General features: G+C 49.0%; 380 protein-coding genes, 2 other RNA genes, 2 pseudogenes and 1 other annotated feature (2 of these 385 cut by a window edge). Of the genes and pseudogenes, 284 read left to right on the plus strand and 100 right to left on the minus strand.

What is annotated here, in order from left to right; all coding sequences use genetic code 11:
- A protein-coding gene (locus BBD42_RS19290) for an AraC family transcriptional regulator (RefSeq protein WP_237163153.1) crosses the window boundary here: on the plus strand, positions 1 to 602 show its final stretch. It extends 1,465 nt beyond the left edge of the window; 602 of the gene's 2,067 nt are visible here — the last part of the coding sequence; its start codon lies off the left edge, out of view; it ends in the stop codon at positions 600 to 602.
- Positions 603 to 717: 115 nt separating this feature from the next.
- On the opposite strand, the gene BBD42_RS19295 is transcribed toward BBD42_RS19290, so the two are convergent.
- On the minus strand, positions 718 to 1,383 hold the full coding sequence (locus BBD42_RS19295; RefSeq protein WP_099519484.1) for a TetR/AcrR family transcriptional regulator: 666 nt from the start codon (positions 1,381 to 1,383) through the stop codon (positions 718 to 720).
- Positions 1,384 to 1,737: 354 nt separating this feature from the next.
- Here BBD42_RS19295 and BBD42_RS19300 point away from each other — a divergent pair, with 354 nt between their 5' ends.
- From BBD42_RS19300 to BBD42_RS19310, 3 genes are all read left to right on the plus strand, one after another.
- The gene (locus BBD42_RS19300) at positions 1,738 to 2,517 is read left to right on the plus strand and encodes an SDR family NAD(P)-dependent oxidoreductase (protein ID WP_099519485.1); all 780 of its coding nucleotides are present in this window, start codon (positions 1,738 to 1,740) and stop codon (positions 2,515 to 2,517) included.
- Between the two features lie 42 nt (positions 2,518 to 2,559).
- Positions 2,560 to 3,696, plus strand: a complete 1,137-nt coding sequence (locus tag BBD42_RS19305; protein WP_099519486.1) for an SMP-30/gluconolactonase/LRE family protein — start codon at positions 2,560 to 2,562, stop codon at positions 3,694 to 3,696.
- A 192-nt stretch (positions 3,697 to 3,888) separates the two neighbouring features.
- The gene (locus BBD42_RS19310) at positions 3,889 to 4,953 is read left to right on the plus strand and encodes an LLM class flavin-dependent oxidoreductase (RefSeq protein ID WP_099519487.1); all 1,065 of its coding nucleotides are present in this window, start codon (positions 3,889 to 3,891) and stop codon (positions 4,951 to 4,953) included.
- Positions 4,954 to 5,069: 116 nt separating this feature from the next.
- Here BBD42_RS19310 and BBD42_RS19315 read toward each other — a convergent pair whose 3' ends face one another.
- Complete coding sequence (locus BBD42_RS19315) at positions 5,070 to 6,143, minus strand: GntR family transcriptional regulator (protein ID WP_099519488.1); 1,074 nt, start codon at positions 6,141 to 6,143, stop codon at positions 5,070 to 5,072.
- Positions 6,144 to 6,332: 189 nt separating this feature from the next.
- Here BBD42_RS19315 and BBD42_RS19320 point away from each other — a divergent pair, with 189 nt between their 5' ends.
- The 15 genes from BBD42_RS19320 (at position 6,333) to BBD42_RS19390 (ending at position 24,683) form a co-directional block, all read left to right on the plus strand.
- Entirely contained in the window at positions 6,333 to 7,679 is a 1,347-nt protein-coding gene (locus BBD42_RS19320; RefSeq protein ID WP_099519489.1) for an ABC transporter substrate-binding protein, read from the plus strand.
- An 81-nt stretch (positions 7,680 to 7,760) separates the two neighbouring features.
- A complete protein-coding gene (locus BBD42_RS19325) occupies positions 7,761 to 8,618 on the plus strand; it encodes a carbohydrate ABC transporter permease (protein WP_099519490.1) in 858 nt (285 codons plus the stop codon).
- Positions 8,615 to 9,460 carry a carbohydrate ABC transporter permease gene (locus BBD42_RS19330; protein WP_237163154.1) on the plus strand — a complete coding sequence of 282 codons (846 nt, stop codon included), beginning with the start codon at positions 8,615 to 8,617 and terminating at the stop codon, positions 9,458 to 9,460. The genes BBD42_RS19325 and BBD42_RS19330 overlap by 4 nt, the downstream gene beginning before the upstream one ends.
- Before the next feature lie 22 nt (positions 9,461 to 9,482).
- Positions 9,483 to 10,466 (plus strand): glycoside hydrolase family 43 protein, encoded by a 984-nt coding sequence (locus BBD42_RS19335; protein ID WP_099519491.1) that lies wholly within the window; start codon positions 9,483 to 9,485, stop codon positions 10,464 to 10,466.
- 364 nt (positions 10,467 to 10,830) lie between these two features.
- The gene (locus BBD42_RS19340; protein WP_099519492.1) at positions 10,831 to 11,391 is read left to right on the plus strand and encodes a nitroreductase family protein; all 561 of its coding nucleotides are present in this window, start codon (positions 10,831 to 10,833) and stop codon (positions 11,389 to 11,391) included.
- A gap of 102 nt (positions 11,392 to 11,493) precedes the next feature.
- Positions 11,494 to 12,000 (plus strand): MarR family transcriptional regulator, encoded by a 507-nt coding sequence (locus BBD42_RS19345; protein ID WP_099519493.1) that lies wholly within the window; start codon positions 11,494 to 11,496, stop codon positions 11,998 to 12,000.
- Between the two features lie 30 nt (positions 12,001 to 12,030).
- Positions 12,031 to 13,527, plus strand: coding sequence for a monooxygenase (locus BBD42_RS19350; protein WP_099519494.1), 1,497 nt, complete (start codon positions 12,031 to 12,033; stop codon positions 13,525 to 13,527).
- Between the two features lie 214 nt (positions 13,528 to 13,741).
- On the plus strand, positions 13,742 to 15,427 hold the full coding sequence (locus BBD42_RS19355; protein WP_099519495.1) for a peptide ABC transporter substrate-binding protein: 1,686 nt from the start codon (positions 13,742 to 13,744) through the stop codon (positions 15,425 to 15,427).
- A gap of 451 nt (positions 15,428 to 15,878) precedes the next feature.
- Positions 15,879 to 17,552, plus strand: coding sequence for a peptide ABC transporter substrate-binding protein (locus BBD42_RS19360; RefSeq protein ID WP_216364854.1), 1,674 nt, complete (start codon positions 15,879 to 15,881; stop codon positions 17,550 to 17,552).
- Between the two features lie 178 nt (positions 17,553 to 17,730).
- On the plus strand, positions 17,731 to 18,672 hold the full coding sequence (locus tag BBD42_RS19365) for an ABC transporter permease (RefSeq protein WP_099519496.1): 942 nt from the start codon (positions 17,731 to 17,733) through the stop codon (positions 18,670 to 18,672).
- Positions 18,665 to 19,684 carry an oligopeptide ABC transporter permease gene (opp3C, locus tag BBD42_RS19370; RefSeq protein ID WP_099519497.1) on the plus strand — a complete coding sequence of 340 codons (1,020 nt, stop codon included), beginning with the start codon at positions 18,665 to 18,667 and terminating at the stop codon, positions 19,682 to 19,684. The genes BBD42_RS19365 and opp3C overlap by 8 nt, the downstream gene beginning before the upstream one ends.
- Positions 19,685 to 19,696: 12 nt before the next feature.
- On the plus strand, positions 19,697 to 20,800 hold the full coding sequence (locus BBD42_RS19375) for an ABC transporter ATP-binding protein (protein ID WP_099519498.1): 1,104 nt from the start codon (positions 19,697 to 19,699) through the stop codon (positions 20,798 to 20,800).
- Positions 20,764 to 21,690: an ABC transporter ATP-binding protein gene (locus tag BBD42_RS19380; RefSeq protein ID WP_099519499.1), complete on the plus strand. Its 927-nt coding sequence runs from the start codon at positions 20,764 to 20,766 to the stop codon at positions 21,688 to 21,690. The genes BBD42_RS19375 and BBD42_RS19380 overlap by 37 nt, the downstream gene beginning before the upstream one ends.
- A gap of 270 nt (positions 21,691 to 21,960) precedes the next feature.
- The gene (locus BBD42_RS19385; protein ID WP_099519500.1) at positions 21,961 to 23,598 is read left to right on the plus strand and encodes an AraC family transcriptional regulator; all 1,638 of its coding nucleotides are present in this window, start codon (positions 21,961 to 21,963) and stop codon (positions 23,596 to 23,598) included.
- 134 nt (positions 23,599 to 23,732) lie between these two features.
- Complete coding sequence (locus BBD42_RS19390; protein WP_099519501.1) at positions 23,733 to 24,683, plus strand: ABC transporter substrate-binding protein; 951 nt, start codon at positions 23,733 to 23,735, stop codon at positions 24,681 to 24,683.
- A 112-nt stretch (positions 24,684 to 24,795) separates the two neighbouring features.
- On the opposite strand, the gene BBD42_RS19395 is transcribed toward BBD42_RS19390, so the two are convergent.
- Complete coding sequence (locus BBD42_RS19395; protein WP_099519502.1) at positions 24,796 to 26,589, minus strand: IucA/IucC family protein; 1,794 nt, start codon at positions 26,587 to 26,589, stop codon at positions 24,796 to 24,798.
- Positions 26,590 to 26,617: 28 nt separating this feature from the next.
- Entirely contained in the window at positions 26,618 to 27,847 is a 1,230-nt protein-coding gene (locus tag BBD42_RS19400; RefSeq protein WP_099519503.1) for an MFS transporter, read from the minus strand.
- A gap of 233 nt (positions 27,848 to 28,080) precedes the next feature.
- Between BBD42_RS19400 and sbnA the strand changes: the two genes are divergently transcribed.
- The 9 genes from sbnA (at position 28,081) to BBD42_RS19445 (ending at position 39,910) form a co-directional block, all read left to right on the plus strand.
- Entirely contained in the window at positions 28,081 to 29,118 is a 1,038-nt protein-coding gene (gene sbnA, locus BBD42_RS19405; RefSeq protein ID WP_099519504.1) for a 2,3-diaminopropionate biosynthesis protein SbnA, read from the plus strand.
- The gene (sbnB, locus tag BBD42_RS19410; RefSeq protein WP_099519505.1) at positions 29,115 to 30,134 is read left to right on the plus strand and encodes a 2,3-diaminopropionate biosynthesis protein SbnB; all 1,020 of its coding nucleotides are present in this window, start codon (positions 29,115 to 29,117) and stop codon (positions 30,132 to 30,134) included. Before sbnA ends, sbnB begins: the two co-directional genes overlap by 4 nt.
- A 23-nt stretch (positions 30,135 to 30,157) precedes the next feature.
- Positions 30,158 to 31,375 carry a type III PLP-dependent enzyme gene (locus tag BBD42_RS19415; RefSeq protein WP_099521697.1) on the plus strand — a complete coding sequence of 406 codons (1,218 nt, stop codon included), beginning with the start codon at positions 30,158 to 30,160 and terminating at the stop codon, positions 31,373 to 31,375.
- Positions 31,372 to 33,189: an IucA/IucC family protein gene (locus BBD42_RS19420; protein WP_099519506.1), complete on the plus strand. Its 1,818-nt coding sequence runs from the start codon at positions 31,372 to 31,374 to the stop codon at positions 33,187 to 33,189. The genes BBD42_RS19415 and BBD42_RS19420 overlap by 4 nt, the downstream gene beginning before the upstream one ends.
- A gap of 4 nt (positions 33,190 to 33,193) precedes the next feature.
- Positions 33,194 to 35,068, plus strand: a complete 1,875-nt coding sequence (locus BBD42_RS19425) for an IucA/IucC family protein (RefSeq protein ID WP_099519507.1) — start codon at positions 33,194 to 33,196, stop codon at positions 35,066 to 35,068.
- A 145-nt stretch (positions 35,069 to 35,213) separates the two neighbouring features.
- On the plus strand, positions 35,214 to 36,197 hold the full coding sequence (locus tag BBD42_RS19430; RefSeq protein ID WP_172455558.1) for an ABC transporter substrate-binding protein: 984 nt from the start codon (positions 35,214 to 35,216) through the stop codon (positions 36,195 to 36,197).
- Between the two features lie 99 nt (positions 36,198 to 36,296).
- On the plus strand, positions 36,297 to 37,286 hold the full coding sequence (locus BBD42_RS19435) for a FecCD family ABC transporter permease (protein WP_237163155.1): 990 nt from the start codon (positions 36,297 to 36,299) through the stop codon (positions 37,284 to 37,286).
- A gap of 44 nt (positions 37,287 to 37,330) precedes the next feature.
- A complete protein-coding gene (locus BBD42_RS19440; protein ID WP_172455559.1) occupies positions 37,331 to 38,284 on the plus strand; it encodes a FecCD family ABC transporter permease in 954 nt (317 codons plus the stop codon).
- A 45-nt stretch (positions 38,285 to 38,329) separates the two neighbouring features.
- Positions 38,330 to 39,910, plus strand: a complete 1,581-nt coding sequence (locus BBD42_RS19445; RefSeq protein WP_099519510.1) for an AraC family transcriptional regulator — start codon at positions 38,330 to 38,332, stop codon at positions 39,908 to 39,910.
- Between the two features lie 29 nt (positions 39,911 to 39,939).
- Here BBD42_RS19445 and cntE read toward each other — a convergent pair whose 3' ends face one another.
- A complete protein-coding gene (gene cntE, locus BBD42_RS19450; protein WP_237163156.1) occupies positions 39,940 to 41,136 on the minus strand; it encodes a staphylopine family metallophore export MFS transporter CntE in 1,197 nt (398 codons plus the stop codon).
- A gap of 1 nt (position 41,137) precedes the next feature.
- A complete protein-coding gene (gene nikA / locus BBD42_RS19455) occupies positions 41,138 to 42,775 on the minus strand; it encodes a nickel ABC transporter substrate-binding protein (protein WP_099519511.1) in 1,638 nt (545 codons plus the stop codon).
- Between the two features lie 194 nt (positions 42,776 to 42,969).
- On the opposite strand from nikA, the gene BBD42_RS19460 reads away from it, so the two are divergent.
- The 3 genes from BBD42_RS19460 (at position 42,970) to BBD42_RS19470 (ending at position 46,427) form a co-directional block, all read left to right on the plus strand.
- Positions 42,970 to 44,631 carry an AraC family transcriptional regulator gene (locus tag BBD42_RS19460; RefSeq protein ID WP_099519512.1) on the plus strand — a complete coding sequence of 554 codons (1,662 nt, stop codon included), beginning with the start codon at positions 42,970 to 42,972 and terminating at the stop codon, positions 44,629 to 44,631.
- Between the two features lie 43 nt (positions 44,632 to 44,674).
- Entirely contained in the window at positions 44,675 to 45,067 is a 393-nt protein-coding gene (locus BBD42_RS19465; RefSeq protein ID WP_056029960.1) for a DoxX family protein, read from the plus strand.
- Between the two features lie 310 nt (positions 45,068 to 45,377).
- On the plus strand, positions 45,378 to 46,427 hold the full coding sequence (locus BBD42_RS19470) for a Leu/Phe/Val dehydrogenase (RefSeq protein WP_481855886.1): 1,050 nt from the start codon (positions 45,378 to 45,380) through the stop codon (positions 46,425 to 46,427).
- 508 nt (positions 46,428 to 46,935) lie between these two features.
- On the opposite strand, the gene BBD42_RS19475 is transcribed toward BBD42_RS19470, so the two are convergent.
- A complete protein-coding gene (locus BBD42_RS19475) occupies positions 46,936 to 48,180 on the minus strand; it encodes an MFS transporter (protein WP_237163157.1) in 1,245 nt (414 codons plus the stop codon).
- Between the two features lie 201 nt (positions 48,181 to 48,381).
- Between BBD42_RS19475 and BBD42_RS19480 the strand changes: the two genes are divergently transcribed.
- The 8 genes from BBD42_RS19480 (at position 48,382) to BBD42_RS19515 (ending at position 55,088) form a co-directional block, all read left to right on the plus strand.
- The gene (locus BBD42_RS19480) at positions 48,382 to 48,966 is read left to right on the plus strand and encodes a TetR/AcrR family transcriptional regulator (RefSeq protein WP_099519515.1); all 585 of its coding nucleotides are present in this window, start codon (positions 48,382 to 48,384) and stop codon (positions 48,964 to 48,966) included.
- A gap of 23 nt (positions 48,967 to 48,989) precedes the next feature.
- The gene (locus BBD42_RS19485) at positions 48,990 to 49,412 is read left to right on the plus strand and encodes an ester cyclase (protein ID WP_099519516.1); all 423 of its coding nucleotides are present in this window, start codon (positions 48,990 to 48,992) and stop codon (positions 49,410 to 49,412) included.
- 244 nt (positions 49,413 to 49,656) lie between these two features.
- Positions 49,657 to 49,983 (plus strand): urease subunit gamma, encoded by a 327-nt coding sequence (locus BBD42_RS19490; protein ID WP_056029948.1) that lies wholly within the window; start codon positions 49,657 to 49,659, stop codon positions 49,981 to 49,983.
- On the plus strand, positions 49,980 to 52,028 hold the full coding sequence (ureC, locus tag BBD42_RS19495; RefSeq protein WP_099519517.1) for an urease subunit alpha: 2,049 nt from the start codon (positions 49,980 to 49,982) through the stop codon (positions 52,026 to 52,028). The genes BBD42_RS19490 and ureC overlap by 4 nt, the downstream gene beginning before the upstream one ends.
- A gap of 27 nt (positions 52,029 to 52,055) precedes the next feature.
- On the plus strand, positions 52,056 to 52,790 hold the full coding sequence (locus tag BBD42_RS19500) for an urease accessory protein UreF (protein WP_099519518.1): 735 nt from the start codon (positions 52,056 to 52,058) through the stop codon (positions 52,788 to 52,790).
- A gap of 59 nt (positions 52,791 to 52,849) precedes the next feature.
- A complete protein-coding gene (ureG, locus tag BBD42_RS19505; RefSeq protein ID WP_099519519.1) occupies positions 52,850 to 53,566 on the plus strand; it encodes an urease accessory protein UreG in 717 nt (238 codons plus the stop codon).
- Positions 53,559 to 54,398 carry an urease accessory protein UreD gene (locus BBD42_RS19510; protein ID WP_099519520.1) on the plus strand — a complete coding sequence of 280 codons (840 nt, stop codon included), beginning with the start codon at positions 53,559 to 53,561 and terminating at the stop codon, positions 54,396 to 54,398. The genes ureG and BBD42_RS19510 overlap by 8 nt, the downstream gene beginning before the upstream one ends.
- 33 nt (positions 54,399 to 54,431) lie before the next feature.
- On the plus strand, positions 54,432 to 55,088 hold the full coding sequence (locus BBD42_RS19515; RefSeq protein WP_056029939.1) for an urease accessory protein UreH: 657 nt from the start codon (positions 54,432 to 54,434) through the stop codon (positions 55,086 to 55,088).
- A gap of 89 nt (positions 55,089 to 55,177) precedes the next feature.
- Here the strand turns inward: BBD42_RS19515 and BBD42_RS19520 are convergent, their stop codons facing one another.
- Both BBD42_RS19520 and BBD42_RS19525 read right to left on the minus strand, forming a co-directional pair.
- Positions 55,178 to 57,997 carry an Ig-like domain-containing protein gene (locus BBD42_RS19520; RefSeq protein WP_099519521.1) on the minus strand — a complete coding sequence of 940 codons (2,820 nt, stop codon included), beginning with the start codon at positions 57,995 to 57,997 and terminating at the stop codon, positions 55,178 to 55,180.
- A 9-nt stretch (positions 57,998 to 58,006) separates the two neighbouring features.
- Entirely contained in the window at positions 58,007 to 59,842 is a 1,836-nt protein-coding gene (locus tag BBD42_RS19525; protein WP_099519522.1) for a motility associated factor glycosyltransferase family protein, read from the minus strand.
- Positions 59,843 to 60,332: 490 nt separating this feature from the next.
- Between BBD42_RS19525 and BBD42_RS19535 the strand changes: the two genes are divergently transcribed.
- The 6 genes from BBD42_RS19535 (at position 60,333) to BBD42_RS19560 (ending at position 69,423) form a co-directional block, all read left to right on the plus strand.
- Complete coding sequence (locus tag BBD42_RS19535; RefSeq protein WP_099519524.1) at positions 60,333 to 62,603, plus strand: helix-turn-helix transcriptional regulator; 2,271 nt, start codon at positions 60,333 to 60,335, stop codon at positions 62,601 to 62,603.
- 385 nt (positions 62,604 to 62,988) lie between these two features.
- Positions 62,989 to 64,587 carry an extracellular solute-binding protein gene (locus BBD42_RS19540; protein WP_099519525.1) on the plus strand — a complete coding sequence of 533 codons (1,599 nt, stop codon included), beginning with the start codon at positions 62,989 to 62,991 and terminating at the stop codon, positions 64,585 to 64,587.
- Between the two features lie 119 nt (positions 64,588 to 64,706).
- Entirely contained in the window at positions 64,707 to 65,609 is a 903-nt protein-coding gene (locus BBD42_RS19545; protein ID WP_099519526.1) for an ABC transporter permease, read from the plus strand.
- A 26-nt stretch (positions 65,610 to 65,635) separates the two neighbouring features.
- A complete protein-coding gene (locus tag BBD42_RS19550; RefSeq protein ID WP_099519527.1) occupies positions 65,636 to 66,511 on the plus strand; it encodes a carbohydrate ABC transporter permease in 876 nt (291 codons plus the stop codon).
- 11 nt (positions 66,512 to 66,522) lie between these two features.
- Positions 66,523 to 67,686 (plus strand): MFS transporter, encoded by a 1,164-nt coding sequence (locus BBD42_RS19555; protein WP_099519528.1) that lies wholly within the window; start codon positions 66,523 to 66,525, stop codon positions 67,684 to 67,686.
- Between the two features lie 54 nt (positions 67,687 to 67,740).
- Positions 67,741 to 69,423 carry a DUF8769 domain-containing protein gene (locus BBD42_RS19560; protein ID WP_099519529.1) on the plus strand — a complete coding sequence of 561 codons (1,683 nt, stop codon included), beginning with the start codon at positions 67,741 to 67,743 and terminating at the stop codon, positions 69,421 to 69,423.
- A gap of 72 nt (positions 69,424 to 69,495) precedes the next feature.
- Here the strand turns inward: BBD42_RS19560 and BBD42_RS19565 are convergent, their stop codons facing one another.
- The 11 genes from BBD42_RS19565 to BBD42_RS19615 form a co-directional block, all read right to left on the minus strand.
- Positions 69,496 to 69,702, minus strand: a complete 207-nt coding sequence (locus BBD42_RS19565) for a hypothetical protein (protein ID WP_099519530.1) — start codon at positions 69,700 to 69,702, stop codon at positions 69,496 to 69,498.
- Positions 69,703 to 69,772: 70 nt separating this feature from the next.
- Positions 69,773 to 70,579, minus strand: a complete 807-nt coding sequence (locus BBD42_RS19570; protein WP_172455560.1) for an alpha/beta fold hydrolase — start codon at positions 70,577 to 70,579, stop codon at positions 69,773 to 69,775.
- Between the two features lie 244 nt (positions 70,580 to 70,823).
- Entirely contained in the window at positions 70,824 to 72,224 is a 1,401-nt protein-coding gene (locus BBD42_RS19575) for a discoidin domain-containing protein (protein ID WP_099519532.1), read from the minus strand.
- A 380-nt stretch (positions 72,225 to 72,604) separates the two neighbouring features.
- Positions 72,605 to 73,108 carry a GNAT family N-acetyltransferase gene (locus BBD42_RS19580; RefSeq protein WP_099519533.1) on the minus strand — a complete coding sequence of 168 codons (504 nt, stop codon included), beginning with the start codon at positions 73,106 to 73,108 and terminating at the stop codon, positions 72,605 to 72,607.
- A gap of 46 nt (positions 73,109 to 73,154) precedes the next feature.
- Positions 73,155 to 73,760: a TetR/AcrR family transcriptional regulator gene (locus BBD42_RS19585; RefSeq protein WP_099519534.1), complete on the minus strand. Its 606-nt coding sequence runs from the start codon at positions 73,758 to 73,760 to the stop codon at positions 73,155 to 73,157.
- Between the two features lie 95 nt (positions 73,761 to 73,855).
- Complete coding sequence (locus BBD42_RS19590; protein ID WP_099519535.1) at positions 73,856 to 75,211, minus strand: cytochrome P450; 1,356 nt, start codon at positions 75,209 to 75,211, stop codon at positions 73,856 to 73,858.
- Between the two features lie 850 nt (positions 75,212 to 76,061).
- Entirely contained in the window at positions 76,062 to 77,195 is a 1,134-nt protein-coding gene (locus BBD42_RS19595; RefSeq protein WP_150131572.1) for a hypothetical protein, read from the minus strand.
- Between the two features lie 36 nt (positions 77,196 to 77,231).
- Entirely contained in the window at positions 77,232 to 78,521 is a 1,290-nt protein-coding gene (locus tag BBD42_RS19600; protein WP_099519537.1) for a hypothetical protein, read from the minus strand.
- Positions 78,518 to 79,399, minus strand: coding sequence for an ABC transporter ATP-binding protein (locus BBD42_RS19605; RefSeq protein ID WP_099519538.1), 882 nt, complete (start codon positions 79,397 to 79,399; stop codon positions 78,518 to 78,520). The genes BBD42_RS19600 and BBD42_RS19605 overlap by 4 nt, the downstream gene beginning before the upstream one ends.
- Position 79,400: 1 nt before the next feature.
- A complete protein-coding gene (locus tag BBD42_RS19610; protein ID WP_099519539.1) occupies positions 79,401 to 80,165 on the minus strand; it encodes a hypothetical protein in 765 nt (254 codons plus the stop codon).
- On the minus strand, positions 80,152 to 80,709 hold the full coding sequence (locus tag BBD42_RS19615) for an RNA polymerase sigma factor (protein ID WP_099519540.1): 558 nt from the start codon (positions 80,707 to 80,709) through the stop codon (positions 80,152 to 80,154). Before BBD42_RS19615 ends, BBD42_RS19610 begins: the two co-directional genes overlap by 14 nt.
- Positions 80,710 to 81,059: 350 nt before the next feature.
- On the opposite strand from BBD42_RS19615, the gene BBD42_RS19620 reads away from it, so the two are divergent.
- The 3 genes from BBD42_RS19620 to glpK all read left to right on the plus strand — a co-directional run bounded on the left by BBD42_RS19620 (position 81,060) and on the right by glpK (position 84,003).
- On the plus strand, positions 81,060 to 81,707 hold the full coding sequence (locus tag BBD42_RS19620) for a hypothetical protein (protein ID WP_099519541.1): 648 nt from the start codon (positions 81,060 to 81,062) through the stop codon (positions 81,705 to 81,707).
- A gap of 242 nt (positions 81,708 to 81,949) precedes the next feature.
- On the plus strand, positions 81,950 to 82,492 hold the full coding sequence (locus BBD42_RS19625; protein ID WP_099519542.1) for a glycerol-3-phosphate responsive antiterminator: 543 nt from the start codon (positions 81,950 to 81,952) through the stop codon (positions 82,490 to 82,492).
- A gap of 20 nt (positions 82,493 to 82,512) precedes the next feature.
- Entirely contained in the window at positions 82,513 to 84,003 is a 1,491-nt protein-coding gene (glpK, locus tag BBD42_RS19630; RefSeq protein WP_099519543.1) for a glycerol kinase GlpK, read from the plus strand.
- Positions 84,004 to 84,103: 100 nt separating this feature from the next.
- On the opposite strand, the gene BBD42_RS19635 is transcribed toward glpK, so the two are convergent.
- Genes BBD42_RS19635 through BBD42_RS19660 form a run of 6 tightly spaced genes read right to left on the minus strand, consistent with a single transcriptional unit; the run spans position 84,104 to position 87,646 of the window.
- Positions 84,104 to 85,042: a DUF2705 family protein gene (locus BBD42_RS19635; RefSeq protein WP_099519544.1), complete on the minus strand. Its 939-nt coding sequence runs from the start codon at positions 85,040 to 85,042 to the stop codon at positions 84,104 to 84,106.
- Positions 85,011 to 85,958, minus strand: a complete 948-nt coding sequence (locus tag BBD42_RS19640) for an ABC transporter ATP-binding protein (protein ID WP_172455561.1) — start codon at positions 85,956 to 85,958, stop codon at positions 85,011 to 85,013. Before BBD42_RS19640 ends, BBD42_RS19635 begins: the two co-directional genes overlap by 32 nt.
- On the minus strand, positions 85,955 to 86,308 hold the full coding sequence (locus BBD42_RS19645) for a LytTR family DNA-binding domain-containing protein (RefSeq protein ID WP_099519546.1): 354 nt from the start codon (positions 86,306 to 86,308) through the stop codon (positions 85,955 to 85,957). The genes BBD42_RS19640 and BBD42_RS19645 overlap by 4 nt, the downstream gene beginning before the upstream one ends.
- Positions 86,309 to 86,321: 13 nt before the next feature.
- On the minus strand, positions 86,322 to 86,846 hold the full coding sequence (locus tag BBD42_RS19650) for a tubby C-terminal domain-like protein (RefSeq protein ID WP_099519547.1): 525 nt from the start codon (positions 86,844 to 86,846) through the stop codon (positions 86,322 to 86,324).
- A 12-nt stretch (positions 86,847 to 86,858) separates the two neighbouring features.
- Positions 86,859 to 87,377 carry a stage II sporulation protein M gene (locus BBD42_RS19655; protein ID WP_099519548.1) on the minus strand — a complete coding sequence of 173 codons (519 nt, stop codon included), beginning with the start codon at positions 87,375 to 87,377 and terminating at the stop codon, positions 86,859 to 86,861.
- A 38-nt stretch (positions 87,378 to 87,415) separates the two neighbouring features.
- Entirely contained in the window at positions 87,416 to 87,646 is a 231-nt protein-coding gene (locus BBD42_RS19660; RefSeq protein WP_481855887.1) for a TM2 domain-containing protein, read from the minus strand.
- Positions 87,647 to 87,854: 208 nt separating this feature from the next.
- Between BBD42_RS19660 and BBD42_RS19665 the strand changes: the two genes are divergently transcribed.
- The 5 genes from BBD42_RS19665 (at position 87,855) to BBD42_RS19685 (ending at position 91,528) form a co-directional block, all read left to right on the plus strand.
- The gene (locus BBD42_RS19665; RefSeq protein WP_063892464.1) at positions 87,855 to 88,139 is read left to right on the plus strand and encodes a hypothetical protein; all 285 of its coding nucleotides are present in this window, start codon (positions 87,855 to 87,857) and stop codon (positions 88,137 to 88,139) included.
- A 270-nt stretch (positions 88,140 to 88,409) separates the two neighbouring features.
- A complete protein-coding gene (locus BBD42_RS19670) occupies positions 88,410 to 88,781 on the plus strand; it encodes an ArsR/SmtB family transcription factor (RefSeq protein ID WP_056032800.1) in 372 nt (123 codons plus the stop codon).
- Positions 88,774 to 89,271 (plus strand): SRPBCC family protein, encoded by a 498-nt coding sequence (locus BBD42_RS19675; RefSeq protein ID WP_099519550.1) that lies wholly within the window; start codon positions 88,774 to 88,776, stop codon positions 89,269 to 89,271. Before BBD42_RS19670 ends, BBD42_RS19675 begins: the two co-directional genes overlap by 8 nt.
- Before the next feature lie 282 nt (positions 89,272 to 89,553).
- Complete coding sequence (bioB, locus tag BBD42_RS19680) at positions 89,554 to 90,552, plus strand: biotin synthase BioB (protein WP_099521700.1); 999 nt, start codon at positions 89,554 to 89,556, stop codon at positions 90,550 to 90,552.
- 232 nt (positions 90,553 to 90,784) lie between these two features.
- Positions 90,785 to 91,528 carry a spermidine synthase gene (locus tag BBD42_RS19685; RefSeq protein ID WP_172455723.1) on the plus strand — a complete coding sequence of 248 codons (744 nt, stop codon included), beginning with the start codon at positions 90,785 to 90,787 and terminating at the stop codon, positions 91,526 to 91,528.
- 202 nt (positions 91,529 to 91,730) lie between these two features.
- On the opposite strand, the gene BBD42_RS19690 is transcribed toward BBD42_RS19685, so the two are convergent.
- Positions 91,731 to 93,563, minus strand: a complete 1,833-nt coding sequence (locus BBD42_RS19690) for a UbiD family decarboxylase (RefSeq protein WP_099519551.1) — start codon at positions 93,561 to 93,563, stop codon at positions 91,731 to 91,733.
- A 405-nt stretch (positions 93,564 to 93,968) separates the two neighbouring features.
- Here BBD42_RS19690 and BBD42_RS19695 point away from each other — a divergent pair, with 405 nt between their 5' ends.
- The 6 genes from BBD42_RS19695 to BBD42_RS19720 all read left to right on the plus strand — a co-directional run bounded on the left by BBD42_RS19695 (position 93,969) and on the right by BBD42_RS19720 (position 100,417).
- Positions 93,969 to 95,126 carry a glycosyltransferase family 2 protein gene (locus tag BBD42_RS19695; RefSeq protein WP_099519552.1) on the plus strand — a complete coding sequence of 386 codons (1,158 nt, stop codon included), beginning with the start codon at positions 93,969 to 93,971 and terminating at the stop codon, positions 95,124 to 95,126.
- Positions 95,127 to 95,150: 24 nt separating this feature from the next.
- Positions 95,151 to 96,422 (plus strand): aminotransferase class III-fold pyridoxal phosphate-dependent enzyme, encoded by a 1,272-nt coding sequence (locus BBD42_RS19700; protein WP_099519553.1) that lies wholly within the window; start codon positions 95,151 to 95,153, stop codon positions 96,420 to 96,422.
- A 35-nt stretch (positions 96,423 to 96,457) separates the two neighbouring features.
- Entirely contained in the window at positions 96,458 to 97,489 is a 1,032-nt protein-coding gene (locus tag BBD42_RS19705; RefSeq protein WP_056029850.1) for a zinc-dependent alcohol dehydrogenase, read from the plus strand.
- Positions 97,490 to 97,585: 96 nt separating this feature from the next.
- Positions 97,586 to 98,830 (plus strand): MFS transporter, encoded by a 1,245-nt coding sequence (locus BBD42_RS19710; protein ID WP_099519554.1) that lies wholly within the window; start codon positions 97,586 to 97,588, stop codon positions 98,828 to 98,830.
- A gap of 280 nt (positions 98,831 to 99,110) precedes the next feature.
- Positions 99,111 to 99,704 carry a DUF1349 domain-containing protein gene (locus BBD42_RS19715; protein WP_099519555.1) on the plus strand — a complete coding sequence of 198 codons (594 nt, stop codon included), beginning with the start codon at positions 99,111 to 99,113 and terminating at the stop codon, positions 99,702 to 99,704.
- Between the two features lie 68 nt (positions 99,705 to 99,772).
- Positions 99,773 to 100,417 (plus strand): HAD family hydrolase, encoded by a 645-nt coding sequence (locus BBD42_RS19720; RefSeq protein ID WP_056029835.1) that lies wholly within the window; start codon positions 99,773 to 99,775, stop codon positions 100,415 to 100,417.
- Here the strand turns inward: BBD42_RS19720 and BBD42_RS19725 are convergent.
- Entirely contained in the window at positions 100,372 to 101,220 is an 849-nt protein-coding gene (locus tag BBD42_RS19725) for a helix-turn-helix transcriptional regulator (RefSeq protein WP_099519556.1), read from the minus strand. The genes BBD42_RS19720 and BBD42_RS19725 overlap by 46 nt on opposite strands.
- 335 nt (positions 101,221 to 101,555) lie before the next feature.
- Between BBD42_RS19725 and BBD42_RS19730 the strand changes: the two genes are divergently transcribed.
- Together BBD42_RS19730 and BBD42_RS19735 are read left to right on the plus strand one after the other, a co-directional pair.
- Positions 101,556 to 102,383 carry a uroporphyrinogen-III synthase gene (locus BBD42_RS19730; protein ID WP_099519557.1) on the plus strand — a complete coding sequence of 276 codons (828 nt, stop codon included), beginning with the start codon at positions 101,556 to 101,558 and terminating at the stop codon, positions 102,381 to 102,383.
- Positions 102,384 to 102,484: 101 nt separating this feature from the next.
- Positions 102,485 to 103,444 carry a hypothetical protein gene (locus tag BBD42_RS19735; protein WP_099519558.1) on the plus strand — a complete coding sequence of 320 codons (960 nt, stop codon included), beginning with the start codon at positions 102,485 to 102,487 and terminating at the stop codon, positions 103,442 to 103,444.
- Between the two features lie 50 nt (positions 103,445 to 103,494).
- Here the strand turns inward: BBD42_RS19735 and nagZ are convergent, their stop codons facing one another.
- Entirely contained in the window at positions 103,495 to 104,802 is a 1,308-nt protein-coding gene (nagZ, locus tag BBD42_RS19740) for a beta-N-acetylhexosaminidase (RefSeq protein ID WP_099519559.1), read from the minus strand.
- 199 nt (positions 104,803 to 105,001) lie between these two features.
- Between nagZ and BBD42_RS19745 the strand changes: the two genes are divergently transcribed.
- Together BBD42_RS19745 and BBD42_RS19750 are read left to right on the plus strand one after the other, a co-directional pair.
- Positions 105,002 to 105,649, plus strand: a complete 648-nt coding sequence (locus BBD42_RS19745; protein WP_237163159.1) for a GntR family transcriptional regulator — start codon at positions 105,002 to 105,004, stop codon at positions 105,647 to 105,649.
- Between the two features lie 63 nt (positions 105,650 to 105,712).
- Positions 105,713 to 106,882: a helix-turn-helix domain-containing protein gene (locus tag BBD42_RS19750; protein WP_099519560.1), complete on the plus strand. Its 1,170-nt coding sequence runs from the start codon at positions 105,713 to 105,715 to the stop codon at positions 106,880 to 106,882.
- 99 nt (positions 106,883 to 106,981) lie between these two features.
- Here the strand turns inward: BBD42_RS19750 and BBD42_RS19755 are convergent.
- Positions 106,982 to 107,290: pseudogene (locus tag BBD42_RS19755) on the minus strand (Rpn family recombination-promoting nuclease/putative transposase); the annotation flags it as partial.
- 434 nt (positions 107,291 to 107,724) lie between these two features.
- On the minus strand, positions 107,725 to 108,630 hold the full coding sequence (locus BBD42_RS19760; protein WP_099519562.1) for an RraA family protein: 906 nt from the start codon (positions 108,628 to 108,630) through the stop codon (positions 107,725 to 107,727).
- A gap of 261 nt (positions 108,631 to 108,891) precedes the next feature.
- Between BBD42_RS19760 and BBD42_RS19765 the strand changes: the two genes are divergently transcribed.
- The 4 genes from BBD42_RS19765 to BBD42_RS19780 are packed head-to-tail and all read left to right on the plus strand — an operon-like array spanning position 108,892 to position 113,100.
- Complete coding sequence (locus tag BBD42_RS19765) at positions 108,892 to 109,794, plus strand: carbohydrate ABC transporter permease (RefSeq protein ID WP_099519563.1); 903 nt, start codon at positions 108,892 to 108,894, stop codon at positions 109,792 to 109,794.
- Positions 109,791 to 110,621: a carbohydrate ABC transporter permease gene (locus BBD42_RS19770; protein WP_099519564.1), complete on the plus strand. Its 831-nt coding sequence runs from the start codon at positions 109,791 to 109,793 to the stop codon at positions 110,619 to 110,621. Before BBD42_RS19765 ends, BBD42_RS19770 begins: the two co-directional genes overlap by 4 nt.
- 60 nt (positions 110,622 to 110,681) lie before the next feature.
- Complete coding sequence (locus tag BBD42_RS19775; protein ID WP_099519565.1) at positions 110,682 to 112,028, plus strand: ABC transporter substrate-binding protein; 1,347 nt, start codon at positions 110,682 to 110,684, stop codon at positions 112,026 to 112,028.
- A 49-nt stretch (positions 112,029 to 112,077) separates the two neighbouring features.
- On the plus strand, positions 112,078 to 113,100 hold the full coding sequence (locus BBD42_RS19780) for a mannonate dehydratase (RefSeq protein WP_099519566.1): 1,023 nt from the start codon (positions 112,078 to 112,080) through the stop codon (positions 113,098 to 113,100).
- A gap of 572 nt (positions 113,101 to 113,672) precedes the next feature.
- Here the strand turns inward: BBD42_RS19780 and BBD42_RS19795 are convergent.
- A complete protein-coding gene (locus BBD42_RS19795; protein ID WP_099519569.1) occupies positions 113,673 to 114,548 on the minus strand; it encodes an aldose epimerase family protein in 876 nt (291 codons plus the stop codon).
- A gap of 217 nt (positions 114,549 to 114,765) precedes the next feature.
- Here BBD42_RS19795 and BBD42_RS19800 point away from each other — a divergent pair, with 217 nt between their 5' ends.
- Entirely contained in the window at positions 114,766 to 115,881 is a 1,116-nt protein-coding gene (locus tag BBD42_RS19800; protein WP_099519570.1) for a phosphodiester glycosidase family protein, read from the plus strand.
- A 132-nt stretch (positions 115,882 to 116,013) separates the two neighbouring features.
- On the opposite strand, the gene BBD42_RS19805 is transcribed toward BBD42_RS19800, so the two are convergent.
- The 3 genes from BBD42_RS19805 to BBD42_RS19815 are packed head-to-tail and all read right to left on the minus strand — an operon-like array spanning position 116,014 to position 119,084.
- Positions 116,014 to 117,402: a mandelate racemase/muconate lactonizing enzyme family protein gene (locus tag BBD42_RS19805; protein ID WP_099519571.1), complete on the minus strand. Its 1,389-nt coding sequence runs from the start codon at positions 117,400 to 117,402 to the stop codon at positions 116,014 to 116,016.
- A 45-nt stretch (positions 117,403 to 117,447) separates the two neighbouring features.
- Positions 117,448 to 118,263: an SDR family NAD(P)-dependent oxidoreductase gene (locus BBD42_RS19810; RefSeq protein ID WP_099519572.1), complete on the minus strand. Its 816-nt coding sequence runs from the start codon at positions 118,261 to 118,263 to the stop codon at positions 117,448 to 117,450.
- Between the two features lie 2 nt (positions 118,264 to 118,265).
- Positions 118,266 to 119,084, minus strand: coding sequence for an SDR family NAD(P)-dependent oxidoreductase (locus BBD42_RS19815; protein ID WP_237163160.1), 819 nt, complete (start codon positions 119,082 to 119,084; stop codon positions 118,266 to 118,268).
- 344 nt (positions 119,085 to 119,428) lie between these two features.
- On the opposite strand from BBD42_RS19815, the gene BBD42_RS19820 reads away from it, so the two are divergent.
- The 10 genes from BBD42_RS19820 (at position 119,429) to BBD42_RS19865 (ending at position 138,469) form a co-directional block, all read left to right on the plus strand.
- Positions 119,429 to 120,406, plus strand: coding sequence for an AI-2E family transporter (locus BBD42_RS19820; protein WP_237163161.1), 978 nt, complete (start codon positions 119,429 to 119,431; stop codon positions 120,404 to 120,406).
- 370 nt (positions 120,407 to 120,776) lie between these two features.
- Complete coding sequence (locus BBD42_RS19825; RefSeq protein WP_099519574.1) at positions 120,777 to 122,063, plus strand: S-layer homology domain-containing protein; 1,287 nt, start codon at positions 120,777 to 120,779, stop codon at positions 122,061 to 122,063.
- Between the two features lie 744 nt (positions 122,064 to 122,807).
- Positions 122,808 to 125,468: a DUF5704 domain-containing protein gene (locus tag BBD42_RS19830; RefSeq protein ID WP_172455562.1), complete on the plus strand. Its 2,661-nt coding sequence runs from the start codon at positions 122,808 to 122,810 to the stop codon at positions 125,466 to 125,468.
- Positions 125,469 to 125,495: 27 nt separating this feature from the next.
- A complete protein-coding gene (locus BBD42_RS19835; protein ID WP_099519576.1) occupies positions 125,496 to 127,631 on the plus strand; it encodes a hypothetical protein in 2,136 nt (711 codons plus the stop codon).
- A 2-nt stretch (positions 127,632 to 127,633) separates the two neighbouring features.
- Complete coding sequence (locus BBD42_RS19840; RefSeq protein ID WP_099519577.1) at positions 127,634 to 127,963, plus strand: hypothetical protein; 330 nt, start codon at positions 127,634 to 127,636, stop codon at positions 127,961 to 127,963.
- A gap of 819 nt (positions 127,964 to 128,782) precedes the next feature.
- Entirely contained in the window at positions 128,783 to 129,826 is a 1,044-nt protein-coding gene (locus BBD42_RS19845; protein WP_099519578.1) for an ABC transporter substrate-binding protein, read from the plus strand.
- A gap of 239 nt (positions 129,827 to 130,065) precedes the next feature.
- Complete coding sequence (locus tag BBD42_RS19850; protein ID WP_099519579.1) at positions 130,066 to 131,691, plus strand: helix-turn-helix domain-containing protein; 1,626 nt, start codon at positions 130,066 to 130,068, stop codon at positions 131,689 to 131,691.
- 134 nt (positions 131,692 to 131,825) lie between these two features.
- Positions 131,826 to 132,479: a stalk domain-containing protein gene (locus BBD42_RS19855; protein WP_099519580.1), complete on the plus strand. Its 654-nt coding sequence runs from the start codon at positions 131,826 to 131,828 to the stop codon at positions 132,477 to 132,479.
- Positions 132,480 to 132,952: 473 nt separating this feature from the next.
- A complete protein-coding gene (locus BBD42_RS19860; protein ID WP_099519581.1) occupies positions 132,953 to 134,707 on the plus strand; it encodes a methyl-accepting chemotaxis protein in 1,755 nt (584 codons plus the stop codon).
- Positions 134,708 to 134,788: 81 nt separating this feature from the next.
- Positions 134,789 to 138,469, plus strand: coding sequence for a non-ribosomal peptide synthetase family protein (locus BBD42_RS19865; RefSeq protein WP_099519582.1), 3,681 nt, complete (start codon positions 134,789 to 134,791; stop codon positions 138,467 to 138,469).
- A gap of 88 nt (positions 138,470 to 138,557) precedes the next feature.
- Here the strand turns inward: BBD42_RS19865 and BBD42_RS19870 are convergent, their stop codons facing one another.
- Positions 138,558 to 138,854, minus strand: a complete 297-nt coding sequence (locus BBD42_RS19870) for a hypothetical protein (protein ID WP_056029773.1) — start codon at positions 138,852 to 138,854, stop codon at positions 138,558 to 138,560.
- Between the two features lie 255 nt (positions 138,855 to 139,109).
- Here BBD42_RS19870 and BBD42_RS19875 point away from each other — a divergent pair, with 255 nt between their 5' ends.
- Positions 139,110 to 140,213, plus strand: coding sequence for an MBL fold metallo-hydrolase (locus tag BBD42_RS19875; protein WP_099519583.1), 1,104 nt, complete (start codon positions 139,110 to 139,112; stop codon positions 140,211 to 140,213).
- Positions 140,214 to 140,284: 71 nt separating this feature from the next.
- Here the strand turns inward: BBD42_RS19875 and BBD42_RS19880 are convergent, their stop codons facing one another.
- Positions 140,285 to 141,898, minus strand: coding sequence for an ABC transporter substrate-binding protein (locus tag BBD42_RS19880; protein ID WP_172455563.1), 1,614 nt, complete (start codon positions 141,896 to 141,898; stop codon positions 140,285 to 140,287).
- A 184-nt stretch (positions 141,899 to 142,082) separates the two neighbouring features.
- On the minus strand, positions 142,083 to 143,096 hold the full coding sequence (locus BBD42_RS19885) for an ABC transporter substrate-binding protein (RefSeq protein WP_099519585.1): 1,014 nt from the start codon (positions 143,094 to 143,096) through the stop codon (positions 142,083 to 142,085).
- A gap of 232 nt (positions 143,097 to 143,328) precedes the next feature.
- On the opposite strand from BBD42_RS19885, the gene BBD42_RS32585 reads away from it, so the two are divergent.
- On the plus strand, positions 143,329 to 143,454 hold the full coding sequence (locus BBD42_RS32585) for a hypothetical protein (protein WP_257790756.1): 126 nt from the start codon (positions 143,329 to 143,331) through the stop codon (positions 143,452 to 143,454).
- A 213-nt stretch (positions 143,455 to 143,667) separates the two neighbouring features.
- Entirely contained in the window at positions 143,668 to 144,369 is a 702-nt protein-coding gene (locus tag BBD42_RS19890) for a metal-dependent hydrolase (RefSeq protein ID WP_099521704.1), read from the plus strand.
- Between the two features lie 78 nt (positions 144,370 to 144,447).
- Here BBD42_RS19890 and BBD42_RS19895 read toward each other — a convergent pair whose 3' ends face one another.
- Genes BBD42_RS19895 through BBD42_RS19905 form a run of 3 tightly spaced genes read right to left on the minus strand, consistent with a single transcriptional unit; the run spans position 144,448 to position 148,165 of the window.
- Positions 144,448 to 145,569: a Ger(x)C family spore germination protein gene (locus BBD42_RS19895; RefSeq protein WP_172455564.1), complete on the minus strand. Its 1,122-nt coding sequence runs from the start codon at positions 145,567 to 145,569 to the stop codon at positions 144,448 to 144,450.
- The gene (locus BBD42_RS19900) at positions 145,566 to 146,669 is read right to left on the minus strand and encodes a GerAB/ArcD/ProY family transporter (RefSeq protein ID WP_099519587.1); all 1,104 of its coding nucleotides are present in this window, start codon (positions 146,667 to 146,669) and stop codon (positions 145,566 to 145,568) included. Before BBD42_RS19900 ends, BBD42_RS19895 begins: the two co-directional genes overlap by 4 nt.
- Positions 146,666 to 148,165: a spore germination protein gene (locus BBD42_RS19905; RefSeq protein WP_099519588.1), complete on the minus strand. Its 1,500-nt coding sequence runs from the start codon at positions 148,163 to 148,165 to the stop codon at positions 146,666 to 146,668. The genes BBD42_RS19900 and BBD42_RS19905 overlap by 4 nt, the downstream gene beginning before the upstream one ends.
- A 224-nt stretch (positions 148,166 to 148,389) precedes the next feature.
- On the opposite strand from BBD42_RS19905, the gene BBD42_RS19910 reads away from it, so the two are divergent.
- The 6 genes from BBD42_RS19910 (at position 148,390) to BBD42_RS19935 (ending at position 156,746) form a co-directional block, all read left to right on the plus strand.
- The gene (locus tag BBD42_RS19910) at positions 148,390 to 150,015 is read left to right on the plus strand and encodes a helix-turn-helix domain-containing protein (RefSeq protein ID WP_099519589.1); all 1,626 of its coding nucleotides are present in this window, start codon (positions 148,390 to 148,392) and stop codon (positions 150,013 to 150,015) included.
- A gap of 127 nt (positions 150,016 to 150,142) precedes the next feature.
- Positions 150,143 to 151,147 (plus strand): FecCD family ABC transporter permease, encoded by a 1,005-nt coding sequence (locus tag BBD42_RS19915; protein WP_099519590.1) that lies wholly within the window; start codon positions 150,143 to 150,145, stop codon positions 151,145 to 151,147.
- A 2-nt stretch (positions 151,148 to 151,149) separates the two neighbouring features.
- The gene (locus tag BBD42_RS19920; RefSeq protein WP_099519591.1) at positions 151,150 to 152,166 is read left to right on the plus strand and encodes a FecCD family ABC transporter permease; all 1,017 of its coding nucleotides are present in this window, start codon (positions 151,150 to 151,152) and stop codon (positions 152,164 to 152,166) included.
- Between the two features lie 93 nt (positions 152,167 to 152,259).
- Positions 152,260 to 153,246 carry an iron-hydroxamate ABC transporter substrate-binding protein gene (locus BBD42_RS19925; RefSeq protein ID WP_099519592.1) on the plus strand — a complete coding sequence of 329 codons (987 nt, stop codon included), beginning with the start codon at positions 152,260 to 152,262 and terminating at the stop codon, positions 153,244 to 153,246.
- Between the two features lie 346 nt (positions 153,247 to 153,592).
- Positions 153,593 to 155,884 (plus strand): glycoside hydrolase family 3 N-terminal domain-containing protein, encoded by a 2,292-nt coding sequence (locus tag BBD42_RS19930; RefSeq protein ID WP_172455724.1) that lies wholly within the window; start codon positions 153,593 to 153,595, stop codon positions 155,882 to 155,884.
- Positions 155,885 to 156,071: 187 nt separating this feature from the next.
- Positions 156,072 to 156,746, plus strand: a complete 675-nt coding sequence (locus BBD42_RS19935; protein WP_099519594.1) for an NAD(P)H-dependent oxidoreductase — start codon at positions 156,072 to 156,074, stop codon at positions 156,744 to 156,746.
- 131 nt (positions 156,747 to 156,877) lie between these two features.
- Here the strand turns inward: BBD42_RS19935 and BBD42_RS19940 are convergent, their stop codons facing one another.
- The 6 genes from BBD42_RS19940 to BBD42_RS19965 all read right to left on the minus strand — a co-directional run bounded on the left by BBD42_RS19940 (position 156,878) and on the right by BBD42_RS19965 (position 164,330).
- Entirely contained in the window at positions 156,878 to 157,816 is a 939-nt protein-coding gene (locus tag BBD42_RS19940) for a ribose-phosphate diphosphokinase (protein ID WP_099519595.1), read from the minus strand.
- 312 nt (positions 157,817 to 158,128) lie between these two features.
- Entirely contained in the window at positions 158,129 to 159,322 is a 1,194-nt protein-coding gene (gene fabV / locus BBD42_RS19945; RefSeq protein ID WP_099519596.1) for an enoyl-ACP reductase FabV, read from the minus strand.
- Positions 159,323 to 159,487: 165 nt separating this feature from the next.
- The gene (locus BBD42_RS19950) at positions 159,488 to 160,456 is read right to left on the minus strand and encodes a hypothetical protein (protein WP_099519597.1); all 969 of its coding nucleotides are present in this window, start codon (positions 160,454 to 160,456) and stop codon (positions 159,488 to 159,490) included.
- Positions 160,457 to 160,598: 142 nt separating this feature from the next.
- Positions 160,599 to 161,351 (minus strand): glucose 1-dehydrogenase, encoded by a 753-nt coding sequence (locus BBD42_RS19955; protein WP_099519598.1) that lies wholly within the window; start codon positions 161,349 to 161,351, stop codon positions 160,599 to 160,601.
- A gap of 136 nt (positions 161,352 to 161,487) precedes the next feature.
- Entirely contained in the window at positions 161,488 to 162,888 is a 1,401-nt protein-coding gene (locus BBD42_RS19960) for a response regulator transcription factor (RefSeq protein ID WP_099519599.1), read from the minus strand.
- Positions 162,889 to 162,890: 2 nt separating this feature from the next.
- On the minus strand, positions 162,891 to 164,330 hold the full coding sequence (locus BBD42_RS19965) for a sensor histidine kinase (protein ID WP_099519600.1): 1,440 nt from the start codon (positions 164,328 to 164,330) through the stop codon (positions 162,891 to 162,893).
- Positions 164,331 to 164,634: 304 nt separating this feature from the next.
- Between BBD42_RS19965 and BBD42_RS19970 the strand changes: the two genes are divergently transcribed.
- The 12 genes from BBD42_RS19970 to BBD42_RS20030 all read left to right on the plus strand — a co-directional run bounded on the left by BBD42_RS19970 (position 164,635) and on the right by BBD42_RS20030 (position 178,374).
- Positions 164,635 to 165,507 carry a polysaccharide deacetylase family protein gene (locus tag BBD42_RS19970; RefSeq protein ID WP_099519601.1) on the plus strand — a complete coding sequence of 291 codons (873 nt, stop codon included), beginning with the start codon at positions 164,635 to 164,637 and terminating at the stop codon, positions 165,505 to 165,507.
- 34 nt (positions 165,508 to 165,541) lie between these two features.
- Positions 165,542 to 166,426 (plus strand): nitrilase-related carbon-nitrogen hydrolase, encoded by an 885-nt coding sequence (locus BBD42_RS19975; protein WP_099519602.1) that lies wholly within the window; start codon positions 165,542 to 165,544, stop codon positions 166,424 to 166,426.
- Positions 166,427 to 166,453: 27 nt separating this feature from the next.
- Entirely contained in the window at positions 166,454 to 167,494 is a 1,041-nt protein-coding gene (locus BBD42_RS19980; protein WP_172455565.1) for a sugar ABC transporter substrate-binding protein, read from the plus strand.
- An 18-nt stretch (positions 167,495 to 167,512) separates the two neighbouring features.
- Positions 167,513 to 169,051 carry a sugar ABC transporter ATP-binding protein gene (locus tag BBD42_RS19985; RefSeq protein ID WP_099519604.1) on the plus strand — a complete coding sequence of 513 codons (1,539 nt, stop codon included), beginning with the start codon at positions 167,513 to 167,515 and terminating at the stop codon, positions 169,049 to 169,051.
- Between the two features lie 17 nt (positions 169,052 to 169,068).
- Positions 169,069 to 170,058 (plus strand): ABC transporter permease, encoded by a 990-nt coding sequence (locus BBD42_RS19990; RefSeq protein ID WP_216364856.1) that lies wholly within the window; start codon positions 169,069 to 169,071, stop codon positions 170,056 to 170,058.
- A 49-nt stretch (positions 170,059 to 170,107) separates the two neighbouring features.
- Positions 170,108 to 170,887 (plus strand): glucose 1-dehydrogenase, encoded by a 780-nt coding sequence (locus tag BBD42_RS19995; RefSeq protein WP_099519605.1) that lies wholly within the window; start codon positions 170,108 to 170,110, stop codon positions 170,885 to 170,887.
- A 66-nt stretch (positions 170,888 to 170,953) separates the two neighbouring features.
- Positions 170,954 to 172,369: an NAD-dependent malic enzyme gene (locus BBD42_RS20000; protein WP_099519606.1), complete on the plus strand. Its 1,416-nt coding sequence runs from the start codon at positions 170,954 to 170,956 to the stop codon at positions 172,367 to 172,369.
- Positions 172,366 to 173,853: an ethanolamine ammonia-lyase reactivating factor EutA gene (locus BBD42_RS20005; protein WP_237163163.1), complete on the plus strand. Its 1,488-nt coding sequence runs from the start codon at positions 172,366 to 172,368 to the stop codon at positions 173,851 to 173,853. Before BBD42_RS20000 ends, BBD42_RS20005 begins: the two co-directional genes overlap by 4 nt.
- Entirely contained in the window at positions 173,850 to 175,214 is a 1,365-nt protein-coding gene (eutB, locus tag BBD42_RS20010; RefSeq protein WP_099519607.1) for an ethanolamine ammonia-lyase subunit EutB, read from the plus strand. Before BBD42_RS20005 ends, eutB begins: the two co-directional genes overlap by 4 nt.
- Positions 175,192 to 175,944 carry an ethanolamine ammonia-lyase subunit EutC gene (gene eutC / locus BBD42_RS20015; RefSeq protein WP_172455566.1) on the plus strand — a complete coding sequence of 251 codons (753 nt, stop codon included), beginning with the start codon at positions 175,192 to 175,194 and terminating at the stop codon, positions 175,942 to 175,944. The genes eutB and eutC overlap by 23 nt, the downstream gene beginning before the upstream one ends.
- 293 nt (positions 175,945 to 176,237) lie before the next feature.
- The gene (locus tag BBD42_RS20025; RefSeq protein ID WP_099521707.1) at positions 176,238 to 176,921 is read left to right on the plus strand and encodes a response regulator transcription factor; all 684 of its coding nucleotides are present in this window, start codon (positions 176,238 to 176,240) and stop codon (positions 176,919 to 176,921) included.
- Entirely contained in the window at positions 176,914 to 178,374 is a 1,461-nt protein-coding gene (locus BBD42_RS20030; protein WP_172455567.1) for a sensor histidine kinase, read from the plus strand. Before BBD42_RS20025 ends, BBD42_RS20030 begins: the two co-directional genes overlap by 8 nt.
- A gap of 111 nt (positions 178,375 to 178,485) precedes the next feature.
- On the opposite strand, the gene BBD42_RS20035 is transcribed toward BBD42_RS20030, so the two are convergent.
- The 6 genes from BBD42_RS20035 to BBD42_RS20065 all read right to left on the minus strand — a co-directional run bounded on the left by BBD42_RS20035 (position 178,486) and on the right by BBD42_RS20065 (position 185,894).
- A complete protein-coding gene (locus BBD42_RS20035) occupies positions 178,486 to 178,746 on the minus strand; it encodes an HPr family phosphocarrier protein (RefSeq protein WP_099519611.1) in 261 nt (86 codons plus the stop codon).
- 58 nt (positions 178,747 to 178,804) lie between these two features.
- On the minus strand, positions 178,805 to 180,520 hold the full coding sequence (ptsP, locus tag BBD42_RS20040) for a phosphoenolpyruvate--protein phosphotransferase (RefSeq protein WP_099519612.1): 1,716 nt from the start codon (positions 180,518 to 180,520) through the stop codon (positions 178,805 to 178,807).
- A gap of 86 nt (positions 180,521 to 180,606) precedes the next feature.
- Complete coding sequence (locus BBD42_RS20045) at positions 180,607 to 181,758, minus strand: mannitol-1-phosphate 5-dehydrogenase (protein WP_099519613.1); 1,152 nt, start codon at positions 181,756 to 181,758, stop codon at positions 180,607 to 180,609.
- Complete coding sequence (locus BBD42_RS20050; protein WP_099519614.1) at positions 181,755 to 182,192, minus strand: PTS mannitol transporter subunit IIA; 438 nt, start codon at positions 182,190 to 182,192, stop codon at positions 181,755 to 181,757. The genes BBD42_RS20045 and BBD42_RS20050 overlap by 4 nt, the downstream gene beginning before the upstream one ends.
- Positions 182,189 to 184,267, minus strand: coding sequence for a BglG family transcription antiterminator (locus BBD42_RS20055; protein WP_348272607.1), 2,079 nt, complete (start codon positions 184,265 to 184,267; stop codon positions 182,189 to 182,191). The genes BBD42_RS20050 and BBD42_RS20055 overlap by 4 nt, the downstream gene beginning before the upstream one ends.
- 181 nt (positions 184,268 to 184,448) lie before the next feature.
- A complete protein-coding gene (locus BBD42_RS20065) occupies positions 184,449 to 185,894 on the minus strand; it encodes a PTS mannitol transporter subunit IIBC (protein ID WP_099519616.1) in 1,446 nt (481 codons plus the stop codon).
- 503 nt (positions 185,895 to 186,397) lie between these two features.
- Here BBD42_RS20065 and BBD42_RS32625 point away from each other — a divergent pair.
- Together BBD42_RS32625 and BBD42_RS20075 are read left to right on the plus strand one after the other, a co-directional pair.
- A complete protein-coding gene (locus BBD42_RS32625) occupies positions 186,398 to 187,228 on the plus strand; it encodes a DUF4183 domain-containing protein (RefSeq protein WP_261341330.1) in 831 nt (276 codons plus the stop codon).
- 87 nt (positions 187,229 to 187,315) lie between these two features.
- Positions 187,316 to 187,600: a DUF4183 domain-containing protein gene (locus tag BBD42_RS20075; protein ID WP_099519617.1), complete on the plus strand. Its 285-nt coding sequence runs from the start codon at positions 187,316 to 187,318 to the stop codon at positions 187,598 to 187,600.
- A 213-nt stretch (positions 187,601 to 187,813) separates the two neighbouring features.
- On the opposite strand, the gene BBD42_RS20080 is transcribed toward BBD42_RS20075, so the two are convergent.
- From BBD42_RS20080 to BBD42_RS20090, 3 genes are read right to left on the minus strand one after another with little or no spacing between them, the layout of a single operon-like run.
- The gene (locus BBD42_RS20080) at positions 187,814 to 189,568 is read right to left on the minus strand and encodes a CotH kinase family protein (protein ID WP_099519618.1); all 1,755 of its coding nucleotides are present in this window, start codon (positions 189,566 to 189,568) and stop codon (positions 187,814 to 187,816) included.
- Between the two features lie 19 nt (positions 189,569 to 189,587).
- Positions 189,588 to 190,316: a DUF4956 domain-containing protein gene (locus BBD42_RS20085; RefSeq protein WP_099519619.1), complete on the minus strand. Its 729-nt coding sequence runs from the start codon at positions 190,314 to 190,316 to the stop codon at positions 189,588 to 189,590.
- A gap of 3 nt (positions 190,317 to 190,319) precedes the next feature.
- Positions 190,320 to 191,033, minus strand: a complete 714-nt coding sequence (locus BBD42_RS20090; RefSeq protein ID WP_099519620.1) for a polyphosphate polymerase domain-containing protein — start codon at positions 191,031 to 191,033, stop codon at positions 190,320 to 190,322.
- Between the two features lie 211 nt (positions 191,034 to 191,244).
- Between BBD42_RS20090 and BBD42_RS20095 the strand changes: the two genes are divergently transcribed.
- Positions 191,245 to 192,510 (plus strand): purple acid phosphatase family protein, encoded by a 1,266-nt coding sequence (locus tag BBD42_RS20095; RefSeq protein WP_237163164.1) that lies wholly within the window; start codon positions 191,245 to 191,247, stop codon positions 192,508 to 192,510.
- A 51-nt stretch (positions 192,511 to 192,561) separates the two neighbouring features.
- On the opposite strand, the gene BBD42_RS20100 is transcribed toward BBD42_RS20095, so the two are convergent.
- Positions 192,562 to 194,094, minus strand: a complete 1,533-nt coding sequence (locus tag BBD42_RS20100; RefSeq protein WP_099519622.1) for a sensor histidine kinase — start codon at positions 194,092 to 194,094, stop codon at positions 192,562 to 192,564.
- Positions 194,091 to 194,774, minus strand: a complete 684-nt coding sequence (locus BBD42_RS20105; protein ID WP_056029652.1) for a response regulator transcription factor — start codon at positions 194,772 to 194,774, stop codon at positions 194,091 to 194,093. The genes BBD42_RS20100 and BBD42_RS20105 overlap by 4 nt, the downstream gene beginning before the upstream one ends.
- A gap of 186 nt (positions 194,775 to 194,960) precedes the next feature.
- Here BBD42_RS20105 and BBD42_RS20110 point away from each other — a divergent pair, with 186 nt between their 5' ends.
- Both BBD42_RS20110 and BBD42_RS20115 read left to right on the plus strand, forming a co-directional pair.
- A complete protein-coding gene (locus tag BBD42_RS20110; protein WP_099519623.1) occupies positions 194,961 to 198,737 on the plus strand; it encodes an S-layer homology domain-containing protein in 3,777 nt (1,258 codons plus the stop codon).
- 264 nt (positions 198,738 to 199,001) lie between these two features.
- Positions 199,002 to 201,533, plus strand: a complete 2,532-nt coding sequence (locus BBD42_RS20115; protein WP_099519624.1) for an ArnT family glycosyltransferase — start codon at positions 199,002 to 199,004, stop codon at positions 201,531 to 201,533.
- Positions 201,534 to 201,652: 119 nt separating this feature from the next.
- On the opposite strand, the gene BBD42_RS20120 is transcribed toward BBD42_RS20115, so the two are convergent.
- Positions 201,653 to 202,516, minus strand: a complete 864-nt coding sequence (locus tag BBD42_RS20120) for a VOC family protein (RefSeq protein WP_099519625.1) — start codon at positions 202,514 to 202,516, stop codon at positions 201,653 to 201,655.
- A gap of 278 nt (positions 202,517 to 202,794) precedes the next feature.
- Here BBD42_RS20120 and BBD42_RS31835 point away from each other — a divergent pair, with 278 nt between their 5' ends.
- Positions 202,795 to 202,959: a hypothetical protein gene (locus BBD42_RS31835; protein WP_172455568.1), complete on the plus strand. Its 165-nt coding sequence runs from the start codon at positions 202,795 to 202,797 to the stop codon at positions 202,957 to 202,959.
- Positions 202,960 to 203,140: 181 nt separating this feature from the next.
- On the opposite strand, the gene BBD42_RS20125 is transcribed toward BBD42_RS31835, so the two are convergent.
- Positions 203,141 to 203,917, minus strand: coding sequence for a Cof-type HAD-IIB family hydrolase (locus BBD42_RS20125; protein ID WP_056029643.1), 777 nt, complete (start codon positions 203,915 to 203,917; stop codon positions 203,141 to 203,143).
- 236 nt (positions 203,918 to 204,153) lie between these two features.
- On the opposite strand from BBD42_RS20125, the gene BBD42_RS20130 reads away from it, so the two are divergent.
- Positions 204,154 to 205,083 carry a manganese-dependent inorganic pyrophosphatase gene (locus BBD42_RS20130; protein WP_099519626.1) on the plus strand — a complete coding sequence of 310 codons (930 nt, stop codon included), beginning with the start codon at positions 204,154 to 204,156 and terminating at the stop codon, positions 205,081 to 205,083.
- Positions 205,084 to 205,279: 196 nt separating this feature from the next.
- Here the strand turns inward: BBD42_RS20130 and BBD42_RS20135 are convergent, their stop codons facing one another.
- Positions 205,280 to 205,765, minus strand: coding sequence for a C40 family peptidase (locus BBD42_RS20135; protein WP_099519627.1), 486 nt, complete (start codon positions 205,763 to 205,765; stop codon positions 205,280 to 205,282).
- 1,118 nt (positions 205,766 to 206,883) lie between these two features.
- Between BBD42_RS20135 and BBD42_RS20140 the strand changes: the two genes are divergently transcribed.
- The 6 genes from BBD42_RS20140 to BBD42_RS20165 all read left to right on the plus strand — a co-directional run bounded on the left by BBD42_RS20140 (position 206,884) and on the right by BBD42_RS20165 (position 214,114).
- On the plus strand, positions 206,884 to 207,444 hold the full coding sequence (locus BBD42_RS20140) for a MarR family winged helix-turn-helix transcriptional regulator (protein WP_237163165.1): 561 nt from the start codon (positions 206,884 to 206,886) through the stop codon (positions 207,442 to 207,444).
- On the plus strand, positions 207,438 to 209,165 hold the full coding sequence (locus BBD42_RS20145) for an ABC transporter ATP-binding protein (RefSeq protein ID WP_099519628.1): 1,728 nt from the start codon (positions 207,438 to 207,440) through the stop codon (positions 209,163 to 209,165). The genes BBD42_RS20140 and BBD42_RS20145 overlap by 7 nt, the downstream gene beginning before the upstream one ends.
- Positions 209,162 to 211,045, plus strand: coding sequence for an ABC transporter ATP-binding protein (locus tag BBD42_RS20150; protein WP_099519629.1), 1,884 nt, complete (start codon positions 209,162 to 209,164; stop codon positions 211,043 to 211,045). Before BBD42_RS20145 ends, BBD42_RS20150 begins: the two co-directional genes overlap by 4 nt.
- A gap of 253 nt (positions 211,046 to 211,298) precedes the next feature.
- A complete protein-coding gene (locus tag BBD42_RS20155; protein ID WP_099519630.1) occupies positions 211,299 to 212,789 on the plus strand; it encodes an alpha-N-arabinofuranosidase in 1,491 nt (496 codons plus the stop codon).
- A 36-nt stretch (positions 212,790 to 212,825) separates the two neighbouring features.
- Entirely contained in the window at positions 212,826 to 213,122 is a 297-nt protein-coding gene (locus tag BBD42_RS20160) for a hypothetical protein (RefSeq protein WP_237163166.1), read from the plus strand.
- 53 nt (positions 213,123 to 213,175) lie between these two features.
- Positions 213,176 to 214,114, plus strand: a complete 939-nt coding sequence (locus tag BBD42_RS20165; protein WP_099519631.1) for a glycoside hydrolase family protein — start codon at positions 213,176 to 213,178, stop codon at positions 214,112 to 214,114.
- A 153-nt stretch (positions 214,115 to 214,267) separates the two neighbouring features.
- Here BBD42_RS20165 and BBD42_RS20170 read toward each other — a convergent pair whose 3' ends face one another.
- Positions 214,268 to 216,322, minus strand: coding sequence for a beta-galactosidase (locus BBD42_RS20170; protein WP_099519632.1), 2,055 nt, complete (start codon positions 216,320 to 216,322; stop codon positions 214,268 to 214,270).
- 145 nt (positions 216,323 to 216,467) lie between these two features.
- Here BBD42_RS20170 and BBD42_RS20175 point away from each other — a divergent pair, with 145 nt between their 5' ends.
- From BBD42_RS20175 to BBD42_RS20220, 9 genes are all read left to right on the plus strand, one after another.
- Entirely contained in the window at positions 216,468 to 217,307 is an 840-nt protein-coding gene (locus BBD42_RS20175; protein WP_099519633.1) for an AraC family transcriptional regulator, read from the plus strand.
- A 123-nt stretch (positions 217,308 to 217,430) separates the two neighbouring features.
- Entirely contained in the window at positions 217,431 to 218,540 is a 1,110-nt protein-coding gene (locus BBD42_RS20180; protein ID WP_099519634.1) for a GerAB/ArcD/ProY family transporter, read from the plus strand.
- 96 nt (positions 218,541 to 218,636) lie between these two features.
- On the plus strand, positions 218,637 to 219,761 hold the full coding sequence (locus tag BBD42_RS20185) for a GerAB/ArcD/ProY family transporter (protein WP_099519635.1): 1,125 nt from the start codon (positions 218,637 to 218,639) through the stop codon (positions 219,759 to 219,761).
- Positions 219,762 to 219,853: 92 nt separating this feature from the next.
- On the plus strand, positions 219,854 to 221,353 hold the full coding sequence (locus tag BBD42_RS20190) for a spore germination protein (RefSeq protein WP_099519636.1): 1,500 nt from the start codon (positions 219,854 to 219,856) through the stop codon (positions 221,351 to 221,353).
- Between the two features lie 11 nt (positions 221,354 to 221,364).
- Entirely contained in the window at positions 221,365 to 222,585 is a 1,221-nt protein-coding gene (locus tag BBD42_RS20195) for a Ger(x)C family spore germination protein (protein WP_099519637.1), read from the plus strand.
- Positions 222,586 to 222,840: 255 nt separating this feature from the next.
- Positions 222,841 to 223,932 carry a GerAB/ArcD/ProY family transporter gene (locus BBD42_RS20205; RefSeq protein WP_099519639.1) on the plus strand — a complete coding sequence of 364 codons (1,092 nt, stop codon included), beginning with the start codon at positions 222,841 to 222,843 and terminating at the stop codon, positions 223,930 to 223,932.
- A gap of 118 nt (positions 223,933 to 224,050) precedes the next feature.
- Entirely contained in the window at positions 224,051 to 224,449 is a 399-nt protein-coding gene (locus BBD42_RS20210) for a phage holin family protein (RefSeq protein ID WP_099519640.1), read from the plus strand.
- 90 nt (positions 224,450 to 224,539) lie between these two features.
- Positions 224,540 to 224,935, plus strand: coding sequence for a YhjD family protein (locus BBD42_RS20215; RefSeq protein ID WP_237163545.1), 396 nt, complete (start codon positions 224,540 to 224,542; stop codon positions 224,933 to 224,935).
- Positions 224,936 to 225,127: 192 nt separating this feature from the next.
- The gene (locus BBD42_RS20220; RefSeq protein WP_099519641.1) at positions 225,128 to 225,517 is read left to right on the plus strand and encodes a cupredoxin domain-containing protein; all 390 of its coding nucleotides are present in this window, start codon (positions 225,128 to 225,130) and stop codon (positions 225,515 to 225,517) included.
- Between the two features lie 196 nt (positions 225,518 to 225,713).
- Here the strand turns inward: BBD42_RS20220 and BBD42_RS20225 are convergent, their stop codons facing one another.
- Positions 225,714 to 225,971, minus strand: a complete 258-nt coding sequence (locus BBD42_RS20225; protein ID WP_056029597.1) for a hypothetical protein — start codon at positions 225,969 to 225,971, stop codon at positions 225,714 to 225,716.
- A gap of 111 nt (positions 225,972 to 226,082) precedes the next feature.
- On the opposite strand from BBD42_RS20225, the gene BBD42_RS20230 reads away from it, so the two are divergent.
- The 11 genes from BBD42_RS20230 (at position 226,083) to BBD42_RS20280 (ending at position 233,792) form a co-directional block, all read left to right on the plus strand.
- Positions 226,083 to 226,370, plus strand: coding sequence for a Dabb family protein (locus tag BBD42_RS20230; protein ID WP_056029594.1), 288 nt, complete (start codon positions 226,083 to 226,085; stop codon positions 226,368 to 226,370).
- Between the two features lie 263 nt (positions 226,371 to 226,633).
- Positions 226,634 to 227,074, plus strand: coding sequence for a DUF86 domain-containing protein (locus BBD42_RS20235; RefSeq protein WP_099519642.1), 441 nt, complete (start codon positions 226,634 to 226,636; stop codon positions 227,072 to 227,074).
- A 72-nt stretch (positions 227,075 to 227,146) separates the two neighbouring features.
- Positions 227,147 to 227,818, plus strand: coding sequence for a helix-turn-helix transcriptional regulator (locus BBD42_RS20240; protein WP_099519643.1), 672 nt, complete (start codon positions 227,147 to 227,149; stop codon positions 227,816 to 227,818).
- 94 nt (positions 227,819 to 227,912) lie between these two features.
- Positions 227,913 to 228,437, plus strand: coding sequence for a DUF948 domain-containing protein (locus BBD42_RS20245; protein ID WP_150131575.1), 525 nt, complete (start codon positions 227,913 to 227,915; stop codon positions 228,435 to 228,437).
- A gap of 58 nt (positions 228,438 to 228,495) precedes the next feature.
- Complete coding sequence (locus BBD42_RS20250) at positions 228,496 to 228,930, plus strand: YtxH domain-containing protein (protein WP_172455569.1); 435 nt, start codon at positions 228,496 to 228,498, stop codon at positions 228,928 to 228,930.
- Between the two features lie 375 nt (positions 228,931 to 229,305).
- On the plus strand, positions 229,306 to 230,115 hold the full coding sequence (gene racE / locus BBD42_RS20255) for a glutamate racemase (protein WP_099519646.1): 810 nt from the start codon (positions 229,306 to 229,308) through the stop codon (positions 230,113 to 230,115).
- 85 nt (positions 230,116 to 230,200) lie between these two features.
- Positions 230,201 to 231,160, plus strand: coding sequence for a M14 family metallopeptidase (locus tag BBD42_RS20260; RefSeq protein ID WP_237163167.1), 960 nt, complete (start codon positions 230,201 to 230,203; stop codon positions 231,158 to 231,160).
- Positions 231,161 to 231,358: 198 nt separating this feature from the next.
- Entirely contained in the window at positions 231,359 to 231,595 is a 237-nt protein-coding gene (locus tag BBD42_RS20265; protein ID WP_056029577.1) for a hypothetical protein, read from the plus strand.
- 50 nt (positions 231,596 to 231,645) lie between these two features.
- The gene (locus BBD42_RS20270; RefSeq protein WP_056032761.1) at positions 231,646 to 231,948 is read left to right on the plus strand and encodes a hypothetical protein; all 303 of its coding nucleotides are present in this window, start codon (positions 231,646 to 231,648) and stop codon (positions 231,946 to 231,948) included.
- A gap of 44 nt (positions 231,949 to 231,992) precedes the next feature.
- Positions 231,993 to 232,217, plus strand: a complete 225-nt coding sequence (locus BBD42_RS20275) for a YuzB family protein (RefSeq protein WP_056029575.1) — start codon at positions 231,993 to 231,995, stop codon at positions 232,215 to 232,217.
- A 132-nt stretch (positions 232,218 to 232,349) separates the two neighbouring features.
- On the plus strand, positions 232,350 to 233,792 hold the full coding sequence (locus tag BBD42_RS20280) for a S16 family serine protease (RefSeq protein WP_099519648.1): 1,443 nt from the start codon (positions 232,350 to 232,352) through the stop codon (positions 233,790 to 233,792).
- A gap of 104 nt (positions 233,793 to 233,896) precedes the next feature.
- On the opposite strand, the gene BBD42_RS20285 is transcribed toward BBD42_RS20280, so the two are convergent.
- Both BBD42_RS20285 and BBD42_RS20290 read right to left on the minus strand, forming a co-directional pair.
- Positions 233,897 to 235,978: an LTA synthase family protein gene (locus BBD42_RS20285; protein ID WP_099519649.1), complete on the minus strand. Its 2,082-nt coding sequence runs from the start codon at positions 235,976 to 235,978 to the stop codon at positions 233,897 to 233,899.
- Positions 235,979 to 236,043: 65 nt separating this feature from the next.
- Positions 236,044 to 237,210: a THUMP domain-containing class I SAM-dependent RNA methyltransferase gene (locus tag BBD42_RS20290; RefSeq protein WP_056029566.1), complete on the minus strand. Its 1,167-nt coding sequence runs from the start codon at positions 237,208 to 237,210 to the stop codon at positions 236,044 to 236,046.
- 114 nt (positions 237,211 to 237,324) lie between these two features.
- Here BBD42_RS20290 and BBD42_RS20295 point away from each other — a divergent pair, with 114 nt between their 5' ends.
- Both BBD42_RS20295 and abc-f read left to right on the plus strand, forming a co-directional pair.
- Positions 237,325 to 237,957: an O-methyltransferase gene (locus BBD42_RS20295; protein WP_099519650.1), complete on the plus strand. Its 633-nt coding sequence runs from the start codon at positions 237,325 to 237,327 to the stop codon at positions 237,955 to 237,957.
- A 534-nt stretch (positions 237,958 to 238,491) separates the two neighbouring features.
- A complete protein-coding gene (gene abc-f, locus BBD42_RS20300; RefSeq protein ID WP_099519651.1) occupies positions 238,492 to 240,261 on the plus strand; it encodes a ribosomal protection-like ABC-F family protein in 1,770 nt (589 codons plus the stop codon).
- Between the two features lie 137 nt (positions 240,262 to 240,398).
- Here the strand turns inward: abc-f and BBD42_RS20305 are convergent, their stop codons facing one another.
- The gene (locus tag BBD42_RS20305) at positions 240,399 to 241,283 is read right to left on the minus strand and encodes a LysR family transcriptional regulator (RefSeq protein ID WP_099519652.1); all 885 of its coding nucleotides are present in this window, start codon (positions 241,281 to 241,283) and stop codon (positions 240,399 to 240,401) included.
- 98 nt (positions 241,284 to 241,381) lie between these two features.
- On the opposite strand from BBD42_RS20305, the gene BBD42_RS20310 reads away from it, so the two are divergent.
- Entirely contained in the window at positions 241,382 to 242,281 is a 900-nt protein-coding gene (locus tag BBD42_RS20310; protein WP_481855888.1) for a DMT family transporter, read from the plus strand.
- A gap of 98 nt (positions 242,282 to 242,379) precedes the next feature.
- Positions 242,380 to 243,162 carry an MOSC domain-containing protein gene (locus BBD42_RS20315; protein WP_237163168.1) on the plus strand — a complete coding sequence of 261 codons (783 nt, stop codon included), beginning with the start codon at positions 242,380 to 242,382 and terminating at the stop codon, positions 243,160 to 243,162.
- A gap of 203 nt (positions 243,163 to 243,365) precedes the next feature.
- Here the strand turns inward: BBD42_RS20315 and BBD42_RS20320 are convergent, their stop codons facing one another.
- On the minus strand, positions 243,366 to 244,577 hold the full coding sequence (locus BBD42_RS20320; RefSeq protein ID WP_099519653.1) for an MFS transporter: 1,212 nt from the start codon (positions 244,575 to 244,577) through the stop codon (positions 243,366 to 243,368).
- 322 nt (positions 244,578 to 244,899) lie between these two features.
- Here BBD42_RS20320 and hemE point away from each other — a divergent pair, with 322 nt between their 5' ends.
- The 6 genes from hemE (at position 244,900) to BBD42_RS20350 (ending at position 251,592) form a co-directional block, all read left to right on the plus strand.
- Entirely contained in the window at positions 244,900 to 245,976 is a 1,077-nt protein-coding gene (gene hemE / locus BBD42_RS20325) for a uroporphyrinogen decarboxylase (protein WP_056029546.1), read from the plus strand.
- Complete coding sequence (gene hemH / locus BBD42_RS20330) at positions 245,963 to 246,904, plus strand: ferrochelatase (RefSeq protein WP_099519654.1); 942 nt, start codon at positions 245,963 to 245,965, stop codon at positions 246,902 to 246,904. Before hemE ends, hemH begins: the two co-directional genes overlap by 14 nt.
- A gap of 25 nt (positions 246,905 to 246,929) precedes the next feature.
- Positions 246,930 to 248,414: a protoporphyrinogen oxidase gene (gene hemG / locus BBD42_RS20335; protein WP_099521714.1), complete on the plus strand. Its 1,485-nt coding sequence runs from the start codon at positions 246,930 to 246,932 to the stop codon at positions 248,412 to 248,414.
- Between the two features lie 102 nt (positions 248,415 to 248,516).
- Positions 248,517 to 249,902, plus strand: coding sequence for a CapA family protein (locus BBD42_RS20340; RefSeq protein ID WP_099519655.1), 1,386 nt, complete (start codon positions 248,517 to 248,519; stop codon positions 249,900 to 249,902).
- Between the two features lie 20 nt (positions 249,903 to 249,922).
- Positions 249,923 to 250,699, plus strand: coding sequence for a glycerophosphodiester phosphodiesterase (locus tag BBD42_RS20345; RefSeq protein ID WP_099519656.1), 777 nt, complete (start codon positions 249,923 to 249,925; stop codon positions 250,697 to 250,699).
- The gene (locus tag BBD42_RS20350) at positions 250,693 to 251,592 is read left to right on the plus strand and encodes a DUF92 domain-containing protein (protein WP_099519657.1); all 900 of its coding nucleotides are present in this window, start codon (positions 250,693 to 250,695) and stop codon (positions 251,590 to 251,592) included. Before BBD42_RS20345 ends, BBD42_RS20350 begins: the two co-directional genes overlap by 7 nt.
- Positions 251,593 to 251,708: 116 nt before the next feature.
- On the opposite strand, the gene pepF is transcribed toward BBD42_RS20350, so the two are convergent.
- The 3 genes from pepF to BBD42_RS20365 all read right to left on the minus strand — a co-directional run bounded on the left by pepF (position 251,709) and on the right by BBD42_RS20365 (position 254,303).
- Positions 251,709 to 253,502 (minus strand): oligoendopeptidase F, encoded by a 1,794-nt coding sequence (pepF, locus tag BBD42_RS20355; RefSeq protein ID WP_172455571.1) that lies wholly within the window; start codon positions 253,500 to 253,502, stop codon positions 251,709 to 251,711.
- Between the two features lie 306 nt (positions 253,503 to 253,808).
- Positions 253,809 to 253,991 (minus strand): hypothetical protein, encoded by a 183-nt coding sequence (locus tag BBD42_RS20360; RefSeq protein ID WP_099519659.1) that lies wholly within the window; start codon positions 253,989 to 253,991, stop codon positions 253,809 to 253,811.
- A 78-nt stretch (positions 253,992 to 254,069) separates the two neighbouring features.
- Entirely contained in the window at positions 254,070 to 254,303 is a 234-nt protein-coding gene (locus BBD42_RS20365) for a hypothetical protein (protein ID WP_046229982.1), read from the minus strand.
- A gap of 199 nt (positions 254,304 to 254,502) precedes the next feature.
- Between BBD42_RS20365 and BBD42_RS20370 the strand changes: the two genes are divergently transcribed.
- The 4 genes from BBD42_RS20370 to BBD42_RS20385 all read left to right on the plus strand — a co-directional run bounded on the left by BBD42_RS20370 (position 254,503) and on the right by BBD42_RS20385 (position 258,158).
- Positions 254,503 to 255,204 carry a class I SAM-dependent methyltransferase gene (locus BBD42_RS20370; RefSeq protein WP_099519660.1) on the plus strand — a complete coding sequence of 234 codons (702 nt, stop codon included), beginning with the start codon at positions 254,503 to 254,505 and terminating at the stop codon, positions 255,202 to 255,204.
- 81 nt (positions 255,205 to 255,285) lie between these two features.
- Positions 255,286 to 255,483: a cold shock domain-containing protein gene (locus tag BBD42_RS20375; RefSeq protein ID WP_046229980.1), complete on the plus strand. Its 198-nt coding sequence runs from the start codon at positions 255,286 to 255,288 to the stop codon at positions 255,481 to 255,483.
- A 284-nt stretch (positions 255,484 to 255,767) separates the two neighbouring features.
- A complete protein-coding gene (locus tag BBD42_RS20380; RefSeq protein ID WP_150131576.1) occupies positions 255,768 to 257,324 on the plus strand; it encodes a hypothetical protein in 1,557 nt (518 codons plus the stop codon).
- A 117-nt stretch (positions 257,325 to 257,441) separates the two neighbouring features.
- Positions 257,442 to 258,158, plus strand: coding sequence for a YebC/PmpR family DNA-binding transcriptional regulator (locus tag BBD42_RS20385; RefSeq protein ID WP_056029519.1), 717 nt, complete (start codon positions 257,442 to 257,444; stop codon positions 258,156 to 258,158).
- A gap of 138 nt (positions 258,159 to 258,296) precedes the next feature.
- On the opposite strand, the gene BBD42_RS20390 is transcribed toward BBD42_RS20385, so the two are convergent.
- Positions 258,297 to 260,219 carry a 3'-5' exonuclease gene (locus tag BBD42_RS20390; protein WP_099519662.1) on the minus strand — a complete coding sequence of 641 codons (1,923 nt, stop codon included), beginning with the start codon at positions 260,217 to 260,219 and terminating at the stop codon, positions 258,297 to 258,299.
- Positions 260,220 to 260,541: 322 nt separating this feature from the next.
- Complete coding sequence (locus BBD42_RS20395; RefSeq protein ID WP_099519663.1) at positions 260,542 to 261,720, minus strand: MFS transporter; 1,179 nt, start codon at positions 261,718 to 261,720, stop codon at positions 260,542 to 260,544.
- A gap of 261 nt (positions 261,721 to 261,981) precedes the next feature.
- Here BBD42_RS20395 and BBD42_RS20400 point away from each other — a divergent pair, with 261 nt between their 5' ends.
- Together BBD42_RS20400 and pfkA are read left to right on the plus strand one after the other, a co-directional pair.
- On the plus strand, positions 261,982 to 263,010 hold the full coding sequence (locus tag BBD42_RS20400) for a tetraprenyl-beta-curcumene synthase family protein (RefSeq protein WP_099521715.1): 1,029 nt from the start codon (positions 261,982 to 261,984) through the stop codon (positions 263,008 to 263,010).
- 31 nt (positions 263,011 to 263,041) lie between these two features.
- Positions 263,042 to 264,010: a 6-phosphofructokinase gene (pfkA, locus tag BBD42_RS20405; RefSeq protein WP_099519664.1), complete on the plus strand. Its 969-nt coding sequence runs from the start codon at positions 263,042 to 263,044 to the stop codon at positions 264,008 to 264,010.
- Between the two features lie 114 nt (positions 264,011 to 264,124).
- Here the strand turns inward: pfkA and BBD42_RS20410 are convergent, their stop codons facing one another.
- Together BBD42_RS20410 and BBD42_RS20415 are read right to left on the minus strand one after the other, a co-directional pair.
- Positions 264,125 to 265,312 (minus strand): putative glycoside hydrolase, encoded by a 1,188-nt coding sequence (locus BBD42_RS20410; RefSeq protein ID WP_099519665.1) that lies wholly within the window; start codon positions 265,310 to 265,312, stop codon positions 264,125 to 264,127.
- A 208-nt stretch (positions 265,313 to 265,520) separates the two neighbouring features.
- Entirely contained in the window at positions 265,521 to 265,715 is a 195-nt protein-coding gene (locus BBD42_RS20415) for a hypothetical protein (RefSeq protein WP_046229973.1), read from the minus strand.
- A gap of 272 nt (positions 265,716 to 265,987) precedes the next feature.
- Between BBD42_RS20415 and cshA the strand changes: the two genes are divergently transcribed.
- The 4 genes from cshA (at position 265,988) to BBD42_RS20435 (ending at position 269,315) form a co-directional block, all read left to right on the plus strand.
- Positions 265,988 to 267,574: a degradosome RNA helicase CshA gene (gene cshA, locus BBD42_RS20420; RefSeq protein ID WP_099519666.1), complete on the plus strand. Its 1,587-nt coding sequence runs from the start codon at positions 265,988 to 265,990 to the stop codon at positions 267,572 to 267,574.
- 215 nt (positions 267,575 to 267,789) lie between these two features.
- Positions 267,790 to 268,578, plus strand: coding sequence for a YesL family protein (locus tag BBD42_RS20425; protein ID WP_099519667.1), 789 nt, complete (start codon positions 267,790 to 267,792; stop codon positions 268,576 to 268,578).
- 45 nt (positions 268,579 to 268,623) lie between these two features.
- Positions 268,624 to 268,808, plus strand: a non-coding RNA gene (ssrS, locus tag BBD42_RS20430) — 6S RNA.
- Between the two features lie 111 nt (positions 268,809 to 268,919).
- Positions 268,920 to 269,315 carry a DUF1499 domain-containing protein gene (locus BBD42_RS20435; RefSeq protein ID WP_056029495.1) on the plus strand — a complete coding sequence of 132 codons (396 nt, stop codon included), beginning with the start codon at positions 268,920 to 268,922 and terminating at the stop codon, positions 269,313 to 269,315.
- Between the two features lie 70 nt (positions 269,316 to 269,385).
- On the opposite strand, the gene tpx is transcribed toward BBD42_RS20435, so the two are convergent.
- Positions 269,386 to 269,904 (minus strand): thiol peroxidase, encoded by a 519-nt coding sequence (gene tpx, locus BBD42_RS20440; RefSeq protein WP_056029492.1) that lies wholly within the window; start codon positions 269,902 to 269,904, stop codon positions 269,386 to 269,388.
- 94 nt (positions 269,905 to 269,998) lie between these two features.
- Here tpx and BBD42_RS20445 point away from each other — a divergent pair, with 94 nt between their 5' ends.
- Together BBD42_RS20445 and gltC are read left to right on the plus strand one after the other, a co-directional pair.
- Positions 269,999 to 270,655 (plus strand): rhomboid family intramembrane serine protease, encoded by a 657-nt coding sequence (locus BBD42_RS20445; protein ID WP_099519668.1) that lies wholly within the window; start codon positions 269,999 to 270,001, stop codon positions 270,653 to 270,655.
- A 25-nt stretch (positions 270,656 to 270,680) separates the two neighbouring features.
- Complete coding sequence (gltC, locus tag BBD42_RS20450) at positions 270,681 to 271,589, plus strand: glutamate biosynthesis transcriptional regulator GltC (protein ID WP_099519669.1); 909 nt, start codon at positions 270,681 to 270,683, stop codon at positions 271,587 to 271,589.
- 155 nt (positions 271,590 to 271,744) lie between these two features.
- On the opposite strand, the gene BBD42_RS20455 is transcribed toward gltC, so the two are convergent.
- Both BBD42_RS20455 and BBD42_RS20460 read right to left on the minus strand, forming a co-directional pair.
- The gene (locus BBD42_RS20455; RefSeq protein WP_056029483.1) at positions 271,745 to 272,428 is read right to left on the minus strand and encodes a zinc metallopeptidase; all 684 of its coding nucleotides are present in this window, start codon (positions 272,426 to 272,428) and stop codon (positions 271,745 to 271,747) included.
- 66 nt (positions 272,429 to 272,494) lie between these two features.
- The gene (locus BBD42_RS20460) at positions 272,495 to 272,944 is read right to left on the minus strand and encodes a MerR family transcriptional regulator (protein ID WP_481855889.1); all 450 of its coding nucleotides are present in this window, start codon (positions 272,942 to 272,944) and stop codon (positions 272,495 to 272,497) included.
- A gap of 344 nt (positions 272,945 to 273,288) precedes the next feature.
- Between BBD42_RS20460 and BBD42_RS20465 the strand changes: the two genes are divergently transcribed.
- Genes BBD42_RS20465 through BBD42_RS20475 form a run of 3 tightly spaced genes read left to right on the plus strand, consistent with a single transcriptional unit; the run spans position 273,289 to position 276,513 of the window.
- The gene (locus BBD42_RS20465; protein WP_056029477.1) at positions 273,289 to 274,659 is read left to right on the plus strand and encodes an ammonium transporter; all 1,371 of its coding nucleotides are present in this window, start codon (positions 273,289 to 273,291) and stop codon (positions 274,657 to 274,659) included.
- A 34-nt stretch (positions 274,660 to 274,693) separates the two neighbouring features.
- Positions 274,694 to 275,761, plus strand: a complete 1,068-nt coding sequence (locus BBD42_RS20470) for a DUF294 nucleotidyltransferase-like domain-containing protein (RefSeq protein WP_099519671.1) — start codon at positions 274,694 to 274,696, stop codon at positions 275,759 to 275,761.
- Positions 275,762 to 275,778: 17 nt separating this feature from the next.
- Positions 275,779 to 276,513, plus strand: coding sequence for a 3'-5' exonuclease (locus tag BBD42_RS20475; RefSeq protein WP_099519672.1), 735 nt, complete (start codon positions 275,779 to 275,781; stop codon positions 276,511 to 276,513).
- Here BBD42_RS20475 and BBD42_RS20480 read toward each other — a convergent pair.
- A complete protein-coding gene (locus BBD42_RS20480) occupies positions 276,500 to 276,928 on the minus strand; it encodes a M67 family metallopeptidase (RefSeq protein ID WP_172455572.1) in 429 nt (142 codons plus the stop codon). The two genes, BBD42_RS20475 and BBD42_RS20480, sit on opposite strands and share 14 nt — an antisense overlap.
- Before the next feature lie 197 nt (positions 276,929 to 277,125).
- On the opposite strand from BBD42_RS20480, the gene BBD42_RS20485 reads away from it, so the two are divergent.
- Positions 277,126 to 277,656, plus strand: coding sequence for a TlpA family protein disulfide reductase (locus BBD42_RS20485; RefSeq protein WP_056029464.1), 531 nt, complete (start codon positions 277,126 to 277,128; stop codon positions 277,654 to 277,656).
- 24 nt (positions 277,657 to 277,680) lie between these two features.
- Positions 277,681 to 278,592: a DMT family transporter gene (locus BBD42_RS20490; RefSeq protein WP_099519674.1), complete on the plus strand. Its 912-nt coding sequence runs from the start codon at positions 277,681 to 277,683 to the stop codon at positions 278,590 to 278,592.
- Positions 278,593 to 278,739: 147 nt separating this feature from the next.
- On the opposite strand, the gene cimA is transcribed toward BBD42_RS20490, so the two are convergent.
- Positions 278,740 to 280,353 (minus strand): citramalate synthase, encoded by a 1,614-nt coding sequence (gene cimA / locus BBD42_RS20495; RefSeq protein ID WP_099519675.1) that lies wholly within the window; start codon positions 280,351 to 280,353, stop codon positions 278,740 to 278,742.
- A 329-nt stretch (positions 280,354 to 280,682) separates the two neighbouring features.
- Between cimA and BBD42_RS20500 the strand changes: the two genes are divergently transcribed.
- The 3 genes from BBD42_RS20500 (at position 280,683) to BBD42_RS20510 (ending at position 283,903) form a co-directional block, all read left to right on the plus strand.
- The gene (locus BBD42_RS20500; protein WP_099519676.1) at positions 280,683 to 281,951 is read left to right on the plus strand and encodes a DNA polymerase IV; all 1,269 of its coding nucleotides are present in this window, start codon (positions 280,683 to 280,685) and stop codon (positions 281,949 to 281,951) included.
- A 131-nt stretch (positions 281,952 to 282,082) separates the two neighbouring features.
- Entirely contained in the window at positions 282,083 to 282,316 is a 234-nt protein-coding gene (locus BBD42_RS20505; RefSeq protein WP_046229957.1) for a ferredoxin, read from the plus strand.
- Positions 282,317 to 282,487: 171 nt separating this feature from the next.
- Positions 282,488 to 283,903 (plus strand): L,D-transpeptidase family protein, encoded by a 1,416-nt coding sequence (locus BBD42_RS20510; protein WP_099519677.1) that lies wholly within the window; start codon positions 282,488 to 282,490, stop codon positions 283,901 to 283,903.
- On the opposite strand, the gene BBD42_RS31840 is transcribed toward BBD42_RS20510, so the two are convergent.
- The gene (locus BBD42_RS31840) at positions 283,904 to 284,044 is read right to left on the minus strand and encodes a hypothetical protein (RefSeq protein ID WP_172455573.1); all 141 of its coding nucleotides are present in this window, start codon (positions 284,042 to 284,044) and stop codon (positions 283,904 to 283,906) included.
- Between the two features lie 198 nt (positions 284,045 to 284,242).
- Here BBD42_RS31840 and BBD42_RS20515 point away from each other — a divergent pair, with 198 nt between their 5' ends.
- The 4 genes from BBD42_RS20515 (at position 284,243) to BBD42_RS20530 (ending at position 287,313) form a co-directional block, all read left to right on the plus strand.
- Complete coding sequence (locus BBD42_RS20515) at positions 284,243 to 285,301, plus strand: quinone-dependent dihydroorotate dehydrogenase (RefSeq protein ID WP_481855890.1); 1,059 nt, start codon at positions 284,243 to 284,245, stop codon at positions 285,299 to 285,301.
- Between the two features lie 18 nt (positions 285,302 to 285,319).
- Positions 285,320 to 286,123: a GTP diphosphokinase gene (gene yjbM / locus BBD42_RS20520; protein WP_056029444.1), complete on the plus strand. Its 804-nt coding sequence runs from the start codon at positions 285,320 to 285,322 to the stop codon at positions 286,121 to 286,123.
- Positions 286,124 to 286,209: 86 nt separating this feature from the next.
- Entirely contained in the window at positions 286,210 to 286,965 is a 756-nt protein-coding gene (locus BBD42_RS20525; RefSeq protein WP_099519678.1) for a pseudouridine synthase, read from the plus strand.
- 135 nt (positions 286,966 to 287,100) lie between these two features.
- Positions 287,101 to 287,313 carry a hypothetical protein gene (locus tag BBD42_RS20530; protein ID WP_056029438.1) on the plus strand — a complete coding sequence of 71 codons (213 nt, stop codon included), beginning with the start codon at positions 287,101 to 287,103 and terminating at the stop codon, positions 287,311 to 287,313.
- Between the two features lie 95 nt (positions 287,314 to 287,408).
- Here BBD42_RS20530 and BBD42_RS20535 read toward each other — a convergent pair whose 3' ends face one another.
- On the minus strand, positions 287,409 to 287,501 hold the full coding sequence (locus tag BBD42_RS20535) for a sporulation protein YjcZ (RefSeq protein ID WP_081418580.1): 93 nt from the start codon (positions 287,499 to 287,501) through the stop codon (positions 287,409 to 287,411).
- Between the two features lie 264 nt (positions 287,502 to 287,765).
- Positions 287,766 to 289,553 (minus strand): DEAD/DEAH box helicase, encoded by a 1,788-nt coding sequence (locus BBD42_RS20540; RefSeq protein ID WP_099519679.1) that lies wholly within the window; start codon positions 289,551 to 289,553, stop codon positions 287,766 to 287,768.
- A gap of 185 nt (positions 289,554 to 289,738) precedes the next feature.
- Between BBD42_RS20540 and BBD42_RS20545 the strand changes: the two genes are divergently transcribed.
- The 4 genes from BBD42_RS20545 (at position 289,739) to BBD42_RS20560 (ending at position 292,182) form a co-directional block, all read left to right on the plus strand.
- Entirely contained in the window at positions 289,739 to 289,939 is a 201-nt protein-coding gene (locus BBD42_RS20545; protein ID WP_056029433.1) for a YwbE family protein, read from the plus strand.
- A 12-nt stretch (positions 289,940 to 289,951) separates the two neighbouring features.
- Positions 289,952 to 290,254 (plus strand): hypothetical protein, encoded by a 303-nt coding sequence (locus BBD42_RS20550; RefSeq protein ID WP_099519680.1) that lies wholly within the window; start codon positions 289,952 to 289,954, stop codon positions 290,252 to 290,254.
- 167 nt (positions 290,255 to 290,421) lie between these two features.
- On the plus strand, positions 290,422 to 291,678 hold the full coding sequence (locus BBD42_RS20555) for a GNAT family N-acetyltransferase (protein WP_099519681.1): 1,257 nt from the start codon (positions 290,422 to 290,424) through the stop codon (positions 291,676 to 291,678).
- A 27-nt stretch (positions 291,679 to 291,705) separates the two neighbouring features.
- Positions 291,706 to 292,182: a VanZ family protein gene (locus tag BBD42_RS20560; RefSeq protein WP_237163169.1), complete on the plus strand. Its 477-nt coding sequence runs from the start codon at positions 291,706 to 291,708 to the stop codon at positions 292,180 to 292,182.
- 76 nt (positions 292,183 to 292,258) lie between these two features.
- Here BBD42_RS20560 and lplA read toward each other — a convergent pair whose 3' ends face one another.
- Positions 292,259 to 293,254, minus strand: a complete 996-nt coding sequence (gene lplA / locus BBD42_RS20565) for a lipoate--protein ligase (protein ID WP_099521717.1) — start codon at positions 293,252 to 293,254, stop codon at positions 292,259 to 292,261.
- Positions 293,255 to 293,529: 275 nt separating this feature from the next.
- Positions 293,530 to 293,745, plus strand: a binding site (T-box leader).
- A 181-nt stretch (positions 293,746 to 293,926) separates the two neighbouring features.
- Here lplA and leuS point away from each other — a divergent pair.
- Positions 293,927 to 296,365: a leucine--tRNA ligase gene (leuS, locus tag BBD42_RS20570; RefSeq protein WP_099519682.1), complete on the plus strand. Its 2,439-nt coding sequence runs from the start codon at positions 293,927 to 293,929 to the stop codon at positions 296,363 to 296,365.
- A gap of 46 nt (positions 296,366 to 296,411) precedes the next feature.
- On the opposite strand, the gene comER is transcribed toward leuS, so the two are convergent.
- Positions 296,412 to 297,251: a late competence protein ComER gene (gene comER / locus BBD42_RS20575; RefSeq protein ID WP_099519683.1), complete on the minus strand. Its 840-nt coding sequence runs from the start codon at positions 297,249 to 297,251 to the stop codon at positions 296,412 to 296,414.
- 231 nt (positions 297,252 to 297,482) lie between these two features.
- Here comER and BBD42_RS32325 point away from each other — a divergent pair, with 231 nt between their 5' ends.
- From BBD42_RS32325 to holA, 8 genes and pseudogenes are all read left to right on the plus strand, one after another.
- The gene (locus tag BBD42_RS32325; protein ID WP_172455574.1) at positions 297,483 to 298,319 is read left to right on the plus strand and encodes a helix-hairpin-helix domain-containing protein; all 837 of its coding nucleotides are present in this window, start codon (positions 297,483 to 297,485) and stop codon (positions 298,317 to 298,319) included.
- Positions 298,320 to 298,437: 118 nt separating this feature from the next.
- Positions 298,438 to 298,968, plus strand: coding sequence for a deoxycytidylate deaminase (locus BBD42_RS20585; RefSeq protein WP_099519685.1), 531 nt, complete (start codon positions 298,438 to 298,440; stop codon positions 298,966 to 298,968).
- Positions 298,969 to 299,220: 252 nt separating this feature from the next.
- Positions 299,221 to 301,932 (plus strand): ComEC/Rec2 family competence protein, encoded by a 2,712-nt coding sequence (locus tag BBD42_RS20590; RefSeq protein WP_099519686.1) that lies wholly within the window; start codon positions 299,221 to 299,223, stop codon positions 301,930 to 301,932.
- Between the two features lie 567 nt (positions 301,933 to 302,499).
- A pseudogene (locus BBD42_RS32895) lies at positions 302,500 to 302,679 on the plus strand (hypothetical protein); the annotation flags it as partial.
- Between the two features lie 239 nt (positions 302,680 to 302,918).
- Positions 302,919 to 303,293 carry a hypothetical protein gene (locus BBD42_RS20600; protein WP_099519687.1) on the plus strand — a complete coding sequence of 125 codons (375 nt, stop codon included), beginning with the start codon at positions 302,919 to 302,921 and terminating at the stop codon, positions 303,291 to 303,293.
- Positions 303,294 to 303,496: 203 nt separating this feature from the next.
- On the plus strand, positions 303,497 to 304,045 hold the full coding sequence (locus tag BBD42_RS20605; RefSeq protein WP_056029404.1) for an RNA polymerase sigma factor: 549 nt from the start codon (positions 303,497 to 303,499) through the stop codon (positions 304,043 to 304,045).
- The gene (locus tag BBD42_RS20610; RefSeq protein WP_099519688.1) at positions 304,042 to 305,091 is read left to right on the plus strand and encodes an anti-sigma factor family protein; all 1,050 of its coding nucleotides are present in this window, start codon (positions 304,042 to 304,044) and stop codon (positions 305,089 to 305,091) included. Before BBD42_RS20605 ends, BBD42_RS20610 begins: the two co-directional genes overlap by 4 nt.
- 233 nt (positions 305,092 to 305,324) lie before the next feature.
- The gene (gene holA, locus BBD42_RS20615; protein ID WP_099519689.1) at positions 305,325 to 306,362 is read left to right on the plus strand and encodes a DNA polymerase III subunit delta; all 1,038 of its coding nucleotides are present in this window, start codon (positions 305,325 to 305,327) and stop codon (positions 306,360 to 306,362) included.
- 84 nt (positions 306,363 to 306,446) lie between these two features.
- On the opposite strand, the gene rpsT is transcribed toward holA, so the two are convergent.
- On the minus strand, positions 306,447 to 306,719 hold the full coding sequence (rpsT, locus tag BBD42_RS20620; protein WP_056029395.1) for a 30S ribosomal protein S20: 273 nt from the start codon (positions 306,717 to 306,719) through the stop codon (positions 306,447 to 306,449).
- A 140-nt stretch (positions 306,720 to 306,859) separates the two neighbouring features.
- Between rpsT and gpr the strand changes: the two genes are divergently transcribed.
- The 16 genes from gpr (at position 306,860) to BBD42_RS20700 (ending at position 324,314) form a co-directional block, all read left to right on the plus strand.
- Positions 306,860 to 307,903, plus strand: a complete 1,044-nt coding sequence (gene gpr, locus BBD42_RS20625) for a GPR endopeptidase (RefSeq protein WP_099521718.1) — start codon at positions 306,860 to 306,862, stop codon at positions 307,901 to 307,903.
- Positions 307,904 to 308,230: 327 nt separating this feature from the next.
- Positions 308,231 to 309,457 carry a stage II sporulation protein P gene (spoIIP, locus tag BBD42_RS20630; protein WP_099519690.1) on the plus strand — a complete coding sequence of 409 codons (1,227 nt, stop codon included), beginning with the start codon at positions 308,231 to 308,233 and terminating at the stop codon, positions 309,455 to 309,457.
- A 35-nt stretch (positions 309,458 to 309,492) separates the two neighbouring features.
- Positions 309,493 to 309,948, plus strand: coding sequence for a hypothetical protein (locus BBD42_RS20635; RefSeq protein WP_099519691.1), 456 nt, complete (start codon positions 309,493 to 309,495; stop codon positions 309,946 to 309,948).
- 104 nt (positions 309,949 to 310,052) lie between these two features.
- The gene (gene lepA / locus BBD42_RS20640) at positions 310,053 to 311,870 is read left to right on the plus strand and encodes a translation elongation factor 4 (protein ID WP_046229936.1); all 1,818 of its coding nucleotides are present in this window, start codon (positions 310,053 to 310,055) and stop codon (positions 311,868 to 311,870) included.
- Positions 311,871 to 311,985: 115 nt separating this feature from the next.
- Positions 311,986 to 313,155 (plus strand): radical SAM family heme chaperone HemW, encoded by a 1,170-nt coding sequence (gene hemW / locus BBD42_RS20645; RefSeq protein WP_099519692.1) that lies wholly within the window; start codon positions 311,986 to 311,988, stop codon positions 313,153 to 313,155.
- Positions 313,156 to 313,289: 134 nt separating this feature from the next.
- Positions 313,290 to 313,769, plus strand: a complete 480-nt coding sequence (locus BBD42_RS20650) for an N-acetyltransferase (RefSeq protein ID WP_099521719.1) — start codon at positions 313,290 to 313,292, stop codon at positions 313,767 to 313,769.
- A 375-nt stretch (positions 313,770 to 314,144) separates the two neighbouring features.
- Entirely contained in the window at positions 314,145 to 315,170 is a 1,026-nt protein-coding gene (hrcA, locus tag BBD42_RS20655) for a heat-inducible transcriptional repressor HrcA (protein ID WP_099519693.1), read from the plus strand.
- A gap of 21 nt (positions 315,171 to 315,191) precedes the next feature.
- The gene (gene grpE / locus BBD42_RS20660; RefSeq protein WP_099519694.1) at positions 315,192 to 315,764 is read left to right on the plus strand and encodes a nucleotide exchange factor GrpE; all 573 of its coding nucleotides are present in this window, start codon (positions 315,192 to 315,194) and stop codon (positions 315,762 to 315,764) included.
- A gap of 63 nt (positions 315,765 to 315,827) precedes the next feature.
- Positions 315,828 to 317,654 (plus strand): molecular chaperone DnaK, encoded by a 1,827-nt coding sequence (dnaK, locus tag BBD42_RS20665; RefSeq protein ID WP_099519695.1) that lies wholly within the window; start codon positions 315,828 to 315,830, stop codon positions 317,652 to 317,654.
- Between the two features lie 398 nt (positions 317,655 to 318,052).
- On the plus strand, positions 318,053 to 319,180 hold the full coding sequence (dnaJ, locus tag BBD42_RS20670; RefSeq protein WP_099519696.1) for a molecular chaperone DnaJ: 1,128 nt from the start codon (positions 318,053 to 318,055) through the stop codon (positions 319,178 to 319,180).
- A gap of 133 nt (positions 319,181 to 319,313) precedes the next feature.
- On the plus strand, positions 319,314 to 319,508 hold the full coding sequence (locus BBD42_RS20675) for a hypothetical protein (RefSeq protein ID WP_099519697.1): 195 nt from the start codon (positions 319,314 to 319,316) through the stop codon (positions 319,506 to 319,508).
- Positions 319,509 to 319,721: 213 nt separating this feature from the next.
- Positions 319,722 to 320,720: a 50S ribosomal protein L11 methyltransferase gene (prmA, locus tag BBD42_RS20680; protein WP_099519698.1), complete on the plus strand. Its 999-nt coding sequence runs from the start codon at positions 319,722 to 319,724 to the stop codon at positions 320,718 to 320,720.
- Complete coding sequence (locus tag BBD42_RS20685; RefSeq protein ID WP_348272572.1) at positions 320,717 to 321,391, plus strand: site-2 protease family protein; 675 nt, start codon at positions 320,717 to 320,719, stop codon at positions 321,389 to 321,391. The genes prmA and BBD42_RS20685 overlap by 4 nt, the downstream gene beginning before the upstream one ends.
- Before the next feature lie 166 nt (positions 321,392 to 321,557).
- Positions 321,558 to 322,337, plus strand: a complete 780-nt coding sequence (locus BBD42_RS20690; protein ID WP_099521720.1) for an RsmE family RNA methyltransferase — start codon at positions 321,558 to 321,560, stop codon at positions 322,335 to 322,337.
- A 4-nt stretch (positions 322,338 to 322,341) separates the two neighbouring features.
- Positions 322,342 to 323,772, plus strand: coding sequence for a tRNA (N(6)-L-threonylcarbamoyladenosine(37)-C(2))-methylthiotransferase MtaB (gene mtaB, locus BBD42_RS20695; RefSeq protein WP_237163172.1), 1,431 nt, complete (start codon positions 322,342 to 322,344; stop codon positions 323,770 to 323,772).
- A gap of 110 nt (positions 323,773 to 323,882) precedes the next feature.
- Complete coding sequence (locus BBD42_RS20700; RefSeq protein ID WP_056029360.1) at positions 323,883 to 324,314, plus strand: NUDIX hydrolase; 432 nt, start codon at positions 323,883 to 323,885, stop codon at positions 324,312 to 324,314.
- A 23-nt stretch (positions 324,315 to 324,337) separates the two neighbouring features.
- On the opposite strand, the gene BBD42_RS20705 is transcribed toward BBD42_RS20700, so the two are convergent.
- Entirely contained in the window at positions 324,338 to 325,312 is a 975-nt protein-coding gene (locus tag BBD42_RS20705; protein ID WP_099519700.1) for a Na/Pi cotransporter family protein, read from the minus strand.
- 70 nt (positions 325,313 to 325,382) lie between these two features.
- On the opposite strand from BBD42_RS20705, the gene BBD42_RS20710 reads away from it, so the two are divergent.
- From BBD42_RS20710 to BBD42_RS20905, 40 genes are all read left to right on the plus strand, one after another.
- Positions 325,383 to 326,795 (plus strand): class I SAM-dependent rRNA methyltransferase, encoded by a 1,413-nt coding sequence (locus BBD42_RS20710; protein WP_237163173.1) that lies wholly within the window; start codon positions 325,383 to 325,385, stop codon positions 326,793 to 326,795.
- A 155-nt stretch (positions 326,796 to 326,950) separates the two neighbouring features.
- Positions 326,951 to 330,526, plus strand: a complete 3,576-nt coding sequence (gene addB / locus BBD42_RS20715) for a helicase-exonuclease AddAB subunit AddB (protein ID WP_099519702.1) — start codon at positions 326,951 to 326,953, stop codon at positions 330,524 to 330,526.
- Entirely contained in the window at positions 330,501 to 334,493 is a 3,993-nt protein-coding gene (addA, locus tag BBD42_RS20720) for a helicase-exonuclease AddAB subunit AddA (protein WP_099519703.1), read from the plus strand. The genes addB and addA overlap by 26 nt, the downstream gene beginning before the upstream one ends.
- A gap of 82 nt (positions 334,494 to 334,575) precedes the next feature.
- Positions 334,576 to 335,193 (plus strand): hypothetical protein, encoded by a 618-nt coding sequence (locus BBD42_RS20725; RefSeq protein WP_099519704.1) that lies wholly within the window; start codon positions 334,576 to 334,578, stop codon positions 335,191 to 335,193.
- 129 nt (positions 335,194 to 335,322) lie between these two features.
- The gene (locus tag BBD42_RS20730) at positions 335,323 to 335,667 is read left to right on the plus strand and encodes a histidine triad nucleotide-binding protein (RefSeq protein WP_099519705.1); all 345 of its coding nucleotides are present in this window, start codon (positions 335,323 to 335,325) and stop codon (positions 335,665 to 335,667) included.
- A 42-nt stretch (positions 335,668 to 335,709) separates the two neighbouring features.
- Positions 335,710 to 336,639: a polysaccharide deacetylase family protein gene (locus tag BBD42_RS20735; RefSeq protein WP_099519706.1), complete on the plus strand. Its 930-nt coding sequence runs from the start codon at positions 335,710 to 335,712 to the stop codon at positions 336,637 to 336,639.
- A gap of 155 nt (positions 336,640 to 336,794) precedes the next feature.
- A complete protein-coding gene (locus BBD42_RS20740; protein WP_150131577.1) occupies positions 336,795 to 338,729 on the plus strand; it encodes an FAD-dependent oxidoreductase in 1,935 nt (644 codons plus the stop codon).
- A gap of 100 nt (positions 338,730 to 338,829) precedes the next feature.
- Complete coding sequence (gene rpsU / locus BBD42_RS20745) at positions 338,830 to 339,003, plus strand: 30S ribosomal protein S21 (protein WP_046230300.1); 174 nt, start codon at positions 338,830 to 338,832, stop codon at positions 339,001 to 339,003.
- A 15-nt stretch (positions 339,004 to 339,018) separates the two neighbouring features.
- Positions 339,019 to 339,462 (plus strand): GatB/YqeY domain-containing protein, encoded by a 444-nt coding sequence (locus BBD42_RS20750; protein ID WP_046229920.1) that lies wholly within the window; start codon positions 339,019 to 339,021, stop codon positions 339,460 to 339,462.
- Positions 339,463 to 339,674: 212 nt separating this feature from the next.
- On the plus strand, positions 339,675 to 341,063 hold the full coding sequence (locus BBD42_RS20755) for an NfeD family protein (RefSeq protein WP_099519708.1): 1,389 nt from the start codon (positions 339,675 to 339,677) through the stop codon (positions 341,061 to 341,063).
- Between the two features lie 47 nt (positions 341,064 to 341,110).
- Positions 341,111 to 342,103, plus strand: a complete 993-nt coding sequence (gene floA / locus BBD42_RS20760; protein ID WP_056029336.1) for a flotillin-like protein FloA — start codon at positions 341,111 to 341,113, stop codon at positions 342,101 to 342,103.
- Between the two features lie 55 nt (positions 342,104 to 342,158).
- The gene (locus tag BBD42_RS20765; RefSeq protein ID WP_099519709.1) at positions 342,159 to 342,701 is read left to right on the plus strand and encodes a hypothetical protein; all 543 of its coding nucleotides are present in this window, start codon (positions 342,159 to 342,161) and stop codon (positions 342,699 to 342,701) included.
- 173 nt (positions 342,702 to 342,874) lie between these two features.
- Positions 342,875 to 343,153: a sporulation protein YqfC gene (yqfC, locus tag BBD42_RS20770; protein WP_046229917.1), complete on the plus strand. Its 279-nt coding sequence runs from the start codon at positions 342,875 to 342,877 to the stop codon at positions 343,151 to 343,153.
- 12 nt (positions 343,154 to 343,165) lie between these two features.
- On the plus strand, positions 343,166 to 344,359 hold the full coding sequence (gene yqfD, locus BBD42_RS20775) for a sporulation protein YqfD (RefSeq protein WP_099519710.1): 1,194 nt from the start codon (positions 343,166 to 343,168) through the stop codon (positions 344,357 to 344,359).
- A 6-nt stretch (positions 344,360 to 344,365) separates the two neighbouring features.
- Positions 344,366 to 345,337, plus strand: a complete 972-nt coding sequence (locus BBD42_RS20780) for a PhoH family protein (RefSeq protein WP_056029326.1) — start codon at positions 344,366 to 344,368, stop codon at positions 345,335 to 345,337.
- A 17-nt stretch (positions 345,338 to 345,354) separates the two neighbouring features.
- On the plus strand, positions 345,355 to 347,613 hold the full coding sequence (locus BBD42_RS20785; RefSeq protein WP_056029324.1) for an HD family phosphohydrolase: 2,259 nt from the start codon (positions 345,355 to 345,357) through the stop codon (positions 347,611 to 347,613).
- On the plus strand, positions 347,610 to 348,107 hold the full coding sequence (ybeY, locus tag BBD42_RS20790) for an rRNA maturation RNase YbeY (RefSeq protein ID WP_099519711.1): 498 nt from the start codon (positions 347,610 to 347,612) through the stop codon (positions 348,105 to 348,107). The genes BBD42_RS20785 and ybeY overlap by 4 nt, the downstream gene beginning before the upstream one ends.
- A complete protein-coding gene (locus BBD42_RS20795; protein ID WP_099519712.1) occupies positions 348,107 to 348,478 on the plus strand; it encodes a diacylglycerol kinase family protein in 372 nt (123 codons plus the stop codon). The genes ybeY and BBD42_RS20795 overlap by 1 nt, the downstream gene beginning before the upstream one ends.
- A gap of 20 nt (positions 348,479 to 348,498) precedes the next feature.
- A complete protein-coding gene (gene cdd, locus BBD42_RS20800) occupies positions 348,499 to 348,945 on the plus strand; it encodes a cytidine deaminase (protein WP_099519713.1) in 447 nt (148 codons plus the stop codon).
- Positions 348,945 to 349,868 carry a GTPase Era gene (gene era / locus BBD42_RS20805; RefSeq protein WP_056029311.1) on the plus strand — a complete coding sequence of 308 codons (924 nt, stop codon included), beginning with the start codon at positions 348,945 to 348,947 and terminating at the stop codon, positions 349,866 to 349,868. Before cdd ends, era begins: the two co-directional genes overlap by 1 nt.
- Before the next feature lie 105 nt (positions 349,869 to 349,973).
- A complete protein-coding gene (locus tag BBD42_RS20810) occupies positions 349,974 to 350,132 on the plus strand; it encodes a YqzL family protein (protein WP_081418577.1) in 159 nt (52 codons plus the stop codon).
- A gap of 56 nt (positions 350,133 to 350,188) precedes the next feature.
- Entirely contained in the window at positions 350,189 to 350,935 is a 747-nt protein-coding gene (recO, locus tag BBD42_RS20815; protein ID WP_099519714.1) for a DNA repair protein RecO, read from the plus strand.
- Between the two features lie 160 nt (positions 350,936 to 351,095).
- Entirely contained in the window at positions 351,096 to 352,634 is a 1,539-nt protein-coding gene (locus tag BBD42_RS20820; RefSeq protein ID WP_099519715.1) for an MDR family MFS transporter, read from the plus strand.
- 304 nt (positions 352,635 to 352,938) lie between these two features.
- Positions 352,939 to 354,099 carry a pectate lyase family protein gene (locus BBD42_RS20825; protein WP_216364857.1) on the plus strand — a complete coding sequence of 387 codons (1,161 nt, stop codon included), beginning with the start codon at positions 352,939 to 352,941 and terminating at the stop codon, positions 354,097 to 354,099.
- Positions 354,100 to 354,421: 322 nt separating this feature from the next.
- Positions 354,422 to 355,279, plus strand: coding sequence for an ABC transporter permease (locus tag BBD42_RS20830; RefSeq protein WP_481855983.1), 858 nt, complete (start codon positions 354,422 to 354,424; stop codon positions 355,277 to 355,279).
- Positions 355,280 to 355,319: 40 nt separating this feature from the next.
- A complete protein-coding gene (locus tag BBD42_RS20835; protein ID WP_099519717.1) occupies positions 355,320 to 356,201 on the plus strand; it encodes a carbohydrate ABC transporter permease in 882 nt (293 codons plus the stop codon).
- 44 nt (positions 356,202 to 356,245) lie between these two features.
- Positions 356,246 to 357,859: an extracellular solute-binding protein gene (locus BBD42_RS20840; RefSeq protein ID WP_056029297.1), complete on the plus strand. Its 1,614-nt coding sequence runs from the start codon at positions 356,246 to 356,248 to the stop codon at positions 357,857 to 357,859.
- Positions 357,860 to 357,941: 82 nt separating this feature from the next.
- The gene (locus BBD42_RS20845) at positions 357,942 to 358,916 is read left to right on the plus strand and encodes a LacI family DNA-binding transcriptional regulator (RefSeq protein WP_172455575.1); all 975 of its coding nucleotides are present in this window, start codon (positions 357,942 to 357,944) and stop codon (positions 358,914 to 358,916) included.
- 129 nt (positions 358,917 to 359,045) lie between these two features.
- Positions 359,046 to 360,074: a pectinesterase family protein gene (locus BBD42_RS20850; RefSeq protein ID WP_099519719.1), complete on the plus strand. Its 1,029-nt coding sequence runs from the start codon at positions 359,046 to 359,048 to the stop codon at positions 360,072 to 360,074.
- A gap of 390 nt (positions 360,075 to 360,464) precedes the next feature.
- Complete coding sequence (gene glyQ / locus BBD42_RS20855; protein WP_046229903.1) at positions 360,465 to 361,346, plus strand: glycine--tRNA ligase subunit alpha; 882 nt, start codon at positions 360,465 to 360,467, stop codon at positions 361,344 to 361,346.
- Entirely contained in the window at positions 361,346 to 363,430 is a 2,085-nt protein-coding gene (gene glyS, locus BBD42_RS20860; protein ID WP_099519720.1) for a glycine--tRNA ligase subunit beta, read from the plus strand. The genes glyQ and glyS overlap by 1 nt, the downstream gene beginning before the upstream one ends.
- 84 nt (positions 363,431 to 363,514) lie before the next feature.
- Positions 363,515 to 364,330, plus strand: a complete 816-nt coding sequence (locus BBD42_RS20865; RefSeq protein ID WP_056029292.1) for a pyruvate, water dikinase regulatory protein — start codon at positions 363,515 to 363,517, stop codon at positions 364,328 to 364,330.
- 42 nt (positions 364,331 to 364,372) lie between these two features.
- Positions 364,373 to 364,837 carry a YaiI/YqxD family protein gene (locus tag BBD42_RS20870; protein WP_442952510.1) on the plus strand — a complete coding sequence of 155 codons (465 nt, stop codon included), beginning with the start codon at positions 364,373 to 364,375 and terminating at the stop codon, positions 364,835 to 364,837.
- A 42-nt stretch (positions 364,838 to 364,879) separates the two neighbouring features.
- The gene (gene dnaG, locus BBD42_RS20875; protein ID WP_099519721.1) at positions 364,880 to 366,715 is read left to right on the plus strand and encodes a DNA primase; all 1,836 of its coding nucleotides are present in this window, start codon (positions 364,880 to 364,882) and stop codon (positions 366,713 to 366,715) included.
- Positions 366,716 to 366,749: 34 nt separating this feature from the next.
- Positions 366,750 to 367,886: an RNA polymerase sigma factor RpoD gene (rpoD, locus tag BBD42_RS20880; RefSeq protein WP_046229898.1), complete on the plus strand. Its 1,137-nt coding sequence runs from the start codon at positions 366,750 to 366,752 to the stop codon at positions 367,884 to 367,886.
- A 150-nt stretch (positions 367,887 to 368,036) separates the two neighbouring features.
- Positions 368,037 to 368,882, plus strand: coding sequence for a hypothetical protein (locus BBD42_RS20885; protein WP_099519722.1), 846 nt, complete (start codon positions 368,037 to 368,039; stop codon positions 368,880 to 368,882).
- Positions 368,882 to 369,670, plus strand: coding sequence for a tRNA (adenine(22)-N(1))-methyltransferase (locus tag BBD42_RS20890; protein WP_099519723.1), 789 nt, complete (start codon positions 368,882 to 368,884; stop codon positions 369,668 to 369,670). The genes BBD42_RS20885 and BBD42_RS20890 overlap by 1 nt, the downstream gene beginning before the upstream one ends.
- Complete coding sequence (locus BBD42_RS20895) at positions 369,637 to 370,758, plus strand: Nif3-like dinuclear metal center hexameric protein (RefSeq protein ID WP_099519724.1); 1,122 nt, start codon at positions 369,637 to 369,639, stop codon at positions 370,756 to 370,758. The genes BBD42_RS20890 and BBD42_RS20895 overlap by 34 nt, the downstream gene beginning before the upstream one ends.
- 121 nt (positions 370,759 to 370,879) lie before the next feature.
- Positions 370,880 to 371,286: RNase P RNA component class A (gene rnpB / locus BBD42_RS20900), an RNA gene on the plus strand.
- Between the two features lie 316 nt (positions 371,287 to 371,602).
- Entirely contained in the window at positions 371,603 to 372,028 is a 426-nt protein-coding gene (locus BBD42_RS20905) for a DUF488 family protein, N3 subclade (RefSeq protein ID WP_099519725.1), read from the plus strand.
- 167 nt (positions 372,029 to 372,195) lie between these two features.
- Here the strand turns inward: BBD42_RS20905 and BBD42_RS20910 are convergent, their stop codons facing one another.
- Positions 372,196 to 374,067 (minus strand): S8 family peptidase, encoded by a 1,872-nt coding sequence (locus BBD42_RS20910; RefSeq protein WP_099519726.1) that lies wholly within the window; start codon positions 374,065 to 374,067, stop codon positions 372,196 to 372,198.
- Positions 374,068 to 374,274: 207 nt separating this feature from the next.
- Between BBD42_RS20910 and BBD42_RS20915 the strand changes: the two genes are divergently transcribed.
- From BBD42_RS20915 to BBD42_RS20925, 3 genes are all read left to right on the plus strand, one after another.
- Entirely contained in the window at positions 374,275 to 374,775 is a 501-nt protein-coding gene (locus BBD42_RS20915) for a YpuI family protein (protein WP_056029271.1), read from the plus strand.
- Between the two features lie 54 nt (positions 374,776 to 374,829).
- Positions 374,830 to 375,039 (plus strand): DUF1540 domain-containing protein, encoded by a 210-nt coding sequence (locus BBD42_RS20920; protein ID WP_099519727.1) that lies wholly within the window; start codon positions 374,830 to 374,832, stop codon positions 375,037 to 375,039.
- A gap of 89 nt (positions 375,040 to 375,128) precedes the next feature.
- Positions 375,129 to 375,578: a prepilin peptidase gene (locus tag BBD42_RS20925; RefSeq protein WP_099519728.1), complete on the plus strand. Its 450-nt coding sequence runs from the start codon at positions 375,129 to 375,131 to the stop codon at positions 375,576 to 375,578.
- 103 nt (positions 375,579 to 375,681) lie between these two features.
- Here BBD42_RS20925 and BBD42_RS20930 read toward each other — a convergent pair whose 3' ends face one another.
- Positions 375,682 to 376,311, minus strand: a complete 630-nt coding sequence (locus tag BBD42_RS20930; RefSeq protein ID WP_341278386.1) for a GTP pyrophosphokinase — start codon at positions 376,309 to 376,311, stop codon at positions 375,682 to 375,684.
- A gap of 173 nt (positions 376,312 to 376,484) precedes the next feature.
- On the opposite strand from BBD42_RS20930, the gene BBD42_RS20935 reads away from it, so the two are divergent.
- The gene (locus BBD42_RS20935; RefSeq protein ID WP_172455576.1) at positions 376,485 to 377,273 is read left to right on the plus strand and encodes an ABC transporter ATP-binding protein; all 789 of its coding nucleotides are present in this window, start codon (positions 376,485 to 376,487) and stop codon (positions 377,271 to 377,273) included.
- Entirely contained in the window at positions 377,270 to 379,558 is a 2,289-nt protein-coding gene (locus tag BBD42_RS20940) for an alpha/beta hydrolase (RefSeq protein ID WP_099519730.1), read from the plus strand. The genes BBD42_RS20935 and BBD42_RS20940 overlap by 4 nt, the downstream gene beginning before the upstream one ends.
- Before the next feature lie 124 nt (positions 379,559 to 379,682).
- On the opposite strand, the gene BBD42_RS20945 is transcribed toward BBD42_RS20940, so the two are convergent.
- A complete protein-coding gene (locus BBD42_RS20945; RefSeq protein ID WP_099519731.1) occupies positions 379,683 to 380,384 on the minus strand; it encodes a queuosine precursor transporter in 702 nt (233 codons plus the stop codon).
- A gap of 191 nt (positions 380,385 to 380,575) precedes the next feature.
- On the opposite strand from BBD42_RS20945, the gene helD reads away from it, so the two are divergent.
- Positions 380,576 to 382,915 carry an RNA polymerase recycling motor HelD gene (gene helD / locus BBD42_RS20950; protein WP_099521724.1) on the plus strand — a complete coding sequence of 780 codons (2,340 nt, stop codon included), beginning with the start codon at positions 380,576 to 380,578 and terminating at the stop codon, positions 382,913 to 382,915.
- Between the two features lie 37 nt (positions 382,916 to 382,952).
- On the opposite strand, the gene BBD42_RS20955 is transcribed toward helD, so the two are convergent.
- Positions 382,953 to 383,849 (minus strand): PAS domain-containing protein, encoded by an 897-nt coding sequence (locus tag BBD42_RS20955; protein ID WP_099519732.1) that lies wholly within the window; start codon positions 383,847 to 383,849, stop codon positions 382,953 to 382,955.
- Positions 383,850 to 385,095: 1,246 nt separating this feature from the next.
- On the opposite strand from BBD42_RS20955, the gene BBD42_RS20965 reads away from it, so the two are divergent.
- The 17 genes from BBD42_RS20965 to BBD42_RS21045 all read left to right on the plus strand — a co-directional run bounded on the left by BBD42_RS20965 (position 385,096) and on the right by BBD42_RS21045 (position 407,636).
- Positions 385,096 to 386,262: a glucose-1-phosphate adenylyltransferase gene (locus BBD42_RS20965; protein WP_099519734.1), complete on the plus strand. Its 1,167-nt coding sequence runs from the start codon at positions 385,096 to 385,098 to the stop codon at positions 386,260 to 386,262.
- Positions 386,259 to 387,368 (plus strand): glucose-1-phosphate adenylyltransferase subunit GlgD, encoded by a 1,110-nt coding sequence (glgD, locus tag BBD42_RS20970; RefSeq protein WP_099519735.1) that lies wholly within the window; start codon positions 386,259 to 386,261, stop codon positions 387,366 to 387,368. The genes BBD42_RS20965 and glgD overlap by 4 nt, the downstream gene beginning before the upstream one ends.
- Before the next feature lie 108 nt (positions 387,369 to 387,476).
- On the plus strand, positions 387,477 to 388,934 hold the full coding sequence (glgA, locus tag BBD42_RS20975; RefSeq protein WP_099519736.1) for a glycogen synthase GlgA: 1,458 nt from the start codon (positions 387,477 to 387,479) through the stop codon (positions 388,932 to 388,934).
- Positions 388,916 to 390,877, plus strand: a complete 1,962-nt coding sequence (locus BBD42_RS20980; RefSeq protein WP_099519737.1) for a glycoside hydrolase family 15 protein — start codon at positions 388,916 to 388,918, stop codon at positions 390,875 to 390,877. Before glgA ends, BBD42_RS20980 begins: the two co-directional genes overlap by 19 nt.
- A gap of 503 nt (positions 390,878 to 391,380) precedes the next feature.
- On the plus strand, positions 391,381 to 392,826 hold the full coding sequence (locus tag BBD42_RS20985) for a 4-hydroxyphenylacetate 3-hydroxylase family protein (protein WP_237163175.1): 1,446 nt from the start codon (positions 391,381 to 391,383) through the stop codon (positions 392,824 to 392,826).
- Positions 392,813 to 393,193, plus strand: a complete 381-nt coding sequence (locus BBD42_RS20990) for an NUDIX hydrolase (RefSeq protein ID WP_099519738.1) — start codon at positions 392,813 to 392,815, stop codon at positions 393,191 to 393,193. Before BBD42_RS20985 ends, BBD42_RS20990 begins: the two co-directional genes overlap by 14 nt.
- Before the next feature lie 48 nt (positions 393,194 to 393,241).
- Entirely contained in the window at positions 393,242 to 394,405 is a 1,164-nt protein-coding gene (locus tag BBD42_RS20995) for a M24 family metallopeptidase (protein ID WP_237163176.1), read from the plus strand.
- Positions 394,406 to 394,409: 4 nt separating this feature from the next.
- Positions 394,410 to 395,429 carry a cysteine synthase family protein gene (locus BBD42_RS21000; RefSeq protein ID WP_099519740.1) on the plus strand — a complete coding sequence of 340 codons (1,020 nt, stop codon included), beginning with the start codon at positions 394,410 to 394,412 and terminating at the stop codon, positions 395,427 to 395,429.
- 21 nt (positions 395,430 to 395,450) lie between these two features.
- Positions 395,451 to 396,107, plus strand: a complete 657-nt coding sequence (pyrE, locus tag BBD42_RS21005; protein ID WP_237163177.1) for an orotate phosphoribosyltransferase — start codon at positions 395,451 to 395,453, stop codon at positions 396,105 to 396,107.
- Between the two features lie 185 nt (positions 396,108 to 396,292).
- Positions 396,293 to 397,483: an MFS transporter gene (locus BBD42_RS21010; protein ID WP_099519741.1), complete on the plus strand. Its 1,191-nt coding sequence runs from the start codon at positions 396,293 to 396,295 to the stop codon at positions 397,481 to 397,483.
- A 155-nt stretch (positions 397,484 to 397,638) separates the two neighbouring features.
- A complete protein-coding gene (locus BBD42_RS21015) occupies positions 397,639 to 398,409 on the plus strand; it encodes a Cof-type HAD-IIB family hydrolase (protein ID WP_237163178.1) in 771 nt (256 codons plus the stop codon).
- A gap of 277 nt (positions 398,410 to 398,686) precedes the next feature.
- A complete protein-coding gene (locus BBD42_RS21020) occupies positions 398,687 to 399,640 on the plus strand; it encodes an ABC transporter permease (RefSeq protein ID WP_099519743.1) in 954 nt (317 codons plus the stop codon).
- Positions 399,641 to 399,667: 27 nt separating this feature from the next.
- Complete coding sequence (locus tag BBD42_RS21025; RefSeq protein WP_099519744.1) at positions 399,668 to 400,567, plus strand: carbohydrate ABC transporter permease; 900 nt, start codon at positions 399,668 to 399,670, stop codon at positions 400,565 to 400,567.
- Between the two features lie 108 nt (positions 400,568 to 400,675).
- Entirely contained in the window at positions 400,676 to 402,463 is a 1,788-nt protein-coding gene (locus BBD42_RS21030; RefSeq protein WP_216364859.1) for a type 2 periplasmic-binding domain-containing protein, read from the plus strand.
- A gap of 266 nt (positions 402,464 to 402,729) precedes the next feature.
- Positions 402,730 to 404,484 (plus strand): sensor histidine kinase, encoded by a 1,755-nt coding sequence (locus tag BBD42_RS21035; protein ID WP_099519745.1) that lies wholly within the window; start codon positions 402,730 to 402,732, stop codon positions 404,482 to 404,484.
- Entirely contained in the window at positions 404,477 to 405,898 is a 1,422-nt protein-coding gene (locus BBD42_RS21040) for a response regulator transcription factor (RefSeq protein ID WP_099519746.1), read from the plus strand. The genes BBD42_RS21035 and BBD42_RS21040 overlap by 8 nt, the downstream gene beginning before the upstream one ends.
- Before the next feature lie 61 nt (positions 405,899 to 405,959).
- Complete coding sequence (locus BBD42_RS21045) at positions 405,960 to 407,636, plus strand: extracellular solute-binding protein (protein WP_099519747.1); 1,677 nt, start codon at positions 405,960 to 405,962, stop codon at positions 407,634 to 407,636.
- A gap of 160 nt (positions 407,637 to 407,796) precedes the next feature.
- Here the strand turns inward: BBD42_RS21045 and BBD42_RS32750 are convergent, their stop codons facing one another.
- The 6 genes from BBD42_RS32750 to BBD42_RS21075 all read right to left on the minus strand — a co-directional run bounded on the left by BBD42_RS32750 (position 407,797) and on the right by BBD42_RS21075 (position 409,915).
- Positions 407,797 to 407,889, minus strand: a complete 93-nt coding sequence (locus tag BBD42_RS32750; RefSeq protein WP_099521728.1) for a dihydroorotate dehydrogenase — start codon at positions 407,887 to 407,889, stop codon at positions 407,797 to 407,799.
- A gap of 245 nt (positions 407,890 to 408,134) precedes the next feature.
- Positions 408,135 to 408,593 carry a spore germination protein GerPE gene (locus BBD42_RS21055; protein WP_099519748.1) on the minus strand — a complete coding sequence of 153 codons (459 nt, stop codon included), beginning with the start codon at positions 408,591 to 408,593 and terminating at the stop codon, positions 408,135 to 408,137.
- Positions 408,590 to 408,805 (minus strand): hypothetical protein, encoded by a 216-nt coding sequence (locus BBD42_RS21060; protein WP_099519749.1) that lies wholly within the window; start codon positions 408,803 to 408,805, stop codon positions 408,590 to 408,592. Before BBD42_RS21060 ends, BBD42_RS21055 begins: the two co-directional genes overlap by 4 nt.
- Positions 408,798 to 409,457 carry a spore germination protein GerPC gene (gene gerPC, locus BBD42_RS21065; RefSeq protein ID WP_099519750.1) on the minus strand — a complete coding sequence of 220 codons (660 nt, stop codon included), beginning with the start codon at positions 409,455 to 409,457 and terminating at the stop codon, positions 408,798 to 408,800. The genes BBD42_RS21060 and gerPC overlap by 8 nt, the downstream gene beginning before the upstream one ends.
- A gap of 18 nt (positions 409,458 to 409,475) precedes the next feature.
- Complete coding sequence (locus tag BBD42_RS21070; protein ID WP_046229874.1) at positions 409,476 to 409,679, minus strand: spore germination protein GerPB; 204 nt, start codon at positions 409,677 to 409,679, stop codon at positions 409,476 to 409,478.
- Positions 409,676 to 409,915 (minus strand): spore germination protein, encoded by a 240-nt coding sequence (locus tag BBD42_RS21075; RefSeq protein WP_099519751.1) that lies wholly within the window; start codon positions 409,913 to 409,915, stop codon positions 409,676 to 409,678. Before BBD42_RS21075 ends, BBD42_RS21070 begins: the two co-directional genes overlap by 4 nt.
- Before the next feature lie 263 nt (positions 409,916 to 410,178).
- Here BBD42_RS21075 and BBD42_RS21080 point away from each other — a divergent pair, with 263 nt between their 5' ends.
- The 12 genes from BBD42_RS21080 to BBD42_RS21150 all read left to right on the plus strand — a co-directional run bounded on the left by BBD42_RS21080 (position 410,179) and on the right by BBD42_RS21150 (position 437,526).
- Positions 410,179 to 410,613 carry an Hsp20/alpha crystallin family protein gene (locus tag BBD42_RS21080; protein WP_099519752.1) on the plus strand — a complete coding sequence of 145 codons (435 nt, stop codon included), beginning with the start codon at positions 410,179 to 410,181 and terminating at the stop codon, positions 410,611 to 410,613.
- 392 nt (positions 410,614 to 411,005) lie between these two features.
- Entirely contained in the window at positions 411,006 to 416,744 is a 5,739-nt protein-coding gene (locus BBD42_RS32690) for a family 43 glycosylhydrolase (protein ID WP_269467254.1), read from the plus strand.
- A gap of 104 nt (positions 416,745 to 416,848) precedes the next feature.
- On the plus strand, positions 416,849 to 421,834 hold the full coding sequence (locus BBD42_RS21105; protein WP_172455577.1) for a beta-L-arabinofuranosidase domain-containing protein: 4,986 nt from the start codon (positions 416,849 to 416,851) through the stop codon (positions 421,832 to 421,834).
- A gap of 470 nt (positions 421,835 to 422,304) precedes the next feature.
- On the plus strand, positions 422,305 to 424,008 hold the full coding sequence (locus BBD42_RS21110) for an extracellular solute-binding protein (RefSeq protein ID WP_481855892.1): 1,704 nt from the start codon (positions 422,305 to 422,307) through the stop codon (positions 424,006 to 424,008).
- 80 nt (positions 424,009 to 424,088) lie between these two features.
- A complete protein-coding gene (locus tag BBD42_RS21115; protein ID WP_099519755.1) occupies positions 424,089 to 425,831 on the plus strand; it encodes a sensor histidine kinase in 1,743 nt (580 codons plus the stop codon).
- A complete protein-coding gene (locus tag BBD42_RS21120) occupies positions 425,824 to 427,485 on the plus strand; it encodes a response regulator (RefSeq protein WP_099519756.1) in 1,662 nt (553 codons plus the stop codon). The genes BBD42_RS21115 and BBD42_RS21120 overlap by 8 nt, the downstream gene beginning before the upstream one ends.
- Position 427,486: 1 nt before the next feature.
- Positions 427,487 to 428,926: a glycoside hydrolase family 43 protein gene (locus tag BBD42_RS21125; protein WP_237163179.1), complete on the plus strand. Its 1,440-nt coding sequence runs from the start codon at positions 427,487 to 427,489 to the stop codon at positions 428,924 to 428,926.
- A 45-nt stretch (positions 428,927 to 428,971) separates the two neighbouring features.
- Positions 428,972 to 429,967 (plus strand): glycoside hydrolase family 43 protein, encoded by a 996-nt coding sequence (locus BBD42_RS21130; protein WP_099519758.1) that lies wholly within the window; start codon positions 428,972 to 428,974, stop codon positions 429,965 to 429,967.
- Between the two features lie 35 nt (positions 429,968 to 430,002).
- Entirely contained in the window at positions 430,003 to 431,514 is a 1,512-nt protein-coding gene (locus BBD42_RS21135) for a glycoside hydrolase family 43 protein (protein ID WP_099519759.1), read from the plus strand.
- A gap of 294 nt (positions 431,515 to 431,808) precedes the next feature.
- Complete coding sequence (locus BBD42_RS21140; RefSeq protein WP_099519760.1) at positions 431,809 to 433,644, plus strand: family 43 glycosylhydrolase; 1,836 nt, start codon at positions 431,809 to 431,811, stop codon at positions 433,642 to 433,644.
- A 76-nt stretch (positions 433,645 to 433,720) separates the two neighbouring features.
- Positions 433,721 to 436,456, plus strand: a complete 2,736-nt coding sequence (locus BBD42_RS21145) for an endo-1,4-beta-xylanase (RefSeq protein WP_237163180.1) — start codon at positions 433,721 to 433,723, stop codon at positions 436,454 to 436,456.
- 53 nt (positions 436,457 to 436,509) lie between these two features.
- Entirely contained in the window at positions 436,510 to 437,526 is a 1,017-nt protein-coding gene (locus BBD42_RS21150; protein ID WP_099521731.1) for an endo-1,4-beta-xylanase, read from the plus strand.
- 127 nt (positions 437,527 to 437,653) lie between these two features.
- Here the strand turns inward: BBD42_RS21150 and BBD42_RS21155 are convergent, their stop codons facing one another.
- The gene (locus BBD42_RS21155; RefSeq protein ID WP_099519761.1) at positions 437,654 to 438,406 is read right to left on the minus strand and encodes a response regulator transcription factor; all 753 of its coding nucleotides are present in this window, start codon (positions 438,404 to 438,406) and stop codon (positions 437,654 to 437,656) included.
- Positions 438,407 to 438,689: 283 nt separating this feature from the next.
- Here BBD42_RS21155 and BBD42_RS21160 point away from each other — a divergent pair, with 283 nt between their 5' ends.
- From BBD42_RS21160 to BBD42_RS21220, 13 genes are all read left to right on the plus strand, one after another.
- A complete protein-coding gene (locus tag BBD42_RS21160) occupies positions 438,690 to 440,102 on the plus strand; it encodes an extracellular solute-binding protein (RefSeq protein ID WP_237163181.1) in 1,413 nt (470 codons plus the stop codon).
- A 96-nt stretch (positions 440,103 to 440,198) separates the two neighbouring features.
- Positions 440,199 to 443,087, plus strand: coding sequence for an extracellular solute-binding protein (locus BBD42_RS21165; protein WP_099519762.1), 2,889 nt, complete (start codon positions 440,199 to 440,201; stop codon positions 443,085 to 443,087).
- A 16-nt stretch (positions 443,088 to 443,103) separates the two neighbouring features.
- A complete protein-coding gene (locus BBD42_RS21170) occupies positions 443,104 to 444,063 on the plus strand; it encodes a carbohydrate ABC transporter permease (protein WP_172455578.1) in 960 nt (319 codons plus the stop codon).
- A gap of 8 nt (positions 444,064 to 444,071) precedes the next feature.
- Positions 444,072 to 444,941 carry a carbohydrate ABC transporter permease gene (locus BBD42_RS21175; protein WP_099521734.1) on the plus strand — a complete coding sequence of 290 codons (870 nt, stop codon included), beginning with the start codon at positions 444,072 to 444,074 and terminating at the stop codon, positions 444,939 to 444,941.
- Positions 444,942 to 444,957: 16 nt separating this feature from the next.
- On the plus strand, positions 444,958 to 446,421 hold the full coding sequence (locus tag BBD42_RS21180; RefSeq protein ID WP_099519763.1) for an NHL repeat-containing protein: 1,464 nt from the start codon (positions 444,958 to 444,960) through the stop codon (positions 446,419 to 446,421).
- Complete coding sequence (locus tag BBD42_RS21185) at positions 446,402 to 447,037, plus strand: YIP1 family protein (RefSeq protein WP_481855893.1); 636 nt, start codon at positions 446,402 to 446,404, stop codon at positions 447,035 to 447,037. Before BBD42_RS21180 ends, BBD42_RS21185 begins: the two co-directional genes overlap by 20 nt.
- A 16-nt stretch (positions 447,038 to 447,053) precedes the next feature.
- Entirely contained in the window at positions 447,054 to 449,606 is a 2,553-nt protein-coding gene (locus BBD42_RS21190; RefSeq protein WP_099519764.1) for a DUF5696 domain-containing protein, read from the plus strand.
- Positions 449,603 to 450,514, plus strand: coding sequence for a carbohydrate ABC transporter permease (locus BBD42_RS21195; RefSeq protein ID WP_099519765.1), 912 nt, complete (start codon positions 449,603 to 449,605; stop codon positions 450,512 to 450,514). Before BBD42_RS21190 ends, BBD42_RS21195 begins: the two co-directional genes overlap by 4 nt.
- Before the next feature lie 22 nt (positions 450,515 to 450,536).
- Complete coding sequence (locus tag BBD42_RS21200; protein WP_481855985.1) at positions 450,537 to 451,478, plus strand: carbohydrate ABC transporter permease; 942 nt, start codon at positions 450,537 to 450,539, stop codon at positions 451,476 to 451,478.
- 399 nt (positions 451,479 to 451,877) lie between these two features.
- On the plus strand, positions 451,878 to 453,236 hold the full coding sequence (locus BBD42_RS21205; protein WP_099519767.1) for an FAD-binding oxidoreductase: 1,359 nt from the start codon (positions 451,878 to 451,880) through the stop codon (positions 453,234 to 453,236).
- Positions 453,237 to 453,547: 311 nt separating this feature from the next.
- A complete protein-coding gene (locus BBD42_RS21210) occupies positions 453,548 to 454,033 on the plus strand; it encodes a metallophosphoesterase (protein WP_237163182.1) in 486 nt (161 codons plus the stop codon).
- Positions 454,034 to 454,501: 468 nt separating this feature from the next.
- On the plus strand, positions 454,502 to 455,305 hold the full coding sequence (locus BBD42_RS21215; RefSeq protein ID WP_237163183.1) for an alpha/beta hydrolase: 804 nt from the start codon (positions 454,502 to 454,504) through the stop codon (positions 455,303 to 455,305).
- A gap of 41 nt (positions 455,306 to 455,346) precedes the next feature.
- The gene (locus BBD42_RS21220; RefSeq protein WP_099519768.1) at positions 455,347 to 455,868 is read left to right on the plus strand and encodes a MarR family winged helix-turn-helix transcriptional regulator; all 522 of its coding nucleotides are present in this window, start codon (positions 455,347 to 455,349) and stop codon (positions 455,866 to 455,868) included.
- Positions 455,869 to 455,986: 118 nt separating this feature from the next.
- Here the strand turns inward: BBD42_RS21220 and BBD42_RS21225 are convergent, their stop codons facing one another.
- From BBD42_RS21225 to BBD42_RS21235, 3 genes are all read right to left on the minus strand, one after another.
- The gene (locus BBD42_RS21225) at positions 455,987 to 457,471 is read right to left on the minus strand and encodes an Lsa family ABC-F type ribosomal protection protein (protein ID WP_099519769.1); all 1,485 of its coding nucleotides are present in this window, start codon (positions 457,469 to 457,471) and stop codon (positions 455,987 to 455,989) included.
- 307 nt (positions 457,472 to 457,778) lie between these two features.
- Positions 457,779 to 460,160, minus strand: a complete 2,382-nt coding sequence (locus tag BBD42_RS21230; protein ID WP_099519770.1) for an MMPL family transporter — start codon at positions 460,158 to 460,160, stop codon at positions 457,779 to 457,781.
- Positions 460,161 to 460,214: 54 nt separating this feature from the next.
- Complete coding sequence (locus BBD42_RS21235) at positions 460,215 to 460,832, minus strand: TetR/AcrR family transcriptional regulator (protein WP_237163184.1); 618 nt, start codon at positions 460,830 to 460,832, stop codon at positions 460,215 to 460,217.
- 418 nt (positions 460,833 to 461,250) lie between these two features.
- On the opposite strand from BBD42_RS21235, the gene BBD42_RS21240 reads away from it, so the two are divergent.
- Positions 461,251 to 461,373, plus strand: the beginning of a protein-coding gene (locus BBD42_RS21240; RefSeq protein ID WP_099519771.1) for a hypothetical protein. 258 nt of this gene lie beyond the right edge of the window; the window shows 123 of its 381 coding nt (coding positions 1-123); it begins with the start codon at positions 461,251 to 461,253; the stop codon falls past the right edge of the window.

Consider the following 461,373-nt stretch of genomic DNA (forward strand, 5'->3'; position numbering starts at 1 on the left):
TTGATGAAAATATTGAGCAATACGAGAAGGTAGGCACGACGGTGTTTCTGCCTTATTGGGAAGAACTGAAGACAGCAGGACCGCTGGAGAAATTCCGGAACGTCAGCAAAATATTCGGGAAGGAGAAGGAAGCCGAGCAGTGGATCACAGAGTATGATACAAAGGTTGAAGCGGCCAAAGCGAAAATAGCCGGAATCGTCAAGGAAGGCGAAACGGTCTCCATCGTTCAATTCGGATACAAAGCCTTGTATGTCATCGCGGCTGAGGGCGGCAATTATGGCAGCTCGACCATTTATCAAATGCTGGAGCTGCCGCCAACCCAGCAGGCGAAAGATATGAAGGATGGTTTTGTAAGTATTTCATTGGAGGTTTTGTCTCAATATACGGGCGATCATATCTTCTTATACGGGGCAGAGGACGAAGGAAGCGAGGAAATATTGAACAGCGAGCTGTGGAAGCAGTTGCCTGCCGTGCAAAAGGGCCAAGTATATAAATACGGCACCTTTGGCGAAAACGGCGATGAGTTCGTTATGGAAGATCCGTATTCTCTGGAGCTTCAACTGGAGAAAGTCGTCAGCGTCATGACGGCGAATCAAAAATAATCGGTAGAAAGCCGCCATTCCTGTTTAGAGGATTGGCGGCTTTTTCACGCTGGAATAAGGACGTCGGATTAATCACCTTGCAGTTTGACTAACAGCTAAGGGGCAGGGTGCGATTTTAACCTTCCTGCTTAGCGAACAAGGTGCTCGCTAATAGGGAGATCGTTTGCTGATAGGTGGCGTGGGCGGAGGGAACATCGCCAAAATGCCCGCCCATTTGCAAATGGATGACACCGTGGAGGGCGCCCCAGACGAGGCGGACAATTTCTATCGTATCCGTCGGTGCCGCAGCTGATAGAAGACCCTGCTGCTGGGCGCTGCCGATGACATGGATTAATTGCCGCATAGCCGTCACGGTGCCCTGCATGCTTTCCTCATCCGGCTTGAAATCGCCGAATGCTCCGCCAAACATCAGCTTGTAGTAGCTGGTGTAGCGCTGGGCAAACTGCCAATAGGTTTCGCCTAAAGCAAGCAAATGCGCCCTCGGGTCGGCTAGTGCAGGCGTTGCTTCAAACTCGCGAGCCATTATTTTGCAGCCATCAAGGTACAGCTGCTGGGCTAGACCTTCTTTATTCACAAACAAGCTGTAAATGATTTTGGTGGAGCAGCCCATTTTCTGTGACACTTTACGAACGGTAACCGCCTCAGGGCCTTCCTCCTGCAAAATAGTAGCCGCAGCATCTACAACGAGCTTGCGGAGATTTTCGGTATTTTGCAGCCGTGCTTCCTGGTAGGTTTTCAACTCGCGTTTATTCGTATTAAGGAAACGATCCTGTTCGCTCATTTTTATCACCTTCGTCTCGGTCAATCTGTTTTTAATTAGAAACAGAGTTTCCAAATTGCTTACCCAAATTCTATACAGACGGGGAGGGCTTGTCAATGCGAATTAACAACAGGGTGGAAGCGGGGGATGGTGGAAGGTCGTCCGAGCCGCTTAGAAACCGGCTGTAGTGAAATTTTATTTATTGATAAAAAAGCATTGACAGTATGTATAGACTGAATTACTATGGTTCTATAAAGAAACACTGTTACCAAACGAAAGCCCACTTGGCTAACCCACGGTAATGGTGCTTATTTTTAAAGGTTTGGTAACAGTGTTTCTTTAAAAATACATTGTATATTAATAGGAGGACGTTATATGAATATTCACGGAAAATGGACACTTGTTACAGGGGCATCATCAGGTATAGGAGAGCAGTTCGCCAGACAATTGGCGGAGAAAGGCAGCCACTTGGTGCTTGTAGCGCGGTCGGAGAGCAAGCTGAAAAGCCTGGCCGCCGAGCTTAGCAAAAAACACGGCATACAAGCAAAGGCCATTGCGCTGGATTTGTCCAAGGAGGGTGCGCCGAGCGAGCTGTATCAGCAATGCCAGCAGCTGAAGCTGGATATTGAGCTGCTTATCAATAATGCAGGCTTTGCTACACATGGTTTGTTCGAGCAAGTATCGGGCGAGCGCCAGCATGAGGAGATTATGCTCAATGTTGCAGCGGTAGTGAGCCTGACCCATCTGTTTTTGCCGGGCATGCTGCGCAGAAGCTCAGGAACCGTCATTAATGTAGCCTCCACTGCGGGCTTTCAGCCGCTTCCTTATATGGCCGTCTACGGGGCGACGAAAGCTTTCGTCTTATCGTTCACGGATGCTCTATCGTGGGAAAATCGCAACCGCGGCGTGAAGTTTTTTGCCTTCTGTCCCGGCTCGACCGATACGGATTTCTTTAAGGTCGTAGGTACGGAATCCGCTTCCGTCGGGAAAAAAGATACACCGGAAAAAATCGTCAAGGAGGCGCTGCGCAAGCTGGCGCAAGGCAAGTCGTATTTTGTACCGGGTATGCAAAATTATCTCGGTGCGCAGCTGTCGCGCTTCGTCACCCGCAGGCAGTCGCTTCGGGTCGTAGGAGGCATGCTGAAGCCGCACTAACGATCCCTTTCGCTATTACATCAACTTAGAGGAGTTATTTAAATGACAACTATAGTGAAAAAAACGAAAGCTCCCGCCAAAAGAAAAATCATCAGCCGGGTGGCCTTATCCCTAGTAGGGCTGCTCGTGGCAGGTGCGCTGGTGTTTATTGCAATACCATCCCCAGTCGACCCGGTAAAATGGATCGCGCCAACCGCGCCTGCTTTCGAGGCGGAAGGGCCGTGGCAGCAGAACGACAAGCTCAGCTCCGCCCAACTGGTTACGGATGCCCCGCATTTTCCAGAGTTTATTGCCTTTGATCAGGATGGACAGCTCTATACAGGCGATTCCGACGGTAAAATCTATAAAGTTCCGTTCGATGCGCAGGGCAATTCCGGACAGGCAGAAGTGTTTGCAGATACGCAAGGAACACCTAATGGCATGATGTTTGATGCTGACGGGAATCTTATTGTGACCGATGTACAGAAAGGCCTGCTGAAGGTATCTCCAGCAGGAGAGGTAGAGGTGCTTGCCGATTCGGTCGATGGCGAGCCGATTTATTTAGCCAATGAGCTTGATATCGCGAAGGATGGCACGGTTTATTTTTCAGATACATCGAATTATGGCAAGGTGAGCTTTAAGGAGTTGGCGGAAAACAAGCCGCACGGACGGCTGCTGAAATATGATCCAGCGACGAAGCAAACCTCGGTGCTGCTGGACGGTCTTTATTTTGCCAATGGAATTGCGCTGTCTGCTGATGAGGATTTTGTGCTGGTGGCGGAGTCGTATCACTATCAGATGACCCGTTATTGGCTTGCGGGCGAGAAGCAGGGGACGGCGGATATTTTTGCTGAAAATATGGCGGGCTTCCCGGACAATGTAACGCGCGATGCACAAGGGAACTTCTGGGTCGGCATTTTCACGACCCGCTTGGCGTTTGCCGATCAAATGCACAGCAGCCCGTGGCTGGCTGGCCTGATGGCTAAAGTGCCGCAAGCGCTGCTTAATGGTGCCAGCGCCCCGGTGAAGCATGGGCTTGTCGCCAAATACAGCCCGCAAGGGGAGCTGCTTGAGAGCTGGCATGACCCGGAGGGCACGCTTTATGGCATAACGACAGCGGTCAATCATAACGGCTATTTATATATCGGGACAGCGCCGGGCGGCAGCGAAGGCGTGTATCGCGTGCCTTTGTCCAAGTAAACTTCCAAAGAGCCCCGACTTTTCTGCGCGCCCAGAGCCACTCGTTTTCGTATTCATTATTTAAATTGGAAAATCAATAATCTCTATTAGACGGCAGCAGGAAACAGGTGATAAGGTGAATTTAACTTAATTCATATTATAATCATGTGAATAGTGGTATATCGACCTTTTATCCTGAGAGGAGCAACAAGCATGAAATTTGCTTTATTCAGCTTGCTGATGAATATTCCCAATGCCGTCACTGGAGAGGCGCTCACCACGCAGCAAAAATTTCAAAATGTGCTAAATCAGGCGGTGCTGGCAGAAAAGCTTGGCTTTGACGCTTATGGGGTGGGGGAGCGGCATGGCGCGCCGTTTTTGTCCTCGTCGCCTCCTGTCATTCTCACTGCGATTGCCGCCAGAACGTCGCGCATTCGTCTGCTTACGACGGTTACCGTATTGAGCGTGCTTGACCCGGTGCGCGTAGCCGAGGATTATGCGACGCTGGACCATCTGTCCGGCGGGCGGCTGGAGCTCATTATTGGCAAGGGAAATGATCCGCGGCATTATCCGCTGTTTGGCATTACGGAAGAGGAGCAGTGGGAATCGATGGCGGAGCGGTATGCCCTGCTTAATCGGCTATGGACCGAGGAAGAGGTAAGCTGGGAAGGTCGCTACCGCACTCCGCTCGACAAGGTGACGACGCAGCCGCGTCCCTTCCAAGCCCGCATTCCAATCTGGCATGGGAGCGCATCGAGCCCGCTATCAACGGAGCTGGCGGCTAAATACGGCGAGCCGATTTTTTCCTCCAACAGCTTTCATCCACAGGCGAAATATAAGGCGCTGATTGATCATTACCGCGAGCGCTGGGCATTTTACGGGCATGATCCAAAGAATGCGGTCGTTGGTTCGGGAGCAGGCAGCTTATATTTGGCGGACACGAATGAGGAGGCGGTTCGGCGCTACCGCCCCTATTATAACGCCTTCCAGTCGACGGATTCTGCGAAGCATAATCAATCGCCGTTCAAGGATTTGGAGGATAATATTGCGAATGGGCCCGCCCTTGTCGGCAGTGCGGAGCATGTGATTGAGAAGATTTTGAATTATCAACAAGCGTTTGGGCACGAGGTGCTGAGCATAAGCGTGGATGGGCTGACGGAGGCGGAGCAGCGCGAGCAGATGGAGCGTTTTGCCGCGGATGTCATTCCGGTATTAAAGCGGGAAATTCCGAGCAAGGTTTGGGAAGGCAAGCCGTTATTCTCGTACCAGAAGGTCTGATAGTCAGGCAATACTGCAACATTTTGCCGTCAAACCAAGCAAAGCCAAGAGGAATTTCCTCTTGGCTTTGCTTGGTTTGAAACGGTTTTTTTCACATTCTATGGCAGCTGGTGAAGCTAGTCAAATAAGATTAGCTCGACTTCAATGACGGTTTGCTGCGGCAAATATTCTCCCTCCATTTGCGATTTAAGCAAGGTGACAGCTGCTTGGGCAAGCCGATTTTCGTTTTGGCTGACATAGGAAATGCCCGGCAGGTCGGGATTATCGAAGGAGACGATTTCGGTTTCCCGGCGGTCAAGCTTTCCAAGCGATTGATACGCAATTTGAGCCGTTTCGGCGGATAAAGCGTAGATGGCGCTCACCTCGGGATGAAGGCTTAGGAACGCCGTGACGTATGGCTCGGCTTGGTCTGTACGTAAAATATCGAGCGGAACATGGCACCACAGTGTTTTGTCAATGGAGATACGTTTATCGATATATGCCTTCTCAAAGCCCAGCGTGCGGTCTTCAATCGCTGTATTCGTATTGTCGGGCGAGATTAAAGCAATATTTTGATGCCCTTTGCTCAATAAATAATTGATCGTCTCATAGGACCCGGCTGCGTTATCTGAAATAATTTGATAAGTATCAATGTTTCGCAGGTAACGGTCAATAAAAACAAAGGGAAACTTATCGAGCGATAATCGCAGCAGCGATTCGTTGTATTTCTCGTCCTCGGTAGGGAAAACGATAATTCCCTTTACCCCGATTTCGGTCAATTTGTTAATCGCTTTTGACTCTTCCACAGAAGACTCCCTCGTAATATGCAAAATCGTCTGGTACCCGGCTTCCTTCGCATGAAGCTCTACGTAATCGACCAGCTTTTGAATGACCTTCGTCTTTAGAGTAGGAATAATAAACCCAATAATGTCATTCAAACCTTCGGCAGGCGGACGGCGCTGCAGCTCCGTTTTTACGCTGAGGGCCTCATCGTTCACTTGAGCGACGAAGGTGCCCTTTCCTTGTATACGGGTGATCAGTCCTTCCTCCGCCAGCGAGATCAATGCATTTTTCACCGTTATTTTGCTGACCCGGAATTCCTCCATAATTTCTTGCTCGGAAGGCACTCTGTCCTTGTAGCGCAATTCGCCTGTTAAAATCCGCTCTCTGTAATAGCTTTGTATTTGTTTGTATAAAGGCAATTTGCCCATTGGCGCCACCTCAAAAGGTAAGATAATTATAATATAGCATCAAACTAGAGGGAGTTAAAAGAAAAATATAATTAAGTGATTTTTATAACCAATTGGTTATATAATATCATTATTTTTTATTCTATAATCCAAATAGAAAGCGGTTACAATTCGAAATGCCCATCCATAACTAAAGCGGAGGTCAACAAAATGAGAAAAGTGAAAGCGTTATCAATGGCGAGTACCTTGTTTTTGGCAGTAACGATGTTATCTGGTTGCGGAAGTGCAAGCAATGGCAATGAGGATTCCTCCCAGACAGGTGCATCTCCATCGGAGCAGGCGTCCGCTCCTGCTAAAACAGACACAGGCGCGAAAGTTACGCTGAGCGTCGTTCACTACATGGTTGAGAAGCCGAAGGTAGATACCTTCAAGAAGCTGACAGACAAATTCACTGAGCTGAATCCAAACGTAAGCTTCGATATCTCGGTTATGCCGGTAGATAAATACAACGATAACATTAAGTTGAAGGTCAGCGCAGGAGATACGCCTGACATTATATTTGGACGCCCTGCAGGCATGGTTGACATGACGAAGGCCGGAGCCTTCCTGGACGTCACGAATGAGGCTTTTGTTAAAAGGGTCGACCCGGCCTATATTCCAAATGTCACTTATGAAGGCAAAGTATACGGGTTGCCGATTGACTTGATGACGAATGCCGTCATTTACAACAAGGATTTATTTAAAGAGGCAGGCGTTGAGGTGCCGAAAACCTATTCGGAGCTGCTGAAGGCTGCGGAGACGCTGCAATCCAAAGGGATTACGCCATTTGCAGCCTCATGGAAGGATGGAGCTTCCTACATGAGCTTTATGTGGCCGGACATGTGGGGGACGCTGCTCGTGAACAACCCTGATTATGCGAGCAAAATTATAGCGGGCGAAAAAAGCTTCTCGGACGTTGCTGGATATAAGGACTTCCTGCAGCGGGTAAACCAGCTTAGCGCCTATGCGAACAGCGACGCGAAAGATATTGATTATGACCGTTCCCTGCAATATTTTGCACAAGGCAAAGCAGCGATGGATATTATGGGCAGCTTTGCGATTGGCAGCATTCGCAGTTACAATCCGAGCGGCAATTTCGGAGTGTTTATGTACCCGGCGACTGATAATCCTGAAGACAACTACATGACGTATTCCACGGATGACACATGGATGATCGGGGCCAAATCGGCGAATGTCGAGCTGGCGAAAAAATTCTTTGATTTTATGGCCTCCGATGAGGGAGCGCAAATTTGGGCGGATGGCGTACAGACGATCAGCACCATCTCCAAAGATATTAAACCAGCGCAGCAGGACCCGATCTCGGCTGAGTTCCAAGCCGTTTTCCAATCCGGAAAAATTGTCAACAATCAGGTGAAGCCGCTTTGGTACGGCCAATATGACGATACATGGCAAAAAGTGATGACCTTCTTCCTCGTAACCGACCCTGCCGAGCGCAATGTGGATGAGACGATTAAGAAGCTCGACGATGGCTTTGCAAAAATCAATAAAATGAATTAACAGCTCGAGCTTTTCGGCGCTTGAATCGCATAGGGGCGCCGAAAAGCTCTATATTCTTATTAAAGATTTGGCGGTGAGTGGATGAAGAGACTATACAAAAACAACCTCGTAACCTTTACGTTCCTGATTCCGGCTCTTTTATTTTTTTCTTTAGTTGTCATTTTCCCCTTTTTCCGCGGGCTGAACATTGCGTTTACCAATTGGGATGGCATAAGCCCAACCTATGACTATGTTGGCTTGCGCAACCTCAAGCTGCTGTTCAGCGACACCGATGCTATCGAGCCGATTAAAAATACGTTGTTTTTCGCTTTTTCCACGACGTTTCTCGTCAACGTGTTGGGTCTGTTGCTAGCCGTGGCGCTCAATACCAAATTCAAAGGGGTCAACCTGTTAAAGACGTTCATATTTATGCCGATGGTCATCAGCCTTGTGTTGGCCTCCATTATTTGGCGCTATATTTACAGTGATATTTATCCGATTCTATTCCACACCGATAGCGGTCTGCTTGGCAATCCTTCAACTGTCATGCTGGGCATTGTCATCATTGCTGTCTGGAAAGAGGTAGGTCTTGCGATGGTCATCTATTATGCGGGCCTGCAAACCATTCCCAAAGACATGTATGAATCGGCCCGCATTGATGGAGCTGGCATCGTACAGCAGTTCCGCAGCATTACAATTCCATTGCTGATGCCTGCCTTTACGTACTGCATTCCTTTGTGGCTCGGTACGGGCTTGAGGCAATTCGATTATTCGATGGTTGCGACAAAAGGCGGTCCAGGAACGTCTTCCCAGACGATGGCTATGTATGTCTACAATTACGAATTCCCTTATTTCAAGGCAGGCTACGGGCAGATGTCCGCCATTGTGCTTTTCGCGTTCATTCTCTTTATTACCGTTCTCGTTACCGGCTATTTCCGCAGAAGGGAGGTGGAATATTGAACACATCGCGAGCTGCCAAGCAATCTAAGTGGGTGGAACGAATGCGCATTGCTATCCTTTATGCAATCGGCCTGCTGTTCTTGTTCCCCTTCTATATCGCAATTGTCTATTCCATTAAGACGCCGATGGAGACGGCCGAAAGTCCGCTCAGCTTTCCCAAGCACATTTCCTGGAGCAATTATGCGGATGCCATTGAAGCCTCCAACTTTTTCCTTGCGCTTCGCAACAGCGTGGTGACAACATCGGCGACGGTTGCTCTGACGATTCTCGTCTGCTCCATGGGAGCCTACGTCATTGCCCGAAACAATAACCGCTTCTATACGTTTTTCTATTATTTATTTATGTCGAGCATTATGCTGCCGTTTCAGGTGCTGATGTTTCCGCTATACAAAACCTGGGCGGACCTTCATATTTTGAATACGCTGCCGGGGCTCATCACCTCGTTGACGGGCGTGCAAATCGGTTATTTTTGCTTCCTGTATGTCGGCTTCATCAAGACGGTTCCAAGGGAGCTGGAGGAATCGGCTTTGCTGGACGGAGCTTCACGTTACCGGACTTTTTTTAGCATTATTTTTCCGCTCCTCAAGCCTATTAACATGACGATCATCGTACTTAGCGCCTTGGGGGCGTGGAATGATTTCATTGTTTCTATGGTGCTTGTGCAGAAAAAAGCGGTTTCTACGCTGCCGCTCGTGCAATTCCAGTTTTTCGGCGAATATACGTCTCAGGTAAATATGGCATTCGCAGCTATTATCCTGTCCATGATTCCTATTATGATCTTCTACGGATTCGCTCAGCGCTATATTATTGGCGGCGTAACGGCGGGCGCGGTAAAAGGCTAACGACGAAATGAGGCTCACAACGATGAAAGATGCAGCTAATCCAGTAAATACACAGCTTTTTCCTAATCCCTTTATCGAACAAAGAGCGGACCCGTGGGTTTACCGGCATTCGGACGGGTATTATTATTTTACAGCATCCGTGCCTGAATTCGACCGAATTGAGCTGCGCAGGGCAAAGGGGCTGACGGAGCTTGCCGGAAGTCCGCCAGTCGTTGTATGGACGAAGCCGGACATAGGGCCAATGAGCGCTTTAATCTGGGCACCGGAAATCCATTTCATTGAAGAAAAATGGTACATCTATTTCGCGGCGGCGCCTTCGGAAGAAATCGTTGACGGCTTGTTCAACCATCGCATGTTTGTCCTTGAAAATGCTTCGTCCAATCCGCTGGAAGGCGAATGGACAGAGAAGGGTCAAATCCGCACCGCTTGGGATACGTTCGCGCTTGATGCGACCAGCTTCTCTCATAAAGGCAAGCAGTTTTTGGTTTGGGCGCAGAAAGCGCCGCATGTTGCAGGGAATTCCAATTTGTACATTTCAGAGCTGGAAAATCCATGGACGCTGCGCGGCGAGCAGGTGCTATTGACGAAGCCGGAGCTTCCATGGGAAATGATAGGCTTCAAGGTGAACGAAGGGCCAGCAGTGCTAGAGCGAAACGGCAAGCTGTTTATCACCTATTCCGCAAGCGCAACGGATCATCATTATTGCATGGGACTTCTGACAGCAAATGCGGACTGTGATCCGCTTGATGCGGCTGCTTGGAGCAAATCGCCACAGCCGGTGTTTCAGACGAGCGAGCGGACAGGACAATACGGACCTGGACATAGCTGCTTCACGGTTGCGGAGGACGAGATGGAGGATGTGCTTGTCTATCATGGCCGGAGTTATAAGGAGATTGTGGGCAATCCGCTGTATGACCCCAATCGCCATGCCAGAATAAAAAAAATCGACTGGGACGAGGATGGAAATCCGGTATTCGGTGAACCGGCAGCTGACGATCCTTCTTAATGCCTTTGTAATGATCAAAAAAATGAAGCTAGCCATGGAATGTCTTCAAACAGGGCGATTCACAAACGATGATAGGGAAAAACGGGCTCATCCGCCTAGAACGGCTGGAGCCACGCTATCAATTCCTCGTTTAGTGTTCTAGCGGTTTGAAGACACTTCTTTTTTTGATTGCGGAATGGAGCGAGAGGTTTTGGTGCAGCTGCTATTTTCAACCCTTCATTGACGAATGGAGGATGGTTGTGATTAAATTGTTTCAAAGGAAACAATTTATACGAGGTTTCGCAATTTAATTCTCTTTCTATAGCTGGATTGTTTCCTTTGAAACAAAATTTCTGGATTAAAAAAATAAAGGAGGAGTCTTACAATGAGCATTGCCGTTACAATTCGTGAAAGGCGGAGCATTCGGCACTTTAACGAAAAGCCGCTTGCGCCAGATATGCTGCTCCAATTGTTAAATGATGCTGTGTGGGCACCCAATCATGGGCTTAGGGAGCCTTGGCGCTTTATTGTAGCCGAGCGTATGGAGGCAAAAGCCAAGCTGGTCGACCTAATGATGGAGTCGATGGGCCATATGAAACGTCTTAAGCTAATGCCTGGAAAGCTGAAGCAAATGATGATGCAGCATTACAGCAAAACCCCTGCATTTTTAATTGTTGTGATGAAAGCGGACAAGGATGCGCATAAGCAAGAGGAGGATTATGGAGCCGTCAGTTGCCTCATTCAAAACTTTCAACTATTGGCTTGGGAGCAAAGGATCGGGATGGTTTGGTCGACGCTCGAATGTATTCATTCTCCTATATTTTCTGAAGGACTAGGTGTCAAAGCGGATGAGCGTATTGTTGGGATATTGCTAATGGGCTATTACGATAAAATTCCGAAAGCAAAGTCGCGTACTCCTGCTGAAAAGAAGCTGACCATCCTGTAACCTGTAGCGGCAGAGCATCATTTTTATTATTCTAATTGTTTCTTTGGAAACAATATATGCGCTATAATGAAAGGAGTGAAGCTAACAAAGGATGGGTTAAGCATGGAAAAACACCAGTTGAACAAGCAATATGTCTATGAGCTGCTGATTAAGCTGCTGCATCAGATGGAGCAGTTTGAGCAGAATGAGGGCAGCCAGTTTCTAAAGGAGCTGCGCAACAGCCTTGAATTGGATACGCAGATTAATATGACGGAAATTCATACGATTTCCTGCATCGGGCAACACGAGCCGCTTAATTTGACAACAATTGCCGATAAAATGGCGCTTAGCAAAGGAAACGTCTCCAAGGTGACGACCCGGCTTTTGAAAAACGGCTGGGTACGCAGAACACAATTAAATGACAACAAAAAGGAAGTTTTTTTTCGTCTGACTACGCCGGGCAAGCAGCTGTATGCCATTCATGAAGAGATACATGATAAGGCGCAAGCGCAATTTATGGGGATTTTGCATGCCTATAGCGAGGCCGAGCTTGAAGTGGTCAAGCGGTTTCTGCTGGATTTGATCGGTTTCTATGAGCAAAGCATTACAAAGATAACGGAGCAAACATGATGAATAATCGATGGAAAGGTGTGACGAAAGATGAATTATGGCGTAATTGTGGTAGGAGGTGGACCGGTCGGCTTGATGGTAGCCTCTGAACTGGCATTAGCTAATGTAAAAGTGTGCTTGTTGGAGCGTTTGCAGGAAACAACGCCTTATTCCCGGGCATTAACCATTCATCCTCGCACATTGGAGATTTTAGATATGCGAGGCATGACGCCGGAACTGCTGGAGAGGGGGAGACCGATTCCAAGAGGGCATTTTGCCGGCCTCCCGACGCCGTTGGATTTTTCAATTTTGGATTCAGCCTCGAACTATACATTGTTTCTGGCGCAAAGTGAAACCGAGAAGCTGCTGGAGGAACGGGCAAAAGTGCTAGGGGTAGCTATTTTCCGGGAAACGGAAGTGAAATCGATCCGCCAGCACGATGAAGGTGTTGAAGTGACGGCGATAGGAGCGGAAGGGGAATATAGGCTGACTGCTGAATACGCTGTGGGTGCTGATGGCGGGGGGAGCCTTGTCCGCAAACAACTGGGGATCGCCTTTCTAGGAACGGATGCTACTTTTACCGGCATGCTTGGAGACGTCAAATTGCCAGATCTTGAGCCAGGCAAAACCGTATCCCAATTTACGGAGCAGGGCGGCATCATGATTGTACCCGTGACTGAGCACATTTACCGGGTTATTGTGTTTGATAACGAGCGGATGGCGATTGCTAAAGATGAACCCGTAACACTGGATGAGCTGAAGTCCAGCATGCTGCGTGTTTATGGACAAGATTTTGGTATTCGAGAAGCGCAGTGGCTCTCGCGATTCGGCAATGCAACTCGCCAGGCTGAGCATTTTAGCAAAAACCGGGTTTTCCTGGCCGGTGATGCGGCGCATATTCATCTCCCAGCAGGAGGGCAGGGGATGAATGTCGGTTTGCAGGAGGCTGTGAATTTGGGCTGGAAGCTGGCTGCCAAGCTGAATGGCTGGGCCCCGGACTGGCTTTTGGATAGCTATCATGAGGAACGTTATCCTGTCAGCACGGCGCTGCTCCGCAATACCGAAGCGCAGGCTCTATTGATTAGACAGCTTCCGGGCGTAATGGAGCTCAGAAAGCTAATGGCATCCCTTCTGCAAATTCCCGAAGCCAATGCGCTGCTGTCTGACCAAATTTCAGCCTTTAATGTGGGCTATGCGCCTGACCCGCACTCTCCTTCGCATGCCCTGAATGGACGCCGATTCTCGGAGCTTACGTTGAGGCTGGAGAGCGGCTCTCTTCTGAAATCCTACAAGCTCATGCATGCTGGCTCCTATGTATTGCTTCACCTTGCTGGTGATTCCCAATTTGGCGAGCTAGTCGATTGGGAGAAATATGGGCATGTGGAAGGCGTGCAAGCTTCTATAGCTGAAGCGGGTACCGGTTGGGAAAATGTCCATACGGCATTGATTCGCCCAGATGGCTATATTGCGTGGGCGATTGACCGTACAGAAACGGCGCCGCTGGAGGCGGTCAATGCAGGACTTGCCCGCTGGTGTGAGCCTGGTTAAGTAATCATTGAATGGCTAGTTTAGTTCCCCTGTCTCTGCCGAGATAGGGGTTATTTGATTTTTCTATCGGTATATTAATTAATTTTATAATTCCGATAAGAATAGTTGACTTTAAAAAAGTCGACTTGTATAATGCATAAAAAGGTTGAAACATCCTGAATTTTACATGGAATGAGATTCCTTTTTATTTCTAGCATTTGGGGAGGAAACCTTGTTGAAAAAAGTAAAGATAACAATCGTCCTATTTTCGGTCCTTTTATTATTAGCAGGCTGCACAAGCGCAAAGCAGGGCGCGGGTACGACGCCAGCTTCAGCTGAAAGCTCTAGTGCCCCTTCAGAGAGCGTGACGCCAGAAGCGAGTCCTTCAGCGCTGAAGGTGCTTAATTTGGGAAAAGATGTGGAGCTTGCGTCGATGGATTCCGCCATTGCGACAGACGGTCTGTCCTTTGAAGTGATTGCCGCTACAACAGAGGGCTTGTATACGATTGATGAGGATCGCGTGGCCCAGCTGGCTTTAGCTGAAAAGGTAGATTTGAGCGAGGATGGCCTGCATTATACGTTTACGCTGCGAGAGGCGAAGTGGTCCAATGGCACTCCGGTTACAGCGCATGATTTTGAATTTGCATGGAAGCGCCTTGTTAATCCGGAAACGGCTAGTGAATACAGCTTCATCGCAGGAGTAGCCGGTTTGAAAAATGCCGATGCCATCATTGCCGGAGAGAAAAGCTTCGATGAGCTTGGCGTAAAGGCTGTTGATGACAAGACGCTGACGGTGGAGCTTGAACGCCCCATTCCTTTCTTTAACTCTGTAATTGCTTTTCCTTCTTTCTTTCCTGTAAATGAAGCCTTCTTGAAGGAGAAAGGCACGGAATATGCATTGACTCCAGAAGCGCTGCTGGCCAATGGCCCGTTCAAGCTGAAAACCTGGGAGGTCGGCGGAACAACCTTTTATTTGGAAAAAAATAATGACTACTACGATGCAGCCAGTGTGAAACTGGATGGCCTGAACTATAAAATTATTAAAGATACCCAGCAATCTGTCCTCGCCTACGAAAATGGAGACATCGATTATGTCGCCCTCTCTGGCGAACAAATTGCAAACTATCAGCAAAGTCCGGAATACCATAGCGTGCTGACAGGCTTCTTATGGTATTTGTCACCGAACCAGAAGGTTCCTGGTCTTGAAAATGTGAATTTGCGCAAAGCGCTCTCGCTTGCTTATGACAAAACAGCGGTCGTCGATGAGATATTGAAGGATGGCTCCATCGTAGCAGACTTTGCCGTTCCGCAGTTTCTAGCGACCGGGCCAGATGGGAAGGACTTTAGGGAAACAGCAGGCAGCTATCCATCAGGCAATAAAGAAGAAGCACTGCAATATTGGGAAAAAGCGAAAGCCGAGCTTGGCGTTGATGCCATTGAGCTGGAGCTGCTGTTCGAGGATACAGAATCCGCGACGCTGGTGTCGCAGTTCATTCAATCGGAAATTGAGACAGCGCTGCCCGGCGTAACCTTCGCGCTCAAGTCCCAGCCGAAGAAAAATCGCGTCGAGCTGATGTACAACGGCGAATATGAAGTGGGCCTGACCAGATGGGGGCCAGATTATAACGATCCGATGACCTATTTGGCGATGTGGACGACAGACAATCCGAACAATTTTGGCAAATGGAGCGAGAAAGCCTATGATGAGCTTGCGGATCGGGTGAGCAGAGGCGATCTGGCCAGCAAGCCTGAGGAACGGTGGGAAGCGTTAAAGCAGCTGGAAGCGAAAGTGCTGGAGGAAGCGGTTATCTTCCCTGTATATCAGAAGGGCAACGCTATTTTAATTAAACCAGAGGTAAGTGGAGTTAATCTTGGCGCTATAGGTGGCAGCATTTCTTACAAATTAGCTGATAAACAATAATGGGCTGATTCCTTGAAGAGACGGATCGCAGAAGCGGAAGTTCAAGCAGCTGTGATCCGGCATTTTTTTAAAACAAGGTTTGAAGCGGAATACATTGAACATTCGATGTAATGAACTGCAAAATCGTTCGGTAATTATTCGATAACTATAAACAAGCTCGTAAAAAACAAGCCTTCCAGATTAATGTTAACTTGTGATGCTTTAAATAAATGAATTTTGCGAAATAAAACATTTAATGTTTAAACCTAACATTAAACTAACCTATAAGAGTAAGGGAATCTCGAAAATGACATTGAATCCATCTAATCTGTCTAATTCCTAACGTTAATAAGTTATATTTATTGACATAAAATTAACAGGTTTGTATAATTCATAAAAAGGTTAAAACGTCCTAATTTTTACATGGAACGTTCTTCCTTTTTATTTTGGTCATTTTGGGGAGGAAACATTTTTGGGAAAAGTAAAGGTAGCGTTTTGCATGTTCGCGGTCATTTTGATGCTGGTTGGTTGTACAAGCGCGAAGACAAGTACGACTGCGCCGGCAGCTTCTGGCGAGCCGTCTGCTAGTGCCTCGCCAGAAGCGAGCACGGGTGGAGCGAAGGTGATTAATCTCGGCAAGGATGTAGAGCTAGCTTCTATGGACTCGGCTATTGCAACGGACGGCTTATCTTTTGAAGTCATTGCGGCGACGATTGAAGGGCTGTATACGATTGATACCGATGGCGTGCCGCAATTCGCAATGGCAGAAAAGGCAGATTTGAGCGAGGACGGCTTGAGCTATACTTTTACGATTCGAGATGCAAAATGGTCCAACGGGACGCCAGTTACGGCGAAGGATTTTGAGTTCGCCTGGAAACGGCTGGTAAGCCCCGAAACAGCGAGTGAGTACAGCTTCATTATGGGCGTTGCCGGCGTCAAAAATGCCGATGCCATCGTTGCCGGCGAGAAGGGCATCGAGGAGTTGGGCGTAAAAGCGGTGGATGAAACAACGCTGACCGTAGAGCTGGATCGTCCCGTCGCATTTTTCACTTCTTTGATGGCTTTTCCTTCTTTTTATCCAATCAATGAGGCGTTTTATAACGAAAAAGGTACTGAATACGCTTTGACTGCGGATGCATTGCTTGCAAACGGCCCCTTCAAAATGAAAACGTGGGAAGTGGGCGGCACGGCCTTTTACTTAGAGAAAAATGCAGATTATTTTGATGCTGGCCATATCCAAGTGGATGGACTGAACTACAAAATTATTAAAGATACACAGCAATCGATTCTGGCTTATGAAAATGGCGATCTCGATTATGTCATGCTGTCCGGCGAGCAAATTGCAAACTACCAGCAAAGCGCGGAATATCATAACATCGTGGCAGGCTATCTTTGGTATTTATCGCCTAATCTGAAGGTGCCGGGCCTCGAAAACTTGAATTTGCGCAAGGCGCTATCGCTTGCTTACGACAAACAAGCGATTGTCGATGAAATATTGAAGGATGGCTCGATTGTGGCCGATTTCGCTGTTCCGACGCTGCTGGCGACGGGGCCGGACGGCAAGGATTACCGGGAAACAGCCGAAAATTATCCGGGGACGGATAAAACCGAAGCGCTGAAATATTGGGAGAAAGCGAAGGAGGAGCTTGGAACGGAGGCTATTGAGCTGGAGCTGCTGTTCGAGGATACGGAATCCGCTACGCTCGTCGCCCAGTTCATTCAATCCGAAATTGAAACGGCGCTGCCGGGTGTAAGCTTTGTACTTAAGTCCCAGCCGAAGAAAAACAGGATAGAGCTTATGCAGCAGGGAAATTATGAGGTCGGCCTGACGAGATGGGGCCCGGATTATGCCGATCCGATGACATATCTTGATATGTGGACGATGGGCAGCCCGAACAACTACGGCTTATGGGAAGATAGAACGTACGATGAGCTTGTGAATCGGGCGAGCAAGGGAGACCTGGCCAGCAAGCCAGCTGAAAGATGGGACGTGCTGAAACAAGCGGAAGCCATCGTCATGGATCAGGCCGTCATTTTCCCTGTGTATCAGAAGGGCAATGCGGTATTAATTAAGCCGGAAGTAACCGGCATTGAATTTCATTCGGTGGGTGTCAACGTCTTCTACAAAAGTGCTAATAAAAGCTAATCAAATAAACGAGAGCAGCCGGATGGCAGGGCGGGCGTTGCTGCAGCCGCTATCCGGCATTTTTTAAAGATAAGCATTAATAAGTTTTGCGCTTATAATGGGCTTGCATTTTATCGCGAAATGATAGCTTTGCCGCCAGAGGACGGCGACATCCGTTTACGCTTGAGAGGTGAAACGATTGAGAAACTATGTGTTAAAAAGATTAGGCTTAGCCGTTGTGACGCTGCTCGTTATTTTGCTGGCTCTCTTCCTTATGCTGGAGCTTATGCCGGGCTCGCCATTTAACGATGAGAAAATTACCCAGGCGCAGCGGGCGGTGCTGGATGCCAAATATGGCCTTGACCAGCCCGTGTTTAATCGCTTCGTCCATTATATTAAAGCGATGCTGAGCGGTGATTTCGGCGTTTCCTATGTCATTCAGAAAAATATGCCGATTTCCGCCATGCTGGAGGCGCGCCTGCCCGTATCCATCCAAATCGGGTTTCAGGCCGTTCTGCTGGGAACGGTGATTGGATTGCTTCTCGGCATTATAGCCGCCCTTAAGCACAATAGCATTGCCGACAGCTTGACAACTTTTGTATCAGTCATTGGTGTCAGTTTTCCCTCTTATGTATTTGCCCTCGCCCTGTCGTATTTTTTGGGATGGAAGCTCAAGTGGTTTCCGCTCTTGTATAGCTCTGCATCACCGTTTGTGTCTACCGTGCTGCCAACGATCGCCCTTTCGATGTTTACGATTGCGACCGTTGCCCGTTTTACTCGCTCTGAAATGATCGAAGTGCTTAGCTCAGAATACATACGGCTATCGGAGAGCAAAGGAGTGGGTAGCGCGAGGCTGATTATCGTTCATGCGCTGCGTAATGCGCTCATTCCCATTATTACGGTGCTGGCGCCGCTCGTTGTCGCTTTAATGACCGGCAGTCTCGTTATTGAGCAGATTTTCGCCATTCCCGGCATCGGCAGCTTGCTCGTGACGGCGATTCAAATCAATGACTACAACGTCATCATCGCCGTATCCTTCCTTTACAGCATAATGTTTATTGCAATTATGCTGGCTGTAGATATTTTATATGGCGTTATCGATCCGCGCATTCGTTTGGCTAAGGGGGAGAAGCATGGGTAATCCGGTTCAAGCTTATACAGGTACAGGTGGCGACTTCGAACTTGCTGGCAATAGCGAGCGCGCGCAAATCGATCATACTTATACGAGCCAGTCGTATGGGAGGGACGCTTTTCTGCGTTTTAAGGCGAATAAAGGTGCGGTTTTTGGCCTTGTCATTATTATTATCATTTCTTTTTTCGCCGCCTTTGGGCCGATGATGAATGAGCACACATATAAATCAATCCATATTAAGCATAAAAGCTTGCCCCCGCGCATTGAAGGGTTAGAGCACTTTTTTATTTTTAATGGGGTAGCCAATGGAATTAATGCTTATGAGCAAAAAGGGCTGACCGACGTCTATTATATTTTCGGCACCGATACGCTGGGGCGGGATTTATGGACCCGTACCTGGGAGGGAACGCGCATTTCCTTATACATTGCGGTAATTGCCGTTGCAGTAGATATGATTATTGGCATGTGCTATGGCCTTGTTTCCGGTTACTTCGGCCGTTCGGTTGACAATGCCATGCAGCGATTTATTGAAATTTTAAGTGGCATCCCGAATTTGGTCATAGTGACGCTGCTCATTGTCGTGCTGAAGCCGGGGTTTGTAACGATAACGCTCGCCTTAATGATTACAGGCTGGATTGGGATGAGCCGGGTAGCGAGGGCGCAAATTTTAAAGCTGAAGGAACAGGAGTTTGTGCTGGCGTCCCGAACGCTTGGGGCGGGTCATTTCCGGATTATTTTCAAAGATATTTTACCGAATATTTTTGGGCAGATCATTATTATGTCGATGTTTTCAGTTCCTAGCGCGATCTTTACTGAAGCTTTTCTGGCTTTTATCGGTCTGGGCATTCCTCAGCCCATGGCCTCGTTAGGCTCGCTGATTAGTGAAAGCTTCAAATCGATGACGATTTATCCGTATATGATTGTCGCTCCGGTCCTTGTGCTGGCGCTGCTGATGCTGAGCTTCAATCTGCTCGCAGACGGGCTGCGCGATGCGCTTGATCCGAAAATGAAAGAAAGCTAGGAGGGGAAGCAGATGAGCGAAACGGTGCTTTCAATCCGTAATTTATCGATCTCGTTTGAAACGGCAAGCGGGCTCGTAAATGCCATACGCGGAGTGGATCTGGAATTGCGCAAAGGGGAAACGGTCGCGATTGTCGGGGAATCCGGCAGCGGAAAGTCCGTTACAGTAAAGGCAATCATGCGAATCTTGAGCAGCAATGGCCGAATTAATGCCGGCTCAATCCTATTCCACTATGAGGATAAAGGCAAGCGGGTGACGCAGGATCTGCTTAAACTGTCGCAAAAGGAAATGCGCTCGCAAATCAATGGCCGGCGAATCGCCATGGTGTTTCAAGATCCGATGACGTCGCTGAATCCGACGATGACCGTTGGCAATCAAATTATGGAAAGCATGATCATCCATTTGAAAAAAAACCGCTCCGAAGCGCGCAAGCGGGCGCTGGAATTGCTGTATCTCGTTGGCATAAGCGATCCTGAGAAGCGGATGAAATGCTACCCGCATCAGCTGTCCGGCGGCATGCGCCAGCGTGTCGTCATAGCGATTATGCTCGCCTGCGACCCGGAGGTGCTCATTTGCGATGAGCCAACGACGGCGCTTGATGTGACGATTCAGGCTAAAATTTTAGAGCTGATAAAAACGATACAAGCGAAAACAGGCATTTCGGTCATCTATATTACGCATGATTTAGGCGTCGTTGCGAAGGTTGCGGATTATGTGACGGTCATGTACGCGGGAAAAATGATTGAGCGGGGGACGGTGGAAGAAATTTTTTACGATCCTCGCCACCCATATACATGGGGGCTGCTTTCCTCAATGCCGGACATGGGCTCGCCGAATGAAAAGCTGTACACGATTCCCGGCAGTCCGCCGAATTTGCTTCATCCCATTACTGGGGATGCCTTCGCGCCGCGGAACGTCCATGCGCTAAACATTGATTTCAAGCTGGAGCCGCCCATGTTTAAAGTGACGGACACGCATTATGCGGCGACCTGGCTGCTGCATGAGAATGCGCCGAAGATCGAAATGTCAGAGACGCTGAAAGCGAGATTGGGCAAGGCGGCGAAGGAGGCGGGAAGCGAGTGGGAAGAAAAACCATCTTACGAGTTGCTGATCTGAAGCAGCATTTTAGAGTAAGCAAGCATTATACAGTGAAGGCGGTAAACGGGGTTTCCTTTGACATCCATGAAGGGGAAACTTACGGGCTTGTAGGAGAGTCGGGCAGCGGCAAGTCGACGATCGGGCGAACGATTATTCGGCTGTATGAGCCGGCAGCGGGCATGATTTCTTTTCAAGGTGCGGATATTTCCGGGACGCTTAGGGAGAAGGAGCATACGCTGCTGCGCACCAAGATGCAGATGATTTTTCAAGATCCGATGGCCTCGCTTAATCCGCGAAAAAAAGTAATCGACATTATTGCGCAGGGGCTGGACATTCATAAGCTGTACCGAACGAAGCAGGAGCGCCAAGAGAAGGTAGAGCGCATACTCGAAAAAGTAGGGCTGTCGCGCGAGCATGCGAACCGTTATCCGCACCAGTTTTCGGGCGGACAGCGGCAGCGCATAGGCATAGCCCGGGCGCTTATTATGGAGCCGGGACTTATTATCGCCGATGAGGCGATCAGTGCGCTTGATGTGTCGATTCAGGCGCAGGTTGTGAATTTGCTTAAGAGCATTCAGGAGGAAACGAGCACGGCCTTTTTGTTCATTTCCCATGATTTATCGATGGTCAGATACATTTCTGATCGAATCGGTGTGCTGCATTTAGGCTATTTAGTCGAGACGGGAACGACGAAGGATATTTTCGAGCGCCCCGTGCATCCGTATACGAAGTCGTTGTTGTCGGCGATTCCCCATGCTAATCCGTTGAAGGAAAAAACGAGAGTCACCCTCTCCTACGAATATGCAAGCAGCGGAATCGATTATGAGAGAGGAACGGAGCAGGCCGTTTCGGCGACTCACAGCGTGCTTGCTACCGAGGAGGAGTTTTCGTTGTGGACCGGCAGATAAATGAAAACAAATGGCATGCGATAAAAGGGTCCTTCTTTGTTCGTTATTATTGATGGGCGGCAGGCTGTCTTCGTCTCCGGCTGAAGCCTTCAAGCTTTCTGAGCTAAGGGGATAATGGCTCAAAGCGCTGCGAAACATGTGATTATGCCGGAAGGGAGAATGGGGGTTGTCTCTTGAACAACGCCCTCATTTCCATTACAATAGAAATGGCCTTATTGATAATGGTTATCAATTAAAGAAAGGCGAATTTTATGTTGGGAGGCAGCAGCGATGATTAGCAAGAAGGAAGCCCATCCCTTTTTTCATCAAACCTTAGTTGAAATCAAGCAGGCCGATATTTTGGAGAGCCCTGAAGATTGGCAGCAGGAAGCTTATCCAATCAAAAGCCACACCCTCATATACGTTGTAAAAGGGAAGGGAGAGCTGCAGCTCAATCACCGGCCCTCCCAGTTCAGCCCCAAAACAGCATTTATGCTGCTGCCAGGAACGGTTGTGAAATGGAAAGTCGAGCCGGATCGGCCCCTTTTATTATTCCGGCTGGCTTTCCATTTGTTTCGGATGGGAGATCGAAGCAGCAAGCAGCTGACCTTCGACAAAGAGCTGGAGTTTCCCGTAACGGGAAAGCTGGCTATTGCCCATACTGCCGCCATGTCCCGGCTGTGCAAGCAACTGGCAGCTTGTGATTATGCAGCGCCGAGTGTTGATCCTCTGCGCTATCAGCAGCACATGCATAAGTTATTTGCCTTGCTAGTTGGCAGCGTTCCAGCGTATGCTGAGCATGCTGATGATCCGATTCAGCGCACGCTCCATTACATGGAGCGTCAATATGCGACGGGCGTTACGCTGCAGGAACTGGCACAGGTCGCCCAAATGCACCCGACTTATTACTCTGCTCAGTTCAAACTCAGGCTTGGCAAAAGCCCGATAGAATATTTGAATCAGCTGCGGATGAACCGCGCTAGGGAGCTTATGCTCACCACGCCTGAAAAAATGCGAAATATAGCCCGCTTGACCGGATTCAGCGATGAATTTTATTTCAGCCGCCGATTTAAGGCAAGCTACGGCAGCTCTCCTACTGTGTATATGAAGAAGCATCCGCCATTAAAAGTATCCTCCCTTTCTTCCCCGTACACCGAAAACTTGCTCGTGTTAGGTATTAATCCCTGTGAAAAGGATAGTAATGGCGAGCTGCTTTCGGAGAAAAAATGGCTTTCCGCCAAAACAGACGGCATGGCGAGCTGGGAATATAAACGGCGAAGCCTGCTCAGCAGCAAGCCGGATGTCATTTTATGCAAGGAGCACATTTTAAACGAGACGCGAATGTATATGGGGGATATTGCGCCTATTATTACGGTACCTTGGCTTAGTCTGGATTGCTTTGATCATATGCGGGCAATCGCTAAATTGACGGATAGGGAAAGCCATGCCCAGCATTGGATGGAGCAGCATGAAGCGAGGGAGGCGCAGGCGTTAAAGCAAGTGGAGCAGAAAATCGGCCGCAGTTCGGCTGCTATTTGTGTTATTGCCGGTCATAAAATCAAAATGTATGGCGGGCGCAACATTGGCCATGTGTTTTATCGCTCCTTGCGGCTGGAGCCGCCGGAGCAAATCCGCCGGGAAATGAACAAGCATGATGCGGGCACTATTTTTAACTGGCTGGAGGTGCCGGCAGAGCAATTTGGACAATATGAAGCGGATTATTTATTTGTTCTGATTGAACCAAAGGCTGGGGCGCTAAATAAGCTGGCGGAATTGCAGGCAACGGAAGGGTGGCAGCGGCATCGGGCTGTCAGAAAAAATAATGTGTTTATGCTGGATTGGTCCCGTTGGATTGGCTATTCGCCTTTTTCGATCACCAAGCAGCTTGACGATGCGGTTGCCCTGCTTACTGCTCCGCGCTATGGCTGAGAAAGTACAAGGCTAAAAATCATAAAATATGCTATGGAGCATCGCCGTATAGCTATCTATAATTCAATTGAAGATGATGATGATAATCGTTATCAAAAAAAATGGGCAGGTATAATCCATAGGAGGAACACAGCATGAGCAAGTTTCATCGCATATTTATTTTAATGCTGCTTGTTATCGTTACAGCTTGCGGCGGCAATGCAGGAACACAGCCGGAAGGGGCGGCAGCGGATGGGGCAGCGACTGCAAGCAGCTCGCCAGCAGCGGCAGTAGACACAAATTCAGCAGGCGATAAACGCATTGTATCGCTGTCGATTTTGCATACGAGCAATTTATTGGCGTTAGGCATTCAGCCTTATGGTGCCGTTACGCAAGCAGGGAAGGATTTTCTGCCTCATGCAGCCCCATTGCTGGAAGGAACGGTGAATTTGGGAAATTCGCAAGAGCCGAATTTGGAGGCCATTGTGGATGCTGCTCCCGATCTCATTATCGGGCAGGATGAGCTTTTGAAAGGGAATCGGGCAGAATTGGAGAAAATAGCTCCGGTTTATTCGCTTCCGGCATTTGGCGAAATGACTTGGCGCGAACAACTGCTTGAGCTTGGCAAAGAGACAGGACGCGAACAAGAGGCGCATCAATTCATGACGGATTACGATGAGAAGCTGGCAAAGGTGAAGGCAAACGTTAAGCAAGCGATTGGCGAGGATACGGTATTGGTCATTCGGGTTATGGCAAAGGAAATCAGGCTGTATGGACTTGACCGCAGTTACGGTTCGCTGCTATATGAGGATTTGGGCTTGAATCCGGTTGCTGGACTTGAGAAATTCCCGGAAGGCCCGCAGGCGATTTCCCGAGAAGTGCTGCCCGAATATGATGCGGATCGCATATTGCTGGAAGTAGCGAAAGCAGATGAGGCGCAGGCGCTTTATGCAGAGCTCCAAAACAGCGCGATTTGGAACAATATGAAAGCTGTGAAAAATGGACATATTTATATGATTGAGCAGCAGCCTTGGCTGGATTATTCGGCATTAGGCATGCTGAAATCGCTGGAGCTTGCGGATTCTCTCCTAACCTCCAAAGAATAAGCACATCATTGAATAAAGCGCATTATCATTAAAAAGAGCCTGTTCTCCTGTCATGATCTAAAATGACTGCGGGAACAGGCTTTTTGGTGCTTAAACGGGAATTGAGCTGTTCTTATGATTCATCTCTGCGCATTGGATTTGGTATTTCCACATATAAGGGTGTTTCGCCGCGCTGATGAAAACGGCTGAGCAGATTTGCCTTTGCCGGGAGCGTAGCGCTGGTTAATAAATCTTGAATAAGATTGTGCAAAAGCGCATGGGAGGATGTTTGCTTGATTTCTTGCAGCATGTCGCTCGCGATCGCCCAGTACACCTGCTCTTCCTGCCCGCTATAATACGAAATTCGTGCAATTAGATGGGAGAGATGGTTAACGAAAAAATAATATTTTAAGCGATGGCGTGCTTGCTCCTCGGAATAGAGGACAGGGCTGTCCTCCCGCAGCAAGGTGTTAATCCAGCCCCGCTGCTCGGCGATTTCCATGTTAATGCTAATACCCTCAAGATCTCTGACATAAAAAGTGCCGGGCATGCCTTGGTGCAAGCGCAGCATCGCATTTTGCACATGCGCTTCCAGGCTTATGCCTGTTTCCGCGTATAAATGCAGCAGCGGCTTCATCGACAGGTGCAAATATTGGCGCAGCCAATTTGTCCAGTCGGGCAGCTTCGGATATAGCGCTTGGCGCACAGCTCGGAATAGCAGCGGCTCGCTATGTCCGGGAGGGACTTCGAGCAAGGACGCGATGACAAATGGCGGCTCCTCGGCAGAAGTGCATTCTTCCGGCGCCTCGCGCACAATCATAGAAAAAGCAGACATTAACTCCTCGTTCAAGCTTTGCCCGGCTTCAGGTATACGCAGCGTGCGGTAACCTTCCTCTAGCAAAAGCTTAAATGACTCCGTCGTATACTCCTTCCGAATAGCATCAATCGCTCTTGAGGCGTCAAGCGTTCGCAGCAGCTGTTCGGGCGTATTCTCACGAATGAAATTCGTAATCCGAATGTGCAGCGACAGCTTGTAAAAGCAAGCTTGCTCCGGGTTCCATACCGTTCGCACAGATGAGGTTGGGTATACGAGTGGCCCGGTATCCCCTAAATCTACAAGCAGCCCTTGCTCCAGCAATTTTTGCACAGGCGCAAGGCTGCGTACATATTCTGCCTGCCAAGGATGGCAAGGCAGAAGCCTATAATCGCCGCTCGCCGCGCCAAGCTTCGCTTCGGCTGCCGCTTTCATCGCAGGCGGAATCCACGCGAAGTGCTCCTCATTCGATTGTTCGCCAAGCCAATCCTCCGCAATATATTCAGCTGCCGCAGCAAAGCAGTGAAGCGTGAAGGCAGCGCCGAATTCCGGCGAATAAGCCTGTGAATCGCTGTCCGAAAAGCCTTGCAGGCTTTTTGGAGTCGGATGAAAGGGATGTCCGCAAAGCAGCGCCTGCTCCAAATAGCGGAAATCAAGGAGCCGCTCCCCTTGTTCGCGCTCTTGCTCAGCGGCAAAAGCCAAATAGTGATTTAAACGCTGCTGGCTGTTATGAATAAGGGCTTCCAGCTCCGCCCGTTTTTGCGATTTAGACGATGAGTCTGCCTGGGCGAAGCAAATTTCATCCAGCACGAGCTGAATCACTTCGGCGAACGAGTTTTTTTTCCACTGCTGTGCATCCTTTGTATAAAAATGCTCCCCAAACACATGATGGCCGCCCGCAGACAAATGCAGAACAGTTCCGTAGATTCCAAGCTTCGTGTGTGGGAGCCAAATGACTTTCGTTATTTCAGGATGAAAAAAGGAAACATCGCTAGGCTCGAATTGCCCTGATTCGCGAAGATAGGCATTTAACAAGCGGGTGATGCTTTCTTTTTCCGAGAGCTGAACGGATGGGCTAGATAAAGGATCTTGGTTAATTTGGGCTTGCGGCATGTTGGATTAGCTCCTTTCAAACGCTAATTTATTGGGCGGAAAAATGTTTTTGCTGCCGAATATGGGCAGCGGGAAACCAGACAAGCATAGAGGCGAGCAGCATGAAGCCTCCCATCACCAAAAAGACAGAGGACAGGCCTAGCTGAGCGCCAATAAAGACACCGATGGTTGGCCCGGAAATTTGGCCCGCCATGAGGAGGCTGTTTGTTGCCCCGATTTTAACGCCTCTGTCATGGTCGGATGAGGTTTTGAGGACAGACAGCATGACGGTTTGCAATAATGCACTGTAAAAAAAGCCTTGCAGAAAACGGACAATAAAAAGCCAGATCAAGCCAAAAGGCAGCGTCTGGGCGATGATGCAAAGGGCGCATAATAGCCCGGCTGCGGTGAAATTGCGTGCGGGCTGATGGTTATCATTTCTTTTCCCCCACCATGGGCCGCCTATTAATTCTCCAGCAGAGGAAGCGGCAATAAGTACGCCTACCGCCGTCGCTGCTTTAGCAGGCGAATCAAGCAGCTCCCGCATATACGGCGTGAAAATCGTGAAGGTTGCGAAGTCCGCAAGCTTGAACAATATGCCGGCAGCGATAAAGGAGCGTGCTACAGGGTGCTTCAAAAGCGCAGCAAAAGCAGCGAATATGCCGCTTCGCATAGAGGGGGGGATCGCAGCTTTTGGCTTTTCCTGTGCAGAGCCGGGTAAAACAAAGGCAGCAATGATGGCAAATGAAGCGGTTAAAGAGGCGGTTATGAACAGCAAGGGACCGCTTCCCCATGTATTTACGCAAAGGCCGCCGAGCAAAGGGCCAACGAGCAGTCCTGCCGCGGAAGCGCGTTCCATTTGCCCAAGCGCCAATCCTTGCTTCTTAGGCGGAGCGTGGGTTCCGATGAACGCACTGCTTGCATCGGAGATGCCGCCGAACGCGCCCTGGCATAGCCGAAACAGAAAAAATTGAAACGGCGTTGCGGCAATGGACATCAGGAACATGCTTAACGCCAGCCCTAACAAAGCTCGGACTACCATCCATTTTCGACTCCAGCGGTCGCCGAGCTTGCCCCAGAAAGGAGTAAGCAGCGCATAAGAAACAGCTGGCGCCGACACGGCAAGTCCGGTCCACATGAGTACTTGGGAGGGGCTTCCTGCATGAAGAGACTCCATGTAGTACGGAATAAATGGGCTAATGCCTGTTAATCCTGCGCTGGTAAGGAACCTTCCTCCCCATAATACACGTACACTCCTATTCCAAGATAATTGCTGCATTTTATCCTCACCTGCCTTGTCTAACGTGATAAATAATCAAATACCACCCAAGATTAGCAACAATGATTATCAAAGTCAATAAAATTAAAGAAAAATTATACAAAATAAAAATATATTGACAGGTAAAAAAAGGAATCGCATAATGGAGCCTATGTCGCTATGTGATATTAATAATCATTATCATCCAGGCGTGTAAGCGACATTGAAAACTAGAGGAAAGCTGGTGTTCATGCATGGAACAAAACGCTTTGCAGGTTAAAGAAAGATCGCCGAAAATAGCCAATACGATCATCGATTGTATCGGACGAACGCCATTAGTACGCTTAAATTCGCTGTTTGCTCCCCACGGGGTATCTATCTTCGCCAAGCTAGAGATGATGAACCCAGGCGGCAGCATGAAGGATCGGCCTGCCCGCTACATTATCGAGAAAGGGCTGAGGGAAGGGACGATTCAGGCGAATACCCATCTGATCGAGAGTACGTCGGGCAATTTGGGCATTGGCCTCGCACTCGCTGCAAAGATGTACGGGTTAAAATTCACCTGTGTGGTAGATCCGAAAATTACCTCGACCAATTTGCGAATGATTACTTATCTGGGTGCCCAAATCGACATGGTTAAGGAGCCTGATGAATTTGGAAGCTATTTACAGTCACGAATAAGCAGAGTAAAGGAGCTTGCGAGCCAGGATCGCCATGCTTACTGGATCAATCAATATGCGAATCCGCTTAACTGGGAAGCGCATTATTATGGGGCAGGAGAGGAAATCGTGGAGCAAATGGACAGCCCAATCGATTATTTAGTGTGCGCTGTGAGTACAACTGGCAGTATACTCGGAATTTCTCGCCGCGTAAAGGAGGCATTTCCACGGGCCAAAATTATTGCGGTAGATGCAGTAGGCTCCATTATTTTCGGAACACCGGCTGCTCAGCGTGAGCTGCCTGGCATCGGAGCAAACCGCGTGCCCGAATTATTTGCTTCGCTTGAGGTCGATCAGGTCATCCATGTCAACGATCGCGAATCGGTGCAGGGCTGCCGCAAATTGCTGGAGCGCGAAGGGATTTTTGCTGGTGGATCATCGGGCTCCCTTGTAGCCGCTTTGCAAAAATTGCTTCCGACCTTGCCGCCTTCAGCCAACGTAGTAACCGTGCTGCCAGACCGGGGAGAGCGTTATTTGGATACGGTATACGATGAGCGATGGGTACAGCAGCTGCCGCTTGGCAATGATTCAGCAGAGCAAAACCAATACGAGCAAGGAGTGGTTAAAAAATGAATCAGGTACAGGAGCATGAAATTTTATATTTGAGCAAGCAGCATATTGTGGAGCTTGGCGGAATGCATTCAGCGCCATATGTCGCAGCGGTAACCCGGGCGTTTGAGCTTCATGCCAAGGGAGAATTTATGCAGCCGCTAAAACCGTATTTGCGGGTGAACGGGGATGCAGGCCATATTGCCGATCGTATCATCGCTATGCCGGCTTATGTCGGCGGCGAGGTTGCCGTAAGTGGACTGAAATGGATTGGCAGCAAGCACGACAATCCGGCAAAGCGCAATAAGGAGCGGGCAAGCGCACTCATTATTTTGAATGATCCCGAGTCCAATTATCCGATTGCCGTCATGGAGGGAAGTCTCATAAGCGGCATGCGTACAGCAGCGGTGACCGTCATTGGGGCAAAGCATTTAGCCAAAAAAGATTTTGGTGCGGTTTCGGTCATTGGCTGCGGCGTCATCGCGAAGATGCAGATCACCTCTTTGGTCGAGCAATTTGCGGCCATTCATACCGTTCGACTATTCGACTTGAACCGAGAAAATGCCTTGCGGCTAGTCGAAGAGCTGCGGGAGCAGTTCAAGCAGGTTGAGTTCAAGGTAGTGGAATCGGCGGAGCAAGCGGTTAGGCAGGCGGAAGTGCTCGTCACAGCGACAGTAGCCTCAGCGCCGTATATTCCGTATGAATGGCTGAGCAAAGGGACGTTCATCAGCAATATCTCGATTATGGATGTGCATAAGGACGTATTCGTTCATGCAGATAAAGTCGTTGTCGACGATTGGGATCAATCCAACCGCGAGAAAAAAACGATTAACCAGCTTGTGCTGGAGGGCAAGTTTTCGCGTGAGCAGCTGCACGCTGAGATGGGTGAAATCGTAATCGGCAGCAAGCCGGGGCGTGAAAACGATGACGAAATTATTTTGCTCAATCCGATGGGAATGGCGGTTGAAGATATTTCAAGCGCGGCAGAAATTTATGCGCAGGCTGTGAAGAAAGGGATAGGTACGCGTCTATGTCTGTAACTACAAGCGGCGTACGTTCAGAAATGCAGAACATCGTTCCTTATATTCAAAAGCTGAAGGCCGAGCAGCCTGGACTATTATGTGCCTATGTGCGTGATATGGATGCGTTGCGCAGCCATGTGGGGGTGCGGGTGCAATCGCTGCCCCGGCGCTGCAAGCTATTTTATGCGATTAAAGCCAATTCGGAGCGCGAGGTGCTTGCTGCCCTCGCTGAAATTGTGCACGGCTTTGAGGTCGCATCGCTAGGTGAAATCAGAAAAGTGCGTGAAATATCTTCAGATATTCCGATTTTATTCGGCGGACCTGGAAAGACGGAAGAAGAACTGGAAGGCGCAATCGAATACGGTGTCAGTCTCATCCATGTGGAGAGCGGGCATGAGCTGAATAAGCTGAATGCGATTGCTGAAAGGCGCGGCATTGTAGCACCGGTTCTGCTGCGCATTAATTTGCGGGGCCCGCTTCCGCAAGCGACGCTGGCCATGGGCGGAAAGCCAACTCAGTTCGGCATTGACGAGGAGTCGCTGCCGGAGGTAATGGGGCAATTGCAGAAGCTGCGGCATGTCCGCGTGGAAGGGTTCCATTTTCACTCCCTATCGAATAATTTGGATGCCGAGCAGCATGTTCGCCTAGTCGAATATTATTGCGAAATTTCTCGGCAGTGGGCTGCAAAATACGGCTTAACCTTGAACTATATCAATGCTGGCGGCGGCATCGGTGTCAATTATGCGGATTTGGAGCAGCAGTTTGATTGGGATGGGTTCGTCAGCGGCTTAGCGCCAATGCTGGAAAAGGAGCTGCCGCCAACGACTACCATTCTTTTTGAATGCGGGCGTTATCTTACTGCCGCAAGCGGCTATTATGCTGCGGAGGTGCTGGATATTAAGCGGAATCACGGGAAGGATTATGTCATTATTCGTGGAGGCACCCATCATTTTCGGCTTCCGGTTTCCTGGAATCACAGCCATCCGTTTGAGCGGATTGCCATTGAGCATTGGCCGCATTCCTATGAGCGTCCGGCGCTTTATGACGGTTCGGCTACCATAGTCGGCCAGCTATGTACGCCGAAGGATGTGCTGGCACATGAGGTTGAAATAAAAGAGGTACGCGTAGGCGATATTCTGCTGTTTCGTTATGCGGGCGCATATGGCTGGGCGATTTCGCATCATGACTTTTTGAGCCATCCGCATCCTGAGCATAAATATGTCGAAGGCCTGAACTCTCTTTTTGGAGGTGGCGTATGAGCCAGATAGGTTTGACATTGCTGCACTCGAATGAGCGGATTCAAGTAAGAAGGCGAATTTTTCGTCAACTGATAGAGTCGCTGTTGTATGAGCGAATTGTAACCGGGCCCGCTATCGCCTACGGTGCAGAATCAGAATATGAGCTTCACGGAAAGACCGACTCTGGGGAGGAGGTTGCTTATCGGTTTAAAGCTTCCCGTAAAAAAAGCTTTGGCCGCATCCGCTTGTCGGAGGAGCCCGTTGTGCGCTGCACGGCAGGTCGCGCCGCAGAGGCGGATTCTCTGCCTCGCTTTCTGCTGGAAATCGCGCCCGCGATAGGGACGACGGAGACCTTATTGTCTGTCTTTATCGATGAAATTCAGCAAACGCTGCTGAAGGATACGATGGCTGTCCAAAAGCTGCTGGAATTGCAGCAGCATAAGCCAGCCGATTATGACGACTGGGAGAGCTATGTGCAAGCGGGCCATCCGTATCATCCCTGCTATAAATCAAGAATCGGCTTTACGCTGGAAGACAATTTGGCCTATGGACCGGAATTTAAGCCGGAGCTGAAATTGGCTTGGGTGGCCGTGCACCAGGAAGCTGCGAGTTTTTCGATCGCTCGCATGCTTGATATTACTAGCTATATGCAGCATGAGCTTGGAGCCGATTACGCCGCATTCCAAGCGACAATAGAGGCTGCTGGTAAAAACCCCAGCGAGTATGTGCTGCTGCCGGTTCATCCTTGGCAGTGGGAGCGATTCGCGGCGACCGCTTTTTTCGAACAAATGGAGACGCAAGAGATCATTTATTTAGGCTATGGCAGCGATAGCTACGTGCCCCAGCAGTCCATTCGTACCCTCAGCAATCGGGCGGACAAGTCCAAGGCATACGTTAAGCTGCCACTAAGCATTACGAATACATCGTCCGGCCGAATATTGGCTCGGCATACGCTGCTTAATGCAGCGCGCATATCGGATTGGCTTGGCGAAATGGTGGCAAGCGATGCTTTTTTACGCGATGAGCTCAGGCTCATTATGCTGAAGGAGGTGCTGGGTGTTTCTTATCAGCATCAGAAGCTGCCAAACCTGCTTGAGCAAAAGGTCTATGGCGCGCTTGGCGCTATTTGGCGCGAAAGCTTGCATCCGTATTTGGAGCCAGGCGAGGAAGCTCTTCCTTTTGGCGCCTTAAGTTATCTTCAAGCGGACGGGACACCGGTCATCGATGGCTGGATTCAGAAGCATGGCATGGAGCGCTGGGTGAAAAAGCTGCTTAGCGTCTCGGTCGTACCTTTGATTCATTTGCTGTACGCGCATGGAACGGCGCTGGAGTCCCATGCGCAAAATATGATGATTGTACTGGAGCGGGGGCTGCCGACACGTATCGCTTTGAAAGATTTTCACGACGGCATTCGCTATTCGCCTGCCGTTCCCAATCCGCTGGGCTATCCGGACATTATGTATCCTCCATCCAATCATCAACGCGTCAACCGCAATTCATTCATTGCGAAGGAAGAGGTCAAGGAGGTCAAAGACTTTTTGCTCGATGCGTTTATGTTTATTAATTTAACCGAGCTGGCCTTCTTTCTGGAACAGCATTATGGCTTGCCCGAGGAGGCATGGTGGCAAATGACGGCTGAGATTATCGTGGGTTATCAGGAGAAATTCCCAGAGCTTCAGCATCGTTTTGAGCTGTTTGATCTATTTGCTTCTGAAATCGAGGTGGAACAGCTGACGAAACGCCGATTATACGTAGGCCCGAACGATTGCGTTCATAGCGTAAGCAACCCGCTGTATGCGTTCCACCCGAAGCACCGCACATTAGTAGGGGAGTGAGAAGATGGAATACGGAAAGACAGAAGTTTTGACAGCGCTGCCGGTAGAGGGAGCGAGGCAGGAAAACAATTATGCGCTGGCGATGCGCTCAGCTCATTATGTTCAAGTAAGACGCCGGATTTTTCGGCAGCTGGTTCAGTCCATGCTCTATGAAGGAATTGTCGAAGGCTTGAAGTCGGAGCCGGGTAATCGCTGGTCCTGTGAAATTCAAGGGGTGAGCGAGAGCGGGGAGGCGGTCGCATATATTTGCGGGGGCACGCGGCATCTTACGTTTGACCGCTTGCGGATGGATGGCCAGCCGCTAAGGCGCCGAATCCATAACAGCGAAGCCGAGGCGGATTCGCTTTCGCTATTTCTGCTTGAGACGGCTGCGGGGAGTGGAGCAGATGAGGCGCGGACGCTGCATTTTATCCAGGAGCTTGAACAGACGCTAATTAACGATACGCTTGCCCAATATGAACGGCATCAAGTGGCCATTCCTATCCATCAGCAGCCTTATGAGGACTGGGAAAGCTTGATTATGGATGGGCATCCGTATCATCCGAGCTACAAATCGCGTATTGGCTTTAATGTTTCGGATCATTGGGCGTACGGACCGGAGTTTGCTAAGCCAATCGAGCCTCTATGGGTAGCTGTGCAGCGGGAGTTCGCAAGGACAAGCAGCTCAGCCACACGCCAAAATGCCCATTCATCGCAAACTGACCTGAACGAATGGATTAGCACACAGCTGGATGAGGGGAGCCGTTCCAGATTCGCTGCTTATTTCAAGCAGGCTGGCGTTGATGCAGATTCCTATGTGCTGCTGCCCGTCCATCCATGGCAATGGCACAATAAATTAACGTCCGTATTTGCAGCGCCTATTCGCGAGGGGAAAATCATGCTGCTCGGCACGGCAGGGGAGCTTTATACCGCCCAGCAATCGATTCGCACGCTTGCCAATCGGACAGCTCCGCATAAAGCCTATATCAAACTGGCCTTAAGTATTTTAAATACATCAACCGGAAGGATTCTGGCTCCTCACACGGTTGAAAATGCACCTGCCATTACGGATTGGCTCCAAGGCTTGGCAGCTGAAGACAGCTATTTACGCGAGCAGCTGCGTGTCATCCTCTTAGGCGAGGTGGCGGGGGCGGCCTATGTCGATGCCGATATTCCCGCTGCTTTGCAGCCGCAAAGCTATGGCGTGCTCGCCTGCATATGGCGGGAGAGCCTGCACCCGCTGCTGCTGCCGGAAGAATCGGCCGTGCCGTTCAATGCGCTATGCGCAACGGATTTAGACGGCGCGCCAATCATTGATCCATGGATTAAGCAGCATGGAGCGGAAAACTGGTTGACCAAGCTGCTGAACGCGAGCGTACGCCCGATTATTCATTTTCTATTTGCCCATGGCATCGCTCTCGAATCTCATGCTCAAAATATGGTATTGATTCATCAAGCGGGACTGCCGCAGCGGGTTGCACTGAAGGATTTTCATGACGGCATTCGATTTATGAAAGCGGCACTAGTCCAGCCAGACAAGTGCCCGCAGCTAGTGCAAGTTCCGGAATATCATCAACGGGTCAATCGCAATTCGTTTTTGGAAACGGATGACCCGGCCGCTGTGCGCGATTTCGTCCATGATGCCTTTTTCTTTATTAACTTAGGGGAACTGGCGTTGTTTATGGAGGAGCATTACGGCTTCGCCGAGGAGAAGTTTTGGCAGCTGGCTAAACGGATTATTGTGGAGTACCAGCAGCAGTTTCCAGAGCATGCAGAGCGGTTTGAACGCTTCTCGCTGTTCGATGCAGTCATTGGCGTTGAGCAGCTGACGAAAAGAAGGCTGTTCCCGGATAATGAGCTCCGCATTCATCAAGTACGCAATCCTTTAGCCGATCACTGACGTTCATGGATAAAAATGGGTATATTTTCACTGATATTAAAAATAATGCATGAGATCGACAGCTTATTGCATGGACAGCTTGCCGGAAGGCTTGGTATTCTTATTATTAATGATAATCATTATTAATCGCAGGGAGATGTCGTACATGCTAGGAAGAGCTTTAGACAAAAAACACCGTTTTACGATTCATTTTGCAGGGTTTATGATTTTGCTCCTTATTTTATCGGGCTGCGGCAATGCGGCTTCTGGCGGAACCAATACCGCCTCGCCGGATGCAGCCTCACCTGAAAGCACAAGCAGCGCGGAGCCAGCGGCAACGACCCGGGTAGTCAAGGATACATATGGCGATGTTGAAGTACCTGCGAATCCAGCGCGAGTTGTTGTGCTTGATATTGGGGCTTTGGATAATTTGCTGGAGATGGGCGTCAAACCAGTCGGTGCTCCTTCAATATTGGCCGCTGGCGATCCTTATCCTGCCTATTTGGCAGGAACGGATGGCATTGAAAATATTGGCTCGGTCAATGAGCCGAATCTTGAAGCGATTGATGCGCTGAAACCTGATTTAATTATTGGAAATAAAGATACACACGATGCGATTCATGATCAGCTGGCGCAAATTGCCCCAACCGTATTCGTAGAAACGCTTGGCGTAACTTGGAAGGAAAACTTGCAGCTGCATGCGGACGCTGTGAACAAGCAGGCTGAAGGCACAAAGCTGCTTGAGGGCTACACGCAAAAAATAAATGAGCTGAAAGCAAAAGTCGAAGGCAAGGAAGTTTCGCTCTTCCGTCCGCGTCAGGATAAAATCCAAATTTATTTGGAAGGCACATTTGCTGGCGGCATTATGAAGGAAGCGGGCATCGTTCGCCCGGCCGCGCAAACCGATGAAGGTTTCTCTAAAGATTTAACCGAGGAGCAGATCGCTGACCTTGATGGCAATGTTATCCTTTGGTTTGATCGGGAGAAGGATGCATTTGCCAAGCTGGAAAGCAGCCCGCTATGGAAAACCTTAAAAGGAGCGCAAAACAATAGCGTCCATCCGGTAGATTGGGAATATTGGATGAGTGGCCTAGGTATTCAAGCGGCTACTAAAGTGGCTGATGATATAAACACTTATGTTGCTGGCTAAAAGATTCGCGAATATCGTTTCACTGAAGATTGGGTCTCCCGCATTGGCGGCCCAATCTTTCTGTATGATTATACCGTTTTACGTTCGGAGGTAGAAACATTGAGGGGCAGAATGACCGGTTTGGCAGTACTGCTTGTTTTACTTGTGCTGGCATGGGCTTCCAGCATTATGTTTGGCATTGTACGGGTGCCTTTTGCAGCAGTTATCGATGCTTTTTGGGCTTTTGACGAATCACGGGATCAGCTCATCGTAAGGTCGGTCCGATTGCCGCGGGCGATGATCGCGATGCTGGTTGGCGGCTCATTAGCAGCAGCGGGCTGTCTGATGCAGGCGCTTAGCCGCAATGCGCTCGCTGGCCCGGAATTGTTCGGCATTAATTATGGAGCCGCTTTAACGACCGTTATCGCGTCATTCCTTTTCGGCACAACTTCGCTGGTTTTGTTTACTTGGTCAGCCTTTGCGGGCGCTGCTATAGCTGGTTTTTCGGTATTTATGCTGAGCTCCATCGGCAGACAGCCGCTAACGTCGGTCAAGCTGGTGCTAGCAGGGGCCACGATTAATTTGCTGCTGGCTTCGCTGACGCAAGGCATTCTTATTTTAAATGAACAATCGCTGGATACGATGCGCTTCTGGCTGGCCGGCTCGATTACGGGTCGGGATATGCAATTGTTTTTAACGGTGCTTCCTTATATGCTGCTTGGTTTGGTTGGCTCCTTTTTATTAGCAGGACACATGAATGTCATCAGCCTAGGGGAGGAGATGGCCCAAGGCTTAGGTCAGCGGGTCATATTGATCAAGCTGCTCTGTATCGGCGTCATTATTATTTTAGCCGGAAGCGCTGTTGCCATTGCGGGGCCCATTGCTTTTATAGGGCTGGCGGTTCCACATATTGCCCGGTTCATGGTTGGAACCAATTATCGCTGGATTTTGCCTTATGCCATCGTATTAGGCGCGTTGCTGCTATTGCTGGCTGATATCGCAGCCCGGTTTATATTGCCTGGCGAGGAGCTGCCTGTAGGCGTCGTGACTGCTTTTCTGGGAGCGCCCTTTCTCATTTATTTGGCACAGCGAAAGGGGGGAGCGAAATAGTTTCTTCTATTATAAAGGGACGCTACTGGGGAATCATTTTACTCTTGCTTGGACTAAATCTGCTTGTTCTGCTTTTGAGCATCGTGCTTGGCGAACGCGCGGTGCCTCCCTTCGAAGCCATTCGAACGGCGCTGCATGTCGGCAATGATGAATTTGCGTTTACAATCCGCGGGGTCCGATTGCCGAGAGTGCTCACTGGCTTCTTAGCTGGCTGCGGGCTCGCTGTATCCGGCATGATTTTACAAATCATTACTCGCAACCCGCTTGCCTCGCCAGGCATTATTGGGCTGAATTCGGGAGCAGCCGCGGCTGTTGTCGCTGTCATGGTGCTTGTGCCTGCCTATCCGATGAGCCAGCTGCCGTTTGCCGCTTTTGCCGGAGCTGTTATAGTAGCCGCTTTAATCTATTGGTTGTCCTGGAGCAATGGCATATCAATCATTCGCTTGCTGTTAGTCGGAATTGGCATTTCAGCTATGGCAGCAGCATGCATTACTTATTTGCTGACACTTGGCAATATATTTCGCGTATCCCAAGCGTCGGTATGGATGGCTGGCAGCTTGTACGGGCGGACATGGGAGCATTTTTGGCCTTTGCTGCCGTGGATGGCAGTGCTGCTCCCTTTGGTGCTGTTAAGCGTACGCCAGCTTGATCTGTTTCAATTAACTGATGATTCAGCCAAAGGGCTGGGCATGCGCCTGGAGCGGATGAGATTTTGGTTTATTCTCATGAGCGTTGCGTTAGCGGGATCTGCCGTATCGATGGCGGGGACGATTGCGTTCGTTGGCCTAATCGCCCCTCATATGGCTGTGCGATTAGTTGGTACGCGCAGCATAAGACGGCTGCCCGTTACGGCTTTGCTTGGCGGTTTAATCGTTATCGTTGCAGATTTAATAGGGAGAAGCATCTTTTCTCCTTATGAGATACCAGCTGGTCTAGTTACCGCATGTATTGGCGCGCCTTATATGATCTATTTGCTGATGAGACGTAATACTATATAATAGAAGAAATTGTCACGGTTTTACGAAAGGTCGGTGCTAAACCGAATGCCGTTGCGTTCTTCGAAGACGAATCAGCTCTATTTATTTTCATCGTTGCGGAAACGGAAGTTTCCGGTTCATCAAGGAGCAGGCAGCCATAGGATAGGCGTGCATGTGCTGTGTTTTATTTTGGAAGGCGAAGCAAGCCTTTTAATAGATGGCGTATTGTGCAGAATTCGCCCCTTCGAGCTGTATCTATTAGTGCCGGGAATGATCATTGATGTTCCGGACCGCTGCAGCCTGATTACGTATTACGGCCTTTTTTTCCAGCCTGTTATGCTCGTGAAGGAAGGCAAGAAGTTTGAAGGGGTAAAATCATTATCGCTGTCTGGCGCTTTTTTGCCGGGCCATATTGCTATTCGCCAGCCGCAGCAGGTGCTTCAACGATTGCTGCATATGCATGACCAAAGCAGAGGGGCAGCGAGAGCGGATGCTTTTTCCTTGCGGCTGCTGTTAGAAGAATTTATCAGCTTTATTATTACAAATGCACCGGAGCAGCGTGAAGCGAGCGATGAGCGAATTGAGCGCAGCATTATTTATATGAAAGAAAACTATACGGGGAAAATAAGCATTGACCATTTGGCAGAGGCTGCCGAAATGACGACAACCGCTTACTCGCGCCTTTTTCGCAAAATGAAGGTCGCAAGCCCTATTGAATATTTAAATCAAATCCGGATGGATAAGGCGAAGCAATTACTCGATCAGGAAGATCGGCGCGTGAAGGAAGTGGCTGATTTCGTCGGCTTTCGCAGCGAGTTTTATTTCAGCCGCATGTTTCAGCGTTTAGTCGGCGTATCGCCAACCGTTTATATGAAGCGCGGAACGATGAAAATCGCGGTCGCTTCTTCACTTGGCTTTCACGAGCATTTGCAGTCCATCGGCATCGAGCCTGTATGCGTCGTCGATTTGTTTCAATATCCAGGTATAGGGGAACAGGCGTATAGCAAACAGTTGATTGAGCAGCTTAGCGAGCTAAAGCGTTCCAAGTGCGATTTAATTATTGCAGACCATTACCATTTGCATCTTAAGGACAGCTTTAAGCAAATCGCAACTCCGTATTTTCTCGATTTTTCCGTGTGGGATTGGAAACGAAACTTTGTGAAAATTGCCGAGCTTGTAAATCGGGAGCGTGAAGCCGAAGCGGTGCTGACCCGTCTGGATTTAAGCATTGAAGATGCCAAGCGGCTGCTGCACCATTCGATGGGCGAGGAACGGATTACGGTTATGCAGGTTAGTCACCGGGCGGTTGGCATTCAAGGAAAAACAGACCATCCCCTCAATGAACTCATTTATAAAGAGCTTGCTCTAAAGCCGGGTGGACAAGTGCCTGAAGAGATGTGGAGGCTGGAAATTCCGCCAGAAGCGTTGCCTGTACTGGACACAGAGCATTTGTTTATTCAGAAGCATCATGTGCTGGCAGGCAGCGAGGAAATATTCAAGCGGATGACACAAACAGCTGCGTGGCAGGAGACAGGTGCCATTCAAGAGGGAAATATACATGCGATTCCTAACTGGTTCGTCATGAGCTGGACACCGTTAGGAAGGCAGCATATTATAAAAAAGCTCATTGATTTGCTGGCAAAATAGCCGATCAATGAGCTTTTTTTTCATGCATATTAACGGGATTCCGATTTCAAGCGGCGGCCGCTTATGCGTACAACCGCAGCAGCGGCAAGCAATAATAAGGCGCACATGCTGTACATAACGGAGTAGGATAAATGATCGGCGACTGGTCCCATCGCCATGTTGCCAAGCACAACGCCGAGATCGGACATGGCAATAAATAAGCCAATGAGCGTATTTCGGGAGGCGGCTGGCAGCACAAAGGTCAGATAGGTCATTAAGGTTGGATAAAGCAGTGCCATGCCAAGCCCGATTAGTCCGGCTGCGACATACATATAGGCGGCTCCCAAATCAATGGACAACGCTAGCAGCTCGGTACCTATCGTCATACACAGCAGCAAACTAATCGTTAAGCCAGCAGGCCACTTGCCGTCGGAGGGCAGCTTTGTCCGCAGCGCAAAGCGGGAAACGACAATGATGCCAGCCTGAATCATGAGATAAATGCCGGCATCGCCAACACCGCTTTGCTTCGTATATAGAGCAATAAAAGTGACGACAGCACCAAAGCCGATAGAAGCAATAAGCATGGCTATACTGCACACGAGAAAAGCCCGATTGCTCCATAATTGGTTAAGCTGCGCCAGTGTAGAGCTTGTCTTCGCACCAGTGCTAGAACTGGCCAAGCGGGAAGGAAGGGGGGAGCTATACCCCACAAAGCCTGCTGCAATGCCAATAATAAGCATGGCGGCTGCGAAGGTGTGCAGTTCGCCCCAATTCCATAAATAAAGGGCAGCCATAGGCAGAACAACGGTTGGCAGCATGCCAGCTAACAAATATAGCGACAGTCCTTGCGAACGCTCCTTTTCAGGCAGCGTATCGACAATGCCCATCTGCAGCGCCAAGGAAAAAAAGGCGGTCGTCACGCCCTGCAGCGCACGCAGCAGAAAATACCATTCCAAGCCGAGAAGCGAGTATAACGCCAAAATAATAAAGTTTGCGAGCAATAATAAACGCAGCACAAACTGTGGGCCAAAGCGGGCGACCACATTGCCTGCCCAGGGCCGAAGCAGCATGCTGGTAAGCATATAAGCGCCCATCATCATGCCAATTTCGCCATTGCTTGCTCCTTCGTCTTTCCCGCGCAGCGGAACAACGATATTAATAATCGGATTCGCGCTGAAAAATAAAAAGGTTACAATATAAAGCCGCATAAAAGGCGGGGATACGGATACAGCTATGTTTTTGCCCATTTTACGGATTTAGTTCGAGCCCTTCGAAAGGATGATCCCAACGGCTGGCTGGAAATTTGAAGTTTTTCAAGTTTTTCTGGTAAACGACGGTTTGTTTAATATAAGAGATCGGCAAAATAACCGACTGTTCATTTAACGTTTTTAAAATGGACGTATACAGCTGCTGGCGCTCGGCTTCGTCCGTGGAAGCGAGTGCTGTGACAATTTGCTCATCCAGTTCCGCTTTCATCGGGAGGCTGCTATGTGCTTCCGATATGCCGAAGCCCGGCTCCCTGACCGAATTAATAAGCGTATGCGGATCATAAGGCACACCGTAATTGAACCAGAAATGGATGTCGAAGGTGCCTTCCCGCAAGCGCTGAGGAATCATCGCGAGTTCAACAGCATTGAGGTTCAGCTTGACTCCAATTTCGGCCCACCCGGATTGAATCGTTTCGGCCATTGCTTTCTGAATCAGATCGCCTTTATCGTACATTAATTCAAGCTCAAGCTGCTGGCCGTCTTTTTCTCTTACCGTTTTACCAGCTTCGAGCTTCCACCCGGCTTCATCCAAATAGGCATTTGCTTTGGCGACATCGTAACCGATAGGCTCAAAGTCGATATTGGAGTAAGGATAGTTTTTGGACAAAATGTTGTTGGCTGCTTCCTCAAGGCCACCCGTTACGCCATCTACCATGGTTGCTTTGTCAAAGCCTTGCTGAAGCGCAAGCCGCACCCGGTGGTCAGCCAGCTTGTCGTTTAGCGTATTGAGCAGCAGGCTTCTTGTGCCAACAGGCTCGGATAGCCCCGTCTCATATTTGCCTGAATCCTTTAATTGCTGGAAAGCATCCATACTGATTGCGCCCTCGCCAAAAATCAGATCCAGCTCGCCTTTCTCGAAAGCGAGAACCCGTGTTTCGCCATCCGGTATAATTTTGACTGTTATTTTGTCGAGCTTCGGCATTTCTCCCCAGTAATTCGGATTTCTGGTGAAAACCGCATATTCATCTTTCTTATAATCAGCGAGCTGCCAAGGTCCGGTGCCGATCGGCTGCTTGATATCCTTCGTCGTATCTCCGTCATCCGGGAACCCGGCTTCAGCAAGAAAACGGAAAGGCCGCACAATCGCCAAATCCTGCAAGGTTGGATAGTAAGGAGCGGTCAGCGTTATTTTAAACGTAAATTCGTCGACAGCTTCCGTTTTTTCAAGCACTTTGACGAGTCCAATCCAGCTGTGGACGCTTTTGTTAAGCATGATTGCATCAAAGTTTTTCTGGACAATGGCTGCGTTAAACGGCGTTCCATCCGCGAATTTGACATCTTGGCGGAGCTTAAACGTATATTCCTTGCCATCGGTTGAAATGACCCATGACTCAGCGAGCAGCGGTTTGAGCTCTCCGCCTTCGTTGTAGCTGACCAATGGCTCATAGAGCATAGACTGTGCGAATAATTGCGACGGATAGTAGACATGAGGATTGAGCGGACCTATATCTCTAAGCCAAGCAACGGTAATCGCTTGTTCCTTAGGGGCGGCTGTGCTTGTTCCCGCCTCGTTGCCATTGGAGGCCGACTCTTGCTGCGAGCATCCCATTGCGAGCATGACTAATACGAACAGAACGGAAATCGTCTGCAGGGTGGTATTTCTTTTTATTCTGGACATCTTTGCAGGTACCCCTTTTCATCTATTGAGAATGATTATTACGTTCAATAATACTAAGGATTCTTCACTTGGCTAGCAATAGAGAAATGTCTGTTTTTTTATTGGACAAAATGAAGAGCGGGCGCGGATGTTTCTTGATAGCCCATTTATATTCCGATATACTAATACAATTATGATGAGAAGGGGGCACGCCGATGGATGAACATTCCTTGATAAAACCTGATGAAACATCAGCTTCCCTATCGCTGCCTTACTTATATATTCTTACGTCTGTTAACATAGTAGATTGTGCATTTGACCGGTCGATTCATACATTGGAAAGCGAAGGACATCGCCTCATTGCTTTTGCACAAAGCGGGGGCAAGCTTCATCTGGAGGGCCACTCTATTTATGCCGAAAAAGGGGCGTGCTTTCTTCTTGCTCCTGGGGCAAAGGCGCAAGTGGAAGGAAGTGAGCCGTGCGATCATCGGGGAGCGGTATATGTGATTGCTTTCGATGCTTATCGAGTGGGAGAACGGGAGCCAGCGCAAGAAATAGGCTTAACCTTGCCCTATGAGACGAGAATTGATGTGACTGCGATGGCGCGGCTCGTTGATTTGCTGGAGCAAGCTGCTGAGGGGGCTGCAAATCATCAAAGCTGCAAGCAAGTGGACCAATTCAAGCAGCAAATTAGGCTGCAGGAGCTTCTTGTGTTGCTGATGGAGCATGTGGCAGCTTCGCGTTCCTCATCGGATGCTAAGCTGGCCGTTCAGGAAAGCATCGCTTATATGGTGGAGCATTACCGAGAGGAGATAACCGTGGAGCAGCTGTCCAAAATGTCCGGTGTAGCCCGCTGGCAATACAGCGCATTGTTCCAAACGTTAACTGGCAAAAAGCCGCTTGATTATTTGACGGAGCTCCGTTTGAATCGGGCGAAGGAACTGCTGCTGCTAACGAATGATCCTTTACGTGAAATTGCCCGCCAGGCAGGTTTCAAGGATGAATATTATTTTGCCCGCAGGTTCCGGCATGCCATGGGGCTGACTCCGAAGCAATATGCTAAAACTCGCGGCGTCAGCCATCCGACGATTAAGCAGGATGGTAGCCCTTTCTCACGAATCGTTGTAGTTGGTTATGTGCTTGGCGATTTGCTTTCTCTAGGCATTAGGCCAGTAGGCGCCGACATGACGGTTATTGGCCGAAAGGTCGTTTATCGCAATGAGCTGAAAAATATTTCAGATATTGGCTTGCTGGGGGAGCTCGGCAAGGTGAAGGCGCTATGCCCGGATTTGATTCTCTACAGCAGCTTCCGGCAGGATCGAATGGAGGAGCTGTCCAAAATAGCACCTACCGTATCGATTGATCGCTTGCAGCCGACCTATGACCGGCTCATGCAGGTGGCGGAGCTGTTCGGGAAGGAAGAACAGGCGAGGCAATGGATTGAACATTATGAGCGCAAAGCCGGAGAGATGTGGCGGCATTTGGCTTTATATACGAAGGAAAGGGAAACGGCTGCTATTTTTGTCCTAGTAGATGGTGATTTGTATGTCATGGGCATGAGAGGCATTGCCTTGACGCTTTACCATCCGATGGCGTTTGAGCCAGCAGACAAAGTAAGGCAATTAATTGAAGCAGGAATTCTTTTCCAAGCGATTGCTCTGGAGCAAATGAGTGAGTATCATGCTGACCGCCTATTCTTATTAGTAGGGGAGAGCGAGCGGTCTAGAACCGAGGCGGCGCGCATTACAAAAAGCGCGTATTGGCAGTCGTTGGACAGCAGCCGGGTTTATGTAACGGAAGCCAAATGGAATTTTGATGATCCCATTACAAGGGACAGGCTTTTGCCCGCGTTGCCGCGAATTTTCCGCTTGCCGTAGCAGATGTGGTACAATATTTTCAAAAACGTAGGGGGAACTATCGATGTATGCTCGCACTTCAAAAGGACGGCTTTGGACATCCTGGATTATGAGCGGTTTGGTTATTTTGTTTATGCTGTTTGATGGCATTATGAAGCTGATTAAGCCTGCGGTTGTAGTGGAGTCAACACTCGAGCTCGGGTTTCAGGAGCATCATATTGTCATTTTGGGCGTCCTTGCGCTCATTTCCACGATTTTATATGCGCTGCCGCGTACGTCGTTTCTCGGCGTTGTGCTGCTGACCGGTTATTTCGGCGGGGTTATCGCGACGCATCTGCGCTTGGATGCGCCATTGCTGAGCAACACATTATTTCCTGTATATCTTGCTGTGCTTGCTTGGGGTGGCATTTGGCTGCGGAACGAGCAGGTGCGCAAATTAATTCCTTTTCAAAAATAGAAGAGGAATAGAATGAAATAGCTAGCCTAAACAGCCTTATTTTGCTCTCGCCCAGAACGATTACGGTTCTGGGTCGCCGAGAAAATAAGGCTGTTTTTGTTTGCGGCCCATCTATATGGGGGCCATCGAAGGCAAACCGTCTAGTAAAACTTGCATGGTTGGCTAGGCAAGCGGATGAGTCAAATCATAGCTTTAAAGAATAGAGTATCAAGAGGGATATTCTAAAACCCTTAATACCTGTATGAACCTCATGAATAATCATAGTGTTATTATATCTGACATTATTTGAGTGGAGATAGGAGTGGGTGTTTTGTATTTTGAGCGGTTGGAGCAATATGATGTGGAGCAGCTCATTTTTGGTTATGATCGCAAATCGGGCTTAAAGGCAATTATCGCTATTCATGATACGACGCTTGGACCGGCGCTTGGCGGTACTCGCATGTATCCCTATGCAACGGAGGAGGCCGCCGTCCACGATGTCGTCCGGCTTGCGCGAGGCATGACCTATAAATCGTCCGTTGCAGGGCTTAATTTGGGAGGGGGCAAGGCGGTCATTATCGGCAACCCCATGACGGATAAAAGCGAGGAGCTGTTTCATGCGTTTGGACGATTCATTGGGACATTGAACGGGCGATATATCACGGCGGAGGATGTAGGGACGACTGTGGCGGATATGGATTTTATTCGTCAGAAGACGAAATTCGTTACGGGAGTATCGCCAGAGTTTGGCAGTGGGGGGAATCCTTCGCCATTTACAGCACTCGGTGTATTTCACAGCATCAGAGCCGCCGCCCTTGAAGTTTTCGGGTCAACTGATCTAAAGGGAAAAACGATTGCGGTACAGGGTGTAGGCAGCGTTGCCTATCATTTATGCCGCTATTTGCATGAAGCGGGCGCAAAGCTGATCGTGACCGATGTCGTGAAAGCAAATGCAGAGCGCGTTGTCCTTGAATTTGGGGCAATAATGGTCGGCGTGGATGATATTTATGGCGTCGAATGCGATATTTTTGCTCCATGCGCGATGGGCGGAATTATTAATGATGATACGCTTCCTCTGCTAAAGGCAAAGGTGGTTGCTGGTGCTGCCAATAATCAGCTGAAGGAAGAAAAGCATGGCGATCAGCTTGCGGCCCAAGGCATATTATATGCTCCAGACTACGTCGTCAACTCCGGCGGCTTAATGAATGTCGCTGACGAATTGTATGGCTATAACCGGGAGCGTGTGCTCAGCAAGGTAGAGGGAATTTACAGCCAGCTCCAGCGTATTTTTGAAATATCGAAAGAGCAGCAAATTCCTTCTTTCCGTGCAGCGGATCGTCTGGCGGAGATGCGGATAAATAAACATCGGGTCTCTGATTAGTGGTGGAATTACGCGAACGCAATGGATAGAGCTGCAACCGTCCTAGGTCTGCTTGCCCAGTTTGCGCCAATGCCAGCACAGCCTCCTTATATGGCTCATAGGCTGCTGATTATTCCGGGAGTGGTTACGTTCTTGATGCCCCGGATGAGAATTTAAAGTTAATCAATGGGAAAACTGAGTTTTTCAAGATGCCTAAAAGCATCCGCAAGCTTCTTATGATAGCTGTAATAACTTTCTTTATTTCCTGGGGAATTATTAGCTTGTGCGCATCAGCTATCCCGATGTATTTAGAATTCATACTGATTTCGCCATGCGTCTTTCCGCCGCAATTGTATCGTTCATGCGAAACGCTGCTGCTGTTTTTTTGCGCTTTGCTAAGTTATCCCCTTAGCTCAGAAACGTTGTGCCATATAGTGCGCAGACATTTTCTGAGCTAAGGGGATAACGGCCTAAAGCAATGGAAACCCCAATACAACTCCCGGATGCGCCGTTGAAAGAAAAGGGAGAGCTAAGCAGCAGATTTCGGCAACCGGGTTGCCGCCCAAAAAAGGAGTGCTATAGAGCTAACGCCTGCCCCGAGCCAGCATACTCCGCCCCAGCCTGCATAAGCGTAAATGCTAGTAGAAGCAATAGAGCCGGCTGCGCTTCCTATGGAATAAAATACCATATAACCGGCAGTCAGTCTGCTTCGCGCCTCCGGCCGAATGCTGAGGATCATGCTCTGATTGGTGACATGTACAGCCTGTACGGCTAAATCCAGCAAGATAATACCTATTATTAATGGAAAAAGAGATTGGTCGCCATAACGAATGGCCAGCCAGGAAATAAGCAGCAGCGCAAGCGCGATGCCTGTTGTTCGTTGGCCAAAGCCGTGGTCAGCAAGCCGTCCTGCTCTCGATGCGGCTAAAGCTCCAGCCGCGCCAGCAAGACCGAAGGCGCCAATTGCGGTGTGCGAAAGCGAGAAGGGCGGAGCGCTAAGCGGCAGTACCAAAGACGTCCACAATATGCTGAAGGCGGCAAAAATGAGCAGCGCTAGCACAGCACGGACGCGAAGCACCCGTTCTTCCGCAAATAAGGTGGGTACAGAGCGCAGCAGCTGCCAGTACGATAGGCTGTCACGCTGCCGTTCATCGCGTGGCAAGATGCGATACAGCGCGACAGCCATCATAAGAGTAAGGGCTGCAGAAGCTAAGTATACAGAGCGCCAACCAGCGATGTCTGTCAAAATGCCGGCAAAGGTGCGAGCAAGTAAAATACCCATCACGATGCCGCTCGTTACAACTCCAACGATTTGTCCACGTTCAGCAGGTAAAGCTAGCGCCGCTGCGAATGCGACCAAGGTTTGGGTGACAACAGCAAGCAGTCCGACAATGGCAATACCTGCAAACAGTACAGCCGAGCTTGTGGAGAAGCCCACGACTAGCAAGGCGATGACGGATAGCAGCATTTGCGTGGCAATCAGTGTGCGGCGATTTATTAAATCGCCAAGCGGCACCAGCAACAGCAATCCAAGCGCATAGCAAATTTGGGTAACCGTAATGACCGCGCCTATCGAGGAGGCGGCTATGCCCAGCTCGCCCGAAATAGCGTCCAGCAAGGGCTGGGCAAAATAAATATTGGCTACGGCAAGCCCGCAGGCGAAGGCGAATAATAACGCTTTTTTTCGCGATAAAACCGGAATGGGGCTTTCTTTGGACTTACCTCGTACAGCTGCGGCGTCGAAGTTCGCAGACGGTGTTCTTTTTTTCATCATCAAAAATAACTCCTTCATGGCTTCGGTTTTGTGAGGGTCATTCATTGCCTAATATAAAATACTGATCAGTACATAATTATGCTTGATTACTATAATTTCAAAACCGTACCCTTGTCAAGGTATGAATGTTTTCACATTGACAGTATGCCTTTTCAATTTTAAAATAATAAAATACCGATCGTTATTAAATTGGAGGTTGCTATGGCCCGATTACGCGAATTTAATGAGGAGCAGGCATTGGATGCGGCGCTGCAAATTTTTTGGGAGAAGGGCTTTGAAGCGACTTCTTTAAGTGATTTGACTGCGGCGATGGGAATTCAGCGTCCAAGCATTTATGCGGCTTTTGGCGATAAGAAGTCGCTGTTTGAAGCTGCGCTGCGAAAATATACAAGGGAGCATGCCGCTCATGTACGTGCGAGCCTGCAGAAGAAGGCTTCGGTTAAAGAAGCGTTTCGTGCTTTTTTTGAGCAAAAGCTGAATAAAGAATACCGGGAAGGCCCGAGTATGGGGTGCTTTTGCCTTAATACAATGGTGGAGCTGTCCCCTCATGATGAGAAATTCGAAATTTTGACGAGAGAGCATCAGATGTACCTCACTGTTATTTTTGAGGAGACGATTGAACGAGGCATTAGTACGGGCGAGCTTGATTCCAATATCAACGCCAAGGGGTTGGCCCAAACGCTGGTTGTGTCGCTTATAGGACTTACGGTTTTGATGAAAGCCCGCCCAGATCGTTCTTTTGTTGACAATAGCATGAATATGATTTTGAGCTTGCTAGATTCATAGCCATTAGGGGAAGAGGGATGAGGATGTCGGCAGCGCAGGTTGTACGCGAATTTTTTGAAAAGGTGCGTTCAGGCAAGGAGCTTGAAGCGGTACATGGCGTAATGGCGGAATGCGTATTGGCCCATCAGGTTCAATCGGAAAAGGAAGTGACGGTAGAGCGGTCGCCAGCAGATTATGCTGCTCATGTCCGCGAAATGATGCAAATATATGGGGAGTTTACATTAACCGTTGAACAATTTTTAGTACAGGATGACCAGGTTTACGTGCGCTGGAAGCAGGTGGGTAACCATTTGGGCGAAATAGACGGTGTTGTGCCGACAGGAAAACCGATTGTTGAAATAGCAAGTGCGGTTTATCGGGTTGAAGCTGGAAAAATCGTTGAATATTGGATTCAAATCGATCGTGAAGGCATTCGTGCCCAATTGGAGCAAAATGCTAAACTTTAAGTTAAAGGTTAACGGCAGTAAGGTGGCCTTCACTGAGGTGAATTAGATGGCGCATAAGAAGCTTTCAGAACTACGAATCTCGTGGGACTGGAGGCTTTTTTATATGAGGCTGGCTGGCGTTCGGACGCAATATTTATTTTTTTGTTCAAAATATCCAAAAATAAGGGTTTTCATGTTAGTATATATGACAAGAACAATATAGTTTATACAACATGGGAAGATGACGCTATAAAGGAGTGTAGCTATGTATTTGCTGGAGAGAGAGAAGGAAAAGCTGTTTATCGTGCTGGCAGCCGATTTGGCACGGAGAAGGCAAGCTCGCGGCCTGCGTCTTAATTATCCTGAAGCCGTTGCCATTATTACTTATGAGATTATGGAAGGTGCAAGGGACGGGAAGACGGTAGCTGAGCTTATGAGTTACGGGCGTACCATTCTTGCCGAGGAAGATGTGATGGAAGGTATCTCGTCGATGGTTCATGAGGTGCAGGTCGAGGCCACTTTTCCAGATGGAACGAAGCTAGTTACGATTCATGACCCCATTGTTCCGCGAAGGAAGGGGAGTGAACAATGATTCCCGGCGAGGTAGTTCCGAAGCAGGATGTCGTTTGGCAAAATACAGGTCGCATAGTAAGAGACGTATTAGTAATGAACTGTGGGGATCGGCCGATTCAAGTAGGGTCGCATTTTCCATTTGCACAAGTAAATCCTAAGCTGGATTTTGACCGTGCCGCAGCAGAAGGCTTCCGCCTCAATATTCCATCTGGAACGGCTGTGAGATTCGAGCCAGGCGAGGAAAAGCCGGTTCAGCTCGTAGCTTATGGCGGAGCGGCCTCGCCGTTAAGTACTGAGGGTGAGGATAAACAGGTGGGTTTGCCGATTTCTAGAGAAGCCTATATCAGCATGTTTGGACCGACGATAGGCGATCTGGTGAGGCTCGCTGATACAGAGCTGTTTATAGAAATTGAACGCGATTATGCCCATTATGGCGATGAATGCAAGTTCGGCGGAGGCAAGGTGCTGCGGGATGGCATGGGGCAGTCAGCCTTTCGCACTCGGGATGAGAATGTGCTCGATACGGTTATTACCAATGCTGTCATTATTGATTACGCTGGTATTGTGAAGGGTGATATTGGCATTAAGGATGGGAAAATCATCGCTATCGGCAAGGCGGGCAACCCGGATACGATGGAGGGCGTTCATCCTGAGCTCATCGTAGGCGCTTCCACAGAGGTCATTGCCGGAGAAGGGAAGCTTATTACTGCAGGTGGGATCGATACGCATATTCATTTTATTTGCCCGCAGCAAATCGAGACGGCGCTGTCTTCAGGCGTGACGACGATGATTGGCGGAGGAACGGGGCCAGCAGAGGGAACGAAAGCAACGACTTGTACACCGGGCAGCTGGCATATTCATCGCATGCTGGAGGCGGCTGAGGAATACCCAATGAATATCGGTTTTCTTGGCAAAGGCAACTCATCCGGCCTGGATACGCTGCGCGAGCAAATAGCGGCGGGGGCGATTGGCCTTAAAATTCATGAGGATTGGGGCTCAACGCCAGCTGTTATCGACGCGGCGCTCACAGTCGCGGATGAAATGGACGTCCAGGTAGCGATTCATACCGATACGCTGAATGAAGCGGGCTTTGTGGAAGAGACGATTAAAGCCATAAACGGACGTACAATTCATACGTACCATACCGAAGGGGCGGGCGGCGGCCATGCGCCGGATATTATTACACTCGCAGGGCATCCGAACGTCATTCCGTCATCTACGAACCCAACAAAGCCTTTTACGATTAATACGATAGAAGAGCATTTGGATATGCTGATGGTTTGCCATCATCTTGATCGCAACATCCCCGAGGATGTCGCTTTCGCTGACTCACGCATACGTCCTGAAACAATTGCAGCGGAAGATATTTTGCATGATTTGGGGGCGCTTAGCATTATTAGCTCTGATTCGCAGGCGATGGGCCGAGTGGGAGAGGTCATTTCCCGTACTTGGCAGACGGCCGATAAAATGAAGCGCCAGCGTGGCCCATTGGCTGGAAATGGTGGGGCTGGCGAGGATGGGAAAGCGGGAGAGGTAAGTCCCAACGACAACAGCAGGGTAAAGCGTTTTGTAGCTAAATATACGATAAATCCAGCCATTGCCCATGGCATTTCTAAATATGTAGGCTCGGTAGAAGCGGGGAAATGGGCGGATCTCGTCTTGTGGAAGCCAGAATTTTTCGGGACGAAGCCGGAGCTGGTACTGAAGGGCGGCATGCCTGCCTTCGCAATCATGGGTGATCCTAATGCCTCGATTCCAACGCCGGAGCCCAAAATCGGACGGCTCATGTTCGGCGCGCATGGCAAGGCGAAATACAGCAGCTGTATTACCTTCGTATCGAAAGCAGCAGCTGAAGCTGGAATTAAACAGCAGTTGGGCCTTGGGAAGCAGGTACTGCCGGTATCGGGCTGCCGCACGATTGGCAAACGCGATATGCTGCTAAATGACTTAACGCCGGAAATTACCGTTAATCCAGATACGTACGAGGTGCTGGTCGATGGCGAGCAGGCAATCTGCGAGCCGCTGAGCGTGCTTCCGATGGCGCAGCGATACTACTTATTTTAGAAGCTCGCTTGGAGGGAGAAGCCAAGGATGATGTCTTTTTTGCAGGTAGCACAATTAGTAGACTCGGCTTTTCCGACAGGGGCATTTTCCCATTCCTTTGGCCTGGAAACGTATGTGCAGGAGGAGCGAATCCGAACTATTCCTGATTTTTTAACATGGATGGAAGGTTATATTCAAGGCACCGTTTCCCCTATTGAAGGCACTGGCGTGTATTGGAGTGCCATTTGGGTGCCAGCCTACTTGCAGCAGTCCAGGCAGCAGTCTGAGAAGCAGGAGCAGGACAAGATTAAGTCGAAGCTGCTGGATTTATCGCGCCGGATGACGGGCACGCGCCTGGCACGGGAGTCCAGAGAAGGGGCAAGCAAAATCGGCAAACGCTATTTGCATACTGTGCAGGCGGTATACCCCGAAACGCTGCTTGGCGATTATGCGTCTTGGATCAAGCATGAACGCGGGGACGCGAATGCGGCGATCGTTCATGGCTGGATTTGCGCGTTTTTGCAGCTAACGCCTCATATGGCGGTGCTCAGCTTTTTATATCAGACGGTTAACAGCATGCTGCAAAATTTAATTCGAATGTGGAGCCTGGGCCAGACCGATGGCCAAAAAATAATGACCGCCTTGTTTCCGCTTCTGGAGCGCGAGGCGGCGGCGATAACAGCGGAGCCGCTTTTGCCCAGCCAGATGTATACCGCGAACGTCATGCAGGAAATTGCAGCTATGCGCCATGAAAGTCTGTATTCCCGCTTATTTATGTCTTAATGGTGGATGAAGCTAGCCATCGCGTTAGCAAGTAATAAAGATGAAGGAGAGATAAGCATATGTGTGGAGGAGCAAATCATAGCCATGCCCATGATAGCTGGAACAGCACGCCGTTTCAAGGAGGAAGAGCGCTGCGTATCGGAGTTGGCGGTCCTGTAGGCTCAGGGAAAACAGCGCTGTTGGAGAAAATCAGCGAAATCATGTATCCGGACTATAGCATCGGCATTATTACTAATGATATTTATACGAAAGAGGATGCGGTCATTTTGACCAAAACAGGCGTTTTGCCGCAGGAGCGCATCATTGGAGTGGAGACAGGAGGTTGCCCGCATACCGCTGTTCGCGAGGATGTATCGATGAATATGGAGGCGGTCGAGGATCTGGAGGAGCGTTTTAGCGATCTGGATCTGCTGTTCATTGAAAGCGGCGGCGACAATTTGGCGGCAGCATTCAGCCCAGAGCTGGTCGATATGTTTATCTACATCATTGATGTTGCCCAAGGCGAAAAAATTCCGCGTAAAGGAGGGCCTGGCATTACCCGCTCTGATCTGCTCGTCATTAATAAAATCGATCTCGCCCCTTATGTCGGAGCAAGCCTTGAGGTGATGAGCGAGGATTCCAAGCGGATGCGCGGGGACCGTCCATTTGTAATGACCAATCTCAAAAGCGAAGAAAGTGCAGCTAAAGTTGTGGAATGGATTATCGCAGCTTGCCCAGCGCTAAAGCATAGCCATACTCATCACCATCATCACGAGCATCATCACGACCATGCATAGCCGATGGCAGGGTGAAATTGATTTTATTAATGGAAAAAATGTTTTAAGCTATTCGGCTCATCAAGCACCGCTGAAAATTACCCGCCCGTTCAAAGGGCCATCCGGCGAGATGATTATTTATTTAATGGAATCATCTCCCGGCCTGTTCGGCGGAGATGTTCAGGAGCTGGATTGCCAAGTAGGGGAAAACGCACATCTGCTGCTAACGACCCAGTCATCGTGCAAGCTGCATCCGGGAATGGGCGAGTCGACGAGCGGACAGAACAATCTTTTTCGAGTCGGGAAAGATGCTGTGCTGGAGTATTTTCCAGGGCCGCTCGTTCCTTATAAGGATGTCCGTTATAAAGGGAATACGGAAGTTCGTCTGCAGCGGGGGGCACAGCTTTTGATGAGTGAGATCATTACGCCTGGCCGTGCGGGTTACGGAGAAACGTTCGAATACGAGATGCTGCACAGCGAGCTGGCGGTGTATTGGGAGAATCGGCTTGTCGTATGGGACCCATTAAGGCTGGAGCCGCGGAAGTATCCGCCCCAATCGGTGCTCGGGGGTTATTCTCATTTCGGTAATTTTTGGTTTTTATCTGAAAAGATTACAGCAGAGCATGTGGATGCGGTGCGGCGTATACTGGACAGTTATTCGAATGTGAAGCCGTCAAATAGTAGTAGATTAGGGCAGGAGATTTATGGCGGCGTGTCGCTCTTGGAGGCAAATGGCCTAGTCGTGCGCTGCCTTGGCAATAGCGGAGCAGAGCTTGAGGCGCTGTTCCATGTCATTTGGAGCGAGCTGCGCCCGCTGCTGCTTGGTAAGGATGCTTTTCAGCTGCGCAAGTAGCGGATATAGATATGAAAAACAGGGGGTCATGAAATGGATGCAGGTATACTCTCTGTGCTAGCGATCGGGTTTCTGCTGGGCATCAAGCATGCGCTTGAGCCGGATCATGTCATTGCGGTATCCACGATTGCGATTAAAAGCAAGCATATTGTTAAGTCTGCCTTTTCCGGCGTATTTTGGGGGATCGGGCATTCGCTGACGCTGTTTATTGTCGGTTTTATCCTCATGGCCATGAGAAGCGAGATGACGGAAAAATGGGCGATGTCGCTAGAATTTCTTGTCGGTGTCATGATCGTCGTGTTGGGCGTAAATACGATGATTTCGCTTAGAAACAGGCGTGCGATTGCGGGTGCGAAGGATAGTCAGCATTTTCACGGCTCTTATCGTAAATCTTTGCTGATTGGCTTCATTCATGGTCTCGCTGGCAGCGGAGCGATGGTCGTTTTGACGATGAGCACAGTGAACAGTATTAGCGAAGGGCTGATCTATATCGTCGTATTTGGCGTTGGTACGGTAATCGGCATGTTATGTTTTACTACCTTCATCAGCATTCCGTTTATTCTTTCTTCCAGCCGCTTCAAGCTCAATCGCGTCTTAATTGGGGCAACCGGCGTCGTTAGCGCTGTATTTGGTTTGTATTATATGTACAACCTAGGCGTGAATGAAGGATTGTTTGGATTATGGGTATAGCTTGTTAGAAGCCTAGGTGTAAGTGGGATTTGAAAAAAACACAGACAAGCTCAAGACCACGTGGTCTTGAGCTTGTTTGGTTTGAACAATTATTGATTCGGCTGTTGGATCAAATAATCCATCAGTCGCGTGATGACGGCTGCCATTTCAGCGCGCGTCAGCGTTTTATCCGGCTGGAAGCTTCCGTCAGGATAGCCTTGGAAGATGCCAAGCTCGATCGCTTTCTGAATGCCATCGGAGGCCCAAGCTGGAATGGAAGATTGATCTTTAAAGGATGAAGCCGCATTATTTTGTGCTGCTGGCAAAATCCGTCCCAGCATAGCAGCAAGCTGTGCCCGTGTTATGGATTCACTGCCTTGGAAGCCTTGCGCGCTGCCGAGCATAATATTATTTTGCAGCAGGGCGGCAACTGCCGGTTTTGCCCATTCTGGAATGCTGCCAGAGTCGGGAAGGCTGTTCAGCGCTGTGACGTCAGTGCTTGCCAGTGGTAAACCCAACACTTTCGCCATCATAACCGCCATTTCATAGCGGTTGGTCACTTGATTAGGCTTGAAGGTTTGATCTTCATAGCCTTGAATAATATTCAAGCTCATCAGCTTTAATATATCTTTATTGGCCCAATTGCTTGCCGTATCGACCGGCTGATAGACGCTTTGATTTTCGATAACCGCAACCCAGCTTTCAGCAGGCATATCGGCATGGAGCGTATTGCCGTCGTGCTGCGTAGGCAGCGCGATCCATTGCTTGTATTTTGGATCATAGTAGTAAATAAGTGCTGCCGAGCCATTTTGGTTAGCAGGTAATGTGATGATTTTTTCCTGTCCCGTTTTAAATGGAACAGTAATTACATTAACCTGAGCGGAATTTGCGATTATTGGTGCAGTTTCGCCTGGGACGACCACGGGATTGGATGGTGTCGTTGTCGGGCTTGGCTGATTGCTGCCTGTATGTGTTTGGGCGCCAGTAGAGAAATTCCAATAGGAATCATCATGCCCAATGAGAGGGTTCCCGTTGAGGTCGGAAAGGGCACCATTGGAAAAACTAATGAAATAAGAGGTAAAACCATCTAAATCTATATCTGGATTTAAAATGAATGAATTGCCGCTAAAGGAAGCGGAAGCCCCGCTGATATGGCCATTAGAGATAGTGAATTCACGAGCAACCTGCAGATTGTCTGTTCGGCGAATGGAAATCGTACCGTTGTTTAATTGAACAGGCTCATTAAAAAGAAAGCCAAGTTCGGTATTCGTCGGCAACCCAGAGAGTGATTGCTGCAAGAAATTCATAAGGAATGGTTCTTCATCCATAGTCGTAAAATGCCAAGAGGAAGAATCTAATAGTCCGGCGAAAGGGTTATGGGATCGGTCGACAAAGGTGCCGGAAGTGATGTGTATATAATAATCGGTTTCCTGCTCAAGCCTTACATCAGAAAAAAGAAGAATGGTGGCACCGGAATGAGAAGCGTAATCGGCATAAGAATTAGGAGAGCCGGAAATCGCAAAGGTTTGAATAGGTGTAGTTACGCCTTGTTTAAAAAGCTGGATTTCACCGTAACCAAATAAAACCTCCTCGTTAAACTGAAGCATGTAGCCTCCAGATACAGGAGCGATGCTGTCGCCGTTTTCTGGGAACGTATAGGTTAGGACGGGTGGCGTAGAATCGCCGGTTGAAAAACTCCAGTAGGAATCAAAAAGCCCAAAGAAAGGGTTGCCGTTCAGGTCAGTAATGGCTCCACTTGTAATGTTAATAAAATAAGTAGTAAAATCGTCTAATTTTGAGTCTGGATTTAAAATGAACGAATTGCCGCTAAAGGAAGCGGAAGCCCCGCTGATATGGCCATTAGAGATCGTGAATTCACGAGCAACCTGCAGATTGTCTGTTCGGCGAATGGAAATCGTGCCGTTGTTTAATTGAACAGGCTCATTAAAAGAAAACATGAGATCCGTATCTGGATTAACAGGTAGCCCGGAAAGTGAATAGGGTCCAAAGCCTATTAGCTCGGGGTATTCATCCATAGTCGTAAAATGCCAAGAGGAAGAATCTAATAGCCCGGCGAAAGGGTTATGGGATCTGTCAACAAAGGTGCCAGAAGTGATGTGTATATAATAATCGGTTTCCTGCTCAAGCCTTAAGTCAGACAAAAGATGAATCGTGGCACCGGAATAAGACGCGTAATCGGCATAAGAATTAGGAGAGCCAGAAATCGCAAAGGTTTGAATAGGTGTAGGTACGCCTTGTTTAAAAAGCTGGATTTCACCGTAACCAAATAAAACCTCCTCGTTAAACTGAAGCGTATATCCCCCGGATACAGGGGCGATGCTATCGCCGTTTTCTGGGAAAGTGTAGGATAGGACGGGTGGCGATGTATCCTCTGTTTTAAAATACCAAGAAGCATTTTCATTACTCAAAAAATGATTGCCATCTGAAAATATGAAAAGTCCACTAGATACATCGACATAATAATCTGTATTTTCCTGAAGTTCTAAATTAGGATCTATAACTACCATGTTGCCGCTTAATATGAGAGATGCACCGTTAATAGTGCCACTAGAGATGGTAATGAGTTGTTCAGCCGTACTGTTAATATCACGATAGATCGCTATCGTTCCGTTCCCTAAATTAACCGTTTCGTTAAAGAAGAGCATTATATTTGAATCTACGGGTACTCCACTTGATACAGGGGAAAAGTCTATAAGATCCAAATATGAGGGAGAATTAAGAGAATAAATTAAATTTGGTGAATAAGTAATTTCAGATACCGAACTCGTCAATGATGGTGTAATCATAGGGGGCTGCGAAGAAGCATAAAGCACGAAAGGGGCAAACATGTTTGCAAGTTGCGTAGAGGCTGCGGTTAGTGTGATAATTTTTTTCGTACGGCTAAGTGTGAATTGATTCATTTTTTTCATCCTGAGCGTCTACTCCTTTTTATGATTCGTAAAGTCGTCAATAATAACATTCAAATTATGAAAATAGGGTTGGATCATTTTGTAATCTTCATAACATTCATATAAATACTGCCCAAATCCAGACAATAACAAATCTTTCTTTTTATTTATATCGGTTTCAATCTTTATATTCATAATATAGCTGTATAAAATTTCGTATTTTACTCTTGTTAGTGGATGGAGGATAAATTTGAAAAATAAATTGTCTTGTAAAGATTTAAAAGCAAAATCAAAAGATTGGAATCTGCTTTTTTCAGGACTAATCTGAATATCCGCCATTGTTTGCTGTAAAGTAGCGAAAATGGGAAGTATTTGACTCTCCTGTTCAAGCATTTGCTGCTGACGTTGTGTTAAGTAAGAAAATTGAATTGGATTTGTCATTGAATGCGCGAACCATTCTTTATTGATTGCATTTGGTACGAGTATCGTATCAATGACGGAAGATAACGTTTGGAATGGCGCACCGTCAATTTTTGCTCCTCCTTTTGTTGTATTAATAATAGTTTGACTTGGTTTTAGTCGGATAACATATTCCATTTCTTTGCGCATAGCGTTTAAACCGGGGTTGGTTTCCAACAATGTGTTTTCTACGCTGATAACTTGTTCAACTACCTTGGAATCAGCTGCCTCATAAGGAACGCCAGCCGCATAATATTGTTTGTCACGCAAGGCGAAGTTTTGGCCTACTAGAATAATTGAAGAACAGTTCATCAGCATGAGTGCTTGCAGAGCCACAATGGCAATGCTGCTTGCATCGCTCAATACGGGTGTTTGTTTACTGCCACTTATGTAAAAGCCATAAAGCATGTCTTGGCTCATTGGCAAATGAATTTTTTTCCAAGGGAACTGTGCGACTACCCCCGTTCCCACTGAAGTGCCAAATACCATTGGAAAAGGGGACTTGTTTTCTGTGATGGCTTTTTGAAAAACTTTATAATTTAATTCGCTTGGATCATATGTAAAGGCGGCATCAGGTATAATTTTAAACTCAACTAGTGTATTTATAGCAGATCCTACTGATATGATGTAAGCGGAGCGCTGCTGCTTTATGATACGTAATTGATCTATTTCGTCTTGCAGGGATGGTCCTGCGGCAACCAGCAAAGCGGGCTTATGTTGAAAATGGTTGCGGAAATCAAATAAATTAGGTGTATTTAGCGTAGCTGCAAAATTCTCAAAGCTGTTAGTGATCCATTTTTTTTCATAACGTTGGCTAATGCTTAGATTGATCTTTTTTTGGTGAATGACTGTTTGAATTAACTTGAGAAATTTATTATGGGCTATAGGGAGAATTTTTAGGTAAGAAGGCAAGGTAATTAAGGTAAAGCTTTTAGGGATTTGATACAGAATTGATTTTATTTCTTTCAAATTAAATTGGTTTTTAGGTGATCCTAAGCTAATATTTCGAAGCATTGGAATATTCAATTCCTTAATATCAACATAAGAAAAGAAGGCAATTAGGATTTTAGCAGAAGGCTCAAAAATAGAATAAGGAACGTTAGGATACATTTGCGTGAACTTTCTAATATGATGTCCCAAACCAGTACCATAAAAAATGACATGGTGCTTCTGCTGGTTTATTTCTTTTGCGACTTCAAGCAGGATTTTGTCGGCCTCTTGTACAGGATTTTCCTCTAGGTGCAAGCTTATGGACTGTTGATTTATTTCGCAAATAAGATTATTTAAATTCTTTGAATCTTGCTTTATAGACAATTCATCCATCTGAGCGATTTGTTCTAAGTGCTGTATGTTACGAAATAAATCAGGACGATGTTCTTTGATGGCGGTCAAGTTTTGTAGAAACATAGAACCTCTTCTTTCTTGTTAAATATGGGTAATTTATCATGAACTACTTCCTTTATACTACAAAGTTCAACATATTACATTCTTTTCTGCGAAAATAAATCGTTCGAATTCAAAACTTTGGAGCTAAAATGAGCGATAGTATGTCTGCAGAATTATTAGCGAGTCCCGCAGCGGAGCGGGTGGACCGGAAGCTGCCTAGACATTAATGTCGGCAACGTTTGAGATCGAAGAGCAGCCATTGGCGCTTAACGGTGCGACTAAAAGGGAATGCGAGGGGTTTAATGAAGCTCCGAAGCATTCCCTTTTTTTCATTGTCCATTTATATAGCCCTTACATTGCAAATGTAAGGGCTTTCCTGCCATCTTTTTTTGAATTAAGCTTTGTTTTCTCGACATATCTGATACAATGTTATAAAAGCTATCATGAAAAGGGTGTTTGTAAGGAATAATCGCATGGCAATTTCGATGCTGTCAGATTTGGAGTGAGGATTATGTCAAAAAATTGGTATCGCAGATTGCTATTTTCGTATTTTCCGATTTTTATTTTAACGATATCTATTGTCATTTTCCTCTCCTTCCTCATTGTGAATGAGATTTCGAGAAATGAAACGGAGAAGGCGAATCGCATTTCCACCTCCTATGTCGTCGATAGTCTCGACAGAGCGGTCAATCAAGTCGAGATGGAAATATTGCGTCAAATGGAAAACGACCCGGTCTACGGACAATTTCTTGCGGGTGATGTGGAGAAGGGCGGTCCCGAATTTATGGAGCTCGCTAAAAAACTGTGGGTTTTGGAAAGCAACAATGAGCTGCTTGATTCTGTGTATATATACCGTCTGTCCGATCATCGCATCGTTAGCAAATATGGATTTACGACGCAGGAGGTGTTTGCTGATCGTGCTTATTTGGAGCAGGCGCTGGATGAACCGTCCTTTCAGCGCTGGTCGCAAATTCGTTCCTTCAAGCTGCTGGAATCCGACCAGCCGGAGGAAGTGATCAGCATGCATAAACGCTTGCCGCTTCCCTTCGGCCAGGAAGGCGTTTTAGTCATTAATCTCGGCGTCTATCCTTTAGGCCGAATGATTGATGATATGACGCGCAGCAACGTTTCCTTTCTTCATGTAACGGGCAAGGAAGGCGAAACTATTTTTCCAAAAGGCAATTTAGGAACGGGGAGTATTGACGATAAGGGTACTGTGCTAACGACGCTAGTATCTCCAAAGCTGGGCTGGACGTTCAGCAGCGGCTTGCGTGCCGGGCAGCTATTCGCGTGGGTATCCGTCATTTCTTATGTATGGATTATTATTGGGCTGGCTACCTTATTGCTAGCCGTCCTCTATATCATTTATATTACGCGCAAAAACTATAAGCCCATTCAGGTGATGATGAGCCGTATTCAGGCGCTTCCCGCGCGCTCCTCCGATGTCACGACCAGGGACGAACTGGTGTTAATTGACCACGCGCTGGAGCAGCTTATTCAGCAGACCGCAGATTATGAGATGCAGCATCATGAGAATCTGCTTATACGCAGGCGGCAGTTTTTTATCGATTTAATCGAAGGCAATGCTCAAGGGGATCGGGTTGAAAAATGCCGCTCCTTAGCCGTGCTGCAGGCGTCGGAGCATGCGGTGCATGCCGCAGTCGTCATTGCGGAAATGCATGATTTTGATGCCTCCTACGGCGATTTCTCCCATCAAGATCAGCAAACGTTCCGGTTGACGCTTATGAACCTTTTTCAGGAGCTGGCACGGGAAAGGGAGCTGGACAGCTGGGCGGAATGGATAGGCAGCAGCCAGTTGGGCATTATTTTTACAAGTGGTGCCGCAGAGGAAGCAGAAGATGATGATGAAGCTTTCAAAGACATGCTGCGATTAGCCGTCAAGAGCTCACACCAGTGGGCCGCGAACCAATTCGAGCTGACGATGAAGTTTGGTATCGGCATTGTGGCGAATTTGGATAGCGCCTTAAGCTTAAAGGAATCCTACCAATCCGCCGGATCGGCGCTGCAATATGTATTGTCACTGGGTGAAAATGAAATGGTGTTTGGCTCGGATGTGCCGCTGCAGCCGCATATGGAGTCCTATAAATATTTCCCGATCATGGCTGGCATCGTCAAAATGTTTCGCTTGACCAATCAGGAATGGCGGGAGCAGGTGCATACGCTGTTTCAAATGGTCGGCTCCGAGCTGCTTGCGGATCATGACATTCGCATGCTCATCCATTGGCTTAGACAAATGCTGGGCAGAGAGCTGATGGACCTCTCAGACAATCTGAAGGATTATTTCGTCGGACAGCAAGCGCAGCTGTGGCGGGCAGAGCTGGATAAAGCACAGCGGCTGCCCGAGATGGAAGCTTTGCTGCTGGAAATGATGAATGAGGTTTACCGAGTATATGTATCGACTAATGAAAATAAAAGCTATCGGGCGATGATTAGTGAGATGAAAGCTTACATTGAAGAGCATTATACGAATCCGGATTTGTCCCTTACGATATTGAGCGATCGCTTCCAAGTATCTGCGAAATATGCGAGCCATTTGTTCAAGGAAGAGTTTAATACAAAATTCGTTGATTTTTTGGCGCAGCTGCGAATTGTGCATGCCCAAACTTTGCTGAGCCAAACGGACGAGGTTATTCAACAAATCGCTTTGCGGGTGGGCTACGCCAATTCCGTTACCTTCGGACGTGTGTTTAAAAAAATAGTCGGTGTCACGCCGGGAGACTACAGAAAATACGAAATGAAGCCAGAGCATGCAAGTGAATAAGCATTAGCTGCGAGGCGGCTCCCGAACATATTCGGGGGCCTTTTTTAACTATAAGAATGTATAAGTTTCACACGTATAAATAGGCTTATATTTCTCGGACTGAAACACGCCGCATTGCCAGAGGATGGTGACAGCCGTTTCACCTTGGATGGCCAATTCAAGCGAATCGGAAAAAGGTCTGTTTACAGGAAAGGCGTCACATCAGCGGAAATACAGGGTTTACGACGATTTTCCACCTGATTTTTGAGGTGGAATTCTGTTTATTGTCAGATTTCCTGTCATCATGTCATACTTGGCTCATCTCCACAAGCGGCATCGTCAAGCGAGGTTAGGAAAGCTTACCTCTATAGGCGGGGCAAACCAAACAAAAAGGGGCTGTGAACAAATGAAGCGTAGCAAAAGTAAAATGGCGGTCAAAAAATGGATGGCGGGTACGTTCGCATTAACTGTACTGGTTACGGGCTGTTCAAACGGAGGCGGAGCAACACCGGCCGCAAGCTCAGGATCGAATGCAGGCGGCGCAGCGGCTTCTTCATTAAAAGTAGAAATTTTCGATCGCGGCAATACGCCGCAGGGCTATACGATTACAGACAGCTATTTGACCCGTTACGTGAAAGACAACTTCACCAAAACGAGCAGCATTGATGTTCAATTCGTGCCGATCCCCCGTTCTGAGGAAATTGCCAAGCTGAACGTGCTCATGGCAAGCGGCGATGATGTGCCGGATATCGTATTTACGTATGATCAAGCCGTATTTGAGCGTTATGCCGAGCAAGGCGGCCTTACAGACTTGTCGGACTTATTAAATGAGCACGGATCAAACCTTAAAAGTTTTCTAGGTGACGATACGCTGGCCTATGGTCAACTGGGAGGAAAGCAATTTGCTATCCCGGGCAAAAGAATGTTAACCGAAAGATATTCCTCTTGGATTCGCAAGGATTGGCTGGACAAGGTGGGCTTGCCGATGCCTGCGACAACAGACGAGCTTTACGAAGCGCTTAAAGCATTTAAAGAAAAAGATCCCGGTGAAACGGGGGGCAGCGTTATTCCTCTGGGCATGACGATTGAGCCGGCTCAGTTTGAGCCGCTGCTCTGGTCATTCATTCAGCCGCAAAGCTCATTAACGACGGACGAGCAGCTGGCGAACCGTGATTATTTGCCAGTGCTTCCGGGCTTTAAGGAAGGCCTGCGCTTTATGAACAAGCTTTACAATGAAGGGCTGATGAGCAAGGATTTTGGGCTCGACCAAGATAAAAAGCAGCTGACGCAGGATATTCAAAGCGGCAAAATTGGGATGTTCAGCGATGACTATCCAAATATCTATTATAAAGATGGGGTATATGCCAGCCTAGTGGCCAACAGTCCGAATGCTATTCTCGAACCAATTGATCCGTTCACGAATGCAGAAGGCTTGCATGCAAAACCGGAATATGCACCTAACGCCCTGTACATTATGGTTCCGAAATCAAGCAAGCACGCAGTCGAAGCGATTAAATATTTGGACTGGATGTCCGCGACGAATGTGCTTATTGATATGCAAAATGGTGTATTAGGCGAGAACTACGAGCTGAAGGATGGCATACCGGTTACATTAGATAGTGCATCGAAGGAAGCGACGGACAGAATCTATAACTTTGGCGATATTGTCATTGTGGCTAACGGTAAAGTCGGAGGCGATGAAGAGCAAAACAAGAAGGCCTTTACGTTCAGCGTGGAGTCTAAATTCCAAAAGGATTTTGCACAATCGATGGAATTTGCTAATACCGATACGATTGCACCGGTCATATTCAATCGCCCAATCACTAGCAAAACCAAATATGGCACTACGCTTGATAGCAAGCTTGATGAAATGATCGTTAAAACAACGATGGCGGCTCCAGATAAATTCGACAGCACTTTCGATACTGCTATGGAGGATTACATGTCTCGTGGTGGCAAGGAAGTGATGGACGAGCGTACGGCAGCTTATACAGAAGCGAAATAAAGCAGTTTGCGCTTTGGGTTTTAGGCTATGAGGGCAAGTAAAGAGCAGGAGGGCGGAGCGGGCCGAAGCAGGCTCCCTCTGCGCCAACTGCCTATGAAGGAAAGAAGGGGCGAACAACATTGAGCACAAACATTTATTTCCGCAGGTATTGGCAGCTTTACGCGCTGATTTCACTCCCGCTCCTTTATTTTCTGGTGTTCAAATATGGACCGATGTGGGGCGTGCAAATCGCATTCAAGGATTTTAACCTGTTTCAAGGCATTTCGGGCAGTGAATGGATTGGCTTTGATGCTTTTATTGAAGTTTTCAAGATGAAGGATTTTTATTTGACGCTTCGCAATACGTTAATGCTTAATATTTTGGATTTATTAGTATCCTTCCCTGCTCCATTAATTTTAGCGATTATGCTGTATGAAGCGAAATGGGTTTGGTTCAAAAAAATATCGCAAACGATTTTGTATATTCCCCATTTTATATCATGGGTCATTATAGGCGGCATTGTATATCAAGTATTTGGCACGCAATCCGGCATGATTAACAATTTTTTAAGCTCGCTTGGCTTTGATGCCATTCCGTTTTTAACGGATAAGAAGGATTGGCTGGTCACGTATTTGGCAACAGGCGTGTGGCAAAGCGCAGGCTGGGGAACGATTTTATATTTGGCCGCATTGACCGGCATTAACCGCGAGCTGTTCGAAGCGGCGGAGGTTGATGGCGCGGGGCGCTTTAAACGGATTTGGCATATTACCCTTCCAGGCCTCAAAACGACAATTGTAACGCTGCTCATTATCAATCTTGGCAATATGATTACAATAGGCTTTGAACGGCCATATATTATCGGCAATTTGGCGGTTCGCGAATATTCGGATGTACTGAGCACCTTCGTATACCGCGTCGGTATTCAATCTGGTGAATATACGCTGGCGACGGTCGTTGGTTTGTTTCAGGCTGTTGTAGGACTGATCTTCGTCCTCGGCGCCAATTATGCATCTAAAAAACTAACAGATGAGAGCATACTGTAGCTCTTACGGAAAGGTGCGGAGGATTCATGAATGAACGTACGGCAAATCGCGTATTTGATACGGTAAATATTGTTTTGCTTGCACTCGCAGTAGTCGTTTGTATTTTGCCGTTTCTGCATATTATTGCGGTATCGCTCAGCTCGAATTTGGCAATAACATCGGGCAGGGTAACCCTCTTCCCGGTCGGATTTAACTGGGATGCGTACGGCAAGGTTTTTTCGGATATGACGATGATTCGATCATTGGGCTTTACTGTTTTTCTGACGGCACTTTGTGCCGCGCTATGTATGGCGATGACGATTGTTGCTGCCTATCCGTTAACAAAATCGCAGCTTAAAGGAAGAAAGCTGTTTATGATTTTAATCGTCATCACGATGTTTTTTACAGGGGGCATCATTCCGGAATATATCCTCGTGCGTGACCTGAATTTGCTCAATACGGTGTGGGCGCTTGTGCTGCCGGGTCTGATTAGTCCTTTTTATCTGATTATTCTGATTTCATTCTTTAATGGCATTCCGAAAAGCTTAGAGGAAGCAGCTGAAATTGATGGCAGCTCGCATTTTGGCACGCTGATGCGCATCATATTGCCGCTTTCCCTGCCTGTTATGGCGACGCTTTGTCTCTTTTACGCCGTCGGGCGCTGGAACGGCTTTCAGGATACGCTCATGTATATTTCCAAGCCGGAGCTGTACCCGATTCAGCTCAAGCTGTATCAAATGATTCAGAACAATATGGTTTCAGAGCTGGCCATCCTTGAAGGCCACAGCGGTACGCAGCAAATTACGCCAGAAAGCTTGAAATCAGCGAGTGTTATTTTTGCTACAGTTCCGATATTGCTCGTATACCCATGGCTGCAGCGTTACTTTGTCAGTGGCGTAATGCTTGGAGCAGTGAAAGGATAATCAACCTCATCATGAATGACGCGAAAAAAATGCTGCTAAAGCTGCGAGCCTTGTACTTGTTTACAGGGCTCGCTGGCGGTTTGTTCAACCCTTATTTAACGACGCTGCTCGTTCATCAAGGCATGTCGGCGGGTCAGGTAGGCATGATGATGTCTCTCGGCACGCTGCTGTCTATCATCGTTCAGCCATTCTGGGGCTACATGGTGGACCGCTACCGCCAGACGAAGCTGGTGCTTGTATGCAGCATCGGAATGCCCGCGGTGCTCGCTTACTTTTACAATGTTCAAATTTTTGCGCTGCTCGTCATCGTGTATACAACGTCGATTATTTTCAGCGTGACGCAAAGCCCGATCGCCGATTCCTATGCCGTTACCGCTGCCCGCGAAGGGCGCACCTCCTATGGCACGATTCGCAGCCTGGGGAGTTTAGGCACGGCGCTTGGCGGTTATGCCGGCGGCTTGTATTTATCTTATTTTCACATTACGCAGCTATGGCTGCCGTTTTTTATATTCAGTGCGGCTGGAGTGGCAATGGTGCTGACGCTCTCGAATAAATCAGAAAGCTACCGAACGACGGTGAGCTTAACCGAAGGGTTCAAAAAAATGCTCGGCAACCGCAATTTCCTATGGTTTCTTGTGGCCTGCTTTTTTGTCAATCAGACGCTGACCGCCTACAATTCCTTTTTTGTGCTTTCCTTTCAGGAGGCAGGAGGAAGCTTCTCCATGGTCGGCTTTGCGCTGCTGCTCGCTTCGATGACTAATGTGCCCTCCATGCTGCTGGCCGCTAAAATTATTGCCAAGCTCGGCAGGGAGCGGACGCTCGTCATTGCCGCTTTCGCCTATGCGCTGCGCTGGGCTGTGCAATGGCTGTTTCCGTACCCGCCTGTCATGATAGGTATCCAAGCGCTGCATGGCTTGTCGTTCGGACTCTTTTATGTCGCAGCGGTTGAGTACGTAGCAAACGTATCGGGCAAGGAAATGCAGGCGACCGGACAAAGCGTATTTAATATGGTTTTTGTCGGGCTGGGCGGCATTATTGGCAACCTGCTTAATGGCTTTTTGTATAATGCGGGTGGCGCACAATTGATGTATCTGGCGTGCACGGTCAGTGCTATAATGGGCTTGTTGCTATTACATGGCGTTAATAAAAGAAGCCGTTCTTTGCAAGGGCCTTAATTAAAGCATGAATACCGGGCGGATAATGGCGGAACTTCTAGGGGGAGAAAGGGCATGGCATGGAAAGAATGGAGCCAGTTGTCGGAGGAGCGCCGTTATTTAGTCGATCAAGCGCTGGCTTATATGGATGCAAAGTATGATGAGAAGGCGAAGCTGATTGGCGACAGCGAGGAGCATGGCAAGCACGGCACGAGGGGCAGTGGACATTACGCACTCGGACTGCTGCTGCGCAGCGAGCCGGGCGACATAGAGCGGGCTTGCGAGGTGCTCCATAAAATTATTGATTTGCAATTCGATGCGCCGGATGAAATTTACCATGGCACCTTCAAAAGCGCACTGGAGTCAATCGACCCGCCAGCGGGCAATTACCCTTGGAAAAGCTTAGGGCAGGGCCATGCTTATTTTCTAGCGCAAACCGTTGAAAAAATAACCGAGCGCTTGGTCAGCGGCATAGAAGGCGAGCAAGCGAAAAAGGAATGGGCTGACCGGCTTGTGACGGCGGTAGATGAAGTGCTGCCTCCAGTTTGGAAAAGCTACGATCCGAATTGGCGCGAGTTCATCAGCTGCATTTTTGCTGTCATTTTGGAGCATTTTGCAGACAAGCTGCCGCAGCAGCTGCTCGAACGTATGGAGCAATCGATGATCAAGGCGGTTACCGGGTCTATAGAACGCCGCTTGTCGGATGTCGTCCCGATGAATTCCAATATTGAGCTGATGCATGCGTTTATTACCCATTATTACGGCACACGCCTGCAGCGCAGCGATTGGCTGGAGCATGCCGACCGCGAGGCGGAGAAGCTTCATGCCCGTTATGCGGAGTTCGGCTCCTTATCCGAATTCAATACGACAACCTATTATGGCGTCGATTTGACGGTGCTTGGTTTATGGCGGCAATATGGAAAGACGGCGGCCTTTAAGCAGCTTGGGCATGCGATGGAGAAGGGGCTTTGGGCCAACATCGCCGATTTTTATAATCCGTATATCGAAAATCTTTCCGGCCCGTTTGCCCGTGCCTACGAAATGGAAATGACTGCCCACAGCTCGCTGGGCGTTATGCTGTATTTGGCACTCGGCAAAGGCTATGAGCATTTTACCGCAATAAACTGTGAGACGGAGCATGATATTATGATCGCGCTTGTCGGCGTAGATGTACCGGAGGAGCTGCTTCTGCAGCTTGCCGAGCATCAGCGCGACCGGCTTGTGGAGCAGCCGTTCCGGGAGCTGTGTGAGCGGGACCAGCCGGGTGCAAATACAAATTTATGTACAGCGCGGGCTTGGATCGAGAAAGAGCTGATGATGGGCGCTATGTCAGGCAGCAAAAACACGAACGGCCAGCTTCATCCGGCCACGATTCATTGGAAAACGGCGGATGGGCATAAATACGATCTTCGTCTCATTCGGCGCGAAGTAGGCAAGCATTGGAACACCCATCTGCGAGGTGTCTATTATGAAGCAGCTGTGAATGAACGCGAGCTTGAGGTAGAGGTCCAGTGCAGTGCTGCCGTCGATATTGAATTTTATTTTGAAATTACGGGGCAAGGGGTAGACGCGCGCGGCATTGCGGCCAATCGCTGGACGCTGCCAGGGCTAACGCTTGAAGTTGAGGCGGAGGCTCCAGCTCCTGTTGTGCAAGCTTTTGGAAATCGGCTGGAAATCATCTATTTGGTACAAGCGAAAAAATCATCAGCGACACCTGCCGCGCCCGCTACAATGAAATTTTTGCTCAGCAGAGTGTAGGGAAAGCTTCAGCACAGTGCCCCCGTTTCTGTTGGAAATGGGGGCACTGCTTCGTTCAAGCGGCGGGATGTTTTACTTCAACTCGTTTACAATCATCAGCCGATCAGCCGTCTTTGCCGGATTTCCTCTGCCATCGGTGTTATAAGTGATGACATAAACGCGGCTATCCTTTATTTTCACATAGCGCAGCCGCCCTTCTCCAGCAAAGACGACCGACATTTCCTTTGCTGCAGGGTCATAGCGATACAGGGCATTGCCCGCTAGCGTAGTGATCAGCATCCGGTTCTGATCGTCAATGGCTGCATCGGATGGCGCGATAGCCGGCTCGCCAGTATGATAGGGATGCCCGTCAGGATACAGGCTTGATGAAACGCTCCAATATGCAATTAAACGACTCCGGCGCGTCGAGCTGGGCGCAGTGGCCGGCACCGGGCAGCAGCACAAGCTGCGACAGCGTTTCTGCCTTGTGCCAGCTGTGCGCGTGATCCACAAGCACCTTCAAATCTTGATCTCCGTATACGAGCAGCATATGGTAGGGCACCGGCGTATCCTTTTTTGTGAAAAAATCGCCCAGCCCCGACATGGCTGCAAAAGAGCGCCGATTAAACAGCTTCGCGCCTCGGGCGAATACATCCCGGCCATAGCTGCTGGCGCAGGAAATGGTAGTCACATAACGGCGAAACCGCCCCATGGAAAATAAAAAATAAAACAGCCACCGCAGTCCCTCGCGCTTCTGTTCCTTCCAAATTTCCGCATTTTCGCGATGAATGGAATAACCTCCGACAATCGTAACGGATAGCACCCGCTCGTTAAAACGATCTGCGAATGCTTGAGCTGCGAGCGAGCCAAGGGAAACGCCGACCACATGGCAGGCGGCAATGTTGTGCTTATCTAAAACCGCGGCCACAATGTGCGGCATATCTTTTAACGTCACTTTGGTGCCATGAACTTGGCTGCGGCCATGCCCGGGCATATCAAGGGCTATCACCTGATAGCCGCTCTTGAAATAGCTCGTCTGCTTGCAAAATACCCGATGATCCGCGAACGCCGGGTGGAGAAACAATAGCGTTTGTTTTCCGGGATTAGGCAAGAATTGATAAGCTATGCTGCTATTGCGATACGACAAGTGCTGAGCAGTTGCTAGAAGCTCGTTCATAGGAATAGGCCTCCACATTAGGATGCTTATCATTATATTCGAGCTTGCGGGCCATCATGCCATAAGCATGGAAGATGAATAGGGGATAGGCTTGCTCGGCGGCTGTCTATATTTCTATTAATTGTAATTGGTAAAAAAAGAACGCCGAAAGGGGATAGTCTCCTTTGACGTTCCTTTTATGCTTATGCTGTTTTGCTTTACTCGCAGCCTAGCTTATTGTTTGCTGAACTCCCAGGCTCCAATGCTAGCTGGATGCTTTAACCTTCCACTCTAAAATGCCAGTGGATGCCGGGTTTTTCGATACCATTTCGATTCGCAGCGATGTCGTTGCTACAGGTTTGAATGTTGTTGTGTTGTATTGGTTAATGCTCGTTCCGAGGCCGACGGCGTTTTGGACATCTACCCAAGCGCTGCCGTTCCAATATTTGATTTTATATGAGCTCGGCACATCGATACCGCCATTGTCCTTGAACCAGTACACATCCGTTTGTGTAACGGTGTAGCTCTTATCAAACGTATATTGAACCCATTGCGTACCGGTTTCCGGCCAGTTTCCATAAACCGCATGGTTGCGGTCGTTGGAATGAATCGGATCAAAGCCGTCATTGAGTGCGCTAATGCTTTCCCAAGGGGATACATAAGAGGACGTAACGGAAGCGTTAAGCGCAATGTTGCTCAAATTCGCATTGCCATTATCAGTTATGCCCGGGAATCGAGTAGCATCCTTCTTCACTTGGCTCCATGTATAACGCAGCATCCAAATGTCCCAGTTCGTAATCGTTGGCGAATTTCCTGCCCACATAATGGTAGGCACTGGGAAGCCGCCCGGAGGGCGCTCGTTCGCCTCATAAAAGTCTGGCAAACCAAAGCCATGGCCAATTTCATGCTCTGTAATTTGAATTTCATTGGAATTGACGGTGCTCAAAATGTAATCGTCGGACATGCGCTGGCCCCAATCGCCGCCTGCTCCGCCGCCAAAGCCTGATGTTGCCCACAAATACATGTCAAAGCGCTTGTCGAGTCCGCCTGGATAAACATAGTTGGGGTTCGTAAAATGGTCGAAGCGCGACAAAGCGCTCGGCGCTACAGGCAGCTTCGATGGGATAGCGGGATTAGAGGTGCTCAGTTGGTCAGTTATATAGTCTGTATAGATGATTTCATCTGCTTGCTTGTCTAAAATTTGCGCGGAGTTGGCTACGGCCCAGCCCACGATTTTCACTTGGATGTCTCCGTAAGGCCAGCCGTCATAATCTTTCAAATGCTTCGTCCAGTTATTCATTTGGCGCTGCAGCATGGCGGCAAGATCCTTGCGCTGCTGGAGCGTCAAGTTTTTGCCCGATTGCCAGCGCACGACGTAATTTAAAGTGCCTTTTCCAGCAACGATTTGATCAAAAATCAAGTTTTTGCGAACCGTCGAGCCTTCCGTTACCATGCGATTAGTCCATACCCACTCAATGGAGCTTTTGAGGTTCGCAGGCATGTCTGCGAGCGTAATGCTGCTGACCGCGGCGGCTGAAGCTTGATAAGCGACTGCTGGCGTAATCGTTGGCAACGCTGGAGCTGCTGACGCAACGGTAAGGCTGCTGGCAAGCAGGGAACCCGAGAGCAAGAATGAAGTCAAGGCGAGGCTGGTTTTCTTTAACATTTTTGTTCCTCCATTTTCTGAGATTGGATTTTTTTAAACAGCTAGCTGATCCTCATCCCCACATGTACTTTGATTTTGAATTTTTGGATACATCTAGCAAACTTTCAATTCGTCTATCATTTTACAATAGATGAAAAAAATAGGAAAGTATTATTTTGTAAACTGCTGCTGAAATTTGTGGATAACCGTCGAAACATGCAGCGGCTGAGCGGAAAATAACGTTGTGGAGAGCGAAGCGCGGTGCTGGCCGATTGGATAAAAAATAAACAGAAAGGCAAAAAAAGACGTTCCCCATCCAGCTTTCATGAATTGGAGGGAACGTCTTTTTTTTATCTTCTGAGGCAAACCTGCTTATCAACCTGAAAATTTCCAAGGCGTATTTATAGCTTTAAAGCCATTAAATTTTCGTCTGAATAGTTTCCGTTGAATTTTAAGGCGTTAGGTTCTACGCCATACAGCTCGAAGCCAAGCTCTTGATACAGCTTTATCGCGGAAATATTATCAGTAACTACTGCTAAATGGAGCTGCTCCAAGCCTTTGCTGGATTTGGCTCTAGCCATTAAAGCCAGCATTAGTGCTTTTGCGATGCCTTGCCCGCGAAAGGGAGGCGCTACATACATTCCGTAAACATTTGCTTTGTGGGCAGTTTTAGCCTTTTTTTCACGCATAAAAGTTACGATGCCCGCCAACTGGGCTTGTTCGGCAAAAGCGCCAATAACAAATTGATCCTCTGAGGGTGTAAGCCGCGCCATAACGGTTTCTGTTGAAAATGTCACTTCTTTCTCATAAGTTGAGCCAAACGCTTCCGGGTTGATTTTTAATGCGCTTAATCGCAGCGCATGATAGGCCGTGGTATCCAATGTTTGCAATATACGAATATCCATTCGATAGATCCCCCATGATCAGCACATTTCATGAAGAGCAAGCTGCTCAAGCTTCTCTAATGCCAAGTGCCTTGCGAATAAAATAAATCAAATCAGCCAAATAGGCGGCTGCATCCACATCTGGCCGATACAGATAACAATCCTCGACCGCCTGCTCAATAAGGGAGACGACCATGCGAGCTGCAAATTCGGGATTCATTCGTCCGTCGATCAGCTGTTCCTCCTGCCACTTGCCAAGCAGCAGGCTGACGTAGGAATAGAAGGGCTCAAACAATTGATCCCACTGGGCTGCATCTTTAACGAAGCCGCCGCCATTGTTCAAAATGGGGTATACATCGCTGTACAAGCCGAACTGCTGGAAGGCAGCCGGGACGGCCTTGTCAATAAAGGCAGAAGGGGCCGTCAGCCCTTCCGTTTCTGCCATAACGCGCTCCAGCGCCGATTGCAGCATTTCCTCAGCCAGAGCCACGACAAGCGATGTTTTAGATGGGAAATAAAGATAAAAGGTGCCTTGTGCGACTCCGGCACGCCGAACAATTTCCGTAATGGTCATGTCCTCCATGCCTTTTTCCTTCATGACTTGGCGTGCTGCCGCAAGCAGCTCTATTTTTTTTCGTTCGTCTTTTACACGGGTTGTGCGAGTTTGCTTCATGGAAAGCTTCCTTCCGTTAATCCTAATCTACGATAAGCTTACCGATATCCGCTTTTGTTTGCAACCGTAACTGCATGTGGAATTGCAATGCTAGCCTAGCGGGTCTTAACTTGTACGCTCAAACCATGCTTCGGCCGCAGCGTAATGGAGGCTTCGGGAATAACCTCAAAATGAGCGGATGGAACAATTTCAAAGCGCTGAACGATAGCAGCGAGCAGCAGCACAGCCTCCATCAATGCGAAATTGTTGCCGATACAAAATCTCGGCCCGCCGCCAAACGGGAAATACACATATTTGGACAGCCGTTTTTCAAAGTCATTTTCCCAGCGCTCCGGCATAAAGCTCAGCGGGTCCTCGAAATAACGGGGATGGCGATGCATGACCCATTGGCTCATGCTCACTTCAGTACCCTTCGGAATGTGGAAGCCGCCAAGCTCAACATCCTGCAGCGTTTCTCTGGAAATGATCCATACGGGCGGGTAAAGCCGCATCGTTTCCTTAATGATGTAATGCGCAAACGTCAATTCAGGGAAATCAGTTACCTGTATTGCGCCGCCAGCGCATTTTTCTCTAACCTCTGCAAGCAGGCGATTTTGGATTTCTGGATGGGTAGCGAGCAAATGAAGCGCCCAGCTCAGCGTATTTGCAGTTGTCTCATGTCCTGCGAGAAACATGGTCATAATTTCATCGCGCAGCTGCAATTCGCTCATGGCGCTGCCATCGTCATCTCTGGCTTCCAGCAGCATTGAGAGAAGATCGCCGCGGTCGCCAGGCTCGGTACGCCTGCTCGCAATCATTTCATAGATGAGGCCATCGAGCTGCTCAACCGACTTTTTCAGCTTGGCATTTCCAGGCGTCGGGACGGTAATTGGAAGCAGAGACAGCAGGCGTTGAAAAATGCTGCCCATCTGCGTGTTATATTCGGTCATTACGCGGCAAATAGAGGAGCTGATATGGTCGGCATTTTTTTGCAAATCGGCGTCAAATAGAGACTTTGCTACAATGTTCATCGTCACATCCATCATATCCTCATGGATGTCGCGTGTTTGCCCATCCTGCCATTCCGCCAGCATGCTGCCGGCATACGCCAGCATATGCTCCCCATAACGATGAATGCGATTGCGGTGAAAAGCGGGCTGGGACAGCCGTCGCTGGCGCAGCCAGAAATCGCCTTCGCTCGTGACCAGGCCATTGCCGAGTACCATGCTCATAATGCGGTCGCGATGATAGCCCTTGGAGAAAATCTTATTGGTTTGCATAAGAATATATTCAATATGATCCGGATGGCTGACGAGAATCGTATCCCGATCTTTCTCAAGGCGCATTTTAACCAGATCGCCATAGCTTTCGGCGGTTTGTGTAAGATAACCGAGCGGGTCCTTGCCAAAATCGGGCAGGTTGCCCAGCAGCATTTTGCCTTTCGGGCCGGGTGGAATGATAAGCTCTGACATTTGAGTTCGCTCCTTTTTTTAATAATGAATGACTGTCAGTCATTTTTATAATATAGTGGTTTTCTGCCTGCGCGTCAAGCTGGTGTGGAACGGAGATAAGGCAAAAGATAAAGGCACAAAATAAAAAAAGGGAATGCATCGCTGCATCCCCTTGGAGGTTAGTCCACAATCGTCTTAATGAAAAATCATAAAATTAAGGGACGCAGACACTCGAGTCTACAAATCTAAGATCAAGCCCAAAATTGACCCAACCAATTCCTGGCCCTACCCAGCGCCAACCAGCTATTGAATTTGGGCCAACAAAAGTAATAAACATCCAGTAGGAAGCGCCATTGCTTTGCCATATATAGGTGAATTTATTTCGACAACTTACGATTGCGCCTGAATCAATTAAAGCAGACACTCCTTGTGGCTTTTGTGGTGGTCTGGGTGGAATGGTAGAAGGAGGAGCGAAAGCAGGAGGGCCTCCTTGAGCAGGTGTTTGAACGGGAGGCTGCGTGCTTGGGAATGGCTGCATTCCTGGTTGAGGGAAAAAAGGGGGAGCCATTGGTGGCGGCATTGAAGGGCCTGGAATGCCAAATGGTCCAAATGCGCGAGAATAACAATCAGGAGAATAAGACCACATGATGAATAACTCCTTTTACGTTTCTTTGTTCAAAACATTATGAAAACTTATAAGGCAATGTATGATGCACATTAGCCTATTGATACTGGGTCATGTGCCCAATTGTTGAAATCGTACTTTAATAAATATCGAGCAAACGCAGGCATTCATGGAACCGCTGCTTAAACAGTTGAAGCCATCAAGCGAGGCCTGTGGGCAGGCTGATGCTTGATGGCAAAGCAAGCTTTATAGAAGCAAATCTCCTTTTCGTTCCCGATGCCATCTGTATGCAAGCAAACCAGCGACGATTGTGATAAACAACCCGTAAGCGAGCGGCTGTGCGTACTTCGGTCTGTATAACATAATGAGTTCTTCAATCAGTACACGGGAAAGCGGCTGTGTCATGAGATAGATATAAGGAATTTGCAGCGCAACGAGCGCCATATAATTCGCAGAGATGCTGGAGAAGAAAGCTGCCGCCAGAGCGGTAATCAAGCCAAGCACATAAAGGACGGCAACCGTCAGCATGATAAACTGGGCAAACGTAAGATCATGCCAGAAGTAGGGGAAATTAAAGGCAGAGTTGATGGGTGCTTCGTAAAATAATTCAATGCCCGGCTGCTGACTGTACAATAGAAAGAAGCAGCCGAGCTGTATAGAAATAATGAGCACAGCAGACAGCAGTGCCGCAATCAGCTTGCTGAGGAACAGGCTGCGCCCGATACGCGAGGCATGCTGGAGATGAACGACCCGGCTGCGCCTGTCGCGCAAAAAAATCGGCGATACGATTAGCAAAATGCTGATTATGCTTATGGCATACACATAAAATATTACATTTTTAAAATTATCATAAATCATCGATGGAAAAATCGTATTCAGCGTGCCAGACGCCACCATTTCATCCATTCGCTGCAGGGCCGCCGCATCCTCATTTGAAAGATTTGCATAAGGCCGCTCCAGCCTGCGTTCATATTGCTCGATTAAATACTCTCTGCCTTGCAGCTCCCAGAACAAATCAATGCCGGGGTTGAACAGCGCGTAGCGGTCTAATTCATCCCATTCCTTATTGTCGCTGAACACATCCATTGCACGAAAAGCCTCATAAGTAGAAATGCCGGCCTTCTTAAACTGCGGGTCATTATGCATAAGCTGCTCAGCTTCCTGAACTCTTTTGTGATAGCTCAGCTTGAACTGTTCGAATTCCGTTTCATCAAGCTCCAGCCCATATTGCTGCTGCATCTCGATGACAACCTTATACGCATCTTTATCAGGCCTGCCGTTCGGAAAATATTCAAAATAAAACTGGATGTACATCAAATAAAAAAGGACGTTCAGTACAGCGACTAACACGATTATTTTCAGGCTAAAAAGCTTTTTCATTTCGTGAAGGATGATCCCCACAGCTGCACCTCCGATTTAATGAATATTTTGGCGTTTAAATTGCTTTAGGCGCACGTAACAGAGTGCAGCGAGCACAATGGCCCAGCCGCCTGCGGTTATCCATTCCCAATCCCGGACCATATTGAACGCCCCGCCTGCCGTGAACCATATATGCGGATTAAGCATGAGTTGAAAGGGAGTGAAGCCCGCATAAAATAGCAGCTCCGAGCTCGTCGGTATGACTCTTCCTAGCAGCAGCAGGCTGCCAAACAGTACGGCAAAGCTTCCATATACAAGGTAGCTGCTGTTGATAAAGGAGCCGAGAACAAAGGCCAAGGCAGCGAAAATCAGCTGAAGCCCATACATGAGTGCTACAGCGCAGCCCAAATACTTGCCGAACGATAGAACGTGCCAAGTGAGAAATGGAAAGGCCATGCCTGGCTCCCAGGTGAAAAAGCTGCTGATCGGCACCTGCCACAGTCCCTTGTAGCTGAAAGTGAGAAAATAGGCGGAAAGGGTGACGCCAGCCAGTATAGTTGTCAGTGCAGCGGCAGCAGCAAGCGCGGCAAGCAGCTTGTCCGTTTGCAGCTTTCGTCCATGCTTGGCTGCATAAACCAATAAATGCGTATGCTGCTCAAATTCATTTTTGCTTAAGAAGACAGAAAGGAGCACGGCTAAAATCATTAGCTCGAACAGCAGCATCCTGAGCAGGCTTTTAAACAGCATCGAATGCGTTCCATACAGCTTGCCATCGAAAAATAAATGCTTATATTCACCGCTTGCCTCAAGCTGCTGAAGCCGTATGCCCAGCCCGGAATAACGCTCTTTCAATGCAATGGCAGCTTGCCCGCTAAGGCCATACAATTGAATTTGACCTTCAGCCATCTGGCTCGTATCCAGCTTGGCATAGGCTTCATCGATGCTCTGCATTCTCGCAGCATAATGCTGCAAAATGCTCAGCCGATGAAAGCTGGCGATTTCAGATTCCAGAAATAGGCCCGGTTGCTGATAAACAACTTCGTTCAAATTATCATAAGCGAAAAAATCATCCGGCTGCGCATTTACTTTTCCTGCACGTTCATTCGTCAGCGTGTTCATTTCTGCGAGCTGCTGCTGCTCATATTGTTCAAGCTCAGCCAGCATCTGATTGGTTATGCGCACACCGAATTGTCCAGCCATTGTGTTCAGTACCGCCATATCCTGGCGCTTATACGCCTGCTGCATAATGTACAGCAGATTGAACGCGAGGAAGAGGGCGAGCAGCGCTAAAATAACCGGAGACAGCAGCGCTTTTCTGAGCTCATAGCGCCAGATAATCACCCTCATGGCGTTTCATCCGCCTGTGCCTCATCCTGGTAAATATAAATAAACACATCCTCCAAATTGGGAATAGCCATTGTCCAATTCGGCTGCGGGTCGCCGCGGCCAATAAAACGGATTTTTAGCCTTCCCTGCTCCTGCCGCTCCGAGATGGACAAATGCATGTCCCGAAAGTGGTCAGCTTCCTCATAATCGACGGTCGTTTCGTATACCATTCCCTCAAGCAGGCGGCAAATGTCCGCGATGGGGCGTTTGTGCAGCACCCGCTTGTCCTTGATCATAATAATTTCATCGGCAATCGACTCTACATCAGAGACGATATGGGTTGATAAAATGACGATGCGATTGCGGGCAAGCTGCGCCAGCATATTGCGAAAGCGAACGCGTTCCTTCGGATCAAGCCCTGCGGTTGGCTCGTCAAGGATGAGAATGCGCGGATCATTCAGCATCGCCTGCGCAATGCCGACGCGCTGGATCATGCCGCCGGAAAACTTGCGCATTTTTTTATCCATGACATCCTCCAGCGCAACGAGCTTCAGCAGCTCGGCTATTCGCGGCTTGGCATCGGATGCGCGCATGCCTTTCAGGGCGGCGATGTACAGCAAATATTTGCGCGGGCTGTAATGCTTGTAATAACCAAATTGCTGCGGAAGATAGCCGAGCTGCTCGCGATAGCGCTCATCCGCTTTAATAATATTTTCACCGTTGTATAAAATTTCGCCTTCGCTTGGAAACAGCAGCGTGACGAGCATTTTAATAAGCGTTGTTTTGCCAGCGCCATTTGGGGCAAGCAGTCCATATACGCCATTCGTAAATTCAAGATTAATGTCCTCCAGCGCGCTAAAGCTGCCGAAGCGTTTGGACACCTGCTGTACAGTCAGCATCTTAAATAGCTCCTTCCGGATTTTGCAGTTTTCGCAATTGGTTTAGGTTTTTGATATATAGCGTCCCGCAGACAGCTGTTAAAAGCAAATAAACGGAGACAGGAATCGTTTGAAGCAGCTGTATATACCCTGTGCTAAACAAAGCCTTCAATCCGATATTGCCAGCAAACCAGAGCGAGATCAGGGCGTATTTCGTTATGTCCGAGCGAATGCGTAGTATGATATACAGAAAAACAACGGAAAATAGAAACAGTGACGAAGCTGACAGCGCCAGCGCAAACAGCAGGTGAATGTGCTGAAACATAGCGGAAGCAGCAAGCACGAGTGCTACATTCAGCGCCAAACAGATGAGGCTAAAAGCCAGCATCCGCAGCGAAGCAAGCTGATACACATTGTATTTGCACACCATTTCCGTTTCATACGTATCGCTATGCTTGCGGCGAACGAAGAAGAGGGTGGATACAAGGAGATAGAGGACGGGCGACCCAATAAAGATAGCGGCATAAATATCCTCCTCTATGACCTGCGAATGGCTTGATTCTAAAAATAGGGCGAATAGTATAAGCAGAGAGCCGGCAGCAAGTGCAAAGGCAATTTCCGTCCAGTCATGAAACATATAACGAAAGCCAAGACGGGTATACATTAAGCGCAAGTAGGCTGAGAAGGTTTGCTTCGGCACAAGCCCCCGTGCCACAATCAGATTGATTTGCTGCTCGATTTCCTGCTCGCTTGGCAGCTCAACCGTCTCCGTTTTATCGGTTTTCATCGTAATCGTCTCCCAATCTGTTTTTCAGCTTTCTGAGCATCGTATAATATTTCGTTTTGACGGTCGATTCCGGCATATGCAGCAGCGGCGCAATGTCGGCAAACGTATATTCGGCGAAAAATTTGAGCCGGAAAATATGCTGAGCGGCAGCATCCATCTCGTTTACAAGCTGCAAAACAGCTTCGACCTGTTCTTTTTGCTCAATTTTCAGCGTGAAATCAACCTCCTCGGCGATTTCTTCATCCATCGCTGTCGTCCGTTGATCGTAGCGATAGTACCGCGAGCGGTAATAGTCGACGATCCGGTTCGTCGCAAGCTTGTACAGCCACGCCCGAAAGGAACCCTTGCCTCCGTCATAGTGCCCGATCGCCTGCAGCATATGGATGAAGATGTCCTGTGTGAGATCCATGGACAGCTGTTTATTCGTCGTCTGTCTATACACATAGCTGTACAATTCTTTGTAATAATGGCGGACCAGCGCGTTCGCTGCTGCCTCGCTTGATTGTTTTTGGATTTGCTTAATCCATGCTGCTTCCGTCTCCATGCGCCCTCTCTTTTCCTAAATCGTTAAGTTGCCAGTCAGTTTTAAATATAAGCATTTATAAGTTTTCACGTATAAATAGGGCTTATATTTCTCCGACAAAGCTCTTCGCTCGTCCTAGAAGGACGACGAAGTCGTTTTTGCTTGGCCGCTTATTTATATATTCGTAGTGTAGCGTAAAATAGTTTGGCTGAAATAAATCTTTTCCAGCCCGCTTGACAAAGCGCTGCAGGCTTCGCGTATGAAATCAGGCGGAACTTCCAATGCTTTTGTTGTATAATGGGAAATATATGAAGACACTTTTAAAGGAAAGCGGCGCATAAATTGGCTAATGGGGAAAGAGGCAGATACGAATGAAGATATGGGATATGCCAAAGTTGCCGGCACCGGAGCAGCTGGAGAAGCAGATGCGCATACTCGCTGCGCTGGATTTGATGATGTGCGAGGAAGAATGGCTACGCGTTCATCGTTATGATTCCGCATGGTCGGATGATGAAACGATGGGCAGCTTGAACAATGGGTCTGGCGATGTTGTATTTGTTGTTTTTGCACCGGAAGGGGCCATTATCAAAGGCTTTGACCATGAATCCCCTTATAGCCCGCATGCGCAGGAGGAATACGGCACTTGGCCGGGCATTTATGATGAGGTGCCTGAGGCGCTGCTGCATCGTATACAGGATGTGGCATTCACCCATGAGGATGTTACCTTTTGCATATGGTGGGAAAATGGAAATTCCGCGTGGCACAGCAGCGAATATGAGCAGCCGGATGGTTGGGAAGATGGTGCGAATTTTCTTCTAGGCTATTTGTGCGATTCCCCAGAGGGCTATCAGGAGTGGGCGCAAGGCTACTTTGAGGAGGAGCTGGATTTGGCAGCCGTGAGCGCGGTTTTCGAAGGTGCTGAAATAACAAAAGAACTCATCGCCAGCCTGAATCCGGAGCGAGACGCTGAGGAAGCTCTTGAGGAACTGGAAGCGCTTGGCCTTCTGGCCCTTTCATAAGGAATGAGTGGGTTTACAGCTTGACCTTAGTATATTATAATCGTCACTGACAAGTAAATAAAACTCGCTGTGAGACTAATGAGAACAGCCGCTGGATTGAGTATATAAATTCCAAATATGGGGTGTATACATTCTTTCTGTCGGCTTTTTTTAATTTATAGCCGTTGAAATCGTTTACAGCTTCATAGCCTTCACAGTAATCCGGGCAGCCGTGAATGATTGCGAGTAGGGAGGGAACAAGCATGCAGCCGAATACGGTCATTCCGGCCATTCGGAATTTCAAGGAATTAGAGCAGGCGCTTGCCTCGCCGCAGCCCATCTTATTTTTGCTAGAGGGAGAGCTAATCCAATTGCAAGGCATTGCGGATGCGGTGCGAGGCGCGGGGAAAAAGCTGTTTTTGCATCTGGATATGGTCAAAGGCATTAAGGACGATGAGGCATCTATTCATTATTTAGCCAAGGCGATCAAAATTGATGGCGTCATCAGCACGAGAACATCCAGCCTTCTGCTTGCCAAGAAACACCGGCTGGCAGCTATTCAACGCGGATTTCTCATTGACTCGCATTCGGTCAAGACGATTATTAATACGGCTGCGCATGTGAAGCCCGATTACATCGAGCTGCTGCCAAGCTTCGCCCACTCTATGGTCGGCACAATCAGGCAGGAGACGAATACGGAAATTATTTTGGGCGGCTTTGTGCATACGCGTGAGGATTTGCCCGCTTTGTTCGGTTCTGGTGCTATTGCGGTTTCATCCAGTAATGCGGCGCTATGGAACATGTAAATCAGGAGGTTATTGAATTGATGGAAAAATATATATTGGCGCTCGATCAAGGCACGACAAGCTCGCGGGCTATTTTATTTAATAAAAAAGGGGAAAAGGTTCATACGGCCCAGCAGGAGTTTAAGCAGTATTTTCCAAAATCAGGTTGGGTCGAGCATAACGCCAATGAAATTTGGGGCTCTATACTGGCCGTCATTGCCGCCTGTTTGTCTGAATCAGGCATTAAAACGCAGCAGATTGCTGGAATCGGCATTACGAACCAGCGTGAAACGGCGATTGTATGGGATCGCGAGACGGGAATTCCGATTTACAATGCCGTCGTCTGGCAATCGCGCCAAACGGCAGAGATTTGCGAGCAGCTTAAGGCTGATGGCCACGAGCCGTTGTTCCGCAGCAAGACGGGCTTGCTTATTGATGCTTATTTCTCAGGCACGAAGGTAAAATGGATTCTTGACCATGTGGAGGGCGCGCGGGAGAAGGCTGAACGCGGCGAGCTGATGTTCGGAACGGTCGATACGTGGCTGATCTGGCGCCTGTCCGGGCGCAAAGTCCATGTGACGGATTATTCCAATGCATCGCGCACACTGATGTATAACATTAACGAGCTAAAATGGGATGAAGAGCTGCTGGAGCTGCTAACCGTACCAGCTAATATGCTTCCAGAAGTACGTCCTTCCTCTGAGGTATACGGCTATACCGATGAATATCACTTTTTTGGCTGCAAAATTCCGATCTCCGGCATTGCAGGCGACCAGCAAGCGGCCTTGTTCGGTCAAGCCTGCTACCAGGAAGGCATGGCAAAAAACACTTACGGCACAGGCTGCTTCATGCTGATGAACACGGGTGAAAAAGCAGTGGTGTCCGAGCATGGCTTGCTGACCACAATCGCTTGGGGGATAGACGGCAAGGTTGAATATGCACTGGAGGGCAGTATTTTTGTAGCAGGCTCTGCTATTCAATGGCTGCGGGATGGCTTGCGCATGCTGCAAAATGCGACGGACAGCGAGCAGTACGCCGCGCGTGTCGATTCAACAGAAGGCGTTTATGTCGTTCCGGCGTTTGTTGGACTAGGCACCCCTTATTGGGATAGCGACGTGCGCGGGGCGGTATTCGGGCTGACACGCGGCACGACCAAGGAGCATTTTATTAGAGCAACGCTTGAGGCGCTCGCTTATCAGGCGCGCGATGTGCTTGCGGCTATGGAGGCTGATTCTGGGCTAACGCTGAAAACGCTGCGCGTCGATGGCGGAGCCGTGAAAAATGACTTCCTCATGCAGTTCCAGAGCGATATTCTCGGCGTTCCAGTCGAGCGTCCGGTCAATGCAGAGACGACGGCACTGGGCGCTGCCTATTTAGCGGGACTGGCGGTAGGCTTCTGGACCAGCCGCGAGGAAATTATGGAGCAATGGCACAAGGAGCGGGCATTCCAGCCGACCATGGAGGAAGAGCGTAAAGAAAAGCTCTATACCGGCTGGAAAAAAGCAGTTAACGCCGCGAGGGCGTTTAAATAATAGAACGGCCCCCTGGTTTCCGGGGCAGTCATAAATAGGGGCAATTCCTGCTGTCATGTAAGATGACTTTAGGAATTGCCCTATTTGTTTTACGGGAGTATTAGCCCATTTCCCTTCTAGCGAATACGGCCCAGCCGGCGGCGTAAAAGCATAGCATATAACCGGACAGAATGATCAATGAAAATGGAAGCGTAACACCTTCTACTATGGGGGTGCCTGTAAAATAAGCCTCAAGATTCAAATGAGAAAACAAAAAGTATTTTGCAAATTCCGGTTGAATTCGACTTAAGAAGGCAGAGATCATATTGCCGCCAAACAAGATGAATACAGAGAATGCAATGGCGAGAGAATTGCTTCGAAACAGTATAGAGATGACAAATGCCATAGTGACAATAACGCAAAGGGTAATTATTTTTAATCCATAGGTTAGGAGCACATGCATAAACATAGGGATGTGTTCATAATTTTGTTTATCCTTTGAAAATATGAATGGCTCTGAAGCGCCATCGGCCCCAAATAAAAGGGCTCCAATAATCCAAGATGAAAGAAAAATCATACAGATAAGCAAAGCAGAGAACATAAGGACGGAACAATATTTCGCTAACAATATTTTATAGCGGCGAACTGGACGGATGAGCAGCAGCTTCATGGTGTCCCATTTAAATTCACTAGCTACGGTATCACTGGCAACAATAAGCGTGAATAATGTGACGAACGGAAGGAAATTGGAAACTAGGCTTAAAAATTTCCAAGATGTCATGCGATCCGGAGACACTCCATTTTCCAAGGCATATTCGTTACGTTGAATTTGTGAATTTAAATAGGGAAGAACATCCTCTGGAGCTTCCTTCATTTGTTCTATTAACAATTGATTTTCTTCGTGTATCACGGTTTTCCAATCGTCTGATTGAGAATCGTTCCTTTTATCGATATTAAACAGTGCCGTCATAATAACAATGATTACAAAAATGATAGCCATGGCCCATACCATGGGACGGCTGTATATTTTAATTTGCTCTGCTCTTATAAGCCTTATCAATGGAAGCCTCCTCTGTCAAGCTCATGAACTTGTCTTCCAGGCTAGGCTGTTTGCTTTGCACAGCATATACATGGATCTGATGATGAATAAGGAGATAAAGCATTTCCGAAATTTCTTCGCGAAGCAACAGGAAAACCAATTCGGATTCCTCTACCTTGAGCAAGTTCGACGTTCGTTCATGCTTACGAAGCAATGGTAACGCTCGTTCGGTTGAGTCTATCTCTATTGTAACGACTTGCCTAACGTTTTCTGTTTTTTGCATGGATTCAATCGATTTGACTTCACCATCCACTATAAACGCAACACGATCACAAATCATTTCCATTTCATTTAACAAATGGCTTGAAATAATGACGGTTTTGTTCTGCTCCTTGGTCAAATGATGAAGATAATCTCGGAACTCCTTCATACCGACAGGATCCATGCCATTAGTTGGCTCATCCAGCAAAATAAGGTCGGGATTATGAAGCAGCGCCTGGGCTAGTCCGAGCCTTTGTTTCATCCCTAGCGAGAAGGTTTTCACTTTTTTTCTTGCAGCTTCTTGCAGGCCGACGACTTTTAAAATTTCCAAAATGCTGTTTTTATCTGGTTCCTGTTGGCTGTAGAGAGAAAAATGAACTAGATTTTGATAAGCAGTTAAAAAAGGGTACATATGCGGAGTTTCAATGATAGCCCCGATATGTTTTGCGGCGAGAACATGATTTTGATTAGCATTTATTCCATTAATATATATAGAGCCTTGTGTTGGAAATATCAGGTTGGCAATTAGGCGAAATAGCGTTGTTTTACCTGCTCCATTGGGCCCGAGTAATCCGAAAATTTCGCCTCTTCTTACCTCAAGTGAAATATTTTGCAATATGCTTTTTCCCCGAATGGTCTTGCTCAAATTTTCGATTTGCAATGGATGAATGGTCACTGGGTTCCCACCTGGTTCAATGTAATGGATTGTCGTATTACACGTTTACTTACTAAAGCGGTTTTGCGGTTTTTATAGTAAGCTTCATATGTATTACGGTTGAAAAAATTGAGTTCTTTTAAATTGTAGACATTTACTATAAAAGACTTATGCGATCTTACAAACATATCGGGCAATATGCTCATTAAATCTTTCAAAGAGACATACACATAAATTTCCTGTGTATCCGTGTGAATCAAGGTTTTTTGTCCAATACGCTCAATAAAAATAATTTCAGACAGGTCAAGGTAAACAATCTGATCTCTTTTCGCAATAATCAGTCGATTAAGCACTAATTGAATATTCATCATTAACTCCTAAATATTAGCTATTTTTTAGAGAAAAAACATAATATAAAGACGCAATTTCATGAACTTCAAATCGAGAGTCGAATATTTTGAATGTAATATGATTGGATTTCGGCGGTATTAGCCCGTCTGGTACAGCTTCAGCAACGATCTGTCCATTTAAAGTGAAGCGGACAGCTTTATCAGCAAAATCTTTTTTAATCCAAATTTCTGCATTGTGTTTTTTATATAAAAATTGTGGATTGGTTTTGATTTTTGTTTTTTTCTCGCAAACGAACTGATCTTGACCAATTTGTACATGCCATTTTTCTGTTACAAGCGTTTTTATTGTGTTTATTTCTTTAATATCAACGAGTAGATTGTTATCTTCATCGTAGGCATGTACATTATTCACCATATTATCGAATAAATAATTCATGAGCTTCTGTTTCTTATTTGAGTAATAACGCTGCATACTCCCAACAGGGCTGCCGTTCTCATCTTCTAATATGGACGATGAGGTACTCAGCCTTAGAAAAGGTAAAGTCGTTTTATAAATCATCGGACACCCTTCTTATTGAACTAGAATGAGCAACAGCCTATTAGATACATAAACCTCAAAAAAAGCTGCGGCGAAAAGCGTGACAAGAGCCGTTGGAATCGTTTTCTTAACAGTCGCCCAATAGAAGCTTTTCAATTGTTCATAAGAGATTTTTTTTCTGAAATATGAAGTTAAATAATATAGATGATCGATTGTAAAAAGAAAGACGATAAGACAGGCGATCCATTCCAAAACACCGTGTGAAAATGAAGTGCTGTAATAGAGTAAAGGAGAGATAGATAACGCATGCCAGCCTGTGCCCATACCGAAAATCGCTTTTAATATAAGCAATGGGGATAAACCCGTCAAAGAAAGCATGAACCAGATTAATAGATTGATACTATTGAAAACAAAAATAAATAGAGCATCATTGAAGCCTAGCTGATTTATTTCATGATGCTCAGATTGTCCTGGCGAAAAAAAGCCGATTAGAAAAAAAATAAAGGACAACATGCAGAAAAATAAAATCAATTTTTTTCGAAAATTCATCATTTGAATTACCCTTCATTGGATATAGAAGCATGGCCGAACTATGAAGCCGCTTGCGATTTTGTGGATAATTGATATGCGTTAATAATGCTGTATATCCAGATAATAGGGTATATAAAAATACCGACAACGACGGAAATAAGTAGAATAGAAATAAATTCAACAACAAGCAAAATAATTCCCTTTTTTACATATCCTAAATATAAATGTCCAAGACCCGGATAAATAAAGGAAAGTAATATAGCTAACCATGGTTTTTTCAACCTATACACCTCCTTTCATCTTGAAATTAATAATAACAAAAATGCCCAAACTAATCAATATTGATTATTTAGAATGGTTTATTTACCATTACGTATTGGTAAATGATTGTTTTAAGTATCAAACTTACTAGTTCGAATAAGTTCGAAAAAAATTAGTAATAATCAGGTTACGATGTGTTTGTAGTTAAAAACATATTTTTTAGGAGGAAATTGGATTATGTTATACAATGCTTTTACTGGTACGTCGAGTCTTGCTGATGCAGCTTGGTCTATTGCGCAATTGATTTTCAGAAAGCTTAATGTTGCGGGGGATGCTGTTTCACTTTATAACTCCCTGCTATGGAAGTTCCGCGCTATTTACAATTCATTTGGGGGCAATTTCTCTTGGGCAGATCTGGGCGGCGTCATTCTTGATCTAGGAGAGTTCATTTTGAGCTTAACGCCTGCAGGCAAAATAGCAGACATTATCTCGGTTCTGTGGGGAAGCGCTAACATTCTTTAGTCTTCTGCTAGAAGAATGTTCGTTTAAATAAATTTTGTCCTATTAGTAGATTAATCAGGATAATATGGGGCAACAAGTCGGTCGTTTACGGTATTTTCCGTGGACGGCCGTTTCTTTTGTTTATTTTCCTTCTGCTGTGGTACAAATCGGCCCGGCTTGTTATGATGAAGAGAATACCTGCAAAACATTTTGAATTAAATATGCATTTACAGGAATATTCCTTTTGAAGTATACTTTAATAGATAACAAGTCTGGAGTAGATTTATGATGATGAAAGCGATGACCTTCAGCGCTTTAGCCGAGCCGAACCGACTGAGTATCGTGGAGCTTCTGCGTGATGGGCCGCTGCCCGTAGGAGCTATTGCCGAGCAGTTGGAGCTCAACCAGCCCCAGACGTCGAAGCATCTCCGCGTGCTCAGCGACGCGGGCCTGGTTGAGGTGCAGCCGGCTGCCAATAAGCGAATTTACAAGCTGCGCCCGCAATCTTTACAGCAATTGAACGAATGGTCGGAGACGTTCCGCAGCATGTGGGAGCAGCGCTTCGACAATTTGGAGGCTTATTTGAAGGAGCTTCAGAAGCAAGAGGCAGCACAAGCCCAGCAATCGATTACAAAGTTGAAGACGGAGGATGAACATGGCTGATCAATTGGAAATTACAAGAGAACTGGATGCGCCGCGCGAGCTCGTATTTAAAGTATGGTCTGAGGTCGAGCATTTGAAAAAATGGTGGGGACCGACTGGGCTGGAAATTAGCTATGCCAAGCTGGATTTTAGACCAGGCGGCATGTTCCATTACAAGATGACGGCGCCGGATGGTGCTGAAATGTGGGGCAGATTCGTTTTTGGAGAAATCGTAGAGCCGGAAAAAATCGTTTTCATTAACTCTTTTTCGGACAAGGATGGCAATGCTGTACGTGCCCCTTTCAGCGAAACATTCCCGATTGAAATTTCCAATACGTTAACGTTTACCGAGCAGGATGGCAAAACCATTCTTACCTTGCTTGGAGGGCCAGTTAATGCGACGGAGGCAGAACGCCAATTTTTCATGGGCATGTTCGATTCGATGAGACAAGGCTTTGGCGGCACGTTCGACCAGCTTGAAGCTTATTTGAAAGAAGTTCAGGCGGTCTAAGCCTTTTTAATCGAGTAATTATGCAGGCTTTTAGCAATACCGAAGGCTGTTTCTTTCGCAGTGCGAGCTGCAAGGGGACAGTCTTTTTGTTATGCCGTGCTTAGGAAAGGAATGAAGGCGATCTTTACAGAGGAGGCATGATTTGCTAAAATAGCAAAGATTAATTGTTAACCTTAATAAATTTGTTTTGGTTAACAATAGGATCGGATTTAAAATAATAGATACATGTCCGAATAGAAGTGGTGCAGCTTTTTATTCGGTGGGAAGGAAGGTCTTATGATGATGGAGCAGCAGCTTAATGGGAGCAAGTGGGAAGCGATGGCGCATAAAGCGCTTGCTGGACAATGTTTAACGTTAGCGGAGGGACGGTCAATTCTTGGGGCGCAGCAGGAGGAGCTGCTTCCGCTTTTGCAGGCAGCATTTCGAGTGAGGCAGCACTTTTTTGCCAGAAAGGTAAAGCTGAATATGCTCATTAATGCGAAAAGCGGCCTCTGCCCAGAGGACTGCGGCTACTGCTCCCAATCGATTTTGTCGACCGCCCCCATTCCCAAATACACCATGCTTGATAAAACGACACTGCTGGCTGGAGCACGCGAAGCATTGGCTCGCAAAGCGGGAACCTACTGCATCGTTGCAGCAGGCAGGGGACCTACAGATAAGGAGCTCGGCCAAGTGGTAGAAGCGGTTGAGGAAATTCGCGCGACGATGCCGCTGAAAATTTGCGCCTGTCTTGGGCTGCTGAAAGAGGGGCAGGCGAAGCGATTAGCTGATGCAGGCGTTCATCGATACAATCATAATTTGAATACGAGCGAGAAGCACTACTCTTTCATTACTACGACACATACCTATGAGCAGCGTATCCACACGGTGCAAACGGCTAAAGCCCACGGTCTATCGCCGTGCTCGGGCGTTATTATCGGAATGGGGGAAACAGACGAGGAAATCGTTGAAATGGCCTTTGCTTTACGCGAGCTTGAAGCGGATTCGATTCCGATTAACTTTCTTCATGCGATACAAGGCACGCCGCTTGCAGATGCGGGCTGTGTGCCGCCACTGCAAGCTTTAAAGGTGCTGGCCCTGTTTCGATTAATCTGCCCGTCGCGGGAAATTCGCGTTGCTGGCGGACGGGAGCACAGTTTGCGATCGCTCCAGCCTTTAGCATTATATGCGGCAAATTCGCTGTTCGTCGGCGATTATTTGACGACAGAGGGCCAGGATATTTCGATTGACCATCAAATGATTCGAGACTTGGGATTTGAAATTGAGCGGTATGCGCTCTAATAAATGCTTTCCCCGCCATTTGCAAAAAAAATGCTGCGCTAGTCGCTGTTTGCTTCCGGACTTAAAAGTATTGGAAAGGAATTTATAGAAAATTGTCGAATTCTAGGGGATGCATATGAAGAGCAGTGAACTTATTGAAAATTGGGAGCAAGCTCGGGGGTATTAATTGATTTTATGAAAAGTATATGGGATATGAAGCTAAGTGAATAATGAAACAAACCAGACAGGGAATATAAAAGGACGCATTTGGTTTGAAGCGAAAACCGCTCATCACGAAATTGCCGTCTACGACACAACAGAGCTGGATGGAGAAAAAGGGCGCTTTCGCGTCCTGCAGTTTTCTGGAGATGCGACACAAGGGGCGCTTGATCTGGAACGGCCTGAACGTATATTGTTCGAATATCCACGGGCGATCATACATCTGATGGAAAGCAATCAAGCGGCTTTTGAAAAGGCTTTTCTCATCGGTCATGGCATCGGCACGATCGCACGTTATTTTGAACATAAGGCGTTTAAGGTAGCCGAGCTTGATGAGGCAGTCGTAGAGCTGAGCCGGATGTATTTTGGCTATAATCAGGATAATGTCGTCATTGGAGATGGGCGTGCTTTGCTGGAAGGGGAAGCGGACCATGCCTACGATTATGTCATTGTTGATGCCTTCACCAGACAGGGGACGCCGAAGCAACTGGTGTCGCTGGCGTTTTTTCGCTTGATTCGAAGCAAGCTTGGCGAAGGTGGCGCTGTTCTTTTGAATCTCATGGGCAGGGGGGAGCGGGACAGGCTCATTCACGCCATTCAAACGACGCTGGGAGAAGTTTTTGCTTATACGAAAGCGTTCATTTTACCGGCAGACGGATCAGCTGATTTGCAAAATATCATCCTCATGGGCAGCGATCGGCTCGTCTCCTTTCAAGCTCGCCACATGGCTGGATTTGTGGAGCTTGAGCCCGGTCAAGGCTATATTATACGAGATTAAAGTACTCGGCAGCGGAAAAATAAAGCGGCATTCGCGAGTACCTTCCGTGCGACGCGGCCAAGCGAGTTACTTAGCGTTTTTGTACAATCGCATTGTCAGCTATAAAGCGAACGAATCAACGCATGATGAGCAAAACAAAGGAGTACAGGACGTGAGCCTGTACTCCTTTGATTGTCTATTAATAATGCGGCAGTCCATAATTCTACAGCTTAAGCCCGCCGAGGCTCGCTCCAGTTGTAAACAATCGCTCAATTCGCTTCTCCACCGCTGGATCGGCGATGAGTGGCGGCGCTTGATGCGGCTTCGTGCGCGCATCGATAATAACGTTATCGCAGGCCCAGTGCTTGTGCTCGTAGCCGCTATTTACCCCGTAAATATCATGGGACGGGTTGCTGCGCGTAAACGTTGCCCACAGGAAGTTATCCACCTTCGCGCTTAAAAACGTGCTGTCGTCGCATAAAATAATCATTGGGCAGGATGGCAGCGGCCCCTTCTCGGCAATCGCCTCGCTCAAGCCCTGCAATTGCCCCTTCGCGTCGGCATAGCTTGTGAAAGCTGGCCCTTGAATGGCTACGACGCCGGGCATAACGAGACGCGCGTTTTCAAATCCGCGCAGTTCCTTCAGCACGTCAGGCGTTTCGCGGCACAGCTCGCGAATCTTCTCACCATAGGCGGCAAAAACAACCTTGCTGCCTTCATTAAGCCCCGTACCCGAATAGTCCAGCGTATCGATCGTCGTATTTGTATAAAAATGAATATCCCGGCGCAGCTCCAGCCGCTCCAGCACATAGGCGAGAAATTCCGCCTCATGATGCGTCGTTACAGGCTGCTTGTCCTCGGCCGTAATAAATAAATATTTGGCCAGGCTGAGCTGCCCTGTGCCCAAAATCCGGTTAGCCAGCGTCAAAATTTCCGTCGGCCGCTTGACCTGCTGATACGGCGTATAGCGCTCGCTTCCAATAGCGAACAGCAGCGGATGCACGCCTGCTGCATCGACGGCGTGGACTTCCTTCACGCCGGGAATTTCCTGCTTGATCGCATCTCCCGTAAGCTCATGGATAAGTGCTCCGAAGGCGGTATCCTCCTGAGGAGGTCTTCCGACAACTGTAAACGGCCAGATCGCATTGGGCTTTGCATACACTTTATGCACCTTCATGAGCGGAAACGGATGCGTCAGGCTGTAATAGCCCAAGTGGTCGCCAAATGGGCCTTCCGGCTTCGTCTCGCCAGGATGGATTTCCCCCGTGATGACGAAATCCGCGTCATTGCTAAGCACAAATCCATCTCGGTAGCTATAGCGGAAACGGCGTCCTGCGAGCAAGCCGGCAAAGGTCATTTCGCTTAAGCCTTCCGGCAGCGGCATAACTGCTGCAAGCGTATGGGCTGGCGGGCCGCCAACGAAGATGCTCACCTTCAGCGGCTTGCCCAGCTTATTCGCCATATCCTGATGAATGCCAATGCCGCGGTGAATTTGGTAATGGACGCCGATTTCCTTATTCAGCTCGTAATCATTGCCGTTCAGCTGAACGCGGTACATGCCGAGATTCGCATTCATCAGTCCCGGCTTGCCCGGCTGCTCGGTAAACACCTGCGGCAGCGTTACGAAAGCGCCGCCATCGTCTGGCCAATGCTTAATGAGCGGCAGGTCGGAAATTTGAATTTCCTGCGCCGCTACCGGCACGCTTCCCGAGCTTTGCTTCGGCAGCGCTTTCCATGCTGCAAGGCCTGTTCCAATATGCCCAAACGGGTTTTTCATCGCTTTCATGGGGGCGCCGCGCAAATCGATGACGCGCTGGGTGGACTCCCATGTATGGCGGAACATAAATTTGCTCCGCTCAACCGTTCCAAACAAATTCGATAGGGCACGAAATTTGGAGCCTTTTACATTTTCGAACAATAGGGCGGGACCGCCAGCTTCAAATACCTTCATATGAATCGCCGCCATTTCCAAATGGGGGTCGACCTCTTCTTTTATCCGGACGAGATGTCCGTTCTGCTCCAAATCGAGTACACATTGTTCCAAATGGCGATACATGTTGAAATAGCTCCGATCTATATGAATTTTGCGAAATGATGCTCTGCCAAGGTGAAAAGGCTTTCGCCGTCCTTTGGAGGCGCGGCGCGTTTCAATCCGAGAAATATAAGCCGTTTCATAAGTGTGTAACTTATTAATTCTTATATTAAAAAAACCAGTTATCTCTAGTTAAAACGAATTAAAACCCCTTGTCAAATTTACCGACCAATCGACAGAAAAGGTTCAAAATTTAATAGAGTTCAGATGTTGAGATTTACACAGCAAGCTGCATAAACATACACTGTAACCAGATTCTATTCCAGTCACATGTCATAAATTCCAAAATTAGATAGAGTCGAGTCGAAAAAAAGGGGGGCAGCTGGCGTCGAACGATGTTGAAACTATAAATCATGTGGAGGAGATTACATGCTACACACAGTTATTGTGCCAGTAAACCAAGATTATAACATTTTGAATTTATTTACGGATTCATTGCTGCGGACAGTAAGCCCATCCACCCAGATTATCTTCATCAATGACGGTTCCGGCACAGCAGTCAGACAGCATTTGGACAAGCTCCAGTCAGAGTGCAAGGAAGGCGTGACGGTGGAGATTTTGCAGCACGACTATCCGCTTGGATGCGCCGTTTCTATTAATAGCGCGCTAAAAATTGCACAGGGACAATATATTTATTTTCTCGATTCCGACACGATTTTGAATCACAATTGGCAGCAGCTGATGAGCGAAACGCTGGACAGCAGCGACGAAATCGGCATGGCAGGCGGCGTGCTGCTGTATCCGCAAACAGGCGGCGTCCAGCATTGCGGCATTGCCTTTGCGGATACGATTGGCCGTCATCTCTTCCTGAACGCGTCCCCTATGGACATTCCGAAGCAGACGTTTTCCGTGCAGCTCGTCATTTTCGCGATGTTTGGCATGAAGCGCGAAGTGTATGAGAAGGTGGGGCTGCTTGACGAGAAGTTTTTCAACGGCTACGAGGATTTCGATTACCAGATGAGAGCGCGTGCAGCTGGCTATGACATCGTTATTAACCCGGAAGTTTTGGCCTACCACTGGGAGCGCAGCAGCGGCATCCACCGCAGCTTCAATCGCAAAAACAACCTGGCCCGCTTCTGGAAAAAATGGGGCAGCGACATCAAGGCTGATATTTGGCCGTTCATGTTCGACCATCTGAAGTCGCATCTGGAGCAGCAGGATGCAGCAGCAGCATCGCTGCCGATGATTGGCGTCGATTTGGCTGAGGTGCGCAGCGATGCGGACATGTTCTGGAGCCAGCTTCGCGAGGCAGAATTCGCTACGCTGACCGAAGTGTATGACTATTCGAACCGCTTCAACTCGAATGGGGCGATTTGGCTGCCGCAGGTGCTGGGCAAAGAGCTTATTCAGAGCCGCAGCCGTCTGCTGTTCCTTGTAGACAACTTCACGCGGCTGCTGGAAAACCGCTACTGGATTGAAATGCGCCACGCCCACCGGGCACAGGATTTGATCATTGACCTCTACGGCAATGTCATCTCCATCGACCGGATTTATGAAAGCTGCTGGCCAGGAACTAAGGTGCGCTAGTACGCGCTAAATGGAGGAGAAACCATGAAGACGAGAGAGGAGCAGGCAGTATTTACCCAAAGCCTGCAATGGTTGGAGCGCGTGCAGCAATTGATTCCGAGCGGATGCAGCACGCTGGCAAAGACGCCAGAGCGCTTATTCCCCGGCGAAACGGCCATTTGCTGCGTAGAAGCCAGACAATCCAGATTTATCGATATCGACGGCAATGAGTGGCTCGATTGCGAGATGGCGATGGGCACCGCTTCATGGGGACATGCCCGTGAGGAAGTGCAAGCGGCGATTGTAAAGCAGCTCGCCAAAGGGACAAGCTTCTCGGTGCCCGCTGATGTGGAGCTGACGGCAGCGGAGCTTATACTCGCCCGCTTCGAGCAGCGTTATGCGGCACTGCGCTTCTGCAAAGGCGGAGCCGATGCAGTTAGCGGCGCAGTCCGGCTGGCAAGAGCTTTCACCCGCAGGCCAAAGGTGATGTCGACGGCGTACCATGGCTGGAGCGATTGGTCGGCCTATGGCTATTACGGCGGAGATGCGGAAGCGATGGGGATTCCGGCGGAAATCCGTAGCAGCACCGTTTGGGTGCCGCATGCAAGTCTGCGGCGGATCGAAGACGAGGTGCGCCGGCATGGCGACCAGCTCGCCTGCATCGTGTTATGCCCGAACGAGTGGCAGCGCGAGGAGCTGGCCAAGGTGATGGAGCTGGCTGCACGCCACAGCATTCTAATCATATTTGACGAGGTAACATCTGGGGCAAGAATGGGCAAGCAGGCGACCGCAGGCGAATACGGGCTGTGGCCGGATATTCTTTGCTTGTCGAAGGGGCTGGCCAATGGCCTGCCGCTGGGCGTCGTATTGGGCTCAGAGCCGATTATGCGGCTATGTGGGCAGGTCAAGTTCAGCAGCGCCCATTCGAGCGAGACGATTGCACTGGCAGCGCTTATTGCTTGCGAGAAGCTGATGCAGGCGGCACCGAGCTGGCCAAGCTGGCGCGGCGGCACGCAGAAGCTGATGGCAGAGCTGCAGGCGCAGCTGGATGCGCTGGGACTGACAGAGGAGCTGGCCCTGCACGGCACCTATGCAAGCTTCTGCCTGAGGTCGCGGGCGGAGCAGGACTTTTACCGCGATCCGTTCCGCGCTTATATGATGAAGCGGCTCGCCCAGCAGGGGATTTTTACGAAGGGATTTTTCGTCTTCTCGGATGCTCATTCGGAGGCGGAGCTGCTGCTCGTACAGGAAGCGCTTAAGGAAGTTTTGCTGGAGTGGAGCAAACAAGACCATAAATCCAGCAAGTCAGCTGTTTAAACGTTTATTCACAAATCGAAAGAGGAGGCAAGTTAATGAAAGCATTAGTATATCAGGATTATCGCAAGGTGGAACTTCTGGAGATGGAGGAGCCAACCATCGTGTCGCCGACAGGCGTTAAGGTTAAAATTTTTGGCTCGGGCATTTGCGGTACGGATCTTAACATTGTAAAAGGAAAAATCCCGGCCAATTCCGGCACGATTATCGGCCATGAAGGCGTTGGAACCGTCGTTGAAGTCGGCCCTAAAGTAAGAAGCGTTAAAGTGGGCGACCGTGTGCTCATAGATCCTACGCAATCTTGCGGCATTTGTTCTTACTGCCGTGAAGGGCTGCACTGCTACTGCGAAAATTTTGAGGATCATCAGGTTGGCATGACCATCCACGGCACTTTCGCGGAATATTACGCAGGCGAGGAAAGATACGTGTTCAAAATTCCCGACACGATGAGCTGGGAAGCGGCAATGATGGTCGAGCCGCTGGGCTGCGTGCTCAACAGCTTCTTGAAAGCTCGCGTTAAACCAAGCGATTCGGTGCTGGTGCTTGGCTCCGGCGCGATTGGCTCCTTGTGCCAGCTTGTTGGCAAGCGGCTTGGCCGCCTGACCGTTGGCACAGAAGTGGATGAATACCGTAAAAGCTTCGCTGCAAACATTGCTGATTATGTGTTTCATCCTCAGGAGCTGACGCTGGAAAAAGTGCTCGAAATTAACAATGGCCATAAATTCGATATTATTATTGATGCGGTCGGCAATCAGCTGCATGTCGCTCTGGAGCTGATCGGCAAAGGCGGCAGAATTATTCCTATGGGCTATGACGACAGCTATGAAGTGTCGTTTAAGCCGACGGATTTTATTAATAACGGTGTCAATGTTATTGGCGATGTAGCGGTTCATCAAATGATCAGCACGGCGCTCAAGTTTGCCCAAAGCTTGCCGGAGCTCGAAAATATGGTCACTTCAACCAAAAAGCTGCAGGACTACGAAGGCGCATTTAATGAAACGATTGGTTATGACATGAGCACAGGCGCGCCAAGAGCGATGACCTCCGTGAAGACAGCACTTATTTCTTAATGTAGGGCAAGGCAAGGGCGTTATGGCTGCGCGGCGAAAGGCTTACGGGGCGCCGCGCAGCAATGACGCATGAAGAAGAGGGGATGAGCCTTAAAGATGAAGCTGCTTGCCGATTTGCCAAAAAATCCGCGGTATTCGATTTTTCTGGAGCCGCTCTGGGCGATTCCTGGAACAATCGTTTTGTTTTATGCGCCGCTCTATATGAAGGATGCGGGACTGAGCGATATTGAAATCGGGTTGATCAATTCCATAAACCTGTATTTTGCTTTTGTGTTTCAGTTGTTTGCCGGGTCGATTACGAATAAGCTGGGACGCAAGCGCACCTCGCTCATTTTTGATCTTGTAGCCTGGAGCGTTCCGATGTTTATTTGGGCGTTCTCGCAAAGCTTCTGGCTGTTTATGATTGCTTACTTGTTAAATGCGACGTCCAAGTTCGTCACCGTGTCGTTTAATTTGCTCATTATTGAAGATGTCGAGGAGCGAAAGCGACCGAAAGTTTTTGGCATCATGAATATGATTATTACCGCAGCAGGAGTGCTTACCCCGCTAGCGGGCTTTGTCATCGCCGATTTTGGTATCGGGAAGACGCTAGCCGTCATTTATTTTGCCGGTGGCGTAATGATGACGATTATGTTTATTGTAAGAAACCGGCTGACAGAGGAGACGGAGGCGGGCAAAGAGCTCATTGAGGTACATAGCCAGACTAAGGTGCTGAAAAGCTTGGGAGCCAGCCTGCGACTATTTGGCAAAGCGTTTTATACCCGCCGGTTGTTCCCGATTATAATCATAACGGTACTGTCGAATTTTATTTTGCAGCTGAATTTTTTTCAGGTTGTGTTTTTCAAGGAGGAGCTGCATTTCGGCGATTGGACGATTTCCTATATTCCGGTCGTCACTGCGGTAACGGTCATGGTGTTATACTTGGTCGTCATTCCACGGCTGAAACAACGCTCGGATGAAAAATATGTCAGTCTATCGATTGCCTTATGCACCGCCGGCTCCTTGCTGCTGCTCTTTATTCCTTCCGGCAATGTGCCGCTGCTCATGCTGACGATTATTATATTGGCGGCAGGAACGTTTATTTTGCAAACGTACCGGGATGCGCTGCTGATGAATCGCCTTGGCACGCATGAGAAAGCCGATATGTTTTCGGCCGTACAGACGGTTATGACGCTTATTGCCATTCCCTCCGGTTATTTGACGGGACTCCTCTATAATTACAGTCCGAAGCTGCTGTTCGCCGTCATTGTTGCGCTGTATATGGTGCTCATGGCCGTCGTGTTTTTCCTCCCGGTTCCTACCAGGCAGCAGCAGGTGATGAAAGCGAATCATCATGTCTAATAACCATTTGCAAGCAAAAACGACTTCGTCGTCCTTCCAGAACGTGCGAAGAGCTTTGTCGGAGAAATATAAGCCCATTTGTAAGTGCAAAACTTATAAATTCTTATATTGCAAGGTGAAACGTCGAAAGCCGTCCTCCGGCGGTGCTGCGCGTTTCCATCCGAGAAATATAAGCCTATTTATAAGGGGAAACTTATAAATTCTTATATTTTGACAAAAGAAGGTTTTCCGCCAAATAGGTCGAATGGTTATACAGAAAATGGCTACGGAGGGATAATTAATGATTAATGTATTAAATCATGAAACACGCGAAACACTGGCTTGGATGAACGAGCCATCGCAGTGGCACTTCACAGAGCAGGGCGGCGTCATGATTGAAGCACCACCGGAGGCGGATTTTTTCTGCGATCCATCAGGCAAGCATTTTGCCAGCTCGGCTCCTTTTTTGTATGCTCCAGTCAAGCGATCCTTCGAATTAACAGCAAGGCTGACGGTGGAGATGAAGCAGCAGTATGACTCTGGGTGCCTTATGCTGTACGTCGATAGCGACAATTGGTGCAAATTATGCTTTGAATTTAATGGTCGGGCAGCCTCGATCGTCTCGGTCGTCACCAAGGACGGCTGGTCAGATGATTGCAACTCGGAAGAGATTCAGTCGGACAATCCTTATTTGAGAATCAATAAAGTAGAAGACTGCGTGTCCTTCTATTATTCGTCTGATGGCGAGGATTGGAGGCTGATCCGTTATTTCGGCATGCGCACACCTGATGAAGTAAAGGCCGGCGTCGTCGCGCAATGTCCGAAGGGCAGCGGCAGCAGGGCCGAGTTCAGCTTTGTCCATCTCACCGAGCCGAACGTGGAAAGCCGATTTTAGCAGCTGAAAGCTGAAAGTTGCTGGCGGTAAGCTGCAAGTAAAAGCAGGAAAGGTAGCTGATAGTAGCGATGAGTCTGAAAGCGATCATTTTTGATTTCGACGGCTTGATTATGGATACCGAGACACCTTGGTATTATGCTTTTCGGGACATTTATCAGGAGCATGGAGTAGAGCTGTCGCTGGGCCTGTGGTCCCGCAATGTGGGCACAAATTTCGACGAATTCAATCCTTTTCATTATTTGGAGGAAGCGCTGCAAACGCCAATTGACCATGACCATATTAAAGAGCTCTCTGAGCAAAAATATGCCGTTTATATTGGCGAAACCGGGCTATTGCCTGGAGTTGCGGAGCTGCTGGCGAGCGTGAAGCAGCGAAATCTGCACCTTGCGGTTGCGTCCAGCTCTACGCGTGATTGGGTTCATAGCTATTTGAAGAAGCTTGGCATCTTTGAAGCCTTTGATGTGATTCATACCTCTGAAGATGTGCAGCGGGTAAAACCTGACCCGGAGCTGTATGAGCTCACGCTGGCACGGCTTGGCATTGATGCCTCAGAAGCCATCGTCTTTGAAGATTCGCCAAATGGTTTGAAAGCTGCAAAGGCGGCTGGCATCCGCTGTATCGTGGTGCCGAATGAAGTGACAAGGGATTTGGAATTTTTGAATTATGATCAGCGGCTAGCCTCAATCGCCGAATTTGATTTCGAAGCTTTGTAGCTTTTGCGCAGCACCATTGGCGAGCAGCCTTCATGCTTTTTGAAAACGGAGCCAAAATAACTCGCGCTATTAAAACCGACCGCCTTGGCAATGTCATTGGCTGTCATGGCATCCTCATGAATGAGCATTTCTTTTGCCTTGAGCAGTCGGTAGCGGGTTAAAAAATCGAGCGGGGTCATCGCATATTCCTTTTTGAACATGCGATTCAAATGCTGCTCGGTTATGTAGAGCTGTCCGGCCAGCATGGATAGGGAAATGTCGAGATGATAGTTTTGCTTAATATAGGTCAGGATGCTGGACAGCTTCGGTGTATGCTCCTTGCGTTCAGGGACGAGGTAAAGGTCCTTGGAGAGCTTCAGCTTGATAAGCAGCATGTACAAGAGTGCTGATCCTGTGAAAATACGCTCCTGCAGGGTGGATTGCTGGCTTAAAATAATTTCGTCAATGAGCATTTGCGGAGCGGGATCCAGCTGAAAAACGGTCAGGTTGGCGATATGTAAGGCTTGCAAAAATGCTGGCAGCAAATAACCGGTAAAGGTTAAATATTTGATGCTGAGCGTTTCACTAATTTCGCACGAAATAGAAGCGGTGTGGGAAAAATAAAGAATGGCAACGCCTTCCTTCAGCTGAATTTCCCGTTCTTGAAAAACAAGGCGGCCTGTACCTCCTACGCAGTTTACGATTTTGTAATCAGGGCTGCCTCCAGGGCAACGGTCGGGCTCAGTGACGGTAACGCTTCCAGATCCGGTAATCAATAGGGGGAGCTCGTTGTAGGTGCTGCCTGTGTCTATTGCTTCCTGCATCAAATTCCTCTTTTCTCCTAAAAGTGGAATAAAAGTGAGACTAAAACTGCGAATACCTGAATTTCAATTGGAATTATAACATAGATAAAGAAATATATGTTATATCTAGTTTTCGATGTTTTTCTCTGTTTTTCGCTATCTTTCGTTAATGTCGAACATTTGTAATCATCTAAAGAAACCGCCGTTCTTGATTTTGAGAACGGTTTTTTCCATGTCAGCAACAAGTAAAAAAATGTAAAATAAGTTTTGCCTGCCTTGAAATGGCGACAGTTTTTTATGCTTATGTTAAAATATATGACAAACACAGTAGAAGAAAGCATGGTGACGGGGCAAGCATGGGAATGGAAGCATTGAAGGGGAAACGACTGGTCATAGCAGGATCTCGAAAAACAGAGGAAATGAGCGCCATCATTGAAAAGCAGGGCGGGACTGCGCTCGTGCGGTCGCTTCAGGGTTTGACGCTGCTGGATGAGGAAACGCTGGAAGCACCGCTGCGGCGGTTTGCGGCGGAGGGGGCAGACTGGGTCGTCTTAACGACGGGTATTGGCTCGGAGACGCTTGCCAGCAACGCGGAAAAGCTGGATATAAAGGAACCGTTTTTGGAGCAGCTGACGCAAGCATCGATTGCTTCCAGAGGCTACAAGACGACCGCTTATCTTAAGCGTACCGGCTTGAAAGCGGTTGTTTCGGATGATGATGGCACGGTGCAAAATCTAATTGAAAAGCTGGCGGAGCATGATTTTGCCGGCCAGCGTATCGTCATTCAGCTGCATGGCGAGCCTTCGCCCGAGCTGGAGCGTTTTTTTGCTGCTAAAAAAGCGGGTGAGGTTATTTCGCTGCTGCCCTACAAACATGTTCCGCCGGAGGTGAGCGTACTTACTCAGCTCATGGAAGAGCTCGCTGCAGGAGAGGTTGACGCGATCTGCTTTACAACAGCTGTTCAAGTCCAATATTTATTCCGCTATGCGCGAAAAATAGGTCTTGAGCAGCAGCTTCTGGAACTATTCGCGGGACAGGTGCTGGCGGCAGCTGTGGGCAAAGTAACTGCCGAGGCGCTGCAATTAAATGGCGTACAACGATATATCGTGCCGGATATTGAACGAATGGGTGCGATGATTATTGAAGTGGCGCATTATTATGAAGCGCAAGGCTTAACCAAATAAACGAATGGCTCGTTCGAATATGTTTGGGCTGCACCTTTTTGAATGGCTGCTTCGTCTTAAGCTTGTAGTCGTTGCATCATTTGTTTAAAAGGGGAGATATAATGGGGAAAAACAGCTTGTTCATATTGTTGCTCATATTGACTATATGTTTAGGGGCATGCTCCTCGGAGGTTAAGCCATCTGGAGAAGCTTCGGCTGTTGCAAGCGGGACAGCGGAGACTCCAACTGCTTCCAATACGCCAGCGGATGGCGGAGCCCATGCTGGAGCCGCGACGATGGAGCCCATCGCGGAGCCGACAGCAGCGCCGCTGCTGGATACTGCTGTGCTTGGCAAAAGTGCATTTGGCTTTGCCGATGAAGCAGGCAAACAGCTGCTAGCCAGCCCGACTGAAGGGGGCAGCGAGCAGTGGGCCAGCTTCAACCTCGCGGTTGGCCACAATGGGCAGCTGCTCAAAATTAAATACAATAATGAGCAAAAGGCGACCGAAGCCGATAATGGCAGGCAAACGGCGCAAAATTTTGCAAACCAGCAAGGCCAGCTGTTTGAGGTCGTGGAGGGCAAAGCGGTGCCGAATGAAACGTATTTTCTAACCGATGATCAGTCGGTAAAACCGGAAATGCTGCTGTCCATCGCTGATAAAAGAAGCGGGCAGGCAGCAGATGATGTGAAGGCCGCCATAGCCAAGAGCAAAAATCGCAGCGTAGAGAAGCTATGGCCGCTTGAGGAAATAGGCACTGCAGGAAATGCCTTGTATCTGGTGCAGTTCGAGCGTCAGGGCAAGGACATGCTGGCGAGTCTGGCGCTGCAAACCGCAGACGGCTTTATTTTTCAAGACTATCCAGCCGAGTTCAATGAAAGCTCGACGTGGCGGGTAGACGATGGCGGTGAGGTTATGCCAGAAATGTTTTCCTTCTTATTCGCTGCGAAGACGGCTGAAGGTATCGTTCTCGGAGTCAAATGGATGGGGGCGGAAGGGGAAAACGTATCGTTCCTTTCGGAGCACGATGGCAAGCTGGCCGAGCTTGACATCAGCTATGGCCGCTATATGTCGCCGGTGTAAATTAATATTAGCAGTTTAACCGATTAAAGAAGAAAAAGCGCCGAATGCTTCTATTTAGAAGCGTTCAGCGCTTTTTTAATTTGACGGTTGACTGCATCAACGTTAGTACGGCTGATAAGCTCATCTTTTAGCGTAAATGCGCTTTTGAGGCGGATGATCCGATAGACGCTGTCATCGAGTGCTTGCATGGAGATGCCGCCGGTTTTGACCGCTTTTTTTAGCGCCTTCAGCACTGCGATCTGCTGCTTCGCATCATGTCCGACAAGAAGAATATCGTTGCCCGCTTGAACCGCTTTGACCGCCGCATCCGAAATGCCAAAATGCTTCGTAATGCCGCCCATCGTCATATCATCCGTAATGACAACACCGGTAAACCCGAGTTTATCCCGTAATAAATCGGTAATGATCGCCTTGGATAGGGAAGCGGGATATTGCTTGTCCATTGCTGGAATAAGCAAATGGCCGATCATGACTGCAGGCGCTTGCTGCTTGATCGCTTCTTTAAAGGGAAGCAGCTCGAACTGCTCCAATTGCTTCAAGCTTTTGTCCACCACCGGCAAATCCAGATGCGAATCGACTGACGTATCGCCATGACCGGGAAAATGCTTGACAACGGGTACGACATGTCCCGATTGTATGCCCTTCATCGTCTCGATGCCGCTGGCAATGACGCTTTCCGCAGTGGAGCCAAACGCCCGGTTGCCAATGACCGGATTGTCCGGGTTGCTGTTAATATCGAGCACAGGGGCAAAATCCATATTAAACCCAAGGGCATACAGCTCGGCGCCGATAGCTTCACCTATTCCATAGGCGTACTTAGGTTTATTTTTGCTGCCAATAGACTGGGCGGATGGAATTTTGACGAAATCCTGGGGCATCCGGCTCACGGTTCCCCCTTCCTGGTCGATGCTCAGCCACAGCGGGACGGGATTTTTTTTATTTTGTTTTTTAAGCTCATTGAGCAGGGCTAGCGTCTGCGAAGCGTCGGTAATGTTTCTTTTGTACAAAATAAAGCCGCCTACATGATACGTATTTATCATTTCGATGGCATCTTCTTGAAGGGAGGTACCTTCCAGGCCAACAAGCACGAGCTGTCCGATTTTCTCATCAACCGACATGCCGGCGATTTCTTGTTTGATTAGGTCAGGCGCTTCCGTCACCGTTGGCGTAGGCGATACAGCTGGAGTTGCTGCTGCCGACTCGGTGGGGGAAGGGCTTGGCGCCTCGGCAGTGGCTGGTTGATTAGAACCGGAGCTGCTGCCGTTGCTGCTGTTGGAACGATCGCTCGCGCTGCCGCAGGAACTCGCACATATAACGAGAAATGAAGCAAGAAGTATTGAGGTGATTTTTTTTAGCATGTAGGAAAGTTCCTCCTTTTCTTGCAATATCCCCTTTAGGCCAGCTTCTCATACTTTATGCGAAGCTAGAAGCAAAAGCTGGCGCTAGGGCTGCTGCGGCATCATTTCCAAAATTGGGTTGTTAAGCAGGAAATGAGCCGATATAATGGAAGTAGATAAATTAACGATAATCGATAATTTGGAATAGGGACGTGTTCATGTGCCAGAAAATCCAGCAATCGTACCAATTCACTCTATTAGTACACATGTGTATATGAAGCTCAAGAAAGAGATTTTGGCTGGCGAGCTTCAGCCGGGTGCCCGCCTTATTGTACTTGAAATCGCCGGCCAATTCCAGATTAGCCAGGCTCCTGTAAGAGAGGCGCTTGAACGGCTCAAGCAGGAAGGGCTCATTATTGGCGTTCCGAACAAAGGCTCGGTGGTCTCCAACATAACGGCGAAGGAAATCAAAGACTTGTTCGTGCTGCGGGAAATGATTGAAGGTTTTGCGGTCAGGCAGGCGATGCCGCTGCTGACGGAGCAGGATTTTTCCGAGCTGGCCGACATTATTGAGCAAATGGATCAAGCCGTTAAGCAAAACGATATACTGAGCATTTTAGAGCTGGACATGGATTTTCACGGTTTTTTCTATCGCAAATGCGACAACGGGGCTATTTTAACGTTATGGAAGGATATGAAGACGAAGCTTATGCGGTTTATGGCAATTTCCAATCGGCATTACACGACATTAGGGCTGGCAGATTACCATACTGTACTTATTGACGTGCTGCGCAAAGGGGATGTTGCAGCGGCCGAGCAGGCGTTTATCGACCATATGCACGCTTACAAAATCATTCATCTGGATTAGGCCGCGACGAAAGTCGAGGGGCAACTTGCTTGTTAACCTTTCAATTTAAAGGGGAAATGGAGCATGCTGAAAGAAGAGAAATGGCTGAAAGACGATTATATGCTGACTTGGATGAGGGATCGCTTGCTGCAGGAGCTGATGTCGGAAAGAGGCGGCGGCCGAACGAATATGAAGGAGCAGCTGGCGAAGCTGAATGTAAACCCTTATTTTACGTATCCGGCTGTAGCTTTGCTTGCGCCAGCGGCTTATTTTCATCATGAGCATGATCGGGTTGGTTATATGGAGAAAATAAGAGAATATTTGCAGCCGCGCATTCCCGCGGGAAGTGTTCTTTTTTTAGATGAGGAGCATCGGCTCGTGCTGCTGTTTTCCTGGGTGTCGAAGAAGATGCTCGATAATGTGCAGGCGATGCTGGGTGAGCAATTTTCCGATCCGATTACGATTGGCGTAGGGAAGCCCTGTGGCTATTTGCATGAAGTGAAGCATTCTTATGAACAGGCAGGGCAGGCGCTTCAGCATCAATTTTATCAGGGCATCGGCGAAATTATTTATTATAGTGAGCTTCGTGCTTATGTGCCGCTTCAGGATTATCCGGAGCATAAGGAGAAGGAGCTGTACGATGCTTGCCAGGGGGCGACGTCGGAAGGGCAGCTCGAAGAAGCGGTAAAGGTGTTCTATCGCAGTGTGATGCGCGGCGGGCCGATCGCTATTTCACACATGTATGAGCTGACGCTGCGTTTGCTCGTGGGAATGGAACGAAGAGTGCTGGCTGATACGGATGTCGCAGTAGCTAATAAACCTTATGAAATTTTATCCATTTTAAAAATGAAAACGCTTCATGAGCTGGTTCGCTGCGTCAGCGAGTTTGTCACGAGCTTGTGGAAGGCAGTGTCGCCTTATCAGGGCGAGAGCCATCGCAGCATCATTAAGAAAACGATGTATTATATGGAGCAGGAATGCCAGCATGTTTCGCTGCAAAGCGTGGCGGAGAAGGTGTATATGACGCCGACCTATTTGAGCCTGCTGTTTAAGACGAATACCGGTAAAACATTCATCGAGCATTTGACCGATATCCGCATCGACAAAGCGAAAGCAATGCTCAAGACGACACATTTTAAAAACTATGAGGTGGCGGAAAAGGTAGGCTATCAGGATTCACGCTATTTCAGCCAAATTTTCAAAAAGCGGGTTGGCTTGTCTCCAAGCGAGTACCGGGAGTCGGTGGGGCATTAGATTGGGAAATATAAAGGAAGAGGGAGCCCGCGAAGTGATGGGCTCCCTCTATATTATAGACGGTCTGACTGCGTCCTTATTTATAGAAATGGAAGCCCGTTATAGCGCTTTAACCTCTGCTTCAGACAAGCCGCTTGCTTTGGCGATAAGCGCAATTTCGATGCCCAATGCCAGCATGTTTTTGGCGATTTCAATCGCTTTTTGGCGTTCGCCTTTCTCAATCCCTTTCTCAATCCCTTGTGCGATCCCTTGTTTCATGCCCTTTTCCGTAGCCCATTCAATCATGGAAGCCTCATCGTGTAAAAACTTCTGCCGCTCCTCATACAAACGGCGAGCCTCCCCATCCTGGCTTAGAAACTCTAACGTATCCATCGCTTTGCCTAGCGTCGGTTCATTCATCTTTAGCACCTAACGAAAGTATAGTTCTCTTTTATATCTCAGAAGACTCGAGTAATGGTTGCAATCAAATGGCTAAAATTGATCAATTCGTGGAGTGAGGGATTACAGGGAGAGAACATGTGGGCACAAATACAGTTGAAGGTATTATATGGTTTAGTCGAACTAATAGTTGTCCACTGAAAATAGAAAATTGATAATAATGTAGAAAATTGTCAGTATTTGTTTATGACAAAATATTATATTGCATACAAGAGTGAGCGATTTGGCGAAGCGATGTCAAAGGAAGAGGCTATTCAAAAGTACTTCGAATTGAAGGGAGAATTCAAAGATTTATGTATTCTGGTCTACGACAACAATGATAGACTGATTAAACGGATTCCTAAAAAGGGTTAATTGAAAAATGCGAAAAGGTCAGGAAAATTTTCCTAACCTCCTTTTGCGTTCTATAGACGCACATCGCTCCGCGGCCCATCATGCTCTCTCTTCTTCGCATCCTCAAGCTCATCGTCCCAGCTCAAATGCCGATATTCCGCTGCGGCATCATCGTTATTAAACCAGTCGATGAAGTCCTGCCAAAGGGCTGTATTCCACGCAGCGTCTATTTGCGCCGTTGAATACACCTGCTGCTTAAGGCGAATGAAGCCGAATACGTCGCGCACCTGCGACTTCTCCGCCTGTACAACGGTCAGCTCAGCCAAATGCGGCGGAATAAAAATAACTCCCGCAGGCGTGCCCAGCACGACGTCCCCTGGCATGCATATCGCCTTGCCGATACGTGTCGGGACGTTCATGCCGACCATCGTCACATCGGCAATCGCTGTCGGATCGCTGCCCCGAAAATAGACGTTAATGCCGCCGATTTCCTTCACCTGCTGATTATCGCGAATACCGCCCCAGATCACGGCGCCGCCGCGCTTCGTGCGAGTGGCAATCGCCGTAGATAAATTGCCGCCAACGTAAGTGCCGCTATGAATTTTATCGAACATGTCCACGACGACCACATCATCCTCCACGAGCGAATCAATGACCCATTGGTTGAAAAAGCCGTGGCGATTCTCTTGTTCATGCCCGTAATCAAGCAGTGTTTCATGCAGGTCGGGGCGCTTGGGCACCATGACCGCCGTAACCGCACGCCCGACCATCACCTGCTCGGGATGCATGATTTTGAACTCTCCTTCGAATTGAAACGTATAGCCGCGATTCCACAGCGGACCCCACGCTTCCTCCAGCGTTATTTTTCGCATACGGCGCAATATATCTTCATCTACTTTAGGGCGGCCATTCTCAAAGCGCTCCCCCTCCCAAAGCGGGGTCAATTGTCTTATATCTTCCGGATTATCAAACTTCATCTTGCAGCACCTCTTTTCGTTACTGTAATTGGTTCAAGGGTAGAGCTGTTCAAGCTACAGCTTTATTGTTGCAGGCAGCGGCAAATTTGTCGATGCGACGTTTTTAAGGTTTTAAGCAGCGGACTATAAAAAAATCCAACCATATCATAAAATTGTCTCCTTCATTTATGAAAGCGTTTTCGTATAAAGTAAGGCTAGACAAAAAGCAACTGACTCAGGCAAGCATTTGACTCGAATAAGCAAAGGGAGGGGAGAAATGGGGTGAAGCGTAAAGATAACCGGATTACCCATTTGGCTGGTTACGTATTTATTTCGCCATGGCTGCTAGGTTTCTTATTGCTGACGTTATGGCCGATTGCCCAGTCATTTTATTTATCCTTTACGGAGTATTCGCTGCTCGAAGCGCCAGTATGGACCGGGATGGACAACTACGTCAACATATTTACGAATGATTCCACATTCACCACATCGCTGAAGGTTACGTTCATGTTCGTGCTGTTCTCCGTGCCGCTCAAGCTGTTTTTCTCGCTTATGGTAGCGATGGCGCTGAATAAAAGCTTGCGCGGCATGAATATTTACCGCACTGCGATTTATTTTCCGTCGCTCATCGGCGGCAGCATAGCAGTAGCGGCGCTGTGGCGCAATATGTTCAGCCTGGACGGGTATGTGAATCAGGTGCTTGGCTGGTTTGGCATTCAAGGCGTCGCCTGGATATCCAATCCCGATACGTCGCTGGCTACGCTGATCCTGCTTAATACGTGGCAGTTCGGCTCCACCATGGTTATTTTTCTCGCGGGGCTTAAGCAAATTCCGCAGGAGCTTTACGAATCCGCATCGGTCGACGGAGCGGGCAAAACAAGAAAATTTTTCAGCATTACACTCCCCATGCTCTCTCCGGTCATGTTTTTCAATCTGGTGCTTGGCATTATCGGTTCCTTTCAAACGTTTACGTCCGCCTACATTATTACGAAGGGCGGGCCCATTAACTCAACCTACATGTACGCCATGTTCCTCTATGAAAAAGCGTTTAAGCATTACCAGATGGGCTATGCCTCTGCCCTGGCCTGGATCCTGCTCGTCATTGTAGCGCTGCTGACGATCATTAACTTTGCCGCTTCCCGTTATTGGGTATTTTACGAGTCGGATGGAGGGAAAGCGAAATGAGCAGGCTGCGCGCAAAAGGCTTCGATCACGTATTTCTCGCGTTGTTTTCCTTCATTATGATTTATCCCGTCATTTGGTGGGCGGGCGCTTCGCTCAAAAAAACGTCCGAGCTTAGACTGCCGACCATTTGGCCCTCCACCCCTATGTGGGAAAATTACAGCAAGGGCTGGCATTTTTCCGGCGATTATACGTTTGCCCACTTTTTCGGCAATACGCTGCTGATGGAGCTCGGCAATGTTGCAGGCGGCGTCTTGACAGCGGCCATTGTAGCTTATGGCTTCGGCCGCTTGTATTTCGGGCTTAAAGGCTTCTGGTTTTCGATTTTGCTGCTGACGATGATGCTGCCGGGGCAGGTGACGGTCGTTCCGCAGTACATTTTGTTCAACAAGCTGGGAATGGTCGACAGCTATGTTCCGCTTGTGCTGCCGCATTTTTTCGGTGGCGGCGCCTTCTTTATTTTTTTGCTGGTGCAGTTTATTCGCGGCATCCCGCGAGATCTTGATGAGGCAGCCAAAATCGACGGCGCTTCTGTCTACGGCATTTTTCTGCGGATTATTTTTCCGCTCATTAAGCCAGCGCTTGTGACAGTGGGAATATTCACCTTTATTTGGAGCTGGGATGATTTTTTTGCGCAGGTGCTGTATTTAAGCTCGGTTGAGAAGTTTACGGTCGGCCTTGCGCTGCGCATGTTCATAGACCAGTTCGATATTCAATGGGGGCAGCTGCTTGCGATGTCGTTGCTTTCGATTATGCCTTCCGTTGTCATCTTTTTTCTGGCCCAAAAGCACTTTGTAGAAGGCATTGCTACAACAGGACTCAAAGGGTAACGGCTTATATGAAAAGCGCTTATAGAAAAAGGTATTTCATTTGAAGGGGATGAGCGGATAATGGGAAAAAGGTGGCTGAAAAGCAAGGGCTGGGCAATGCTGACGCTTGCTGTGGTGCTGACGATGACCGCATGCAGCAGCAATAGCGGGGGCGGGGGCAACCAGGGTGCGGAGCCAAGCTCGGCAACGGAGACGGCGGCGGCTGGGGGAGCAAGCGAGGCAGCGACGACGCTCAGCATTATGTGGTGGGGATCAGACGTCCGTCATGAAGCGACGAAAAAAGCGCTGGACATTTATTCTCAGCAGTTTTCAAATGTGAAATTCAAGCCGGAATTTATGGCTTGGGATGCTTATTGGCAGAAGCTTCCGACACTGGCAGCCTCCAAGTCGATTACCGACGTACTGCAAATGGATGCGGCTTACATTCAGGAATACGTGTCCAGAGGCCAACTGGAGGATTTATCCGACATTGACCTCAGCGGCATAGTGGACCCGAATGTGCTGAAAAATTTGCAAATAAACGGCAAGCTGTATGGCATCCCGCTCAGCCAGAATGCGCAGGGCTTCGCTTACAATAAGACAGAGCTGGAGCAGCTCGGCATCCCGCTGCCGCATAAAGATTGGACGTATGATGAATTTTTTCAATGGGCGAGAGATGCCCGTGCCAAGCTGCCTGAGGGCAAATATCCGATTGGGGATACATCGAGCTGGGATGGCTTCAACTATTACCAGACGGCGATGGGCAAACCGCCTATTATGTCGGACGGAGGCAAAACGTTCACGCTCGATAAGGAGCTGTTCATGAAGTTTTATGGCATTTATGATGATTTCCGCAAAAATAAAATTGTTCCACCAGCAGAGCTAGCCGCTTCTTTCTTGGAAAATGACCCGCAAGCCGATCCTATGGCTTCCGGTGTAGTGCTGACCCGAGGTGCGACGACTGGCTCCGTAAGCGCACTGGAGCAGCTGATGCCAGGCAAGCTGGGCGTTGTCAATTTGCAGACGGGACCGGCTGGCGGCGGCTGGGCACAGTCGACGATTTTCCTCAGCGTCAGCGCCAATTCGAAAAACAAAGAGGAAGCGAAGAAATTTGTGAAATGGTTTATAACGGATCAAGAGGCGGGCAAGGCACTTGGCTTGACGCGCGGCTTGCCCATTAATCCGGAAATATTCAAGCAGCTTGAGCCGACGCTTGAAGCCAAGGATTTGCTAGGCAAGGAGATTTACGATATGTCGGTGGATAAAGCACTGCCGTTTTATTCGCCGGCTGCCGGATTCTCAGAATGGGTGGATACGTACAAAAAAGAAATGGATGCGGTATCCTTCGGCCAGCAATCGATTGAAGACGCATTCAATAAAATCGACAAGCTGGGCAAGGAGCTAGCCGCCAAAGCGGAGAAATCTTAATTCAAGCAATCGTTGCATCGCTTGTAATACGAAATAGGAGGAGTTAGTAATGCAGCTGGCAGAATTTTTCTCGTCGCGGCCTGACCGTCTATGGCAGCTCGCGAAGCAAATGGATATCAATCATGCGGTGAGCGGTCTGGCATGGGACGAAAAAAGCGAAAAACCTTGGGATCTTATGCCTCTTATTCGCATGAAGCAGCGTTTTGCTGACAGCGGCATTGAACTGGCCGTCATTGAATCGATGCCGCCAAGCAATGAGATTAAGCTTGGAACCGCAGGGCGCGATGCGGAAATTGAAACCTTTCAGCAGTTTATTGTCAATATGGGGAGAGCCGGTATTCCTGTGCTTTGCTACAATTTTATGGCGCAGTTCAATTGGTTCCGCACCTCCACAACGACGCGTACACGAGGAGGAGCGCTCGTCTCCAGCTACGATCACAGCTTAATGCGGGATGCCCCGCTTACCGAAGCGGGCGTCGTATCCGAGCAGCAGCTGTGGGAAAATCTGCATTATTTTATGGAGCAGATTGTGCCTGTGGCGGAGGAAGCGAAGGTGAAGCTGGCGCTGCATCCCGATGACCCGCCGATTACGCCGATTCGCGGCGTATCGCGTATACTGCGCAGTGCCGATGCTTTGCAGCGCGCCATTGATCTTGTGCCAAGCGCTTATAATGGCATTACGCTATGCCAAGGCACGCTGGCGACGGCGGGGGAGCATATCCCCAGCGTCATTCGCCATTTTGCCGGGCAGGATAAAATGTTTTTTGTTCATTTTAGAGATGTGCGCGGCACAGCGGAGAAATTTGAGGAAACGTTCCACGATGATGGCATTACCGACATGCTGGAGGCGATGTACACCTACTATGATGTCGGCTTCACTGGGCCGGCAAGGCCCGATCATGTGCCGACGATGGAAGGCGAAACGAATGAGAATCCCGGTTATGAGCTGCTGGGACGTTTGTTCGGGGTAGGGTACATTAAAGGGTTGATGGAGGCAGCGTCCAGACGGCAAGTCGAAGGCGCGCAAAGCAGCACAAACGCGGCAGAAGCGCAAAAAATAGCGGTAGAATAAGCTATAGGAAAAAAAGGTACTGCCTTTGGCTGGCATGTTGACATGCTGGCCAAGAGCAGTACCTTTTTTTAAGTATAGAGAAAGGATATGATTTGCTCATTCTTTCTCTATATTTCTCGGAATGAAACGCGCTGCGCCGCCAAAGGATGGCGACAGCCGTTTCACCTTGAAATATAGGAAAGGATATGATTTTCTCATCCATTCTCTATATTTCTCGGAATGAAACGCGCTGCACCGCCAAAGGATGGCGACAGCCGTTTCACCTTGAAATATAGGAAAGGATATGATTTTCTCATCCATTCTCTATATTTCTCGGAATGAAACGCGCTGCACCGCCAAAGGATGGCGATAGCCGTTTCACCTTGAAATATAGGAAAGGATATGATTTGCTCATCCATTCTCTATATTTCTCGGAATGAAACGCGCTGCGCCGCCAAAGGACGGCGATAGCCGTTTCACCTTGAAATATAGGAAAGGATATGATTTTCTCATCCATTCTCTATATTTCTCGGAATGAAACGCGCTGCGCCGCCAAAGGACGGCGATAGCCGTTTCACCTTGTTGCAGCTAAATTAATCCTTCAGCTCAATCGTGAAGCTGGCTTCCAAAGCTTGGCCCGGCTGCACCATGACAAGTCCTTTTTTGTGGTTCAACGCTTCATTCGGGGCAGTCCATGGCTCGACGCATACAAAAGGCTTGCCTTCTACCGACCAAATGACGGTCGTTCCGAATACTTCGCTGTAGCTCAACTTGATTTGCTGTTCACCAAAGGGGAAGGAAATTTCCGGTGTAGTCGCATCCAGCAAAGCGACCGATTCAACGAGCCCGTTCAAATCCAGCGGGCCGGCAAACGGCTTGACCTGATTGTCGTTGTAATCCAGCGCTTGCTGCGCGTCAGAGCGGTAAGTCAGATTTTTTTCGGCAATTGCAAAATAAGGATGGAAGCCGGCATGCACAGGCATGCTGGTCTCGGACAAATTGCTGTATGCTTGCTCAATGCTCAGCTTGCCATCCTTCAAGCGGTAAGTGAATGTCAGCTTGAAGTTGAAGGGATAGGCCGCCTGCGTCTGTGCGCTGCTTTCCAGTGAAAGCGTAAGCGAGGCTCCATTGTCGGTAGACTGCCCTTCAACGTCCCATGGTGCTTGGCGGGCTACGCCATGATTACGCATATTATATCTTACGCCATCCCATTCATAGGCGCCATTTTGCAATTGGCCGCAAATCGGAAACAAGACGGGAATGCCGCCGCGAATATTGGCATCTGGATCAATAAAGGTATCGCGATCAAGGTACAGCAGCTCTTGGCCTTGCAGCTGGCAGCCGATTACAATGCCGCCGCGTTCAGGACAGATGAGGACGCGGGAATTTGTCGCTGCTTCTTTGAGCTCATAGATTGGGTATGTATCGGTATAGCTGGTTACTTCATAGCCTGCTTGGTTTGCAGTCATTTCTCTACCTCCAATAGGTGCACTCCTGTTTTTGTAATGCTGTTCATGCTTCCCGTCCATTATAACAATTTCAGCGGCAATAAAGGAATGATTTGTGAAAGTCAGCCCGCTTGCAACAACTTGCCTCCTGCACCCGTCTATTCATTGATTAAATTTTATGGATTAGGGAGTGGGCACCATTTCAAATTTACCGCATGCACCACATTCTGCCCCGTCGATGGGAAGCCGTACTTCTGCAAGGAAGAACAGTTCTCCAGTGAACAAACGCAAACGCAAGAGGCCTGGCTTTTGGCGGGTAGTGGCAGCGTTATTCGCTGTTATCGTGATATCATCCCTGCTTTTCCTGAGCTGGTTTTTCTTTACCGCTTCAGGGACGAGCCTTCGCTATAAGCTGGCGGATGCGTTAATTACAACCCAGCACCGCTTTCTGGCAAAATATTTAATCGGCGAGCAGGGCCTTGCCGATCGTGTAGCTGATTATGCCAAGCAGTTTCAGGAGATGGGCGAGGAGCTGGACACCCATCAAATTACGCTGCCGACTGGTGCAGGCGACCATGCTGCTGAGTCGCTGACCAGCGTCGAGGAAGTCGATGGCAAAGGTTATCACGGTTTTCTCATGACGGTGAAGGACCCGACGAAAATCCGGCTCGTCGTACCGGAGAAAGCGGGCCGAGGCGAGAAGGTAGGCAGCATGGTCAAGCGGACAGGTGCCCTTGCTGGCGTCAATGCCGGAGGGTTTGCCGATCCAGAGTGGCAGGGCAACGGTTTTCAGCCGATTGGGCTTGTCATTACGCAGGGGGAAATTTATTATAATGGCCTTGGCAAGGATGCAAGTGCGCAAATTGTCGGATTGGACAAGCAAGGTAAAATGCTGGCAGGCCGCTATTCCATCAAGGAGCTTATGAAGCTGGGCATATCTGAGGCGGTCAGCTTCGAGCCGCGAATGATTGTGAATGGCAAAGGCTTGATCAAAAATCACGCCGATGGCTGGGGTGTCGCGCCGCGGACGGTGATGGGGCAGAAGGAGGACGGCTCGATTTTGTTCCTCATCATTGATGGCAGGCAGATCGGCTACAGCATTGGCGCCGATCTGTATGACTGCCAGCAAATTATGCTGGAGCATGGCGCGGTCATCGCTGCCAATCTGGATGGCGGCTCCTCGTCCGTGCTGATCAAGGAGGGCGGCGACCTCATCAATAAGCCCTCCTCTAAAAGCGAAGGCGGACGTTATTTGCCGACCGCGTTTCTCGTATTTGACGACCCGTCTGCGGTGAACGTACCGAACGTATGGGCAGGGCTTAACCCCGGGGACATTGATCCTTCCAAGTGGTAATAATCTGAAATAAACGGCAAAAAAACAAGCAAGCTGCTTCACTAATCCCCTTAGGGCATGTGAAGCAGCTTGTTTCTTATGAACGCTTATTTATTTTTTAGAATAATGTTTATTTCTTATCCTTCCTGTGGGCTAACTCCACAAACGGTCATTAGAAAGCAGCTTGTTCCACGAGTCCGTAGACTCCCAGATGCCAGGAACATCGGGATGCAGATGCTCGGCAAGCACCTCGTCATTCAAATCATCAATGCCTAGTCCAGGCGCATCGCTGACTGTAATGAAGCCATTCTGTACCAGCTTGTTTGGCAGCTTGCTGCTAATTATAATATCATCCCACCAAGGCACCTCGCAGGAATGGTATTCGAGGGCGAGGAAATTTTCCGTTGCCGCTGCGACGTGAGCCGCCGCGAGGCAGGCAATCGGGCTTTCTGCCATATGGATGGCCATTGCTGCGCCATAGTCCTGCGCCATATCGCCGATTTTTTTCGTCTCTAAAATTCCTCCGCTCGTGAGCACATCCGGATGAATGACGGATACGCCGCCCGCTTCCAGCAAAGGCTTGAAGTTTTCCTTCAAATAAATGTCCTCGCCCGTACAGATCGGAGTTGCGACTGCCCGTGCAAGCTTAGCGTATTGCTCGGTATACTGCCACGGCAGCATATCCTCCATCCAAGCCAGGTTGAACTTCTCGACGCGGCGGCCAAGCTTGATGCAGCTTTCCAGCCCGATATGCCCAAAGTGGTCGATGGCGAGCGGTACCTGGTAGCCGATAACGGAACGGACATCTGCCACATATTGCTCAAGCAGATCAAGCCCTTTTTCAGTCACCTGAATGGCGGTAAACGGGTGAGCAATATTATAAATATCATAATGGCGGTTCGTTATTTCGCGAAGCTGATCATCCGACATGCCGTCAAAATTTTGATTGTAGCGGTTGCGCGACTTTTCCCGCATTTCCTCAAGAAAGCCGAGCGGCGCGCTTAAGGTGCCCGGTTCATGGATGATTTGGCCAATGCCGAGATCCATTTTTAGAAAAGTAAAGCCTTCGTCCATGCGTTTCTTGAGCGCCTCGCCCATAGCCTTGCCGGTGTCTTTGCCTACGACTTCCGTATCGCAGTACATGCGGATGCGGTCGCGAAAGCGCCCGCCCAACATTTGATAGACAGGAACGCCATACGCTTTTCCCGCCAAATCCCATAGCGCAATTTCAATGCCGCTTACACCGCCGCCTTGACGGGCATGGCCGCCGAACTGCTTGATGCGGCGGAACAACTTATCAACATGGCAGGGATTTTCGCCAAGCAGCCGTGCCTTCAGCATTTGTGCATACACTTTATCGGCTCCGTCACGCACTTCGCCAAATCCGACGAGCCCCTGATTCGTATATACTTTAATGAGGCTGCTGTGGAAGGGACCTCCTACAATGTCAGTGAACCGGATATCAGTAATGCGCAGTCCTGTCGGATTCGAGCTTGTTCGTACATGGGCTAGCGTTTCCTCGTACGTTTCTTTATTAATCATAACCGTCACTCCTCTATTATCGTTATAATTTGGCTTATTCGGCTGCTACAGCAGCATGCTGCCCCCGTCCAAACGTATGGCGGAGCCAGTCATAAACTCGCTTTCTTCGGAAGCGATAAAGCAGACGAGCCGGGCGACATCAAGCGGCTTGCCGACACGTCCGAGCGGAAACTTTTTGCGAATATCCCGCTTTGGGCGTACAGGCCTTGCTGCGTCAGGGTTTGAGACAGCCGGGCCAATGGGCCGAGATTCTCTTGCAGACTGTACGCCAACGTCAATTTGCCCAGGCTCTATCGTATTGACGGTGATGCCATACTTAGCCAGCTCGATTGCAGCTTCCCGCCCGAGCATGCGAATGCCGCCCTTGGTCATGGAATAAACAGCGTCAAAATCAGTTGGCCGCTTGCTGTGAACCGAGGAGATGAGAATGATACGGCCCCCGGCAGCATTGTTTTTCATAAAAGGAATAACGGCTTGCATACACTGCCAATAACCCTTCAAATTAATGTTCATCATGCGGTCAAAGGACGTTTCATCATGGTCAAATAGCCCATAATTAAGCTGCAAAGCAGCATTGTTGACTAAAATATCGATTGTTCCGTCAGCCTCCGCTGCCGGAAAGGCATGTGCGGCTTGCTTCATTAATCGTTCAATTTCCGCTTTGCTGGCAACATCGGCTTGCACTAGCACGGCCTCGCCGCCGGCTGCCTGAATTTGCGCCAGCGTTTCTTTCGCTCCGGCATCGCTGCGATTATAATGAATGACGACCTTTGCGCCACATTGTGCGAGCTGAATGGCGACACCTTGGCCGATGCCTGTTCCTGCGCCTGTTACGAGAGCTACCTTGCCTGTCAGGTCCATGCTCATCCTCCTTGATCGCTCAGCTCTGGGGGACGCTTCATATTGAAATCCATATAATGCTGCAAAAATCCGCCATCTAGCCGAATGTCTGATCCATTGATATATCGCGCCTCGCCAGAGGATAAGAATAGGGCAACCTGCGCCAAATCATCATAGCTGCCGAGTGCTGCATTTGGCACTTTGTAAGCGTAATTCTCATACAGCGAGGATAGCTCGCTTGCGAAACGCTTATCATCGCCTTCTATTGGGCCCAGCTCAATCGTGTTGACAGTTATACCGCTGCGTCCGAGCACGAGAGCTGCTTCTTTCGCCAGCATGCTGACCGCGCCTTTGGACGCGCTGTAGGCGAAGGAGGAGCCGGTCGGCTTCTGCGCATGAATCGTGGAGACGTAGATGATCGACCCGGACCCGGCATCAGCCATATGCTGGCCGACTATCTTCGTGCATATAAAAGCGGATTTTGCGTTCGTATGCAGCAGATCTAGAAACAAATCCTCCTCGCCATATTCAATCGAGATAGGTTTCATGAGATCATTATTATGAATGAGCACATCTACATTTACTTGGCCAAGTTTGGTCGCTGCTTGCTCCAGCATCGCTTGCAGCCCACTGCTGCTGCAAAAATCTGCAGTGCTCACGAAGACCTGGAGTCCTAAGGCGCTAGCCCGTTTAAGCTCCTCGTTAATATGGGCGCCGCCCGACATGCTATTTAAAATAAAATGCGCGCCCTGCTCGGCAAAAAGGCGGAAAAACGCTCTTCCAGAGCCGCTGTCCGCATCGGTAATAAAGACGACTTTATTTTTTAGCATCATCGTAGTCATAGATCCCCTCCAACGGACGGATTGCTTATAATCAGCTAATGTTCAATCCTCCTTTATCTTAAAGGTTTGACCCAGCTAGTTGCGATGCCGTAAATTTATGATTTTGTTTGATTTTTATATGAAGGATAAAAGCGCGGCGACTGCTTGTGTCTCGCTTAGGTATCAGGTACTATTAGTGATGAACATGTTGCTTTAATCGGCAGCCTTCTACAAAAAAAGTGAAACATGTACAGGCTTGCGCCGTATAAGGTGAAAAGGTTCAAAGAGACGAGACTAGATAAAAATGAGGGAAGTCTATGGAAGCGTTGCGCATATTTTTTGCCCATCCAGTTGTAAGGAGAATATTGTTTATTCTGTTGGTTGTGCTGTTGTTCTACAGCCTTCACAATATGATCAATTTACTGCTGCTCCTCTTTCTTGTAACGTTCGTTATGGGACGGCTTGAAGGATTTATTACGAAAAAGCTCAGCAAGCTGTTTCCGATATCGCCAGTTTTGGTGACGGTTGTGTTATACGTATTGCTTGTGACCGGATTAGTATTCGGGATATCGAATTATTTGCCTAAAATCGTCAATCAAGTCGTGGATATGATTAATAATATTACGAGGTTTTTACATACCTCTCAAAACAACGAGGTTGTCGGAGTACTGGTCGATGCCTTGGAGAAAGCGGACTACCAGAAGTATTTGGGCAGTGCCGTTGATTATATTATGAGGCTGGGAAAATGGCTGGAAATTATTTTGTTCGTAATTTTGCTCAGCTTTTTCTACCTTTTGCAAAAAAACAAGGTCGACCAGTTTACCGAGAAATTCCGTTATAGCAAAATTTCCTGGGCATACCGGGAGTTTCATTATTTCGGCAGCAAATTCGCATCTTCCTTCGGCAAGGTGGTAGAGGTTCAACTGCTGATTGCCCTGTTTAACACGATCCTCACAGTAATTGGTTTGTGGATACTCGGTTTCCCTTATTTAATCGCGCTGACGATTATGGTATTTCTGCTCAGTCTGATTCCAGTAGCAGGCGTTATCATTTCGTTCATCCCGATTGGCATTATCGGCTACCAGATTGGCGGGCTGCCGATGGTGCTGTGGGCGATCGGAATTATTTTGTTCATTCACGCGGTGGAGACGTATTTCCTGAATCCAAGGCTGTATGCGCACAAAACAAAGCTTCCGATGTTCTACACCTTTATCATCCTCATCTTCTCCCAGCATTATATGGGCATATGGGGACTCATCATCGGTATTCCCATCTTCATGTTCCTCATGGATGTGCTGGATGTGGAGAAGCCGGAAAATGGGGAAATGAATAAAAAAACTTGATAATTCATTGTTTAAGCTGTCGAGGAAATCTCGACAGCTTTTTTAGTACACTTTTTAGCAAAAAGAGTACTTGTATCCTCTTATATTGAAGATATCTCCAAATAATCGCTTGTATTGGATTCGTAAATTACATGATACAAAAGTCATGTTTTAGGATGCTTTCGGGGCGAAAATGTAGATATTAATTTAATAACCATTACTATTTTCATATAAAATGTATTGCAAATTGGTTCGTTAGATGCAATTATGAGTGGATAGGAATTAATCTCCTTTAATCCATTTTTAAACAGATCTTTAATTCTTTTTTAGAAACATCTTAAATGATAAACAAACTAAATGGTATAGATCAAGCGATGAGGAGAGTTGAACAATGAGAAGAAGTACTAAAGCCATAGTAGCATTTTTTGTATCTGCTAATTTATTAATGACTAGCAGTGTCGTAATGGGGAAGGAAGCGGTGAAAGCAAGGCAAGATCTGTCAAGTGTGAGACAAGCTTATGCAAGTACAAGTGCTGCTCCCGTTTTCACAGATATCAAAGGCCACTGGGCAGAATCAACGATTAAGAAAGCTGTATCGGATGGTTATTTAAAGGGCTATTCGAATGGTACATTTAAGCCAAATGGTTTGATTACACGAGCAGAACTCGCAAGTGTGCTGGTTCGAATAACCAAAAATAAAAATGACGGAAGCAAAGCAAGCTTTACGGATGTGCAGGGAAGCTATTGGGCGGCCAGCGCAATTAATGGAGCAGTCGGAACGGGATTCGTTAAATCAGGAGATGCACCAGGAGCGAAATTCAACCCAAATCAGGCGATGACTAGATATGATATGGCGAAGTGGTTTTCACAAGGTCTGGTGCGAAGTGAGCCGAGCTTTGCAACTGCTATAAAAGAAGTAGAAGGGACACTGCTGCCGTTTACAGAAACATACAACACAGGAATTAGCAAAACTCAAACGCCATACATAGCAATAGCTAGAGGAACAGGGCTGATGAAGGGTAAACCAGATAATAGCTTTGGACTAAAGGATACGACTACGCGTGCAGAAGTGGCTGTCATGATCTACCGTTATTTGAAAATTGAAGGAAGCAAAGCGGAAAATTATACAGGATTAAATGAAATGCGAGAAGTGGGCTTGTATGGAACCAATGTAATGAGTTTTGGCAAGGCAAGGGACATTAAAGGTGTAGATGGAAAACCTAGAAATATTCACAGTGTGATGGGAAAGACATTTAATCTGGCCTATGGCTTTGGAAGTTTTACCTTAGATCGAGTCATTGTTGTAAATTTATCTGAAAAAATCGGCAGCGAAGCACGAGGAATTTATGGAGAAATGTTTTATGATGAAATATTTGAGGGCTGGTCAGCTTATACCGAGCAAACCGTAACAGCAAGCAGAGAAATGGATAACATATCTCGTTACATTAATGGCTATCCAACTTTAACAGGAGGTCCGCTTCCAGGTGACCTGCCTGAAAAATACGGTTATGAAACCATGCCTACAGACTCTGGAAAGGGAGCTAAATATGAAGCATTTTCGGATTTTGTAAGCTTAGGCAAGCCCAAAACGTTTTGGACCGGAATCAGTGCCTTTAGAACTCCTACTTTTCTAACAGCAGCAGATGGTACTGAGGCCACTGTGTATATGTACTGGTAGGATAGAGGGGAAATGAATACAACGAGAGTTTTTCTTTCGCTAATGGTGCTAGGAACATTTATTGCTCTTCTCCTTTCGAGTGGAAATGGCAAATCGGTAAGGGCTGCGGAGTCGGTTCCTCCCGTAGCGTACGATATTAGATTTAATCCACTTTCTGCAAATTATACAGGAAGTAAACAGCATAAATATTATCCAGTTATAGCTCAATCAATTGCCACCCCTAAAATCATGTGGTACCAAATCGACAACGGGAATTTTTGGGCTGATTCTGCAGATTCTATTGGAGAAGGGTATCCCGGAAGGGCTGAAGCGGACAATGGAAATACAAATCCCGCTACTCGAGATACGGCTCCGTATCCTGTACCGACCACATTTATTGGGGTTACACGCATGGCTTTGTATGCACCAGGAACATTCAAGGATGCTGATGGACAAGAACACACACTAACTCAGGATAAATATGGTTTATCTTCGACCCCGTCGGAACATGCTTTTATAAATGAGTCAGTGTGGAATGGAGCACAAGGAGTATGGTTAAATCCTGGTAGAACAAATAATAAATTTCTGGTATATAAGGTTACCACTGGTGGGCCGAATAAAACGAATAGATATGCAACTGGAAATACAAGACCTGGCGGACAAGACAAGTTTATCGTTGAGTATTGGTTTGAGACACGTCTTACATGGCGAGGAGAAGATGAGCAAATAAAGGAAATACGAATTCAAGGAGCTTCTCCCAGCGCAGTGGGAGCAACTTCCCAGTTAACTGCCCAAATAAAAACGGAGGGGTTTGAGGCGAGGGATTGGCAAAATACAGCTACAAATGTAATTTGGAAAAGTGATCGCTCGGCCGTCATTTCCGTTGATGAACGAACAGGTCTAGTCACTGCACATAGCCGGGGTTCGGCCGTCATCACGGCGAACTGGAAAGACGATGGGGCAGATGGGTATAACATTACGGCGAGAATTACGCTCACGGTGGGAGCTACAACGTGTACAGGAGCAAGCTGTACGCCTGGAACCTCCGTTATCTGTGAAGCGCAGCCAGGGTTAAGCCGAAGTCAAACCTCGCTTGCCACTGAAACGAGAGGCGAGATTCGGGCAGATGCGCGAGGAGCAGAGCAATTTGATGTAAGCAAGGGGATTCCAAGCAGTGATGCGCTGTATGCGAATGTATTCGGTAAAGCGTATCTCTTCGACTATACATTTGATCAAGAGGAAGGAACTTGTACGTTTAAAATTCCGGTGTCCAAAACGTATACGCTGAAATGGCAAACGGAGGAGTCAGATGGGACCGATTCGGATGGCAATCCGAGAACGAGAACGGTCCGTCATCAGGAATCCGAGACGGTGACGACGATCTATGACGTGGAGCGACCGTTTGCCTATTGGGAAATTACGACGTTCGATGCGTGGGGACTCAAGCAAGCGACGCTGAACCAATATGCGCTGCCTTATGGGGCGATTACACTGCTGCCAATTGGATATACCGCGCCGGATGTACAAGGGGGCGTGACGGCTGAGCATATGGAGAAACCGCCGTACAGTGCGAAAGTGCTGGCAGGGGAAACGATTGATGGCGGCAGCAGCCGTCCGAGCGTGCCGTCGGAGGACTGGAGCGAAGAAGCAGAAGGACAGGTTGGACGCATCAAGGTATGGAATGACCGCCTGGATTTCGACGGCTCCGTGATCATGGACGACGTGCAGCAGGAGGATGAAACGCCAGAGCCGATCGACATTGTAGAAGCGGAGGAGATCGGGGAGGATGTGCTCTACGAGAGCGGCTTGATCATACCCGGTACCCGTGCGAACAGCCGGGATGAGCCGAGTGATGGCATCCTGTCGTATGAGAGCCTGCTGAGCATCAATGGCGAAGGGGATGTTCAGACGTTTCCGATTGACGGACTCAACACGGTGACCGTCCATACTCCCGTGGTCAATGACTCTGAAGCGCCGGATGAAAACCGCGGCTTTGACCAGAGCGTTATCCCGAATATGGCACGAACGGTGCTTGTGCTGGGGCGGGAGTTTTCCGTCGACTTTGACGAGACAGCGCCGCATTTGAATCAGCTTGGCTACGGCAACCGGGACTATGCGAGATATACACGAAACAAACGGATTGTATTCCCGTTTGATGTGTACCACGGCAGCACCTTCTATCCGGCACAAACGTGGATCGATTATCCCGTTGGGGCAGCGAAGCAAACGTACCGGATTCCGGTCTGGGTACCAGAAGGGAATTACGATGCGGTGACGCAGGCATGGGCGATTAATACGCCAGATGGTTCATCGGCCTATCAGATCGATTTCAATGGCGATCTCGCGAACTACGGAGCAAGCCGCACGCTGCTCTTCACCGTACAAGGCCGCATTTCGGATTTCACCATCACCGATATAGGCGACCTGCGCTATGAATCGGTGTTTCGCACCGCGAAAGGCTCGAAGCAGCATTCGGGCTACGTCTATGAATCCGGTGGACGGACGAAGGACCGGGAAGAGACGGTTCTAGCAAGCCAGCCTTTACGCCTGCTGCCAATTCGACCGGGCTCGCATCCACGGGAAGCGGCCACGGTACCGCATAATGGGTACCCGATCTCATTCTATTTTGAAACCATCGGCAGCTACAGCGGCAAGGATGCGGGCATTCAGATCCAGCCGAGTTTCTGGTTTGTGAGCAAGCAGGGCGGAAGTGCGCAAGAAGTCGACTTGTACTACGACGTATCCGGTCCACGGAACAAGCTGATTAAAGTCGGGTCGGCGCGGGATCAGGAGCTGTACAGCCGGACATATCAGCTGGCGGATCTGCTGCGCGGGGTGACGACGACCTCGCTGAGCCAAGCGGCAAGCTATGAATATGATTATCTCTTGTCGCCAGCGAATCGGTTTGGCGCTTCATGGGAGAAGTTCTGGAAGCACTACATTACGCGGAAAACGGTCATTAGTGCAGGTTACGGCTTGGAAGAGCTGTCGTATGCATCCCGCACGCTAGTGGGACCAAGCGGCTCGCAAGTACCGGCAAGTGTGAATGCGGTGCAAGCGATGCGGAGTGTACAGCGGTGGTATGGGGAGTACAGCCTGCAGATCGCGCCGTATGTGCTGCCGAAGGGCACGACTATTTTAGAGGTCGCAAGGCAAAACGGTGGAGCGCTGAATGGCAGTGAGGCAGCGTTTTTGAAAAATGGCTACCTGATGGTTCATTTTGACCTGAGTGCCTACCAGCAGGAGCGCAAGGCGAATCCGGAAATCCGGTATGACGCGCCAATGGCGAATATGTGGGAAATTGAAGGACAGCCGCTGAGCAGTGTGAGCTATAGCGGTCAGACGTATCGCTTTCAATACGGGGATATCGCGATGTTTGAATCGAGCTTCTCGGTGCGCAATGATTTCCAAGGCACGGGGAGATAGAGAGAGTAGGCGGGGAGGAGGAGCAGAGTGGCGAGTAAGCAGGTTGTATTTAAACCCGATGAAGTGAAGCGCCTGCAGCAGCAGATTGTGCGAATCGGAGCAGACACAGATGCGCTTCGGCGGCGCGTGAGCGGGAAGATCGCGAGCTGGGATCGCCCCTTGCCAGTGCTCGGGAGTCTGGAGCAGATCCAAAGGCAACTGACGAGTTTGACGCAGGAAGCCGAGCAGATGACGGAAGTGATCAGCAAAGCGTTGAAGGGCATCGAGCGGGTACAGGCGGAAGCGGCGCAGGAAGCGAAGCAGCTGGCGAAGGGACTCAGTGGACTGGAGCGTTTTGACCTGTTGAAGCGAGTAGGGACGACAGGCGGTGGCAGCTACACGCCCGTGCCTGTCGCTTTCCGTCCGATGGTGACGAATCTGATTGACCGGATATTGCCGCAGGCTAGCCGAGACCGCTGGTCCAGCGATCCGTTGGTGAAGGAACTGCGGCGGGTTGCGGGCTTGCAAGGAGCGACTGCGGCGGAGAAGCTGGATGCGGAAATGAAGCTGGAGGCGATATTTGCCGAGCGGGATCTGATAGCCAAGGCGCAAACGGCGTATGCGGTGTACAAGCAGTTTGGGAATCATTTGCTAATGGCGGAGATGCACAAGCAGGCGGAGATCAGCCGGGAGAAGCTGAAAGGGCTAGGCGTAGCGGAAATCTATTTTGCCCCCAACGTGAATATGACGAGTTATTTCAAGCAGGTGCCGCTGCTGGCGTGTGAGTATGATCCATCGTTTGCGCTCGAAGGGGATATGACAACGCGGGTGCCGCTGCCAGACAATGCACGTTATTTGTTTATGGTGATGATGGCGCAAACGCAGGGACCGACGGGTGAACTAGCGAGGGTGCAGCTTAAAGAGATTCATGCGCTGCAGCAAACGATTCGAACCGCTGCGGGCGGATTAGTCTCGGATGTACAGCAGGGGCAAGTGAAAAGCGGGCTGCTGCAGCTGCTGACGATTTTGCAGAGCATGCAGGCATTAAGCAAATACGACCCTCCGCCAAAGGAAGTCATCGTTGAGGAAAAACAGGGCATGCTGGAGAAGTTTGGACAGGATGCGATGCGGACACTTGAACTGAACTGGAGCTTTTTGAAAAACCAAGCGGCAGTGGAGTGGGCTGCAATCAAGCAAACCGGAAATAGCATAGCTGAAGTGGCAACGGATTTATATCATGCTCATGTAGAACGTTCCAATAAGAGCAATGACTCGGTCTATGATTTTTTTAACAACGCGACGATGGGCTTGCTTAGTGTGCCCGAAGCATTCTGGAAGGAGCACGTTGATCGGACGGCGAATAAGAATGAATCGGTGTCTGCATATTTGGATTATTTGAGCTTGGGTCTAACGGGGATGGTACAGGGAGCATTTGCCCCGGAAAATCCGAATTCCAAGGAGCATGTGCAGGATGTAATCGGAGTGCTCGGCTTATTGTTTTCGGTTAAGATAAAGGGGCCAGGAGGAATGGAACCGACGGTTCCGAAAAGTCCAGAGGTCAAACCGGATGGTGCAGGAAGCGGCCGTGGACTAGGATTTGGCAATCAGTTTGTGACCCCTGATGGAATACATTTCATGGACGCTTTTCCCAACGACAAGTCGCCAATTGAAGTCCCAAAAACAGACGTGCAGAAACGATATTTGGAAGAGATGGAGCGGCTGAAGCGAGAGGCTGAGGGGACGGGTGAAGTTCCACCAAGAGTTCCATATTCTAAAGAGGTTGAAATAGCTGATAAACAGGGAAACCCTTTAGGAGAGTTTGATGAAATAGATTTAGTGAATAAAGTCTTTCATGAAGATAAAAGCGCTGAAGGATTATCGGTTATTAGCCCTAAAACAGGGAAACCATTCCAAACCGCTGATAAATGGGCCGAAAAACAAATTTATGCAAAAACAAAGGAAAGAATACTAAATCTTAAAAAGGTTGATCATACTAGACCGACGAAAAATGGAAGCGTCGAGATACCTACACTTGATGAAATAAAAGATGTTAGAAGGTTTAATTTTAGAATGAATGCAGATACACCGGAGTTAAGAGAAGCTGTACAGAAAGTTATTGAAAAACTCAAAAAAGAATTCCCGGATTATACTTTTACTGCTGAGTTTGGAAAAGGAGGAAGTTGATTGTGGCTGTTTCAGCAATAATTCTCGAACCACAAAACGAATTTGAACAACATTTTAGTATTCCAATAGCTACACAAAATTTCTTTGAAAGATACTGGATACCTGCAATTGAGTCAATAAATACAGAGTGGATTGTGGGTATTAGGTATGGAATAGATGTCACAAAAGAAGATGCTGTTTGTTTGATACATGAACTTAGTTTACTTAAAGACTGGGCACAAAGAAATTTACAGGGTAATGTGCAAGAACAAATACTATCAAGAATTGTTCTTCTTGAAACTAAGCTTCCTACTGCTTTTCAACGAGGAGATACTGTGGTTTTTATTGGGTGAATAGAGTAATGCATTGATTTCATGCCTTTCAAGTTTTTTCTTTGAGGGGGATACCCAGTGCCGAATGGACCCATCATTCAACCAATAACACAGTTAACCCATGTAATACCCGTATAAAGATTTCACCATTTCGGTTGTACGCACATCAATTGCTTTAATTTTATAACCTAAATAACGCTATTCCGTTACATTAAACAGGTTGATTATGGTCAGATACCACCGTAATTGACCTGTTTTTTGTTATGTTCGTTTTCTTGCGTTTTTTTCAAATTTACTCGCAACTGTAGAATACGCCGCCCCGATAGGGAAGATGAAATAGCAATAAGTCGCATCTTTTAGGGGAGATACTGCCACTATTAAGAGTAGGACAGCTAAAACGAAAGTTTTTTCATATCGTCTGCAACTTAACTATGGGGAACAATAAACACATTACTCAACCTATAACGCATGACACCCCAAGTAATAAGCCGCAATGCGAGTAAGCTCCCCGTATTGTGGCTTTCTTATATTCTGAATGATCTTAACGGACATTAAAAAACATCCATAGTGCCGAATGATTCGGACGACACTATCCAAGTAAACGTAAATTTCATAATCCCCGTAACAAAAATACTTTCACATATGATTACACAAAGCATGTATGTTGCTGAACATATTCCAGCAGGTGAATGGTTCCTAAATCATTTAATGATAAATCCTTAAGTAGACAAAATTCGTCTATGCAAAACTGCGAAAAAGTCCATTGAAGGAAGCAAAAGGGCAGAGTAGAATAAAGGAGCTATCATTGAGAATTATTATCATATAAAAGGGAGAGGTCTTATGTTTGTTTCGTTATTTTCTGTTTCCAAACGATTGATTTTCGTGGGCGCGGCAGCTGTGCTCATGCTGCTGCTTGCAGCCTGCGGCTCGAATGCAGGCCATTCAGCGGAGGGAACGGGCTCGACGCAGCCTGCCTCCGCCGCCGCAGCAGCTGAGTCTGCATCTGCACAGCCAGCAGCGACGCAAGAGCAGGCTGCAGCCCGCATCTATAAGGATGTTATGGGCAGGGAAGTAGAGCTGCCAAGCAATCCGCAGCGAATCGTTGCGCATTATTATGCTTCTGAGATGATGGCGCTTGGTTTTCCGATGGTAGGTACGAACTTCCTAAATGCCAAAGCGGTTCTCGGAGAGGAGAAGCTGCAAGGCATTGAAGATGTTAGCGGTGAGGGCGTATCGACGAATTTGGAGAAGGTGCTGGCGCTGGAGCCTGATCTTATTATCGTGCCAAATTTTCTGGATGCGGCAGAGTTCGAGGAATTGTCCAAAATCGCCCCAACGGTGGTCATTGATTACAGCGGCGACATTTTCAGCCGTCTGCGCTCCTTGAGCGAAATTGTCGGCAAGCCGGAGCAAGCTGAAGAGTGGATCAAAAAGTATGAGGCGAAAAGCGAAGAGAAGCGCGAGCAGTTGAAGCCGATTGTTGCAGCGGGCGGAACAGCTTCAGCGTTCGTTGTGCATGTAGACGGCAAGCTGTATATTTATGGGCCGCAGCGTTTGGGGCCAACAATGTATGATGCGCTAGGATTTAAAGCGCCGAACAAAGTGGCCGAGCTGTTCAAGGACAGCAAGGACTTGTGGAAGGAAATATCGCTAGAGACGCTGCCGGATTTTGCTGGCGACCATATATTCCTGATATTGCAGGATGACAACGAGGATGCCAAGAAGGGCACGGAAGAAATAATTAACGGCCCTGTGTGGAAAAACATCCCTGCGGTAAAAAATGGCCATGCCTATATCGTGGGCAAACGCTGGTCGTTCAACGATCCGCTTACACTCGACTGGCTGCTGGATGAAATGACGAATGAGCTGCTAGCGAAGCAATAAGCGGCTAAGAGCAAGCCGTATACGAGTATAACCATAATCGTAATATTATGAAGCCTTCATGCGTTTTTTTGGCGCGGGAAAGCTTCTTTTTTTGCCTGTTTTTAAAAACAACCATCCTTAAGCTCTTCCGACTGCAGATGGGTGGACGGGGACAGGCAGCTATGAGCCGTTTACGCCTCTCCCGGAATCTTTTATAATGGGAGCATATATTGATAACGGTTATCACTTGCGGGAGGTAAATGATGGCATATCAGCATGATGGACAAGCGGCTGCGCTTCCTCCAGCACTTTTGTTCTCGGGGCTGGAGTATCGGCTCTATGACTGCCATAAAGGTGAAGAGCAGGGTAAAGGGCGGGCCTTCGTCTGGCTGGCCGCCTATACGCTGCTGGCCGTCACGCAGGGGCAGGGCACCATTACGATTAATGGGGTGAGCCATCCCGCTGCATACGGCAAATGCTTTTTGCTGGCGCCCAATACCGCTATCGGCGTCGAAAGCGAAGCTTTTCAGCCGATTCGATTATACGAGCTCTCTTTCGAGATCGGTGCACAGGATGAGGAGCTGCTTGCGGATGGCGGGGAAATGGTTTTTGAGCCGTTTGCATTATTGGAAGATATGCTGCTGTCGCTTCGCGGCAAGCCGCCCCGTGGAAAGCTGGAGGCGCTCCAGCGCCACATTCAGTTTCAGCAGCTCATGCTGGAAGTACTGAAGCGCCAGCACAAAGAAGAGGACGAGCCGGATGCCAGAGGGGCAGTGGAGCGGACAATTTCTTTTATGCAGCATTCGTACAAAGAGGAAATTTCGATTGGACGTCTGGCACAGGAAGTGAACATGAGCCGCTGGCAATATGGGGAAAAGTTCAAAGCATTAACGGGCAGCACGCCAACTGCTTATTTGACTGCACTGCGGATCGAGCGGGCAAAGCAGCTGCTGCTGAGCCAAACGGCCCGTGTTCGCGAAATTGCCGGGCGGGTCGGCTTCGGGGATGAATATTATTTCAGCCGGCGCTTCAAGCAGACGACGGGACTTACACCGACGCAATATATGCAGGAATTCGGTCGCGCTCCGCGTATATTTTCGATTCAATATATCGGCGAGCTGCTGGCGCTGGGCATTCGCCCGATAGCGGTGAACAGCGCGATGTTTCCTGTTTTTGAGGAGGAGGCGCTGCGCGGCGTTCATGGCATTGAGGAGCCGATTGATGCGGAGCAAATTATGCGGCTCAATCCCGATTTAATTTTGTACCCCAGCTTTATAAAGGCAGCGCTCATCGATCAATTGGTGAAAATTGCTCCTATGGCGCATGTGAGCTGGAACGATGATGTGTATGGACGGCTGCGTGCGATGGGCGAGCTGCTGGGCAGACAACAGGAGGCGGAGGAGTGGATCGCGGGCTATCTGCAAAAGGCGGCGCTGGCGCGCGAGCGGATAGGCTGTTGTATCCGCCCGGGCGAGACGGCTTCGGCGTTCGTTTATGTAGATCAGACGCTGTATATGTATGGGACGCATCATTTTGGGCACACGCTCTATGAGGGAATCGGCTTTGAGCTGCCTGGGCGTTTGAAAGCATTGACAGAGCGGAATAAGCAGCTGAAATGGATGCCGATACGGCTTGAGGAGCTGCCGGTTTACGCTGGTGACCGGGTGTTTTTTTCGCTTGCCCCTTCCGGGGTGGATGAACAGCAAGGACGGGCGATTTTGAATCATCCGATATGGAACAGCTTGCCCGCCGTCCGCAGCGGCTGCGCCTATATCGTCGACCCAATATGGGGGAATTACAATCCGATTACGCTAGATAAGCATTTGGAGGAAGTCGTAAGGCTGCTTGAAGAAACGCGCAAGTACAGCCCTGCTGCTGGTTCCTGAGTCGTAGGTAACAAGATGGCTGCTGAAGAGCGGCAAGGAATTTAGAACTATTTTTGCAGAAAATGGTTTTAAAAGCATCCAGAGGAGGTAAGGATTGGGGGAATATTATTTTCAATAGACAGGGGTAGATAGATGTGAAAAGCAAAAAAATGGTCATTTCCGCAGCGGTGCTTGGCATGGTGCTTACCGGCTCGGCAGGCGTATATGCAGGAAGCAATTTGGAGCAGATTAAAGCTTATTTGAATAATGGCTTAAAAATCGAGCTTAATGGCAGCGCGTACACGCTAGTTGATGGCAATGGCGCCAAGCAGGCTCCAATTACTTATAAAGGGTCGACCTACTTGCCGGTTCGTTCGATTGCAGACGCTTTGAATGTGCCCGTTACTTACGATGCAGGAAGCAATAAGGTAACCATCGGCAGCAGCTCCTCTACCGGAGGCGGCGGTACCGATAGCAATGTGTATACGGGCCAGCGTCCGAAGTATTTGCCGGCAGATTTCCCGATTCCAAAAGATGCGAAAATAAAAGAGACGGTGGAAAACAATCGCGACAACAAAAAATCGGTGTACTTCGTCTATGAGACGAAAAATGGATTAGACTCGCTTGGCGTATCCTACAAAGCTTATTTCCAAACGAAAGAGCTGACGGATACATCAGAGGATGTAAACAGCAATTCATTAACGATGGTAGGCAAAAAGGGTGATGATTTAGCCGTAACGATTACGGGTGCTCCTGACCGGGACAAAGAGGGCTATTACGAAATTACAGTGGTATGGTCAGGCAAGTGATATAGTAGTTGAAGCAGGCTGTTATACTCGGTTTGAGAGCAAGCGGACACAGGGTTTTCCTGTCGTCCGCTTGTTTGCGTTGGAGCTGTTGTATAAATTTTTACATAAGATAAATAACAATTTAGCAAAATCTATTACTATTCGTATCGAATAGGTCGATAGTATTATTAGTATCTGTTGAATTATGTATTGAACGAGTTTGAGGGGAAACTTTCGGCAGATCATATATAGATATATAGATAAAAGAGAGGAGGAGTGGTTAATGTTTAGAATTATCTGATAAATAAAGCGGTATAAGGCTATGGTTCGAATGGGAACTTGGCAAGTTTCAGTAATAGAACTTTAGTCGCAGTCACGGGTGGGAAACAAATAGAATGCAGCCAACTGCAACAGCCAGGCGACTGAGCCGCGAACGAACCGTCCCAATCCTTTTTTAAGTAGCATTACATCATACACATAGGAGCGTTGACAGAATGCAGTTCATAAAACGAATGTCCTTTTTCTCAAAAAATTTGCTGCTTGCCTTCTTTAACATCGTATTAATTGGATCGATCTTAATTGCATCAGGTTACATCATTCAAAAGGATATTTTGATTAAGCAGCTTCGTGGACAAATTAGCGCCATTACACAGGAATGGGCACAGGAAATGGAACCTGCGAAAATCCAGCAAGCCATTACTGAGAAAAGCTACGAAGGCGCTACTCAATTGGAATTGAAAGCAACGCTGGATCTGATACATAAATATAACCCGAATATTGCACAGGCTTATGTATTCGGAACGGAGTTGACGAATGGCAATCAAACGTCAATTATTGCTATGCCTACAAGTCTCGTAGAAGCCTTCTCCGCTGAAAACATGGGTGTTGGCACGATGTATGAGCAGCCAGCAGCGATGTCGACCGCTGTAGGGGAGATGCTGATAACAGGAGTGCCTACATTCACGAGCTTTTACACCGATGATTTCGGCATTTGGACGACGATTCTTTATCCCATCAAAGACAGCGGCGGCAACGTATTCGCTTTCTTCGCGGCGGATGTAGATGCGAGCGCGGTGCCTAACGGCCTGCACACGCTGCTGATCAGCGGCATTTCGATCATGCTCATTTTCCTTGTGCTCATTTTCTTGCTTCAGTTCTTCGTTTCGCGTATGACCATGAAGCCCATCAAAGAGCTGATTAAAGGCATTGAAGAAGTAAGCGCAGGCAACTTGAATGTCGAGCTGAAATCGGGCGTCGACGATCTTGGTGTCGTTAATCACAAGTTCAACATTATGATTCGCAAAATTAACGACATGATGGTCAAAGTGCGTCTAACTTCGCATGCTGTCACAGATTCGGCTAAATCCTTGTATGAATTTTCCGAGAAGAACAGCAAAACGGTAGAGGAAATTACCGAAAACATGCGGGAAATCAACATCGAAATTGCCAATCAGGAGTTGTCCTCCGGGGAGGCTGCCAAAGCGATGAACGAAATGTCGACCGTTATTCAGAACATTGCTCACAGCTCGTCAAGCGTTGCAGAAGAAGCTGGCGATATGGAGCACAAATCGAAGGAAGGCAATAAAGTCGTAGGACAGGTTGTTGAGCAGATGGAGCAGATTGAAAAGTTTGTGGTCGAATCCTCCAGTGCCATTCAATCCCTTGCCAGCCGTTCACAGGAAATTGAAAATATCGTTTCGCTCATTATGGGCGTTGCGACGCAGACCAATCTTCTGGCGCTAAATGCAGCGATTGAAGCGGCAAGAGTCGGCGAACATGGCAAAGGTTTTGCAGTCGTAGCAGGCGAGGTTCGCAAACTGGCTGAGCAGTCCAATAGCTCGGCAACGCAAATTTCCGGATTGATTAAAGAAATCCAGCAGGAAATTACGACAGCTGTCCATGCACTGAATCTGGGAACAGGCCAAGTTCGTACGGGCTTGCAAATTTCCAGCGAGACGGGTTCGCTGCTGGACGATATTTTGTCCGCTACCCGCAGTGTAACGCTGCAAATTCAAGAAGTATCGAGCTCCACAGAGCAAATTTCGGCAGGTACGGAAGAATTGACGGCTACGGCTGAAAATCTTTCGGCTTCCGCAGGAATTACAGCAGCAAACAGTGCGAAAATTTCCAAATCCATCGCCGAGCAAAAAGAATCGATGAATGCCATTGTGGAATCATCGACACAATTGACGCAAATGTCGGAAGAGCTGCAGGAGCTCATCAACCATTTCCAAGTCCGTACTTCTTAATCCCGGTATAACTATCATAAAGGGAGCCCTGTGGCTGCTTGGCAGCTGCGGGGGAAATCCCCCACAGGAGGTTTTACAATTATGACGGAAAATAAACACACTACCACTAACCAGATTGCTTCTAGCGAATTTGTCTTATTAATCCCACTAGATTTTTCGCGTCATAACCGCACGTATTCTTATGCAACGGAAGAATATGCGCTGGGCGAACAGGTAAGCCAACTGATAGAAACGAGAAAAGAAAAGGATTTAGAAGCAGAGTCCGCTGCGGCATATGCAGCGCTCTTGTATCGACTTTCAAGCGAGAAGCAGCTGCTCATCGGTGTGCAGGATGCCCAGGGCAAGGATAAGCCATGGTTAGTCCAGATCGAAGAAACGCATACATTTGGCAGCCTAAAGGCCTCGTTAGTGCAAGCTGTAAATGATGGATCAACCTCGGAACAAGCCCATTACGACACTCGCTTCTCGCATCGAAACACGGTACAGCCTACTTCGGAAATTATCAGCCTTCAACTTCTGAAACTCCATGGAAAGTGGCAGTTCAGCATTCAATATGATCGATCGTTGCTGGAGAAAACGACCGTCGACCGCTATGCCGCTTATTATCAGACGCTGTTCACAGCAGCTTTAACAGATCCGGCCGCGCATGTGGCAGCCATTGATCTATTAACCGCCGAGGATCGGCTCGTCTATGAGAAAATGAATGCGACAGCTGGCGCTTATGATCGCCAGCAGACGATTCATGGCATGATTGAGCTTGCTGCGGCGCAGCACGGAGAGAGAACGGCAGTATCATCTATTCACGGGGAGCTTACATACCGCGAGCTTAATGAGCAGGCGAACCAAATGGCGAACCTGTTGATCAGCAAAGGCGTGAGCAAGGGCGATTTCGTCACCATTTACATGGAGCGGAGCTTGGAGCTCATTGTCAGCCTGCTTGGCATTTTGAAGGCGGGAGCCGCTTATGTGCCGCTCGATCCCGAGCACCCAGAGGAGCGCAACCGCTACATTTTGCAAGATACCCGGTCTGTGTTTGTATTAACCAAAGCGAAATACGAAGAGCAGGCAAAGCATCAGTCCGAAGGGCTTGAGCAGTTGAAGGAAATTATCGTAGTGGAGCATATCGATTATGACAGGGTAGAGGCTTCGAACCCGAATGCTCAGGTAGCACCGGATGATTTGGCCTATATTATTTATACGTCCGGTTCTACGGGAAGGCCGAAGGGTGCTCTCATTGCGCATGAAGGAGTCGTCAATCTCGGCGACACGGTGCGGCTGGATTGCGAAATTGGACATGAGGATATACTGACGCAGTTCGCCACCTACAGCTTTGACGCATCGGTATGGGATACGATTGGAGCGCTGTTCTATGGTGCGCATTTATACCTATTGTCTCCAGAGGAACGCGTATCCGTAGAGGAATTTGCTTCAGCGATCGAACGGACGAAAACGACGATTATTACGATTTTGCCGACCGTCTTTTTTAACCAGCTATCGGCCTATTTGTCGGATGAGGGTTACAAAAAGCTTGCAGGCGTAAAGCTGATTACTGTAGCAGGAGAGGCGCTTTATGGCGAGCAGGTTCGGGCGTTCCAGCGCAAGTTCAAGGACAGTATTGCGATTGTTAATGTGTACGGGCCTACGGAGTGCACCGTGTGCACAACAACGCATAAAATCAGCGGCTATATTTCCGATGATTTGACCAACGTGCCAATCGGCAAGCCGATTCAAAACTACAAAGTGTATATCGTCAACGAGCTGAACCAGCTATGCCCTGTGCATGTGCACGGCGAAGTGCTGATTGAGACGATTGGCCTGGCGAAAGGGTATTTAAACCAGCCGGAGAAAACGGCGGATGCGTTTGTTGCCAATCCATTTGGCGACGGTCAAATTTATAAGTCAGGCGATATTGCGAAGCTGCTGCCGGACGGCACAATTGAATATGTGGGACGCCGGGATTCGCAAATAAAAATTCGCGGACATCGCATTGAGATTGGGGAAATCGAAGACAGCTTTTCGAAAATCGCCAATGTGCAAAACGTAGCAGTCATCTGCAAAAAAGATGCACAGGAGCAAAATATGCTCGTCGGCTTCTTTACTTCAAAGGACGGTAAACCGCTCACTACCGTTACCATTAAGCAAGAGCTGGGCGATAAGCTGCCCTCTTATTTTGTACCGAAATGGATCGTCCAACTGGACGAAATGCCGATTTCGCCAACCGGAAAAATCGACCGGAAAAAGCTGCACAGCTATTCCTACCAAGAGGAGCAGATCAGCGTTGACTACGTCGCCCCTCAAAATGGCATCCAACGAATGATTGCGGGCGCATGGGCTGAGGCACTCAGCCTCGTTCATATCGGCATTCATGATGATTTCTTTACGATTGGCGGCGACTCGCTCGGAATTATTCATATTTTAGCCAGTCTCAAACCATATTACCCGGAATTGAAAATTAATGATTTATTTCAATATAAAACGATCGAAGCGATTGCCGCTCGCATCGAGCAGCTTGCTGCCGAAGCGCCAGAGCAGCAGGAGACGGCCCGCCATGATGGGCCTGCTTTGCCACTGGAAGAGCTGCCAGCTATGCGCTATAAGCCTGAACCATCTGTCAGCTTTGAGCAGCAGCCGAAGGCCGTGCTGTTAACTGGAGCTACCGGATATCTAGGCGGCTATTTGCTCTACGAATTGCTGATGCAAAGCGACGCGACCATTTATTGCCTCGTACGGCCAGGAACAGAGCCGGGTGAAGCGAGACTGCGGAGCCATCTTGCTTATTATTTTGGAGATGCGGCTATCCCATTAATGGAAGGGCGCGTTGTAGCGGTAGAAGGCAATTTGGAAATGCCGCGGCTTGGGCTTGAGGAGCCGCAGTATCAGCTGTTAATAAGCAGCCTGGATGCGATTATGCACAGTGCAGCGGATGTGCGGCACTTTGGCGAAGAAGGGCAGTTTGCCCGTACGAATGTGAACGGGACGGCGTATTTGCTGGAGCTAGCCGCCGCTAGCCGCCAGACGGTTCGCTTCCACCATATTTCTACGCTTGGCATTCCAGAGGACTTGGCTTTAAGCGGGCAATGGGAAGCAGTGGTAGCCGCTGGAGAACTGTCGCCTGAGCTGCGTGTCGAGAGCTTGTATACGAACAGCAAGATGGAAGCAGAGAAGCTGCTGTACGCTGCTGCTGAGCAAGGAGTTCCCGTCAGCATTTACCGGGCAGGCAATTTGTCCTGCCACTCGGTAAGCGGAAGCTTCCAGCGCAACATTGACAGCAATGCGTTTTACCGTATGCTCAAATCGATGCTGCTGCTTGGACAAGCGCCAGAGGTTACTTGGGACATCGATATTACGCCCATTGATTATGCGGGTCAGTCGATTGTCAGTCTGGCGCTGCAGCCGGATACAGCCGGAGGCGTCTACCATATTTGCAACCCGGAGCCACTGCCTTACGGAACGTTGATGGACATGCTGCGCAGCAATGGCTACGCTATTGAGACGTCAAGCCCAGCCGCTTATACGAAGTGGCTGCTTGACAAAGCCATCCTGAAAAATCAGGAGGGCGTGCAGCTTGCGATCGCGCAATTGGAGGGCGATGGAGCAAAGGACTCTGCCTATCGCTACAGCTGCGAGCGGACAAGCGCTGCTTTGCAGCATTCTGGCATTACATGCGCAGCGCCTAATGAGCAGCTCATCGGAAATATGCTGGCGTATGCAACGTCGATTGGCTACTTTCCGCAAGCGAGCGAACGCCGCCCGGTTAGATAGGAAGCAAAATGATAAGCAAAACGCCAAGCATCAGACCTGCGAAGGACTGGAGCTTGGCGTTTTTTTTACTATAAGAAGGGGGACTGGATTAAAAGCTAGGGTTTGGCTTCTGGAAGCTTCTGCTGAGGTTTTCAGCATCAAGATCGCGCACGCGCTTCTCGAAATCCTCTAGAACATCAATTAAATAGGATTGGCCGTCAGATTCTGCTTTGAAAATAAACTTATCGGCATCGTGGATGACCACATCGTGGCCGCACAATTTAAGGCATTTGGCATAATCTTCTACAGTGGGGTGCTGGTTCTCTTCCAGAAAAATCAACCCGTGCAGCGTCTTCGTTTCATGGGGACGAATGATTTTGAAATGTACGGTATGTTGGATAGACATATGGGCTTCCTCCTTATTCTTCCGGGCTCGCTTCTATTATAATCCATTAGGCGCAGAGAAGCTGTGAAAAATGTTACAATCTTTTAGAAGAATAGCTAGCAGGAGGACCTGCACCTATATTGACAATAACTGAATGATCATTTATTATTAGCGAAGGAGCTCGATTCAAGTTATCGATAGGTTTACTTAAATAAATGATCGTTCGTTTATATGAAATTTATTTTTTATTAACTATAATTTAAAGGAGTAATCGCCATGCTGACTGCTATTATTGTGCTTGCTGTACTGCTGCTTGCGGTAATGCTTGTTTTAAAGTTCTATCCTGCGCTTGGAGGCGTGTTAACGAAGGAGCAGGTTGCTGGATTCTCACGTTTGCCCCATTACGAGGACGGCAAATTTAAAAATTTGAGTGCGACGGCTATGGACAACAGTGCAAGCAACCTATTTTCCATGCTGCGCGATTATATGAAAACAAACCCAAATCGCAAGCCGCAGGCGAAGCTGCCGCTTCATCAGCTGCAATTTGGCGGGGATGATAAGGGCGAGCAAGCGCGAGTCACTTGGTTTGGACATTCCGCTATGCTGCTGGAGCTGGATGGAAAGCATCTATTACTCGATCCGATGTTTGGCCAAGCGCCGACGCCGTTCCCTTTTTTCGGAAACAAACGTTATAGCGGCAAATTGCCGTTTGAAATTGCCGAGCTGCCGCAAATTGACGCTGTTGTATTATCCCATGATCATTATGATCATTTGGACTATGATTCGATTGTTAAGCTTAAAAACAAAGTTCGCCGCTTTATCGTTCCGCTCGGCGTAGGCAGCCATTTGGAGCGGTGGGGAGTGGAGAAATCGATTATAACCGAGCACGACTGGTGGGAAGAGCTGGAATTTGAAGGCATCCGGTTTGCGGCTGCTCCAGCGCAGCATTTTTCAGGACGAAATCTCAACAACCGGGATTCGACGTTGTGGTGCTCGTGGGTGATTACAGGACGCGCAGCTAACATTTATTTTAGCGGCGACAGCGGTTATGGCGCGCACTTCAAAGAAATTGGCGAGAAATACGGTCCGTTTGACCTGACCCTTATGGAATGCGGACAATATGATCCGCGCTGGGCGTCCATTCATATGATGCCGGAGGAAACGGTGCAGGCCCATGTCGATGTAAAAGGAAAAACGCTGCTTCCGATCCATTGGGGAGCTTTTACACTCAGCTTCCACGACTGGAATGATCCAGTAGAGCGCGTGACGCAAGCGGCCAAGCAGCTGAATGTGCAAGTTGCAACGCCTATCATTGGCGAACCGGTAGCCGTCGGGGCTGGCCGGCTTCCTTCCTCCATTTGGTGGAAAACCGCGCAGTGAAAGGCTAGATGAAAAACGAACTTAAAATCTAACTTAAAATCTAACTAAAAAACCGTCCCGAAGCTGCGGCTTCAGGACGGTTTTTGCAATAGCTTAGGCAGCGTGCCAAGCAGCTTGTTTGCTGTTTCCGCATCGCCGTAGTTCCAGCTAGTATCGACTACGTAAGCGTGGCCCTTTTGCACAGCAGGAAGCTGCTTCCAGAGCGGGCTGTTTAAAAGCGATTCCATCGCTTGCCGAGAATCCTCTGTGTCGGGCACGATCATAAACAGGCGATCTCCGGCATATTGGGGCAGGGAACCGACTGTAATTTCCTTATAAGCCCGCTGAGCGGCAATGAGCATTTTCATTTCGCTGATTGGGGCAAAGCCAAGCGGATGATAGAGAGTGGATGCCAGCCCGCTGCCAGCCATAATAAACAGCCGGTTTCCCCGATCAAAAATGAATACGGAAGCGGTCTCGCCTTCCCTTATATGGCTGCCTAGCTGCTGCCACATCTGTTCTGTCCGCCGTTCATGTCTAGCAAGCCAGCGCAATGCCTCCTGTTTCTTGCCTAGCCAGTCGCCAAGCATAAGAATACGCTCCTCGAGCGTTCCCCAAGAGTTAAAGGCAAGCGTCGGGGCAATCTCCGCCGCTTGTTCATAAATCTGCTCGTCTCCGCTCGCTAAAATAATCAAATCAGGCTCCTGCTCCGCTGCCCGTTCTTGATTGAACACCGGAAAAACGGAATCATCCTCTCCCCCTACCGTTTGAAATCCGAGTACATGCAGGTCACCCAGTGTCTCGCCATAATACAGGATGCGCTGCGGTTCTGCCGGAATGACAACTTGATGTCCCATCCAGTCTTTGACCTGAACGCGCTGCCGCATGGAAAGGGCATACTGCCTTGGCGAACTGCCGGTCATTTGCCGGAAGCGGCGGCTGAAATAATATTCGTCGGCGAAGCCGCACCATTCGGCAATTTCACGCAGCGAGGCATGGGAGTTCGAGAGCCATTCCTTGGCATGGTCAATGCGCAGCGATACTAAATAATCAAGCGGCTTTTTGCCAGTGAGCGCCTTAAACAAGGAACTATATTGCCACTGGGGCATGTTCGTCAGCGCTGCAAGCTGCTTGACCGTAAGCGGGCTTTTATAATGAAGCTGAATATAGTGCACGGTATCTTCTACCGAATAGAGCTGGCGGCCACCTTGGGTTGCCGGAAGATGCTGCTCCAGCAGCATGCCCATCAGCTTTTGGAAAGCTAGATTTTGCTTATATGCTTCGATGCCTTGCAGCGTTTTTCCATCTGCTTGTATCGCCTCCAGCAGCTTGGCGTATGGAGCTAGCGGGTATAGGCGCAGCTCGTGCTTGCCAGGAAACAGCGATTGCTGATAATACGATGGCTGAACATAGTCGAGGCGAACGACCGAATAAACGAGGCAATAGTAGTCCATCGTTTCATTCATCTGGCCATCAAATTGGTAGCAATCCCCGGGGGCTAATTGGAATGCGCTGAACGCTTCAAACCGGACATAGCGATTGTTCAAATAAAGGGTGCCTTCACTGTCGACAATGATGAGCAGCGTATGGCTCTCGACGGTTTGCTCGGCGAAAGTAATGTCCGCAGGCTTCGTTAACCGTTTCATGCTGACAAGCTTAAGCATAAGGTGGTGAAGCGGAACGGACGGGGTTTCATGGGCATTCATGCGAGCGGGACTCCTTACTTTTAAGTTCATTAGCAATAGGATTGCATGGTTTCCTTTCATTATGCCATAGAATGGACGGGAAGCGAATGGACGAAAAAGAAAACAGGCCGAGCCAGGGTTAAATCATGCCCTGTAACTCGACCTGTATCGTTTGTTATTTGTAACGAAGCTTGCGCGTTAAACGTTATTTTTTCAAAATTTCTGCTGGCAGCGCGTCAATGAGCCATTCGCGGGAAGTTGCGTCGCTGGAAGCTTTCTGAATGTCAAAGTAGTATACTTTTCCTTCTTTTACAGCAGGGAGGTTTTTCCAAATTGTGCTTTTCAGCAGCTCTTCCGTATCTTTCTTGGCATCTTCAGGTACAGGGTTCAAAATGAAAATTCGATCGCCTGCAGCTTCAGGCAAAATTTCCGAAGAGATTTCCCGGAAGCCTTCGCCAGCGTCAATAATTTCCTGGATTAACGGAGTAGGCTTGAAGCCGTCCTCGTTGTAAACCGCTTGTGGAAGTCCAGCATTGGCCATTATGAACAGGCGGTTGCCTGGATACATCGTGAAGACGGAAGCCGTTTCTCCTTCTTTCAAGCCGTTCTCGTGCAGCATAGCCCACATTTCTTTTGTTTTCGCTGTATATTGGGCAATCCAATCCTCGGCTTCCTGCTTCTTATTAAGCAGATCGCCCAAAATGCGCATGCGGTCCTCAAGCGGAGCAAACGTATCAAAGGTAATAGTTGGTGCGACTTTGGCAAGCGCCTCGTATTGGGCGTCATCCGAATTGCCGAAAATGATCAAGTCAGGAGAAAGCGACAATGACTTTTCGACGCTGATAGGAAAGCCAACATCTTCCGCATCTTTAATTTGCTCCTCGTAGACGGACCCTTCTGTGTTTTTCATCACCCCGATAGGTGTAACGCCAAGCGCAAGCAAATCGCCTGTCGTCTCGCCATGGTAAATGACGCGCTGAGGCGTAACCGGAACCTCAACATCATGGCCTGTCCAGTCTTTGAAAATGCGCGTTCCCGTTTCAGCTTCTGCTGAAGCCGCTGGGCTTTCGGCAGCTGGTGAGCTGCTCGCTTCTGTAGTAGGAGCGGTGCTTGCCTGCTCAGCAGCCGACTGCTCCGTGTTGCTTCCGCATGCCAACAATAATGCCCCCATTAATGCGACAGTAGTAAGTAAAGAAATAATGCGTCCTGCTTGTTTCATTGTGATTCTCCTCCTGCGTTGTCTTAAGGATATTGATAATCATTATCGTCGATTAGCATAATAGATGGAGGCCAGTTGTACAATGGATAAAATTCAAAGCTTATTTTGGTTTGTACAAATTCATGTGCAGACAGAAGCAGATGTTCACCATCCTGTTAAATTCTCCTGCGCCACTGCCCCCAATACTCTCCTATAATAAGGGTAGAGGAAATAGTTCAAGGGGGTGTGAGCGATGTTGTGTTTTTTGATTCTTACGGCTTGTTTTTTTGGAGGCATTATTTATATTATGAAGGCCGGAGCAACGATTGTTGAGGATGACTCGATCATTCAGGATCGGATTCTTGAAGGACTAAGCTAGCATAGCAGCACAAAATAAAATTTTTTCATTATAGAGCTACTTCAGCTAGCATGGCAGGCGGCAGGCGATTTTTATCGTTTGGCCGCCTTTTGCTTGCCCTTCGCGCGTATTCAAGGCTGCGCTCAGCGTGACAGGTTGCAACTCGGCAGGCAGGAGCGTAATATGGAAACGAAGACTTCAAGCAAACTTATCGTTAAGGGAGTGCAGGAAGCGATGCAAATTATTTATCATGGACATTCAGCTGTGCAGCTCATATCAGGGGACAAGTCGCTGATTATTGATCCGTTCATAAGTGGAAATGGGCAGGCGGTTACGAAACCCGAGGAGATTAAAGTGAATGCGGTCCTTCTGACACACGCTCATCAAGATCATATTTTGGATGCGGCGCCAATAGCTAAAGCAAATGATGCTCCTGTTGTAGCTAATTTTGAACTAGCGGCTTATATGTCGTGGAAAGGTGTACAGACGATACCGATGAATATCGGAGGCACCGTCGATTTAGGCTTTGCGCAGGCCAAGATGGTACCAGCTATTCATACTTCAGGCATTATTGACGAAGAAAAGCAGACGATTACATATGGCGGTCTTGCATCGGGGTATGTTCTTCGCTCCGAAGGGCTGACGATTCTGCATGCCGGCGACACCGCATTATTCAGCGATATGAAGCTTATCGGCGATCAAGAGGTAATAGATGTTGCCTTTATCCCTATCGGCGACCAGTTTACAATGGGACCGCAGGAAGCGCTTCAGGCAGCGGAATGGTACCGGGCTAAGCTCGTTATTCCTGTTCACTATAATACCTTTGAGCCAATCAGGCAGGATGCCGAAAACTTCGTGCAGGAGCTGGAAGCGCGCGGCCTTAATGGCAAAGTAATGGCACCGGGCGACAAGCTCGACATCATTAAACAGACATAAGCCAGCATATGAATAAAGCTTTTTTTACCGCTAATAAACAAGACAAGCAGGCCATCCTTCAAGGACAGCCTGCTTGTCTTATTTTATAGGTCCCATTGCAGCGATTTTGACTTTGGCTTTCACGGTAATATCGGCCTGCGACAGTACTTCTGACCATTCATCCTCTGCTTTTTTGTACGCTTGATATTCGTACGCTCTCGCATATACGCCTAGCCCGATGGGATCGATTTTGAGCTTTTGAAACTTGGCGATAAGCGCATTGAAATGGGCGGTTACCTGCTGGGAAATCATATCCTCCAGCTGCTTGCTGTCATGATACACATCGAAGGGAAACAGATGCTCGGATAGGCCTACAACCATGCTTATTTTTATATCATATTTAAAGCGATTGTTTTTAAAGCCGGTTTTAATTTTGGTTTTGACCTTCCCCGCTGAGAAACTGACCGTATTTGTGGCAAACGGCGTTTTTTTAGGCTCTTCCGGCAGCTGGTAGGAAAGACTGAAGCCCGGCAATGCATTTTTTTGCAAAATACGCAGCAGCACCGTTTCCTGAGCATCAAGCAGCCCCTTGTATATGCCTTCTTGCGACATGAGGGCTGTTCCCTGTATGCGTACTTTGCCGCCGATGATTTTGACCTGGGATGCATAGGGGGTTACCCCTTTATCCAAAAACTGCCGGTGAAGCTCATGTGCTGTCGTACTGACCGTTTCCGAATGAGAGCTGGTGGAGTCTACCATGCCGCGGAGCAAAATAGGCAGCATCGGCTGATCAGGCAGATTCAAATACAACATCTCTGGTACGGAGCCATCTACAACAACGACTCGGTCCGTAATCGTGTTTCGAGCGTCCCGGTAGACGACGTCCAGCATTTGAAACCAGCCCTCATGCTCCAGCATTCGTTTGCCTATAAGAATAATTTGGTAATTGCGGCCTTGCGTGGAGCCCGCAGTTTGGGCGTCCTGCTCGGATCTTGACTGCCGCAGCGTTTTGGCGACACCTGTCATTTCGCTGCTTTTCTTTTTAATATTTTTACTGAACACAGGGGCGGTCAAATAAAAATGGAATTTATTATTTTTGTCCAGATCCATTCCGAGCACGAGCGGCGTAGTGGCATTTTCCAAATTAAGCTGATCCCCGCAGCTGGCAAGCAGGAGCGACATTACAGTAACGATGGCCAGCCTGGTGATGATACGGCTCATGGGCTGCTCCTTTCTTTTCTCCAAAGCTTGCTTAGCCATAAAAAGCAAAGCAGGCAAATCGGGAAAATATACTCCATTGCAAGTCCTACCCACGTCAATTGGCTGGCTAGGTAGGTACTGACATTGTAGGTGGGAAAATAAAAATAGGTCCCGACGACAAGCAAAATGATGAGCATGCGAAGGGGGATCGCGCTGCTTTCCTGCTTGATTATCCAGGAGATGCAGTAGGTTATCAAATACATCGTAGGTATCCAAATGAGCGAGAAGATGAACAAATAGTAGGCAATGAATGTAACTTCAATGCGTTCTATAAATTTGAACTCAATAGACTTCAGCACGCTAATAACAGGATCATTGTAAAGCCGGCTTTCCTCCGGACTGAAATAAACGTAGCAAATAATCGTAACGAACAAATACAGCAGCGATGTAAAAGAGTTGGCGATTATAATGCCTTTTGCGGCATATTGCTTATATTTCAGATAGGGATAAAGCACGAAAATTTCGGCCATGCCCAGCATCGGATATATTGTTGACTCTACGGCAGATAGTACGGGCATCCAGCCTTCCTTGAAGATTGGAAGCAAATACAGCCAATGGGCGTGTCTCAGCGTGAACAAGTATACAAAGGGAATCCAAAGCGATATCCAAATAACAAGCTCAGCATATCTCGCCACGATGCGGATGCCATGCCTAACGATGGAATAGGCTGGAATAAGCATCAGCAGCATAAGCGTGGACGACTGCGTATTCGGCAGCAGCCATGTTTTCGTAACGAGAATGGTGCGTACAAGCCCATCATACATCAGGTAAAAAAAATAGAGCACAAACAGCAAAGCGGCCAATACTCCCGCCCAGCGCCCCATATACTCCGACAATAGATCAAATAAGGTGCCATCAGGATAATATTTCATGACGGCCACAATGGAAAGGCCAGCGATCAGACTCACCGCCCAACCAATGATAATAGCAATCCAGCCATCGGTACCTGCCGATTCAGCCAATCGCCTGGGCAGGCTAAGCACCGCTACGCTTACTTGACTGCCGGAAATGATGGCAATGAACTGGAAAAGCGTAATTTGCTTTCCAACGTAGCTTTTCATTCCGTATCCTCCTGTATCCGACTTTGACGTTGTCTTTTTGACTGCTTGGGAGCCGAGCTGAGCGGACGCTTATCCATAAGCCACAGGGGAACACGGATAATCGTATCCTTCAAATCCGCCAGCCGGACAGGACCAATAGGGCTGCCATAGGCGGTGCCGAGTGATTTTAGCGCAAGAATATGGCCAATTAACGTCATAAAGCCAATAACTAGGCCAACAAATCCGAACATCGATGCCAAAATCATTAAAATAAAGCGGATCAGCCTCACCGCCGCTACCATGTCATAGTTAGGCAGAATGAAGGACGAAATCGCTGTAAAGGCGACGACAATAACCATAACGTTGCTTATGAGCCCGGCTTGAACGACCGCTTGTCCAATAACGATACCACCGACGATGCCTACGGTTTGTCCGACGGGCGCAGGCAGACGGATACCAGCCTCCCGCAGCAGCTCCAGCGTAATTTCCATGAGAATCGCTTCAACGAACGGGGGGAAAGGAACCTGTCCCCTTGATTCGCCCAGCGTTAGCAGCAGCTTGAGCGGAATGATCTCAAAGTGATAGGATACGACGGAAATATAGAAGGCTGGGAGAAACGCTGCCATAAAAAAAGCGAACATGCGCAGCAGGCGAAGAAACGTTGCTATCGTCCAGCGCGAGCTGTAATCGTCGATATTTTGAAAAAAGGACATGAAAGTGACAGGTGCAATCAGCACGTTCGGAGAACGGTCGACGACAACGGCGCAGCGTCCTTGCAGCAATTGGGATGCTGCTGTGTCCGGTCGCTCAGTTGTAATCAGCTGCGGGAACAGCGAGAACGGGTTGTCCTCAATAAACTCGCACAGCTCACCCGTATTAATGACGGCATCGACATTTATTTGCTGAATCCGTTGCTCCAGCTTAGAAATATACTTCTCGTTTGCAATATCTTCAATGTACAAAATGGAAACGGTTGTTTTTCCTCGCTGGCCGACCGTGAGCCGCTTAATTTTAAGTCCCCGGTGGGGGATATAACGGCGAATAAGGGCGATGTTCAAATCTCCTGTTTCCAGAAAGCCCTGATGCGCGCCTTTCAGCGACGATTCAAGCTGGGGATCTTCAATGTTGCGCTGCGGCCACCCCTTCGTATCCAGGGAATAGGCGTGCTCACTGCCATTTATAAACAAAAGGCTGTTTCCTTGAAAAAGCGCCAGCTCCACATGCTCCCAATCGTACAAATGCTCCAAATGGCCAATCGTGACAGCAATTTCCTGGATGCCCACGGTCATTTCCTGCTGAAGGGGGCGCAGTACATCGTCATTAATGGCCGCTTTGTCATTCAACCCATCGATATAGATGAGCAAAGCCTGCTTGTCTGATTGTTTAATAGTCAGGTGGCGGATAACCATATCGGGAGTATCGGAAAAAAGCTGCTGGACTTTCTCCATGTTTTCCTGTAAATCGTTGCTGATGCAATCGCTATGCGGTTTGTTTTGCTCGGTATCGTTATCAGGCATAGCGGCAGACATCCTCCCTGTTATTTCGCTTAGGTTCAGTTATTTTTTCCAGCAGAGGCAATTTGTATGCAGGCGAGAAAGGGCGGGCGCTAGAGAGATGGATGCCAGCGGCACTTTTTTTCTATATAATGAATAGCAGCATACCGTAAATTCGGACTAGGCCCAGCGCTAAACGATCCAAGCTGTGCTTGACCTGCTGCGGCAAATGAGGGAGAATCCGGGAAATGACGACATTTTTGACTGATATTTTATTGGAAATTAAACAAGCCAGGCAAGCCTCATCCCCGCCAAGCTGGGCCGATGGCAGTCAGCCGCTGCTAAGCCATACGCTGCTGTATGCGGCGAAAGGCAAAGGAGAGCTCATCATAAACGGGGAACGCGAGAAGCTTGCCCGCGATGGTTATTATATTTTTTCACCAAATACGGTAATTGAGCTATCGCTCCGTACAGCTGCTCCAGTAGAGCTGTGCTGGGTGATTTTTGATTTATTCCGCATGAAGGAGCGGGGGGCGGATCAGCGAGCATATGAGCGAGAGCTGGAGTTCCCGGTAGAAGGGCTTATTAAGCTCAAAGGAAGCCGCTTCAAGCGGCTGCTTTATTTGCTGACGGCTGAACAGAGCGGTAAGCGGGAGGGCAGCCGGTTTCTGGAGCAGCATTATTTGCACGAAATGCTAGACAGCTTTATTGCACATGCGGCTCCCGCTGCGGCGAATGATTTGGAAGAGCGGCTGGGGCTTACGCTGGGCTATATGCAGACCCATTTTCGCGAAGACATTCGAGTGGATAAGCTTGCTGAAATTGCCCAGCTGCACCCGTCCTATTATTCACAGGTGTTCAAAAAAGTGATGAATAAGACGCCGGTCGCGTTTCTAACCGATCTGCGGATGAACAAGGCGAAGGAGCTGCTGCTGCTGACGGATAAGCCGATTCATGATATTGCCGGGGATGTCGGCTATGGGGACGAATTTTATTTCAGCCGCCGCTTTAAGGCAACGAGCGGTTATGCGCCGACGGTTTACACGCGGAATCGGGAGTTAAAAATAAGCTCGCTTTCCTATGCCTATACGGATCATCTATTTACGCTGGGATTGGACATTTGCGCGGCTCAGGTTCATAGGCATTTGCCGATTGTGACCAGGGAGCTGGAATTGCCAAAGCATGCGGTCGATCCTTGGGAAATCGGGCGCCAAATCTTTCTTGAAGCGCAGCCGGATTTGTTTATTTGCAAAGATAATGTGCTGGCGAAGGCGCTCAAGCATGTGAATGACGTCGCGCCAATTGTAGGCATACCTTGGACAACGATGGATATATACAGCCATATGAATGAGCTGGCCGAACTGACGGGCAAGCAGGAGGCTGCGAGAAAATGGCTGGATCGCCATGAACGCAAGGCGGAGCAGATCCGCAGAAGCTTGCTGCGCTCTTTTACCATAGGCACGACAGCGACGATTTGCGCCGCACGCCAGGAGGAGCTGCGCATTTATGGCACCCGCAACATTGGGCATGTGCTTTATCGCTCGCTGCAGCTTTTACCGCCTGCTAAAATTCGTGAGCAGCTCGCGCAGCATGCGCCGGGAACGGGCTTCAACTGGGTTTCGATACAGCCTGAGGAGCTGGCCGGTTATGAAGCCGATTATTTGTTTCTCGCTTTCGCAGACGAGGCGGAGCATAAGCTTCTCGTAGAATTGCTGAAAACGAATGCGGTGTGGAGAAGCTTTCCAGCCGTGAAAAATGATCGTGTCTATTTCCTTGATAAAACAAAATGGATCGTCTACGCCCCTTATGGCATAGATTTGCAGTTGGAGGAAGCGAGGCAGTTGCTGCTATCACCGAATAGATTATCGCTGTAAACCTGAGAATAATCCATATGGCAATCTTGAATTATGTCATGTACGGGAAAGCGGGAATCGTTATAATGAAGAAGATGATAATGATTATCAATATTGGTATTCGGGGAGGCTTTACGGGTAAAAGCGTATGAAATGGAACAAAGGATATACGATTAGTTTATCGCTTATTGCAGGCTGCGCATGGCTTGTGTTCTCGCTGTTTATAGCGGTGTCGGGCGGCGCGAAGGAAATAGATTTGCATGCGGTTTGGACGGCTGTTTTCGATTATAATGCCAGCTTGACGCCGCATCAAATTATACATGAGCTGAGACTGCCGCGCGTATTGGGCGCAGCACTTACGGGCATGGCCTTTGCTGTAGCCGGAGCCATTATGCAAGGGGTAACCCGCAATCCAATGGCGGATACGGGCTTGCTGGGCGTTAATGCCGGGGCGGCTTTCGTTGTAGCGCTTTGCTTTGCGCTGCTTCCAGCGTTATCCTATTCGCAATTAATGCTGCTATCCTTCGTCGGCGCTGCTTTAAGCACCTTGTTCATCATGCTGCTGGGCTCGGCGGCTCCGGGCGGGCTTACATCGCTGCGGCTGACGATTGCTGGCGCTGTTGTTGCTGCTATTTTGCATTCGCTCAGTACTGGCATTGCGATTTATTTTGACCTCAGCCAGGATTTGGCATTCTGGTATGCAGGCGGTGTAGCGGGAATTAAGTGGATGCATTTGAAGCTGCTGGCCCCCGTTATACTAGCTGGCCTGGCAGGTGCGATGCTGCTCGGACGCCCCATTACGTTTCTCTCTCTTGGTGAAGAAGCGGCGACGGGTCTGGGCATCAAAACGGCCCGCATCCGCATACTCGGCCTGCTCATTGCTGTAGTATTGGCAGGAGCTTCGGTGTCGGCTGCCGGCTCTATCGCCTTTGTCGGGCTTGTTATCCCGCATATTGCCCGCCGAATCGTAGGCGTCGATTACCGGTTTGTGCTGCCGTTTTCGGCGCTGCTTGGCGGAAGCCTGCTCGTCTGGGCTGATTATGCATCGCGTATGGTCAATCCGCCGCGGGAATTTGCCATTGGCGCCATGGTCGCTATGGTCGGCGTTCCTTTTTTCCTCTATTTAGCACGTAAAGAGAGGAGGGAGCTGTAGTCATGAATCAATCGGCATACCGGGCTCGCAGAGCGATTACAGTAAGCGCCGTCATGTTTATTTTGGCTATTGTGGTCATTATAATTGGCTTAAACACAGGGACGATCCGCTTATCGCCGCTTGCGGTTTGGCAGACGCTTATGGGCGGGGGAACGACGGAGGAGCAGATGATTTTGTTCGACTACCGGCTGCCGCGCATCCTTGTCACGATGCTTGGCGGCATCGGGCTTGGCGTAGCCGGAGCGGTGCTGCAGGGCGTATCGCGCAATGCGCTGGCTGATCCGGGCATTTTGGGCCTGCATGCTGGAGCAGCCTTCGGGCTAATCGTATTTGTCTCCTTCTTTCGGACGATGGAGGGCTCGCTTGCGATGCTCATTCCGATGTTTACTTTTGCCGGAGGCAGCGTGATCGCCATCATTATTATTTTGCTGGCGTATGACAGGCAGCGGGGAATTATGCCGATTCGGCTCATTCTTGTAGGGATTGCGATAGAAGCAGGCGTAAGTGCGATTACGCTGTTCCTCTCTCTTAAGCTTGACCCGGATACGTATGCTTTCGCTGCTCGTTGGCTCGCGGGAAGCGTGTGGGGCAGAGATTGGATCAACGTCTGGGCGCTGCTGCCGTGGATTGTTATTTTGGTGCCGATCATTTACTTAAAATCGAAGACGCTGGATTTGTTCAGCTTTGGCGATGAAATCGCTTCAGGCGTAGGCAGCAGCGTTACGCGAAATCGGCTGCTTATGATTATTCTTGCCGTAGCTTTGTCCTGCGCCAGCGTCTCCATGACCGGCGGCATTGGCTTTATCGGTCTCGTAGCTCCTCATTTGGCACGCAGGCTAGCAGGTCCGCAGCATCGCTATTTTTTGCCGGCGGCGGCTAGCATCGGGCTTGTAATACTCGTGGCTGCGGATACGATTGGACGGTCTATTTTTCAGCCAAATGCGATACCAGCCGGTGTCATCGTTGCCCTTATTGGCGGGCCGTATTTTCTGTACATGCTGTTCAGGAAGAAAGTTTGAATTAGACAGGATAACGTTGGAAAAATTTTGCAATCACTAACAGTAGACGCTGAACGGATGTTCAGACGATGAATACGGGGGACTTAACGAGTTATGAAAAAATCACGGTTTTCTTCTAAAGCGCTGCTGACGCTAATCAGCATAATTGTCATTGCATTGCTGGCGGCTTGTGGACAGGCTGCCTCGCCACAAAGCACGAATGGGAGCAATGCAGGCCAAGGGGCCGAAGCTGCTTCAGAAGCGAGTGCTTCACCGAGCGCTGAACAAGTGGAGCCGCATGGACCTGATGTGAAAATTGCCTCCATGTCAATTCATATTACGAACAATCTGCTTGCTCTAGGAATTAAACCAGCTGGCTCGGTTGTCGGCGGCGACGTGAAGGACTTCCTGCCGCATGTGGCGGATCGTCTGGAAGGCACAGCGAAGCTTGGCGTTGTTACAGATCCGGATATGGAAGCTGTGCTGGCGCTGAAGCCTGATGTTATCTACATCGATGAAGTGTACTCCGGCGCAGACCTCGCTAAATTCGAGAAAATTGCCCCGACGATTTCCATCGATATGGATAATGGCACTTGGAGAGATCATTTAAAGCGGATTGCCGAGCATGTCGACAAGCAGGCGGAAGCGGAGCAATTTATTAAAGATTATGAAGCGAAAGCGGATAGCGTGAAGGCGCTTATTAACAGCAAGCTTGGTGCTGATGCCAAGGTGATGGCGATTCGCACAACAGCGAAGGAGCTTCGCGTCATGGGCATGAAACGTCCGGTAGGACCGATTATGTTCGAGGATTTGGGGCTGATTCCAGCAACGGGCGTTGAAAAAATTACGGATGAGCCTTATGCCGTCATTTCGCAGGAGGTGCTGCCTGATTTTGACGCAGATGCGATTTTCGTCATCATCAGTAAAGGCAATGAGGCGAAAGCGAATTTCGAGCAGCTGGAGCAAAATCCAGTTTGGCTCAATCTAAAAGCTGTAAAGAACAACCATGTCTATGTGCTTGACGGGCAAAAGTGGCTCGATTATTCGTCGCTAGGCCACAGCATGGCGCTTGACGATGCGCAGAGCCTGTTCGAGAAATAAACGAATAAGGCAGTGGGCTGGGTTAATAGAACGGTGATGGAATGGAAGTCACCGTCTGATCATCTAATGGCTGCGGAGCGCGAATGTGCTCTGCGGCCATTTTTTCAAAATATAAGCATCTATTAGGTTCACCTTTAAATATAGGAAAGGATATTGTAACGCTAGTCGTTCTCTATATTTCTCGGATTGAACGCACTGCGCTGCAAGTGGATGGCGACAGCCGTTTCACCTTGATAATAGTCTTAATATCACAACTAAAAAGTCGGAATACGATTAGCCGGGGCAGGGCGAAATTCGCTATACTTAGAAGGTGAGCAAGACATCTACAGGCAAGCGAAGGGATGGGATCGGTTTGGCAGACAAGCGTGATCAGGCTACGACTATTCAATATATTCATAATAAAAAGGGGCCGAAGCTCGGCTATTCCACCTTGTCCGGCGTCCGTATTTTGGAGCAGGACGGTTTTTATTTTAAAGATTTGAATAAGGATGGCAAGCTGGATAAATATGAGGATTGGCGCCTTAGTCCGCAGGAGCGGGCCGAAGATCTCGCTTCGAAAATGAGCGTCGAGCAAATCGCCGGGCTTATGCTCTACAGCAGCCATCAGGCTGTTCCGGCTAGCCTGGGCTGGCACCCCGGCACCTATGGGGGCAAAGCCTACGCGGACAGCGGCGCGGACTCGCATGCGCTGACGGACCAGCAGCTTGCTTTTCTGGAGCAGGATCATTTGCGCCATGTGCTGCTGACGATGGTGGAAAGCCCGGAAACGGCGGCGCAGTGGAACAATACGATGCAGGCGTACGTTGAAGGCTTAGGACTGGGCATTCCGGTAAATACGAGCTCGGATCCGCGGCATGCGACGGATTCGACGAAGGAATTTAATGCCGGAGCTGGCGGCAGCATCTCGATGTGGCCAGAGACGATGGGGCTTGCCGCTACGTTTGATCCGGAGGAAGCAAAAAAATTCGGGGAGGTTGCAGCGAAGGAGTATCGGGCACTTGGCATTGGCACGGCGTTGTCGCCACAGGTCGATATTGGCACCGATCCGCGCTGGTTCCGATTTGGCATGACTTTCGGTGAAGATCCCCAGCTGTCCACCGATATGGGCCGTGCTTATATTGACGGCTTCCAGACGTCGGAGGGCGAGCAAGAAATTGCTGAAGGCTGGGGGTATGACAGCGTTAATGCGATGGTGAAGCATTGGCCGGGCGGCGGCTCGGGCGAAGGCGGCCGCGATGCGCATTTTGGCTATGGCAAATATGCCGTTTATCCGGGAGAGCAGTTTGAGCAGCATTTGCGTCCCTTTACGGAAGGCGCGTTCAAGCTGGATGGCAAGACCGGCAAAGCTTCGGCCGTGATGCCTTATTATACGATTTCGCAAGGACAAGACCCGATTAATGGCGAAAATGTCGGCAACTCCTACAACAGCTACCTCATAAACGATTTGCTGCGCGAGCGGTACGGCTACGATGGCGTCGTCTGCACGGACTGGGGCATTACTGCGGATGAAGGCGATGACATTACAAGGCTGATGAGCGGCGGCCGCTGCTGGGGTGTGGAGGAAGGCTACAGCGTAGCGCAGCGCCATTACAAGCTGCTCATGGCTGGCGTAGACCAATTTGGCGGCAACAATGAGACGGGTCCGGTCATTGAAGCTTATCAGATCGGCGTGCAGCAGCATGGCGAGGCGTTCATGCGCAGCCGTTTCGAGCAATCGGCGGTGCGGCTGCTGAAAAATATTTTCCGGCTCGGCCTCTTTGAAAATCCTTATTTGGAAGTGGCGCAGACGGCTGCGACGGTCGGTTCCCCGACTTTCATGGCGGCAGGCTATGAAGCCCAGCTGAAATCGATGGTGCTGTTGAAAAATGAAGGGCAAACGCTGCCGCTCCCTGCTGCAAGCAGGCGCCTGAGCGTCTATATTCCCCGGAAGTTCCGGCCGGAGGGGGCGAGCTGGCTCGGCCTGCCAACACCGTCCTTCGAGGGTTATCCCATTAGTGTGGATACGGTCCAGAAGTATTTTAACGTGACGGACAACCCGGAGCAGGCGGATTTCGCATTGGTGTGCATCGAAAGCCCGCATAGCACGATGGGCTACAGCAAGGCAGACGCCGAAGCGGGCGGAAATGGCTATGTGCCGGTCAGCCTTCAATACCGTCCTTATACGGCTGTGCATGCACGTGAGACGAGTCTTGCAGGCGATGCTCGCGATGTGCTGAATCGCAGCTACAAAGGGAAGACGGTTACCGTTGCCAATGAATCCGATCTGGATATGGTGCTGGACACGAAAGCGAAAATGAAGGGCAAACCCGTTATCGTTTCGATTACGCTCAGCAACCCGGCGGTAGTCGCTGAATTTGAAGCGGAAGCGGATGCTATTATTGCCCATTTTGGCTTGCAGGAGCAGGCGTTGCTGGAGACGCTTATCGGTGCATCCGAGCCATCTGGTCTGCTGCCCTTCCAAATGCCGCGGGACATGTTGACGGTAGAAGAGCAGTTTGAAGACACGCCGCATGATATGGATGTGTATGTGGACACAGCAGGCCATGCGTATGACTTCGGCTACGGGCTGAACTGGAGCGGTGTCATTCAGGATGCAAGGACGGCAAAATATGCAGTCGGCAAGAGCAGTACAAAATAACCTGCCGATTCAATGCCTATGAATGGCTAATCAACAACGCCCGCCACGGTCAGGAAGCTGATGCTGGCGGGCGTTGTTCGCCTGTTCACAAGTGGTAGGAGCCCGGCAGGCGGAATAAAGGCATCCCCTTGTTCCAAGCCGAAAATTCCATTATGATTAATTTATCGGTTTGGAAAGGAAGCGAAGCATGAACGATTACGAAGCAAAAAAACAGCAGATCCTGGACGCCTTGTGGTTCAGGCATGCGACGAAGGAATTTGACCCCGAGCGAAAAATATCCGATGAGGATTTTCATTTTATTTTGGAAACGGGCAGGCTGTCTCCTAGTTCCATTGGGCTGGAGCCATGGAAATTTATCATTGTTCAAAACCAGGAGCTGCGCGCCAAGCTGGCTGAGGTATCCTGGGGAGCGAAGAAACAGCTGGAAACGGCTAGCCATTTTATCGTTCTTCTAGCCCGCCGCAATGTGCGTTATGATTCGGAATATATGAAGTATATGTACACGCAGGTTAAAGGGATGCGCGAGGAAGTATATCAGAAGGTTCCTGTTATTTATAAGGCTTTTCAGGAGTCTGATTTGCATTTGCTGGATAATGAGCGTACGCTGCTGGATTGGTCGTCGAAGCAAACGTATATCCCGCTTGCCAATATGATGACTGCAGCGGCGCAAATTGGCATTGATTCTTGTCCGATTGAAGGCTTTAATCTGGATCAGGTGCATGCGATTTTGGACGGGGAAGGGCTGCTCGAGGGCGGGAATTTGGAAGTTTCCGTCATGGCCGCTTTTGGTTACCGGCTCGCTGAGCCGAAGCGCCCCAAATCAAGGCTGCCTTTAGAGGACATTGTGCAGTGGGTTGACTAAGCTTATGCTTTTGACGTATTTGCTGATCTTATTTACTCTTCATAATAAAAACGCATCGGAAGGCTGCTTGCGGGCAGCACTCCAATGCGTTTTTGCGTTGCCGCTATTGCGGCATGTATTGCTATAAAAGATTAGCCGCCGATTTTGAATAGCTTATCGAGCGAGCCGCCTTCGGAAATGATCTTAATGGCGGTTGCAATGAGCGGCGACATTGGCAGAACGAAAAACTTGTCCGAATGATCGCTTAGCGCAATCGTATCCGTTACAACAACCTGGCGGATGTTCGGATGCGTCAGTTTCTCTATGGCATTGGCCGAGAACAAGCCGTGCGTCGCGCAAACGTAGGCGTCATGGGCGCCTTTTTTGTGGAGCGCTTCTACGACGTTTACGATGGTGCTGCCTGTATCGATCAGATCCTCAATAATAATCGGCGTCATGCCTTCTACTTCACCGATAATATGGGTAATTTCCGATTGGTTGTGGGCAGGGCGGTTTTTGATCATAATCGCAAACGGGCAATCCAAATAGTTCGCCAGCTTCTCAGCCGTTGAAGCTCGTCCAGCATCCGGCGAAACGACGACGGGATTGACGATATTTTGGCTTTTCAAATGTCTGATAATGAGATCCAGAGCCGTCAGATGATCGACCGGAATTTCGAAAAAGCCTTGAATAGGATCTGCATGCAAATCCACGGTAATGATGCGGTGAGCGCCAACCGTGGTCAGCACATCAGCAACCAGCTTGGCGGAAATCGGCTCACGAGGAGCGGATTTGCGTTCCTGGCGCGCATATCCATAATAAGGAATGACGAGATTGATGGTTTTGGCGGAAGCGCGCTTCGCCGCATCGATCATAATCATCAATTCCACTAAATGTTCATTAACCGGATGGGACAGCGCTTGTACAATAAAGACGTGGCATGTCCGGATAGGTTCTTCATACGATACGTGAATTTCGCCGCTTTGCTGACGGGATATCGCTACATTGCCCAGCGGAATTCCGAGTGAACTACAAATCTCCTCGGCAAGCGCGCGATTGGATGATCCCGAAAATATTTTTACCTTCTGCATTGTGCTCCTCCTTCAAGTTTTGCGCAGCAAAACTACTTCGAAAGCATAAACTTAAGTTTTGCCCAGCAAAACGATTTCGCAAGCGTAAACTTAAGTTTGCTACGAAAAACTACTACATTCCATTATACATTGAAGGAGGTCAGATTCAAGTCATAGTTCGTTCAATTTAGGAAGCTATCGTCCGTTTGAGCGAGGGTTTTCGTTTAAAGGCAATAAGCCCCCGACTTGCTGTCAGCTGGTATATAAATACAAAAACAGCCTCCAAGCCTGCAATTAACGCAAGCGTGGAGGCTGTCTTATTAGATATAGCGATTAACGAAGGTTAGGGATTGCAACATCCGGATTGGCATCAGCTTCATAATCAATGCCGTCCGTTTCAAAGCCGAACAGTTGGAAAAACTCTTTGCGGTAGCCAGCAAGGTCGGACAGCTCGTACACATTTTCTGTAGTCAGCTCTGACCATAGCTTTGCAACCTCAGCTTGAATTTCAGGTCTCATTTCCCAATCGTCAACGCGGATGAGGCCCCGGTCATCAACGAGTGTTTCTCCAGAAGCATTGTATAAGCGATCGGAGAATAGGCGGTACATTTGCTCAATACAGCCTTCATGCGTTCCGTTTTCTTTCATTACCTTATACAGCGCGGAAATGTACAGAGGTACAACCGGAATTGCCGAACTGGATTGGGTAACGAGCGCTTTGTTGACGGAGACGTAGGCACGTCCGCCTTTCGTGCTAAGCTGCTCGCTCAGGCGCTTCGCCGTCGCTTCGAGATCATTTTTAGCATAACCAATCGTTCCTTCACGGTAAACCGCATGCGTAATTTCCGGTCCGATATAGGAGTAGGCAACAGTCGTTGCGCCGTCTGCCAGTACGCCTGCTTCCTCAAGCTGGTCAATCCACATTTGCCAGTCCTCGCCGCCCATAACGGCAATCGTCTGGCTGATTTCTTCCTCGGTTGCCGGCTCTATCGTTGCTTCCGTTACATCGCCGCTGTGGAAGTTAACCGTTTTGTTCGTATAGGTTCCGCCAATCGGCTTAATGACCGAAGAAAAGGTTTCGCCGGTTTTCGGATGGGTACGGCGAGGCGAGGCTACACTGTACACGACGAGATCAATGCTGCCCAGCTCGCTGCGAATCAGGTCGATCGTTTGGGTTTTGATCTCGTCAGAGAAAGCGTCTCCAACGATGCTGTACGATTTGCGGCCAGCTTCAGCTGCGGCTTTCTCGAAAGCAGCGGAGTTGTACCAGCCTGCGGAAGCGGTACGCGCGCCTTCAGCGGCTTTGTCGAAATAAACGCCAATCGTATTGGCGCCAGCTGCAAAGGAGGATACGATGCGCGATGCCAGACCGTAGCCTGTTGAAGCGCCGATTACGAGCACATTGCGCGGACCTGCAATAGCTGGCTTGGATTCAACATACTTGATTTGACGAAGGACTTGCTCAGCGCAGCCTTCCGGGTGTGCTGTCGTACAAATAAAGCCGCGTGTTTTAGGTTGAATGATCATATTTAATTATTCCTTCCTATTTGTAAAATGGGCTTGCTATCCATATTGCCGAACAATTCTCTACCATTTTACCGATTTTTCCGTTCAAATGGAAGGGCACGAAAAAACGCAAGACCGAGTAGAGTCGGCCTTGCGTGAGATGCTGCTGGAAAGGTTCAAGCGGGGTTATTCAAAATGCTCGCCGGCAGTTTTAATCTGGCTGGAAATTTGATCTTTGCAATGGGCTTCAAGAGTGCTGGCAAGCTTAGCGGTATCTGCATTATTTTCCTCGCATACTTCATTTAAGGACTTGCCTTCCTGAAGCTGCTTCAGCAGGCTTTGCTGCGTGACCCCGATGGAAGACGCCGCTTTAGAAAGGTAGCCGTCATCGACTAAACGCTGCAGATCCTCATTAGCGCCTTTAGCTGTGCCGTCTGTTTTCTCCCATTTTACTTGCAGCTGGTCGGACAGCCATTGCTGATCCTGCTTGTACACAGCGTTCACAATTGTTTGCTCGCTGACATCATATGATTGGGCAACTTGGACGATCGATTTGCCCGCTTCTGCCTGCTTTTTAAGCTGCGCTTCGGTAAGTCCCAGCGCCTTGGCTGCTGCGTTTAGCCGTTCATTGTCTACTGCGCTGCTTTTGCTATCCGCTGTAGTTTTGCTCGTCGTCGTTGTTTTTGTCGTAGTAGTGGTAGTCGTCGTCACGTACTTTTGCTGAACGGCTTTTTTAACTTGTGTTTTCAACTCATTTACGACTTGGGTCGATTTAGCTTGCGTCAGCTTGCCTGCTTTTACATGGGCTGCGATTTGGGTCGTTTGCGTCTGCATTAAGCAACTGATGACCTTGTCTGTTGATACGCCTTTCGCTTTGGCAATCGTTTCAAGCGTTTTGCCCGCTTTCAGCTGAGTATTCAGTTCGTCACGCGTTACATTCAGCAGCTTGAGCAGCGGCTGGCTAGTAATAATGGCGTTCAGATCGGTTTTGACGGTAAAGCCGCCGCTTGTTGCTGTTTTAATTGCGGTTTGGCTGGAAGCGGTAATCGCTGCAGCTGTCTTGACTGGTGCTGTGGAATTTATCGTTTGTGCAGCAAATGCAGAGCTGGAGAAGGTAAGGGCAAGGCCCAGTGTAATCGGGATTAGTTTCTTCATTGTTCAATCACTCCTAAAAGTTATAGTTTGTTTGTATGTGCTTGCCGGCCTCTATAAGATAAGCGATAAAAGTGAAAAAACGGAGAAAGCCGGCAAAACAAAAAAATAACTTGGAGTGTTGAGCTAAAAAATTTTCTGCGAATTAATGGGCAACCCAGCCGCCGTCAATGACGAGCTCGGAGCCGGTGACGAAGGTGGACTCATCCGATGCCAGATACAGCGCGCCATAAGCGATATCAGTCGGCTTGCCGAGCCTTGGCCAGGGCGTAACCTGTTTCGCTGCTTCCAATCCCGCGGGATTGGCCAGTTTATGCTCGGTCATCGGCGTTTCAATCATTCCGGGATGAATGGAGTTGACACGGATAAAGTCTTTGGCTAAATCGATCGCTGTCGTCTTAGTCAACAGCCGCACGGCTCCTTTGGAGGCGTGATAGGCCGCTTCTCCACCTGCGCCAATGATGCCGAAAATCGAAGAAATATTAATGATCGAGCCGCCTCCAGCTTTGCGGATTTCAGGCACGGCGTATTTCAGGCCCAGAAACACGCCGCGGGAGTTGACCGACTGAACCTTATCCCATCGCTCCACCGTTTCCTCCTCCACATTGAAGGGCGAAGCGATGCCTGCATTATTGACTAAAATATTTAGTTTTCCATAACGCTGGACTGCCTGCTGGATCACATGCTGCCATTGTTGCTCCGACGACACATCCTGAGCAAGAGGGTATACATCGCCGCCCGTTTCGCGAATAGCTTCAGCGGTTTCTTTCAGCGCGGCTTCCGATAGGTCTGTCAGCACAACCTTGGCCCCTTCGGCTGCGAATACAGCGGCTATAGCGGCTCCAATTCCTCCGGCTGCTCCTGTGACAAGGGCTACTTTATTTTGCAAGCGTTTCATGCCTTATGCACCTCCAGGTATGTTATATAAGTGTCTTTATATAACTAGGATAGGAGGAACGCTGGCGTCGGTAAATTCCAAATATTCAAGCTGGGTGTACGATTTAGTGGTTAAAAGACGATCAGAGAAAAGACGATCAGAAGCTCCCATTTAGTTCCCGATAGGAGCTGGGCGTTATTCCCGTCGCTTTCTTGAAGACGCGAACAAAATATTTGACATCATTAAAGCCGACCAGCTCGCCAATTTCATAGACCGTTTGCCTAGAGGTGGCGAGCTGGCGCTTAGCTTCCTCTATTCTCAAATTTGTAACGAATACAGTAAAATTGACGCCATATTGCGATTTGAACAAGCTGCTCAAATAAGAGAAGGACAGCTGAAACCGCTCGGCTGCATCCAGCAGCGACAGGGAAGAGTTGCGATAGTTTTGCTCCACATATCGTTTGATGCTAAGTGCGGTATGAGAGCTGGTGCCATTGGTCGCCAGCACGCCAGCAGCCAGCTTGTCAATTAGAGGCTCAAGCTGCTGCGAACGCCAAGCGGCCAGCGATACAAGCGTATTCGTACGTTTAAGCTCGTTCAACGATTGCAGTCCTTCCAGGCAGGAGGGGCTCGTTGCATGCTTGCTGATTGAAATCCAGAGCTGCAAATACACGATCCACCGCTCCTCAAAGGTGCAGAACCGCTGCTCGTATTCCGAAAGCAGCTTTAACACGGCTTGCTTGCCTTCCTTCTGAACCGATAGGGCAAAGCTGTTCTCGTCCTGTGGCGTCAAGCCGACCTGGCTTGCGGAAGTGGAGCACCGCAGCATATGCAGCTGTTTTTCGGCTTCCCGGTAGGCTTGCTGCAAAGACGGAGCATCCCCATTTAAAATAGCACTGAATACGCTTGCGGCATTTGCTTCAAACGGAGGCAGGCGCTTCAGCCATTCGGCAAGCTTGTCCTTTTCGTCGGAAGCCGCGCAATACACCGTATGCGAGCCAAGCGGGATGGAGATTAAGGTAATCCCTGAAGGAAGCACGTTTTGCTGCGGAAGCGGCTCGTTCGCCAGCAGCAGGCAGAGGTTTGAATAAGGCAGCTCCTCGCAGGCGGCCAGTGTCGTGTCGTCAAGAATAATTTCGCAAACGCGATTTTTCAGCTCTATATTGCGCGTACTGCTTTCCTTGTCTAGTTCAGCGGTCAGTTTCTCCATGGCGCTCGTTATTTCCGAAGGGTTGATCGGCTTCAGCAAATATTCTTTAACTCCGTAAGCTATCGCTTTTTTTGCATAACTAAAATCATCGTATCCGGATAAAATGATGCATTTGGGCTGCTTGCCGTTTGTGGCCGCAATCCGGCCCAGCATTTCAATGCCGTCCAGCTTGGGCATGCGAATATCGGTTATGACGATATCGGCTTCATTGCAAGCCAGCCATTCCAGCGCCTCCAGGCCATCACGAAAGCTGCCAACATGCAGCAGCGGCAAATCATTCCAAGGGATAACCTCTTCAATTCCTTTGCGAATCCATGGCTCATCTTCCACAATGATAGTCTTGTACATGATTATCCCTCCGGTTGATAAGGCAATGTAATGATGACTAGCAATCCTTCCTCCATAGCGCGGTAAGTGAGGCCGTATTGCTCGCCAAAGGCAAGCTTGATGCGGTTATTGACGTTGTAGATGCCGATTCCGTATTCATAAGCGCGATTATGCCCGGCCGTTTCCTGCGAATCCTGCTCCAAGCTAAGCGACATGTCCAAGTTGCCAAGCTTATCGTTCATTTGCTGGACTTCTTCCTCGGTCATGCCTTCGCCGGAGTCGCGGACGGTGAGAATAACCCGGCTTCGTTCGCAGTACCCGGTAATATCAATAAAGCCTTCCTTGTCCATATTTCGAAAGCCGTGCACAATGCTGTTTTCAACAATAGGCTGCAGGACGAATTTGATCGTGCGGCTGCTTCGGACGTTGGGATCGATATCGATTTTCGTTTGTATCGCTTGGTCAAAGCGAATTAATTGAACCTTTAAATAATGCTCGATATGATGAAGCTCATCATCAATAGTCACCAGCTTCTCTTCATTGACAATATTGTAACGGAACATCTGGGACAAGGAGCGGGCAAGTTCTGAAATGAGCGGCACACGGTGGATCAGGGCAATCGAATTAATCGTTTCCAGTGCATTATGGAGAAAATGCGGATTAATTTGTGCTTGCAGCGCCAGCAGCTTCGCTTTATCGGATTTTATTTTCATCTCATATTCCCGATTTACGCTTTCCTTCAACCGAACAACGATGTCCTCGAAGTAGCCCTCCAATTCCTCAACCTCGTCTTGGCGCCGGCTTGGGCGCATCATATCGATTTTTCCGGCGGCGTATTGCCGCATTTTTCGATTTAACAAAATAATCGGTCCCGAATAGTAGATCGATAGAAGGATAATGAGCACGACGCACATAATTCCGCTCGAAAGCATCAGAATACCCATTAAATGATGAATGTACGACAGCTTTTCCATAATGGATGATTCCGGCGTGTACACAATAATGTACCAGTCCGCAAAAGCATTATACGAATAGAAGACGACCCGTTTGACATGCAGATAATCGACGGTAAATGAGCCTTTTCCCTCCTTGGATGCGAAGATTTGCTCATGCAGATGCTTGGAAGCGAGATGCTTATTCGTAGAAAATAACGTCTGCCCGCTGTGGTTGCTAATAATGACGTCGCTGTCTTTTCCCATGGCGGTATTGGCAAGGCCATAAAAAATAAATTGCTGGACCTGATCGTTTCCTTTATCCTCCAGCTGCAGCGCATTGAGATTAAGAAAGATCAGACTGTTGCTTGCTTCAGCTAAAATATTGAGATTGCTCTCCACAACATTATCGTAAAGCTTGCTGCTCAGCGCCTGAAAAGCGAGCCATTGAACGGCAATAATCGGAATCATAATGACGATGGTATGAACAAGCATCATTTTATATTTTACGCTCAAAGGCACTCTCGCCACCGGGACCCTCCTTTAATTTCTGACCATGGTGTAGACGATAGATTTTTATAATGCTTGTTAATTAATATATCATGAATAGTAAAGAGCTTGACAAGTGTTATTTAAAAAATAACGGCTTGAATGTGTAGGAAATATTAACCTAATACCGTGAAAAAGTACACCTTTCCGCAAATTGTTAGAGTTTTTTTGTTTTGTAAGCGATCTTATAATGAATTCAAGCGGCTAGGGCAAATGCAACTGGCTCTAAGCCCTAAATTAGGCGAATGACAAAATCATGTTAGAAAAGTTAACGGGAGGGTTAAAAATGCAAAGATCTGGTAAAGTGAAACTTCCTGCAGGAAAAAAGGTCGCCGTCAACATCGGTGTCGATTTTGATGCCGCATCCGTATGGATGGGGACATTCGACCGCTTCTCGCCGGCCTATCTGTCACGCGGCGAATTTTGCGCAGAGGTAGGCGCACCGCGCTTGCTTCATTTGTTCCGCAAATACGGCATCACGACAACCTGGTGCATTCCGGGCCACACGATCGACACGCATATGGAGATATGTCGCGAAATCGTTGCTGCCGGACACGAAATTTGCCATCACGGTTATGCGCATGAAAATCCAACCCATATGAGCTATGAAGAAGAGGAAGAAATTTTGCTCCGCGGATTTGCAGCGCTGGATAGGCTAGGGGTCAAGCCGCGCGGCTACCGCTCTCCAGCTTGGGATTACAGCCCCAACACCTTGAAGCTGCTGGAGAAGCATGGATTCAGCTATGACAGCAGTCTGATGGGCAATGATTTGCATCCATACCGCCCAAGGGAAGTCGTAGAAATTAATATGGACAAGGCCAATGTATTTGGCCCGCCTAGCCGAATCGTGGAAATTCCGGTTTCATGGTATTTGGACGATTTTCCAACCCAAGAATTTGTCATTGGCGGAGCGGAAGGCATGCGTTCTACGCATGAGGTATTCGAGCGATGGAGAGATATTTTTGACTATGCTTGTGATAATGAAGAGGGCGCATGTTACGTCCTGACGACACATCCGCAGACGATTGGCCGGGCGCATACCATTCAAATGCTGGAGAAGCTGATTCAGCATATGGAATCGCGTGGAGCATGGTTTGCGACGCTAGGTGAAATATACGATGCCTATACTGATAACGAGACAGATGCAAGCAACGCATAAGAGGGAGCCTACACAAATTAATTAGGAGGCAACTATGACAAACATTCGTATTTCTGCTGTCCAGTTCCGCGCCGAGCGTGTATCCGGCTTTGAAGACTTTGAGCGCCAGGTTCGAGGGCTGATGGAGGATGTGCCGCTGGATTCGGATTATGTGCTGTTTCCCGAGCTGTTCACGGTGGGCTTGCTGACCTCATTTCCCGATTGGGAGACAGCGGGACCGTCAGCGATGATGAGGCTGGACCAGTTCACCGTGCCTTTCAAGAAGCTGTTCGCAGACCTTGCTGAGCAGCGGGGGCAAATAATTGTCGCGGGTTCACATTTGGAGAAGCGGGGCGAGGATTATTTTAATGTAAGCACGATCTTTCAGCCGAATGGCGACATAGCAGAGCATAAAAAATCGCATATTTTTCCCGCAGAGGGCAATTGGAAGACGAGGGAAGGCGAGGAGCTGAACGTCTTTGACATTGGTCCGGCCCGCATTGGCGTTGCGATTTGCTATGAGGCGGAAATTCCCGAGGTTGCCCATATTTTGAGCAGGCAGGGAGCGGATATCGTATTTTGTCCATCCTATACGTACACGGAGTTCGGTTTTTGGCGGGTACGCCATTGCGCGCAGTCCCGCAGCATTGAAAATCAGATTTATGTCGTGCATTGCCCGACGATTTGTGAAATCGGCAAGCCGATTGACAGCGGTTATGGCCGCTCCGCAATATTGACGCCATGCGACACGCCGTGGACGGCAAACGGCATAGCTGTTGAAGCGGAAACAAATGTGCAGACCGTCATAACTGGAACCGTCAATCTGGATAGGCTTTATGAAAATCGCAAGACTGGCGCGGCGACGACTTACAATGACCGCATTCGGAAAAGCGGGATGTACGCAAATCATGCTCCATATGCACAGGAACGTTCCAACTAACTCATGAGAAAAGGGAGAGGATTTTATATGAAACGTTTATCCGCGCACATGATAGCAGGCATCGCCCTTCTAGTCCTTGTTTTTGCAGCCTCTGCTTGCAGCGGAAACAGCTCCAGTCCAGGAGCTGCATCTGACGAGCCGTCTGGCTCGCCAGATGCAGCAGGTGGAGCAGGGAAAATTGCTTATTTTTCCGCCGGAGCTTCAAATGCGTATCTTCAAAAAGGGCTGGAGGCAGCAGAATCCAAAGCGAAGGAGCTCGGATTCGAAATCGATACATTCGACGGCCGCTTTGACCCGTTGACGCAGCTCAATCAAATTCAAAATGCGGTGACAACCGGGAAATATAAAGGGTTCGTCGTTGAACCGGTCGATGGCAACCAGCTCTGCAAGGTGTTGTCCAAGGATGTCCCTGCCAAAGGCGTAGCGGTAGCGATCATTAATGCTACGCTGTGCGGATCGCCAGATTGGCAGGAAGGCACGCTGACTTATGTGGGCGGACAGGAAGTGAACGTATATAAAGAAATCGTGAATAAAATATTCAGCGACAAGCCGGAAGGCGGCACAATTGCCGTCATTGGCGGCCCGGCAACGGGCGGGCCGTATCTGAGCATGAAGGCTGCCTTTGACAGCGAGCTGCCGAATCACCCGGAGTGGAAGCTGATTGGCATGCACGCCACGACTTACACGGCGAACGAGGCGTTCCAAGTGGCGCAAAATATTTTGCAGGCCAATAAAAACCTCGATGTTATTTTCTCGAATTATTCGGGCATGACTGTCGGCGTCGTAAAAGCGATTGATGCGGCCAAACGCGATGATGTAGCCGTATACGATTTTGGCGGCGATAAATGGGCTTTTGATTCAGTAAGCTCCGGCAAAATCAAATCGACGGTTGTCATGCTTCCGGTGGAAGAGGTTCAGCATGCGATTCAGGCGCTCTACGATTCGTTCAACGGCAAAGACGTAGAGAAATATATCGATCTGACCAAAGATCCGATTCTCCCGGGCACACCGTTTGTCTATAAGGACAACATGGCTGATTTTACAGCTAAAGGGCTGCCAGAATATTAAGCGGAGGAGGGGTTGTCCATGAGTGGAGGAGCTGTGGCTGAAGCGGTGCCGATAAAGAAGGATATGGCGATTGAAATATCGGAGCTTATTAAGACCTATGGAGGCTTTCGCGCTTTGAACGGGGTGAATATCGACATTCAGCGCGGAGAGATTCATTCGCTGGTTGGACAAAATGGGGCGGGAAAATCGACGCTGCTTGGCATTTTGTCCGGCCGGACAGCTCCGAGCGAAGGGAATGTCCGCATATTTGGCAGCGAGCTGCATTACGGCGACCCAAGGTCCTCGCGCAAGCTTGGTGTTGCGACGATTTACCAGGAGCTGACGATCGCACCCAATTTGAGCGCGCTGGAAAATGTTTTTCTAGGGCAGCTGTTGTCGGCAAAAGGCTTTATTTCCCGGGGGCGGATGACAAAGCGCTATATGGAGCTTTGCGCAATGATGGGGGTGAACATACCGCCATTCCAGCGAGCTGGCAATATGTCGATTGCCGATCAGCAAATGCTGGAAATTATGCGGGGCTTGCAGCTGAACGCGGGCATCCTGATCTTGGATGAACCGACGGCTTCGCTCGCTCCCCCTGAGCGCAAATCGTTGCTAAAAACGATCAAGACGCTGCAAGCAGGCGGCATAACGATCATTTATGTTAGCCATCATCTTGATGAAGTGCTTGAGCTTAGCGATAGCGTGACGATTTTGCGCAATGGGGAAAAGATTGTGACCCAGCCGCGTGCCTACTGGACGAAGGACAAGCTGGTGTCTTCAATGCTAGGCGCAGAGGTAGCGGAGGAAATTGTTAGAGTTACGCAGGAAACCCAGCATGAGGTTAGCCATCCTGGCCCGGAGCTGCTCCGGGCAACCGGGGTAAGTGTGCCGGGCGCAATTGAGGATATTGCCATTACGCTCCATGCCGGTGAAATCGTCGGTATTGGCGGGCTTGTAGGCTCAGGGAGGACGACGCTCGTGCGGGCGCTGGCTGGTCTTGAACCCAAATCGACCGGTAGTCTATGGATCGAAGGGAAGCAGGTCAAATGGCCGCGCGAGCCCAGCTATCCAATGAGCCTTGGCATTGCTTTGGCGCCGGAGGATCGCAAGCATCAAGGGCTGGTGCTCGGAATGTCCTGCGAGGACAATATCAACATGGTTAACTATGGGCAGGTCAAGAAGCTGGGCTTCTACCGCAAGGCGAAGGCGGGCCATATCGCTGACGGGCTTAGCAAAAGATTCGGCCTAACGCGCCCGATTCATACGCTTTGCCGCAATCTCTCAGGCGGCAATCAGCAGAAGGTGCTGCTGGCGAAAGTATGCAATTTGCGCCCGAAGGTGCTCATTGTCGATGAGCCTACCCGTGGCATTGATATTGGTGTCAAAGTCGAGGTTTTGAAAATATTACGGCAGCTTGCTAACGAAGGCATGGCTATCGTCATTATTTCCTCGGAGCTGGAGGAGGTCATTGCGGTAAGCAACCGCGTGCTGGTGCTGTCTAAAGGCAGGCTCGTGAAGGAGCTGAGCCAACGCTCGGAAATTAGCGTCGATCATATTTTGCAAGCTACATTTTAGAAAAAGGGGGTTATCGTATGGGCACGCTGGAAAATCAGCTTAATACGAATACGGAGCGACAGGGTTTGTTCAAAAATATGAATAGCCTCATGCTGCGCTACGGCGTAGTCGTTGCTTTTATCGTCGTTGTTGGCTTGTCTGCCATTCTCTATCCTGGTTTTTTGCGCCCTGCAAACCTGGTCAATATTTTTAGCCAGCTCGCGATTGTCGGCATCATGAGCATTGGAATGACCTTTGTGATGATTACGGGTGGACTTGATATGTCGGTGGGCGGCATTTATGCGCTGTGCGCTACTTTAATTGCGAGCTATGCAGACAGCATGCCGCTTCCCTTTGCTTTTGCTCTTACGCTCGTGGTTGGCTTGGCGGCAGGACTTATCAATGGTGTGCTTGTCACAAGGCTCAGGGTACCACCATTTGTAGCTACGCTAGGGACAGGCTCTGTGTTTACTGGTATTGCCCTTATTTATTCCAATGCTCAGCCTTTCTTTGTACAAAAAGAATCGTTTCAATGGATGGGCTCCGGCGAGCTTGGCGCGATACCCATCGCGGTGTTCCTGTTATTCCTCGTTTACGTCGTCGGTGCAATCGTGCTTGCTTTTACAACCTATGGCCGCTCGCTGTATGCCCTTGGTGGAAATAAGGAAGCGAGCCGTTTGTCCGGCCTGCGCGTGAATTGGCTTATTTCCAGCACATACGGCTTAAGCGGGTTGTGCGCAGCTGTATCTGGCATTCTCATTGCTTCGCGGCTTGGCCAAGGGCAGGCGAATATTGGGGAGACCATTGCCCTGGACGTTATTGCAGCCGTCGTCATTGGCGGAACCTCATTAAGCGGAGGCGAAGGAGCGATCTGGAGAACGATCGTGGGAGGCTGTATTTTGGCGGTGCTTTCCAACGTCTTTGATAGTTTGTCGCTAAGCCCTTACTGGCAGTCTGTATTCAAAGGCTGCATTATTATCGGCGCGGTTATGTTTGATTATTACGCCCGCACGAAGACGCAGACTTGAGCAGGCATTTCATAGCTTGAATCGAATAGTCCGGAAGGGAGGCGTTTAAATGCGCCTAAAAGGAAAAACGGCCGTCATCACGGGCGGAGGAACGGGAATTGGTAGAACGACCAGCTTGCTGTTTGCAGGAGAGGGGGCAAGCGTCGTTGTAACGGATATTGACGAGGACAGCGGTCTGAAGGCTGTCAAGGAAATCATAGAATTGGGCGGACAAGCTTTATTCGTTAAGCATGATGTGCGCAGCGAGACAGAGTGGGAAGAGGTAGCTGCTCAGACGGCGAACATTTACGGCAAAGCGGATATTTTATTCAACAACGCGGGGCTGTTTTTGATTAAGCCGCTGCTGGAGACGACGCTAGCGGATTGGGAGCGCCTCATGTCCGTTAATGTAACGGGGGTTTTTCTTGGAATGAAGCATCTCATTCCCCTGATGCTGGCCGGGGGCAAAGGCGGCTCGATTATTAATGCATCATCCAATGCAGGGTTGTTTGGAGCGTCTGGACTGACGCTGTATGGAGCTACTAAAGGGGCTGTGCGCATTATGACGAAGGATGCGGCGCTTGAGTTTGCTTCGATGAATATTCGCATCAACTCCATTCACCCGGGCTATATTCATACGCAAATGATTGATTACGCTGCGGAGCTTGCAGGCAAGAAGGTGGAGGATCAAGGCGCGCTTGTTCCCCTAGGCAAAGTAGGCAGTACGCTCGACGTAGCGCGGCTAGCTCTATTCCTTGCCTCCGACGAATCTTCTTATGCGACAGGAGCAGAATTTGTACTGGATGGCGGCGTATCTGCCGGACCTCCAGATGTGTGGAAGCAAAAGTAGAACCGAAAGTAGAACCGAAAGTAGAACCGAAAGTAGAACCGAAAGCCAAAATGGCGGAGGAAGCACATGACGATTAGCAGTTTGATTATAAGGTTGGAGATGGACCACCGGCTGGTTCAATTCGGCGAGATCGCCTCTCAGGTCAGCCATGCCGGCGGCGATATGACATCGATTGATGTCATTCGCTCCGGCAAGGACATGTCGGTACGCGACATTACCGTTCATATTAATGATTCAGATGAGCGTCCATTGCTAAGGCGTCTGGAGGAGCTGCAAGGGACGAAGCTCATTCATGTTTCTGACCCGGTATTTCTCGTCCATTTGGGCGGGAAAATTGCTACAAGCCCGAAGCTAATGGTCAAAAATCGGGATGATCTTTCCAAGGTGTATACGCCCGGAGTGGCTAAAGTGTCAAAGGCCATCCATGAAAACCCGGATAAGGCGTATTCGTTGACAATCAAGCGCAATACGATTGCAGTTATTACCGATGGAACGGCGGTGCTGGGGCTTGGCGATATCGGCCCATATGCTGCTGCTCCCGTTATGGAAGGCAAAGCGATGCTGTTCAAGCAGCTTGCGGATGTAGATGCGTTCCCGCTTTGCTTGGATACGCAGGATACAGAGGAGCTGATTCGCACGATCAAAGCGGTCAGCCCGATTTTTGGCGGCATTAATCTCGAGGATATTTCTTCGCCCCGCTGTTTTGAAATCGAACGCAGGCTGATGGAGGAACTGGATATTCCGGTGTTTCACGACGACCAGCATGGTACGGCTATCGTTGCAATGGCTGGACTGCTGAATGCCCTCAAGGTAACGGGGAAGGAACTTTCGGATGTGCGAATAGTGGTGAACGGCATTGGAGCAGCGGGAGTATCGATTTGTAAAATGCTGCTTGCCGCAGGAGCGACCCGGCTCGTCCCAATCGATCGGGACGGCGCGATCGTCTTCGGTGGAGCCTATAACAATCCGATGTGGCAGTGGCTGGCGATGCAGCCGCAGGTTGAGGGCACTCCCGGAAGGTTGAAGGAACTGCTAGCCGGAGCGGACGTGTTCATCGGCGTATCGCGAGGAGGCCTGCTGAATAGCAAAGATGTTCAAGCGATGTCGAAGGACAGCATTGTGTTTGCTATGGCCAATCCTACGCCGGAAATCGAGCCGGAAGAAGCTTTGCCGCATGTTCGCATTTTCGCAACGGGCCGCAGCGACCTGCCGAATCAGATTAACAATGTGCTTGTGTTTCCGGGCATTTTCCGAGGGGCGCTCGATTGCCGCGCGCGTCATATCAATGAAGCAATGAAGCTGGCAGCGGCGCGGGCCATTGCTTCCGTCGTTTCGGACGAGGAGCTAAATGAGCAATATATTATTCCGAGCATCTTTAATGAGCAGGTCGTTGCTAAAGTGCGGCTTGCCGTTATTGAAGCAGCAATCTCGACGGGATGCGCCCGCCGTATACCACCGGAAATTGGCTGGAAAATGGCATGAGCAGCATGGCGCGGGAGAAATGGCTGACGAGTGTAGGCATCGATTTGGGCACAAGCACAACCAAGTGGATAGTTTCGAAGCTAAAGGTAGTGGAGACCTCTGGCGGCTTTTCACTGCCGCGCTATGAAATCACCGAGCGAAAGCTGGCTTATATAAGCCCGGTATTTCCAACACCGCTGCTAAGCGAATCCAAAATTGATCTGGAAGCTTTATCGGTACTGCTGGAGCGAGAATATGAACAGGCTGGCATTAAGCCGCAGGATGTGCAGACCGGAGCTGTGATCATCACGGGCGAGACAGCGACGAAGGACAATTCCGAGAAAATTGTACATGCGATGGCCGGGCATGCCGGACAATTCGTCGTTGCGACAGCAGGCGCTGATTTGGAGTCCTTGCTTGCCGGTCGCGGCTCGGGAGCGGCTGCCCGCTCCGCGCGGCAGCCAGGCATAATCGTAAACGTGGATGTCGGCGGCGGGACGGCAAATGCTGCCTATTTTCGCGATGGCGCAATGATAGGGACGGTGACGCTGCATATTGGCGGCCGTCTTATTCGTTTAACTCCTGAGGGGAAAGTGGCCTATGTATCAGCCCATTGGCGCCTTTGGGCAGAGCAGCAGGGCTATGCGAGTGAGCTGCCCGCGATAGGCTGTCTATTTCCGCTCGCTGCTTTGCGTCTATTGTGCAAGCGAATGGCAGAACATTTGTATTCGTGCATCGTATCAGGCGGCTCCGGTTTAGAATCGGATGTGCTGCTTGTCGCGCCGCCTGCCGGAGAACTGCCGCTGCCAGAAGAGATTTTGATTTCCGGCGGAGTGGGTGCATTGATGGGTGTGTCAGATTCCCTTACAATGGAGGAAGTAGCTAAATATGGAGACATCGGTCCGGAGCTGGGAGCGCAGCTCGCGCAATTAGCAAGCCGGCATGAGGTGCCGGTCAGGCAAGCGGAAGAGTCGTCTCGTGCGACTGTCATTGGCGCGGGAACGCATATGACGGAGGTGAGCGGAGCGACGTTGTATTATGATTTGGAGGCGCTGCCGCTGCGCAACATCCCGGTTGGCCTCTGTCGATTGCCGCCAGCCGATGAAGAGCTGGAGCGCGCGGTGCGGGCCAGCGTGCAGCTGGCAGCCGTCTTGTACGGCAGCGGAATGTCCGATCCGCCCTTTGCTTTAGCTCTGCAAGGCGGCGGGAGTTGCTCGTATATTCGCCTGCAAAAGCTGGCAGCAGCATTATACGCCGAATATACGGCCGCCGCTCCTGCATCCTCGGTACTGCTGGTCATTTGCCAAAATGATATGGCTAAGGCGCTTGGGCATGCGCTTGCGAAGCGGCTTCGTGGCAAGCTGCGGCTCGTATGCGTCGATCAGATTAATGCGGCTGAGGGTGATTATGCGGACGTCGGCCTTCCAATAAAGGAGGATATGGTTCCGGTTATTATGAAAACGCTGGTGTTTCACCGGCGGGAGAGCGGGGAGGAAGAAGCATGAAGTTATCCGTTACACTCAAAGGCCGGACTTACTCCTTCCATAATTTAAAAGAGGTGTTGGCCAAAGCAAACGAAGAGAAATCGGGGGACCGGCTGGCAGGCATTGCCGCTGCCGATGCGGCGGAGCGGGTTGCCGCCAAATATGTGCTCTCGGAGCTGCGCCTTGCGGATATTCGGGAAAATCCGCTGCTTTGTCCCGATAAGGATGAGGTTTCGCGGCTGATCGAGGAGGAGCTTGCTGAGGATGTCTACCAAGCTTTTTCTGGCTATACGGTCGGCGAGCTGCGGGAGTATTTGCTTCGCTCCGATACGACAGGCAGCGAGCTGCTGCGGGTTGGGTCGGGGTTGACGAGCGAAATGATCGCGTCCGTGTGCAAGCTGATGTCCAATCTGGATTTAATCCAGGCTGCTTCGCGGATGGAAATATTAACAACCTGCCGGACTACGATCGGCTATAAGGGAACGCTTGCTTCCCGCGCTCAGCCGAATCACCCGTCCGACCATGTTGGCGGCATGAAGGCTTCGCTGTTTGAGGCGCTGAGCTATGGCATCGGCGATGCGGTCATTGGGATCAACCCGGTGACGGATGCGGTTGAAAATATGAAATCGCTGCTCTATGCGACGAAGGAAGTCATTGACCGCTGGACGATTCCAACCCAAAACTGCGTGCTTGCCCATATTACGACGCAAATGCGTGCAGTAGAGGAAGGGGCCCCGGCAGACATGCTTTTCCAGAGCCTCGCCGGAACCGAGGAGGGAAATCGCGGCTTCGGCATCGATCTCGCGCTGCTTGAGGAGGCGGATGCTTTAATTCGCGCACGGGGTACGGCGGAGGGGCCGAATCGCTGGTATTTTGAGACCGGTCAAGGCTCCGAGCTGTCTTCGGAATCGCATTTCGGGATCGATCAGGTTACACTGGAAGCCAGATGCTACGGTCTTGCGAAAAGGTTTAACCCGTTTATCGTCAACACGGTTGTCGGCTTTATCGGTCCTGAATATTTGTATGACAGCAAGCAGGTCATCCGCGCGGGGCTTGAGGATCATTTTATGGCGAAGCTTCACGGGCTGCCGATGGGCTGCGACATTTGCTATACGAACCATATGCAGGCCGACCAGAATGATATGGATAATTTGAGCATTTTGCTCGCATCTGCCGGAGTCAGCTTTGTTATTGGCGTTCCGCTAGCGGATGACTGCATGCTCAATTACCAGTCGTTAAGCTATCATGACATTGCGACCGTGCGCGAGACGCTGCGGATGAAGCCGGCTCCTGCGTTTGAAGGATGGCTGGAAAGCGTTGGGGTTATGCGGGGCGGCAGGCTCACTGCTGAGGCGGGGGATGCCATCCGGTTCGTTTATTGAGGGAGGAGGCCATCTAATGGATAGACAAAGGCAGGCCGAAATCTTTGAAAGCCTCGCGGCCCATTCGCCAGCCCGAATAGGGGTTGGCCGCACAGGTACCCGTGCGCTTACGCAGGAAGTGCTGAAGCTAAGGCTGGATCATGCCCATGCGGTGGATGCGGTATACGGGGAAGTATCTCCGGCATTGCTTGCGGCATTCGAATTGTTTTCGGTCGATACTCAGTTTCATGACAAAGAGTTATATTTGAAGCGTCCTGATAAGGGCAGGCTGCTGTCCGCGGAGGGGAGTGCCGCAATAGCGGAGCGCTGCTTGAAGCGTCCTCAAGTGCAGGTTGTTGTGGCGGATGGGCTGAGCGCCAAGGCGGTCGATGCCAATCTGCCTGATATTTTGCCTGCTTTAATGGATTCATTGGAAGCAAACGGGCTAACGGCGGGAACGCCGTTCTACGTCAGAGGGGCGCGGGTTGGTTGCATGGACGATATCGGGCGGATTTTGGAGCCGGAGTCGCTTGTCCTTCTCATTGGAGAACGCCCTGGCCTTGCGGCGGCAACTTCAATGAGCGCTTATATGTGCTATCGGCCCTATCCGGGAAGGAAGGATTCGGAGCGAACGGTTATTTCCAATATTCATGCAAGAGGTACGCCGCCCGTGGAAGCGGGGGCTCATATTGGCTCTGTTCTTCGCAAAATGCTGGAGCAGCGCATGAGCGGAATCGGATTTATCGTCTGAGCCTGAATATGCATTGGGGCGAAATTAAGAAAGGTTTTGCTGAAAGCCAGAATGTTCTGGCGCAGGCTTCTGTAAGCTGGATGCTGCGTATAGAACCTTCCGGCTTTTTTTGGCATGTGGCCGCAGGGACAGCAGGTTCCATTTTTTACATCAGTCTCGTTCATAGCCTGTACATTTTCTCCGTGTAAATTGGACTCTAACCCTGTGAAACGTAGAAGACGTATGTGCTGGATCGGTGTGAAAACACTGGAAAAAGCATAACATACGGGCAAGGAGATACGAGGAGGGATCGTATGCTGCAAGGGCATATTTTGCTAGCTGAGGATGATGAGCGGCTAGGCGGGCTAATTGTACAGATGCTTGAGAAATCCGGTTATCATCAGGTGGACTGGGTGCAGGATGGAGAGGATGCTTATGAGTATGCCATTGCGGCCCATTATGAAGTCATCGTACTCGATTGGATGATGCCGGGGATGACAGGTGTAGAGGTATGCAGCAAACTGCGGGAGCAGGGCTACAGTGGAGCCATTCTCATGCTGACGGCACGCGATTCGCTGCACGATCGAATAGAAGGCCTCGATTCAGGGTCGGATGATTATTTGGTCAAGCCGTTTGAGCTGTTCGAGCTGCTTGCTCGTTTGAGGGCGCTGGGACGCCGGAATTTTGCACCGCTAGTAGAGGAAGTCATCCAAATTAGCGAAATGACACTCAATCGCAGCACACAAGCAATGAAGCAGGGAGAGCAGGAGGCGGCGCTTAGCCCGCGCGAGTTCCAACTGCTCGATCTGCTGCTGCGCAACAAGGGGAGCGTTTTGCCGCGCGAATTGATTTTGGAGCGGATATGGGGCTTCGAAACGGATGTTGCGATGAAGACGGTCGATGCGACGATCAAGCTGCTGCGCAAAAAGCTGGAGCCGTTTGGCAACGCCGACAAAATCCAGAGCATTCGCGGCGTCGGGTACAAATTTGATGATTAATCGGTTGTTCAAAAATAAAGATATGTTCGCGCAAACGCAGGCGCGGCTGACGCTGCTTTATGTCGGCTTGCTGTCGCTGTTTCTCGCCGTGTTTGTCGTCGTTGTGTATTGGCTGCTCTCGCTTGTTATTTACAATGAGCAGAAGAAGGATCTGCTGTCGTTTCTCGACCAGTCGACGAACGTTATTGAGAAGCAGATGAAAGACAATCGGCAAGCGGAAGAAATTGACTTGAATGACCGCAACTTGCTTGGCTTTGGCAATGACCAGTTTTTTTATTATTTGATTGGAGCAGATGGCGCGCTTATTGCGGGGAAAGAAGTATTTCCTGTTTTGAGGCCAGAGCTGCTGGAGCTGGTGAAAAACTGGAAGCCCGGCAATAACGAGGTCAGCTACGAGACGATAACGACCGATGCCGCTTCTGCGGGCGGCATGCCAGGGGGAAAGCCGCTAGAAGGCAAGCTTTCATTAATGATTGCGGGCAAGCCTGTTCTGACGGGGCAGGGCAGCTCCAGCATTTTTTATGTAGCGAAAAATATTTCCCAGCAGCACTCGCTGTTTCAATGGCTGCTCTGTATTCTCATAGGCGTCGCAGCATCATTTACGATTGTTGCTTTTCTAATCGGGCGATACATGTCGCATCGGGCTATGCTGCCTATTGCCGAATCGTATGATCGGCAGCGCACCTTTACAGCGGATGCGTCGCATGAGCTGCGCACGCCGCTGAGCGTGCTGCTGATGTCGATTAATGCACTTGAGCTGGAACAGGAGAGCTCCAGCAAGGATGAAAAAGCTGGTCCCCTTCATATGGAGCGTGAAAATGCTTCAGTTACAGCACGATCTGGGAAGGTTGCGGGAGACGATCATGATTTTGTCCCTAAGACGCTTGCGACGATGAAGGATGAAGTGAAGCGGATGATGCGGCTCGTTGGTGATTTGCTGCTGCTGGCCCGTTCAGATGCGAGCGAGCTTGAGCTGGAGCATAAAATGTTTGATTTTCGCCCATTTGCCGAAAAGACCGTTCAATCGATGGAGACGCTGGCTGCTGCCAGAAGCATACGTCTGGAGCTTGAAGCGCCAAATCGGGCAATGATGCGTGGCGATGCGGAGCGCATGAAGCAGGTGCTATATATTTTACTCGATAATGCGATTAAATTTTCGCCGGAGGGAGAGCGTATTATCATCCAGCTAAGCGCGTCGGCCTCGGAGCGCCGGGGCTTGCTGAGACTGACGGTGCAGGATAAAGGGCCGGGTATTAAAGCGGCAGACGCTGCCCGCATATTTGACCGTTTCTATCGGACGGACAAGGTGCGAACGCGGCGAACGTCCGGCCATGGGCTGGGACTTGCGATTGCCAAACAAATTGTGGAAGCCCATCATGGCAAAATTGGCGTATGGCCTGAGGCTGGCAAAGGCAGCACCTTCTATGTGATGATTCCGGTTGCCTTCAAATGAGAGGGACAAGCTTGCTTGAATAAAAAAGGAGAGGAGGCCGTTTGCTTAAGTTTATGCTTAAGCAAACGGCTGTCCTCTCTTTTCCCTTAAATGCGGGAACGCTATTTACGCCTATTCGTGAATTTGTGTCAGCAAATCGCCAAGCGCCTTCATCGCTTCTGCTTCCTGCTCGCCGTCGATTTCCAGCGTCACTTCCTCGTTCACGGCAATGCCGAGCGTCAGCATGCTGAGCGAGCTTTTGCCGTTCACTTTTTTGCCCTTGTTCAGGACGGAAATTTTGCAGGGAAAGGCGCTGGCGGCTTGAACGAACGTTTTAGCCGGGCGAACGTGAAAACCTGTTGGGTTAAGAATCGTAAAGGTTTGACTGATCATGAGGAGATCACTCCGTTTCGGATGTATTTTTATTCAAGTATCGTTTGGATGGAAAACCTTATTGCCGTTTTTGCTCTACAAAGGCGGTTACCTGCTCGTAGCTGCGAATGCGAAGCGCCTGCTCCGCGTAGGCGGCCCACTCGGTCTGGTCCAGCTCGCCAACGAGCTGTCTAGCCTGCAAAATCGCGCCGGCGCTCATGCTGAATTCATCCAGCCCAAGCCCAAGCAGCAGCGGAATGGCCGTCGTATCGCCAGCCATTTCCCCGCACATGCCCACCCATTTGCCTTCCTGCTTAGCGGCTTTTATCACCATGCTGATGAGGCGCAAAATCGAAGGATGCCATGGCTGATACAAATAAGATACCGTCTCGTTCATCCGGTCCGCCGCCATCGTATATTGAATTAAATCGTTCGTCCCAATGCTGAAAAAATCAACCTCTGGCGCGAATAGATCAGCGGACACAGCAGCGGACGGAATTTCAACCATCATGCCGACTTCTATGTGGTCTGCGACAGCGATGCCTTCGGCAGCAAGCTTTGCCTGTTCCTCGGCGAGCAGTTTTTTTGCTTCAAGCAGCTCTTCAATGACCGCAATCATCGGAAACATAATTTTAAGATTGCCGTGGCTGCTGGCGCGAAGCAGAGCACGCAGCTGCGTGCGGAAAATATCCTGGCGGTCGAGGCAGAGCCGGAGCGCGCGCTGCCCAAGGAACGGATTGCTTTCCTTCGGCAAATCCATGTAAGGCAGCTCCTTGTCGCCGCCAATGTCGAGCGTGCGGATGACGACAGGCTTGCCGTTCATTTTTTCCAGTACGTATTTGTAGCTGGTATATTGCTCCTCTTCGGTTGGCAGCGAGCTGCGTCCCATATAAAGAAATTCGGTGCGGAACAAGCCGATCCCTTCGGCGCCATTATCGAGCGCGCGCTGCACATCTTCCAGTTTGCCGATGTTGGCCGCAAGCTCTACCTGCTTGCCGTCTCGGGAAAAGGTTGGCTGATCCTTGAGCTTCGTAAGTTCAGCTTTGTGCTTGTCATATTGCTGTTTTTGCTGCTGGAAGGCAGCAAGCTCGTCAGCAGACGGGTTGATAATGATGGAGCCCGCTTCGGCATCCATTACGATAAAAGCGTCGGCCGGCAATGAGCGAATAGAGGAACCGACGCCCACGATTGCCGGAATTTCCAGTGTCCGCGCCATAATCGCGGAATGGGAAGTACGGCTGCCGATTTCGGTAATGAAGCCGCGCACGACGTCCAAATTGAGCTGCGCCGTATCGGAAGGCGTCAAATCCTCGGCAATAATAATACATTCCTCAGTCATATTCGCCAAATCGAGATGTGGCACCCCGCGCAAATGGCTCATAATGCGGCCCGCCACATCTTTAATATCGACGGCGCGGCCTTGAAGCAGCTCATCCTCCATCGCTTGCAATAGTTTAATGAAGGAAGTCGATACTTCGTGAAGCGCATATTCAGCGTTAATGCCTTCGTCGCTCATTTTTTCCTCGGCAGCATCAATGAAATCGGGGTCTTCCAATATCATCAGATGGCCTTCAAAAATTTCGGCTTTATCCGCGCCAAGCTTTTGCTCTGTGGAAACCCGAATCGCTTCAATCTCTTCCTGAGCTTGGGCTACTGCGCTGCGAAAACGCTGAATTTCCCCAGTGGGATTTACAGCTTCAAGCTTTTTCGGCGTGTAGTGGTCTTGATGAATAAAGTAGGCGGGAGCTGCCGCAAGCCCTGGCGATGCACCCGTACCTTTCCATACTGTTGTCATGCAACTTCATTCCTTTCCTTGACTCAATGGCTCAATGTGTCCTTGGCTACTTAAATTGAACCAAGAGCAGTCCGTTTCAAAAACGATTACAGCTTGCTGTAGGCTTCCACAATTTGTGCGTGCAGCGGGTGTTCCGCTGGCAATGATGTATAACGTGCAATAACGTCGCTGAGTGTAGAGCTTGTGAGTACTGCCTGTATTTCCGCAGCTTCGGAATCTTCTGTATAGTTGAAGCGCAGCGCGGCGGCCATCGCTTTTGTCAAATGGTCAGTTGGCAGCTCTAGCTCAAAGGCGAGCAGGGCGGGCCGAACGAGACGGTCATCCGGCGACAGCTTGCGAATCGGCGAACGCCCGACACGCACCACTTCATCGGTCAAATAAGGATTAATAAAACGCTCTAAAATTTGCTCAATATACGCTTGATGCTCGTTTTCCGAGAAGCCGTAAGTACGAACAAGCATTGCGCCCGTCTCTTGAAGCGCACCTTCGACTTCACTGCGGACAGCGGCGTCCTGCATCGCTTCCTGGATAGTGGCGTACCCTTGCAAATAACCATGATAAGCGGCAACGCAATGTCCGGTGTTAACGGTGAACAGCTTGCGTTCGATATAAGGCTGGAGCTGATCGACATAATGGATGCCGGGAATTTCCGGCGTGCCTTGCGGGAGCGCAGAGCGGTCAACCGTCCACTCATAAAAAGGCTCAACCGTTACCAGCAGCGGATCGTCATGCAGCTGTTGCGGAACGATGCGGTCAACCGCAGCGTCTGGAAAAGCAATCGCTTGCTCTGCCTGTGCTTTGACGTCAGCAGCCAGATGGGAATAAACAAGCTCCTTAAGCTGCGAACTGCCGCCAATCGCATTTTCACAGGCGATAACAGGCAAGGGAGAAGCAGCAGCTGCTTGGTTGTTCGCCAGTCGAAGCGTGATGCCTTCAGCAATAGCTCCGGCAATATGCTTCAGGACTGACACGCCGACGGCTGTCGTGACAAGGTCAGCCTCGGCAATGGCCGCGGCAACGAGCGCCGTATCATTGCCATTAATCGCATTGACGCCCGAGACGGTGAACGACTCCGCTTGCTCGCTGGCCAGCTTAACGGTGTATTGCTGTTTTTCCTGCAGCAGCGCGACGAGTGAGGCGTTCACATCGACGAATGTGACGCTGCAGCCTGCTTGTGAGAGCAGGAGACCGATGAAGCCTCGCCCAATGTTGCCTGCGCCAAAATGGACGGCCCTCATTCTTCCATACCTTGCTCAAAAATAGCGATGAGCTCGGCCTCAGAGCTGGCGTTCAAAATCCGCTCCATATCGTCTTCCTCGGATACAAGCATCGCAACGCTCGTTAAAATGTTCAGATGGTCGTCGCCGACCGCAGCGAGCCCAATGACGAGTCTAGCTGGCTCGTCGCCGCCAAAATCTACTCCGCCCGGCACGATTAGTATCGACATGCCCGTCGAGTGGATGAGGCTTTTGGAATCATTGGTGCCGTGAGGCATCGCAAGTCCGCCGCCAATATAAGTCGAGAGCAGCTCTTCGCGCTCAATCATTTTGTCAACGTAGGTAGCAGGAACATGGCCTGCTTCAACGAGCAGCTGTCCCGCAAGGCGGATCGCTTCATATTTGTCGCTAACTTGTACGTTCAATTTCACTTTGTCTGTGGATAAAATAGTCATGGCTCATTTCTCCAATCCAGTTTGAATTTGATTTCTTTCTCTAGGTGAAAGGATAGAAAAGCTTGAATTTCCGCTGCGCTGCCGTGCTTGAGCAGCTCTGTAAGCTCTGTCATCAGCAGCATCGCGCTCACTTCGCTCAAAATTTCCAGAGCGGTACGGCGAAGCTCGGCAGGGCCAAGCATCAATAAAATTTGTTTTACTGGAGTACTGCTGCTGTCTCCAAACGGAAGCGGCTCGTCAAACCGAAAAAGGCTGAGTATAGGAAAAGCGATCGCATCCGAACGGGTATGGAACAATGCCAGCTCCGTATCAGGGATAACCTGACTGCCATACTGTTCCCGCGTCAGCAGGAGGTGAACGACCTTCTGTTCGTCGGACACCGCATGCAAGTGCCGGATCGCCGCAATAAGCTCCTCGGTAACGCCTGTTAAATCGCCTCGCGGAAGGCCGGGTCGTTCCGGTATCGTATACACCTGAAAGGTTTCCAGCAGCATCACCGAATCCGAGGCGTACATTTTCAACTGCATCAACCGCTCCAGCGGCGAGTGGCTGCTTGTTTCCGGCGTTTTGGGCGAAGGAGCATGCTTGAGCGTAATATTTTGAATAAAGGACCGCAGCCGTTCTACTTCCGCTTCCAATAGCAGGGGGCTCAGCTTAATATAACGCTCGGCAGCTATAGGCAAATCAACCGTCGAAATAATAAGATCGTATTGCTGCTCCGGCATGCGAGCCGCTTCATACCAGGAACGGTTGCCAATCAGCTCGATTTGCGGCAGCTCCTTGCTAATTCTAACGGCCAGCAGCTTTGACGAACCAATACCGCTGGTGCAGACGAGCACCGCTCTAACTTTTCGCGGAAACTGCTTTAGACGTTCCATGGAGGCGCCAAAATGCATGACGATGTAGCCAATTTCCTCATCAGGCACTTCGATCGTGCTTATAATAGCATTAACGCCTTTGCGAATAAGGGTAAACAGCAATTCATAATCTTTCTTAATTTGCGCGAGCAGCGGATTGCGAATCGTGCTGCCTTCCTCTATTCTGCGAAAGGCAGGCAGCATATGCTGATGGAGTCCTTCTCTTAGGGAACGGTCTTCGGTAAAAGGCTCGCCGAGCTGCTCCTCCATAAACGCGATCAGCTTCGTTACGCTCGCATTGAGCGTCCAATCTCCCTGAGCGAGCAGCAACCCATCTTCCTCAGCCGAATCGGTCGTTTTAAGCAGCTTGGCGATATAGCTGACTTCCTCAGCAGGCAGCTCCCGTGCGAGCATGCGCAGCAGCTCCTCGGCCTTGCTTTCCCCTCTCGCTGAATAGGAGGGAGGAGGGCCGTTTACATGCGGCGGAATCAGATGGCCTTCCTGAATTCGCGTCAGCGTGACAGCAAGCCGAATGAGCAGATTTAAATGCTCTTTTTCTGACAATTGCAGCTGCCAGCCGTCCTCCAGCTTCCAAAACGCCTGCTCCAAGGAAAAAAAATGCTTCCTGCCTACCATCGCCAGCAGCTCTTTCGATAATGGGTGCAAGGCAATGGCTTCCTGAGCTTGGCCGAACAGGTCCGATTCGTCCAGATGGGTTTGCGCGAGCCAGGCAATAAACAGCCTTTTTGCTGACTCCGGCCCGCTTATTTCTACACCATAGCCGCGCCTGCGTACGAGTGTCAGCCCGTGGCTCTGAATCATTTGCTCCAGCTCGTCAAGATCGTGGCTAATCGTTGGCATCGTAACGCGCAGCTGATGGGATAGCGAAAATTGCTTGATCGGCTCATTATGCTTAAGCAGCTTGCATAATATAAGCGCCTTGCGCTCCTCGGCTGAATACTCAAATAGATCCGCATGCTCAAGAGCTTGCTTAAAACGTTCCAGCCTCTCGCTGTCCGCTTCGATTTTGATCCCGATTCCGGAGCGCTTATGCAGCTTGATATGATTGGCAGCTAGTACAAGCTCAATGTCACTGAGCTCGCGGTGAATCGTTCGGGTGCTTGCCCCGACCTCAGCGGCAATATCAGCCGCTGTTATTTCATCCCGCTGCTCCAGCAGCAGCTCTACAATACGTCGCTGTCTCGTCGATACTTTGATAGGAGATCATCCTTATCCGGGAAATGGACTTAACGCCGACATTAAATGTCAGCGTTAAGTGCAAGGTCTAGGCTTGCATCGTTTAAAATATAAGAATTTATAAGCCTCACACTTAAATTGGACTTATATTTCTCGCGAAAAGGCAGCTTTGCCGCCAAAGGGCAGCTTCAGCCGTTTACGCTTAGCTTAATCTTTTGATCAAAGCATCATACTCGGGGCTCTTCAAGAAATCTTCGATGGAGATGTGCTCAGCTCCAGGAACTTTCAGTCGCGCCCGTTCAGTCAGCGATTTATGGGTAATGACGATATCCGCATCAGAAGGGAGATCGTTAATCGCCGTGTTGGTCACCTGTATAGGAAGACCGGCTGCTTTGACTTTCTTTTTCATAATGGAAGCGCCCATTGCACTAGAGCCCATTCCAGCATCGCAAGCAAAAATAATTTTGCTCACATCTTCCTTCGATTTCACTGTGCCAGCAGCTGCGGAAGCTGTGCCAGCTTGAACGCCAGCTGTTTCAGCGCCTTTAGAAGAAGCCTTCATATCTTGCATTTTAGTCGTTGCTTCCTCAATATCGCCTTGAGCGTTTTTGCTTGTTTTCAGCAGAAGCGCGCCAATTACGAATGATACTGCCGCCGCGATAACAACACCGCTAATCATGGCAAAGTAGCCGCCCTTAGGCACGAGCGCAAAATAAGCGAGAATACTTCCTGGTGAAGGAGCGGCTGTAAGGCCTGCGCCCAGCAGGGTGAAGGTAAATGTACCAGCCATGCCGCCGCCGATAACCGCAAGAATGAGGCGCGGATTCATAAGGACGTATGGGAAATAAATTTCGTGAATACCGCCGAAAAACTGGATGATGATAGCGCCTGGAGCAGAGCCTTTCGCTGCGCCTTTGCCAAACAGCCAGTAAGCGAGCAGTATGCCAAGACCGGGACCTGGGTTAGATTCCAGCATGAACATAATGGATTTGCCAGTAGCCAGCGATTGCTCAAGCCCGATTGGACTTAATATACCGTGGTTAATCGCATTGTTCAGGAACAAAATTTTACCCGGTTCAATTAAAATGTTCGCCAGCGGCAAGAGGCCGTGGTTGATGAGAAATTCTACGCCGGAAGAAATCAGATTGCTGAATGCGGTAACAAGCGGGCCAACGCCTTTGTATGCCCCAATCGAGAGAGCGGCGCCGATGATGCCGGAAGAAAAGTTATTGATAAGCATTTCGAAGCCTGATGGAATTTTACCTTCTAGCGCTTGGTCGAATTTTTTCAAAATCCAGGCAGCCAGCGGACCTACGATCATAGCTCCGAGGAACATCGTAATATCCGATCCGAGAATAACGCCCATCGTGACCATAGCTCCGATGACGCCGCCGCGGGTGCCGTGAACCATTTTACCACCTGTATAACCGATCAGGAGCGGAAGCAAATAAGTAATGGTTGGGCCAACAAGCGTTGCCAAATCTTCATTTGGAAACCAGCCGGTCGGAATGAACAGGGTTGTAATAATCCCCCAGGCAATAAATGCGCCGATATTCGGCATAACCATTCCGCTTAGGAATCTGCCGAATTTCTGCACCCCTACCTTTACACCGCCGGATGACGATTGTTGTACTTCTTGACTACTCATGACATGACTCCTCCTCAATGAATTGCGAAGCAATAACAGCTTCGATAGCGCGGGTATATGAATGAACGAAGCGATCATCGCGCGCAACATGATTTCACCATTTGTCATGTAGCTGCTAACAAACGGGATTATATTCATGTTAATGGATAGCGTTTACAGTCGCAATGAAAGGAAAAGAAGAATGCGTCATGAGCGCTGTTGACAGTATTTATTTTGGCAGAAATGAAGGGGAATATGCTAATGATTCGCTAATAAATGATCAATTATCTATTGAAAAGGCGAATAATTGAACGTTAGGAGGTGAAAAAGGTACGTCTATTTTCCAGAGTAATCTGAAATGGTGTTCATAATAAACAAGTTTGTAGTCTTGGAATATAAAGTGAAGTAGTATGAACCTATTTTCAGTAAAATAGATTAACGTCTATATCGTGATTAGTTAGAAGTCTATACCTTCGATAGAGAAATCTCATAATATACAATTGTTGTATACGGAGGTGTTTAGCTTGTGGAGTATCAATATCCATAATAAAAATAAAATGACTTTAGTGACAAGAAGGCATGCACGTAATAAGAAATGTATCGTCAAAAAAAAGAACATACGTATAATAGATAAGCGCAAACTGAAGAACTCTAATCCTGGTCGAAAAAAAGATTTTATAAAGAAAACAATTATTGTTTGCCCTCTGAGAAGAAAAAAAGAACGTAAAAAGTTTATTTTATCCAGAAAAAGATTTAAACGTGTTGCTTGTCCACAACCGGAAAATATTGAATCAGCTCCGCGAGATAGACAAGGACCTTCAGGCCCTCAAGGTACTCAAGGCTCGCAAGGGGCTCAAGGACTTCCAGGTCCTCAAGGGACTCAAGGCCCTCCAGGCTCGCAAGGGACTCTAGGATGTCCAGGCCCTCAAGGGATTCAAGGTCCTCCAGGCTCGCAAGGGACTCAAGGATGTCCAGGCCCTCAAGGGGCTCAAGGACCTTCAGGCTCGCAAGGACCTCCAGGCCCTCAAGGTCCATCAGGACCTGCCATCCTTCCTAATATCATTATTGTGCCGAGTGCTCAAAGATATTTTTATATTGTGGCCTCAGATATTCAGTTCCATGTAACGATTCCAGCTAAAGAATTTACAAACGATGAGGGAGCATTAACAACCGCATTTACAGGCATTGGTCAAAATAGCTATAGTAATCTTTACATCAATGGGATATTACAAGAAGGCAGTATATATAGCTTAAATGAAAGTGCCTTGAACATTAATCTAAACAATCAAACTATTTTTTTAGGTACGCCTATTATTCTCGAAATCATTCAATTTTTTGCTCAAGTAACCTTATAAAATGTGCTTTTAATGAGATGATCCGCCCTTCCCTTTAATCTAACTCTATCATTTACTAGTAGAGATTGAAGAAGGGAGGTGATATAAATGGCAATTACAAAACCCTTTATGGCTGCTCGAAGGTTTTCTGCTACAATTGGAGACGGAACAGGTGTCGGCGTTGCATATAATATTCTTGCCACAGCCACCACCGATGATGCCGGAGTTGCTGCCACAGCTTTTCCAACTGCACCGGCGTATTATAATCTTTATATTAATGGGCAGATTCAAACAGCAGATACTTCAACCGTTACTACCACTGCGATCACGATACCTGGTGGCGATACACTCGATCCTGCGACACCAGTTATAATCGAATTTGTTGTAAACTAATCGTCTTTATGGATGAGATGCCGACAATTATATTGTTTTTGATTGTTGGCATTGTTTTTTTAATGCTTTTGGGGATATTATTTTCGTACATATCTACTTGAAAAAAGGAAATCGAATACACTTTATAGCAGGGAAGAGCAGCCTTAACAAAAGAAAAAGCGTAAAAAAATCGCTTATTCTGCGATTTTTTTACGCTCCGTTTCACAAGTTTGCTTACAGCCTTCTGCGGTTGTAGAAAATAACGAACACACTCGACAAGATTAAAATAATTAAGGCGATGCCTGCAGTAATAGCTTCCGAAGCGCTGCCCTGCGGCTGCGTGTTTTGTCCGCCGGGACCGCCGCCTCCCATGCCATTGGGCGGCGCCATCATGCCGCCTTGTCCGCCCATACCGCCTTGTCCAACTGGACCTCCGCCGCCAAAGCCGCCACCACCGAAGCCTTGACCGCCTTGCTGCGCACCGTTGGCACCGTCAGCTGGAGGATTGTTGCCCGCTACATTGGCACCGTCAGTTGGAGGGTTGCCGCCCGCTGCATTGGCACCGTCAGCTGGAGGGTTGCCGCCCGCTGCATTAGCACCGTCAGTTGGAGGATTGCCGCCTTCTGCATTAGCACCGTCAGTTGGAACATTGCCGCCACCAGGGAAACCGCCCCCGCCGCCCATTCCGCCACCACCACCGCCAAAGCCGCTGCTGCCGCTGCCAGAACCGTCGCCCGAGGAAGGAATTGTGCCGTCAAGCTGCTGGGTGACGCTTTCTACTTGCGAGCTTGCAAAGAAGAGCACCGTCGTAATGCCTTGCTCATACTCTTCATAGGAATAGAAGGAAGAAGGGTCTGCTTTTACATAAGGAGAAATCATCTCGGATATTTCTTTTACTCTGGCCGCGAGAGTATCATCTGCCAAATATCCTTCAATCATTTGTTTGATAATCGCATGGTACTGCTCTTTGTATTCATCGACTGCCAGCAATTTAGCGATGAGAGGCCGATCGGCCAGTGTGCCGGAAGTCGGTTCATCAATGAGCACGCCCGTGCCGCCAAAGCCGCCGAAGGACATATTGTAATCCCATGGCAAAATCGAGAACAGGCCATCATCCTCATATAAATAGTAGTTATGTTTTTTCTCCGACAAATAGCTGTCCATATTGCCCGCAACTGCGTTTAAGGCAATAAATTTCAGCGCTTCCTGTACGTCAAGAACGCTGTCATAGTCCGTACCATTATTTAATTCATCGAGCATTTTCAGCAAAATATCGTCATTGGACGAAGCGGACTTGAGATCAAGCCCCGTGTACGATTTCATCGTCTCCAGCCAGTTCAGCTCGCTGCCATTGCCGCCGTTTGCTTTGTAAAGCGCACCGTAGCTGTTGCCGAAGTTGCGTTCCAAATAGGCATCGCCAATTTGCTCGATCGCTAAATAGAAACCCCAAAGCTCGCCATTTACATATACATTCACATAGGAATATTTAGGGGTTGGCAAGCCCATTGCTTCGGCAAGCTCATAGGAAAGAAACTCGCGCATATAGGAAGCATCGCTGAAATTATTGTTGAGATTGATTTTGCTAATGCCATCAATCGTCTGATTGACATACTCGTCGAAAGACAGCTTGAAGCTGTAGCGGTCCGAATCGGTCATATTGACGACGCTGCTCAAGCTGAGATTGCCCTTCGTGCGAATGCCGACATTTTTGAAAACTTGGCCGTTGTAATCGACCGTCGCTTCCTTAAATTCCTCTGCGCTGGCGTTGTCCAGCATATTTTGAAAGTCATCTTTGTCCACTGTAATTTTTACATCGATAACCTTGTCCTTGGGAAAAACCGTCTCATCCAGCGTCTGCTCCCCGCCTGAGACAACGTTTGTTTCCGTTGCCGTTGGAGTAGAGCCTGTACCATTGGTACAGGCTGTAATGGTGAGAAGCAGAAGGAGGGAGCACAGGCTTAGAAGCAAGGTTGAAGCTTTTGCTTTCATGCCGGAAACCTCCTCGTAATTATGATACATAATCCCCGCTGTAGCTGATCAAAACGGCATTTTTGACGCCTGTTAGCTCGGAAAGCTGGTTAACAAACGCGCCTTCCTGATCACGAAGCCGAATTTCAATCGTCATTTCCACATTGCCGCGCGTAACGGTTTTTTGCTTCACATTGTAACGTTTAACGAGCTTGTTCAGACGGCCGTGAATTTCTTTCTCGGTCGTTTCATTGTCGCAGTTGACGACAAGCAGGTAAGGCTGCTCAACCGAGCCGCCCTTGACGAAGAAGAAGAGAATAAGGCCGACCACGACTGAGCCAATAACAGCAAGCGTATAGAAGCCCGCACCCGATACGATACCGGCAACAGCTGCCCAGAACAGGAAGATCAGGTCGGTCGGATCTTTAATTGGCGTTCTAAAGCGGACGATGGACAATGCGCCGACCATGCCGAGCGAGAGCACCAGATTAGAGTTAATCGCGATAATGACCATAGCCGTAACCATCGTCATGCCGATGAGCGAGACGTTGAAGCTTTTGGAATAAAGCACACCGCTGAAAATCCGTTTGTACAGCGTATAGATGAAGAAACCAATCAGAAAAGCTACGCCCAGCGTAATGAGTATTTTGGAAATGCTAATATCGGAAGTAAAGTTGCTTGTCACCGAGTTTTTAATAATATCGGCAAAAGAAGTGGACGTTTCCGTCGTTGTAGTTGTTGCGGCAGCTGCCGTAGTCGTCGTCTCCATCGTTTAAAAATCCTCCCAAGTGTTGAATTTCAGATATTTGCGGCAGATCACATATTTGGATGCCGAGGTGCGGTGCAGCCCTTCAAGCTGGAGCGCAGTTTGAATATAAGCCGGCATGTATTCGTCGAATTTCACTTCGAGTATCATCCGGTTATCTTCCAGAGCAATGACGGGATCGAGATTCGGGTCAAAAATGTCCAGCGCATGCAGTCCCGTTCGCAAATCCTTGTCGAACGTAATCCGCACATTGCCATTTTCATAAACATAAGGCTCGCGCACATAATCGACGATTACCTTCGGGCGAAGCAGCCGGTACTTCATCTCCTTGTAAATTTCCATAAGCAGCGGCTTATCGGGCCGATTGAACACTTCATAGTCGCCAGCCATCATCTGGTCGTACATGGCCCGCGTAAGCGGCTCCTTGACTTTGGCAATGTAATCCTTGAATTTGATTTTTTTCTCAAAATGGATGACCTTGTCCTGCGTATTATAAATGCGAATCCGGTATTTGCTTCGGTCGCGTACGCCGCCCAGCTTCTCATGCAGCGCTTTATTGTTCACATCGTCGAAGTACAAGCTTCGAATGTGGTATTCGCCCGTATCGCCGACATTGGCGTCCTGCTGCATCATATTTTTTAGCCGCTGCCGGATGATGAAATATTGATGCTGGTTGATAATAAATTTCAGCTCATGCCGGAACTTCAAATTTTGCTGCAAATGACTCCCTCCTTCTCTCTATCAATCGTTTAGCTGTTATGATGTCTTCGCTAAGCTGTTTGTAAAGCTATTGTAAATTCAGATGCTGATGTGAAAATGAGTGCCCGCTGAAAGATTGCTGAATGCCGGGTGAAAAGTTTGACTTGCTTTGGGCGGGAGCGTTATCGTAAAAGGCAGCACAGGTATGAACTTCACGGGAAAGGAGATTAAGATGAAAAAAGAATGGATATGGATTTTGGCCCTTTGCCTTGTACTATTGCTTGTCGTTGCAGGAATAGAATGGCTGAAATCGGATGGGACAACAGAGAAGGCGGCTGGAAAGCCTTATGCTATCGTTACAACCTTTAAGGAGGATGCGGCAACGAGCCGTGCATTCACCTGGTTTACGGATAATCCGCAAGCGGGAACAGTGATTGAATGGATTGAAGGAATGGATGCTGCCAAATTGTCAGGCGAGGGCGAGGGTGCGCAGGTCAGTCGTCTTGAGGGGAAGACATCTACGCTGGATACAGGCAATGGCGCAGTAAGAGGGGTGCATAAGCTGGAGCTTTCAGGGCTGTCGCCGGGTACAGCCTATACGTACCGCGTGGGCGACGGGAGTGATAGCGGCTGGAGCGAAGCATTTCATTTTATGACGCAGGCGCAGGATGCGGATTCATTTACTTTTATAAATGTGACCGATTCTCAAGGGGTGACGGAGCAGGATTTTGAGCTGTGGGGAAATACGCTGGATCAGGCGTTTAGCACATTTCCTGGCGCGCAGTTCATTGTCCATAACGGCGATTTGACGGAAAATCCGGATGATGAAATCGCTTGGCAACACTTTTTTGGCAAGGCGCAGCAGTGGGTTACGCGTTTTCCGCTTATGCCTGTGACAGGCAATCATGACGAGGTCGATAATAACGCAGACGATTTCGTCGCGCATTTCAATTTGCCAGTGAGCGGGGCGGACGGCTCGATTGAAGGTACAACGTATTCGTACGACTACGGCTCGGCGCACTTCATTATGCTGAACACGGAGTCGAACAAAAAGGAGCAGACGAAGTGGCTGGAGAAGGATTTGGCAGCTACAGACAAACGCTGGATTATCGTATCGGTTCATCGTGGCCCCTATGCCGGTAATCAATACGAGAAAATCGATGATTGGGTTAAGCTGTTTGACAAATATGGGGTAGATCTCGTGCTTCAGGGACATAACCATGAATATGCAAGATCGTATCCGCTGAAGGATGGCAAGGTGACAGGCGATGGAGAAGGTGTCATCCGCACGTCAAGCGGTACCGTCTACGTCGTCACTAACGCAGCGGGGCAGAAGTTTAATGAGATGAAAGAGGATCAATTTTATCATAAGGTTCATTTTCAAAATAATAAGCAAATGTTTGCCGGCATTACGATCGAAGGAGATAAGCTGACATATGAGGCTTATGATGTCGATGGCAACAAGCTGGATGCGTTCGTGCTGCAAAGTGAAAAATAAAACAGGGTGTCCCCGTGGCCAGATTATGGCATTGTGGGGCACCCTGTTTGCTTATACATCCGCTAACGGCAGCTTGACGGTAAATGTACTGCCTTCGCCGACGGTGCTGGCCGCCTCAATTGTTCCGCCATGCGCCTCAACGATGGACTGCGTAATTGAAAGCCCGAGGCCTGCTCCGCCGCTTAGGCGGGTGCGGGAAAATTCACTGCGATAAAAACGCTCGAACAAATGGGGGAGATGCTCCGGCTTAATGCCCGCTCCGTTATCGGTAATGGAGATGGCGGCATAGGCTCCGGCTTTTGCGAGCTTAAGCGATATTTTGCCTTGATTGGCGTCGGTATGCTGAACCGCATTTAAAAATAAATTGAGCACCACCTGCTTGAGCTGATCGGGATTGTAGCACCCGCGTATGCTCACAGCAGCGTCAATGCGCACCTCACGCTGGCCGCCCAAAATATGCAGCTGCGGCTCCAGCTCATGAATGAGATTGCCAAGATTCGTATCGACCTTAACGAGCTCTGGCGTCTGATCAAGCTTGGCTAGCAGCAGCAAATCTTCTACCAGCTTGTTGATGCGCGTCGATTCAAGCTTCATGCTCGTTAAGGCACGGTGCAGCTGCTCCGGATTTGAAGCGGCTCCGCGCAGCAGCACCTCCAGAAACCCATGGATGGAAGTGAGCGGCGTCCGCAGCTCATGCGAAGCGTCAGCAACAAAGCGCCGCATTCGCTCCGTCGTCTGCCGCTCCGTCTCGAAGGAGCTTTCCAGCCGGCCGAGCATGCCGTTGAACGCTTCGGAAAGCAGATCGATTTCCTGCTGTCCTTGCGATATAGGCAATCGCTCGGTGAGATTAATGGCATCGGTGCGTTGTGCTGCCTTCACGATGCGCGACAGCGGCGCGAGCGTCTTGCGCAGCAGTGGCAAATAAAGCGATAAGCCACCGGCCAAGGCTACGATAGAGAGCCCAGCGAAAATCGCGAGCTGAGAAGCGAGCACCGTTTGCAGCAAATCGGTGTCGTTGCCTGCTTGAATGAGTCCATCTGGCGAATTCGGCGGTCCGGCCAGCCGAAAGACGACAAGCTGCTGGGCGCCTTCGCTGTTGCTTAGCAGCTGGTAACCGCCGTCGCGATGCTTTTTCAAATCCTCAAAAATTTTCATGTATTCCGATTTGCTTAGCTCTGGTGTCCACGTTTCACCGCTAGTTGTTAATACCGTTCGTTCTCCTGTGCTGCTCACATAGGCAAGAGATAGGCCTGGTTGAGTAATCGTAGGCATATTGCTTGGCCCTTCCTGCGAAGGCGGCGGTGAAGATGTGGAATCATCCGGTGCCATCCCACCGTTAATAGGCGATTTTCTCGGGTAAGCGGGTTTGCCGTCCGAATGCCACTGGGGAGGCATCGCCTGAATTTGCGCTTCCAAAGCCTCGGCTCGATTATTATATATAAAGTCCTTCATCAATACGTATTGCAGCGTTCCAATTAACAGAAGCAGCCCTGCCAGTACGAACAGCGAACGGCTAAGCAGCTGATAGCGCAGCGATTCGGGTTTTAGGAGGCGAAGCAGCAGCGGAGCTTTGCGGTCCGTCATGGCAAATCCATACGGTAGCCAGAGCCGCGCAGCGTGCGAATAAGCCGGTGCTCCTTGTCCTGCAGCTTTTCGCGCAGCGAACGAATGTACACCTCAACGATATTTTCCTCGCCGCCAAAATGATAGCCCCATACTTTGTCCAAAATAAGCGCCTTGCTCAGCACAATGCCGTTGTTCATTACAATAAATTTCAGCAGCTCATATTCGGTAGGCGACAGCTCCAGCACTTGATCCATGTACGACAGCTCTTTGCGCAAATCGTCGATGCGGAACGGTCCGTATACGACTTCCCCGAGCAAATTCGGAAACTGATTGCGAAGCCTCGCTTGAATGCGGGCAAGCAATTCCTCAAAGCTGAACGGCTTAATGACATAATCGTCAGCACCAATGCGCAGCCCTTTCACGCGATCCTGCGTTTCATCTTTGGCAGTCAGCATAATAATGGCGATATTATCGCCCGTTGCTTTAAGCGCCTGGCAAACTTCAAAGCCGTTCATGCCCGGCATCATCACATCCAAAATGACAACATGGGGCCTAAAGTCGCTAGCGACCATAATCGCTTCCTCGCCATTGCTGGCTGTCCGAACATCCGCGCCTTCATTCAACAGGCCAAGCTCCAAAAACTGCACGATATGGGGCTCGTCATCAACAAGCAGCAGCTTAATTCCTTTTACCGACATTTTATCATCTCCAGTTTTACAAACGATTGCTACTTAATACGGACGATCTCATGAGAAAGTCTACCATGTTTGCAATTCTTGTTCAAACCTAGGATAGCCCTGCGGTCAGGGCGGTCTTTTATGTGTTTGTTAAGTGGTTTTTTGTAGAATGTAGTCGATTAGAGTCGAAGGAGGCGGTCAATAGTGATGAATAGGGGATACGTCAAGCATTTTTCAAGAAAATTATGGATATGGAGCATAATCATCTCAATGGTTGTGCTTCCTGTATCGGGAGTTTCAGCGCAAGCCGAAAATTGGAGTCAGTATGCGAAGCTTGGTATAACGATGAATGACAAGCTAGGTTCTTTTAATCTGCCCGTTAGCGTTTCGGTATATGGCAGTAATAGCGTATACGTTGCCGATTCGAACAACCATCGCATCCAGAGGCTGAATGTGTCTACGGGAGAATGGAGCGAGTGGAAGAAGATCGGCGGCGGGGCGGGAAGTGGATTCGGGGAGTTCAATACCCCGTCAGGCGTTGCAGTAGATGGCAGCGGCAATGTTTATGTAGCGGATACTAATAACCACCGCATTCAGAAATTGGATGCATCGACGAATACGTGGAGCTCATGGTCGAAGGCTGATGGAAGCTCGGGAAGCGGCCTGGGGGAATTTAAATCGCCTAGAGGCGTGGACGTTGACCCCAATGGAAACGTCTATGTAGCGGATACTGACAATCATCGCATTCAGAAGCTGGATGTTTCGACGAATACGTGGAGCGAATGGAAGAAGAGCGGCGGCGGTTCGGGAACTAATCTGGGCCAGTTTAATTTTCCAAGAGGAGTTACGGTAGACGGGGGCGGTAATGTGTATGTAGCTGACTCTCGGAACAACCGCATTCAGAAGCTGGATTTCTCGACTGTTCCAACAGGCGAGTGGAAGCTGGTCGGCGGGACGCTAGGAAGCGGTGTTGGTCAGTTTAAAAATCTATCCGATGTCACACTGGATACTAGCGGGAATATTTACGTAGCTGATACGGGAAATCACCGGATTCAGATGCTGGATGTTTCTACAAATTCGTGGAGCGAGTGGAAGAAGAGCGGCGGTGGCCCTGGAAGCGAATTAGGCGAGTTTAGGAATCCATACGGCGTAGCGGTAAACGAAAGTGGCGAGGTTTATGCAGCCGATAGCGAAAATCACCGGATTCAGAAGCTGGATGGGACGGCAGGCAATTGGAGCAACTGGGGTTATGTGGGGGCGGTCGCAGGCGATGGCCTTGGCGAATTTGCTGGTGTAACGGGAGTCGCGACAGATGATGAAGGCAATGTATACGCGGCAGACTACAACAACCATCGCATTCAGAAACAGGATGCGCTTACGGGGACATGGAGCGCGTGGGGGAAAATAGGCGGTGGCTCGGGTATTGGGCTGGGCGAATTTGAGAATCCGACTGGCGTAGCTGTCGATAGCAATGGAAACGTCTATGCAGCTGACCGTTACAATCACCGGATTCAGAGGCTGGACGTAGGGACAGGAATGTGGAGCCAGTGGGGAAAAGCAGGCGGAGGCCAGGGGAGCGGTCCTGGGGAATTTGAATACCCGGGCAGCGTTGCAGTAGACAACGACGGTAATGTCTATGTTGCCGATACGAATAACTTCCGCATTCAGAAGCTGGAGGCCTCTACCGGAACATGGAGAACCGTAGGCGGGGGAATCGGTAGAAGCGCAATAGGCGAGTTTAATTATCCTTTTGGTGTTGCGGTAGACAGAAACAAAAATATTTACGTTTCCGATACGGACAACCACCGCATCCAGAAGCTGGACATCTCCAAAGGCGAATGGGAGGAGGTTGGAAACGGTGAAGGCAGCGGCTTGGGAGAGTTTTACGAGCCGCATGGATTGACGGTAGACGCAAATGGCGATATCTACGTTGCAGACTTGGGCAATCATCGCATTCAGAAGCTGGATATAACGAATGGTGTGTGGAGCGAATGGTCAAAGAGCGGAGGCGCGGAAGGCAGCAGCCTTGGCGAATTTAGCAGCCCGACCGGTGTGGCGATTGACCGAAGTGAAAAAATATATGTAGCTGATTTCGGCAATAATCGGATTCAAAAATGGGTTTATGCTGCTCCGAGCGCTCCTATTAACGCGGCGGCTACGGCAGGCAATGGAGAAGCGACGATTAGCTTCGCTGTGCCATCCACCGATGGGGGCAGCGTGATTACCGGTTATACGGTAACTGCTAATCCAGGCGGGCTGACAGCGATAGGCTCGGGTAGTCCAATCAAAATGACCGGTTTGACGAATGGCCAATCCTACACGTTTACCGTTATTGCATCGAATAGAAGCGGTGATTCCCCTTCGTCGGTGGCAACGAATGCCGTTACGCCAATGACATATCCGGATGAACCGACCGGCGTAACAGCAACGGCAGGAAACGGAGAAGCGACGGTAAGCTTCATTGCGCCTTCCAGCGATGGAGGCAGCGCTATTACGGGCTACACGGTAACGTCTAATCCAGGTGGTGTGACAGCAAACGGTACGGGCAGCCCCATCAAGGTTACCGGCTTAACAAATGACACAGCGTACACCTTTACCGTAATCGCGATTAATGAAGTGGGCAATAGCGCGGCTTCTACTGCGTCAGTTGCTGTAATACCGCAAAGCGCTCCCATTAACAACGGTGGAGGAAGCTCGCCGTCTCAGCCGGCACCTTCAACGGCGCCGGAAGCCGGCCCATCTGGCAGTTTCGTTCTTATTAATGGCAAATCGCAGAACTTGGGATCGGCGAAAGTGACGAAGGTTGATTCCCAGACAGTAACAACGATTACCGTTGATCAGAAAAAGCTGGAAAGCCTGCTTGCAGCAGAGGCTCATTCGGCGGTAGTAACGATACAGTCGAAAGCCAATTCCGATGTGATTATCGCCGAGCTTAATGGGCAAATTATTCATGAATTGGAATCCAGGCAGGCGGTGCTGGAGCTGCAAACGGATAAAGCGATTTATCGTTTGCCGGCGCTGCAAATCGATATCGGGGCCATTGCAGATCAATTTGGCAAGTCGATTGCCTTGGAGAATATTCGCTTTCAGATCGAAATTGCTGTGCCCAAAGAACCGCTTAAGTGGACTCACGATGAGTCTGCTGGAGGCAAGATAGCCTTTGTCGTTCCACAGCTGGACTTTAGCGTGAGAGCCATATATTTGAACGAGAGCATCAATGTAAGTGAGTTCGATGCTTACGTAGAACGCAGTATTGCAATTCCTGCAGGTGTTGATGCGAGCAAAATGACGACGGGGGTTGTAATCGAAGCGGACGGGACGCTGCGCCATGTCCCAACGAAAATAGTAGTACGCGATGGAGTTTCTTATGCTAAGGTGAGCAGCCTGACGAACAGTGTCTATTCCTTAATCTGGCACCCGCTGGCGTTCAAGGATGCAGAGGGACACTGGGCAAAACAAGCGGTTAACGATTTGGGCTCGCGCCTGATCGTTAAAGGGGACGCGAACGGCATGTTTAATCCCAATCAAGAGGTAACCCGAGCGGAGTTCGCGGCGATTCTGATCCGTGCTCTGGGCTTGCAGCCCAAAGTGCAGGGGACGAGCTTCGTCGATGTTGCTCCAAACAGCTGGTTCGCTGGAGATTTGGGCACAGCGTCCCACTATCGCTTAATCAGTGGCTTCGGGGATGGGACGATGCGTCCGAACGATAAAATGACGCGCGAGCAAGCGATGACCCTCCTAGCCCGAGCAATGCTGCTGACGAAATTGAAGGAGAAAACATCGCCAGCAGCAGGGCAGGCGCTGGACGCTTTCACCGACAAAGGTGCGGTATCGAGCTGGGCTAAGGAAGGCATTATCGACAGCTTGAGCTATGGATTAGTAACAGGACGAAACGGAAATGAACTCGCTCCAGACGCATTTATTACCCGAGCGGAAGTGGCTGTTCTCGTTCAGAAGCTGTTGAGCAAATCGGATTTAATTTAGATAAATATCTATCTTTAGATAAAGAAGACTCAAGCTCCACTGACGGTGGTTCTTGAGTCTTCTTTGTTTGAATGTTGGCATTCCACTCAGATCCCAACGATTGTAACCTTTTTTCGCAGGCCCTCAGCCTTACTTTTATGGCTCCATTTATATCGTTTCTGCTTTTTAAGCTCATTTTCAGCTTTGCTTCATTCGATTTTCAGGGAAAAGGCGCACAATCTCTCATAGTGAAGCAAGAGACGGAAGCGAAAGGGCGGCTGAGCCATGGCAGTAATCAAAAAACAGCGCGTGGATGCCATATTAATGGTATGTATCCTCGTATCGGCATTTTTGAATGGATTTTTAATCTGGACAGATGACCATGTCAATACGTATTACACGACTACGGTCGCAAGCATGCTGCAAAGCTTCCACAATTTTTTCTTTGCAACCGTAGATTCTGGAGGCTTTGTAACCGTTGATAAGCCGCCAGTCACGTTCTGGGTGCAGACGGCTTTTGCCTATGTGCTGGGCCTGCATGGCTGGAGCGTGATTTTGCCCCAAGCATTAGCAGGTATTGGCTCGACGATTTTGCTGTATGTGCTGCTCAAACCGTCCTTTGGCCTTACGGCAGCACGAATCGGAGCAGCAGCGATGGCAACGATGCCGGTTGCGGTTGCCGTGAGCCGGACGAATAATATCGATAGCATGCTCGTTTTTACGCTGCTGCTTGCCGTGTGGCTGTTATTCCGGGGAACGAAGCAGGGCAAGGCGCTTTGGCTAATAGGCGCTTTTGCCGTCATAGGTGTTGGATTTAATATGAAAATGATGGAAGCCTACATGGTGCTTCCGGCGTTTTATTTATTTGCTTTAATGGCGTGGAAGGGCAAATGGTTTAAAAAAATCAGCCTGTTGGCAGGGGCGACCGCCATTATGCTCGTCATTTCCTTGTCCTGGGCCGTAACAGTTGATTCTATTTCAACAGATAATCGGCCTTATGTGGGCAGCAGCCAGACAAACTCCGTGTTGGAGCTGGCTTTCGGGTATAACGGACTTTCAAGGCTGACTGGAAATCGCGGAGGCAGTGCAGGCTCGATGATGGGGCCGCAGCAGCTTCCAGCGGTTGGAAACACAGCTTTTGCCCAGACGAATATTGTAAATAGCTGGTTCAGCGGCGATGTGCCAGGCGGGAACCGCAGCATTGCGGCTGTAGAGCAGGATGGGCAGGGGGCGAGCGGCGATGGTGCCAGCCGCCGTGGTGGAAGCGGTCAGGGCGCAGATAACAATAACAATTATGGCGGCGGTGCCGGAAATTTTGGCAGTGGCAGAAGCGGTAATGATGGCGGAGCTGGTGGGTTCTCAGGAGGGATTGGGGGAGCAACTGGAGCTGGCGGTTTTAACGGCGGTCCGGGTGGCGGAATGGACGGCATGGGTGGTCGCGGCGGCTTTGGCGGCGGCAGCTCAGGCGGCATGTTTGGAACAGGAACGGCAGGGCCGCTTCGTCTATTTCAAGCCGAGCTGTCCGGTCAAGCAAGCTGGTTTTTGCCTTTTATATTTGTAAGCTGCGTGGGCTTGCTGGCTAGCATTCGCAGACGGAATATGACGATGAAGCATAAGGAAGCGTTGTTCTGGCTGGCGTGGCTGGTACCGGTTATGGCCTTTTTCAGCGTCGCAGGTTTTTTTCATCAATATTATTTAATTATGATGGGCCCCCCGATTGCTGCACTGCTTGGAGCAGGCTGGAGTGAGCTGTGGAGACAATATCGCAGCAAAGAGGGCTGGGTCAGCTGGCTGCTGCCGCTCGCTATTGCCGCAACAGCGGGGTTCGAATGGTACATTATGCATCCATTTGACGCGACAATTGGCAGCGGTTGGTCGCTTGCCGTGCTAGTTGGCGGAATGGCAGCAAGTTTGCTGCTCATTGGCTGGCGGATAGCGAAGCAGAAGCAGAAGCAGGCGAAGTCATTAATACGGCAAAGTAGTCGTGCAACAGAAGGGGATGAAGCAGGGGCGGATGCTGGCGCAAATACCGAGCTGTATAGCGGGAAGCTGTCGTATGAGCAGGGCGGATATTTGACAGCGAATGCTGGCGTTCAAAACGGAAAGCATGCGGCGAGCCGACGAAAAATTTGGCAGCAGCCGGCCATAAACCTGATTGCGCTGCTCGGGCTGCTAGTGCTGTTCATTGGCCCGGCTTACTGGGCGGCGACGCCTATCGTATACGGGCAGAGCAGCCAGCTGCCGGAGGCAGGGCCTGATCAGACGAATGCCTCTTCCCGCGATGAGCCGCTCAATGAAGCCGCGCTTGCTTTTTTGAAGGCGCACAATACAGGCGAGAAGTATCTGTTTGCGACGAACAGCTACTCGACCGCAGCGCCGTATATTATCGATTCCGGTGAAAATGTCATTATACTCGGCGGTTATTCCGGCTCCGATCCCGTCTTGTCTGTAGACCGGCTGAAGGCGCTCGTGGCCGCAGGGGAATTGAAATATTTCCTCGTTTCGCAAGGCGGGCGCGGGGGCAGCAATAATAATGAGCTGACGCAGTGGATTACTTCCCATGGCAAGCAGGTTGAATCCAGCGATTGGCAGACGACAGATGTCGGCAGGAATGCGGCGGATAACAGCGATACAGCTAGCGATAATAGTGGTGTCTTCAACAGCAGTAATTCTAGCGCTGGAATTAGCGGAAGTAGTAACGGATTTTTCACGGATCGAAATAGTGACAACAGCTTCCGCGGCTTTGGCGGAGGCGGCAGCAATATAACGATTTATGAGGTAACGCCGGAAGCTGCACTTTTGAGCGGCAACGAATAAGCATGGTTTTTAAATTGAAATGGAGCCAGCTGCTTTAGCAGAAAAAGCAAAAAAGCCACGCAATACCACATGCCAGTGGTTTTGCGTGGCTTTTGCTGCAGCTGCTGCTTGCTGGCCTATTATTCCGCCACTGCAAGCTTAATCCGAATGCTGGAAGGATCGGTTGCAAAAATGATGCCGTCTGACTCGTCAACTGCTGCTCCCGCCTCACGCAGCCTGCTTATAGCTGTATCCCGTTCCGCTTGATTCGGATAGACGATGGTGAAGTAGTCCAGCCCAGTAGTATTGGCGGCTGGTGCAGGGGCGCCAATGCCGGCCCAAATGTTAAGCCCGATATGATGGTGGTAGCCTCCGGCTGAGACAAACAACGCTTTGAAATCGGTGTAATCGCCTACGATATCAAAGCCGAGCAGCCCATTGTAAAAGGCGCGGGCAGCCGGAATGCCATTAATATGCAGATGAATATGCCCGATGATTGTGCCGGGCGGCAGTAGTTTAGCAGCAGCTGGATCGGCAGCGGCAAGAAGTCCGTCCCAATCGACGGGGTTGCTCGCCATAACGTAATCGCCATTTTCTTCTTTTTTCCACTCCGAGCGTGGTCTGTCTGCATAAATTTCAATGCCATTATTGTCAGGGTCCGCGATATACAGCGCTTCGCTGACGAGGTGATCGGCTTGACCGATATGAATGCCGGAGGCGATTAGCCGGGCGAGTGCTGCGCCGAGCGCTTCACGACTAGGCAGCAGCAGGGCGTAGTGGTAAAGGCCAGTCGTCGTTCTGCGTTCGGAGACGATAGCATTTGGAATCTCTTCCAGCTCAAGGAGTGTGTTGACGCCGTCAGCCGTAAGACGCGCAGCATTGTCTCGCTGCTCAAGCACTTGCAAGCCAACAACCTCTTGATAAAATTGGAGCGAACGTTTCATATCGCTAATGTACAGCTTTACTGTCCCAAGTACAGTATCGGCATTTATGCTGTAGGTCATGTGTAATTCCTCCTATGCTAAGTTAATTACTATTTGTAACTAACTATATTTTATGAACTAACTTTTGTCAAGTTTAATGTCAATTTGAAACCCAATGTCAAATATGACGTATTATTGACTAATTGATGCTCAACTGTGGTTCTTATGTCATATATATGTTAGAGTATCGATAAGGCCTCTTGAACAAAGAGGCCTTAATGATTAGAAGGAGGAAGGAAGCATGGCAATACGGCATGGATTAGAGCTTCAAAAAACGCATACAGGAGGCGAAGTTTATTATGAACCTTAGCGGTGGGGATCACAGAAGAACACGTTCCAGCAACCCTTTTTTGTATTTGTTTTTCAAATGGATTTCTTTAACCTCATCGGCAGTTATTGTGCTGCTGTCCTTGTGGTGGCTCATTCAATTTTTGTTTCAAAGCACCGTAGTAGAAGAGCAATAAGGGGAAATAAGGCCAGTACGTTTTGCCAGGCTGACCTGCGTGAGCATGTCTAACATTAGGAAAGTGATTGGCTGAACGTAAACGGCAGCTAATTCCAAATATATTAAAAGAGGTACAGCTAACGCTTTGAGCCGTTAACTGTACCTCTTTATTTTTGAATGGAATGTCCAGGTTGGCGATATTACTTCAACAAGCCGGCGTGACGCAAGCCACCCCGAATGCCATTTTCACTCACATGAGTCGTTACGTAATCAGCGAAGGGCAGCAGCTCCGGATGGGAGTTGCCCATGGCGATGCCTAGTCCGACAGTTTCGAGCATTTCCTTGTCATTTAGTCCGTCACCGAAGGCAAGTGCTTCCTGTGCCGTCAGTCCCAAATGCTCCAGCAGCGCGGCAATGCCAAGCGCCTTGGAGCCATCATTCGTAAGCACGTCCATGGCGAATGGATGCCAGCGAATATAGCGCAAGCCTGGAATGACGTCTGTATACAGATGCTCGTCCTGCGGCTCGCAGTGAAGAAAAATTTGATAAATGTCCGCTTTTTCCCAATAGCTTGGATCGAAGCCCGGCTGCGCTACGCGCAGTGATGTCACGGAATCAAACACTTGCGGATGCGCTTCAGCGTTGGAGAAAAATGCGTCATGGCCTTCAAAGACGAGGGAATGGTTATGAAGTCCGGCATGCTCAACAAGCGCCTTGACATCTGTGCGCGGAATGGGATTGTGGTATACGGGAACGCCATTGTACACGACGTAAGCGCCGTTCAGGCTGACGAAGGAGTTAATCGCAAGCTTCTCGGCAATATCCTTGAAAAAATAAGGAGCGCGTCCCGTTGCAATAACAGCCTCGACGCCCTGCTCCTGGATTTCACGAATCGCATCAATCGTATCTTGGGGAATTTGTTTTTCTTCATCTAATAATGTGCCATCAATATCAAAAAACGCAATTTTATAGCTCATTTTTCGTAAGTCTCCTGTTCTGTCTAGTTGATGTTGTAACTCGGCAGCCAAATGTTCTATACCCCTTATACCATTCGCTTCTGTCTTTAAGCAAGCTTATTTGAGGATTGTTTGCAAAAATCTCTGTAAGGGCATAGGTATATACTTCATTATATTATATAATCAAATGTGTGAAAAACTTATTGGGCAATGCGGACTGCCGCAATCCCAAATACAAGAACTAAGGAGACAGTAAAATGGCAAAAACATTTATTTTCGGGCATAAAAATCCGGATACGGATACAATCTGTTCTGCGATCGCATATGCTGATTTGAAGGCTAAGCTGGGCTTTGAGGTTGAAGCGGTTCGTTTGGGTGAAATTAGCGGAGAAACGCAATACGCGCTGACTCATTTCAAGGCTGAGGCGCCGCGTCTTGTAGAAACGGTAGCCAATGAAGTAGAGACCGTTATTCTTGTTGACCACAATGAGCGTCAGCAAAGCGCAGCAGATATCGACCAAGTTCGCGTGCTGGAAGTTATCGACCACCACCGTATTGCGAATTTTGAGACAAGCCACCCGCTATACTATCGCGCTGAGCCTGTAGGCTGCACAGCTACGATTTTGAATAAATTGTACAAAGAAAACGGCGTAGCTATCGAGCCGCAAATTGCAGGTCTAATGCTGTCCGCAATCATTTCCGACTCCTTGCTGTTCAAATCGCCAACTTGCACCGAGCAAGATGTAGCGGCTGCTAAGGAGCTTGCTGCTATCGCTGGCGTTGATACAGATGCATACGGTCTAGAAATGCTGAAAGCAGGAGCTGACGTACGCGACAAATCGATCGCTCAGCTGCTTTCGCTTGATGCGAAAGAATTCCAAATGGGCAGCAGCAAAGTAGAAATCGCGCAAGTTAATGCGGTAGACACAAACGATGTACTGGTTCGCCAAGCGGATCTGGAAACAGCGATTAACGCTATCGTTTCGGAAAAAGGCTTGGACCTGTTCCTGTTCGTCGTAACTGACATTTTGAACAGCAATTCTGTAGCGCTTGCTATCGGCAGCGCAGCAGGCGCAGTTGAGAAAGCCTACAATGTAACGTTGGCTGACAACAAAGCCGTTCTGAAGGGCGTAGTATCCCGCAAATCGCAAATCGTTCCTGTATTGACAGAAACGCTTAGCAAATAAGTGTGAATGACGTAAGGCCGCCCCTGAATCAGCCTGATGCTGAGAGGGGGAGGCCTTTTTTTATTTGAAGGAGCATTAGAAATACAAGGATAAGCAAAAACGTCCTGAACGAATTAGCGTTCAGGACGTTTTTGCTTATATAGGAGTTCAATTGTAGAATGCGATAACTGCCCTGTAACGTGTTGAAAACGTGGGCCTAGGATTTCAATACGCGTCGTGCTGTCACGTAGCGCTTATGCCAGTATGACTCGCCAAGGCTGCTGATCGTCACGCCCGTGCTCGTAGCGCTGTGCAAAATTTTGTTATCTCCCGCATAGATAGCTACATGGCTAATGCCTCTGCCGCTCGTATTAAAGAAAACAAGATCGCCTACACTAAGGTTTTCCTTGGTCACTTTGGCTCCAACGGATGCTTGGGAGGAGGAGCTGCGTGGCAGCGAAACGCCCATGGCATCGAATATGTATTGGGTAAAGGAAGAGCAGTCAAAAGCGTATGTAATGCCTGCTGGGGCTCCATATTTATAGGGGGTTCCGATAAACTCCTTGCCGGAGTCGATTAATTGCAGGGAAGTTTCAGTTGCGGCATGTGCCTGGTTGCCGGAAGCGAAGGTGAAGGCTGTCAAACCAATACTTGCGCATAAGCTCAATTTGATGACGGAGCGAAAAAAGTTTCTCTTAATCATTATGGTGTGATTCCTTTCGTTGTACGATTCGTTTTGGCTAAAAACACTATACCACACCGAAAAATGAGCCTTTTCTCATGATGAGAGCGCAAAGGAAGGGGAAATCATGTTGTTTGGTGTTTATGAGAAGTTAATGAGAATTTATTCATTTATGTTTGAAACGTAAATGGGGGGTGTATGGGGCGCTGCGCTGCGTGAAGGGGGTGGGGCTCGATCGCCATTAGCCTTGGATTTCTATGAAGCTATTTCCACCTTATAGGTAGAAATCCAAAGCTAAAAGCGAACGCTCCGCTTCTCACTCCCACCCCCTTCACTCCGCTCCGCTTCCCCACCCCCCACTTAAAATTTCAAACCCTAAACCGAATGGCAAAGATGACAAAACACGAAGAGCAAAAAAACCAAAGGCAAACCTCAAAGGCAAACCTCAAAGGCAAACCTCAAAGGCAAACCTCAAAGGCAAATCTCAAAGGCAAACCTCAAAGGCAAACCCAAAGGCAAACCCCAAACCCCAAACCCCAAACCCCAAACCCCAAACCCCAAACCCCAAACCCCAAACCCCAAACCCCAAACCCCAAACCCCAAACCAAAGTTCAAAGCCGTTCGCTAGGACGTGTATGCGAACACAAGAGAAACAGATTCTGCTGGGCAGAGGCTGGCTTTATTAAAAACAAACGACTTGGTGGACACAGGGGCCGCTAATGCGCTCTTCACACCCATTTTAAAGCGTTATGGAGGACGATAGCGGATCTCCTGTCCGCTTACGCCTGAATATCGGGTTAAGAGCTAGATTAGCGGAATCGCAGTCCTCCAAACAAGGAGCGGGCGCCCAAGCCGGGCGATAACAGCAACAATCGAACATACGCTATGGTTCTCAAATCTTGAATCGTCTGATGAGATTGGCCGCGAATAAGAGCTAAGCAAGCGGGAGGCCAACTCTGTTTTGCATACTAACTCTAGAAGCTTGAAAATGGGTTATTGACAGCCATTTAATGAGCGCTTTATAATTAGGTTGCCTATTATTTTAGTTATAAGATAATCACAAGGAAAATAATTAATGGGAAAATAATTGGTAGCCTACATGAACGGGCAAAGAAATATAAATGAAAGGAGGGCTCTCTTTGGAACATAATGAAAACCACACAAGCAATAAGAGCAGCAAAGACAAAACGGACGACACAAGCAATGAAAGCAACGCAACAGATCATAGCGAGAAAATTACAAATGAATTAATTGGTGTGTTTCGCAGCTTTCATCGGCTGAATTGGCGGCAGAAGCCGAATCCGGACGGCAAGTTTAGCGAAATGCAGGTGCTGATGTGCATCAAGCGCGGTTCTATGAAGGCGCAGGATAAGCCGGGGATGAAAATCTCGGTTATCAGCCGATTGCTTCGGGTAACTTCTCCCACGATCACCCAACTGGTCAACGGAATGGAGGCGAATGGACTCGTGCAGAGAAACGCTGATCCCGACGATCGGCGGGCTGTCCGCATCTCGCTGACCGAGGAAGGGGAACGCATCGCGGAGAAGGTCATTGCCGATTTTATGAATCGAATGGCTGGACTTTCGCAATACTTGGGAGAGCGGGATTCGCATGAACTGGTTCGTATTTTATCCAAAGCATTTGAGTATTTTGATGAGCTGAATGAGTCTGAACAAACGGGGGATGAACAGCAATGTTAAGGTTATTTCGCTTTTTAAAGCCGTTTCGCTGGCTGATAGCCGCGGTGCTTGTGCTTGTATTTATTCAGTCGCTGTCTGATCTATATCTCCCCACGCTGATGGCGGACATCGTCGATGATGGCGTATCTAAAGGAGATACCCCGCTTATATGGAAAATTGGCTCCTTCATGCTGCTCATAGCGGCGGTCGGCGGCATTAGCTCCATCGGCGCCAGCTATTTTTCGGCAAAAGCTTCAGCGAGCTTCGGGCGCCTCGTGCGCGAGAAGGTGTTTGGACATGTGCAAAACTTCTCGCTGCAGGAGTTTGACAAAATCGGCACGGCCTCGCTCATTACGCGAACGACGAATGATATTACGCAGGTGCAGCAAGTGTTGATGATGATTATGCGCATGATGGTAATGGCGCCGATGATGTGCATCGGGGGCATTATTATGGCCATTTCGAAAGATGCGAAGCTATCGCTTGTGCTGGTTGTCGCATTGCCAGTTCTCGCTGGCGCGATATTGCTTGTCGTCCGCAAAGGCATTCCACTGTTTAAAATGATGCAGGTTCGTATGGATAAGCTCAACTTGGTGCTGCGCGAAGGACTGACCGGCATTCGGGTAATCCGCTCATTCGATCGGACAAATTATGAAAACAAGAAATTTGACGCTGCCAACAGCGATCTGACCGAAACGGCGATTAAAGTCAACAAAATTATGGCGGTCATGATGCCGCTTATGATGCTGGTCATGAATTTATCGACAGTGGCGATTATCGCAATTGGCGGGCTGCGCATCGAGAATGGCGATATGGAAGTCGGTTCACTAATGGCTTTTATTCAATATGCGATGCAAATTATGTTCTCGCTTCTAATGTTATCGATGATGCTCGTTATGATTCCGCGCGCTTCGGCATCGGCGGTGCGTATTAATGAAGTGCTGGACATGGTGCCGGATATTGCGGACAGCGCCAGCGTCAAGAATACAGGCACGCGCAAAGGCTATATCGAGTTTCGCGATGTGACGTTCAGCTATCCGGGAGCCGAGCAGCCTGCTTTATCGAATATTTCGTTCAAGGCGGCCCCTGGCGAGGTGACAGCTATTATTGGAGGAACAGGCTCTGGGAAGTCGACGCTCGTTAATTTGATTCCGCGCTTTTATGATACGGCGGGTGGCAGCATCATCATTGATGATGTGGATATTCGTGAGCTATCCCAGGAAACGCTGCGCGAAAAAATCGGCTTTGTGCCGCAAAAGGCCGTATTATTCACCGGCACGATCGCGGATAATATCCGCTACGGCAAAGAAAATGCAACCGATGAGGAAATGGAGCATGCGGCAGAGGTGGCGCAGGCGGCCGAGTTTATCGGCACGATGAAGGAAGGATTTGGCGCCAGCGTATCGCAGGGAGGAAACAATCTTTCCGGCGGGCAGAAGCAGCGTCTGTCCATTGCTCGTGCGCTCGTTCGCCAGCCAGAAATCTATGTGTTCGACGACAGCTTCTCGGCGCTCGACTTTAAGACGGATGCGAAGCTGCGTGCCGCCCTGCGTGAGGAAACGGTACATTCGACGGTATTGCTCGTTGCCCAGCGGGTAAGTACCGTGCTCGATGCTGACCGCATCATCGTGCTCGATGAAGGCGAGCTAGCCGGAATAGGGACGCATCAGGAGCTGATGGAGTCTTGTGATGTGTACCGGGAAATCGTATATTCACAGCTTTCGGAGGAGGAAATTGCATGAGTGAACAGAAGCAGAATTCCCCGCAAAGGCCGAAAGGAATCGGCATGGGTCCTCCAGGAATGGGCATGATGATGCCCCCTCAGAAGGCGAAGGATTTCAAGGGCACTTTGAAACGGCTGGCTGCCTACTTGAAGCCGCATCGCACGAAGCTTGCGCTTGTGCTGCTGACCGCGATTTTAAGTACCGTATTCAGCATCGTCAGCCCGAAAATGATGGGGCACGCTACAACGAAGCTATACGAGGGAGTAATGGGAATAGCCCAAGGCGTTCCGGGTGCCCGTATTGATTTTGATGCGATTAATACGATTCTGCTGACGCTCGTTGTGCTGTATTTGATCAGCGCCGCATTTGGCTTCATTCAGCAGTATTTAATGGCTGGCGTCGCCCAGAAAACCGTCTATGATTTGCGCAAGGATGTAAATAATAAATTTGCACGCCTGCCGCTGAAGTTTTTCGATTCGCGCTCCAACGGCGAGGTGCTGAGCCGGGTCGTCAACGATGTGGACAATATTAGCAATACGCTTCAGCAAAGCTTGACGCAGCTCATAACGTCATTCATTACCCTCGTCGGCGTCATCGTTATGATGCTGACCATCAGCCCGCTATTGACGCTAATCGTTTTCTTGACGATTCCTGCGAGCTTACTTGCAACGAAGGCGATTGCCAAGCGTTCGCAAAAATATTTTGCCGGCCAGCAGGCTGAGCTTGGACGCTTGAACGGACATGTCGAGGAAATGTACACGGGGCATAAAATCGTCAAAGCATTCGGACATGAGCGCAAATCGCTGGATGAATTTAATGAAATGAACGAGAAGCTGTATGATTCTGGCTGGCGCGCACAATTTGTGTCCGGCATCATAATGCCGATTATGAGCTTCATTAGCAATATCGGCTATGTGCTCGTATGCGTCATCGGCGGCTTGCTCGTCACGAGAAATGCGATTAAAATCGGTGATATTTTGGCATTTATCCAATATACAAGACAGTTCACGATGCCGATTACGCAGCTGGCCAACATTGCGAATATTATTCAATCTACAATCGCCTCCGCAGAGCGGGTATTCGAGCTGCTTGATGAAGAGGATGAGGTGCCCGAGGCGCAAAATGCCAAAGCGATCAGCAAGCCGGCTGGCGCCGTTCGCTTCGAGCAGGTAGATTTCGGCTATAAAGCGGATGAGCCGCTAATTAGCGGGATGAATATTGATGTGTTGCCTGGCCAAACCGTCGCCATAGTCGGTCCGACCGGAGCGGGCAAGACGACGATGATTAATTTGCTGATGCGCTTCTATGAGCTGAATGGCGGCCGTATTACGATTGACGGCGAGGACATTACAGCGCTCCAGCGCAGAAGCTTGCGCCGAATGTTTGGCATGGTGCTGCAGGATACCTGGCTGTTCAATGGCAGCATTCGCGACAACATCGCTTATGGGCGGGAGGATGCTACGGAGGAAGAGGTTTACCAAGCGGCTAGAGCAGCGCATGCGGATCATTTCATTCGGACGCTGCCAGAAGGCTATGACACGATATTGAACGAGGAAGCATCTAACATCTCCCAAGGGCAGAAGCAGCTGCTGACCATTGCCCGGGCCATTTTAGCTGATCCATCGATTTTGATCCTTGACGAGGCGACGAGCAGCGTCGATACGCGTACAGAAATTATTATCCAACGGGCGATGGGCGAGCTGATGAAAAATCGCACCAGCTTCGTCATTGCCCACCGTCTGTCGACGATTCGCGGCGCTGATCTGATTTTGGTCATGAACAATGGCTCTATTATTGAGCAGGGAAGACACGAAGAGCTGCTGGAGCAGGGCGGGTTTTATGCCGATCTGTATAACAGCCAGTTCACAGGCAAGCGGACAATTAGCGAAGTTGTATAAGGCTTTAACCAGAAAGCTTCTCCATCCGAGCGAGGATGGGGGAGCTTTTTTTTGGTGCCACGCTTCCGTGTGAAAAGCAGGGAGATGCCCATTCACCGGTTTGCAGCGAGCAATTACGTAAGCGTTTACGGCTGCCCGATTTATTTTTCAAAAGAGGGTTGATAAATGCGGTTGGATTGTTTATTATGAAGTTAAATTAATGTTATCAATAAATGATTTATATTTTTATTAATTCATATGGGAGGCTATAACGATGAGCAATCAAATTACAATTAACGCAGACATTGCTAAAGGTACGATTAACCGCAACATATATGGGCATTTCTCCGAGCATTTGGGACGCTGTATTTATGAAGGCTTCTGGGTTGGCGAGGATTCGGTCATTCCAAATACGAAAGGCATTCGCAACGATGTTGTGGAAGCGCTCAAAAAATTGAATATTCCGGTGCTGCGCTGGCCGGGCGGCTGTTTTGCCGATGAATATCACTGGAAGGACGGCATTGGCCCAAGCGAAGAGCGCAAGCGCATGATCAATACCCATTGGGGCGGCGTGGTCGAAAATAACCATTTCGGCACACATGAGTTTTTGCTGCTTTGCGAACAGCTCGGCTGCGAGCCTTATATTTCCGGCAATGTTGGCAGCGGCACCGTACAGGAAATGTCCGAGTGGGTTGAATACATAACCTTCGACGGCGTATCGCCAATGGCGGAGCTGCGTGAGAAAAACGGCCGCGAGAAGCCGTGGAAGCTGAAATATTTTGGCGTCGGCAATGAGAACTGGGGCTGTGGCGGCAATATGCGCCCAGAATATTATGCGGATCTGTACCGCCGTTACCAGACTTACGTTCGCAATTATGGCGACAATGAAATTTACCGCATTGCCTGCGGCCCGAACGTCGACGATTACAAGTGGATGGAAGTGCTGATGCGCGAAGCAGCTAATAAAATGGACGGCATCAGCCTGCATTATTACACCGTTCCGAAGGAATGGCAGGACAAGGGAGCGGCTACCGGCTTCCCTGAGGACGAGTGGGCCCTTACGCTTAGAAAAGCGCTGTGGATGGAAGAGCTTATTACGAAGCATTCGGCGATTATGGATCAATATGATCCAGAGAAGCGCGTAGGCTTGATCGTCGATGAGTGGGGCACATGGTTCAATACAGAACCGGGCACGAACCCAGGCTTCCTGTACCAGCAAAATTCGATTCGCGATGCGCTCGTAGCTGGCCTTACGCTGCATATTTTCCACGATCATTGCGACCGTGTGCAAATGGCGAACATTGCGCAAATCGTCAATGTGCTGCAATCGGTTATTTTGACAGAAGGGGAAAAAATGCTGCTGACGCCAACCTATCATATTTTTGATATGTTTAAGGTGCATCAGGATGCTGAGCTTCTGGATACGCATACGACTAGCGCCCGTTACGAGTATGGCGACGAGTTGCTCCCGCAAATTTCAGTATCGGCTTCCAAAGCGGCAGATGGCAAAATCCATATCAGCTTATGTAATTTGGATCATAGTGCCGAAGCGGATGTAACCATTTCGCTGCGCGGCTTGGGACAAGGCCAGAAAACGGTCAAGGGCACAGTGCTAGCAGGCGCGGCCATTGACTCGCATAATACGTTTGAGCAGCCAAATGCAGTAGAACCAGCCGCTTTTACAAGCTTTACATGGGATGGCGAAAAGGTATCGGCTAAGCTTCCAGCGATGTCGGTTACGTTGCTTGAGCTGATCGAGCAATAATAAAGGGATGAATAGAACGCAATGGAGGCGGACGGCATGAAGACGGGCATGGACAGGAGCGTAAGAAGCTGCAAAGGCTGTGATGACAGCTATACCGTCACAGAAGCGCAGATCCAGCGGATTTTGGCTGCGCCGATGTTTCAGTCGTCCGAACGCTGCGTGGACGATGAGGTGTATGCAGCGCGCCTTCGGGAATGCGGCAGCTGTCCGAAGCTGATGAGCGGGACGACATGCATCGTTTGCGGATGTATTGTGCAAATCTCCGCCAAATATAAAGAAAAAAGCTGTCCGAACCCAAATGATGTCAGGTGGCGCTCTGTCGCAAGCCATTGACGACAGCCGTTTACGCTTGAATGCAAACAGAGCTTGCCGGGAGGAATGAGCAGATGAAGGCGCCATTATTCAGAGATCCAATCTTTGACGGAGCGGCAGATCCGGTCGTTATTTATAATCGCGAGCAGCAGGAATGGTGGATCATTTATACGAATCGCCGTGCTACGGTGGAAGGTCCGGGCTTTGCATGGGTGCATGGCACGGATTTAGGCGTCGCCTCGTCCGCAGATGGCGGACGCAGCTGGAATTACCGGGGAACGCTGACGGGACTTGATATTGAATGGGGACGAAATACATTTTGGGCCCCGGAAATTATTTGGCATAATGGGCTTTACCATATGTACGTCAGCTATATTCAAGGCGTGCCCGATAATTGGGCTGGCCATAAACGGGAGATTTTTCATTATACAAGCACTAATTTGCTTGACTGGACGTTTGTTTCCAACGTGCGGCTCAGCTCGGATCGGGTCATTGATGCCTGCATCTATGAGCTGCCGGATGGACGCTTCCGCATGTGGTATAAGGATGAGGAGCTTGGCTCGTTCACCTATGCTGCAGACAGCAGCGATTTGTATAACTGGAAAGTGGTTGGGCCTGTCATATCGGAGCGAGGGCATGAGGGGCCGAATGTATTTCGGCTGCAAGGCTCTTATTGGATGATTGTCGACGAATGGCGAGGACAAGGCGTTTTCCGCTCGGATGATTTGGAGAACTGGGAGCGCAACAACTTAATCTTAGATGAACCTGGCCAGCGTGAGGATGATGGTACCATTGGCTTGCATGCCGATGTCGTTGTTCAAGGCGAGCAGGCGTATATTTTCTATTTCACGCACCCAGACAGACGCGGCGACTGGGAAGTGCCTGGTCAAGTGCCGGGGTATCTCACGCGGCGCAGCTCCATTCAAGTAGCCAAGCTTGAAGTGAAGGATGGCAAGCTGGTCTGTGACCGCGATGCGGAGTTTGAGCTGGTGCTGGAAGCGGAAGCGCAATAGTGTGATACTGTGATACGATCGACACTTGCTAGATAGCTGCGGCTTTTGGCCAAACTAAAATAACAGCACCCCCGCATCTTCCTCAGCTGATGAGGCGGATACGGGGGTGCTGTTTTATTTAGGTTATATATTTTGAAAGCTGCTTTGAGTCATTTAGGTCAAAATAAGCACGCCGTAAGGTTCCAGCACGATTGAGCCTTGAAGCGTATCCCCGCTTATAAGGTCGGTGCGCGGCTCGCTGAGATTGAGCTCGGCAGCTTCCTCCGCATAGTTGAGGAGGAAATAGAGCGGTCCAGCCTCGCCCTCGCGAATAGTCAGCTCCACCTGCTCCGGCAGGGATAGCCAATTGGCAGCTGGCGATGACAAGCCGAGCAGGCCAATCACATTGCGCGCCGCCGCCTCATTGAATACAGCGCCGTAATACCAAGCAGAGCCAGCTCCAACGGCATTGCGGGTAACGGCAGGCTTGCCTGCATAATAATCGGAGGCATATTCGCCAATGATCTCGACGGTATCGCTTTCGACTGCGAGTACATCATTGAACAGATCCGCGGTAGTTGCTTCACCGCCTCCTTGCTTCCATTCGATCATTGCCGGCTTGCGCGTACCTTTAATTTGCGTAAACTCCTCGACGGAAATGCCGACAAGGCGTGCAGCGGCGCCAGGGAATGGGCGCATGTAGCAGTGGCCGCGCTCATCCTTGTAGCCAGTGCGGCAGCCAAATATAATGGTGCCGCCGCTGTCCACATATTGCTCCAGCAAAGCAGCTGTTTCATCCCGCATAATGGCCGGGTGCGGATAGATGAGCACGCGGTAGCGCTGCAGGTCAGCAAGCGTTGTGCCGCTCCGCATGTAAAGAACATCATTTGGAATATGCTGGCGCTGCAGCGCCTTGAACCATTCCTTGCCGCTTTTCCAGGAGAAAGGTCCGTGCCAAATATCGTATTCGCCATCCCACTCGTTGTCATAATCGCGTACGAGGGCAACCTCTGCCCGATTGCGCGTACCGACAATGTGCGGACCGGCCTTGGCGAGCTCAGCGCCGATCTGCGCTGCTTCACGAAGACGGCGGTTCGGGCCATTATGGTAGTCGTTCAGTCCATGCCAATAAATTTCATTGCCAAAGGCTGCCGTTCTCCAGCGGAAATAAACGACCATATCTGCGCCATGAGCAATGGATTGGTACGTCCACAGGCGCATTTGACCCGGCTTCGGCGAAGGCATATCCATGCGGTTCACCCAGCCGCCTGGTCCAGCCTGCTGCTCCATAATGCAGAAGTTCGGCGAAATGGAGCGGGTTGTAGACAGCGTCAGGCTCCAGCCGCGATCGAGCAGCGGGTTTTCCTCATTTTTGTCATAGTTAATGGTGGAAAATTGCGGGTAGGAGTCGTAGCTGAAAAAGTCCAGCAGCTCGTCCGTCATCCGGTGGCTGTCGAGATGGCCGAACAAGCCATTCGTCGTTACCCACTGCTTGGGCGCTGCCTCGCGCAGCACCTTGGCCTGCACCTCGGCGTAAGAAATGGTGCTGTCGGAAATAAACCGCTTCTCATCCAGCGCCTGATGCGGATTCGGCTGTCTTGGCGCCGCTGTAGGGCGGGGAAGAAAGACTTGCTCCCAAGCGGAATACGTCTGATTCCAAAAGACAGCGCCCCAAGCCTCATTTAGCTTGTCGAGCGTAACGTATTTGCGCTGCAGCCACTCTCGAAAAGCCAGATGATCCGCTTCCGAATAAAATTCGGAAATTTCACAATTGAATTCATTGTCGATTTGCCAGCCAACGACGGCCGGATGATCGCAGTAATGCTCCGCCATTTGGCGAGCAATGCGTGCGCTCAGCTCCCGATATTTGGGACTGTTATAGTTGGTATGGCGGCGCAGCCCATGCTGAAGCGTGACCCCATCAAAGGTTACGTTGAGCACCTCGGGATACTTGAACGTCAGCCATGCGGGCGGCGTTGCTGTAGGCGTGCCGATAATAACCTTCAGCCCATGCTTATGAGCCAGGTCAATGACTTTGTCAAACAGATCAAATTGGAATACGCCTTCCTCGGGCTCGAACACCGACCAAGCAAATTCGGCTACCCGAATGATCGAGAGCCCCATTTCCTTCATCCGCCGAAGATCATCCTCCCATAACTCCTCCGGCCATTGCTCAGGGTAATAGCAGACGCCAAGGGCAAACTCATTTATTGGGTTTACGTGTGTCATTAGGGTTATACCTCCATAGAAATAATAATAAATTGCTATCTATCGGTTATTTTATTATTGTAGAATCAGTATTTCAGTGCGTATATACTATTATGTTGTGATCGATATGAAAATATTGCGCTCTTTGGCGAAAAGGAGCTAATCGATGCGTACCTACTATCAATTGCCCGAGCCGGCTGCGGGGCATTATGTCTGTTATCCGGATTCAGTCGGCCGATATAATGATTTTCCCCAGCATAACGAGCGGCGGGCCGCAGGGGCTATAACTGCCTATAATTTGCATATTGTCTGCTCTGGAAGCGGCTATGTCATGAAGGAGGGGCAACGCGTCAGCCTAAAGGCGGGAGAGGGCTTCTTATATCCTCGGGGAGCTTACCAGCATTATGGAACCGATCCCGAGCAGCCCTGGGATGTGCGCTGGGTCCATTTTATGGTGCCGATGGAGCTTATGCTGCTGCGGGCAGCGGATGTTTCCAGCGTGTGGCTGTTTGCCGTCTCACAAGCTTCGCTTGCACGATTTATCGAGCTGACAGAGGAGATGTACGAGTTGTGCGGCAGCTTCGAGACACGGCATGAGCCGCGCATGTCAGCGCTTCTATATGAGCTGCTGGCGGAGCTTGCCCATAATTCGGAGCGCTTGGAGCACGATGCGCTGCCGCTTATGACCAAAAATGCGATTCGCGAAGCGGCAGACCTTATACGCGGCACGAGCGGACAAGCGTGGACGCTGCCGGAGATGGCAGCGCTGTGCGGCTACAGCCCGTATTATTTTTTGCGGCTGTTTCGGCAAGTCATGGGGCGTACCCCGCAGCAATATTTGACCGCCTGCCGTATTGCAGCCGCCAAAAGCCTGCTTGTCGCAACCAAACTGCCTGTCAGCGAAATTGCCAGCCGGACGGGATTTTCCCAATCCAGCTACTTTATACGTGTTTTTCGCAAAGCGGAAAACGTCTCCCCGAAAGCTTACCGCGAAATGTACAGCTAGCCTGCCCAGCCGGTTTTGCTTATCTTGCCCTGCCCCGCGCATGTTGGATAATTATTCATCCCTGTGGACAAAATGGAATACGGCAGCATGCCGACATTTTAAGCACAAAGCGGGTGAAGCAATATGCAGCAAGGGCAGCCATCGATAAGCGCAAGGCAGCTATCTATTCTCGTTATTTATTTTATCATGGGCGATATGCAGTTGTTTTTACCCTCCCTTACGACTGAATTCGCAGAAGAAGCCGCCTGGATGTCCGGGTTAATTGGCCTGCCCATCGGGCTTGGCATGGCTTGGTTTATATACAGCCTCAGCAAACGGTTTCCGAATATGACACTCATCGAAATCAATAATCAGGCTTTTGGCAAACTTGCCGGAAGCCTTGTTTCGCTGCTGTTTCTGGCGATGATGTTCAACACCTCGATTACCCAAATCAGGGAAATTGGTGATTTTGTCACTACACAAATATTGATTGAGACGCCAAATATCATGATCTGCCTCTTAATGATTTTTCCATTAGCGATCGCGATACATGGGGGGATTAGGGCGGTTGGACGAGTGGGCGAAACGATATTTCCGCTATTTGTATTGTTGTTTGTACTGCTCCTGCTGATGCTCCTGCCGAGCTTGACGCCCACAGAGCTTTTTCCAATCTGGGGTGCAGGCGCTGCGGGGATTATGAAGGGCTCATTATTTTTTGTGGGGTTTCCTTTTTGCGAGCTGTTCGCGTTTTTGATGATCTTTCCGAATGTTGCTCACACCAAACACCGTGCCCGTGACTATATGCTTGGGGTTTTATTAGGAGGACTGGCGATTTGGATCATGATTTTGCTGTGCTTGCTAGTACTCGGTACTTACATTACCCAACATACCTTCTATTCCCCGTACATTATGTCGAAAAAAATCAACATCGGCAACTTCGTTCAGCGGATGGAGGCGATTTTTGCGATCAGCTTCATTATTACCGCCTATTTTCGCAGCCTGATCTACGGCTATGCCTTCGTTCTTGGCGTATCGCAGTTGTTCAAGCTTCGAGATTTTCGAATATTAACGATCCCTTTCGCTTTTATGGCGCTGGGCTATTCCTATCTCTTGACGCCGGGAATTGTGTTTCTAAACACGCTGGCCGTACCCTGGGTGCTCTGGATTTTGACGTATTCGCCAGGGCTGCTGCTGCTCGGCTGGGGATTTGCAAAACTGCGGGGCAAGCTGCCTATGAAGGAGACGACCGAATAACGGATAGCGGAAAAATATCCAATTATGGATATTTCAATAGCTTGCAGGACAAAATGGATTACGGTCATTATTCAAACGCAAAGCAGGTGATAGGAAGTGCAGCAGCCACAACAAACGATTACCGTGAGGCAGCTAGCCATTCTCGTTATATTTTTCATAATAGGCGATATGCAGCTATTCCTTCCTCCATTGACGGCTGAATACGCCAAACAATCCGCTTGGTTATCAGGGTTGATTGGCCTGGTATTTGGTGTTGGAGCCGCTTGGTTTATTTTCAGTATGAGCAAGCGTTTTCCCGGGAAAAGCTTAATCGATATCAATAACCAGGCTTTCGGAAAAATAGCTGGGGGCATTCTATCCCTTGTATTTCTGGCCATGATGTTCAATACGTCAATTACCCAAATTCGGGAAATTTCCGATTTCGTAACGACGCAAATGATGGAGGAGACGCCCCAGCTGGTCATTTGCCTGCTGATGGTTGTGCCGATTACGCTTGCGCTGCGCGGTGGTATCCCTACGATTGGGCGGCTGGGAGAGGTCATCTTCCCGCTTTATTCCGCTTTGTTTATTTTACTCGTCATTTTGCTACTCCCCAAAATAGATTTGACCCAGCTGCTGCCGATCGAGGTAACGGGATTCCCGGGCATCGTGAAGGGGTCGCTTTTTTTTATCGCGTTTCCCTATTGCGAGCTTTTCGCCTTTCTTATGATTTTCCAAAACGTAGAGGAAAGTGAGCATAAGGCGCGGGATTATTTACTCGCTGCTCTCGTAGCAGGCATGGCTATTTGGGTCATTATTGTCATGTGTATATGTGTTCTGGGCGTATTTACAACGGAAATTACCGTATATTCACCCTATGTGATGGCGAAAAAAATCAATATCGGCGACTTTGTGCAACGCCTGGAGGCGGTACTGGCAATTGACTATATCATATCCACTTACTTTCGAAGCCTCATCTATGGTTATGCTTTTATAAGAGGTTTGCAGCAGCTGTTTAAGCTTCGGGACCATCGGTTTATGCTGTGGCCATTCGGATTTCTTATCGTCGGTTATGCTTATTTTCTAGCTCCGGGCATCGTTGCTTTTGTGCAATTCGATGTGGCGTGGCTGTTCTGGGTGTTTACATACTCGCCGGGGCTGCTGCTGCTAAGTTATATTGCTGCTGGGCTCAGACAGGGCTGGGGCAAGAAGGGGAGGGCTGGCATGAAGCAAGAGAAATAACCGCGCTTCTAAATTTCCAATTCCAAGGCATAATTAGAAGTCCGGTTGGACAATATATGCAATTATGTGCAGGTTTGGGAGGCGGATTCTAGATGAGCGTTTCTGTGGACAAGCGGCTGGATCGTAAATTAATGAGCAATCTCTCGTTCATCAGAGCAAGCCTTGGCAATAGCCAGGATCTCGTGATTAAAGAAATGAATAATGATAATGGGATGCAAGCAGCGCTTGTTTATATGGATGGCTTAACGGATTCCACTGTCATTCATCATGTCATCCTGGATTATTTTATGTCCGAGGAGCAAACGGCGAACCGCAAAAACGGCAATAGGCTATTATATTTGAAAAATGCGGTGCTGGCGGTAGGTGAAGCCGTTACGATCAGCGAATGGGACCCGTTATTTTATCAACTGCTATCTGGCTGGGCTGTTTTATTATTGGAAGATTGTCCAGAAGCAATTTGTGTAGCCGCAGAGGGATGGAAGGATCGCAACGTCAGCGAGCCGACCTCACAGGTTGTCGTTAGGGGCCCAATGGAAGCTTTTACTGAAAATATTGTGACCAATCGAGCACTCATCCGGCGGAAAATCAAGGACCCGCAGCTGTGGACAGAAGGCATGGAAATAGGCCAGATTACGAAAACCTCTGTATCCATAATGTACCTTCGCAATATAGCAGATGAGAAGATCGTCGAGGAAGTGAGAAAGCGGCTTGGTGAAATCAATATCGACGGCATTTTGGAGAGCGGTTATATTGAGGAGCTGATTCAGGATACCGCAATGACTCCCTTTGCTACGATCTACAATACCGAACGGCCCGATACGATTGCTGGCGGGCTGCTGGAAGGCCGAGTTGCGATATTGGTAGATGGCACGCCCTTTGTGCTGCTGGTGCCGGCGCTGTTCATTCAATTTTTCCAATCAGCGGAAGATTATTATCAGCGTGCGGACATCAGCACCTTGCTGAGGATGCTGCGGTTTGTTGCTTTTATGATCACGCTGCTAGCTCCATCGCTTTATATCGCCATTACGACCTTCCATCAAGAAATGCTTCCAACCAGCCTGCTTATAAATTTGGCGGCTCAGCGCGAGGGCGTGCCCTTTCCGGCCTTTATTGAAGCGCTGGCGATGGAGCTCACATTCGAAATATTGCGGGAAGCTGGCGTGCGAATGCCAAAAACCGTTGGACAAGCGGTTTCGATCGTCGGTACGCTCGTCATAGGGCAGGCGGCTGTAGATGCGGGCATCGTCTCGGCGGCAATGGTTATTATCGTATCGATTACAGCGATATCCAGCTTTGTTATACCAGCTACAAGCATGTCGATATCGGTACGGATGATTCGATTCGTCTTAATGGGGCTTGCCGCTTCCTTTGGGCTGTTCGGCATTTTGCTCGGCTATATTTTGCTCGTCCTGCATTTGAATAGTCTGCAATCGTTCGGTATTCCTTATATGCAGTCGTTTTCCCCATTCATATGGAGCAATCAGAAGGATACGCTGTTCCGGCTGCCTTGGACGAAAATGCGAACGCGCCCTGCTGCAACCGCGGCGAAAAATTTGGTGCGGCAAGGGCCAAGGAACAAGTCGAACATTTAGGAGGATCAAGCATGAGCAGAATTACTTGGCGAGCAGGCAAACTGCTCTTGCTATTGCTGATAGGGTCGCTTGCGGCTTCCGTGGTAAGCGGCTGCTGGAATCGGCGGGAGCTGGATACGCTAGGCATTCAGCTGGGAACGGCCATTGACAAGATCGGCAATCAATACCGCGTTTCTGTACAGGTTGTTATTCCTAGCGAGCTGTCAGCAAAGGCTGGCGGGGGAGGCCGCTCGCCAGTAGCCATGTATGAGGCGACCGCGCCAACCGTATTTGAAGCATTCCGCAAACTGACGGAAACGAGCTCGCGAAAAATATATTCTGCGCATATTCGGGTGCTGATCATCGGAGAGACGCTGGCTAAGGAAGGCATTGCCAATGTTCTCGATCTGCTGTCACGTAATCCGGAAGCACGAACGGATTTTTATTTAATGATTGCGCATAAAGCGCCGGCCAATCAAATTTTGAAAATTTTGACGTCGCTGGAGAAGATCCCGGCGGAAAACTTATTTTATGCGCTGGATACATCCGCCAAAACATGGGCTCCCACGACAACCGTTACGATCGAACGCTTGATTGAACAGCTTGTTACAGACGGAGTCAGCCCTGTATTGACCGGAGTACGGCTGGAAGGCAACGTCCGGGAAGGGGAAAGTATTTCGAATATCCAGCAGGCTGATTCGCGAACACGTACCCGGATTACCGGGCTTGCTGTTTTTAATTCTGACAAGCTTATCGGTTGGCTCAATGAAAATTACAGCAAAGGCTACAACTATATTATGGATAACGTGAAAAGCACCGTAGGCCATCAGAGCTGTCCAGATGGAGGCTACATTGTATTGGAGGTTATACGCAGTAAAACGAAGCTTACACCAAAGGTCATTGACGGAAAGCCAGTCATTAAGGTGAAGATGAAGCAGGTCGCATCGATTGCCGATGTGGAATGCAAAATCGATTTAACGAAACCGGAAACGATTAAAATGCTGGAAAAAAACGGGGAGAAAAGGCTGCAAGAGCTCGTTCAGGGAGTAGTTGAGCATGTACAGAAAACCTATAATGCCGACATATTTGGCTTCGGCAATACGTTTCATGAATACAAGCCTCGGCAGTGGGAGAAGTGGAAGAACGATTGGAATGAGCTTTTTCCACAGGTCAAGCTGGAATATGATATTGAGCTTCAGATTCCAAAGGTTGGCACGACAAATGATGCCTTTCAAAACTATTTGAAGAAATGAGTGAGGCCAAGTGGCTGGAATATTATTTATATCGGCTCTGGCCATAACGATTGCATGCCTTGAGCTGCCGAAGCTGGCGAAAAAAGGCTGGAAGAAAGAAATCGCTGTTTATTTAATTATGCTGCTGGGGGGGGCTTTTTTGAGCATATGTGCTGTCAACCAAATCAGATTGCCCAGCCCTTTAAACATTATTGTGTATATTTATAAGCCAGTCGAAAGTTGGTTCAATGCATTATAATTCGAGGGGGCGAGAGCATGCCGAAGCAGGAAAGCATAAGCACAAGACAAATGGCTGTATTCGTGCTGTTTTTCATTGTGGGCGATATGTTTTGGTTTATTCCGACCCTGCTTGCTTCTATTCTGGACTCGGATGCCTGGATCCCCTCTTTGCTAAGCATGTTTACTGGGCTCGTCGTCGTCTGGTTTATAGATAAGTGCTACCGCCTTTTTCCGGGACTTACGTTGATTGAAATCCACCGGAAGGCGCTGGGAAAATGGCTGGGCGGCCTATGCAGCTTATTTTTCCTATACTTGCTTTTTAATACGGTAGGTGTTCAACTGAGAGTTGTCGGAGACTTCGTTACGACCCAGATGATGCCGGAAACACCAGCACGGGTTACCGTCCTAATGATTACACTTTTACTTGTCATTACCTTGAGGGCTGGACTGACGGTTTTCGCAAAATCGGGCGAGGTTTTTATCGTGGGCGTTGTATTGATGTTTATTATGTTCATCATTATGCTGCTTCCTGAAGCAACCCTTTCCAACTTGCTGCCTGTTTTTCATCACAAAGCAGCGGACTATGGCAAAGGCATATTGTATACAACCTCCTTTCCATTCTTCCAAATGGTTACCCTCTTTATGATCTTTCCTGCCATGAAGCAAGCAGAAAGCTGGACCCGAGATTTTATGCTGGCTTCCCTGATAGCCAGCTTCTCCTTATTTCTGATCGTTATTATGTCGCTGCTTGTACTGGGCGATTACATGACAGAGCATCAAATCTATGCCGCGTACGCCATGGCGAAAAGAATTAGCATTGGCCGATTTATTGAACGGGTTGAGGCTGTACTGGTCATCAGCTATATCGTATCGACCTATGTGAAAATGCTAATTAATGCTTTTGCCTTTATCTATGGCTTCACTCAGTTTCTTGGCCTGCGGGAGCATCGTGAATTAATATTTCCATTCGGCTTGCTAATGTTCGGGCTTGCTTATGCAATTGGCCCCAACATGCCGTATATAAATGGGCTTGCAACCATTTGGCCCTTCTGGGATTTGACCAATATTTTGCTTTTGGCGCTGGCAGCCGTCATCATGTTGGTGTTTAAGAAAGGGAAAATCTATTAGATCAGGATGGCAGATGGAAGAGTTCCTCTTAGTTAAACGCATATTTAATAGAATGAACAGACCATCCCGAATCTCTCAGCATACGATATTGTATGGATTGAGAAGAGGGGGATACCTGATGCCTGGGTTTGTATATTTGTGCTCCATTTGTGCGTTTTTGGGGTCTATTGTGACATTCGCTTTTGGTGTATGGATGGAATCGCTTACACTACTGATCGTCGTTATGGCTATTGATTATGTGACTGGAGTGTCAGCATCTTTAAAGGAGGGTCGAGGCCTTAACAGTTCATTTGGAGCATGGGGAATTGCTCGCAAAGGGCTTATGCTGCTCGTCATACTCATCGCACACCGTGTAGATCTATTGTTGGATGCTAATAATATGACGATGGGAGCGGCTATTTATTTTTATATTGCCAATGAACTGATCTCTATTACTGAAAATTACGGAAGATTGGGTTTGCCGCTTCCGGATAAAATACGTCAAATGATTGAAATTTTAAAGGATAAAAATAAGTAAATGTTCATCCATGTAGCACTTGTATAAAGCGGCTCACTTTGTATATAATAGGAACAAGTGTTCTTATTGCGAAGGGGGCTGTTTATTTTGATGAAGCCATTGGAGAAACCGACTGCGCGAGTGCTAGTTATGAGGCGTCAACCGATTCAGAGAGAGGAGGAGCTTGTGCTGGCAAGGCGTTATGTGCTGCTTGGCATCATTGTACGGATTCTGGATCATGATATACGTGTGCTTCATTCAAGTGAAGCCAAGCTTCCTAAGCTTTATGAGACGATGCTGCTTGGCTTGCAGGACCGTGTGTTGCTGGAGCTTGCTGCTCTTCGTAAACAGCTGAGAAGCAAGGGCATTGAAATGGTTGAAGAGAAACGAAGTGAAGATGGGCTGGAGGCGCAGTATATTTGTCGAGGGTACCGCCACCGTTTCATTCTGCTATGGGGATATATTCGCTCGGAATCGGAGCAGCTGCTTCGAACGTATTGTCGATAATAATAAGAACTGCTTTACAAATGAAATGTCAAGCAACACCCTGGCTGCTTTTAGCGGCAATTGAGAAAAGTTCATCATTTTGTCATAATCACCAAAAAAGTTTTCCCCTTAATCAGTTTAAGCTTGAGTACATAGGACGATCTTATGTAATATAAGAAGTAAACATTAGATAGTAAAGGGGAGTACGTTGTAATGCATAAGTGGATTATGTTTGTATTAATGACAGCGGCATCACTGCTAGGTGTTTATTTGCTAACAGCAGGCTTGCCGCCAAAGCCAGTGGATGAATCTGCTACATTGCCAGAGGGAACGGTGCTAGTTAACGTACAAGCCAACGCCGATTTCACTTTCGATCAACCGGAATATAAAGTGAAGGTTGGAGACAAGGTCATTCTTCGTCTGAAAAACAAAAGCGGTATTCACGGTTTGCAAATTGATGAGCTGAATGTTGATCTTGAAGGCGAGAAGCTGGAAGCAAATATTGAGTTCGACAAGCCGGGCGAATATGTGATGCATTGCTCCGTTCCATGCGGTACGGGTCATATGGAGATGAAGACGAAGCTAATTGTAGAAGCGGCTTAATAAACGAATTTTTCATTAAAAAGAGCAGGTGCTTTGCGGCGCTTTCTGCACATAGGTTTTATAAACAAGAAGAGGAGCCGGCTGGCTCCTCTTTTTAAAAATATAAGCATGTATAAGTTTTCCCCCTATAATTGGCTTATATTTCACCCTCGAAACGGTAGCTTTGCCGCCGGAGGAGGACTTTCGGCCGTTTACGCTAGGCGCGATAACGCGTTCTGGACGAGGTTCGGTACACGATGACGTCGGCAATCAATCCGAGCAGCGCCCATGTAGCGACAGTAAGTACATACATAAGCATCACACTTACCTCGTGAACATCGATAAACAGGTCAACGAACCAGGCTGGGACGCTGAACATAAAGAACACCATATTATGCGGGTCGTAGCCGGTAGAATTGTACAGGCATAAAGCCAGTCCAATCAGGGCGGCGATCGCTGTAAATTTATAACGCATGTTAAATCAGTCCTCTCTCATCGGATTAACGTTGCCGGATTGCGGCTGCTTGGGTTATTATGTGACAAAAGGGTTTAAGCAATTCCACTAGTCGAAGGGAGTAATACGATAATGATTACGCATATTGTTTTGTTTAAACTAAAGGATAACAGCGCCGAGAGCGTGGAAACGACCGCACAGGTGCTTCGCAATATGGAAGGTAAAATTGATGAATTAAAATCGATTACGGTTGGACTGGACGTCCTGCATTCCGAACGTTCTTATGATATTGGCCTGATTACAACTTTCGAATCGCTTGATGCATTGGCGGCTTATCAGGTACATCCGGTGCACCAGAAAGTAATTGAGCATATGACCCAGGTTCGCGAAGCGTCTGTAAGCATCGATTTTGAAAGCTAAGGAGCTGCGAGGAAAATAGTACCCGCTTTTGTTGGCAAATTCTCCACGGCTTTGGGAGCTTTGTCGATAAATTAGCGGTACTTTCTTTCGTCCCAGTCTTCAAGATACGCCAGCCTTAAGAGAGGACGTTAATGGCAATGGGAGAAGACGTATATCAAATAATGACGTATTTGTTCGTCATTATTGCCAGCAGCATTATTATGGTCGCTGTGCTCAAGCGCAAGGCCAAAAAAAAGAAGTAACGATAAAGGTGGCGTAGCGGTATGTATTACGTGAATCGCGAACAAATTGCGGTGAGGCTTAATGCAATTCCTGATATTTCTGAGGCACTGACCTCCATTGCAGCCGAGTGGAATGGCAGCATGCTGCAAGGACTGGCACAGGAGCGGGCGCTGCATCTTGCAGTTGAAACCGTTACCGATGTCGGCAGCTATCTTATTGACGGATTTATGATGCGCGATGCGAGCAGTTATGAGGATATTGTGGATGTGACTGGAGCGGAAGGCGTATTTTCCGCAGAGCTGCTGCCGACGTTCAAGCAATTGGTACAGCTGCGCAGGCCGCTCGTTCAGCAATATTATGAATGGCAGCGCGGCGAGCTGCATCCGCTAACCAGTCAGCTTGCACCGCAATTGCTGCGCTTCAAACAGGAAGTGGAGCTTTATCTGGAGCGCGAGCTGGTTGATTTTGAGGGAAAAGTTTAAACCGAATCGTACACACCATACTTTTAGAATATGTTACAATACCTGTAACAAGCGTTCGAAGGTGGCGATAGGATGAAGCAGCAAAATCAACGAAGCGCCGGTCCTGCGCCGGATAAGAGAACGTCTCCAGGCTCTACGCGTCAGCGCATTTTGCATTTGCTCAAGATGAATGGCTCTATGAATGCCGCGCAGCTTGCAAGCGAGCTTGCGCTGACTGAAATGGCCGTCAGGCGGCATATGTACGCACTTGAAGAGGAACAAGCTATACAAATTGTGATGGTCAAGCAGGCAATGGGAAGACCGCTGCATCGATACGAGCTTACCTCGCACGCGGATGACCGTTTTCCAAAAAACTACCATACGCTGGCGCTTGATTTACTCGGAGAGCTGGCAGACGAGGCAGCTACAGCAGGCCTTATTACCCGCATGTTTGAAGGCCGCAAGCAGAAGCTGCTGGAGCGTTATGCTCCGCGCATGGCGGGCAAAGCACTGGAGCAGAAGGTGCTGGAGCTTGCAGCTATTCAAAATGCCGGAGGTTATATGGTTGAGGTCGAGCCGGCAGGCGAGGGGCATTTTGTATTAAATGAGTATAACTGCCCAATCGCGCAGGTAGCGAATCAATACCAGCAGGCTTGCAGCTGTGAGCTGACGTTATTTCAGTCGCTGCTTCATGCAGAGGTAGAGCGGACCGAATGCCTCGCTAAAGGCGGAACCAAGTGCACGTACAAAATAAGTGCCGTATAGGTTAATATAGGGTCTATATACGTTTAAGGGATAAACCGATGGACAGGCAGGTCATTTGACCTTGCTCTAGCCATCGGTTTTTTTGCATGCCGTTGTGTCAAGACAAGCCCATGCTGCTTATAATGGCATTACGAAATGGGCAGATGCCCTGCTCTGGTTTACAACGGGAGGTGAACGGGCGATGAACCTTATAGCGGGATGCGCGATTGCAGCTACATTAGCCTTTATTGGGTTAGTGGTGGGCGTATTGCTTGGCTTGCGCAAAGGGCTGATTCAGCTCGAAAGCTTGCGCACAAGCGCCGACGAGCTGAGGGGACAGCTGCAGCTTACAGCGGCTGAGACAGTCGCTTTAATGGAGCCGGCGAAGCAATCCCTCCTGCTGGTGCACCAGCAGCTGCAAAATGTCCAATCCTTGTTCTCAGCGGCAGGGCAAATTGGCGAGACGATCGAGCAAACGACAGAAACCGTTAGCCGAGTCTCCTCGCTGTTGTCCGAATCCGCTGCCGAGCATATAGCGAAGGCTGACACGAGAAATAAGGCAAAAGAAGCGATGGAATGGGCAGAGCTAGGTATGCTGGCGTGGCAGCTTTGGCAAACTAAGCGCAAGCATAATAGCTGAAAGCAATAACGGCGCGAAAATGGCGGAATGCGCCGCAATAATGAAGGGAGCGAATCGTATGGCAAAGCAGAAGCAAACGAAAGGATTTTTGTTGGGGGCATTGGCAGGTACGGTTGCAGGAACCGTTACAGCGCTGCTTCTTGCTCCAAAAGCAGGCAAGGAGTTGCGTGAGGATATAGCAGGCGGCGTTCAAGATTTGAGCGAAAAAACGGTTAGAGCAGTTGAGCAGTGCGGCGAGAAAACGACTAGGGCGGCAAGACAGCTGGGCGATAAAGCGGTACACATCGCGGATTGTGCCAAGGATGGAGCAGAGGCTCTCATTAGCAGCGCGCGTACATGGAGAAAAGGCGGGCCTCAATTAACGACGGAGGCTGCTGGAGAATTGGGGCAACTAGAAGACTCAGTGGAAGCAGCAAACCTCTCGGAGGAGCTGGCATCTGAGGGAACAGCTGAAACGGTAGCAGCGGAAGCTGCGGAAGCGATTGAAAAATAGTGCGTCGACCGCGCTGTGAAGCTGCGTTATATAAGGAATAGAGCAGCAACCATGCATGGAGCCTGCCATAATTGGGAGCAGGCTCTTTCCTGTTATACAAATATATGCATGTATAAGTTGCACACTTATAATGAGCTTATACTTCAACGCGAAACGGTAACTTTGCCGCCAAAGGATGGCGACAGCCGTTTCACCTTGCCAGCTGCTCTACATATTTCCTAGGTTGCGTATTGCGCCGCATCTTAAGCGTATTTCTTGTAGGCTGTCCATAATTGAGATAAGATGTAGGTACGTTTTGATAGCTGAAAACATATGCTATTGATGTCTTATTCTCCTCATGAGCGACTACAATACGTTTAAGAAAGCGGTGTGTTTGTGCAGCAACCGATTGCCATACTTGATTCAGGCGTGGGCGGGCTTACCGTCGCCAAGGAAGTCATGCGCCAACTGCCGCGTGAAAAAATTATTTATTTTGGCGATACGGCTCGAACACCATATGGACCTCGTCCTTCGCAGGAAGTCGTTCAATTCACACGGGAAATTGTCGATTATTTAATCCAGTTTCGGCCGAAAATGATTATTATAGCTTGCAACACCGCTACGGCGGTTGCACTGGAGGATATACGTTCTAGAGTAAACATACCTGTCATTGGTGTTATCAATCCCGGGGCAAGAGCGGCCATCAAGCGCACCCAGACGGGTTGTATTGGTGTTATTGGCACAGAGGGAACAATAAGAAGCGGCGCTTATGAACAAGCACTCAAGGAGCTGTCGCCAAGCGTACGCGTTATAAGCGAGGCTTGTCCTTTATTTGTTCCGCTTGTGGAGCGGGGCAATTTTCGTTCCACCGAAACGTATGAGACGATTCGCCGATCTATCGGCCACCTGAGCCTATATCCGATGGATTGCCTTATTTTAGGCTGTACGCATTATCCTTTTTTGACAGAAGCGATCGCTGAAGTTGTTGGCTCCCGCATAGAGCTGATCAGCTCCGCAGACGAGACGGCTCGCGATATTAGTACGATCCTTCATGACAAGGGCGAGCTTTCCCGAGGCGAAGTGCTGCCTGTTCATCAGTTTTTCTCCAGTGGCGACCCCTTAATGTTTAAAGCCATTGCCCAGCAATGGCTTGGCGAACAAATTGAGCTGACGCCGGTCGTATGGCAGGTGCCAACGATCGGATAACGGCTCTATCCGTTTTTTGCGCAGCACATTTCTCATCCTTCGAAAAAGCTTCTCAAGCCGCTGGCAAGTGGCATGGGAGGCTTTTTTGCCGAATATAATTCAGGAGAGGCCATTTTGGAGCGAGGTGAGGAATACGGTTAATGAAGGATGGGAAAATAAATACGGTTATCAGGAGCTGCTCGCGAACTGCCGCGAGCTGACGCAAACGTACCCATTTGTCACCGTTCATACGATTGGGCATAGCGTGCTCGGCAAGCCCATTGTTGCGCTGCGCTGCGGAACGGGTGCAAGAAGCATTCATATGAATGGGGCCTTTCATGCGAATGAATGGATTACATCGGCTATGCTTATGCGATTTGTAGGGGATTATGCCGCGTCATGCGCTGAAGGCCGCTCGATCTGCGGCGAGCTGTCTTCGCGGCTGTATGAGGAGACAACGCTGTGGGCCGTGCCTATGGTCAATCCGGATGGTGTGGAGCTTGCGCAGGAAGGGGCGCTGCCTACCCACCCGTTCTATTCCCAGCTCATGGCATGGAATGAAGGCCGGGAGTCCTTTGCCGATTGGAAAGCCAATGCGCGCGGTGTCGATTTGAATGACCAGTTTCCGGCACATTGGGAGGAAGAGTGCCAGCGGCGCGAAGTTCATGGGCCTGGTCCGCGCGATTATCCGGGCCCTTATCCGTTAAGTGAGCCAGAAGCGATGGCGATAGCGAATTTAACGACAGCGCAGCGATTTGATTTGACCGTCGCCCTGCACACGCAGGGAGAGGAAATTTATTGGAACTATCGCGGCTATGAGCCAAAGGAATCGGAGCAGCTTGCGGAGCGGCTAGCCCTCGTCAGCGGTTATAAGCCAGTGAAGCTGACAGGCAGCGATGCCGGCTATAAAGATTGGTTTATCCAGCGATTTAGAAGGCCAGGCTTTACGATTGAAGCGGGACGGGGAGAAAACCCGCTGCCGCCTCAGCAGCTTCCCGCCATCTATGAGGCGGTGAAGCCGCTTCTCGTGGAGGCGTTGTCGCTTCACCGGGAACGGGAGCTTTAGCCACTTTCTAATGTAAACGCTGTGTGCAAAGCAGAGCGCAAATAGCCGCAGGAAATGAAGCGCAGCTTCGATTTCCTGCGGCTATTGCTGGTTGAACGGGATGGAGGAAGAGGAGTGCCCGTCTTTAGTCCAGCTTTGCAGCAGAGATGATTATGCTATAATGAAGGCGAAAAATAACAATGAAAGGCGGCGAATGACATGCGGAAATTTTTATCGCTCCGGCATTGGCAGCGCACGTTCAGCCGAATTTTTCAACTGCTTCGCTCCAAGGAGGTTTCCTGGAAAGACAAGCTGTTGTTTCTTGTCCCGGTGCTGCTGTATTGGGTTTTGCCTGACGCATTGCCCTATTTGCCGTTTGATGATATAGCCGTGACAATGATTGTTGCAGAATGGTTTGCCCGCAGAACCGAGAACAAGTATAATAGGATAAGTTAAAATTTTTTTCTAATTGCTGGTTAGACAAATGAAGGAGTGTTTAAGTGATGATGACAGTCAAAATTTCGCGCAATGCGGCAAAAATATTGAAGCTTGAGCTGGACAAGCCTGAGAATGAAGGCAAGAAACTTCGCGTATATGTGACGCATTCGCACGGCGACCATGCGCACTATGGCATGGGCATCGATGATCCGACGGATAAGGATGTTGTCGTTTCCACAGATAAAGATATCGATGTTATTTTGGAGAAGGACAACAAATTTCTGGACGGCATTCGCATTGACTACTTCTATGTGCCGGAAGAAGGCTTTGCCATTACGAACCCTTCCCAAGGCAATCACGGCGACCACTAACAGGCCGTGAGACCGAAGACAATACGGAAGTAGGACTAACAATAATGGCAAATGATATAATGGTATGTGATAAATGCAGGTTTTATCAGGTTAAGACGCTGGTGCCAAAGCTGCAAAAGCTAGCGCCCGATGCGGAAATTCGGGTTGGCTGCAAATCCTATTGCGGGCCTTGCGCAAGGTCGCCATTTATTTTTATTAATGGACGTTATATAAAAGGCGCTACTGAAGATGAAGCCATTGAGAAGGCCAAACGTTACATTAAAGGATAGTCAACATATGGCAGCAGGGAAGAGACTCAACATCTGTTGGGTCTTTTTTTGCCAATAGAAGCGTGAGCGGGCATTGCCATTCTTTGAAGGCAGTGCCCGTTCATGCTTTCATATTTGAGGAGGTGAGTGAGCATGCGTCGTTTCCGCTATTATATCGCTGGATTGATTTTGGCCTTGCTGTACATTGTAGCTGCCGAGCTAATCTGGCTCCCCGCTCCGCTTAAGCTGGCCGCTTCTGGCCTGCTTTGGATTGATATGATTAACTGGCTGCTCTATGCGCTCGCTTTCATTCCTTTGCTCTGGCTGGTTGGCGGCTGCCGGGGCATTGTGGAGCGGGTGAATCGTAGCGGCGGTTTTGCTCGCGTTGCGACGATTCGTTTCGAGCGTCTGCTTGCAGTCGTTCAATATGGCATCGCTCTGCTCGGTGTGTCCGCTATCGGATGCATTGCTATTTTTCCGCAAAGGTTAGTACTGTCGCTGCCGCTCATCGGCGGCATGCTGCTGATTGTTTGTATTGAAATGGTTTGGAGCGAGCTGCTTGCGCGCCGCAGTATGGAGAAGCGGAGAGGCCGCTGGCCTAAAACCTTTATTTGGATGCTGGGCTCTGGGCTAGCCGCTGCTTTTGTACTGGTGTACCCGACAAATTATATCGTCACTTATCCGGGCCTTACGATGAACATGAACCGCTATGCCCATGTCGAAGGAGGAGCCGCTGGAGGCAGCATTAGCGGCGTGCTGGTGTTTGATCGGCCTGCAGTGCCTGCGGACTGGCTGTACAGCCTGGTGCTGCCGGAATATTCGTTTGAGCGCAAGCCTGAGAACGAGCCTTCCTTGTCAGAGTCCTATACACTCGTTTCGACGATGAAAACAGATGCGAACAGTGTGGCCGCTGCGATTGCCGAGGGCAAGGCGGGCATAGGAAATGGCGTAACAACGACAGGGGTCCGGATTATCGGCATGACGAAGGATTCCATAGCTCAGGGCGCGCTCGCTCCTGGCGATTTAATCGTCAGCTTGAATGGCAAGGGGGTGGCGAGTGTGACGGAACTGACCTCTATTATGGCAGATCCCGCCTTTGTTGTACCGGGAGAAGCGGTTCAAGTCGGTGTTCAAAGAGGGACGTTAGCAGAAAAATTAACGCTTGAGGTGAAGACAGCGGCGGCGGCTGCGACCGATCAATTGCCTGTGCGCGCCGTATTCGGCATTTCGGTGCAAAACGAACTGAAGCTGGATGCCCCAAGGCCTGTCAGCTATTATTCGTATATTGCCCATATCGGCGGGCCGTCCCATGGCGCCATGCTCACGCTGGCGCTTCTGGATCAGCTTACGCCAGGCGGGGTGACACATGGGCTGCAAGTTGCCGGCACCGGCACGATAGAGCCGGATGGCTCGGTGGGCCTCGTCGGCGGTGTGCCGCAGAAGGCCTATGCGGTGAGCCGGACCGATGCCGATGTTTTCTTCGTACCGGCAGAGCTTGAGCAGGAGGCGAAGAGCGCAGCGCCTGAGCTGCTTGTCGTGCCGGTAAGGACCATTGACGATATTTTGCTCTGGCTGCAAACCCACGGGAAGTCCTGACCGCAGGGTAAAAATAAACCGGGGGCTAGCTGCTTAAAGGCCAGCCCCATAAAAATGCCCCATGCATCGCCGCTTGTATTGCGGCCTGTCATGGGGCATTTGCTTTATTTTCGAGCGGCTACTTGGGTGCTGCCGGCACGAACGATGCTTTTATCATAAAGCTCGGGGATTAAATTATGGATGACCAGAAGGTCCGACATGGACAGCTCAGTTTGCGCGTCAGCCCTCAGGTTAAGGCATGGAGCCAGTTCGCCAGGTGATTGTTCCGCAACGTTCCAGCATGTGCCATGCTCGGCAAGCCCATCAGCGGAAGGGATATAATAAACGCCGCCATTCGTAAATGCGCCATTGCGCAGCACAACAAGCTTGCTGTTTTGCTGCGGCTGACGCATGCTTTCCGTAATAAGCGGCGTTCCAATCATTGCAAGCTCGCTTGACGATATTCCAAGCAAATGCAGCAGCGTTGGCGCGACATCAAGCTGACCGCTCGGCGAGGAATAGGTGCCTGCATAACGATCGTCCGGCAAATGGACGAGCAACGGCACCTGCTTAACGATTTGTTCCCGCTCCAGCTCATTTAACGGCTTGCCCAGAAACGTTTCAAACAAGCTCCAATCGCTGATCGAATTATCATGATCGCCATACATGGCAAATATCGTATGATCCCAAAGCCCTTCCTGCTGAAGCCGTTCAATAAGCTCGCCAAGCGCTTCATCCACGTAATGGATCGCTTGCAAATAATCGCCCATTATCGTGCCTTCTAGCTCGCCGAGCGAAAGCGTTTGTTCAGCTGCGGGAATTTGATAGGGATGATGGCTCGACAGCGTGATCAGAAAGGAATGAAACGGCTGCGGCTGCTCGGCAATTTGGTCAAGCGATTGGCGAAAAAAAGATTTATCTCCAAGCGACCAGCCGATCGGCTCGTCCAGCTCGTATTGTTTTTTGCTCACAAAAGCATCGTATTTCATATTCGCGTACATGGTATTGCGGTTCCAGAAGCTTCCTTCGTAGGCATGAAATACACTAGTGTAGTAGCCGTTATTATGCAGCATCTGCGGCAAGCATTGAAATTCATTCCCGGCATATTGAATAAATACCGAGCCGCTGGCGAGCGGCTGAAGCGAGCAATTGCTGGCAAAATCCGCGTCCGACGTTCGGCCCTGCGCAGTCTGGTGATAAAAGGAGCTGAAATAGGCGCTGCTCTTGACCAGCTTATTGATGTTCGGCGTTATTTCCTGGCCGTTGAACGACTTGCCAATCATGAAGTTTTGGAAAGCTTCTGCTTGTACCAAAATAATATTGCTGCCTTTATACGCGCCAAAGCTTAAGTCCCGCTCCAGCTTGGCGCGCGATTGCCCGGATTGCTCCGTCCAGGCGAGCACCTGTGATGTCGTCTCGGCAGAGACGGCTTCTGCATTCAGCCAATGCAGCGCTGCATAGCGATACAGATCATAGCCGTGAAAGCCTAGTGCGCCTGTCACATTATAAAGCGATAAATTCCACCAATTGCTTTCGAATAATCCTTTTGCCCATGTGCGCTTGGCATCGTTAATGCCGCCAAAGGTTACCATTAATCCGATGGTCAGCAGGGCGAGGCTTAACAATAAACGCGGTGCTTTTGCTCGCCAATGCGGCTGCTTGCTGCGCTGGGGTAAAGCGGCCACAGCGTTTGTGGCAGCTGGCATAGCAACAGACACGGCTGCTGGTTTGGCAGTGCGCCGCTTCCATGCCAGCAGACCGGCATAACCAAGCAGCAGCGGGATATCGGCCAGCAATACAAAATCTTTCACTTCCAGCAGCGTAGCAATGCTGCCTCCAAGCGCCTCCACCTGCCCGGCCTGCAGCAGAACGGGCACGGAAATCAAATCCTCGAAGTAGCGATAATAAATTAAATCGGCATACAAAATAGCCGAGAACAGGGCATTCATTGCGAATAACGCAATGAATCTGCCCCGCAGCGGCAGCAGCAGCGTCCAGAAGCTGCAAAGCGCAAGGGTGCCGATGGCGATTTTGACATCATAGACGTTCATTTTCATATTGGGCACAGCTATAAATAAATCAAAGGCATACAGCTTAAGCAGCAGCACTCCGAAAAAAAGCAGCAGTTCCGCGCCATAGGGACGCCGTCCCCAGCGGGCTGCTGCTTGCAAGCTGTTGGCTAGAGCCTTGTATCTTTTTTGTTGCATGAATTGAAAGTCCCTCTCTTAGAGTCCCTTTCCTCTCCCAAAAAGCGATTCTATTTCTCTATTTATTATTTTTCTGATGATTGGGATTTGCGGTTTGCATATAGGCCGCCTGGTCCGAAAAACTGGTAATAGTTGCATTCAATCCGCCCGTTGAACAGCTTGCGTTTCTTGTCGGCAGGACGGCCCATATAATGCTCGATAGCAGCAACAGGCGTAAAAGCGAAAAATGACCAGGTCGGCAAATGGAGCGCCGACATGCCGAACTGGCGCAGCGCCGCTTCCGCCTCGCGATCATCGCCGAGTCGCTCCCCGTATGGCGGGTTGGTCACGATGACGCCGTATTCGCCCTCGGGCTTAATTTTCGCAGCTGGCATGACGCTCAGCTTAATGTCTTTGCCGAAGCCGGCTTTCTTAATATTGGCTGTCGCGATTTCGATGGCGCCGGGGTCAATATCCGATCCGGCAATTTGCAGCGCCACATCATCCTTCACCGCATCAAAGGCTTCTTCACGCGCCGTTTCCCACAGCTGGTCCGGCACTAGCGGCCAGCCCTCGCTGTTGAAGGAGCGGCGCAGCCCTGGAGCGACGTTCCACGCCAGCATAGCGGCCTCAATCAGAATGGTGCCCGACCCGCAGAACGGGTCATAGAGCGGGCGCTCCGGCTGCCAGCGGCTAATTTGCAGCAGCGCAGCTGCCATCGTCTCGCGCAGCGGCGCTTCTGTCGCCACATTGCGATAGCCGCGCTTATGCAGGCCAGCGCCTGTCGTATCAAGTGTCAGCTGCGCGCGATCATTAAGCAGCGTAACTTCGATGACGTAGCGGCCTTCATTTTCCGGAAACCACTCGGTTGCGTAGCGCTCTTTCATTTTTTCTACGACTGCCTTCTTCACGACGCTCTGGCAGGCAGGGACGCTGGACAGCTGCGACTTATGGGAACGTCCGTCCACCGGAAATTCGCCATCTCCGGGAATCCAATCAGGCCAGTTCAGCGCCTTCGTGCCTTCGAACAGCTCCTCGAAGGTGGTCGCCTGAAATTCGCCCATCTTGACCAGAATCCGTCCTGCCGAGCGCAGCCATAAGTTGGTGCGGCAAATATCGATCGGTTCAGCCGGGAAAGTAATGCGTCCATTTTCTACTGTCAAGTCGGTATAGCCAAGCTCCTTGAGCTCGCGTGCGACAATCGCCTCAAGGCCCATCGGCGTCGTTGCGATCAATTCAATTTTCGTTGTCATTCGTGTCACTCTCTCCTTCGTATGTAAAGCGCAGTTGAATCCTCACGGTCAAAATCATACAATCAAGTATAGTAAACGCAGCTTGTTTTGACAAATGAAAGGATGAGTAAAAAAATGTCGATCGAAAATGAACAATATGCAGACAGCTTATATAAGGAAGATTTGGACCTGATCCGTGTGCGCGAAACCCTTGCTGCAAACGGGATGCCGGACATTTCTGTCGCTGATGGCTACGGCCGGCTGCTGACGATGCTGGTCGCCATGTCAGGGGCGAAGCAGCTGCTCGAAGTTGGGGCGCTTGGCGGCTACAGCGGTATTTGCCTGCTGCGGGGAGCGGGAGAAGGCGGGCGGCTGACGTCGCTTGAGCTCAAAGCGGAATACGCGGAGGTCGCGCGCGGCAATGTGGAGGCAGCGGGCTACGGACAGGCCGTCACGTTCAAAATCGGCGATGGCAAAGCGAGCATGGAGCAGCTAAAAGCAGAAGGTCGGCAGTTTGATTTTTTCTTTATCGATGCGGATAAGGAAGGTTATCCCGTCTATTTGGAATATGCGCTCGCCTTAGCGACGCCAGGAGCCGTTATCGTAGGCGACAATGTGTTTTTGCGTGGGCGGACTATGAATATGGCCAGAGTTGGCCCGGCTATTCAAGCCGTGAGGGCGTTTAATGAGCGAATTGCAAATGACGAGCGGCTGCTTAGCACAGTGCTGCCCGGCTATGATGGACTAGCCATAGCTATTGTAAAATAGCGGGGCAGGGCGATGGAAGCCCTGTCTGTTGAACGCTGCTGCAACTGCCTGCGCCCGCCTGCTGTTGTTCCCAAGAAGGAACGCAGGGAGTGGAACGAAGATTGACGCTTGCAAGCTAATTATTTTATAATGATGGGGAATTAAAATCAGCGCCCCGCGAGAGAGGGAACGGTGTCCGAGGATCATGAGAAAATAACCTATTCGTTCAGAAGCTTATAAATGACAACTTATGATGGATCAAAAGTTCATTTTCTGAAGATAGGATTATTGCGCCCATTTCCGGACATTCCTTGTACGTTTCGCTCGCGTTTTTAAAAATATAAGCTTTTATAAGTTCTACACTTATAATGGGCTTATATTTCACCCTCGAAACGGCAGCATTGCCGCCAGAGGACGGTGACAGCCGTTTCTCCTTGACGCGCTTGTTTGCTGCTATACCTGAACAGGGATAGCTGCATGCTTTTTCGGAAATGGCTATAATTGGCGAATAATCCTCTTCAGATCGACACTTATTCGAGCTGTGGAGGTTTTTTTATGGGAAAATTAGAGGTTAAGCATATAGAAATAGCCGTACAGGATCGATTGTTAGGCAGGCTGGATGGTGTATGGGAGCTGGGAGCTCGCGATCGCGTCGGCATTATTGGCGTTAATGGAGCGGGCAAATCGACGCTGCTGGCTGTGCTGGCGGGCAGGCTGGAGCCGGATAAAGGCACAGTGACCCGCAGCGGCTCTTCTGCCGAGCTGCGTCAGGCAGCGGGCTATCGGGGCGAGGCAGCGGCAGATGATCAAGCAGGGCAGCAGCTCTCGGGTGTGCTCAGCGGCGAGCATGAGCTGCAAGAGGGAGCTATTCTCCGCTCCCGCCACAGCGAAGGAGAGAACACCAGCCGCTGGCAGGCGCTGGATGCGGGGGAAGCGAAAGCATTTGGCAGCGGAGGCGAGAAGACGAGGACGGCGATAGCTGAGCTGTTCGCAAGCGGAGCGGAAATATTGTTTGCGGATGAGCCGACGAGCCATTTGGATGCGGCAGGCATTCGCCAGCTGGAAGAGGCCTTCACCGCGTATCCGGGAGCCGTCATCTTCGTTTCCCATGACCGCGAGCTGCTGGACCATGTATGTACCTCGATCATCGAGCTGGAGGATGGAGAAATCCTTATTTTCAAAGGCAATTATTCGGCTTACAAGCGGGAAAAGGAAGCGAAGCGGGCCCGCGCCGCTTTTGAATATGAGCAGTATGCCAAGGAGAGAAGCCGTCTGCTGGATTCGCTCGCCAAAGTGCGCCAGTCGGCGCAGGGCATCAGCCACAAGCCGAAGCGAATGAGCTATAAGGAGGCGAATCTTGGGCTTGAAGGGATGCGCAGCTCGCAAGCGAAGCTGAACAAGGCGGCGGATGCGCTGGAAAGCCGCTTGGAGCGGCTGGAGGTGAAGCGGAGGCCGGCAGAGCTGGAAATGCCTTTATTCAATGCGCAGGCGCATGAGCCTTGCCGCAGCAAGCATCTGCTGCGGCTGGAGCAGCTGGAGGCAGGGCTATCAGAGGACCGCTGGCTGTTCCGCGAGCTGTCCGTTCAAATAAAGCCAGGCATGCGCATCGCGCTTGTAGGCGGCAATGGGGCGGGCAAAACGACGCTGCTTCAAAGCATTTACGAGCAAGCGGAAGGGGTTTCAGCCGCACCGTCTTGCCGAATGGGCTATTTTCGCCAAAATTTATCGCTGCTGGATGAATCCAAAAACGTTTTGCAAAACGTGCTGGCATCAGCCGTCTATCCCGATGCGCATGTGCGGACCGTGTTGGCGAGAACCTTGTTCAAGGGCGAGGATGTGTTTAAGCAGGTGGCGCTGCTCAGCGGCGGCGAACGGGTGAAGGCGGCGCTTGCGAAACTGCTGCTGGGGCGGCATAATACGCTGCTGCTCGATGAACCTTCCAATTATTTGGACATTTACGCCCGCGAGCAGCTGGAAGAGACGCTTCGAGCTTACCCCGGCACGATTATATTTGCATCGCATGATCGGCGCTTGGTTAGCGGGGCGGCGACACATATCCTGCAACTGCTCGGTGACGGGGAATGGCGCTTTAGCGAGAACGAAGCGCCTGACTATGGCTGCGCAGCTGCCGGCAACCCGGCAGCTGCAGGAACATGGGCAGCGCAAGCGAGCGTGGAGCGGGAGGAGCTTCGGCTGAAGCTGGAGCAAGAGTTCGCCGAGACGTTGGCGCGGCTGTCGCTGCCGCAGCGTTCAGCCGAGGAGAAGGCAGCGCTGGAGTTGAAATTCAGCGAGCTGGCCGCTAAGCGCAAGGCGCTGAAGCTTTAAAGTGCGGCTAATCGTGCAGGAGCAAGTGCAAGTCGAGCAAGCTTTATTTTTCATGGCGGAAACGTCTTGAAAAATAAAGCTTTTTTACTGCGGCGTACCCGCGAAACGAGCATCGCCTTCAAAATCGGCAGCGCGATCTACACGCGCCGTGCCGCTGGGGCGAACAGCTCAAGCGCCGTCTCTATAAACAGCTTAACCGCAAGCGACGCTTCCTCAAGCGACGGCACGGCAAGCCGAATTTCCCGGTAGCCTTCGGGTGAAAGTTCGAGCTTAATCACATTTGGCGGCAGCGATTGCATCGCTAGCTCTGACAAAATGGACATGCCGAGTCCTTCCTGTACCATGCTGAGCAGCGTATTGACATTTTTAATGATGAATTTAATTTCCAGCTCCGTTTCGGCACGCTGAAACAGCTCCACTATAGGCGTCTCATAGCCTGATTTGCAGTTAATGAGCGGATTGCCGCTAATATCCTTAACCGAAATTACTTCATTGCCGGCCAAAGGATGATCGTCCCGCATAACGGCATACATCCGCTCCTTATACAAAGGGATCGTTTCAAACGCTTCGTCAGGCGGAATGATGAGAGCCACATCAATGATGCGTGTATGGAGCCATTCCTTCACCTCGTCAATCGTGCCTTCATGCAGCTCGAATTCGAGATGAGGATATTTGTAGGCGATGGCCCGCATGATTTTGGGCAAGAAATAAGCGGAAGCAACCGGGAAGGCGCCAACGCGAATCGTTCCGATCTCCAGCCCTTTTTCACGGGAAATTTCCTGCTCAATCCGCTCATAGGATTTCAAAATTTCCCGAAACATCGTCAGCAGCCGCCTGCCGATATCCGTTAGCAGGACGCCATTTCGACGATCGCGTATGAGCAGCACGACGCCAAGCTCCGTTTCAAGCGTAGATATAGCCCGGCTCACGGCGGGCTGCGTCATATTCAGCTCAAGTCCCGCTTTCGTGAAGCTGCCGGTTTCGGCAATTTTAATGAATATCGTTAGCTGCGAGTTTGTCATAACTAAAGTGTTATGCCCCCTATGATAAACATTTATTTTATTTATGTTGCAAACTATTGTATCATTCGGTAAAACGACCACACAAGGAGCTGTTCAAGGTGCCTGGTATTTCCCGATCAGCGGCAACGATGTATTTAATATTTCTCGTGTTTATATGGGGCATCAATTGGCCGCTTACGAAATATGCGCTGGACTTTTCTCCGCCTTTATTATTTGCGGGCATTCGAACGCTCATCGGCGGCATTTTGCTCGTAGGCTTTGCCATTTGGAAGCGGGGGCCGCTGCGGCTTAAGCAGAATTGGCCTATTTATCTTATTGCTTCCATGCTGAACATCATTATGTATTACAGCTTTCAGACGATAGGGCTCCAATATATGCCGGCAGGACTGTTCACGGCGATTGTCTTTTTACAGCCTGTGCTGCTCGGTGTGTTTGCATGGCTATGGCTGGGAGAGGCGATGTACCCGCTGAAAATTATCGGCCTTCTGCTGGGCTTCGCCGGTGTTGCGGCAATAACGACGGGAGGCATTTCCGGCCATGTTTCCGTATGGGGCTTGCTGCTTGCGATTGTTTCGGCCATAAGCTGGGCAGGAGGCACGATATACACGAAAAAAATGGCGGCGCGAGTCGATTCCCTATGGATGACCGCGATGCAGGTGGCCATTGGCGGTGTCGTTATTTTGGGCACAGGGTCGATGACCGAAAGCTGGTCCGATATTGTATGGAATATGCCGTTCATATTCGATACGCTGTTCATCTCTATTTTTGTCATCGCGGTCGGCTGGCTAATTTATTTCAAACTCATCCGCAATGGCGATTCAGCGAAGGTCGGCTCGTTCATGTTTCTGATCCCGCTTATTGCGATCGTGTTCAGCGTGTTATTTTTAAAGGAGCATGTCACAATCAATTTGGTGGTGGGCCTCGCACTTGTCGCATCCAGCATAATCGTTGTCAATCGAAAGCCTGGCCGCTTGAAGAAAGAGCTTCCTGTGCTATGATAGCTAATAGAATCGTTTAAGTGTAGACGGGCGTTGCCGCATTATGGGGCAGCGCCTGTTTCGCGCATTTATTTTGCAGGAGACGGGAGAAGTGGGCATTGGCAGAAAAACCGGCAGTCGAACGAGTAAAAACACGGGTTGGCACGCTTAAGGAAATGAACCGTTACCCCATTAAATCGTTTGCGGGCGAGCGGCTGTCATCCAGCAGGCTGGAAACTTATGGACTGTATGGCGACCGCAGCCATGCCTTTATAGATGAAACGAAGGAAGGCTGGGACAGCTTTATTACAGCGCGGCAAATTCCGGCGATGCTTGGCTACAAGGCGAAGCTCCAAGATGATGCTGGTTTTGAAAAGGGTACGGCAGCGGCATCCGGTTTTCCCGAAGTAACGGTTACGTCGCCTGACAATCGCGAGCTCGCCTGGAACGAGCAGCTGCTCGCCGAAATACAGTCGCATACCCGCACGACCCTTTCCATGCGGCGTTATGCGCCGGAAACGCCGGATTTGCTGGGCGCGGATGCCAGCAGCGTACTTATTGTGACCGATGCGCTGCTGGGCAAGCTTGAGGCGATGTGGGGCAAGCCGCTCGATGCGCGGCGGTTCCGGGCGAACATGATTGTGGCGCTTGCGGGCGATGCGCCGGATGAAGGCAGCTGGATCGGCAAGCGGCTCCAGCTTGGCAGCGCGGAGCTGCACGTAGACGGGCATTGCGAGCGCTGCTCCATGATAACGCTGGACCCTGACACGCTGGAGCGGGATATGTCGCTGCTCAAAAAAGTCAACCAGGAGCTTCATTTGTGTTTTGGCTTGTATGCCTCGGTTACGAAGGCGGGGCATGTCCGGGCAGGCGACGAATTATTTCTGCTGACGGATGCTTGAGTGGATTGCAAGATAAGCCCAATAGGCAGGATAGCCGAATAGGTAATGATTGACCTGCGGAATGTGTACGTGACAACAGGAGTGCATAACTGAAAAAGCAGCCTTGGCGTAAACGCCAAGGCTGCTTTTGTCTCCTTTTTTCTGTGTGGAATCCTTTACAGTTATGTGAGTAGAGGATCGGCAGGTACATAAGCCTGCATGATTTAGCTTTGCGAAGCCTGCCGTTTGCCCCGCAGCAGCGAGCGATGCACCCAAAGCGCATTCAGCAGCATCATGACCGCTGACATAATGAACAGTCCCCGGATGCCGATCCAGCCGGATAGCGCGCCGCCTGTAATCGGGCCGACCATATTGCCGAGGCCGAGCGTGCTGCTGTTAAAGCTGTAGGCACGGGATTCCATACCGTCCGGCGTATATTTGCGAATGAGCGAATTGACCGTCGGCACAAGTCCGCCGAGAAAAATGCCCAGCGCAAACCGGGAAATGAGCAGCTGCGGCACACTGTCGGCGAGCGCCTGCGGGATAAAGGTCAGTCCCGCGCCAATCAGCGAATAGCCGAGAATGCGCTCTGAGCCGATGCGATCGCTGAGCTTTCCGAGCACAGGCGACGCAATGAGATTGGAGATGCCAGCCGCAGAGCCGACGAAGCCTGCCCAAAAAGCCAAATTGGCTGTCGGGCCATGCAGGCTTTGGACATGCAGCGGCAGCAGCGTCATCGAGCTCATCATCGCGAATTGAATGAGGAAGGTGACCGCATACAGTGCCGTCAGTTCATGAATGCCCCGCAGCCGCTTAAAGCCTTCGATGACGGAAATTTGCACTTTCGCTGCTGCCTTCTGCAAGTCGAACGTCTCCTTCACGACGAACAACGCCAGCATGGAGGCAGCGAACAATAGGGAGCCTGTCAAATAAAAAATCGGACGGTAGCCGACAGCGTCAGCCAGCAGCCCGCCGATAAAAGGGCCTAATATCGTTCCGGCAATGCCGCCCGATTGGAGCGTTCCCATCGCATAGCCCATACGATCCTTGGGCGTGCTGGCAGAAATCAGCGCCACAGCCGCGGGATTAAAGCCGGAAATCGTTCCGTTCAGCATGCGCAGCAGCAGCAGATGCCATGGCGTCGTCGCAAAGCCCATCAGCACAATGACAATCGCCATGCCGATGCCAGAGCGGAGCAGCATTAGCTTGCGTCCGTAGCGATCGGCGTATTTTCCCCAAATCGGCTGGAAAATAAATTGCGTGACAAAGTTGCCGGCGAAAATAACACCAGCCCATACAGCAATTTGATGCGGGTCGGTTAAGCCCAGCTCAAACTGCAAATAAAACGACATAAAAGGAATGATCATGGTCATTCCAGCCATTACGAGAAATTGTCCGAACCAGAGTACGATGAGATTTTTTTTCCACTGTTCCATGTTTTTTAGTATAGCACAAGCTGCCCGCCAGACAGAAATACGTAGAACATTTTGTCAAGGTGAAACGGCTGTCGCCGTCTTTTGGCGGCGCGGCGCGTTTCAGTCCGAGAAATATAAGCCTGTTAATAAATGTGAAACTTATTAATGCTTATATTTCAGAAAAGCACGAAATTCGTCTTGAATCAGGTTATAATGAAGAGAATGCCTAAAGAGAGTGTCATAACATTGTCATAGGAAGTCAGGTACTAGCGGTTGTTAGCCCCTGCAAAAACGGGCATAATGGAGTTAATAGAAAATTTTATAGAAAAGAGGAACGGCGAACATGAGCTATAATGACCGTTTCATTCGGGCCTGCCGCAAAGAACAGCTGGATCAGGTGCCCGTATGGTATATGCGCCAAGCTGGAAGATACGATCCTGAATATCGAAAAATAAAAGAGAAATATTCGCTGCTCGAAATTTGCAAGCAGCCGGAGCTGGCTGCTGAAGTGACGATGATGCCGGTGCGCAAGCTCGGCGTGGATGCGGCTATTTTATATTCGGATATTATGAATCCGGTTGCTTCAATCGGCATTGATTTTGATATTGTGGCGAACGTGGGTCCCGTAATCGATAACCCGATTCGCTGCGCGGCGGATGTAGACCGGCTGAAGCCAATCGATGTAGAAGGCGATCTCGGCCATGTGCTGGAAACGATCCGTATTTTAGATCGGGAGCTTGATGTTCCGCTTATTACATTTGCAGGAGCGCCGTTTACGATTGCCAGCTATTTGATTGAAGGCAGGCCGTCCAAAAACTACTTGCGCACAAAGGCAATGATGTACGGCGAGCCGGAAGTATGGCACAAGCTGATGGACAAGCTGGGCGATATGGTTATCGCTTATTTGCGTGCGCATATCGAGAATGGCGGGAAGGCTTTCCAATTGTTTGATAGCTGGGTCGGGGCGCTGGCGCCAGCCGATTTCCGCAAGTTTGTGCTGCCGACGATCGAGCGGATATTCAGCGAGCTGTCGGATTTGCCGCAGCCGAAAATTTATTTCCCAGGCGTAAGCTCAGGAGAGCTGCTGCCAGAGCTGCACAAGGTGCAAGCTGATGTAATCGGTCTTGATTGGAGAGTATCGATTCCCGAAGGACGCCGCCGTTTGAATCACGGCTTCGCGGTTCAGGGCAATCTCGATCCTGTCCTGCTGACTGCTCCAATGAGCGTACTTGAATCGTATGCAGCGGAAATTATTGAGCAGGGACTGGAAGAGCCAGGATTTATTTTTAATTTGGGACACGGATTATTTCCTGAGGCATCGCTCGAGAAGCTTCAAGAGCTAACGGCTTACATACATTCATATTCGAAAAAATACATTGCAGCGCGTGAAGGGAAGGAAACGAGCCATGTCGGAAGCTGAAAACAGCAAAATCGGAGTTCTCGTTATGTCATATGGAACGCCGGAAAGCCTTGATGATGTAGAAGCGTATTATACGCATATTCGCCGTGGCCACCCTCCAACGCCGGAGCAATTAACGGATTTGTATGGCAGATATGAGGCGATTGTCGGCGGCGTATTCCCGCTTCGTGAAAATACGAACGGACAGGTAGCCGGCCTTCAGGATAAGCTGGAGCAGCTTGCCCCAGGCCGTTATGCTTGTTATCAGGGGCTTAAGCATGCCCGTCCTTATATCGAAGATGGCGTAGAGGAAATGGCTCGCGACGGGATTAAGCAGGCAGTAGGCATCGTACTGGCTCCGCATTATTCGACGATGAGCGTCGGCAGCTACATCAAGCGTGCGCAGGAGAAGGCGAGCGAGCTGGGCGTGGAGATGACGTTTGTCAAGCAATACCATCTGCATCCAAAGCTGCTGCAGGCGTTGACGGAACGGGTAACGGATGGGCTTGCGCGGCTAAGCGCCTCATCGGGCGGAGAGACGAATGTAAAGGTGCTATTCAGCGCGCACAGCTTGCCGGAGAAAATTCGCGAGCTTGGCGATCCTTACGAGGAGCAGCTGCTGGAGACGTCGAGAGCAGTTGCGAAGCAGGCTGGCATTGCGGATGATGGATGGCAGTTTACTTGGCAAAGCGCAGGCCGGACGAGAGATCCTTGGCTGGGCCCGGACATTTTGGAGACGCTTGCCGAGCTTTCGGAGCAAGAGGTAAAGGCTGTATTGGCCGCGCCAATCGGCTTTGTGTCGGATCATCTTGAGGTGCTGTTCGACCTCGATATCGAAGCGAAGACGACAGCGAAAAATATGGGCATCACCCTTGAACGAATTAAAATGTTAAATCGTGACCCGCTCTATATGGAGACGCTGGCGGAGTCTGTAATAGAAGCAACGTAGAGGTTGGTAAGAAAGGATGAATGAGATGCGGAGAATCGGAGAAGCTGATCGAATTGTCATTATTGGCGGGGGGATCAGCGGGCTGAGCTCCGCTTTTTATTTGCAGCGGGAAGCGGAGCGGCAGCGTAAAGAGATTCATATTACGCTTGTCGATAGCGCCGAGGTACTGGGCGGCAAAATCAATACGCTGCAACGTGACGGTTTCGTCATCGAACGCGGCCCGGATTCTTTCCTTAGCCGCAAGCTGGCGATTATTGAGCTGGCTAAAGAGCTAGGGATAGAGTCCGAGCTGACGGGAACGAATCCGAAGGGCAAGCAATCCTATATTTTGTTTAAAAATAAGCTTCATGCGATGCCGCAGGGACTCGTGCTCGGCATTCCGACGGAAATTATGCCATTCGCCAAGACAGGCTTGCTCTCTTGGGGCGGCAAGCTGCGGGCGCTGCTTGATTTCATCAAGCCAGCTCGTACTGCAGCTGGCGACGAATCGCTGGGAGGCTTCCTTGGCCGGCGGCTGGGATCGCAGGTTGTGCAGCGTATTGCAGAGCCGCTGCTGGCGGGCATTTATGCTGGCGACCTTAACAAGCTGAGCATTCAAGCGACGTTCCCGCAGTTCGCAGCTGCTGAGCGCAAGCATGGCAGCTTAATACGGGGAATGCGGAGCAACAAAAAGCTGGCGAAGGCTCCTGATATGAGCCTGCTGCCAGAAGGAGCTAGAAGCAGCGTGTTTCTTACCTTTAAGGGCGGGCTGTCTACTTTGGTAAATGCGCTGGACGAAGCTTTGCCAAGCATGGAGCGCAAATTGGGCCAGGCGGTTATTGGAATTCATGATAGCGCTGCGGGGGTTGAAGCAGCAGGTTTCGCTGGCATGGCGGACGGGGAACAGTCGGGGTCCCGCTACACCGTCGAGCTGGCAAACGGGGAACGGTTGCCAGCCGACAAAGTGATTATGACTGCGCCTGCGTTTCAGGCAGCGGAGCTGCTGGAGCCGCTGGTCGATTGTGCGGAGCTGCGGGCGGTCGATTATGTTTCGGTCGCAAACGTCGTCATGGCTTTTGATAAAGCGAGCCTTGGTGTAACCTTCAAAGGTTCGGGGTTCGTTATTCCGCGTTCGGAGGGCTTAAGGATTACAGCATGCACATGGACCTCGACGAAATGGCTGCATACGAGTCCGGGAGACAAAGTGCTGCTTCGCTGTTATGTAGGGCGGGCTGGCGATCAGATAACGCCGTTTTTGCCGGATGACCAGCTGATGGCCGCTGTAAGAGAAGATGTAAAAAAGACGATGAATATTACAGCAGATCCTTTATTTACGGAAATTACACGGCTGCCGCGCTCTATGCCGCAATATCCGGTGGGCCATCTGGACCAGACGAAGCGCCTGCGTGAAAGAATGGCACAGCAAGTGCCGGGCATTCATATTACAGGAGCGGCTTTCGACGGCGTAGGTTTGCCGGACTGTATTAGACAAGGCAAGGAGATTGCATCAGCAGCGCTTTCCTCTTCCTAGATGCAGAGAGAATGAAGCAGCTTTCCTTCTAGTTATTTCGCATATTTATAACAAGCTTGCTATAATAGACAGGAAACTTTATTCATAAAGGAGCATCCTGTCATGAATAGATCTAGAACAGAATCGCGACAGCAGCAAAAAGCCAGGCGAAAAAGAAGATTAAGACGCCTCATCATTTTCAACGGATTTATGCTTGGACTTATCGCAGTCGTTATTGGCTTATGGCTTAATACGCAAAATTGGTTTGATGCTGCGTCCTTATTTAATGGGGAAAATAAACCTCAGGCAGCCGATGCCGCTTCCGCAGGTAACGCTGGTGGTCAGGAGCCGCAAAACGCGGAAACGGGCGCAGGCAGTTCGCCTTCTCCATCTGTAGAAGCGGCAGCAACGAATGATCCTGTTCCTACAGCCGATGAGACTAACGGTGGAGGCGAGGCAGCGGCAACGCCAGCCAAGCAGCCTGAGGAGGAAGGCCATGAAGCAGTCGATGGAACAGGCGGCGATGAAGGTTCCGGGCAGCAGCCATCGATTGAAGCTGGCGACGAGGATACGGTGAAGCTGAGCTTCGTTGGCGATATTTTGCTGGCGGCTTCGGTCGGCGACATGATGAAGCTGAATGGATACGACTATCCATATAAGCAATCGCTGCTTTATTTAAGCGAGCCGGATATTATGGCAGCCAATTTGGAGTATCCCGTGACGGATAGCGGTGTACCGGCAGTAGACAAGACGTATGTGTTCAAAGGTTCTCCAGATGCGCTTCCTGCTTTTCGGGATGCCGGCTTTGATGTTGTCAGCCTGGCGAACAACCATACGCTGGATCAAGGCGTCGAAGGCTTATTAAATACGATGAAGCATCTCGATGAGACAGGAATTTCCCATATGGGTGCCGGCAAAAATGATACGGATGCGTTTGCGCCTGTCATTAAAGAGGTGCGCGGCATTAAAGTAGCGTACATTGGGCTGAGCAGAGTCGTGCCGGAAGTATCTTGGAAAGCAGACAAAAATGTTGCTGGCGTAGCAGAAACCTACGATACGACGAGAGCGAAGGCGGCGATTAAGAAAGCGAAGGAGCAGGCCGATCTGGTCGTCGTGATGGTTCACTGGGGAGAAGAGCGCAAAGATACGCCGCTGCAATACCAGCGGGATTTTGCACGCGAATACATAGATTCGGGAGCCGATCTTATTATTGGCAGCCATCCGCATGTGCTGCAAGGTTTTGAGACGTATAAAGGCAAGTGGATTGCATACAGTTTAGGGAACTTTATTTTTAGCGCTTACCCGAAGGGACCGACTGCAGAGACAGGTGTGCTGGATGCGATTTGTACGAAAAAAGGGGACTGCGACCTGAAGTTTTACCCGATGTCCTCGGACAAAGCGCAGCCAGTGCTCATGGATTCGGAAAATGCGGCAGCGCTGCTAACGCGCCTGACGAGCCTGTCCTTTGGCGTGAAGCTCCGTGAGGATGGCGCTCTCGTCTCTAAATAAAGAGCAGCGAGGAGGAGCGCATGGCAGAGCCAAGAAATGTATGCGTAGCCCACCGCGGGTGGTCAGGGCGTGCGCCTGAGAACACCCTTGCAGCGGTGAAGCTGGCGATGGAAGAGCCTGATGTTTTTTGGATTGAAATTGATGTGCAGCTATCGAAGGATCATATTCCGGTCGTTATTCATGATTATAAGATGAGGCGTACAACGAATGGCAAAGGCGATGTCCGCAACTGGACGGCTGCCGAGCTTGGCGCGCTTGATGCGGGCAGCTGGTTTTCGCCCTTGTTCAAAAATGAGGGAGTACCGACGCTTGATCAAGTGCTGGCACTAACAGCCGGGCGCTGCAATGTGAACATTGAGCTCAAGACGAATGGCATTCGTTATCCTGCGCTTGAGGAGGAAGTGCTTGCAAGCGTACACCGATTCGGCGTGGAAAATGAAGTGGTGCTGACCTCTTTCTACGCCGGAGCGCTGAATAAGCTGTTCAAGCTGACGGAAGGGCGTATTCGTACCGGCTTGATTATTGACGGCTGGCGCCAGACGCTGCCTTTGGAGCTGAGCCAGACGGGCTCCACCTTGCTTTCAATTGATTATTCGAGGCTGAATAAGGAGCGGGTGAAGCTGCTTAAGGAAGCGGGTATTCAGGTGATGGCCTGGACGATAAACGAGGAACGGGCTATTCGCAAAATCGCGGAGCTGGACCGGGAGCTGATGATTTGCACGAATTTCCCGAATCGCTGGCGCCAGGCAATGGCAGGACTGAGAGATGAAGCAGGAGAGGAGCGAGAGAAATGGTAGGCTGGATCGATGAATGGTGGCTCAGGCTGCTTGGCGGCCTTGTTGGAAGCGGCTTAATTGCGTTCGTCGCCTATCGTTTCCGCTCTCTTTCGCTATCGGGCGCTTTATCGGCAATGGCAATGGGAACAGGCTTTGTGACATGGGGCGAACCAGTATGGTTCGCCTGTCTTATTGCGTTTTTTGTTACCTCAACCCTATGGTCGAAATGGAAAAAGCACTCCCGGGCGAAAGCGAAGGCGGAAGCGGGATATGAAAAAACAGGACGTCGCGACGCTGGACAAGTGTGGGCGAATGGCGGAGTAGGCCTGCTGCTGTGCTTCGGCCATGCGCTGTTTCCAGCATCCGGCGATGGCTGGCTGCTCGCCTATATTGGAGTCATGGCGGCTGTAAATGCCGACACATGGGCGACGGAGATCGGTGCGCTGAGCAAGCGTCCACCGCGTTCGGTGACGAGCGGCAAAGTCGTCGCTCCCGGCACGAGCGGCGCTGTGACGCGGCTCGGCTCACTCGCGGCGCTCGCTGGTGCTGCCTGCATCGGCGTCGTAGCCGCCATCATGCTGGCATGGTTTCATCCAGCGTCTGCCGCCGATCTGCAGGCTGGGAGCGCGGGTTTTGCAGGCGGCAGCCTCAGCCTAGCCTCAGCTGTAGCGCTTATTGCGGCGGCGGCCATAGCTGGCTTTGCCGGATGCTTTGCCGACTCTTGGCTCGGCGCCACCTGGCAGGCGATGTACCGCTGCACAAGCTGCGGCAGCGAGACGGAGCGCCGCACGCACTGCGGCGTTAAGACCGAGCGGACACGCGGGTTTGATTTTATGAACAATGACCGGGTTAATATGCTGTCATCCTTGCTTGCAGGTTTAGTTGGCTTAACACTGGGCCTCTGGTGGCTTTAGATGCAAAATAAAATAACACCTTCTCTCCTGAATACGGGAGTGGAAGGTGTTATTTTTGATTTTAGCGGTTATCCCCTTAGCTCAGAAAACAAGGCAGGCAAAGAGGAGATGCAAATTTATTTTTTAGTTAGCTCTTCCATTTGGCCGATGAGGCTTTCGAACACGCTCATCGCTTGCTCAATCGGCTCTGGCGAGGACATGTCGACGCCAGCTTTTTTCAAAATATTGATTGAGAAGTCGCTGCCGCCGCTCTTCAGGAAGCCGAGATAACGCTCGACTGCTGGCGCGCCTTCCTCCAAAATTTGCTTGGAGAAGCTCGTTGCGGCCGAGAAGCCAGTCGCATATTTATACACATAGAAGCTATTATAGAAATGGGGAATACGTGCCCATTCCATCGCAATGTCTTCATCTACAGCCATATCGTCGCCATAATACAGCACATTGAGGTCGTAGTAAATTTTGCTCAAATCCTGCGGTGTCAGCGATTCGCCTTGCTCGCTTCTTTCGTGAATGATTTTCTCGAATTCGGCAAACATCGTTTGACGGAACACCGTCGTCCGGAATTGATCTGCATAGTAGGTGAGCAGGTACATTTTTTCCTTCGGATCGGTTGACTTGTCAAGCAAGTAGTCCATCAACAGCGCTTCATTCAGCGTGGAAGCCACTTCTGCGAGGAAAATCGTATATTGCGCATCGCGGTAGTTCTGGGTCGTATCGGAATAATACGAATGCAGGGCGTGGCCCATTTCATGCGTCAGCGTAAACATGCTGTTCAAGTTGTCCTTGTGATTGAGCAGCACATAAGGATGCGTGCCGAACGCTCCCCAGCTGTAAGCGCCGCTGCGCTTGCCTTCATTTTCATACACATCAATCCAGCCATCGTCAAAGCCATGCTGCAGCACGTTCAAATAATCGTCGCCAAGCGGCTTCAAGCTTTCTTTGACTGTTTTTTTCGCGTCCTCATACGTAATGTTCATATCGAATTCCTCTACAAGGGGAGCGAACAGATCATACATATGAAGCTTATCGACGCCGAGCAGCTTTTTGCGCAGGTTCATATAGCGATGCATCAGCGGCAAATGCTTGTGAATCGTGTCAACCAGGTTCGTGTATACCGTCTCAGGAATGTTATCTCCATAGAGCGACATGGCGAGAACGGAATCGTGCTTGCGGGCACGGGAGTAAAAAATATTTTTCGTTACATTGGCATTCAGCGTGGCCCCGATTGTGTTTTTGAGCTTTCCGTATGTATCGTACATCGCTTGGAAAGCTTCTTTGCGCACGTCGCGGTTTTTGCTCTCAAGGAACTGGATGTAACGGCCCTGCGTCAGTTCAACCTCTTCGCCTTTCTCGTCCTTCACTTTCGGGAACTTCAAATCAGCATTGTTAAGCAAGCTGAAAATCGTGCCGGGAGCCGAGCTCATATTGCCTACTTGCGCAAGCAGCGCCTCTTCATTTTTCGAAAGAACATGGGCTTTCTGGCGGCGCATTTCTTCAAGTGTATGACGGAACGTGGCCAGCTCCGGATTTGCGATCAATTGATCCAGCGCCTCGTCGCTTAAGGAAAGCACCTCTGGCGTAATGAAAGAGAGGGCTTCGCCAGTTTCCACGCTCAGCTTCTTGGATTTATCGGACAAGGCTTGATAGGTCGGCTCTGCCGTATCCTCATGATGCTTCATATTGGCATATACGTATAGACGCTCCACATGCAGCGACAATTCATCCTCCTGCTCGAAGCAGGCTTTCAGCTTGGATGGGTCTGCTAATGTGCCTTGAAAAGCGCTGATTTTGCCAATCAAGCTTTTGGCAGCGGCAAACTCCTTATCCCAAGCAGCTTGATCTGCAAACAGGTCTTCGAGCTTCCAACGGGCTTCTACTTTCGTTTCGGAACGCTTAGGTACGTGATTCATCGAATTCCTCCTTGGTATAATGGTAGATGAAGTAGCATGTGGTGCAGTTTTGGAATAGGCGGGCTGAATCATTCCCTCAGCGCCACTAATTCCGGCTGTCAGGCTTAGTGAAACAAGGACGGGTAGCCATTTCATAGTTGCGTTCGCCTCCGGGCATAAATTTGTACCTAGTATGTACCGGAGGCTGCCTTGTTATGTTGAAATACAAGAACTTTCTACACTCATAGATGTGGCAAGCGGCTACTCTTGTATTTGATGCGTTGGCGGCTGCTCCTTGATGTATGGCTTGTCAGCTGCCGCCAGCGCTTATGAGCTTCCCATCTGAAACAGGCTGAATACAATGAGGAAAAACGAGAATGCAATTAAAACAATAGAAGCAAGTGCCAGCCCGCGGCGCAAATTGGGAGCGAGAGTATCGCGTTTTGCAAGGACTATCCATCCTAGTGCAAAGGATGCGACAATAAAGATGATATTCGTCATTAAATCCATCTCGAAACGTACACCCCCTGTAGCCGCAAGCACAACATGGCCTCGTTAGTTTTCGCTGTTAAGGTTGAGTTTTCCTGCTTATACTTCCTTGAAAGCACGGATGATGTTCTCCCGCTCTTCCTCGCGGCCAACATACTGGTCAGCACGGAAGCGATTTTCGGCCCAATGCATCATTTCTGGACGGCTTACGAACGTGAAGCATTCTTCGCCCCATTGATCGGAAATATCTCGTACGACGAGGGTTTTTCCCTGTACTTCTACCGTCAGCATATTGTACTTGTCGGTTTTGAATATCTCGTATTTCTTGAACATGTTGTAGGTCACCTTACCTTTCGTTACGGCTTACACCGTATTCTTACTATTTTAGCTATCTAGGGGGTGGAAAGCAATAAGGGACGGTGTTATAATATCAGCTATAATGCGGGAAAGAAGCATTTATGAGGCGAAGCTTCTATAGAGATAGAAGTGTAATCGCGAGAAGAGTGTAGCTGAGACGAGGAGAGTTGAGAAGATGAAGCAATTGAAGTATGAGCAGGTAGGCGTTGCTATTACCTGCCGGGGTTTTGATGAGTATGTACACATGTTCGGACTGAAAGAAGACGATTTGGGCGCGGGGCCTCTGCTGGACATTGCTGCCGGAGGCGCTTCTTTTACCGCTGAGGCGTGTGCCCGAGGGTATGATGCCCATGCTGTTGATCCGCGTTATGCCGGAGATGTGGAGTCGTGGATTGCACAATCTGCAGATGAAATTGAAGTTTCCACAAGCAAGCTGATCGCTTTGCGGGAGGCATTCGACTGGAGCTATTATAAAGACCCTGCGAATCATCGCGCGGGACGGGAGCGTTCGCTTGAGCTGTTTGCAAGCCATTTGCGATCCCTTGACGGGCAAGCCCGTTATCGTTTTGGGCAGCTGCCGGAGCTTCCTTTTGAACAAGGGACCTTCTCGCTTGTGTTATGCAGCCATTTTTTGTTTTTGTATGCGGAGCAGTTTGATTTCAATTTCCATAAGCAGGCTGTTTTGGAAATGATGCGACTGTGCAAGCCGGGCGGACAGGTGCGGATTTACCCGCTGTTGTCGCTAAGCTGGAATGCTTACCCGCACATGGATGAGCTGCTAAAGGCTGTCGCAGAGCGGGGCGGACAGGCGGAGCTAATGCCGGCGAAACTTCCTTTTATTCCTGGATCAGATTTATTTTTGAAAATTAGGGTTTAATTGCATTTTCCAGTTTAAGACTGTATAATATAGGGTATACGCTGATTAAACAGCGGTTTATTTTTTTAGGAGGTTGTTCATTTGAAAGGAACAGTTAAATGGTTTAACGCAGAGAAAGGCTATGGCTTTATCTCGGTTGAAGGCGGCGAGGATGTATTCGTTCATTTCTCCGCTATCCAAAGCGAAGGCTTCAAATCGCTTGACGAAGGCCAAGAGGTAGAGTTCGACATCACTGAAGGCAATCGCGGTGCACAAGCGGCTAACGTCGTTAAATTATAAGATTCGAAGTTTCTTATAATACTTGATTGCAGCATGTACAGGAGCTTCCGGTTCATCCGGAGGCTCCTTTTCGCATTTTAACAGGCCTTTAGGACAATGGGCAGCAGCTGGTGCTGCATAATAGTTTGAAAAGGGCAGAAAAAGAGCGGAAAAGGAGAGAAAAAGGAGAACCTTGGCGCGGGAAATACGTAAAAATAATAGCAGGAAAAGGCTCATTTTAAATGGCCTTGCAGCAAAATTAAGCAAAAAGAACCGTGTTTTTCAACTATTTTTAAAGGAGGAGAATGATGAAGGAAGCCGGTGCCGTGTTTCAGAGGCTTAGCTTTAGTGACATTAAGCTGAAATTGCCTCGCGAGAGCTGGTATTACTTGCGCAATGAACAAAATGATGGCGAACTTGAAGCAGAGAACGTTTGGTATTATAAAGGGGATTTGCGGCTTAGCGAGCTACTGCTCGACTTGGATGCCATGCTCATTCTCGTTGAAGGAAATTTGATTGTGGATCGCTATATTGGCAATACAGATACAGACGGGGCTACCGGCTTGATCGTTCTTGGCGATATGCGCGCCAGCCACATGGTTGTTGGCGGGCAGGAGATCCATATCGCTGGCGATTTGCAGGTGGAAAAAATGTTTTGGGGAGATTATAATCACGGCGATCTCATCGTTGAGGGCCATATGCAGGCGGAGCTGATGATGACGAGCGATCAATATAGAGTACGCATTCAGGGGACATCGGCCTTTGAACGATACATAGTAGATTGGGACGACTTCGGTGTATGGCAGGGCTTCGACATGACCGAGCTTTTTGTTCCGGAAATTATTTTAGATGAGGATGAAGAGCCGTCCGTCTGGCGAGAGGAAATGCTGCGTCTTCTGGAAGAAGGCAAGCCTATCCTATATGAAGATCGAATCAAGCCGATTCGTGAACAACCGCATATTCCTTTTTTATTTGCAGATACACAGCTCCGTCCGCATTATATGCAGCAGGTAACTGCGGATTCACTTTGCTTCCTAGGCGAGCCTGAAGCTGTTAGCTCAAGCTATGAGTTTTGGCTGGGCGATCAGTTTTTTCGTGCAACTGTGTATGGCAATGAAGCGGATTCGGGACATTTTCGAAGCGTTTATTTTCAGGATGGCGAGGAGTACGGGGCTTTGCTGAAAATAGAACCAGTTGCTGCGCAATCAGGCTCTGCAGCTCATTCAGGCCCTATGCAATGGCAGTTATCGGGCAAATATCGCAAAGTCTCGGACGAGCTTGTAGATTGGTCGGTTATCAATGATGATTCACCCGCCGCTATCCAGCAGCTTTGCCAGCAAAATTGGGTTTATTTGCTGCAAGCTGTATCAACCTATGAATATGCCCGTCATCTCATTGATCCGCAGCATATACGCGAGATATTGGCTCTCCCGCTTGTTGAGCCTTATAACGATTATTATGATGAAGAGCGCAACGGGCTATGGATCGGCGATATATATTTCTCATTTCGGCAAGAGGGAGAACTTTGCAAGGATGTCCCGCGATTGGCTTTGTTGCGCATGGCCAGAGACTATACCGATGAACAGGGCGAGGCCAAGGTCGAATATTGCTCATACCGTTTACAGAGGCATATGGACGGCTCTGAATGTGTTTCGGTTCAGTATTCAGAAGATGAAGATGATGACGATTATACGATGGTCAATTACGAAGGCGGAGCTAAATTGCTGAATGCGGTCAAATTTTTTGAAAAAGGCCGAAAGCTGATTACACGTTACAACCAAGATATGCTGGAAGGAACGAAACCTTTTTGTGGCGAAGATTTTGCGATGGAATATTGGAGGGAGAAAGGCTATATTTCTTAATGATAGGAAGTATAGGGACGTTAATTCGCCATGCGCTTTTCGCATTTTAGACTTTGACCGGATTAGGCCGGAAATGTTACACTGTTAGGTGGAATCTTTGTCGGAGGAGCGAGTGGCATGAAGTTTAAATTGTTTAAGGATCGCAAAGGGAAGGCCGATCAGGCTAAAAATAATAAGTTTGTAAAGCTGTCGCGTGAAATTTATGTGCAGGCACGTAAGGGCGGAGCGAATCCTGAGGCGAATTTTGGCCTGAAGACAGCCATTGCCAATGCACGTGCGGAGCAAATGCCCAATGACAACGTTGAACGGGCAATCAAGAAGGCGACGGGCGGCGACGCGGTCGATTATGAAGAAATTATGTATGAAGGCTACGGTCCAGGCGGCGTCGCGATTATGGTTCGTTGCTTGACGGACAATCGCAATCGTACTGCGGCTGATGTGCGCTCGGCTTTTAATAAGCGTGGCGGCAATATGGGAGAAAGCGGCTGCGTATCCTATATGTTCGATCATAAAGGCTTGCTTGTCGTGGACCGTGAGGATTTAGAAATTGATGAAGACTCGATGATGATGGTGACGCTGGAAGCTGGAGCAGAGGATCTGGTCGTAAACGAAGACAGCTTTGAGATTTTGACGCATCCGCATGAGTTCGAGCAGGTGAAAGGCGCACTTGAAGCGGAAGGCTATACGTTCGTAAGCGCTGGAGTACGCTGGCTGCCCCAAAACATGGTTGCTGTAGAAGGCGAAAATGCGGACAAGCTGTCCAAAATGATGGACTCCTTCGACGATAATGACGATGTACAGGACGTTTACACAAACTTTGAGCTTGAGGACTAACTTGAGGACTAACTTGAGGACTAACGTCTACATAGTCAGGCTGGAGCAAAAAAAACAGCTTCGGGAGCCACATCATCGTGTGGAGCCTGAAGCTGTTTTTTTTGATGGGTTTATTGCAAAAGCTACTTTTTAGAATAATTAAATAATTTCAGATTGTCCATTGTTAATTAATAAGCTGCTTTTTTGTTCTAGCCACTTTGCGAAGCCTTCTGTTTTAGAGTAGCTTAAAAAGAGCCATTCCATTGCCCTCGTCATCCCGATATAAAATAGAGAAACTTCTCTCTCTACGTTGTCCTCCAGCGCAAAAGGCATGCTTTCAACATTTACAATAAATACTGCGCGGAAATCAAGTCCTTTGGAACTGTCTAGAGTGGATAAGTTGACTGCCTCTTGGTCACGGTTATAGGAGCGTTTAGTCGTGCTGCTTTCGGCGAACCAGTTATAGGGAATACTGCTTTTATCCAATTCTTTTTTTAATTGATCTACATAGGAATATGAAAAGCGATTTTTTACACGATATAAAATGGCAATGTCGGAATAAGAAAGCTTCTTTTCCTCATGTAGTTTGATAATGTGTTCTACAACCCACGCTGCTTCTTCATTAAAATGATTACAAGATTTAATAATGGGGTCTGATCCCTTGCGTTTAGTACTTTGCGGAGGAATAATCTCTACCCCTTCCACAGAAGTGCCTTCCTTTACCCTATCTTTCATGCTGGAGTGGCTTCTGTAAAACTCCCAAGCGAAATTCACAATTTGAGAAGTGTTGCGGTAATTAATGCTCAAAATTTTAGAACGGCCTCTAAAATCAAGGCCTGTGCTTGATGCCAAACTTGTTTTGCGTTTGAAAATATTTTGTGCTTTGTCCTCTACTAGCAACAAGGATTGAGTATCAGGATTGAGAACTTTACTCAATAGCTCTAGCCATACTGGTTCAAAATCTTGTCCTTCATCAATTAATATAGCATCGTATTTAGGTAGAATTACTTCTTTTTGTTCGATCTTGGCCAGTAGAGATTCTACTCCATCATCGCGAATTCGCATTTTATTCCAAAGCCACTCATGGAAGGTTGCTGTTTCAATATTATGCTTTATGGTATTGGATGTATAAGTTTCATTACCATTATTTTTTGCGAAATCAAATAAATCCTCTGGCTCCTCCATCATCTTATCAATCATGTTTCTCAACACACGTGAAAGTGGGATAGCATAGCAGATAACGAGAATGTTCCAATCGGGGTGATCTTTAGCCAACATACGTGCACGGGCAGATAGGATCAGCGTTTTACCGCTTCCCGCAACGCCACGAATGAGTCTGTTTTTATCACCGAGCTGACGGGCTAGAGATTCCTGATGTAGGTCCATAGCTTGAACATTATGTAGTGATAGCAACAACTGATCATTATAATAAGTAGGTTCCTTGAATTCTGCGCTGATACGAACTTCGGGGAACAGATGATAGCGTATAGCTTTAATATCCTCACCAGATAAAAAATGTGTATCTCTATATGCTATGGTGAACATTCCCAGTAAGCGTTCATGCAATGAATCGCTTGAAAAGCCTACACTATCGGAATCAATATCGTCTCGCGTTAGCATAAACTGAGGATCAATGACTCTGTCTAGCCGATGTTCAACAATATGTATTTCCTTGAGATTGGTAAAAACAGTACCAAATGCGTAACGGAACTTCAGCTGTCCATAATATTGATCAATTTGAATGAGATTCTTGTCTTTTTTAAGCTTGTCTACAATTCGAAAAGCATAATCCCGAGCTTGATTTAATGGGTTTTTAATAGTTTGGAGTGTACCAAGATCACCAAATATGCGCCATTCGTTAGTAGACAATTCATGAAGAGTATTTACTTTATAATCTTTGACTTCGAGCACAAGCAGCCCAAAATCCGGGCCGATAATGACATAGTCAGGTTTTCGTCCCCCGATCTCGGGCTCATAATAAACAAGGTAATCATCAGGTAGATGCTCTTTTAGCGTTTGAAAAAACAGGCGTTCTCCAACAGTCGCTTTTCTTGGAAGAGTATCTGGAATCATATAAGCCATTTTGTAATCCTCCTTGAAGACGCCGAATCAGGAATGCAGTTCCGGTGCTTCCGGAATCCGGGGTTAGTTTGCAAGAATAGTCAGGTACACAATGTAAAATGGGTCCTTAGGCTTACTCCTTGCTTACTACTATTGTACTTTGTTTGTTTAAATATGGGAATTGTAATTTTGAAGAAATTATTCTTTAGTTCCTGAAATTCTTGTTAGATCAATGATTTCGTAGCCTGGCTATGCATGTTGTCAGACATAAATATAAAAAAACGCTGGAATCCAGCGTTTCTCGTAATGGTGATTTTTGGTTAAAGGGTAAAAATATTATCGTTCATGTGCTGCGCTTTGTATAATGTTTGTAAATGAAACCTGCTGCTGCTATTAAAGCAAGGGTAGTGCCTAAATTAAAGAAGGCTGTGCGTCCGAAGCTTTCATATACATAGCCGCCAACGGTACCGCTGAGTAAGCCGGCAAGGCCTGTCCATACAACGGCGTATACCGCTTGGCCGGAAGCGCGAAATTCATCGGGAATGAGCTGTGAAATATAACGCAAGGCAGTTGAGAAGTAGATGCCGAAAGTAATGCTGTGCATGAGCTGTGTCGCCACGACGAGATAAGGGCTGCTCAAATGTCCAATTAGCCACATTCTCAGAGCATACAATACACAGGCGATAAAGAGCAGCGGCAGCTCCTTGAATTTATGGCCGTACTTTCCAAGCAGAAACAGCACGGGAATTTCGCTGCAGGCGGAAAGGGTCCAGGCGAGGCCGACAAGCGAATCGCTAGCTCCCATTTGATGAAGCGTTACAGCCAAAAAACCTTCGTACATACGATGCGCGACCGATACGATCAAAATAAGGACGAAAAAGGAAACGACCTCCCTTTTGCCCAGCAGCTTGAAGAAACCGCTAAAATCGACTTTGCGGGCACTGCCTCGGTAATCTCGCAGCAGGAAGGAAAGCGCCAGCGTTATCGTAATCGTACAGACTGCGAGCGGCAGCGTCCAATTGGAGCCCATCTGCTTCAATATAATGCCGAACAAGTAGGCGGATATCGCAAACCCGAGCGAGCCGAAAATGCGAATGAGTGCATATGGAACAGCTGTATATTGACTGGATAATAAAATCATGCTGTCATTCAATGGATTAATAGGTGTCTGAAAAAAATAAAAGATCGTCATTACTAGACAGATCATCGTAAAATCTTGAATCGGAAACAGCAGCGATATCATGACCAGCTGCCCGAATAATAAAAATATAAATAATTTTTTTATCGTCTGAAATCGGTCGCTTGCCCAGCCTAGCAGTAAATTGGCAAAGACGGATATGAAGGGCCCAGTTGCATAGATAATGCCGATTTGATGCTCGGAATAGCCTCGCGCCAGAAAGTATAAAGGCAGGTAGGAGACGAGCAGCGCCTGTGTTGAATAGGCAGAAAAGCTGAAGGCGCGAAGACGCAGCGTTTCTTGGGATGTGTTAAGCTTCGCCTTTTCTAGGCCAAGTTGTGTCATTGCTGTATTCACTCCATAACTGTAAAAAACCTTGATTATACAGGTGTTATAGCTAATTATTAATAGATTGTAAACCATTATAGCATGAACTGCTGGATTATTGTTTATTGAAATGGTACATTTATGAGTGGAGGTTTCATTCATCGTGTAATAATGGGCTGGTAGCCGGCGGTTATTCAGCATTTTTTTAAGAGGAGGAGGTGCATCGTGAGATTGACGACATTTTCAGGCAGCCGTGCGCCCCGAGGGCCTTTAAAACTTATGCATCGCGTATATAAATATGTGCTGCCAGAAGTTGAAGAGCAGTTGGGGAAGCTGCGGGCTATGGCAGAGCAAATTCCCGACAGGGAGCTGCGCACGCAAGCGCTGAGCAGCATAGCGAGCAAGAAATTCCATTGTCAGGGCGGGGCCGTGTATGCAGCGGCCAACTTGGAACAGCGGCATATTCTTATTCCGCTTATTGTTGCGCTGCAAACGATTAGCGACTATCTGGACAATTTATGCGATCGCAGCACCTCTCTTGATGCGGATGATTTTCGCCTATTGCATCAGTCCATGCTTGATGCGGTTAATCCGGCAGCGCCGCTCCGGGATTATTATGCCCACCGGAAGGAGCGGGACGACGGCGGATATTTGCACCACCTCGTTGCCGTGTGCCAGCACCATACAGCGCTGCTTCCTTCCTATGCCAGCGTTCAGCGTGACGTAACCGAGCTGGTCAGCCTTTATGGCGATTTGCAGGTGTACAAGCACATTCGCAATGACTTGCGCGAGCCGAAGCTGCTCGCTTGGTGGGAGAAGCATGCACAGCGCTACCCGCACTTGCAATGGAATGAATTCGCAGCGGCCAGCGGATCGACGCTCGGCATGTTTATGCTTTTTTTAGCAGCCAGCGGTGATGGTCTGTCGAAGCAGGATGCGGCTGCGATTAAAGAAATTTATTTCCCGCACGTATGCGGCCTGCATATTATGCTTGATTATTTGATCGATCAGGCAGAGGATCGGGCCGGCGGAGATTTGAATTTCTGCAATTATTACGACAGCTTCCATTTGATGGCGGAACGGATCGGTACGATAGTGGAGTGGGCAAGGGAGGATGTGCGGCATTTGCCGGCTTCCCGGTTTCATCGCCTTATCATTGAAGGGCTGCTAGCCCTGTATCTATCCGATCCGAAGGTGCGTGCGCAGAAAGAAGTGCGCAGCGTAACGCGCAAGCTGATGAAGAACAGTCCGCTTACCCGCCTGTTTTTCCTGATTAACAGCGTTTGGATCAGGAAGCAGCAGGCTTAGCAATATATTACATCATTTTGGAGGAATGACTATGTCTTCAGTAAAATCAATCGCAGTATTAACCAGTGGCGGTGACTCCCAAGGGATGAATGCAGCCGTTCGCGCTGTAGTGCGGAGCGCTTTGTATAACGGGCTGGAAGTATACGGTGTACAACGCGGTTATCAGGGTCTTCTGAATGACGATTTGCGTCAAATGGATCTTCGCAGCGTAGGCGATATTATTCAGCGCGGGGGCACCATTTTGCAGACGGCGCGCTGCAAAGAGTTTATGACAGCTGAAGGCCAGGAGAAAGGCGCTGAAATTTTGCGTCAACGCGGCATCGACGGTTTGGTCGTTATCGGCGGAGACGGCTCCTATCAAGGTGCTAACAAGCTGAGCAAGCTTGGAATTAAGACGATGGCATTGCCAGGAACGATCGATAACGATATTCCTTTCACGGACTATACAATCGGTTTTGATACAGCGGTTGGCATCGTGGTGGATGCTATTAATAAAATCCGCGACACGATGTCTTCTCATGAGCGTTCGTCTGTCGTTGAGGTTATGGGCCGTCATTGCGGAGATATTGCGCTTTATGCTGGACTTGCAAGCGGCGCCGAGACGATTCTTGTACCGGAAGTTCCGTTCAACCTAACGGAAGTTTCGCAGCGGATGGAAGCCAACTTTGCCAAAGGCAAGCGTCACAGTATCATTGTTGTTGCTGAAGGAGCAGGCAATGGACATGATGTATCCAGCGAAATTACGCGTGGTTGTGGACTTGAGCCGCGAGTAACCGTGCTTGGACATATTCAACGCGGCGGAACGCCGACTGCTGTTGACCGTATTCTTGCAAGCCGTCTCGGCGATTATGCTGTACATCAGCTGATGGCTGGCGATTCAGGCAAAGCTTGCGGTATCGTGCGCGGAGAGTTTCTTTCTACGGATATTGACACGGTTGTCAACACGAAAAAGCCATTCAACCTGGAGTTGTATGAGCTCGCGCTGCGCCTGTCGCAATAATACCTTCTGGCTAAACAAACAAATAACCTCCGGCAACGCTTTAAGGCAGCGTACCGGAGGTTATTTGTTTGAAATAAAGGAAAAGATGTCCTAACGCTATCCTTACTTGAATGGTTATTCGTAATTAACGCCTTCTGAATATTTATTGCCTGCATTCCATAAAAGAAATTCATGAATATCGGTGTCGGCGAGCGCCTTAATCTGTGCCTCGACTTCTTTCTTGCCATATTTCATATAATTGCCCTGTCCAAGCCAGCTGGCTGTAAAATCCTGAATCCAAGGACGGATAATTGGTTTGGCGTCGCCAATCGGGTCAAGCTTGGCATGGGTGTCCTCCATAGCGCCTACAATGGTTTCATAGGGATTTTTATCCGGAACCTTCTGCTTAAACCAGCCTGTGCTGTAATGGCTCGGATAAACCATAGGGGATATGACGTGCACATCATTGGAAATTTTCACAAAGTCCTGCCCAATTCCTTCGGCGGCAGGCACTGATGCGGCGTAGCCGAAAATATCGACCGATACCCGCACGCCAAGCGGCTCAAGCTGCTCGCGGGCATATTTCACGAATCCTGCAACGGCATCGACCCGGCTCTGCTCGGTTTTCTCATACTTCAGCGAATCGGCTTTCTTATCAAAGCCTTCAGGAAAACGGACATAATCAAACTGGATTTCCTTAAAGCCCAGCTTGGCTGCTTCCTTGGCAACGGCTACATTATAACTCCAGACTTCTTTCATATAAGGATTAACAAAGCTTTCACCGCGGCCGTTTTTCCAAATCGTTCCGTCGGAATGGCGGAAGGACAGCTCCGGATGCTGGCGTGCCAGCACAGTGTCCTTAAAGACGACAATTCTGGCAATGGGGTAAACCTCATGCTGCTTCAATTTCTTCATCAAGTCGCCAATGTCGCGAATGTACTTCTGAGTAGTTCCCAGCTCAAGCAGCTCCGGCGTCTCGGTTGGATAGGTGATATAGCCGTTGTCGTCTTTTACATCAATGACCATGCTGTTCAGCTTCGTATCATCCATGAGCTTCAGCAAGCTATCCATACGCGCTCCACCTGCACTGTGAGCCGTCACGTAGATGCCCTTCACAATCGGAGCATCTTTCTGCGGATCATGCTTAGCGCCCGCCTCAGACGTTCCCTGGCCTTCTCCATCAGAGGGGCTCGCCTGCACGATCGTTGTTCCGAGTGAAGCGTTTAGTACGGAGGCTGCGAGCTCCCGGGCGGCTGCATGATCCTCTCCGCTTCCCGTCAATAGGCTGTATAACAGCATGACAGTTGAAAAGATGATGTCCATTTCCTTCTCTCCCCGCTAGCTCTTCTTACCAAATTATAAAGCAGAATTAGGCTGCGTGACACTTATTTTTTTCAAAAAGCGTAATTTTACACAGAGAAATGTTGCTTAAAGCACCATTTTTGGGCGGGAATCTCGGCTGGAAAAAGCATGCAAAAAACCTGCTGACGCATGCGTCAGCAGGTTTACTATCAATCGGTATATCCCCTTGTCATTGCAGTAAGGCTTCTCTTTGGTGCTCGCAAATGCTGTGCTGAACAATCTCCATTGCATCCGCCGGTTCAAGTACAGCCAGTCCGTCCCTCAATACGATATTGATCGAGAGTTCCCGATCCGTAAGAAAAGGACTGAGCTCTGGTGCTAGCTTCTCTACAATTTGTGACAGTGTTACGGTTTCGATATCCACCTGGCATCACCCTTTCATCATAGGTTCAGGGCAAAACATATGGCATGAAAACGTTAAAACAGCGGGATAACCACATTATAGCAGGATCAACTTTAAAAAAACAGGGTTAACTGCCATGCGCGCAGCGGGCAAGGAATATTAAATAAAGCAAACGCTTACTGGTGCGTCTTTTGATCTGTTTTTAAGCTTCGCTGGTAAACGTGTACGATTGTATGCTATAATAGCTTGGATATTTTTCAAGTAGGCTGCAGATAAAAGGAGTATGAGAAAGTTTGAAAACATTTGCTGAATTTGGCTTGGAACCTAAAGTGTTGCAAGCAATCACGGAGCTGGGATTTGAGGAGTCAACTCCGATCCAGTCCAAAGCTATTCCAATCGCAATGGCTGGTCAAGATCTAATTGGTCAGGCACAAACAGGAACAGGAAAAACAGCGGCATTCGGAATTCCGCTCATTAATAAAATTCCGACAAGCGAGGAGCGCATTGTCGCCTTAATTATGACGCCTACCCGTGAACTCGCTATTCAGGTAGCTGATGAAATCGGGAAGTTGACTCGATACAAAGGTTTACGCTCATTGCCAATTTACGGCGGACAAGAAATTGGACGTCAAATTCGCGCTTTGAAGAAGAAGCCGCAAATTATTATTGGTACGCCAGGACGTTTGCTTGACCACATCAACCGTAAGACGATCCGTCTTGAAGATGTACAGACGGTCATTCTTGATGAAGCGGATGAAATGCTGGATATGGGCTTCATGGAAGACATCCAGTCGATCCTGAAGCAAGTACCGGACGAGCGTCACACTATGTTGTTCTCGGCTACAATGCCGCCGAACATTCAGAAGCTTGCACAGCAATTTCTGAAAAACCCTGAGCATGTGTCGGTTATTCCTAAGCAAGTAACGGCACCGCTTATCGATCAAGCGTATATTGAGGTTCATGAGCGTCAGAAGTTTGAAGCTCTTAGCCGTTTGCTTGATATGGAATCCCCAGAGCTTGCGATCATCTTCGGCCGTACGAAGCGCCGGGTTGATGAGCTTAGCGAAGCTTTGCAAAAACGCGGTTACACGGCAGACGGCCTTCACGGCGACTTGTCCCAAAACCAACGCGACAGCGTAATGCGCAAATTCCGCGACGGCAGCATTGATGTGCTGGTTGCAACGGATGTAGCTGCTCGTGGCCTCGACGTATCGGGCGTAACGCATGTTATCAACTTTGACCTTCCGCAAGATCCGGAGAGCTATGTTCACCGTATCGGCCGTACTGGCCGCGCAGGCAAAGAAGGTACTGCATGGTCGTTCGTAACGCCTCGTGAACTTGATCACCTGCATTTCATCGAGAAAGTTACACGTCAAAAAATCAACAAAAAACCATTGCCTAGCATCGCAGAAGCGATTGAAGGCAAACAGCGCTTGACAGCTGAGCGTTTGCTCGAAGTTGTTCAAGAAGAAGAGTTCACGGAATACAAAGCAATTGCGATTCAGTTGCTTGAGCAATATGATTCCGTTAACTTGCTTGCAGCAGCCGTTAAATTGCTGACAGGCGAGAAGAAGGAAGTCAATATTGAATTGACGCCGGAAGAGCCGCTTCGCGCGAAAAAACGCAAGCCGGACATTCGTTCGAATGGCCGTCGTTATTCTGGTTCCTCGTCCTTTGGCGGCGGCAGCGGCCGCAGCTCCAGTGGCGGTGGCGGCTATCGTGGCCGTGATGACAGACGTGGCGGCGGAAGCGGTTCGAGCTCCAGCTCGCGCAGCAGCAGCTATGACCGTAACCGTGATGGCGGCAGCAGCAGACCTCGCACTAGCGAGAACCGCCGTCCAAAACCATCGTCCGAAGGCTTTAACAATAACAACAACTAGGGTCATTTCTTCCTGTTCTTATACAGGATGAAGAAATAAGCCCGAATAACCAAGCTTAAGAAACCGGGGAAGTCCGTGATGCCTTACGGGCGTCCTGACTTTCCCTTTTTTATTGTTCATTTGATTAAGCCAGCCTGCTTGATTGAATAATATGCTTTGGTGCATGTCACAACCAAAATAGTAAGGAACAAGACGGAATAGTGGGGGCAGATCACATGGAGCCAAGGGGTTTAATGGGAGGTTTTTACCGCATCTCCGAATGGATTATGCGATTATCGGTAATCAATGTATTATGGCTAATATGTTCAATTCCTTTCGTATTATTGGCGTTTGTGGGCGTATTTCCAGGGAATGCTGCATCACTTGATGAGGCGGCATATCTGGACCATGTTAAAACAACATTGATTTTCATGGCGATTGTTGCTCCTTTCACCTTATTTCCAGCTACAGCTGCGATGTTTGCAGTAGCTCGCAAATGGGTGATGGGTGAAACGGATGTCCCGCTATTCAAAACTTACTTTAGAGGATATAAGGAAAATTATCTTCAAAGTATGATCGGCGGGTTTTTCTACGCTATTCTGTTTGCCATTATGATTGTCGATTTTATTGTGTATCGCGACCAGTATAGCCTAATTTCTTATATCTTTATTGCTTTGCTGCTTCTGCTGGTGATTTCCTTGTTCAACTTCTTCTCGATGCTTGTCCATTATCACATGAAAACGTTTCAATTGTTGAAAAATGCCATTCTGATTACGATTGGCCGTCCAATACGCTCGTTCTCCTCTGCGGTAATGAGCGGTGCGGTCATCTACATCAGCACGCGCTTCACCTTTTTGATTCCGTTTTTTATGGGCAGCATTATCGCTTATCTGTCGTTCTGGAATTTCTACATGATTTACCAGAAGCTGCAGGAGCAGGCGGAAAAGGCAAGACTAGCTCAAGAGGCTCAAGAGGTCGAATTCGCAGAGCTTACAGACGGCGATTCGAGCTCGTCCAATAAATAAGCGTTTAGACATTTACAATTGTAAAGGTAACGTTTATAATAACAATACATCCTGCGATGTTCGTTTCGGCTTTACGTTGTTTTGAACCAATGGCTGTTTCTCGGGAGACCTAAATTGTTACGATGCTGACATGCCCTCTAAAGGGGACTTCAAATTCGTTTCTGCGGACACCCACCTTGCGAAAGCGAGGTTCAGAAACATGTAAGTCGGACGGCATAGGCGGGTTTTTATCTACACTCAAGAGACTCTGCTGCGCTAACACGCTCAGGGTTCTTTTTTTGTGTAACAAAACATGTTAATATAGATATTACATACAAAGATGCTGGAGGGGGAGATCGTTTTTGTTGAAGCGGACCGTAATCGGGCTGCTGCGCAGTCATGAACAAACAGGCGATAAAGCCAAAGACCCGATGCTCAAATCCCATTTTTACAAGTTGTCCAAGGAAAAGGCTTGGGAAGAAGTCGTATCTACGCTGAAGAAAATGCAGGGCTACAAGGTGCTGCATGAAGTGCAATCGGTTGGAGAGATTGTGCTGGAGAAGCGCACGGCATTCGGCCGAACAATGGATATTACGGTGTCGGTCATTAGCGTTAATCCGGTAAATGCAGCCGTTGATATTTATTCGGCTTCCAGAGGCTCGTTTGGCGACCTTGGCTCGAACTACCGGGTTATTCTTGAGCTTTATCGAACGCTGGACAAGAAGCTCTCTGCTTTTAAGACGACCGGAAACTCATAAAACGTACAAAAAGCGAGGAAGGTATCCCTTCACTCGCTTTGTTTGTGCAGATAAAAGATTGTATACTGGGTTATACGAGCGCTTTAGTTGCGTTAATCGCTGCTTCGTAGTTAGGGTGCTCGGTCATTTCTGCCAGGTACTCCACATATTGAATCGTATCATTGGCATCGATTACGAAGATGGAGCGCATGTCCAGGCCGAATTCCTTAATGTAAACGCCATAGGCTTCGCCAAAGCTTTTTAATTTGTAGTCTGACAGCAGCTCGACTTTATCAATGCCTGCAGCACCGCACCAGCGAGCTTGGGCGAATGGCAGGTCTGCGCTGATTGTAAGTACGGCAACGTTGTCGCCAAGCGTAGCAGCAGCTTCATTGAAGCGGCGAGTTTGAGCGTCGCAGACGCCGGTATCAATAGAAGGAACAACGCTGATTAATTTGATTTTGCCAGCATAATCTTTCAAGGATACGCTATCAACGAGTGTTTTGTTCACTTGAAAATCAGGAGCTTTATCGCCAGCTTTCAATTCTGGTCCTACTAGTGTAAGTGGATTGCCTTTAAATGCGGCAGCTCCAGCACGTTCTTGAGACATGAATAACGTCCTCCTCAAAGTTAAATGGTCAATACCCATTTATTATAATCGGAGTTCGGCAATATTGTCCAATTTTAGAGCGGGGGAATTCCTAATGATTTTTTTAAGATACGAAAGCTTTCGCGTTTATTTAAGATCTTACCCGGTAACTTCTGCGATAATCGCGTTAAATACGCTCTATTTTATATTTGTTGCTTTAAATGGCGGAACGACAGGCGGAGAAAACTTGTACCGCTGGGGCGCCTTTTTAACTTTTCATGGAGATCCATACGGGCTGTTGGAGCCATGGCGCTATTTAACGTCCGTCTTTATGCATGGAGGCTTTCAGCACCTGCTTTTTAATATGTTTGCCCTGCTTGTGTTTGCACCGCCCTTGGAGCGTCTGCTGCGCTCTGTGAAGTATGGTGTTTTTTATTTGCTTTGCGGGCTGCTAGGCAATTTGTTCAGTGCGGTTATTACGGTTATGACAGAAGGTGGCAATGGGGAGTTTGTCCATTTGTCAGTGGGAGCATCCGGTGCGATTTATGGCGTTTACGGGGCGTATCTATACTTGTCGCTGTTCCGTAAAGCTTGGCTGGATGATGGATCACGCAAAACCGTATATATGATTTTGGGAGCAGGTATCATTTATTCCATTATTTTGCCGACAATAGATTTATGGGCGCATGTAGGTGGCGGCCTTGCCGGCTTCCTCATGTACGGTTTATTCGATCGGGCAATGGTTCGCAGGCAGCGGATCGTCCGGAGATAATGTTTGGATAAGATAAGGAGAGATCATGGAACTTCGTCAGCTTTATTATTTCGTCAAAGTAGCGAGAAAAGAGCATGTGACACAGGCGGCGGAAGAATTGCATGTTGCTCAGTCAGCTGTGAGCCGTCAAATTCATCAATTGGAGGAAGAGCTTGGCGTAAAGCTTTTTTTACAAAAGGGCAGAAATTTGCAATTGACGCCTGTAGGTCATTTGTTTTTGAAGCGGGCTGAGGTCATATTGGCTGATTTGGACCGGGCTGTGGTTGAAATACATGAATTTCTTGACCCGGAAAAAGGGGAAATTCGGCTTGGCTTTCCGCATAGCCTCGGTGTATCCTTAATTCCGCAGGTTGTAGCTGCTTTTCGCAAGCATCATCCGAATGTGAAGTTTCGCTTTAGGCAGGGGATGTATCCGTCGCTTATACGAGATATGGTAAAGGGTGAGATTGATCTTGCTTTCATTTCTCCTTTTCCGGATGAGCACGAGCATGTATGCGGGCAAGTACTGCTGACAGAGGAGCTTTATGCGATATTGCCGCCAGCACATGCTCTCGCTGGGGAGAACTCGATTCGATTGAGTCAGCTCAAGGATGAGACGTTTGTATTGTTCAGCGAAGGTTATTCGTTAAGGCCCATTGTATGGGAAGCGTGCCAGGAGGCAGGATTTACACCGAAAATCGGATTCGAGGGCGAGGAGACGGAGACGATCCGCGGACTTGTCGCCGCAGGTATGGGTGTCAGCCTGCTGCCAGAGATGGCGCTTCATCATACGGGCATTTTACAGCCGGCGAAGGTGCGCGTGGAGCACCCGCATGTGACTCGCAATATCGGCATCATTCATCGTTCTAATGAGAAGTTGTCGCTCGTTGCGAAGGTGTTCCATGGCTTTCTGCTTCATTACTTCAATGAGATGAAGCAAGAGGAATTAAAGTAAGAACCGCTATATGCAGAATGAAAAAGAACCGCTGCAAGTACCAGTTTTATTCTGGTCGTTGCAGCGGTTCTTTTTGTGTAAAAGAAAAGTGGGCCAGCCGAATGCTTAGGCTGGCCCACTCATCTGTGTTGTTCGTGTATTGCTCTGCAAGCTGGTTATTCCCGGTTCGATGATGTGAAGATCATAATATATTTTAAGAGCTCCAGCAGGGAGATAAGCGCGGCTGCTACGTAAGTTAGGGCGGCCGCGTTCAGAACTTTGGCAACACCGCGTTCTTCCTCGTTCGTAATAAAGCCTTCGGCAATCATAATGTGGCGCGCTCGATTGCTTGCATTAAATTCAACGGGCAGTGTAATGACCTGAAAGGCTACTGCTACGGAGAAGAAGATAATGCCAAGACCAATCAGATTTGCCTGTTGAAATAAAAATCCGGCGATCAGCATGAATGGAGCGATGCCTGATGCAATGTTAACGACCGGGAAAATGCGATGGCGCAGCACCAGCATTGGATATTTCGCCTGATGCTGAATGGCGTGGCCAACCTCATGACAGGCAACGGACAAAGCGGATATGGAGTTTTCATAATAAACATGCTCTGAAAGTCGTACTTTGCGTGATATAGGATCATAATGATCGCTTAGCGTGCCCCGTACGGGTTCAATTTGTACATGCTGCAGCCCATGGGCATCCAGCATTTTGCGTGCGGCCTGATAGCCGGTTAGTCCGCTCATGGAGCGAACGGTAGACCAAGTTTTGAACGTTCCTTTAACCCGAAACTGCGCCCAAATCGATAAAGCGAAAGCGATCAGGATGAGGATGTCCATTTTGTGAAAAAACATAACGTCATTCCTCCAAATGATAAATTTGACTTTCCGATCAAGGGGCGAAGCTTTTATTGTATATCACTACATAAAATTCCCCTTGTTTAGCAGCAGCATAAGCGCTTCAATACAAGCTGCCGTTTGCGGCATGATACGAGTGTAGAGCCTGTTGGCTTGGCGAGGCTTCATTTGCTTGATTACTGGCTCCAAGTCTTTAACCTCTCGTTCCAGCTCGCTTAGACGAAGCTGTAGATCGGTCAGCTTGCGCGATACCTGCTCTTCAGCAGTTACACTGTCCCATGCTGCTAATGATTGTTTAATTTCTTCAAGCGTATGCTTGTTTTGTTTCATTTGTTCAATACGTTTCAAGCGAATTAACGTTTCAGAATTATACAAGCGGTAGTTTGTCGAAGAGCGTTCCGCCGGTTCAATAAGTCCCATTGAAGTATAATAGTCAATTGTTCGCGGACTGATGTTGGCTAGTTTAGCGAGTTCTCCAATTTTATAACGTTCAGCAGATTCCAATCCGTTCACCTTCTTTCCTCTATCTATATATGTCTATGTTTAATGATAATCGTAAAGTAACCATACAGTCAAACGTGTTACATAGATAGGTAAATGAAGGGGAATTATGCCTAGGAAGCTGTGTCCTAAATAGAAGATGAAAAGTACAAAGGTTAAACCCCATTACGGCAAAAGCTGCTATGACCAGGCAAGTACTGTGAAAAAACTTAACATTAACCGCTTTCTTGAGGTCGAATGTTAGATTTTTTTCGAAAATAGAATAAAACGTATTGTCAAATGCGACTCTACTGACTATAATGACATTAAGTCTTTCCTGAAATGTTAGGAAACATAACGTATGGGGAGTGGTCGTAATGATTAGAAAGATGTTATTCACACTAGGGGCAATGTGCTTAGTATTCCCGGCAATGGCTTTTGCGAATGACCCATCCAATGCAACATTGAATATGGGTATCGACTCCTTATGGGTCATGGTAGCATTCGTGTTAGTTTTGCTCATGCAAGGCGGATTTATTCTTTTGGAAACAGGTTCGACCAGAATGAAAAATGCCGGCCATGTTGCAGGCAAAACCATTTTCACAGCTGGTCTAGCAGGTTTGGTTTATTGGGCGATCGGTTATGGTATTGCGTTCGGAACGGCTAATGCCGATGGCGGATCAAGCAGCTTTATCGGCTGGGGCGATTTCTTCTTTAATCCAGCTATTTCAAGTGTAAATGATGAGCTTCCAACAACTATTTTCTTCCTGTTCCAACTAGCTTTCGCAGCGGTGTCGCTTTCCATCGCATGGGGCGGCTTTGCGGAACGTGCTAAATTGTCCTCCTACCTTATTTTCACCGTTATCTACATTGCTGCGATTTACCCGGTAGTTGCTCACTGGATCTGGGGCGGCGGCTGGCTTGCAGCAGATGGCGCACAAGACTTTGCCGGTTCGACGGTCGTGCATTTATCCGGCGCATTGGCAGCATTGGCAGCAACCATTCTGCTTAAACCTCGTATTGGCAAGTTCAACAAAGATGGCTCTGCAAATGAAATTGCGGGACATAACCAAGTGTATACAGCACTATCGGTACTGCTTCTGTGGGTCGGCTGGTTCGGCTTTAACGCAGGCAGCACGGTGAGCATTGGTGACGGCTTCTTCGGTTATGTAGCTTTTACAACAATGCTAGGAGCAGGTGCAGGTGCGGTTTCCTCGCTGCTGATTTCGTGGGCTGTTACAGGCAAGGCAGATATTACAACTACACTTAACGGCACCCTCGCGGGTCTGGTTGCAATTACAGCTTCCTGTGCATTCGTTGATCCATGGGCAGCGGTCGTAATTGGTCTAGTAGCAGGTGTGCTTGTATTCTACAGCGCGAAGTTTTTCGAAAAAATGAAAATCGACGATCCGATTTATGCAATGTCGGTTCACGGTGCAGCTGGTATTTGGGGTACGCTGGCTAACGGTATTTTTGCAACACAAGCATTGGCTGACAAAGTGGGCGTAGGCCAAGGCGGCTTGCTTGATACAGGCAGCTGGAAGCAATTATGGGTACAATTCGAGAGCGTTGTTGTATGTGGCGCATTCGTTCTGGCAGCATCGTTCCTGGTACTTGGCATTATGAAGCTGGTAATGGGCTTCCGTGTAACAGAAGAGCAAGAAATTGTAGGTCTTGACCTTAGTGAGCATGGCGCTTATGGTTATCCTGAGCAAATGAAAAAAGCAGGTCAAAACCTGCAAGGTTAATATTATAAGGGCGATTCAAAGGGGAGAGACTCGGATGACGGACCCTGTGCATGTAAAGCTGCTGGAGCAGATAAGCTTGGCCGAGGAGGCCGGCACGCTGCGCAGCTTGCGGGATCAGGTACATGATCGGATGAAGGAAGCTCTCCTTGCAAGCCCTGTCGAACAGTTTAATGAACAATTGAATGAGATGCATGATACGGTGATCAGCCGGGCAATTGCACTCGCAGAAGCGGAAATGGCACGGATGGGGAAGGGTTCTCCTCCCGTGCCTTACGCCTATTTATTATTCGGCAGCGGAGGCAGGGAAGAGCAAACCTTGTCCAGCGATCAGGACAGCGGCATTGTTTATGAGTTTGCAGCTGATGATGAGTCGGCTGTGCAGCGCTATTTTTATGAATTGTCCGCACTCATTGTCAGTTATCTTCAAACGGCGGGATATCCTCCATGCGAGGGAGAAGTGCTCAGCAGCAATCCCCAGTGGTGCAAATCGCTGTCAGCATGGGAGGAGCAAATTAACTCGTGGTTTAAGGAGCCAAGCTGGGAGGCTGTCCGTTATTTGCTAATCATAGCAGATGGACGCTGCATTTTTGGAAGTGAGCTGCTTATGCGGCGATTCAAGGATATTTTTTTCACCGACATGCTGGCCACGCCGATTATTATCAGACGCATGCTTGAAAATACGATGCGCCACAAAATGCTGCTCGGCGTATTCGGCCATTTGCTGAAGGAGCAGTATGGAGAGGATGCAGGCAGTCTGGATATTAAATATGGCGCCTACATTCCGATGGTGAATGCCATTCGGCTGTTGTCGATCCAGCGAGGCATTCGCGAGTCTTCTACGATGGATCGCATGCGGAGGCTATTGGAAGAAAAGGAGCTCTCGGAGCAGGAAGCCAAGCAATGTGAGCAGGCTTTTCTCTTTTTTCTCAGGCTCCGGCTGTTATCGATTGAAAGCTCGGAAAATGGCTGGTATGGCAACAATGGCAAAGTGGCTTCTCGCAAGCTTACTAAAGAGATGAAAGATGAATTAAAGAAAAGCTTGCGGTTCGGAAAGAAGCTGCAGCGCAAAGTGTATAAAACCACGATGGGAAGGCTTGTGTAAGGCGGTGGATGGAGACTATGAAGGAACCTAAAGGCGTGGGACGGATGTGGAGCTTATATAAAATGGGCGGCTTTACGCCGGCCATAGCCTCTATGCTGGGATCGCAAAATGCCCAGCAAATGGCTTTTATTCGCTCTGTCAACAAAGAGCAGCGCAAGCAATCCCCGCTTGACATGCTGCTTAGGGAAATGGAATTTATCGTGTTTGACTTGGAGACAACGGGATTTTACCCGTCAAATGGCGATGAAATTATTTCCTTTGGCGCCGTATTAATGCGTGGGAGCGAAATTTATTCGTCGGAGACGTTCTACAGCCTCGTTAATCCGAAGCGCCGTATTCCCCGGGCTATTGTGGAGCTGACAGGCATTACGAATGAAATGGTAGAGGATGCCCCCGATTTGATGCAGGTGCTGCATGATTTCATGGAGTTTGTCGGCAAGCGGCCGCTCGTTGCCCATGCTTCCGGGCATGACAAGCAATTTCTCAACGCTGCGTTGTGGCGAACGTCGAAAGTGAACTTGAACCATCGCGTATTGGATACGATGATGGTTGCCAAGTGGCTGGAGCCGAAGCGTGATAGCTATGCGCTGGATGATTTGCTGGAAGACAGCGGCATTACGATTACACAGCGGCATCATGCGCTGGAGGATTCTTTAATGACGGCAGAATTGTGGCAGTCGTATTTGCGGCGTATTTTTGAGCGGAATATAAATACGCTCGGCGACCTGTATGCTTATCTCAGTCAGCGATAGCCCATTGCGCTGGCTGGAAGCATCCGTTCAGGTAGCAATAAGCCTGTATTTCAGGCTGCAAAGGCTGCTGCAAAGAAATTATCCAATGAGACAACAATAAATCATCCGTATGGATGCCCAGCTCATCCGCAGTTGAAGGGTGGGGCGGCGACGTCGGATGAGAGTGGAAGAAGCCGAGCAGCGATTGCCGGCTTTTTTGCATGCGGTAATAAGCCTTTACCCAATCGTCTGGAGCGAAAGCAAAGGCAGCCGAAGGGGAAGGATGGACGTTCGCAATAGCAGTCACGTCGATTATTTTGCCGATGTTTGGTTCGCCTGTCAAAATGCCGCAGGCTTCCCTAGGAAGTGCTTCAAGGCATGAGGCAATGAGCCGATCATAAGCCTGGGTTGTTATATGTAGTAGTTGCGGCTTCACGCAAATGCCCTCCCGTCAATCCTATATCCGATATCGTATAGGTATGATTTGATTTATTTTAACCCAAAATAAAAGGGGAAAACACGGCAGATATGACGGTTTAATGAAGGAAGAGGCGTTTTTGTTGAGCTTATCTTGCCGGCCGTGTTACGATGGAAGCAGGTAAAAGCATGAAATTGGCAGGAGGATTTTGGAAAATGAAGAAGGCGTCCGCATGGTTCATAGTCGCTTTTGTGCTGGCTGGTTTAGCTATTTCGCAATATATGGAGAAAGACAGCGCAATTATTTCTGCTTCCGGGGATTTTAAGCCGAAAGCGGGATATGCTGCCCAGCAATTCGAGCTTCAGGCGCTGGATGAGCAGATGTACAAAGTCGGGGGAGAGCAGGGCAAGCTCAGCTTTGTGAATTTTTGGGCGTCATGGTGTGGTCCCTGTGAGCTGGAGGCGCCGGATTTGCAGGAGCTTCATGAGAAGTATGGGGATAAAATCGCAATGTATGGCGTGAATTCTACCAAGTTTGATAAAGAGCGCGCAGCAAGGCAATTCGCCCTGGATCATGAATTCACATTTACCATTCTGATGGATCGCGAGGGAGATGTCACGAAGGAATATAAGGTGAATACTTTTCCAACGACGTTTCTAATTGATTCTAAAGGCGTTATTCGGGAAAGGATCAATGGCGTCATTCCGCTTTCGGAGTGGGATCGTCTCATTGAAAAATATTCATAAGCTATTAAGGGAGCCGGCACGATCATGAATACCGAACAGAAGAAATTATGGCTCCACCCTTACGTATGGCTGCTTATTGCTGTTTTGGCTGTAGCGATATCGTCGATTATTATTAAGTTCTCGAGTGCTCCTTCCTCGGTGGCAGGTATGTACCGGCTGTTTATTACCGTCGTTATTATGCTGCCGCTTATACCGTGGAAGGTGTTCCGGACGATTCGTTTAACCCGCAAGGAGTGGATGATTTTAAGCTGTGCGGGCTTTTTTCTCGGCCTGCATTTTTTGCTTTGGATGGAATCGCTGAAATTTACGTCTGTTGCGAGCTCCATGGTATTTATAACGCTGCAGCCCATCTTTGTGATGCTCGGTTCGTTTCTTCTATTTAAAGAGCGACAGGCGATAGCGGGCAGCCTTTGTATGGCTGTAGCAGTACTAGGTTCCATCATTATCGCCTGGGGCGATATCGGGGTGTCGCGTGAGGCGTTATTCGGCGATTTATTGTCCTTGCTCGGAACGATGGCGGTTGCTGTGTATATGATAGCTGGGCAAAAGATCAGCGGCAGGCTGCCTTCGAATTTGTACAGCTTAATCGTATTTTTGATTGCAGGAATAGTCATGTTCATTTACAATCTCGTCAATCAAATTGCTTTGACGGGGTATGCTGCGCAGGAATGGATGTATTTCGTCTTGCTGGCGATTATTCCGACTATATTCGGACATTTGGTGTTTAATATGCTGTTGAAGCATATTGGGGCAACGAACGTTTCGATGGCGATTATCGGCGAGCCGGTGTTAGCAATGATATTAGCTTATTTTCTGCTTAATGAATATTTAGGCACCGCGCAGTTGATTGGCAGCTTTTTGACGATTGCCAGCATGGGCGTGTTTTTCCGGCTGAAAGCCCGGCAAACCGCAGTTCGCGCCGAGCTAGGCGCATAAGTAGAGCCATACCGGAGCAGTTTGCAAAAAAAATAGCATTCGACCATTTAAAAACAATACAAATAAAGGGCATTCCTGCAAGCCAGTTGTTACTTATGGCTTGAGGAATGCCCTTTGTTATTGTCCAATTGCCAATTATGCGCGGAATTAGTGGTTTACTAGTCCATGCTGCTCTATTGCAGGAGTATCAATGGCATCAGGTTTGCCCATGTTGAGCAGGGCGTAACGAATGCCGTCAACTAATGCCTCCCAGCTTGCTTCAATGACATTGCTGGAGACGCCTACGGTGCTCCATGTGTTGTCGATGCTGGTAGACTCTACAAGCACGCGCACTTTAGCAGCTGTAGCGTCCTTCTCGTCGATTACGCGAACTTTGTAGTCGGACAAATGAATTTGCTTGATTTTTGGATAAAACTGCACAAGCGCCTTTCTCAGGGCGTTATCGAGCGCATTGAGCGGGCCGTTGCCCTCTGCCGCGGTGTATACTTGCTCGCCGCCAACGTTGAGCTTCACGATTGCCTCACTGCGGAGCGAGCCTTGAGAGTTTTCCACCAGCATTTTAAAGGACTCGACCGTGAAAATTTCCTCAGCCTCGCCAAAAGCTTCTCTAAGCAGCAGTTCAAGAGAGGCATCAGCACCTTCAAATTGATAGCCTTGATGCTCCAAATCTTTAATCCGCTCCATAATTTGCTTTGTTTTCTCGTTGTTGGCGTTCACATCGAGGCCAAGCTCCTGAGCTTTGGAGATGATGTTGCTTTGGCCTGCCAGCTCGGAGACGAGAATGCGCTGTTTGTTGCCAACGAGTTCTGGCGCGATATGCTCATAGGTTTTGGAATCTTTCATGATCGCCGACACGTGGATGCCGCCCTTATGGGCGAAAGCCGCATTGCCGACATAAGGCTGGCCAACAGGCATATGCACGTTGGCAATCTCACTGACAAAACGTGCGGTTCCTGTCAGCAAGCTCAGCTTGTCATCCGGCAAACAGTTATATCCCATTTTAAGCTGCAAATTTGGAATAATCGAACAAAGATTGGCATTGCCGCAGCGTTCGCCATATCCATTAATCGTGCCTTGGATTTGACGGGCTCCGGCTTGCACGGCAGCAAGCGAGTTGGCAACCGCCAGCTCACAGTCATTGTGCGTATGAATGCCGATAGGAGCATTCAGCTCGGCGCGAACGCGCGACACGATTTCGTGAATTTCGCCCGGCAGCGTGCCGCCGTTCGTATCACAAAGCACGAGCCAATCCGTTCCTGCTTCCTGTGCCTTGCGCAGCACCGCCAGTGCGTATTCCGGGTTATGCTTGTAGCCGTCAAAAAAATGCTCCGCATCAAACATCGCTTCAATGCCATTATGCTTGAGGAAAGCAAGCGAGTCGTAGACCATGGCTATGTTTTCTTCGAGTGTCGTTTGCAGGGCGGTGTGTACGTGAAAATCCCATGACTTTCCGACAAGCGTTGCTGCAGGAACGCCGGATTCTTTAATTCTGAGCAAATTAGCATCTTGGTGTGCCAGACTGAACTTGCGTCTAGTGCTGCCGAATGCCGTAATCTTCGCTTGCAAATTATAGGCCTTAATGCGCTCAAAAAACTCAATATCTTTGCTGTTGCTTCCCGGGTTGCCGCCCTCAATATAATGAACACCTAGTGCATCAAGCTTCAAAGCGATCTTCAGCTTGTCCTCCGCTGATAGGCTTATGCCTTCTCCTTGCGTACCATCACGCAGCGTTGTGTCAAAAATAGTTAAATTCATTGTCATGGCCAGAAGGCCTCCTTCTTCACTGATAGCCTTTACAATTATAATGAATTATTATAACACTAGTTGACTGGAATGTAGAGAGCAGCCCTTACTTTTTTTAAATATAAGAAAGTATTAGTTTCACCCGTGATGTATTCTTAATATTTCACCCTCGAAACGGTAGCTTTGCCGCCAGAGGATGGGGAAAGCCGTTTACGCTTGCGGCTTTTGCGGTTCTCAGCTGTTCAATTGACTTGCTACATCGGCAGCGGTATGCTGATAAATACAAATAAACAACGGTGGAGATATTGCGTTCAGGCGGATCTCCTCGCAGGTGGTGGAACCTTACAATGACGAATACGAATGAGCATTATCCGGCGAAGGGCCGCGTCATTTTGCATCTGGATATGAATGCCTTCTACTGCTCTGTCCATGAGGCGGAGGAGCCGGATAAATATAAAAATAAACCAACAGCTGTTGCTGGCAGCGTGGAGCTGCGCAAGGGCATTATCGTCACCTGCTCATACACTGCCAGAAAGCTTGGGGTCAAGACGGGCATGACGGTGCGTGAGGGGCTTAGACGTTGTCCTGAACTCATCCTTATTCAGCCGGACTTCCATTTATACCGCAAATATTCACGAGGCTTCATGACGCTTGCCAGAAGCTATACAGATTTGGTGGAAGCTGTTTCTATAGATGAATGTTATATGGACATAACCGGATCAAAAATATTCGGAACGCCGCTGGAAATTGCCAGCGTTTTGCAGGAGCGTATCCGTACGGAATGGCAGTTGCCCAGCTCCATTGGCATTGCCCCGAATAAGCTGCTGGCGAAGATGGCCTCGGATATGAAAAAACCAAATGGGATGACGGTGCTTCGGCTGCGTGATGTGCCCGAGCTGCTATGGGACAAGCCGTGCGGCGATCTGTTCGGCATTGGGAAAAAGACGGCAGACAAGCTGGCTCGGCTCAATATTCGCACAATTGGACAGCTTGCCCAGACGGATGAACGGCTGCTCATTAAGCAGTTTGGCGTCGTTGGAGCTTGGATGAAAGGGGCAGCCAATGGCATTGACCACTCTCCTGTGAATGGAGAGCGTGAGGTGAACAAGTCGATTGGCCATACGACGACGCTGCCGAAGGATTTTATCGCAAGGGAAGATATTCACCGTGTTCTGCTTAATTTATCGGATCAGACAGCACGGCGGCTCAGAAGGCAAAAACTGATGGCGCTTACGGTGCAAATTACGGTTCGCAGGCCGGATATGACGACCATCACCCGTTCGAATACGTTTCGCTCGCCAACGCATGCGATGGAAGATATTTTTCAGGAAGCGTGCCGCTTGTTCGACAAGCATTGGCTGGAGGGAGAGCCAGTGAGGCTGCTGGGAGTGACGCTGCAAAATTTGTCGCCTGAGGTGGATACAGCGGTCCAGCTGGATTTGTTCAATTATGAGGAGCAGCCGCGTAAGGAAGCGCTGACAAAGGCGATGGACTTGCTGCGGGACAAGTTTGGCGAGGATGCGGTGCTAACGGCGGGGATGCTCAGCGATGATCCTTCCGCACTTATTCGCAATAAGCGGCTGCGGGGCACTTCGCTGCAAAAGGAAGATTTTTAATCGCAGTGTCAGGTTGCCAAAGGCTGAATGATGGTATATATTGATGAATGAAGCTTTATTTTTATGATGTCATTAACGGAAGACAAGCTATATAGCGGCATTATTCCGTCACTTTATGGGAGGTATTTTGAATGGCTAAGTACACTTGGGTAGAAAAGGATACTTGTATTGCATGCGGCGCATGCGGCGCAACGGCTCCTGACATTTATGATTACGATGATGAAGGTCTGGCAGAGGTGATTTTCGGCAACGACGGCAATAAAGGCTGTGTTGCAATCTCGGAAGATCTTTATGACGATATGCAAGATGCAGTAGACGGCTGCCCGACGGATTCGATTAAAATCGCGGACGCGCCTTTCAACTAAACCCAGCTTAAACTTAAACTCCCCAACTATGCAGAAGTTGCACTGCGTAGTTGGGGAGTTTTTTGTGTTCGAAGAGAGCTTTAAATAGAAGGATGGCAAAGCCGTTTACGCTAGAGTCAAAAAAAAGGTAAATGTTGCCGATATAGTGTTATTGGACTTTGAGGGGGGTTAATGATGGAGCAATTAGAGGATAACCTCTATCTAAAGCAATACGTTAGAAATCATCCTGACAATAAAATGGCGTGGTATTTGCTGGGCAAGCAATATTTGCAGTTGGATAAGACGGCGAAAGCGAATTATTGCTTCATTCAAGCAGGGGAAATTTACGAGGCGTTTGAGCGCAAGCCACATCCGCTGGCTGAAAGCCCGCAGGAAATGCTGGAGGAATGGAATCGCCAGCAGCGTAAAAAACGGACGATTCGCCGCGCGATTATGGGGGCGATTTCGCTTGTGCTGCTGCTAATGGTTATGCCTTCAAACGCAAACCAGCTGGCTGATCTCGCTGCGGCAGAAGCGAATGCTATTATCGATGTACCCATTGATCCAACCTTCGGCGTTGTGTTGACGGACAAGGGGGAACGCAATCCAATCGGGAGCGCTTGGGAAGAGCTGCTGTCCTGGTCCAAGCGGCCGTCTGAAGCGGCTGTAGTCAAGCTGGAAGAGCAGGAAGGCTGGCGCAAATGGACAGGCAATCGCAAGCTGCTGATGTCGGTGGAGCAGCAGTCCGATTATGTACCGATGGAAGTAAAGATGCTTGATGGCGGAGTATGCAGCTGCAAGCCGGCTGATGCTTCTACGGTGAAAACGAAGTTCATGGCTTGGAGCGAGCAACAGGAGGTTCGTTGGACGCTTGCCAGCGCCATCTATCAGTACAAGCGGATGAACGAGAAGTGGCCGGAGAAGCTTGATGACCTCATTAAGCCCTATCCCAACAATGTTTTGGCCGGTGACGCATCTGGCATGAAGGAGATGTTTAAGCCGCTAATTGCTGCTATGAAAACGGATCAGTCAGGGACGAAATCGCCTGCGCAGCAGCAAAATGAAGATGAGGCTGAAAGGCCGCAAACTGATTCAAGTCAACGTCAATCGAAGTATTTGCAAAGCAATTCGGATCAACTAGCCGGCGGAGTGGATGAAACCTGGCGCAAGCCGCTCGAAATCGTCGTTGATAAGTCAACGCACAGGCTTGCGGTTGTAAGTGGCGACATTATCGTCCGCAGCTTTAAGGTTGGGCTTGGCGGGGATAAAACGCCGGAAGGCAGCTTTTATATTAGCGAGAAAGTGAAAAATCCAAATGGGCGCGATAATGGCCAGTTCGGCAGCCGGGGGATGACGCTTTCCAGTACGCTTTATGCCATCCATGGCACGGATGAGCCGGATAGCCTCGGTCAGGACGAATCGCTTGGATGCATTCGGATGGGGAAGCAGGATGTAGAGGAGCTGTTTGATCTGGTACCGATGGGGACGGTCGTAAAAATTAAAAACGGGACTCTGCCGTCCGAAATTTCGGAATCCAAGGAGCGCTTCAAGCTGAATCCGAGTCAGGACGAGACGAATCCCGGTAAAGTGTATCACTGGCTGGGCTGATTAACCGCTAACCAACAACAAGACGGTGACGGCGACAATGACAACTCCAACAGCAGCACCTATCCAGACGAGTGCTTTCTTATTAACTTCCTCTGGCGCTTTTGCTTTCACTGTGGGTGGTTTGCGTTTGGGTGAACTCATGGCAATCAACCTCTTTCTAATAAGTAAGGAATATAGTCATATTGTAATCGTTTTCGGAAAGAGCCGCAATAACAAAGGAGCAGTATTGCCCTTTTCTTTTCTGGGCAAAAACGCTACACTATTGGGTAGGACATTTATTGTAGATCGGAGTGAGTGTAATTGCTTTATTCTTCATTGGGTAAGCCGATATTTTTTCGAATGGATCCAGAGAAAGCCCACCATTTGGTTATCGATGGTTTGCATGCTGCTGGGCGCGTACCTGGCATGACGAGCATCATGCATGCGATGTACGGGGTAAATGAGACGCCGGAGCTTGCCGTGGATTTATTCGGCATTCATTTTCCGCATCCGATCGGACTCGCGGCAGGGCTGGATAAGAACGCGAAGGCGGCAGACGGATTTTCCAGCATAGGCTTTGGCTTTATGGAAGTAGGAACGGTAACTCCGAAAAGCCAGCCAGGCAATGAGCAGCCGAGACTATTCCGTCTTCCGCCAGATGAAGCGCTGATTAACCGGATGGGCTTCAATAATGATGGCGTTGATGCGATGGCAGAGCGGCTGAATAAGCGCAAAATACACCGCATCCCGCTCGCTGTCAATATCGGAAAAAACAAAGTAACGCCCAATGAGCTTGCACATGAGGATTATCGCTTATGCATTCAGGCGCTGTACGGGCAGGGCGATTTTTTTGTCGTCAACATTAGCTCGCCTAATACGCCGGACTTGCGTGCGCTGCAGCATGGGGATGAGCTGAGACTGCTCCTTGATACCGTTTTGGAGGAAATCAGGCAGCAGGCGTCGAAATCAGGTAAAAGCGCGAAGCCAGTGCTAGTCAAAATAGCTCCGGACATGACGGATGAGCAGCTTAAGCTGACGGTAGCAACCATTAAGGACAGTGGGGTTTCCGGCATTATTGCGACGAATACGACCGTGTCACGCACCGGGCTTACTCATTCGAACGCTGGGGAAATGGGCGGCCTTAGCGGCGTGCCAGTGCGCGAGCGATCGACGGAGGTTATTCGTGCAGTTTACCGTCAGACAGAGGGCAAGCTGCCGATCATTGGCTCGGGAGGCATTTTCACTGCCGCTGATGCATACGATAAAATCCGCGCTGGGGCCTCGTTGGTTGAAGTATATACGGCCTTAATCTATAAGGGCCCAGGCTTGCTGCGTGAACTGACCAGCGGCTTGAAAGAGCGCTTGCGCAAAGATGGCTACCGCAGCATAACGGAGGCTATTGGCGCAGACCATAGATAAGATGAGGAGGCGGCCCTGATGGATGGACGAGACTGGAATCTATTTTTACAGCCTTACGAGCAAACAGTTGAAGAACTCAAAGTTAAATTTAAAACGCTGCGCGTAGAGCTGAAAAGGCGGGAATCCTATTCGCCAATTGAATTTGTCACAGGCCGAGTGAAGAAGGTTTCGAGCGTTTTGGAGAAGGCAAGGCGGCTGCATGTGCCAGCGGACCAGCTGGAGCAAGGGATTGAGGATATTGCAGGGATTCGCATTATGTGCCAGTTCGTCGATGATATTCACCGGGTTGCTGGATTAATTCGTTCGCGCAAAGATTTGAGGCTTGTGAATGAGAAGGATTATATTACGAATTACAAGGATAGCGGTTATCGCAGCTATCATATGATCGTGGAATATCCTGTCCAAACGGCGCTCGGTCAGAAAAAAGTATTGGCAGAAATTCAGATTCGCACACTGGCGATGAATTTCTGGGCGACGATCGAGCACTCGCTGAACTATAAATATAAGGAAAGCCTGCCTGAGGACGTGCGACTGCGTCTCAAAAAGGCGGCGGAGGCAGCCTCATCCCTAGATGAGGAGATGTCGAGCATTCGCCATGAAATTTTGGATGCGCAGCGCGGCTTCGAGGAAAGCTCGAATGTTGTCAGCAAAGTGCTCAGCACGATACAGGATCTTTATTTTTACCACCGTGTCCGGGAGGCAGCCCAATTTCAGATGAAATTTAATGAAATGTGGGAGCAGGAGGATTTGTTTGGGCTCCAGCAGCTTGCTTTAGACGTTGAAGCGGCGGTTTTGCGGGCGAAGAAAGGCACGCAAAGCTAATAACAAACCTCCAGTGGCGCGCAAGCGAGCGCCTTTGGGGGTTTGTTGCATAAAGAGGGAAGCAGATAGTTGAAGGAGAGATCGTTTTGGCAGCAAAAATAAGGCTGGACAAGCTGTTGGCCCATACGGGCAACGGCACGAGAAGCGAAATTAAAAAATTCGTCAAGCAGGGACTCATTACCGTTGACGGGGTTGTAGTCAAGGATAGCGGCATGATCATTAATCCCGAAATGCATGAGGTCAGATTTGAAGGACGGCAGGTCAATTACCGGGAATTTGCTTATTTTATGATGAACAAGCCAGCAGGAGTCGTATCGGCGACGGAGGATCGCAAAGACGAAACGGTCATCGATTTGCTCGAAAACGAAGATCAAGCGATCCAGCCTTTTCCGGTCGGACGTCTGGACAAGGATACGGTTGGCCTGCTGCTATTGACCAATGACGGACAGCTAGCCCACGAGCTGCTGTCGCCGCGCAAGCATGTGCCCAAAACGTATGAGGCGGTCGTGCGAGGCAATGTAGGCCGTGCCGATCAGGATCAGTTCGCTGCGGGTGTCGAGCTGGATGATGGGTATGTGACGATGCCTGCCCGTTTGAATATACGGAGCCAGGAACAGACAGATGCTGGCGTTATGTCGATGATTACGCTAACGATTATGGAAGGGAAGTTCCATCAGGTGAAGCGGATGTTTGAGGCAGTAGGCAAACAGGTTGTCCATTTAAAGCGAGTGGCCATGGGCCCTCTGGCGCTGGACACTGAGTTGGAAGAGGGAAGCTACCGCGAGCTGACAGAAGGCGAGCTGGAGCTGCTTCGCACTTATCGACGGACAGATTTGCAATAATGACGTGCTATACAAAATAGCAGGTAAAGGTTCAACATAAGCGGAATAGGGGCTGCCTTTCAAGCATGATGAATGAGACAATCTGTCGGCATCATAGGGTAGGTTAATAAATACCATTCCTGAGGTGATTGCTGCTTGCGCGTCCAAACCTTTAAAGTGTACGTCATTACTTCAGCAGATATTAGGCGTTTCATCCTAATTGAAATCGTAATCGGCATGCTGACATACAATGTGGGGCTTAAGCTGCTTCATAACGCTATATTGGCAGGAACGTTGAGCTTTGCAGGAACCGAGAGCATTAAGCGGAGCTTGCGGCTAATCAGGCGTAAGGGTGAAAATAAAAAGTGAGCGTTGCTCCTTGCACAGCAGGAGCAGTAAGTCGCAGAAAAAACCGCCGGGAGCGCGAATCCTGGCGGTTTTTTACATTCTGTGTTGGGTTAGGATTAGTACAAAAATCCTTTAGTTATGATGACCAGAAGAATAAACAGGACCAGGATGGCACCCGTCGATGTGAAGCCTCCATGTACACCAGACATGCTAATTCCTCCTGTACAGTTAATTTCCGGCTTAGGGTGCTGCTTCATTTAAATGATCTCTTCCCTGCCGCTCGGTATACTGTATTGTATGTTTTTCGCCCTGTTTGGAATGGACTCCTGTCATGGGTCATTTATAATTGGGCGCTAGTAAGGCCGCTAACTCCGGCGGTTTATGATGGATGTTACTGAGGCGAATGCCTGGGAAGGATGAAAAAAGCAGCCTTCGCCGATAGGAATCGACGGAAAGCTGCTTGAAAGGTAAATTTATCTTTTGCGACCGCGACTGTTTCCAGCTCCGCCGCCACGGGAAGGGCTGGATCCACGGCTGGAACCGCTGGAATTGCGACCGCCGCTGCCAGAACCAGAGCTGCGTCCACCGGAGCTCCGTCCTCCAGAGCTGCGTGGTGCACCTGAGGAGGAACGTTCGCTGCGCTCACCGCCGCCGAAGCTGCGAGGTCCGGCAGGACGTTCGCTGCGCTCACCGCCACCGAAGCTGCGAGGACCGGCAGGGCGTTCGCTGCGCTCGCCGCCGCCGAAGCTGCGAGGACCGGTAGGACGTTCGCTGCGGTCTCCGCCGCCGAAGCTGCGTGGGCCTGAGGAACGTTCACTGCGCTCACCGCCACCGAAGCTGCGCGCTCCATTGCCGCCACGCTTGCTTCCAGTATCGCCGCCGCTTGCTGCTTCCCATGGGCTGCCGCCGCCTGACTTGCTTGGGGCTGCTGACCGTTCAGCCTGCTGCCCACGGCCTCTGCCGCCAGCTTGCTGGCGTCCGCGTCCACCGGAGGATTCGCCGCCTCGGCGACCTTGCTGGCCGGAACGTCCAGAATCGCGTCCGCCACGTGCTCTGCCGCCGCGCTCTGACGAGGAGGAATCTCCGCGGCCATATGCTTTGGCTGGAGCTGCTGAGCGTTTCGTGCTGTCGGCTGTTAATTGGCCTTCTTCATCAATCGTAAAGCGCTGCAGCGAAGCATCGATGCTTCGCTCAATATGAGCAACAGCGCCGCGATCATGCGGCGAAGAGAGAGTTACCGCTGTACCGCGCTGTCCTGCACGACCTGTACGGCCGATACGGTGAATATAAATTTCTGAATCCTGCGGCACATCATAGTTGTATACATGGGTGACGCCTTCTACATCAAGCCCGCGCGCAGCGACATCCGTTGCGACGAGAATTTGCAGCTTGGCATCGCGGAAACGCTTCATAACTTGCTCGCGCTTCGCTTGTGTCAAATCGCCGTGCAGCTCATCCGAAGGAATGCCTTTATCCTGCAGGGCTGCATTCAGTTTTTTGGCCCGCACCTTCGTCCGGCAGAAAATAACGGCCAAATAAGGGTTATGCTGCTCAATCAGCTGCATAACGGCACGTTCACGTCCGCGATCTGTCGTTTCAATGACGAATTGCTTAATGTTGTCCAGCGTTACATGCGTGCTTTGAATACGAATATCGACTGGTGTATTCATATAATTGGCAGCAAGGCGCTTAATTGCTTCCGGCATCGTAGCCGAAAACAGCATCGTCTGGCGAGCTCTAGGCATATGCGCGATAATGTTCTCGACCTCTGGCAGGAAGCCCATATGCAGCATTTGGTCAGCCTCATCAAGCACGAGCATTTTCAGCTTGCCCAGGTTGATCGTCTCCCGGCGAATATGGTCAAGCAATCGTCCAGGTGTTGCTACAACGATATGGGGAGCATTGTTCAGCTTGCGAATTTGTGCAACAACATCCTGCCCGCCGTAAGCAGCTAGCACCGTAGCGCCAACGGTCGGAGCAAGCTTCGTGAGCTCGCTCGTAATTTGAATAGCGAGCTCACGGGTTGGAGTCAATATAAGCGCCTGCACCTGTTCCTTGTGCACTTGAATGCGCTGCAATATAGGCAAGGCAAAGGCAAGCGTTTTGCCTGTTCCGGTTTGAGCTTGGGCAATGACGTCTTGTCCCGCAAGCAGTACGGGAATCGATTTCTTTTGAACCGGGGTTGGCTCGGTAATTCCGTTCTCATGGAGACGCGAGGCCAGCTCCGGCATGACGCCCATTGCAGTAAAATCAGTTGACATTAGACAATTTCCTCATTTCATAAAACATCGTTTGGTGTTAAGTATAACAGGTTGTACCCATCATGTGCATCTTTCCTGCACATATGCTATGCTATTTTGAAAGAAAAGTATGAAGTATGGTGAGAAAAGTCGTAACGGAGAGCATACTTTGGTCATCACGCTTTTTTGAAAAGGAAGGTTAATCTATGAACGGAACGAATCGCGCGGCAATCAAGCCGGGCCAGCAGGTCGACATTGTGCTTAAGCAGGATCAGCGTACAGGCAAGCTGACGAGAGGCATCGTCAAGGATTTGCTGACGAACTCCGGCACGCATCCGCATGGCATTAAAGTTCGGTTGACTGACGGGCAAGTAGGCCGCGTTAAGCATATTTTACCAATGGAATAAGGAGATGGGCGGGTGGCATTTGGCATATCCAGAACCGAAATGAATGCTTGGAAGGAACGGGTGCAGAGCGGCGAAATCGCTTTTTTGACGCATTATTGGCTGGACCCGCGCTTTCCCGGCATGAAGACGGTAACGAAGGTAGGCTGCTCCAATATAGACAAGCTGGCGCAGTGGTGCACGTCTTATGGGCTCGATCCCCGGTATATTCACTACCGCGACAACTATCCGCATTTTGATCTGTTTGGGCCTAAGCAGCGTCCAATCTTAATGGCGGAGCAGCAGTTCGACCAAATAACCCGCTTTAGATTGCTTTAATGGTAATTGGAATGGCATTGCCGCCGTCAGGGCGGCTGTTTTGCTTCGACAAGAGGGCGGCAATATTGCAGGGCATGCAAATTGCGAGATTTTATTTTACTAGTTTTAATGAAACTGATCGTAGAAAAAGTTCAAATATTGGATAGCAAAGCGAGGGAGAACGGTTCATGGAGCAGGAGCAGGGAAAACAACAGTTGCTCAAGTATTTTCAAGAATGGATTACGTTTGTGGAAGGGCTGGAGCAGCAGGAGGAAGCGGTGTGGGAGCTCAGCTTGGCTCCGGGAAAATGGTCCGTTCGCGAAGCCGTCGCTCATATTGCGCTCTGGGATCGTTATTTTCTTACGACGGCAATTGAGAGATTAAGCCGGCAGCAGGAGCTGACGCTCAAGCATTTGGATTATGATGCATTTAATGAAAATGCCCGCCTGTATGGTCGTTATACTTCAATTGCAAAGCTGGTCAGGCAGACGATTCAAGACCGTGAAGCGATTGTTGGGATCATCGAAGCTTTGCCGGAGCAGCATTATGCGGCTGAATACATAGACGGCGATGGGCATCCATTCCGGCTGCAGGCATATTTGACAGATTTTATCGCTCATGATCGGCATCATATGGGCCAGATAAAGCAGCTTTTGGACAGTGCCGCATTAAAGTCGCCATCTGAGGAGCAGCTGCATCTTAAGCTGGAGGAGCTGTCGATGAATGCTTGGCCTGCGCTTCAGGTGCTGATGTATGAGGGGTGGCAGCTGCGTCTGGCGAATGGTTATACCAAACGGTCAAACTCCATCGTGCCAGCAGCCTGCAGCGGGGAAATGCTTTCGCACAAAATCACCTATGGCGAAGCTTTTTATACGGCGCGTGGAATGGATACAGCCTATAAAATCACGCCATTCTCCCAGCCGCCGGAGCTGGATGAGACGCTCGCGCTGCGAGGCTACGACAAAATAGACCCTGTCTATGTCAAGACGGCGGCCCTTGCTCAAATGCGACAACCGGCTGGCGGGCTGGATGTTCGCATCGACACATTTTTAAGTGAAGCTTGGCTGGAAGCCTATATGTCGATGGCGAAGCATACCGATGATGAGCGGGAGACGCTGAAAAATATGTTTGCATCACCGCCGTTTCAGACGGGCTTTGCTGTGCTTTATGTAGAGGGAGTGCCAGCGGCTTGCGGTATTGGCGTGATGGAGCGGGGATATATCGGGCTGTATGCCGTCGTGACTTCACCAGATTTTCGCAGGCGTGGATTTGGCGAGCAGCTTCTGCTGCATATTTTGCAGTGGGGCAAGGAAAATGGGGCGGAGCACAGCTATTTGCTCGTGACGCATGCCAATGATGCGGCGAACCGCTTGTATGACAAGCTAGGCTTTACGCTGCAATATAACTACTGGTATCGGGTGAAAAAATTACCGGCGTCCCTTTAACCCGGGCGAAGTGGAGGGGCGATTACGTTGAAGCAGGCAGGCGGAATATTCGATTCCTTTGCTCAAAAAGTGACAGCTATTCTTATTTTCGTTTATACGATGTGGCTCATTTATGCAATGTTTTTTGGCTTTGGCCGGCAGGCGAGAAGCAGTGCGGAGCTGCGATATAATATCATTCCTTTTTCAACTATCAAGCTTTATGTAACGAACTTTCATCATATGCCTTTTATCGATTGGATCATTAATATGGGCGGCAATATTGTCGTATTTGTACCCTTTGGCTTGGCGCTTCCAATTGTTTTCCGCTGGCGGCTGGGCAAGGTGCTGCTGTCGTTTGTGCTGTTTATTACGCTGCTGGAAGTGCTGCAAATGCTTACGAGGCGCGGCAGCTTCGACATTGATGATATTCTCATGAACAGTGCCGCTGTTGTTCTTGGCTATGGCATTGTTTTCTGGTTTCGGAAGCTGGCAGTTGGCAAAAAAGGCATTCAAAGAACCTATTGATGATTCCATTCTATCAGGGGACATAGACAGCGCCCCGGACTCTCTTAATAAGAGAAGGCCGGGGCGCTGTTTATTTTTATTCGAAAATCAAGCCCATTAAGTCTTCCTTCGTTACTTTGCCGAAATAATAGCTTAAATCGATCTCGCCGAGCAGCTTGCCGAGTGCAGCAGCATCATAACGCTGACCGATGAGCTGCTTGGCAAATTCGCTGCTCTCGCCACGACCGAAGAAATCGCCATATACAGCGGCATCTGCAATAAGGCCTTCCTCAACTTGCAGACGTACATCAAACGTTCCAGCTCCTTCGATCCGCTTCGTCTGGCGCATATTGAATGCGGGCGACCGGCCATAATTCCAATCCCAGCTGCGATAGCGCGTTTGTGCCAGCTCGCGGACATCCGCCCATTGCGCCTCGGAAAGCTCGTAGTAAGGAATTTCCTCACTGCCTTCAAAAATGGAAGCAAGCACGCTTTGGCGGAATTCCTCAATTGTAATCGGCTCTGACAGAAACTCGGAAATGTTGGCTACGCGGCTGCGAATTGATTTTGTCGCTTTCGACACGTATTTTTCGGGATTCGCTTTCAAAGCGGATACGACATTTTCAATTTCGGAATCAAACAGCAAGGTGCCATGGCTGAACATTCTGCCGCGTCCTGAAAATTGTGCGTTGCCGGAAATTTTTCGTTCGCCGACTTGAATATCGTTTCGGCCCGTAAGCTCAGCCTGAACGCCAAGCGCGGCTAGTGCTTTCACGACCGGCTCGGTAAACTTCTTGAAGTTATGGAAGGATTGGCCGTCGTCGCTCATGATGAAGCTGAAATTCAAATTCCCTTCGTCATGATATACGGCTCCGCCGCCGGACAGCCGGCGCACGACATGGATGTTGTTTTCCTCTACGTAGCGCGGGTTGATTTCTTCCAGCGTATTTTGGTTTTTGCCAATAATAATGGAAGGCTCATTAATATAAAACAGTAAATAATCGTCCTCCGGCGGCAGCGACCGCAAAATATATTCTTCCAGCGCCAAATTAAGCGCAGGGTCTGTTATATGGTTGTTGCTTACAAAACGCATCATAACGATTCCTCCGAAAATAGTAATAGGTTGCAAAAGCTTGCTGCTCCTATTATACCCCTCCGTGGGGCAAATGCCATGGATAAATGAGAGCAGCTTTTTTGCCTCGCAAGGAGAATGGCGGTTCCTCGCAAAAAATGGCTGATGTTCTAGCATCGTTCATTTTAGCATGCAAGAAGTGAGCGTATTGGGATAAAAAGGGAGTCGCTTAGAGGCTTATCCCTTGACATCGCGTCAAAGCTTCATTATAATCGGAACTAATTCTTAAAATGTCACATATGGCGTTGATGAGGAACAGTAGTATCGCGGGGCATGGCTTAGAGAGCCGGCGGATGGTGCAAGCCGGACCTGCAGCGATATGAATCTCACCTTGGAGCTGTGCGCGCAAGCGTACCGTAAGGCCTGCGTTAAAGGCAACAAGTGAGCACTCGGCAAAGCATGTCCGGGGGCTAACTAGGGTGGTACCACGGGAGACAGCTCTCGTCCCTAGCGATCATACGCTAGGGGCGGGAGCTTTTTTGCATGAAATATAAGCATTTATAAGTTTTCCCTTATAAATAGGCTTATATTTCTCGAAATGAAACGCGCAGCGCCGCCAAAGGACAGCGACAGCCGTTTCACCTTGGAAGCCCGCTGAAATTTTGCTTTACCAAGCTTAAGGAGGAAACATTCATGAGTCAAGATCAGCAACCGCAAGGATATAATCCGCTGATAGTAGAGCCGAAATGGCAAAAATATTGGGATGAGAACAAGACGTTCGCTACGAAGGAAGAAGCGGGCAAACCGAAATTTTATGCACTCGATATGTTCCCTTATCCATCCGGTTCAGGCCTGCACGTCGGTCATCCGGAAGGCTACACGGCAACGGATATCGTGTCGCGTTACAAGCGTCTGCGCGGCTTTAACGTCCTGCACCCAATGGGCTGGGATGCGTTTGGCCTACCTGCAGAGCAGCATGCACTGGATACAGGGCAGCATCCGCGTGAAATTACATTTAAAAATATCGACAACTTCCGTCGTCAAATCAAATCGCTCGGCTTTTCCTACGATTGGGATCGCGAGTTTAGTACGACTGACCCGGATTATTATAAATGGACGCAGTGGATTTTCATCCAGCTGTACAATAAAGGCCTTGCATATGTTGCTGAAGTTCCAGTTAACTGGTGCGAAGCGCTGGGAACTGTGCTTGCCAACGAGGAAGTCATTGACGGACTAAGCGAACGCGGAAATCATCCGGTTGTACGCAAGCCAATGCGCCAATGGGTACTGAAAATTACCGAATATGCGGAGCGCCTGCTGGAGGATCTGGAGGAGCTTGACTGGACGGAAAGCATCAAGGATATGCAGCGCAACTGGATCGGCAAGTCTACAGGCGCCGAAGTAACGTTTGCTATTGAGGGTCATGACGCGAATCTTGTCGTGTTTACGACACGTCCGGATACTTTGTTCGGTGCCACTTATTGCGTGCTTGCGCCTGAGCATGAGCTGGTTGCCCAAATTACGACAGCGGATCAAAAGGCGGCTATTGAGGCATACCAGCTGACAGCTTCCCGCAAGAGCGATTTGGAGCGTACTGATTTGGCGAAGGAAAAATCCGGCGTTTTCACGGGTGCATATGCGATTAACCCGGTCAATGGCGAGAAAACGCCAATCTGGATTGCCGATTATGTACTTGCAGGCTACGGTACAGGTGCGATTATGGCGGTTCCAGGCCATGATACGCGCGACTGGGAATTTGCCACACAGTTCGGACTGCCGATTGTGGAAGTCGTGCAAGGCGGAGATATTTCCAAAGAAGCTTATACTGGCGACGGTGCCCACGTAAATTCCGATTTGCTGAACGGGCTTAATAATGAAGAAGCGATTGCGAAAATGATCAGCTTCCTTGAAGAAAAAGGCAGCGGCCATGGCAAAGTGACGTACCGTCTGCGCGATTGGCTGTTCAGCCGCCAGCGTTATTGGGGCGAGCCGATTCCGATTCTTCATCTGGAGGATGGCACAATGAAGCCAGTACCAGAGGACCAGCTTCCGCTGCTGCTGCCAGATGTTGATGCGATTAAGCCTTCGGGTACAGGGGAATCACCGCTTGCGAATGTTACGGAATGGGTCAACACGATTGATCCAGAAACGGGCATGAAGGCGCGTCGCGAGACGAACACGATGCCGCAATGGGCGGGCAGCTGCTGGTACTACCTGCGCTTTATCGATCCGAAAAACGACAAGGAAATTTGTTCGCCGGAGAAACAGCGCGAATGGCTGCCGGTTGACCTGTATATCGGCGGAGCGGAGCATGCTGTGCTTCACTTGCTGTATGCGCGCTTCTGGCATAAAGTATTGTATGATCTGGGCGTAGTTGAGACGAAGGAGCCTTTCCATAAGCTCGTGAACCAAGGGATGATTTTGGGCACGAACAATGAGAAAATGTCCAAATCCCGCGGCAACGTCATTAACCCGGATGAAATTGTATCGGAATTCGGCGGAGATACGCTGCGTTTGTATGAAATGTTCATGGGCCCGCTGGAAGCGACGAAGCCTTGGAACACGAACGGCGTAGAAGGAGCCTTCCGTTTCCTTAGCCGTGTATGGCGCTTGTTCATCGGTGACGATGGCAGCTTGAGTGCGAAAATTTCGGAAGGTGAAACGACTGAAGCGTTCAAGCGTACATGGCATCGCACCATTAAAAAAGTAACCGATGACTTTGAGCATCTGCGTTTTAACACAGCGATCAGCCAATTGATGATTTTTGTCAATGAAGCTTACAAAACCGAAGTGCTGCCGCGTGAAGCGATGGCTGACTTTGTGAAAATGCTGTCCCCGCTTGCGCCGCATATTGCGGAAGAGCTGTGGGAGAAGCTGGGCGGAACAGGGACGATTACTTACGAGTCCTGGCCGACATGGGAAGAGGCTTGGACGGTTGACCAAGAGGTTGAAATCGTCGTTCAAGTTAATGGCAAAATCATTGAGCGCCTGTCAATAGCGGCAGACACGGATGAAGCGGAAATGGAACGTCTTGCGAAGGAACTGGCTAAGGTGCAGGAGCTTATCGCAGGCAAAACCATCCGCAAGGTTGTAGCTGTAAAAGGTAAAATCGTCAACATCGTTGCCAATTAAACGTTAGCCACATGAAGAGGTGAACGGTCAGTTAGCTGAAGAACAGCTATTGACCGTTCACCTCTTCGCCGTAGAAAGATACGGAAACTTTGGCGACATCGTCATTGAATTTGGCATGAGTTGTGCGAATAAGCCGGTTGAATACATCATCGGTCTCATTGCGAAGCAATTTGAGCGCCTGTGCTGTAATGCCTCCGGGAACGGCTACCCGGGCCTGCACATCAGCTGGGGTAAGGCCTCCTTCGGTCAAGAGCAGCCCTGTCCCGAGCAGCATGGCACTTGCCACCTTGAGCGCTTCCTCGCGGTCAATGCCCGTCTCTTCAACTGCCGCGTCGACGAACTGCTCCAGCAGACAAGAAATAAACGCCGGTCCGCAGCTGGAGAGGTCGGAGACGACACGCGTATAGGATTCATCAATTTGCAGCGGTTCGCTAATAAAGGCGAGCAGCGCTTCGAGCCGTTCCTTGTCCTCGCTTTGGATGCGGGAGCCATAAATACATAAGGAAGCGCCGCTCCATACATGATTCGTAATGCTGGGAATGACTTTCGCTACTTTGCATGGGACGACTTCCTCAAGATGTGAGAGCAGCACCGGGCTTGTAATTGAAACTAGCAGCTGCTCAGGCCTTATGACAGAGGATATGTCGTCGATGACCTTTTTAAATTCATGCGGTTTAATGCAGAGAAAAACAATATCCTTGCCAAATGCGGCACGAGCATTGCTCGCTTCTGCTTGAAGTCCGGCATAGCGGTCAGCGAGCGCCTGCGCTTTGGAGAAAGTGCGATTGCTGACGGAAATTTGATCGGATTCCAGTGCTCCCGAAGCGATTAATGCTTCAATGAGCAGACTGCCCATCGTTCCCGTTCCAATAAATCCAACTTTCATGCGATGGCCTCCTTCGTTGTGAGGTTGTGAAATGGAAGCGGCCTTGTGGGGGCCAGATTTGAATCATTTTCTGATCCGAATTGATTTTCCGAAGTGAACAGGCTTTAAGGCGAAGTAAGCCTATTCGCAGTTTACCTGTTCTTCTACCGTATTCCTGACAACTTGGCAGTTATGTCAACGATTTTCATCTTTTTTGGAGCATTCATTCATAGCGAAAGGTGTGGATTAAGGATGGGGCAACGAGTGAAGGAGAAGCAGTATGGGAAAAGCCGGAATGGGAAGCGGGCGATTATGGCGGGTTGTTTGCTGCTTGCCTGCGGGCTGCTTGGAGCTGCCATGTTTATGCCGAAGGAGCAGGCTCCGAGCGGCTGGATGACGCTAAATGCGGCGGTAGAGGCAGCGTTGGAGCCAGAGCAAGGCAATGAACCTGCTTCTGCTGGGGTGAAGAGCGAGGCTGGAGAGGATAGCGGCTTAGGGAAGCAGGCGAATGGAGAAGGACAACAGGGGAGTACAGCGGCAAATGGCAGTAGTGGAAAACCGTCCTCGGACAGCGGTGAAGATGGGGAAAATGGGAGCGGGAAGATGCCAGCTACTGCTGATGGAGCAGTAGAAGGGACTGTAACATCCCGGTTGGATGGTGCTGGGAAGGCGGTGCAAGGTGGGGCAAACGCTGCTGCTGGTGAATTAGGAGAAGCTGATGCTGGAAGCAGCCGTGGGAACGGAAATGTGAATAATAATGAAAATTTGACTGGATATAATACTGGAAATTCGGAGCTGCACATGCCGGAAACTAGTGCGACTAAAGGGAGCAGTGCAGTTGAAGCGGCACAGAATGAGCCAGGTGAAGGTGCCGCGTCGTCGACGGATTCGGGCAAGCTGGATATTAACCGGGCAACTGTTCAGGAGCTCGATGGGCTGAAGGGAATCGGTCCGGCGAAAGCTAAAGCAATCGTAGAAAATCGGGAGAAAAATGGGCGTTTTACATCGGTCGATGACTTGCAGCGAGTGAAAGGAATTGGACCTAAGCTGCTGGAAGGCATGAAAGACAGCATTGTCGCCAATCCTTAAGTGTGAGAAAATAACAGGCAGCAGCCGGATTTTAAGAAAAAACGAATATATCGTGCATTTTTGACGCAGTTGCGGCTGACGATTATTTTGAACGAGCATCAAGGAGGAAGCTGAAACAATGGCAATAGTAGGGCAAGACGCCGAACGCAAAGACTGGGATACGTATTTTATGGACATCGCTTATATGGTATCGACGCGCTCACGCTGCCCAAGGCGGCATGTGGGAGCTGTTTTGGTGCAGGGCAAGAAGCTGCTTGGCACCGCATATAATGGAGCGCCGATGGGCGTTCAGGATTGCTCGGAAGCGGGCTGCATGATTGCGGAGGAGTGGGAAATTAAGCAGGAGAATGGCGAGGAGCAAATGGCAAAAAAACAGCGCTGCATTCGCACAATCCATGCGGAGCAAAATTTGCTGCTGTTTACCGATCGAGCCGACCGTGAAGGCTCAACGGTATATGTGACAGACCAGCCTTGCTGGACTTGCGCGAATATGCTTGCGAACAGCGGGATAAAAGAGGTTGTCTATCACCGCGGCTACCCGAAAGACAGCGAGAAGGTTGTGACGCTGATGGGGCACAAAGGCATTGCTTTTCGTTGTCTGGAAGGCTACGAGCCGCCGCCGCAGGCGGGAATGGCTGTAATTTCTTAATATTGCACGTTAATAGTAAATCATATATTTAGTGAGGGAGCACCTCTTATTGCATGCGAATCTGCATGTGATAAGAGGTGCTTTTTTTTGCAAATTTAAAAATTTATCAGTTTGAGCTTATAAATGGCGGGTGTACACCGCGAAATGAGCTTATTCCGCTAGAGGGTGATGTCGGACGTTTAAGCTTGGTGGCTTAGGTATTTTTCGTAAAAATAAAGCCATGTTCAAATCAAAATCAAGAGGTGATTGAAAATGAATAGAAGACCGCTGCTATGGTTTGCGGTATGTTTTGTGGCAGGCTGCGCGAGCGGCGCGAAGTTGAGCGGCGCAGGAGCTGTGCTGGCGGCGGGCGGTGTGGCGGTAGCCGCCCTGGCGCTGGTTTTGTCGGGGCGGCTGACGCGAAAGCTGGCTGCCGTATGTGTAGTCGGCTTCGTCCTTGCAGCTGGAGAACGAATGTGGGCGGATGCCCGCAATGTGACTGGACTGCTGGACGTGCTGCGCGCCGCAGAGGCGCAGGGGTCGGACGCTGCGATAGCGGCCCAAGCGTCCGGGACGATTGCGTCGGTCGTCGAGATCGACGGCGACCGGGCAAGCTTTGAGCTGGCGGTCGATGCCGCCAGCGTAGCGGGCTTTGGCTCGCTGCGCCAGCTCGGCGGCGAGCGGATGCTTGTGCAGCTGCGGCTCGAGGAGCAGCTGCAGCAGGAGGTCGCCGCTGCTTGGCGTCGCGGCGACGTCGTTGGCGTTAAGGGCCAGCTGGCGCAGCCCGCTGGCCCGGCTAATCGCGGCGGCTTCGACTACCGCCGCTACTTGAGCAGCCAGAAAATCCACTGGCTGCTTCAAGCTACGGGCACAGGCGCGATCGACGTCGCGCCTGGCCCGCCATGGACCGCGGCCGCGCTGCTCGGCCGCGTCGACACCGTGCGCGCCTGGCTCGCCGCACGGCTTTCGAACATGTACCCGGGCATGCAAGCCGGCTACATGCAAGGTCTCGTCCTCGGGATCACGGATGATCTTGATCCCTCCCTCATGCAGCAATTTGCTCGCCTTGGCTTAACGCATATACTCGCCATATCGGGCCTGCACGTCGCGGTATTCCTCTACGCGCTTGGCCTGATTTTACGGCTTTGCCGCATGACGCGGGAGCGCCTGCTGCTGACGCTCGTTTTTGCCGTGCCCTTCTATGTGCTGCTCAGCGGCGCTTCGCCTTCGGTTGTACGGGCCGGAGTGATGGGCATGCTTGGCCTCCTGGCAGCGCGCATGCACAAGCTTAAGGATGGCCTGCATATATTGGCGGCCGCAGCCGTCATCATGCTGGCGTTAAATCCGTTTTATCTGGAAAATGTCAGCTTCCAGCTTTCGTTTATCGTAACGCTAGGCCTTATTCTTGGCGTTCCTCCAGTAAGGCGAGCCATGCCTCACTGGAAACGGGGCGAAACGCTGCTCGATTTGATCGCCGTCAGCGTCGTGGCACAGGCCGTCTCGTTTCCGGTTTCCATTTATTATTTCAACCAATTCCATTTGCTGTCGCTCCCGGCGAATTTGCTGCTCGTGCCATTTATCAGCTTTATCATTATGCCGCTAGGCGGAGCCGCACTTTTTATTCACATAGCTTGGCCAACAGGCGGCAAACTGCTCGCATGGGCGAGCGTCTACGCCAACGACTGGACATTTTGGCTTGTGGACTGGCTCGCAAGGGCGGATTTATTTCGCACGATTTGGGCGACTCCACCGCTATGGTGGATCGCTGCTTGGTATGGCGCTTTAGCGCTGCTATTCCGCTCCCTTCCAGTGAGCGAGTTATCAGCCGCCCGTGAACAGGGGCCAGATTCAGAGCATAGCAATCTTGCGGGAGGCCACGAAAACGGCGAGTTGGAGACGCAGCCGCTCTACGAGCTTTCAGCTATACATCGCAAGGGCGGCATTACTGTTCCTAGCAAGTCTTCTGATGGCTTTGCTGGTTTTTCGTATGCATCAGCTGCGAAGGCGCTTCTTTTTCTTAGAAGCTTTTTTTCAGCCGTGCTTATCATGCTGGCACTGTTATTATTCGCCTATCATCCGGATTTATTTGATCGTGACGGCCGCGTTCATGTGCTTGATATCGGACAAGGGGACGCTATTTATGTCAGAACGCCGGAAGGGAAGCATCTGTTGATCGACGGTGGGGGAACGGTTTCTTTCCGCAAGGCCGGCGAGGAGTGGAGAGCGCGCAAGGACCCATTCGAGGTAGGCAAAAAGGTTATCGCCCCGCTGCTAATGAAGCGCGGAGTGCAGCAGATTGATTTGCTCGTAGTCAGCCATTTGGACAGCGATCATATTAGGGGGCTTAAAGCGGTTATGGATTCGATCCCAGTCAAAGGGCTGTTATGGAACGGCAGTGTGAAGCATTCACCAGATGCGGAGGAATTGCTAGCCTATGCGGTTCGCCATGAGATTCCAATGTACCGGGCAGAGGCGGGGCAGGAGTGGGAAATGGGCAAAAACACAAGTCTGAACGTTTTATGGCCTCCTGCTGTTAACCAAACGGAAGGAAGCAGCATTTCCAACATGGAAATCAAGGAGCTTGAGGAGCAGAACGAAGCCAGTGTTGTCCTTTATTTGACGATGAAGAATTATACTTTTCTGCTGACAGGAGACATCGGATTTGAGACGGAGGAGCGGTTGCTGGCCCTTATGGACGAAAATCCAGCTTTTTATGCAGCTTGCTGCGCCAAAGTTGATGTGCTTAAAGTAGCACATCATGGAAGCCGTTATTCGACTGCCGCCAATTGGCTGGAACGCTGGCAGCCGCTGAGTGCGGCGATTTCCGCAGGGGCGACAAACAGCTACGGCCATCCTCATGGGGATGTGCTGGGACGCTTAAAGGCAGCCGGAACCGAGGTGCGCCGAACAGATCAGGACGGTGAAATTGAATATCGGGCGGTATCGGGAAGGCTTCAGGCCAGAACGATGAATAAGGGAAATTGATTTTCAATGATAATAAACCCAATCACAAAAGGAGAATTTTTAATAAAAGTGCATATAGTATAGGCGGGTGTACATATGTAATTGAGCTGCATTCGAACCCAGATCCAGATCAAATATAATGTCACAAGTAGTCACAAGTATTCCCATTATTACTGGAAATGTCACCGCTTATGAATGTGGGCCTACGTACCGAAAGTCAGCTGGGTGGTCAGCGTTCCACTGGCTCATTTTCTGTACAAAGCTAGGCTAGGCGGACACAGAAGCAGCTATTTCAACAAAATAAAGGGTATGGCACAAGTGGCGGACTCAGGAGCCGCTAATGTGCTGTAAATGGCCATTTTGCTGCAATAAAGAGGACAATAACGGATTTCCTGTCCGCTTAAGGTCAGAAATCGGATTAAAACCCAAAATAGCGGAACCTCAGTCCGCCAAAAAAGGAGCGTGCGCCCCAAGCCGCGGATTCTCAACAGCTGTGTTTTCAGCCGAGAAAATCTAAGCTACAGTGTTAAGTCACAATGATGTGATCTAAGCTACAGTGATCTAAGCTATAGTGATCTAAGCTACGGTGATCTAAGCTACAGTGATCTAAGCTATAGTGATCTAAGCTACGGTGATCTAAGCTACGGTGATCTAAGCTATAGTGATCTAAGCGCAGTGATCAAAGCCACAGTGATCTCAGCAACAATCGCAGCAAGTGGTTCCCCAGCCTTGAATCGACAGGTGAGGTTTGCCCTGAAGAATCGCTAAGCAGGGAGAAGCGAGCCTGCACCGGCTGGCACGCACAACCAAAAATAGCAGCATGCCTTTGCGGCTTTTTGCGTATCTTTATCGCATGAATCAAGCTATACTATACGTTTCCTTCATAATATATATTTAGCTAAAGAAAAGCGGAATAGATTGGAACGCGATGTAGGCTTCTTTGAAATGATCCTGTAAAATGAGCATAAGTAACGGCAGGAGATTAATTGCAAGGAAGTGAGAAGCCGATGATAAAAATAAACAGAGCCGGTAAATATGCCATCGATATCCGATTTGATATAGATGGTGCAAGTGAGCTTTTCGAAGCTTTCCTCCTAACGCTTGCAGGGGAGGAAACGGTACTTGTTTTAAGCGAAGCCGCGCTAATTAATAGTAAAAAAGTGAAAGAGCTTGGGCTTGCGCAGGTTAATGACGAAGAAAGTCTCCATTACGCCCAATCGGGATTAATGCTGAAGCTCGATAGTGACAGCATCGAAAACATTTTGGACAAGCTCAAGGCATGCGTGGGCGGAGAGGATTTTTTCCCGGCTGAATGCTGCGAAGTGCGCTTTGGCAAAATAAATATTAACTTTTATGCGTTTCTGGAGAGGGCAGTTGATTAAAAGAGCAAGGCTGGCTAGTTCCATGCAGTCATGAACTTGCTATATACGCTGCTTGCTTTTTTTGATATTCTTGAGTGTGGAGTACGCTTCTTTAAATCGGAATATGGGCCGTATGGCTAAAATAAAAAATGAATTTGTACGAAGGTTTGCAACATTTTACGTAACCTGCTCGTCAGAGAGGTTGCAAGAGAGGGGGATCCTTCGTGGTGGAGCCTGGCCTTATTAGAGCCGCTCAGTCGGGAGATCGCGATGCATTGATTACTCTATTGCGAGAGATTGAAACACATGTTTATCGGACAGCCTACTATATAGTAAACAACGAGCAGGATGCAATGGATGCGGCACAGGAGGCACTCATTCGCATTTATACCAAAATCGGCTCCTACGAAGAAAAAGCCCAATTTAAAACATGGATTCAACGCATTGTAACGAATATCTGCATTGACAAGTTTAGAAGAAACAAACCGACAGTATCCATTGATGAGCATGATATGGTGTTTCACGAGAAGCAAAATGTAGAGGATGAGGTTTTGTCCGCTTACGCAGCTCAAGACATCCGTAACGCTATTGATAAGCTACCCGATCATCACCGTGCTGTTGTCGTGCTTCGATACTTGCAGGATTTTTCCTACAATGAAATAGCTGAGTCTCTGGATTTGCCCCTAAACACAGTTAAATCCTATTTATTCAGAGCCAGACAGCAGCTTCAAACGTTACTACATGATTATCAGAAAGGTGGTGTCCGGGGATGAACTGTCAAGAGGTGATGGAATATATGCAAAGGGAGCTTGACGGCGACCTTGATGAATACGAGAAAGCAACCATGACAAAACATTTCAAGCAATGTCCGGACTGCGCAGCAATGTTTGAGCGGCTGAAAAATTTGTCTGCGGAATTGGAAAATCTGCCTCATGTAACGCCAAGCTACAGCCTTGTAGATGCTATTATGCCTCAATTGGAGCAGCTATCATTCGAAGCGGCTGGCTCAGTTGTGGCGCAGCAAGAGCAAGAGACAGCAATGCCTAAGCGAAGGAAAACGCCCGATCGCGGCGCTTCATCAAAGCTTCGGCAGCTCACAGGCGTCGTTGCGGCGTGCCTCGTAGCTGGCACATTTATCGTTTCCTATAACGCAGGCTGGTTTAATGGGTCGCAATCAAATCATGACATGAGCCGGACGGAAGCAAGCGCTACTGCTGCTGACAGCCCGTTGGCCAATTACGACACGTCGGCGGTCAGGCAATTTGTGGCTGCTGAGCCACAGGCTTCGGGCGAAGTGAATACGGAATCGCTTGATACGAGCATGAGCCTTAAGACGAATGTAACTGATCAAAGTGGCGATGGATCAAATCAAGATGGCGGAAGCGCAAACAGCAATAACATTGGCGAATCTGGAACCTCTGATTTTGGTTCGGCTTCGGGCCTTACTGCTCCGGATTCCAAAGATGCAAAGTCTGACGCGGGTACAGACACTAACATTTCGCAAGCTCCTGCAGAGGAGGATGGCAAACGATTGGAAAGCCTTTCAGGCGAATCAGAGAAAGCTCCTCTTGCACCAGTCGCACTGGTTTCTGCAGACGGCGTTTATTCGGCAGAGGTCGTTGGCTATGCCATTAAGATTTATGAGGCAAGCGACCATAAGCTGCTGCTGGAAACGGCGCGTAAAAACGGCCAGATCGCCAATTTGAGCTGGTCGGAGGGTAATAAAATTTTAAATTATGAAATTCATCTGGAGTCGGGCGGCATTGAAAAATATGCGGTTGACCTGAATACGCTCAAAGATAACAAAGCAGCGCATTAATTTTAGTTGAATGACTACAGGTGTATGCACACTTTCCGCTCTAACTGCGTATGGTAAAGAGTGGAGAGAAGATGCGACGTGAAAGCCTTGATCGTCGTATGACCATCAGCAGAAGGAGAAGCCATGGATCTTTCTGCTGATGTTTATATAGATGTTCAGGGACAAAGGGATGAAGCCGAAACGGGCTCATCCCTTTGTTGCCGTTCACAGGAGAAGGTAGGGAGGAATAGCCTTTGGATGGGAAAGAAGCTTTGAAGGAAATCAAGGGCAAGCGATTTCGCCCTGTGTACGTCGTATTTGGCAAGGACCGTTACCGGATTCAGCAGTTTGCCGATATGCTTGCGGACGCGATGTTTACTGCTGACGAGCGTGAACTGGGCATCGTCAAATTCGATACAGCGGAAAGTGTGCTGGATGAGGCTGTGCTTGAAGCGGAGACGCTGCCCTTCTTTGTTGAGCGCAAGCTGGTCATCGTCAGAGACGCCGTCGTCTTTGCAGCTGGCGGAAAAGAAGGAGGCAAGCTGGACCATCGCACCGACCGCTTGCAGCAATATATAGAAAATCCTTCTGAAACAACGGTCATTTTATTTCTGATAAATGCGGAGAAGCTGGATGAACGGCGCAAGCTCGTTAAGCAGCTGAAGGATCGCAATGCGCTCATTGCTTTTCAAGAGCTGGATGCATCCGAATTGAAGGGCTGGGCGATCCGCCGAGCTGCGGAACAGAAACGCACACTGGATACGGAGGCGGCTGAGCTGCTTCTGTCACGGGTCGGAGCTCATATGCAGCAGCTGGCACTGGAAGTGGACAAGCTCTGTCTGCACGCCGGTGTTGGCGGTCAGATTGGACGCAAGGAAGTGGAGCTGCTCACGGAGTCGACTGTGGAAGAGGATGTATTCGCATTGGTTGATGCGATTGCGGAATTGCAGGTGGACAGGTCGCTTCGCTTGTACCGACAATTGCTCATCAGGCGTGAGGAGCCGATAAAAATCGCGGCATTGATTGCACGGCAGCTGCGTATTATGCTGCAAATTAAGGAGCTGGAGCAGCATCGGTATTCGCCCCAGCAAATGGCTGGGCAGCTTGGGCTCCATCCTTATGCGGTTAAGCTGGCTGCGGAGAAGTGCCGAAAGTTTTCAACGTCGCGGCTAGGGGCGCTGCTGTCCTCTATTGCTGATCTTGATTACAAGATGAAGACAGGGCAAATGGATAAAAACTTTGGCCTTGAGCTTTATTTATTATCGCTTGGTGCCCCGAAGCGGATGGCGTAAAGGCCATCCGCCACATCATATGCACACAAAAAAGCTGTCGACCGGATAACCGGAAGACAGCTTCTTTGTATGTTCAAGGACGGTTTAAGCTTGCGCCGAAAGAGCGTTAAGCTTTTTAGCAAGACGAGATTTTTTGCGGGCAGCCGCATTTTTATGAATCAGGCCTTTAGTAACCGCCTTGTCCAATTTTTTCGTCGCAGCGATTAGAGCTGTTTTAGCAACAGCTACATCAGTGCCGGCGATTGCTTGGTCAGCAGATTTAACAGCCGTACGAAGCGCGGATTTTTGGGAAGCGTTCAAAGCGCGGCGTTTTTCGCTCGTTTTGACGCGTTTAATTGCGGATTTAATGTTTGGCATCGAGTTTCACCTCCTACGAAATATGCACAGGCAATCTTTAGCATACGCTATAATTCTGGATAACACAACTTAAAATATATTATCACGCGTATACCCAAAAAGCAATAGCACGCATGAAAACCAAATGCTTGCGAACACTAATGGCAGAAAGCATTTATTTTTTCAAGGAAGAAGGTTATGCGGTGGGACAACTTGATTTGCAAGCTTACAACGTTCGAACAGATTTGGCGCTGGAAGCAAAAGAAATGGCCGAGCAGTCGGGCGGCGTCATTCCAGGCATCCACTCCGAGCGTCAAGACGAGGATGGCATCGTCATTACAAGCCTTCATGTCCAAACGGAGCAAGGAGCTGCGGCGATTGGCAAAATGCAGGGCCATTACGTCACGCTGGAGGTTCCGGGACTGCGTACGCAAGATACGGAGCTTCAGAACCGGGTGGCGACGATGTTCGCCAAGCATTTTGAGACCTTTCTTGAACGCATCGGTGTTGGCAAGACGGCACGTGTACTCATTGTCGGGCTTGGCAACTGGAATGTAACACCGGATGCGCTGGGGCCGATAGTTGTAGAGAACGTAATGGTGACCCGCCATTTTTTTGAGCTGATGCCGGATCAGGTTGCCCCTGGCTATCGCGCGGTCAGCGCTATTGCCCCTGGCGTGCTAGGCATTACTGGGATTGAGTCCAGCGACATTATTCAAGGCATTGCCGAGCGGACGAAGCCCGATGTCATTATCGCCATCGATGCTCTTGCTTCCAAAGCGGTAGAACGGGTGAATACGACGATTCAAATTGCCGATACCGGCATTCATCCCGGCTCTGGCATCGGCAATAAGCGCAAAGGGCTGACGAAGGAAATTTTGGGAATCCCAGTCATTGCTATTGGAGTCCCGACCGTCGTGTACGCATCCACAATTGTAAATAATACGCTGGAGCTGATGCGCCAGCACATTGAAACGAACAAGGGAGATAGCAATCAGGTGTTTGGCATTATGAACCAGTTGGAGGAACAAGAGCGGCTGCAGCTTGTCAAAGAGGTGCTTCACCCGCTCGGCCATGATTTGCTCGTTACGCCAAAGGAGATTGACCAATTCATCGAGGACATCGCCAATATTATTGCAAGCGGGCTCAATGCTTCGCTGCATGATGCGGTTGATACTGATAATGTAGCCGCCTATACCCATTAACAGCAAGCCGCCATACGATGCCTTTCAACACAGAAGGCATTATATGGCGGTTTTTTATAACATAAACAAATATCAGCTTGGCTCCTTCTAATCGGCTTATCTTTATCCTCGAAACCGTAGCTTTGCTGCCAGAGGACGGCGACAGCCGTTTACGCTTGTGCAGCTCCTTCATAGACTTAGACTTTCTATAAATCATGTCCCTCCCTCTAAATCTAGCAGCCCATTATATTAAAAATGAGGGTGCGGTCGGTTCTACTAACGCCTGCTTGTTCATAGATTAATAGCAGCAGGACAGCTCTAGCACAGAACCGGGAGGTAAGCGAAACGATGAAACGTAAAATCATGCTGCTCGATTTGGCGTATGGAAGCCGGAAAATTCGGCAATTGCTGGTCACAGGAAGAACATTCGCTGTTCTTTCTTTATGTTCAATGATTTTTTTCGTCATTATAGGCATTGCGGCAGTTGCCCATCGCCAAGCGTCGGCTGCGCCGGTGTCTTCGATGAAAGGTTTTGCAGCGGCTGTATCGAGCGGTTTGTTCGGGGATATGCTGGAAATGGAGCTGCCAGCCTTTGAGGGCAGCAATCAGGCGGACGAGCTGTCTGTGCCGCAGGTGAGCGCGTTTCTAGTCAGACTGATGACGGACATTAATCCTACACAGCCGAAAAGCCTGCTTGCAGCGGGCATTCCCGGCATGAGTGCCGGAGATTCCTTTCTCATTCGCAAAGGCAGCGGAACAGATACCGCGGTCGGGCCTGAGGATAATGAGCCGATTGCTTCGCATACCGAAGAAGGGGCAGCAGGCGAACAGCCGACTGTAGAGCCGCAGCCATCGCTTCCGCCAAGCACGGTAGACTCTGGGGAGAAGCCGGGGCAAAGCGGCAGCGGCAATACGAAGCCATCAACTGGAGAAGCCAAGGTCGCATTCATCTATCATTCTCATAATCGGGAATCGTGGTTTCCAGAATTGAAGGATGGCGCCAAGGACCCGAATTCCAGCACAACGAATATTACGCTTGTCGGCAAGCGGCTTGCGGAGCAGCTGGAGCAGCGCGGGGTTGGCGCCATGCATTCAGAAACCGATTATCCGACCGCCATGAAAAATTACAAATGGGAGCTGTCCTATAAATATTCCATGAAGACGGTTAAAGAGGCGCTGGCAAGCAGCAAAGATTTAAAGTTTTTATTCGATCTGCATCGCGATTCGCAGAAGCGCAAATATACGACGACCGAGATTAAGGGCAAAAGCTACGCGCAGGTTTATTTTATCATCGGCCATAAAAATCCGAACTGGAAGGAAAACGAAGCGTTTGCAACTAAAATTCATGAAGCGCTGGAGAAGCAGTATCCCGGCATTTCAAGAGGAATATGGGGCAAAACAGCCGCCACAGGCAACGGGGAATACAATCAATCGCTCGCCGCAGACAGCGTGCTGATCGAAGTTGGCGGTGTAGACAATACGCTGGTAGAGTCGTATCGCACCGCGGATGTGCTGGCTAAAGTGATTGCGGATATTTACTGGCAGGATGAGAAGGTTACAGCTCCACAAAGCTGAATAGCGAATCGAGAGCGGAAAGGACGGGGTGCAGGATGAGAAAGCGGCGTGATGCGTTTAAATGGGCGATCATTGGCGGGGTGCTCGTTTTTGTTATATTGTATGGCATTGAAATGTCCTCCTCAGGCATTGAACGGATTTATGGGCCGATTGAGGAGACGGGGGCTTCCTCTGTCATTCCGGTAGATGCGATCATTAGGCAAGGCGCAGAAGAAGGCGGCAGCGGAACCATTGTGCCAGAAACGCAGTCGATCGCCGGCATGTCGGATGCCGCTTCGCGCAAAATATCCGAGCTTGAGAAGGAGCTGGCCGAGGTGCGGAAGCTCGCAGAGCAAAACGCGCTGTATGGCGACAGGCTGCCGGGCATGCCTTATGAAAATCAAGAGCCTTCGGTCAATAAGCTGGCTGATGGCACAGCGGGCTTGCTGCAATCTTTTTCGACCGGAAGCATGGAGTTTATTGTGGATTTGTTTGAAAAGGTGACGAATTAACGAAGGCGCGCTTTCGGAATTTCGGCAACCGCATTGCTGGCGCTCTCCATTGCTGATATAATGGAAAGAATGATTAGCAATAATGGATGGTGTGGGGGTTAGGCATGGCTGACGTACGTGACCGACAAAAGAAAATTAGAAACTTCTCGATTATCGCGCATATTGACCACGGGAAGTCTACGCTTGCGGATCGCATTTTGGAATACACAGGAGCGCTTTCTTCGCGAGAAATGCAAGCTCAGGTGCTGGACCAAATGGATTTGGAGCGGGAGCGCGGCATTACAATTAAGCTGCAGGCTGTTCGTCTGACCTATAAGGCGGATGACGGTGTGGAATATTTGCTCAATCTGATTGATACGCCTGGACACGTCGATTTTACATATGAAGTTTCCCGCAGCCTTGCTGCTTGCGAAGGCGCGCTGCTCGTTGTAGACGCCGCGCAAGGGATTGAGGCGCAGACGCTTGCGAATGTTTATTTGGCGCTCGACAACAACCTCGAAATTCTTCCGGTCATCAATAAAATCGATTTGCCAAGCGCAGAGCCAGATCGCGTCAAGCAGGAAATTGAAGATGTTATTGGGCTGGATGCGAGCGAGGCGGTTCATGCGTCGGCGAAGGCAGGCATTGGCATTAAGGAGATTTTGGAGCAGGTCGTTGCCAAGGTTCCAGCTCCTACAGGTGATCCTGATCAGCCGCTTAAGGCGCTGATTTTCGACTCTCACTATGATGCGTACAAAGGCGTTATCGTTTACGTCCGGGTTATTGACGGCAGCATCAAGGCGGGCAAGAAAATCCGTTTTATGGCGACTGGCGCTGAGTTTGAGGTTATTGAGGTTGGCGCGTTCATGCCGCGTATGGGCATTGTGGACGAGCTGGCAGTCGGTGATGTAGGCTTCGTCGTTGCTGGTATCAAAAATGTAAAAGACACGCGTGTCGGCGATACCGTAACAGAAGCGAAGCGTCCGGCACCGGAAGCACTTCCGGGCTACCGCCGGATCAATCCAATGGTTTTTTGCGGATTATATCCGATTGAAACACAGGATTACAATGATTTGCGCGAAGCGCTAGAGAAGCTGGAGCTTAATGATGCTTCGCTGCGCTACGAGCCGGAAACGTCGACAGCGCTAGGCTTTGGCTTCCGCTGCGGCTTCTTGGGCCTCCTGCACATGGAGATTATTCAGGAGCGTATTGAACGCGAGTTCAATATTCCGCTTATTACGACAGCGCCAAGCGTTATTTACCAAGTAACGCTGACAGATGGAACGGTCATGAGCATCGACAATCCGTCCAACCTGCCAGAGCAGGGCAAGCTTGATTTTATCGAGGAGCCTTATGTCAAAGCTGGCATTATCGTACCGAATGATTATGTTGGCGCGATTATGGAGCTGTGCCAGAACAAGCGCGGCGAGTTCGTTAACATGGAATATTTGGATACGAACCGCGTCACCATTACGTATGAAATTCCGCTTTCGGAAATAGTATATGATTTCTTCGACCAGTTGAAATCAAGCACGAAGGGTTATGCTTCGTTCGACTATGAAGTGTCCGGCTACCGCAAGTCCAACCTTGTGAAGATGGATATTATGCTGAATGGCGAGCAGGTCGATGCCTTGTCTGTCATCGTTCACCGCGATAGAGCGTTTTTCCGCGGCCGGATTATTTGCCAGAAGATGAAGGAGCTTATCCCTCGTCAAATGTTTGAGGTTCCAATTCAGGCCTCGCTGGGTACCAAGGTTATTGCCCGTGAAACCGTTAAGGCGATGCGTAAAAACGTACTTGCCAAATGTTACGGAGGCGACATTAGCCGGAAGCGCAAGCTGCTTGAGAAACAAAAAGAGGGCAAGAAGCGCATGAAGCAGGTCGGCAGCGTTGAGGTGCCGCAGGAAGCGTTCATGGCTGTGCTCAAGATCGACGAAAGCTAGAGGGAGAAGGAGAGCCGGGGGCTCTCCTTTTTATCATGAGAGAGGCAAGAAGTCGTCCGCCCTATGACGGAATGGCACTTGAAGAGAGCTTGCCACAGGAAAGCAGGTGTACAGCATGACGATTCATCATGCGCCGCGAGCGCTGTATATTCATATCCCTTTTTGTACGAATAAGTGCCATTACTGCGATTTTACGTCCTATGTGCTGAAAGGCCAGCCTGTAGACGATTATTTGGATGCGCTGGAGCGCGAAATGGAGCGTACGATCAGCGTGCTGCCGCCTGAGCAAATCGATACGGTATTCGTAGGCGGAGGTACGCCGACGGTGCTTACACCGCCGCAGATGGAGCGTTTTCTCGCTGCCGTCCGCAAGCATTTTCCACTTTCACCAGATGTCGAGTTTTCTATGGAAGCCAATCCAGGCACGACGGATGCTGACAAGCTGGCGGCGATGTATGCCGGTGGGGTGAACCGGATCAGCTTTGGCGTGCAATCGTTTAATAACACGCTGCTGGAGCGGATTGGACGTATTCACAATGTCGAGGACGTATATCGCAGCTTGGACAATGCAAGAGCAGCAGGCTTTACGAATTTGTCGATCGACCTGATGTTTGGCCTGCCTGGACAGACGGTTGAACTGCTGGCTGACAGCGTGCAGAAGGCGCTTGCGCTGGAGCTGCCGCATTACTCGCTGTACAGCCTTAAAGTGGAGGAGAATACGTTGTTCCACAAGCTGTATGAGCGCAATGAACTTCCTTTGCCGACAGAGGATGAAGATTTAAATATGTATTTGCTGCTGATTGAGCAGCTTAAGGCTGGCGGCTACCAGCATTATGAGATAAGCAATTTTGCCCGCCCGGGCTATGAGAGCAAGCATAATTCAACGTACTGGCGCAATGAGCCTTATTATGGACTCGGAGCCGGTGCTCATGGGTACGCAAATCGCGAGCGCCATGTTAATATCAAGGGGGTACAGCCTTATATTGACGCGACGCTTGCCCGCCTGCCGCGGCTTGATACGGAGACGATTTCCGAGCTTGAGGCGATGGAGGACTTTATGATGGTCGGGCTGCGTCTGTTGGATGGCATTCGTACTGCTGATTTTACCCGCCAATTTGATGGCAAGATGCTCGAAAGCTATTTTGGCCCGATTATTGAAAAGCATTTGAATGACGGCTTGATGGAGCGTCTGGAGGATGAGCGCGGCGGAGGCTATCGGCTGACCGATAAAGGCGTTTTGCTTGGCAACGAAGTGTTTGGTTCGTTTATTGGTTTGGAAGTTTAGCTAGAGCTGGGCAGGTATGAAAATTTATATTAAGAGTTTTTGAAATTGCCTATTGAGAAAACATGCGTGATGTTGTATATTTATTCAATGATATGAATATGGTGATGAAACAAGCACCGGATGGGGGGAGCAGCATGAAACTAATGGACAGCTTGCAGGCAGTGTGCAGAAAAGCAACCAAAGATGATGTTGACGTATTGTTTGATTTAATTCAAGGCTATGCAGAGAAAGGGATCATGCTGCCCCGTACCCGGTATATGCTTGAGTATTCGATAAATTCTTTTATAGTAGCGGAAGTAGGCGACCAGGTTGTCGGCTGCGGCTCTCTGACGAAGCTGGGCGATAATTTGATAGAGATCCGGTCACTTGGCATGTCGGATGGCTACAAGGGCCTGGGCATAGGCAGCAAGCTCGTTGATGGCTTGCTTGCTGCGGCGAGGGAACAGGGCATTACTAAGGTCATGGCGCTGACGTATGAGGTTGCTTTTTTTCTGCGGAATGGGTTTACGGTCGTGGATAAAGAAATTTTTCCGGAAAAGGTATGGACCGACTGCGTCAACTGTCCGAAGCAGAATGCTTGCGATGAAATCGCCGTGCTGAAAGTGCTGGAGTAGAGGTTTTTCCGAGCCTCCGCAGGCCATTATAGTGAATCTTCTCAAGGTGAAACGGCTGTCGCCGTCCTTTGGCGGCGCGGCGCGTTTCAGTCCGAAAAATATAAGCCCATTTATAAGTGCAAAACTTATAAATGCTTATATTTCAAGCAAAAACGACTTCGTCGTCCTTCTGGGACGTGCGAAGAGCTTTGCCCTAGAAATATAAGCCGGAGTATAAGGGTGAAACTTATAAATGCTTATATTTTAAAATAGGCTAACTAAAAATGCCAAACTCACTTGACAATGCTCAAGCGGGTTTGGTATTTTTGTATTAACGATTAGCACTCAATCAAGACGAGTGCTAATGACAGAGCCGATGACTTGGAGGGAATGCGCATGTTGACGGATAGGCAGCGAATGATTTTAACAGCTATCGTAGATGATTATATCCGCTCGGCTGAGCCGGTCGGTTCACGCAGTATTTCTAAGCGCGGCGATGTTGGCTTCAGCCCAGCTACCATTCGTAATGAAATGGCGGATTTGGAGGAGCTTGGATTTCTGGAGCAGCCGCATACGTCGGCAGGCCGGATTCCTTCTACTAAAGGCTATCGCTATTACGTCGATCATCTGATGAGGATGGAAGAGTTGAACGATGCGGATATGACGAAGGTTCGTTCTTTTTTCACCGAGCAGATGAGCCAGATGGAGCAGGTTATTCAGCATGCAGCATCGATATTGTCCAGCCTGACGAACTACACGTCGATTTTGCTGGGCCCGGAGCTGTTTAATACATCGCTGAAGCATTTCAGCCTTGTGCCGCTGGATGAACGTTCTGCGGTTGCCATCATTGTTACCAATACGGGGCGCGTCGAGAATCGCACCATTACGCTGCCGTCTGAGGTGAAGATGGAGGAGCTGGAGAAGGTCGTCCATATTTTGAATACGAAGCTTGTCGGCATTCCGTTAGTCCGCTTGAAATCAAAGCTTTATCTGGAGGTTGGTCAGGAGCTTGAGCGTTACGTCGATCATTGCGAGGAAGTGCTGAGCGTACTGGATCAGGCGCTGCAGCCTGATAATGATCATCGCCTGTTTCTGAGTGGAACGACGAACATGCTGACGCAGCCGGAATTCAAAGATGTTGACAAGGTAAAAACGATTTTGGATTTGCTGGAAGAGACGCCAGCCGTGATGAAAATGTTTTCCTCCTTGCCTTCAGGCATACAAGTGCGCATTGGGACGGAAAATGATAATCTGGCGATTGCCAGCTGCAGCTTGATTACCGCTTCTTATTCGGTTGACGGGCAGCCGCTCGGCACGATCGGAATTCTCGGTCCCACGCGGATGGAATATGGCAAAGTAATGAGTTTGGTTGATTTGATTTCCAAAGATATGGCTGCTTTTTTGGCCCGCTGGTATAAATGATGAAGCCATGCCAAGCGGCATTTGAAGGAGGTGAATAGGGTGAGTAAAGAGCAACAAAATGATGTGGTTGAGGAGCTAGTGGCAGACGAGACTGTCGAATCGCAAGAAACGGCTGAAGCTGGGCAAAATGAAGCTGAAGTGGTTGATGCGCGTTATGCAGAGCTTGAGAAGCAGCTCGAAGAGAGCCAGCAGCGCTATCTTCGCACACAAGCGGACTTTGACAATTTCCGTCGTCGTTCCACTAAGGAAAGAGAAGAGCTGGCGCGTTATGCGTCGATGAAGCTCGTTACTGAGCTGCTGCCGGTTGTCGACAACTTCGATCGGGCTACAGCTGCTGCTTCCGTTAATGGTGACGTAGAGGCGCTTGCGAAAGGCGTGGACATGATTTTCCGCCAATTGACGCAAACGCTGGAACAGGAAGGTCTCACGGCGATGAATGTCGTTGGAGAAGCTTTTAACCCTGACTTCCATCAGGCGATTATGACGGTGGAATCTGATGAATATGAAGAAGGAATTATTGTGGAGGAAGTTCAAAAAGGCTACATGCTGAAGGAGAAGGTTCTCCGTCCGGCAATGGTTAAAGTGAGCGGCTAACCGATATTTCTTTTGAAAATAGAATGTATAGAATAAAGAACCATTATAAGGAGGAAATTCACGATGAGTAAAGTAATCGGTATCGACCTTGGTACAACAAACTCTTGCGTTGCAGTAATGGAGGGCGGCGAAGCTGTCGTTATTCCTAACCCTGAAGGCAGCCGTACAACCCCTTCGGTCGTTGGTTTCAAAAAAGACGGCGAGCGTATCGTCGGCGAAAGCGCGAAGCGCCAAGCCATCACTAATCCAGACCGCACCATTATTTCGATCAAGCGCCATATTGGTACAAACCATAAGGAAAGCATTGATGGCAAAGATTATTCGCCACAAGAAATTTCCGCAATCATTTTGCAAAAGCTGAAGTCTGATGCAGAAGCTTACTTAGGTCAAACTGTAACGCAAGCCGTTATTACGGTTCCTGCTTACTTCAACGACAGCCAGCGTCAAGCAACGAAAGATGCCGGCAAAATCGCAGGCTTGGAAGTTCTTCGTATCGTCAACGAGCCGACAGCAGCAGCTCTTGCTTACGGCCTTGAGAAAACAGAAGATCAAACGATCCTCGTTTATGACCTTGGCGGCGGTACATTTGACGTATCGATCCTTGAGCTTGGCGATGGCTTCTTCGAAGTTAAAGCAACAAGCGGCGACAACAAGCTGGGCGGCGACGATTTTGACCAAGTCATTATCGATCACCTCGTAGCTGAATTCAAAAAAGAGCAAGGCGCAGACCTTTCCAAAGATAAAGCGGCAGTACAACGTCTGAAAGATGCTGCTGAAAAAGCGAAAAAAGAACTTTCCGGCGTTATGTCGACAACGATTTCGCTGCCGTTTATTACAATGGTAGATGGCGTTCCTCAGCATATGGAAACGAACCTGACTCGTGCAAAATTTGAAGAGCTGGCAGCTGACCTCGTAGAGCGCACGCTGAAACCAACTCGTCAAGCGCTGAGCGATTCCGGCCTGTCCGCAAACCAAATCGACAAAGTCGTTCTTGTAGGCGGTTCGACACGTATCCCTGCCGTTCAAGAAGCGGTTAAAAAACTGATCGGCAAAGATCCGCACAAAGGCGTTAACCCGGATGAGGTTGTTGCATTGGGCGCGGCTGTTCAAGCAGGCGTACTGACTGGCGACGTTAAAGACGTTGTATTGCTTGACGTTACTCCGCTTTCCCTTGGTATCGAAACAGCAGGCGGCGTCTTCACGAAGATGATCGACCGCAACACAACGATTCCAACAAGCAAATCGCAAGTGTATTCGACGTATGCTGACAATCAGCCTGGCGTTGAAATTCACGTTCTGCAAGGCGAGCGCGAAATGGCAGCGGGCAACAAAACGCTGGGCCGCTTCACCCTCAGCGATATTCCTCTTGCACCGCGCGGCGTACCGCAAATCGAAGTTACTTTTGACATCGATGCGAACGGTATCGTTAACGTATCAGCACTGGATAAAGGCACAGGCAAAAGCCAAAAAATCACAATCACTTCTTCCAGCGGCCTAAGCGATGCGGAAATTGAACAAATGATGAAGGATGCCGAGCTGAATGCGGAAGAAGACCGCAAACGCCGTGAACTGGTAGAAGCGAAAAACAACGCTGACCAACTCGTATACTCGGTAGACAAAACGATTAAAGATCTTGGCGACAAAGTAGCTCCAGAAGAAATCGAAAAAGCAAACGTAGCGAAAGAAAAAGTAACTGCTTCGCTTGCAACCGACAACCTGGAGGAAATTAAAGCAGCTTCTGATGAGCTGACTGAAATTGTACAGCAGCTATCCGTGAAGCTGTATGAGCAAGCGGCTGGGCAGCCAGGCGCAGAAGGCGAACAGCCGGAAGCAAAAGGCAAAGACAATGTGGTTGACGCTGACTACGAAGTAGTTGACGACAAAAACTAAGCTTGTATCGCGGAAGAGGTCAAAGACAGGGCTTCCCCTGTCTTTGACCTTGTTCCATGATTGAAGTATATAAAAAAGCTTCGACGAGAAGTTGTTACGAAGCTATACTTTTTTTAAAAGGATAAGTTGAACGAAGGAAATATATGAAGCATGGGAGTAACGGAGAGAAAGATTGGCAACGGAGGAGTTGCAGCTTTTCGTAGAAAAGCTGCTTCGTAAGCATAAGCTTAACGTCCGCCTTTGTTTTCTTATTTCATCCTCAACGAGGAAAAGAATTAAGAAATAAGAAAGCAACAGCGGCCGGAAGTCCAGTCTTTCTCGCAGTGGCGACCACGGCGCACATACCACTTTCTTTCGTCCAGCTTATCCGACACATTTATGGGCGGAGGTGATACCGTTTGTCAAAAAGAGATTATTATGAAATTCTGGGTGTAGGCAAGGACGCTTCAGCGGATGACATTAAGAAATCGTACCGTCAGCTCGCGCGAAAGTATCATCCGGACGTCAACAAGGCAGCTGATGCCGAGACGCAGTTTAAGGAAGTCAAGGAAGCTTACGACGTACTGAGTGACGATGGCAAACGCTCTACCTATGACCGATATGGTCATGTTGACCCGAATCAAGGCATGGGCGGTGGAGCAGGCGGTTTCGACGGCGGCGGCTTCGGCGATATTTTCGATATGTTCTTCGGTGGCGGCGGCGGCCGGCGTGATCCGAATGCGCCACAGCGTGGCAGCGATTTGCAATATACAATGACGATTGATTTCAAGGAAGCGGTATTCGGCAAGGAAACGGAGATTACGATTCCTCGTACGGAAAACTGTGATACTTGCAGCGGTTCTGGTGCTAAGCCGGGAACGAAGCCAGACACTTGCTCCGTATGTAGCGGTACTGGGCAGCAGGAGGTTGTGCAAAATACGCCATTCGGCCGTATGGTCAACCGCCGTGCATGCTCCAACTGTAGCGGAACGGGCCGCGTAATCAAAGAAAAATGCGGAACTTGCCATGGCGCAGGCAAAGTGAAAAAACAGCGTAAAATTACAGTGAAAATCCCGGCTGGCGTTGATGAAGGCGCGCAAATCCGTTTGTCTGGCGAAGGTGAAGCTGGCCAACGCGGCGGTCCTGCGGGCGATTTGTACATCGTTATTCGCGTAAGAGCGCATGAGTTTTTTGAGCGTGAAAACGACGATATTTATTGCGAGGTTCCTCTGTCCTTCGTACAGGCGGCACTCGGTGATGAAATCGAAATCCCGACGCTGACGGAGAAAATCAAGCTGAAAATTCCAGCCGGCACTCAGACGGGCACATACTTCCGCCTGAAAGGCAAAGGTGTTCCTAAGCTGCGCGGATATGGGCAGGGCGACCAGCATGTTAAAGTGACAGTCATTACCCCACAGAAGCTGACGGATGAACAGAAAGAGCTGCTTCGCCAGTTTGGCGGCGTTTCAGGCTCCGTTCCGACAGAAACAGCAGAAAATCACGAATCGATTTTTGAACGGATGAAAAAGGCGTTCCGCGGCGAATAAGCGCGGATCGTCTTTTTTTCTGAAAGCATGCGAAAAAACGAATAATAATGGCGCCGGCTTTCCATTCTATCGAAGTAGGAAGCGGGGCGGTTGAATACCACCCAACTATACGAAGAAGGAGGCTGGGCCCATTATGGCTGATCAACACATACGCGCTGTATTTGAACATTCTGAGGCGGCACAGGGAGCGCTGCGCAAGCTGCAGGCGCTTCGGGTTGATGGACAAGCAGACAGTACGGCACTTACCGCGACGCTTGAAGAGCATGTCAAAGACAGGGCACTGCGTCTGATTGAGGATGCGGGCGGAAGTATGGAGCAATTGATGTAACCGGGCAAAGTTGAGCCGGTGCTGGCGTTCGCAAGCGGAGAGGGCAGGAGCAAGGGGCCTGCCTTCTCTTTTTGCTATGCGCAAAAGATGATTTAACGGCTGGAAAGGCTGTAAAATAGCAGGATTATCACATTTTCAAATACATATTTTGTGCATCAATGCGGATTGGTGTACAATAGATGTTAGTTTTTCACACTGGAGGCGTAGAAGCAAATGAAATGGCATGAACTTACAATCTCGACGACAGAGCAAGCGATTGAGATGATTTCTAACTTTTTGCATGAACGGGATGCGGACGGGGTTTCCATTGAAGAATCCGGCACGCTGAACAAACAACGGGACACGTCCCTCGGCCAGTGGTATGAAACGCCGCTGAATGATATTCCGGAAGGACAAGCCGTTATAAAGGGGTATTTTTCGGAAGGAACAGATATCGCCGCTTTGAAAGCAGAGCTGGTAGCACCGATTGAACAGCTGCGCGAATTTGGCATTGATCCAGGCGATTATGAAATTACTTCGCAAATGGTAGACGAAGAGGATTGGGCGACGGCATGGAAGCAATATTTCAAGCCGCTTAAAGTATCGGATACACTCACGATCAAACCGACGTGGGAAGAATACGAAGCTGCGCCGAATGAGAAAATTATTGAGCTTGACCCGGGCATGGCTTTTGGGACAGGCACACATCCGACAACTTCCCTCTGCCTGCAGACGCTGGAATCCGTCATTAAAGGCGGCGAGGAAATCATCGACGTTGGTACAGGCTCGGGCATTTTGGCGATTGGAGCTTGCAGGCTGGGCGCAAGCCGTGTGCTTGCTCTTGATCTCGATCCAATTGCTGTAACGAGCGCGACGGAAAATGTGCGCCTGAATGGGCTGGAGCAGCAAGTCGAAGTTAAGCTCAGCGATCTGCTTGGCGTATTAGGAGGCAAAGGGGCACGCGGATCTGTCGGCTCTAATGAATCCACGACGGTATCGGTGCCAGTCGATCTGGTCGTTGCGAATATTTTAGCAGAAATTATTTTGCTGTTTATTGATGAGGTGTATCAAGCCTTGAAGCCGGGCGGGCTGTATATTTCCTCCGGTATTTATAAAAACAAGGAAGAGCTTGTGGAGCAGGGGCTAGTGAAAGCGGGCTTTATCGTGGAAGAAACACGCCGCAATGAAGACTGGGTTGTATTCGTAGCACGCAAGCCGCAGGTAGCACAATGAGTATGGAAGGTTGGTTTGCTTATCCGACCGCTGAATTGCCTTTTGCTGTGCTTGTGCTTATTATTGCTTTCACCGTTCACGAGTTTGCGCATGCTTACACGGCGTACAAGTTCGGTGACAATACGGCCTATGATGCAGGCAGGGTAACATTGAATCCGCGCGTCCATTTGGATGTGCTTGGCATGATTTTGATTTTGCTTGCCGGCTTCGGCTGGGCCAAGCCTGTACCGGTAAACCAAAATCGTTTTAAGCATCCGCGATTAATGGGCGTGATTGTGACGGCGGCAGGTCCGCTTAGCAACTTTGTGCTCGGACTGCTTGGCATTATTCTTTATTATCTCAGCATCAAGACGGGGCTGTACCATATGGGCTCCATTGGCGTACAGGATGCTTTGCAAGTGTTTTTCTCGTATTTCATTTCGCTTAACTTTTTGCTGTTTATTTTTAATTTGATTCCATTGCCGCCACTTGACGGCTACCGGATCATTCAAAATCTCGTACCGCTTAAAGTTGGCTATAAAATGGAGCAGAACATGCAATGGGGCATTATTATTTTTCTGCTGCTATTGTTCATTCCACCGCTTCGCGCTGTGACCATTAGTCCGATTCTGAATTATTCGCAGGAATTGGCAGCTTATTTTATGGGCTTGCTCGGCGGGCTGTTTATTTAAATATAGGAAAGGATATGGTTTTTCATCCTTTCTCTATATTTTTACGGGAAACAGCAGCTTTGCCGCCAGTGGACGGAGGGCGGCCGTTTCACCTAGTGTGGCACGGTTTGGTCATGGATTTTCGACATGAAAACATGCTATTATGAAGGATGGTTATGTAGACGATATGCAGCGGTATTTTATAGCGAAAGAGCAGTTTGAAAATAATGAAGTCCGCTTGCTTGGCGAGGATGCATTTCACGCTGTTCGCGTCATGCGGATGAAGGCGGGCGATACGTTTATCGCAAGCGACGGCGAGCAGCGGGTGGTGCTTGCTTCTGTGCGGGAAGCAGCGTCCACCGAGGTTGTCGCGGCTATTGCAGAAGAGCTTCCCCAAAATAGCGAGCCGAGTTGGTCGGTTACGATTGCCCAAGCCTTGCCGAAAGGCGACAAGATGGAGCTGGTCATCCAGAAGGGCACCGAAATTGGCGCTTATTCGTTTGTCCCGTTCCAGTCGGAGCGCATGATCGTGCAATATGACGGTAAGAAGGAAGCGAAGCGCCTAGAGCGTTGGGGCAAAATCGCCAAGGAAGCGGCGGAGCAGTCGCATCGCTGCCGCGTTCCGGCTGTAGAGCCGGTGCGGAGCTGGCGCGAGCTGGTCAAGTCGATCGCTTCCTATGATTTCGTTTTGTTTTGTTACGAACGCGAAGGCGATGCAGCGGAAGGTGTGGGTATTAGACAGGCGCTGAATAGCTGGAGCTCTAACAGAGGCAGCGATACTTCCGCTCCGAGCGTATTGCTAATGGTAGGGCCGGAGGGCGGCTTTACAGAGCGTGAAGCAGATGAGGCAGAAGCAGCAGGAGCCATCATTGTCGGCCTCGGCAAAAGGATATTGCGGACGGAAACCGCAGGTATCGTCGGATTGACATGCTTGCTGTATGAAGCCGGAGAAATGGGAGGAGTATAACAACATGCCATCGGTTGCATTTTATACATTAGGCTGCAAAGTGAATTTTTACGACACGGAAGCAATATGGCAACTATTCAAAAATGAAGGCTACGAGCAGGTCGATTTTGAAGCGACCGCTGATGTTTATTTAATCAACACCTGTACGGTGACCAATACAGGCGACAAGAAGAGCCGCCAAATCATTCGCCGTGCGGTGCGCCGCAATCCGGATGCCGTTATAGCGGTAACCGGCTGCTACGCACAGACGTCCCCGGCCGAAATTATGGCGATTCCTGGCGTCGATCTCGTTATCGGTACGCAGGACCGTGAGAAAATTATGACATTTGTCGATCAAATTCATGCAGACCGTCAGCCGGTCAACGCTGTTCGCAACATTATGAAGACGCGTGAGTTTGAGGAGCTGGATGTGCCGGATTTTGCCGAGCGTACGCGGGCGTTTCTGAAAATTCAGGAGGGCTGCAACAACTTCTGCACCTTCTGCATCATCCCATGGTCGCGCGGGCTGTCCCGCAGCCGGGAGGCGCATAGCGTTGTTGAGCAGGCGAAGCAGCTGGTTACGGCAGGCTATAAGGAAATTGTGCTTACGGGCATTCACACAGGCGGCTATGGCGACGATTTGGATAACTACCGTCTGAGCGACCTGCTGTGGGATCTGGATCATATCGAAGGGCTCGAGCGTATCCGCATCAGCTCGATCGAAGCAAGCCAGATCGATGAGGCGATGATTGATGTGCTGAATCGGTCCACGAAAATGTGCCGCCATCTCCATATTCCGCTGCAGGCCGGCGAAAACTCCGTGCTGAAGCGGATGCGCCGCAAATATACGACCGAGGAATTCGCGGCGAAAATCAAGCGTATCCGCGAGGTTATGCCAGGCGTAGCTATTACAACGGACGTCATCGTTGGTTTCCCTGGCGAAACGGACGAAATGTTCGAGGAAGGCTTCCGCTTTATGGAGGAGCTGGGCTTCTCGGAAATGCACGTGTTCCCTTACTCCAAACGGACGGGTACACCGGCAGCGCGCATGGAGGATCAAGTGGATGAAGAACTTAAGAACGAACGCGTTCATAAGCTGATCGACTTGTCCGAGCGTATGCAGCTTGCCTATGCAGAGAAGTATGTAGGCGCTGTGCTTGATATTATTCCAGAGCGCGACTACAAGGGAGCTCCAGGAACGGGACTCGTTATGGGCTATTCCGACAACTACATTCAAGTGGTATTCAACGGCTCCGAGGACTTAATCGGCAAGCTGTGCCGCGTTAAGGTTACGGAAGCGGGCGTCAATGAATGCCGAGGCCAGCTTGTGCGAGTGCTGGAAGGCGAAGCGCATGCGCTTCGCGGCTCCGAAACTCACAGCTTCGTGCTGGAGCTGGATAATGAGCAAGATCAGCAAGCTGCCGTTCATACAAAAGCGGAAGCACTGAGAGCATAACAAAAGGCCATACATTAGGCTTGAATTTCGGCCGCTGGCTTCGCTAGGAGGAAGCGGCCGAAATTTTCGCTATTGCGATATGATGTCAATCAGGCAAGGGGGAAACAGGTGTGAAGGAAATATCAGCAGGAGGCGTCGTCTACCGCCGCACGGAGGAAGGCAAGCTGCAAATTCAGCTTATTCAGGATCGTTATGGCAAAGTATCGCTTCCCAAAGGCAAGATGGAGGCAGGCGAAACCGTTGAGCAGACCGCATTGCGGGAAATTGCTGAGGAAACGGGGCTTCAGGGCAATATCATAGCACCTATTGACCAAATTAAATATCAGTACCAGCATGATACCTATGGTACGGTCGATAAAGAGGTTCACTATTACCTGGTTGAAGCCATCGGCGGCGATTTGCAAGCTCAAGTAGAAGAAATTCGCGGAGTGGATTGGTTCGAGCCGCTTGATGCATGGAGACGCCAGAAACAATCTGGCTATGACAACAATAATCGGATCGTCTCCGGTGCATTAGAGCTGCTGGGCATACCATTTACATAGTTTTATGGTGCAGCGTTGGAAGTTTAATCTTGGCGGGACATCCGTCGCAGCGCTGGCAAATAGCAGAGCGGAAGGGCAAGCAGCGAGCTGAAAATATTAAACAGCGTTTGCGCATGGGCAATTTGCGCCGCTGGAGCTGCCGTCAGCCAAGCTGACAGTCCAGCGAGCAAGCCGATAAACGGCATAAAGAGCAGCGCGCCGCCGACATTCAGCGTTACATGGGCGAGCGCAACGAATTGACCCGCGCGCGATCCGCCAATAGAGGCGAGCAGCGCAGTGACGCAGGTGCCGATATTTGCGCCCAGCACAACGGCGATGCCGACCTCTAGCGGCATCGCTCCGATTGCCGCAAAACCCATAATAATGGCTATGACAGCCGTGCTGCTATGCACAGCTGCAGTTAGCACCGCGCCGGCGGCCAGCCCCCACCAGAGGCTGTCCGCCGTTTTGCTCATAAACCAGTCAAATAGGGCGCTTTGCTGAATGTCTGGGCCAACGCTTTGCATCATCGCCATGCCGGCGAGCAATATGCCAAAGCCGAGTGTGGCAACGGAAGCGGAACGAAGCGTGTTTAGCCAGCCGCCAGTCCGCAAGGCGGGGATAAGCTGCAGCTCGCCGAGCAGTGCGGTCAGCAGCCACGCGGAGACGGAGAGGATGAGCAGCGGCATTGTGAGACGCTCAAGGCTAAGTCCGAGCAGCTCCGTCGTCAGGCAGGTGCCGATGTTGGTGCCAAGAATGATGCCGAGCGTTCGCGGAAAGGTGAGCAGTCCGGCATTGACGAGACCTATAGAGATGACGGTTACGGCTGTGCTGCTTTGAAGAAAAGCAGTAGAGATGGCGCCAGCCGCCAGTCCGTGAATGGGCGTAGCGGTAAAACGCTGCAAAATACGATTCAATTGCGTTCCGGCAAGGCGATGCAGCGCCAGCTCCATCAGCTTCATGCCGCTTAAGAACAAAGTAAAGCCGATTGCAATCGGCAAAATAATAGAATGAAGCATGGGCTGATTCTCCTTTTCTAAAAACGAGTGACAGGTGTACCCATACATATATGCAGCAAACAAGACAAGCATGACAAGCATGAGAGAGGTTGGTTTTGCCATTATGACGAAAGCAAGGATAGCGCTGCAGCGCGGGCGCAAAAAACGTTTGGAGCAGGGCCACCCCTGGGTATATGCAAGCGAAATTGATAAAATGGAAGGCGCCGCAGAGCCGGGCGGCTTGGTTGATGTAGTCAGCCACCAAGGACGTTATCTGGCGACGGGCTATTGGAATCCAAAATCGCAAATTACGGTGCGCATTGTTTCGTACAAGCCGCTGGAGGCGATGGATGCTGCTTTTTTCCAAGAGCGTTTCCAGCAGGCGAAGGAGCATCGCAGCCGTTTTGTACCGGATCAGGATTGCAGGCTCGTATACGGAGAAGCTGATTTCCTGCCAGGGTTGACCGTTGACCGCTTTAATGATGTGCTGGTTATCCAATTGCTGACGCTTGGCATGGACATTCACCGTGATGCGATCATTGAAGCGCTTATCGAGGTGTTTGAGCCGCGCGGCATTTATGAGCGCAGTGATGTCGGTGTCAGACAGCTGGAGGGCTTAGAGAAGCGTACAGGTGTGCTATACGGGGAATGCCCGGCCATATTGGAGATCGAAGAAAATGGGCTAAAGCTTGAGGTTGATATAGTAGAAGGCCAGAAAACAGGCTATTTCTATGACCAGCGTGAAAATCGCGCCTCCATTGCTCCGCTGATGAAGGGCTGGGGCCACCGCAGCGGCATTAAACTAATGCCGAAGCCAACTGAGGCGGGCAGTGCGAATGCAGAGACAGCAGGTGAACTCGTCCCAGTCAATGCAAATGGCAAAGAAGTGACCTTCCCCTATTGGGACGGTGCGACGGTGCTGGAATGCTTTGCTCATACGGGCAGCTTTACGCTGCATGCTTGCAAATACGGGGCAAAGAAAGTGACCTGCCTGGATATTTCCGAGCATGCGATTGATACGGCGCGCCGCAACGTGGAGCGCAACGGTTTTACCGATCGCGTACAGTTCGTCGTAACCGATGCTTTTGACTACTTAAGGCAGCAAACGAAGGGGCTGGAGGAGCGTTTGGAGCGCAGCCGTGCAGGCACGGATACGTCCAAGCCGATCAGCGGCGGCGGCCAAACTTGGGATGTTGTCATTTTGGACCCTCCGGCGTTTGCCAAAACAAAAAATGCGGTAGCAGGTGCTGTCCGCGGCTATAAAGATATTAATTTGCATGGCATGAAGCTGGTAAATGAAGGCGGCTATCTGGTAACGGCGAGCTGCTCGTACCATATGCGTCCTGATTTGTTTCTGGAGACGATCCAGGAGGCCGCTTCTGATGCAGGCAAGCTGCTCCGGCTCGTGGAATGGCGAGCGGCGGGCAAGGATCATCCGCAGCTGCTTGGCGTAACTGAAGGACATTACTTGAAATTTGCCATCTTTGAGGTGCGCAGCAAATAACGGAAACCTCTTGAACGGCGAGTGTGCTTATGGCTCGTTCAAGAGGTTTTTTTGCCCAATATTTAAGAACGTATGTTTGAAGGACCCGTGAAAAGTCGCGGCGGGTATGGTAGTATGGTTGATAATAGACAGGTTACGGAAGGAAGGGCTGCAGGATGCCGCTTCAATTAGTGCTGGGCCGCTCGGGAGCGGGAAAAACGACATATTGCCTGGATGAGATTCGCGGCAGGCTGAGCGCTGACCCGGACGGGCCTCCGCTTATTTTGCTCGTGCCGGAGCAGGCGACCTTCCAATCCGAGTACACGCTGCTTCGAGGCAGCGGATTGCAGGGGATGATTCGGGCGCAAGTGCTGAGCCTTCGCCGGCTTGCTCTTCGCGTTATGCAGGAAACCGGGGGGGCCGCGCTTATTCCAATCGGCGACGAAGGCAAAAACATGCTGCTGTACAAAATCGTGCAGCGTCTGGGCGATCAATTGGAGCTATTCGAGCATGGTGCTAGAAAGCCTGGTTTCATTGAGCGTCTGGGCGAGCTGTTGACGGAATGGAAGCGATATGGCATTAATCCGGCGATGATTGCAGAGCGCAGAGAAGAAGCCGCTTCTGCGTTGCAGGACTCGGCGCTGCTGAAACGCAAGCTGCATGACTTGCAGCTGGTATATGAAAGGCTGGAGGAGGAGCTCGCCGGGCAGTATGTGGATTCGGAGGATTATTTGGCCCATCTGTCAGCGGGGCTGTCTCAATTTTCATCGATTCGGGACACCGAAATTTGGATTGACGGCTTTAATGGCTTTACGCCAAAAGAATATGTCGCGCTTAGCTCGCTTATTAGCATGGCGAAGAAAGTGACAATTACGCTTAAGCTGAATCGTGCCTATGCGGCTGGAGAGCGGCCAGTTGAGCTGGATTTGTTTCATCCTACAGCGGACGCGTATGTAAAGCTGAGGGAGCTAGCGGAGGGCTTAGGCGTTGAGCTTCTGGACCCTATTATGCTCGGTGGTACAGGAAATGTTGTAGGTGAAGCAACGGGCAGGTTCAGCAGCAGCCCAATGCTGGCTCATTTGGAGCGCCACTACGGTGGACGGACACAAATGGCGCTTCCAAATCCGGCTATGCTCGATGCTGCCAGTCCCTTATGCGGTTTATCGCTGCATGCGGCGGCAAATCGGAGAACCGAGGTGGAGCTGCTGGCGCGCGATATGCTGCGCAGAGTCAGGGAAGATGGCCTAAGCTGGCGCGATATGACGGTTATGGTGCGCAATGCGGGGGATTACAGCGACTATATCGAAGCAGCGTTTCAAGAATGCAGCATCCCTTATTTCCTTGATCAGAGGCACACGACCGTCCATCATCCGCTGGTCGAGTTTATTCGCTCCGCCCTGGAGACGGTGCTGCATAATTGGAGCTATGAGGCGGTATTCCGCTGCATTAAGACCGAGCTGCTGTTTCCGCTTGATGGAAGCATTCCCCGCGACCAATTTGATTGGCTGGAAAACTTCGTATTGGCGGCGGGCATCGATGGCTGGAAGTGGCTGGATGAAAAAAGATGGCGTCCATTCATCATCGAGTCGCTGGAGGAAGAGCAGGATGCAGCGGCTAATGCGCCATCGCAACGTGCGAAGGCGGAGTTCGAGGCGGTCATGGCCGCGCGCGGTGTAATCGTTCCGCCTTTGCAGCAGTTTGGCAAAGAGCTGGAGAAGGCTTCAAATGTCACCATGATGTGCGAGGCGCTATATCGCTTGCTTGAGCGTACGGGGGCTGCGGAACGTCTGGAGCGCTGGAGCCGCGAGGATAGCGAGGCTGGCCGAGTACAGCGCTCACGCGGTCATCGCCAGCTGTGGGATGGGGTCATGAATTTGCTAGACCAATTAGTGGAGTTAGTTGGCAATGAACCGCTGTCCGCTGATATTTTCGTGGGCATGCTTGAGACGGGCTTGGAAAGCCTCAAATTAGGAGCCATTCCGCCTGCTCTCGATCAGGTGCTAGTGGGCAGCATGGACCGAACGCGTTCCAGTCAGGTACAGATCTGTTACGTTCTGGGAGCTAATGATGGCGTCATGCCGATGCGTTTTCAAGAGGATGGCGTGCTGACGGATCAGGAGCGGGAGCGGCTGGCTGAAGAAGGCTTGGTCATGGCGCCGGGCCTCAAGCGGAGGCTGCTGGATGAGCGTTTTCTGATTTATAGTGCCCTTACAACGCCGAGCCGCCATTTGTGGATGAGCTGGTCGGAGGCTGATGAAGAGGGGAAAAGCCTGCTGCCATCGGAAATTATTAGGCAGGTGAGGCAGCTGTTTCATGGATTGCCGATACAGCAAGTGCAGGCGGAGCCAACGCAGACTATGTCGGTAAAGGAGCAAAGGGAATATGTTCAGCATCCAGAACGGGCCTTGTCGTATTTAATAACGGAGCTGCGGGCTTGGAAGCAGGGAAGCGAGATCGCTCCTTTTTGGTGGGAGCTTTACAATTGGTTCGCCGTACGTCCGGAATGGCAGACGAAGCTATCGCTGCTTACAAAATCCCTTGGTTATGTGAATCAGGAGGAGCTGTTGACCGCTGATACGGCACAGCAGCTTTATGGCGTTCGCTTGAGAGCGAGCGTATCGAGAATGGAGCGTTTCGTTTCGTGCCCTTTTCAGCATTTTGCGATTCACGGACTGAAGCTGCGCGAGCGGAAAATGCACCGGCTGGAGGCGCCGGATGTAGGTCAGCTGTTTCATGCTGCGCTCAGCCGTTTGGCTGGAGAAGGCGGGCTTGGCCACGCTTTCGGCTCGGCTTCCGAGCGTCAGATCCGCGAGGCGGCGGTTCAAACGGTGGACGAGCTTGCACCAAGGCTGCAATCGCAAATTTTGCTGAGCAGCGGCCGCTATCGCTACATTGCCCGCAAGCTTAAGGAAATTGTAGCGCAGGCTGCCATTATGCTGAGCGAGCATGCCCGCCGGGCCGCATTCCAGCCCGTCGGGCTTGAGGTTGATTTTGGGCCGGGCGGCACACTGCCGCCGCTTATTATTCCTTTGCAGGACGGACGTTCTATGGAAATAATCGGGCGAATTGACCGGGTTGATGCTGCGGATACGGAGCAGGGACTATTGTTGCGCGTGCTGGATTACAAGTCTAGCGTGACCCAGCTGCGCCTGGAGGAGGTGGCCTTTGGGCTTTCCCTGCAAATGCTGACGTATTTGGACGTATTGGTGACGCATTCTCCCGGCTGGCTTGGAAAGCAGGCATCGCCTGCGGGCGTGCTTTATTTTCACGTGCATAATCCGCTGCTTGCGCTTTCTAATCAAATGAACGAAGCGAAAATCAAAGCAGAGCTGCGCAAACGGTTTAAGCTGAGAGGGCTCGTTACGGCAGAAGCGGAGGCGGTGCGCCTCATGGATGATCAGCTGGAAACGGGACACTCCGAGCTATTGCCTGTAGCGCTCAAGAAGGATGGGGCGTTCTACAGCAGCTCCTCCGTCGTGACGGACAAGCAGTGGGACATTTTGCGGGATTCTGTCAGGAGGACCATTAGCGGAATTGGCTCGGAAATCAGCTGTGGCAAAGTATCGATTGAGCCCTACAAGCTGGGAACCAAAATTCCATGCCAATATTGTGATTATAAGGCGGTCTGCCAGTTCGATCCGCTGTTTGACGGCAATGAATATGTGCGGCTTCGCAAGCCTTCAACGGAAGAGCTATGGCAGCGGCTGGAGAAAGGAGAAAGCATCGATGACGGACATGGTCAACACCATTAAACCGGAAGGCAGCACTTGGACCGATGAGCAGTGGAGCGCCATAGTAACGGAAGGATCCAACATTCTAGTAGCTGCTGCTGCCGGCTCGGGCAAGACGGCTGTGCTGGTGGAGCGCATTATTCGCAAAATTTCATCCTCGACCGATGTGGACCGCCTGCTCGTTGCCACTTTTACGAAAGCGGCAGCTGCGGAAATGAAGGAGCGGATTCGCATTGCGCTGGAGAAGGAGCTGGATCGGCAGCCTGACTCTGAGCATTTGCGTCGCCAGCTTGCGCTTATGAACAGGTCGTCGATCACGACGCTGCATTCTTTTTGTCTCGATGTCATTCGCCGTTATTATCCGCTGATTGGGCTTGACCCTGGCTTTCGCATCGCCAATGAAACGGAGAGCGAGCTGCTGCGGATGGAGGTGCTGGATCAGCTCTTCGAGGAAAAATATGACGAGGCGGATGCCGATTCTGGCGCTGGTGGCGCTTTTCTGGCGCTCGCTGACCGTCTGGGCGGAGAGCGTGGGGATGAGCCGCTGTATAAGCTCGTACAGGACCTGTATGCTTTTGCGCAAAGCCACCCATGGCCCGTAGAATGGCTTCGCGAGACGGCCGATAGCTTTAATTTGCAAAATGCAGCCGAGCTTCAGCACAGCAGCTGGGTTGCCAGCTTGCGGGCTGATGTGGAGCTGGCGCTCGCCGGGGCGGAAGCGCTGCTGCGGAAGGCGCTTGATTTGACGCGCGAGCCTGCGGGACCGGCACCTTATGCCATCAATTTCGAGGATGATTTAGCACTTGTTCTCATGCTTAAAGCTGCTGTACAGGATAGACCTTGGGAGCAATGGTTTGAGCCATTTCATACAGTGGAATTTGGCAAATTGAAGGCTATGCGCGGCGACGAGTATGATAAATTGCTGCAGGAGCAGGCGAAAGATTTGCGAGACAGCGCCAAGAAGCTGCTGGGCACGCTAGCCGAGGAGCTGTTCGGCCGTACGCCGGAGCAGTTTTTGGAGGAGCTGCAGGAGCTGGCTCCATTAATGGCAGCGCTGAGCGAGCTCATTATTGATTTTGGCAAAAGGTATGAAGCAGCGAAACGGGAGAAGGGGCTGCTTGATTTTGGCGATTTGGAGCATTATTGCTTGCGGATATTGCGCACGGAGGATTCTTCCGTGAAGCGGACGCTGCCTTCGCCTGCGGCGCTGGAATACCAGAACCAATTCGATGAAATTTTGCTGGATGAATACCAGGACATGAATATGGTGCAGGAGGCGATAGTAACGCTGATCTCAAGACCGGGAGCGGGGAACCGTTTCATGGTTGGCGATGTGAAGCAAAGCATTTACCGCTTCCGGCTCGCGGAGCCAAACCTATTCATGCATAAATATAAAAGCTACGCCGTACAGGCTGCTCTGCCCGGCACGGCTGAAGCAGATAATGAAGCTGCAGCCTCTGCACAGTCAATAACTGAAGCAGCTTCTTCGGCTGGCCATTCAGCAGGCTTGCGCATTGATCTGGCACGCAACTTCCGCAGCCGTCAGGAGGTAGTTGACGGCGTAAATAATGTATTTCGCGGCATAATGCGGGAGTCCGTAGCCGAAATGGATTATGATCAGCGCGCGGAGCTGGTATGCGGCGCTTCCTTCCCGGCAGCAGAGGAAGCAGGAGAATTTGAGGTGGAATTGGTCGTCATTGATAAGGCTGGCTCCTTCATGGCGGAAGATAAAGCGCAGCCGGAGGATGAGGAAGAAGGGCTGGATGCGGCCGAGTCGGCCGAGGATTTGCAGACGGCGCAGCTGGAAGGGCGGCTAATTTCCCGGAAAATCCAGTCGCTTATGGACAGCGGCTACCGCGTTTTCGACGGAAAAAGCAAACGGACCCGTCCGCTGGAATGGCGGGATATCGTTATTTTGCTGCGCGCGACATCGCAATGGGCGCCAATTATTATCGAGGAGCTGCAGGCAGCTGGCGTGCCCGCCTATGCAGAGCTGAGCAGCGGCTATTTTGATGCCATAGAAGTGCAGACTGTATTGTCGCTGCTGCGAGTCATTGACAATCCTTATCAGGATATTCCGCTCGCGGGCACGCTGCGCTCCCCTATTTTTGGCTTGGATGCCGAGGAGCTGGCGCTTATAAGGATTGAAAAATCCGGCGTCAGTTATTTTGAAGCGCTGCTGGCCGCAGAAGGCAGCTTAACGCTTCCAGAGCCGCTGCGCCAGAAGCTGACCCAGTTTCTCGCGCAGCTTGAGCGCTGGCGCAGTGATGCCAGACAAGGGGCATTAGCTGACCTCATTTGGCGTATTTACCGTGAGACCGGTTATTATGATTTTGCTGGCGGTCTCCCTGGCGGCACACAGCGCCAAGCGAATTTGCGCGCTCTGCATGACCGTGCCCGTGGTTATGAAGCGACCTCCTTTCGGGGCCTGTTCCGGTTTTTGCGTTTCGTAGAGCGAATGCGCGATAGCGGAGGGGATCTCGGCACGGCAAGGGCGCTTGGCGAGCAGGAAAATGTCGTCCGCATTATGTCGATCCACAAGAGCAAAGGGCTGGAGTTTCCCGTCGTGTTCACGGCAGGTCTTGGCAAGTCATTTAACCAGCAGGATTTGCGCAGCGCCTTTCTTCGCCATAAGCAGCTCGGATTCGGCCCGCGATTTGTAGATCCCCAGCAGCGGGTCAGCTATCCAACTCTGCCATTTCTAGCGATTCGCCGCAGGCTGCGCATGGAAATGCTAGCCGAGGAAATGCGGATTTTATATGTGGCTCTCACCCGCCCGAAGGAAAAAATGTTTCTGGTCGGTACGGTATCAGATGCAGCTAAGAAGCTGCCGGGCTGGCTGGCAGCTGTTGACGCAAGCGGACGCATACCGGATTTTAAGCTGGCTGCGGCATCGACTTTTTTGGATTGGCTTGGTCCACTCGCCGCATCAAGCTTTGCGCAGCAGGAAGCGGAACAAATCGCTCAGCTATCCGGCATGAAAAGGCTGGAATGGCGATCGGGCTTCGTTGCAGCTGCGATGTTCAGCAGTGAAGCAGCTGCAGCGCTTGAGCAAGATGCTAACCATGAAGAGAGAGAACTGCGGCTGCAGGGCGTTCTTTCGCTGGCTCAGCTTGAGCTGCAGCCTGAGGAGCAGGATAGCGAGCTGCGCGAACGATTGGATTTTCATTATTCTCATCAAGCTGCAACTCTTTTGCCTGCCAAAACGTCTGTTACTGAGATTAAACGTCTTCACGGCGAAGCTTTTACTGATCGCGAAGCCGCTCCTTTGTTTGAAGCTGGAGAGGCAGCGACGAATGATATAGAGGCAAGCGGCAGTCATTCATCGTCCGAACGGCAGGATTACCAGGAACAATCGGATTATATGAAGCAGCAAGGTGAAGCGATTAATAGCAATGACCTGCAGCTGCAGCCCGGAGGCTCATTCCGATTGCGCCGTCCGCGGTTTATGGAACAGATTTCACTCACAGCAGCAGAGAAAGGCTCTGTCAATCACCTTGTCATGCAGCATTTGCCGCTTAAGGACACTGTCGATGAGCACGTCGTTTTGCAGATTACCCAGAGCATGATTGAACGCCAGCTGTTAACACCGCGCCAGGCGGAAGCCATCGACAGCATGAATATTGCTGCTTTTTTCGCAAGCCCTCTCGGCTTGAGGCTGCTCGCAGCAAATGAGGTCAAGCGCGAGGTGCCATTCAGCTGTATGCTGCCCGCCTCGCGGGTACATCCTTCCGTTGCTGAAGAAGCAAAGGACGAACAGATTTTAATTCAAGGCGTTATGGATTGCGTGTTCGAGGATGAACATGGACTGGTGCTGGTCGATTATAAAACGGACCGGATCATCAATCAGCAATGGGAGCGTGCAGCCGAGCGCCATCGGTTTCAGCTGGAGCTTTATGCGGAGGCGCTCGAAGCCGTTTTGCTGCGCAAGGTAGCAGAATGCCATGTGTTCTTTTTTGATGGCGGGCAGTCGGTGCGACTTCGTTGAAGCTGAAGCAGCACCTTTATAGCCAAGAGGTAGCTATAGCAGGAGTTATAGTAAGGCGATTTAATTATAGGGGGAAGAAAGCGTGTCAGTAGAGCAACAACCGCCGAAGAAAAAGCCGATTGCATTGGCAATCACAATCGTGCTGCTTGTATGCAGCCTTAATGGGAATATGTTTTTATATTCGCAATATTTGTCCAACATTCAAGAGAAAAAATATGAGACAGGCCAGCGAGTCGCTTCGGACGCGATCGGAGCCGTAGCATTTTATAATGCGATATTGCCAGAGCTTGAGAAGCTTGGGAAATCAACAGAGCTTTTGGGGCGGAATGAGGCAAAATTCAGTGCTGGTGCGGCTTTCCGAAATGTGGATCATGTGCTGGGTTTTCTGAAAGAAGCACATCAGTATAACGGCACGGAGTTTGCTGCGGACAAGCTGGAAGCTTATTTTAACGCGGTGCAGCAGTCGCTGGCCAAGATTGGCGGCCACGAGGGTGCCCTGACGGCAGCCGAGCAGGATTACCTTGCGAAGCTTCAGGAAGCATTCCATTTGCAGTTGGAAGCTGTAACAGCTTTTAATGCAGATGCATTAGAAAGCAGAAGCTTGTCGATTCAAATCGGCAATGGCTACAACAATTGGCTGGAAATTGCGGATAAGCTGGAGCAGGCGATTGACGACCACACAGACGTTAAGCTGCAATAGCAGTGAGCCGCCAAAATCCTATGCCCATCTATATTTTACTCTGCAGGAAGCCGGATGGGATTGGACGAGCTTTGCTCATTCCGTTATGATGGAAGAAGGTTGTATAACATAATTTAGGGGGAGTTTTGAATGGATTGCATTTTTTGTAAAATTGTCGAAGGCACATTGCCATCAACTAAAGTGTATGAGTCGGATACAGTAGTTGCTTTTCAAGATATTAAACCGGAAGCGCCCGTACATATTTTAATCATTCCTAAAAAACATATAGCTACGATGAATGATGTGACTGCAGTTGACGATACTATCATGGCAGAGCTGTTCACAGCCGCACGTCAAATTGCGATTGAGCTGGGGATCGCTGAGTCTGGCTACCGTTTAATTAACAATGTGAATAGCGATGGCGGCCAGTTGGTATACCATTTGCATTTCCATTTGCTCGGCGGAGAGAAGCTCGGCGCCTTGAATGCAAAATAGCGCAAGCCTAACGTGTATTAAACGTTTTTGAAAGGAGTTTGCATGGCTCGTTACAGAAAGTATATCGCTGCCGGTTTGTTTTCCTTCGTCCTGCTTATTGCTGCTTATGCTACGGCAGTAGCCCATCCGGGGACGGTTGTTACGAAAAAAATCTGTACCTCATGGGAAATGGCCAAAAATAAAGCTTTTATTATAAAGCATAAGCAGGCTCTTAAGCCGTTAGCTGATTCAAAACCTCTGGCACTGGCAGGAAATGCTGAGCGGGTACCTGTGCTGATGTATCACTACATCACGCCGAAGGCTGACAATAGCGAGCCAGACAATCATTCCATTATTGATTTGGAATCGTTTGAGCAGGGAATGGAATATTTGCACACGAACGGTTATAAGACAGCGACGATGGAGCAGTTGGAGAAATATATTAATGGCGAAGGCGTCCTGCCTGAAAAATCGGTCGTCATTACCTTTGATGACGGTTATCAAAACAATATCGTGTATGCTTATCCAATTTTGAAAAAATATGGATTTCATGCGGCGATGTTTGTCGTAGGCAGCCATATTCAACAGAAGACGGCGATATTTAATTCGAAAAAATCGAGCTTTCTTTCCAACGACGAAATGAAAGCGTCGAGCGACGTATTTGAATATCACAGCCACACCTTTGATTTGCACAAAAAAGAGACGGCGCTTTGCGGTATTGCTTATTCATCGCTTGCTGATGCCAGCTTGATTACAAGCGATATTCACAAAATAAAAGAGCTGGGCATCGACTCGCCATATTTTGCTTACCCTTACGGCGAGATGAATACACAGATTATTTATCATTTGCGTGAAAATGGTTACCGGATGGCGTTCTCCGTTCGCAGCGGTTTTGCCCAGCCGGGAACACCGCCTATGAAGGTTCCAAGGCTGACTGTTATTTCATCGACGGATATGCACACGCTGCTTCATCCAGAAGCTAGCTTGCATTGATGCAATCAAGTGCAGCAGCTGCAGCAACCACATCATACGCAGGCTTCTAAGTAGAAGTGGAGGCCTGCTCTTTTTTTTTCGACCAATGAAATCTATTAATCTAGCAATGAAAGCTTTGCTGCTTGGCGGCATTCATAATTCGGAGGTTATTTTAGTTGTTGAAGACGAAATATAAGATGTTGACGATCGTTGCTCTCGCTTTTTTGATGCTGATCGGTTGCTATTATTTATATAAATTTAAAGTAGCTTCTATCGATCGTTTGTCCATTGACCGTGTTCAGGCGCCATTTACGAAGGTTGAATCGGTTGCTACGGTACAGTCAAGCTATGATTTAATTGTTGTCGGCACAGATCCGGAAGGCATAATGGCTGCTGTGTCTGGAGCGAGGAATGGGCTGAAAGTACTGCTGCTTGAAGGAAGAGACCGCGATATTTTGGGCGGCTTAATGACGCTGGGCGGGCTGAATACGCTTGATTTGAATTATTCCCCGAATCAGCCGTGGTACTATCGCTATTTGCACAAATCGAAGTTTTTGAACGAAGGCTTGTTTCAGGAATGGTTTGATCAGGTAGAAGGCAGTTCCGTTGATACTCATACGGCGGCCAACGTCTTTTACAAGATGGTTAAACAAGAACAAAATATTGATTTGCTCATGCATGTGCAAAAGATGGAGCCGATTTTGCAGCAGTCCGGCGAGAATATGCAGCTAATGGGGCTGACCATTACTAAACCGGATGGCGCGACCGAGAAGGTAGAGGCGAAGGTAGTCATTGATGCTACGCAGGATGCGGATATCGCTGCTGCTTCAGGTGTGCCTTTCTCCATTGGGCGCCAGGATATTGGCGAAGGCAAAGCGAAGATGGCGGCAACGCTCGTGTTTAGAATGGATAATGTGACGAACGAGGCTTGGCGGAATTTCAAAGGTCTCGAGGGCTTGGGCTTAGACAGCACAAGCATTTGGGGATTTGGCGATGCTAGAAAATATCCGCCAAGCGATCCGAACAAGGTGAAAATCCGCAGCCTTAATATTGGCAGAGAAAACAATGAGACGATGCTGTTTAATACGATGCAAATTTACGGAGTCGATCCGCTTGATCCAGATTCGGTGGCTCGAGGAATGGAAGTTGGCAAAAAAGAAGCGCCGCTCATCGTCGATTACTTAAAGAAGACATACCCGGAGTTTGCTAATATGAACTATGCAGGTACGGCTACTGAGCTTTACATACGGGAATCCCGGCATATTTACGGCGAATACAGGCTGTCGCTTGCCGATGTATTGGAAAACCGGGATAAGTGGGATGCGATTGCTTATGGCTCCTACGATGTCGATATTCAAAGCATCAACTACAGCGATGTGGGCACAATTATGCTAAGCCCGATGCAATATGGCGTTCCATTCCGCAGCTTGGTGCCGCTTAAAGTTGACGGTCTGCTCGTTGTTGGGCGCACAGCCAGCTTTGATACGATCCCTCACGGCAGCGCAAGGGTCATTCCGCTCGGCATGGCGACGGCAGAAGCGGCCGGAGCAGCGGCAAGCCTTGCGATTAGCAACGACATGACGGTAAGGGAGCTGTCCCAATCGACGAAGCTTATCAGCAAGCTGCGCAAAAAGCTCGTTAAGCAGGGCATGGACTTGACGTATGAAAAGTTTGAACAGCCGGCTTACATGAAACACAAGGACTTCAAGGGCCTTGTGACAGCAGCGAGCATGTATATGACGTCGGGAAGCTATTCCAATGAGGCATGGGATCTCGATGGCACGATGAGCATAGGGCGCTATTTGAACAAGCTTAGAACGCTCAAAAAAGCGCATCCCGACCAGTTCCCTGGTTTTCCTGACGGTGCGGTCAAGGATATGAAGGATTTATTGACGGGGCCATTGACATTGGAGCAGGCGGCCTATATGCTGGCACTGACGGCTGGACTCGATACGACGAGAGAAACAGCGCTTAAGGATCTCGTTTCCCGCGGCTGGATTAGCGAGGAAATCATTGGTCAGATGCTGAATGTAAAAGAGCTGACGAATGGGGATACTTACATGATGTTCTACGATATTTTGAAAAATGGATTTGGCATTGTTTACGAGTGAAATTAGTGAGTTGACACTGTATTTTGTTTTGACTTATAATGGAGTTTGATAAACCGTGTTTAATGCTCTGGACGGTCTGTTTCGGAGGGAGGGAAAACTTGTGTCTGAAACTAAGGTTAAGAAAAACGAAACCATTGACTCTGCACTTCGCCGCTTTAAACGTTCTATCGCTAAAGATGGCGTGTTGGCTGAGGTTAAGAAACGCAAACATTATGAAAAGCCGAGTGTAAAGCGTAAGAAGAAGTCCGAGGCTGCTCGTAAGAGAAAGTTTTAGGAGGCTCCTAGTATAATGAACCTGAGCGAAAGATTGAACGACGATATGAAGCAGGCCATGAGGAATCAGGACAAGTTCCGGCTTACAACCATTCGTATGATGCGTGCGTCAGCTAAAAACTTGGAAATTGATTTGAAGCGTCCTCTGGACGACAGTGAAATGCTTGATATCCTAAGTCGTGAGATCAAACAACGTAAAGATTCCCTCCAAGAATTTAGCAAAGCCGGCCGTGAGGACCTGGTAACAGGTCTTAACGCAGAAATTGAAATTATTAGTCAATACCTTCCCACGCAGCTGACCGAAGAAGAGATAAAAGCGATAGTAACGCAGACCATCCATGAACTCGGTGCTTCTTCCAAAGCCGAGATGGGGAAAGTCATGGGCGCCTTGTTGCCAAAAACGAAAGGGCGCGCTGACGGTAAACTAGTAAATCAGCTCGTACAACAATTTCTGCAATAACGATATGTTCGGACGAAAACATCCCTTCCAAGGGGTGTTTTTTGCTTTTAATACAGCTAATTTTAAATGGATACTCGTTGAAAGCGGTCTGTCATAGCCCCAATTATGTATGTCCCCATAAATTGATGTAAGCTATTTAAGCTTATTTTGCAACGTTTCAGGGTAATCCATCGTAATAACGAATATAATGGATATAAAGGAGGGGTGGAAGGTTGAATATAAAAAAATGGCGCCAAACTGCTTTTTGGGCGAAATTAGCTGTTTTCTCAGCATTGGTTGTTGCTTTAGGCAGCGGCCTGGTTGCCGGATTGCAGCCTGTGAAGGCACAGCAGCTTGCAGCGGATGAAGCTGGAGGAGCGGTCTACATTGTTCCAGTCAAACAGACGATTGAGAGTGGACTTAAGTCATTTTTGGAGCGCGCTTACAAAGACGCGGCTGAGGCAAAGGCGGAACGTGTCGTTCTCGTTATTAACACGTTCGGCGGAGAAGTGACGAGCGCAGAGGAGATCGGGGAGGTCATCCGGAAAAGCGCCATTCCAACAACCGCGTATATTGAAGGAAAAGCGGTGTCGGCAGGTACTTACATTGCGCTTAATGCGCAAAATATTATCATGGAGCCGGGAAGCACAATTGGCGCTGCTGCTGTCGTTGATGGCGGAGGGCAATTGATTGACAACCCGAAGATCGTCTCCTATTGGACGAAGACGATGATGGAGGCTGCAAAGCTTAATGGCCGGGATGCGAACATTGCAGCTGCGATGGTTGACACGACAGTGGAGCTTAGCTTGCCGAAAGCAGGCATAGAGAAACCGGCTGGGGAAATATTGTCCCTATCCGCCGATGAGGCACTGGCCAGCGGTTACGCTGAGCATATCGCAGCTTCTGTAGGAGAAGCTATTACATGGTTGAAGCTTGATCAGAAGCAGCTCATTTCGTTTGAGCCCTCGCTTGCTGAGAAAGTGTCACGTTGGCTCATTAATCCGTATGTGATGACGGTGCTGCTCATAATTGGCATTGCGGGCATCGTAGTTGAGCTGCTGATGCCGGGCTTTGGTGTACCGGGCATACTAGGCATTATCTCCTTCAGCTTGTATTTCTTCGGTCATTATGTTGCCGGGTTTGCAGGCATGGAATCGATTGTTCTTTTCGTAATAGGCTTGGCTTTGCTTATTATCGAGGTATTTGTTCCAAGCTTCGGTATTTTGGGACTGCTAGGCGGCGCAGCGCTTGTTGCTGGTGTAGTTACTGCGGCATCCGATCCGATGACAGCATTTATTTCGCTGGTCACGGCACTCGTAGTGGCTGTTCTTGTGATGTATTATATTTTCAGGAAATATAGACATAGAGGGATTTGGAACAAATTCATTCTTCGCGATAAGCTGACGAAGGAAGAAGGATATGTATCCGCCGATGAAAAGGACAGCCTGCTGGGACTTGAGGGGGTTACACTTACTCCGCTAAGACCTGCCGGAACGGTACAAATCGGCGATCAACGGATTGATGTCGTAACATCAGGCGAGTTTATTTCAACTGGAGCAAGCGTTGTAGTCGTCAAAGCAGAAGGTACTTGGGTAGTAGTGAAAGAGACAATGAAAGCATAACATAAGCGCAATTCAGCGCTTTACTAAAGCAATGGAGGTATTTATAAATGGGTCTGGATCCGGTTGTATCTATATTGATTATAGCGGTTATTGTTATTATTGCGCTGTCCGTCTTCCTGAGCTTTTTTCCAATTATGCTCTGGATTTCAGCATTGGCGTCGGGTGTGCGTATCGGTATTATTACGCTCGTTGCGATGCGCTTGCGGCGGGTTGTTCCGAGCCGGATTGTTAATCCGCTCATCAAAGCAACGAAAGCTGGCTTGGGGCTGAATATTAATCAGCTGGAGAGCCATTTTCTAGCAGGCGGTAACGTTGACCGTGTCGTCAATGCGCTGATTGCGGCGCAGCGCGCCAATATCCCGCTCGTATTCGAGCGTGCGGCTGCCATTGATCTTGCTGGACGTGATGTGCTTCAAGCGGTGCAAATGAGCGTAAATCCACGTGTCATTGAAACACCAACGGTTGCAGCAGTAGCGAAGGATGGTATTGAGGTTAAAGTTAAGGCGCGTGTTACCGTACGTGCCAACATCGAGCGTCTAGTCGGTGGTGCGGGTGAAGAGACGATTATTGCCCGTGTCGGCGAAGGTATCGTTACGACGGTTGGTTCAGCAAATTCCCATAAAGACGTTCTTGAAAATCCGGATATGATTTCCCGTACGGTGCTTGGCAAAGGGCTTGATGCTGGTACAGCATTCGAAATCTTGTCAATTGATATTGCTGACGTTGATGTAGGCAAAAACATCGGCGCCCATCTCCAAACGGAGCAAGCGGAGGCTGACAAACGGATTGCTCAAGCGAAAGCGGAGGAACGCCGGGCAATGGCAGTAGCGCAGGAGCAGGAGATGAAGGCGCGCGTTATTGAAATGCGGGCGAAGGTTGTGGAATCCGAATCGCAAGTGCCAGTTGCAATGGCGGAAGCACTCAAAAACGGCAAAATCGGCGTCATGGACTATTTGAACTTGAAAAACCTGGAGTCGGATACGCAAATGCGTAATTCCATCGGCAAGAGCGACGCCCCAACCGAAAAAAATGACAATTAAAGATGGCAAATAAAGCACGGGCGCAGCTGCTTACCCTGGAGGTGAATCTGAACCAGTGGAACATGTAATAGAGTTTATTTCGAAAAATATTTATTTCGTCGTTATTGTCGGCGGCTTTATCCTGTCGATTTTCAATCGGGTCAGTGCGAAAAAGCGGACCAATCCGCGGATGCCGGACTTTAATGGTCAAAGCACTGCCGATGCTGCTTATCCGCAGCAGGGGACAGAGGTGCAGCAGCACCAGTCCGGTCGATATGATCAGGGAGAGGCTTACCCGGAATGGGAGGATAACGATGATTATGAGGAACGGTCGATTTCCTACCGCCAAGCGGAGGAGGAGGCTGAGCGTGAGAAGCAGCGCCACCTGTCAGAGCTCGCCAGAGCGCTTGAGAGCAAGCAGAAGCAGCAAGTGCCTATAACGGCCTCGCAGCAGCGCGAAGCCGCTGCAGGGCGCAGCAATCGGGCTAGCAGCGAGGCTGAGGCTGTTGCTGACACTCGGTTAGCGCCTTTGAGCGCGGAGGAGCTTCGCAAGGCGGTCATCTGGTCCGAAATATTGGGCCCGCCGAAATCGAAGCGTCCTTATGGCAAAGTAAGATAATATAAGCTTTATTTTTGAATAGCGCGGCTTTCAGAAATCCATTAAGGATGGCTGAGGGCTGCGCTATTTTTCATAAAGTCATCACCCCGCGCATAGCTTGATATAGTACGATAATGGGCCTTGTGTCATATTTAACGTCTGGCGAGCGTGATAAGGGGGACGATCCTTTACCTATGAACCGTTTAAAACGCAAACTTCGCAAAATGACAGCGGATATTCTGGATTTGCCCCAGGATGTCGTCTATGATCTTCCCCGGCTGACGATGATCGGCGATCGCCAGTTATATATTGAGAACCATCGCGGTGTCATTCATTTTTCCAGCGAGCAGCTTAGGCTCGCGCTCAGCAAGGGCGAGCTTGAAGTGACGGGCAGCTCGCTAGTGATTCGGACGATTTGGACAGAAGAGGTATTTATCGAAGGTCAAATTACGGGCATAGCCTTGCGGGAGTAGGAGGGGAGCGGCTTGAAGCTGAAATGGTCGGACTGGGTAATCGGCGTCGTAACAGTAACTATCAGGGGCGGACAACCTGAGCAGCTTGTAAATCGGGCATTGGAAGGGGGGCTGAAGCTTGCGTCCATCGGTTGGACGGGCGATGGCAAGCTGCAGTTTGATGTGCCTTTGAGCGGTTATTTTCGCTTGAAGCCTTTTTTAAAGGAGACAGGCTGTAGGGCGCATGTCGTAAAGCGGCAAGGGATGCCGTTTTGGTTAGCAAGGCTGGAAAAACGAAAATTTTTCATCGCAGGCATTGCGTTATTTTTTATTGGCATCTATTTGCTCTCCTCGCTGATATGGTCGGTTGAGGTTAAGGGCAACGTGAAATTGACGGAGGAGGAAATTGTGGAGGCGGCGCGGCAGGAGGGGATTTTCCCGCTTCAATGGTCGTTTCGTCTGGCGGATACGGATATTATTTCAAAAAGGCTCGTCAACAAGCTGCCGAAAGCAACATGGATTGGCGTGGAGAAAAGAGGAACAAGAATCATTATTCAAGTCGCGGAAACAACCGAACCTGATCATCGCGAATTGGAAAATCCCCGCCATCTCATCGCTTCCGCCGATGCGGTCATTACGGAAATTTATACAGAACGCGGTCGTGCTGTCGTAAAGAAAAATGCGAAGGTCAGAAAAGGACAAACGTTGATTTCAGGTACGCTGGGCGGCGGCGCTTATATGCGGTCGGTTGTGGCAAAGGGCTCTGTTCGCGGGCTTGTCTGGTATGAATTTAATATTGCTTCCCCAATGTCGCAGCAGGTCAAAGCATATACCGGGGAAAAGAAGGAAAAGTGGTATGTCGTCATTGGCGGCAGGGCGCTTCAGGTAAGCGGATACGGCAAAAATCCGTACGAGCAGTCGGAGACGATCGTGGAGGAGGACAAGGCGAACTTTAAAAGCATAAGCCTGCCTTTCGGACGGATGAAGCAGACGATAATGGAAGTACATATGGAAGAGCTGAAACTATCAGCCGACGAAGCGCGCGCGGGTGGGATTTTGCAGGCGAAAGCAAGTGTAATGACAAAAGCAGGCAGCGATGCGGTCATCCGGGATGAAATTGTTTTGCATGAAAAGACGGAGAATGGTAAAGTTTATATGAAAGTTCTTTTTGAAGTAGAGCAATCGATTGTGAAAGAGATGCCACTAGTCCAGATGCAAGGAGATTGAGGTTGTTTGCTAAATGAAACAATAGTCGTCAGAATTCCGCTGGAAAACGCGGGAGAAGGATTAGCGGTATTTGGCCCGCAGGACAAGTTCCTGAGGCTGGTAGAGGCACAGTGCGAGTCCTCGATCACATCTCGTGAGGCAGAAATCGTCATTTCCGGTGCTGTGCAGGAGGTACGCTCGCTTGAGCAGTTGTTCAGCGTCATGCTGCAGCTTGTAAGGGGCGGCTACATGCCTTCAGAGCGGGACATGATGTATGCGCTTGATTTGGCCCGTACGATGCAGGCAGAAGAGCTTCTTGATTTATTCAAGGCTGAAATTACAACTACGTTTCGCGGCAAGCCCATTCGGGTTAAAACGATTGGCCAGCGCCATTATGTAAAGACGATTCACAAGCATGACGTCGTATTCGGAATTGGCCCAGCCGGCACAGGAAAAACCTACCTGGCTGTCGTGCTCGCCGTAGCCGCCTTGAAGCAGGGATTGGTGAAGCGAATCATACTGACAAGGCCAGCTGTCGAGGCAGGCGAAAATCTCGGCTTTCTGCCCGGCGATTTGCAGGAGAAGGTCGATCCTTATTTGCGTCCGCTATATGATGCCCTGCATGATGTGCTGGGACCTGAGCAGACGGTAAAGGCTTTTGAACGCGGTACTATTGAGGTTGCTCCACTTGCTTACATGCGGGGACGGACCCTTGATGATTCCTTTATTATTTTGGATGAAGCCCAGAATACGACGCCGGAGCAAATGAAAATGTTTTTGACACGGCTTGGCTTCGGCTCAAAGATGGTTATTACTGGCGATGTGACACAAATTGATTTGCCAAGAGGGAAAAACTCGGGTTTAATAGAGGCACAGCGGATTTTGCAAAACATAGACGAACTTGGCTTTATCTTTTTTTCCGAGCAGGATGTTGTCCGTCACTCCTTAGTGCAGAAAATCATTGTCGCCTACAATCAGGACGCTGAGAACAAAGCATAGAGAGGAATGTCCGCTCCATGAACCAGAACCAGAATCATTCCGGTAAACAGGGGAACCTGCAGAGCTCCAAGGCTGCGGGGTGGAAACAGAGCGTAGCTGTCCGCTTCGTGCTCATGTTATTATTTGTGTTGCTGTTTTATTTCAGTCTCTCTCCGCATCTCGTTCCGGAAACGTATGATATTCAAGAGGGCGTAGCCAGCGAGAAGGATATCGTCGCTCCCCATCAAATACCGGACAGCAAGGCGACGCTGCAGGCGCAGGAGGAAGCGGCGAACCGCGTAGATGCGATCTATTCGAACGTCGCGCTGCGCAGCGAGCTGCTGCTGGGCGAGATATTTTCGCGCATGGAGCAGTTGAATCAGGATGATCAGGTTACGACGCAAAATAAAATCGATATTTACCGCAATGAAATTCCCGGCAGGTATCCCGATTTTGTCGATAATTACGTCAAGGTAAACAAAGGCAATGGCACTTATAGCGATACGCTGCTCGATGAGATGGCGGTCGTTATTAAAGAGCAGGAATACGCGATTTCTGAGGAAACATTTTATAAAATGCCGCGCATGTCGGTAGAGTCAATCACGGAAATGCGCCAGGTGGCGCAGGAGATTGTACGCAAGCTAATGAGCGAGCAGCTCCGCAGTGCGGATGCTGCGCGTACCCGTGTGGCGGAGCTGGTGAACGCAAGCTCCCTCTCCGACCGGACTAGCCGTGAAATTGTGCAGGAGCTGGCGCGTTTCTCCATTATGCCGAACCGCTTTCTAGATAAGGAAGCGACGGATGAAGCGAAAATCCAGGCGAAGAAAAATACGCCTCAGGTCGTTATCAAGGAAGGCGATGTTCTCGTCAAGCGCGGGCAAGTCATCACGCCGGAAATGTACGAGCTGCTCAAGGATTCGGCGCTGCTGCAGGATAAACGCAATTATTGGCCGCAGCTGGGCTTGTTGATTTTGTCCGTTTTGTTCATTACGGCGATGTACAGCTATTTGCATCAGTCAGGCGGCATTTCCGGCCTGAAGCCGAAATATAATAATGCGCAAATTTTAATGCTGTGGCTCATCTATTTGATCAACATCGTGGTGATGATCATTATTTCATTAATCCAGACGGATGAAATCCCGTATGTCGGCTTCCTTGCTCCTGCGGCGCTGGGGACGATGCTGATTACGCTGCTGCTGGATATGCATTTGGCATTAATCAGCTCGATTTTGTTTGCGATTATCGGCAGCATTGTGCTGAATTCGGGCACGGGGCAAAATCAAATTTTCGATTTCCAATACGGCTTTGTTATTATTGTCGTTTCTGTCGCGGCTATTTTCTCGATACATCGAGCGAGCCAGCGATCGACCATTTTAAAGGCAGGCATTATGGTCAGCCTGTTCGGCACGTTTTCCGTTCTTGCGCTCATGCTGCTGACGGAGCGTCTGGATCAAGGTCCGCTTGTGTATTCGCTTTGCTTTGCTTTTGCAAGCGGATTGTTGACAGCTGTGCTGGTAATTGGCCTTATGCCGTTTTTTGAAGTTACCTTTGGCATTTTGTCGGCGCTCAAGCTTGTCGAGCTGTCTAACCCGAACCATCCGCTGCTGCGCAAGCTGCTTACCGAGACGCCGGGAACGTACCATCACAGCGTCATGGTCGGCAATTTGTCGGAGGCTGCGGCTGAGTCCATCGGGGCGGACGGGCTGCTTTGCCGTGTGGGCTCGTTCTACCATGACATTGGGAAGACGAAGCGGCCGAATTATTTTATTGAAAATCAGACGAATATGGAAAATCCGCATGACTCGATTGATCCGAAGCTTAGCCGGTCGATCATTTGCGCCCATGCGCGGGACGGCGTGGATATGCTTAAGGCGCATAATATACCGAAGCCTATTCGTGATATTGCCGAGCAGCATCATGGCACGACGTCGCTGAAATTCTTTTATTACAAGGCGCTTAAGCAGGCTGAGGAGCAAGGGGAGGAGCCTTCCTTCACGGAGGATGATTTCCGCTATCCTGGCCCGAAAGCCCAGTCGAAGGAAGCCGCTGTGGTCGGCATTGCCGATTGCGTGGAAGCAGCTGTCCGCAGCCTGCGCAGCCCTACGGTTGAGCAGGTAGAAGCGATGATCAACAAAATCATCAAAAGCAGGCTGGATGACAATCAATACAACGAATGCGATTTGACGCTCAAGGAGCTGGATAAGATCGCACAGTCGCTCAAGGAAAGCGTCATCGGGATTTTTCACTCCCGAATTGAGTACCCTGAGGATGTTAAGTCAAAGGAGCGATTAGCATGAGTTTGCAGCTGGATTATAGCAATGAGCAGGATAAGGTAGACATTCCCGAAGCTTGGATCACCCGTTTGGAGCAATTGCTTCAATTGGCTGGCGAAGCGGAAGGTTTGACAACGGGCGAAGTAACGCTGACTTTTACCGATAATGAGCAAATTCATCAGTTGAATCGCGACTACCGCAACATTGATCGTCCTACTGATGTTTTATCATTTGCGATGCAGGATGATGGAACGGATGAGCTGGACATTATTTTTGAAGTGGAAAGCGAAGATGAGGTTGATCCTATTTCGGGCATGCTGGGCGATATTGTCATTTCCGTAGAGAAAGCGGTTGAGCAAAGCGAGGAGTATGGGCATTCGCTCGAGCGGGAGATCGGCTTTCTGTTCGTTCATGGTTTTCTGCATCTAATCGGTTATGATCACGAGACGGAAAGCGATGAGGCAGTGATGACGAGCAAGCAGGAAGCAGTGCTTTCGAAGGCAGGCTTGTCGCGTTAATGAAAAAGTTTATACGCAGTTTAGGATTTGCGTGGGCGGGTATCGTATTTGGCGTGCAAAATGAACGCCATATGCGCATTCATGTGCTGGTCGCTGCTGCGGTCATTCTGCTTGGCGCTTTTCTATCGCTTACACGTATGGAATGGGCACTGCTGCTGCTCACGATGGCGATCGTTATCGTAGCGGAAATGGTCAATACAGCGGTGGAAAAGGTTGTAGATCTTGCAAGTCCGGAGCGCCATGCGCTCGCTAAGACGGCAAAAGATGTTGCTGCTGGTGCTGTATTGCTGGCAGCATGCTTTGCCGTCTTCATTGGTTTTATTATTCTTGGCCCGCCATTATGGCAAGCTATAACGGCGGGACGCCAGTAATTTGAAGGAGTCAACAATAAATGACAGTTACTTACGAAGGTTTGCAAGAAAATTATGCAGCTTTGCTTAATCAGGCAGGAGAGGCGATGACACGGGCCTATACGCCTTATTCCAAGTTTAATGTCGGCGCTGCCCTGCTAGATAACGACGGGCATGTCCACTATGGCTGCAATGTCGAAAATGCTGCTTATGGGCCGGGCAACTGCGCAGAGCGCACTGCTATGTTTCGGGCGATTGCCGATGGCAAAAAGCCAGGACAATTTCAAGCGATTGCGGTCATTGGAAATACGGAAGAACCTATTACGCCATGCGGAATTTGCCGCCAGGTGCTCGTTGAGCTGCTTTACCCGGATACGCCAGTTATTATGGGCAATCTGCGGGGCAACTGGTCGATTTCGACCGTCTCTGACTTGCTGCCTGGGGCATTTACACCAATGGTATTGAAAAAGGGGCAAGCTGAAGCCTAATGAGTACACCTACAACTGACAACCGTACAAACGGCAAATTTCGTTCCGGCTTTGTAGCCATCATCGGCCGACCTAATGTGGGCAAGTCCACGCTGATGAATCACCTGATCGGGCAAAAAATCGCCATTATGTCGGACAAGCCCCAAACGACACGCAACAAAATTCATGGCGTGTATACGAAAGACAATACACAAATTGTATTTTTGGACACGCCGGGCATTCACAAGCCGCAGTCCAAGCTTGGTGACTATATGATGAAAACCGCGCAAAGCGCGCTTCAAGAAGTCGAAGCGGCCCTGTTTCTTGTTGATGTAGCCGATGGCATTGGCGGCGGCGATCGTTTTATTATCGAGCAGCTTAAAAAGGTCAAGACGCCGATTTTTCTCGTGCTGAACAAAATCGACAAAATCGATCCAGAGCAGCTGCTGCCGATTATTACGCAATATAAAGATTTATATGATTTTGCGGAAATTATTCCGATTTCTGCGCTTCAAGGGAACAACGTGGAAACCCTTATGGATCAGCTAATCCGTTATTTGCCTGAAGGACCGCAATATTACCCTGCTGATCAAATTACGGATCATCCGGAGCAGTTCGTTGTAACGGAGCTGGTGCGCGAGAAAATTTTGCATATGACGCGCGAGGAAATTCCGCATTCCATTGCGGTTGCGATTGAGGACATGAAGGTGCAGGAAAATGGCGTTGTCTACATTGGCTGTGTCATCTATGTCGAGCGCGACTCCCAGAAGGGCATCATTATTGGCAAGAAGGGTGCCTTGCTCAAGGAAGTTGGCAAGCTGGCACGCCGTGATATTGAAGCGCTTCTGGGTTCCCGTACGTTCCTCGAGCTGTGGGTCAAGGTTAAGAAGGACTGGCGCAACCAGGAGAGAGTGCTTAAAGACTTAGGCTTTAGAAACGACTAAAGCCGCTTCTAATTTGACGTAAATTGCTAAGGATAACATTCATGCGATCAACGCAATCTAATACCGTCTGGAGCAGCATTTCCGAGGCGGAAAGGGTTGATACGATTGCGGAATTTTTCGTGGAAGTATTTTACATTGACCGGTGATGTGGAGTCTTATATGCTCTACAAGGAAATGGATCAGCTTGGAGAAGCGGATCATCCTAACTCAATGCTCGGTGATGACCAGGAATGGGCATCCGAGCTAGAAGAAGCTTCTCCTTAGTTCAGTGGGCGCGAAGCCTTCTGACTGTCTTAAGCAGGTCATGGGGGAGTTTCATTATGCTGTATCGTTTGGAAGGCATCGTTATTCGCAGCATGGATTATGGGGAAAATAATAAAATAATTAATGTGCTGACGAATGCGAATGGCAAGGTAGGGATATTGATACGCGGCGCGAAGAAGGCCCGGAGCAGGCATGCTTCTCTCGCGCAGCCCTTTACATACGCGGAATTTACTTTTTTTCGCACTAGCGGACTTGGCACGCTGAATCATGGTGAAATTTTAGCGTCCAACCATCTGCTCCGCGAACAACTGGAGCTGACTGCTTACGCTTCCTATGCGGCAGAATTAACGGATAGGGCCATGCAGGAGGAGGATACCAGTTCTTTTCTGTTCGAGCAGCTGAAGGCTTATTTAAGCGGCTTGGTGGAGGGGAAGGACCCGCAGATTGTGTCTCATCTTTATGAGATGAGAGTGCTGGATATGTCAGGGTATGCGCCTGTACTGGATCATTGTGTGGAATGCGGCGGCGAGGAGACTCCCTTCCGAATTAGTGCAGCCGCAGGCGGTGTATTATGCCGCCGCTGCGGTCACAAAGACCCCCAAGGCATCGTATTGTCTGAAGCAGCGTATAAGCTGCTGCGATTATTTGTCCGAATGGATTTGCGCAGGCTTGGTTCTATTCAAGTCAAGCCAGAAACGAAGCAAGAGCTTAAGAAGGTAATGCGTATGCTGATGGATCTGCATATTGGCATTCCGCTGAAGTCGCGCGGCTTTCTGGATCAGCTTGATAAATATAACTTATAAGAAATGGCGTTCGGTCCCTGGACCGAGCGTTTATTCGTTCTCTCGTCCAATAGGACTCCAGGATGGGATTGTTTATAATAACAAAGCTGAGCAGCGCAAGGCAATACGCCACAACTAGAGCTTTTCAAGCATTTCACATCATTTCAAGGGGGAATTTTTTATGTCTGCGGCTCAAAGTAGACTTGGCTTCGTCGTAGCGGGATTGCTGCTAGCTATCTTCGTTGCATCGATCGATAATACGATTGTATCAACGGCTATGGCAACGATTGTAAGCGATCTAGGCGGTATGGACAAATTTGTATGGGTCACTTCCGCTTATTTGGTAACAGAGATGGCGGGAATGCCGATTTTCGGCAAGCTGTCCGATATGTACGGAAGGAAACGTTTTTTTGTATTAGGCATTTTCTTGTTTTTGCTGGGATCGGTTTTATGCGGAACTGCAGAGTCGATCACACAGCTAAGTATTTACCGGGCTATTCAAGGTATCGGTGGCGGCGCCATGATGCCGATTGCCTTCACGATTGTTTTCGACGTATTTCCCGCTGAAAAGCGTGGTAAAATGGGCGGCTTGTTTGGAGCCGTATTTGGTACGTCAAGCTTGTTCGGCCCGCTCGTTGGGGCATATTTCACCGATTATATTAACTGGCGCTGGATTTTTTATATTAATATTCCGTTCGGAATTGTAGCTATGTTGTTTATTTTATTGTTTTACAAGGAATCGATGGAACATTCCAAGCAGAAAATTGATTGGTGGGGAGCCGCAACACTGGTAGGCTCCATCGTCAGCTTAATGTTCGCTCTTGAGCTTGGCGGCAATGAATACGCTTGGGATTCTGCTCAAATTTTAGGATTGTTTGCGATCTTCGCCATTTTGTTTATTATTTTCATATTTGTTGAACGCAAGGCGGCTGAGCCGATTATTTCGTTCAAAATGTTTCGTGTGCGCCTGTATGGCGCAAGTACGGGAGCTGCCCTATTTTATGGCGCAGCCTTTATTACGGCAGCTTTGTACATTCCGATTTTTGTGCAAGGGGTATACGGCGGTACGGCTACTAGCTCTGGCCTAATGCTGCTGCCTATGACATTAGGCTCGGTATTCGCAGCGCAAATGGGCGGTTTTCTCGCTAATAAAATGCCTTATCGCAACGTTATGGTGCTGTCCGCCATTATTTTTATTGCAGGCATTATGCTGCTATCAACGATCAGTCCCGAAACGACCAAATGGACGCTTGCTTTCTTTATGTTCATTACGGGCTTTGGCATCGGCTTCTCGTTCTCGGTGCTCGGGATGTCTACCATCCACAGCTTCGATATGAGACAGCGAGGGTCTGCTAATGCTACAATGTCGTTTATTCGCTCCTTTGGAATGACGGTCGGCATTACAGTGTTTGGGATTATTCAGCGCAATAGCTTCACGAATGGCATGAGCGATGCTTTTGCAGGCGGCGGTGGCGGCGCGGCGCTCCCTACTGAAAATGTCCGGCAAATTCTGACCCCTGAAAAAAGGGAGTCGATTCCGGCAGAAGTGATGGATAAAATTATTAGCGCGCTGTCTCATTCGATTTCCACGACGTTTATGTGGTCCATTGTTCCGGCCGTGCTGGCGCTTGCTTGTGTCCTATTGATGGGCAATGCCTCGATGAAAGAACTAATTGAGCGGGAACGGATGCAGGCAGGAAAATTGGCGAAGGGGAAATAAGGTTTAACAGGGATAGTGAGCAGGCCTTGGGTCTGCTCCTTTTTCATTGTAAAAATGGAGGTAGCGGCACTTTTAGAGTGGGAGGACGCTAAAGCCTTCGGCAGCTTTGCAAAGGGTTTGATTTTTATTTTTATCCGACATACAAAAAAGAAAATACTATCCAAAATTTACAAATAGATGTATAATCAATTCCATCTTGTAAGCGCTTACTAATTAACTGTTGGCTTGCAAGATAGAAAGGGGGTCCCATTGTTAACCAGCACCGCTTCACCCGCTTCACCAAACCCTAAGAGGAGGTAAGACAATGCATTTGAAAAAATGGTCTATGGTTTTACTGAGTACGTTAATGGTTAGTGCTTGTTTAGTATCAGCGCCCGTATCCGATTTCGGTGTATCTCGAGCAGCGGCGGCCTCAACAGGCGGATACGGAACGACAGACGGCTCTACGGCAACGGCGGTTACGGTTACCAACTTGGCAGAGCTGCAAGCGGCTTTTAACAACGGAAAGCACCACATTATTGTTAAAGGCAACATTTACGGAGGCTCGCAATTAACGACGCTGACATTCGCCAGCACCAGCTGGAACAATGTCACGATTGAAGGGGCAGCGGGCGGGCAAGCGGTTTTGCAAAATATCCAGCTCAAGTTTAGCGGCGAGCTGCTTGCGACAGGCACGAATATCGAAAATATCGTCATTAAGAACATTACCTTCTACGGCAACATTAAGGATTTGCAAAACCTTTCGGGAGCAGCGACGCAGCCAGGCGGCAGCGGCACCAACTATTTGGGCGTATCTTTCCGCCGGGTAACCAACGCGCTCGTTGACCATTGCACCTTCTACAACATCAGCGATGATTTGCTGCTCGTCTCGCAAAAGTCGGATAATGTTACTCTCTCCTATAACCATTTCTACTTTACTGACAGCTGGGTGAATATGAATCCGAATCCGCTGTGGAATTGGGTAGGGGTTAATCAGGATCTCGCCTCCGAGCGTCTGGCGCTCATTATTGGCTCGAATGCCAGCGATTCTTACACCTATGGCGGCGGCAAGCTTCATGTCACGATGCATCACAACTGGTTCGGCCCGAACATGAAAGGGCGTCCGCTGATGAGAGGTTTTGTCCATCTGTACAACAACTATTTTGATAACAGCACTACGCCGAGCGGCAACAATTCAGCAGGGTTTTCGCAGCAGCAATACAATGCAAACCAAATTGGCAGCGGCAGCGTCATTTATTCCGAACGCAATTATTTTTACAAAACGAATCAAAGCAATCAGGTAGGTCTTGACAGCTCTTCAGACGCTTACACGTTCTATGAGCGCAACAACTATTATAATCAGACGACTGGAACATCGGCTACTGGAGCTGCATTCCCATCATCGCTGCCGTTTCCTTACAGCTATTCGCTTGATGCAGTGCTGGATGTGCCGAATATCGTGCAAGCAGGTGCCGGGCCCCATTAATCAGATGAATCAAATGCTGAAACCGAGTGCTGGCGCGGCTTTTAAAAATAATAAATCGTTTTCATTGCCAAAACGAAAATAAACTGCTAGAATGATAAAAACGTTATGAAAACGCATACATTTATTTATTAATTACAACGTTGTAAATTTTAATGAAGGGGGAATATGGGTAGTAAATTGGCCTGTTGATCGTTGATTAGAGTCAGCGTCATATTCAATTTTTCAAACGTTGTAAATTTAAACCTGAAGGGAGTGGATTTCATTGAATAGCCGCACTGCGACTCTGATTAGGCTAGTCAAACGGGACAAATATTTACTACTCATGTTTTCCCCTATTTTTATTTATTATTTGGTCATTATGTATTTTCCAATGCCGGGCGTCATTATGGCTTTCAAAAACTTTACGCCGGGTAAAGGCATCTTCAGCGGGGAATGGGTCGGGTTAAAATGGTTCATCCAATTTTATGACTCGATTTACTTTTGGAGGCTGCTGCGGAACACTTTTTTACTAGCTTTTCTGCCCTTGCTATTCGGCTTTCCGATTCCGATTTTATTCGCCATTTGCGTAGTGGAAATTAAAAATAGGGCGTTCAAGCGCTTCGCCCAAACGATTACGTATTTGCCGCATTTTATTTCAACCGTTGTCATTGCCGGCATGCTGATCAACTTCCTGTCGCCGACGGATGGCATCGTCAACATTTTGCTGGAAAAGGTAGGACTTGAACCGATTAATTTCATGATGGAGCCCGGATGGTTCCGCACGATATTCACCAGTTCGGACATTTGGCAAAGCTTCGGCTTCAGCTCAATTATCTACATTGCAGCTATCATGAGCATTGATCCGGAAATGTATGATTCAGGAAAAATCGATGGGGTCAATAAATTTCAGGAGTTATGGCATTTAACGCTTCCAAGCATCAAGCCTACAATTATTATTTTGCTGCTGCTGTCGCTTGGCGGCATTATGAGCGTAGGTTTCGAGAAAGTTTACCTCCTCTACAACGCAGCAACTTATGAAACGGGAGATGTTCTTTCCACCTATGTGTACCGGATGGGCATCATCGGACAAAACTACAGCTTTGCGACAGCCATTGGCGTATTTAATTCCATCATTACTTTTATTCTCGTGTTTGCGGCGAACCAATTGACCCGTCGGGCAACGAACATGTCGCTATGGTAACAGAGCGCGCCTTTACAAGTCGCTGGAAAAGGAGTCTGGCATGAAAAAATCTAAGACAGATCTGATTTATTATAGCCTGGTGTATTTCATCACTTGTGTGGCTATTCTCGTAACCTTATATCCTTTCCTTTATGTCGTCAGCGTATCGTTCAGCTCCGTCAGCGCGATTGACAAGCAGCAGGTGTTTTTATATCCCGTCGATTTCACAATTTCGGGGTATAAAATGGTGCTTCAGTACAAGGAGCTGTGGGTTTCCTTTTACAATACGGTATGGTACACCGTTGTCGGAACGGCGCTGAACATTGTCGCTACCTGCCTCGCCGCTTTCCCTTTGTCCAGAGCGCATTTTTTCCTTAGACGCAAGCTGAATTTCTTCATTGCGTTTACGATGTATTTTTCCGGCGGATTAATTCCGCTTTACATGCTGCTGACGACACTTGGCCTCTACAATACGAGATGGGTCATGGTCGTTCCGGTGCTGGTCATTACATTCAACGTCATGATTTGCCGCTCGGCGTTTGAAGGCATTCCGAAGGAAATTTTCGAGAGCGCCTCCATCGATGGAGCGAATGATATTACGATGCTGTTCCGGCTCGCCGTGCCGATCGTCAAGCCGACGCTTGCGGTGCTCACCTTGTATTACGCGGTGTTTCACTGGAACAATTTTTTCTCGGCACTGCTTTATTTAGGCAATCAGGAGCTGCAGCCGCTGCAAATTTTTCTGCGAAGGGTGCTCATTATGGCATCTCCGGAAATTATGCAGCGTATGGGCGGGGCCACGTCGACTGGAGCGCTTGCCGTATCTTCACTGCAGGTCAGATATGTATCCATCGTCGTCAGCATTTTGCCCATTATAATGATTTATCCCTTTATCCAGCGTTATTTCGTTAAAGGCATTACGCTGGGCGCAGTGAAAGGCTAACACCGCTTGTAAACTTTTGCTTTTATTATGGGAGGGAACGTTCAATGGCACAACAGTTAAAAGGGGCAAAAAAAGCATTATCGGTTATCATTTTGGCAACGGCAGTAGCAGGATGCAGCAACAGCGGAGCACCGGCAGCTACAGATGGGAATGCTGCACCAGCAGCAAGCGCAGCAGCGGAAACGGGGCCAGCCTACAACGGCTCGGGGCCGATTACCGACCAGCCTAATCAGGAGCTGACCTTCCTCGGAACGAATGCCTGGACGACGAATGTGGATTTGGCATCGGCTGAAATCGTCAAGCAAATTGAGAAAAATGCTAATGTGAAAGTGAATTGGGAGCTGCTGCCTCCGCAAAACTACCCGGATGCGGTAGGGCCACGCCTCGCGGCAGGCATGGATTTGCCTGATATCGTTTATTTGCCGGATACGGATCAGACGATGAAATATTTAAATAGCGGACTGTTTATACCGCTTGATGAGCTGTATGAGAAATATGGCGTCAATTTGAAAAAACTTTATGAAAAATCGCCCGATATTAAAGCCAGCCTGACGACTCCAGATGGTAAAATGTATTATATTCCCCAGCAGACGTTGACGAAAAATTACATGCCGGAGTTTATGGTGAATGAAAGATGGCTCAAAAAGCTAGGCCTTCAAGAGCCGACCACACTCGACGAATTTACAGAAATGCTGAAAAAATTCAAAACGGACGACCCGAACGGCAACGGCAAGCAGGATGAAATACCAATGTCGATGGACCCTAAATTTATACCGATGGCTTTTGGCCCGGTGTTCGGCATGGATTTATCGAGTAATTTTTACGCAGATGACAGCGGCAAAGTCCATTATGGTTACTATGAGCCGGTATACAAGGAGTATTTGGCTTACTTGAATGGCTTGTATAACGACGGTTTGCTGGGCGTAGATTTTGCCAGTACAACAGCGGATCAAGTGACCTCAAGATTTTCGCAAAATATAACAGGCGCGACGTTCAACTTCAGCTGGTATACGTCGATGGTGTACAGCCCGCTGTTCGCGGACTACAACCCGGAAGAGCCGCTTATCCAAGGCATTTTGCCGCTGAAAGGGCCGCATGGCGACCAGTTCTACGTGGGCCGCACGCCGGTAAGCCGAATTTTCGGTATTTCCAAAAATGCCAAAAACCCTGAGCTGGCCTTCAAGTTTCTAGACTATGCTATTGGGGAAGAAGCGCAAACCTACTACACTTGGGGCATTGAAGGCGTAACGTACGAAGAGAAGGACGGCAAGAAGCAGTTCACCGAGAAGGGCAAGGACAATGACTTCATTCAAAAATATGGCATTGGCCCGGTCAACCTGCCTAGCGCGCAATCGACGGATTCTGCGGATGCAATCGTAGCGCCATGGCATGAGAAGCGGGATAAGGAGCTTGAGCAGTATATCCGTCCTCCATTCCCTAATGTGTATGCGCTGCCAGAGGAAGCAAGCGTCGAAAACATGTCGATGCCGGACATCCAAACGTATGTAGATGAGATGAATTTGAAATTCATTACAGGAAAAGAAAGTCTTGATCAATTCGATGCTTATATTGCAAACTTAAAAAATATGAATATTGAACAAATCATTGCGGGCAGGCAGGCTCAGTATGACCGATACTTGGCTGCCTCGAAATCCTAGTTTCTATAGCTTAAAGCTTAAAGCATAGGGCATGGGGTGCGAGGAACCGCAAGCGGTTGATGGGAAAGGCGTGGGCTCAGAAATGGTTACAATTAAGGACATCGCCAAGCTTGCAGGAGTAAGCTACAGCACAGTTTCCAAGGCATTGAACAATGATCCGCTAATTAAACCGGCTACTAGACAGAAAGTGCTGGAAATCGCGGAAAAATATCAATACCGAAAAAATATTATGGCGCAGCAGCTTTCTTCGGGCAAAAGCAATATTATTGGCTTTGTTCTGGATGAACTCAGCAACCCGCTCTTTTCCAACATATCGAAAAATTTGCATAGCGAGCTGAAAAGCCGCGGTTATCAAATGATTTTGGTCATAGCGGGCGATGGAGTAGACATTTTCAGCCAGCTTCGAGTGGATGGCTGCATTTTCTGGGAGTATATGCTGGATGATCGGGAGGCGTTCTGGAAGCTCGTCTCCTCGATGCCGATGCCATGCTTCGTACTCGGTGCGGATGAGAACCCCAATTCGCCTTATATTAAAATCGACCGCAAAGAAGGCATCTTCAAAGCGGTCGAGCATTTGAAAGCGCATGGCCATGAGCGCATTGGCTTTATCGGCAATTCCCAGAACATAAAAATTGAAGGATATAAGGAAGCGCTGCAGCGGACGGGATTGGAATTTTGCGAAGGCAGCGTGCTTCCGGCTTATTCCTCTTGGGAAGACGGATATTTTGCCGTACGCAACTACACATTTACGAGCAGCTCGCCAACCGCCTTCATTGGCCTCAACAACTTGGTTACACGAGGGGCGCTGCGTGCTTTTATTGAAGCGGGCTTTCAAGTGCCGCAGGATATCTCTTTGATCGGTTATGATGATTTGCCGGATATGCAGTATGCCGAGGTCGCATTGACGACGATCGGCCCGCCGCTCGGCGAGCTGGCTGTTCAGGCGGCTGAGCTGATCGTTGCGCTGATACGGGGTGAAGATGCTAAATTTCCGGTCGTCATCCAGCCACAGCTGTATTTGCGGAATTCGGTAGCGGTTTGCAAGGAGCGAATTTAGATTGAAGGAGGATTTTGCGATGCAACAGACAAAGAAGCTTGCCTGTGCGCTGCGGACAGCGGAAGCGATTTTTCAGGAGAAGGACGAGAGCAGGCATCATGCTTTTCCGTTGGAGGTGTAGCGGCTAGAATGAAAGCAGAAGAAAACAAGGTTGTCTCTATTGTAGTAGCCGCAGACGGAAGCGGCGATTTTACATCCATTCAAGCAGCTGTTGATACCGTTCCAGCAACGAACGAGGAGCGGGTCATCATTTATATTCGCAATGGGTTTTATTATGAGAAGCTTCATATCGAGAAGCCAATGATCAGCTTAATAGGGGAAAGTGCCAAGGATACGATCATAAGCTTTGACGACCATGCCACAAAAGCATTTCCGGACGGCGAGCTCTATCATACGTTTTATTCGTATACCGTGTTCGTTGGAGCGGATGATTTTATAGGAGAAAATATGACGTTTATGAATACGGCAGGCCCTGGGGAAAAGGTGGGCCAAGCGCTCGCGCTTTACGCTGATGGCGATCGCGCCAGCTTCCGCAATTGCCGTTTAATTGGCCATCAGGATACGCTGTTTACGGGGCCGCTGCCGGAAGTTCCAATTGACCGCAGTTTTTTTGGCGGTCCTAGGGAAGGAGCTCCAAGAAGGCAGTCCCGGCAATATTACGAGAACTGCTATATAGAAGGCGATGTTGATTTTATTTTCGGCTCGGCTACGGTGCTGTTCAACTGCTGCGATATTTTTGCCAAAAATCGCGGCGCTGCTGAGCCGGATGCCATTAACGGATGGATTGCTGCTGCATCTACCCCAGAGCATGCGCCTCACGGATATGTATTCAATGAATGCCGTTTGCTAGGCGATGCTCCAGCAGGAAGCGTATATTTAGGCAGGCCATGGCGCAATCATGCCAAAACGATTTTTATCCGCTGCTGGATGGGCGAGCATATTGCTCCTGCCGGATGGGATGATTGGAACAAGCCTGAAGCCCAGCCTACCGTTCATTATGGGGAATATGCAAGTACAGGGCCGGGCGGCTCCAGCGACAAGCGAATTAGCTGGTCGCAGCAGCTTACAGCCGATCAGGCAGCTAATTATTCTCTAACTCGGATTTTGGCTGGCGCAGATGGCTGGTCGCCGCTTCAACGGGAACGGGCGATGGAATAGACGGCTTTCTGCCGTCAGGTTTGACAATTGCATGCAATTTGTTTATGATAAACAGATATAAATATCGGACAATGATGGAGAAAGTAGTTGTGATGGTTACAGCTTTAGCGATTCGGGGATAGTGGGAGCCCGGAGCGGACCAGCAGCGAAAGGGCACTCCGGAGTCGCGTTTAAGAAAGCGGGTTTTCTTGCGCAGCAAGTAGAGAAGAACTAGTGTACGATTAACTGGTTATTGTTGCTGCATCCAAGAAAGCCAAGTAGGGTGGAACCGCGGGAGATCAGCTCTCGTCCCTATGTCTGGCGGCAGACGTAGAGGCGAGAGTTTTTGCGTTCCCTTGAGACTGCCGCCGCTGGTGAAATTGCAAAAGCAAAAAAAGGAGCGGAAAAGGTATGAACTTTCAAAGCATGATATTAACGCTGCAGCAGTTCTGGGCCGAGCAAAATTGTATTTTGGTGCAGCCTTACGATGTAGAGAAAGGCGCAGGCACGATGAATCCGATGACGTTTTTACGCTCCATTGGGCCAGAGCCTTGGAATGTAGCTTATGTGGAGCCTTCTCGACGTCCGAACGATGGCCGTTATGGTGAAAATCCGAACAGGCTGTATCAGCATCACCAGTTTCAAGTTATTTTAAAGCCGTCGCCAGACAATATCCAAGAGCTTTATTTGGAGAGCCTTACTCGCCTTGGCATTGATCCGAAGGATCATGATATCCGCTTCGTTGAGGACAACTGGGAAGCGCCGACGCTTGGCGCATGGGGACTTGGCTGGGAAGTATGGCTCGATGGCATGGAAATTACGCAGTTTACTTATTTCCAGCAGGTGGGTGGCCTTGATGCAAGTCCGGTAGCCGTGGAAATTACATACGGCATGGAGCGTCTTGCTTCCTATATTCAGGACAAAGAAAATGTGTTTGATCTCGAATGGGTTGATGGCGTAACGTACGGCGATGTGTTCAAGCAGCCGGAATATGAGCATTCCAAATACACGTTTGAGACTTCGGATACAGCGATGCTGTTCTCATTGTTTAATATGTATGAAGAGGAAGCTAAGAAGACGATGGAGCATAATCTCGTGTTCCCGGCCTATGACTATGTGCTGAAATGCTCGCATGCGTTCAATCAGCTGGATGCGCGCGGCGCCATCAGCGTGACGGAACGGACAGGCTACATTATGCGCGTGAGAAATTTGGCACGCCAAGTGGCTGCGACTTATTTGGAAGAGCGCGAGCGCCTTGGATTCCCGATGCTGAAAGAAAGGAGCGAGGCGTAATGGCTAAAGATTTATTGCTGGAAATCGGTTTGGAGGAAGTTCCTGCAAGATTTGTAAGAGGGGCTATGAATCAGCTTAAGGAGAAGCTGGTGAAATGGCTTGCGGAATCGCGTATCGCTCATCAAGATGTACAAGCATATGCTACGCCGCGCAGACTTGCTGTTCTGGTGCAAGGTGTTGAAGAGAAGCAGGCGGATGTCAATGAGCAGGTAAAAGGCCCTTCCCGCAAAATTGCCCAGGATGACCAGGGCAACTGGAGCAAAGCGGCGCTTGGATTTGCACGCAGTCAAGGCGCGGAGCCGGAGCAGCTTTATTTTCAGGAGCTGGCAGGGGTAGAATATGTATATGCGAACAAAAGCAGCATCGGTATCGATACGGCGGCTGTTTTGTCCGAAGGCTTGACGAATTTAATTACCTCCATGTCGTTTCCGAAAAATATGCGTTGGGGAAGCTACGATTTGAAGTTCATTCGGCCGATAAAATGGTTATTGGCTCTTTATGGCCAAGATGTTGTACCATTTGAAATTACAGGCGTGCGCAGCGGCAACAGCAGCAGAGGACATCGTTTCCTCGGCGCAGAGACGACAGTGGCAGAGCCAGCGGCGTACAAAGAACGTTTGCGCGAGCAGCATGTCATCGTCGATGTAGAAGAGCGGGAACAGATTATCGTCGCTCAAATTGAGCAGCTGGCGAAAGAGCAAAACTGGGAGATTGCCATCAATCAGGATTTGCTGGAGGAAGTACTGTTCCTTGTGGAAATTCCGAATGTGCTTTACGGTACATTTGATCCCGAATTCCTCAACATTCCGCAGGATGTGCTTATTACGTCGATGCGTGAGCATCAGCGGTATTTCCCGGTGCTGGATGGCAAAGGCCAACTGCTCCCTTATTTTGTAACGGTGCGCAACGGCGACCGGAACAAAATTGACGTTGTAGCAAAAGGCAATGAAAAGGTGCTTCGCGCCCGTCTTTCTGATGCGAAGTTCTTCTATGAAGAGGATCAGAAGCTGGCCATTGGCGACGCGCTTGCCAAGCTTGAAAACATCGTATATCACGAGGAGCTAGGAACGGTTGCTAATAAAGTAGGCCGTATCAGAGCTTTGGCTGATTTGCTTGCAGCGAAATTGCAGGTGGATGCGGGTACCGCAGCGCATATTAGCCGGACGGCTGATATTTGCAAGTTCGACCTCGTTACCCAAATGGTCGGCGAGTTTCCAGAGCTGCAGGGCATTATGGGTGAAGACTATGCTCGTAAAGCAGGCGAGAACGAGACGGTTGCAGCTGCCATTAATGAGCATTACCAGCCGCGCTTTGCTGGAGATCGTGCACCTGCCTCGATAACTGGCGCCGTTGTAAGCCTTGCGGATAAATTGGATACGATTGTTGGCTGCTTCTCCATCGGCATTATTCCTACAGGATCCCAGGATCCATACGCTCTTCGCCGTCAAGCGGCTGGCGTCGTGCAAATTATTTTGGCACAGCGTTTGAATTTGCAGCTTAGCGACTTGTTTGATGCGGCGCTTGAGGTTCATGAGGCTAGAGGCATGAAGCGCAGTGCAGATGAAGTACGCAAGGATTTAACGGAATTTTTTGCGCTTCGCGTGAAAAATGTGTTGTCCGAGCAAGCGATTCGTTATGACGTTGTAGATGCTGTAATGGGTGCAGGCTTTAACAATCTGCTCTTGACCGTGGAGCGCGCAGCTCTGTTGAATGAACAGGCTTCGGGCGAGGACCGCGCAGCATTCAAGCTGATTGTGGATGCTTTCAATCGCGTCAGCAATTTGGCTGCCAAAGCAACGACTAAAGTTGTAGACGAAGCTTTGTTTGCAGAAGCAGCGGAATCCGCGCTGTATAAGGAGTGGCAGGCGGTTCATGCATCGTTCCAGCAAGCAGTTGCCGGAGGGGAAATCGCTGAAGCTGCAGCTAAGCTTGCTGCGTTGAAAGCGCCGATTAATACGTATTTCGATGCGGTTATGGTTATGGCGGAAGATGAGAAGGTACGCGCTAACCGTTTGGCGACCCTCTCTTTAATTGCAGAAGATATAGCGGTTGTGGCGGATTATTCGAAGCTCGTCTGGTCATAAGCGGACGCAGAGAATAACCGGAGCAATCAATGAATCGTTCATCTTCGAAATAACTTCTAACTAAGAAGGGGAGGATGATAAAACATGACAAAACCGATGACAGATGTCATTATTTATGTCGTATCGGATGCAGCTGGCGATACGGGCGAACTCGTGGTAAGAGCCGCCGTCGCCCAGTTTCATCCGATTCAGACGGATATTCGCAGAGCGCCCTTCATTACGGATGTAGCGGGGCTTGAACGGGTAGTCCGTCAGGCTCAGGAAGCTGGCGCAATCGTGTTGTTTACACTCGTCATCCCGCATTTGCGCGAGGCGATGGGCAGGCTGGCAGAGCAGTATGACACGGTGTCAATAGATCTGCTCGGCCCGCTTATCCAAAGTCTTGAAGTGAAGACGGGACAACAATCACGGCAAGAGCCGGGGCTGAACCATGTGCTGGATGAAAACTATTTCCGCAAAGTGGATGCTGTTGAATTTGCTGTGCGTTACGATGATGCGAAAGATCCTTCGGGTGTGCTGAAGGCCGATATTGTGCTCATTGGCGTATCCCGGACTTCTAAGACGCCGCTATCGATGTATTTGGCCCATCAGAAATACAAGGTGGCGAACATCCCGCTCGTGCCGGAGCTTAAGCCGCCCGCGGAGCTGTTTAATGTTCCGAAGGCGAAAATTGTTGGACTGACGATTGGCGTGCCCTATTTGAACATTATTCGCAAAGAACGGCTCAAGGCGCTAGGGCTGCCGAACAGTGCATCGTACGCGGCGACAGATCGCATCGAGAAGGAGCTGCTTTATGCGGAATCCATCATGAAGCAGCTGGGCTGTGTCATTATTGATGTATCCCATCGTGCGGTTGAAGAAACAGCAAGCTTGATAATGGAGCATATTCGCTTCACCTAAGCGATATTCTAGAGAAGAAACGAGCGGTGATTCGTTATTCCTATAACAAAGCCTACTATTATCGTTGATGGCGATGCTTGTCCTGTCAAGGCGGAAATTAAACAAATTGCCCGAAGCTTCTCGCTGCCTGTGCTGATGGTCTCCTCCTATGATCACCACCTTGAAGCCGAAGATGGCGTTTCAGTTATCCAGGTGGAGGCGGGGAAAGATTCCGTAGACATGTATATCGTCAATCATTTGCTGAAAGGCGATGTCGTTGTTACACAGGATTTCGGTCTCGCTTGTATTGCGCTTGGCAAGGGGGCGCTTGTCCTTTCGCCGCGCGGCGAGCAATATACGGATGACAACATCGATTATTTGATGGAGCGCCGTCATGAACAAGCTAAACGCAGGCGCAGCGGCGGTAAATCCAAGGGCCCGAAAGCGATGACAACGGAAGATCGAGATCGATTTCAACAAAAGATGACAAAAGTTTTGCAAAGCGAGCAGGAGAAACATGACATTTAGCGAATATTATTTACGTGTTACTTAGGATGAAGGTGATGAACGATGACATACGGTAATAAAATACCGGAGGAGGTCATAGATGCGGTACGCCGTCATTATGACATCGTAGAGACAGTCGGGAAGTATGTTCATCTCACGAAGCACGGCAAATATATGAAAGGGTTATGCCCTTTCCACTCTGAGAAGACCCCATCGTTTACGGTCACGCCAGAGCTGCAAATTTTCCATTGTTACGGTTGCGGTAAGACCGGACATGTCATACGATTCGTGGAAGAGATCGAAGGCTACTCTTTTCCAGAGGCGGTCAGAGTGCTTGCCGAGGAAGCAGGAATGCCTGTAACCTGGACGGGCGCCGAGGGCGGTCAGCGCGAAGAAGTTGACTTAGACCGCTTAGCCATTATTGAAGCTCATCAGTTGACAGCGAAATTGTATAACTATCTTTTGAATAACACACAGCATGGCAAAATCGCTAAAGACTATTTGCTTGATAGAGGTCTCAGGGAAAAGCAGATCGACCACTTTATGATAGGGTATGCGCCGGACCAATGGGACACGCTTAACCGATTTTTAACCGCAAGAAATTTTGACCCGGCTTTAATGGAAAAGGGCGGTTTGTTATCGGCTAAAAATGACGGCAGCGGTCATGTCGACCGTTTCAGGAGCCGCATCATGTTCCCGATCTGGGATCGTGATGGCAAGGTGATCGCTTTCGGCGGAAGGGTAATCGGCGACGGTCAGCCCAAGTATTTGAATTCCCCGGAGACGATGCTGTTCACGAAGAGCCGAGTTTTTTACAATCTGCACCATGCAAGACCAGCTATTCGCAAGAGCAAACAGGTTGTTCTGTTTGAAGGGTATATGGATGTTATTAAATCCTGGAGTGCAGGCGTAAATAATGGTGTTGCCACGATGGGTACAGCATTGACTGAGGAGCATTGTGCCATACTCGGAAGGCAGGCGGAGGAGATTATCCTGTGCTATGACGGCGATGATGCCGGACAAGCAGCTGCTTTGAAATCCATTCCGATGCTCGAGAAGGCCAAGCTTAGAGTCAGAGTGTCCATCTTGCCGAAGGGCAAGGATCCCGATGAGTATATTGAGGAATACGGGCCTGACACGTTCCTTAGGGAAGCAATCGACGGAGCGGCAACCACTACAAAATTTAAGCTTATATATTCAAGGAAAAACCATATACTGCTAACAGAAGAGGGCCGGAAAAACTATTTGCTCGAAGCGGCTGGCATTGTTGCAGATCTTGATTCCGCTATTGAACGCGAAGTTTACTTACAGGAGTTGTCCCGCGAGTTTAATTTCCCACTTGACGTTTTGAAGCAGGACTGCCAAGCTAAAGTGCTGGAGCTGCAAAAAAAGAAGCCGCAAGGGGATAATAACGATAATTCGTGGAATAATGGTAGGAATGAAAATCGCCGTAGTTCGGGCCCTCCATCCTTGCTGCCCGCATACATCAAGGCGGAACGGCGTCTGCTCCATGTCATGATGCGTGACCGGGAAGCGGCGCTCGCGGTGCACGACAGGCTTGGCGAAGCGTTCAATGTGGAGGATCATGCAGCGCTTGCTGCTTATTTGTACGCATTTTATGCGCAGGATCATGATCCAGATGTCGGACGCTTTATTGGTTCGCTTCAGGATGAACGCCTGGAGAGAGCAGCGGCAGCCATTTCAATGATGGAAGATGTTCCTTTTGACGAGGACATATTAGCCGCTGATATCGAGGATATTAGCAAGGTGCCCGCATTTAGGGAACTTGAGCTTAAGAAGGAAGAAGCGGTACAGGCAGAACGTGCCGGGGATTATATGTTAGCCGCGCAAATGCACACTGAGATTAATGCCCTAGAGAGACAGCTTAAAGGACGATAGAGGCCTGGGTTTCTAGGGAGGAGGGAGTCGGAATATGGCGAATGATCAGCATACTGGATTGGAAGCTGAACAAAAGCTGGATCAAGTCAAAGACCAGCTGATTGAACAGGGTAAGAAGAGATCCTCCCTAACTTATAAAGAGATTATGGAGAAATTGTCGCCTTTCGACCAGGATCCGGAGCAGATAGACGAGTTTTTCGAGCAACTGGATGATCAAGGGATTGAGGTTCTCAACGAAAATGATGAGGAGCGTCATAATCCGCTTGATAATCGTGGAGAAGAGCAGGAAAGAGAACAGGACGACTTTAATTTTGATGATGATTTGGCGCTTCCGCCAGGCATTAAAATTAATGACCCTGTCCGTATGTACTTAAAAGAAATCGGACGTGTGCCGCTGCTTTCTGCTGACGATGAAATTGAACTCGCACGCAGAATCGAGAATGGCGACGAGGAAGCTAAGCGCAGACTGGCTGAAGCGAATCTACGTCTCGTGGTTAGTATTGCCAAGCGTTATGTTGGACGCGGCATGTTGTTCCTTGACTTGATTCAAGAGGGCAATATGGGCCTGATTAAAGCGGTTGAGAAGTTTGACCACTTGAAGGGTTTTAAATTCAGTACGTATGCGACATGGTGGATTCGCCAAGCGATTACACGTGCGATTGCCGATCAGGCGCGGACGATCAGGATTCCAGTCCATATGGTGGAAACGATCAACAAGCTGATCCGTGTATCGCGTCAATTGCTGCAAGAGCTGGGCCGCGAGCCGTCACCGGAAGAAATTGCTGCCGAGATGGAGCTAAGCACGGAAAAAGTTCGGGAAATTATGAAGATCGCACAGGAGCCTGTATCGCTTGAGACGCCGATTGGTGAAGAGGACGATTCGCATCTTGGTGATTTCATTGAAGATCAGGAGGCGCTTGCTCCTGCGGATGCAGCTGCTTATGAGCTGCTGAAGGAACAACTGGAGGATGTGCTCGATACGCTTACCGAGCGTGAAGAGAACGTATTGCGTCTGCGTTTCGGTCTTGATGACGGACGTACAAGGACGCTTGAAGAAGTAGGAAAGGTGTTTGGCGTAACGCGTGAGCGGATACGTCAAATTGAGGCGAAGGCTCTGCGCAAATTGCGTCATCCGAGCCGCAGCAAACGCTTGAAGGATTTTCTCGAATAAATCGTGTCTTAGAACGGTAAGCAGGTTTGACAACACGATTCAGGCTATAACGTTTTACCAGATCAGACCTTTCTGCATGAACGAGCAGCGAGGTCTTTTTTTTCAAAATACAAGTTGGTATAAAGTTCCCTTGAAAGGAATAAGCCCGTAATGAATGAAGAGCGTCGGCAAACCATTGTTAAAGAGATCGATTATTGGAGCAGAAGCAAGCTTCTGCCGCAGCAGTATTGCGATTTTCTGCTTAATTTATATGTGGATCCCGATCAAGAGGAAGATCCTAAAAGAAGGCAAGCTTCTTCGCGCGGAATCGGTAAGGCGGTTATGGCCGCTTCGCAGGCATCGGGAAAACAATGGCTCCTTACTTTTGGCTTTTTTACCTTAATTTCCTTGGTTGTGCTTTATTTTAACGCTTTTCATCCTTTATTGCAAATTGGGGTCGTCGCTGCAGCGGTCGTTATTTCTCTCATTATTTCCCAGCGGGTACGCAAACGAAATGAAGCTACTGGCCTTGTAATTGGCGGGGTAGGCATGCTGCTCATGCTTGGAGCAGGAATGTACATACTAAAATTCCATGGCATCGAGGACTGGTACTGGCAGGCGAGCCTGCTTGGGTTCTGTGCTGTTTTTTGGATCGTCTATGGCATCAGCGCTCGCATTCATATTTTGCATTTATGCGGCTGGGTTGCTTCCCTGCTCGTATATGCTTGGCTGCTGTCGCGTTTGACAGACTCCCCGGCATGGTATGGCATTCAGCTTTATTGGCTGCCGCTGTCAGGCTTGTTCGGCTGGGCCAGCTGGTTTGTGCATCAATGGTCGAAGCCGGTGTCGGCTGTATTGTTCGTAACATGCGCTTTGGTATGGTTTATGCCGGAGCTGTATGCGATGATGTTTACGATGGAGACAGATTGGCTGCAATTGCAGCTGCTTATTAAAATCGCCTTAGGCGGCGTATTATTGTTCACGATGAGAAAAAAATGGATAGTGTGGGTTGCTTAATGTTGAAACTTTCTAACCGATTACAAACGATTGCGGGTTATGTAACAGAGGGCTCGCGCATAGCTGATATAGGATCAGATCATGCGCAGCTTCCGGTATATTTGCTGCAAGCAGGAGTTGTGCCTTCGGCGATTGCCGGAGAGCTGAATAAAGGACCGTTTGATGCGGCTCGCAGGCAGGGTGCGGCTGTTGGGCTGCTTCACAAGCTCGATGTACGCCAAGGAGACGGCTTGTCCGTAATCGAGCCGCTGGAAGTTGACACGGTTACGATTGCGGGCATGGGCGGCGCATTGATGAGCGATATTTTGGAGGCTGGCTATCAGGCCGGCAAGCTCGAAGGCGTCAAAGAACTGGTGCTGCAGCCTAATGTGGGCGAGGACCGGGTCAGAAGCTGGCTGCTTGAGCATGGCTGGTCGCTGCTTGCCGAAACGATTATGGAGGAAGACGGAAAGATTTACGAGGTTCTCCATGCGCAGAAGCAAAGCGATCAGGAGACCAAGGAGCATAACGCTGACGTTTATGATATCTCCTTATTGCCAGACTCCTTGCCGGAGGAGATCCGTTATGCTCTGCTTGTGCGGATGGGGCCTTTTTTGCTGCGCAAGCCGATTCCTGTTTTTCATCAAAAATGGCAGGCAGAGCTTGAAAAGCTGGACCGCGTCTGCCAAAGCCTGTCCCTTTCAGAGCAGCCGGAAGCGGCCGGAAAGCTGGCGCAGCTGCGTCATGAAATGACGATTATGAAGGAGGTGCTCGCATGCTTGCCAATGGACACACCGTCGTCCAAATAATGGAGCAGCTGGCTCCCAAGCATTATGCGGTAGAAAATGATAAAATCGGGCTGCAGCTAGGAACGCTGGCTAAGCCCATCAGCCATATTCTCGTTGCTCTCGACGTAACGGACGAGGTCATAGATGAAGCGATTGCTGCGAGGGCAGAGCTGATTATTGCCCATCATGCGATTATTTTTCGCCCGCTTTCCAAGCTTGACACGTCTACGCCAGCAGGAAAGCTGTATGAGAAGCTGATCAAAAATGATATTGCCGTCTATATTTCCCACACCAATCTGGACGTAACAGATGGCGGCATTAACGATTGGATGGCTGATTTGGTTGGTATCAAGCCGGAAGGGCGCGTATGTCTGGAGGAAGTACATACAGACCAATGGAACAAGCTCGTTGTGTTCGTGCCCAAAGGACATGAGGAAAAGGTGCTGGAAGCGATCTGGAGCGCCGGAGGCGGCCAGATCGGCGATTACAGCCGCTGCAGCTTTATATCCGAAGGGACGGGAACGTTTCTGCCTGGAGAAGGAACGACGCCTTATATTGGGACTGCTGGCAAGCTGGAAAAAACAGCAGAGGTCCGTCTTGAGGTCGTTGTCCCTGACAGCCTGAAGCGCAAAGCTGTACAGGCGATGCTGAAAGCTCATCCATACGATGAGGTAGCTTATGATTTGTACGAAATCGACTTAACCGGGCGTTCAGTTGGGCTTGGCAGAGCAGGCAAGCTGAGCGAGCCTGTAACGCTGTCAGAGCTTACAGAGCGCGTGAAACAGGCATTCGAGGTGCCCGTTGTTCGCGTAGTAGGGGATGCTGACCGTGAGGTGCGCAAGGTGGCTGTGCTGGGCGGATCAGGCGCACGCTACGTACGCCATGCGATTTTTGCCGGTGCCGATGTGCTTATTACAGGCGATATTGACTATCATACCGCTCATGATGCACTCGCTGCGGGCATCGCTATTATTGACCCTGGCCATAATGTAGAAAAAATTATGAAGCAGCGCACAGCCGATTGGCTTAATATTCAGCTGCAGTCGCGCAAATCGGACACGAAGGCGATCTCCTCTGTAATCGATACCGAGCCCTTCCAATTTGTATAAAAGGGAGTGAAATTGCTTTTTTTGCAGCATAGCTCCAGCATATATCCAGAGTTCCATTTATTAATAAGCAATTCAAGCTTGAGCTTTGCGCCAATACCTTGTATACTGATTGATGCACCGGAAAGTTTGACAGACAATCGCTGGCGGCCTTGTTGCCGCGAGAGGAAAGTCCGGGCTCCGCAAGGCAGGATGCTGGATAACGTCCAGTCAGCGCGAGCTGAAGGATAGTGCCACAGAAATGGACCGCCGATGGCTGGCTTCGTGCCAGCACAGGCAAGGGTGGAACCGTGGTGTAAGAGACCACGAGGAGTACAGGTGACTGTATTCCTGGTAAACCCCATCTGGAGCAAGACCGAGAGGACGTTGCAGCTTCGAGCTGCGGCCTTAGCCTGAGGCACGTCCGGGTTGGTTGCTGGAGCCGCTTAGCAATAGGCGGCGTAGATAGATGATTGTCGCTTTCTTAGTGGGAGGGTCGTCACCGTTTGGACCACTGAAAGTACAGAACCCGGCTTACGGCAAACTTTCCGCAACGAACATAAACAAGCAAAAACGGCTTCGTCGTCCTTCTGGGACGCGAAGAGCTTTGCCTTAGAAATATAAGCCTAATTTATACGTGAAAAACTTATAAATTCTTATATTTCAAGGTGAAACGGCTATCGCCGTCCTTTGGCGGCAAGGCACGTTTCAATCCGAGAAATATAAGCCTAATGATAAGTGTGAAACTTATAAATTCTTATATTTTGAACAAATCGTCATTTGCGATTATAGAGATGTTAGTGGACGTTCCTTCGGGAGCTAACGGCCCTGCATCTCTTTTTTGCATTTTCATAGGAGGTTGATTCACATGCTGCCTTCAGGCAAGTTGTATACGAGCAATTTAAATGGCTTGAAAAAAATAAATTTCCCAGCAACAAAGCTGATGATTACGCGAGCAGAGATAGATATTGAAGGTGTAGCCATGTACCAAGCGCTGGCTCCGTCACAGGATTTATTCCAATTTTCGCTGGATGGACGAAAAGAAGTTGCGGATTTCGCATGGTGGCCGAAATATGAAGAGCGTTTTGCAGCGGAGCTGCAATTTGATCGCAAGCTGGAGGCGCTTCGCCAAGTTTACCGCATGCTGCTGGAGGGCAGCGATGTGGTGCTGATCTGTTTTTGCCATGACCATCGCTATTGCCATCGCCGGCTGGTCGGCGAGTTTTTTGCGCCATATGGGGTGAAGGCAGAGGAGCTAAACCCTGTTTTAATCGAGCAGATGAAGCTGTTTTAGCACCAAACGTTACGAATAGGAATACGATAAAAAAAGCATGGCTGGAAGCGGACGAGCTGCTTCAATGCCATGCTTTTAATCCTTTATGCCGGCCCTCAGGCAAACAGCCAATGCACCTACGGCATTGCTGCATTGCCATAACCGTGCCTATTCAGTCTCCCAGCAGCTTATTTCTCGTATTTGCGCGTAATGGAATTCAGACGGTTTTTCGTCTTGTTCGGGTACGTCTGGAGCGCAGTATTAAAGTTCATTGCTGCTTTAAGCGCACGGTCAATGTCAATTTCCCCATAGCCGAAATAAACATCCTTCCCTGGGTCGCCTAAATCGACGGCCGATTTGCGCATAATTTCCATCACTTCCTCATTCGTCAAATCCGGATTAACGGAGCGAATGAGCCCGGCTAGAGCGGCAACATGCGGACTTGCCATCGAGGTGCCGGAAAGTGCCGCATATTGACCGCCAGGATACGTGCTGGCAATGCTGTCTCCAGGTGCAGCCACATCAATATAATCGCCATAGTTGGAGAAAGAAGCTTTTTTCTGTGCGGAATCCGTTGCTGCAACAGCGAACACTTCCGGGTAAGCAGCCGGATAGCCCGGCCGATCGGTATTGTCATTGCCGCTGGCTGCAATCAGCACAACGTCATGATCGTACGCATATTTAATCGCATCATGCAGAAAATCTGCCTGCGCATAGTTGCCAAGGCTCATATTAATGACCTTGGCGCCGTGGTCAGTCGCCCAGATCAGCCCTTGAGCGACAGAGTAGGTCGAGCCAGCACCGCTGCTGTCAAGCACCTTGACCGGCATCACCTTGTTGTACCAGGATAAGCCGGCAACGCCCTCGCCATTGTTGACGGAGGCACCGATGATGCCTGCTACATGCGTACCGTGGCCAACATCGTCATCTGGCGCAGCCTCGCTGTCGACAATGTTGGTGCCATCCAGCAGCTTGCCCTGCAGATCGGGATGATCCAATTGAACACCGGTATCCAGCACCGCTACAATGACTTGATCATTGCCCCGGGACAGCTTCCAGCCTTTCTCCGTTTCAATGGAAGGCAGATTCCATTGGTATTTGGCATACAGCGCATCATTAGGGATGACATCCCCGCTGTCGCCGTCATTATTTGTTTCATTCGTCATATATAAATAGTGGGGCTCCACATATTCCGTTTTCCAGGAGCGGCTGAAATATTCCTTCATTTGCTTCGCTTCCATATTTTTGGAGCGGAACACATAGGTATTATCAATCTGATTAATTTGGTTGACGGAAACCGCGTTAACGGATTGCTTCATTTTTTCAAGCTGCTCATCGGTTACCTTCTCGGCAAAATGGACCACAACATCCTTCACATGGTAATGGCTGGCATTGCCATTGTCTTCCCCGGTCCGAACCGTTGTATCACGGTTTGTATTCGGAATAACCGACTCAATGCGGTAATTGCCTTCGTTCGGATAAGGGACGAGCCGCAAATTGCGCTTCTGATGGCGCTCCACCTGTGTGACAATATCCTGCTTGATGACGCCGACGACACCCATGCCGCGGTATTTTTTATGGGGAACGCCGAGCACGATGAAACGGCTGCCGCTTTTATTGACAAACGGCTTGGATTCGTAGGACTTGCCCTGCTTGACAGCGGCCGCGGCCGCTTCTACTTCGTTTTTGCCGGAATCTGAAGGAATGGCGCCGCGCTGCACGCTGCGCTCTCCGTTCATCAAGCGGATGTAGGACATATGCTTATGCATGTCCATCATGCTGGTGACGGACTTGGACGACACGGTTTTTCCGGCTTTGCCGGCTTGGCTCGTGTCCATCAGCTTATAAAATTCTTTGGTGCATTCGGAGACGCACAGAAAAGAAGTGGCCTCCATATCGCGATTGAGCGTGCGCAGCTTATGCTGCTTTTCCTGATCGGCAGACAAGCTCTTGACCGGTGCAGCGGGTTTCTTGCCTTGGGGTAGAAACAAAGGTGCAGTTGGAATTAGCAGCGTGGCCGCTACAAGCACGGTAAAGACGCCAATCCATTTCTTTTTCATTTGCGCAAACCTCCTATAAATGACAGCTGGAATAACAGCATGAGCCTGTTTGATGTATAGGTTCGCTTTAAAATCCAGAAAATATGCGGCACAATCGGCGTTTCTCCAGTACCATCTGCAAGTAATTTGTGGTACTATGTTGATGCCTAGAGTTTTATGATCTTGCAACGTTTAAGCTTTTTTGGATTGAAGAAAGGGGAACTACCTATGCCAGCGACTAATGTCAAACCACTTAGTGAGACAACCCGTATTAAACTTAAAGAAGCCGTGAATCAATTGGAGCCATTTTTGAATCACTATTCGCTCGTACAGCTGAAAGCGGAGCAAAGCAGTGACGAGGCGCAAAATTTTTACAAAGGCCTGCTATCCGATTTGAGACATTTGTTGGTGTTTTCTGAGGTCTCGGTTGAAAAGCTGGGAGTATTGCTCAGACGCCCCAATTTTGATAACGATTTTGCAGAACGTGCCTTGTACGAAGTGTACCATCAATGTGTGAATGCCTTCTTCTATCCTAAAAATGAATGTTATTCCGAAGATGGCCGCTACGCTTACACAGGCCAAGACGCCATTCGCTTCTTGTTCAAGCCTGTTAGGGAAGCACGCGACATCGTTTTGTCTTTATCCAAAATTTACGAAGAGCTGCGCGATGAGCTTGCTTATTACGAAACAGACTATATGACCCAGCGCCGGATGCAGGGGCAAAAATAAGGCAGAATGAATCACCTCCGTTCAGGGAAACTTGATAGCGGAGGTGATTTTTTTATGCCAAAGGGCGTATCATGCAGCGTATCGAATTGCACGTTTTGGTCAGAAGGAAATAACTGTGGCGCCGAATCCATTGCCATTGATATTGACCAGCATGCAAGTGCCGATTTTGGAGCTGAATTTGCCGCTGAAGAGCTTGGCTTGCAGCATCAGGACCAGGCGGCTCAGTCGTCTGCAACATGCTGCCATACCTTTAAAGCGCGCTAAGGCAGCTGGGGACGGCTGTCAGGTGCAGAAGCCTTGGGCTAAAATGGTTTGAAACGAAAGACAAAGCTTAAATGTGGAGGTGATCCCAAATGGAACGCTGGGATGAAACGGAAAGCAGCAGTCATGGGGAGAAGGAGCAAAACCACGAAGCAGCGTTGGAAGAGCGTCATCATAGAGCATTGTTATCCGATGAAGAAATAAACCATGAAAGCCGCAATATTAATGAAGAAATGGCAGGGGAATTTGCCGCTGGAGTACCCGTTCCCGTATCGTATGTTCCGCGCAGCGAAAGCAAAAGCGAAGGCGAGGATACGGTGAGGGACAGCACCGGAGGCACTGCGCTGGGTTGGGTCGGATTGGTATTTGCGATCGCTTCCTGGTTTTTATGGCCTGCGCTTATGGGTGCAGCCGCAGCGGTGCTCGGCTTTGTCGCGTACCGTCAAGGAGCGAAGGGACTTGGATCATGGGCAGTCACAATTGGCCTAATCGCCTTTGTGCTCGCTGTTGTTATTATTCCATTGTACCGGGCCATAACCTGACCTTAATTGATTCAACCGAACGATGCATCACCGGTATCTTCTTGAAAAAAAGCCTCCGGCTTTCCGCTTATGCAGCGGTGCCGGAGGCTTTTTATGTTGACGATTATTCTATCGCAAATTCACGGTGCTTAAGTACCTCTTGATTCAGAGCGAGCATGCGTTTATCGAGCAAATTGATCATGTCGGCGGATTCTTTCAGCTGCTGTTGAATTTCCGGTGGAATGCCTTCATTATATTTGTAATAAATTTTGTGCTCCAGACTGGCCCAGAAATCCATCGCGCTCGTGCGGATTTGAATTTCTACCAGCACATTTTCAATGCGGTTCGTCAGGAAGACGGGAATTTCTACAATGAGATGCAGGCTTTTATAGCCATTTGGCTTCGGATTGAGCACATAATCCTTCACTTCAATGACTTTAACGTCGGTTTGCTGGCTGATCATTTCCAATATTTGATAAATATCAGTAGAGAAAGAACAGATGACCCGGACGCCAGCAATATCCCGAATATGCTCTTTCGCATTTTCCAAATTAATATCCATATTTTTGCGGCGGAGCTTGTCCATGACGCTTTCGGGATTTTTAATCCGCGTTTTGACATGCTCAATCGGGTTGTAGTCATGAATAAATTGAAATTCCTCGTTTAAAATATTCAGCTTCGTCTCCACTTCATCCAAGGCGAATTTATACGTTAAAAAAAAGTGCGCCCATTGCTTCATCATATCTCGCTGCATGCGTTCCATCACTCCTAATATCATTCTTGCTGCTATTATTGTACCATGTTCCCGTCCACATTGCTCATTTCGGGGGGGAGGCATAAGGTCATCCCAGCAGGCGCGTGCTGTGAAAGGATTGAATGTTAGAGCCAATTTACATATAATTTAGTCTACATGGGAGGATGAGAACAATGATCATAGACATTCATAATGTAACTTGGGAACGGGAAGAAAAAGTCGTCCTTCAGGGGATTGATTGGCAGGTTGAAGCGGGTCAGCATTGGTGCTTGCTAGGGCTTAACGGCTCCGGGAAGACGACGCTTTTAAATATGATTAACGGCTATATTTGGCCAACGACAGGTTCTGTTGCAGTACTGGGGCATAAATTTGGCGAATACGATTTGCGCGAGCTGCGCAAAAGCATAGGCTGGGTCAGCACATCGCTTCAGCAGAAGCTGTATGGTCAGGATACCGCCTTCAAAATCGTCTTAAGCGGAAAATTTGCGACGATCGGGCTGTATGATCAAGCGCTGCAGGAGGATGAAGAGCAGGCGGTTTCCCTGATGCGCAATCTCGGCTGTGAAGTTTTGCTGAACCGCACGTACAGCACGCTCTCGCAGGGCGAGCGCCAGCGGGTGCTTATTGCAAGGGCGCTGATGGCCGCGCCGAAGCTGCTTATTTTGGACGAGCCTTGTACCGGGCTTGATGTGTTTGCGAGAGAGCAGCTGCTGGAGATGATCAATCAGGTGGCACAGCAGCCGGATGCGCCGACTATTATTTATGTGACGCATCATGTGGAGGAAATATTGCCTTGCTTCAATCAGACGCTGCTGATCAAGGACGGCCGGGTTTTTGAAGCTGGGGATACGAGCAAGGTGCTTTCATCGGCGCGCATGAGCGACTTTTTTGGTGTGCCTGTAGAAATCGAACAGCGCGAAAACCGCAATTGGCTTTTTATAAAGGCAGCTGATCGCAAGTGAATACAGCATTGGGGCCGTTAGGCATTGTGCCGCCACCGAAGCTTCCGAGACGGCAGCGGTTGGCCCAGTGGTTAAAGGCGCGAATGCAGCAGCGGCTCGCCTATGACAGGCCGCTGTTCTACCATGGTTCGGCGGGGCTGGTGATATTCGGAACGGTTGCGATGGTGCTGGTTGCGCTAGGCATGCCGACGGGTCTTGGGGCGCTTGTGGATATCGGCGGTTTTGTGTTGATTAATACGCTGGCCTTATATGCAGCTGCGCAGCTATGCTCAGTACTGCTAACGCTTGTTTTTGTACCGGTTCCCCGCTTGTTTGCCGGGTATTTTATCTATGTGGGGTTAGAAGCTTATTTCATTTTTTATTATTCTGAATTTGGCCTGCTTATGTCAGCATTATTTGCAGCGGCGTATGCCATTTGTGGCGCGCTTGCAGGCATGCTGCTCGGGCAAATATTAAGGCTGCGCGGCAGAGGGCTCGCCATAGCAGGCATTGTTGTAGCAGGAGCACTATTAATAAACGTTGCAGCGAATCAATTGCGCGGAGCTTCTGATGATGCAGCGCCTGCCGCAGATATGGGGCCATACGATTCATCTGCGGATGGTGCCTTGGATATGAGCCTGGAAGACGCGCTGCCGGTTGCACCCATTGATGCGGAAAATCCGGCATTGCCAGGCGGTTACAGCTATCGCACCTTCACCTATGGGAGCGGGAGTGACAAGCAGCGCAGCGAATACGCCAAGGAGACGGAGCTGCTAACGACTTCCGTAGATGCATCGGCTTACATTAAAAAGTGGGCATGGCTCAAGCAGCAGTTTTGGGGCTTTGACCAAAGCGAGCTTCCTTTAAATGCGAGAGTGTGGATGCCGGAAGGGGATGGAGCGTTCCCGCTTGTGCTTATGGTGCATGGCAACCATTTAATGGAGGAGTTTTCGGATGCAGGCTATGCCTATTTGGGGGAGCTGCTTGCGAGCCGGGGCTTTATCGCGATATCGGTAGATGAGAACTTTCTTAATTATTCGGTCTGGTCGGGCATACCCGAGCAGGATATGAAAATGCGGGCATGGATTATGCTCAAGCATATTCAGCAAATCCAGTCGTTCAGCACGCTGACCGATAATCCCTTTTATAGCAAAGTGGATTTTTCCAAAGTTTCTTTCATTGGGCATTCACGCGGCGGCCAAGCGGTAGCGATGGCAGCGGATTACAAGCGATGGTTTGCCAAGGATGAAGGGCTTGCCAGCATCGCCGAGGTCGATTTTGCTTCGGTTGTCGCTTTGGCCCCGACGGATAAGGAGGTAGACAAAGCATCGGCGCGGCTTAAAGATGTCAGCTATTTGACGCTGCAAGGCGCAAGGGACGGCGACGTCAACAGCTTTTACGGGGACAGGCAGTATATTCGCACCAGCTTTACGCTGGGCTCGCCGTATTTTAAAGCGTCGCTGTATATGTCCGAGGCGAACCACAGCCGCTTTAATTCCGATTGGGGCATGATGGATGAGCGGGTTCCTGGCGGCCTGTTTCTCAATCAGCACAACATGATGACGCAGGCGGAGCAGCAGCAGGCAGCTAAAGTGTATATCGCTGCTTTTCTGGAAGCGACGCTGCACGGCAACGAGGCGTATAAGCCATTGTTCGAAAATAACAAAGCGGCGCGGGACTGGCTCCCTTCCTCCAGCGACTATGTGAGCAGATACGAGGATGCTTCCTTCCTTGCGGCAGCGCGTTATGAAGAGGATGTGGACAAGCTGACGCTGCCGAGCGGAGGCAAGCTGAGCGCCGAAGGCTTCCACGTTTGGGAGGAGTCGGAAGCGAAGGACCGCGATAATCGCAACAAGGGCTCGCGCGGGGCTGTGCTGGAATGGAACGCAGCTGCCACTTATACGTTGGACCTTGCAGCGACGTATAGCGAGGCTGTCGTTTCCAAAGGGCTGGATACGTTCAGCTTTTCAATGGAAAATGCGGGTGATGCAGCAGCTGTACCTCAAATCGAGCTGGAGCTTGTGCCTGCCCATGGTGAGGCGGTACGCTTGCCATTATCCCGCTTTAATGATATTCCGCTGCCCTTCGAAACGCAGTTTACTATTGTCCCTTGGCTGGAGAAGCGAATGAAAGAGGGCAAATATAAAGCGAGCATGGAATCGGTGTTTCAAACCTATAGCCTGCCGGTGGCATGGTTTGCCGAGGCAGGCGGCTGGCCATCCGGGACGGAAATTAAGCGGATAACGTTTTATTTTTCCGGAGCGCCTGGCCAAGTGATGCTGGATGACATCGGCTTTTATAAATAAAATGCGGCTATAGACAAATAACCTCCCGGCAGAAGGGAGGTTATTTGTACGCCGCGCCGCCAAGGATGGCGACAGCCGGTTCACCTTGAAATACAGGAAAGGATGTCCTAACGCATTTACGAACTTAAATCGATTCTTTCTTGAACGTGAAGCTTCGCGCTGCATATAGAAACGGCGTCGAGCAGACGGACACCAGAAACTTAATGACATAGGTGGACAGGAAGATCGACATCCACACATCAAACTCATATTCAGTTGCAAAGGCGATCGTACAAAAGATAAGCGAATCGACGAATTGGCTAATAATCGTACTGCCGTTATTGCGTATCCACAGCTGATTGCGGGCTGGAAACAGCCGCTTGAGCAGCGAATAAATTTTGACATCAAGAAATTGGCTGACAAAATAGGCGCATAGGCTGCCAAGGGCAATTTGCGGCAGCATGCCGAATATGGTCTGAAGCGCTGCTTGCGCCTCCACACCGGGCTCGGCTGGATTAAACAGCAGCGCCATCTGCATAATAATGGTTGAGGCGATTAAGGTGAAGAACCCGAACCAGACCGCTTTTTTAGCATCGGCTTCGCCATATTTCTCGTTGAGCAGGTCGGAAGCCAAATAAATGGTGCCATACATCGTATTGCCGAGCGTAATAACGATGGCCAGCGTACCGAATTGCAAATCAACGGTTTTGACGACTTGAATATTGGCGACAACGGTCGCCATGCCAATCCAGGCAAAGATGCCGACTTTGCCGAATAATCGGTAGGAAATGAGAAAAAGCGTGAAGTGGGCGAGCATAAAAAGAACGCCGAACCACAAGTTGAACATGTGAAAAAAACCTCCTAGTTTTGATAACGCGGGAGTTTACGAACCGCGGCTTGCTTTGCTGCGATGCAGCATGTATGATTATATTTCTGCCTTTGCCATTATAATCGCTTGTTTTAAGACGGGCAATGTTTATTTCTTATTTATACATTTGCGGAAGTACTACTTTTATATATAAAGGAGCGTGACCTATGATGCCGAATTATGAGCTTGAACAGGAACAGCTGCGAGTTAATCGGGTAACGAAGTGGGTCAAGGAGCAAATCGACGGCTTGCAGGATCAGGCTGGAGATCTGCGCGAGGACATTGTAGACATTCGTAAAAATTTCTGGGATGACGTAACGGTCAACTTTGAGGATTCCGCCGAATCTGCGGAGACGCATGCCAGCTTGAAGCAGCAGGCTGAATTGCTGTCGGAACGGGAACGGACGCGCCGTGTGGCAATGGAACAGCTGGGGCTGCTGAAGAAGCTGGCACAGTCGCCGTATTTCGGCCGTATTGACTTTGTAGAGGATGGCGAGAGCCGCGAGGCGATTGAACCGATTTATTTGGGAGTAGGTTCCCTGCTCGACGAAAGCGGAGCCAACTACTTAATTTATGACTGGCGTGCGCCTATATCCGGCCTCTATTACGATTATTCGCCGGGACCTGCAAAATATGAGACGCCAGGCGGGCAAATTTCCGGAGAAATGACGCTGAAGCGCCAGTATATTATTCGCCAGGGCGAAATTGAAGGCATGTTCGACACGGGCGTAACGATTGGCGATGAAATCCTGCAAGCGGTGCTAGGCAAGCAGTCGGATTCGCAAATGAAAAGCATTGTGGCGACGATTCAACGCGAGCAAAATCAAATTATCCGCAATGAGCGGGCTCGCCTGCTGCTCGTTCAGGGAGCGGCGGGAAGCGGCAAAACTTCAGCCGCCCTGCAGCGGGTAGCTTATTTGCTCTATCGCTATCGCGGTACATTGAATGCCGATCAAATCGTCCTTTTTTCGCCAAATCCGATGTTTAACAGCTATGTCGCAACCGTACTGCCGGAGCTCGGCGAGCAAAATATGCAGCAGACGACGTATCAGCAGTATTTGGAGCATCGCCTTGTGCAAACCTTTGATCTGGAGGACCCATTCTCCCAATTGGAGTATACGCTCTCTGCCGCTCATGGCAGCGAATATGATGCACGCATTGAAGGGATTCGCTACAAATCAAGCCTTGCTTTTATTGGGCTGATTGACCGGTATGCCGCTTCACTTGGCGAGAAGGGATTGCGTTTTCGGGCGATGAAGTTCCGCGGCCGTACCTTAATTACAGCAGAGGCAATACACGAGCATTTTTACAGCCAAAATCGTTCTCATCCGATTCCGAACCGTCTGCGCATGACTGCCGAGTGGCTGCTCAAGGAGCTGACCCGCCTCGGGCGCGAGGAGCGGGGCAAGCGCTGGGTAGAAGAAGAGATGGAGCTGCTTGATAACGAAACGTATAATACAGTTTACAGCGAGCTGCTGGATAAGGAAGGGTTTACGCAAAATTCCTTCGATGATCATAAGCGGGAGAGCGACCGTCTGGCGGCAATCATTGTACAGGAGCGCTTTAAGCGCCTGCGCAGCCGGGTAAAACGGCTTAAGTTTCTGGATATGCCGGAGGTGTACCGCCAGTTGTTTCATGAAACAAACGAGCATGAGGGCGAATATCCGCAGCTTTGGGCTGCGATCTGCGAAGGCACGGCGGAGAAGCTGGCGCGTAAGGAATTATTTTATGAGGATGCCACGCCTTATTTATATTTGAAGGAACTGCTTGAGGGCTTCCAGACAAATACGTCGGTTAAGCATTTGTTCGTCGATGAAGCGCAGGATTATTCGCCGTTCCAATTCCATTATTTAAAGAAAATATTCCCGAGCAGCAAAATAACGGCGCTTGGGGATTTGAACCAGTCGATTTTCGCCCATGCTGTAGTCGGCGACAGCTTTCATGCCTTATCGGGCATGTATGAGGAGCAGGAAACCGAGCGCGTCGTATTGGAGAGGAGCTATCGCTCCACCCGCCAAATTTCTGAGTTCACAAGCAGCTTTATTGCGGGCGGAGAGCGAATTATTCCGTTCAATCGCAGCGGTCCATGGCCAACGATTACCGCTATCGCTGGCGAGGAAGAGCTGACGAAGCAAATTGCCCAGCGAATCGAAGCGCTCAAGAAACAAGGCAATAGCTCGATTGCCGTTATTGGCAAAACAGCGGAGGAAAGCAGGCAGGCTTTTGAAGCCTTGTCCGCCATCGTTCCAGATATAAACTTAATTGCTAAGGAAACGTCGACGTTCGAGCAGGGGGTTGTCGTTATTCCTTCCTATTTGGCTAAAGGCGTGGAGTTTGACGCTGTCATTTTGTATAATGCTTCAAGCTTAGTCTATGGACGGGAAGACGAGCGCAAGCTGTTTTATACGGCCTGTACGCGGGCGATGCATGAGCTGCACCTGTTTTACATGGGCGAGCCGACAAGCTTTCTGGACAAAGCGCAGCTAGCCGAACCGCTTAATAACAAATAGTATATAAATAAGGGATGGTCCTGAAGGGGACCATCCCTTATTTGCGTATTTTTTGCCAAATCTCTAAACAGTCCACCTTCAGCTCGGAGGCGATCAGTTCAGCAGTAAGCCGCTGGGGCATTTTTATTTTTCCATTTCGCAGCTTGGAGATCGTCTGGATGGAAATACCTGTGGCAGCTGCGAGCTGGCCTGCGCTTATGTCGCGTTTTGCCATCCAAATTTTCAGCCGCATGCTGGAATCAATATACTCATGCGTGTTAATAGGCTGCAAATCAAGCACGATAAAGGCGTATTCCTTAATTCGTCCAAACCCGTCAAAGATAGGTGTGAATGTGATCTTTACTTCAAGCTCTACGCCATTGACTTTGGTTGTTTTTACAGTTATATGGTTTGTTTTTTTGAATTTTCGCGTTTCCTCCAAAATATGTAGCAGGCGCAGATGCTCGCATTCGGCCACAATTTCCAGAAAAGATTCTCCATTCAAATGGCCGTCGGCTATTAAATAGGCGGGGAAGGGGTCTTTCAAAAACTGCACCTGATAATTGGCGTCGAGAATGCCGCTAAACAGCACCGTATTCGTCTCGAATTGCCGTTCAATCCAATGATGGGAGCTCAAATCAGTCAGTATAATGAGTGATAATGCCTGGCGCTCTTCGTTAAGCATATTCAGGTTGTTATGCTCGACCATGACGGGCGTTCCTCCCGGCTTGCAGGTGTGGAGCAGTCCTTCCCGTTTTGTGCTGGTCTTAAAATGCTTGAGCGACCAGTTCTCTACCAGCTCGCCCACCGGCTTGTCTATTAAAGATTCATATTCCAGACCTGTTAGGCGAATGAAAGCTTCATTGACATCCATGAAGAAGCCATAATGCTTTACAGATCGGATAATAGCAGCAGGACTGTCCATCATTTGAAACACTCTTTCAAAAACCGTCAATCGTTTTCGCTCCTTTGAGCCAGCAGTGCGGCATGTATGTAAGGTATTTTTAAAATATAAGAACTTATAAGTTTCACACTATTAAATTTTTATATTTCATCGCGAAACGGTAGCTTTGCCGCCAGAGGACGGCGACAACCGTTTCACCTTGATTTAGTGTTTAATTAATTAAACTCGCAAGCCTAGCAGGCATATAGCTAGCGGATAGAGGGTTATCTGTCCGATTATTGCAGCTTATTGGGCGCTCAGCGCGCTTTATAACTTGTCGCGTTCCTTGTTAAAATAATCAATAAATAGGGAAATATTTTAAAAGGCTTGATTCCGGAGGAGATACACCATGAATAATGAATGCATCATTGAGAACTGCACCAAACCCGTCAAAGCCAGAGAATTATGCTCCATGCACCATCAGCGTCTTATGCGTCATGGCGACCCTCTCACCATCCGGCCTCGTAGAACGAAAATTGTAACGAACTGTAAATGGATAAACTGTACAAAAAGCGCGAGTACGAAGGGATACTGCTCTAAACATTATTACATTCATCGCGTAACCCGTACAGTATAAAATAAATACATATTCATCTTCTATCAGTCAGTAAATCAGCAATTTAAGGTTTCAATTGGCTATGAAAGATGTATAATATAACTAGCTGCAAGATGGGGCCCTGAGCCCCATTTACCTCACAAATAATCAGGCAACCGTCGCTTTTGTCCAATTTAAAAGGAAGGAGCAGACCTTGTCAATCGCAGCTTTCCAAATAATAGGATGATTATCCCCACTACAGCTTTATTTCACTCAATGGCAAGGCCACCGCAAATGTAGAACTCTCGCATACGAATTTATCACAGTTAAGCAGCTCTTTGCTTCCTATGCACTTTAGCTCCATAGTTTGTCTGCTCACGGACGGAAGCTCTTTTCCAGTTCTATTCTGGCATATATTCATATTGCCGGACAATCTGTCATATCCTAATTATGATGTGGCAAGGGTTTGTTGTTAAAGCCAACTACTCCAAAATGCTGCTCCAACTATCAAATCGGAGTGCCAGAGCCGGGTTGCAACCGCTCTTTCATAGACGACAAGTCATATAAACCCGGGACTCGGGGATAAGGGAAAGCCTTATTTCGTCAGCGATACGATTGCTGGGCACGGCTGCAAATGTTGCATCTCATCACATTTTCCCCCGCTATCGCCTTGCTCTCTCATCTAGGTTCTGGGGGACACTCATGAATAAGGAGTTGGTGTCCATGGCTCGTAAAGAAATGTTGGCAATGCTGCTTGCAGGGGGTGAAGGAAAACGTCTTGGAGTGCTGACGAAGGATTTGGCCAAGCCTGCCGTTTATTTCGGCGGGAAATATCGGATTATTGATTTTACATTAAGCAATTGCACGCATTCAGGTATCGATACAGTAGGTGTATTGACGCAGTATCAGCCGTTTGAGCTCAATCGTTATTTGGGCATTGGAACGCCTTGGGGTCTGGATCGCAGCGATGGCGGCATGGCTATACTTCCCCCGCATGTGAAACAGAAGGGCGGCGTCTGGTACAAGGGCACGGCCAACGCAATCTATCAGAATATGGAGTTTATTGAGCGATATAATCCAAGCTATGTCTTGGTCATTTCCGGCGATCATATTTATACGATGGACTACGATCTGATGCTTCAGCATCATAAGCGGTGCGGGGCGGATGTAACGATAGCAGGTATAGAAGTAGATTGGAAGGAAGCCAGCCGCTTCGGTGTCATGCATGTCGATGATGAAGACCGTATAACTGCTTTTGAGGAAAAGCCTGCGAAGCCGACCAGCAATATTGCCTCGATGGGCGTCTACATTTTTACATGGTCGGTATTGCAAAAGTATTTGATTTATGACGAGGCGAACCGCCAGTCCAGCAATGATTTTGGCAAAGACGTTATTCCGGCAATGATGCGGGATGGCCTCATCGTCAGCGCATATTCGTTCCGCGGCTACTGGAAGGATGTCGGCACGATTGAAAGCCTATGGGAGGCCAATATGGATTTGCTCGCAGAGGAGCCTTCGCTAGATTTATCGGATCAAGATTGGCGCATCTACTCTGTCAATCCCAATCGGCCGGCACAATACGTAGCGGCGGGCGCCGAGGTGATATCATCTATGGTGACGGAAGGCTGCGTTGTGGAAGGGCGGGTAGATCGTTCCGTTCTCTTCTATGGCGTACAGATGGAGAAGGACAGTGAGGTGAGCGAGTCCGTCATTATGCCGAATGTGCGAATTGGCGAAGGGGCGCGCGTTTATCGGGCGATTATCGGCGAAGGCGCTGTAATCGAAGACGGCGTGCAGATTGGCGATCCGGAGGATGATGCGATTACCGTCGTAGCTGTCGGACAGTTCGTTGCGAATGATCACGTATTGCTGGAGGTGGAGCCATCATGAGCAACCGGATAATGGGCGTTATCAATTTAATCCACGAGTCGGACGAGTTGGAGCATTTAACGCAAAGCCGCTGCCTTGCGACCGTACCGTTTGGAGCACGCTACAGGCTCATTGATTTTATTTTGTCCAGCATGGTGAACTCTGGCATTAACAAGGTAGCGGTGTTTGCGCATACGAAGTATCGCTCGCTTATGGATCATCTTGGATCAGGTAAATATTGGGATTTGAATAATCGTCAGAGCGGGTTGTTTATTTTGCCGCCGGCTACGGATGATTTGCAGGAAATCAGCCGCGGCGATTTATACCATTTTTATCAAAATCGCGATTATTTCAACCGTTCAACGACGGAGTATGTTGTCATTACGCGCAGCCATATGGTTTGCAATATTGATTTCAATCCGATTATTGATGAGCATGAAGCACGCGGGGCGGATATTACAATCGTGTGCAAGAAGCAGCATGATCTGGCCGGCAAGGCGCGCAAGGTCAAGATGAACAGCGATGGCCGAATTACATCGATTCAGGAAAACTATGGGCGCATGCTGAGCGATATTTCCTCGATGGAAATGTATGTGATGAAGAAGGATTTGCTCATGGAAATCGTAGAAACCTCGCTCGCCCAAGGGCAGGATCATCTCGTACGCCATGCGATATTTTCCCGCTTGAACAAGCTGCGGGTTTATGGACATTTATACGATGGTTATTTGGGCGTAGTCAATACGCTTGAAAGCTATTTTACCAATAGCATGAATCTGCTTTGCCCTGAAGTGTGGAAGGAGCTGTTTTTCCAGCCGGGCACAATCTTTACGAAGGTTAAGGATGAGCCGCCGGCGCGGTATTTGGAATCTTCCAAAGTTAATAATTCATTAATCGCCAATGGCTGCCGCATTGAAGGGACTGTGGAGAACAGCATTTTGTTCCGGGGTGTCCATATCGGCAAAGGGGCAGTCATTCGCAATAGCATCATTATGCAAAATGGCATCATTGGCGAAAATAGCCTGATTCAGCATAGCATTTTGGATAAGGACGTACGAGTCGATTGCAACCGGGATATAAGAGGAGCGGAGAAGCTGCCCTTCCTGGCAGGCAAGCGCAAGACGATCTAACTTAAAGGAAATAGGCAGGTATGAGGCTGGGTGCTAAGCTGGGACTTTTCGGCAGCGTGTCGCAGCCTCTGCCAGCTCCATTTTTGAGCGAAACAGGAGGAGAAAAAAATGAATATTTTGTTTGCAACTTCGGAGGCCGCGCCACTCGCAAAAACCGGCGGCTTGGGCGACGTTGCAGGCGCTCTTCCCAAAGCATTGGTTAAACGTCAAATCGGCACAAGCGTTATTTTGCCAAAATATGAGGACATTCCAGCAGAATATTTGGAATATTTCGAACAAATTGCTTCCTTCAACGTTTCCTTTAGCTGGCGCAATCAATATTGCGGGCTATTCCGTGGAGAAATCGAAGGCGTTTGCTATTATTTGATCGACAATGAGTTTTATTTTAAGCGCAGAGGGTTATATGGATATGGAGACGATCCTGAGCGCTTTGTGTTTTTTAGCTTTGCTGTGCTGGAGGCGCTAAGCTTTATGGGTGAGCTTCCGGATGTCATCCATTGCCATGATTGGCAGACCGCGCTCATTCCGTTTCTGCTCAAGACGCAATATGCGTCACAATGGGCAAATATCCGCACCGTTTTCACTATCCATAATCTCAAATATCAGGGCGTACTGGGCATCAAGCAGCTTCAGGATTTAACGGGAGCGGGCGATGAAGCTTTTGGCCCGGATGGGCTGGAATTTCATGGCGCAGCCAGCTGTTTGAAGGGTGGCCTCGTGTACGCAGATAAGCTGACAACAGTCAGCCATACTTATGCGGAAGAAATCAAGGGCAGTGAATACGGCGAGCGTCTGGAGAAGCTGCTGCGGCATCGCGAAGGCGATCTCCTGGGCATTGTAAACGGGATCGATGATGAGTCCTATGATCCGATGAAGGATTCCTCGCTGCATACGCCATACCGGAATTCAATTAGCCGAAAACGGAAAAACAAGCTCGATTTGCAGCAGGAGCTCAGCCTGCCGGAATCGGAGGAAATTCCGCTCATTGGCATGGTCAATCGGCTTGTAGAGCAGAAAGGGCTGGACCTCATCACGGCAAGGCTTGAGCAGCTGCTGCAGGAGGAGGTCCAGCTCGTCATTCTTGGTTCGGGCGAGTGGCATTATGAGCAGCTGCTGCAGCAGTTCGCGCTGCGTTATCCTGACAAAATTGCGGTAAAGCTTGGCTATAACGAGAGGCTCGCTCGCCGCATCTACGCAGGAGCTGATTTATATTTGCTGCCTTCACGCTTCGAGCCTTGCGGAATCAGCCAGCTTCTTGCGCTGCGCTACCGTGCTGTCCCGATCGTCAGGGAAACCGGGGGATTAAAGGATACCGTCCAGTCTTTTGATGAATATACTGGTGAAGGAAATGGCTTCAGCTTTGTAGGCTATGATGCCGATGAATATTGGAGTACGGTTAGCAGAGCGCTGCGCGTATACCGCAATCCAGAAGCCTGGAAGCAAATTATAGACAATGTCTCCAAGGAGAACTATAGCTGGAATCGCTCGGCCAAAGCCTACGTAGCCGTATATCATCAACTTTTGTTACAGCGAGAGGAGAACAAACCATGCCCCGTCACCTTGTAATTGGCAATGGCAAGCTGTTAGTGAATTTGGATCAAACCTGTTACATCCGCGATATTTATTATCCTTATGTAGGACAGCTCAATCATGTGGGCGGCCATTATTGCCGCTTCGGCATTTGGATTGGCGGCGTTTTCTCTTGGCTGGATGAACCCGAGTGGAACATTGAGCTTGGGTATATTGACGATTCGCTCGTTACGAACATCATAGCCAGACATGCCGGGCTTGGTGTCGAACTGCAGATGAATGACGGCATTCATCAGCGTGAATGCATTTATATTAAGCGGGTCGTTGTACGAAATTTGCACAATGATGGCCGCGAGGCAAGGCTGTTTTTTCATCAGGATTTGATGATTGATGGCTCGGAGGTAGGCGATACAGCTGCGTATTACCCGGAAAATAATACGCTGTTTCATTACAAGCGCTCGAACTATTTTATGTTCAGCGGCTCCAGCGATGAAGGCGGCTTGATGCAATATTCGACGGGAATCAAGCGGTTCCACTCTGCTGAAGGCACCTGGCGTGATGCAGAGGATGGCGTCCTAATGGGCAATACGATTGCCCAAGGCTCCGTAGACAGTACGATTGGCCTCAGTGCCAATGTGCCGGGGGGCGGCGAAAAAACGTTTTATTATTGGATGTCGATTGGCAAAAACCTCGAGGAGGTCAAGGAGCTTAATCAATATGTCCTTGATAATAGCCCTGAAAAGCTGCTTAGCCGCGTCGTCATCTATTGGAATCATTGGCTGAGAAGAGCGGAGAGCGATTTGGGCGATTTGAATGAGAACATCAGCCGCATGTTCCGTCACAGCCTGCTCATCGTGCGCACGCAGGTAGATGAGCGCGGCGCGATTTTGGCCGCGAATGATACGGACATATTGCAATACAATCGTGACCATTACAGCTACATGTGGCCGCGTGACGGCGCATTAATCGCCGAATCGATGTCGCTTGCCGGCTACCAGAGCGTTATTGCGCCATTTTTCAATTTTTGCGCAGCAGCGCTTGCGCCAGACGGCTATTTGTATCACAAATACAATCCGGACGGAACGGTCGGCTCCAGCTGGCATCCGTATATTGTACAGGGCAGCCAGCGGCTTCCGATTCAGGAAGACGAGACGGCGCTCGTCCTGTTCGCGTTATGGCAGGATTATTTGCGCAATCAAGTCATTGAGCTGCCTCAGTCCTTGTACAGCAACTTGATTCGCAAGGCAGCTACCTTTCTTAGCAGCTATATAGAGCCTGAGCTGTCGCTGCCTAAACCGAGCTATGACCTATGGGAAGAGCGTTATGGCATCTGGACCTACACCGTCGCTTCTGTATATGGCGGCTTAATGGCGGCAGCCTTCTTCACCGAGCTGTTCGGCGATTATGAGCGCAGCGACCATTACCGCAATACAGCCCAGACGATTAAGAACGGCATGCTGACACAGCTGTGGGATGAGGAAAGCGGACGGTTCGCGCGAGGGCTTATTCAGAAGGACAATGGCTGGGTGAAGGATATGACGCTGGAGAGCAGCGTATTCGGCATTTGGGAATTTGGCGTGCTGCCGGTCGATGATGATAAAGTGGTTCGGACGATGAATGCGATCAGAGACGGGCTGAAAATCCAGACTGACGTCGGCGGACATGCACGGTATACGAACGATTATTATTTCCAGCAAACCGGCGACATTGATAAAATTCCGGGCAATCCATGGATTATTTGCACGCTATGGGTCGCCAATTACCAAATTGCTTCTGCACAGAAGCTGGATGATCTGGAAGGGCCGAAGCAGACGCTGCAATGGGTTGTGGATCATGCTTTATCCAGCGGATTGCTGGCAGAGCAGCTGAATCCGTTCGACGGCAGCCCGCTCTCGGTCGCACCGCTCACTTGGTCGCATGCGACATTCATTCAGAGCGTGAGCAAATACGCAGAGAAGTATAAGCAGCTCAAGGGCTAAATGTATCATTTTTTGGAGTGAAAAAAGGCATGATCAAGTATCATTCATAAACAGTTCCGGCAGGATAAAGAACGCATCAAACGTTCTTTATCCTGCTATTTTTTTGCGAAAATCGCCTCCTGCTCTGACGGAAAGACCTTCTGTTATATACAGGAAAGTTTGTCTGTGCCATCAATATAAATGTCGTATATTTACAAATAATAAAACGCTTACATAACATATAAAACAGCTTAAGTTTTCGCGATAAATAGATAAAAAGCAGCAGTTTCCATGACGGAAGCGGCTGCTTTTTATCGTTTCAAACCATTTCTCAAGCTAATTCCGACAAAAAAAGTCTATATTCGACAGCTAATTTCGACAGACTTTTTCATAAAATTAAATTACCATTACATATGTAATTTACTATAATTATCTATTTTTTATTTTATGTTTAATTTAGAATTTTTATAAACTAATTATCAAGATTTTTATGGTAAAAAATAATGTAAGAGGTGTTGAACAACGTGCAAACCTATGAATTTTCAGCTAAAAGTGCTTATTTGAAGAGAATGAAAGGGAGAAATTCTGTTTATTTAAACGGGATTCAAGTGGATGTGGCGACAAACCCTGCTTTTTCAGGCGCAATTGGTTGTATCGAAAAGTATTATGATTTGCAGGAAGAACAATCCGATATTCATTGTTTTAATGATGGCGGCCACAATGCGGCAATTAGCCTGTTAGTTCCTTCAACAATCGAGGATTTGCAGCGGAAAAGAAAATCCTATAAGGCTGTAGCGGATATTTCCTTTGGCATGTTGGGCAGAACGCCAGATTTTATCAATGCCGCTTTAGCTACGTTATATGCTCATTCTGAGCAGCTGGGAAGCAATCCGTTTGCTAATTTTTCAGAAAATATGAGAGCTTACTATCAATATGTGAAAGAGAATAACTTATTTGTAGGGCATGGAGCTATTAATCCGCAAATTGATCGATCTTTGCCTCTAGGCTCCCAAATCAATGAATATGCAGCTGTGAGAATCGTAAGCCATGATCAAAAAGGAATCGTCGTTACTGGGGCAAAAATGATCGTAACCTTGGCGCCAATTGCAGATGAATTGCTCATTTTTAATATGCCAGGATTAAAGCCGGGTGACGAGGACTACGCGGTTTCTTTTGCTTTGCCAATCGATTACCCAGGTGTGAAAATTATTTGCCGAAAACCGATGGTGAATCCAGCCTATCATTCCTTTGACCACCCGCTAGCTAACGCTTTTGATGAAATTGATGCTTATTTGATTTTAAACGAAGTATTTATTCCTTGGGACAAGGTGTTCGTGTTTAGAGATGTTGCGAAATCTAATTTATTCTACGATAAAACCTTTGCTAGAAACCATACGGGGCATCAAGGTATTGTGCGAGGTTTATCTAAAGCGGAGCTCCTCACAGGCATTTCCATACAACTGGCGAAGATGCTGAAGCTAGATGGGTTTATTAATATTCAAGAAAAATTAGGAGAGCTAACCTCCTATGTCGAGCTTGTAAAAGCGAGCATCGCATGGAGTGAGGCAGAGGCAACGATAAGCGAGGAAGGAGTTATAACGCCAAGCATAAGCGCGATTCAGGCGATTCGCTATAATTTTCCGAAAATGTATGAAACGATGGTTAAAACTTTGCAATCTCTTGCCGCTGGTTCCATGTTGTCTACCCCGCACTATCAGGATTTTCTTAATTCGGATTTAAGCGACTTGGGGAGTGCGCTTACTACAGGCGAGACGGATGCGTTATCCCGGACTAAATTATTAAATCTCGCTTGGGATGCATCCGGTGATGGCTTTGGGCAAAGACAGTTAGTCTATGAATTTTTCCATGCCGGGGACCCGATGAGAATTGCCGCAGGACATTTTTTAAATTACGACAAGCAAAACATGATCAACATGGTAGATAGGGTGCTGCTGCATGACAATGATTAGCTGTGCCTGCCTTGTAAAACAGGATAAAAACAAGCTGCTTCTCGTTAGGGTTAGGGATAATGAACGGTGGTATTTGCCCGGCGGGAAAATAGAGCCAGGAGAGGACCCGCAGGAAGCTCTAGTAAGGGAATTGAAAGAAGAGCTGAATATAGAGGTTCACAGGGAAAGCGTCCAACATTTGACAACGGTAATAGGGCCTGCTTATAAAGAGGATGCTAACGTTGAGCTCATCTGTTATACAGCAACCTGGACTGGACATATCGTGCCGTGCTCGGAAATTAGTGAAGTGGATTGGGTGGACTCAAGCGATCATAGCCTGCTTGCCCCTGCCGTTATTATGCTGGTTGAGCAATTAGAGTTCGAATAAAACATGAGGTGAATGATGCTGTTTAATACGGAGCGATTATTATCAAAAATGAAAGAGCATAATCTGTCGGCCATTGTTGCGGCTACCAAAGAAAATATTAAATATTTTACAGGATTTGAGCCTGTAGTCAAAACGTTGAACCCTTATTTTGGACAATGCTTCGCAGTCATTACAAGCTGTGCTCCCGATAAGGTTCATATTGTGCATTCCGTTGGTGAGATTGACCAGATTTTAGATGCGAGAGTCCCCATTGGGGAAGTCATAACCTATGGCACCTTTTATCGGGAATACACAGCAGATACCCCATTAACCGAAGACGAGCAGCGCTTGAACGATTTATCAAATCATGATAATGGAAATTCAAATGCCGAAGAGGGTCTTGTTTCGTTAATCCATAAGCTTAATCTCGCGAATGAACGAATAGGGATTGATGAGGATGGCATGAGAGGAAGCCGCTGGTCGTTGATTAAAAGCAAGCTCCCGCAGGTTGAATGGGTTGAAAGCTCGGCGGTGATCCGAAGCGTTAGGGCAGTTAAAACAAGCTTTGAAATAGAGGCGCTTGCTTATTCGTCTATTTGTATCGAGAACGCGATTAAAACCGTTATTGATCAGCTATATGAGGGCATTAACGAACAGGAAATTGTCAAAATTTTTTCATGCTCGATTGCAGAGCAAGGTGCTATCGCTACATTGCCAATGATTAAAGTGGGCAGACATGCTGTTGGCGGGCAAAGAAAGCCTAGTGCTGACAACCGTCTAATGCCCGGCGATATTTTATGGTTCGATTGCGACATTGTATGTGATGGTTATTGGGCGGATATTGCCAGAGTTTTCGCCTACAAGGAGCTTAAGGCTGAATACTTGAAATATAATGCGCTGCATAAAGGGCAGCAAGAGGCGATAAAAAGGGTTCAGCCGGGGATGAAGGGCAAGGATGTGTTCCATCTGACGATGAATGCTGTTCATGAAGCAGGCTTTGAAGGCTATAGAAGGCATCATGTTGGTCACGGAATTGGCCTAGAGCCGTACGAGCTGCCTATTTTATCCCCGGCAAGCGAGGATGTTATTGAAGAAGGGATGGTTCTTTCCATAGAGACTCCTTATTATGAATTTGGTCTTGGAGCCTTGCATGTTGAAGATCCTATCGTCGTGCTGCAGAGCGGCAATAAAATACTGACTACGGGCGATAGCTTAATTAAAATTGTGGGGTGACGCAATGATATACAACAATATTACGGAATGCATCGGAAATACGCCGGTTCTAGCTCTAGCTGACGATTTAGTTCCTAAGGGCAAAAGCCTATATTTAAAGCTGGATTATTTTAATCCCAATTTTAGCATCAAGGATCGAACGGCTCTTGGTTTAGTGAAATCGGCGCTTGCTTCAGGAAAATTAAATCATGACAGTATATTAGTAGAATCTACCTCAGGCAATCTTGGGAAATCTCTGGCTATGCTAGGGGCTGTGTATGGGTTTCGGGTCATTATTGTTGTTGATCCAAAAGTAAGCGAAAGCTTGCTGAGGTGGTACCAGGCTTATGGGGCGGAAATCAGCATGGTCACTTCACCAGCGGCGGATGGCGGCTTTCAACGAGCGAGGCTGAACCGGGTTCAGGAGCTGCTTCAACAATTTCCTAATGCTTACTGGACAAATCAATATGATAATCCGCAAAATCCGCAATATCATTCTCAAACCACCGCATTGGAAATCGTGGATTTGCCGGTAGATTCTATTATTGGCGCAGTCAGCACAGGCGGGCATCTGTGTGGTATTGGGAAATATGTGAAAGAGCAGCGGCCGGATGTGAACATTGTTGCTTGCGATGTAGCGGGTTCGGCTGTGTTCCGAGAAAAGTTTTCTCCTTATTTGATTAATGGTGTAGGACTGAGCTGGAGAAGCGATAATACAGATATTTCGGTACTGGATCAGGTGTGCATTGCCAGTGATCAAGAAGCGATATCGATGTGCCGCTTGCTTGCCCGGCATCATGGCATTTTAATCGGGGGATCTGGGGGCTTGACGGTAGTAGCAGCTTTGGCTTGGCTGAATAATAGTGATTCACAAGCTGCTGTTGCGATTATCCCGGATACGGGCATCAATTATTTGGACCAGTTTTACGATGACGAATGGCTTGTTGAAAAAAATATAACGCTGCTTGATCGCTCCGAGCTGCAGCAAATGATTCAAAATAAAACATTTGATTCCTTACAAATGAAATCGAATGTTTTATCCTAAACGTTAATTTAGAGATGGAAGGTGAACGAGCTGCGAGATATTAGTAAGGAATTTGCAAAGTTTATAGTCGATGATGGCATCATTAAATTTGGTGAATTCACATTGAAATCGGGAAGATTAAGCCCATATTTTTTTAATTTTGGCTCCTTCAATGATTCTGCGATGCTAGCGCGGCTGGGAAGCTTCTATGCAGATACGATTGTGAAGGAACAGATACCATTCGATATTATTTTTGGGCCCGCCTATAAAGGGATACCGATAGCGTTAACTACAGCACTGGCCCTGCATAATAACGATGCCATTAATGTTGGTTTCGCCTTTAATCGCAAGCTGCAGAAGCAATACGGCGAGGGCGGAAATATCATAGGTGCATCCCTTGCTGGCAAAAAAATTTTAGCGGTCGATGATGTGCTTACGTCAGGCAGAACGATTAAAGAGACGAAGCAGCTCGTCGAAAGCGAGGGAGGCCAATTAACGGCATTTCTAGTTGCGTTGGATAGAGAAGAGAAAGGCTCCGAAACGGCATTATCCGCATTGGAGGAAGCGAGCAAAGCCTATAATGTAAACATACACGTCGTAGCTCGTATAACAGATGTTGTAGCCTACATGTCCGATGCTGCCGATAAAGAGCACCATGTGACAAAAATCAAGGAATACCTAAATGTGTATGGGAAATAAGGAATCAAAGAAAAAGAAGTCCTTTCAGCCTAAGATCGGCTTCTTTTTTTTAATATAGGAAAGTATATCATTTCGTTATCCTTTCTCTATATTCCACCCTCGAAACGAAAGCTTTGCCGCCAAAGGACGGCAAAGCCGTTTACGCATGTGCTGTATGACAATCTAGCATAGGATAGAGGTTGACAATGGGCAGAGTAATGATGCAAATTAAAGCTTTAAATTTTTTAGTTTTTTCGACCTTCGCCATTTTGCTTCCCTATCTTCCGTTACTGCTTTCAGAGAGAGGCTTTAGCATCGCTCAAGTTGGGCTGCTGCTTATGGTAGGCCCATTTTTTGCGATTTTTCTTCAGCCCATTGTAGGCTACATTAGTGATAAATGGCATGCAATAAAACGGATTTTATTGCTTTTATGGGGCTTGACAGGAATGAGCGCGGTTGGTTTGTTTTATATAAGCAGCAAGCTGTTTTCGGTTGTTTTTGTCGTTTCTTTATTTATGTTTTTCCTTTCCGCCATTCCATTGGTAGATACGCTGACTGTGAAAATGGCTGAAAATTTCAAGAGTACATACAGTACGATCCGCTTGTGGGGTTCCATCGGCTTTTGTGTGGTCGCTGTATTTCTTGGCGCTTATTTTGAACGTATCGGAGGATTAGATGCATTAATTAAAATCTATTTTCCTATTTGGCTTGCCGCTATCCTTATATTATTTAATTTAAATGAAGTGGATGGACAGGAGAGCAGCCGATTTCATTGGAAAGACCTCGTACAGTTAATAGGCAACAAAAAAATATTTATCTTTTTAATTTTTTTATTGTTTTTAGCGGTGCCTCACCGAATGAATGATGCTTTATTCTCCATATACTTTAAAGAAATCGGCGCAAATGATTCTATGATTTCATGGGCTTGGGCCATCATTGGCTTGAGCGAGATTATAGGTTTTTATATGTCGGCTAAACTATTGAAAAGGTTCCATCCCTTAAAGCTGATCATTGCGGCGTCTTTATTTTATATTATTCGCTGGGTTTGTTATGTGTACACGACCGAATCCTATATCATTTTAGCGTTGCAGTTGTTTCAAGCGATAACCTACAGCCTATTTTGGGCATCAGCCGTAAATTATATGGTTTTAGTGGTGCCTAAAGCGTTTAGAACAACGTCCCAATCGCTGCTGGCTATGATTTTTTTAGGCGTATCCGGCATTTTGGGAGGGTCCATAGGCGGTGCGGTTCAGCAAAATTACGGCGGGAATTATATGTATGTGTTTGCTGCATGGTCCGTGTTGATCGCTTTGATTGGCTTTTTCGCTTTAAGAAAACAAGTGGATTCAGGCAGCATTTCCTCCAAATCCGAGGTGAAGGAGAAGTATGCAGGCTGATTTAATAATAGTGGAAGTTTATGAAATTTTTATATATAATGGTCAAGCGCAAATGAAAGCTTGAGGGCGCATTGGCAAGCCAGAGATATGCATAATGGAAATAAGGACTAACTGGAGGTAATTTTTCAGCTATGTATAAGTTAATCGCAATTGATATGGACGGCACCTTATTAAATGATCAACATAAGATTTCTGAAAAAAGTATAAACATCATTAAGGAGCTTTCCTCGTCAGGCTCAGAAGTCGTATTATGTACCGGCAGAGGGCCGACAAGCACAAAATTTTATACGGACATCATAGGCATAAATGGTGTGGGCATCACGTTTAATGGAGCGATTACGATTGATTTTGGAAATAATCAAATTATTAATCAATATGCGATAAACGCCCCTCAGCTTGAAAGCTTTATGAGCTATTGCCGAAAACACCAAATTCATTTTGATATTAATACGCCGTTTGACCTTTATGTAGATAAAGTGGAGCAGATGAGTAAAGAAATAGGCGATATATACGCCAGTTTTTATATTCATCCTAGAACGCTACCACAATTTGACCGTCTGGCAGATCCGTTAATAAAATTCACCTGTATCGGCACAAGTGAACAATTAAATCAATTGCAAATCGATTTGAGCCTCTTGAGCCAGGAGCTGAATATTACTAGATCGGCAGATACCTTTATTGATGTTTTGAATATTCAAGCTGATAAGGGGAATGCCTTGAAAAACTTAGCCGAGCAGAGAGGGGTACAGAAAGAGGAAATATTAGCAATTGGCAACTACTATAATGATATAACGATGCTGCAATCTGCCGGGCTTGGCATCGCGATGGATAATTCTCCGGAAGAGCTAAAGCTGCTGGCAGACGATATTACGTTGTCAAATAATGAGGATGGTGTATACCACGCCTTGCAAAAATATTGTTTTTAAAATGTCCAAGCCACATGGGAGTGCAAATCGCCCTGTGGTTTTTATTTTGTCCGCAGGCAAGGTAGGAATTTGGTTTACTGCAGGGAGAATTTGGTTCGAATATCCCAAACGACATTCTCTCTAGCTGAAACAGCTGTCACTCTCTGCTAAAGCGCTATTCACGCTAAACTAAAGGCAAGATCAACCGCGGGGTGCTGGTGAATCCATTTTGAGTAAGCGCTTACTCTAAGCGGGGAGCCCCGGCAGGCGGTTGCGACATCTTTACAGGAGGGATTACATGAAGGCGGCTATCCGTCCGCAAAGCTCGATATCTCGGCGAAGCGGCAGCTTGATACCGGACAAATTCCGTTTGTTTTTATTTGCTTCTCCGTTCCTCGTGCTGATTTTATTGTTTAGCTACTTTCCGCTCTACGGCTGGTTATATTCCTTCTATAATTACCGGCCAGGGTTTCCGCTATCGGAGACGCCGTTCGTCGGCCTGCAATGGTTTAAGGCCATATTCTCCAACCCGACCCAGACGCAAGAGGTTATGCGGGTGATGCGCAATACGCTGGCGATGAGTACGCTAGGCATTGTAACATCGGTGTTTCCCGTGATTTTTGCGATTATGCTCACTGAAATTCGTAAGACCTGGTATAAGAAAACGGTACAGGTGCTCACGACGCTGCCCAATTTCATCAGCTGGGTGCTTGTTTATTCGATAGCCTTCATGATGTTTTCGGTAGATAGCGGCGTCGTCAATAAATGGATGATCGCCCTTGGATTTCAGGAGATGGGTGTCAACTATTTGGCGCAGGACGACCATACTTGGCTGGCGATGACGTTATGGGGCTTGTGGAAGGGGCTCGGCTGGGGCGCCATTATGTATATTGCGGCGATTTCCTCCATTGACCAGGAGCAATATGATGCGGCAAAGGTAGATGGCGCAGGCCGTTTCCGGATGATCTGGCATATTACCGTTCCGGGGCTGATGCCGACATATTTTGTCCTGCTGCTGCTTTCCATCGCTAATTTCATTAACAACGGCATGGAGCAATTTTTCGTCTTCCAAAATGCGATTAACAAAGATCATATCGAGGTGCTTGACCTGTATGTGTACAACACGGGAATGCTCGGCTTCAACTTCTCGTTTGCAACGGCGATCAGCATGCTCAAATCGATTATAAGCATTGTATTGCTGTTTTTCGCTAATCAGCTGTCCAAAATCGTCCGCGGGGAATCGATCATCTAACTTAAGCGAGAGGAAAGGAGGAGGCGCATGCACACGCAACGCCGGCTTGGGGACTGGCTGTTCCATATTTGCAACTATGGATTTTTCACCTTGTTTACGCTGCTTTGCCTGTTTCCCTTTTATTACCTGTTTATTAATACGATCAGCAGCAACGATCTCAGCGCCAGGGGACTTGTAACCTTGTACCCGAAAATGATTCATTTTGACAACTACATTCAGGTGCTGCAATTAAAGGGCTTGGCGCAGGCAGCGCTTGTGTCGGGCGGCAGAACGATTATTGGCACGCTGCTCACCGTCGCGGCTTCGGCTTTTCTCGGTTATTTATTTACGAAGCGCAAAATGTGGGCCAGAAGCTTCTGGTACCGCTTTGTTATCATCACGATGTATTTTAATGCGGGCATCATTCCGTGGTACATCATTATGATGAAGCTGAATATGACGAATAACTTTTGGGCGTATATTTTGCCAGCCGTCGTTTCGCCGTTTTATGTCATTCTCGTCAAAACGTTCGTGGAATCGATACCGGATGTGCTGGAGGAGTCGGCGGAAATGGACGGGGCGGGCTATATCATTATTTTCACCAAAATCATTATGCCGCTCATTACGCCGATTGCGGCGACAATCGCGATTTTTTCAGCGGTCAGCCAGTGGAACTCCTTTATCGATACCGTGTTCCTGATGACGAACAGCAAGCTGTTTACGCTGCAATTTGTACTGTACAAATATTTGAACGAGTCGACCTCGCTCGCTGCGATTATTCGCAATTCCCAAGGCGCAGTAGGCAATATCGACCTGACGAACAAGCAGACTGCGACGTCCATTCGAACGACGGTTTCGATGATTGTCGTCCTTCCGATTTTGTTCGTATATCCGTTTTTCCAGCGGTATTTTGTCAAAGGCATTATGATTGGCGCTGTTAAAGGCTAAGAACGGGTCGAAAATGCTTTTTACCCTAGGAGTGATTACATTGAAAGGGGGTGGCCTGCCGAAGCCGGAGGTCAAACATAAGTATGAAAAAAAAGGGAGGCAATTGCATTGAAATCATTTCGTAAACCATTTTCTTTGCTGTTAGTGACGACGATGCTGATCGTATCGACAGCAGCTTGTACATCGAACACGAACAATGGGCCGGGCAATACGGCCAGCACGGCACCATCAGCTGGAGGAGCAACCGAGACGGCTGGTAACAGCCAGAAAGAAGAAATTACGCTTGATGTGTTCTCGATGCTGTCCAATTTCTCGGGCGAACAGACGGGCTGGTTTGCCAAAGTCATTAAAGATAAATTCAATATTAATATGAACATTATTGCTTCGAACCTTGAAGGCGGCGGCGACGTCAAATTCGCCACGATGATGGCGGCAGGCAACCTTGGCGATTTAGTTATTTTCGGCGATGATGGCCAGAAGTATTTGGATTCAATCAAAGCAGGCATGCTTGTGGATTGGACGAAGGATGGTTTGCTGGACAGCAAGGGCCAAAATATTTTGAAATACGCACCGAAGGCGATTGAGAAAAATAAAGCGAACTTTGGCGGCGGTTCCAGCGTCTACGGCATCGGCTTTGATGTTGGCGACGACAAAACGGGCCCGTCCGAAGCGAAGGATTTGACCTACAACCCGAATTTGCGCTGGGACTTGTATGAGAAGCTGGGCAGACCGGAAATCAATTCGATGGAAGATTATTTGCCCGTGCTCAAGCAAATGCAGGAGCTGGAGCCGAAAAGCGAATCCGGCCGACCAACTTATGCATTCTCGATGTGGGCGGATTGGGATGGCAATATGATGGTGCTGACGAAAGCATGGGCAGGCATTCACGGCTTTGACGAGGGCGACGGCTTTAATCCTGGCGGCTTCTCGCTCGTTTCGGCCGACAAGGACGAATATCAAGGCGTGCTGGATGAAGATGGCTATTATATGCGCGGACTCAAGCTTTATTTTGACGCCAATCAAATGGGACTTGTTGACCCGGATTCCATGACGCAGAAGTTTGAGGATGTGGTGAACAAAATGAAGGATGGCCAGCTGCTGTTCACCTTCTTCCCATGGCTCGATGATACGTACAATACCGCAGAGCATATGGCAGCAGGAAAAGGCTTTGCGCTCGTTCCGTTCAAGGATGAGCGGACGTTCTCGTACGGCTACGATCCATATGGCGGCGGCCGCGTGTGGGCAATTGGCTCAAAAACGAAGTATCCGGATCGCGTGCTGGAGCTTATTGATTGGCTGTACAGCCCGGAAGGCAATATGATTTCCTCCAACGGACCAGAGGGTCTCAACTGGGAGCTGAAGGATGGCAAGCCGGTTCTGACTGCATTCGGCGAGCAGGCTCTTCCAGCAAATGATACAGCAGTACCGGAGGAGTTTGGCGGAGGCACGTGGAAGGATGGCATGAGCCAGCTGAACAATACGACCTTCAAAAATACGAATATTAATCCCGACAATGGCGAGCCTTACGATTATAATCTATGGCAGTCAACGCTTGAGAAATCGCCAACGAAGCTTGATCAAGACTGGAGAGCTGCGATGGGTGGCGCTCTGACGGCTAAAGATTATTTGGAGAAAAATAATCAGCTTGCCATCATGCGTCCGCTGTTCACTGGCACGCCGCCTTCCGTCATCAGCGATGAGCTGGAACAGAAGCGCGGCCAAGTGGCTCAGGTAATCAAGCAATTTTCGTGGAAAATGATTTTTGCAAAAAATGAAGCTGAATTCAACAAGCTGCGCCAGGAAATGCAGGGTAAGGCGAAAGGCCTTGGCTATGATGACGTGCTGGCGTGGAACGTTGAGCAAAATAAGAAAGTATTCGGCTATCGCAAGCAATAGGGGCATCGAATCCAATCAGCAAATAATTAATAGCCCCGCCAACTGGCGGGGCTAATTACGTCCTACGGCAGACGTGAGCCTGTGCGATCCGCTATTGACTGGGCCTGCATTTGGCAGCAAAGAAAATTGCGGAAAGCGTTCATTCCCCTCTTGCATAAATGGCAAGCCAATCGTAAGATAATAACAAGATTTTCTAACTCTAGTAAATGAACGTAAAAAATATAGCTCTGTCAGCGACATGTCCGAAAGAGAGGGATTAGCCCGCGATGTCAGCACAACAGCCGGTGCTTCATAACCGCTTTGCGGCCCGTTCCTTGCGGCGCACCTTAATTTTTTATGTGATGCTGGGCTGCCTGCTGCCGCTCGTTCTGGTCGGCTTTCTGACGTATTCCTCCATCTATGCGATCTTCTCCAACAAAATTCAAAGCGGAATTAGCGCCAGCCTGGGTCAAGAGGCGGTAAATCTTGAAAACGCTATCAACAATCTTGACTTTGCCTCCAAGCAATTTGCGCTCGATGGCCAAATCGTAGACGAGGTTTCTGAATTTTTGCAGGAGCGGCAAATTTCACGCAAATCCCAAATGATGACCGCCATTGATCAGAAAATCAATCTCGTTAATTTCACAAACCCTTATTTGGGCTTGACCGCTTACATTATGCCAGGCGAAGAAAACCCGGTGCTGTTTTCCAACTTGGCAATGAATCCGAACTTTGACAGCGAAGCGCTGCCTTTGTTTATTCATTATAATGGCGCGGATTATTATGGGCCGCATCCAACGCAGTACAGCTCCAGCAGCAATATGGTGTTCTCCGAGCAGCGCATCGTTCGGGTAGGCGGCGAGCATAAGCTGTATATTTATTTAGAAACGAACTACAATTTATTTCGCAGCATTTTGCAGCAGCAGACCTACGGCATGAAGGTTACTCATGTGCTTGTCAATGAGCAGGGCAGCATGACGTATATGGAGGACGAGAGCATGCCGATGCAGGTGCGGGACGCGGTAGATGCCGGTTTTCCCGAGCTGCATAAGGAAGTGGCGGATTATCATTTGTTCCGTTATCCAAGCGCCCAAGGCTGGCAGCTTATAGCGGTCGTCAGCAAATCGGCCTTTAACAGCGAAATGTATGCCTGGCTGGGCAAAATGCTCGTGCTGGCTTGCTCCACGCTCGTCTTTGCGCTGCTGCTGGCGCTGTTCATTTGGAAGCAGATTTATCGGCCGCTGCGCAAGGTCAATGTAGAAATTGTGCGCATGGCGGAAAATCGCACAAGCCCGGTTGCTTTTACCAATGTCGAGGAGTTCGACTTCGTGCTTAATAATTTTCAAAATATGAAAACGACAATTAATGATTTGATTGCTGAGGTTGCCAACAAGGAAAAGCAAAAAGGGCAATTCGAAATTGAAAAGCTGCTGAGCCAGATTAATCCGCATTTTTTGCATAATACGCTTAATACGGTACAGTGGCTGGCACGGATGAACGGGCAGAAGGAAATTGATAAGCTGGTTACGCTGCTCGTCAAGGTGCTGCATTATAATTTGGGCAAGCAAAGCTTGATTGTAACCGTTGATGAAGAGATTGAAGCGATGACGAATTATATGGAGCTGCAGCGCATTCGTTATGATTATGAATTTGAATTTCAGCTCAACGTTGCCGATGAGGTGCTGCAGGTTGCGGTTCCGCGTTTTCTGCTGCAGCCGCTCGTCGAAAATGCCATTTACCATGGAATGAGCGATCGTACTGGGCGCATCGTTATTACGATAGAGCCTGTTGGCCTTGCAGAGATGCTGCTGCGGGTAGAGGACAATGGCTCCGGCATTGAGCCGGAGACGATTGCAAAGCTGCTGTCTGGTGACGACAGCAAGGCGAAGCGCGGGCTTGGCATTGGGCTGTCCTATGTGAACCGGATGCTGCGGCAATTTTATAATGGGCAGATGCAGTTTCGCATTGAGAGCGAGCTGGGGCAAGGAACGGTAGTAACCATCGTGATTCCGCGTAAAGCGAAGGAGGAGTTCGATGATTAAAGCGATTGTAGTCGATGATGAGCGTTTGGTGCGCAAAGGCTTTATTTCGTTGTTCGACTGGTCGATGTTCGGCATTTCGATCGTTGGCGAGGCGGGGGATGGAAAAGCAGCGCTGGAGCTATTGGAGCAAACGGAGGTTGATCTCGTATTCACCGATATTACGATGCCGCAGTTATCCGGCTTTGAGCTGATCGAGCAAATTAAGCAGCGCTTTCCCACCATTCGCAGCGTCGTGCTGACCTGCCATCATGAGTTTGATTATGTCCAGGAGGCGCTGCGGCTGGGAGCCATTGATTATATTGTGAAGACGCTGCTTGAGCCCGATAAAGCGGATGATGTGATGCAAAGAATCGTTCAGCGCTTTCAGTGGGAAAACAGCTTTCGCTCGGGGGCGGAGCTGGGCTCCGCAGCGGAGCGGATGAAGGCGGATGCGGCGCTGGTGTGTTATCCGCTAGAGGAAGGGGCAGGGAAAGAGGAGCTGTGCCGGCTGCCAGTCTTGAAAAATTTTACGCTGCTTGAGCTGAAAGGGCTATGGTTGATCCCGCTGCCGCATCTTACCCCGGACTCCGAATGGCAGCGCGAGCTGGCCCAGCTGTTAAAGGGCCGATTTCATTATGCTGTCGTTACGGGGCTGCAAGAGAAGGAGCTGGCTGATGTGAAGCGTTTGCTGGAGGAGCGCTTTGCTGCCGTAATGTTTTATAAGGCGTCCGGCCAGCAGGACAGAATTCAAATGAGCTTTGGCGAGCTTCAGCAGTTTGCGGCATCCACTGACCAGGAGGTTCAGCTTCTGCTGCTTGATGCTGATATGGCTGATTTGCGCTGGGCGCTTTATCCCGCTGCATGGGAAACGTTCATAAGCCGTTTGGAGCAGCTGCGGGCGAGCGAGGAGCAGCTGATGCAATGGGGGCAAAGCTTATGCCAAAGCTGGGCCGCACTGCTCATGCAGCCAAGTGAGGCGGAAGGGCTTCGCGCGGAGCTAGGGCGTTCGCGTTGCTGGCAGGACTTTAAAAGCTGGCTGCGCCGCTTCTCGGATTATGCCCAGCGCAGAATGCTAGCGCTGTCGCTTTCCAAAGAGGTGTTTCAGTGCATGCTGCGTGCAACGGTCTATATTCGCCGTGAAGCGGCCGGCAAGCTTAATCAGGTTGATGTGGCGGATTATGTAAAAATGAGCCGGAGCTATTTTAGCGGCTGCTTCGCCCGTTTTGCCGGGATGCCCTTTGGCGTTATGCTTCGCGGCATAAGAATGGAGCGTGCGAAAGAACTGCTGCTCACGACAGAAATGCCCGTCTACGAAATTGCTTGCGCTGTAGGCTTTGAGGATGATAAATATTTCAGCAAGCTGTTCCGCGAGCTGGTAGGCAGCCTGCCTAGCGAGTTCCGTGCCGAGCGAGTGCGTATGGGCGGATATTATTAGCATACAAAGGGCAAGCGGCGGTTGAGCCGGCGGCAATCCAAGGGGAAATGGAGGGGGAGCAATGAAAGCGAGATTAGCTTTGCTTATAATGGCTGTGCTGCTGCTGACCGGAGCTTGTACAGGCAATAATAGCCCGGCGCAGACGAGCGGCCTGCCAGGGGATGAACGGGCAGACAGCAGCGCGGAGCCACTCGCTTATGGAAGCATGCCAGAGCGGGTCAGCGTCCGGGTAGGGTTCAAAATACCCGAATCCCGTTTATCCGGCAGCGACACCAATGACAACAACCCCATTTCCCGCTACTTGGATCAATTGACGAATATAAAGGTCGTTCATGCTTGGGAAGCGAAGGGCGACGATGCCTTTGAGCAAAAAATCAGCTTTGCCATTGCAAGCAATGATATGCCTGATGCAATGGTCGTTGACCGCGCCCAGCTGCGGAAGCTTATCGACAATGACATGATTCAGGATTTAACGGGTACGTATGCGGCATACAGCTCCAAGCTGGTACGCGATATTTATGCTTCATCGGGCGGCAAGGCGCTGGAGGAGGCTTCGCGTGATGGCAAGCTTTACGGCCTGCCTAATGTGGCAATTGAGATGGATGCGGTCACCCTGCTATGGGTGCGCCAGGATTGGCTGGACCGTCTAGGGCTGAAGCCGCCGAAGACGCTTCGCGATATTGAAGAGATCGCCCGTGCCTTCGTACAGCGCGACCCTGATGGCGACGGCAAGGCGAATACCGTCGGTATAGCCGGCGACAAAATTGTCGTATTCGGGCAGAAGCCGAATCCAAGCGGCTTTGATTCTATTTTTCATTCATTCCATGCGTTTCCGAAAAATTGGACGAGGGATACAGATGGCAATGTCGTATACGGCTCGATTACACCGGAGAGCAAGGCTGCGCTCGCCCAGCTGGCCGATTGGTACAAGCAAGGGCTGATCGACAAACAGTTTGTGCTGTATCGGGAGTCGGAGGAGCCGATTGTGGACGGCAGAGCAGGGATGTTTTTTGGGCCGTGGTGGATGCCTTATTGGCCGTTATCAGAGGCAGTAGCCCAGAATACGAAAGCAGAGTGGCGCGCTTATGCGGCTCCGGTTGATGCGAACGGGGAGTATGTGACCCATACTGCACCGGTAACGGATCGTTATCTCGTTGTGCGTAAAGGCTATGAGCATCCTGAGGCGGTCGTTAAGCTGCTCAATGTATTTACCCGCCTGGAGCGTAGGCTGGACCCGAACATTCAGGAAATCCAATGGCTGGATGAATATGCATCCCAGTCCGGCGTGCAGCTGCGCCATTATTATCCGTTCGACCTGCTGCTTGATTATTCGGATGCGGTAGACAGCCGTTATGATAAGTTGCAGGGCGTGCTGGAAGGCAAGCTTGACCCGTCGACGCTTGATCCCGACTCTTACCAGCTGTATGAAATGACGGAAACCGAGCATCAGAACCCGAAGAAAAATTTGGATGCATGGAAGCCCGCAGCAGCTTACGAATATGGCGTCGGTGTCATACGAAAAACGCCCATGATTAAAGTAAACAGCGTTTTCTACGGCACAACACCAGCGATGGGCACAAAATGGGCCGCACTGGAGCGGCTGGAAAACGAGACCTATTTGAAAATCATTGTTGGCGACCAAAGCTTGGACAGCTTTGATGAATTCGTCAAGCAGTGGAGCCTGCAGGGCGGGGATGAGATCACGAAGGAGATTGCGGCGCGTATTTCCGAGGAATAGTTATCCATGCACGGGCAATAACCGGCTGGGCCCCATGCCCCCCGCCGGTTATTGCCGTGTCTGTATCCGCCTGCCCCTTTATTGCTAGTGCTGCTTAAATGAAGCTGGCTTTAAAGCAAGCCGTATCAATATGCGCTAACGTGCAATGGCGTGAATAAGCTTAGAAGCAGAAGGTACGCAAGATGATAACTAGCAAAATAAAGAGAACGAGAATTGTGCCCGTATTTGTCCAACAACTGTTGGCACCAGCGATTGGACCGCAACCTACGTTAGCGCCTGCTACAGGGTATCCCACTATTAACAACCTCCTGAATGGTTTTGTTAGTGTGAAGCTTTTGTTCACATGGTTAATGTATGCCGGAGGCGTATGGAAAAATTGGACGTTTGTACCGTCACATTTGCATTTCAGCTAATGCCTAGTTAAAAAAACGGAAGCTTGGCAAGGGCATATTGCCTTGCAGGTATTTCGTACAGATCAGCTATGGACTATGCTGCCATTCACCTATACAGCGCAGGCTTGACCGGAGGAAGCGGGCAGCCGATACCGGGTACTGGAATAGGACGCTTGAACTGGCGAATATGTTTAATCCGCGCTTCGGCGATCGTTTCCATCGCATTCCCCGCTTGTACGCTCGATGATGAGCCCATCGCAATAATATAAACGCAGCCAACCATGATCCGCGGGCAATGATTGGTGCGCTTAACATGAACGATGTCTTTAGCCGGGCCATCAAAATCATCAAAGCTTGGAAACGACTGGGTGAATAAATCATATGATTCAAAATAAACATCGCCCGCCCGAGTGTGGTCAATTTCCCGCTGCAGCGCAAGCGCGCGAAGCTTCGGCGTCGATTGCCCGCGATCTCCGAGCTGGACGATAGCCGATCCCGAGGCGCTAATAATCGTCAAACCGCCAACCTCAGCTGTACGAATCGGGTAGTCGAGCGGGAAGCTCATGCCAAGCCTTCCCCTTCCGCGCTGCTGGCGCCACCTGGTTCTGGAAAAGGTGCGAGCGGACCAACGATTACGGATTCAGGCGGTGTATCAAAAATGGAATAAAGCGTAACATAGTCGCTATCGCCGATCTGAAAATGCGATGCGCTGGATATACCGAGTATGTCAACTTTACCGACGCTTAGGCAATCATTGTGTACGACAAATTTAATCATGGGCTTCCCTTACGCCTCCATTCTGTAATTGCTGCATATATTGAAGCATTGCCGCATCGGCATCGCGAGCGGTTTTGGCGAACACCTCGGCTCGGTTTTGCTGGGCAGCGGTTTCCTCGCTAACCCCATCCTGGCGGGGCAGTGACCTTGCGTAATATTGGATGCGCGCAGGCATTTGGCTGCGGATATCGGACAAAATGAGTCTGCGGTGATGGGGATCAAGCGGCATGCAAAACTGCTTTTCCATTTGCATCAGCTTCTGTGCGCCTTCATTGTCGATATACTGATTCAAATCATTTTGAATCGGAGCATAGGGATCTGTTGGGTGAGCTGCACCATTAGGCGGAGCGGGATAGACGAGCGGCTTGGATATGGCCATCTGCTCAATATCGCCATTCATATCCGGCGATCCCTGCGGCGTCATGCCGATATTGAGCGTGCCTTCAAGCTTTTCTACCTTTAACTGGTCAAAATGGTACTGCAAATTTTCCACATTATAAGTAGGTTTCGCTTCAAGCTTTTTGAGCTGCTCGCAGATGGCCGCAAGCTGCTGCTCCAACGCAGTGATGCTTTCCTGCTGGCATTGGAGCTGCTTTGCGACGTCGAGCGACCAGGCCTGCCATGGCGACAGCTGATTTGGCTGCTGCTGCATCGTTGAAACCTCCTTTCCTTAGGTCGGATTGGGCAGCGGAACGAAGGAGAGCGGATTTTCGCCCCCCAGTTGGGCGGCTGGTCCTGTGAAGCCGCCCGTATTATACAGCTGGGACAAGGAGCGAATGGAGCCTGCGCTGCCTATTTGCAGGACAGAGCTGTTCGAAACGCTGTCCACGCGGAGCTGATGAATCGTAATCGTCTGATGAACGGTCCAATTCATACGACATTGACCCCGCTCGCAACTTCATTTTGCGTGCTGTCCTGTACGTCTGGATCAAGCGTATTTGTGGCGCTTACGGCGTTGTTGGAATTCGTCAGACTGCCGGTAAGGAAGGAGCCTGAGCCAGCATAGGTTTTGGAAGTGCTGGAGGGCGACATTTGCACGGCGTCGCCAAACTGGACGATGGAGCTGGAGCCGACGCTAACGATTTTTACGAATCCGACTATAGCGGGCATAGCAAAGACCTCCTTGCTGCTAAGCGTATGGTTGTAATATCGTATGCGGCATTCGCCCAGAGGTTCCCTGCTGGATATATGTTGAGACCTTGCGCCTAATATGTGGCTGTTTGAATCCTTCATGGGAAAGAACAGCGATATTTGCAGTTACTGAAAAGCCATATCTCCTTTACTTTTGTTTTGCCGCAGAAGCAGCTAAAGAGGTATCCGCCTAACTGGGCGGCGCATATAGTGGAGATAGGCCGGGAGGTGGGAGGCAAACGATGGATTCTAAATGGGATGAGCTCGAACGCTGGGTAGAAGGGCAGAAGCTGCCTAAAGGGTTTGATGTGCTGCGCGAGCCGGACTGGGTGGAGCAATTTGTGCGCAAAATGATGACCAAAGCGCTGCCTGAAGCTGCCGGAGCAATAGCGGAGCAAGCTTCGCCGTACTCTTTTTCCCAGAGCGAGCAATTTATCATCGTCAAATTTCCGCTTCCCGCACATGTGCGCTCAGAAGAGCTTCGTTTATGGGTAAAGGAAGACCGCCTGCGCGTTGAAGGGCTGCCCGGCAATAGGAAGGAATTGATTAAGCTGCCTGTTGGGGTGCGCCCCCGTGTGTGCAGAGCAATCGTGAAGGATGGCGAGCTGCGTGTGAAGCTGCGCAAACGGCCGGTGGGGCGGAAGTATTATGAGGCGGATATTCGGTGGCAGGAGTAGAGCGGAAGAAGTATATAGGACGATTGAACCTTGCTGAACAAGTTTTTCTTGCCCGCTGCCTGAAGCTTAAGAAGAAAAGGAATGCGGGCCATGTAAAAAGATGAACGTTGTTTTTAGTTTGAGACTTATTCGATAATAAAAGAGCAGATTTGAAAGCGATTACATAAAAAGGGACGGCCTTGCTTGGGCCATTCAAAAATGTAGGAGATGAGAGAGCAGATTAGCTACTGTGCTGCTCTCTATTTTCGTTTCTATTTTTAAATCAAATAATGGTAAATAAAAATATATTAATAATAATTTTCACTTTTCAAATAAAAAAACACATCGATTAGTGCAGATAATTATTTTATGATAAGCACAGAAACGATCATTTGAAGGAGGAGACGAAAAAAATGTTCAGGAAGTCATTCGCATTATTGGTAGCGTTTACATTATGGTTAAACGTATTGCCCAGCACCTTCATATTCGCTCAGCAGGAAGAGGCTGTATTTCAAAATCCATTATTATGGGCTGACGTTCCAGATCCCGATGTTATTCGAGTAGGCGACGTCTATTACATGTCCAGTACGACTATGCATATGAATCCAGGCGTACCAATTATGAAATCAACGGATCTCGTACACTGGGAAATCGTCAACTATGTGTATGATATTTTGGCTGATCATGACGAGCAGACGTTTCGGAATGGAAAAAGCGAATATAGCAAAGGCTCGTGGGCCAGCAGTTTAAGATTTTATAAAGGCAGCTATTATGTCGCATTTTCTTCATACAATACCGGTAAAACTTATATCTATCAAACGGCCGATATTGAGAAAGGGCCTTGGACCAGATCCGAGCTTGACGGGGTTTATCATGATATGTCGTTGCTGTTTGATGATGATGGGCGTGTGTACATGGTTTACGGCGGCGGTGATATTAAAATCATTGAGCTTACCGCAGATGCGACTGCGATTAAAGCCGGCGGTCTAAACAAAATCCTTATCCCCGACGCCAGCTTGGTAGCAAGCACAATAGAGAACGTAGGTTTACCTGCAGAGGGCTCTCACATTCAAAAAATAAATGGTTATTATTATGTATTCAATATCGCATGGCCTAAAAATTCACCTCGTGTTCAAATCGTCCATCGCGCCTCAACAATCGATGGTACATATGAGGGAAGAGTGGCATTAAGCGAAGGAACGGCACAGGGCGGCATTGTCGACATGAAAGATGGCAAATGGTATGGCCTGTTGTTTAGAGATCACGGCGCAGTAGGACGCATACCGTTTCTGGTACCCGTTGCTTGGGAAAATAATTGGCCGGTGTTCGGCGTCAACGGTACAATACCGGAAAGCATTAACATGCCTGTAAGCGGAGTAAGCGCGAACAGCAATATTGCAGCTTCCGATGAGTTCTACCAGAACGCAGAGAGAGTGGGGGCTTCACAATTTAATGCATTAGGCCGTTCAGCAGCGAATGCGGCTGCTATGCAACAAGTTTCAGGCCTAGCTGCACAGCTTTTCGCAGAGGAAGGACAAGAGCTTCTGCTCAACGGCAGCTTTGAAGAAGGTCAAGACCCATGGACAGCTCATGATCAGGCCATTGTTACGGTAACAGACAGCGTATATCACAGCGGCTCCAACAGCATGCACGTCAGCAGCAGACAGGCTACAGGGGCAGGGGTTCAGCAACGGCTTGCCGGCAAAATAAAGGCTGGCGGCACCTATAAATTTTTGGCAAAGGTAAAATATGAAGGCGACGACTCGCTTCCTGCTAGAAGGCAATTTAATATCGCAATGCAAGACGGAGATTGGACAACGATCAAGGTGATGGGATCAGCTATGGTAAACAAGGGGGAATGGGGAACGATTGAAGGCAACTACACCATCCCGGCAGATGCCGAGCTTCATGAGCCGATTATTTTCATCGAAACCTCCTGGACAGCGGAGCAAGATCCGGTTAAGGATTTGATGGATTTTTATGTGGATGACGTGTCACTCATTGACGTTACTCCAGCCGGAGGTGTGGACCAAACAAACGACGGAGAATATGACTACAATGGCTCCAATCTTTCCTTAGTATGGCAGTGGAATCATAACCCAGATCAAAATCATTGGTCGTTGACACAGCGTCCAGGCTATTTGCGGCTTACGAACGGAAGGAAGAGCACAAGCATCGAAAATGCTAGAAATACGCTTACCCAACGAACGTTTGGCCCAGAAAGCTCCGGCCAAGTAGCAATGGATATAAGCCAAATGAAAAATGGAGATTTTGCGGGTCTCGCCGCTTTTCAGAAGGACTATGGCTTTGTCGGCGTGAAAATGGAGGGCAATGCGAAATCCATCGTAATGGTGAATGCAAGCTCAGGGACAGCAGAAGAGTTGGCAAGTATTCCACTCACACAGGACAGAGTCTACTTGAAAGTCGAATTTGACTATAGGAATTTTACCGATAAAGCCAATTTCTACTATAGTCTAAATGGCGTTGAATGGCGAGCAATAGGAAATACCCTTCAATTGAGCTATAAGTTGGACCATTTTATGGGCTATCGCTTCGCCTTGTTTAATTTTGCTACGAAAATAACAGGCGGACATGTCGATTTTGATTACTTTAGAGCAGCCGACAAGCTGACGGGAACCGATTCAGCCGCAACCGTCCTGCAAGCAGATTTGGGAAATGTGCCAGATGTTATAGGGGTTCAGAATATGGAGCTTTCCGTACCCATAAAGATGGAAGCGCTTCCTAATGAGGGGTATAAGTCGATTTCAGCGTCCTTTAATATACCTGAATATTTAACGGTAACCGGTGTTGAGTTCAATGCAGACAATTTAGCTGGAAATGGGACGTATACGTATGACGATCATCATCTTCAGCTGCATGTATCTGGGGACAAGGTGAAGTTTGCCAATGCATCCTCCGACCTTTTTGCGACGATCAAGCTGACGGTCGATGGATTTGTACCATCTGATCGTACCGTATCCATTCGCACAGACTACATTGCTGTTGAAGGCGGAAATGTCGTTTATAACGTTCATGATGCAGTAGCGAACATTGGATTAAAGCAGTTGGATACGAAAGCGCTTGCGAAAATTCCAGGCTACTCCAATCCGCTGATGAGCCACAAGCTGGGAGCTGATCCGTATGCGTTAGTTTTTGATGGAAGAGTTTACATCTATATGTCGAGTGACGCCTTCGAATATGACAGCAGCGGAAATATTAAAGACAATTCGTTCGCTAATTTGAATAAAGTACATGTGATTTCCTCGGCAGATATGGTGAACTGGACGGATCATGGCGCAATTCCAGTGGCGGGATCAGGCGGCATTGCTGACTGGGCGGCTTTTTCTTGGGCGCCGACAGCTGCCCATAAGCAAATAAACGGCAAGGATAAGTTCTTCCTTTATTTTGCTAACGGTGCAGGAGGAATTGGCGTGCTGACTGCGGACAGCCCGCTCGGACCGTGGATTGATCCGCTCGGAGAAGCGTTGATTACCGGAAATACGCCAGGCGTTCCCGGCGTCGTCTGGCTGTTTGACCCGGCAGTATTGGTTGACGACGACGGCAAAGGTTATTTATATTTTGGCGGGGGCATTCCTGGTGAACCTAACTCGACTGCAGAACAAATGGCTCACCCCAACACCGCCAGAGTAATACAGCTGGGCGATGATTTGATCAGTACAGAAGGGTCGGCGGTTACAATCGATGCTCCTTTCATGTTCGAGGATTCCGGCATTCATAAGTATAACGGAAAATATTATTATTCCTATTGTTCGAATTTTGCGGGTACCCATCCGGAAGGCACACCGCCTCCTGGTGAAATTGCTTATATGGTGAGCGACAATCCGATGGGACCGTTCACGTATGTCGCCCCAATTCTGAAAAATCCGTATACGTTTTTCGGGGTTGGCGGTAATAACCATCATGCCATATTCGAGTTTAATAAAGAGTGGTATGTCACTTACCATGCTCAAACCGTCAGCAAAGCGGCTATAGGTGATGGAAAAGGCTATCGTTCCACTCATATTAATAAGGTTGAATTTTACGAGAATGGACGAATGAAAGAGGTTCAAGCTGATATGGAAGGTATCGCTCAACTGAAAACGCTCGATCCCTATCAAAGAACGGAAGCAGAAACGATTGCATGGCAAGCAGGCATTTTGACAGAAATATTTGAAGCGCCAGGCAGCCAAAGCCAAAGCACAAGTCCTAATCTGAATGTCACAAATATTCATAACGGGGATTGGCTGGCGGTTGCGAATGTTGATTTCGGCAATGATGGGGCCGGATCATTCGAAGCCTATATTGCTTCAGTCGTAGGCGGGAAAATTGAAATTCGTTTAGATAGTCCTATTGGCGAGGTTATAGGCATGCTTGATGCCGCTTCTACAGGCGGAGAGCAAGCCTGGAAGCTGATGAAAACCGATGTGAGCTCTGTTAAAGGGGTTCACAATGTTTTCTTGATGTTCAAAGGAGAAGGCGAGAGTAATCTTTTCAATATGGATTATTGGAAATTCACTGCTCTTGAAACGGAGGACAACATTCCCCTGCAATCGGTTAGCATTTCATATGGGGCACAAACCCTTAAAGTGAATGAGCAATTGGCTGTTAACTCGGCGCTTGATCCAACGGATGCAACCAACCCCGTTTATCAATGGGAGGCTAGCGGTTCTATTAGCATCGTAGGCGGCAGCAACAAAGCTGCCGTAACCATTAAAGGCTTGTCGGCTGGATTAGGGACGCTGACATTAACTGCTGTTGCCGGAGGCAAAGAGAAAAAAGCGGTAACGCAAATTACGGTAACGGGCGAAAATAACGGAGGCAGCAATGGTGGCAGCAATGGTGGAAACAACGGAGGAAACAGCGGTGGCGGTGCACCAGCAACTACACCAGGGACAGGAAGCAGCAGTATCGACATCCTAATCAACGGCAAGGTTGTGAGTGCTGGAACTGCCGTAGTGACAAATAAAAATGGGAAAATCATTACAACGGTTGTGTTTGACGAACAGAAGCTAGGGCAGCTGCTTGCTTCGCTGGGGGATCATGCGATCATTACCATTCCCGTTAATAACGGCTCCGACATCGTCATCGGGCAGATGAATGCGCAAATGCTAAAAGGCTTAGGAGAGAAGAAGGCTGTAATTGAGATCAAAACCGATCGGGCAGCCTATACCGTGCCTGTGCAGCAAATTGATATAAACGCGATCATCGGTCAACTCGGAGCAATGGTCGATCTGCAACATTTGGAGATGCAATTTGAAGTTGCAGGAGCGTCCGAGGACATGGCAAAAGTGGCAGAGAATGCGGCTGCTCGAGAGGGGTTTTCCTTGGCCGTACCGCCAATCGATTTTAAAATTAGTCTATTTAATAAAAATTCTGTCATTCATCTGACGAAGTTCAATGCTTATGTCCAGCGGACAATTACTCTTCCAGAGGGTATCCATCCGGACCAAATAACAACAGGCGTTGTAATAGAGCCGGATGGAACGATACGTCATGTGCCAACTAAAATCGTTCAGGTGGACGGCAAGTATTATGCGTTGCTGAGCAGCTTGTCAAACAGCACCTACTCGATTATCTATCATCCGGTCATGTTCAAGGATGTCGCCAATCATTGGGCAAAGGATGCCGTCAACGATATGGGCTCAAGAATGGTCATTAATGGCATCGGCCAAAATTTGTTTAACCCAAGTGCAGCCATCACACGGGCGGAATTCGCGGCAATCATCGTAAGGGGACTGGGATTGGAGTTGGAAAGCGGCTCTCCTTCATACTCGGATATTTTGGCGGGAGATTGGTACAGCAGCGCGGTCATGACCGCCCAAGCCTACGGACTTATCCATGGATTCGAGGATGGCACATTCCGGCCGAAAGAGAACATTACCCGCGAGCAGGCGATGGCGATTTTAGCGAAGGCGATGGTCATTACCGGTATGAAGGCGAAGCTTTCCAGCCAAGCTGCGAGCGAGCTATTAAAGCCTTACACCGATGCATCTAAGGTGGCTGACTGGGCGAAAAGCGGAATAGCGGACAGCATACAAGCGGGCATCGTAACTGGTAGAAGTGAAGCTATACTTGCTCCGAAAGCGCAGGTGACAAGGGCCGAGGTTGCCAAGATGGTGCAGCTGCTGCTGCAGAAGTCGGATTTAATCTAATACAGTTTAGATTTTATTGATAAATAGGATGACGGATTCTGCCTTTATACCATTGTTGCAGCTTGGTTATGAAGGCAGGATATCTTCTAAAAGGAGCGGATTCGATGAGCGGCAGAAAGCAAAAAGAGCTGAAGCGGAAGAAGCTGTCTTACATGCTGTCATTAGCACTTGCAGCGAATTTGGCGACAGGTTTTTCGCCATTAGGTTCATCTGCAAACGCAGCCGATTTGGATGCTGCCAAACAATTGGAGCTAAAGTTCGAGGATTCGATTGCCGATACCTCCCCGAATGGCATTGCAGGAACGTTAAACGGCCCCGCAACGTATGTTGAAGGCCAGGTAGGGAAAGCTTTGCAGCTCAACGGAACAAATAATTACATTGATCTCGGCCCTTCATCAGCGCTTCAGCCAGATCATTTGACCGTTTCCTTCTGGGTAAAGCCGGATGCTGAATTAAGCGGCGAGCATATGATCATGTGGAATAAGCCGAGCGGGGCTTGGAATGGGGAGGGATGGTATTTAAGCCTGCTTAGCAATGAGATACCACTTAAGCTATCGACAGGCACAGCTGTGCAGGAGTCGTATGTAGCGGGGGATCGCCGTGCATTTTTCCCAGTTGGACAATGGACGCATATTGCGGTCACCTATGACAGCGCTTCTAAAAATGTAGCGATTTACCGCAACGGTATTGCGCAGCAAGTGCTGTATACGACAAAAGGGGGGAGCATCGCCGCTAATGATACAGATCATAAGTACCTTGGCTTTAACTCCCCCGGCTATGGAGGGGGTTATGCGAAGCTGAATGTGGATGAATTTAAAGTTTATCGAGCAGCCGCAACTGGCGAACAGGTCAGCGATATTTATACGTCGGAAGGCGGCATCGTAGATGAGCAGTTCATGGCCCAGTCAGACTTGGACGCTATTTCGCTGCTATCAGCTACACGAGGCAGTCTTAGTTTGCCGGTCAAAGGCAAAAATGGAAGCGTTATCATCTGGGAGTCGTCCCATCCAGATGTTATATCCCATACAGGGGCGGTCACTGTTCCACAAGCAGATACGCCAGTCATTTTACGTCTGACCGTTACGTTTGGCGGCGTGATTCTGACGAAGGACTTTGCGATTACCGTTAAATCGAGCACAGCCAACATCGATACGGCGCTGCTACAGCAATTTGACATGGAGCAGGTGGATGTAACCGATCCTTATTATGTAAATGCTTTTAATAAAGATGTGGCATATCTTTTAAATCTCGATGCGGACCGTCTGCTTTCGGGCTTTAGAACAGTAGCGGGGCTGCCGAAGAAGGCGGAGCTATATGGCGGCTGGGAAGGCGGTTGGAGCTATTTAAGAGGGCATACTTTGGGACACTATATGACCGCGATTGCACAGGCTTACAAGCAAACGAAGGATGATCCCGCCTTGAACGCCCAGTTAAAAGCAAAAATCGATTATATCATCAGCGAATTGAAAGCTTGTCAGGCTGCCAGCGGCAATGGCTATCTTTTTGCGACACCGGAAGAGCATTTTGATGTGATTGAAGGCAAAGTAGAGGGGCCGAGCTGGGTACCTTGGTATACGATGCATAAAATAATTGCAGGACTTGTCGACGTTTATAAATTTGAAGGAAATGAGGATGCATTGCAAATTGCCAGTACGCTGGGAGACTGGTCGTATAACCGCACCCAAACATGGGATGAATCGCTTCATACAAGAGTATTGAATGTAGAATATGGCGGCATGAACGACGGCTTGTACGAATTATATAAAGTTACGAATCAACCGTCCCACTTAATAGCAGCCCATATGTTTGACGAGGATTCGCTGTTCACCCCCATTGTGAATGGACAGGACGTATTGGAAAACAAGCATGCCAATACCCAAATTCCTAAAATTATCGGAGCATTGAATCGCTATCGGACACTAGGCAAAGATGAGGCCGCCTTCTATTTGAAAACAGCTGAAAACTTCTGGGACATGGTCATACGAGACCATACCTATGTTACAGGCGGCAATAGCGAGAACGAGCATTTTAGAGAGCCCGGCAAGCTTGATTCCAATAGGGACAATATTAATGACGAGACGTGCAACGCGTATAATATGCTCAAGCTTTCCAGAGAGCTGTTCAGAATTACTGGAGACGTTAAGTATGCGAATTACTACGAGCGAACATTCATAAATGAAATCATGTCCTCGATTAATCCAGAGACAGGCATGACCACCTATTTTAAACCGATGGGCACCGGTTATTTCAAAGTGTTTTCAACCGAGTATGACAGCTTCTGGTGCGATACAGGTTCTGGGATGGAAAACTTCACCAAGCTGGATGACAGCCTGTACTACCACACCGATAGCGACCTGTATGTCAATCTGTACTTGAGCTCTACATTGGATTGGGCTGACAAGGGGCTTAAGCTGACGCAGCAAGCCGATTTGCCGCAAAGCGACAAAGCAACCTTCACAATTAATGATGCGCCTTCAGATGCTGTAAACTTGAAATTTAGATCTCCGGATTGGATCGCGGCGGGCGAGAAAGTGGCAGTATCCATTAATGGAGAAGCTTTTGATGCACAAGCCGTAAACGGTTATGTGAATGTCAGCCAAGTATGGAAAGCCGGAGATACGATTCAATTGACGTTTCCGCTGGAGGTTCAAGTATCACGATTGCCTGATAATCAGGAAGCAGTCGCGTTTACTTACGGCCCAGTCGTGCTAAGCGCTGGCCTAGGAACGGAGCAGATGGTTGCCGTGCCGCATTTGGCCTCGCAAAAAGCAAGCCTGCCGGAAGGGGTCAACATCAAGGATTATATTCTCCTATCGGGCGGAACGGTGGACGAATGGATCGACAACATAAAAAACAACTTGGTTAAAACCGAAGGGAAAATAGAATTTACCCTGCGGAATACCGATGAGGACGACCACTTGAAATTCACGCCATATTATTTGATGTACCAGGAAAGATACGGCATTTACTTCTATTTAACGGCGCTAGATTCGGATACTTTTCAAAAAAATATTTTAAGTAAAAAAAATGCAGCCAAAAAAGCGGCCGCGATGCTAGATGAGGTGCAGGTTACAAACGACCAGCATGAGCTTGCGCATAACCTGCAGGGCAATTCATCAGGAGGCTCCTTTGGCAATTATCAATACCGACATGCATTCGGCACGAATACGGGAGACGGTTGGCTAAGCTATGATATGGCGGTTGTTCCATCCCTGACCAATTATATTTCTACTAAATATTACAGCGGGGATCAGGGAAGAGCCTTTAATGTGTATGTGGATGGCACTTTGATCAAGGAAGAAACCGTGCAGGCCAAAAATCCGACCCAGTTTTACGATGTAAGATACGAAATTCCGGCACGTTTAGTAGAGGGAAAGACGAAGATAACGGTCAAATTTGCCAATAGAGGCTCTGGTTTTGTGGGCGGCATATTCGGAACGGTTTCTATTCTGAAGGATTACGACAACAATTCGGATTTACAGAGCGTGAAGGTAAATGGCGCAACGGCTGCGTTGACCAAACAGAACTTTACGATGGAGGTTCCGCAAAACTCGGCCGAAGCCATCGTTAACTTTAAACCGGCAAATCCAAATGCGCTTGTATATGTTGGAAATATTTTGATCGATGATACGGTTGAGCGGAAAATAGCATTAACAGCTGAAACGACAACGTTAGACGTCAAAATAGTTGCAGAAGATGGTGTTGCTGAGCAGGCGTATACGGTTAGCATCAAAAAGCAGAGCAGCAGCGGTCCAGGCAACGGCAACGGCAGTGGGAATGGAACAGGCAATGGCAATAGCAGCAATAACAGCGGGCAAAATACCCCTGATAACGGTGGCAAGGCCGTCGAAATTATGGTCAACGGCAAAGTTGAAAGCGCAGGGGCTGCCTTGGCAAGTACAAGGAATGGACAATCGGTCACGACGATTTTGCTGGACCAGAAGAAGCTGGAGCAACAGCTGGCAGCAGAGGAGCAAGGCGCGGTCATTACGATTCAGATTGCGAGCGGGTCAGATGTCGTAATAGGGCAATTGAACGGCGAGCTGCTCAAATACTTGCAGGCTAAAAATGTCGTGTTGGTGCTCCAAACGGATCGTGCGACGTACAGAGTGCCGGTGAAGCAGATTCATATGGCGGACATCTCCGGCCAGATCGGCAGCACGGCCCAATGGCAAAACATAACGATCGAGCTTGAAATCAGCGCTCCGACATCGGAAAGGATTGCAGCTGTAGAGCAAGCAGCCAATCAGCATGCGTTTAGCCTCGTCGCCCCTCCTGTGAATTTTAAGGTAGCAGCTGTTTGCGAAGATAAGCGAATCGAGGGTTTGACGTTCGATATTTATGTTGAGCGTGCAATAGCGATTCCGGAAGGCGTTGATCCAAGCACTATTACGACCGCTATTGTAGTCGAGCTGGATGGAAGCGTTCGGCATGTGCCGACGAAAGCAGTAGCCCTTAACGGCAAAAAATACGCGGTAATAAAAAGCCGAACGAGCAGCACATACGCCGTTGTTTCACATCAGGTCGAATTTTCAGATGTAGCTAACCACTGGGCTAAGGAGGCAGTTAATGAGCTGGCTTCCAAAATGGTCATAAACGGCACCGGCAATGGTTTGTTCCAGCCGAACACAGCGATTACACGTGCAGAGTTTGCGGCTGCTATCGTTCGTGGACTGGGTCTTGGAGTGGACAGCGGAACAACGCCATTTTCAGATGTGTCCGCTGCGGCTTGGTACAGCAGCGCCATTATGACCGCGCAGGCTTACGGGCTTATTAACGGCTTTGAGGATGGCGCCTTCCGTCCGAATGACAAGCTGACGAGAGAACAGGCGATGACGATTATCGCCAAAGCGATGGAGATTGCCGATCTAAAAATGGACTCAACGAATCCATCTGTTGACGGAATATTGGGCTCTTTCACAGATACGGCAAGCGTATCAAGCTGGGCAAAAAAAGGAATAGCGCGCAGCATCCAAGCGGGCATTGTAAACGGAAGGAGCGATTCTACTCTGGCACCGAAGGCACAGGTGACAAGGGCCGAGGTGGCCCAAATGATACAACTGCTGCTGCAAAAGTCGGATTTGATCTAATAAAAAATCTCGATTATTCAGGAGATGAAAGGATGCGGACAATGTAATTTGTCCGGCTGGACTAGGCTATGACCAGTTGTACGACTTAGCTGCCGCTTATCCGATTACAGATTCATTGAACAACTACGGTTATGCGGTGCCAATGGCGAATTGCTAGAGACTGGGCCAAGAAGCTCTGTTGCAGACGCTGCTTCTGGTATAAAATGGGATGGGGATGCAGCGCTTCTCGTACAAAACGGCTATACAGGCAAGGCCAGCCAGCAGCGGCAGCTGGTCAAAATAAACTAGAAAATAAGGGAAGCAAGAGGTTCTGAGCGCATCCGTCCATCATCCAATAAAGGAGAGGGGCGGATGATTTATTTATTTTTAAGTAAAGGAAGGGTAACAAAATAAAGAGATGTGTATTGTGTTATCAGCTCGTAATTCGGATAATTAGATTCATGGAATGGGTCGATATTTTCTAATGTGAAATGGGGTCACACCTGTTGAAAATACCAATAATGAACAAGGTCAAGCTTTTGCTTACTGCATTATTGATTGTTCAACTTCTAACGTCATGCGATCATCGCACAGGCGCCAATCAAGAAGTGTCTAGCGGATCTGAAGCGGATGCTGCCTATCAAGAACCCGCGCTAAGCCAATATAATCCAGCTATTGAATTAACCTTTGCCAGAGAAACCGACGATAGCTTGGAAAATTTAATTAGCCAATTGCCGGGAGAAACGTTCGAGGATAATAGATGGAATCGTCTATATGAACAGGTGCTGGGCATTAAAATTAAATATGATTGGGTTGCCAAGGGGGACCTCTATCATCAGAAACTAAGTGGTGCATTTGCTTCAGGAGATATACCCGATGTTGTCAGAGTCAATGCGCAGCAGCTGAGGATGCTCAGCAATGCTGGACTGATTCAAGATTTATCTGCTGCTTACGAGCAATATGCCTCTTCGTTTACGAAGAACATTTTAAGCCAAGAAGGGACGGGCCCTTTCGAAGCGGCAACGGTTGATGGTAGGCTGATGGGAATACCAGAGACCAGCTCTTCTATTGAAGGGGCGATGTTTATTTGGCTGCGTACAGATTGGTTGGAGCAACTCGGTTTAAAACCGCCGAAAACGATGGACGACGTTTTAGCTATTTCGAAAGCGTTTACAGAAAATGACCCTGACAATAATGGCATTCATGATACGTTTGGGCTAGCCGTGACCCAATATTTATTCGATCCCGTTATGGGCTTGGCAGGCTTTATGGCAGGCTATGAGGCTTATCCTAACCTATGGATCAAAGACAAGTCGGGAAAACTCTTATATGGCGGGATTCAACCCGAAGTGAAAGAGGCGTTAAAGGTGCTTCAAAATATGTATCGGGATGGCCAAATCGATAGCGAGTTTGGGCTTAAGGATGGTTTGAAAGAAGAAAAGCTAATTGCTGAAAGCCATATTGGCATGTTTTATGGAGAGCAATGGGGGTCTTTTTTAGCTCAAACCAGCCGTGCTGCTCAACCAAATGCAGAGTGGCAGGCATTTCCGATCGTTTCTGTGTCGGGAGAAGAGCCAAAGGTACCGCTGCGGTTCAACACGAGCCAGTTTCTTGCCGTTAGAAAAGCTTATCCGCATCCTGAAGCAATCGTTAAGCTTTTTAATTTGCATCTGGAGAAAAACTGGGGGGAAACGGCTGAATATGAAACCTATTACAGCTCTCCATTTCCGGTATGGAAGCTTTCTCCGGTTACCCCTTTTCCAGCGATGAAAAATTTGGAGGCGTATCGCCAAATTGCTGAAGCCGAGAGAACTGGCGATCATTCCGTCTTAAAGGATGAAGCCAGTTCCATCTATAAAAACATTCAAGCCTATCGCTCTGGCATGGTAAATAAGGAGTCAGGCTGGGGATGGGAGCGGACCTATGGGCCATCGGGGGCATTTGCCATCCTGGATCAATACACGGAGAAAAAACAGCTATTGTACGAAAGTTTTGTAGGGCCTCCAACGGAAACGATGATTGTGAAGCAAGCCATTTTGTATAATCAACAGATCGAAACGTTCGTGAATATTATACTTGGCAGTCCCATAGACGAGTTTGACCGGTTTGTAGAAAATTGGAATAAGCTGGGCGGGGGCCGTATAACAGCGGAGGTCAACCAGTGGTATGCGGAAAGAGGCAGTGATCTAAAGTAAGAAGGCTTTCCTTCGACTTTGTCTGCTAGAAGGCAAGATATTTGCTCACCACTTATTAAAGCAGCATCGGAGGAATTGGTTTGCTTAAATTTCCCGCCCATTCATGGCGAAATACGATATTTATGCGACAGGTCATTATTTATCTCATCGTAATTCTGCCTATCATTCTGCTAGGCGTCTATTTGTATAATTGGAGCTATCAAAATGCGAGTGAAGGCCTGTCCAGAACTTCCGAGGCGCAATTATCGAATTATTTGGAAGCCTTCAATCGGGAAATCGAATGGATGGAGCTTCAGGAATTCGACCTTTTGGAAGATAACGAATTGAATAAGCTCGTTGTTACTTGGGAGATGATGGACCATGTTGAAAAAAGGGCAAGCTTAAATTATTTAATTCGTCGTTTAACTTCTTTTAAAAATAGCAGTGTCTATATTAAAGACGTATATGTGCATATCCGTCCTGTTAACAAAACGATCTCGGTCGGTAATGCGATCTCTGATCTTGATGTTGCCAAGTTCAACTACTTCCGCTTCAGCATTGGAAGGAGCGAGCAGCGGCTTATGAAGTGGGGAAATACCCTCCATCTTAGCACCTCCAAGTATAGCGGTACGAAAGGGGAGGAGCCGCTATTCGTCATACAGATTGAATTGGACAGGGAAAAGCTGAGGTATGCATTGGACCAAGTTAATATTTATCCAGAAAGCGGCTCCTTTCTCCTTTCGGATGCGACAGGATTTGTATTAATGAGCCAGGAGCAAATAAACGGCAGGCTTCAAGGCGATTTAAATGATGTAAAGGAGGCCAGCACGAACAAGCTTTTTATTGATGGCAGAAAATATCATATTGACAAAGCACACTCGGAAAAATTGGGCCTTACCGTCGCTTCGTATTTGCCCGAAGAAACCGTCCGCAAACCGCTTGGCAAATTTGTAATCTGGGCTTGGCTATTCGCTATTATGACATTTATTGCTATTGCGATCTATTCTTATTCTACTTATAAATTCGTCCATAAACCGTTGCTTCTTCTCGTTCAGAGTTTTAGAAGAATGGAAGGAGGTGCATTGGATATTCATATTGAGCACGAGGAGAAGGATGAATTCGGCTATCTATATAATCGGTTCAACCAGATGCTGAATAAATTGCAGGCGCTGATTGACCAGGATTTTAAGCAAAAGCTGATGATGCAGCGGGCGGAGCTCAAGCAGCTTCAATCTCAAATCAATCCCCACTTTCTTTATAACAGCTTTTTTATTCTCAATTCCTTGGCTAGAACCGGAGATACGGAGCGCATTGAAGAATTTACAAACATGCTAGGGGAATATTTCAGGTTCATTACCCGCAATGGAGAGGATAATGTATTGTTGGCCGAGGAAACGAGACACTCCCGCATGTACACCGAAATTCAGAAGCTCCGGTTCTCAAGGCGGATTCGCGTGGAATTTGATGAATTGCCAAAGGAAATGGCGAATATCCATGTGCCCAGGCTCATCATTCAGCCTATTATTGAAAATGCGTATGAGCATAGCCTTGAGAAAATGACGGAAGATGGACTGCTTCGCGTTGCTTTCGAGCTGGATGACGCTGAGGCTCGAATCATCGTGGAGAACAATGGGAATCGCCTGGGCGATACCGAGATTGAAGCTTTACAGCATCGCCTGGACAGCCCTTCCGAATCTTATGAAATGACGGGCATGATGAACATTCATCGGCGCATTCTTTTAACGTATGGAAAAAATAGCGGATTGCTTCTATCTAGAAGCGAGCTAAACGGTCTTAAGGTCGTCATTCGAATCAAGGTGAAGGAGGAGAAATGGATTGCTTAGACTGTTAGTGGTGGATGATGAAGACATCATTACGGATGGGTTATATGAAGTGTTCCAGCAATGGATGCCGGACAAGCTCGATGTTTGTAAAGCATACTCTGGCAAAGAAGCGCTAAATTGGTTGAAACGTACCCGGATTGATATCGTTCTTACTGACATTAGCATGCCGGGCATGAGCGGTTTAGAATTGTCGGATGAAATTCAGATGTATTGGCCCAGATGCAAAATTATTTTTCTAACGGGCTATAGCGAGTTTCAATATGCATATAAGGCAATACAAATGTCCAATGTTCGCTATTTGTTGAAAACAGAAGGGTATGCGAAAGTTACTGAAGTGGTACAGGAGGTCATTCAAGAGATTCATCAAAACAATCAATTGAGCGCGTTAGTCGAGCAATCCCGCGAACAGGTTGATGCGCTGGAATTTATGGCGCAAGGAGAGTATATCAGGCATCTTGTGCAAAAAAGCCATCTTCTTTGCCAGGATGAAGAGGTGCTGGTCAAGGAATTCGGCAAACTGAACTTAAATCTGAATCCTTTGATTCCGGTTGTGATGGTAGTTGGTCATCTCTCCTATCCAGATGAGGCCACTTATTCCGATAGAAGCGAGATTGTTCATTCCACCAGAATGATCTGGCATTCCTATTTGTCAAAGCAGACGAGGCATATTGGAATAGTCGATAAGCACGGAGATATGTTGTGGCTGCTTCAGCCATCAGAACATGTCGAGGAAAGGTTATATAATCATTTGCTGCGCTATTTGGAAGGAACGCTGGAGCTCATTCAAGAGACATGCTTGGAATCGCTCGGCTTAACGATTGCCTTCACCATAAGCGGTGCTTCTTGTGAGTGGGGAGCGGTAACGCAGCAATATGAAAGGCTGCGCCAGCTGCATCAAATGACAATTGCCGACGGGTTATCAATTATTTTAATGGATCGTATGGAGCAGCCCGATCCTTCAAACAGGAAAGAAGACGGTATGCTTGCTCAAAAAAAAGAGTTAATGGAAGCATATCTTGAAGCTGGCAGAAAAGATAAGTTTTATGAAGTGATGGAGGATATAACGGCCAGCATGCTGCATCCAACGGCCCATGTACACCGAACGATAGAGTGCTATTATTCGATCGCGCTCGTGCTGCTTTCTTCCATTAATCGCGGGGGACTTTACCACCAGATCGGTGAGTATGGAAAACTGATGCGTCTGGATGAGCATTCATCTATGAAGGAGGGGATTGCCTATTTGCATGCCATTGCCGAGCGCCTATTCAAGGCTAAGCATAACGGCGAGTTTGAGCGGGCAACGAGTGTAATCGACCGTATATGCCGATACATCGAAGAGCATTTAAGCGAGGACCTGTCCTTAGTGCGGCTGGCGGAAATTAATTATTTTAATCCATCCTATTTATCCCGTTTTTTTAAGCAGGAGCGAGGGGTGAATTTATCTGAATACATAGATAACTGCCGCTTGAAAAAAGCAAGAGAGCTGCTAAGAAACGGGGAGCTTAAAATTCGAGAAGTATCGTCCGCCGTCGGTTACGAAGCGGCACATTCATTTACGCGTTTTTTCAAGAAGGCAACGGGAATAACGCCGCAAGAATATCGGGATACCGTTCCTGCGGTAATAAATGAAAACGAACGTACAAGGAGGATTTAAAATGAATGACATATTGCCCGCGAGTGCAATCGGAAAGGTGCCGCCACAAGGCAATCCGCTCGTCTCCCATAAATTTGGAGCAGATCCGTATGCTTTAATAGTAGACGATCGTGTCTATCTCTATATGACAAACGATGTTTTGGAGTATGGCGAAGATGGAAAGCTGAAAGAAAATACGTATGCAACCATCAATAAAATTACGGTTATTTCCTCGGATGATTTGATGAACTGGACGGATCATGGCGAAATTCAGGTGGCAGGCCCGCAGGGCGCAGCCAAATGGGCCACGCAGTCGTGGGCGCCGGCAGCAGCGCATAAAATAATCGACGGCAAGGATAAATATTTGCTTTATTTTGCCAACAATGCAAGCGGAATTGGCGTATTGTCAAGCGATAGCCCGGTAGGCCCATGGGTTGATCCTATTGGGCAGCCCTTAATTTCGAGATCAACGCCTGGCGTGGAGAATGTGACGTGGCTTTTCGATCCTGCAGTATTGGTCGATGACGACGGAAAGGGCTATATTTATTTTGGCGGGGGCGTTCCCGAGGGCAAGGATGAGATGCCCAATACTGCGCGCGTCATGCAGTTGGGTGATGATATGACGAGCGTTGTCGGCGAGGCAGTCGTCATTCCTGCCCCGTATATGTTCGAGGATGCCGGCATCAATAAGCGGGATGGCATTTATTACTATACGTATTGCTCGAACTTCTATAATGGCGCTCGCCTGGAGGGAAGTCCGCCCGCAGGCGAAATTGCCTATATGACAAGCGACAAGCCGATGGGGCCATGGACTTATCGTGGAACGATTCTCAAAAATCCAGCGCACTTCTTCGGTATTGGCGGTAACAATCATCATGCCATTTTCCAGTTCCATGAGGCTTGGTATATCGCTTATCATGCCCAGACCTTATCCAAAAAGCTTGGCGTTCCGAACGGCTATCGCTCCACGCACCTGAACCAGCTTGCGTTTAAGGATGGTTTGATTCAAGAAATCCATGCTGATTATGAAGGTGTCCCGCAAGTAAAGGCATTTAATCCCTATGACCGTGTTGGCGCGGTGACGATGGGATGGAGTGCTGGCATTGCTGTGGAAGCCATCGCAAGCGAAAATGATCCGCAAAACCAGCTAATGGTTGTAACGGACATTGATAACGGGGCTTGGCTCGCTTTATCCAAGGTTGAATTCGGGAATAAAGGAGCCGCGGTTTTTAAGGCTGCCATCTTAAACGAGGGTGCGGCTAGCAGAATAGAACTCCGCTTGGATGCCCCGGACGGGAAGCTGATTGGGACACTCCCGCTTCCGAATTTGAGCGGACAGGGCTGGATGGACTTGCAAACAGAAGTATCGGACGCTGACGGCGTGCACGATTTGTACTTTGTGTTCTGTGGAGAATCTGGCCTTAAACCGTTTAAATTTTACGAATGGCAGTTTGGCGAATAAGCAGCACGCAAGCTTGAAATGACCTTAAATCGGAGGAGAATTCAGATGTCTAATGTACCAGTGCCTAATCAACCACTTGTCACCCATATTTTTACGGCAGATCCTTCTGCACACGTATTTAACGGCAAAATCTATATTTATCCGTCTCATGACCTCGACCACGATGGGCCAGATAACGATAATGGGGACCAGTACGCCATGGAGGATTACCATGTGCTGTCCCTGGACAATTTTGAAGCGGCTGTTGTTGACCATGGCGAAGTTTTGCATCTAAAAGATATAGGATGGGCTTCCAAGCAGCTATGGGCGCCGGATGCTGCCTATAAGAACGATAAGTATTATTTATTTTTTCCCGCTCGGGATCATGAAGGAATCTTTCGGATTGGCGTAGCGACAAGCACGACGCCAGCGGGCAAGTTTACCCCAGAGCCCGACTACATCGCAGGAAGCTTTAGTATTGATCCGGCTGTATTCGTGGATGATGACGGCAAATCCTATATTTACTTTGGAGGCCTGTGGGGAGGACAACTGGAAAAATGGCAGACCGGCATCTTCGAGCCAGACGCAGCAGGCCCGAATGCGGGGGAGGCAGCGCTCGGTCCGCGGGCCGCTTTGCTTAGCGAGGATATGCTGTCTTTTCAAGGAGATCTGCAGGAGATTTCGATTCTCGACGAGAACGGAAGCCCGATTTTAGCTGGTGATGAGGATCGACGATATTTCGAGGGACCTTGGGTGCATAAATATAACGGCTGGTACTATTTGTCGTACTCAACGGGTACCACTCATAAGCTGGTGTACGCAATCAGCCGAAGCCCGATAGGCCCCTATACTTTCCAGGGCACGATCCTTTCGCCGGTAATCGGCTGGACGACCCATCATTCTATCGTGCAGTTCGAGGACAAATGGTATTTGTTCTATCACGACAGCTCCCTCTCTGAAGGCGTCAATCACAAGCGCTGTGTAAAATTTACGGAATTGCACTACAACGATGACGGGACAATTCAAATGATTGATCCTTATGCGAAGGAAAGCAAAGCATAGCATATAAATACGATAATGCTTGAGGAGTGAATCGTGTGGGCAAGACGATGATAACCAACCCCATCATTTGGGCAGATATCCCTGATCCAAGCGTCATTAGAGTGGGAACGACCTTCTATATGGTTAGCACAAGCATGCATACGATGCCTGGGTGCCCAATCATGAAGTCGGAGAACCTGCTGCACTGGGAAATTGTAAACTATGTGTTCGATACTTTTGAGGATAATGCTGCTCATAATTTGCTTGACGGGAAAGGCATTTATGGAAAAGGTTCGTGGGCCGCATGCTTGCGCCACCATAACGGCAGGTTTTATGTATGCTTCTCGAGCCTCGACATGAACCAGTTCTATGTTTACCAGACGACGGATATCGAGAATGGATGTTGGGAACGCTCCGCCATTCCAGGACACCATCATGACCCGAGCATGCTGTTTGACGAAGGACGCGTCTACGTCATCCACGGGAACGGGGATATCCGTATTACGGAGCTCACAGCAGATGCGAAGGCTCTCAAACCGGACGGGATCAATCAATTGCTGTTTGAGACGGAGCGGGATGGAATTGGGCTGCGCTGCGAGGGCTGTCATGCTTACAAGCTGGATGGGTACTATTATTTGTTTTTCATCGAATGGCCGAATACCGGAAATCGGCGCAGACGACAGCTATGCTACCGTTCCCGAGCGCTTCTGGGCCCTTATGAGAGCAAGCTGCTGCTAGATGATGATATGGGCTATCGCAACAATGGCATCGCGCAAGGCGGAATTGTCGACACACCTGCAGGCGAATGGTTTTCAGTGCTGTTTCAAGATCACGATGCTGTCGGCAGAATTCCCTGCCTATTGCCTGTTTTCTGGGAGGATGGCTGGCCGGTTATCGGTATAGATGGTGCAGTTCCCTCGACATTTGACGTGAAATTGCCGGATTCAGAGCCTCAGCCGCTTGTGATAAGTGATGAGTTTGATTATACGGAAAATAAATTGGCCTTGAACTGGCAGTGGAACCATAACCCGGACAATCGCCTGTGGTCCGTAACGGCTAGGCCAGGTTTTCTGCGATTGGCAACGGGGAATACCGCAAGCAGCATTGCATATGCCCGCAATACGTTAACACAGCGGACGGAAGGCCCGGCCTGCAGCGGGATGACGAAGATGGATGTGTCCCATATGAAACCGGGTGACTATGCAGGCTTGGTTGCCTTGCAGCATTTATTTGGGACAGTTGGCATTCGGGCGGCGGACAACGGCGACCGCTATGTGGTCACTTGTATGAATCAGAGCGACGGCAGCGAAGAAGCGGTTGAGCAAATTCCATACGAAGGCAGCCAAATTCATTTGAGAATCGATTTTGATTTTAAGGACAGTGCGGATATTGCTCACTTTTACTACTCTGCGGATGGAGTGGAATGGATACGAATAGGGCGTTCGTTATCTATGAAATATAAGTTGGAGCATTTCATGGGCTATCGGATCGGACTGTTTAATTACGCCACCGAGCAAGCAGGCGGATTTGTTGATTTCGATTATTTCCGCTATAGCAAGACCATCTAGCGTGGTATAAGCTAGCCTTTACCGGGTGATGTGAAATATGTCTGTGCATATAGTGAATGAGAAGAAGCAAATGAACGAGCGGCCTGTGCGAAGGGGCCGCTCGTTTGCTTTATTCTCCTGGTGTACGCTTGAGCATCTATGATTTATCGGGTAAATTCACAAAGATCGACGGGTAGTTGCTGAAATATGAAAGCGCTATACTTTCATGGAGGAGCTGAATCAGGGTGGATTTGGTTCATTACACTTCTCCTCTGCGCGCCTGTCTAACACTTTTATTTGGAGGAAGGAACGGATATGACAGAACGATTTAAGAGAGAGACAGCTTTTTTATTAAGCTACACGAGAACACCTTTGCAAAATGAAATTTATGCCCCAAAGCTGGCGTATAGCATGCACTTGGCCATAAGCGAAGACGGTGAAGCTTATACCGCGTTGAATCATAATTCAGGCGTATTATTTGCAAAGGCGACCGTTCATGAGAATGGAAGTCTGCTTGCAAAAAGCCTCAAAAATCCTTACTTCTTTACGATGGTTGATGGCACCTACGGCATCGTTGCGGTACGCATCGAGCATGCAGGCGGCCGTGATGATGAAAGCAAAGGACACATTATGCTGTTTACATCCTGCGATTTAATAAGCTACGTAGAAGTGGGCTTGATCGATTTGAAGGCTCATTCTTTTGTAGATGATGTTATTTGTGAATATAACGGTGACAAGAAGCTCTATGAAATCAACTGGCTTGATGATGCAGGAAATTACTATACCAATACGATGCTGAATATGACCGATTTAAGCAGCGCTTCACTGCCAAAAGCTGCTGGCGCATTTGCTTTCCAATCTTCGGACACTGATATCGAGGGTGCCTTAGAACGCAATATCATCCGTGTTCCTGTTGAAATTGGCGATAAAGTGAAAGCCAAGCTAGCCGTACTTGCCAATACGGAAATTCGTGTGCCGGAGACGATTTTTGCGGATGCTGCTGGTGATTTGGCAAAGGTAAAAGCAGAGGCTGTCTATACTGATGGCTCGACAGCTGCAAAAAGAGTGGACTGGGACACAGGCAGCGTCGATTGGGAGACACCTGGCACTTATGAAATTACAGGGAATGTGCATCAAGACGTCTTTCCCTTTCCAATCGCTGTCAATCGGGCTGATCCCTGCATCATCAAATGGAAGGATAACTATTATTTTATCGCTACTAACGATAATACCTCCATCAACCAAGGGTTTTACGTCCGATCAGCTTCGACAATCGCAGGTCTTGCAAATGCCGATGAGAGCCTAATATTGGGCAATGGCCATTATCCGTTTCTGGAGGGTATTTTTTGGTGGGCTCCGGAATTCCATAAAGTCGGGGATGAGCTATACGTGTTTTTTGCTGGAAGCAGCGGCGAATTCGGACAAATTCACTCTCATGTTATGAAATTAAAATCCGCTGGCGACCCTCTTCATGCAGGTGATTGGGAAATGCCGATTAGGGTGGAGAAAAAGGATGGCAGCTATTTGTTTGAAGCGGGAATTACGCTGGATATGACCTATCTGGAAGCAGACGGCAAGTCGTATGTGCTATGGGCCCAGCGGCAGTTTTCCCCAGTAGATCTCGGTTCTTGGCTGTACATAGCAAGTGTCGATCCGATGCAGCCATGGAGACTGGCAGATGATCCCGTTCTCCTTTCCAAACCGGAATATGGCTGGGCGAATAACTGCACGTTCGTGGACGAAGGGCCCTATGCCATCGTTGCGAATGAGAATGTGTTCCTTACTTTTTCCAGTGCACTCGTTAATGAAACATACTGTGTAGGCATATTGACGGCGAGGAGAGGCGCAGATTTATTAAACCCGGAAAGTTGGACGAAAGGCAATTATCCCTTGCTTACCTCACGCTCAGTCGCAGGTGAATATGGTCCCGGACATAATGCGTATGTGTCGGATGACGATGGTAATCTACTGAATGTTTACCATGCAAGACCAGGCATAAACGAACCAAGATGCAGCGGTGTTCGCCGTGTTCATTTTGATATTGACGGTTACCCGGTGCTTGATCTTACAGAGGAGCGGGATTTGAACCCCGATCTTAAAGCGGTTAGGACGAAAGTGGTCGTAGCCAATGGTAAAACGAAACACGATTAAAGCTAAACGAACCGCTGCCAAACACCAAGAGCCGCTAAAGTAAAGGATGCCATGACACGCCCCGAGAGGGGACTTTATGGAATATAAGTTGAAAGGCGAGGTGTCTTTAATGAAGAAAAATCGATTGAAACGTTCTATTTCATTGTTATTGGTTGCCATTTTGATGATGACGGCTTTGTCGCTCAGTTTGCTGCCAAAGCAGACGAATGCGGAAGCTGGCGCAGAGACGCCAAGCGAGGCGGAACGGCTCGCGACGGATTTCGAGGACGGTACTACACAAGGCTGGCATGGACGCGGCGGCAACGAAAGTCTGACAGCTGCCTCATCGGCCGCCCATTCGGGAGCATACGGTCTTCAGGTTACTGGGAGAACGGAAGGATGGAACGGCCCCATGCTCGATTTGGCATCATTTATGGAGGTTGGCAAAACCTACGCGTTTTCGGCATGGGTTCGCCTGCCTGCGGGAATGCCTGATTCATCCATCTCGATGATGATTGAGCGGAAAACGAATGGGAATATGTTTTATGAGTCAGTTGCCGCCAAAACGGTAACGGAAAACGGCTGGGTAAAATTATCTGGCGCGTACAAATTGCTTCAGCCGATTGAGGCCTTGGGTGTATACTTCGAATCATTCGCTAGCCCGACCCTTGATTTTAACGTGGACGATATTGTCATTGAGCAAATTCCAGATCCTGAACCGATTGAAATTCAACAGGATATTCCATCCCTTAAGGACGTGTTTGCCGATGATTTTTTACTCGGCTCCTCCCTGCTAGTGGGTGAAATTGAAGATTCCTCAGGGCCGGATGCGCAGCTGCTAAAGAAGCATTTCAATAGCTTGACCGTTGGCAATGAGCTTAAATGGGACGCTACAGAGCCGCTGGAAGGACAATTCGATTTTGCGCGCTCGGACAAGATTGTCGATTTTGCTGAGGCAAACGACACTTCCGTACGCGGCCATACGCTCATCTGGCATTCCCAAACGCCGGATTGGGTGTTCTACGATGAGAACGGCAATCTTGCCAGCAAGGAATTGCTGTTTGCAAGGATGAAGCGTCATATTGATACGGTAGTCGGCCGATACAAAGGCAAAATCTACGCATGGGACGTCGTGAATGAGGTTATCGAGCCTGGCGACCAGAAGCCGAACGGCCTGCGCAACAGCTTATGGTATCAAATAGCTGGCGAGGAATTTATCGAGAAGGCGTTCGAATATGCGCATGAAGCAGATCCAGAGGTCAAGCTGTTCATTAACGACTACAACACGAATATTCCTGAAAAACGGCAATATTTGCATGATTTGATCAAGCGCCTGCAGGATAAGGGCATCCCTGTGGATGGTGTCGGCCATCAGACACATATTGGCATTGCGGACCCGTCCATTCAGTCTCTTGATGATATGCTTCAGGCTTTCCGGGACCTAGGCATTGAGCAGCAGATCACGGAGCTGGATATGAGCGTCTATACGAATGACACGGAATCCTATGATACGTTTGCGCTTGAGCTGCAGATTAAGCAGGCGAACCGATACAAGGAAATTTTCGATGTGTTTAAGAAACACAAGGACCAGATTACTGCAGTAATCTTCTGGGGCAAGGATGATCTTAATACATGGCTGCGTACCTTCCCTGTCACGCGCAATAATTGGCCGCTATTGTTCGATGAACGGCTTCAGGCGAAATTCGCGTATTGGGCACTCGTCGATCCGAGCAAGGTGCCAGTCGAAACGCTGCAAGCAACGGCGACAGAGGGAAGCGCGAAGATCGATGGCAAGCTGGAGGAGGCATGGAATAGAGCGCCGCTCGTATCCGTGCTTAAGGAAGGCGAAGCGATTGCCAAGTTTAAGACGCTATGGGATAAGAGGTATCTTTATTTTACAGTTGATGTGTCGGATAAAACGGCGAACGGCAGCGATGCGGTCGAGCTTTACATCGACGGCAACAATGGCAAGACGACGTCTTACGAGGCGGACGACAGGAAATATACGTTCTGGCGTAGTGGGGCAAGTAAGGTTAAAAACGCGAACTATAAGGCGATCAAGACGGAAGGAGGCTACCGTATAGAAGCAGCGGTGCCAATAAGCGCTACGGTGCTCGGCAAAGAGCTTGGGCTTGATGTGCGAATCGTTGACAAGTCCGGCAGCATAGTAACGAAAACATCCTGGAATGACAAGACGAATTCGCAGGATGCCGATACGTCCAAATTCGGTGTGTTGAAGCTTAGTGAAGGACCCCAATACGCTAAAGCTGTAAAAGGCACGCCTGTCATTGATGGCAGCATTGATGCGGTATGGGCGAATACAAAATCAATCGTGACTGACCGCTGGGTCACTGGCTCCAGCGGATCGAAGGCGAAGGTGCGGACATTATGGGACGGACGACGTTTGTACGTGCTGGCCGAGGTGACCGACTCGCTGCTATCGAAGCAGAGCGCCAACGTATGGGAGCAGGATTCAGTAGAGATTTTCATCGACCAGAATAATGCTGCGAGCAGCAGCTATCAAGCCGATGACGGCCAGTACCGGATTAACTTCGTTAATGAGCAGAGTGTCAATCCCGTTTCATTGAGTGGAAATCTAATCTCAGCTGTGAAGCGGACGGCGAATGGTTATGTAGTGGAAGCATCTATCGCATGGATCGGGAAGGCGCCAAAAGCCGGAGAGCTGATCGGCTTTGACGTCCAGGTCAACAATGACGAGGATGGCGACGGGGACCGCGATAGTGTGGCCGTCTGGAATGATCGGTCCGGACAGTCGTACCAGAATACATTCGGCTTTGGGGTCTTGAAGCTGACGGGCGCAAGCGGAAAGTAGCGTCTTCATATAAAGAAGCGAAAGGTGGCAGAAGAATGGCAGAGACGAACCATATGAATGCGACGGATAGTTTGGCGGGAAGCTTCAAAAATGATTTTTTGATTGGTGCTGCGGTCAATAGTCACACAATCGTAAGCCAACGTGAGCTGCTGGTCAGGCACTATAACAGTTTAACGGCGGAGAACGAGATGAAATTCGAGAGCGTTCACCCTGCTGAACATACGTATACCTTCGAGGAGGCTGACCGAATTGCCCAGTTTGCCAGCGAGCATGGCATGAAGCTGCGCGGACATACATTGGTGTGGCATAATCAGACGCCGGATTGGGTATTCGACGATGGAAACGGCGGTTTGGCAGCCCGGGAAACGCTGCTTGCCCGGATGAAGGCTCACATCGAGACGGTTGTACAGCGTTACCGCGATACAATCTACTGCTGGGATGTCGTCAACGAAGCGGTCACCGACGATGGGGAGGAATGGCTGCGGCCCTCGAGGTGGCTGGAGGGCATCGGCGACGATTATATGGCCCAAGCATTCCGATTTGCCCATAAAGCCGATCCTGCTGCGTTGTTGTTCTACAACGATTACAACGAGTGCAACCCGGGCAAGCGAGAGAAAATTTATCGGCTCGTCAAATCGCTGCTTGAGCAGGGGGTTCCTGTACACGGCATCGGTTTGCAGGCGCACTGGAATTTAACAGATCCGTCTTTGGCGGACATTCGAGCGGCAATCGAGCGTTATGCATCGCTTGGCTTGAAGCTGCAAATAACGGAGATGGATGTGTCGGTCTTCGCCTTTGACGACCGACGTACGGATTTGGCGGTACCGACAACCGAAATGCTGCGTCAGCAGGAACTGCGTTACCGGCAGTTTTTTGAGCTTTTCCGCGAATATCGGGATGTGCTGACCGGTGTTACCTTCTGGGGAGCGGCAGACGACTATACGTGGCTGGACTATTTCCCGGTTAGAGGCCGCAAAAATTGGCCGCTATTGTTTGATACGGAGCAGCGGGCGAAAGGCGCCTATTACGAGGTTGTCAATCTGTCTGCCAGTAGAGCAGCAGAGCAGTAGTGCAGTAGAGCGGCATCCCTAAATTATACAGGTAATGGATTTTAACGTTATCACACATGCAGCAGGCCAGCTTCCTTATCCAAGGGGAGCTGGCCTGTATTTTTATGATGCCATTACCGCGATGAATTTAAGAGATTTGCTTTCTATATTCGTTCGCACTGGCTCCTGTATACGCTTTGAATTTCTTGTAGAACCAATCGATTTCAGTATAACCGACCTCATTAGCAATTTCATAGATGCGCATATCCGTTTTTTCGAGCAGCAGCTTTGCTTTTTCCATCCGCTGCTGAAGGAGATATTCATTAAACGACATGTTTTCATGGTCCTTGAATTTTTGACCTAAGTAAGCGCAGTTGAAGTGCAGTAGGGCTGAGATTTTTTTCAGCGTAATGTTAAGGTGCAGTTCTTCCTCCACGTATTTTTTCACGACATCGATAATGGATGCAGCATGAGGTTTTCTCTTGAAGGGAAGCGGCGCTGAAGCTGCAAGAGGCGGATCATCTGAAAAGGAATCGAGCTCTTTTTTTACAGCAAGTAAACTTGCCGTTAAATCGCTTGCGAGAACGGGCTGCGCAATGTAATCGCTTACTTGATAAGCTAAAGCTTTCCTCACCTGCTGGAAATCATCGCTGCCCTCCAAGAGGATAATGGGAACACGGCTTTGCTCGCGGATATGCTCGCAGAGCAGCATGCCATCAGCTTGAGTGTTTTTAATATTAATCAGAACAAGGGAAAGTGGCTCCCTATTCAATAAAGCCAGGGCGTCTGAGGAATTGTCCGCATACGCTTGTATGATAAAACCTAAATGGCTCCAGTCAAGCATGTTCTGCGTTCGTTCCCTCGAATGAATCATTGAATCAACAAGCAATATCTTATACACGGTAAGAACCTCACTTTCATAATAGATAATAGTCTGCGAGTGAATTTCCGCACGATTAAAGTAATTATGTTTCCATTATGTTCAACGTGCGGCTTCGCCACAACGTGCATTTCTTTATCCCTCAACCATTTGTTTACCATTTGAAAAAGAGAAAGGCAAAGCGAGAAAGCGATTTCATTCGAATCTATACCTTGGCGGGTAATTGATCTAGATACAGGCAGGTTGTTGCTCAGAAATGTAAGCGCTACACTTTTTATGTAATCCATTTTCAGGGGGGATCCATGTGCAAGTGAGAAAAATGGCAGTCGTTTTTTTAAGTTTAATGTTGATATTTACATTGGCAGCATGCAGCGGAAATTCTGGCAGTGATGCGACTGGAAGCAGCGGCGGTAACGGCAATACGGAAAAAGCAGAGGCAAGCGTAAACGAAGGTTTGGAAACAGCCGATCCTGCTGGAACTAATGATGCTGGGACGGAAACCGGAGATGAGCTGTCGACGCCAGAGATGGATTTCGACATGGGCGGACGGGTGATCAAAATCGTATCGTGGTGGGATATGACGATATCCGAGGACAATCCAGACAACATTCAGCGCAAGAAAAATCTGGAAGAGCTAATGGAGAAGCATAATTTTAAAGTGGAATACGTCGCTGTTGACTACGGTGAGTATCAGCAGAAAGTTGTCGCATCTTTGGTGGCAGGCGAGCCACTGGGCGATATCGTCAGACTGGGTAAAGCCTATATGATTCCGTCCTTGGTCCAACAAGATTTAATTTGGCCGATTGATGAATATACGAAAAATACGAAGGTATTCAACCAGAAGGTTACAAATGAGTTTATGCAGTATGAAGGCAGAGGCTATGGTTTTACGGATAATCAGTCTGATTTTATGGGTGGCATTTTCTATAATCGCACTCTTCTGAATCAGCTGGGACTTAAGCCGCTTCAGGATTATGTGAAGGAAGATAATTGGAACTGGGACACGTTCATTCAAGTTGCCAAAGAGGCCAACAAGGATACGAATAACGATGGGAAGCTGGACAGATGGGGACTTTCACAAGGCGGGCTGATGGAACAGGCACTGTACTCTAATGAAGCAGGTCTTACCCAAGGAAATAAGCAAAATTTAGAAGATCCCAAAACGGTGGAAGCCTTTAATTTCATTTCCCGCGTGGCAACCGAGAAGGTTGCAAGAGCTACGGAAGGCGGAGATTGGACAGAGCCCGGCCAATTTTTCCGTCAAGGCAATACGCTGATGTATGCAGGCGCCATTTGGGAGATCGGAGGACTCAAGAATGATATGAAGGATTTTGACATTGGCTTCGTTCCCTTTCCTAAAGGCCCGAGTGCTTCCGCCTATCATTCTGGAGAAGCGCTCTTCCAGTCTCTGGCTATTCCCAAAAAAGTCGAGCATCCAGAGCAGCTAATGTATATTTGGGAAAAAATAAACGATGTCGATTCGATTTATGATTATCCAGATCAAGCTACGCTGGAGAGCAACTTTACGAATGAGGATGATATTGAGAACGCAATAATTTCCGGAAAAGGCATGCTTGTTCTCGACCACAATACGTTCCCGAAATTGCCTTATTACGATATTATAGGCGAGCTTACTTCTGGAAACTCGGTATCTACCGTTATCAGCAAGTACAAGGCGAAGGTGCAAGCTGCAATTGACGAAGTGTATAAAAAATAACGCTTCCTTTCGATTATCGAACAGTCCCTATTTAGCCATTCTATTAATGGGGGCTGTTCGGAATATTTTATCTCTAGCAGCAGGAGGGGAGAAGAATTGAACAGCAAAGCGAAGAAATACGCAATCGCCATACTTGCTCTCGTCTTATTTTTTTTGTCCATTTGGGGCTTTAATTCTCCAACTCAATCTGATAGCGGGAAGGTTCAAGCCATGAGTGATTTTGAGATGGGGGAGCATTCCTATGCCAAGGGCAGCTATGACGATTATTTGAACAGTTATTCGGCTGCCGAGCGTCCGGCTCAAGTTATCCGAATCGAAGGGGAAAGCTTTTCGAAAACGGTTGGAGATGGCTTTGAAAGGGCAGATCGATTTGAAGGCTTGGATGGAAAAGCGGTAATAACGCCGGAGGCTGGAAGCATTAGCTGGGATGTGGGTATTGCTAAGGCGGGGCTTTATAATATCAGAATTCATTATTACCCGATAGAGGGGAAAAGCTCCGCGATCGAAAGACAGCTTGCCATTAATGAGAAGGTGCCCTTCAAGGGTGCGGAAATGCTGTTGTTCAACCGATTGTGGAGCAATCGCGATGATGAAATAAGAAGAGATGACAGAGGAAACGATCTGCGCCCGAGACAGGTGGAGAAGCCGGCATGGCAGCTCAAGGCTTTGACGGATAGCAGCGGTTATTATGACGAACCCTACTTATTCTATTTTGACCAAGGCAAGCAAACGCTGTCGCTGACGTCATCGCGAGAGCCTATGGCTATCGATTATATCGAGTTGTATCAGGAGCAAGCGACAAAGTCTTATGCAGAGTTGAAGAAAGAGTATGAAGCCGCAGGCTTAGCACCTGTTAAAGATCAGTACGTGACGATTCAGGCGGAAGAAGCGGTGCTGAAGTCTTCCCCGACCTTAAACCCGCTGACTGACAGATCGAGTCCGTCGGTCATTCCGTACGATGCTTCCAAGCTTAGAATCAACACGATCGGCGGACTTAACTGGAAGCTGCCGGGGCAGTGGATCGAGTGGGAAGTGGAGGTGCCGGAGAACGGGCTGTATCAAATCGCTTTGAAGCGCAAGCAGGATCAGCTTCGGGGCGTTTACAGCACACGCAGCCTAATGATTGACGGCCAGTATCCGTTTACGGAAATGAAGCAAATCCCGTTTAAATTCGATATGAACTGGCAGATGAATGTACTCGGTGGAGCGCAGCCGTATTTATTCCATCTGACGAAAGGAACGCATCGGATTCGGATGGCGGTTACCCTCGGTGAAATTGCACCGCTGCTGCGGACGATCGAGTCTAGCGTTTTGCAGCTGAATGAGCTGTACAGGAAAATATTGATCATTACCTCCAATACGCCGGATCCCTATCGCGATTATCAATTGGAGAAGCGGATTCCGGAAATGACGAAGGTGTTCAAGGAGCAGGCGGCAACGATTCAGCGTGTGGCTGATTATTTGGAGTTAGCGACGGGGGAGCGAAGCGACAAAGTAGCTGTACTGCATACGATGGTTCGTCAATTGGAAGAAATGGTGGACAAACCGGAAACCGTCGCAAGGCGCTTGAATGCCTTCAAAATCAATGTCGGCGGTCTTGGAACATGGATTCTGACCGTACGTGAACAACCGCTTACGCTTGATTATCTGGTTGTCTCCTCGCCCGAGAGCGAGCTCCCGCAGGCGGAGGCGACAGCGTTCAATCGAATCAAGCACGAGCTTAGCGGCTATATAGCCTCATATACCGAGGACTATGACAGCATTGGCAATACGGGAGAAAACCTGACCGTGTGGATTACGACAGGGCGGGATCAGGCGCAGGTATTGAAAAGCTTGATTGATGATTCCTTTACACCGGAATCGAATATTTCAGTGAAGCTTAGGCTCGTCCCGGGCAACATTCTTCTGCCGGCGACTCTAGCAGGCGAAGGGCCGGACGTTGCGATGCAGATTGGTGAAGATGTCCCCGTCAACTATGCGATGCGGAACGCCTCGGCCGACTTATCGAGCTTTGCTGATTTCAAGGAGGTAGCATCCCGGTTCCGTGAAAGCGCATTGGTGCCTTATGCGTACAGCAACGGGGTATATGCACTTCCTGAGCAGCAGACGTTCCCGATGCTGTTTTATCGCAAAGATATTTTGGAGGATCTGGAGCTGGAGCCGCCCAAAACGTGGCAGGATGTATACAACATGATATCCGTACTGCAAAAGCATAATATGGAATTTTATTTGCCGATTGAGGCGGCGACCAATAACGCGAGCCTCGTTCCGAATGCGACCTTCGCGATGCTGCTGTACCAAAACGGAGGAGCATTTTATCGAGAGGAAGACAAAAAAAGCGCTTTGGACTCCGAGATATCCATGGAAGCCTTCAAAACATGGTCGAAATTTTATACGAATTACAAGTTTCCGCTGCAGGCGGATTTCCCTAACCGTTTTCGGACAGGCGAGATGCCCGTCGGCATTGCGGATTATACGACCTACAATGCACTGACGGTTATGGCACCGGAAATAAAAGGGCTATGGGACTTTACAATCGTGCCCGGCATGGAGCAGCAGAACGGCTCGATCAATCATGAAGTCGCCAGCCATACAACCGCAGTGATGATGCTTGAGAATGCAAATGACAAGGACTCGGCATGGGAATTTATGAAATGGTGGACGGACAAGGAAACCCAAGTGGCCTATGGACGCGAGATGGAAGGGCTTATGGGGGAAGCGGCACGTTATCCGACAGCTAATATGGAGGCGCTTGAGCAATTGCCTTGGCCGACCAAAGACTACAAAAATCTGGAAAGCCAGTGGCAGTGGGTAAGAGGAATTCCGCAGGTTCCGGGCGGCTACTTCACAGGCAGACATTTGGATAATGCGTTCCGAAAAGTAGTCAACGGAAAAGAGAATCCTCGCGAGGCGTTATCCGATTATATTTTGTACATTAATGATGAAATTGCGATCAAACGGAAGGAATTCAACTTACCGTACTAGATTGGGGTGAAAGCCGGTGCAAGCTGATACAGCAACAGGCAAAGCTGTTCCTAAACTCGTCCAGCCGACGAAGGCGTCCAAATGGGCACATACGTTGAATGAGTTAAAAAGAAACAAGCATTACTATATTTTGATGAGTCCGTATATGCTCATTTTCTTCTTATTTACGGTCATTCCAGTCGTATTCTCTCTAGGTCTAAGCTTCTTTTATTTTAATATGCTCGAATTTCCGCGGTTTGTTGGCTGGCAAAACTATTCAAGGCTGTTTCTTAACGACGATGTATTCATGATTGCCTTGAAAAATACCTTTATGTTCGCAGTCATTACCGGTCCGGTCAGCTATATCGCTTGTTTTCTATTTGCATGGATCATCAATGAGCTGTCACCGAAGATTCGTGCGATTATGACCTTGATTTTTTATGCGCCATCCATTTCCGGAAATGTGTTTTTTATATGGCTGATCGTATTTTCCGGGGATAGCTACGGCTATTTGAATGGATTTCTGATCAAATATGGATTTATGCTGGAACCGATTTTATGGCTGACGAATGAGAAATATATTTTGCCCATCGTAATTCTCGTCCAGCTATGGCTCAGTTTAGGCACGAGCTTTCTCGCCTTTATCGCCGGCCTGCAAACCATTGACCAGACGCTGATAGAAGCGGGCGCCGTTGACGGCATAAACAATCGTTGGCAGGAATTGTGGTTTATTACGCTGCCTTCCATGAGACCCCAGCTATTATTCGGCGCTGTCCTGCAAATTACCGGGGCATTCGCAGTTGCCGATATCTCCATTGCGCTGGCTGGCTTTCCGAGCGTCAACTATGCTGCGCATACGGTCGTTACGCACCTTATGGATTACGGCTCGATTCGCTTTGAGATGGGCTACGCGTCGGCCATTGCGACGGTTCTTTTTGCCATTATGCTTGGAACGAATATGTTGACGCAGAAAATGCTGCGAAAGGTCGGTGAGTGACGTTGGCGATGAAAATGCTCGCGGTCCTGCGAACGCCCAAAAAGCTCAATCGTTCCTTTACAGTCAGCTTTTTGCTGTTTGCGCTCCTTGCCTTATTCGGTGCGTTTATGGCACTGCCCTTGATTTATGCTGTGAACAATGCGTTTAAGCCGCTTGATGAACTATTTATTTTTCCGCCACGCCTATTTGTGAACAACCCGACAATGGATAATTTCTTTGATCTGGTGGCGTTGATGGGCAATTCGTGGGTGCCGCTCACGCGATATATCGCTAATACGGTAATCATTACAATTGTCGGTACGGCCGGGCATATTTTACTCGCCTCGGCAGCGGCATATCCGCTGGCTAAATACCGATTTTTAGGGGCCAAAACGTTATTCTCTATCGTTGTGCTGTCGCTGATGTTTTCCGGGCATGTGACGGCCATTCCTAACTATATGGTAATGTCCTGGCTGGGATGGATTAATACACATGCATCCATTATTGTGCCGTCACTCGCTTTTCCATTGGGTCTATTTCTTATGAAGCAATTTATGGAGCAAATACCGGATGCCTTGCTGGAGGCGGCGAAAATTGACGGCGCTAATGAATACCGGATTTACTGGAGCATTGTAATGCCCAATGTGAAGCCTGCATGGTTAACGCTCATGATTTTACAGTTTCCAATGCTGTGGGGGACCGATGGGGGCAGCTTTATCTATAGCGAGAACTTAAAGACGCTGCATTATGCTTTAGGTCAAATTACGCAAGGAGGAATTGCCAGAGCAGGAGTTGGTGCGGCAGTTGCGCTGATCTTGATGGTTGTTCCAATTACACTCTTTATCATTTCCCAGAGCAGCGTCATTCAGACGATGGCCACTTCCGGAATGAAAGAGTAGAAGGGAGCCGTGCAGGATGTTGAAAAGCGGATTACGGACAAGGGCAGCTCTTCTTCTTGCCTTATGCTGCCTAATCGGTTTGTCTACCGGAGGCGCGATGGTCCAAGCGGCAGAGGATGCAGGATCTTATCATTATTCATTTTGGGGAAATACGGTTGCTGCTCCCGCGGCTTATCAAGCAACCAAGTTATGGAACGGCGAGAGTCTGGGAGTTGGCCCGTTAAAAGAACCGAGCGATCTGCATGTGACGGCCGATAAGCAAATTTATTTGCTCGATACGGGAAATAATCGTGTAGTTATTTTGAATCAACAATTTCAGCTGGTGCGAATAATAGCTTCTTTCGTCCAGAAGGGTAAAGAGGAAACGTTCCAGCATCCTCAAGGATTATTCGTAACGGATGAGAACCATGTGTTTATTGCGGATACGGGGCATCAAAGGGTAGTTCATCTCGATCAGGACGACAAGCTGGTGAAGGTAATCGAAGCGCCGAAGTCCGAGCTGCTGCAGGATGGTTTCAAATTTGAACCTATTAGAGTTGTCGCAGATAAGGCGCAGCGAATTTATGTGATGGCAGCTGGCGTATTTGACGGGTTTATGGAATTTAATGCGAATGGCGAATTCACATCGTTTATCGGCGCCAACCGCGTGTTTTTCAGCCCAGTCGAATATTTCTGGAAAATGCTGTCCACCCAAGCGCAGCGGAGCCAGATGGTGATGTTCACGCCGACGGAATTTTCGAATTTGGATATTAACGATGAAGGCTTCCTTTACGCGACAAATAGTCAATCGCAAAACAACGTCAGAAAATTGAATGCGCAGGGGAGCGACATTTTAAGGGAAGAGGGTTATTTCCCACCGGAAGGAGACATTCGGTTCACTACGGCTGATGGCCCTACGCGATTGGTCGATATCGATGTCACGGACAGCGAGATGTACGCCATTTTGGATGCCAACAGAGGCCGAATCTTCACTTACAATGGTGACGGACACTTCATGTACGTTTTCGGTGGGCTGGGCAATCAATTGGGTGAATTCCATACACCAGTGGCGATTGAGCGCGTTGGTGATGATTACCTCATATTGGATAAGGCGCTTGGTGAAATCACGGTATTTCAATCGACCGAATACGGCCGCACATTGAACGAAGCGGTCAGGAGTTATTATAAAGGCGATGAAGAGCAGGCCAACACGTTGTTCCAACAGACGATCAACATGAATGCAAATCTGGAATTCGCTTATGCAGGAATTGGCAAAGCGCTGATTCGCCAGGGCGATTATGGCGAGGCCATGAAATATTTTAAACAAAGCATGGATCAACGAGGATATTCAAAGGCGTTTCTGCTCTATCGCAAGCAGGTGCTGCGGGAACATTTTACTGCGATTATGACGGGTATTCTTGGACTTGTGTTAGTTGCCTTGCTTATGAAAAAGTATCGAAAAAAGAAAGGGGGACGTCAGGTTGCCTCCATTGAACAGTGAGCTGTATAAATACCCTTTCTATCTCATTATGCATCCCTTTAATGGCTACTGGGAGCTGAAATATGACCGTAGCCAAAAGGCGAACATCGTCATTTCTTTTGTGATTTTGTTTTTGCTGGCCTTGACCAATATTATGCAGAGCCAGTACAGCGGGTTTGTGGTCAATCTCGTTAACCCAAATGGAATGAACAGCTTTATGGAGATTTTGTATGTCGTTGTTCCCGTATTGTTTTGGTGCGTGGCCAATTGGTCGCTGACGACGTTAATGGATGGGGAAGGGAAATTTGTCGACATCTTTACTTCAACATGCTTTGCTTTAATTCCGCTCGTTATCATTCATTTTCCATGGATCTGGTTGAGTAATTTGATTTCGCTTCAGGAGACGGCGTTTTATCATTTTTCCAGCAGCATCGCCATGATATGGTGCATGTTTCTGCTCTTTGTCGGCAATATGACGGTTCATCAATATACGCCGTCCAAGACGATTGGGACCATCATTTTGACTATTGCAGCTATGGGATTCATGGCCTTCTTAAGCTTATTGTTCTTTAGTTTAATTCAGCAGATGCTGGCTTTTATATCGGTTATTTATCAAGAAATGGTTTTGAGAAGTTAAGGGAGGAGGCATAGAGATGAATATAGCCAAAAATGCCCTGTTGATCGCATGCTTCCTGGTCGGGATTATCATTGCAGGCTGCTCTGTTACGCCATCTGGCAATCAAAGGGAGGAAGATGGGCAGGCTACGCCGGTATTTTCGCAGGGGAAGGCCTTGAGCGCTGCTTTCACAGACTCTCGTGTCGCCGGTATGAAGGGAGTAGCCGAAAACGACCAGCTGCGGCTATTCGTAGATGATCAGACTGGGGCGATAGCCGTTCTTATCAAACAAACAGGTGAAATATGGAACAGCAACCCGCTTGATCGTGACTCGGATTCGCTCGCTACGGGAGTAAACAAGGATCTATTGTCCTCTCAAATAAAGATTGATTTTTATAACAGCTTTGGCCAGATCAACTCTATCAATTCCTATACAGACAGTGTTGCCCATAAGCAGATCAATGTCACCGAAATTCCAAGTGGGATCAGTGTGTCTTATCAATTTGGTACGACCACAAAAACGGCAGAGGATTTACCCCAAATGTTAAGCAAGGCCCGTTTCGAGGCATTGTCGGGCAAGCTGGACAAATCGGGGAGAAGAGCATTGCTCATCGCTTATACAGCGGATACGGAAAAAGCGGTATATGCAAGAAATGACAGCGCATTGAATGGGCTTCAATTGGAGCGGGCGCTCGCTGCATTGGACGAAGCAGGATATACAGAAGCGGAGCTGCAGGAGGACATGGCCGAGCTTCATTTTACACAGGAGAAGCCCGCCGCGCGCATTTTTCAAGCATCGATTGAATATACGCTGGATGCCGATAGCCTAGTCGCCAAAATTCCCGTTTCCAGCATCCGTTATCCGGATGAATATCCCGTTAACACTATTTCACTCCTCAGCTTTTTTGGCGCAGGAGGGACGGATGAGGACGGCTCAATGTTTGTTCCGGACGGCTCAGGCGCACTTATCCACTTTAACAATGGAAAAACCAAATATCCGGCCTATCAGCAGCTTGTCTATGGGGCGGATCAAACGATAGACAGAACCGAGAATGCTGCTAGAGAACAGAAGGTGAGGCTCCCCGTGTTCGGGATTATTCGGGAGGGCGGAGCTTTTCTCGGGATCATTGAGGAGGGCGCATCTGTTGCTACCATCCATGCGGACATTGGTGGCAGGTTAAACAGCTACAACTATGTTTATCCGAATTTCTATGTGATCAATAAGGGCACAGTTAGCCTGGATGGGAATGGGCAGCAGCGTTCTCTCCCAAAATTTCAAGAAAACCCGATGAAAAGCGATTATACTATCCGTTATGCATTTCTAAGTGGCAAGCAAGCTTCTTACCAAGGAATGGCTCGTTATTATCAGCAATATTTGGAGAAAAATAATGGATTGCTTAAGCACGAAGCAGACGATACGACAGCGGATACTCCCTTCTATTTGCAGCTCGTTGGAAGCATATCCAAGCAGAAGCACTTCGTGGGCATTCCCTATCAGGCACTTGAACCGCTTACGACATTCGAGCAAGCACAAACCATTGTCGAGCGTCTGCAGCAGCGTAAGATAAGCGATATTAAGCTCAAGTATGCGGGCTGGTTCAATGAAGGTCTCGATCATAAAGTTCCTGACCGTGTTTTGGTTGATAAGGAGATCGGGGGAAGCAAGGGAATGCAGGAATTTGTGTCGTTTGCCCAGAGCAAAGGGATTTCTCTGTTTCCGGAAGTTGCCATATTGACTGCGCTTACAGGAGAAGGGTTCAATGAGTCGGATGATGCTTCAAGAACGCTAAGAGAGGTGCCTGCTATGCTTTATCCGCTTGATCTGGCATTGAATCGCCGTGATATAACCAAATCGCCGTCCTATGTCATATCCCCACGGCTCGTCGTAGGCTATACGGATTCCATGCTCAAAGGCATTCGTGATTTTCAGACGGGAGGCCTCTCGCTGCAGGATTTGGCCGATCAATTAAATAGTGATTTCCGTAAAAACAAGCAAATAGATCGAACGGTGTCCGAAGCCATATCGGGCGAAGCGCTGGACAAAATCCGGGATGAAAAGTTGAAGGTGATGGCTAACGGCGGAAATGCCTATGCGCTGCCTTATTTGTCCGATATTACGCATGCACCGTTGTCGAGCAGCGGATTTAAGCTTGAGGATGAAGAAATACCATTCTATCAAATGGTCATTCGCGGATTTATCGAATACGCGGGGGCACCGTATAATCTTTCTACTTATACGAATGAAAAGCAATATGTGCTGAAAAATTTGGAATATGGAGCGGGCGTTTATTTCGAATGGATTTACGAGCCGAACTATAAGGTGAAGGATACTGAATACAATCATCTCTATGCTGTCAATTACAAGCTATGGATCGATAAAGCCTCGGAGATCTATCACGAAGTGAACGCCGTTCTGAGGAGCGTTCGAAACGAGCGGATTACCGCGCATGAAAAGCTGGATGAAGGCGTATATAAGACGGTTTATGGGAATGGAATATACGTGATTGTGAACTATAACCGCACTCAAGTAACGGTTGAAGGCAGGACGGTAGAAGCCGAGAGCTATATTACGGGTGGTGAACGCTCTTGAAGCTTATAACGAAGCTCGGGTTGAAGCAGCAGACTTATGCGCAGCAGAAGGCTTTTTTAGGTTTTATATTTGTTCTGCCCTGGCTGCTGGGATTTGTTTTTTTCTTTTTTATTCCGGTGGTCTCCTCCTTACGCTACAGCTTTAGTACTATAACGGCTAACTCGGAGGGGCTCAGCATCCAATTTATCGGATTTTCAAACTTTGTGGAGGCTTTGACGATCAATACGAGCTTTAATCGCATATTGACGGAAGCGATTGTGGATATGGTCATAAATGTACCGTTGATCGTTATATTCAGTTTGTTTTTAGCCGTATTGCTGAATCAGAAATTTTTCGGCAGAGCCGTTGCAAGGTCGATCTTTTTTCTGCCTGTCATTTTGGCCTCGGGGGTTATTGTGACGCTTGAGAGCACAAGCTTGATTCAAGCGGTCAATGACCAAAATGCGGGCTCCAGCATCATCAATGCCTTTGGCGCTTATGAGCTGGCCGGATTAATGCTTGATGCGGGAGTTAATGAAGACATTGTCTTATATCTTACAGGGGCAGTCGACCGTATTTATCAAATTGTAAGTCAATCGGGCGTGCAGCTTTTGATCTTTCTAGCGGGCATCCAGACGATATCTCCTCAGCTGTATGAGGCGTCCAAGATGGAGGGAGCTACCGGCTATGAAGCATTTTGGAAGATTACGTTTCCGATGGTCAGCCCGCTCATTCTCGTCAATATGATCTATACGATTATCGATTCGTTCTCAAGGAATGACATGACGGAATTGATTCGGGAGACAGGCTTCACCACCTTTAACTTTGGCCTCAGCTCGGCGATGGCATGGCTCTATTTTCTGGCAATCATGATTATTTTGCTGATCAGCTCGTATTTTGTATCTAAAAGGGTGTTCTACCAAGACTAAAAGGAGCGTGAATGCCTTGATAATGGACCGATTATTATCGCTAGAAAGCTGGAAGCGGTGGCTGTGGTCGTTCGTTCGTTTAACTTTAATCGCAGGATTATCGTTCGTTATTCTTTATCCCATTCTTCAAAAGATTTCTACAGCGATCAAATCCAAGACAGATCTGTACTCACCGATTGTGATATGGATTCCACAAAATTATTCGCTGGATAATATAAAGCAGGCAATCGCCATTATGGATTATTGGCAGACGCTGCTGAACACGTTTGCGCTGTCGTCGACAACGACCATCCTGACGGCTGCCTCCTGTGCGCTTGCGGGCTATGCTTTTGCAAGACTTAAGTTTAAAGGGAGCAAGCTGCTTTTTGGAGGCGTCATTCTAACGATCATGGTTCCGCCTACCACTATACTTATTCCCGTGTATTTAAACTTGAAGGACTTTACCCTGATGGGCTTGATTCCTTTATTGACTGGAAAATCTGTCAATTTGCTGAACACGTATTGGCCGTTTATTTTAACCTCCGTAACGGCCAATTCCTTGAGAGCAGGGCTGTATATTTTTATTTTTCGCCAATTTTTCAGAGGGGTGCCCAAGGAGGTGGAGGAGGCCGCTTATATGGATGGTGCGGGTGTCGGGCAGACGTTTTTGCGCATTATGCTGCCTAATGCGCTGCCGGCAATTGTAACCGTGTTGCTGTTCTCGTTCGTATGGCAGTGGAATGACAGCTTCTTTACGACAACCTACTTGACGTCAAGCAAAGTGATGTCTACCCAATTGGCTTCCTTGCCTTATAATTTATCGATCTTTCTTCAAGACGGCGCCTCCTCGAAAGCTGACCCGTTTTACTTGAGCATGGTACAGGATACGGGAATTCTGCTCGCGATTTTGCCGCTAATTATTCTTTATTTGTTTGTGCAGCGCTACTTTGTCGAAAGTATCGAGCGGACAGGACTTGTTGGATAAGAGATACACCTAAGCAGAAGAAACGATAGATTTGGATCGACAGCTGGGAAATGGATTATTTCCTCGGTCGGGAGGCTGCTGCCTGCCGCGATTCTTCTGTCCTTGCCCCAGCTAGCTGCATTTATTGGCGCTGGGCGTGTGCTGCCTTGGATTGGATTATGGACTACCATGCCATCTGTAATTATATGGCTTGCTGTATTATCACTAGTAAATTTAACGAATCTGGCATGCCGTTACCGATTTTATTTCCAGACTAGATAGGGGGATTCCAGGTCTTTTTCCGATGTGAATTTATTTCAGTACATTAGCCCATTCCCTATGCGAATGTCCTTCATACGATATACGGTGCCTTATGTTGGATAGCAGTATTAATCATCTACTCAAAGGGAGATGTGGTTATTGAGATCAAAAACGAAGCTTACCGGGCGCGTTATTTTTAAAGGCGATACGGGTTATGAAGCGGCACGTAAAAATTGGGATCCCCATACGGACAAATTTCCTAAAGTATTTGTTTTTGCTCAAAGAACACGGGATGTGGCCAATGCGATAAAATGGGCCCGTGAGAATAAGGTACCGATTCGCCCAAGAAGTGGCAGACATTCTCTTGAAGTCAATCTTTCACAGGTCAACGGAGGAATTGTCATTGATGTAAGCGATATGAAGAAAATTAAATTAAATAAAAAATGTGGAACGGCTGTTGTCCAGACGGGCAATCGGGTGGGAAGAATCGCAAACACGCTTGCACGGCAAGGTTTTATAGCTCCGTTTGGCGACAGCCCTTCCGTTGGCATCGGCGGAATTACACTTGGTGGGGGAATCGGGCCGCTCCAACGGTCGATTGGCCTCATCAGCGACAATCTTCTCGAACTCGAAATGGTTGACGCGAAGGGCAGAATTATTCGTGCCAACAAAAAGTGCAATTCTGATCTGCTATGGGCTTCCCGCGGGGGTGGTGGCGGCAACTTTGGCGTATACACCAAATACAAATTTAAAGTACATCGTGCGCCAGCTAAGGCGACCGTATATCGTATCACCTGGCCATGGGATCAATTCGAAGCGGTACTCAAAGCTTGGCAAAAATGGGCGCCTTTCGTCAATAACAAGCTAGGCAGCGAATTATCGATCGGCCCGAAAAAAGGCGGCAATGTTTCCATGGAAGGGCTGTTCCTCGGATCAAAAACGGAGGCGATCCGCCTATTAAAGCCCGTTACGAGCGTCGGAACGCCAACGAGCAGCATCATCCGGTTGCTGCCGTACACGGAAGCCGTGAAGTTTTTATTGCCTCCCGATCCAGTGCTGACGCAAAGGTACAGTAATCAATTCTCTTCTGGTTTCGGAAGGAAGCCGTTTCCCGATAAAGCGATAAAGTCCATGCGCACATTTTTAGAAAACGTAGAGGGGGGGTTCGCGGGATTCTTTTTCCTCAACTGGGGCGGGGCTGTAAGCCGTAAAGCGCCTCGATCAACGGCATTTTACTGGCGTAAAGCGAAGTTCTATGTCGAGTGGAACAGTTCATGGATCAAGCAATCGGAAGCCGCCAAAAATATCGCCATCGTTCGCAGGACACGCCGGAAGCTGCAGCCTTATATCGTAGGGTCCTATATAAACGTTCCTGACCAAGGAATAAAAAATTCCGGGCCGGTATACTATGGAGCCAACTATCCTAGACTGCGGAGAATAAAAGCTAAATATGACCCTAAAAATGTGTTTAGAAATCCCCAAAGTATTACTCCGGCTCGCCGAGCAACGGTTAAATAACTATTTTTCCGGCTAGCTGGCCCAGTGATTTTCCTAAAATTAAAAACTCCTTCGTTGTAGGCAAGCAGGCAACGAAGGAGAATAAATATAGGGGTGTACCAGCTGGCTCCCACAAGCTCTTGATGGATGGACGAGCTTGTGGGAGCCAGCCAGTGTCGTAACAAGTTCTTCAATTTTCAAAGTAACCCTATATTTAATGATGTTTTGGAGGAAGAGTTTGCGTGTTATCCTATACAGGATAATAGATCGAAAATGGATTGATTTGCTGAGATCTTGCAAAAGCTAACCTTTCAAAGCAAGGGAGAAAACTTATGAATGTGGAACGAACATTGGTAATTAGCGATATCCATGGCTGTTACCAGGAGTTTATAGAGCTCTTGGAAAAAGTCGATTATCGTGCAGTAAAAGACAGACTGATTCTTCTGGGGGATTATGTAAGCAGAGGGCCGGAAAGCAAAGAGGTTGTTGACCTAGTCAAGCATTTAGTCCAAGAGCAGGGGGCAATAGCGCTGCAAGGCAACCATGACCATCGTTTTGTTAGGGTGATAGAGAATCAGGCGAGTGAAAAAGAAATCATCACATTTTTTGAAAATGGCGGAAGCGAAACTTTACAAAGTTATGGCAAGGCCACCAAAAGCAATGGTTTAGATCATTTGAAGGAAGTACGAGATGTGATTATGGGGGAGCTTTCTTCTCATATGGACTTTCTGAAAAATCTTCCTTGCTATTACGAGGATAACGATTACATCTATGTGCATGCAGGTTTAAATCCTTTAGTATCCCAATTATCTGAGTAGAATGTCCATGACTTGCTTTATATCAAGGAGGAGTTTTACAGGAACAAAACCCGTATGGAAAAGGTTGTTGTCTTTGGACATACGGTTACAAAGGATATTCACGGTTCCTGTGAGATCTGGCTGGGCGGAGACAAGATAGGTATTGACGGTGGTTGTTCCTTTGGAGGACAGCTCAATTGCCTAGAGCTGGTTCATGGCAAAGTCGGCCGATTTTACATCATCCATTCAAAATGCTGATGTTATCCATATGCTTTACAATTGCGAAGCAGAATATTGAAAGCGCTTTAATTTTGCGTGGACAAAAAGGGGTGATGGTGATAATATTGTTTCTACAAGAAACAATATTATTTTAAAAGAATATAATTTTTCGGGCAGCCAACCATTACGCATACTAAAAACGCTCAGGGCTGGTGGATTTCAATCTGTATGTGCATGAGCGTAGCGAAAGGAATGGGAGTTATTATGAGTATGATAGAAACTACTATCGCATCCTTTGACGGTACAAAGCTTTATTTCAGTAAAAATGTGGTGAGTGATGCAAAGGCCGCAGTTGTAGTCGTTCATGGCTTATGCGAGCATGCTGGACGCTACGATTATTTGACGGAGAAATTAAACAGGCGTGGTTTTAATGTATATCGTTTTGACCATCGCGGGCATGCCAGGTCAGAAGGTCCGCGCACCTTCTACAACGACTTTCATCAAATGATTGACGATGTAAATGGCATTGTTGAGGCGGCATTGCAAGAGAGCGGCGATACCCCTCTTTTTGTGATCGGGCATAGTATGGGAGGCTTTGCATCCTCTTCTTTTGGAACCAAATACCCAGGCAAAGTAAAAGGGATTGTTTTATCAGGAGCGCTTACCCGTTATCATACGAAGGTTGCCGGAGAACTGCCGCTATCGCTTCCTTCGGGCACGTATTTTCCAAACGAGCTTGGCAGTGGAGTATGCAGTGATCCAGAGGTTGTATCCGCTTACGCTAATGATCCGCTAGTAGAAAAGCAAATTTCTGTAGATCTATTCAATAGCCTAGGGGATGGAGTGGAGTGGCTAAAACAACATGCGAAGAAATTTGTTGATCCGGTTTTAGTGCTGCATGGAGCTAATGACGGGCTTGTAAGCGAACAAGACTCACGTGATTTTTACGGAGATATTGCTTCTACTGATAAAACGTTGAAAATTTATGCTCATCTCATGCACGAAATATTTAACGAACCAAGTCGCGACGAGGTCATTGAAGAAGCCATTTCTTGGATTGAACAACGAATCTGATTTCTATAAAAGATGAATTTTTAAGACGAAAGGGATCACCAATGAAATTAGAATGGATGGGCAACCATCGAGCACTTATTGAGAAGATCATTAAGTACGGGAATGCTTACTCGAACACCTATAAGCTGCAGCGAAGCTATGGAACAGATGTGATGTTCTCTGCCTCGCAAATTCAGACGCTGGAATATATTCTGGAAGCTGAGGACAAGGACGAGAAAATGTCGGAAATGGCAGCACGTCTTGGCGTTAGCCGCAGCACTTTTTCCAAAAACGTAAAAAATTTAGAGGAAAAAGGCTTATTGGAGAAATATCATTTAAGCGGAAACCGCAAAGATATATATGTAAAACCTTCTGCCGAAGGACGCGAGGTGTATGCAAAATACACGGAATTTGTCCGCCAAATTTGCTTTGATGATATTTTTCAGTATGCGGACAAAGTGTCAGAGGCGGACAAGGAAAACTTCATTCGTATTTTAGATTTATTTGCTGACGTGCTGCTATGGTATGGTGAAAAAGAACAAGAGCCGCGCAAGCTAATAAAAATTGATGCTGTAAATGAATAAATCCGCTACTAACAGTGAACGTGGAGTAATTCATCCTCTATTTAAAAGGAATTTCCCCTCAGGCGGTAAAATGGCTTGAAGGGAAATTCCTTTTTTTATATTTATTGAAGCTAAATTTCTAGCCTTCCAATTCCACAACCTTTGTCGCAACATGCTTGCAAAACTCGCTGTCATGCTCCACAAATAGGATGGTCGGCGAATGCTCCCGCAGCAGTTCTTCGATCTGCATCCGGGAAATGATGTCAATAAAATTGAGCGGTTCATCCCAAATGTACAGGTGGGCGGGCTCGCAAAGGCTTTTGGCGATCAGTACCTTCTTCTTTTGGCCGCCGCTGAAGGAGGCTATGTCCTTATCAAATTGGGCACGAGAAAAATCAAGCTTCCTTAAAATCGCTTTGAACAAGCTTTCATCGATCCCTTGGCTTTCGGCGTAAGCTGACAAATGGCCTCGCAAATGCGCAGTGTCCTGCGATACATAGGAAATTTTCAGTTGGCTTCCTATGCGGAGCGCCCCGGAGAAGGGAATTTCCTCGCCATAAATCAGCTTAAGGAGACTTGATTTTCCGGAGCCGTTCGGGCCAGCAAGCGCAATGCGATCGCCTTGCTCAATTGTGAAGCTGACGTCGCTGCAAACCGGCTTCTCGCCGTACTGAATCGAGACGTGATCCAGCTCAATTAGCTGGGACTTGTGATAAGCTACTTGCGAAATTTTGAGGCTTTCCGAGCTTTCAACATTTTTCAGCAGCTGGGATTTTTCGTCGATCGCCGATTGCTGCCTGTGCTCAAGCGACTTGGACCGCTTCATCATCTTCGCGGCCTTGTGCCCGATGTATCCTTTATCGACCTTGGAGCCAGAATTACGGGTGCCATTTTTTGTTTTCTCCACCTCATGCGACCAGCTGCTCGTTCGTTTTGCCGCCTCGTTCAGCCGCTTGACGTCCTTGCGCAGCTTCTCGTTCTCGGCCATCTCAAAGTGGTCCTGGCGTTGTTTATTTTCCCACCAATCGGAAAAATGTCCTCTCTGAATTTCAATGCTGGTTTTGTTGATCGACAGAATATGGTCCACGCAGTTGTCAAGAAATGCCCGGTCATGGGATACGAGAATAAAGCCGTTCTTGGCTTTCAAATAATCGCTGACCAGCTTTCTGGCATGGATGTCCAGATGGTTCGTCGGCTCATCGATGAGCAGAAAGCTGTTTTCCTTTAGAAACAAGGCAGCTAGCTGCACTTTCGTTTGTTCGCCGTTCGATAAAGTATCGAAGGGCCTGTATAAAACGTCCTCCGACACCTTGAGCAGGGAAAGCTCGCGCAGCAGCTCCCAATGCTGATAGTCCGGGCATATGTGGTCGATGATATCCAGCGTATTGTAGTCTTTATTTTTGATAGGGAATGGAAAATATTCAAAGCTGACATCGGCAGAAATGGTGCCATTGTATTCATAGCTGCCGAGCAGCAAATGAAGAAAGGTCGTTTTTCCCCGGCCATTTCTTCCTGTAAAGCCCAGTTTCCAGTCGGTATCGATTTGAAAGCTAACCTGGTCGAAGATGTTATCGTAGCTGCCTTCATAGGCAAATGTAAGATTCGTCACTTTAATTAAGGACATGAAAAATTCCCCCTTTTGAAAAAAAATAAAAAGAGCTACAAGAAAGTTACCCTTCTTGTAGCTCAAAAAAATACAGCAAATTCAGCCCGCTGCGGGCCAAATAAGCCTATATATTTGAGTGAAAAGAATAAGTAACTTTCTTGCACGCAAAGAACAAAACACGATGTTTTATTCTTCAAACGTTCAGCAAGAAAGTCTACATTATCCTCTTCAGCTCCTATCGTTAAGTTTAGTGAATTTTAACATATCCTTTGTTTGGTTGCAACCCTCGCTGCTTTAAATATGGATGCTATGAAAATGCCGCTCATTATGCGGGCTTGTTCGCCTTCTTTTTGCTGTCGATGCTGCCCTGAGCATTCAGTGCAGTTATCAGCTTGTCACCCTCGACATCGAGGTTAGGCAAAATGCGATCTAACCATTTTGGCAGCCACCAAGCTTTATCTCCGAAGACAGCCATGACGGCTGGAACCAGCGTCATACGGACAATGAATGCATCGATAAGGATGCCTATAGCCAGCGCGAAGCCGATCTGTTTGATCATGGCATCAGGTGCGAAAATGAATCCGGCAAAGACGGATACCATAATGACAGCAGCGGCAAGAACGATGCGGCTTGCTAGATCATAGCCGTGGACGACACTGTCCGTTCCTCTATGGCCATGCACATAAGACTCGCGCATAGAGCTGACAAGGAAAACCTGGTAATCCATCGCCAGTCCATAAAGAATGCCGGTAACAAGAATAGGCATAAAGCTTAGCAGCGGGCCGCCTGTGTCAAAGCCGAAGAGTGAATGCATCCATCCCCACTGGTAAACGGCTGTAGTAAGGCCGAACGTTGCAAGTATGCTGAGAATAAATCCGACCGTCGCTTTAATGGGAACGATGATCGAGCGAAACACAAGCAATAGAATAATGATAGACAGAATGACGATAATGCCGACATACAGAGGGAAAGCCTCCGACAGCTTAGACGACATATCAATATTAATAGCGGTGAACCCAGTAACGCCTAGCTTAATATCCGTATTTTGCGCAATGCTAGATTCTGGGGCACGCAGATCGTTTACTAGATCCTTCGTTGCCAGGTCCGTTGGGCCTGTTTTGGGAATCAGGCTAATAATCGCCATATTGCCCGTTTTATTCACACCCATCAGTGTGACGAGTGAAACATTGTCATGCTTTTGAAGCTCTTGGACGAGATTGCCGAGTTTTTCAGGAGTAAATGTATCGGAGGCATTTTGCGGCTCGCCCACCAGAAGCAGGGGACCGTTGAAGCCTTCTCCGAATCCTTTGGAAATCGCGTCATAGCTCTGCCTTGCAGCTGTATCGAGGTTTGCCGAGGCGCCAGAAGGAATCCCGAGCTCCATTTTCGTAACCGGAATCGCTGCCGTGCCTAGAACGATGATCACTCCGATAATAATAAGCCAGCGATATTTCACCGTTCCCTTAACCCAGCGAACCGAGATGCCATTCTGAACTTTATGGTCAGAGCTGCTGTTTTTCATGCGGACTTTAGGCGAGCAAATCCGTTCGCCTACGAATCCAAGCAGAGCAGGCAGAAGAGTCAGGGCTAGCAGCACCGTGACGAAAACCGTCACACCAGCAACCATTGCCATCGTCGACAAGAACTCAATGCCAATAACAAGCATGCCGAACAAAGCAATAATAACCGTTAATCCTGCAAAAAATACGGCGCTGCCAGCTGTACCTACAGCTCTGCTCGCAGCTTCACGCGCACTTAAGCCTTGGTCTAAAATCATGCGGCGTTGACGATTCACAATAAACAGGGAATAGTCGATACCGACAGCGAGTCCAATCATAATCGCCAAAATAGGCGTAATATCATTGACCGAAATGAATTTCGAGAGGGCATACGCGCCTCCAATGCTAATCGCTACGCCAAAAAGAGCGGTAAGCAGCGGCAGACCCGCAGCAACAACAGAGCCAAGCGTAATAATAAGCACAACGGCTGCCACGAGAAGCCCGATTGCTTCTGTCGAGCCTATGGCTGGCGTGCTCTTAAGCGAATCGCTAGGTATAGCTGTAATGCCGGAATTGTTCTGCTCGACGGCTGCGACGGCGTTGATTACAGCGTCTGGTACGGATTTGGGCAGGGAAGCCTGCTGCTCGGTGAATTGGAACTGGAACAGGGCAAGACCGCCATCAGATGAGAGCATGACCCCTATTACCGGAACGCCATCTACCATCAAAGGGCCATAAGGAGGCATTTCAGCGGCGCTTGGCTGTTCCGTTTGTGTTCCTTGGGCTGCTTGTGTTTCTTGGCTCGCCCCTGCAGCCGCGGCGCCCGTTTGGCTGCTATCAGCCGCTGCCGCCGCCGAAAGGCCAGCTTCCGCAGCTAATTTGGCAGGATTAATGACATAGTCTACATTATAAACGTCATTAACAGCCTTCTGGATTAAAGCTAAACGTTCCGGCGTATCCAAACGTTCACCAACAGGTACCGTAAAGGCAATGCTGGCTTGTCCGCCAGAGGCTTCGGGAAGCTCTTGCGTTAGTTGATCGAGTACCTTCTGCGATTCTGTGCCGGCAATTTTCATTTCGGAGCTGGAATGGATGCCGTTGACTGCGAGCATAGCGATTACGACGCCAAGAATAGCGATCCAGCCGATGAGAAATTGCCATGGCTTATCGTAAGCGGATTTCCCTAGCTTGTACAAAAATGTTGACATGTGATGTTAATCTCCTTTATATCATGACGAATGGTGGTCAGTGGTCATAAGTGGCTAGAAACCCTTCCGCAAATACTCGAACATCGAATTTAAATATTGCTCGAATGGGATCGCAGCTGTCGGTTCAGCTTCTGTCTCGCCCGGAAGCAGGACGTTCAGACTGCCGTCAAGTATCGGCACAAACGCTCCATAAACGGCTCCGACTAGAAGATGGGTATACCCGTCTTTATAACGTCCGCGGGCGAAGGGCTCCAATGCTTCCTGAGCTGCCATTTGCAAACGGCGGAAAACGCCCAGGATATACGGTTCAAGGGTAGGGTATTGCTTGGAAAGAGAGACGAATTTGCGAATTTTAAGCAAAAACTCAGCAGTAAACTGCATCTGCATCAGGCTGTACAAAACATCAAGCGGTGTCGCTGCTGGTGGCAAGCCCGCAAGTAATTTCTCATATTCCTCTACACTCGTTGTTGGGACAGCAACGGCAGCAACGGCGTCTTCTTTGCAGGAAAAATAGTTGGCAAACGTTCGTCTGGAATATCCGGCTTGCTGCACAACGTCGTCGACTACGAAGCCATCCAAACCTTTTTCAAGCGCGAGCTCGAAGGCGGCTTCGGCTAGGGCAGAGGCTGTCGCTTCTTTTTTTCTATCACGCAAGGTTTGTTTAGCGATCAATGACTACACCTCCTTTGTAAACTCGTATAAATCGAAAAAGCATATCTTATACAACTGTCATAAATATTATTGCCCAAAATGCAAAGATGCACAATGGGCAAGTTTTTCGATATTGTGAACGTTACTTAGAGAAATTGAACGTGATTTTTTCTTGGAAGCAACTATTGAAAATTTTAGATACAGATATTCGCATGCTCGCTACCTGCCAAGGGATTGAGCATGACCTTAGGCGTGTTCCTTTGAATATAGTATTTAAGTTAATATATTAAGTAAGTAAAGTGTTTTGCGAGAAGGTTTATTCTAAATCGATTTTTAATCGCGTTATTATAGGTAAGCTGATACTCGTTTAGCCGTTATTTTATGCGATCGCAATCTCAGATGATCGTTTGATAGAACTTTAATGAGGAGGCGGATTTTGGTGAGCCAATCACAATTGGACCTTTTACTAGAAGGCTTGGAGGCGGGGAGCCTGCTTACGGAACCAACATTTTTTGAACTGGATGCTGATCAATATTTAGATAGGCGTGATGCGAATGATAAC

The organism is Paenibacillus sp. BIHB 4019 (genome assembly GCF_002741035.1).
Taxonomy (GTDB): Bacteria; Bacillota; Bacilli; order Paenibacillales; family Paenibacillaceae; genus Pristimantibacillus.

Coding starts and splice junctions, on each gene's coding strand:
- BBD42_RS20465 (WP_056029477.1), top strand. CDS start 273,289: ATGATTAGAAAGATGTTATTCACACTAGGGGCAATGTGCTTAGTATTC.
- BBD42_RS21180 (WP_099519763.1), top strand. CDS start 444,958: ATGTTGAAAAGCGGATTACGGACAAGGGCAGCTCTTCTTCTTGCCTTA.
- BBD42_RS20205 (WP_099519639.1), top strand. CDS start 222,841: ATGCCGAAGCAGGAAAGCATAAGCACAAGACAAATGGCTGTATTCGTG.
- BBD42_RS20240 (WP_099519643.1), top strand. CDS start 227,147: ATGAAGCAGCAAAATCAACGAAGCGCCGGTCCTGCGCCGGATAAGAGA.
- BBD42_RS20130 (WP_099519626.1), top strand. CDS start 204,154: ATGGCAAAAACATTTATTTTCGGGCATAAAAATCCGGATACGGATACA.
- BBD42_RS20175 (WP_099519633.1), top strand. CDS start 216,468: ATGCGTACCTACTATCAATTGCCCGAGCCGGCTGCGGGGCATTATGTC.
- BBD42_RS20180 (WP_099519634.1), top strand. CDS start 217,431: ATGCAGCAAGGGCAGCCATCGATAAGCGCAAGGCAGCTATCTATTCTC.
- BBD42_RS20320 (WP_099519653.1), bottom strand. CDS start 244,577: ATGGAACAGTGGAAAAAAAATCTCATCGTACTCTGGTTCGGACAATTT.
- BBD42_RS19375 (WP_099519498.1), top strand. CDS start 19,697: ATGAGCGAAACGGTGCTTTCAATCCGTAATTTATCGATCTCGTTTGAA.
- BBD42_RS20845 (WP_172455575.1), top strand. CDS start 357,942: ATGGTTACAATTAAGGACATCGCCAAGCTTGCAGGAGTAAGCTACAGC.
- BBD42_RS19625 (WP_099519542.1), top strand. CDS start 81,950: ATGCAGCCGAATACGGTCATTCCGGCCATTCGGAATTTCAAGGAATTA.
- BBD42_RS20280 (WP_099519648.1), top strand. CDS start 232,350: ATGCGTCGTTTCCGCTATTATATCGCTGGATTGATTTTGGCCTTGCTG.
- mtaB (WP_237163172.1), top strand. CDS start 322,342: ATGCCATCGGTTGCATTTTATACATTAGGCTGCAAAGTGAATTTTTAC.
- era (WP_056029311.1), top strand. CDS start 348,945: ATGAGTACACCTACAACTGACAACCGTACAAACGGCAAATTTCGTTCC.
- BBD42_RS32325 (WP_172455574.1), top strand. CDS start 297,483: ATGGGGCAACGAGTGAAGGAGAAGCAGTATGGGAAAAGCCGGAATGGG.
- ybeY (WP_099519711.1), top strand. CDS start 347,610: ATGAGTTTGCAGCTGGATTATAGCAATGAGCAGGATAAGGTAGACATT.
- BBD42_RS19570 (WP_172455560.1), bottom strand. CDS start 70,579: ATGAACGAGCTTCTAGCAACTGCTCAGCACTTGTCGTATCGCAATAGC.
- BBD42_RS19340 (WP_099519492.1), top strand. CDS start 10,831: ATGAGCATTGCCGTTACAATTCGTGAAAGGCGGAGCATTCGGCACTTT.
- recO (WP_099519714.1), top strand. CDS start 350,189: ATGCTGTATCGTTTGGAAGGCATCGTTATTCGCAGCATGGATTATGGG.
- BBD42_RS20825 (WP_216364857.1), top strand. CDS start 352,939: ATGCATTTGAAAAAATGGTCTATGGTTTTACTGAGTACGTTAATGGTT.
- BBD42_RS21055 (WP_099519748.1), bottom strand. CDS start 408,593: ATGAGCTTCCCGCTCGACTACCCGATTCGTACAGCTGAGGTTGGCGGT.
- BBD42_RS20235 (WP_099519642.1), top strand. CDS start 226,634: ATGTATTACGTGAATCGCGAACAAATTGCGGTGAGGCTTAATGCAATT.
- BBD42_RS20170 (WP_099519632.1), bottom strand. CDS start 216,322: ATGACACACGTAAACCCAATAAATGAGTTTGCCCTTGGCGTCTGCTAT.
- BBD42_RS20065 (WP_099519616.1), bottom strand. CDS start 185,894: ATGAGTAGTCAAGAAGTACAACAATCGTCATCCGGCGGTGTAAAGGTA.
- BBD42_RS20545 (WP_056029433.1), top strand. CDS start 289,739: ATGAACGGAACGAATCGCGCGGCAATCAAGCCGGGCCAGCAGGTCGAC.
- BBD42_RS20150 (WP_099519629.1), top strand. CDS start 209,162: ATGAGTGAACAGAAGCAGAATTCCCCGCAAAGGCCGAAAGGAATCGGC.
- BBD42_RS19520 (WP_099519521.1), bottom strand. CDS start 57,997: ATGAAAAAAATGAATCAATTCACACTTAGCCGTACGAAAAAAATTATC.
- BBD42_RS20265 (WP_056029577.1), top strand. CDS start 231,359: ATGCGGAAATTTTTATCGCTCCGGCATTGGCAGCGCACGTTCAGCCGA.
- BBD42_RS19475 (WP_237163157.1), bottom strand. CDS start 48,180: ATGATGAAAAAAAGAACACCGTCTGCGAACTTCGACGCCGCAGCTGTA.
- BBD42_RS20080 (WP_099519618.1), bottom strand. CDS start 189,568: ATGAAAGCAAAAGCTTCAACCTTGCTTCTAAGCCTGTGCTCCCTCCTT.
- BBD42_RS20270 (WP_056032761.1), top strand. CDS start 231,646: ATGACAGTCAAAATTTCGCGCAATGCGGCAAAAATATTGAAGCTTGAG.
- dnaG (WP_099519721.1), top strand. CDS start 364,880: ATGACATACGGTAATAAAATACCGGAGGAGGTCATAGATGCGGTACGC.
- glyS (WP_099519720.1), top strand. CDS start 361,346: ATGGCTAAAGATTTATTGCTGGAAATCGGTTTGGAGGAAGTTCCTGCA.
- BBD42_RS20455 (WP_056029483.1), bottom strand. CDS start 272,428: ATGTTTTTTCACAAAATGGACATCCTCATCCTGATCGCTTTCGCTTTA.
- BBD42_RS20750 (WP_046229920.1), top strand. CDS start 339,019: ATGAACCTGAGCGAAAGATTGAACGACGATATGAAGCAGGCCATGAGG.
- BBD42_RS20610 (WP_099519688.1), top strand. CDS start 304,042: ATGAACTGTCAAGAGGTGATGGAATATATGCAAAGGGAGCTTGACGGC.
- BBD42_RS19940 (WP_099519595.1), bottom strand. CDS start 157,816: ATGCAGAAGGTAAAAATATTTTCGGGATCATCCAATCGCGCGCTTGCC.
- BBD42_RS20995 (WP_237163176.1), top strand. CDS start 393,242: ATGAAAGAGCATAATCTGTCGGCCATTGTTGCGGCTACCAAAGAAAAT.
- BBD42_RS19590 (WP_099519535.1), bottom strand. CDS start 75,211: ATGTCAGAGCTTATCATTCCACCCGGCCCGAAAGGCAAAATGCTGCTG.
- nagZ (WP_099519559.1), bottom strand. CDS start 104,802: ATGCTAAAAAAAATCACCTCAATACTTCTTGCTTCATTTCTCGTTATA.
- BBD42_RS20505 (WP_046229957.1), top strand. CDS start 282,083: ATGGCTAAGTACACTTGGGTAGAAAAGGATACTTGTATTGCATGCGGC.
- BBD42_RS21130 (WP_099519758.1), top strand. CDS start 428,972: ATGTCTAATGTACCAGTGCCTAATCAACCACTTGTCACCCATATTTTT.
- BBD42_RS19665 (WP_063892464.1), top strand. CDS start 87,855: ATGTTATACAATGCTTTTACTGGTACGTCGAGTCTTGCTGATGCAGCT.
- BBD42_RS20555 (WP_099519681.1), top strand. CDS start 290,422: ATGGAGCAGGAGCAGGGAAAACAACAGTTGCTCAAGTATTTTCAAGAA.
- BBD42_RS21070 (WP_046229874.1), bottom strand. CDS start 409,679: ATGAATTGGACCGTTCATCAGACGATTACGATTCATCAGCTCCGCGTG.
- glpK (WP_099519543.1), top strand. CDS start 82,513: ATGGAAAAATATATATTGGCGCTCGATCAAGGCACGACAAGCTCGCGG.
- BBD42_RS20050 (WP_099519614.1), bottom strand. CDS start 182,192: ATGACTATTTTATCCACAGACAAAGTGAAATTGAACGTACAAGTTAGC.
- BBD42_RS20145 (WP_099519628.1), top strand. CDS start 207,438: ATGTTAAGGTTATTTCGCTTTTTAAAGCCGTTTCGCTGGCTGATAGCC.
- rpsT (WP_056029395.1), bottom strand. CDS start 306,719: ATGCCAAACATTAAATCCGCAATTAAACGCGTCAAAACGAGCGAAAAA.
- BBD42_RS19985 (WP_099519604.1), top strand. CDS start 167,513: ATGAGTGGAGGAGCTGTGGCTGAAGCGGTGCCGATAAAGAAGGATATG.
- lepA (WP_046229936.1), top strand. CDS start 310,053: ATGGCTGACGTACGTGACCGACAAAAGAAAATTAGAAACTTCTCGATT.
- fabV (WP_099519596.1), bottom strand. CDS start 159,322: ATGATCATTCAACCTAAAACACGCGGCTTTATTTGTACGACAGCACAC.
- BBD42_RS19870 (WP_056029773.1), bottom strand. CDS start 138,854: ATGTCTATCCAACATACCGTACATTTCAAAATCATTCGTCCCCATGAA.
- BBD42_RS19810 (WP_099519572.1), bottom strand. CDS start 118,263: ATGGACCTGACAGGCAAGGTAGCTCTCGTAACAGGCGCAGGAACAGGC.
- BBD42_RS20410 (WP_099519665.1), bottom strand. CDS start 265,312: ATGGACATCATCTTTTCAACTGTCATGCTGTTATACAGCCTATTGACG.
- BBD42_RS19800 (WP_099519570.1), top strand. CDS start 114,766: ATGGGAAGCCGTACTTCTGCAAGGAAGAACAGTTCTCCAGTGAACAAA.
- BBD42_RS20705 (WP_099519700.1), bottom strand. CDS start 325,312: ATGCTTCATTCTATTATTTTGCCGATTGCAATCGGCTTTACTTTGTTC.
- BBD42_RS20385 (WP_056029519.1), top strand. CDS start 257,442: ATGAAGTTTAAATTGTTTAAGGATCGCAAAGGGAAGGCCGATCAGGCT.
- BBD42_RS20135 (WP_099519627.1), bottom strand. CDS start 205,765: ATGATTAAGAGAAACTTTTTTCGCTCCGTCATCAAATTGAGCTTATGC.
- opp3C (WP_099519497.1), top strand. CDS start 18,665: ATGGGTAATCCGGTTCAAGCTTATACAGGTACAGGTGGCGACTTCGAA.
- BBD42_RS19760 (WP_099519562.1), bottom strand. CDS start 108,630: ATGAAGTTTGATAATCCGGAAGATATAAGACAATTGACCCCGCTTTGG.
- hemH (WP_099519654.1), top strand. CDS start 245,963: ATGTCGGAAGCTGAAAACAGCAAAATCGGAGTTCTCGTTATGTCATAT.
- BBD42_RS21125 (WP_237163179.1), top strand. CDS start 427,487: ATGAATGACATATTGCCCGCGAGTGCAATCGGAAAGGTGCCGCCACAA.
- cntE (WP_237163156.1), bottom strand. CDS start 41,136: ATGGGCAAAAACATAGCTGTATCCGTATCCCCGCCTTTTATGCGGCTT.
- BBD42_RS20735 (WP_099519706.1), top strand. CDS start 335,710: ATGGCTCGTTACAGAAAGTATATCGCTGCCGGTTTGTTTTCCTTCGTC.
- BBD42_RS19565 (WP_099519530.1), bottom strand. CDS start 69,702: ATGCTGATCACTACGCTAGCGGGCAATGCCCTGTATCGCTATGACCCT.
- BBD42_RS20380 (WP_150131576.1), top strand. CDS start 255,768: ATGATGAAGGAAGCCGGTGCCGTGTTTCAGAGGCTTAGCTTTAGTGAC.
- BBD42_RS20650 (WP_099521719.1), top strand. CDS start 313,290: ATGAAACTAATGGACAGCTTGCAGGCAGTGTGCAGAAAAGCAACCAAA.
- glgA (WP_099519736.1), top strand. CDS start 387,477: ATGAATATTTTGTTTGCAACTTCGGAGGCCGCGCCACTCGCAAAAACC.
- BBD42_RS19430 (WP_172455558.1), top strand. CDS start 35,214: ATGCTAGGAAGAGCTTTAGACAAAAAACACCGTTTTACGATTCATTTT.
- hemW (WP_099519692.1), top strand. CDS start 311,986: ATGACGATTCATCATGCGCCGCGAGCGCTGTATATTCATATCCCTTTT.
- BBD42_RS31840 (WP_172455573.1), bottom strand. CDS start 284,044: ATGAGTTCACCCAAACGCAAACCACCCACAGTGAAAGCAAAAGCGCCA.
- BBD42_RS20000 (WP_099519606.1), top strand. CDS start 170,954: ATGACGATTAGCAGTTTGATTATAAGGTTGGAGATGGACCACCGGCTG.
- BBD42_RS19935 (WP_099519594.1), top strand. CDS start 156,072: ATGAACGATTACGAAGCAAAAAAACAGCAGATCCTGGACGCCTTGTGG.
- BBD42_RS20125 (WP_056029643.1), bottom strand. CDS start 203,917: ATGAGCTATAAAATTGCGTTTTTTGATATTGATGGCACATTATTAGAT.
- BBD42_RS19305 (WP_099519486.1), top strand. CDS start 2,560: ATGACAACTATAGTGAAAAAAACGAAAGCTCCCGCCAAAAGAAAAATC.
- BBD42_RS19825 (WP_099519574.1), top strand. CDS start 120,777: ATGAGAAGAAGTACTAAAGCCATAGTAGCATTTTTTGTATCTGCTAAT.
- BBD42_RS20195 (WP_099519637.1), top strand. CDS start 221,365: ATGAGCAGAATTACTTGGCGAGCAGGCAAACTGCTCTTGCTATTGCTG.
- sbnB (WP_099519505.1), top strand. CDS start 29,115: ATGAATCAGGTACAGGAGCATGAAATTTTATATTTGAGCAAGCAGCAT.
- BBD42_RS19875 (WP_099519583.1), top strand. CDS start 139,110: ATGCTGACTGCTATTATTGTGCTTGCTGTACTGCTGCTTGCGGTAATG.
- BBD42_RS19670 (WP_056032800.1), top strand. CDS start 88,410: ATGAAAGCGATGACCTTCAGCGCTTTAGCCGAGCCGAACCGACTGAGT.
- BBD42_RS20785 (WP_056029324.1), top strand. CDS start 345,355: ATGAACCAGAACCAGAATCATTCCGGTAAACAGGGGAACCTGCAGAGC.
- BBD42_RS19920 (WP_099519591.1), top strand. CDS start 151,150: ATGAATCAATCGGCATACCGGGCTCGCAGAGCGATTACAGTAAGCGCC.
- BBD42_RS20290 (WP_056029566.1), bottom strand. CDS start 237,210: ATGACAACGAAAATTGAATTGATCGCAACGACGCCGATGGGCCTTGAG.
- BBD42_RS20085 (WP_099519619.1), bottom strand. CDS start 190,316: ATGGAGACGACGACTACGGCAGCTGCCGCAACAACTACAACGACGGAA.
- floA (WP_056029336.1), top strand. CDS start 341,111: ATGGGTCTGGATCCGGTTGTATCTATATTGATTATAGCGGTTATTGTT.
- BBD42_RS20095 (WP_237163164.1), top strand. CDS start 191,245: ATGAAAAAAGAATGGATATGGATTTTGGCCCTTTGCCTTGTACTATTG.
- BBD42_RS19515 (WP_056029939.1), top strand. CDS start 54,432: ATGGATGCAGGTATACTCTCTGTGCTAGCGATCGGGTTTCTGCTGGGC.
- BBD42_RS19610 (WP_099519539.1), bottom strand. CDS start 80,165: ATGAAAACCGATAAAACGGAGACGGTTGAGCTGCCAAGCGAGCAGGAA.
- BBD42_RS19955 (WP_099519598.1), bottom strand. CDS start 161,351: ATGAAACGCTTGCAAAATAAAGTAGCCCTTGTCACAGGAGCAGCCGGA.
- BBD42_RS19950 (WP_099519597.1), bottom strand. CDS start 160,456: ATGAAGAAACTAATCCCGATTACACTGGGCCTTGCCCTTACCTTCTCC.
- BBD42_RS20120 (WP_099519625.1), bottom strand. CDS start 202,516: ATGACCTACAGCATAAATGCCGATACTGTACTTGGGACAGTAAAGCTG.
- BBD42_RS20830 (WP_481855983.1), top strand. CDS start 354,422: ATGTTTTCCCCTATTTTTATTTATTATTTGGTCATTATGTATTTTCCA.
- nikA (WP_099519511.1), bottom strand. CDS start 42,775: ATGTCCAGAATAAAAAGAAATACCACCCTGCAGACGATTTCCGTTCTG.
- BBD42_RS20910 (WP_099519726.1), bottom strand. CDS start 374,067: ATGAAAAAGAAATGGATTGGCGTCTTTACCGTGCTTGTAGCGGCCACG.
- BBD42_RS20035 (WP_099519611.1), bottom strand. CDS start 178,746: ATGATCAGTCAAACCTTTACGATTCTTAACCCAACAGGTTTTCACGTT.
- BBD42_RS19975 (WP_099519602.1), top strand. CDS start 165,542: ATGACAAACATTCGTATTTCTGCTGTCCAGTTCCGCGCCGAGCGTGTA.
- pfkA (WP_099519664.1), top strand. CDS start 263,042: ATGTCTTCAGTAAAATCAATCGCAGTATTAACCAGTGGCGGTGACTCC.
- BBD42_RS21145 (WP_237163180.1), top strand. CDS start 433,721: ATGGAATATAAGTTGAAAGGCGAGGTGTCTTTAATGAAGAAAAATCGA.
- BBD42_RS20600 (WP_099519687.1), top strand. CDS start 302,919: ATGATAAAAATAAACAGAGCCGGTAAATATGCCATCGATATCCGATTT.
- BBD42_RS32585 (WP_257790756.1), top strand. CDS start 143,329: ATGTTGTGTTTTTTGATTCTTACGGCTTGTTTTTTTGGAGGCATTATT.
- BBD42_RS19325 (WP_099519490.1), top strand. CDS start 7,761: ATGAAGAGACTATACAAAAACAACCTCGTAACCTTTACGTTCCTGATT.
- BBD42_RS19995 (WP_099519605.1), top strand. CDS start 170,108: ATGCGCCTAAAAGGAAAAACGGCCGTCATCACGGGCGGAGGAACGGGA.
- yqfC (WP_046229917.1), top strand. CDS start 342,875: ATGAACCGTTTAAAACGCAAACTTCGCAAAATGACAGCGGATATTCTG.
- eutC (WP_172455566.1), top strand. CDS start 175,192: ATGCCATCCGGTTCGTTTATTGAGGGAGGAGGCCATCTAATGGATAGA.
- BBD42_RS19885 (WP_099519585.1), bottom strand. CDS start 143,096: ATGAAACAAGCAGGACGCATTATTTCTTTACTTACTACTGTCGCATTA.
- BBD42_RS19460 (WP_099519512.1), top strand. CDS start 42,970: ATGGATGAACATTCCTTGATAAAACCTGATGAAACATCAGCTTCCCTA.
- BBD42_RS20155 (WP_099519630.1), top strand. CDS start 211,299: ATGAGCAATCAAATTACAATTAACGCAGACATTGCTAAAGGTACGATT.
- BBD42_RS19910 (WP_099519589.1), top strand. CDS start 148,390: ATGACGACATTTTTGACTGATATTTTATTGGAAATTAAACAAGCCAGG.
- BBD42_RS21220 (WP_099519768.1), top strand. CDS start 455,347: ATGAAATTAGAATGGATGGGCAACCATCGAGCACTTATTGAGAAGATC.
- comER (WP_099519683.1), bottom strand. CDS start 297,251: ATGAAAGTTGGATTTATTGGAACGGGAACGATGGGCAGTCTGCTCATT.
- BBD42_RS19845 (WP_099519578.1), top strand. CDS start 128,783: ATGTTTGTTTCGTTATTTTCTGTTTCCAAACGATTGATTTTCGTGGGC.
- BBD42_RS19970 (WP_099519601.1), top strand. CDS start 164,635: ATGCAAAGATCTGGTAAAGTGAAACTTCCTGCAGGAAAAAAGGTCGCC.
- BBD42_RS20915 (WP_056029271.1), top strand. CDS start 374,275: ATGCCAGCGACTAATGTCAAACCACTTAGTGAGACAACCCGTATTAAA.
- BBD42_RS19585 (WP_099519534.1), bottom strand. CDS start 73,760: ATGAAGCAAACTCGCACAACCCGTGTAAAAGACGAACGAAAAAAAATA.
- BBD42_RS19705 (WP_056029850.1), top strand. CDS start 96,458: ATGAAAGCATTAGTATATCAGGATTATCGCAAGGTGGAACTTCTGGAG.
- BBD42_RS20850 (WP_099519719.1), top strand. CDS start 359,046: ATGAAAGCAGAAGAAAACAAGGTTGTCTCTATTGTAGTAGCCGCAGAC.
- BBD42_RS21040 (WP_099519746.1), top strand. CDS start 404,477: ATGATTAAAGCGATTGTAGTCGATGATGAGCGTTTGGTGCGCAAAGGC.
- BBD42_RS19710 (WP_099519554.1), top strand. CDS start 97,586: ATGAAGCTGCTTGCCGATTTGCCAAAAAATCCGCGGTATTCGATTTTT.
- BBD42_RS19695 (WP_099519552.1), top strand. CDS start 93,969: ATGCTACACACAGTTATTGTGCCAGTAAACCAAGATTATAACATTTTG.
- BBD42_RS20210 (WP_099519640.1), top strand. CDS start 224,051: ATGCCTGGGTTTGTATATTTGTGCTCCATTTGTGCGTTTTTGGGGTCT.
- BBD42_RS20165 (WP_099519631.1), top strand. CDS start 213,176: ATGAAGGCGCCATTATTCAGAGATCCAATCTTTGACGGAGCGGCAGAT.
- BBD42_RS20930 (WP_341278386.1), bottom strand. CDS start 376,311: ATGCAGCGAGATATGATGAAGCAATGGGCGCACTTTTTTTTAACGTAT.
- BBD42_RS20305 (WP_099519652.1), bottom strand. CDS start 241,283: ATGACAAACTCGCAGCTAACGATATTCATTAAAATTGCCGAAACCGGC.
- BBD42_RS20485 (WP_056029464.1), top strand. CDS start 277,126: ATGAAGAAGGCGTCCGCATGGTTCATAGTCGCTTTTGTGCTGGCTGGT.
- BBD42_RS21080 (WP_099519752.1), top strand. CDS start 410,179: ATGGATTCTAAATGGGATGAGCTCGAACGCTGGGTAGAAGGGCAGAAG.
- hrcA (WP_099519693.1), top strand. CDS start 314,145: ATGTTGACGGATAGGCAGCGAATGATTTTAACAGCTATCGTAGATGAT.
- lplA (WP_099521717.1), bottom strand. CDS start 293,254: ATGCGTTTTGTAAGCAACAACCATATAACAGACCCTGCGCTTAATTTG.
- eutB (WP_099519607.1), top strand. CDS start 173,850: ATGAAGTTATCCGTTACACTCAAAGGCCGGACTTACTCCTTCCATAAT.
- BBD42_RS19485 (WP_099519516.1), top strand. CDS start 48,990: ATGTCGGCAGCGCAGGTTGTACGCGAATTTTTTGAAAAGGTGCGTTCA.
- BBD42_RS19600 (WP_099519537.1), bottom strand. CDS start 78,521: ATGAGGGTGATTATCTGGCGCTATGAGCTCAGAAAAGCGCTGCTGTCT.
- BBD42_RS20230 (WP_056029594.1), top strand. CDS start 226,083: ATGATTACGCATATTGTTTTGTTTAAACTAAAGGATAACAGCGCCGAG.
- BBD42_RS20340 (WP_099519655.1), top strand. CDS start 248,517: ATGAATAGATCTAGAACAGAATCGCGACAGCAGCAAAAAGCCAGGCGA.
- BBD42_RS20075 (WP_099519617.1), top strand. CDS start 187,316: ATGGCAATTACAAAACCCTTTATGGCTGCTCGAAGGTTTTCTGCTACA.
- BBD42_RS21215 (WP_237163183.1), top strand. CDS start 454,502: ATGATAGAAACTACTATCGCATCCTTTGACGGTACAAAGCTTTATTTC.
- BBD42_RS19850 (WP_099519579.1), top strand. CDS start 130,066: ATGATGGCATATCAGCATGATGGACAAGCGGCTGCGCTTCCTCCAGCA.
- BBD42_RS19655 (WP_099519548.1), bottom strand. CDS start 87,377: ATGATGAATTTTCGAAAAAAATTGATTTTATTTTTCTGCATGTTGTCC.
- BBD42_RS19615 (WP_099519540.1), bottom strand. CDS start 80,709: ATGGAGACGGAAGCAGCATGGATTAAGCAAATCCAAAAACAATCAAGC.
- pepF (WP_172455571.1), bottom strand. CDS start 253,502: ATGAATCACGTACCTAAGCGTTCCGAAACGAAAGTAGAAGCCCGTTGG.
- BBD42_RS21105 (WP_172455577.1), top strand. CDS start 416,849: ATGAGCGGCAGAAAGCAAAAAGAGCTGAAGCGGAAGAAGCTGTCTTAC.
- BBD42_RS20710 (WP_237163173.1), top strand. CDS start 325,383: ATGACAAGCATGAGAGAGGTTGGTTTTGCCATTATGACGAAAGCAAGG.
- BBD42_RS19500 (WP_099519518.1), top strand. CDS start 52,056: ATGATGTCTTTTTTGCAGGTAGCACAATTAGTAGACTCGGCTTTTCCG.
- helD (WP_099521724.1), top strand. CDS start 380,576: ATGCCGAATTATGAGCTTGAACAGGAACAGCTGCGAGTTAATCGGGTA.
- BBD42_RS20370 (WP_099519660.1), top strand. CDS start 254,503: ATGAAGCAATTGAAGTATGAGCAGGTAGGCGTTGCTATTACCTGCCGG.
- BBD42_RS20885 (WP_099519722.1), top strand. CDS start 368,037: ATGAATGAAGAGCGTCGGCAAACCATTGTTAAAGAGATCGATTATTGG.
- BBD42_RS20890 (WP_099519723.1), top strand. CDS start 368,882: ATGTTGAAACTTTCTAACCGATTACAAACGATTGCGGGTTATGTAACA.
- BBD42_RS20935 (WP_172455576.1), top strand. CDS start 376,485: ATGATCATAGACATTCATAATGTAACTTGGGAACGGGAAGAAAAAGTC.
- BBD42_RS20585 (WP_099519685.1), top strand. CDS start 298,438: ATGGCAATAGTAGGGCAAGACGCCGAACGCAAAGACTGGGATACGTAT.
- BBD42_RS20275 (WP_056029575.1), top strand. CDS start 231,993: ATGGCAAATGATATAATGGTATGTGATAAATGCAGGTTTTATCAGGTT.
- BBD42_RS20295 (WP_099519650.1), top strand. CDS start 237,325: ATGTCGATCGAAAATGAACAATATGCAGACAGCTTATATAAGGAAGAT.
- gpr (WP_099521718.1), top strand. CDS start 306,860: ATGGCAGAAAGCATTTATTTTTTCAAGGAAGAAGGTTATGCGGTGGGA.
- BBD42_RS19795 (WP_099519569.1), bottom strand. CDS start 114,548: ATGACTGCAAACCAAGCAGGCTATGAAGTAACCAGCTATACCGATACA.
- BBD42_RS19560 (WP_099519529.1), top strand. CDS start 67,741: ATGGCATGGAAAGAATGGAGCCAGTTGTCGGAGGAGCGCCGTTATTTA.
- BBD42_RS20635 (WP_099519691.1), top strand. CDS start 309,493: ATGAGAAAGCGGCGTGATGCGTTTAAATGGGCGATCATTGGCGGGGTG.
- bioB (WP_099521700.1), top strand. CDS start 89,554: ATGGAGCAGCAGCTTAATGGGAGCAAGTGGGAAGCGATGGCGCATAAA.
- tpx (WP_056029492.1), bottom strand. CDS start 269,904: ATGTCTCAAGAACGTGCTGGAGCTGCCGCATTTAAAGGCAATCCACTT.
- BBD42_RS20895 (WP_099519724.1), top strand. CDS start 369,637: ATGCTTGCCAATGGACACACCGTCGTCCAAATAATGGAGCAGCTGGCT.
- BBD42_RS19535 (WP_099519524.1), top strand. CDS start 60,333: ATGTCAAAAAATTGGTATCGCAGATTGCTATTTTCGTATTTTCCGATT.
- BBD42_RS21020 (WP_099519743.1), top strand. CDS start 398,687: ATGAAGGCGGCTATCCGTCCGCAAAGCTCGATATCTCGGCGAAGCGGC.
- BBD42_RS19580 (WP_099519533.1), bottom strand. CDS start 73,108: ATGGATATTCGTATATTGCAAACATTGGATACCACGGCCTATCATGCG.
- BBD42_RS20105 (WP_056029652.1), bottom strand. CDS start 194,774: ATGTCGGTAAAAGGAATTAAGCTGCTGCTTGTTGATGACGAGCCCCAT.
- BBD42_RS19860 (WP_099519581.1), top strand. CDS start 132,953: ATGCAGTTCATAAAACGAATGTCCTTTTTCTCAAAAAATTTGCTGCTT.
- BBD42_RS20390 (WP_099519662.1), bottom strand. CDS start 260,219: ATGGCTTATATGATTCCAGATACTCTTCCAAGAAAAGCGACTGTTGGA.
- BBD42_RS19735 (WP_099519558.1), top strand. CDS start 102,485: ATGGGGAAAAACAGCTTGTTCATATTGTTGCTCATATTGACTATATGT.
- BBD42_RS20160 (WP_237163166.1), top strand. CDS start 212,826: ATGAAGACGGGCATGGACAGGAGCGTAAGAAGCTGCAAAGGCTGTGAT.
- BBD42_RS19420 (WP_099519506.1), top strand. CDS start 31,372: ATGAGCCAGATAGGTTTGACATTGCTGCACTCGAATGAGCGGATTCAA.
- BBD42_RS19550 (WP_099519527.1), top strand. CDS start 65,636: ATGAATGAACGTACGGCAAATCGCGTATTTGATACGGTAAATATTGTT.
- BBD42_RS19320 (WP_099519489.1), top strand. CDS start 6,333: ATGAGAAAAGTGAAAGCGTTATCAATGGCGAGTACCTTGTTTTTGGCA.
- BBD42_RS19400 (WP_099519503.1), bottom strand. CDS start 27,847: ATGCAGCAATTATCTTGGAATAGGAGTGTACGTGTATTATGGGGAGGA.
- BBD42_RS19315 (WP_099519488.1), bottom strand. CDS start 6,143: ATGGGCAAATTGCCTTTATACAAACAAATACAAAGCTATTACAGAGAG.
- BBD42_RS19865 (WP_099519582.1), top strand. CDS start 134,789: ATGACGGAAAATAAACACACTACCACTAACCAGATTGCTTCTAGCGAA.
- BBD42_RS20475 (WP_099519672.1), top strand. CDS start 275,779: ATGAAGGAACCTAAAGGCGTGGGACGGATGTGGAGCTTATATAAAATG.
- BBD42_RS19415 (WP_099521697.1), top strand. CDS start 30,158: ATGCAGAACATCGTTCCTTATATTCAAAAGCTGAAGGCCGAGCAGCCT.
- glgD (WP_099519735.1), top strand. CDS start 386,259: ATGAGCAACCGGATAATGGGCGTTATCAATTTAATCCACGAGTCGGAC.
- glyQ (WP_046229903.1), top strand. CDS start 360,465: ATGAACTTTCAAAGCATGATATTAACGCTGCAGCAGTTCTGGGCCGAG.
- BBD42_RS19715 (WP_099519555.1), top strand. CDS start 99,111: ATGATTAATGTATTAAATCATGAAACACGCGAAACACTGGCTTGGATG.
- gltC (WP_099519669.1), top strand. CDS start 270,681: ATGGAACTTCGTCAGCTTTATTATTTCGTCAAAGTAGCGAGAAAAGAG.
- yjbM (WP_056029444.1), top strand. CDS start 285,320: ATGGATGGACGAGACTGGAATCTATTTTTACAGCCTTACGAGCAAACA.
- BBD42_RS21150 (WP_099521731.1), top strand. CDS start 436,510: ATGAATGCGACGGATAGTTTGGCGGGAAGCTTCAAAAATGATTTTTTG.
- BBD42_RS20360 (WP_099519659.1), bottom strand. CDS start 253,991: ATGGATTTAATGACGAATATCATCTTTATTGTCGCATCCTTTGCACTA.
- BBD42_RS19555 (WP_099519528.1), top strand. CDS start 66,523: ATGAATGACGCGAAAAAAATGCTGCTAAAGCTGCGAGCCTTGTACTTG.
- ptsP (WP_099519612.1), bottom strand. CDS start 180,520: ATGACAACAGTATGGAAAGGTACGGGTGCATCGCCAGGGCTTGCGGCA.
- BBD42_RS19990 (WP_216364856.1), top strand. CDS start 169,069: ATGGGCACGCTGGAAAATCAGCTTAATACGAATACGGAGCGACAGGGT.
- BBD42_RS21110 (WP_481855892.1), top strand. CDS start 422,305: ATGGGGTCACACCTGTTGAAAATACCAATAATGAACAAGGTCAAGCTT.
- BBD42_RS19815 (WP_237163160.1), bottom strand. CDS start 119,084: ATGACTACGATGATGCTAAAAAATAAAGTCGTCTTTATTACCGATGCG.
- BBD42_RS20030 (WP_172455567.1), top strand. CDS start 176,914: ATGATTAATCGGTTGTTCAAAAATAAAGATATGTTCGCGCAAACGCAG.
- BBD42_RS21025 (WP_099519744.1), top strand. CDS start 399,668: ATGCACACGCAACGCCGGCTTGGGGACTGGCTGTTCCATATTTGCAAC.
- BBD42_RS20865 (WP_056029292.1), top strand. CDS start 363,515: ATGACAAAACCGATGACAGATGTCATTATTTATGTCGTATCGGATGCA.
- BBD42_RS20835 (WP_099519717.1), top strand. CDS start 355,320: ATGAAAAAATCTAAGACAGATCTGATTTATTATAGCCTGGTGTATTTC.
- BBD42_RS20990 (WP_099519738.1), top strand. CDS start 392,813: ATGACAATGATTAGCTGTGCCTGCCTTGTAAAACAGGATAAAAACAAG.
- hemE (WP_056029546.1), top strand. CDS start 244,900: ATGAGCTATAATGACCGTTTCATTCGGGCCTGCCGCAAAGAACAGCTG.
- ureG (WP_099519519.1), top strand. CDS start 52,850: ATGTGTGGAGGAGCAAATCATAGCCATGCCCATGATAGCTGGAACAGC.
- BBD42_RS19925 (WP_099519592.1), top strand. CDS start 152,260: ATGAAAAAATCACGGTTTTCTTCTAAAGCGCTGCTGACGCTAATCAGC.
- BBD42_RS20540 (WP_099519679.1), bottom strand. CDS start 289,553: ATGTCAACTGATTTTACTGCAATGGGCGTCATGCCGGAGCTGGCCTCG.
- leuS (WP_099519682.1), top strand. CDS start 293,927: ATGAGTCAAGATCAGCAACCGCAAGGATATAATCCGCTGATAGTAGAG.
- BBD42_RS20115 (WP_099519624.1), top strand. CDS start 199,002: ATGGCAGTAATCAAAAAACAGCGCGTGGATGCCATATTAATGGTATGT.
- BBD42_RS21010 (WP_099519741.1), top strand. CDS start 396,293: ATGGGCAGAGTAATGATGCAAATTAAAGCTTTAAATTTTTTAGTTTTT.
- BBD42_RS19310 (WP_099519487.1), top strand. CDS start 3,889: ATGAAATTTGCTTTATTCAGCTTGCTGATGAATATTCCCAATGCCGTC.
- addA (WP_099519703.1), top strand. CDS start 330,501: ATGACGGACATGGTCAACACCATTAAACCGGAAGGCAGCACTTGGACC.
- rpoD (WP_046229898.1), top strand. CDS start 366,750: ATGGCGAATGATCAGCATACTGGATTGGAAGCTGAACAAAAGCTGGAT.
- BBD42_RS19895 (WP_172455564.1), bottom strand. CDS start 145,569: ATGAGCCGTATCATCACCAGGCTGGCCATCGTTACTGTAATGTCGCTC.
- BBD42_RS21035 (WP_099519745.1), top strand. CDS start 402,730: ATGTCAGCACAACAGCCGGTGCTTCATAACCGCTTTGCGGCCCGTTCC.
- BBD42_RS20795 (WP_099519712.1), top strand. CDS start 348,107: ATGAAAAAGTTTATACGCAGTTTAGGATTTGCGTGGGCGGGTATCGTA.
- BBD42_RS20490 (WP_099519674.1), top strand. CDS start 277,681: ATGAATACCGAACAGAAGAAATTATGGCTCCACCCTTACGTATGGCTG.
- sbnA (WP_099519504.1), top strand. CDS start 28,081: ATGGAACAAAACGCTTTGCAGGTTAAAGAAAGATCGCCGAAAATAGCC.
- BBD42_RS20590 (WP_099519686.1), top strand. CDS start 299,221: ATGAATAGAAGACCGCTGCTATGGTTTGCGGTATGTTTTGTGGCAGGC.
- BBD42_RS20285 (WP_099519649.1), bottom strand. CDS start 235,978: ATGCAACAAAAAAGATACAAGGCTCTAGCCAACAGCTTGCAAGCAGCA.
- BBD42_RS20350 (WP_099519657.1), top strand. CDS start 250,693: ATGGTAGGCTGGATCGATGAATGGTGGCTCAGGCTGCTTGGCGGCCTT.
- BBD42_RS19295 (WP_099519484.1), bottom strand. CDS start 1,383: ATGAGCGAACAGGATCGTTTCCTTAATACGAATAAACGCGAGTTGAAA.
- BBD42_RS19395 (WP_099519502.1), bottom strand. CDS start 26,589: ATGCCGCAAGCCCAAATTAACCAAGATCCTTTATCTAGCCCATCCGTT.
- BBD42_RS19385 (WP_099519500.1), top strand. CDS start 21,961: ATGATTAGCAAGAAGGAAGCCCATCCCTTTTTTCATCAAACCTTAGTT.
- ureC (WP_099519517.1), top strand. CDS start 49,980: ATGATTCCCGGCGAGGTAGTTCCGAAGCAGGATGTCGTTTGGCAAAAT.
- BBD42_RS19725 (WP_099519556.1), bottom strand. CDS start 101,220: ATGCAGGAAGCAATAGACACAGGCAGCACCTACAACGAGCTCCCCCTA.
- BBD42_RS19445 (WP_099519510.1), top strand. CDS start 38,330: ATGCCGTTGCGTTCTTCGAAGACGAATCAGCTCTATTTATTTTCATCG.
- BBD42_RS20500 (WP_099519676.1), top strand. CDS start 280,683: ATGACGAATACGAATGAGCATTATCCGGCGAAGGGCCGCGTCATTTTG.
- BBD42_RS21230 (WP_099519770.1), bottom strand. CDS start 460,160: ATGTCAACATTTTTGTACAAGCTAGGGAAATCCGCTTACGATAAGCCA.
- dnaK (WP_099519695.1), top strand. CDS start 315,828: ATGAGTAAAGTAATCGGTATCGACCTTGGTACAACAAACTCTTGCGTT.
- BBD42_RS20920 (WP_099519727.1), top strand. CDS start 374,830: ATGCCAAAGGGCGTATCATGCAGCGTATCGAATTGCACGTTTTGGTCA.
- BBD42_RS20980 (WP_099519737.1), top strand. CDS start 388,916: ATGCCCCGTCACCTTGTAATTGGCAATGGCAAGCTGTTAGTGAATTTG.
- BBD42_RS19345 (WP_099519493.1), top strand. CDS start 11,494: ATGGAAAAACACCAGTTGAACAAGCAATATGTCTATGAGCTGCTGATT.
- BBD42_RS19595 (WP_150131572.1), bottom strand. CDS start 77,195: ATGAAAAAGCTTTTTAGCCTGAAAATAATCGTGTTAGTCGCTGTACTG.
- BBD42_RS21000 (WP_099519740.1), top strand. CDS start 394,410: ATGATATACAACAATATTACGGAATGCATCGGAAATACGCCGGTTCTA.
- abc-f (WP_099519651.1), top strand. CDS start 238,492: ATGGGAAAATTAGAGGTTAAGCATATAGAAATAGCCGTACAGGATCGA.
- BBD42_RS19890 (WP_099521704.1), top strand. CDS start 143,668: ATGCAAATTATTTATCATGGACATTCAGCTGTGCAGCTCATATCAGGG.
- BBD42_RS21225 (WP_099519769.1), bottom strand. CDS start 457,471: ATGTCCTTAATTAAAGTGACGAATCTTACATTTGCCTATGAAGGCAGC.
- BBD42_RS19490 (WP_056029948.1), top strand. CDS start 49,657: ATGTATTTGCTGGAGAGAGAGAAGGAAAAGCTGTTTATCGTGCTGGCA.
- BBD42_RS19690 (WP_099519551.1), bottom strand. CDS start 93,563: ATGTATCGCCATTTGGAACAATGTGTACTCGATTTGGAGCAGAACGGA.
- BBD42_RS20445 (WP_099519668.1), top strand. CDS start 269,999: ATGATTTTTTTAAGATACGAAAGCTTTCGCGTTTATTTAAGATCTTAC.
- BBD42_RS19620 (WP_099519541.1), top strand. CDS start 81,060: ATGAAGATATGGGATATGCCAAAGTTGCCGGCACCGGAGCAGCTGGAG.
- BBD42_RS20250 (WP_172455569.1), top strand. CDS start 228,496: ATGGCAAAGCAGAAGCAAACGAAAGGATTTTTGTTGGGGGCATTGGCA.
- BBD42_RS20395 (WP_099519663.1), bottom strand. CDS start 261,720: ATGACACAACTTGGCCTAGAAAAGGCGAAGCTTAACACATCCCAAGAA.
- BBD42_RS19465 (WP_056029960.1), top strand. CDS start 44,675: ATGTATGCTCGCACTTCAAAAGGACGGCTTTGGACATCCTGGATTATG.
- BBD42_RS21190 (WP_099519764.1), top strand. CDS start 447,054: ATGAATATAGCCAAAAATGCCCTGTTGATCGCATGCTTCCTGGTCGGG.
- BBD42_RS20820 (WP_099519715.1), top strand. CDS start 351,096: ATGTCTGCGGCTCAAAGTAGACTTGGCTTCGTCGTAGCGGGATTGCTG.
- hemG (WP_099521714.1), top strand. CDS start 246,930: ATGCGGAGAATCGGAGAAGCTGATCGAATTGTCATTATTGGCGGGGGG.
- BBD42_RS19425 (WP_099519507.1), top strand. CDS start 33,194: ATGGAATACGGAAAGACAGAAGTTTTGACAGCGCTGCCGGTAGAGGGA.
- gerPC (WP_099519750.1), bottom strand. CDS start 409,457: ATGCAGCAGCAGCCAAATCAGCTGTCGCCATGGCAGGCCTGGTCGCTC.
- BBD42_RS20690 (WP_099521720.1), top strand. CDS start 321,558: ATGCAGCGGTATTTTATAGCGAAAGAGCAGTTTGAAAATAATGAAGTC.
- BBD42_RS20470 (WP_099519671.1), top strand. CDS start 274,694: ATGACGGACCCTGTGCATGTAAAGCTGCTGGAGCAGATAAGCTTGGCC.
- BBD42_RS20730 (WP_099519705.1), top strand. CDS start 335,323: ATGGATTGCATTTTTTGTAAAATTGTCGAAGGCACATTGCCATCAACT.
- BBD42_RS20190 (WP_099519636.1), top strand. CDS start 219,854: ATGAGCGTTTCTGTGGACAAGCGGCTGGATCGTAAATTAATGAGCAAT.
- BBD42_RS20225 (WP_056029597.1), bottom strand. CDS start 225,971: ATGCGTTATAAATTTACAGCGATCGCCGCCCTGATTGGACTGGCTTTA.
- BBD42_RS21045 (WP_099519747.1), top strand. CDS start 405,960: ATGAAAGCGAGATTAGCTTTGCTTATAATGGCTGTGCTGCTGCTGACC.
- BBD42_RS19645 (WP_099519546.1), bottom strand. CDS start 86,308: ATGATGAATATTCAATTAGTGCTTAATCGACTGATTATTGCGAAAAGA.
- BBD42_RS31835 (WP_172455568.1), top strand. CDS start 202,795: ATGAACCTTAGCGGTGGGGATCACAGAAGAACACGTTCCAGCAACCCT.
- BBD42_RS20110 (WP_099519623.1), top strand. CDS start 194,961: ATGAATAGGGGATACGTCAAGCATTTTTCAAGAAAATTATGGATATGG.
- BBD42_RS19650 (WP_099519547.1), bottom strand. CDS start 86,846: ATGATTTATAAAACGACTTTACCTTTTCTAAGGCTGAGTACCTCATCG.
- BBD42_RS21075 (WP_099519751.1), bottom strand. CDS start 409,915: ATGCCCGCTATAGTCGGATTCGTAAAAATCGTTAGCGTCGGCTCCAGC.
- BBD42_RS20005 (WP_237163163.1), top strand. CDS start 172,366: ATGAGCAGCATGGCGCGGGAGAAATGGCTGACGAGTGTAGGCATCGAT.
- BBD42_RS20220 (WP_099519641.1), top strand. CDS start 225,128: ATGCATAAGTGGATTATGTTTGTATTAATGACAGCGGCATCACTGCTA.
- BBD42_RS20685 (WP_348272572.1), top strand. CDS start 320,717: ATGAGTATGGAAGGTTGGTTTGCTTATCCGACCGCTGAATTGCCTTTT.
- cimA (WP_099519675.1), bottom strand. CDS start 280,353: ATGACAATGAATTTAACTATTTTTGACACAACGCTGCGTGATGGTACG.
- BBD42_RS20945 (WP_099519731.1), bottom strand. CDS start 380,384: ATGTTCAACTTGTGGTTCGGCGTTCTTTTTATGCTCGCCCACTTCACG.
- BBD42_RS21015 (WP_237163178.1), top strand. CDS start 397,639: ATGGACGGCACCTTATTAAATGATCAACATAAGATTTCTGAAAAAAGT.
- BBD42_RS19750 (WP_099519560.1), top strand. CDS start 105,713: ATGCTGAAAGAAGAGAAATGGCTGAAAGACGATTATATGCTGACTTGG.
- BBD42_RS19980 (WP_172455565.1), top strand. CDS start 166,454: ATGAAACGTTTATCCGCGCACATGATAGCAGGCATCGCCCTTCTAGTC.
- BBD42_RS19720 (WP_056029835.1), top strand. CDS start 99,773: ATGAGTCTGAAAGCGATCATTTTTGATTTCGACGGCTTGATTATGGAT.
- BBD42_RS19770 (WP_099519564.1), top strand. CDS start 109,791: ATGAGCAGGCTGCGCGCAAAAGGCTTCGATCACGTATTTCTCGCGTTG.
- BBD42_RS20535 (WP_081418580.1), bottom strand. CDS start 287,501: ATGTCTGGTGTACATGGAGGCTTCACATCGACGGGTGCCATCCTGGTC.
- BBD42_RS19780 (WP_099519566.1), top strand. CDS start 112,078: ATGCAGCTGGCAGAATTTTTCTCGTCGCGGCCTGACCGTCTATGGCAG.
- BBD42_RS19805 (WP_099519571.1), bottom strand. CDS start 117,402: ATGATTAATAAAGAAACGTACGAGGAAACGCTAGCCCATGTACGAACA.
- BBD42_RS20365 (WP_046229982.1), bottom strand. CDS start 254,303: ATGTTCAAGAAATACGAGATATTCAAAACCGACAAGTACAATATGCTG.
- BBD42_RS20400 (WP_099521715.1), top strand. CDS start 261,982: ATGCATCGCGTATATAAATATGTGCTGCCAGAAGTTGAAGAGCAGTTG.
- BBD42_RS19775 (WP_099519565.1), top strand. CDS start 110,682: ATGGGAAAAAGGTGGCTGAAAAGCAAGGGCTGGGCAATGCTGACGCTT.
- BBD42_RS21210 (WP_237163182.1), top strand. CDS start 453,548: ATGAATGTGGAACGAACATTGGTAATTAGCGATATCCATGGCTGTTAC.
- BBD42_RS19300 (WP_099519485.1), top strand. CDS start 1,738: ATGAATATTCACGGAAAATGGACACTTGTTACAGGGGCATCATCAGGT.
- BBD42_RS19350 (WP_099519494.1), top strand. CDS start 12,031: ATGAATTATGGCGTAATTGTGGTAGGAGGTGGACCGGTCGGCTTGATG.
- BBD42_RS20215 (WP_237163545.1), top strand. CDS start 224,540: ATGAAGCCATTGGAGAAACCGACTGCGCGAGTGCTAGTTATGAGGCGT.
- cdd (WP_099519713.1), top strand. CDS start 348,499: ATGACAGTTACTTACGAAGGTTTGCAAGAAAATTATGCAGCTTTGCTT.
- BBD42_RS20045 (WP_099519613.1), bottom strand. CDS start 181,758: ATGAGGGCCGTCCATTTTGGCGCAGGCAACATTGGGCGAGGCTTCATC.
- BBD42_RS32690 (WP_269467254.1), top strand. CDS start 411,006: ATGTTCAGGAAGTCATTCGCATTATTGGTAGCGTTTACATTATGGTTA.
- BBD42_RS19900 (WP_099519587.1), bottom strand. CDS start 146,669: ATGAAAAGCTACGTTGGAAAGCAAATTACGCTTTTCCAGTTCATTGCC.
- BBD42_RS20515 (WP_481855890.1), top strand. CDS start 284,243: ATGGATCCAGAGAAAGCCCACCATTTGGTTATCGATGGTTTGCATGCT.
- BBD42_RS19540 (WP_099519525.1), top strand. CDS start 62,989: ATGAAGCGTAGCAAAAGTAAAATGGCGGTCAAAAAATGGATGGCGGGT.
- BBD42_RS19880 (WP_172455563.1), bottom strand. CDS start 141,898: ATGAATGCCCATGAAACCCCGTCCGTTCCGCTTCACCACCTTATGCTT.
- BBD42_RS20905 (WP_099519725.1), top strand. CDS start 371,603: ATGCTGCCTTCAGGCAAGTTGTATACGAGCAATTTAAATGGCTTGAAA.
- BBD42_RS19960 (WP_099519599.1), bottom strand. CDS start 162,888: ATGTACAAGACTATCATTGTGGAAGATGAGCCATGGATTCGCAAAGGA.
- BBD42_RS21200 (WP_481855985.1), top strand. CDS start 450,537: ATGGACCGATTATTATCGCTAGAAAGCTGGAAGCGGTGGCTGTGGTCG.
- addB (WP_099519702.1), top strand. CDS start 326,951: ATGCCGCTTCAATTAGTGCTGGGCCGCTCGGGAGCGGGAAAAACGACA.
- BBD42_RS19510 (WP_099519520.1), top strand. CDS start 53,559: ATGCATAGCCGATGGCAGGGTGAAATTGATTTTATTAATGGAAAAAAT.
- BBD42_RS20100 (WP_099519622.1), bottom strand. CDS start 194,094: ATGACGGACCGCAAAGCTCCGCTGCTGCTTCGCCTCCTAAAACCCGAA.
- BBD42_RS20675 (WP_099519697.1), top strand. CDS start 319,314: ATGGCTGATCAACACATACGCGCTGTATTTGAACATTCTGAGGCGGCA.
- BBD42_RS20840 (WP_056029297.1), top strand. CDS start 356,246: ATGGCACAACAGTTAAAAGGGGCAAAAAAAGCATTATCGGTTATCATT.
- BBD42_RS20025 (WP_099521707.1), top strand. CDS start 176,238: ATGCTGCAAGGGCATATTTTGCTAGCTGAGGATGATGAGCGGCTAGGC.
- prmA (WP_099519698.1), top strand. CDS start 319,722: ATGAAATGGCATGAACTTACAATCTCGACGACAGAGCAAGCGATTGAG.
- BBD42_RS19480 (WP_099519515.1), top strand. CDS start 48,382: ATGGCCCGATTACGCGAATTTAATGAGGAGCAGGCATTGGATGCGGCG.
- BBD42_RS19335 (WP_099519491.1), top strand. CDS start 9,483: ATGAAAGATGCAGCTAATCCAGTAAATACACAGCTTTTTCCTAATCCC.
- BBD42_RS19390 (WP_099519501.1), top strand. CDS start 23,733: ATGAGCAAGTTTCATCGCATATTTATTTTAATGCTGCTTGTTATCGTT.
- BBD42_RS19675 (WP_099519550.1), top strand. CDS start 88,774: ATGGCTGATCAATTGGAAATTACAAGAGAACTGGATGCGCCGCGCGAG.
- BBD42_RS19605 (WP_099519538.1), bottom strand. CDS start 79,399: ATGCTGACTGTACAGCAGGTGTCCAAACGCTTCGGCAGCTTTAGCGCG.
- BBD42_RS19905 (WP_099519588.1), bottom strand. CDS start 148,165: ATGCCTGATAACGATACCGAGCAAAACAAACCGCATAGCGATTGCATC.
- BBD42_RS20965 (WP_099519734.1), top strand. CDS start 385,096: ATGGCTCGTAAAGAAATGTTGGCAATGCTGCTTGCAGGGGGTGAAGGA.
- BBD42_RS21175 (WP_099521734.1), top strand. CDS start 444,072: ATGAAAATGCTCGCGGTCCTGCGAACGCCCAAAAAGCTCAATCGTTCC.
- BBD42_RS21140 (WP_099519760.1), top strand. CDS start 431,809: ATGACAGAACGATTTAAGAGAGAGACAGCTTTTTTATTAAGCTACACG.
- BBD42_RS19575 (WP_099519532.1), bottom strand. CDS start 72,224: ATGTTAAAGAAAACCAGCCTCGCCTTGACTTCATTCTTGCTCTCGGGT.
- BBD42_RS19730 (WP_099519557.1), top strand. CDS start 101,556: ATGGGAATGGAAGCATTGAAGGGGAAACGACTGGTCATAGCAGGATCT.
- BBD42_RS20925 (WP_099519728.1), top strand. CDS start 375,129: ATGGAACGCTGGGATGAAACGGAAAGCAGCAGTCATGGGGAGAAGGAG.
- BBD42_RS21060 (WP_099519749.1), bottom strand. CDS start 408,805: ATGATTAAATTTGTCGTACACAATGATTGCCTAAGCGTCGGTAAAGTT.
- BBD42_RS19525 (WP_099519522.1), bottom strand. CDS start 59,842: ATGTTTCTACAAAACTTGACCGCCATCAAAGAACATCGTCCTGATTTA.
- BBD42_RS19700 (WP_099519553.1), top strand. CDS start 95,151: ATGAAGACGAGAGAGGAGCAGGCAGTATTTACCCAAAGCCTGCAATGG.
- BBD42_RS20510 (WP_099519677.1), top strand. CDS start 282,488: ATGATGGAGCAATTAGAGGATAACCTCTATCTAAAGCAATACGTTAGA.
- BBD42_RS20425 (WP_099519667.1), top strand. CDS start 267,790: ATGGAGCCAAGGGGTTTAATGGGAGGTTTTTACCGCATCTCCGAATGG.
- BBD42_RS19915 (WP_099519590.1), top strand. CDS start 150,143: ATGAAATGGAACAAAGGATATACGATTAGTTTATCGCTTATTGCAGGC.
- BBD42_RS20345 (WP_099519656.1), top strand. CDS start 249,923: ATGGCAGAGCCAAGAAATGTATGCGTAGCCCACCGCGGGTGGTCAGGG.
- spoIIP (WP_099519690.1), top strand. CDS start 308,231: ATGAAACGTAAAATCATGCTGCTCGATTTGGCGTATGGAAGCCGGAAA.